Below are 447276 nucleotides of genomic sequence, written 5' to 3' on the forward strand. Positions count from 1 at the left end.
GGGGGCAGTGGCGGCCGACGAGATCGCCGTCATCGAGGAGGAGCGCTGCTCCTACTGCTATGGCGGGATCGAGGGTATGTTCGAACACCCGCTTCTCAGCCTCCGGGCCTACCGGGAGCCCCTGCGGTTGGCGACGGCGGCAGCCTGCATGCTTGGCATCGATCCCGCACCTCTCTCAGGATTTGCCGCCCTCCCCGGCAGGATGGCCATTTCTCAAGAGGGGCAGGTGCTCATCGTCGACAATGCCAGCAGCGGGGCATGCCGGGAGACCGCTATTGAGGCGGCGGCATATGCCAGGCGTCTTGCCGGCGCCGCCCCCCTCACCCTGGTGATCGGGACCGAGGGCCGGACCATCTGCGAGGGATTCCCGGTGGAGGAAGTGCGGGCGGCGATCCGGGAGATCGCCCCGGCACAGACGGTGACCGTCGGGGATTATTCTGATGTCGGAGATGAATCTGCCAGCGATCTCACCTCGGGGATCCGTATCGCACGCAGAATCACACAGGACGGTGGGGTTATTCTTCTTGCCGTCAAGAGTTGGAGATAAGATGGATTACATTCAGCCACGCCCCAGTTCAATCGTCGCCGCCCTCTACACCGCCCGTGACCTCGGGGTGGAGGTGGCGATCCTCCACGGCCCGTCGGGCTGTTCCTTCAAGCACGCCCGTCTCCTCGAAGAGGACGGCATGCGGGTGCTCACCACCTCGCTCGCCGACAACGAGTTCATCTTCGGCGGGCAGGACGTGCTCGAACGGGTGCTCAAAAACGCCGAAGAGGAGTTCCGACCGAAACGGATGGCGGTGGTCGGCACCTGCGTCTCGATGATCATCGGCGAGGACATGCAGGCGGCGATCGACGCCTCCGGAGTTGTGACTCCGACGATTGCCATCGAGATCCATGCTGGATATCGGGAGAACATCCAGGGCGTGATCGCTGCCCTCGAACCGGCCGCCTTCGCAGGCTGGATCAGCGATCAGGAACTCGAACGTCAGCGGAGATTGCTCGCAGCGGCAAACGAGGTCGAACGCCTCCGGGGGGCGGCTTCACAGCCCTATATCGAACCCTCGCGCGGCGACCTCAAGCATGTGGCCGCCCGCCGTCTCATCGACCTGGCGCGGAGCGGGCGCCGGGGCGTGGCTGTCATGAACGCCAAGAAGGAGACTGCCTATATGTTCGCCGACGAGCTGATCGCCCTCCACGACGCCTGCCCGGATGCGGCGATCACGTACATCGCCAATCTCGAGGACCGGGGTCTGCCGAAGGTGAGAACGGATGCCGCCAATATCAGGGAGGGCATGGCCGAAGGTGGCCTTGAACCAGAGCTCCTCGGCGCTCTCGACGAATACGGGGCGAACGGCGATGCTGTCGGCGAACGGATCCGGGAAATCGGAGCAGAATTCGCCCTGATCGTCGGCGTGCCCCATGCCGTCCCCCCTGAGTACACGGAGGGGGTCGAAGTGATCTCGGTCACCAACGGGCCGCGGCAGGTCGCCCCCCTGCGGGAGATGGGGCATGCGGCGGTGGTCGTCGAGGTCGATCTCCACCCGCAGACCCTGGGCGTGCGCTCGATCGTCGGGAGCGAGTTCGGGGCGGTGCTGCGGAGCATTGCACGGGGTGAATGAGATGAAGGCCCTCCTGATCACCGGGGATCGTTCGGGCAGCGGAAAAACGAGCATCACCCTGGCTATTGCTGCCCTGCTGGCCCAGGAAGCACCCGTCCAGACCTATAAGGTGGCGATGGACTATATCGACCCCTCCTATCTCTCGGCGGTCACCGGGCGCCCCTGCCGGAACCTGGACAGCTATGTGATGGGGCCTGATGAGATCAGGGCCGTCTTCGAGCACGGGGCGAGCGGTGCCGAGATCGGGCTGGTCGAAGGGGTGCGGGGGCTCTACGAGGGTGCTGAGGCGATCGGCGACGCCGGGAGCACGGCATCGATCGCCAAGGCCCTCGACCTGCCGGTGGTGCTGGTCGTGGACGCCCGGAGCATCACCCGGAGCGCCGCCGCACTGGTGAAGGGGTTTGCCGCATTCGATCCCGATGTGCAGATCGCAGGCGTGATCCTCAACAATCTCTCCGGTGCGGGTCATCGCCAGAAGACGCTTCGTGCGGTCGAGCACTACTGCGACCTGCCGGTGATCGGTGCGATCCCGAAGAGCGAGGAAATGCGGCTTGCGATGCGCCACCTGGGCCTTGTACCCTACCGGGAGGGTCAGGAGAGTGGTGATTTTCTGGAACGGGTTGCGGCGGTGAAGGAGGTGATCGGCACCTACGTCGATCTGGATGCCCTCAGGGGGCTGATGGCCGATTACACCTTCACCGGTGCAACAGGGCCGTTCCTGCCGCCGCAGGAGAGCGACCTGCGGGTGGCAGTCGCCTACGACGAGGCCTTCAACTTCTACTACAACGACCTCTTCGACATCCTGCAGGGCGGCGGGGCGGCGGTCGTCCCCTGGTCGCCGGTCCACGATCCCCTGCCTGAAGCGGACGGCTATATCATCGGCGGCGGGTATCCGGAGATGCATGCGGCTTCGCTTGAGGCGAACGATCGGGCGCGGGAGGCGCTCAGGGAGGAAGTGATGAACGGCACCCCGGTCTATGCCGAGTGCGGGGGGCTGATCTACCTCACGAAACGTCAGAATCTCAGCGCCGGATGGGAGGGGCGGGAGCAGGACGAGTCGTTTGAGATGTGCGGGGTCTTCGACGGCGAGACCTTCATGCCCGTCCGCCGCACCCTCGGGTATGTGGAGGGAAGGGCGGGCAGCGCCTCGCCCTTCGGTGAGGGGACCTTCCGCGGGCATGAGTTCCATTACTCGGACGTGCGTCTGGCAGCAGGGACCAGGTATGCCTATGAACTCTCCCGGGGCACCGGCATTGAGGGATCGCGGGACGGCGCCGTGGTCAGCAACACCCTGGCCAGCTACACCCATCTCCACCCGGTGCCGGCGGCCCCCTTCTTCCATGAATTCCTGAACCGCTGCCGTGCTGCCCGAAGGACGTGATCGCCCTCCGGCACGACCATAAAAGACTATACCCTTGTGCAGACAATAAAATCTTCATGATAATTTACCTCAACGGGGAATTCGTCCCGAAGGAGGAGGCAAAGGTCTCGGTCTTTGATCACGGTCTCCTCTACGGTGACGGCGTTTTCGAGGGTATCCGGGCTTACGATGGTCGGGTCTTCCGGCTCGAGGAGCATATAGACCGCCTTTACGACTCGGCAAAGACCCTGGACATCCAGGTCCCCCTCACAAAGGAAGAGTTTGCTGAGGCGATCCTCGAGACCCTGCGGAAAAACAACCTCAGGGACGCCTATATCCGTCCGGTCGTCACCCGCGGCGTCGGCGATCTCGGACTTGACCCCCGCAAGTGTGGAACGCCCACCGTCTTCATCGTCGCCACCGAATGGGGGGCGATGTACGGCGACCTCTACGAGAAGGGACTGACGGCGATCACTGTCTCGGTCAGGAGAAATCCGGCCGAGGCGATGCCGCCGAACGTCAAGAGCCTGAACTACCTTAACAATATCCTGGCAAAGATCGAGGCGAACTACAAGGGCGGCGACGAGGCGATCTTCTTCGACACCCGCGGCAATGTGGCCGAGGGGTCGGGCGACAACATCTTTGTGATCAAGAACGGCGCCATCATCACCCCCTACACCCTCAACAACCTCCGGGGGATCACCCGTCATGTGGTCCTGGAGGTTGCCGCCTCCCTCGGGGTCCAGGTGAACGAGCAGAACCTCGGCTACTTCGATCTCTACTCGGCCGACGAGGTGTTTGTCACCGGAACCGCTGCAGAGGTTGCCCCGATCACGAAGATTGACGGCCGCATCATCGGCAATGGTCAGCCCGGTCCGATCACCCGCCAGCTGATGGCCGGATTTACGACTGTCACCCGGAAGGAAGGCACGCCGATCTACTAATAAACGGTGACGTGCACATCTGCCCCGGCAGGGGCACCTCTTTTTTCAGGGCATGAGCAGGATGCATGCCGCACCTGCGACCATCATTCCTGCACTCAACCCCCGCCTCAGTCGCTCACCCTCCCTGAAGAGGGCGCCGCCCAGCAGCACCGCGAAGAGTATGCTTGTTCTTTTTACAGAGATCACATAGGGGACGATCTGGATCAGGAGGGCCGATCCGATTGCCATGATTTCAATGGCCAGCAGTCCGCCGAGCACAAGGGGAGGCAGAACCCCGCAGCCATGGAGAGAGGAGCGGTCGAAGGCGGCAAAGATGAGGAGAAAGCAGCCGATACACAGGAGATCGATCCCGTAGCCAACGAATAATCCGGCATTGATGAGGAGGATCTTGTCCACATTGGCGGTGATGCTGTAGATTGCCGCCACACAGAGCATCAGTGCGGCGCCCGGATGGGAGGAAAGAGCATGGAAGGGTGCCGAAATCCCTCCGCTTCCCCCGAGAAGATAGGAACCGGCAACGATCAGCAGAATCCCCGCCATACCGCCGGCGCCGGGGCGCTCGCCCAGGATGAGCCATGAGGTCAGGACCAGGAAGAGGGGGGTGAACGAGAGGAACGGGATCGCCAGAGAGATATCGGTCGTTGCAAGAGCGCGGAAGGTTAGCCTGACTGCTGCAGTGTTCAGAATGGCGGAAACGGTCAGGACAGGCAGGATCTCTGGGCCCGGCAGGGGGAGGTGGGTGATGGCGGCGATGAGGAGAAGGATGAGACCGGCACAGAGAAATGCGCTCCCGGCGAGAAGAGGTTCAGGGCAGCGCCGGAGCCAGTGCTTGGCAGTGATATAATACAGGGCGTTGAACAGGGCGCCGGTGAGCGCGAGGGCCGTCCATAGCATTCAATCACTTTTCCTGGACAGGTCAGACACCATGCACTGAGGTGCCCGTTATGCCCAAGGTTTAAGTACGATGGCTGGCATAAATAATAAGGCAATACTACGGGCTGCTATAGTGTAGGGGCCAATCATGTCGGCCTTTCACGCCGACGACAGGGGTTCAAATCCCCTTAGCAGCATTCTGTTCTCTGACCGCTCTTTCCCTGCTTGCATCATCACGTTCTGACCTCCCGGATTGATGTGGCGCCCACCTGCCCGCGACTGCTGGAGAACTACCCGGCAATCGGGTGTGTAGACACGGTTTACTCACATGGTTCGAGAACTGACCCCCCGTTCCATGCCCTCCGGCGCAACGTTCATATCGTCACAGATCAACGGATGGTCCATCGGGCGGCGTCATGCCGCCCCGGGGGGACAGATCATGAGTTATGCAAGCACCGTTACGGTCGCCGGTCCGAGGATCCTGCCCTCGGACACCATCTTCGGGAGCAGTGTCAGGAGTGCCGACGGCGAGCACCTCGGGGTGATCCAGCACCTGCTCCTCGACACCACATCAGGAAGCATTGTTTTTGCCGTTATCTCATTCGGCGGCATACTTGGCCTCGGCGGGAAACTCTCTCCCGTGCCGTGGAAGGCGCTCAGCAGGGGAGCTGAGGAGAAGGACTTCGTGCTGAACGTGACAAAAGAGACACTGGCATCAGCGCCCTCTTTTGACCGGAATCACTGGCCGAAACCCGAGGAGATCGAATGGTTTGAGCGGGTTTTCCACTTCTATGGGCTTGAACCCGGGTGGACCGGTTCGCGATAGAGTCTGCAATTGCCATGGTGCTGGAAAGGGCAGATCGACCCGCTGCCATCGGAGGGATCCCCTCCCTCTGGTGCCATGACAGGATCGATACCACAGGTCAGGTAGTGCACATTGCCGTCCCGTTCCCTCTCAGGTGCGTCGGTGATGTGGGGATACCTGTCATGGGCGTAGAGGAGTGATCGAATAAGGGATTCTAAGTTCTGTAACGCTGTTGTGACCCGGTATGCCTGAAGATTCATGCCCCTCTCTGATGTAAAGGTCTCCAGGGATTGGGATCAGGCTCTCTTTGAACGATGGTGCCACCATCCCCTCCAGATAACCGGGCAGGAATGCAGATCGTTTCTGGATGCAATGTTGCCAATGTAAAGGCAAAAAAATCACTCAAATAGAAATCCATGAGGAATAGAGGGGATCAGCTCCCCTCATAGGCCTCCATCACCATCGAGAGATACTCCTCCCCATGTTGTTCATACTGATGGTAGACCTCATCGATACCGGCAGGATCACCCAGTTTGATCAGTGCCGCCGCCGTTAGCACGCGGCAGCACATCGACCCCTCCTCCCGGATGATATCGATCAGCGGCCCGACCGCTTTTTTGTCGCCGATCTCGGCAAGCGCCCAGACTGCTGGATTTCTGATCCCTTCCCCACCACTGCGTGCGGTTTCGATCAACGGATCCACTGCCGGATTCCCCACCCTGGCAAGCGCCATCGCAAACCTCCATCGGCCCTCTCCATCTGCCATGACGAGTTTTTCCACCAGAGGTCCGACTGCCGGTTCTCCTATCTTCCTCAACTCCTCCATCGCCCGCAGGCTGCTGTAGATGTCTCCCTGTTCGACGACATCTGCCAGCTGTGGCACACCTGTCCCGGTCTGCACTTCTGTGGTTTTCTGCATTGCGGCATCCCCCCTGCCACACAGACCCGTCGCAGTCAGGATAAAAATAGGTTTACACACCGCAAACGATTTACATATCTTTAAATATTAGAAAACGTCGCCACAGTGGCGGGATGATCGAACAGTGAAATAAGGAGGGCGCTGGTCCGGTTTTCATCGTCCAGGAGGGGGGCAACCGTTGCAAAAATGGAGAATCGATTTCCATCTCTTCCCTTTCCCTCAATCACACCGTACCAGGTCTTTCCGTTTTGTGCAGCTGCAAGTATATTTTCGACAGGGACCGCATCCGACACAATATCTGTCACATTCATACCGACAAATTCACATTCCCTGCCGTACCCCCATTTCCGCAGGGCAGCAGGACTGGCAGCTGATATCGTACCCCTCAGGTCCGTGATCGTGCAGGCATGATCCCGGTATACATTAAATTGCTCAATATTCATCAAATTCCTATTTTTCCTGTGGAGGTTGGATATTTCGGCGAGAAGAACCCGATGTGCCTGTTCCATCTCCGTCATGTCCTCATAGGTAACGTAATGCATCCCGTCTGCAAGCATCACCGGTCTGAAGAGGATGACCTTCTCGGTACCGTCACCACACCTGACCGTGAATGTTCGGGGTATCGCTTCCCCCCCATCCGCTCTGTTGCGATCCTGTTTCCAGAGGTTAATTGCTGTTTCTCGAATCTCGGGATCGGGAAATGCCTGCATGAACCAGGCCCGATCGTCCGGGAGATCCTGGCGGGTGTACCCGAACACCTCCGTGAACTTGCGGTTGAGATAGATATAGCGCCCTTTACGGTCGATGAGAGAGATCGGGAGGGGTGATAGATTGATGACGTTCCTGAAGCGTTCCTCACTCAGGCGAAGACGTTCCTCGGTCACCCGCCTTCCAATTGCAATTGAAGCCTGCCTGATGAACGATTCAACGGCCTGTGGTTCGTCAATTTCTTCCTGATCAGAGAGATAGATGACAACATCCCCTAAGAGGCGTCCCTCCCAGAGAAATGCAGCCACGTAGAGTTTCCACAGCCCGAGGTCGCTACAGACCTGTTCGCACACATCATACGGGATCCGGTGCATGGTCATATCATAGAACGACACTCGCTCGTTATCGGTTTTCGGCCCGATCAGAAATGGTTTCAATCCACCATCCCGGAGCTCCATCGAATGTATGGCGTACTCCGGAGAAAATAGATCATCAAACGGCAATGTGAGCCCTATCCCCTCTCTCCCCAGGATTTTGAATAGAGAATCCTGAAATTGATGATCCTGGAGTGCCGCAATGGAAAATTTTTGTTCGTCCTCATCGTAAGACATCACCGACACCCCCGCACCGGGCACAAGTTCGGTGATCCGTCGGGCCACCAGATCGTAGTTGTCGACATCAGGCGGCAGGTCCACAAGTTCCATTGCTGATTCTGCAAGGAACGTCATTATTCGGAGGTGCTGATCGGTTTTCCTCTTCAGTTCCCACTCCGCCGTAATATCCCGTGCAGTGGTCTGATACTCTTTCACCTTCCCCTTTTTATCAAATAATGCCCGTATTGTCATCCTGTAGCGGGGCGGTGCAGCAGTCGCCTCTTTCAGTCGTTTTCTGATCCGGAGGTCCATGGTGCAGACCGGATCTGCCGGGCTCAGTCCCCGCAGAATCCTGGAAACCTCTTCAATATCTTCAGGAAAGAGAAAACTCTTGATTTTCTGTCCGATAAGGGTCGTTTCTCCAACGCCCGCTCTATCACAGAACGCACCATTGACAAAAGTGATTGTCCCGCCCCTGGTGAACCTGCAGATCGGTTCTGTCTGGTCCTCCACGATCGCCCGGTAACGCGCCTCACTTGCACGGAGTCTGTTTTCAAAGCATTTCCGTTCGGTGATATCTTCGAGAATGATGGTGCGCCCGCGTTCTCCGTTCTCAAACACGGTGGGGACCACCTGCATGCTGTAGTGGTACTCTCTGCCGTCGGTCTGGTATGTGACCTCGGTGATCGCCTGTTCCTGACTGCTCCCCTCAATCGTGGTGCGCGCCATGGGGGTGGATATGATGGGCAGGTCGACCTCAGCAAGGGACCGACCGATCAGGTCTGATCGCTTACTGCCGACACATTCGAGGAAGCGGTCGTTCATCTGGAGAATATGGAATGAATGATCGAGAATGAGGATCATATTCTGTGTGAAACAGAGAAATGATGAGATGGGCAGGCGTTGTGCCAGAGAATAGAGTTTGGCATTGCCGACCCTGGTCATCTCCACTTTTCCGGCAATCTGCAGCACCTCAAGATGCCTGGAGACGGAGTTTCTGGTGAGGTGCGTTTTTCGTGCGATCTCGGTGATCGTCATGCCCTTCGGTCGAAACTTCAGAGTGCGCAGGATCAGGTCGGCAGATTCCGGCAGGGCAGAGGCATACATCGATGTCCCCCCAGACACGATAATGCATGACGGTGTATTTACTATTTCCTGATCCGGGAGAGATATGCGAAATTATCGGTCAAACGGACCGAAGTGCCCTTCACCGGTTCAGATCAGTTCTCCGCCAAACCGCCGCCCGACCTCATATGCCGCATCCATGATGTCGTCATGCTGTTTCACCGCACCACGTTCGAAGATACCGGTGACCGGGAAACGCTCCGTGATCCGGTAACCGAGTGCCTCAAACGGCATTGCAATTGCCTCGATGGCAAACCCCATCTCGCGGATATCCTCCTGCTCGCAGACCGAGAAAACCAGTGCACGCCGCTCCTCTCCAGCAAGACGGCTTGAATACCCGCCCGGTCGCTTCGAGGGAAAGGTGTAGTAGGGGTAGAGGCGGTCGATGAACGATTTTGTCATGCTGGTCACGTTGTAATTATAGGTCGGCGACCCGATCACCACTCCCTGCGCCTTCTCCAGTTCAGGATAGAGCAGGTGCATGCCGTCCAGAAACCTGGAGCAGGTCAGGTCTTTTCTGCAGCGTTCGCATCCGGTGCAGGCCTCGATCGTGTAGTCTCGCAGGTGCACCCGTTCCACATCCGCACCCGCATCGACCGCCCCCTCCAGGATACGGTCGAGCAGGATGTCGGTGTTCCCCCGGGGGCGCGGACTGCCGCCGATGCCCAGGATACGCCGGGGATCAGGCATCTCCATCCCCTCCCCTGTGTGCAGATGAACTCTGCTGTGTCATCGCTCTCATCATCGCGTTGTAGACAGTTGGGAATAAAAAATCGTCGCATACAGCGGCAGAAAGAAAAAAATTATTGAGGTGATATTGTCAGGTGAAAAGGGTTACAAACCGGACTGTATGAATGGCGCGTTCACACAGACGATGGAAACTGCAGATAGTGTACAGGATTTTTTCCTTTTCAGGGGACGTGCAAAAATAAGTAAGGCAGAGGTGCCTTACTTTGCCGGGATGACCAGAGAGCGTTCGCCTGCCGGCATGAACTCCCTGATGGCGCCCTTTGCGAACTCGCGGCGGGGTTCGGCGAAGTCGAACGTCAGCGAGGGGTCCGCGAAGGTGATCTTGATCAGGGGCTCAAGGCTGAATGCATCGCCGCGGCTGTAGTGGGCACTGCCCACGATGGCGGCGTACTCGCCCTGGTGACCCACGTTCATGGCGTAGTTCGGGTAGTTCGGACCACGCAGTTCGCCCATCAGACCGCGGTCGGGCTCCATGGAGAGGGAGTTTGCCGATCCGCACTGGTCCTGCAGGTCGTAGCCGAAGAATCCGAGGCGGCTCCAGCCGTCCTTGTGGATGAGCATGGAGAGGTACCAGCCGTTGAGACCGGCGTTGGAGTTGCCGGTTGCAATGGCGGATGAGAGACCGGACGCAGCGGCGATGACACCGGCACGCTGGGAACCGCCGAAGTGGTCCTCCATCATGGTCGGGAACTGCTCGTACTGCTCCATGGCGTTGATGGTGACCTCGGTGGCGATGTCGTTGACGATTTCCTGGGTGGGGGCGACCTTGTCGGTTGCAGACGGGTTCTTCCAGTCGACCTTGTACTTGTCCTTGATGTAGTCCATACCGTAGTAGGTGAACTCGTCGAGGATGTTGTCGGTGTATGCTGCCGTGGCGTACTGGGTGAAGCCGACACCGCCGGACATGTAGGAACCGAGCCAGATCTGGTCGAAGAGCATGGTACCAGCGCCGACAACCTCAAGGGCCGCCTTGGCGGGGTCGTTGGGGTACTTGCGGTCGGCCTGGATCATGTCGGAGAAGTGGCCGAACTTGATACCGCCGGGCTCGTTCGGGCCGCGTGCACGGCGTGCCGGAAGGATGGATCCCATCTGGATGACGCCTGCGTGCTTGGCGGCGAAGGACAGGTCGGCGACTGCGGCCTCACCGGCGCACATGCGGTATGCGGCGATGTAGGACATACCGATCTGCATCGCAGACCAGCGGGAGGTGGTACCGCCGTCACAGGTGCGCGAGACGATCGACGGGATGTGGATCGACTGGTACATCGACTTGCCGACCTCGGCCTTGAGCTCCTCGGCCTGCTTCTTCGGGAAGAGCTTCTCGATGTTCAGGAGGAACTGGGGCTCGATGTCGTCGGCGAGTTCGTCGTCGCCGGTGAAGACCTTCACGTAGCAGTCATCGGTGAGCGCCGGGTGGGTCTCGACCATGTGCTCCTGGACCACGGCCGCGCCGGGCATGGCGTGGTTGAGGATGTGGAGGTACTCGTTGATCGTCTCGGGGGTGACTTCCTTGCCGAGACGCTTCTGCAGGGTGGCGTGGGCCATGTCCATGCCGACAATAACGGTCCTGCGGATCTCGTCCCACATCTGCTGCATGGCAGCGTTGTTGACGAAGTGCAGGTCGTCACCCTCGACGTAGACGCCGGTGCCGGAGACCTCGTAGGTCATCAGCTGGCGCTGACCCATCGGGATGCCGCCAAGGTGGCAGCGCTCGGGGTCGTACATGGAGATACCGCGCTGCATCTCGATGGCACGGGACTCCTTCATGAACTCAAGTTTCCGCGGGGACTGGCGGACGCCGCCGAACTTGTAGAACTCGGTCTTCTCGGACTGGACGTCCTGTCCCTGGAACTTCTCCTTGAGCGACTTAAGGAACAGTTTCTGGGCTCTCTCAATCTTTGCCATTGTATTCACTCCTCCTTCGGCATGAAGCCGTATTTGGTCCTCAGCGAGTGGATCCGCTGGATGTATTCGATGTATTCGGGGTCTTCACGGAGCGAGGTACCAGCGAGCGAGTGGAAGATGGTGCTGTGCTCCTTGAGCCAGGCCTCGTCCATGGGCTTGCCGACCTCGACCGCACGGTCCAGGGGCACACCGATCTGGTCCTTGACGTACTTGACGACACCGTCGTCGCCGAGCACGCAGCGCTGCAGGGCGTCGAACATCATGCCGTCCTCTGCGAGACGGAGGGAGTGACCGTGCACGGTCGCACCACGGCAGGAGACAGTTGCCGGGTCGAAGACCTCGGTCTCGATGAGCATCTTGGAGTACTGGTCAAGGTCACGCTCGCGGCACTCGACGATCTGACGGCCGGAGAGCGTACCGGGGTCGATGCCGCGGAAGCGGTAGCACTCCATGTAGGTGCGCTGGTAGGGCTGTGACGGTGCGTTGAACATCGAGTCTGCGAACTGGATGTAGCGGACGCGGTCGCCGGCCTTTGCTCCCTCTGTGGGCTTGACCAGCTTGCGCATCGGGTCGGCGGGCTCCTGCTGCTCGGCCAGGGGCGGGTGGGCGGTCGGGTAGGCCGCACCGGGGGCCCGGTGCCCGAGGATCAGAACGACGTCTTCGTCGGTAATGGAACGAAGTTTTGCGAGTTCGAAGTTGGGGTTCATCTGGTTGCGCCTGTTCTGGGCCACAACTGAAGTACCCGGACCATACTGTGGTGTGTATGCCATTTTGTCACCTCAATTGATTTTATCTGATGTATGTTCTCTCTGAACCTGATTCAGACAGTCTTCCCCCGCTGTTCGGGGCACAGATCTCGGGATGATCGTGGGTCCGTCCCTTTTTCGTGGATCAACAAGGCCAACGACTGCTTCGTCGACATTCGGCCCGTATTTTGCATAATCCACAAGGCTCGGACTGCTCTTCATGAACCGGCCCGTCTGGAGGCGGTAGGGTATCGCAGTGAAAAATTCATCGCATACCGTCCTTATCTCCTCAATCACCCCTTCGTCATCGACTTCAAGGATGAACGTGCCGGCCTGAACCTTCATCTCGACTGCGGCACCGCCGACCTGGATTGTCCGCCTGTTGGAGTTGGGATTTGCCGAACCCCTCGCCGGTCCGTACGGGACGGTGGCCGGGAGGCCGGGACCGTTGATCACGATCCGGCGGATACCCGGCACCTCTGCACAGCGACCGAGAAATTTTTCGGCCGTCTGGGGCGAAAGGAGCCTCAGGGGGACAATCCTGCACTGGGGGAAGGCTGAATCAGGCAATCAGATCAACGCCCTTGGCGATCTGGTCCATCGGCTTGTTGAATACGTCGATCTTGCCGTAGGTCTCGCCCATCACCTTGGAGGTGCCCTCGGGGGCGAACATCTGGGTGCCGGCGTCGAGGGCGCAGGCGGCGACCACACACGGAATGGCGACGCCGTTGGCGTGCCTGGTCACGACGTGGTTGCCGTTGAAGATACCCGGACCGCCGCCACCGTAGATCGAGTGGCTGAAGAACGAGAAACCGACGGCAGTACCCATCACACGACCGAAGTCGCAGGAGGGCAGACCGGTCTCGTGCTCGATGAGGTCGTTGAAGTAGAGCAGGGTCGAGGAGACAGCCTGTGCAAACCGGCCGGCACCACAGTTGACGATGGTTGCGGCGAGGGAACCGGCGGCCACGTAGGCGTTCCAGAGCATCGGGTCCTTGGTGTCGAAGTACTGGAAGTACCCGCCCTTCTTGCCCGGAACGATGACCTTGTCCTCGATCGCGCGCTCAACCAGGGACTGGACGACCGTACCGACGGTGCCGGTCTCGCCATTGTTCTTGACGAGGTCGTAGACCATGTTGTTGGCGTTGAGGCCCTGGTAGGCGTAGGCGAGGAGCTGGTAGCGCTCGAAGGGGCCGATGGCGGCGCCCATCTCGAACTCACCGGCGGTCTCGAGGGTTGCGGCGAGGGCAACACCCTGCAGGGAGTTCCTGCCGGTCATCATCACGTAGTGGTTGACCGGGATGTTGCGGAGTGCGTAGCCGATACCTTCGTTGTTCTGGGGAATGTTCAGGATCGAGGAGACCAGCGCACCCTGCATGTCCATGGTGTGCGGGTATCCGCCCCAGCATGCCGCCTTGACGGTCGATGCGTTGAAGGCGTCGATGTCGAACTGGTCGACGATGGCGTAGGTGGCCGCGGAGGCGACCGAGGTGATCGCCGCATCGTAGGTGGCGGCGTTGGCCAGACGCTTCGTCGGAACCTGGACAAGCAGAAGCTTGCCGTCGTTGAACTCCAGGATCTCGGTGTCGTCGCCTTCTTCGACCTGGACCATTTCCTTGATCTTGGCAACGATGGCGTCCTTGTTCTCCATGATCGCAAGGTCAAGTTCACGGCCGCGAACCTTTCCCTTTCCAAGCTTCCCGGCCTTGAGGGCCTGTTCGATACCCCCAAGGTTGACATTAATCGTTCTCTTTGTCAGGTCAATGATCTTGCTGGTAGCCGGGTTGACCAGCGGGCTGATCTTGTCGAGGGAGACGCCGCTCTTGAGCAGCTTCCCGTCGTCTGAGTAGAGATCGATTGTTTCTGAATATGCTGCCATATCAGTACATCCTTTTACCCTTTGTGCAGGAAGGAACGTTCACGTGGGATTCCGGGCTGCAGTCCCAGATAAATCCCCGAGAGTCACTACTGCAAGCCCCGAATTGGGACTATAGATCTATCCCAAAGGCCTCATATAAAAGTTCCCAATTATTTTTAAGAAATTCAGATAATATGACATTTTTATGAAAATAGTTATAATTTAGTAATAAAAAAATATCTGCAATATTCTTGTCTTTACAGATATGGTGGCCATATATCTAATATGTTTGTAAAAACCCGAATATTGGTCGAATTTTATGAATACTTATTCATAACAATATGAAATAATATCTGAATTGTTAATATAATTTGATTATTGCTGACATGGGTGACCGGAGGTGCCCGGTACAAAAGAGAAAACAACTCCCAGATAGAAGAAAAGAGTTTGAACTACGAGTATAATGTCCTTTTCCTGGTTTGGGGAATGATATATAAATAAAAATCTGCCTTTGTACCTGGAAGAGGGAAAAAACGCATCAAACGTGCCCTGATCGGGCAGGAACAAAAAAAGGTTTAGTACCGGGGTTTCCTGTGCTTGGGAAGACAATCCCTGCAGTAGACCGGTCTCCCTTCTGTCGGTTTGAAGGGAACTTCACATTCCTTACCGCAGTCTGAGCAGACTGCCTTATGCATCTCGCGGGGGCCGCGGGAGAAGTTGTCCCTCTGACCTCCAAATCTATTGCCGTACATTGCTCAACCTATGCAGTTGATGCTGCAAGGAGTCATTTGGGTGCTCTCTATATATATTCATGCATGCACGCCATCGCCATTGCGTCTCCGGTGAAAGGCATTCCGGAGGGAGTGGGTCTCCCCCGACAACGGGATACTGTTTTTATTTCATGAGTGCCCAGTCCCAGATGGAGCATCATGAAGATCATCGGTATAAACGGGAGTCCGCGGGGGAAAGAGAGTACGACACGCCGCCTTATCGAGGCGATACTCGCCGGTGCCCGCGAGGGCGGGGCGACGACCACGTTCATCGATCTCGGGTCGACGGAGATCAGATACTGTTCTGGCTGCGGACTCTGTTACGAGCGTGGGGAATGCCCGAAAAAAGATGACTTCCAGAAAATTTTTGATGACATGCTTGCCGCTGAAGGGATTGTTCTGGGTTCACCCAACTACATCAACAGTGTCACCGCACAGATGAAGACTTTCCTTGACCGTATGGCCGACGCCATCCACTGCCAGCGGTTTACCGGTAAATATGGGTGTGCCGTCTCGACCGCAGGGGGGTCGCGATCAGATGAGGTGGCGAACTACCTCAACGAAACCCTGAGAATCCTCGGGGCCAATACGGTGGGCGGCGTGAGCGTTGATATCTGTGGTGATGAAGAGCGCCTCTTTGCCGCCGGGGAGCAGGCATATCGGTTGGGGCAGGACCTCGCCCGTGCGGTGGCGGAGGGTCGCCCCTACCCGGAGCAGGAGACCTTTCACCGTGAGATGGAGGAGAGAATGAAGGCTCTCGTGACTGCGCACAAACACGTCTGGAAACATGAATATGATTACTGGGCAAAAATGGGTCAAAAATAAAATCGGAATGTCTATATGGTGATCGTGAATATCCCTGATCCATGCGGATCATTCACCTCCTGATCGCCCTCCTGGCAGCAGCGCTCCTGTGTGCGGGGTGCACCTCAGAATCGCCACCCCCCACTCCTGCACCCGGGGAGATGGTCACACCTGCCCCGACGCCCGGTGCCGCCGCCGCCATCTCCGTCGAGACGCTGAGCCTCACCCCGCGCTACAGCCCCGACGGTTCCTTCTCGATGGTCGCCCGGATCAGGGCGGAAAACACCGGCACGCTCGATGTCACCGGCGTCGTCATCACCGTCGAACTCGTCGACACCGCTTCGAATACGATCAGCGACTCAAAAAATCAGTATATCGAGCGTTTCATCCCCGGCGACTCGAAGATCTATGATATCACCCTCGCCGCCGAGGCCGGACGGACCTATGAGGTCCACAGCCGCGTCGTCTCGGATCAGTCCTGATCCCCGATAAGGTCCTTTCGCATTCGCCGGGTATGCGACCCCTCCCAGTAGAGGCGCCGGCAGGTCGGGCACCAGAAAAAGGTGAGGGATCGGCGGTCGGCAGGGGCATATGCCGCCGACTCGATCTCCCGCTGGCGGGCCGGCCTGAGGGGTGTGTTGCAGATCGAACACCGGTCGAAGCGGAGCGACGGCACGATAAGGCCCATATCGGTGAGCTGGTGCACCTGTGCCGCCGGGTCCTCAGAACCGATATAGATCCCCTGTGCTCCGGCGCGCCGGGCGAGCTCGGCGTCTCGGGTGAGCAGGATCCGCCCCTGCGTCTGCGCAATCGAGAGGATCACCGAGTCTTCCCTGGGATTTCCGGGGGAAAGGGCATTGGCGCTGATCGTGTCATAGCCCATCAGCCGCAGACGGCGGGTGAGGGTGCCGAGCATGCGGTCGGCGATAAACCGCGTGCACTCCTCAGACCGAGCGCACAACAGGGATCCTCTCCCCGCAGTCCCCGCACCGGTCGCCTTCCAGACCCATGATCCGGCCCGAAAACCCCGAACGCTCGATCAGGAGGGCGCCGCACGACGGACAGAAGGTATTTTCATAGTCGCCAGGTGGGACGTTCCCTGCATAGACATACCGGATGCCAAGGTCCCGTGCACACTGGAGGATCTTCTCGATCGTCCGGAGCGGGGTCGGTTCGCGGTCCCGCATCCGGTAATCGGGATGGAAGCGGGTAAAGTGCATCGGCACATCGGGCCCCAGGTTCTCGACCACCCAGGAGATCAGGGCTCGCATCTCCTCCATTGAATCGTTGAGCCCCGGAATAACCAGAGTGACCGTTTCGATATGCATGCCGTGTTCATGTGCCGCCACCGTGGCGTCAAGCACCGGCTGCAGGCGTGCACTGCAGACCGACCGGTAGAACTCGTCGGAAAACGCCTTGATATCCACGCGGAAGGCGTTGAGCATCGGTGCCAGTTCGGCAAGCGCCTCCTCGGTGATATAGCCGTTGGTCACATATACGGTGCCAAGCCCCTGCTCCCGCGCCAGAGCGCCCATCTCAAGGGGGTACTCGTGCCAGATGGTGGGTTCGTTGTAGGTCCACGAGATCGATGCGGCACCGCCTGCGTTCGCCCGTTCGACGCCGCGCTCTGGCGATATCTCAAACAGGGGCAGGTCATCAATGGACGACTGCGAGATCTCCCAGTTCTGGCAGTGCCTGCAGCGGAAGTTGCAGCCGACGCCGCCGAGGGAGTAGGAGGTGCTCCCGGGCAGGAAGTGGAAGAGCGGTTTTTTCTCGATCGGATCGATCGCCTCCGCCGCCACCCGCCCGAAGGTGGCGGCATACAGCGTCCCGCCCCGGTTGATGCGCACGCCGCAGATGCCGTGTTTTCCATCGGCGATCCGGCACCGGTGGGCACAGAGGGAACATCTGACCGTGCCGTCACCAAGCGGGGCATACTGGTGCGCCTCGTACATATGCCCGGATAGGGCGGTGCGCCGGTTAAACCTATGGGGGGAGACGGAATCAACAAGGTATATGAAAGCCCAGAGAGAATGGGTACGGTTAGATCAGCATGAAAAAAATGGTTCTCTCCCTTGGCGGCTCAATTCTGGTGCCATCTCTCGAAGCCCATACTGTCTCTGAGTATGCGGCAGTACTGATACAGATGGCGTTGCGGGGTCAGGTGTATGTCGTTGTCGGCGGCGGTGGCGAGGCCAGGCGCTATATCGGGGCGGCACGCTCCCTCGGCATCAACGAGGCGGCATCAGATGAGATCGGGATCATGGTCACCCGCATCAATGCCACCCTCCTTGTCTATGCCCTCGGCGATGCCGCCTATCCTGCGGTGGCTGAATCCTACCGCCAGGCGAAGGAGTTCGGCGAGTCCGGGAAGATTGTGGTGATGGGCGGCGTGACGCCGGGTCAGACCACCGACGCCGTTTCTGCGGTGCTCGCCGAGACGGTGGGGGCCGATCTGATCATCAACGGCACGTCGGTCGACGGTATCTATTCGGCCGACCCGAAGGCGGACCCGGAAGCGCAGCGGTATGATCGAATGAGCGCACAGGACCTCCTCTCGATCATCTCTGCGGCGCGTCTTGATGCGGGGTCCAATACGGTCATCGATATCGTGGCCGCCAAAATTGTGGAGCGAAGCGGCATCCCCCTTCTGGTGGTCGATGGCAGAAATCCGGAAAACCTGTCAAAGGCGGTCTGTGAGGGGACATTCTCGGGTACGATCGTCAGCGACGGCGAATGCAGCCCGCTTCCCCTCTAATTCGATATCACCATAATTATTTTAGGACAAACCACAGAGAGTACAGGGACGCGGGGTAGTAGGGTAGCCTGGTCCATCCTAGAGCGTTTGGGACGCTTTGACGGCAGTTCGAATCTGCCCTACCCCACTTTTATGGATTCTGATACGGCCTGTTCCATCTATCGTGCCCTGTGCTCCTGTTATCCTGAGCGGATTGAAAACGGGATCAGCTACGGCGATCCCTTCCGTGTGCTCATCCTCACCATCCTGTCGGCGCAGACTACCGACCGCTCGGTAGAGGCGGTGCGTCCGGTCCTCTTCTCCCGCTACCCGTCACCCGCCGATCTTGCGGCAGCGGATGTGGAGGAGGTGGCGGCAATCGTCAGACCGACCGGGTTTTACCGGATGAAGGCACGCCATATCGTCGGGGCGGCGCGGATGATCGTCGAGGAGTACGGCGGCAGCGTGCCCTGCCGGATGGAGGACCTCCTCCGTCTGCCCGGGGTGGGGAGAAAGACCGCAAATATCGTGCTCTCCAATGCCTTCGGGATCAGTGAGGGTATCGCCGTCGACACCCATGTCCGGAGGATCTCGCGCCTCCTCGGCCTGACCGATGCCGGGGAACCGGCGAAAATAGAAAAGGACCTGACCGCACTCTTTCCAAGGGCGGTCTGGGGCTCGGTGAACGCCCTGCTCGTCCAGCACGGTCGGGCGGTCTGCATCGCCGGCAGACCGCGGTGCACCGCCTGCGTGCTCAGGGCATGGTGCCGATATTACCGGGATGAGGTTCAGGGGAACAGGATCGCAACAAGCACATAGCTCCCCCATGCCACGGCCGCCGCTGCCGGGACGGTCATGATCCATGCGGCAACGATGTCCCTGACGATCCCCCACTTCACGGCAGAATAACCCTTCGTGGCCCCGACCCCCATGATTGCTCCGCTGATCGCATGCGTGGTAGAGACCGGGACGCCGAAGGCGGTGACCACCGAGAGCACGGCGCCACCGGCGCTCGAGGCGCAGAAGCCCTGGTACGGCTGCATCCGGGTGATGCGGTTTGCCATCATATCGACGACCCGCCAGCCGCCGAGGAGGGTTCCAAGGGAGATCGCAAAACAGGAAAGAAGGATGACCCAGAGGGGGACCACAAAGTCGGAGAGCATACCGGCGGCGACGAGCATGGCGGTGATGATCCCCATGGCGTTCTGGGCGTCATTGCTCCCATGCCCGATCGCCTGAAAGGCGGCGGCGACAATCTGGAGTTTTTTAAATCCATGGTTCAGCAACGGCGAGTTTGAACGGGCAAACAACCGGATGATAACGACGCCGAAGGCGTATGCCGCCATAAACCCGAGCACCGGGGAGACAACCATGAAGACGATGACACCAAGGATCCCGGAGAGGGGGAGGATGTCAACGGCGACAAGGATGGGGATCAGGACGGCGATCCCGCACAGCCCGCCGATGAGGATGTAGCGGTTCCAGGCCTCACCGTGTGTCACCGAGAGGAGGATTGCAACGGCAATGCCCAGGAGCGCACCCACAACCAGCATGATCACCAGCTCCGATACGAGGGAGGCGGAGGGCCAGAGGATCGACCCGATCCCGGCGTGCGCTGTGGCGGCGCCGAGGAGACCGCCGATGAGGGCATGACTGCTCGATACCGGAATGCCGAAATACGAGCAGAAAAACACCCAGATGACCGCCCCGACCATGGCCATCAGGATGATGAGCGGTGTGAGCGCCACCGGGTCCACAAGACCGCGTCCGATGGTCTTGGCAATCGCCGTCGTGAACAGCAGGGGGCCGACGAGATTGAAGAAAGAGGCGAGGAGGACCGCTCTGAGCGGCGAGAGCACCCTGGTGGCGATAACGGTGGCGATGGAGTTCGCGGCATCGTTGAGCCCGTTGACAAAATTAAACAGCAGGGCCAGCGCGATGCCGAGGATGATGACGATTTCCATGCTCTCACGAATGTCTGATGGCGATATCTGACAGGACGTTCGCTACGTCCTCGCACTTGTCGGTCGCCTCTTCAAGGTTCTCATAGATGTCCTTGAGCTTGATGATCGTAATGGCGTCGTTGGTTGCGAAGAGGTTCTTGATGGCCTCTCCGAGCACCACGTCGGCGAGATTTTCCAGGCGGTTGATCTCGATGCAGTGGCGTTCGACTGCCTTTGGATTATCCAGCTTGCGGATCATCCGCACTGCCGTCTTGACTTCGGTCGTCGAGAGATTGATGAGTCGGGCGAGTTCCTGCATATAGGTGTCGGTTTCTGTGACACCGTAGCCGTACATCTGCTGTGTCGTGCCGTCGATATAGTCAAGGATGTCGTCGAGTGCCTTGGCAAGACGGGAGATCTCCTCCGGTTCAAGGGGGGTGATGAAAGTCAGATTGAGCTGCTCGAAGATCTGGTGGGAGATGGCGTCGCCCTCGTGCTCGATCTGTTTCATCTTATGGCACTTGTTCTGTACATCCTCGTAGTCATTGACGAGGTTTTGAAGGAGTTCGGCTCCTTCATTCGCCGTATCGGCCAGCTTTTCAAACAGGTCAAAAAACGCCCTGTCCTGCGGCACGATCCATTCTTTCAGACCCACGTTTCACCGGTCATTCGTTGATCGTCAGCGGGCAAAAATTCATCCCCTCATCGTGCCGGAAGCACGTTCTCCCTCGATATATAGGCATCTCATGAACAATTGGAACATGCCGCCGAAGACAATAGTGTGTGCACCCCCTATTGGCAGATCGGTAGATCTCCATATGGTCGGCTGAACCCTCCCTCAATGGCAGGTGGCGCCCAGACCGGGGACAGGAAGTCGACGTCGAACTCCCCATACCACGATGCGCTTGAGATCATACTCCTGGAAGACGTGTGTGTTAACGGAGAAATCGGAAAAAAATGATGATGTGATGGACCGAGCGGGAATTGAACCCGCGGCCTCTTCCATGCCAAGGAAGCGATCTTCCCCTGATCTATCGGCCCGCTACCCTATCATATTGGGCGCCATCAGATAAAAGAATTGGTCCGGGTGCACCTGATCGTGGGATCTGCGCACCGGATCGGGCATGTTCGGGAGAGAACAAGCGCGGAGATCGTGTGAATGGTTTGCACCGGGCGCCGCCTGCCATCGAGCAGAGGCGCTCTCCAATCGAGATAATTCAAAAACAGATGGACCGAGCGGGAATTGAACCCGCGGCCTCTTCCATGCCAAGGAAGCGATCTTCCCCTGATCTATCGGCCCGCTACCCTATCATATTGGGCGCCATCAGATAAAAGGAGTGGATCCATCCGCCCGCAAGAGGGGTCAGGGATCCCTGAAATTGGGGATGGAGCGCAGGACCCGCGCCCGTGCGTCGGCGGTCTCCGGCCTCTGCATCACCACGCCGTCCTTGATGACCGGTTCGAGCAGGGGCGTTGCACCGGTCGGTCCGGACGCCGACGCCAGAAGGACAGTCCGCTCCCCGTCCGGGGATTCCCAGACCTGCTTGATCCCGCTCCATTTGCCGCGTTTTGCAATCGCTTCTCCCTCTATCGAAACAATGTCAAGGGAAAAATCGATGACCGGAGCATTCGCAATTGCACCGCCGACACCGAAACTCGCCACGATATCGCGATAGGTGCGGATGTCTTCTTCGGTCACCCCCCCGGAGAGGAAGATCCCGACATCCTCGTGCCCACGGCTATCGAGCTCCCAGCGCACCTCCTCCAGTATGGAACGCATGTTCCCCCGCCTGGAGCGCGGTGTGTCCAGCCTGACGCCGGTGGCGGCGGTGCAGGTCACCGCCCTGAGGCACTCCTCCTTCTCGTCGCCGAAGGTGTCGCAGAGCATCAGGCGGGGCACATCAGGGGGGGCATGCCGGTCAAAGGCGACCCATGCCTCCTCAGGCGAGGCATGGCACATGACATATGCATGCGGCATCGTCCCGACCACGGGGATGCCCGGCGGCGCCGTTGTATTCGAGACTCCATCCACGCCCCCGATCCATGCCGAGCGCTCGATCATCGGGGCGATGGCCGGGTGCTGCCGTCGCGATCCGAAGGAATACACCCGCCTCCCCCCGGCGGCGCCGACGATATGGGCGGCGGCGGTTGCGATGCCGGATGCATGACAGAGAAACCCGAGTAGCGCCGTTTCGTAACGCCCGAAGTCGCTGTAGCGGCCCGAGATCCGCATCACCGGTTCGCGGGCCGAGAAGAGACTGCCCTCCGGCATGGCGTCGACGTCCACCGGCAGGCCCTCCAGCAGGGCGATCACGTCGTTAAGCCCGCAGAAGACACCTGGAGAGCGAGGCATGCCGGTCGTGGTCACCTCCATCGTGACCTGCGGGTTTTTTTCTTCTTGTTTGAGGATCTCCTCGCACCGCTGGAAATAGATGTCCGTGCACCCGCCGTCTGCGATTGTGTCGTCGTCAACGATATGGAAACGCCCCATGCTCAACCACGACAACGGTATTCGTCGGCCCCGATGAAAAAGGAGTGGTTTTTACTCTTCGCACGCCCACGTTTGTTGAGATGGCAGGCATACATGCTGACAGCAGGAGGGAGCGCTGATGCTCGGCATCATCGGCGGCACCAGCCTTCTCTACTGCACCCTCCCCGAACTCAGCACAAGGGCGGTCCCGACCCCCTACGGTCCGGCCGAGGTGATGACCGGCGACATCGCCGTCGTGCTCAGGCACCAGTACGGCAGGCCGCCGCACCGGATCAACTACCGTGCGCAGATGGCGGCGCTCGCCCTCTCCGGGGTCGACCGGGTGATCACCGTGGGTTCGGTCGGGTCGCTGAAGCCCGCACTGGCCCCTGGCAGCGTGGTAATCCCGACCGATTACCTGAGCCTCACCGACATCCCGTCCTTCCATGACGGCGCCATCGAGCATGTGATGCCGGAACTGGACACAGGACTGATCGAGCGTCTCGGCACCGTCCTGCCGGAGGCCCTCACCGGCGGCACCTATGCGCAGACACGGGGACCGAGGATCGAGACCGTCGCCGAGGTCCGGGGGCTTGCAAAGGTCGCCGACGTCGTCGGGATGACCGTGGCCTCCGAGGCGACGCTGGCGAGAGAACTCGGGATCCCGGTGGCCGCCGTCTGCACTGTGGACAATTATGCGCACGGGCTTTCGGAGGAGGTGCTCACCTACGAGCACATCCTCGCCACCTCGAAGAAATATGCCCGCCGGACCGAGGGGCTCATCGAAACGATCGTGGACGAACTGGGAGATTGATACCTATGAAGGAGATTGCACAGGGAGAGAGCGTCCTGATCAGGGACGTTACACTGGACGGCAGGCAGACAAACATCAGGATCGAGGGGAAGACGATCGTTTCCATCGGACCGGAGCCCGGCGGGGAGACGGATGTGGTGATCGATGGGAAGGGCGGCATCGCCCTCCCCGGCCTCTACAACACCCATACCCATTCGGCGATGAGCCTCCTGCGGGGGTATGCCGACGACATGCCCCTCCAGCAGTGGCTTGGCGAGAAGATCTGGCCGCTCGAGGCCCACCTGACCGCCGCCGACGTTTACCAGGGGACGAGACTGGCGTGCCTGGAGATGATCCGAACGGGCACCGTGGGCTTCAACGACATGTACTTCTTCATGGAGGAGACGGCCCGCGCCGCCGACGAGATGGGGATGAAGGCGCAGGTCGCCTACGGCTTCATCGATCTCTTTGACGAGGAGAAGCGCGAGAACGAGATCCGGGCCACCGAAAAACTCGTCCGCCATATCAGGGGGATGAACAACGACCGGATCCGGGCGGCGGTTGGCCCCCATGCCATCTATACGGTTTCCCCCGAGGGATTGCGCTGGTGCGCCGAGTTCTCCCGCCAGAACGATATCGGCATCCACATTCACCTCGCCGAGACCGAGCAGGAGGTGAAGGACTGCATCGAACAGAATGGCATGCGGCCGGCCGCTCTGCTGGACGATTGCGGCTGCATCACCCCGCGCACGGTGGCCGCCCACTGCTGCTGGCTGGATGCGGATGACTGCACCCTGCTCGGGGACCGGGGGGCGTTTGCCTCCCACAACCCATCATCCAACATGAAGCTCGGTGTCCATCGGGCGATGCCCTGCGAGTGGCTGCGCAATGCCGGTGCCGGCATCTGTCTCGGGACCGACGGGTGCGCCTCGAACAACAACCTGGATATGTTTGAGGAGATGAAATTCGCCGCCCTCCTCCAGAAGTTCTACTGGAACTCGCAGACCCTCCTGCCGGCCGCTGAGACGCTCTCGATGGCGACGGCAGGCGGCGCCGCCGCCATGGGTTTTGACGGGGGGCGGATCGAGGTCGGGGCACCGGCCGATATCGTCCTCCTTGACCGCGCCGCCGTCTGCAACACCCCCCTGCACAACCCGGTGTCAAATGCTGTCTATTCCTGCAACGGCGGTGCCGTCACCACGGTGCTCTGCAACGGCAGGGTCCTGATGCAGGACCGCTTCATACCCGGCGAGGAGGAGATCCTGCGTGAGGCGGCGGATGCGGCGGCCTCCCTGGTGGGACGGGCGACCGAACAGTCCTGAGTGTGCGCTGAAGCAAGGATTATCCCCTTTTTCCGGAGGGGGGTTTGCACCGGGAGAGCGGAGGCGGACGGACCATCCGAAATGCCGGGCCAAAAAAAAGATTATGCGGTCTCGATATGCGAGACGGTGTCGAGACCGAGTTCCTCGATCGCCATGTCCCGCATCTTGAATTTCTGGATCTTCCCGGTCACCGACATGGGGAACGAGGTGACGAACTTATAGTACTTCGGGATCTTGAAACGGGCGATCTGACCGGTGCAGAACTCGATGATCTCGGCGGGGGTGACGCTCTGCCCCTCCTTCGGCATTACCCATGCCATCAGCTCCTCGCCGTATTTCTCGTCCGGCACGCCGATCACATAGGCGTCGGCGATCCTGGGGTGGTGGTGGAGGAACTCCTCGATCTCACGGGGGTAGATGTTCTCGCCGCCCCGGATCACCATCTCCTTCAGGCGTCCGGACATCCGCACATACCCCTCCTCGTCCATGACGCCCAGGTCACCGGTGTAGAGCCAGCCGTTGGCGTCCAGGGTCGCCCGCGAGGCCGAGGGGTTGTTGTAGTAGCACTTCATCGTCATATAGCCGCGTGCACAGATCTCGCCGACCTCGCCCCGCGGCAGGATCCGCTTCGTATTCGGGTCGATGATCTTGATCTCGGTGTGCGGGAACGCCCGCCCGACCGTCGAAACCCGGCGGTCGAGGGGGTCGTCCACCGTGGTCATCGTGACGCCGGGCGAGAGTTCGGTCTGGCCGTAGACGATGACGATATCACGCATGTTCATCAGGGCGTTGACCTTCTTCATCACCTCGATCGGGCAGGGCGATCCGGCCATGATCCCGGTCCGGAGACTGGAAAAATCATATTTCGAAAAATCCGGGTGGGAGAGTTCGGCAATGAACATTGTCGGCACCCCATGAAGGGCGGTGCACCGCTCGTTCTGGACGGTCATGAGCACCGCCTCGGCATCGAAGACCGGGCAGGGGATGACCATCGTCGACCCGTGCGTGACCGATGCCATATTCGAGAGCACCATCCCGAAGCAGTGGTAGAAGGGCACCGGGATGCAGAGGCGGTCCTTCTCGGTGAAGCGCATCCCCTCACCGATGAAATAGCCATTATTCATAACGCCGTGATGGGTGAGCACAACGCCCTTCGGGTACCCCGTGGTGCCGCTCGTGTACTGGATGTTGATGGCGTCGTCGAAGGCGAGGGACTCCTCGCGTTCCATCAGTTCGTCCGGACTGATCGACGCCCCCTTTGCCATGAATTCGTCCCAGGTGTACATCCCGTTGTACGGGATATCGCCGATGAATACGACGGTCTTCAGGAACGGAAACTTTTCCGAGGATATCCGGCCGGGTCTGGCATCGATCGCCTCAGGGCATGCCTCATAGAACATCCCAACATAGTCCGAGGTCTTGAACCGCCCCTGGACGATCAGTGTCGAGACTTCTGCCTGCTTGAGTGCATATTCCAGCTCAAAGACGCGGTAGGCGGGGTTGATGTTCACGAGAATTGCGCCGATCTTTGCGGTGGCGAACTGGATAAGCGTCCACTCGGCATAGTTCATCGCCCATATTCCGACGCGGTCGCCCCGCTCCACCCCGAGGGCCATCAGTGAGCGGGCAAGTCCGTTCACCCGCTCGAGGAACTCAGCGTACGTCCAGCGGATATTCTGGTGCACTGAGACCAGGGCCTCATTTTCCGGGTATTCGGCGGCAATCCGGTTCAGCATCGCCCCGATCGTCTCGCCCATCAGCGGGATGTTCGAGGTTCCGCATGCATAGCTTCCCGTGACCATGTAAATTCCCAGTACATGAGGAAGAGCGGACTTAAATGATTGATGATCTGGAAACACAATTATTAAATCGGGAGAACTCGAACGTATACGGTGGCAGCGGGGTCGTGGCCTAGTCCGGAATGGCGACGGGCTCCAGCGGTCTTTGCGCGTGATGAACAATGGGTCTGCTGAATTGATGATGACCCGTTGGAGCACTGATGCGAGTCGTGTTCCCCGTGCATGTCGGAGAGACCCGTCGATCGTGAGTTCAAATCTCACCGACCCCACGTTTTCTGATTCTGATCTATCTATTGTCCGAGTGCTCTTCCCGAACTATCTTGAGATTCCGGCAGACTGCAGGAACCGTCATCAATACCATACCTATCACAGGGGAGGGTATCCCGCGTTGCTCAACTCTGAGATGGGGTCCCGTAATCCCGGTGTTCTGCGGGTCTTATGATTATTGACGCTTCACCCCGCACCCACCCCCTCCCGCCACTTTATTTATCTGCCCGCCCCACTCTCATACTGCATTGAAGGGATTGCCCATGTATCTGATAGGTGAAGCTCTCGTTGGAACCGGCCCCGAACTTGCCCACGTCGATCTCGTGATGGGCGACAAGGAAGGGCCGGTCGGGATGGCCTTTGCGAACAGCGTCTCCCAGCTCTCCGCAGGCCACACCCCCCTCCTCGCAGTCGTCCGCCCCAACCTTCTCACCAAGCCCGCCACCCTCATCATCCCGAAGGTGACCCTGAAGAAGGGCGAGCAGGTGACCGAGATGTTCGGCCCCGTCCAGGCGGCGGTCGCAAAGGCTGTCGCAGACTCGGTCGAAGAGGGGATCTTTGACGGTATCGATATCGAAAACACCGTTATCCTTGCAAGCATCTACCTTGCACCGGATGCGGCGGACTACAACCGGATCTACCGCTACAACTACGGCGCCACCAAGCTGGCGATCCGCCGCGCCATCCAGCAGTTCCCGGACACTGAGACCCTGCTCTACGAGAAGGACCGCGCCGCCCACGCCGTGATGGGCTTCAAGGTGCAGAGGCTCTGGAACCCGCCCTACCTGCAGGTGGCGATGGACCTCGTCGACATGCGCAAGGTGGAGCAGGTGCTCACCTCCGTGCCCGAGAACGACCACGTGATCATCGAGGCGGGCACCCCCCTGATCAAGCAGTTCGGGCTCGCCGCCCTGGCAGAGATCAGGAAGGTCCGCCCGAACGCCTTCATCATCGCTGACTTAAAGACCCTCGACACCGGCAACCTGGAGGCGCGGATGGCCTCAGACGCCGGTGCCGACGCCGTGGTCATCTCCGGTCTCGCCCCGAAGGCGACGATCGAGAAGGCGATCGAGGAGACGCACAAGACCGGGATCTACTCGGTAATCGACATGCTCAATGTCGAGGACCCGGTTGCCCTGGTGGCCTCGCTCAGGATCAAGCCCGATATCGTGGAGCTCCACCGCGCCATCGACGCCGAGGGCGATGAATATTCGTGGGGCAACATTCCGGCGATCAAGAAGGCCGCCGGCGGGAAACTGCTGGTGGCGACGGCAGGCGGCATCAGGCAGGAGGTCGTCGGCAAGGCGCTCGCCTCCGGCGCCGACATCCTGGTCGTCGGCCGCGCCATCACGGCGAGCAAGGATATCCGCCATGCCGCCGAGGAGTTCCTGGAGCGGCTGAACTCCGAGGAGATCGACCAGTTCCGTGTGATGACCGATTTCTAAATCGGTTGCTCGACAATAAATGGGATCGTCCCTGGAGATCAGGGACGCCCCCAACCCCTTTTTTCCAGCAGTTTTTCCATAAAACCAACCCCTGTTCGCAGTGCGAAATGCATGTCTGGTCTTCCCATATCCTGTGCCAGGGACGCTGCCCCTGTCGAAAACCCCAATTGTTCTGGAGACACATCCATCTGCAGGAACCATTCATGTCATCGAACACACTCCGGTATTTTGATCACTCCGCCACCACGCCGACGCACCCCGACGTCTTGGCGGCGATGCTCCCCTACTTCACCGAGCGCTTCGGCAACCCCTCCTCGCACTACGGGATCGCCGGGGACTCCCGCGCCGCCGTTCGGAAGGCCCGGGCACAGGTGGCCGCGGCGATCGGGGCCAGTCCAGAGGAGATCTTCTTCACGGCCGGGGGGACCGAGTCGGACAACTGGGCGATCAAGGGGGTCGCCCTCGCACACCCCGAGGGCCGCGGTCATATCATCACCACCGCCATCGAGCACCACGCTGTCCTCCACACCGTCGACTGGCTTGAAAATCTGGGATATACGGTCACCCGTCTCCCGGTCGACTGCTACGGGCGGGTCGATCCCGGGGATGTTGAGGAGGCGATTAAGGACGATACGATCCTCATCTCGGTGATGACCGCCAATAACGAAGTCGGGACGATCCAGCCGATCCGCCGGATCGGCGAGATCGCACGCCGGGTGGGGGTAGCCTTCCACACCGACGCCGTGCAGGCGATAGGGAACATTCCTATTGATGTGGAGCAGGACCGGATCGACCTCCTCTCCCTCTCGGCCCACAAGTTCTACGGCCCAAAGGGGGTTGGCGCCCTCTATATCAGGCAGGGCACCGTCGTCGACACCCTCATCCACGGCGGTGCACAGGAGAGCGGGCGGCGCGCCGGCACCGAGAACCTTCCCGGCATCGTTGGCCTGGGGGCAGCGATCGAACGCGCCTGCCGGGACATCCCGGCCCATAATGCACGGATCCTCGCCATGCGCGATCGCCTCCTCAGGGGAATTCTTGAGCAGATACCGAATGTCCACCTCAACGGGCACTCTGAAGAGCGCCTCGCCGGCAACCTCAACCTCTCGTTTGACGGTGTGGATGGCGAGGCGCTGCTCACCATGCTCGGTATGCGGGGGGTCTGTGCCTCGACAGGAAGCGCCTGTTCGTCCGGATCAGAATCCCCCTCCCATGTGCTCACCGCCCTCGGCGTGCCGCCCTCCCGCGCCCGCTCCTCTCTCCGCCTCAGCCTCGGCGACCTGAACGACGAAGAGGATATCGACACCCTCCTCGCCCTCCTGCCCGATGCTGTTGCACGTCTCCGTCGACTCTCCGGCACCGGTGCCTGATGCCGAAGGGTTTTGACGGCGGCGGACATACCAGTGAGTGATCAGATGCAGTTCACAGAGACCGTCATGGACCACTTCGAAAACCCCCGGAATGTCGGGGCGCTGGAGGACGCGGATGCCGTTGCCGAGGTCGGAAGTCCGGAGTGCGGTGACACCACCACCCTCTACCTGAAGATCCGGGAGAACAGGATTGTGGATGTCAGGTTCAGGACCCTCGGGTGCGCCGCCGCCATCGCATCCTCGAGCATGGCGACCGAATTGATCCTGGGTAAGAGCCTGGAGGAGGCATGGGCCCTCACCAATACCGATGTCGTCAGGGCGCTCGGCGGTCTGCCCGAGCAGAAGGTCCACTGCTCGGTCCTGGCCGAAGGGGCGATCCGCGAGGCGATCAACGATTATCGCAGAAGACAGGGGCTCGAACCCTGGGAGTGAATCCCTGCATCTCGCAGGGCCGCAAAACCAATTCGATCTTTTTTATTTGCCGGTGAGGGGGTGGCACACTCCGACAACCGATCCCTTCCCCGCCTGGAGGGGGAACGGCCCATAGACACCCCCCCATGGCACCGGATTGTCGCCCTTACTCCGCCTCCACCTCAATCGATTCGCCGGGCTGCAGGAGCGCCACCCTGATATCGGTGGTCCGTTCAAGTGCATCGACAAACCCGGAGAGATCCTGTTCGATCACCGGGAAAGTGTTGTAGTGCATCGGGATCACGGTCCGTGCCCCCACAAACTCGGCCGCCATCATCGCCTCCTCCGGCCCCATCGTATAGCGCCCACCGACCGGCAGCAGGGCGACATCGGGATGATAGAGGTCCCGGATCAGTTTCATGTCGGAGAAGAGGGCGGTATCCCCGGCATGATAGACGGCGACACCGTCCATCCTGATGACAAATCCAGCCGCCACTCCGCCGTAGGTGCCGAACCCCGCACATTCAAGCCAGGAGGAGTGGAGGGCCGGCGTCATCGTGAACCTCACCCCCTCCACCTCGATCGTCCCGCCAAGGTTCATCGGTTCAGCCGGAACCCCCCGTTCCCGGAGGTATTTCGCTACCTCATTCATCGCCACCGTCGGTTTCTGGAACCGTTCGGCCACGCCGAGGTGATCGGCATGGGCATGGGTGATCGCCACAATATCGGGATCGGCATCGATCTCACCTGACGGCACAAAGGGATCGATCAGCACCGTACGGCTGCCCTCAAGGAGAAAACATGCATGTCCAAGCCATCGGATCTTCATGCTCACCCGGTATGCATTACCGGATAAAAAAGGAGGGGTGTAAGGGGGGTCAGGAGATGTCGATCAGTTCGGCTTCGGTCGTATCGATCGCCTCTGCAAGCCCGTCGTTGGTGACACTACGCGTCATCTGTTCGGTCAGGTCACGGTCCTCCAGGACATCCTTGATCCGCTCGAGGTAGGGATCGAGGGTGGTATCCTCGTCCATTGCGATCACATGCCGGTACTCGCGCAGAGATGACGAACTGATCCCGAGGATCGACGAGATCTCGTTCATTGTCTTGCCCGAATCAATCAGGTCCGAGAGTTCGCTCCGTTCAAACGGCATATCAAAGTCAGACTCCCGGAAGAGCTTGATCCGTACGCGGGCCCGTGCCACAGTCTTCGCCAGTTTCTCGTTGCCGAGTTCGCGTGCGATCTCTGTGTCATTCTTTCCTTCATTGAAGGAGATGACCAGCGTCGCAAGCTGGCGGGGGGAGAGCTTTGTCTGGAAGAAACCCTGATCGAGGATTTCACGCATGATGAGGGCGACCTCACGCCCGACCGCATCGCGGTCCCTCAGGCTCCCGTGGATCTTCTTCATTGGCTCGACGATCTCCGTCTTGCTCGTGAGATCCTGGAAGAGTGCCAGGAGTTCCTTCTTTCTCTTTTCGGCTGGCATGACTATACCACACTAGGTCAGGAATACAATTCCTCTTATAATATTTAATATTTCGTAAATTGTGCAAGGGTTCGTATTGGCTGGCATTTGTCACATCGCCTCCGGAAATCCAGATAGGGGTCCAAAACCAATCCTGAGAAAAAAAGAAACATTTAATAGTGATAATCGGACTTCCATGATCTTCTCCGTGTTCGCCGCAACGGAACCTCCCTATCCTATTCGATTTTTGTGATCCTGCGCACCATCGAGGAAACTGTGCCATACTATACAGATTCTATAATAAATGTTGTGGTCCGGGGGAGGCAGGGGGCGGGAACGACACTCCCGGAGCCGGGTCCCCCTCTGTGCACCGGTGGGCTGGTGGGACCATCCGACGGCTGCCTCTCCTTCGCAACGCCATATTCCTGCAAAAGTGGCCTTTTTAATCTCACGGCAGAAATAGAATAACAGGACTGATCGCAGTGAGTGATATCTACGATAAGGTCATCGAACTGGCAAAGCGCCGCGGTTTTGTCTGGCCATCGGCCGAGGTTTACGGCGCCGTTGCAGGGTTCATCGACTACGGCCCCCTCGGTGCAATGATGAAGCGCCGGATTGAGGATATCTGGCGCCGCTTCTATGTCATCAGGGAGGGCTACTATGAGATCGAGTGTCCGACCGTCGGCACAGAGGCCATCTATATCGCATCAGGACATGTGAAAGGGTTTGCCGACACCATGTGCCAGTGCCCCCACTGCACCGAATACTTCAGGGCGGACCATCTGGCCGAGGGGTGCGGTATCGTAAACGCCGGGACACTCTCAAAGGAGGACCTTGCGGTGGCGATCAGGACGGCCACCTGTCCGTCATGCGGTGAGGTCTTCGGCGAAACCGAGGTCTTCGACTTCAACCTGATGTTCCAGACGACCATCGGGCCGGGGTCGCAGCGGACGGGCTATCTGAGGCCGGAGACGGCGCAGGGGATCTTCACCGACTTCTCCCGCCTCTCCCGCTTCTACCGGATGAAACTCCCCTTCGGCGCCGTCCAGATCGGGAAGTCCTATCGGAACGAGATCTCGCCCAGGCAGGGGATGATCCGCCTGCGGGAGTTCACCCAGGCCGAGGCGGAGATCTTCGTGAACCCGGAGAACAAGAGCCATCCGGGATTTTCCCGATACGCCGATTACGTCGTCGAACTCTGGGGGATCGAGCAGCAGCAGACCGACGCCGATCCGGTGGAGCGGACGATGCGCGCCGCCGTGGACGAGGGGATCATCGCCAACGAGTATATCGCATACTATCTTGCCCTCACCCACGACCTCCTGGTCACCATCGGCATAGACAGCAAGCGCCTCCGGTTCAGGCAGCACCTCCCGGACGAGCGTGCGCACTATGCGATCGACTGCTGGGACGCAGAGGTCAGGTCCGAGCGTTTCGGATGGGTGGAGACGGTGGGCATCGCCGACCGCACCGATTATGACCTCCGCGCCCATGCCCATGAGAGCGGCGACTCGATGACGGTCTTTGTCCCCTACCCCCAGTCCAGGACCGAGCGGAGGAAGCGGATCGTCGCCGACATGGGCGTGCTCGGTCCGAAGTACCGCGGGAAGGCAAAAGCGATCGCCGACGCCCTTGCCGCCGCCGCACCCGGTCCGGAGGGTGCCGAGGTGGTCGTCGACGGCGAGGCGATCTTCATCCCCGGCGACCTCTACACCGTCCACGAGGAGGAGGTGGAGGTGCGCGGCGAGGAGGTGATGCCCCATGTCATCGAACCCAGTTACGGCATCGACCGGATGGTCTACGGCGTGCTGGAGCATGCCTATGACGAGGAGATCGTCGATGGCGAGGAGCGGCGCGTGCTCCGTCTTGCCCCCGCCGTCGCCCCGGTGCAGGTGGCGGTCTTCCCGCTTGTCAACAAGGACGGGCTGGATGCGATCGCACGGACGATCACCGCCGACCTGCAGGAGGCCGGGATCCTCACCGACTACGACGACAACGGTGCTATCGGCCGCCGGTATCGCAGGCAGGACGAGATCGGCACCCCCTATGCCGTGACCGTCGACTATGATACAAAGGAGGAGGGGACGGTCACCCTCAGGGACCGCGACTCCATGGAGCAGGTGCGCATCCCGACGGCGGAGATCGCCCGGGTGCTGCCGTCCCTGATCCGGGGCCGGATCTGCTTTGCCGACCTGGACCAATGAAGAGCGTCAGCCATCCCCTCATCCGGCCGGACAGCCTCGAAGAACGTCAGTATCAGATGGCGGTCGCCCTGCGCGCCCTGGATGCCCATACGATGGTGGTGCTCCCGACCGGACTCGGCAAGACGGCGGTGGCCCTGATCGTAGCAGCGTCCCGCCTCTACCGCGAGGGGGGGCGGCTTCTCGTCCTCGCCCCCACAAAACCGCTGGTCGAACAGCACCTCCGCTATTTTTCCGAGCGCCTTGCCCTGCCTGAGGGGTCCTGCGCCATCTTCACCGGGGATACCGGACCTGATGAGCGCACTGCACTCTGGGAGGAGTCGCGGGCGATCTTCGCCACCCCGCAGGTGATCAAGAACGACCTGATCGCCGGGCGCTACACCCTCAATGACGTCAGCCTGATGGTGGTGGACGAGTGCCACCGCACCGTCGGCAACTACTCATATGTCTTCCTCTCCCGCCGCTATCTGACCTCCGCCGCCCGCCCGCTCCTGCTCGGGATGACGGCCTCGCCGGGCGGCGACCATGGCAGGGTGGAGGAGGTGATCGCCAACCTGGGCGTGGTGCAGGTGGAGACACGGACCGAGACCGACCCCGATGTCCGCCCCTATGTCCATGAGCGCGATGTGGAAAACCGGCCGGTCCCTCTCCCCGATGGACTTTCGGCCGCCATCGGCGACCTGCACATCCTCATCGAGTCGCGCCTTGCCGCTGTCAGGAACGCCGGCTTCCAGGCGCCGTCCCGCGAGAAACTCTCGATGAAATCGCTGAACCTGCTCAACGCCTCGATCCAGGCCAGGATCGCACAGCGGGACCCGGCGGCCTTCACCGCTGCCTCGGTGTATGCGGAGCTGATGAAACTCCGCCATGCCGTATCGCTGGCAGAGTCGCAGGGGAGCCGCGTGCTCCGCACCTACCTGGAGAAACTCAGCGCCGAAGGGCGGTCGTCGGGCGGGACAAAGGCGAGTCAGCGTCTGGCCGGTGACCCGGTCTTCAGGCGCCTCTGCGAACGCGCCGCCTCATGGGACGGCGAACTCCACGGCAAGGCAACGCTCACGATCGACCTGGTGCGCGAGCAGGTGAGGGCGCACCCGGAGAGCCGTACGATCGTCTTCGCCACCTACCGCGACACCGTCGGGCTGCTTGTCGAAGACCTGCGGGCCGCCGGCATCCAGGCCGAACGCTTCGTCGGTCAGGCCTCCCGGGATTCCGAGAAGGGGCTGACACAGAAGAAGCAGATCGAGATCCTTCGCCGCTTCAGGGAGGGGGAGTTCCCGGTGATCGTTTCCACCTCGGTCGGCGAAGAGGGACTCGATGTCCCCTCCACCGACCTTGTCGTCTTCTATGAGGCGGTCCCCTCTGAGATCCGGAGCATCCAGCGGAAAGGACGAACCGGAAGGAGCGGAACCGGCCGTATCGTCGTTTTGACGACTAAAGGGACCTCGGACGAGGTCTACCGTTTCGTGAGCCAGCAGCGAGAACGGGCGATGCAGAAGGGGATACGCGCCCTGGCCAAGGTCACCGCCCCGCCGGTGCACCAGACGGAGATCGCCGCCTTCGGCGGGGCTGAACCGGCGGGACCGTCCATCGTCGTCGACGACCGGGAGACCGCCTCGCGGGTTGCAGAGACGCTCTCTGACATGGGCGTGCAGATCACCCTCGCCCGCCTGGATGTCGGAGACTATGCGATCGGGGATCGGATCGTCGTTGAACGGAAGAGCGTTCAGGACTTTGCCGACACCCTGGTGGACCGCGACCTCCTTGGACAGGTGCGCCACCTCGCCGCCGCAGCGCCCCGCCCGGTGCTGATCATCGAGGGTGATGGCGACCTCTATGCGGCCCGTGACATCCACCCGAATGCGATCCGGGGAACGCTTGCGGCGATCACTGTGGACATGGGCGTGGCGCTGTTGTGGACCCGCACCGCCGAAGAAACGGCAGAGATGCTCGCTGTTCTGGCCAGGCGGGAGGAGATGGAGCGGGGAGAGAGAAAACTCCTCCCGAAAAAATCCGCCGCCCCGGTTGGTGAGCAGCAGGAGAATATCATCGCCGCCATCCCTGAGGTCGGGCTGAAGGGGGCGCGCGCCCTCCTCTCACACTTTGGTACGGTACAGGCAGTCATCGACGCTGAAAAAGAGGACCTGATGCAGGTGGCGGGGATCGGTGAAAAAACAGCCGGGACGATCGAGGCGATCGTCCGACGCCCCTACGGTTGACGGAGGAGGCGAAGCGCCTCTGATCCGGCCAGCACCGCCTCCATCAGGGTCAGGCAACGGCGTTCGTCTCCTTCTGTCTCCACCCGGGCACAGAGGGCGGTGATAGCGGACTCGATCGCCGCTCCGGCCGATCCCTCTCCTGCGACAGGAATGGCGGGCGCCGGTGCAGGTGGTGCCGCGGGGGCGCGCCTCTCCTGACCCCTTCGCTCGGCGCAGACGACGCAGACCGTCTCTCCCTTCAGCTCAAAAAGGGGAGATCCACAGACTTTGCACTCTTTTGCGAGCATTTTTCCCCCTTTCAGGAGGTAATCTGCCATTATATCCTCGGATTTTCTCTCTGTCATCGGGGCCTCCAGCAGGTCAGACAAATGAATGTATATAAGAGTGACAGGGGTATAGTATTAAGGGTGATTCAGAATGGCCACTCCTGAGGAAACCATTAATGTATGTATCCAGATGCTTCAGCATATTTCAGAGGACAATACGATACCGCGCAACATCCGACGGGTTGCGGATGAGACCAGGACGCTCCTGACGAACGACCAGAAGAGCATTGGTCTGCGTGCCGCCGAGGCCATCTCCACCATCGACGAGATCAGCAATGATCCCAACATGCCCGTCCATGCCCGGACGCGGATCTGGGAACTTGTCTCGCAGCTCGAAACCATCCCCCTTGATTGATCCGGTTTTTCTTCTCCGACTACCATTTTTTTACGAAAGCACCGTGCAGACGACGGTCCGCTCACGGCGCTGCCTGATGTCCAGTTCGAGGAGAACGACCTGCTGCCAGGTGCCGAGCACCGCTGCGCCGTCTCTGACCGGGATGGTGAGGGACGGACCGACAATGGACGCCCGGACATGCGAGCGCCCGTTGCCGTCTCCCCATCGCCGGTCATGGGCATAGGGGATGCCGGATGGGGCGATTGCCTCGAAGGCATCCCTGAGGTCCTGCAGGACGCCGTCCTCGTATTCGATTGTTGTCAGGGCGGCGGTGGACCCGATCACAAACAGGTGACAGATCCCGGTTGTGACGGCGCTCTCGGCGACATGCCGCCTGACCTCGGCGGTGATATCGACAATATCTCCCTCCCCGCGGGTGGTGAGAGAGATCTCAGACTGATAGACCATGATCTCCGGTCAGGCGGGCATGGGACAAAAGGGTGCCGCCTGCCTGCTGAAAAAAAGGAGGGGTCAGATCTCATCGTCGGGGTTGATCACCGCAAACCCGACGACCTGATCGTCTCCGTGCAATTTCATCACCCGCACACCGCGGGTGCCGCGTTTCTGGATTGATATACCCGAGATATGGGTACGCATCACGTTCCCGTTGGCGCTCATCACGATGATCTCGGCATCGGCGGGGACCGCCTTTGCCGTTACCACGCCGTCGCCATAGGCGGGCTGGATGTTCCGCACCCCCATCGTGCCGCGGCCATGGCCCCGGAACTCGTCATACTCCGTCCTCTTGCCCATCCCCCTCTCGGTGACTGTCATGAGGAGGTCGTCAGAGACCAGGGCCAGGGAGACGAGGTGATCGCCCTCCCGCATCCTGATCCCCCGGACCCCCTGCGAGTTGCGGTGGAGGGGGCGGACCGCCTCCTCGGAGAAGCGGAGGCTCTGGCCCTTGCGGGTGGTGAGCAGCACCTCTGCAGTACCCTCGGTGATCTTCACGTCCACAAGTTCGTCGCCGTCCTTCAGTTTGATCGCCAGGATCCCGCTCGGCCGCGGCCGCGAGAACTCTTCGAGCGGGATCTTCACGACGTTTCCGCTCCTGGTGGCAAAGAAGAGGAACCGGCCCGGTTCGAAATCCCGCACCGGGATGACGGCGGTAACCAGTTCGTCCCTGAGGTTGAGCAGGTTGACGATCGCCTTGCCCTTCCCTGTCCTGGCGCTCTCCGGGATGTCATAGACCTTCATCCAGTAGATGCGGCCCTGGTTCGTGAAGCAGAGGAGATAATCATGGGTGCTCGCCACGAAGACGTCGGAGACCACGTCGTCCTCCTTGGTGGCCATACCGATAACACCCGTCCCGCCGCGCCGCTGGTTGCGGTAGACCTCGAGGGGGATGCGCTTGATGTAATTTGTGGCGGTGAGGGAGACGAGCACCGGTCGGTCCTCGATGAGGTCCTCCTTGCTGATCTCGCCGACGGCTGCGGTGATCTGCGTCCGCCGCTCGTCGCTGAACTGTTCGCCGATGGCGGCGACCTCGGTGCGTATTTCGGCGAGAATGGTATCTCTGGTCGAAAGAATCGCTTTCAAACGGTTGATCTCGCGCTCCAGACCCTCCCGCTCATCCTGGATCTTCTGCTGCTCGAGGGCGGCCAGACGGCGGAGCTGCATCTGGAGGATCGCCGATGCCTGGGCCTCGTCCAGGCCAAACCGCGCGATCAGGGTCTCCCGCGCCTCTTCGGCACTCTTCGATGCCCGGATGGCGGCGACGACATCGTCGATGCTTGAAAGGGCAAGGATCAGGCCGTTCAGGATATGGACGCGCTCTTCGGCTTTTCGAAGGTCGAACTCAGAGCGCCGGCGCACCACCTCGATCCGGTGGTCCACAAAGCGTTCGAGCATGGTCGGCAGGTTGAGCACAAGCGGGCGCCCGTTCACGATGGCCAGATTGATGATCCCGAAGGTGGTCTCCAGGGGGGTGTGCTTGTAGATCTGGTTGAGCACCACCTGCGGCATGGCGTCCCGGCGCAGGTCGATGACCACCCGGATGCCCTCCTTGTCCGACTCATCCCGCAGGTCGGAGATCCCCTCGATCCGCTTTTCCCTGACCAGGTTTGCGATCTGCTCAACGAGGTTTGCCTTGTTCACCTGGTAGGGGATCTCGGAGATGATGATCCTGGATGTCCGTTTATCCTCCTCGATCTCGGCAACGCCCCTGACCGTGACCTTGCCGCGGCCGGTGAGATAGGCCTCGCGGATGCCGGCGCGCCCCATGATCAGGCCGCCGGTCGGGAAATCGGGGCCGGGAAGCCGTTTCATCAGGTCCTCGACAGGGATTGCAGGGTTGTCGATGTAGGCGCAGAGGGCCTCGCAGACCTCCCCCACATTGTGCGGCGGCATGTTCGTGGCATAGCCTACTGCAATCCCTGAAGAACCGTTGATGAGCAGGTTTGGCACTTTTGCCGGGAGCACCGTCGGTTCCTGCGTGGACTCGTCAAAGTTGGGGATGAAGTCGACCGTTTCCTTGTTGATGTCCTCGAGCACCGCCTCGGCGACCGGGTTGAGGCGCGCCTCGGTGTACCGCATCGCCGCAGCGGAGTCGCCGTCGATGGACCCGAAGTTGCCCTGACCCTCGACCGGCATATACCGGTAGGAGAAGGGTTGCGCCATCTTGACCAGGGTGTCGTAGATGGCGGCGTCGCCGTGGGGGTGGTACTTCCCCATCACATGACCGACGATGCTGGCGCTCTTCTTCGTGGGTTTGTCGTGGGTGTTCCCGATCTCCCACATCCCGTAGAGGATGCGCCGGTGGACCGGTTTGAGACCGTCCCGCACATCGGGGATCGCCCGCCCGATGATCACCGACATGGCATAGTCGATGTAGGACGACTTCATCTCGTCCTCGACGGTGACCGCTATGATGTTCTTCCGCTCCGATTCGCCCTCAGATGTCAAGGTTCTTCACCTCCGCTGCATGTCTCCGGATGAACTCCCGCCGCGGCTCCACGTTGTCTCCCATCAGTTTTTCGAAGACCTCGTTGGCATAGATGGCGTCCTCGATCCGCACCTGTTTGAGCACCCGGTGTGCCGGGTCCATCGTGGTCTCCCAGAGCTGACCGGCGTTCATCTCGCCCAGACCTTTGTAGCGCTGGACGGATACGCCTTTTTCCCCCATCTCTGCCAGGATCGCCTTCATGTCCTCCTCTCGATAGGCATATGCCTCCTTCTTCCCCCTGGTCACCCTGAAGAGGGGGGGCTGAGCGATGTAGATATACCCCCGTTCGATCAGTTCGGGCATGTACCTGAAGAAGAAGGTCAGGAGCAGTGTTCTGATATGCGATCCATCGACATCGGCATCGGTCATTAGCACGATCTGGTGGTAGCGGGCCTTGTCTGCATCGAAGCGTTCGCCGATGCCGGTGCCGATGGCCGATATGAGCGCCTGGATCTCGGTGTTTTTCAGGCTTTTATGGGGCGATGCCTTCTCCACGTTCAGGATCTTGCCCCGCAGGGGCAGGATCGCCTGAAACTTGCGGTCCCGGCCCTGCTTTGCCGACCCGCCGGCGGAATCTCCCTCTACGATATAGAGTTCGCTCTTTGCCGGGTCCCGCTCTGAGCAGTCGGCGAGTTTGCCCGGCAGACCGCCGCCCTCGAGCGTGCTCTTCCGGCGCGCCAGGTCGCGGGCGCTCTGGGCCGCTTCACGCGCCCGCGCCGCCAGCAGGGCCTTGGAGACGATCGCCTGCAGGACCTTCGGGTTCTCCTCGAAGTATTCGGAGAGCGAGGAATAGACGAGGGAGTCCACGATCCCCCTGACATTGCTGTTGCCAAGACGCATCTTCGTCTGGCCCTCGAACTGCGGGTTGGCGATCTTGATGGATATGACAGCATTGAGGCCTTCCCTGACGTCTTCGCCCCTGACAGACGCTCCGTTCTTGAGGAGATTGTTCCGCTTTGCGGAGTTGTTGATCGCCCGGGTGATCGCACTCCTGAACCCCTCCAGGTGGGTGCCGCCCTCCCGGGTGTTCACCGAGTTGACGAAGGTGAAGATCTGTTCCTTGAAGCCGTTGGTGTACTGGAAGGCGACCTCGACCTCGGTCCTGTTCTCCTCGTCGCTGCGGTTGAAGGAGATCGCCTCCTCGTGAACCTTCTCCGCCGTTTCGGTGATGTGCCGCACGAACTCGACGATACCGCCCTCATAGCAGAAGTGGTCCTCATCGCCGGAACGCTCGTCTCTGATGGTGATCGCAAGACCTGAGTTGAGGAATGCGAGCTCGCGCATGCGGTGGGCGAGCACGTCGTAGTCGAAGACCACGGTTTCGAAGATCGTGGGGTCGGGGAGGAACCATTGCGTTGTCCCGGTGAGGCGGTCACCGAAGAGGGATAGGAACACATCGCGGTCCTCGATATCCTCCCAGTCACCTGCCGTGCCGTAGGTGCGGACATAGCGCGCCTTCATCTCCTCCATGCTCTCGGGGCGCGATTTTAAGGGTTCGATCACGCGGCCGCGCGAGAAGGCGACGGTGTGCACCCGTCCATCGCGATAGACCGTGGCGTGCATTTCAGTCGAGAGGGCGTTTACCACCGAGACGCCGACGCCGTGCAGCCCGCCGGAGACCTGATAGGTGTTCTTGTCGAACTTGCCGCCGGCATGGAGGACGGTGAGCACCACCTCAAGGGCGCTCTTCCCGCCCTTCATCGTGTCCACCGGGATGCCGCGGCCGTTGTCGACAACGGTGCACGAACCGTCGGTGCCGAGGGAGACCTGGATCTGATCACAGAACCCGGCGAGCGCCTCATCGATGGAGTTGTCCACCACCTCATAGACGAGGTGATGGAGGCCGCGGGTGTCGGTGCTCCCGATATACATTGCTGGGCGCTCGCGCACCGGCTCGAGGCCCTTCAGTACGGTAATGTGGGACGCATCGTACGAATCTCTCATTGAGATCCTCCGATACGGTAAAGGGACGAAAAAGTACGTGGGTTCACACCCTACTATCGTCGTGAAACCTCTTAAACCTCTTTAAGGTACATGGGATCCGGACCGATCACTCATAGGTGCCGATCTGCGGATCCGCTATGCCGAGGCTGCGATCGATCTCCACCAGCAGTTTCTCAAGCACCCGTTTTGCCTCGGCAAAGTCCTCCCTGTCCATGGTGCCGGGCTGGTGCCAGATCACGCGCTTTCGCAATTGTTCGACGAGTGTTGCGATTTTTGTGTCTGCAAACTGCTCGGGGAGGACCAGTTCGTCGAGATGGTCGGCCGCGCCATAGAACGCCTGCTCGGGCGGGAGGGCGAAGTGCCTGCTGAGGGCGACGAGGGGTATGATAAAACCCCTGCCAAATTTGCTCTCCATAGATGGAAAAAAAGGTCATCCGGCTATATAGACCTCACGCCCCGCTCAGAGCAGCCATGCCGCCAGTGCGATGACCGGGATAGATATCAGGCTGATGGTGAGAAACGCACGTTCTGAGTATGTCAGGGGTTTTTTCCTGACGAAAAGGTGGGAGTCCTTCCCGTAGCCGCGGCAGAGCATGCTTGTATAGGTCCGCTCCCCCTGCTCAAACGACCTGAGAAAGATCGTCCCGATGGTGTAGGCGAGCATCCGCAGGCGGTAGCGGTGGGGGAGGGACCGGTCGAAGGAATCAAAGCACCGGGTCGAGAGTGCCGCCTGTACCCGCAGGTACATCCGCCCGAAGACGAAGAGGTAGCGGACCATCATCCCGATGACCAGGGTGAATTCGGGCGGGAGTCCTAGGCGTCCCGCACCCTCGAGCATCGCCTGCATCGTCGTCGTGGAGGAGAGGAGGATGATGAAAGATATACAGACCAGGTATTTCACAGCCAGGATGGATGCGAATTCCACTGATTCGGCATAGACGGCGATGCCGAGGGGGAGGGTGAAGAGGGCATGAAATTCGTCATAATGCGGGTTCTGGAAAAATATCTGGAAAAATATCAGGAAAAAACCGAAGGGCAGGATCAGGAGGAAACGCTTGAGATAGACCAGGGGGGAGAGGTCGGAGAAGACCCAGAGAACGGCGAATAAGATCATCATCACGATGCCGAACCGGTAGACTGCCGTGGTGTACGGGAATGCGACGGCGGTCACGATGGCGACCAGGGCAATCAGGATCTTGACGCGGGCGTCGCAACGGTGAATCCTGCTGGTGCCCTGCGCCGTCCCCTCGATGGAGAAGAGTTCTTCGATCATTGCGATCCCCGATAGGCGTCGAGAAATGCCGCCTCCACCTCATCATAGGAGTAGCCCTCGGCAAGCGGAACGCCTGCCCCGCGCAGCGAGCGCATCAGCCGCTGGAGTGTCGGAACATCGAGGCGGGTGCGCTCCAGCAGTTCGGCCTGAGAGAAGATCTCGGGCACGGTTCCATGGGCAACGACCTCTCCGCTGTCCATCACATACACATAATCGGCAAGTTCGGGCACGAGATCGAGGTGATGGGTGGAGAAGATCACCGTCATCCCGAAGCGCTCCGGGAGGGTGTTCACGAACCCGATCAGGTCGGCGACGCCCTGCGGGTCAAGCCCGGCGGTCGGTTCATCGAGGACAAGCACCTGGGGCTCCATTGCAAGTATTCCGGCGATTGCCACCCGTTTTTTCTCCCCGCCTGAGAGGTGGTGGGGCGGACGATCCCGCAGTGCGTCCAGGGAGAGCAGACGGATCGCACTCTCGACGCGGTGCCGGACGGTCTCCTCGTCGAGGCCGAGATTGGTCGGACCGAAGGCGATATCCGCCTCCACCGTCGGGGAGAAGACCTGATCGTCGGGGTTCTGAAACACGATGCCGATCATCTTGCGCACTTCCCGGAGGTTCGATTTCGTGATCGGTTCCCCGCGGATGAGCACCTCCCCTGAGGTCGGTCGGAGGAGGCCGTTCAGGTGTTTGAACAGGGTGCTCTTGCCCGCCCCGTTCGCCCCGATGACCGCGATCCTGGATTTCCTGCCGGCGATGAAGTCCACGTTCCGCAGGGCCGGAGGTCGGTCTGGATAGGAGAAGGTCAGGTTGCGGGTCTCGATGATGTGCATCAGAGTGTGTTTCTCCAAAAAAGGATAAAGAGTCAGTGTTTTGAGGCGGCAACCAGTCTGCCGACACCGAAGACGATGATGAGGGCAAGGATTGTGCCGGCGACGACTGCAATCACCTCGCCGGTTTTTCCTGCCTCATCGCCCATCGTGTAGTCGGGCATCGGTGCCGCGTACTCCATGCCCCCCTCGTGGCCGACGGCCTCCGGGTCGCCGTCCTCGGGCGAGGGTCCGGTCAGGGATTTTTCGTCCTGGACATAGAGTGCCGTGGACTCCAGACCATCAGGATCGCCGGATGCCAGGAAAACTGCGGCAACGCCGATGACAAGGGCGAGCGCAAGTCCGATTGCCACGAACTGGCGTGTCTCCATCATGCCGATACCTCCCCGGTACTCTTCATCAGGTCGGGGCGGGCGGATGTGATGAGGTAGATGGCGCCGGCGGTGATCACCGCTTCGATGATGCCGATGGCGGCGTGGTAGGTGCCCATCGCAATGAGACCGGGCACCAGGGGGAAGGTTCCGGCAATCCACATCTCTACCGATGCTGCAAGAGCCGGGATGAAGCATGCAAACCATGCGGCGACGGCGGCGGCGAGGTAGGTGTTCCTGACGGCGCCTTTCAGCCCCATGTAGGTGTAATACCCGACAAAACCGCCGATCACGCCCATGTTCACGATGTTCGCGCCCATCGTGGTGATGCCGCCGTCGCCGAAGACGATACCCTGCACCAGCAGCACCAGGGTGAGGATAAATACGGCGGCATAGGGTGAACCGAGCAGGATGGCGGCGAGCGCACCGCCGACAAGGTGCCCGCTCGTGCCCATGCCGACCGGCAGGTTGAAGGCCTGGATCGCAAAGATACCGGCCGCAAGCACGGCGACGAGGGGGACCTTCTCCTCATCGAGCTCGTTTCGCGCCCAGCGAAGGGCCAGGACGATGAAAACAAGGGCAATCAGCCAGTACACAGCCGCCTGCCCGATAGGGATGAACGCATCAGGTATATGCATGGTTTCTCAGCTGAGGATAACACCTTTTTGAATATAAGTGTTACCAATTCATTCAAGAGATAAGATCTTTCAAAAACGCCCGTATCGATGTGCCGGCGATGGCGCTGACTGAGAGCAGGAACCGCGGGTTTCTCATCAGGCGGCGTGCCAGGACGCCGGGACGGTCCATATCGCCGTAGCGGATGATCTGGTCCCGGATCGCGGGATCGGACAGGGTCGTGAGGAGGCGGTCGATATCTTCGGCCGAGAGATCCTGCCTGAGCCGCCAGAACCGCATGCCAAGAGAGAGTTCTCTGCCGAAATCATCTGTCCAGAGGCGCTCGTAAGCGGAGAGGGATTCATCTGAGAAGTCGTCGGCATCACAGGCGGCGACGGCGACGGAAGCGGCATGGCGGGCCGATCTGACGCCGGTATAGACGCCGCCGCCCGACGTGGGTTTCGGGAAACCGGCGGCGTCCCCCACAAACAGTGTCCGCTGTCCGTAGGTCTGCGGCATCGGGCCGAGCGGGATGGTGCCGGTGACCAGATGGGTGCAGCCCCGGAGGTAGGGGGAGGCAAACCGGAAAAAATCCTGTTTTACATCACGAAGTCCGCAGAGGCCGACGCGGGCCCGCCCCTCCCCGCACGGGATCACCCAGCCGAAAAACTGTGGAGCGGCATCGGGATGGATCTCGACGAGGTGCTGCTCGCAGCTGAGCGGCACCTCTGCCTGAATGCCGGAGAGATAGTAGGGCGAACGCTTCATCCCGAGCATCCGGGCGATGCCGCCCCGCGGTCCGTCGGCGGCGATCACCATCCTCGCCTCCACCTCCCGCCGCCCGAAAGCGCCGCAGGTGGAGAGGTGCCCGCCTGCCATGCCGGTGACGGTGGTCTTCGGCCAGAACACCGCCCCCGCCGATGCGGCGGCCGCGGCCATCTCGGCATCGAGGGCGGTTCGGTCCACCACATATGCCTTCGTGGTGCCGGCATCAAATTCGAGGTGCGACCCCAGATCCGAGACGATCCGTGCGCCGGTGACCCGGTTCAGGACCGGGCGTTCGGATACCCGGCACTCTGCAAATGCCGCAGATGAGAGCAGACCGGCGCACTGGGCCGGAAAACCGGGTGTTGCATGCTCCTCAATGCAGACGACCGAGAGTCCGGCCTCTGCGCACGCACCGGCCGCCGCCGATCCCGCCGGTCCGGCGCCGACCACCGCAACATCGTACATCCAGAGAGGTATCGGTTCCGCCCCTACATCAACCTCCCGATGGCGTTCCCTTATGTCCCGCACCGCCCAACAGTAGGGGGATGAGGGACGAGCCCGTGTTCAGGTGGAAACAGTGCCTGATCATCAGAAACGATATAAAAATGAGCTGCGGCAAGAAGTGCGCACAGGTGGCCCACGCCGCCATCGGCGCCTATGAGCATGCGGCAAAGGATGTAAAGAAGGCATGGATGTCCGAGGGGCAGAAGAAGGTCGTCCTGAAGGTGAACGGCGAGCGCCCGCTCTTTGAGCTGAAGGCGGCGGCCGAGATGGCCGGGATCTCCTGTTCGCTTATCCAGGACGCGGGTCTCACCGAGATCCCGCCCGGCACCATCACCGCCCTTGGCCTGGGGCCGGCAAAGAGCGACGACCTGGACCGGATCACCGGGGGCCTCCAGCTCCTATGATCCCGACGCCCTACCCCCTCGAAGCAGACCTCGGGATTGGCTGGTACGCCACCGACACTCCCGGCGCCGGCGGCGTGCTCAGGCAGAGCCCGGAGGACTTCGTCGTTGAGGAGATCCCGAAGGACGGCGCGGGGGAGAGCGGCCCCTATCTCCTCTGCCGCCTGACCAAACGGAACTGGGAGCACCAGCACGCCATGAAATCGATCGCAGCGGCGCTCGGCATCTCCCACCGGCGGATTGCCTGGGCGGGCACCAAGGACAAGAACGCCCTCACCACGCAGGCGATCACCATCTACAATGTGGACGAAGCGGCCGTCAGGGCGCTTTCCATCCGAGATATGGAGATCGAACCGGTCGGGAGGAGACAGCACCAGCTCAGCCTCGGGGACCTGGCGGGCAACCGCTTCCGGATCGCCATCCACGACTGCGACGGACCTGATCTGGAGCGGACGGTCGAGTCCTGCACGGAGGCGGCGGCGGGGGGTTTCCCGAACTATTTCGGGCTGCAGCGGTTCGGTGTCGTCCGCCCGGTCACCCACCTCGTCGGCAGGGAGATCCTGCGGGGAGACTATGAGGGGGCGGCGCTCACCTACATCGGCCTCGCCTGCCCGGACGAGGAGGAGTCGGTGAGGGAGATCAGGACGGCATTTCTGGAGGAGCGGAATGCAAAGGCGACGATCGCCGCCCTCCCTCGCCACCTGGGTTTCGAGCGCTCCGTGCTCTCCGGACTCGCCGAGCGCCCGGACGATTATTCCGGTGCGCTGAAAAACCTCCCGCCGAAACTGCTCTCGATGTTCGTTTCGGCCTATCAGTCCTGGTTGTTCAACCGCGTCCTCTCGATGCGGTGCGCCGATGGTGCCGGCCTCGACGAACCCCTCCCCGGAGACCGCCTGCTGTTTGCAAACGGACGGGAGGACGTGGTCACAGCGGTGAACACCCGTGTGGTATCGATCCATATCGCCCGCGGTCGGTGTGCAATCGCACTTTTCATTCCCGGGTCTGAACCGACGTCCGGCACCGGGGCCGGTGACGAGAGGATGGCGGCCCTCCTCGATGAGGACGATATCGGGGCAGAGGATTTCAGGCGTGCGTCAGAGTTTGTGGGACTGCGCTACAATGGCGCCCTGCGGCCGATCGCCGTAAAAACAGAGATTGATGCCGGGGTGTCGGGACAGGACATCTGCCTCTCCTTCCGTCTCCCCCCCGGCCATTATGCCACGACCATCTGCCGGGAATACATGAAGGCCGACCCCCGCGCCATGATCTAGGAGGACAGGTTCCGGGCTCCCTCAATGGCGTCGAAGAGGTTGCCGTACTCGTCTGCAAGCCCGATCCGGACCGCCTCCTCCCCCCTGATCAGGCGCGCGTTCTCGATCTGGGCCCGCTCCACCGGGCGCTGCTCGATCACGTCGGCAAGGAAGTCCTCGAAACTCTCGTCCACGAGCGCCTGCACATACAGGCGCTCGTCGTCGGTCAGCGGGCGGTAGGGCGAGGTGATATCCTTCTGGTCGCCGGACTTGACAACCTCGACCCGTTTTCCCTCTGTTTCCATCCACTCGCTCTCGTCCGGGAAGAGCCAGATCACCCCGATGCTCCCGGTGATGGTGTCAGGGGAGAGATAGATCCGGTCGGTGTGGGCGGCGATGAGATAGCCGGCAGAGGCCGCAAGGTCGCCCATCGAGGTGACGACCGGTTTTCTGGTGCGGGCATATTCAAGGTCGCGGACGATCTCCTGCGCACCTGCCGGACTTCCGCCCGGGCTGTCGATCCGCAGCACGATCGCACGGGTGAGGGGATCGTCGGCAGCCGCCCGCACCTCACGGCCGATATATTCACTCCCGACATATCCCCCGCCGGAGAAGTCGCCGGTGACGACTTCACCATCGATGCGGATGACGGCGACATCACTGACCCCGTCGGGCGAGAGGAGGATATAGGTGGCGATCCCGGCTATAGCGACGATCAGCACGAGGACGACCACGCCAAGCCGACGCCGGATCCGCCGCCAGCGCTGGGCCCGCTCGATCTGTTCGAGGAGGGCGCTCATCAGGTTATTCTCCGTAGCAGACGGCGTATTCAGTCACCAGGTTCGTCCCGCAGAGGTAGTGGCGCTGGAGGCTGAGGCGGATCATCTCGTCCTCAGACTCGATATGCATCCCGCCCACCAGTGAGGGGGTGTCCTCCCCGCCGACGATGAAGGGAAGATGGATGAGCCTGATCTCATCGACAAGGCGGTGCCTGAGCATATGCCAGTTCAGGGTCGGACCGCCCTCAATCATCATCCGTTCGACCCCGTAGTCCTCCCTGAGGATCCGCATCAGCCCGACGAGGTCCACGCGGTTCTCGCCGCAGACGACGACATCCGCCCCGCGGTCGCGGATCGCCGCCACTCGATCCGCGGGAGCGGCGCGGGAAACGGCGATGACTGTCTGGGCGTCGGGCTTGAGCACGTTGGCATCGAGGGAGATCTCTGCCATGGATGAGGGGATCACCCGGATCGGGCTCTTTCCCGGGACGTGCCGCACCGTCAGAAAGGAGTTGTCGATGGCGATTGTCCTGGATCCCACCATGATGGCGTCGCATTCGGCCCTCGTGCGGTGGAGGAGGAGCTCGGTCTCATGCGCCATATATTTCATCAGGATCTTGCTGGAGGCCCCACGCCTGAGGGTGAGTTTGCCGTCGACGGTGATCTCCGACATCATCAGCACATGCGGCCGTATTGTTCTATCAGACATAATCCATGGGATATATCAACCCGGTGATTTAAAAGGGGATCTGCGGAGGGTGGAGGCGACGCAAAGCAATCCTTATCCACATGGCCGCCCCTTGTATCTGGTATGAATATTACGGCGCTGAGGCCCCGGCTCATCTCAAAACTCGAGCCAATTGCTGATTTTTTCATCAGGGCGGGGTTCAGCCCGAATCAGATCTCCTACCTGTCCCTCCTCTTCGGGGTGTTCTGCGCGGTATCGTTTGCATATCGTCTATTCCTGCCCGGGGCGGTGCTGCTGCTGATCTCTGCCATCCTCGACCTGGTGGACGGCACGGTGGCACGGAAGAAGTGCTGCCAGACGAAGTTCGGGGCGGTGATTGACTGGGTATTCGACAAGTATGTCGACGCCCTGGCACTGCTTGGTGTCGGTCTTTCCGGGATCGCCATCGTCAGCGGGTTTACACCGCTCCCGCCGGCGGCAGACTGGGCGGTCGTGGCCATCGCCATCTTCGGTTCGATGATGAACACCTTCATCAAACCGGTTGTCTATGCCGAGGTCGGCTTCAGCGACCGGGTAGGGGGGAAGATCCACGATCCCCTCGAGGGGATCGGGTTCTTCGGGAGGCCGGAGACCCTGATCGCCCTCATCATCGGATCGGCGATCGGGTATGCCTGGGTCGCTGTGATCATCATCGCCGTGTGCACCAACCTCTCCGCGATCCAGCGGATCATTTACCTCTCGGGATCGCTCTCGTGATCTCGTCCCGGTAGATCCCGATCAGGGCATCGGCCGTCCGGCCGAGGGACGGGATGATCTGGAAGAGGAGGTAGGCGATGGCGACCAGTGCCACAAGAGCCCCGAGTTCGCAGAGGACGTTGTGGGACCAGAAGAAACTCTCGTAGCCGAACTCCCCGTTGCCGGCGATCCCGGTGAGGTACGGGAACCACTGGTCGGTGTAGGCGACGATCACAAACACGTTCCTGAAGATATTGAGCAGGTAGATCGTCGGGACGATCAGGAGGATGGCGGCCAGTTTCTGGCGGAGGGTGGTCGGGACGGCGGCTGCGACGCCGATCATGATTGCCATGCTCTGGATGCCGGTGCAGCCCAGGATGATCTCGACCCTGAAACCGTTTCGCCAGAACATGTTCCAGTCGAACATCGAATAGTCAACGCCCATCGCTGTGAGGCACCAGGCGATCTGGCCGACGACGATGCCGATGAGCCAGTCACCGAGGGGTGTGTAGGCGAAGGGGATATAGACAAGGGACGCCGCCGCCGCTGCCCTCGTGAGGTAGATCACATGCTGATCCCCCTCGCGGAGACGCTTTGCCGTCACCCAGACGAGGGGCACCGAGACAACGGCCAGCGTCGGGTAGAGGAAGTTGTTGATGGAGAGGTAGTAGGGGATCTCCGCGAAGAGGAAGAGGACCATGAACACCCAGCCTGCGATGCCAGCAAGGAAGCTGTGACGGCCGGGGATAAGAAAGGCAACAAAGGAAACCAGCGCTGCGAAGATGAGGAGTTCTTCCATCCCATACTACTCTTGCCCGTCGGGTAAAAAGCGTTCTCACCTGGACAGAACTGTGCGGTATCCCCTGCATCCCCTGATTTTAACCCGGATACAAGGCTTAATCACCGATGCATCCCAACAGAGAAGGGATGATGTTCTGTCCGAAATGCAACAGCCTGATGTCCTCCTCGGGAGGACAGCTGAAGTGCAGGCGTTGCGGGTATATTCAGGCAATCGAGAAGGAAGACGACCTGAAGATCACGACCTACCGCACCGAGAAGGAGATCACCATCGTCGACGATGATGAAAAGACTCATACTCTCCCGACCATCCAGATCAAGTGCCCGAAGTGTGACTGCAACCTCGCCTTCTGGTGGCTCCGCCAGCTCAGGAGCGCCGATGAGAGCGAGGTCAGGTTCTTCAGGTGTACGGAATGCGGGCACACCTGGAGAGAATACGATTAATCTCTCCATTTTATTGAATATTGTCAGGGGATGATATTTCCGGGGTTTCTTCCGGCAGGGGAGCGCCACCCCTCCGGCACTCATTCTGGGGGCTGAATCCTCTCATTCATCCAGACGTATGGATAAAATGTGGTTGGTTCGGGGATAAGCGCAGCTGAGTGGCGCAGATATCAGAATAGGTTCAATCCGAATAAACTACTTCAGCCCCCTTTCAGCACTTTCCTGCGCCCCGCCCCCTGTTTCGCCCTCTTCATGATTGAAGATTCTTCTGAAAACGTCTTAAATTATGGTTTTATTGGATATTTGTTGAATAAATGTCATTTTTATCTTTAAAATAGCCTTAATCTGGGTTTTATTGGCAGGGTGCAGTCATAATGTCTCTTTATTGGGTGAAATGACATATTAATGCCATATTGGCTCATCAATGGCGTTTAAAATTGGTTTAATTGCTTTTTAAGTCTTCTTTTGTGTGGATGTTGTCTGAATCAAATGCGACCAATTTATATTGTGTTCACGTGCACCTTTTCAAGAAATCTCAGTTTTCCGGACGCATTTTATAAAAATGGATGCATATCATTCGGGAAATTGCTTCATCAGGAGATTGCATGTTCAGTAACGGTCTTGAACTACTCGCAGCATTCGTCGTCTATCTCGGCGCAATGGTTTTAATCGGTTTTCTCTACTATCAGAAGACCCAGACGGTCTCAGACTATATTCTCGGGAGCAGAGGGCTGAACCGCTATGTGGCGGCACTCAGCGCAGAAGCCTCCGATATGAGCGGGTGGTTGCTCATTGGTCTTCCCGGACTCGCCTATGTCTGCGGCATGCAGGCAGCATGGGTGGCGATCGGTCTGATCATCGGCACCTTCCTCAACTGGAAATTTGTGGCGAAGAAGCTCCGCATCTATACGCAGAATGCCAACGACTCCCTCACACTCCCTGACTTTTTCAGGAACCGGTTCAATGACCGGTCGGATGTGCTCGGCGGGATCTCGGCGGTATTCATCCTGATCTTCTTCCTGATCTACACCTCGGCGCAGTTTGTTGCCGGTGGCAAACTCTTCAATACCGTCTTCGGGATCGACTATACGGTCGCGCTCCTGATAGGATCCCTGATCGTCGTCACCTACACCTTCACCGGGGGCTTCAAGGCGGTATGCCTCACCGACTTCATCCAGGGAACACTCATGTTCTTTGCGCTGATCACCGTCCCCCTGATGGCATGCTTCATCATGGGCGGTCCGGGCGTGACGGTGGACGCCATCAGTCAGCTCAATCCAGCGCTGCTCAATCCTTTCCTTGACGAGAACGGAAATCCACTGACCGTGATCGCCATCGTTTCGTTGCTGGCGTGGGGGCTTGGCTATTTCGGGCAGCCGCATATCCTGGTCAGGTTCATGGCCATCAGGCGCCCGGAGGAGATCCGGGAGGCGCGGAGTGTTGCGATGATCTGGGTGATCATCTCCCTCTGTGCTGCAGTTGCCATTGGACTGGTGGGGAAGGTGTTCCTCTCACAGCCCCTGGTTGGTGCGGACTCGGAAACCGTGTTTATGGTGTTGACCGGTGATCTTTTCGTCTCGTTCATCGCAGGGATCATCCTCTGCGGCATCCTTGCGGCAATCATGAGCACCGCCTCCTCACAACTCCTCGTGAGCGCCTCCGCCGTTTCCCAGGATCTCTATAAGGCATTCTTCAGAAAAGAGGCTGGAGATGGCGAGCTGATCTGGATCAGCCGTTTATCTGTACTGATCGTTGCTGTGGTCGCTATCCTGCTTGCTCTTGACCCGGAAAGCCTGGTCTTCTCTATCGTCTCCTATGCCTGGGCAGGATTTGGCGCTGCATTCGGGCCGACCCTCCTTATGGGGCTGTTCTGGAGGAGAACGACCAGACAGGGCGCTCTTGCCGGCATCGTTGTCGGCGGTCTCACGGTGCTGATCTGGAAGCATTTTGCGTTCTTCGGTCTCTACGAGATCGTCCCCGGTTTCATCCTCTCGCTGCTTGCGATTTATGTCGTCAGTCTGCTGACGCCTGAACCGGAGAAGTGCATTACAGACGTCTTTGACGAGACGGACAGGATGCTTCAGGAGTCCGACGCCTGAAGGATTCTCCTCTTTTTTTCTTCGCTGTTCTTGGGGTTTCCCTCCCGGCACGCCTCTGTTGATCCGCCGCATTTCCCATGTTGCCTGTGGCCTTTTTTTTATCCTCCCTGTCTCCATTGCGACTGGACAGGAAGACCGATCCCCGCTCTGCCGGGGTGGTTCGTGGGGTTGTGCTCCCCCCATTGCATAGGGATGGGACGAATCGAACGGATAGGGGGCCAAAGATGGTGTTCAATGGGCCTTTCATCGATCCCCGTATAGCCTTGAGGAACGACCTGTCCGCGGCCCCTTCCCCCCAGAACTCTACGGGATCCTGTCGTGCGGCGGAATAATGGGTGAGAAAACCCTGTCAACAGAGGTACAGGGAGACCAGAATGGTTTCAACAGGGAAAAAAAAGAGTGAAGGGTAGATCAGGGCAGCCCGATCGACTTCGCCCGGCAGCGCTGCCAGACGACGCGGCCGACCACCTTGAAGGTCTGCTCGAGTTCGTCGAAGTTGGGGATGCCGTTCTCCTTGAGGAGCTTGATGCCGGCGTCCATGCTCTCGCCGCCAAGGAGGGTGGCGATCACCGGGTTGTCGGTCTTGTTGCTGAAGTCGGTCACCCGTCGCGCAAGCCCCTCTGAGGTGAGCACCAGGTTGGGGAAACTGATCACGAAGGCGATGTCCCAGAGGTCGGAGTGACGCGCCAGCACATCGAAGACCTGCTCAAACCGCTTCTCTGAGGCGTCACCGAGAAGGTCGAGGGGGTTGCCGTGGCTCCAGTAGTCGGGGAGGAACTCGTTGAGTTCGTTCATGATCTCCTCGGGGAGATCGATGAGCTCGATACCGTACATCTCGGCGTAGTCGGAGGAGAGAACGGCGAACCCACCGGCGTTGGTGATCACGATCGCCCGGCGGCCCTTCACGTAACCGCTCGGCGCCGCCAGAAGTTCGGCCGCCTCGAAGGCACCGCGGAGCGCCCGGACCGGGATGACGCCCGAGCGGCGGAACGCCTCCATATAGACCTCATAGGAGCCTGAAAGGGATCCTGTGTGGGATGAGGCCGCCTGCTGGCCCTTCGTCGAGGACCCGGACTTGATGGCGACCACCGGCTTCTTCTTTGCCACCTCAGAAACGACCTCCATGAACTCCCGACCGTCGTTGAGCTGCTCGACATAGAGGATCACCGCTTCGGTGTTCCTGTCCTGCTCCACGAACCGGAGATAGTCGAGGAAATCGAGATCGGCCTGGTTGCCCACCGAGAAGACCGCCGAAAACCCGATGTCCTGGGTCAGGCTCCAGTCCACGACGGTGTTGATGATGGCGCCGCTCTGCGAGATGAAGGCGATATTGCCGGGGTTGGGCGACTGGTGGACATAGGTGGTGTCCAACCCGCGGGGCGGGACGATCAGCCCGAGGCAGTTGGGGCCGACGATGCGGATATTGTAACTGCGGGCAATCTCGATCATCCGGTCCTCGAGGATCTTGCCCTCCGGCCCGGTCTCCTTGAAGCCCGCCGTGATCACGACCACCAGAGGTACGCCCTTCTCACCGCACTCCTGCAGTACGCGGGGCACATGGACGGCGGGAACGGTGATCACCGCAAGGTCCACCGGGTTCGGGATGGCGGTTACGGTCGGATAGGCCTTGAGCCCCTGGACCTCGGTCCGCTTGTTGTTCACCGGATAGATCTGGCCCGGGAAGTGGAGGAGGTTGTGGAGAACCGCATACCCCATTTTCTTCTGGTCGGAGGAGGCCCCAACGACCGCCACCGAGCGCGGGGTGAAGTATTCGGGCGGAACGGGTTTTCTCTGCTTGCGACCAGGCGGGCGGTAGTCGTCGTCGACGATGATCCGTGCGTCCACTGCGCAGGCGCCGCTCTCATAGAGACGGAGCGGGTTGATGTCGAACTCCATCACATGCTGGTTTTCCTCGAAGAAACGGGCGATGCCGGTGAGAATCTCGACAAGCGCCTCCTCGTCCTTTGCCTTCATGCCCCGGTAACCGGCGATCAGCGGATAGGCGTTGATCTCCTTTACCATGGTCCGGATCTCGTGATCGTGGATCGGGAGGATCCGGAGGGTGACATCCTTCATCAGTTCGACGAGCGTCCCGCCCATGCCGAAGGTGATCACCTTTCCGAACGCCGGATCGGTCTTGCCGCCAAGGATCAGTTCAAGGCCGGGCCGTGCCATCTCCTCGACGATGACACCGGTGATCTCCGCATCCGGGTTGTACTCCTTTGCTGATTTGACAATGGAATTAAAGGCTTTCTTTGCCTCGCCATCCCCTGATATGCCCACAATGACACCGCCGGCATCACTCTTGTGGACGATCTGGGGTGAGATGATCTTCATTACGACAGGATAGCCGATCGCTGCGGCCGCCTTTGCGGCCTCATCGGCGCCTGTGACAATCTGGAATGCGGGGGTAGGTACACCATAGTTCTGGAGGAGTTCATACCCCTCGGCCTCGCTCAACATTCTGTTTGCCATTCGATTAACCTCACTATTACCGCAACAATACCTGACCTCTCGTGCCTGAAATGTACCGGTTCTCTCTAAAATCTCCGGAAAGGGGGGCAACGGGGTCAGATGAGAGTAGTGCTGTCATCCATCCGTGTGGTGCACACGTGGACGCTTATCATACAGTCGGACTCGCCCCTATATGGTCTTTTTGAATTTGTTGAAGGGGATGTCGTCAATTGCCGAATTCCGATCCCATTTCTTTCTCCTTCAGTGGGTGTATTTTCGTATTATTTTTTAGAATCAGACTTTTTTAGAGAAATCACGCCCTTTATGGGGTCTGCGCGATTCTTCATTGATAATAATGACAATTCGTCATGTCGCCAATAAGCGAAAATAATCCATTATTTTGGGCATTAAGCCGATATTTTTGGATAACCACAAAATATTTAATAAACCATCACTATTGATCGTGTAAAATAGGAGGGACCATGACCGAACAGGATTTTGCTGTACCCCTGGAGACCCCGAAATACTACCATCCCGATCCCCGCTACCGGGAACACTCGTGGATTGGTGACTATGGAGAGGTCTACCGGAGGTTCCTCAACGATCCGCTGCTGTTCTGGAAGGAGCGGGCGGCGGAAATCGAATGGTTCGAACCCTTTGACGAGGTGATGGAATGGGAGTTCCCGTACTGCCGCTGGTACCTCAACGGAAAACTCAATGTCACCACAAACTGCATTGACCGCCATGTCAGGGACGGGCGGGCAAACAAGGTCGCCCTGTTCTGGCGAGGCGAACAGGGAGAGGAGAAGGCCTACACCTACAGCCAGCTCCTCAGGAACGTATGCGCCTTTGCAAATGCTCTCAAGCGGATCGGAGTGCAAAAAGGGGACCGTGTCTGTATCTATATGCCGGTCGTGCCTGAACAGGTCATCGCTATGCTCGCCTGTGCCAGGATCGGCGCCGTCCACACAGTGGTATTTGGCGGATTCGGCGTTCACGCCCTCAATCAGCGGATCCGTGACTCGGGATCCAGGGTGGTGATCACCTCGGACGTCTCAATGCGTCGCGGCAAGGAGATCCAGCTCAAACCGATTGTGGAGGAGGCGGTCGTCAATGCTCCCTCCGTCGAGGCGATCATCGTCCACCGACGGAGTACGCCGGGTGTCGAACTCCACTCCGAGATCGAACTCGATTTCTATGAAATTCTGGAGAAAGAATCCAACACCTGTGAACCCGAAGTCATGGATGCCGAAGACCCGCTCTTCCTCCTCTATACCAGCGGGACGACCGGATCTCCCAAGGGGATCATCCATGCCTGCGGCGGGTATGCAGTCGGCACCCAGTATACCACAAAATATGTGCTTGATATTAAGGACGACGATGTCTACTGGTGCACAGCGGACCCGGGATGGATCACGGGACACAGTTATGTGGTCTACGGGCCCCTCCTCAATGGGGCAACGGTCTTCCTGACTGAAACAACTCCTGATTTCCCTGATCCGGGGATCTGGTGGAAGCTGATCCGGGACTATGGCGTCACCGTCTTTTATACAGCGCCGACGGCAATCAGGATGTTCATGCGGGTCGGCGAACACTGGCCCGACCGCTATGACCTCAGTTCGCTGCGGATCCTTGCTTCGGTGGGCGAACCCCTCAACCCCGAGGCCTTTGAATGGTTCTATCACCATATCGGCAGGGACCGTTGCCCCATCGTTGACACCTGGTGGCAGACCGAGACCGGCATGCACATGATCACCACGATGGTTGGAGAGCCCATGCGCCCCGGATTCGCCGGAAAGCCGATTCCGGGTGTGATGGCAGACGTCGTAGACATGGACGGGAAACCGGTCGAACCCGGCAACGGTGGTTACCTCGTCATCAAACACCCCTGGCCATCGATGATGCGGAGCGTCTACAACAACGACGAACGTTACCGGCAGTACTGGACCACCATCGACCGCCTCTACACGGCGACCGATCTGGCGGTCAAGGGCCATGACGGGAACATCATGGTCATCGGTCGGGCCGACGACCTGATCATCGTGGCCGGTCACAATATCGGCACCGCCGAGGTGGAGTCCGCCCTTGTCTCCCATGAAGCGGTTGCCGAGGCGGCGGTGATCGGTGTCCCCGACCCGGTCAAAGGGAATCAGATCAAGGCATTCGTCATCCTCAGGGATGGTTACGGTGGGAGCGATCGCCTGAAGTCTGACCTCAGGTACCATGTGCGAATGACGGTTGGTCCGATCGCCATGCCGAGTGAGATCAAGTACATGGACTCCCTCCCCAAGACCCGGAGCGGGAAGATCATGCGCCGTGTGCTCAAGGCCCAGGAACTTGGTATGGACCCCGGCGATACATCGACACTTGAGGATTGAATACCCAACGCTTTATATACCTTTTTTACGTCTTTTATAAACATGCAAGGTAACCCGGAGGAATCCCTGAAGATAGAAAATATTGTTGCTTCTGCGAAAGTGACCGATTCTCTCGATCTTCCTGCCATTTCATCCAGGATCCAGGGGGCCGACTATAATAAAAAGCGTTTTCCCGGCGTTGTTATCAGGATGCAGGATCCCAAGATCGCCGCCCTGGTCTTCGGGTCAGGCAAGGTCGTCCTGACCGGTGCAAAGAGTGTCGAAAGCCTCAACCGCGGCCTGGAGATCCTGGGAGGGAAGCTCCGTGACCTCGGTATCGAGATCGATGAACACCTGACCTATACCATCCAGAATATCGTCACCTCCGCGGACCTCGGAAAACCAATCAACCTGAACAAGATCGCCATCGGTTTCAACCTCGACAGGATCGAATATGAACCCGAGCAGTTTCCCGGACTGGTCTACCGCCTTGAAGAACCAAAGGTGGTCGTCCTCCTCTTCGGATCGGGCAAACTGATCATCACCGGCGGCAAGAAACCCGAGGATGCGAAGGGCGCTGTCCGAAAGATCATCACCGATCTCTCCAACCTTGGCCTCCTCTGAATGATACCTTTTTTAATTATAGAAACAATATATTAGATAGGTGACCGGGGTCCATCAGCAATTGAGGCGCTATACGGCGCTTTTTTCTGAGACCTCCATCATCATGGGTTGGAAATACCCCGAAGGTCTTTTGAATGTCTCATCAGATAAAAATTATATCATTTGATAATATTCTTATATTACCGATATTAACATAATATGTGATAACCGGGTGACTACGATGAAAGCAGAAGAAGTCCTGTACTTTACACAACGAGAAGAAGAGTTCGCCACCCTGCTCATGGATATCGGCATCAAGCGCAATGTCGCCAAGGTTCTTGTGTATCTCGCCAACACCGACGAGGCCACCTCGCGCGAGATCGAGCGCGGCACCGACCTCAGACAGCCCGAAGTGAGCATTGCAATGCGCTTCCTCAAGGAGAAGAAATGGATCAACTCCCGCGAGAGCAAGGCTGAGAGTAAAGGGCGCCCGGTGAAGATCTACTCGCTCGCGAAACCGATCAACGATATCATCGATATAATCGAGAAAAACAAGAAAAAAGAGGTCGACAACCAGCTCGCCCTGATCGAGAAGGCGAGGGGCCTCATCTCCTAGTGAGAGTCCGGCACCCCTCTGATTCCCCGATCAAAACCGTTATTTTTTCCGCATACTCCGTGAACAACCCGCATGTCAGGACGCCGGGGATGGCGTTCAGGCGTGCCGCCAGGGCTGCAGGTTCGTTGATGGTGCCGAAGGCACAGTCGAGAACGAAGTTGCCGTTGTCCGTGATCACGGGTCCGTCTTTCCTGACTGCCTCCCTGATCACCGGTTCGCCGCCCAGGGCACGGATGTGCCGCCCGACACCGACCGTCGCATAGGGCACCACTTCAACCGGCACCGGCGCCGTGAGGCACTCGCTGACCTTTGTTGCGTCCGCCACGATCAGGATACGTTCGGAGGCGTCTGCCACGCATTTTTCCCGCGTATGCGCCGCACCGCCCCCCTTGATCAGGTTGAAGCGGGCATCGATCTGATCGGCGCCGTCGATGGTCAGGTCGATCGATGAGACGCCGGGCAGGTCCACCACCAGGATGCCCGCCTCCCGTGCCCGGAGGGCCGACTGGTAGGAAGTGGGGATACCGGTGACCGCGATCCTCTCCTCCTGTATCCGCTCCCCGACCCTCTGGATCGCATACTGCGCCGTCGAACCGGTGCCAAGGCCCACCACCATGCCGTCCTGCACCTGTTCTGCTGCAGCATAGCCTGCAATACGCTTTGCTTCAAGGTTGTGCTGTTTGCTCATCTGAAAAAAGGTATGTGAGCGCGGGGAGATAAGGTGTGCCGCCCCCTACTCAAAGAGGGAGGAGAGGTCGGCACCCGCCGCTCCGGCGGTGCAGTCGAGGGTGATCGGGGTGACGGAGATGTTCCCCTTCCTGATGGCATGGACATCAGTGCCCTCCTCTGCATCCTCAACGAGGGGGCCGTTGATCCAGAAGTACGGCCGTCCACGCGGATCAAGGCGCCGCTCCACCCCGGTGTGGAAGAGCTTACGGGCAAGGCGCGTCACCTCATACCCTCCCTGCACGTGGGAGGGGATGTTCACGTTGATCACATCGGCGTGCGAGGGAAAGCCGCGGGCGATCAGGCGCTCGCAGACATCCCGGACGATCCGCTTTGCCTCATCGAAACTGCTCCCGCAGTGCCGGGGGTCGTCGAACTTGTCGCCCTGATCCCAGACCTGCAGGGAGAAGGCGACGGAGGGGAAACCATGGTTCGAGGCCTCCAATGCCGCTCCGACCGTTCCCGAGGTCATGATCGACTCATAGGAGAGGTTCTCCCCGATGTTGATCCCGCTCACCACCAGATCTGGCTTCAGGTCCAGGGCAAAGAGCCCGATGATCACGGCGTCCGTCGGTTTCCCGCCGACCGACCACGCCGGAGCTCCGTCCACGGCGATCCTGGTCGCACGGATCGGTTCAAAGATGGAGATCGAGCGCCCGACCGCACTCTGCTGGGTGGCCGGAGCAACAACGGTCACATCTGCAAAACCGGAGAGCGCCTGATAGGTCGCCCAGATCCCGTTTGAATAGACCCCGTCGTCGTTTGTGAGGAGTATCTTCGGTCGCATGGTCCTACCGCATGGGTGAGACTGCAGGCACGATAATACTGTTTGAACGGTTTGGGAGAGGCCGGGGGCAGAAGACCGGTGTTCCTGCGGCACAGGAGGACGGTCGAGACGATCGATCAGCCGGTGATGCCCTGGTCGGGCAGGGAGCGCCCCTCCTGTACGGCAGACCAATATCTACAAGAGACGGCGGGGCCAACACTAAGGAGAATGCGGGCATTTTGTGCGGAATATACGGTTTTCCATGATCCTGACCTTGCGGTGGAGGGACGGGCCATGCTGGATGTGCTCTCGGCGAGTTTTACGCGGTGCGGATATGAGGTCGTCACCCCGGAGGGAGGCGATCTCGCCGCGGAGATCCGGACCCGCGCCCCCTCCTGTGATGTCGGACTGGTCATCGCTCCCGATGATATCCTCGCGTCCCTTACCCGGGCAGTGGAGGAGTGCACCCACAATATCGGTTGCGGCTCAATGAATGTCGCCCTCTGTGCAAACAAACAGCGGACCGCACAAATCCTCGCCTCCCACGGCATACCGACCCCGGCCGAAAAAGCGACCGGTACGAAGGTGATCAAACCGGTGCACGGGTGTGCGGCGCATGGTGTCCGCCTCTCCGAAGCGGCCCCGGCCGCGGGCGAGATCGGGCAGGAGTATATCGAGGGCGAGCACCTCTCGGTCAGCCTTGTCGGGAGCAGGATCGTCGGGGAGGCGTGTCTCTATTACTCGGGCGCCGCACCCCTGGTGCTCGCCGTCAACCGCCAGCAGGTCAGCCTGCAGGACGGTGTGTTCGTCTATGCCGGCGGGGAGACGCCGATCGAACACCCGCGGCACGATGAGATCGTGGACGCCGCCGTCCGGGCTGCAACTGTTCTCGGGTGTCAGGGGTATACCGGCGTGGATATCGTGCTTGCCGACCGGCCGTACGTCGTCGATGTCAACCCCCGCCCGACAACGAGCATGGCCGGGATCGCTGCCTGCATGGAGGAGGAGATCGCCGCTATTCTTGTGGACGCCTCATATGGTAAACCTCCTGAGCGGGTGCATTTCAACGGTCGGGTGCGCTTCGACAAGGACGGGCAGGTGGTGCGCCTGTGATCGGGATCGATGTGGGCGGGGCGAACCTGAAGGTGGTGGACGACGGCGGCGCCCATATCCACTACTGCCCTCTCTGGGCGGAAGCGCCGCTCGCCGATCTCCTCTCCGCCTATGCGGGAAGGGGTGAGAACGCCGCTGTGGTGATGAGCGGCGAACTCGCCGACTCCTTTGCCTGCAAGGCCGAGGGAATTCGGTTTATTGTGGATGCGGTCAGGGAACAGTTTCCGGATGCGCTCTTCTACGGCACGGACGGACGCTTCCACGACGGTCCGGTGCCAGAACTTGCCGCCGCAAACTGGCTTGCATCCGCCGACTGGCTCCGGGAACGACATCCTTCTGCCGTCCTCCTCGATGTAGGCAGCACCACCGCCGATATCATTCCCCTCGGCCAGTTTGACGACCTCCTCGGCCTCACCGATCTTCTCCGCCTCCAGAAGGGCTATCTGGTTTATACCGGCATGCTCAGGACGAATGTGGCGACGATCCTGCGGGCGGCCGAGATCAACGGGATCTTCACGCCGGTCTCGACCGAATATTTTGCCTGCAGCGCTGATGCCAATCTCGTGCTCGGCCAGATCGACGCCGCCGACTACACCTCGGCCACACCGGATGGCGGCGCCGTGACGATGGAGGCGGCGCTGCGCAGACTTGCGCGGGTGGTCTGCTCTGACCTCGAGGAGATCGGCGAGGAGGCCGCACGAGGCATCGCCATCCAGTTCTGCGCCGCACAGCAGGGGATGATCCTCCGCGCCGTTGGCGAGTGCATGCAGCGGTCCGGCGCACAGGAGGTCGTGTGTGCGGGGATCGGGGCCACCCTTTTTACGGAGATCCTGGGGAGTGTGAACCTGAACCGTGACCTCGGCGGGATGGCCGACGCCCTCCCCGCCTGTGCCGTCAGGGAGGTGGCGAGACGGACCGCCTCCTCCTGAGCATTCTGCTGCTGACGGGTTCCCTCCTGATCACCATCGTTTTATATGCCGTCGGCCTGCCGTTCTTCTTTCTCTTCCTGTTCATTCCGCTGATCCCCTTCTTCGGCCGCTCGCAACGGACGAAGCGTTGCCCGGTCTGCGGATGGGAAACCACAGGCAACGAGAACTTCTGCCCCTTTGACGGTACCAGGCTCGACCATTCCGATGGTGAGTGATACGATCGAGAGCAGTGAGTTGGGGATACGGAGTCCATAGAGCTCGGTCGACGGCACCGCCCCTGCCTGCCTTGTCGCATAGTTCCTCACCGATCCGCGATCGAGCACGATTCGCATGCTCTGTAGCAGTCGGGCGGCATTGTTCATGCTTCGTCCCTCGGCGAGAACAAGGCAGAGGTCGACGATCAGGGAACCGACGCGGGTGTCTGGATAGAAGGGAGAGTCTGCCGATGCAAGTGCTCCGCAATCCACGCACCTGAACCGCCGCACCCAGACCGTGATCTCTCTTTTCCCGCCGGCCCCTTCGATCATGGCGAACCGCCGTCGCTTGATGTCATGGGGCCGCACCTCCCCGCCGCACTGCGGACAGCGTTCGCAATTTCCGAATTCAACGCCGTCAATGGCGGATATCGACATCACAACAAGGTCCGCAATCATCGGCGGGACACGCACCTGCATGGATCAACCTGCGCCCCCCCGGTTTTTTAATCTATCAGACGGAGTTTGTTAAACAAAACTGTGCTCAGTTAACATGATGCTATTATCGAAAAAACGGAAAATTCTTCGAATTTCCACAAATATTCACCAAAAAATACGCGCCGTGGGATAAGAGTTAAATATACCCGAGATGACGTTTTCGTATCCGAGGTAAGACTATGGACATGAAGTATGTTCAGACAACATGCCCGTACTGTGGTACCGGGTGTACCTTTAACCTCGTTGTCAAGGACGGGAAGGTCTGCGGCGTCCAGCCGTACCACCGCTCTCCGGTCAACGAGGGTAAGGTCTGCCCGAAGGGCACCTATGCATGGGAGTTTGTGAACCGTGAGGACCGTCTCACCACTCCCCTCATCAAGAAGGACGGAAAATTCGTCGAGGCGACCTGGGACGAGGCCTATGACCTCATCGCCCAGAAGTTCAAGTCCTACAAGCCCGACGAGTGTGCAGTGCTCTCATCGGCCCGTACCTCCAACGAGGACAACTACGCCCTGATGAAGTTCGCCCGCGGTGTACTGAAGACCCGCCACATCGACCACTGCGCCCGTCTCTGCCACGCCTCAACCGTTGCAGGGCTTGCCGCCTCGTTCGGTTCGGGTGCGATGACCAACTCGATTCTTGATATTGCAGAATCGAAGTGTGTCTTTATCATCGGGTCCAACACCTTTGAGCAGCACCCCCTCATCGGCCGCAAGATCGTGCAGGCGAGGGCAAACGGCGCCAAGGTCATCTACGCCGACCCGCGCTACACCCCCACCGCAAAGCAGGCCGACCTCTACATGCAGTTCAGATCGGGCTCTGATGTCGCCATCCTGAACTGTATCATGGGTGAGATCATCCGCAATGGCTGGGAGGACAAGGAATGGGTAGAGACCCGTGCAAAGAACTTTGAAGACCTGAAGGCGACTGTTCTGAAGGACGATTACCTGCCTGAGAATGTCGAGAAGATCTCGGGCATCCCGGCAGAGCAGCTCAAGACCGCTGCAGAGTGGATCGGGACCGCCGAATCGTCTGCCCTTCTCTACTCGATGGGCATCACCCAGCACACCGTTGGTGTTGACAATGTGAAGTCCACTGCAAATCTCCAGATGCTCACCGGCAACATCGGCAAGCGTGGAGGCGGTGTGAACGCTCTGCGTGGCCAGAACAACGTTCAGGGCGCCTGCGATATGGGTGCGCTCCCGGTTGTTTTCACCGGCTACCAGAAGGTCATCGACCCGGCAGCCCACGAGAAGTTCGCCAAGGCCTGGGGCTTCCCCGACGGCATCTGCGAACCGAAGAACGGCTATGAGGTCACCATCATGATGGACGTCCTCACCGACAACCCCGGCGAGCTCAAGGCGATGTACATCATGGGCGAGAACCCGCTCCTCTCAGACCCCGACCTCACCCACGTCGAGCACGCCATCGACAACCTCGAGTTCCTGGTTGTGCAGGATATCTTCCTGACCGAAACGGCGGAGCGTGCAGATGTCGTGCTGCCTGCCACCTGCTATGCGGAGAAGGACGGTACGCAGACCTCGACCGAGCGGCGTGTCCAGATGTGGCGCAAGGCCCAGGAAGCCCCCGGTCAGGCAAAGCTCGACTGGCAGATCATCGCCGAGCTCTCTGCAAAGATGGGCTATGCCGAGCAGTTCCCCTGGAAGACCTCCGAGGATGTCTTCAACGAGATCGCCGAGGTCACGCCGTCCTACCACGGCATGAACTACGAGCGGCTGAACCGGCCCGAGGCCCTCCACTGGCCCTGCCCCACGACCGAGCACCCCGGCACCCCGATCCTGCACATCGGCAAGTGCTCACACCCCGATGGCATGGGCGTCATGCACCCCATCGAGTGGAAGCCGCCGGCAGAGGTCCCGGACGAGGAGTACCCGTTCGTTCTCACCACCGGACGGTGCATCTGGCACTGGCACACCGGCACCATGACTCGCCGCTCCAAGCACCTCGACGAGGAGGTCCCGACCGGATGGATCGAGATCAACCCCGAGGACGCAAAGGCACTCGGTGTCGTCGACGGCGAGCTTGTCAAGGCGACCTCGCGCCGTGGCACCGTCAACGTGCCCGCCAAGGTCACCAAGGACATCATGAAGGGTGTCATGTTCATGCCGTTCCACTTCAAGGAATGCGCGGCAAACGTGCTCACCAACAATGCCCTCGACCCGATCGCCAAGATCCCGGAGTTCAAGGCGTGTTCTGTGAAGGTTGAGAAGATCCAGGAGGCCTGAAAATGTCAGCAAAAGGCGATATGTATTACGCATGGTCCACCGATGAGGACCTCCTTGCAAAGGGCGAGTGCGGCGGTGCGGTCTCCTCGCTCCTGAAGTTCGCCCTCGAGAGCAAGATGGTCGACGCCGTTCTGGCCGTCAAGAAGGGGCAGGACATCTACGACGCCGTTCCGGCCCTCATCACCGACCCTGCAGAGATTGCAGAGGCTGCGGGCTCGCTCCACTGCGGGACGCTCCTCCTCTCCAAGCTCTTCAAGAAGTACCTCGACGGTGCGAAGGACATGAAGATCGCCGTCACCGTCAAGGGCTGTGACGCCATGGGCATGTACGAACTGGCCAAGCGCCAGCAGATCAACCTCGACAATGTCGTGATGATCGGCCTGAACTGTGGTGGAACCGTGAGCCCGGTCACCGCCCGCAAGATGATTGCGGACAAGTTCGAGACCGACCCCGACGTCGTCGTCAAGGAGGAGATCGACAAGGGCCAGTTCATCATCGAGACCGCCGACGGTCACAAGGGCATCTCCATCGACGAACTCGAGGAAGAGGGCTACGGCCGCCGGAGCAACTGCCGCCGGTGCAAGATGAAAGTCCCGCGTCAGGCAGACCTCGCCTGCGGAAATTGGGGCGTCATCGGTGACAAGGCGGGCAAGGCCACCTTTGTCGAAGTCTGCTCCGAGAAGGGTGCAAAGCTCCTCGACGAGGCCGTGAAGGCCGGCAAGCTTGCCACCGATGCTCCGATCCCGAAGGGTATCGAGATCCGCGGCAAGGTCGAGAACGCCATGCTCAAGCTCGGCGACAAGTGGCGGGCAAAGGACTTCGAGGCACTCGGCGAGGGCAAGGACCGCCTGAAGACGATTGTCGAGGAGACCTCCAAGTGTATCAAGTGCTACCAGTGCATTGAGAACTGCCCGATCTGCTACTGTGTGGAGTGCTCCACCAAGAAGCCCTACCTGGTCAAGCCCGGAGAGGTTCCGCCGAACTTCATGTTCCACCTGATCCGGTTCGCCCACATCTCGGACTCCTGCATCAACTGTGGTCAGTGCCAGGAACTCTGTGCGATGGACATCCCCAATGCGCTGTTCATGCACGCCCTGCAGGTCGACCTCCAGGAGATGTTCGGATTTGTGCCCGGTGTGGACATGACTCTCCCGGTGCTTGCGCTTGTTGAGGAAGGCGAAGAGAGGACGCGTCTGGCCGGAACCGGCAGCGACCAGATCTTCGACATCTTCAAGAAGGAATAAAATCTCTTTTTTTTGAGCCGGAACGAAGAAACCGGTATTGATAATGGTTCTCTGGGCCCTCCTGAGCGTTGGCAGGGATGGTCGAGGGAGAAAAAGGAGTGATCTGAACTCTACTGGAAGTTAGGAACAAATATCGGCACCCAGCATCCTGACCCGTCCGGGCATGGATGGAGTGAGAGTTCTGTCTTCCCTGTCTGGCCTTGGACCGGGTGCAACATGATGACCGTGCCGGTGTTTTCCCTGGAACAGCGTAGGGGAGCAGCATAGACATCGTAATCCCGGTATGCATGCTGAATCATGCCTCTGGAAGGAACGGCGAAATCAGCCGATCTCCGGGCATGTTTTTTCAGTGCCAGTGAGACCCCGGGAGAGAAGAAATCTTCCAGTTGTCCTCCGACAGAATCGAGGGGTTCAATACCAAATAGCGTGGCAGCTACGGTGTTCAGGTAAAGGAGGTCGTTGTTTCCCGATAGGGCGATCACAGGAAACGGGAGTGCTTCCAGGATGCAGAGAGGTGTGCGTGAGTCCAGGGCGGTCAGAGGTTCAGGTAGTTCCTGCTGCTGGTGATCGGGGTCATTGGTCATCGGGCGGTTCATAGAGTTCAGCTCCACCTGAATGGTGGACGTATGAATATATAATTCTATGTATTAGTGATAATCACTAGGGATAATCAAACCCGGTTGCCCGTCCGTGCAATCTGAAGCCAACCTTCAAGATGGAGAAAAAGGAAATCCTAGTCCATGGTGGAAGAGAGAAGGGAACTGACAGAGATCAGGGAACTTCTCAGGGAGAATCCCCGGGGGATGTCGGTCACCCAGATAGCGGAGGCCATTGGGATGAACCGGATCACGGTTGCGCGCTATCTCGATGTGCTCCGTGCCTCAGGTCAGGTCGAAATGGAGCCGTATGGGCAGGCAAAAGTTTTTTTCATCGCGCAAAGGGTCCCTATCAATCTTATTTTCGATGTTCTGCCGGCCGGCATCGCGATGCTCGATCGACGGGGACGGATCATTGATGTTAATGACCGTTTTCGTTCGATACCGGGAATGGAAGAGAGAGAGGTGGTCGGTCGGTCAGTCGTTTCTCTCTTCTCTCCGGGCGAAGGATCCGAGGCGCTCGAGGAGGCGCTTCATGGGACGGAAGAGGGGCACCAGAGCGCCTGTGAAATCCGTACAGGAACCGATGGCGAGGATACAATCTTCAGGGCGACGATCGTTCCGACCGTCTTCACCGATGGGACAACAGGCACGGTTCTGATTTTTGAGGACGTCACCATGCAGAAATGGCAGGAAGAGCGCCTGATCGCACAGCGAGATCTTGCACTGGTTCTGTCGTCTGCAGAAACCCTCCATGAAGCGATGCCGGTGTGCGTTGAGACGGCGATCCGTATATCCGGCATGGAGAGCGGGGGCATCTATGTCGTGGATCGCCAGACTGGAGCGTTCCGTCTTGTGCATTCGACCGGCGTGACGAAGAGACTGATCCGCAACTTTTCGATTATCGAGGTGGATACCGACCTGGGGAGGATGATCCAGAACGGTCTTCCGGTCTACTGGGAGGGCGCCACAGACGAGCGAAAAGGTGGGATTTTTACCGCTCTTGAGGCAGAACTTACTTCCTATGCAATACTTCCGGTGCAAAACCGCGGCAGTGTGATCGCCTGTTTCACGATGGGTTCTCCCACCAGGGGTGTCATCCGTCCGGAGAGTCGGCGGTCACTCGAAATGATCGCGGCATCCATCGGGAATGCGATCGCGCGGATACTGGCGCGTGATGAGATCCAGGAAAATGAGGAGAAGTACCGCATGCTCTTCAACAATCTCGATGATGCGATATTCCTCCATCTGATCGACAGCACCGGCCCTGGCAGGATCATCGAGGTGAATGACACCACCTGCGAACGACTCGGGTATACGCGGGAGGATCTGCTCACCATGACTCCCCTCGAGATTAATGACCCCGATTATCCGGGCAATCTCCCCGGGATCATGTCTCGACTCCTGCGGGAGGGGCATGTCCTGTTCAGGTGGGCCCACATGACCCGCACCGGGGAGCGTATCCCGGTGGAGATCAATGCCCATCTCTTCACCTTCAGGGGGGAGCAGGTGGTGCTCTCCATTGTGCGCGATCTCAGGCAGTGCGAAGAACGGGGATGAACGGACGACAGGTGCCTCTCACCATGGCACTTCAGATCCGATGCCCATCATTTCTGCCCTTTTCAAGGTCTCAACTGCGGCATATGTATCCTGAACGCCGATTCCGACTGATTTGAAAAGGGTAACTCCATCCGCATCCAGGCGGCCGGGGAGGGTGCCGGAGGCCGCCTGACCGATCTCACCGGCGATGCTATCCGGTGTAATCAGACCGCGAGAGAGGGGGATGATGATATCTCCTGCCTCGACAGAGGCGGCATCATATGCATCAACAAAGAGGCGTGCCCGACAGATGGTTTCACCGGGTATTTCCTGCATATCAGGCCTGTATGCCCCGACAGCGTTAACGTGGGTTCCGTCTTCGAGAGCGCTGTCACAGAACACCGGTGTCATTGAACTGGTGGCTGTGCAGACGATGTCTGCTCCCCGCAGTGCTTCATCCGGTGAATCCGCCGCAATAAAGGAGCATGCAAAACCCCTGTCGCTCATTTCATTGACAAAATTCCGGACATGAGCAGCCTTTCGGGCATATACCCTCACCTCCTCTATCGGGCGCACCGCGCAAACCGCCTCGATCTGGGTGCGGGCCTGCACGCCGGCTCCGATCACCGCCGCCACGCTGCTGCCCGGGCGGGAGAGGAGATCGGTCGCCAGACCGGAGGCGGCACCCGTCCTGATCGCCGTCAGGGCCGATCCCTCCATCAGGGCCAGGGGTCGACCGCAACCTGGATGGAAGACGAGGACCGCCCCATGGATCAGGGGCAGGCCCGCACCCTCATTGTTGGGGAAGAGTGTGACGACCTTCACCGAGAGGGCGGGTTCTGGCCCGGTGACTGCGGCGGGCATGCTGAGACATTCACCGATCCCGGTTTCTGCCCTGTTCCTGAGGGGTGTGTCGGTTGTTCCCTGAGAGTGAGCGATGAATGCCCTTCTCATTGCGTCGATTGCCGCCCACATGGGGAGGGCGGTTACAACGTCCTCAGCACTGAGAACTCGCACTCCCAACACCTTTCCTTGGGAGGAGAACTGACAGGAGCACGTGCCCACGAGAAAATTTTGGGTCAATTTTTGAGGTGATCTCGCACGTATTCTGTTGTGTCGGTGGATTTTCTGGTGGGGGGTCTTGCGCCATTGACACAACCTTCGATCGGTGGCATGATGAAACCTTTGACTTCGTGTATTCCAGATGCTTAAAACAGGATATCATGGGTTTGAAAGTCTGATACCGTCCCTGCCGGATTCCCCCACACGGGATCCGGCCACGGCATAGCCGGCGCCAATATAAGAAACATAAAGGATGTTTGTGTGGTGAAACCGGTTCATCGTGCCGGTTCATCGCGGTTCTGTTCCTGGACAATCGCTCTGAGGAGTTCATTTGTTCTGCGCTGTTCAGCAAGCAGCGCCTGTTCTGTCCGGAGGATCTCCCTGAGGAGGTCGAGGGCAAACCCGCTCCGCCGGAAATATTCCTCATCGCGATCGCCGAAATGTGCAGAAAAACCCGGATGCCTGCCGGTCGCCTCCGTCACCTCCGCTTCGATCCCCCGGACGGCGATCATCGGATCGTCGGATGCCCATGCCTCCTCCAGAAATGCCGTCAGGTCCGCCGCCTCGCCCTCGGCCACAATCTCCACCGTGCCATCGGGCCGGTTCTCCGCATACCCGGAGAGAGAGTGGGCGGCGCCGCGGGAGGCGATATACCCGCGGTAACCGACCCCCTGTACCCGTCCACTGGCAACGGCCCGCAGTCCCATGACCCCCTGCCTGCCGGAAAAAGGATTCTTCTGCACCATGCCGGAAAAGTGGGAAAAGAGAGAATATACGGGTGACGGTCAGGCGCCGTCCGGGATGACGTGAACAGCGCTTGCCTTCACAGAGATGGTCACCCGCATTCCGGGCCTGAGTTCACCCTCCTCCGCAGAGCGGCTGGTGACCAGGGCGGTCACCGGGAAACCGACATCCAGCCTCACCTCGGTCAGGGGACCGCCCATCGGCACCACGGCCGTGATCCCGCCCTCAAACTGGTTGCGGGCAGAGACATCGGTGCAATCTGTGCGGGAGAGCGTCACGTCTGCTGCCCTGAACACCACATCGACGGTACTTCCAGGGACGATATCGGTGACCGCTTCGATCGTCCGGTTGCCCACCCGGATTGTCGCAAGCCCTTCGACATTCGTTTCAACCGTGCCGTGGAGGATGTTCTCCATGCCGACAAACCGTGCGACGGCCGTACTGTGCGGTGCCTCGAAGACCACACCGGTGACATCTTCCTGGACCAGGGAACCATCGATGATCACCGCGAGTCGTGTCGCCAGCCTGAGGGTCTCCTCCCGTGCATGCGTCACCTGGACGATGGTCAGGCGGCGCTCCTGGTGGATCTGCTGGAGATCGGACATCAAACTCTCCCGGGTGACCGGATCCAGGGCGGCAAAGGGTTCGTCGAGGAGGAGGATCTCCGGTTCGACGGCAAGGGCGCGGGCGATGGCCACCCGCTGCTGTTCACCCCCGCTCATCGTCCCCGGATACCGATCCCTCAGATGGGCGATCCCGAACTGCGAGAGCAGGGCATCGACCCGCTCCCTGATCAGCCCCTTATCCATCCGTTGCATCCGCAGCCCGAAACCGATATTCTGCTCCACGGTCATGTGGGGAAACAGCGAATAATCCTGGTAGACCAGGGTGACCCGGCGCCGTTCGGGCGGGACGCTTGAGGCATCCTCGCCGCCGATCAGGACCGAGCCCGAATCCGGGAGGTGCAGTCCCGCAATGGATTCGAGGATCACTGTTTTTCCGGCACCCGAGGGCCCGATAATGAAATAATAGTCCCCTTCATGGATCTGCAGGGAGACGTCCCGGAGGGAGAACGCCCCGAGGCTGAGGGAGACGTGCCTAAACTCGATCATCGGACCTCCCCAGGAAGCGCGACAGATATCTGAGCATCATGAACACGACAAAACAGGCCAGTATCATCACAAATGCTATGGTGCTGCTCTCCTTGATCCCGCTTGTAGTGAACCGGTAATAGATGAGCGTGGAGATCACCATCGGGTAGTAGGCGATCATGATGATGGCGGCGAACTCGCCGATCGCCCGGCCCCATGCCATGATGGCGCCGTTATAGATGTGGCGGGCAGAAAGGGGGAGGGCAATCCGGAAAAAAGCCGTCATCCGGCTTGCCCCCAGGGTGCGCGCCACATTTTCGAGGTGGACCGGCACCTTCTCAAACCCCTCCCGCGCCGAGTTGATGAAGTAGGGCGAGGCGACAAAGAGCATCGCCACCACGATCCCCGGGTAGGCATCCTCAAAGACGATCCCCACACTCTGGAGGGGGGCGCCGATGAGGCCGCGTTTCATGAAGAGGAGGTAGACCAGGATGCCGGCCACGGTGTGGGGGAGCATCAGCGGGATGTCGACGATGCTCTCCACCATCCCTTTTCCCCGGAAATCCGCCCGTGCAAGCACGTATGCGAGCGGTATGCCGAAGATCAGCAGGAGTGCGATGGCGTTCGCCCCGGCCCCCATGGTCAGGACGATCGAGTCGATCACCTTGGCGTCCATTGCCACCCGCACCAGGTGGGGGATGTCCGAGAGTTCCTTCACGGTCATCGAGAGGAGCGAGAGGACGGTGATGCCCAGGATGACGCCGCCCAGGATGGAGAAGGAGACGAGGCAGCGGTCGCGCAGGAGTGAGGTCTGTGCCATGGTTCACCAGTTTGATAAAAAAAAGAGGAGATCAGGAGGACTCAGTGAGGTCCTTCAGTTCGGCCGGGACATTGCCGAAGCCGCCCGCCGGAACGATCGGGGGCTGGCCCTGGGCGTTCATGATATCCTGACCGGGCGTGTCGATGAGCATCTCGACGAATGCAAGACCGGCGTCCGGGTTTTCGGCGTTGTTCGGGACGGTGGCGCCGTACACGATCGGCTTTCCTGCGATCAGGCCGCCTGCAGTGTCAATCTGCACAGTTGCATAGTCATCGGCGTATTTCACCGCGGAGAGGTCGATTGCTTCAGGGAGTTCGACGAAATTCAGACCGTTCTGGACGGCGACCGAGCGGTACTCCCATGCATAGTCAAGACCGCCGCTCTCGAGCATCTGGACGAGTTCTACCGATTTCGGCCGGATCTGCAGGGTGCCAACCGGTTCGGGCGAGGTGGCGTGGATCGTATAGACGCCGCCCTCCTCGGTCACGGTGATGTTGGAGTTGGCGCTGACAATCCTGTCGAAGAGCTCGTTGTCACCATAGTAGCCCTCGGCGAGCTGGATGACCATCGGAGTGCGGTAGCCGCAGGGGTCAACGTTCGGGTCTGCGAAGGCCCATGCGATGTCCTCCTTCTCCAGGATCAGGTACCAGTTCTCGGCGTTGATCTCATCGGCATACTTGCTGTCGTCTGTGTAGCAGAGGACCATCTGGTTCTTGGCGAAGGTGACGTACCAGTCGGTGTAGTCGGGGATCATCAGACTCGGGATGAGCGTGTAGTCGGCAGAGGCGAGCACATCGGCGCTCTTGCCGAGTTCGGTGATCTCCTTGACCATCTTCGTCGATCCGCCGGGGACAAGCTGGACGTCGGTGCCCGGATAGGCGGCTTCAAACTGCTTTTCCATGTCCTCGAAGGGTGCAGTGAGGCTGCCGGCATGGAAGACCGTGACGGTCCCGGTGATTTCAGCGGGTGCCGCTGTGGTCGGGGCAGTGGTAACAGGCCCTTCACTTTCGGTTGTCGTGCAACCGCACAGGAAAACAGCGGCGCAAAGGAGAAGCACCGCCGGAATCAAGAGATATGTTCTCTTCATAATGAAATGGTGGGACATGAGAGTACATAAGCCTTTATATTCACCGGCATTGTTAACTTGACTTGGTTTACTCCTGCCATGGCAAGCCTTAATGGTGCCCCCGCCAACCTTTAGGCGCTATGTGGCAGGCGCTGGAGATAGAGCAATGGCAGGACCGACGCCGGTCCGATCTTGCCGGGGTGACGGATGCCGTCAGGGCCATCGTGGAGCGGGTGCGGAATGAGGGGGATGAGGCGCTCCTTGCACTCACGCGCCAGTTCGACCGGATCGATGTCGAGGACCTTGCGGTCGCACCCGAGGAGTTCGAGGCGGCATACGACGATGTGGACGACACCCTGATCGAGAGTCTTGCCGAGGCCGAGGCCAGGATCCGGCGATTCCATGAACTTCAGCGGAACCGTTCGCTCTGGCTCGACGAGGTGGAGCCCGGCGTCATCCTGGGCGTGAAGACCACCCCGCTCGAGCGGATCGGTGCCTATGTCCCGGGCGGACGGGCGTCCTATCCCTCGACCGCCCTGATGACCACCGTCCCGGCACAGGTGGCGGGAGTGGCGGAGATCTGTGTCTGCACCCCGCCGCCCGTCCACCCCCTCACCCTCGTCGCCCTCGACATCGCCGGTGTCGACGAGTGTTACCGGGTCGGTGGTGCGCAGGCGGTGGCCGCCATGGCGCTCGGCACCGAAACCGTCGATCCGGTGCAGAAGATTGTGGGGCCCGGGAACGTCTATGTGACGGCCGCAAAGATGATGCTCAGGGACCATGCGGAGATCGATTTCCCTGCCGGTCCGTCGGAGATCGGGATCCTCGCCGACGGCAGCGCGGATCCTGCGTTTGTCGCTGCCGACGTGCTTGCACAGGCCGAACACGACCCCCACGCCGCATGCATCCTGGTCACCACTGATCCCGCCCTTCCCGCCCGTGTCGGGAAGGAGATCGAGCGGCAGCTGGAGGGGGCACAGCGCCGGGAGATCATCGAGGCGGCGCTGAAGAACTCCGGTTACGTGGTTGTATCCGATATCGACGACGCCATCGCGGCGATGGACACCGTCGCCCCCGAGCACCTCTCGGTGCAGGTGACCGATCCGATGACAGTGCTCACCGCCGTCAGGAATGCTGGCTCCATCTTTGTCGGTCCCTATACTGCCGTCGCCTTCGGGGACTACGCCTCCGGCACCAACCATGTGCTGCCGACCGCCGGATACGCCGCCACCTATTCGGGCCTGGATGTCCACCACTTCTGCAAGACCTCATCGGTCCAGATGATCAGCCGCGAGGGCCTCGAATGGATCGGGGGGATCGTCGAGACCCTGGCCGATGCCGAAGGGCTGCATGCCCACGCAAACTCGGTCCGTATCCGCAGGAAAAAATAATACCCGGGTCTGTTCCCGCCCCTATTTTTTTGAGAAGGGATCCCCGTCCCGGCGCATACGGTGCTCCTCAGCAACCGGACTTAAATCGAGGATATCCTACTCTTGATGCCGGAAACGATGGACCTGACATACGGCTGAATGGAGTCAGGCGAACAACCGCTCTTCTGAAGGGCACTCAGAACCGCCAGACCGGTCCGCCGATCCGTTTGCCGGAGCGAGTGCCGGTGCCGGCGCTGAGGAGTGCCTGATCGTCGGTGATCTCCCGCAACGTGGCGCTCGAGAGATCGGCAAGGTGGACCGACCATGCCTCCGGGGTCTGGCATGCCACCTCCCCGTAGGGTCCATGATGAGACTGGATGATATGGAGCAGATGAGAGGCGGTTTCAGGTGCAAGATGCCCTGCGGCACGCGAGACTATGGTGACACCGAGAGTGACATGACCGATCAGGTCATACTCGGGTCGTGCCGTATACCACAGGCCCTGCTGTTCAAAACAACTGGTTTTACCGATATCGTGGAGGAGCGCCCCGGCAATGACAAGATCGGCGTCATTTTCGCCGCGTACCGAACCCGCCATCGAGGCGGCAATGGTTGCAACCTCAAGCGAGTGTTCGGCAAGCCCTCCCGGATATTCATGATGCTTCATTTTGGCTGCCGGTTTTGTAAAATACCCGTCTGATGTTGCGATCACATTCAGGACCAGATCCCTGAGTTGCGGATCGTTGATCCTGTTCGCCATGCCCAGGATGCGACTCTTGAGGTCCTCCTCCACCACCGGCGAGGATATGAAGTCAGAGGGTTCAATCGACTCAACCGGTTCATCGAGTTCTGCGATCCCCTCGTTGACCGAGATCTGGATCCCGCCGTTGTAGTCGCGTGCCTGACCGCAGATGCGGTAGACCGCACCGCACTGGAGGGTGGAGGCGATCTGCATCACCCGTTCTCCGTCACCCTGAATGCCCCAGATATAGCAGCCGAGCGTGCCGCTGGCATCGGCGATCTGAGAGAAAATATAGGGGCTTGAATCTTTTTTCTGACGTATTTCCGCCGATTTCAGGAGAAAGAGGTCGTCGACCTGGTCCCGGTCCCTGATCTCACCGGCAAATATGGTTTTCGAGGGGGCGGACATGGGTGAAGGGTTTTGCTCCCGGCCATATACCTCTTTCCCGACCGCTCAGAATTCAACCTCCAGGAACGCCGCTTCCTCGTCCCTGAGGTCTTCTCCCACCCGCTCCCCTTCATAGGCGAAAGAGGGTTCATAATCAGGATAGAGTTCACATTTGTCGAGCACATCCACGAACTCCCTGAGAAAGAGGCGTGGGATGACGTCCACCCGTCCCCCGAAACGGCCGGTGATCCGGTCGATCATCGACCGGATAAAGCGGTGGGAGATCCTGTCCCTATCGACAGGAGAGGCCGATTCAGAGTAGATCTCACACACCCTGAGGGCCACCTCGCCGAGTCTGTCGAGGTCGAAGGGGCGGAGCACGATCTGCGCCTGGAGGGGGTTTGAGACGTCGCCGGACCCGACGATCCGCAGGCGGTCGTAGAGGGGGGGGAGCGATTTTATTCCCTTTGAGCCCTCGAAAAAGGCCGGTGTTCCGGTGAAGAGGAAATAGCAGTGCGGCATGGCGCCCCGGTCGACTGCATCGACGATCTGGCGGAGGTTGTTATAACCCTTCTCCCTGAGGTTCGAGGGGAGGGCCTGCACCGTCTCCACCTCGTCAACGGCGATTGCCACCCCGGCATATCCGGCGGCCCTCACAATCCGCACGATGCCCTCAAGAAACACCAGCGCCGTCACATCGTCCACCTCGCCCTTCACTCCGGCGGCACGCCTGAAATTCCGGCCGATATGCGGTTCGCCGGACAACCAGCCGAGGGCGGACTGTGCAAGGGAGTAGTCGCCGGCGGCATTTGCCGTGTAGTACACCCTGAGCGCCGATGCAAGCGCCGGGTTGATCGCCGAGATGTCGGAGAGCGCCGCCTCCATCCGGGCCACCGTCTCCTCGCCGAGAATGGGGGCGTCCTCAGGCACCCCCTCCACCTCCATGATCCGGTCCTCGATCGCATAGATCCAGGTGTCGATGATCTCCTTCAGGGCGTTCTCATGCTCCCCGGTCCTGAGGGAGGAGATGATCCGGTAATAGAGCGCACTCATCCGGTGGAGCGGAGTGTCGGCGGAGATCATCACATGCGCCGTGGCGAACTGTTTTTCCCTGGCAATTTCAAGGGCCCTCGCCACCAGGAACGTTTTCCCGCTCCCGTAATCTCCCCTGACAAATTTTACATCGGCGCCACCGGAGGCGACATACTCCAGCTGGTCCCGGATCACGCGCTCCTCCACCGAAAGCCCGACTGCAAGCCGCGCCAGTCCTGTCGCCGGGACCGTGCCGCGCCTGAGGGCATTGATGATCCCGGTTGTCTCTGCTCTTTTGCCGTCCATCCTATCACTTCCCGATATAGCCGTATATCTCTCCGTTCTCGCCCATGCCCCGTTTTTCGATGAGGGTTACGCCTGCATCGGCGGCCTTCCGGATCACGCTGTTCGCGATGCGGCTGACCCGTCTGGTGGAGAGCACCTTGCGGAGTTCCTCTTCACTGGTTTCTCGGTGCTGTCGTAAAAAGGCGACGAGCGCCTCTTCCTGTTCGTCAAGGCCGGGATCAGGCTTCTCTTCGGCAGGGGTTGCCGCTGAAGACGCCGGCTTCGTTCTGGAGGGGGCGATGACCGGTCGTTCGGCCACTGTCTCCTGCTTGCACCGCGTGATCAGGTCGAAGAAGGGGGCCAGATCTCTCTTCGTCAGGTCAAGGCCCCTGAGGCAGCACTCCTTGCACCGTGAATAATCCCCGAGAGAAAGTGCGCCCTCGGCCGCCTGGAGGTAGATGCGGGAGAACACCTCCATACCGGCAGGAGAGAGCGAGTCCAGCATTCCGGAGAAACGATCGATGAGGGCATCAAAGAGGCGGCGCATACCCTGCCAGTCGGCGCCCGCATCGATGACCACCCCTGCCACACGCTCGATATCCTCGCTCTTCCTGATGGTGCCAAGGATATGGAGGAGGACCTTCTCGCATTCGCGACGATCCCCCTCCTCTGCACAGAACCGGGCATATTCTATCCCGCCGTTGAGAAAGTCGAGACGATATGCCCGGTAGAGCCATTCCTTCGCCTCGTCGCTCTGGCCGAATGAGGCATAAAATAGCCCGGTTCGGATCAGGCTCACCGTATTTGTGCTCGATGAGACGGTGTCCAGATAACATTCGGGGACCGAACTGCAGGAGCACTCCCTGCGCAGGAACGTTTCATAGGCGCCGATCACCATGGAAAGAGTTTCTGGATCCTCCACCCTGTCGATCTCCTCCCTGATCAACCCCTCATACCCCTCCTGGGCAAGGTCGGTCCTTCCCATGTCCCGGATCAGTTCGCATGCCACGAGTTTGTAGATCGGATCCGGGCAGCGTGCGATCAGGGGTTCGCAGAGATCCAGCGCCTCCCTATACTGCCCTTCGGCCTTGAGCAGCAGCACATAGTCAAAGACGAGGTCCTCATCACTGCAGTCCTTGAGGAAACGGGGAAAAAGGCGCAGCGCTCCCTGCCGATCAAACGCGGAGATTGCAGCAAGATATTGGCGTAAAAAGGATGGATCGCACCGTTTCCTGAAGGCGGCGATGGAGGCGGAGGCGGCGTCCCGGTGGCGACCGGCAACCATCAGTGCATCAATTCTTTCTGCCTCGGCGTTTTCCCCGCCGAGCAGTTCCGCATGGATACTGAGCGCCCCCTCACCATCACCGGTCTCGATGAGGGCGCGCATCAGGGCAGATGCATCCTCCCGTTTTCGTGACAGGCGGGCAAGAGCCCTGAGAAGAGGTATTGCAGAAATATGATCTTTTTTTTCACAAAAATATTCAGAATATGCCCGGAGCGCTTCTTCGTTGGAGGGATCGAGCCGGATCGCCTCTGCATACTCGGCAATCGCCCCACCGTCTCCCCGTGCGGCAAGCACACGGCCGAGGAAACTATGGATATAGGAAGAATCAGGCAAATTTCGCAGGAGATCCCGGAGATGCGCCTCCGCCTCATCTGCCTTTCCCATCATGAAGAGGTTTCTGGCAACAAGTATGGAGAGGGAGGGATCGTCAGGCGCCCGTGAACAGACTTCAATGGATTCAGGATATTTTCCGGCCTCGTAGAGCGTCAGCGCCTCACGTCTGAAATCAGCGGATGGGTCATGGATCATGGTGTGCAGGGATAGATCTGTTCTGCAGGACCGATAAGCATACTGAAAAAAGTCAGGTGGAGAGCAGATCCCTCAGCACCTTGCTCAACGCTCCTGCCATATAGGGTTTTGTGATACTCCCGGAGAAGCCGTACTTCCTCGGGTTCCGCATGATGGGATCGTTCAGGTAACCGCTTGACACAACAACCTTCACGCTGCCGTCCATCTCCCGGAGGCACTCCATCGTTTCGCTCCCCCCCATCTTTCCAGGGACGGTCAGATCAAGGATCACGCCGTCAAATGGTGCTCCCCTCTCCAGTGCCGCTCTGAAGAGACGGATCGCCTCTTCGCCGTCTGTTGCCGTTACAACCGAGTATCCCAGACAGTGGAGAATTTCGCGGGTAGTTTCAAGGATGCCGATCTCATCGTCCATGAGCAGGATCGATCCCATCCCTCCCTCCATCTCACCCTCCGGTTCGGTCTTCACATCAATATTCTCTGTGGACGATGGCAGATAAATGAAGAAGATTGTACCAGCTCCCACCTCTGTGACAAAATCGATCAGACCTCCGTGATTTTTGATGATCGGGAGTGCCATCGAGAGCCCCAGACCGGTGCCGTGTTCCTTGGTGGTATAATAGGGATCGAAGATACGGTTGATATATTCAGGGGGGATCCCCCCACCCTCGTCCTCCACATACACACGCACATAGCTGCCGGGTGGCAGCGGCACCGTATCACCCTCTTTGATGACAACTGTTTCCGCCCCGACCAGGATCTCGCCGCCATCCCGCATTGCCTGATCGGCATTCTGGATCAGCGCCTGGAGGACCTGGTGGATCTGGGTTGCATCGGCCTGAATGGGCAGGGTGCCTTTCGGGAGATCCATGCGGCAGACATTCCGCGATCCGCGGAGCGAATAGGATACGGCCTCTCGAAGAACCTCATTCAGGTCGACTGTCTCTTTTTCAGGTTCTGAACGGTCCGAGAAACTGAAGAGCTGTTTTGTAATCTCACCGGCGCGCATTGTTGCGGCTTCGGCCTCTGTCAACCGGTGGTAGACAAAATCTTCCGGTGAAATCCGCATTTTTGCGAGGTTCAGGTTTCCGACGATGGTGGTCAGGATATTGTTGAAGTCATGGGCGATGCCGCCGGCCAGTTCGGAGAGGGAGAGCATCTTCTCAGTCCTGAGATACTCCTCCTCTGCGCGCTTCCTCTCGGTGATGTCCTGTCCGACCGCCTGATATTCACATATTGAACCATCAGGCCGGTAGAGTGCCCGGATCGTCCATTGATGCCACCGCTCGCCAGTGACAGGATTGTTGCGGCGTCCTTCGAACATGGCGCTCTGCGGTCCTCCATCTCCTGCCCCCTCCAGAGAGGAGAGCACGGATTGCAGGCCATCAGGCATGATCTCTGTTGCCGAAACCGCAGGATTCTCATCGTTGAGGCCAAAAGACCGTTGGCATGCTGTGTTGGCAAATGTGAGGCAGAGATCCCCGCCGAACCTGCAGATCCATTCGGTCTGATCCTCGACCACGGCCCGGTACCGCGCCTCACTGGTCCTGATCGCCTCTTCAGCCTTTTTTCGTTCGGCCACTTCAGCACTGAGGAGATCGTTTGCCCGTGTCAGTTTCTCTGTCCGTTCAAGGACCATTTCCTCAAGATGGGTCCGGTACGAGGCCAGTTCCTTCTCGATCTCGATTCTTTCGGTGATATCTGTAAACGAGAGCATGATGCAGAGCGGATCCTCCTCGTCGTCGGTGACCATGCTGGCCGATACCGATGCATTGAAGCGTTTTCCGCCCTTCTTTCTGCCGACAAGTTCGCCCATCCAGCCGCCGTCCTTGTCGATCTGCTCAAGCAGTCTGGTGACTTTCTTTTTCGGAAGCCAGAAACGTTCCAGGGGTTTTCCGATCACGTTTTTGGCGTTCTCATACCCCCAGAGGTGGAGGGCCGAGTCGTTGGCAAACACCAGGTCCCCCTCGAGGTCGGTGATCGTGATCGGGTTGATCGCCGAGGTGATGGCGCTGTCCATCACCCTGAGCGCCTCCTCGATCCGTTTTCTCTCCGAGATGTCGATCGAGGATCCGATCACCTCCGTCGGAGTGCCCTCATCGTCCCTGATCAGTTTCAACTCGGTGTGGAGCCAGCGATATTTGCCGTCCTTATGGCGGATCCTGAACTCAAGTGTCAGTGAACCGGCGTCTGTGAGGGCGTCATACTCATCACCAAATATCCTCTTTCTGTCCACCGGGTGGATATAGGTCGACCAGAATGAGGAGTCATACAGAACCTCCTGCTGCTCATATCCGATCAGTGCAAGGATATTTTCAGTGACGAAGGTGATCGTTTTCATGCCCTCTCCGGGTTGTCTGGGTGGTTCGAGCGAGAATATCATCGCCGGACTGGAGGAGAGGATATGATGGAGGTGGGACCTCGTGTGTTCGAGATCCATTCCAAGCTGGTGCCGCTGGAGCGCCACCGATGATAGATGAATGAACGTCTCGATCGTGGATACTGAATTCATTAGAATATCGTTGCGCTGAATGAGAAGCACACACCCGTAGAGCGTATTTCCCCGGGCAATACCGATGGCGGAGCAACGCTTCAGGACGCCACCCGAATATGCCTCGGCGATGGAGCGTATATGTCCGTTCAGGAGCGAGACGACTTCTCTCTCTTCAAAGGTGAAAAGGACACCTTTCAACATCTTATCTCGTATCTCATCAGATATGGGAATACGAATTCCAACGATGCTCCTGCTGAGGGAATAGAGTTTTGGCTGTCTGTCTTCATCAATGCCGGAAAAGGAACGGAGGGAGAGGATACCGCCGCCGAACTCGTCATAGTCGGTGATCAGGATGAGTGTGTCCTCAATCAGACTGCCGATATGTTCGCCGATGAATCTGAAGATCTCCTCCTCTGGTGGGAGTTCCACAAACCCCATTGAGGCGCTTGACAGGAAGGAGAGTTCTCTGATGTACTCGTTCTCACGCTCTTCTGTAGATTTCCTCTCTCTGATATCCCGCATCACTCCAAGAAATCCATACGGGGCGCTGCCGTCAGCGGTCAGCGGAGTGATCTGCACTTCCATCCAGATTGGTCCTCCATCTGCCTGAACCACCTCGATCTCAACGGTGGGGGACGTATCAGGGGCCAGATCCGGTTCGCTGCTATGAGCAGATAGTTCGAGGATTGTGTCTGATAGACGTGCAAAAGAAGGTGGCGTGAGGCATTCGGCAGGAGATCGTCCGATCATTCCGGCAACTGGACGGCCGCAGAGGCGTTCGAACGAGGGATTCAGGTACGTGAATATGAGCCCTTCGTCAAGGGTGAAGATCACATCCCCGGCGTTTTCCGCAATCACCCGGTATACACTTTCGTCCATATCCGGTCCTGGATCCGCGGCGATCCCGGTCATCGCATTGGAAAGCCAGATGATGCACTCTCCGTCAGATCCTATCCGTATGGCGGTGACAACCATCTGATGCACGGTCGTATCGGCGGTGATGATCCCGCACTCATAGGCACCGGACTCCTTCGCCCCCTCTCCCTCGTGGAAGGAACGGACATGGACACGGTCTCCATCGGCAATAAAGGAGGTCCAGTCGGCACCCGGACGATGGTCCATGGGAGGAGGATATACCAGATGATAAAATCGGTCATTTGCCGCAACCACATGTAAATCCCGATCGATTACGGCGCAGGGGATCTCTGCGGTGCCGATGACCGACTCCCATACACCTGCTGAAGGGGCAGCAGCACCGATCACCGGTCCCCTCCGGAGATATGCGGACACCGCTCCGGCGGCCGACTCGATGAAGAGCGCCGTGATCGCCGGTTCAGCGGATTCTTCGGCCTGATAGATGAGGATCTCCCCTTCAAAGCCGCCGGGAACATGGACGAGCGGTCGGCGCAGAACGGCATCAGTAGAAACGCCTGCGGTGACCTCTCCTGCCGCACCTGCGCGGATGGTGATGCCGGCGATCCAGGGGACCGATGTGACGATCACCCCGGCAACACGGACCAGGGGATCCGGGATCTCGTCCTCCTCCTCACCGAGGATCTGATGGACGATCGAGAGGCACCCCACGTCGGGTTCCGACACTCCTCCCGTCTTTTCTGCCGGCACAGGCGCGGTCCACATCAGTTCCGAGATCACGGGTTCAGCAGTGAAGAGAGCTGACACCCGCCACTCTCTCGTCCCCTGCCCGATGACAGTATGCGGTGATGATGGTGATAGGGAGTTCAGGACAGAATCAATCTCGACCGCAATACTGCCTGGGAGAAAATCTCTGAGGTTTTTTCCAGGATTGCAGGGCTCTTTACGAACCGCCCGGCAAAATGCGTCGTTCACCGAGATGATGGTGAGGTCCGGAGCGGTCCTGCAGAGTGCCAGAGGGGTGGCGGAGAGGAGGGCATTATACTCTCTCTCTTTCTGCTGGATCATTATTTCTGCGGCTTTTACCCGCGAGGTGTCCCTGAAGATATCGATTCTGAAGCCTTCAAGCCCTCCCTTTCTCACGCAGTGGCTGGAATACGTAATCCAACGCTGTTCCTTCCCTCTGATTGAGAGGTCCATACCTGAAATGTCCCGATTTTTCCTGTATGCCGCCTCGATAGGGACAGTGACCTCATTGGCATCATCCAGTCTGGGGATGAGTTCGGACTCCATGACCTCGGTGACATCTCTCCCGATAACCGCCTCAAGAGGCAGACCGAAGAGCAGGGTGAACGTTTCATTCACATACGTGACCGCCAGGTCCGGATCGCTAATCAGAACGGCATCACCGGAGAGGGCCACCGCAGACAACAACGAAGAAATATTTGATTCAGGGGGATTTGACTTCGAACTTTCCACAGGTGATCAGCTCCCACGTCCAACAGAATTTCATAATCATCTGGACTTATAATATTTGTCCAATATTTCGGCTTTTGCAGCAATAATAGTGTTTTTATATGGGCTGAAGGCCCCGGCCATTGGGGGAGAGGTCACTGTTATCCCTGCCCGAGCAGGACGTCTGTGACTGTTGTCCCGCCTTTCTGTCAGGGCTTATTTTGTCTGTCCCGGTCGGTCAAAAAAAAGATGTTACAGGAGAAGGGAGAGAATCGCACGGGCAAACTCTTCTGCCGCTGAGGGTCCGTCTGCGGTCACCACGTTCCCGTCGGTGACCACAGGACGCTCGCTCAGACGCGCCCCTCCCTTCTCTATCTCACGGATGGATGCCGGACTCCTGAAGACCGTTGCCTCTCTGCCCGGAAGGATTCCCGCCCGTGCGAGCACCACCGGGGAGAGACAGATCGCCGCGACGACCTTCCCTGCACCATTGAACTCCTGCACCAGACGTTTTAGTTCTGCGTCATTCCAGAGGACGTCCTGCGCTCCAATGCCGCCCACCACAACAATGGCATTATAGTCTGCCGGAGAGACATCGGCAAATGATACGGTCGCCTCGGCGGTGGCACCGATCATTCCCTCGCAGGTGCCGGTGTGCGTCGAGGCGACGACCGTCTCAACATCGGCATCTGAGAACGTCTGCTGCGGGACAAGCAGTTCTTCATCCCTGAATCGTGCAGGAGCAATTGCGCATAAGATCTTCATACCAGAGCATATGGACAGGCAGCGGATTAAGGTGATCGTTACTGATGGCCGCGAAGATGAGGGCCGAGTGCTGTTCCGGGTCGGTAGGATTCTGCAATCGCAAGCGCCTTCTCTCTGAGAGCTCGATGTTCGACAAGACAGGATTCGGGTGGGGGCTGTTGTCTCAGGATCTGCGAGGTGTTCTCGGTGATCTGGATCAGTTCAGTGGCGATCACGGCATTGAGCCAGATCAGGTCCTTGAGCATCTCCTGTTCTTCTTTGTCCATAACGGGAAATTCATTCTTCAGAGATGTCTAATTTTCGTTTTGACAACGCTTATCCTGCCCGTCGCCGATATGATCCGCATGGGCTATCTGGAGGATCTTGGAGAGAGAGGAGGTGCAGCAAACCCATTTTTTGTGCTTATGGGGATAGAACCGGTCTCTTTTGGTGACGGCAGGGCCGAACTCTCGATGCCGGTCAGGCCGGATATGCTGAACGGTGCCGGATGGCTGCAGGGGGGACTCTACACCGCACTTGCCGACGAGGCGATGGCCCTGGCGCTCCTAACCGTCCTCGGCGAAGGGGAACGGATTGCAACCATATCGCAAACAACGCAGTATCTCTCGGGAGTCAGGGAGGGGTGCCTGAAGGGCACTGCCCGTGTTGTCAGAAAGGGAAGAACGATCGCCTTTACTGATGGAGAGATCCGCGGCAGCGACGGTGCCCTCTGTGCGCGTACGACCGCTTCCTTTGCTGTTATGGCCAGACAGGGGTGAAGCGCCCGGTTGACGGGTCAAATCGGCCTGTCCCTCTTCCCGGTCCAGTAATACTATAATCCACCGGTGCGAGATAATAAGCAGACGAGAACCGCGGGGTATGGGTGTGAAGTATATATTCGTTACTGGCGGCGTAATGAGCGGCCTTGGCAAGGGGATTACAGCGGCATCAATCGGGAGAATCCTCAAGAACCGGGGCTATGGGGTCACGGCGATCAAGATCGATCCCTACCTCAATATTGATGCGGGCACGATGAACCCTGCCCAGCATGGCGAGGTCTTCGTGCTCAGCGACGGTGGCGAGGTCGACCTCGACCTCGGCAACTATGAACGCTTCCTGGATATCGAACTGACGAGCGACCATAACATCACCACCGGCAAGATCTACCGGAGCGTCATCGAAAAGGAGCGTCACGGCGATTTCCTGGGGAGCACGGTCCAGATCATCCCGCACATCACCGATGAGATCAAGGGCCGCATCACCGGGGCGGCGGAGGAGTTCAGGAACAACGGTCACCTCGCCGAGGTCTGCCTTGTGGAGATCGGCGGAACGGTCGGTGATATCGAGAGCATGCCCTTCCTTGAGGCGGTGCGCCAGATGCGCGGTGAACTCCCGCAGACTGACACCGCCCTCGTGCATGTCACTCTGGTGCCGGCGGACACGATGGGCGACCTGAAGACAAAGCCGACCCAGCACTCGGTGAAGGCATTGCGCGAACTCGGTCTGCGCCCTGATATCATCGTCTGCCGGAGCGACCGGGTAATGCCCATCCATTCCCGCAAGAAGATCTCGGACTTCTGCGATGTACCCCTCACTGCCGTGATCTCTGCCGCCGATGCACCCGACATTTATCAGGTGCCGATGGAGCTCGAAAAGGAGGGGGCGGCAAATGTCATCCTCGAGCACCTCGGACTGGAAAAACGCGGGGTTGACACCGAATGGTACCGCACGGTAACGGCGGAATACACCAGCCGCGTGACGATCGGGGTGGTGACGAAATATGGCGTTGAAGATGTCTATCTCTCCATCAAGGAAGCCCTGAAGCATGCCGGTCGGGCGCACTCCACCGAGGTGCAGATCCGCTGGCTCGATGCCGAAACCTATGACACCCCCGATCTCGCCGAAGTGGACGGAATTCTCGTTCCCGGCGGGTTCGGGCAGCGGGGGATCCCCGGCAAGATCCGGGCGATCCAGTACGCCCGTGAGGAGGGGGTACCATTCCTCGGTATCTGCCTGGGCTTCCAGATGGCGGTCGTGGAGTTCGCCCGTGACGTCCTCGGCTACGAGGATGCGATCTCTGAGGAGTTCGGGGAGGGAACGCAGGTGATCGCACTGCTGCCCGAGCAGCAGGAAGTGACCGATATGGGCGGCACAATGCGCCTTGGCAGTTATCCGGTCGAGCTGGTGCCCGGAACCCGTGCGCATGTTCTCTATAGCGGCGGTGAGATCGTCGAACGGCACCGGCATCGCTATGAGGTGAACCCTGATTATATCGCAGAGTTCGAAGGGAATGGCCTGAAATTCTCAGGAATGAACGGAAACAGGATGGAAATCCTGGAGATTACCGATCACCCGTTCTTCTTCGCCACCCAGTTCCACCCGGAGTTCAGATCCAGACCGACCCGGCCTTCGCCACCCTACGTCGGCTTCGTAAATGCCTGCAGGGAGAATAAAAATCAGCAGAACAGGGGATGATCACAATGGTCAAGGTAGAAAAATTCATCGAAAACGCGATTGAAGAGATCAAACGAGAGGCAGGGGACGAAAAGGTTGTCGTTGCCCTTTCCGGGGGTGTGGACTCATCGGTCTGCGCCATGCTTGCCTCACGCGCCATCGGGAAGAACCTGATCCCGATCTATGTGGACACCGGGCTGATGCGCAAGGGGGAGAGCGAGCGGATCTGCGAACTCTTCTGTGATATCGGGGTGAAGAGAGTCAATGCAGCCGACGAATTCTTTGCGGCGCTGAAGGGGGTCACCGATCCCGAGGAGAAACGGAAGATCATCGGGGAGCGTTTCGTCCGGATCTTTGAGCGTGAGGCGCATGAAACCGGCGCCAGGTTCCTGCTGCAGGGGACGATCTATCCTGACCGGATCGAGAGCGAGGGCGGGATCAAGAGCCATCACAATGTCGGCGGGATGCCCATTGACATGATGTTCGAGCGGGTGATCGAGCCCCTGCGCGACCTCTACAAGGACGAGGTGCGCGAGGTGGCCGGCGGCGTCGGACTGCCGGCCGAAATCCAGCACCGGATGCCCTTCCCGGGACCGGGGCTTGCGGTGCGCGTGCTCGGCGAGGTGACACCCGAGGCGGTTGCCGTCGTCAGGGAGGCGAACGCCATCGCCGAGGAGGAGCTGGTCGAGGCCTACCGCCCGTGGCAGTGCTTTGCCGCTCTCCTTGGCAGAGGAACCGGAGTGAAGGGCGACATCCGCTGCTTCGGCTGGGTCGTCGCCGTCCGGGCGGTAAACTCCCGCGACGGCATGACCGCCGATCCCCTCGAGCTCCCCTTCGAGGTGCTCGAGCGGATCGCCGGGCGGATCACCTCCGAGATCGCCGAGGTCTCGCGGGTCGTCTATGACATTACCCCCAAACCCCCTGCAACCATCGAATATGAATGAGATGAGTATATGGACCTGAGCACACATTACCGGGAACTGGACGCCCGCTACTTCATGCCGGCCTTCTCCCGCGCCATCGAGATCGTGCGGGGCCGCGGCGCAATGGTATGGGACGCCGATGGAAAGGAGTATATCGACTGTGTGGCCGGCATTGCCGTCTGCAGCACCGGCCACTGCCACCCGGCGGTGGTGGAGGCGATCTGTGATCAGGCGCATGAACTGATCCACTGCTCCAACCTCTATTATGTCCCGCACCAGGCCGAACTGGCCGAGCGGGTTGTCGGGATATCTGGTCTTGCCGGCGGCAAAACGTTCTTCTCCAACTCGGGCGCCGAGGCGAACGAGGGGGCGATCAAGCTTGCCCGGCTTGCAACCGGCAAAAAACGCTTTGTCGCTTTCACCCACGGCTTCCACGGGCGGACGATGGGTTCGCTGGCGGTCACCCACAAGCCCGCCATCAGGGAACCCTTCGAGCCCCTCGAGCCGCGCTGCACCTTTGTGGACTTCGGCGACGCCGATGCCCTCAGGCGTGTGGTGGACGACGAAACGGCCGGCGTGTTCGTCGAACCGATCCAGGGCGAAGCGGGTGTGGTCCCGGCACCCGACGGATTTCTCGAGGAGGTCAGGGAGATCTGCGACAGCCGCGGCGCCCTGATGATCGCCGACGAGGTGCAGACCGGCATGGGCCGGACCGGGAAATGGTTTGCATTCCAGCATACCCGGGCCGTCCCGGACATCATCACGATGGCGAAGGGGATCGCCTCCGGGTTCCCGATGGGTGCCCTGATCGCCAGAGAAGGGCTGGAGTTTCGGACGAGCGAGCATGGCAGCACTTTTGCCGGCGGCCCGCTCGCCTGCGCCGCCGCACGTGCGACGATCGATGTGGTCGAGGGACTCCTGCCATCTGTCCCCACAAAAGGGGAGCGGTTCGCTCAGGCCCTCTCCTCCCTCTCGCCGCGGGTGCGCGGCCTGATGGTCGGGATGACGATCGGTGGGGTCTGTCCTGCGGTGGCGGGGCGCTGCCTGGAGCAGGGCCTCATCGTGAACTGCGCCGCCGACGGCAACCTGCGGCTGGTGCCGCCGCTCGTGATCACTGATTCTGAGATCGATGCGGCTGCCGGCATTCTTCTTGCGGCGGTGGAGGAGAGCGGGCGGCGGACGCCGTGAAGAGATCACCTGCCGGAACAAGAATGCAACCAGAACCCGATTACCGCCAGCTCGATGCGGAATATGTGATGCGGGTCTTTTCCCGCGATCTGATGATGGTCCGTGGCGAGGGGGCGCGGCTGTGGGACGATCGCGGCAACGAATACATTGACTGTGTGGCCGGCATCGCCGTCTGCTCCACCGGTCACGCCCACCCGCGGGTGGCGGCGGCGATCGGCGAGCAGGCACAGAACCTGATCCATGTCTCCAACCACTATTATATCCCCGGGCAGGCGGAGCTTGCACGCCGCCTGGTCGGGATCACCGGCATGGAGGGGGGGCGCGTCTTCTTCTCCAATTCCGGCACCGAGGCGACGGAGGCGGCACTGAAACTGGCGCGGGTCAGGAGCGGACGGACACGATTTCTTGCATTTACCAACGGATTCCACGGCAGGACCTGCGGTGCGCTCTCGACGACCTTCAAGCCCTCCATCCGAACTCCCTTCCTCCCCCTCCCCTATGAATGCTCGTTTGCCGATTACGGCGACCTTGAGAGTGTCGATGAGATGCTGGACGGATCGGTGGCGGCGGTGATCGTCGAATCAGTCCAGGGTGAGGGGGGCGTGGTGCCGGCACCAGCGGGTTTCCTGAGTGGACTGCGGAGACTCTGCGACGATGCCGGCAGCCTGCTGATCCTGGACGAGGTGCAGACCGGCTTTGGCCGGACGGGGAGATGGTTCGGTTACCAGCATGATGAGATCACCCCTGATATCGTCACGATGGCAAAGGGGATCGGCAGCGGCTTCCCGATGGGGGCGATCGTGGCGCGTGAGGGGCTGGAGTTCAGGCCGGGCGAGCACGGGGGAACCTATGTCGGCGGCCCTCTGGCCTGCGCCGCCGGGAACGCCACAATCGATATCATCGAGGAGATCCTTCCTGATATCCGGCGGAAAGGCGATCTCTTTGCAGAGGCGCTCTCCGCCTATAATCCCCGGCATGCCGGGCTGATGCTGGGCATTACGGTCGGCGAGCGGTGCGGGGATGTGCAGCGGCGCTGCCAGGAGAACGGTGTGCTTGTCAACTGCACGAACGGGCATATCAGGATCGTCCCGCCGCTGGTGATCACTGATGAAGAGATTGAGAAGGCTGCGGAGGTGATTGATGAGGCGCTCTGTTCGGTCGTGCTATGACGGTGAGGGGGGCTATGTGTTTGCCGAGAGCCCTGACGCTATCGCACGAAAAAAAGGCATTTCACAAATCGCACGGCTTGCGAGCAATGAAAACCCCTTCCCGCCGCCGGAAACGGTGATCGAGGCCGGCGTGGCGGCGCTCAGGCAGGCGAACCGCTATCCTGAGGCGTCCCCGGAACGGCTGATGGCGGCGCTCAGGCGGTGCCACGGCGAGTACTCGTTTATCATCGGGAACGGCATGGATGGTGTGATCGAGACGGTGATCCGGACCGTGGTGGACCCGGGTGACCGGGTGGTGATCTCCACCCCGACCTTCTCCTTCTATGGGCTTGCGGCCACCGCACAGGGTGCGCGGGTCGTCCAGGTGCCGCGGGAGGCGGACTTCTCGGTGGACCCCGGACGCTTTGCCGAGGCCTGTCGGGGGGCGAAGGTCGCCTTCCTCTGCTCGCCGAACAACCCCACCGGCAATGCCTGCCCCATCGAGACGGTGCGCGAGATCCTGGATGCGACCGACTGCCTCCTCTTCCTGGACAATGCCTACGTCGAATTCTCTGATATCGACTACCGCCCCCTGATGCGGGACTACGACACCCTCATCGAGGGGAGGACGATGTCGAAGATCTATTCGCTGGCCGGACTGCGTTTCGGCTATGCATTTGTGCCGCCATGGCTTGCGCCCCACCTGAACCGGGCGGGCACGCCCTTTGCGGTCAACGCCGTGGCATGCGCAGCGGCGGAGGCGGCGCTGGGTGAGGCGGGGCACATCGAGCGTACCGCCACCCATGTGCGGCGGTGGCGCGAGCGCTTCGTCTCCGCCATCCCCTTTCCGGTGCTGCCCTCGGACGCCAACTTCGTGCTCATCGACGTGGCCCCGCTCGGCGGGGACGAGGCGTCGGCCCGCCTTGCCGAACAGGGAATCATCGTGCGCTCGTGCCGGAGTTTCCCCGGGCTTGAGGACCGGTATATCAGGGTGAGCATCGGGGAAGACTGGGAGAATGAACGCTTCCTGGCCGGGATTACACAACTATGATGACCTGCATCACCGGCACGCCCGGTACCGGAAAGAGCACGGTGGCCACCGAACTGGAGCGGCGCGGCCATCGGGTCGTGCGGGCAGGGGAGACGGTCGGCGCCTATCTCCTGGGGGACGACCCTGAACGTGAGACCCATGTCGTGGACGCCGAAGCCTGGGCGGCGGCGTTCACCCCTGTGGATGGTATCGTCGAGGGGCACCTCGCCCATCTGCTCGGGTGCGACCGTGTCGTCGTGCTCAGGTGCCGGCCCGACCTGCTGACAGAACGCCTCGCCCGCCGGGGGTATGGACAGGAGAAGATCAGGGAGAACGCCGAGGCCGAGGCCCTGGACGTGATCCTGATCGAGACGCTGGAGAGGCACACTGATGAGGCGGTGCTGGAGGTCGATGTCACCGATATGAGTGTATCCGGGATCGCCGATCAGATTGAGGGATTCGTGGCAGGGAGGGTACCGCCCGCCTCCGGGCTGGTGGACTGGTCATTCTGGCTGCTGGAGGGGGCATGACCCTCGACCGCTTCCGCCCCTATGTGGCCGGTCTCATCGATCCGCCGGTCCGCCTCTCGGTCAGGCTCGGGCTCACCCCGAACTTCTTCTCGGTCGCCGCCCTTCTGGCGGCGTTTGCGGCTGGGTATGCGTTCTACCTGGGCTGGATCGCTGCCGCCGTGCTGCTGGTGGCCGGGAACGCCGTCTTCGACGCCCTTGACGGTGCGCTGGCGCGGGAGCTGAAGATCGCAAGCCTGCGCGGCGATTTCATCGACCATGTCTCAGACCGCTATGCCGATATCGTGATCATCGTCGGCATATTTGCCGGGGGGGCGGCATCCTGGCAGATCGGGGTTTTCGCCCTCACCGGCGTATTGATGTCCTCGTATATGGGTACACAGGCGCAGGCCCTGGGCGTCGGGCGATATTATGGTGGCATCCTCGGCCGCGCCGACCGCCTGGTGCTGCTGATCATCGCCGGTGTGCTGGACCTGGTCGTCGGATCACCGGTCTTTGGCCTCCCCTATCTCGGCTGGCTCCTCGTCATCTTCGGCGTCCTCGGGCACTATACCGCCCTGCAGCGTATCCTGTATGTGTGGAAGCGGATCTGAGAGATTTTCCCTTTTTTTTGTCTATCTGTTTTTCCGTGAGGGGAGGGTCCCATATTATCGGCCATCGGAGGTCTCCACAATATACAGGTGCCCCTGTTCACCCTGAAATGTAGTGAGTGATCCGCTTCTCTCTACGTCACAGCGCATCGGTGTCTGATCGGGTGAGACATCGGTCACCGTGATCGCTCCTGCGCGAGTATTTTCTGATCTGAAGGGGATGAGATGGCTGTATCGACATTCCTGAAGGTCGATGAAGTAGGTGGAATCATCAATCTGTCCGGTCCGAATTGCGGGTTTGTCGATCTGCCAGTAATATGCCTCTCTGAGGGTCATGAACTGGACATTCTTCCCGGTGAGATAGCGGATTATTTGATCGAACTGTTCGGTTCTGGTGGCATTGAGGCGACCCCCCTCATCAAGAAATGACCAGTCATGCAGGTAGATTAGATAAAATTCCTCTGATGAGGTGTTGAATTCATCAAAACTCCTGAAAAAATCCTCATAACTCCTGTGCATGGGGGGGGAGTAACTGGATTCGTATTCAAAACTGCTGATAAAATTGGTCAGATAACAGGGATAACCGGTCATATCGGTGATGATCGCATATCCATGCATTCTGGCTGCCCGGGATGTGTCCACATTCCCGCTGCTTTTCGGGGGCACAAAGGATGTCGGGCGGTAATTGAGGAGATCTTCGATGATTGCGGTCCCGCATCCGATCAGGTGGGACTGCTCTTCATAGGATAGGGGAAAAAAGGATTCATGCGCGTATCCATGTGTTGCGAACTCCACCCGACTTCGGTCGAGTGTATTTAAATATTGGGCGGTTTCCGGATATTTTGCCAGTTCTGCCGGGATAATTGCAAATGTGACCTTGATATCGTCTTCGGCACGGGTGGCGATCCACCTGACTGCAGGAAGAGCGGTGGCGTTGCCAACATCGTCGTCCCGGATGATGACTTTTTTTGTATAAAAGGGATTGTTCTCGTCCATTGATGCCATCATCAGGTAGCTGTCTTTCAATTCTTCACCCCACCGTGTCTGGATGATGGTGGTCTGATGGACCACTGCATAGGCGGTGAAGGTCAGCATCCCGGCAAGAACGATTGACAGGACGATCAGGACCACGGCATCTGCCTTGTTGAGATCGGATCGTTGCTGTCCATGGTCTGTCTGCCTGAGGAGGATGAGAGATGCTCCGACGGAGAGCAGAACCATTCCGGGTATGAGAAGCGGAATAATGATGCCGTGTACACTCAGGAGGGGGAATGTATCCACGAATCCCGGTGCTATTGCCACAAGAGTGATACACAGACCTGCAAGAACGACCCCGCTATAAAACCGGCTTCGACCGTCCATCCTGCTCCTTCCTGATGTTTCCATGTATTAATCTTTTCTGAATGGAATCATCGGGACGGGGGCCGCATTGAAAAATCACCTCATGCCGCGTCCTCAGGGGTGTGCATGAGCGAGGACATGGGCATATCAGATAGGATCCTGTTCGGTCCCGTTGATATGCCCTTCCTCTGTTCTGTCATCGGGGAGAGAGGGTTAAAACCAGGCGTCCAGCGTGCGCTGTCCAGACCGCACACCGATCTTTTCGAGTGCCGCCTCCACCCTGCCTGTTGAGAAGGCGTATTCGTCACAGAGCATCCCGATGATCCCCTCTCTGTCTGCTTCTCCCCACTCGAGGCGGTAATCGGTCGAGACCGGGGGGTTGAGGAAGAAGGAGCGCACCGGTTCGGGATCGAACTCAGGGGCTTTCTCCTCCAGCACTTTCTCGAACTCTCCCTTTCCGACAATCTTCAGGGCGGTCTTCGCCCCGACCCCCCGTATCCCCGGGTTGAAATCGGTCCCGACAAGGATGGCGATCTCGACGAGCTGTTCCCGGTCCAGGGAGAGACCATTGAGGACGGCGGCAAGTTCGATCCGTTCGGGCCTGACCACGACCGTCCTACCACGGAACCGCCGTTTCCCGGAGACCGTCAGGTTTCGGACCAGCGAAGGGGCGCCAAAGAGGAGGGCATCGTAATCCTGTGATGCGGCGGCTGAAACGTCCCCCTGCATTGCCATATACGCCGCCTGGGCCTCTCCCTCGCTCGGCGCAACACACCAGGGGATGCCCATCAGGTCGAGCAGGCGCTCGGACGACGCGATGATCGCATCGTCGATACGGGCCGACTGCCGGGCCTGCCGATAGGCCTCCTCGGTGTCCCCGCGGACCAGTGCCTCCTTCCAGCGTTCACCTGCGGCGTCCCTCACCTCGCGGCGTTTTGCCACGGTTTCGGCCTTCAGGTCCGGGGGCGCGCCGTCGAAGACATAGACCGGGCGCATCCCGCTCTCCAGGAAGTTGATGTTCCTGAAGAACAGTCCCGAGAGATGGGACGTGATCCGTCCCTCGCCGTCCATCAGGGGCGTGCCGTCAGGCTGCCTGATGATCGTCAGAAACTGGTAGAGTGCATTGAATGCATCCACGGCAATGGCGCCACGGAGGGTTCCGGGGTCCACATCCTGCCGATAGTCCTCAAGAATATCCCTGAGTGCAACACCCATGTTCGATCAAAAAATGGTTATCTGTACATCCTGCGAGAGAGATCGCTTACTGTCGCATCGATGTGCTGCACCGTATTGTCGTATTTCTGTGCCATCATATTGGATATCTCCTCAAGGTTCACCCGCATCGTCCGCTCCCGGGCGATGACGCTGGCATCGAGGCGCTGTATTTTATACCCGAGGGAGAGAAAGAGCCCGCCCAGGGAGAGCATCATCAGGGTCACCGCCACCGCCATGGTCAGGTCCTGCCAGACCCGCCAGACCAGTACAAGGGTGGAGACGACAAGAAGGATTGTGAGAACAATGTCAACGATGACTTCACGGATCTCCATGCTTTTAGATGATAACGAACCATTAATTAATCTAACGATACTAGAAGAGGTCTGCAATGGATATCAGGAATAACGCCCCCCTCTTTGCGATGCCGGTCATGCTTCTTGTGGTCGAGGCGATCGCGATCCTTCTCGCTCTCCCCCTGCAGTCTGCAGGCGTCGCCGCCTTCGAAGACCCGACATCGGTTGCAAATCCATTTATCTTCCTGGGGATCCTGCTCGTCTTCACCCTGCTCATGCTCCTGCTGATCAGGCTGGGCGGGAAGCGGGTGATCCTTGCACTGATAGCAGTCTCGATATTTTTCACCTTCTACTACGTCTTCTGGACATTCTCAAGCCTTCTGGCAGGGCCCGGCCTCTATGGTGTCATCGGGGCACTCTGTATGGCCGCGGGAGCAACCGCCCTCCTCTTTCTCTACCCGGAATGGTATGTGATCGACGGCCTCGGTCTTCTGATTGCAGGGGGGGTCGCCTCGATCTTCGGGATATCGCTTGCTGTCCTGCCGGTGGTCATCCTTCTCACGCTGCTCGCCGTCTATGACGCCCTCTCAGTCTATCGGACAAAACACATGATCACCCTGGCCGAAGGGATCATCGACATGAAGACCCCCATCCTGTTTGTGATCCCGAAACGCATGGACTACTCCTACAGACGCGAGGGGATGGACCTTGCCGAGAAAAAAGAAGAGCGAGGGGCCTTCATCATGGGGATGGGGGACCTGATCATGCCTTCCATTCTGGTGGTATCCGCGCAGGTCTTTCTTCCCGGAGCAGCGATTGGACCACTCTCAATCCCTTCAATCGGGGCAATCGTAGGTTCAATCGCCGGTATGGCGCTGCTCCTTCACTTTGTGCTCTCAGGGAAGCCTCAGGCCGGTCTCCCGCCCCTCAATGGTGGTGCCATCCTCGGTTTCCTCATCGGGTGCGCACTGAGCGGGAGCTGGGGATGGCTCACGATACTGTGATCTGATCAGGTCCAGCATCCCCTCAACACCCTCGCCGGTGGCAGTCGACATGGCAGGACGGTCCCCGGTCGAGGTGATGTCCGCCTTGTTATCAACCACGATCATCGGAACCTCCGCCATCTTTTCAATGATTGAGAGGAGGCGATACTGGTCCTCGATCGGGTAGCCGCAATACTCGCTCGGGTCAAGGATGAACAGGATCAGGTCCGCCGTATGAACGATGGCCGAGATCGCCTGCTCTTCGATAGCGTTGCGCTCCTCCTCGGGCCGGTTCAGGAGTCCGGGGGTGTCAAGGAACTGAATCCGATGGCGTCCTTCATACCGGTGCCCGACGATCACTCCCTTGGTGGTGAAGGGGTAGGATGCCACCTCTGGCGCCGCCGATGACACCTGCCTGATAAAGGACGATTTGCCCACATTCGGGTATCCGGCGATCACCACGGTAAACTCGTCGTCCCTGACATCGGGAAGTTTTCTGAGGACATTTCTGGCATCGTTGAGGAAACGAAGATCCCTATCGATCTGGTGGACGATGGATGCGATCCGTGCGACGGCGCGTTTTCGCATCGCTGCCGTATCCTCTGCACGCCGGATCCGCCTCCCTCCGTGTTCAAAACCCATGCGCTTTGTATGCATCGCCGCCCATCCAACATTGCCGAGCGCCATCCGCAGGCGTTCAATCCCGAACAACGCCTCGACAGTGTCCCGATAGAAAGGAGGCTGGGCCTCAAACACCGGGAACGACTGGATCACGTGGACCAGGCGGTCGTGGACTGCGCTCGAGACCGCCCGGACAAACTCCTCGTTGGCGCGATCCTTGTTGGCCTTTTTTCGCATTTTCGCGGCGGCACGTCGGAAACTCCGGTCCAGTACTTCGTCGGCCGTTGGCACGGTCGGAATCCGTTCAAACTCCAAGGCTCCCACAACCATGATATTTATAGTGGGTCATAAAAAACTCCTGTATGGATTTGTCTCTCATCCAGAAAGAGATACTCATCACACTTATCACCCTCTATCATCGCCACTCACGCGCCATCAAGGGCGAGGAGATTGCCGAAGTCCTGAAACGCAACCCCGGGACGGTCCGAAACCAGATGCAGTCACTCAAGGCCCTGGGCCTTGTGGACGGCGTGCCGGGGCCGAAGGGTGGTTATAACCCCTCCACCAGTGCCTACACCGAACTCGATCTCGGCACGTATGATCGGGACTCCCATGTCATCATCAGCCGTGGGGGCATGGAGATACCGGGCGTGAACGCTGCGGAGATCGACTTCACCACCCTCTGCCACCCGGATATCTGTCATGCCCTCATCAAGATCATCGGCAGCGTGAAGGTCTTTGAGATCGGTGACGAGATCACCATCGGACCGACGCCGGTGAACAAACTGATGGTGAGGGGAGAGGTGTTTGGCAAGGATGAAGGACAGAGTTCGCTCCTTATCTCTATTATTGAGATGATCTCCCTCCCGAAACAGTCCATTCGCCACTATATGAGTGCACCTCTCATCTCCCTCCCGCCGCATGCCACGCTTCATGATGCCATGCGGACCTTTGCGCACAACCACATCCACGGCGCTCCGGTCATGGATGGGGATCGTCTTCTCGGTATCGTGACCCTGACCGATATCGCCTGCAGTTATGAACGCGGCACCGATTTTTCCGCCGCGGTTACGGAGGTGATGACGCACGATGTTGTCAGGGCAGACGCAGATACCCCCTTTTATGACGTGATCCGGCGCTTCAAGGAGCGGGAGATCGGGAGACTGATCGTCGTTGATGAGGACAGACCGATCGGCATCATTACCCAGTCAGACATCATTGGAGTCTTCCCGGCACTATAAACAGGGTGGTAACAGGCAGAAGTCGGAACAAACCACCCACAACTATAAATATGGGCATCCACATTGACAGATGTGTTCTTTCAATTCTCTCATCTCTGATGAGGCAGGATTGGGAAGAGAGGTGATATATTATGGGCGAACTACCGATTGCACCTGTGGGGAGAATCATCAAGAACGCCGGCGCCGAGCGGGTCAGTGCCGACGGTAGCGAAGCGCTGGCAGTGCTGATGGAAGAGTTTGGGACGGCGATGGCAAAAGAGGCGATCAAGCTCACCCGTCATGCCGGCCGCAAGACCGTCAAGTCCGTCGACATCAAGATGGCAGCAGAGATCCTCAAATAAACTCCCTGAAATTCAATGGGATATGGAATTATCCCTCTTTTCAACAATTTTATATAGCGAGGAAGCGCACCCAGTTTCCATGAGCAAGATTTTTTCCCGCACTCTCGCCCGCAAGCGCGTCATGAGCAATGACGGCATGGTGATTGGACAGATCAAGAACCTGATGGTCGATCTTGACACCGGCGAGGTGATCGATCTCATCGTCAAACCGGAGACCTCATTCGACACTTCTGGATACCGGATGGACGGAGAGCAGATGCTCATACCCTTCGAGGCGGTCAAGGACGCCCGTGACTATATCGTTGTCGACCGTTATCTCTCAAAAAAATAGGGGCGCTGAAAAGGATATCGCCCTATTTCAGACTATTTCCGGGCGGTATTTCTCAATAATTTCGACGAAACCGTCCCCATATTTCTTTTTAGAGACGTAATCGGCGGCTTTTCTCAGATCGTCGGTTGCATTGCCAACGGCGGCACCGACACCGGCGCGGCGGATCATATCGGTGTCATTCTCGGAATCTCCGATTGCAAGAAAATCCGAGGGTTCCAGCCCCATGAGAAGGGCGAGGTCGCCGAGGGCCGAACCCTTTGATATTCCTTCGTACTGGAGGTGGATCGCAAACCCGGTATCGATCACCCGGACCGGCATCCCCTCGATCACCCCCGCCGCCTCGACCGGATCGACGGTCCGCGCGAATGCAACGTCGGCGAACCGGTATTCGGGGGAGTAGAGTGTCAGCACCTCTCCCTGCGCGATGAAGTGCTCCTCAATCCGGTGATACGCATCCCAGCAGACAGACTGGCGACCGGTGACATGGATCTGCCCATCATAACGGAAACGGTAAAGGCCGCCGTTTTCGCCGATAATGCTGCCGTCGGTCCCGATCATCTTGCAGAGCATGTCAAGGGAGCAGACCGTATTCCCGCTGGCAACAACCACCGTTATGCCGGCGTCCACAAGACTCCTGATCGTCCTGATCGCCTCGGTGGAGAGACGCCGCCGCCGGTCGGTGAGTGTACCGTCGATATCAGTTATAACCGCCTTCAGCACGACAACGACCACCTCAGGGTTTGAGCCCGGTCATCTCGACGACAAACGCCGCCTCGCCGTCAGGTAGATTCGGACTGTCCACGAGTTTTGCAATCCTGCGCCCGCCCTTGCTCTTGCGGAGGTAGAGCCTGAACTTTGCGGCGTGACCGACGATGTTGCCGCCGATCGGTTTTGTGGGGTCGCCAAAGAAGACGCCGGGGTTGGACTGGACCTGGTTGGTGACAAGGGTGACGGCATTGTACTCTTCGGCCAGTTTTGCAAGGTCGTACATGTGCCGGTTCAACTTCTGCTGCCGCACCGAGAGGGTGCCCCGTCCCGCGTATTCTGCCCTGAAGTGGGCGGTCAGTGAATCGACGATGATCAGTCTGACCGGATATTCGCTCTCCTTCAGTTCATTGCAGAGGTCGCGGGCGCTGTCGACGAGGAGCATCTGGTGGTCTGAGGTGTATCCCTTCGCCACATGGATACGCTCGAGGAATTCGGTGAACGGCGGCACCTCATACCCGGGGACCTCCAGACCGTCGACCATCTGCTCGATGCGCTCCGGACGGAAGGTGTTCTCGGTATCGATATAGATGCACGAACCGCCGAGGCCGCCGAACTCCTCCGGGATCTGGGAATTGACCGCCATCTGGTGGGCGATCTGACTTTTCCCGGAACCGAACTCGCCATAGACCTCGATGATCGACTTGGTCTCCATACCGCCACCGAGGAGGGTGTCGAACTCCGGGACGAAGGTCTGGAGTTTTTTGACCTCTTTACGGTCCTCGAGGACGGCAATGCCGGTCTTGAAACCCCCGATATCGGCGATTTCCCGTGCCCCCTTGATCATCTTCTTTGCGGTTGATTCACCGATCTCCGCCGCCTCGGCGAGGTCGGCGGGCGATGCGGTTGCGATGCTCTCCACCGTGGCGTATCCGGCCTCCCGCAGTTTGTCCGCGGTGGTCGGTCCGACGCCGGGGAGGTCTTCAAGATCCAGAGAACCCTGTGACATGGTATATCTCACTCCGTCTGTATTGATTGGTCACACACCAGCAGAAGAAGGTGCGGGAAGCCCGATGCGCGACGACTGAAGCGTGGCATGCGGGCACACATATCATTTACGTATCCTGCATATACGTCGCGGCCGTGTGCGGTGTGAAAGTGTATCCCGGGCCCGCCCCCATCCTGTATCATGCATCCGGATCCGCCCTCAAACGTGCCATCACGCCTTCAAAACGCCGTTCGAGAGACTGAATTGAGAGGGCGACACGTTCAACCGAATGCGGCGTGATCACCCTTCCGTGCACCGTGCCTTCAGCCCGCACTTCCAGACCGGGCAGGAGATCGCCGCCGATGAGATATGCCTCGGTGCCGTTGTCGATCGTCGGTCCATAGCAGGAGGGGACGACGGTGCCCTCGAAGGATATCTCTCCCCATTCCGCCGCCGGCAGATGAATATGACTCCCCTGTCCGACGGAGATCTCAAGGGTCCTGTCCCGTCCCTCTCGCCCCCGGGCATGCCAGACGGTGATCGCATCGCCCGGCAAAAGCGCCGAGAGGGCGTGGTCCCCCCAGAGGGCCAGACGGACCGTGCCGGAGTCGTCCGCAAGGTCGATGTTCCTGACCCGGGACTCCCGCCCGTTGCGGGTGGTGAACGACCGCGGGGGCATGACGGCGGTGACCGTCCCGGAGACCGAGACGTATGCGCCGGTCTGCACCTCCGCAAGTGGGGTGATCGGAACGGACACCTCATCCTCTGCAGGTGAGATACGCCCGCGATCGTTCAGGGAAAACTCCACCTCGTCACCCCGGAACGATGAACGGACCCCGCTGATACGCACGCTCTCTCCTGCCTTGCAGCCATCCAGAACCGTCGGTTCCCAGCAGACAAGCCGCGCCGTACCGCTGGCGTCACCGATGAGCAGCGGCACCATCGCCCCTTCCCTCCCGTCCCGTCGCGAGAAGGTCTTCTGCTCGCCGATCAGGATGATACGAACGACGAGATCGCCGCTGCCTGTGGGATCGGCGCACCGCAGATCTGTCTGGAGCGGACAGTCGATGATCACATGCGACTTTCGCAGGGCAAGCGCCGTAACGCTCCTGCCGCCCCGTGCCGAGAGTCTGCCGATCACCTCCAGCACCTCCCCGCATTCAATCTCACCCGCTGCTCCGGCCTTTTCGTCCCAGAGCAGCACCTCAACCCTGCCGGTGGCGTCACCAAGAAGAATGGAGGCCCTGAATCCCTCTTCGCCGTCAGAACGCGTAAACGTTTCGGGTTCGCCGGCCGAGAGCACTTTACCGAAAAAAGAAAAGAGTGTCGGGCCGGGTTTTATATCGCGGATCCGGAGGTGACGCCGCCCGCAGTCGGCGACGACCAGGAGGGCGGCGGCATCTTCGTCCAGAAGGCCGCCGGATTCTTCAATCCGGGTGAATACCCGCTTTTCAAACTCTTCCCGGCTGATCAGATCGTCGACGAGGGCGTAATGAAAATTCACATCATCTCTTCCAGAGGGGGGCCGGATCGGTCATGGTGGCGGTGATGTCGTCAAGGGATTCGGCCCGGCGCATCAGGGCATGGCGTCCGCCGCTCACCGCAACCTCTGCACACCTCGGACGGGAGTTGTACTGGGAGGACATCGAGAAGCCATAGGCCCCGGCATCCAGGACGGCGATGAGATCCCCGGCACGTGGGGCGGGGAGGGGGCGGTCCTGGGCGAGCAGATCTCCGGTCTCGCAGATCGGGCCTGCGACCGTATAGGTGCCGTCTGCCGGTTCTGCCGCCCGGTTTGCCACGATCACCTCATGGTAGGCGTCATACATGGTCGGACGGGCGAGGAGGTTGAATCCGGCGTCCACATTGACGAAGGTCCGGTGGGCCCTCTTCACCGAGTTCACGCCCACGAGCAGGACTGATGAGTCGCCGACAAGCCAGCGGCCCGGTTCCACCCAGAATGCGGGGTCGATCCCGCATTCCGCGATCCCGTCCAGGAACACCGGCATGACGGCAGCCGCATACTCCTCAGGCGTGGGAGCGGGATCGGTGTCATGATGGTAGGGGATCCCGAGACCCCCGCCGACGTCCACAAACCGGAGTCTGACACCGATATCGGTGACCTCGCGCGCCACGTCCACCATCACGCCCGCCGCCCGCGCAAAGGGTTCGACCTCCAGGATCTGTGATCCGATGTGGCAGTGGATGCCGACCGGTTCGATATGCTCGCATGCAAGCGCCTCCGCATATGCCGCACTGATCTCTTCGGCAGGGATGCCGAATTTGCTCGTCCGAAGACCGGTGGCGATCTTCGGATGCGTCGGCACTTCCAGGGCAGGATTCACCCTGAAGGCGATCTCTGCCGTCTTTCCGGCCTCGGCCGCGGCGGCGTCGAGCTGCGTCAGCTCGTCGAGCGAGTCCACGGAGACTCGAACACCGGCTTCGACTGCCCGGGCGAGATCTGACCGGCTCTTTGACGAACCGTTGAAGAGGAGGAGTTCAGGTTTCATGCCGGCCCGGAGTGCGAGATCGAGTTCTCCGGATGAGAACACGTCCGCACCTGCTCCCTCCCGAGCGAGCGCCTGCATCACGGCGAGGTTCCCGTTTGCTTTCGCGGCGAAGAGCACCTGCACCTGTGGGTAGCGTTCGGAGAGGCAATCGCGAAAGCGACGGTAGTTCCCGGTGATCCTGTCAAGATCGGTGACATACAGGGGAGTGCCATAGGCTCCGGCAAGCGCTGTGGTGTCGATCCCGCCGATGTTCAGGTGTCCCTCTTCCACCGAGAGGTGCTGGGGCATCTTCATGCTCCGATCCTCCCGATACGCTCCACGGCCTCCTGGATACGCTCCACCGAGCGGGTGATGGCGAACCGCACATAGCCCGCTCCGCTCTCACCGAAACCGACGCCCGGTGTGACGACGACGCCCGCTTCATCGAGGAACCGGGCGGCGGTTGCCATACAGTCGTCCACCGGCATCCAGACATAGAAGGTCGCCTTCGGTGCCTGCACATCGTAGCCGAGATCACTGAGACCCCGGACCAGAGCGTCCCGCCGCTCCTGGTAGACAGTGCAGGCATCAGCGATGCACTGCTGCGGCCCGGAAAGAGCGGTGATCGCTGCATGCTGGACTGCATCGAAGACCCCGGAATCGACATTGGACTTCACCCGACCGAGGCCCGAGAGCACTTCCTTGTTGCCGACGGCCATACCGATCCGCCATCCGGTCATGTTGTAGGTCTTGGAGAGGGAGTGCATCTCCACACCCACCTCCCGTGCACCGTCCGCCTCCAGGAAGGAGGGCGCCCGGTAACCGTCGAAGGTGATCTCTGAGTAGGCGTTGTCGTGGACGACGACGATATCGTGCTCCCGGGCGAAGGCAACGACCTCATCAAAAAAGGACATCGGTGCCGTCGCCGCCGTCGGGTTGTTCGGATAGTTGAAAAAGAGGAGCTTTGCCCGCTCGAGAACATCGCCGGGAATATCCTCGAGAAGCGGGAGGAAATTATTCTCTTCAAGGAGTGGCATGAGATGGACCCGTCCCTCGGCAAAGAGGGTCGAGGTGCTGTAGACCGGATACCCGGGGTCGGGAACGAGCACATACTCGCCGGGGTTCACGAAGGCCTCGGGGATATGGGCAATCCCGTCTTTGGACCCCATCAGGGCGACGACTTCCTCTGCGGGATCGAGCGAGACCGAAAACCTGGTGTTGTACCATCCGGCAACCGCTTCGCGGTACGCGGCCATTCCTTCGTACGCCGGATAATGATGGTTTTTCGGATCTTTCACCGCATTGACCATCGCATCGACGATGTGACCGGGTGTCGGAAGATCAGGGTCGCCGACACCGAGGTCGATGACATCAACACCTTCCTTTCTCTTCTGGGCCTTCAGGGCATCTATCCGGGCAAAAAGATAGGGTGGCAGGTTCTCCAGCCTCTGCGAATACATCGTCTGATCTATTGCTGGATAAGAATAATTAAGTTCGCACCGCCCGGGAACAGGGGGGTGGCAGGGTGCAGCAGTGCAGAATTGTGATCAGGGGTTTTTGTTCTGATCGGTCTGAGCGGCGAGGTTGCAGATCAGATCGCGAGCGCACGGTCCCTCGTCAAGACCGTCCAGGGCCCCCTGCGAACGTACCTGCATGCAGATATCACACATCCGCAGGCCCATATTCCCGACAGTGCCCGACACCATGTCGTCAGCAAGCTCCTGGATCGACAGGATCGCCGGGTCTCCGAGTTCTATTGTGCATCCTCGCTTCTTCGATGCGTACTGGGATACCGAGGCGGGGGTAATGTCCAGCATGGATGCCACTTTCTTCTGAGAAAGTCCTTTTATTATCAACTCCTGCACAAGGGATGCGCGGATACAGGGAAGAATGAGCCATACACCAGTCTCACAGGGAAGTTTCATGCAATCACAATCCATAAATCGGGAGAGTTCCGATTAACAATTGTTAATCCGAAATCATATAACCATTGGGAACGTGTCAATTGCCGCGGGGCGTTCGGGCAGATCGGGAGGGAGAATGGATCTCTACAGCTATACCGGAATACAGGTGAGAAATGGAGAGATCAGGAAGGTGACAGATGATATCTGCATCGAGAGCAGGTTTGATCTCTTCCTGAACGATGAAAAAGTAACCGGCATCGTCGCTTCAGACGAGCAGATCCGGGAACTCGGTGCAGGTTTTGTGATCGCCGAGGGGCTCTGCGATCAGATCAGCGGTGTCGTTGTGGAGGGCGCGCAGATCCGGGTCACCGCGCCCGTCCGTCCGGGCGGAGAACGGGTGCTGGAAACTTCAGGGGGAACCGCATTTGTCGGGGAGCTGCCGGTGATTGCGACCGACCTCACGATCGGCATCGAGGATGTCTATCGGATGACCGCGGCCATCGAGTCCGAGGACTGGCGCCGCACCGGGGGTCTCCACTGCTCGGTTCTGTTCTGCGACGGCGAACTCTGCGCCAAGGCATGTGACGTGGGACGGCACAACACCGTGGACAAGGTGATCGGTCATGCCGTGCTATCCGGGCTTGACCGCTCGCGGTGCGTGATCGGATGCACGGGCCGCCAGCCCTCGGGTATGGTGTCCAAGGCTGCACGGGCCGGGATTCCGATCATCATCTCCAGGGCCGCCTCGACCGATGGGGGGATCAGGACGGCGTCCGGGTCCGGGATCACGCTGATATGCTTCTCCCGTGGTGACCGCTTCACGATATACACACACCCGGAGCGGGTAGACGGAGTGGGACGGTGATGCTGTCGTCCGACCGTTACATCAGGCAGAAAGAGACCGTCGGCGAGGGTGGTCAGGAACTCCTTCAGGCTGCCACCGTCCTGATCGCCGGCGCTGGAGGGCTTGGAAGTCCGGCAGCGCTCTACTGTGCCGCTGCAGGTGTGGGAAGGATTCGGATTGTCGATCATGATGCCGTCGAAGAGAGTAACCTGAACCGGCAGATCCTCCATACCGGGGATGCAATCGGCAGACCGAAGGTGGTCTCTGCGGCCGCCCGCATCGGGGCATTGAACGATGACGTCGAGATCGAACCCCTCAGACTCCGGATCGACCCGGAGAGTGTGGGGACGGTTGTGCGCGGTGCCGATCTGATCATCGATGCCATGGATTCCTACGAGTCGCGGTATATCCTCAACACGGCGGCCCTTGCGGCCGGAATCCCCCTGATTCACGGGGCGGTGAAGGGTTATTATGGGCAGGTGACGGTGATCCGGCCTGGTGTGACCCCCTGTCTCCGATGCATTCTGCCCGTTCCTCCCGCACCGGAGAAGACAGACGTCATTGGCCCCACGTGCGGGATTGTCGGTTCCATTCAGGCGATGGAAGCGATAAAGTTGATAACCGGAGAAGGAAAGCCCCTTGAAGGCAGAGTTCTCCTCATTGATGGAAAAAACGGTAGGGCTGATGAAATGCCAGTCGAACGTGAGGCTGAGTGTCCGGACTGTGGCGGCATTATGAGACCGCCCATGGAGGAGTTATGAATACACAGAATTCTATGACAGATACAAATACCGGGCAAAAAGGGCTGATCCTTCTCGGTTGTCCCGAGGCGCCGGCACAGGTGAGTCTTGCCCTCCATCTTGCGCATGGTCTTCGGAGCATGGGCCTGGATCCGGTGATCACCGGCAACCCCTCGTCCCGCAAGCTCGTGGAGATGGCGGATCCTGATCGGCACTACTGTAGCGGGATGATAGATCTCGATGCGTGCATCGAGTCGATGGCGACGGGCGAGGCAGACTATGTGGTCTCATTTGTCCTGATCCATATTGAGAGCGGAGTCAGTTACGCGGGAACCCTCAGCGCCATCTCACAGGGCAGGGTCGTTGCAGTGGTGTTTGGCAGGGATGCGGACAGTCTTGCCGATCTGATTGATTTCCCGTGTGAAAAGGTTGTGGTGGCAACGGTTCATAAACCCGGTCCGCTCAGGGCGGCGATTGCAAAGGTGATGACATGGGATGTGTAGAGTCCCTGAAGTACGAGGTTCTCCTGAGACACTGTAGTTTCAGGGAGTACAGGGAATATATTCGGAAAAATTACCCCGAGAATTATGATGTGATGCCGGGTTACCGTATCTTCGATCTGGCGCTGATCGGTGTACCGCCCATCCCCATCGGTGTTGACGGCGATCATGTGATCTTTCCCTATACAAAACCCTGTCACGGCACGTTCGTTCTCAGGGTCGAGGGGAAAGAGGAGATCGAGCGGTTGAAGAGGATGAAGAAGTGAGAGTGAAGGTGCGGGCGTTTGCCACGTTCAGGAAGGTCCTCAGTGTGGAACAGGACGTGGACCTGCCGGACGGTTCCACGGTCGGCGATCTGGTTGTTATGCTGACCGTTGCACATGCGGGCCTCACTGATGCACTGTTTTCTGCACCCGGTGTGTTGAGAGATCATGTAAACATTCTCAGGAACGGAAGAAACATTCATTTTGAAGAAGGACTCGGCACGCTTCTGAGAAACAATGATGTCGTCGCCCTCTTCCCACCTGTCGGTGGAGGATGAATATAAAAAAATGAAGTCAGGTGTGGCCTGTCAGAGGCAGGGAAAGGAACGGCGTCCATGCCCCCCCAGAATGGACCGCCTCCTTCCTGCCAGCAGATCGGGGCTGCCTGAAAAGATCCCCATCCACTGTTATCCGCATGTCCTCGCGGACAATGCCGTGATGAACTCCGGCAACCAGCATGTGGTACCGTCTCACCTTCTGTCCCGGTGGGGACAACCGGTGAGGCCGGCAGGCCTGTACTTCCTTTCGTACCTGTTTTACCAGTAGGTGCCCCGTCATAGCATGCGTGAATTGTGTCCCCCCACGTTCACAATTCATCTCCCTCTCAGGGGCAATGCTCTCTATTACAATGTCAGCATATAAATGTTTCGCATGCCCGAACTCTCGATATGGTGGCAGGATCAAAAAATACTTCTAATTTAGTAGATGTGCACATTGCAGCGGCAATCCGATATGGGTTTATCTGTTCAGATGGACTCTCATATCTCTTCTTCGTCCAGAAGGAGGGTGAATACCCCGATGATGGGCCAACCTAAAGTTATATATATTAAATAACAATATATGATATAATTTGTCGATTATGGATCTCTCCCGGCCGCATATCCTTCTGGTCCGCCGGTGCGGTGAAGATCCCGTGCCCCTGAGGGAATGATTGACAGCGCACAACACACAGTATCTGCCTGGACCGTCACCGGACAGGTTATTGTATCATGATGCGATTGTTCTCAGGAAATTCATGATCGGCACCGGATACCTCATTGTCCTTGTTCTCACCGGTCTGCTCGTCGGGACACTCTCGGGTATGCTCGGTGTCGGCGGCGGTTTTCTGATGGTGCCCATCCAGTTATGGCTCTATTCATCAACAGGACTGCCCGAGGACCTTGCACTCAGACTTGCCCTCGGCACCAGTCTTGCGGTGATCATTCCGACTGCGGCAAGCGGGGCGATCGGGCACCACCGGAAGGGTGCGGTCGTATGGAGAGCTGGGTTTCTTCTTGGTGTATCCGGAGCATTCGGTGCCGTGGCAGGGGGTCTGCTTGCAACGCACCTCCCTGCAGAACCGGTCGAGATCTTCTTCGGTCTGATCGTGCTGGCGGCGGGCATCAGGACGATCGCCACCCGCGGTTCTGAACGCTGGGATGTTCCGAAGATCCCTGATCGCCGCTATCTCATATGGGGAGTGCCGGTCGGGGTGGTCTCCGGACTTGCAGGCATCGGGGGAGGCGTACTCCTGATACCTGTCCTCACCTCTGTGTTCAGGTTTGAAATGCACCGTGCGGTCGCCACCTCGACTGTCGTGATGATCTGTGCTGCCACCGGCGGCGTGCTCACCTACCTGATCGGCGGTCTTGGCATTCCCGGTCTCCCCGAATGGACGATTGGTTATATTGACCCATTACAGGCGTTCATTATCGCGGCGACATCGATACCGGCGGCGCAGGCGGGTTCCGTCATCGCCCATCGCATCCCGTCCCGCGTCCTCAGGATCGGTTTTCTGCTCCTGACAGGGTATATTGGACTGCGTATGATTGGTGTATTCTCATGGGCCGGCATCACACCCTGAAGGGATGCTTTATCGGGGGAAGGGGAGAATGCCATGCCCATGAACGCCACCACCCTTCGCCATGCGGCCATGCTGGTTGCCGCCATCATCATCACAAATCTGGCCGGGATCATCGGTTCATTGTTTACCGCGCCGAATATCCCGGTCTGGTATGCGGGTCTTGAAAAATCCTCTTTGAACCCGCCTTCATGGGTGTTTGCACCCGTATGGACCATCCTTTTCATCCTGATGGGTATCTCCCTCTACCTGTTCTGGCGTGAAGGGCTGGAAAGACCGGCGGTCAGGATCGCAATCGTCGCCTTTGCGGTCCAGCTGGTGCTCAACACTCTCTGGTCCATCCTTTTCTTCGGTCTGCGCTCGCCGTTTCTTGCTCTGATCGAGATCGTCATTCTCTGGGTGGCGATTGCCGCAACGATCTGGCTGGGCTACCGGGTCTCCCGCCCCGCCGCCTATCTGCTCGTCCCCTATATTCTCTGGGTGAGTTTTGCGGCATACCTGAACTGGACGATCTGGGTCCTCAACCCCTGATGCACCATACGGAAAGATCGATATACCGGGACGTGGACATTCATCCACGTACATCCCCCTCCTCATCGTCTGTGCCGTTGTCGTCCTTATCGCTCTCAGACAGGCGGTGGGATTTCGCATTGCCATCTGGCAGATTATGCTCCTCGGAGCGATTGCAATGCTTTTCACCGGATCGGTGGGCCCGCTGGACGCCCTCAGGGCGATTGATCCCGGGATCATGCTCTTCCTCTTCTGTATGTTCATTGTGGGCGGCGGCCTCCACAGAAGCGGTCTCCTGGTGAGCTGGAGCGAACGGGTGTTCGGAAGAGTCCGGAGCGGTGCCGTCTTCATCGTGCTGCTGGTCATGGGTGCGGGCGCCGGTTCGGCACTCCTGATGAACGACACCCTTGCGGTTATCGGGACTCCTCTGGTACTCGGGTGGGCTGCACGAACGGGTATACGTCCACAAACACTGCTGTTTGCCCTTGCCTTTGCGGTGACCACAGGGAGTGTCACCAGTCCGGTAGGAAATCCGCAGAACCTCCTGATTGCCACGCAGGGAGGAATGGATCAACCCTTTGTCGAATTTTTCGCCATGCTCTGTGTGCCGACGATCATTGCACTCCTCCTTGTCTGTGCTGCCATTTTCTTCTCTGATCGTGCTGCATTTCACCGGAAGATCCCGGTGGCAGCAGCACGACCCGAGACACCGGACGAGCCCTCCAGTGGTGTTCTGCCTGCTGTGGCACTCGCCTCCATCCTGGTACTGATCGCCGTCCGCATCATCGCCGGCATTATCGGCGGCCCTGAGATCCCTGTCGTGGCAATCGCCGTTGCAGGGGCCATTCCCCTTCTCATTGGGCCAGGGAGAGGCGATCTGATCCGTGGGGTCGACTGGGCGACGCTCATCTTTTTTGCCGCCATGTTTGTTGTGATGGCCGGCGTCATGCAGAGTGGTGCGGTCCCGGTTCTGCTCGAATGGTGTGGGACCGGTGTCCCGACGATTCCGGTGATCATCGGGGGGAGTATCATTGCCAGCCAGTTCATCTCCAATGTTCCCTGCGTCGCCCTCGTCCTCCCCCCGCTTCTCGGCAGCGGAGGGGGCGTCAGAGAGATGTGCGCACTTGCAGCAGGCAGCACAATTGCAGGGAATCTCACCGTCATCGGGGCGGCGAGCAACGTGATCATCTGCGGTGAGGCCGAGCGGCGGGGCAAGGCTCCCGGATATCTGGAATTTTTTATCGTCGGTTTTCCGTTGACAATTCTGCAGGCGGCCGTCTATTACGCATGGCTGACCCTGATCTGATTTCCCAGGGCCGCATTCGGTAAAATTATATTGTATAAGGGGCCAGATGAGTTCTGGTGAACCATGGAACGGTATCAGTGCATGGTATGCGGATATATCTATGACCCCGAGAAGGGAGACCCGGACGGCGGCATCTCGCCGGGGACGGCATTTGACGACCTTCCTGAGACCTGGGTCTGTCCGGTCTGCGGGGCGGCGAAAAGCAATTTTGCAAAGATGCAGTAGGCATCGAGGTTGTGCTCCGAAAGGAGCGCTTCTTTTTCTGTTTGGACAGAATGTCGTTTAAGCGAAGCATTATTAGTGGATCCATACGAGTGAGGAGCTGATATCATGGAGAAATACAGGTGTATGATCTGCGGCCATGTGTATGACCCGGCAAAGGGGGAGCCAAAACAGAACATCCCGCCCGAAACCGATTTTGCGGATATCCCGGACGACTGGACATGCCCGGTCTGCGGAGCGTCCAGGGATAAATTCAGAGCGGTGGCATGACGATGGCGGTCAGAACTATTGCCCCGGACATCTACTCTGTCGGTGCTGTCGACTGGGAGCTCCGTCTCTTCGATGCCCTGATCGGTACCCCGCAGGGGACCAGTTACAATGCCTTCCTGGTGATCGGTCAGGAAAAGACCGCACTCATCGATACTGTCGAACCGCGGTTTGAGGAGGACCTGCTGAAAAATCTGATGCGGATCGGCATCTCTTCCCTCGATTACATCGTCATTAATCATGCAGAACAGGACCATTCAGGAACCCTTCCGCTCCTTCTCGAGATGTTCCCGGGAGCGACTGCGGTCACCAACGAAAAGTGCAAAGATCTGCTTGTCCATCTCCTTCAGGTCCCTGAACACCGTATCAAGACCGTAAAAGACGGTGAAACGCTCGATCTTGGTGGAAAAACCCTTGAGTTCATGATCACGCCGTGGGTGCACTGGCCCGAGACGATGATCACCTTCGAACGGGAGCAGGGTGTTCTCTTCTCGTGTGATCTCTTCGGGTCGCATCTGGCAACGAGCGAACTTTTTGTGCGGGACTTCACCGATGTGATCGGTCCGGCGAAACGGTATTATGCCGAGATCATGATGCCGTTTGCCGCCAGCGTGCGGGGGGCGATGGAAAAAATCGCCGACAGAGACGTGCGGGTCATCGCCCCGAGTCATGGACCGTTCTACGACGACCCCTCGCTCATCATGGACGCCTATGCGGAATGGTCCTCAGACCGGGTGAAAAATCTGGTGCTCCTCCCGTATGTCTCGATGCATGGGAGCACCAGGAAGATGGTTTCGGTCTTTACCGATGCCCTGATCGAGGGAGGGGTGGAGGTCCGCCCCTTTGACCTGACCTCTTCCGATCTCGGTGAGATCGCCATGACGGCCGTCGATGCCGCCACGATTGTCATCGCGGCGCCGACCGTGCTTTTCGGTCCGCATCCTGCCGCCTTCCATGCCGCATATGTGCTCTCAGCACTCAGGCCAAAGACGCGGTATGTCTCGATCATCGGATCCTATGGCTGGGGGGGGAAGACGGTCCAGAACCTGACCGATACCCTCTCTCATATCGGCGCCGAGTTGATCGATCCGGTCTACATCAGGGGGTATCCGAAGAGTGAGGATCTGACGGCGCTCAGGAACCTTGCAGACACAATCGTTAAGAAGCATGAGGGTGTCATCACTCGTCCATAGGAGGAATCGAGGTGACGAAACTCTTAGACGTCTACAAATGCGAAACCTGCGGCAATGTCGTCAAGATCGCCCATGCAGGGGATGGTGAACTGGTCTGTTGCGGCGTGCCCATGATCCAGATGAAGGAGCAGTGGGAGGAGAGCGGTGTCGGTGAGAAGCATGTCCCTGTGCTCGAGGCAACGCAGGACGGGATTAAGGTAAAGATCGGGTCTATACCCCACCCGATGGAGGAGAAGCACCACATCGAGTGGGTCGAGGTCAGAAAGGGCAAAAAACTCTATGTCCACAAGTTGAAACCCGGCGAGGCACCGGAAGCCGAATTCCCGGTGAGCGATACCGGTGCGAAGACCCGGATCTACTGCAATATCCATGGTCTCTGGACCAACAAACCATAACCCTCTTTTCCAGATCTCTGGTTCAGAGAATCTTTAATGCTCCGTCCACCCGTACAGGGAGCAATGGAAACACCCATGTTCAGGGAACGGATCAGTGCCTCTTCTTCGGTGTTTGTCATAGGGGTTGCCGGTGACAGCGGTTCTGGCAAGACCACCTTCACCCGCTCCATCAGGGAGATCTTCGGGGATGATGTCGTCGCCACCATCACCCTGGACGATTATCACCGTTATGACCGGCGGGAGCGCAGGGCCCTCGGGATCACCCCCCTCCATCCGGGCGCAAACAATCTCGAACTGCTTGCAGGGCATGTGCGCACCCTCAAAGGCGGCGGGACAATCCTGAAACCTGTGTACAACCATGACAACGGAACATTCGGGCCGGATATCCCATTCGGGCCATGCCGGGTGCTGATCCTGGAGGGACTCCACACGCTCTTCACCCGCGAACTCAGGGGCCTCCTCGATTTTTCCCTGTTTGTCGATCCCGACACCGACGTGAAGGAGCTCTGGAAGGTGAGGCGGGATATGCAACGGCGGGGCTACAGTCGGGCCGAGGTGCTCGCTGAAATGGAGGAGCGAAGACCGGACTATGAGCGTTTTATCGCCCCGCAGCGGGACCATGCCGATGTAATCATCCGGATATCCCGATCAACCTTGGGGACGGAGGCCAGCGAGGAATGCAACATCTACCGGGTCATGGTATGCCAGAAAAAACTCCTCGCCCGGATGATGGAGATTGGACTCTCAATCGACCTGGGAGAGGTCTTCATGCTCTGTGAACGGCCGTTCCTCTTTGAATACGGCATTATCCCCGACCGTGCAATGAGTTCGCTCACCCTTGACGGCGAACTGAACGCCTCGGCGATACGGAAACTGGTCCGCACCATCGGAGACCAGGCAGGGCCTGAAAAACTCAGGATCCTCTCGAACCGCCATTATGTGACGGCCACCGATATCGCGGAACTGATCATCGCATGGCGGATCATCAACCGGTGGTGTGTACTGGATGATCGTATGGCCGGGGATACAAAAGGATAAAAATCCGGCAGCCGTACCTTTCTCTGAATGGGCCGTCTTGAGTATTTCTCCATTATCGCTCCTGATATGGGGAGAATTTTCAGGTTCATGGGGTTTGTTACTCTGCTTCCCCTCGGTGTTGCGGCCTACTTCGAGGAGTGGGACATGCTCGTCCCGATGGGTCTTGTGCCCCTCATCTTTGTCCTTCTCGGGAGTGCTCTCCTCACCATTCCCCGTCCCCCCCGGGAGGCGCGGCTCTCCGTTGCCTTTACGGCCGTGGCCCTGATCTGGTTCACCGCCGCAGTCATCGGGTCGGTGCCGTTTATTGTCGGGCTGCATATGCCGGTGACCGACTCCATATTTGAGGCGATGTCGGGGTGGACGGATACCGGTCTCACCCTCCTTCCTGATGTCGATGCCACGCCAAAAACCCTGCTCTTCTGGCGTTCGTTCATGCAATGGCTCGGCGGTCTCGGCATCGTCGCCTTCACCGTGGCCCTTGTCAGCAGGTCAGGGCTCACCCAGCGGGGACTCTACCGTTCCGAGGGGCGCTCGGAGGCCTTCATGCCGAGTGTGGTCGGCACCGGCATTGCGATGTGGCGGATCTACGGCATCATCACCCTCCTCTCCATCGGCCTCATCCTCCTCTCCGGCGTCCCGGTATGGGACGCGGTGAACCTCGCCCTCACCGCCATCGCTACCGGTGGGTTTACCGTGCATTCGGAGGGTATCCCCTACTATGACAGCGCACTTCTCGAATTTTTGCTAGTGCCGGTGATGCTGGCCGGAGCGATGCCCTTCAAACTCTATTATCTGATGTATTACAAACGTAAAGCAAGTTTTTTCGGTGACAGGCAGGCTGTTGCCCTCCTCTCCCTTGCCCTGATAGGGATTTTTGTGCTTTTTGGCGATCTCATCTTTCTGAGCGGGATCGATGCCTTCAGCGCCTTCAGACAGTCGGTCTTCATGGCCACAGCGGCAATCACAAGCACCGGTTTCCAGAATACGTCCCCCTTCACATGGCCAACAGTGACAACCCTCTATCTGATCATGTTCATGCTCATCGGGGGGTCGTCCGGGTCGACCGCCGGCGGAATGAAGATCTCCCGCGTGCTGCTCGGACTGGAGGGATTGGTCTGGTGGTTCAAGAGGATCTTCGTCTCGGGCAAGGCGATCGTCCCCTTCAGGCATGAGGGTCGGACGGTCCAGAGAAATATTGCAGAGGTTGAGGTCTCGAAGAATATGCTGATCATCATCCTCTACTTCCTCACCGTCTTTGTAGGGACCATTGCCGTCCTCCACTTTGAGACCCCCACGATGTTTGAGTCGTCCAATGTGATCTTCGAGGTGGTCTCGGCGTTCTGCAACAATGGAATTTCCACCGGTTTTGTCAATCCAGAGATGAGTATCGGGGCAAAGTGGGTGTTTATCTTTGTGATGTGGTTTGGGAGACTTGAGATCATGCCGGTGCTTGTGCTCTTCGTCGGACTGATCAAGGGGTTCGACTGATCGGAAGACAGGAGATTTTGTGTTAATATCAATGAATTATATATCCGATGCACGCCCATTTGAGAAGGAATGAAACAGATCGCCCTCTACGGGAAGGGAGGTATTGGAAAATCCACCACATCGGCCAATCTTTCTGCCGCACTGGGTGAGAGCGGCCTTGACATCCTGCAGATCGGCTGCGATCCAAAGCATGACTCCACCAGGATGCTGATGCACGGCGAGTGGATTCCAACGGTGCTTGACCTTGTCCGGGAACGCGGTGATGCCGGGATCGCCGTCGATGAGGTGGTCTTCCGGGGGTATGCGGGAGTCCGGTGCGTCGAGGCGGGGGGGCCCGAACCCGGTATCGGGTGTGCCGGGCGCGGCATCATCGCCACCTTCCAGCTCCTTGAACGGCTTGGAGCACTGGATGGAGATGTGATCGTCTATGACGTCCTCGGCGATGTGGTCTGTGGAGGGTTTGCGATGCCGATGCGGGAGGGCTACGCCGAAGAGGTCTACCTGGTCACCTCCGGCGAACTGATGGCGCTGTATGCGGCAAACAATATTGCAAAGGCCATTACGCGTCTGTCTGCACGCTCCCGGAAGAAATGCGCCCTTGCCGGCGTCATCTGCAATTCCAAGAATATGGAGGGCGAAGAGGACCTGGTGCGTGAGTTTGCGTCCATGATCAACTCCGAGATGGTCGCCTGTATCCCGCGCTCCCGCACCGTCACCCTTTCCGAACTCAACCGGCAGACCGTGATCGAATATGCGCCCGAATCCGAACAGGCGGAGGTATATCGCAGACTCGCACGGACCGTTGTGGAGAATGACCGGACGTCGATACCGACCCCCCTCACGATCGATGAACTCGAGGACCTTGCCCGACGATTCGTGCAGGTATGAGGGCTGCACCCTCACCGGCGCACTCTCGGTGACCACACAGATACGGGATGCTGTGACGGTCGTCCATGGGCCTGCCGGGTGTGCCCATCACAATTTTTCAATTCTTCATGCCATCTCAGCCGAACAGGAGAGACCCTTCCTTCCTCCCCTGGTGTCGACGGCCCTTGGAGAGAATGATGTGATATTTGGCGGCGAAGAACGACTGGGGGAGACACTCGATCGTGTGGCGCGGCAGGGACCGGCGGCGATCTTTGTGCTGAGCACCTGCATCACCGAGACGATCGGTGACGACTGCGGGGCAGTCTGCGGGGAGGAGCGGGGAGTTCCGGTGATCCCGGTGCCCTCCGCCGGTTTCTTCGGTGGTGCCTTCTCTGAGGGTCTGAACGGCGCGCTCTCCACAATCATCGGTCTCTGTGACGGCGAGATGGGCGAGGAGACGACCGTCAATATCATCGGTGAAAAAAATCTCGAGTTTGAGGTTGACCAGAATTATGCGGAGGTGGAGCGACTGCTCTCCCTGATCGGTGTCAGGGTGAACCTCAGGTTTGTGCGCAGCATAGCGTTTGACGACCTCAAACGGGTCGGTGACGCACGCCTGAACATCCTGCGGGAACCTGCCCTCAGGGCTGCTGGTGATGAGCTGAAAGAGCGATTCGGGACACCATTTGTCGATTCTTTTCCAATCGGGCTTGAAGGGAGCATCGCCTTTCTGCAGGAGGTCGGCGATGCCCTCGGTGTCCCTGTAGATGATGCCGTCGAGGCCGAAACAGCACGGCAGACCGAGATGCTTGCGTCTTTTGAGGATATGCGGGGCATGAGCGTTTCGCCCGATTCGTTCAGCCTCGGTTCCCTGGAGTATGCACCGGTGCGTCGGGTGATGGATGCCCTCGACCTGCAGTCCGATTCAGGGGATCGCCGTCCCCTCCCCTACAGCCCGCCTGTCGGCACTGCCGGGATCCGCCGGTTGCTCCACCGCTGGAGGAGGGGAAGCCGTGTCTGAGCATCTGTGCGCCGATCCCCTCTGGCCCTGCGCCATGTGCGGGGCGGTCTCGTGCCTCTCAGGATTTGAAGGTCTGGAGGTCGTGATCCATGGCTCTTCGGGCTGCTATTTCTATCCTGCCTCCCTGATTGGACGGCCGATCCATTCCACCCTGCTGATCGAAGAGGAGGTGATCTTTGGTTCGGCCGAGCGGTTGCGTCTGACGGTGGAGGGTGTGGGGGCATCGGGACAACCCATTGCGGTTGTGCAGACCTGCGTTCCGGCGGTCACCGGCGAAGATTTCGGGGCAATGCTCGACGGCGGGCAGGTCCTTCTCGTCGACAGTCCGGGTTTTGCCGGCGGCATGGAAGAGGGCTACCGGCGGGCAATCGAGGCGCTTGAACCCCGTGTCGATCCCGATCAGACTGGGGTCACCATCGACGGTCTCAACCCGATGGACCCCTTCTGGCGGGGAAACCTTCTCGAGGCCGAACGGCTGATCCGTCGGGCGGGGGGGCGAGTGGCAACGGCGATCGCTGCAGATCGATTTGAAACCCTTAAACACTGTGGACAATACGTGGTATCCACAAATCCAGGGCTTTCCTGTGGGATCGGGGAATCTGCCGGCAATCTGCTCGGCCTGGGTGCGACCATTGCCGCTTTCTGCTGCCTTGCTGATCGGAACGAACTCGATGCATCCCCGATCATACAAGAGGCGGAAGAGGCAGGAGGGCGTATCGAGCGCGCCTGCGACAAATATCTCTCCAGATCGGATCCGCCGTCCGTGGCGATCTTTGCGGAGGAGGCATATGCGGGGTATGCGGCCGACACCCTCAGGCGCTATCTTGATGCGGAGATCGTCGTGTGCGCACCCAGGACCGGACCGGATGCGGTCACCTCCCTTGCAGAGGTCAGGGAACTGATCGACGATGGACAACCCGACCTGATCCTGGGATCCACCTATGAGCAGGCGGCGGCGCCGGGGATCCCCTATGTCCCCCTCACCTTCCCGCAACGCGGTCGTATCCGTCTCCATGCCCGCCCGATCGTCGGGATCGAGGGAACCCTCTCCCTGATGGACGATGTGCTCACTGCCTGCGGTGGCAGGGGTTCATGAGAGCAGGAGGACGAGCGGCACACATGCCATCACGAGGACGAGGAGCACAATATCCTCCCTTCCAAACGGATGCGTCTTCCAGCATGTCACCCTGCTGCTGCAGCCAAAACCCCGGCATTGCATCGCCTCCGACACCTGTTTTGCACGTGAGAGTACGGTGACGGTTGCCGGGATAAATAGCGCCATCATTTTATGCCGGTTGTGTACGATGGTGCCCCGGTCGAATTCGAGTGCCCGAGATCTCTGGGCGTCCATTATTGCCTCAATATCACTTGAAAGTGCTGAGATCGACCTGAGAGCGTAGCCGAGAGAGAAAGCAAGGGTATTGGGGAGGCCGATTGCCCTGAGGCTCCCGACAAAATCCGAGTAGGGCGTTGTCATCATGAAGAGGACCGATGCCCCGCCGATCAGGAGGAGTCGCAACCCCATTGCGATCGAGAAGAGGAGGCCGTCGGTCGAGAGTGTCGGGTGGAGTAACCAGATTTCCGCCGAAAACCAGATTGTCCCGCCGACAACACGCGAGAAAAAGGCATCGATGACGAGAATGAAGATCAGGAGGGGGATAAAAAGGCGCATCGCCCGGATAAACGGTCTGAAGAGATCGCATGCGAGTGCGGCAGTGGTTACAAGGGCAAGCATGAGGGCGAGGGGGAGGGGCTGCTGTGTGAGCAGGGCGGCGGCGCTGAGGATGATCAGGGCGGCCGCCTTTGTCACAGGGTTCAGGCGGTGGAGATAGGATGAACCGCTGATATAGCGGATACCCCCTGAGCGGTGCTTCATGGTCCTTCCCCCCGCAGGAGTCGCCCGCCCTGGAGAGTCACAACTCTCCCGCCGGTCAGGGTGATGAAGTCCGGATCATGTGTGGCGATGAGCACGGCGGCGCCATGTGCCGAGCGCTCCCTGAGCACCGCCGCAAGGTCGGTCTTTCTCCGGACGTCGAGCCCGAGCGTCGGTTCGTCAAGGATGATGATCGGTGTGTCCATGGCGAGGATGGAGGCGATGGCGAGGCGCTGTTTTTCGCCCACGGAGAGGGAGAGGGGAGGGGCGTCGGGCCCGATCGCCAGGAGATCGAGCGCCCGGATCAGGTGTTTGATGCTCCGTTCAATCCTGCCGGGTTCATGATCCAGGTTCCCGGGGCCGAAGGCGATCTCCTCCCGGACCGTCTCGGCGAAGAGGTGGGTGTCGGCGTGCTGGGGGAGAAAACCGACTGATGAGGCGACTTCCGCCACCGAACGCGTCCCGATCGGTCTGCCCCTGACATTCACTTCGCCGCTGTCAGGGCGGAGAAGACCGTTCGCACACCGCAACAGCGTGGTCTTCCCGGAACCATTGGGTCCGGTGAGAAAGACGATCTCTCCGGCATGGACAGAGAGACTGACCGAATCGAGGACGGGTTCCTCTCTCCCCGGTCGGCAGACGGTGATCTCTTTGAAGGTGATGGCGGGTGTCGTGCCGGGGGAGATCAGGGGCCCTTCCATCCCTGCCGAGTGTCCGGGTGCAGCGGCATACCCCTCCGCCGGACCGTCGTAGATCATTTTCCCGTCATGGAGGGCGATGACGCGGGTGCACGACGGCAGAACCGTGCCGATACGGTGTTCGGCGAGGATCACCGTCAGGCCCCGCTCCTGGTTCAGGCGTGCGAGCGTGTTGAGGAGGTGTTGTGCCGTTTCTGCGTCGATGCCGGAGACCGGTTCGTCGAGGAGAAGCACTGCGGGCTCCATCGAGAGCACAGCGGCGATGGCAAGGCGCTGCCGCTCGCCCCACGAGAGGGCGTCTGTCTCCCGGTTGATGAGATGGGCGATGTCGACTGCCGACATGGCATGCTCCACCCGCGCCGTGATCTCGTCGGGTGGGATGCCGCACTGTTCCGGGCCGAAGGCGATCTCGCTCTCGACATCGGTGCAGAAGAGCTGGTAGTCGGGGTTCTGGAAGACCGTGCCGACCTGTTGGGCGATCTCGCAGACCTGATGTTCCCGCGTATCCATGCCGACGACGCTCACGCGCCCTGCCATTGCACCGTCATGGGAATGCGGGATGAGACCGTTGATGCAGCGCAGGAGGGTGGATTTGCCCGACCCTGACGCCCCTGCAAGCAGAACGAATTCGCCTCGCCGGATGGAGAATGTGAGATCGTCGAGGACCGTCGCCCTCTCCACCCGCCGCCCGCCCCCATAGGAGACGGTGAGGTGGTCTGCCGCCACGACAGGGTCAGGTCTCATTGGTTCCGATCACTCCGGCCCTCATCAGGCGGGCAAGAACCAGTGCACCGATCACACCGCCGATCCCGCCGAAGATCAGATGCGTCACCGAGGAGATGCCGATGCCGAGGAGGATGAAGGTTGCGGGAACACCGAGGAGAAGGTGGACGGCATAGTTCACCGACATCTTGACGATGCTCCCCGCACCACCGGCAATGAACCCGACCACCGGGTGGTCCATGCGGTGTGAGAAGGCGACACCAACGATATCGATCGTCACGCCCATCGCAAGGAACTTCAGGATGTCAAAGATGTGATAGGCTTCAAAACCGAAGAACGAAGCCAGCAGGCCGGAAATAAGTCCGATATACGCGCCCGCTCCCGCTTTCCGTACAACACCGCACCCGAACACGAACGGAACAGCGACGAGCAGATACGAGTGGCCCGGAAGATGGAGGGAGAGGTTGACGAAGGTCTTTGCCACAAAAACCAGGGCGCCGCAGAGTGAGAGGATGGCGGTCTGATAGAGGGTAAAATACGGTTTTCTCATCTCCATCCAGCCGCCTCCGCAGGTTCGGTGTGTATCCACAGCGAGAAGGAGTCGGGCTGTGGTTGATCGACCGCCACGCAGAGGCAGACGCTTCCCACCTCGCTGCCGCCGGTATGGGTGATAAAAAATCGTCCGGAGGGTGGGGCGTCGGTGACGATCTCGCCCTTCCAGTGTGCGAGATCAGAGGTGATGTGGATGGCGTCCTCGCCGCTCCCGACGAGCGGGAACCAGAAGGTCATGACGCCGGTGGTGATCTCGTCTGGCCCGAGGCCCATGGTGTTGGCAAGTCGCACCCGCACCGGGAAGGTGTTCTGGAGCACGGAGACCTGCGGCATCACCTCGCCTGCCGGTGCATCGCCCCGGACGGTCCAGCCGCAGGCGCCATAGCCCTCCTGTCTGGAGGTCCAGGATTTCCCGAATCCGGCACGCGTGCCGTAGAGGTAGAAGGCGGCGGTGCCTGAGAGGTTCTGGAAGGCGTAGTCCACCGCCACCGAGCGCTGCCTGAAGAGGGCGGGGTTGCCGCCCTGCGGTGTGTCGTTGAGCATCACAAAGGCAAGGTACCACAGGGTGCCGTTGTCTGTCTCCGGTATGGTGTTCAGGGAGAGGGGTTTGGCATAGGGCCGGTAGTCCTGTGGGCCGTAGAGAAAGGCGACTGCAGTCAGGGTGATCTCAGAATGAGGGATGGGGGACGCCACCTCCTCTCCGGTGATGGCCATGACCTCACGTTCGGCGATCCCCTGTGCGATCATGGCGGCGGCAACTGCAAGGATCAGAAGGGCAACCGCAATCGCCGCCTTCCGTTCAAAATCCATCTCAGTCCCGTTTCACGGCAACCATCCGGCCGTCGATCTCCTCAACAAACAGAACAGTCTTCCCGCCTACAGGACAGGGTTTCACCGATTTGCCGGTTTCTGCCTCGATGGTCCCACTGAGGACCGGTCTTCCGTCAAGGGTATGGATGCAGTCGATGCCGGCGGCGAGGAGTGCCGTTGCCTCGGCAGGGCCGGTGATGCTCCGAATGCCGCCAATCTGGAGGAAACGTCCGTCGTTCCCTGCGTGTGCAAGACCGAGACCTGCCATGCAACCGATGACCCCATCTTCTGTTCCTCCCAGTCCTTCCAGCATGATGCCGAGGTTTTCCGCCAGTGAACGCGCCTTTGTCTGCGTGAGCACCGTGGATTTTGCATCTTTGCCGAAGGCCATCAGCGAGGGGGTAATGCGCCCCTCGGCGGCGACGGCAAGGCCTGGATCACTCCCTTCGATAAAGTCGTCGAGCATCATCTCTCGCACCGTTCCGAAGATGGAACGAACATTGTTTTCACCTGCATCACGCAGGTGGATGACGGCACACGAGTTGTGCGAGGTGTAGGGGATGGCCTCGTTGACATAGAGCTGGTGACGGGTGACGCCGAAGACGTCGTATTCCCGGGCAAGTGCGGCGGCGACTGCACGCGCCAGACGCCCTGTGCCACGGGAATTCAGGTTATCGGTATCGTCCATCGATACATAGACGGTCATAGAGATCTGATCTACTCCTTGTCGGGCATTGAATAAAAGGATGCGGAAATGATCGCAAAATAACGGCGGCAACTCCTGAAATCCGGTCATATGGAAATGGTTGAGTTAATGATTTGTAGTTACCATCCTCCCCCCATCCGTCGATGAGCGGGCGCGGCCGTCCGGTCGGGTGACGGGTATGGGGAAGGTCGACCATGCCGAAACTATTATATTGTGTGGGATCATTAACAATAATTGGTTGATTAACCTGGAATGTTAATCAACAAATATGTACTGGCAGACCACACCATCGGTTGCACATCGGGCACATGTGCGTATCGGGGGATCTGGGGGCACACTCTCTCCATCATGTTGTCGGTTGAAGGGCAGAAACGGGCCTGTTCGGTCTGTTCCATGGCGTTTCGCTGCACTGCACACATACCCTCACACCGGGAAAAACGTTTCACCCACCACCTTCCTGCTTTCGGATGATCCCCCTTTTTCTTTCTGTGAATGTGCCCGCAAAGACGCTTGATTGAGACTTTTCAGGGCTCTATGGCATTATGGCAGCATTCAATCCCTGCAGGCGCCTCATATCAACACCCACAAATACTATCGTTCTCAATCAGTGCACATGGTTATTTCCGCCTGCCCGAACAATCAGGAGATCACCATGTCCGTTCCAGATTCCACGCCGCCGTCAGCCTGTACGTCTGCACTCATCGTCATCCTCATCCTCATGGCGGTCACCTGCATCTTGCCGGGGATCCCCGCCTGAGGGGTTCATCTCACCACCAGAACCCTCTCTCCGCTTCATCGATCTCACCGTCTGCGCTCTCTGTGCCAATGCTCTGTTCTCCGTTTTTATGATTGTTAGTAATTTGGATGTTTAATGCCGGATTCTTCAATATTTGAGGCCGTATAATTCTGCTTTTCTCTTTATCGTCCATTAAAATTAACGGCGTTAAAATCGGGTCAATTTAATCCGATTAACAGGCGGATAAATAATAAATCATATATTCTGCGGGTCAGATCTAAATCTGTTATTTATTATTCGGCGGAGTTAAGTTGATCAGATTAACAATTTCTGTTACAGATCTCGCTTTTTCCCGAAATAGTAGGTGAATGCGTACATGACGACCAGATCATCCAGAACAGACGGAAGGTTCATGCGGTGGATCGCCGCAACGTTCCTCCTGCTTCTTCTCTTCAGTATCGCCCCGGCTTCGGCCGATCCCCTCGAACAAACACGCCACGTATTCGTCGAAGTCTCGAATGCCGACGGGGTGAAGTACGACCTTGACGGTGCGGCGTTCGTCGGACCGAACAACACGTATTACATCAAGGCCGACGGTGGTGGCCTGAACGAGCTTCACATCACCGCCGATGCTGCCGATGCCCAAGGACAGGTGACGACGAGTAGCGACCAGTCCGGTGTCTTTTATGTTTCTAATACCGGCGGCCGCGGCTTTGACGACGAGATCGTCCTCCTTCTTGCGGTGAACGGCACGGTCCCCGATGACTTCGCCGTGCACATCAAGACGAGCGGCTACACATGGACGCCCTCCGCTGTCACCAACCAGATCCCGACGAATTACACCTATGTCGAGGGTGCGGTGGACGAAACCTTCACGAAGGAGGACTTCCTGTACGGTCCGCAGACCTGGAAACCCGGTCCGGGCAACCCTGAGCCCTATCTTCCGCCCGGTCTGCCGCTCTACGAGTATCAGGACGTCGCCGACACGAGCGACAACTTCAGCCTGATGTTCATCGACCTCGATGTCGGGAACATGTATCCCTCGAAGTTCGGCACCAGTCTCACCGACAACGGCGCTGCAAAGGTGGAGTACTCCTTCGAGAACCTGGAGACCTTCGCCTCGTTCAACGCTTACGGCTGGTGTCTTGCCGCCAACCAGGGGCAGGGCATCTCATGGACCAACCGGGTGAATGCTGCAGGCGAGACTGCTGTCGGCGCGAGCAGTTATGCGGTCATCGGCATCCCGCCGGTGCTGACCTCGATTGCGGTCACCCCTGCGAGCGTTGACGCCGAGATCGGCGATTCGATACAGTTTACCGCCACCGCCTATGACGGCGACGACGAGGTAATGAGTGATATCTCCTTTGCGTGGTCGAGTTCTGACGAGACGGTCGGCACGGTGAACGCCACCGGATACTTCAACGCTCTGACCGCCGGCACGACCACGCTCACCGCGGCGAACGGTATGGTCGAGGGTACGGCCGAGGTGACGGTCACCGCCGCGCCCTCGGGCCCGCAGCCCCTCCCCGACTACAACAACGTCTTCTTCAAAGTTGCCAACGACGGCGGCGTGAAGTACAACGCCTTCGGGAACAACACCTATAATTTCAGGTTCGAGGGCTACGACCGCGGCCTCAACGCCCTGCACATCTCTACCGACCCGGTGAGCAACTTTGGTCAGGTGACGCTCTCTGAAAACCAGAGCGGCACCTTCTTCGCGACCGACTCCGGAGGCAAGGGCTATGAAGATGATATTATTCTGATGGTCGCCGTGAACGGGACGATTTCGGACAATTTCATGCTCCACATCACAGCCGACGGCTACACCTGGACACCGAACCCGGTGAGCAACCAGGCCCCGCCCCTCGACACCGTGACCTACCAGCCCTTTACCCTCAACGAGACCTTCACCAAGGACGACTTCAGGTACGGGCCGCAGATCTGGAAACCGACCGGCAACGGCTTCGACTACCCGATCTATTTCGGTCAGAACATGAGCGACGCGGAGAACACCTTCCAGATAATGTTCATTGATCTGAACGCCGGCGTGCTCAGACCAAATGCCGACCTGGAGAACCGGGGTGCGGTACGGATCAACTACACCTTCGAGAATCTGGAGACCTTTGCGGCCTTCAACGTCTACGCCTACTGCCAGAATTCGAACAACGGCGACGACATGATCGCCTGGACCAACGCCGTGCTGGCGCCCAAGACGACCAGCGGCTACTCGGTTATCGGCGCCGGCACCGGTCCGGTCCCCTCCAGGATCGAGGTAGAACCGACGATTACCGAGATCGTCGTCGGTGACGTGCAGCAGTTCACCGCCACCGCCTATGATGCCCTGAACAACGTAATCTCCGGTCTCATCTTCTCATGGATGAGTTCGGATGAAACCGTGGGGATCATCGATGAGAACGGCAACTTCACCGCCCTCGCCGCTGGCACAACAAATGTGACGGCGAACCACCTCGGTATCGCAGGTACGTCTGCTATCACGGTCGTCTCCCCCGAACCGAGAACCTGGACCATCGGTGCATCTGGATGTGACTTCACGGATCTCGACTCCGCCTTTGTCAGCCCGTCGCTGAACGATGGAGACACCATCCTTGTTTCCGCCGGGTCGTATGCCCTGAGCACACCTCTTGCAAAGACGATCACCCTCACCGGTGAGGGTGCGGACGTGGTGACGGTCACCCCGACCGGCGCTGCCTTCTCCGGTGCCGGCACGGTCATCGAGGGTATCGGGTTCACCAGTGGATCATTCAGCGTCTCCGGTGCAGAGAGCACGGTAGCGCACTGTACCTTCACCGGTTTCTCCAGCCAGCACTCCATTGCTATTTCCGGCCAGAACGTCGCGGTTGAGGGCAATGTATTCGAGAACAACCCCACCCGGTTCATGCTGGTAACCGGCAGCGGCCATACGTTTACCAACAACACCTTCGAGGCGAACGGTGGAACGCAGAATGCGGCAACCCGGTTCGACGGGTGCTCGGGTGTCACCATCGCCCGGAACACGTTTGCGAACAATACCGCGCCGGCAATTGGGCTGCGGTGTACGCTTGACAACAACAGTATCTTCCTCAATGACTTCATTGACAACAAGGCGGACCTGTTCCAGTTCCTGAACAATCCCAAACCCCTGGCTATGGCGTGGGAAATTTCATCCATCGACTATACCTATCTTGGGACACAGTATACCGGCCCGCTCGGGAACTATCACAGCAGTTACACCGGCGATGACGCCGATGGCAACGGCGTAATCGATGCGGCGTATACCATTGGCACCAACCAGGTCGACAACGCACCGCTTGTCAACCGCTGGCAGACCTACTTCCCCGATGCACCGGCACCAAAGACCGTGACCGTCGGTGCGTCCGGATGTGACTTCACGGATCTCGACTCTGCCTTTGCCAGCCCGTCCCTGAACGACGGCGACACGATTCTGGTCTCCGCCGGGTCGTATGCCCTGAGCACACCTCTTGCAAAGACGGTCACCCTCACCGGTGAGGGTGCGGACGTGGTGACTGTCACCCCGACCGGCGCTGCCTTCTCCGGTGCCGGCACGGTCATCGAGGGTATCGGGTTCACCAGTGGATCATTCAGCGTCTCCGGTGCAGAGAGCACGGTAGCGCACTGTACCTTCACCGGTTTCTCCAGCCAGCACTCCATTGCTATTTCCGGCCAGAACGTCGCGGTTGAGGGCAATGTATTCGAGAACAACCCCACCCGGTTCATGCTGGTAACCGGCAGCGGCCATACGTTTACCAACAACACCTTCGAGGCGAACGGTGGAACGCAGAATGCGGCAACCCGGTTCGACGGGTGCTCGGGTGTCACCATCGCCCGGAACACGTTTGCGAACAATACCGCGCCGGCAATTGGGCTGCGGTGTACGCTTGACGACAACCAGGTCTTCCTCAATGACTTCATTGACAACAAGGCGGACCTGTTCCAGTTCCTGAACAATCCCAAACCCCTGGCTATGGCGTGGGAAATTTCATCCATCGACTATACCTATCTGGGGACACAGTATACCGGCCCGCTCGGGAACTATCACAGCAGTTACACCGGCGATGACGCCGATGGCAACGGCGTCATCGATGCGGCGTATACCATTGGCACCAACCAGGTCGACAACGCACCGCTTGTCAACCGCTGGCAGACCTACTTCTCAGGGACAGGGCCGGAACCTGATGCACCAACTGCAGCCTTCACGGCGGATGTGACGAGCGGCGACGCTCCACTGTCAGTGCAGTTCACCGATCTCTCGACCGGCAGCCCGATCTCGTGGACATGGGACTTTGAGAATGATGGTATCGTCGATTCAACCGAACAAAACCCGGCCCACGTCTACACTGCTGTCGGCACCTACACCGTGAACCTCACGGTCACGAACGCCGTCGGCAGCGATTCCGAGGTGAAGACAGACTACATCACCGTCCACCCCGACGGCCCGGTCACCCTGTACGTCGATGCCTCCGGTGGAGGAGATTTCACGACCATCCAGGCTGCGGTCAATGCGACGTTCGATGGCGACACCATTGTCGTCCGTGACGGCACCTACGCGGAAAATATCGCAATCGACAGAACCCTTACGATCCGCTCAGAGAACGGCCCTGAAAATACCGTAGTCACAGCCGCCGATCCGGCAGCCGCTGTCATCAGTATCACTGTGGACCATGTTGTCCTCAGTGGATTGTCCGTGATGGGAACGCCGGAGGGAAGCGAAGGTCTGGCGACCTCTGGTATCTATCTGAACTATGCAGACAACTGCACCATTGAGGAGAACGCAATATCGAAGACCGGAAGGGGTGTGTACGTCTACCGTGGAGACAACAACACCATTACCCGGAACACCATGACCCGGAATGATTATGCCGTCTATCTGAACGGCTATGGTTCCAGTTCTACGTCTCCCCACCTTGCGCACAACAACACCGTCACCTATAATACCGTCACCGGCAACAACGCCGGCTCCAATCTGGCCGCTCTCAGGATCTATGCTGTCGACGATACAATCGTCGCCAACAACACCGTCACCAACAACGGCGGGTATGGCATGATCCTGAACAGAGCCGATGAAGCAGACGTCGCTTACAACAACATCTCTTCAAACGGCGATGCAGGTATCTATCTCTGGTACAGCAATTACCATACCACCATCCGCGAAAATATTGTCAGTGCAAATGCCGCCGGTTTCAAGATCACGAAGGGCGGCGGGACGAGCGACATCTATCTCAACGACATCACCGGCAATGCGGTCCCGGTTCTGGATGACAACGGTCATGCCCAGAACTGGCAGAGCCCGGAGGAGATCACCTATCTGTACAACAGTCAGAGGTACACCTCACTGGTAGGCAACTACTGGGGGTCGAACTATACCGGGACCGACGCAGACGGAAACGGCATCGGTGATGAAGCCTACACCATCGCAGGAGAGATAACCGACGCATACCCGCTCATCCAGACGCTCGACGCCTACACCGTCTATGGTCCGGTCCCTGTGGGCACGACCTACTATGTCGATGACGACGGAACCGCTGACTTCACCACCATCCAGGCGGCCCTCGACGCCGCCTCCGACGGCGACACGATCATCGTCCGTGACGGCACCTACAACGAGACCCTCACCATCGCAAAGTCGCTCACCCTCAGGTCGGAAAACGGACCCGAGACAACGAATGTGGTCTCGACCGAGAAGTACGCTGTCAGCATTTCGGCCAACAACACGATGGTATCCGGCTTCAGCCTCAGCGGGAGCGGTTCATACGGCATCTACTCTCGCTCTAATTCCATGTGCACCTTTGCCAACAACGTCATCACGGACAAAAAAATCGGCATTGATGTATTATTTGTGAGCGGCATGCGCATTGATGGCAATATCATTACTGACCTGCAGACATACGGTTCATGTATCATTTTGCAGAATACGATAGACAGTGTCATCAGCAACAATACCTGCTCGGGCGGCGGCCAAAGGGGCATTTATACGACTACGGACTGCAGCAACAACGTCATTACCGGCAATTTTATCTCCGGGAACCAGTATGGCTTCCTTCTGATGGGTTGCAAAAACAGCCGTTTCGACCGGAACATTGTGATGGACAATGAATATGCCTTCTTTATGACGTTCGACTCGGTGACTGGCAACACGTTCTTTGCAAATTCGTTTGTCAATGATTCGGCCCTGTTTGCTACCTCTCTAAAAGTGGCGAACACCTGGAACTCTCCCGAGCCGGTAACCTACACCTACAACGGCGCTACCTATACCGGAATGATCGGCAACTACTGGGGAGCAGGGTTCCCGATTGACGATGTGGACGGCAACGGCATCGGCGACACCGGTGTGAGCCTTTTCACTGACAACACCGATTCCTATCCTCTCGTATTGCCGGCTGAGGCCTACTTCGGCGAGCCCTACGGCGACATTCCGGTCCCGGCGACTGTCGAGATCGTCCCGTCTTCAGTCGTTCTCCCCGGCGAGACGACGCAGCAGTTCTCCGGCACGGTCTACGACCAGAACGGGAATGTCATGACGGGCGCCTCCTTCAGGTGGACCAGCAGTGACGAACGGGTCGGCCCCATCTCGAGCGGCGGCTTGTTCAGTGCGGAATACGCCGGCACGACGACGATCACGGGACAGTCCTATCTTGTCCGGGGCACGGCCGAGGCGGTCGTGAACAAGACCGTTCTTGAGACGGTCTGGACCGACCCCTGCGAGTCGACTGACGGCTGGACTCTCTTCAATACCGCTCTCCAGGACGGTGTCGTCTACAAGGGATCATACAGCATCGGCACCCCGGCGATCGCCGGCGATGCCTATGCCGAGAGATCCATTGACTTCCCGGACGGCGTCGCCCAGTTCAGGTTCAGGGCGTATCAGGACTCTGCTACTAACGGTGTCGGGACATACTCGTGGCTCAAGGCGTTCATCGACAACGAGACTGTCGAGACCCTTCCGGTCGGCCAGTTTAAGGGCCCTTGGAACACCTACACTATCAACATCACCGGCTACGAGACCGGGAACCATACCTTCAGAATCGAGAGCCACTTCGACCCCGGCACCTACTCCGGCCGCGCCATCGGGTTCTACGTCGACCAGCTCGAGGTCAGGATCGATCCCAGCGCGGTCACGGCCGACATTTCCTCGATCACGGTCGAGCCCACCTCGGCGACGTTGACCCACGGCGAGACGCAAGCGTTCGTCGCCACCGCCTACGACGCCGATAACAACACCGTCCCCGGTGTCTCGTTCACCTGGACCAGTTCCGACGCCACCGTCGGCACGGTCGACGCCTCCGGCATATTCACCGCTCGCAAGGTCGGCACCACCACGGTCCGCGCCGCGGTCGGTGAGGTCTTCGGCACCGCCGCGGTGACGGTGACCCCGCCGCACGGCGACCAGACTGAAGACTCGCCCCTGAATGTTCCGGGCTGCAACATCACGGATAACGGCAACGGCACGCGGCAGGTCCTGGTCAACACCACCGCCGTCAACGCCACCGTCTCCGGCAACACCATCCGGATAGAAGAGGATACATTCAGCCTCATCCTCGAGACCGAGGGCGCTCCCAGCGTCGGCAACGGCACCGTGAACGGCACGGTCGCCGGCATCACCCTCAACACCACCCCGGTCACCACCCTCTTCGACACACTCGGCACGGTTACCGCCTCCCTTGAGGCGAACCTGACCGGTATCCCGGCAGGCGCCGCCGTCCAGACAACGGTCTCCGCCAACGTCTCGGCCGATGCCATGAGCGCCTTCCAGCTCGCCGCCACCGCGGACGGTCTGAACCTTGACGCCGTCGCCTACACGCTGAACATCGTCAAGACCAACCTCACAAACGGACAGGACATATCCGACGCCACGATCCGCATGGCCGTGAGTCAGGCCTGGGTCGACTCCCACGGCGGCGTCGATGCGGTTGCGATCATCAGGTCCGCGGAGGACGGCACCAAGGAAGTGCTGGCGACAACCTACATCGGCCTCGACGCCGACGGCAACCTGATATTTGAAGGGTATTCGCCGAACGGCCTCTCGGTCTTCGGTCTGGCTGCGGCCTCCGCCTCCACGACCCCGAGCGGTTCCTCCTCGTCTTCGGGCGGTTCCTCGAACGTCGCCTCGTTCGCCGGTTCCGTCCCTGCCGGTGCGACCAGAACCTTCACCGTGACTCAGACTGCGGTCAAGCAGATCGGCGTCACAGCAAAGGACGACATCGGCGATCTCCTGATCACCGTGAAGGCGGTGTCTCTGCCGTCCGAGATCGAGGCGCCCGTGCAGGCGACCTACCAGATCCAGGAGATCGCCCTGTACCGTGCCGACACTGCGGCGATCGGTTCGGCGGCGATTGAGTTCGCCGTCCCGACGTCCTGGCTCGATGCCCGCGGCCTCACAACCGACGACATCGTGCTGCTGCGGTACGTCGACGGCGCCTGGACGACTCTCCCCACCACCTTCGTGGAAGAGAAAAATGGGTTCGCGTATTATTCCGCCGAAACGCCGGGCTTCTCGTACTTCGCCATTGCGGTAGAGAAGAGTGTCCAGGCCGAGGCCGGAGAACCCGCGGCCGAAACGACCACCGCAGCAGTGTCGATGACGACGTCTGCAACCGGAACCACCGCTGCGGCGACCACGCCGCAGCCGTCGCCCCTCCCGTGGTTCGTTGCGGTTGTCGCTATTGGCGCCCTTTTCCTCCTGAGGAAACACTGAATATTTTCTTTTTTTGCGGAACGTGTCAACAGGATCCGATGTACTATTCTCAAATGGCAATGCTGATATTGCATCCTGAGATATGAGGATCTGTTGATTACACCTTTTCTGATGAAAAAGGAGATTAAAATGAAAATATTGAACAAACGACCTCACATTGGATGGTGCACAATCGCCATTCTGGTCCTGATCATGGCGGCGTTCTGCATCGCTCCGGTAGCAGCGGACGATATCGGCGGGATCCAGATGCCAGGCGCTAAGAACTTCGACCTGATCCTCTCCAATGGGCTGACGAAATACTTTAAGTTCGAGGGAGGGGGATTGAACGCCCTTCATATCACCACCGACCCCGATGAACCCTACGGGCAGGTGACGACCACCGAGGAGCACTCCGGTGTTTTTTACCTGACCAACACCGGTGGCAGAGGTTTTGACGATGACATGATCCTGATGATTGCGGTCAACGGAACGATATCTGACGATTTTGCCGTACACATCAGGGCGAGCGGCTACCGCTGGACTCCGACGCCGGTCCTGAACCAGCCTCCAACAACCGATGAGATCGAATATATCGACGGGAGTTACGAAGGAACGATCACCAGGAGCGACTTTGCATACCGAGCGCAGACCTGGAAACCGGCAGGGGACAACGCCCCGGGGAACTATCCTCTCTATTATGGACAGGACATGTCGGACACCTCCAATACGTTCCAGCTGGTGTTTGTGGACCTGAACACTGGCAACCTCGGTGCAAACGCCATGATCCCGGAGATGATCGACAACGGAGCGGTGAAGATCGAATACGAGATCGAAAACCTCCACGGGCTTGCATCCTTCAGCACCTATGGGTGGTGCAACCAGTCCAATCAGGGTCAGGGGATCTCCTGGACAAACCGTCTGTCCGGGGCGGGCAGCAGTGGTTATGCCGTGATGGGGGTTCCGGAATCCCCCGGGGATTTTTCCACCGGGGGTTCGGGCGGCACCACCGAGTCCGGATATCTCGGTCAGGAGAACAGTGCCGGATCGCCGTCGACCCTCAATGGCAGCGTCTCCCTGCTTCCGATCGCCGGGACGGTGGCCCCCCTCGAAGCCGGCAGTGCCGCACCCCTCCCTCTCCCGGCGACAGACGTGAACGGGACGGTGCGGGAGGCGACCCTCTACCTCTTTCTCTCCCATTCACAGCAGAAAGGGACCGGATATGGGACCGAACCATCTTTTTCGGTTTCAATCGGCGGCGTGGACCTTTCGCCCGAACGGACCCTGACCGACCGTGAGGGAGGGGACCATGCCCCGCTCTCCGCCACCCTTATCTATAAGACCGATCCGGCATCGATCGCAAGCGGCGGCACCAACCTCATGGTCCGGAACACCGGGAGCGGCGATGCTGTCTTCACCTGTGATGGCGGCGCCCTTCTGCTCACTGTCGAAGACCCTGCGCTTCCGTCCATCACCTATGCTGTTGCAGAATGCTGCGATGCCATCGGTGTGGACATCGCCGGAGGCGTCTTCGAGGGGGATGCAGTGACGCGGGTGTTCTTTGATGGTCCTGGCGATATGGACCGGATCAGTGACAGCCGCCTGCAGGTGATCAGCACCGCCGGGACAGATCACGATGCCTCCGCCGACACCATCGGCTTCAATGACCGCGAGTGGAGCGGCGTCTTCGTGCGACAGGGGGCGGTCATGAGTGCAGAACACCTGATCGCCGATGCCGTCTTCCCCACCTCGAACGCCGCATCGGCGGCTACCGACGCCGGACCGGAGGCAGCGTTTGTCACCCGTCTCTTCCTCCTGGTCTATGCCGGCGGGGAGATGGACATATCTGAAACTGGTTCAGATTGGGGCGGAGAGGCAAGTGCACGTTCCTATCTCGTCGAAGACGCCGTGATCTCCAAGATCACGGTCCGATCCGCACCTGGTGGTGCACCGGCCAGCGTCAGTGTCGGGGGCACGGAACGTCCCGCGGGGGTGCCGGCGGCGGAAGGGACGGTGTATGCCTACAGGATGCTGAACCTGAATGGCGGATCCTCCGCCCCTCTGGATATGACCGTCCGGTTTTATGTCCCCGCATCGTGGCTCTCGGAACAGGGGATCGATGCAGATGGAATATCCTTGCAGGAATACCGGGACGGGGCATGGCATTCCCTCAGGACAGAGCACCTCGGTCATGCGGACGGAGAGGAGGAGTATCTGGCCGACGCCGTCACCGCCTCCCTGCTGGCCATCGGTTCTGTCGCATCGGGGGGTTCGATCGGGGGGACAGCAACCGCAACGCCGCTCCCCGTAGATACGGACGTTCAGCAGTCTCCTATGGGTGTGATGGTGGCGCTCGGCGCCTGTGCTATCCTGATCCTGGCGAAACGACGCTGATCGCTTTTTTCTGGATGCCATACCCGCGGATGGGTGGGGGTGGCAGACCTCATTTCTTCATTTTCTGTTGAAATTACCCTCCAGAATCCTCCGATTTCCCGGGTTGGCCAGAGTTCCTGTAAAATATTTATTATTAACTGCTCGACAAATGAGTAAATGTAAAATAAACTCGCTTACTTTTGTCGATTAACCAAACATTCTTATAGCGTCCTGAAGATAATACAATCCTGTTATCGATCGGGGCCAGTTTAACGGTGTTTATTGACTTTCTCGGTCCGGATCGTGCTTTTCAATCTCACTGACAGGTGACGCATGATGAAAATAACCACACCCACCAGGGACGCCGGTGCAGGAGGGGTGGTGGCAGTTTTTGCCGCCCTTCTGCTGCTGATGGTCTGCACCATCGCACCGGTGTCTGCGGCGGAGCTTCCTGATGAAGATGTCATCTTCATCGAGGTCGCAAACCCGCCGGTACAGTATGACTCCCCATTAAACGGCACATATATGATTTATTTTGCCGGGGGAGGCCTGAACGCACTCCATATCACCACCAACACCTCGGAATCTTTCGGGCAGGTCACCACCACGGATGAGCAGTCCGGCACCTTCTATGTCGCCGACACCGGCGGCAAGGGCGGGTCGCAGGACATCCTCCTGATGATCGCCGTGAACGGCACGATTCCGGATGATTTCTCGGTGGAGATCAATGCAAGCGGTTACACCTGGGGCGAGATCATCGATTCCGATTATCACACCCTCACCGACGGTGACATCACCTACGAAACCGGTGCGGTGGACCTGACCCTCACAAAGGACAACTTCACCTACGGTCCGCAGACCTGGAAGCCATACAAGGCCGGAGAACCCCTCCCTGTCCATTATGGGCAGGACATGAGCGATGCCGACAACACCTTCCAGCTCCTGTTTGCCGACCTCCATGTGGGCGCTCTCAACCCGGCGAAGATCGATGCGATCGACTCCCTGACCGATAATGGTCTGGCCAGAATCGAGTATTCGATCAGCAACCTGGGTGATGGCGAGATCGTTGCCTTCAATGCATACTCCTACCGTCTCTCCGCGGATTATACAGAGTTCCCGATCAAGGGCGGCAGCGGATGGACAAACGATGTTTCCGCCGCCAGCTCAAAGCCGAGCGGGTATGTCGTGAGTGCACCTGAGACCGACGTTCTCTTCAACGGCACGGTCAGTCTCGGTGAGGGGAATGTGACCGTGACCTCCTCACAGGGTAATGACTACTCGATCCCGGTGCGTACCCCTCTCGGAGCCCTTGACACGGTCGCGGATTGTGAAGGCTTCTCCTATGCGGTCTCCGACAAGAAATGGGACAGTATGGGCATCCTGCTCCTTGACGACATCGGTGCCTATCCCTATGTGAAGGGCGGGAACAGCTGGGTCTGCTACGTCAACGGCAACCTGCTCGACGACTACGGCAACCCGACCACGGAGGGCCTGAACGTCTATGCCCTTCAGGACGGGGATGTGGTTGACTACTACTATGGCGCCGACGGCGTGACGGCTGAGACGGCCGAAGCGGCGGTTCACATCGTCGTATCCACCAGTTCTGGACCCGATGTGCTCTACTCTGGAGTTCTCCCTCTCCCCGAAGGTAACGTGACCGTGACCTCCTCACAGGGTAATGACTACTCGATCCCGGTGCGTACCCCTCTCGGAGCCCTTGACGCCGCCGCACAGGCCGGCAATTTCACCTATGCGGTCACCGACAAGAAATGGGACAGCATGGGCATCCTGCTCCTTGACGACATCGGTGCCTATCCCTATGTGAAGGGCGGGAACAGCTGGGTCTGCTACGTCAACGGCAACCTGCTCGACGACTACAGCAACCCGACCACCGAGGGCCTGAACGTCTATGCCCTTCAGGACGGAGATAAAATCGTCTATTGCTATGGTCCAGACGGCGTCACCGCCGAAACGGCCGAGGCGACCGTTGAGATCACCGCCAGTCTGACCGCTGCCGAGATCATCTACAGCGGCGAGCTCACTATCGGGGACGGCAATGTGACTGTGACCTCTACCGAGGGCAGCGACTATTCTATCCCGGTGCGCACGCCGCTCGGTGTTCTCGACACTGCCTCTACGGCAGGTAACTTCACCTATGCGGTCACCGACAAGAAGTGGGACAGCATGGGCATCCTGCTCCTCAACGACATCGGGGCATACCCCTATGTGAAGGGCGGGAACAGCTGGGTCTGCTACGTCAACGGCAACCTGCTCGACGACTACGGCAACCCGTCCACCGAGGGCCTGAACGTCTATGCCCTCGTAAACGGCGACAAGGTGGCCTATTATTACGGTGCTGACACTGCGAACGCCACCACTGCTGAGGCTGCCGTGCTGATCACGGTCAAGACCGGAGCCGCACCCGGGGACTGGACCCTCGAGATGGGCGGGGCACAGAATGTCACGGTTACAAAGGCCTATTTCGAGAGTGGCATCACCTGCGGCCATGGCGCCTCATGGACCGACCCCGAAAATTCCGCGGTCTGGGAGGGCATGCCCCTCTGGTACCTCGTCGGCATGGTCGATGATGTCGAGTCCGGCGGCCATTACACCTTCAATGACGCCCTTGCAGCCGAGGGTTATTCGGTGAAGGTCACATCCAGCGACGGCTACTCGGTCAATATCCCGAGTGCCGAGATGGCCCGCAACAATGGTTTCATTCTGGCAAACACCCTGAATGGATCGGTGCTGCCGGAGACGATCGGTGACAAGAACAAACCCTGCTGGCCGCTCCAGATCAAGGGGGCGAACGCCAGTGCCGGTCAGCTCGTCGGCGGCATCGCCTCGATCGAACTCGTCGGGCTGCCCGACCCCTCTGAGGGCTGGACCCTGAAGGTCTGCGGTGTGGTCAACGACACCATCACCCAGGAGGAGTTCGAGGAGTTCGGCTGCCACGGCGGCGTGAACTATACGGACAACCAGGGCATCGTCTGGACCGGTGTGCCCCTGTGGTACCTCGTGGGTGTCTCCGACAACCTGGAAACCACCGACCACTGGACCTTCGACGACGCGCTGGCCGCCACCAACTACACCATAAAGGTGATCGCAAGTGACGGATGGTCGCAGGAGTACGGCAGCGTTCAGGTCGCCGAGAGCAACGGCTACATCCTGGCGAACCTGATGGACGGTCAGCCGATCCCGGAGACCGACAGTTCGTACCCGCTCAAGCTCGTCGGTGACGACGTTCCCAAGAAGGTGAAGTCCGTCGCCGAGATCGACCTCGTCAACCTGATCCCGGCGCCCCCGGTAGAGGGCGAATGGAATCTCCAGCTGCTCGGGAAGATCGACTACACCTGCACCGAGGCCTTCTTCGAGGAGGCAGTCGCCTGTCCGCACCACACCGTGACCTGGACGAACCAGGAGACCGGTGAGACCTGGGGCGGCATTGCTCTCTGGGAACTCTGCGGCTTTGTGGACGACCGCATCCCCCATGGTTCGGACGGATTCAATGATGGCGTAGCGACTGCGGGCTACACGGTGATCGTCACCGCCAGTGACGGCTACTCCAAGGAGTTCAGCAGCAAGGACCTCGCACGGAACAACAACTATATCGTTGCAAACACGCTCAACGGAACCCCGCTCTCTCAGGAGGGCAGCAAGGCCCCCTGGCCATTGAGGCTGGTGGGATCGGATGTCTCCGGCAGCAACAGTGTCGGCGCCATCGCCTCGATCGAACTGACCGACTTCCAGAAGCCGACCGAGATCCCGACGATCCATGTCGTCAGCTATGATGCCGACGGCACCACGATCATCGACGAGATCACCGTCGACTACACCTGGATGGAGGAGAACCTCCCGGTCTACGGCGACGGCGAGACTGTCTATCACTTCCAGGGCCCGACCTTCGACCCCGATGACCTCTGGAACCCGGCTGAGGACAAAAACGCCATCCCGGGCAAGGTCTTCGGCGCCGTAATGGGCACCTCGATCAAGGACCTCTGTGACCTCGTCGGCGGCATGTCTGAGGGTACCGAGATTGTTCTCGAGGCGACCGACGGTTACAAGACAAAGATGAACTATACGAACATCTACTCGCCGCTCGATCGCCAGGGCACGGCCATCCTTGCCTGGTACAAGGCGGATGAGGGCTACATACCCGACTACGCAAACGGCTACCGCCTCTACTTCACCACACCCGATACGATCTTTGGCAACGAGGACATGCGTCTCTGTCTCGATGAGGCCTACTGGCACTACTACTGGAACGAAGGCATCCAGTACCCCTCGGCGGCAGGCATCTCGGCCAGGAACGTTGCAACGGTGAAGATCTATCACCCCGAGAAGGACTGGAGCCTCTCCCTCGAAGGCACCATCTCCACCGATATGAGCAAACACTACTTCGAGGAGGGCATCGCCTGCGAGGCCAGTCACCGCGCCACCTACACGGACACCAAGGGTCGTGTGTGGGAGGGCATGCCCTTCTGGCGGATCATCGGATGGGTGGACGACGACAACGAACACTCCGGCGCCGCCTTCAACGACACCATGGCGGCGATGGGCTACACCATCCATGTGATTGCAGGCGACGGCTATGAGCAGACCTTCACCAGTCAGGAGATCGCACGGAACAACAACTACATCCTTGCGAACAGCGTCGATGGTCACCACATCGATGCCGAAGACTCGGCATGGCCCCTGAAGCTGGTCGGCATCAATGTCTCCGGCAACGGTAAGGCGGTCAAGAACGTCGTCAGGATCGCCTTCATCCCGCCGAATGAAGGACAGGAAGAAGTCATCGAGACCGGAAACATCACGGCAGGGGACGAGAAGGACTTCCCGGTCAGCAACAGCACATTCTCGAACATCACCCTGAAGGCGGCGTCCGACATCAGTGGTGCCGAGTTCGCCGTCTCGACCGTGGCCAAACCGCCGGCATCGGAGGGCACACCCAACGCAACGGTCTACTCCTATGTGCACGTCGTCTATCCGTCGGCACAGGAGGCCATCGCTGAGGCGTTGATCACCTTCTCCATTCCGACCGACTGGCTCTCGGCCAACAACATCGGTGTTGGAGATGTGATCCTCTACCGCCGGCACAACGATACCTGGACCGAACTCCAGACCACCTACGTCGAGACCCGTGACGGGGCGGCATGGTTCGAGGCAACAACGCCGGGCTTCTCCTACTTCGCCGTCGGCGGCGTGTCAATCCAGCCGACACCCACACCGACTCCCACTCCGACACCCGTCCCCTCATCGGGCGGCGGCGGCAGTTCCTCGGCCTCCGCAGTCTCGGGTTCGATCCCGGCAGGCGGATCGATGACCTTCAGCATTACGGACACTTCGATCGCCCGCATCACCGTCGATGCGAAGGACCAGATCTCCGGCATGCTCCTGACGGTTCAGAAGGCCGGCCTTCCGACAGGCATGGCGATGCCGGACGGAGAGGTATATGAGATCGAGCAGATCACCGTATATCGTGCTGATTCTGCATCGATTGCCGGTGCTGAACTCACGTTCGCCGTCGAATCCTCATGGCTGACGGCACACGGTCTGACCACTGCGGACGTCGCACTCATGCATGAGGTCGACGGCGCCTGGCAGACACTTGAGACCACCTTTGTCGAGGAGCGGGACGGGAAGGCGTACTTCACCGCCAGAACTCCGGGCTTCTCGTACTTTGCCATCGTCGGCGTGAAGGGTGCCGCAATCCCGGCAGAAACCACCCCGGTTCCGGTGACCACGAGTGCCCCGGCAGCGGAGGCAACCACGGTGCCGGCGACCACGGCACCGGCCACCACCCCGGCCCAGAGCCCGGTCTTCTGGGCTCTGCCCTTCATTGCCCTCGGGGCCCTCCTGATCCTCAGGAGAAAATGAACACACCATTTTTTTTGCTCTGAGCGTGACGCCATGAGACAGGAACTCCTTTTTGTTGCGGTGATTGCTGCACTGGCTCTGGGTGTGATCATATCCCCCGCAGCAGCAACAACCACCGAGGTGCACATCGTCAGGTATGCACAGGACGGGACGACAATCCTGAACGAGACAACGGTGGACTACCGGTGGATGGAGACGAACCTCCCGGTCCTTGGTGACGGCATGACACACTATTATCACCAGGGCCCCACCTTCAACGAATCTGATATCTGGGATGCGGGCGAGTATCAGAACGTGGAAACACGTGATTTCGGGGCGGTGCAGGGGACATCGCTGAGTGCCCTGTGTGATCTCGTCGGCGGGATGAACGCAGGTGACACCCTGCGCATCACGGCAGAAGACGGGTTCTACAAAAACATCTCGTACGAGACGGTGTATGGGACGGATCCGCGAAAGGGGACGCCAGGGCTTGCATGGTATGCGGGGGAGGAATCCTTTGAGGGCGATCCCCAGGGCACCGGATATGTCCCGGCATATTACAACGGGCTACGCCTGATCTTCTTCGCCGACACCTCCTCCAACCCGTGGGGATGGCATGTCTTCGGCAACACCGATATGCGCGAGACGCTCCCTGAGGAGGAGTGGCACCTCTACAATGGCAAATGGCCCTCGACCAGCGGCCTATCCGTCAAGACGGTGAGCGACCTGGAGATCATCCCGTCATCTGCAGGGAGTGCGGAGGCGCCTGCGACAACACCGGCACAGTCGGCACTCTCTCCAATCGTTATCATCACCGGACTCCTGGCGGTTGCCTGTTGTGCGAGGAGATGAAGCGGTGATGTATCTGAGGTTTATCTGGGCTGTTCTGCTTGTTCTTCTGGTCTGTGGGGCTGCACCGGTAAGTGCGGCGACCACGTCGCTCACCATCACCAAACTCGCCTCCGATGACACCACGGTGCTGAACGAGACGACTGTGACATGGACCTGGATGCGGGACAATCTCCCGGTCTATGGTGACGGGATCACGGTCTACTACAACCAGGGTCCGGTCTTCGAGGGCGCATGGGATGACGTCCACCCGGACGAGCCCTACGACCCCTGGAACCCGACCGAGGACGTGAACATCGAGTACAAGGATCACGGCGAGTTCAGGGGGACAAATGTCCTCGATCTCTGTGCTCTGGCTGGCGGGACATCAGGCGGCGACATGGTGACCATCCGGGCCACGGACGGCATGAGCAAGACCTGGCCCGCCGAATATGTCATTGATCCCGATCCCGGACAGGGACCGATGGTGATCGGATGGGACCACGGGAAGGATCTCGGCACGGTTGAGGAGGGTTTCACTCAGGGGATGCGCCTCTACTTCCTGGCCCAGACCACCAATGCGGCCGGTCAGCATGTCTGGGGCAACTGGGACATGCATGAGGCATGGTCCGAGGACTACTGGTACTATTATAATGGCGAATATCCGTCGGCGTCAGGGAATTCGGTGTATTATGTCAGCGACATCGTCATCCACAGCCAGATCGATCCCTCATCTGGTGACGGCGGTGGCGATGGTGACGGCGGATCACAGGGAGGGTTTATGGGATCGTCCCTGAATCAGGACCTGCACGGGAGCGTGAATGGCAGTATATACGTGATCAGGACGGAGGGTCCTGCATGCCGGATCGGCAGCGGGGAGTCCTGCACATTTTACCTGGACCTGACCGGGCTGAACCGGACAGATGACGGGTATTTCTACCTCTTCGGGACGAACAACACGGACGCGAGAGGGGAAGAGGAGACAGGCATCGGTCTGCTCCTCGGCACGCAACCGGTGACGCCGTCGGCATATTATGCCGATGCCGGCGACACCTCTGCCGCTCCGGTGTCCGAGACCTGGCGGTACGACCTCGACGGAACGATTTCAGGCACAAACCTATCGGTCATTGTCACAAACCGCGGCTCTCCGGGCAGTGCCGTGACGATGTATGGCGGCGTGCTCGTCGCACCGTCAGGGGGAGGAGAGAACCGGACTGCATGGTGGATTGCAGAGGGTGCGGATACGGTGCAGGCCGACCCTGATCAGGGGGTATTTGAAGACGATGCCACGACGACTGCCACCTTCGCACAGATCACCGGCATGGATGCGACTGCCCTCGGTGGGTTTGTTGCCGTCACGACCGGCGCCTCGGGGAATGATACACGGAGCAACAGGGTCACATTGAACAGCGGCGAATGGATCAACCTGCTCACCGCTGGCCCGGATGAGATCAGCATCGGGCGGGTCGATGTCACCCCCTACCTGCACACCGGGAAAAATACCGTTTCAATCTCGAGCATACCCTATAGCGAGCAGGGCGACTATCTGGAGAACAGGCTGGTCATCCTGACCGTGACCGAGACACCCCTGCCCCAGACCACTCCTTCCATGCCGACCACCATGGCGGCGGAGAGCTTCGAACCCACGGAGGCGGCAACAGCAGCGCCCACCGGCGAGGCGCCATCAATCACACCGATAAAGAGTGGACCGGCGGAGAAGGGGGGAGGCATCTGGGATGGATTTTTCAGGCTGATCGGTCTTGAGAACGGCATATCTGATCTCCCCCTGATCGGACCCCTTTTAGGGGGCGGGGATGAAGAGGAGAACAATGGGTCGGCCATTTCGGCACCGGTCGACTCTCATCCCGCAGCAGAGGCGACGATCATGCCTCCTTCCGGTACCGCTCCGGCGAACGCCACCATCACGGTCATCACACACCCCGAGGGTGCGCAGGTGTTTCTGGATGGCGAGTATTCCGGCCGGATCACCCCCCTTCATCTGGAGGAGGTCCCGACCGGTCATCACACTCTTGCCCTCCATCTGGCCGATTACGAGTCATATGAAACCTCATTTGAACTTGAGGAGGATACGACCGTGGCAGTTACACTCGATCCGCTCAACCCGAACCTTGACGAGGACGCCTTCAGCCTGAACCTGGCGGCGATGCAGGGTCCGGACAGGCGATCAGGGGGTATATTTGTTGAGGCAACGGACGAGGGTGCGGAGATCTATATCGACGGGAAAAAGATCGATGGAACAACGCCTCAGGTGGTAAACGGCCTGAAAGAAGGGCTGCACCGTGTGAAGATCAAGATGGGCTCCACGACCTATTCACCCTCCACACTGGAGGTCTGGGTCACGGCCGGAGCGATCACCCCGGTGTTCTTCAACCGCTTCGAGCGGGGGGCGTCCCGGACGATCACCATCGACGATCCCGGCTACAGTGGTGAGTATATCTCGGTGAATGGTGTCTATACCGGCAAGAAAGTGCCGGCAAAGGTGACTATCAATGGAATTAATGCCTTTGCAGGGATTTTCCTTGAGGAAACATATCTCTCTGTCCCGATCTCGGACTTTGCCGAGGACGGGAGCACCACGACACTTGAGGACGGGATCGAAACCGTGCAGTCGATCCGGATCGGATCTGATCCGCCGGGGGCGAGGATCTTCGTAGACGGGTTTGATACCGGCATTGCCACGCCCGGCGTCATCGAACGGATCAGCCCCGGTTACCACAGGATCATGCTCAGCAAACCCGGTTTTTACCCGGAGGATACGGTGTTCCTCCTGCCCGAGCGGACGGATGAGCGGGAGATCACCCTCATCCTGGAGCCCTATGCCCATGGATCCCTGTATGTGAACTCCACCCCACAGGGGGCGCGGATCTATCTCTATGGTCTGAACACGGGAGAGGTAACACCACACCTCTTCTGTGGCATGGCGCTCGGTGCCTATGATGTGAAGGTTGTTGGACGATCTGACTCACAGACGACCGAAGATGTGCTTGTCAGGCCCAATGAGGTAACGGTCTGTGAATGCAGGCTTGAGGAGTAGCGTATGAGCGGTTGTGCGAGGGTGACAGGTCTGGTTGTGTTCCTGCTGATCATACCGGTGGCGGTGATGGGTGCGGCAAACACCAGCGTCGTCTGGGGTCCGTATGTCACCGGCACTACCGGAACGGGGGCGATCGTCTCCTGGAAGACGGTGGACCCGACGGTCGGGGCGGTGGAATATCTGCCGCCGGGGGTGAACGCCCCGCTGGTAGTGACGGATGGACGATGCACCGATCTCCACCATGTCAACCTGACCGATCTCACCCCCGGGACGTCGTATACCTATCAGGTCCGGGTGAACGATAGCCCGGGTCCGGATGGATCGTTTTCGACTTTCGGGAACGGACCGGTGAAATTTGTTGTCTATGCCGACACCCGCGCCCAGGTTCCCCTGTTTACCCAGATGGAACGCCACAGACTGGTTGCAGAACGGATTGCACAGGAGGATAACCTCTCTTTTGTGTTGCATTGCGGCGATTTTGTCACATTCGGGGACGATGAGGAGGAGTGGGACGATTTTTTTATGGCCGGCGCCCCGATGCTGGCCAGAACGACCATCATGCCGGTTCTCGGCAACCATGAGGGTAACCGGTCCCTGTACTATGAGATCTTCTCGATGCCGGAGTGGTATTCCTTCACCGCCGGTGATGCGCATGTGGTCGTACTCGACTCAAATGACTGGGCGAGGGGACGCATGGATGAGCAGACGGACTGGATGATGCTGGACCTTGCGTCATCGAACGGCACACCGTTTGTTGCCTTCCACCACCCGCCCTTCTCGTCCAATGAACGGCTCTGGGGTGGGGACCGCTTCATCAGGGAGAACTGGGTGCCCATATTCGAAGAATTCGATGTTGGCACTGTCTTTAATGGCCACACACATGCCTATGAACACTATTCCGTGAACGAAACCGACTATTTCGTAATACCGTGCGGCGGTGAGGAGTTCTTCAGCCTTTCCGAAAACAAGCCGGAGGGATTTGTGACGGCCCTCGAACACACCCTTGCATATCTGCGAGTCAGCGTGGACGACGAAAAGACACTGGTGGAGGTCGTTCCTGTTGCCTCGGTCTCTGAGGACAACACGGCAATCATCCACATGTATCCGCCGGGGGAGGTGTTTGAAACGGTCATGCTGCCATCCGAGAGATGCTGTATCGGATCGTTTCCCCACCTGATACCTCCGCTCCCGCCGTTCTGGCTTCCTCTACTCCATGAGATGGTACCATGACCCCGAACAGAGTCATTTTGATGCTGGCCCTGCTGTGCATGATTGCCGGTGGGGCCTGTGCGGCACCGACAACCTCGGTGCATGTGTCAGCGATTGCAGAGGACGGTACAACCGTCCTGAATGAGACGACGGTCGATTATCATTGGATGGAGGAGAACCTCCCGGTGCTCGGGGATGGCGTGACGCATTATTACCACCAGGGTCCGGTGTTCACGGACGACAAGGAGGAGCAGTGGGACCGGAACGAGACCACGAACTTCAAGGACCACGGCGCAGTGAAGGCTACGGACCTTGCCGACATCTGTGATCTCGTCGGCGGGATGGCGCCCGGCGATGAGGTGATGGTCAAGGCAGGTGATGGCTACCATATCGAGTTCGATTATGCGAACGTGTATGGACCTGATCCGCGTCAGGGGCCGATCGGCATCTGCTGGTATAATGGCGAGGACGCAGCGGTCGGAGAGCGGCAGGGTGTCGGCTACCCGCCGGACTATCATGCAGGGATGCGTCTTGTCTTCTTTGCCGACACCTCGACCAATGCGGAGGGACTGCACGTCTTTGGCAACCAGGACATGCGCGAGTGCTTCCCTGCCGAGCGTCTCCATCTCTTCAACGACCTCTATCCCTCTACCAATGGATATACGGTGAAGTGGATCGACGAGGTGCGGGTCTATAAGGGCGGCTACAGCGGTGCAAAGAATGTGCCGGTGAAGTCCCTCCAGGACCCTGCCGGGGCTGAACAACCGGTGAATGCAGAGAGCACACAGAGCGCAGGTCCGCTCTTCGGATTCCTGGTTGGACTGGGCGTTGCCGCTGGCGTATGGAGGACGAGGAGATGAACAGACGTTGTGCCCTGTTCCTGGCAGTATTTGCCCTCATCTGCGCGGCGGTCGCCTGCGGTTGTACCGGCACGCTCGATCCCGGGGTTCAGACCGGCGAGGAGGTGTCCTGGAACCTCACGATCTCTGACGGAACCACCGAGGAGATCCTCACCCTCTCAGAGATCAGAGAACTCCCTGCCTGGGAGGGATACGGGCACGCGGTTTCCACGGTCGGGATCAAGTACGGTCCCTATACGGTCAGGGGCGTGGAACTGACGACGCTGCTCGATCGTATCGGCGGGTTTGACGAGGGTGATCAGGTCGGAATATCAGCACCTGACGGGTATTACTGGGTCTTTGACGACGAACAGATGGCCGGAAAGGGTTTTGTGACCTTTGATGCCGACCTCAAGGAGAAACCCTCGCCGCCCCTCGCGGTGGTGCTGGCCTATGAGTTTAACGGCACGGCAATTTCAGAAGAGGACGGCGGACCCCTCAGGATTGTTGTGGGCACCGATGAACCGGGCACCATCACCGAGGGGAGCGCCTGGGTGAAGTGGGTGGACCGGATCGAGGTGAAACGGTCATGAGGGGCGCCTCTCTCCTTCTACTCGCTCTTGCGGTTGTTTTCGTGCTTACAGCAGGGTGCACCGGCGAGGAGGAGCGAGTGGAGGTGAAGGTGATCCCTGCCGGAAGCCTTCTTCTCCCCCTGGAGAGCGTGGAGGCGGGATTCGAGGAGACCCATCCCGGTGTCGATATCCAGATCGAGGGGCATGGCAGCATCCAGTGCGTCAGGCAGGTGACCGATCTCCACCGCCCGGTTGATCTGGTGGTGGTCGCGGACGAGAACCTGATCCCTGACATGATGTACCGACCCCGGGAGGACGGGGGTGGCAACTACACTGATTCCTACACCTCCTTTGCCACCAACCGGATGGTGATCGCCTATACGGGGTCCAGTCGTTATGCCGACGAGATCACCACCGAAAACTGGTACGAGATCCTCTCCCGTCCTGATGTGGTCGTCGGCATCTCAAACCCGATGCTCGATGCTGCGGGATACCGCTCTTTGATGGTGACCACCCTTGCCGGCGACTATTATGGTGACGACACGATCTTCGGGGACATTCTCGGCGATCATCTCCGCCCGAACGTGAGCGTGAGCATGGAGGGGAATGTCACCACCATCACGCTCCCAGAGGTGCTGAAACCGGAAAGCGGGAAGGTCAGGATACGGGACGGGAGCATCTATCTCCTCTCGCTTCTTGATGCAGGCGGTGTGGACTATGCCCTTGAGTACCGGAGCGTGGCCGAAGGGCATGGTTTACAGTATATCCTGCTCCCGCCGGAGATTGATCTCTCATCTGCCGTCCATGCAGACAATTACCGGCGAGTCGTGGTCTCTCTCGGGTTCCAGAGGTTCAGTTCGATTGGGAGCGAACGCATCGGAGCACCGATCGTGTATGCGGCGACGGTCCCGAATGGTGCGCCGCACCCGGAGATCGCAAATGAGTTTATGGGGTATATGATTGAAGAGTTCAGTAAGGGCTATGAGATGTGGCCCGATCCTGTAAAGGGGGGAAATTGAAATATTTTTATTATTTTTGAAATAATCTCCCATTATTATGCCTTGTGTAAATAGATTCCATTTATTTGTTTGAAATGTAAAAAAAATATTGTTGTCCGGGTGTCATACCTTTCATTTACCCTTGAGGACCGGGTGTCATGAACAACGATATGCTCATCGCCGGAACGGAAAACCCCTCTGAATATTGTGGGGGTGCCCGTTATCTGAAAACCCTCCTTGAGAGTATCCATTCTATTTCCGGCATATCGTGCAGTTTTTTGACTGTTGAATGGGCTGTGTCTGTTGCTGCCGGGACTCCCTTCTTCTGCACTGAATGCTGTCAGTATCGTCAGGATACATCTGGTAGATCGTGCCGGAAACCTATGAAAAATACTGGTATGGCTGATGAACCTGTTATGTTCCGGTGCAGCGCCGGTTTCTGGCATGTCGCCGCTCCGGTGCTGTTTGATGGTTGTCATCGTGCGACGCTTCTGGCAGGGCCGTTTCTGTCTGCTGAGGGGGATGATATGCGCGGTTCGGCTTTGCCGCAGGCCGATTCCTCCGTTCCGGTGTCAGATCCGGTTGTCGATGTCGCTAAGGGCGTGCCGGTGCTGCGGCAGGAGGTGGCGAGAGGTGTTCTCGCCCTCATTTCGTCCAGTGCAGAACTCCTCTCGATGTATGCCACCAGCAATCTCCGACGTATGCGGGAGGCAGAGGAGAGGAGAACTACAGAGATCCGTCTTCATCAGTCCGAGAATCTCTATCGGACGATTTTTGAGCATAGCGGGACCGCCATGGCGATCGTTCGCGGTGACGGTTCGATCATCTGGGCGAATATCTGTTTTTCAAACCTCTTCATGATCGATCAGGACGCCCTCTGTGGGGTGTCGTGGACGATCTTCGCCTCTCCTGAAGAGCAGGTGAGGCTCGAACAGATTCTCAGGCAACAGGAGGATGAACCGACCTTTACGGTTCAGAACTATGAGACCACGCTCAGCAGTGTCGAAGGGCGGGAGATCCGGGCGATCCTGAATGTCGGGATGATCCCGCAGAGCGATCGCTATGTCATCTCCCTCCTTGACGTAACAGAAAGGCGGCATCTTGAAGAGGTTCGTGCGTCGGCGTTCGATCAGATCGAGCGGAATTTTACGCAGCTAGCAGTTCTCAACGACCAGATCAGAAACCCGCTGGCTGCCATCGTTGGTCTGGCAGGGATGAGCGAGAGTGAGGATGCCGGGGATATCCTCAGGCATGCGATGACCATCAACGCCATTGTCACACACCTCGATGAACGATGGCTTGAATCCGAGACTGTCCGAAAATACCTCCGCAAACACCATCATATTGAGACGTGATCCCCGTTTGTGGTTTACGGATCTCAGGTTTATGGCAGGACCGCCCGTGGTGAGGTGGTCCAAAATGGATTTAGGCAGGCTGGTTTTCACGTTTTTTCATGTATGTGCGAATGTCCAGTTCACCTGTCTACCTCGAATATCCTCTCTTTCACGCCGGTTTCCGCCTCATACCACATAAACCACACCGCGGCGAAGACGAGTGGCAGCCCCACCGGGACGGAAGAACCCGGCCTGACAGGATGACATCTGAGAACCTTCGTGCCATGCTTCTCCCCGGGTCACATTTATTATCTCGGACAGAAGAGTACCCGGAACGATGACGATGGGCAGCCCTGGAGCAGATCTTTTCGGGCCGGAAACCGGCCGCCTCCATGTCCTCGACCGGGAGGAGAGGGCTCGCGTTCTCCGGGAGATCGGGGATGTCATGGGTCGGTTCCCCGTAGTCTCTCTGGGTTATGTCTTCCGTTCGTTTCTCCGGGGGCCGTTTCATGACCTCGATTGTGCAGTTCTTCTCTCTGGATCCCACTCGCCGTACGAGGCGATGAAGATCGCCCGGCGTATCGAGGGGGAGATCGAGCGGGCGATCGGCTACCTCTGCGTCGTCGAGTGCCGGGTCCTCAACGATGCCCCGGTTTCGTTTGCCTATGAGGTGATCAGGGCCGGGCGTGCGGTGTATGTGCGTGAGCCTGCTGTGCGGATCAGGTATGAAGCAGGTCTGATCTCGGCCTGGCAGGACTATCGAGAGACGCTGGTCTGGTTCAACCGGCGGTACCTGGGGGGATCGCCGTGATGTTCCAGGATGAAGAGGGGATCATCGCTCATCTCAGGGAACTGGATGAGGCCCTTTCTGACTGGGAGCTACCAGACTGTTTCGCATCAGGGGTTTCTGGAGAACCGGGATACAAGAAATATGGTACTCCATGCTCTCCTGATCGCCATTCAGGCAACGATTGATATTGCCAATCACCTGATTGCAGGAGAGGATCTCAGGCGGCCTTCGACCTATCGGGAGAGTTTTGTCATTCTCTCGGAGCGGGGAGTTCTCACGCCCGAACTCGGGGAGGCGATGGGCGATCTGGCCGGGTTTCGGAATGTGCTCGTCCATATCTACTGGCGCCTCAACCTGGAGGAGGTATATCGGGTTCTGCAGGACGATCTCCCGGTGGTCCGTGAGTTTGAGGCTGTGGTGAAGGGGTACCTGAAGGAGCGTTGAAGCGGGTTTTTATTGTTCTTTTTATGGTTCCAACGGGATGGGCATCCCCCTTCTCAGCCTGATCACGAGCCAGTCATCGATGACCTCGGCCAGACCTTCCCGGCACGCCTCGAGCGTTGTGCCGGTGGCCCGGACTCCGGGGAGTTTGGGGACCTCACCATAGTGGGGTTCGTCGTCCTCGATGATCTCGTAGCGGGCGTGATGCATCGCCGCTGTTATATATTCGATGATCATGTGCGGTCAGGGGACGTTTGGTCCCGGATGGTCATAAAGGCTTTTTCAGGGGCACATGGAGAGGAGTCCCACGGAAGGGCGAAGGATCCGATACTCTGAACCGGTCAGTCCCTTCCTCTCAGGAAATGTCTGGAGGGTGTTTATCTGTCTCTGAGAAGGTGATCCAGAAGATCAACAGAGCATTCCCTGGTGTATTACGTCTCTGGTATGAAACAGCGAATTTATGAAGGCTCTCTCCCTCCGGATGGCAACCGGGGAGTGGAGGGCAGCTGATGATATACCCGCCGTCCGGGGGCCGGGGGTGACGACGACGTTGAAGATCATAATCAGATGATTCGTATCAATGGTGTTGGATACTGGTCTGGGAGAAGTCGGTCGGGAGTTGCCCATCAGAACCCGGGGTGGAGATGGACGTTCTGGTGGGGCGCCATGTGGCGCACTTCTTTGCATTCGGCTGTTTCGAACCGTCAACGAAGACGGGGATCTCACAGCCGATCATAGACATTTTTTCGGTGGTCGACATCGACTGCCATAATAACGAATTGTTGGTGCTCAAACGCCAGGATCACCCGGTACACTCCTACCCTCAGGGAGAATAACGGTGAATTGGTCAGGCGCTTCACCTTGAGATGAGGGTATTCTTCTTCCGCCAGCAGTTCGAGCGCCCCGATGATCCGGACGGCAGCCTCCTCCGGGAGGTGTCTGATCTTGCGCTGGACTCTTTTCGAGTAGATGAGCGAGTATCTCACTCGATCCCCAGATCCCGTTTCAGCGCTTCATGCGTCACAAACTCGCCTCGCTTGATCTCGTCGAGTGACGCCTGGATCTCGGCGATCGTCTCCGGGCTCAGCGGTTCGGTATCCTCGCTCTGTTCAAGCAGCCGGTGTACGATGGATCGATATGGTTCTCTGGGGTAGCGACGGAGGCGGTTCAACCGGTCCCGGTCGGATCTGGTGATTTCTATTGTGGTTGTCTCCTCTCGCATAATGTCATATGGTCCGTTATGGGGCATAAAAGCATGGCCATGGGTTCGGGCAGGAGAGGACCATGTCTCCATTTCGCTGCCGGCGTCACAGGGGCGATCCGTCGTCTCCGTTTGTATCGACCTGATGGTCTTCTTGCTGTCAGGGTCTGGAGGTTCGCTGTTCTCCCCCTGCCACACAAACCACGCCGTCGTGAAGATCAGCGGCAGCCCGGACTGGCACGTACATCCCCACGGGGCCGGGGGAGAGGGAGCCGTACTGCACCACGCAAGGAAGGGGGAAAAACGTCGCGCTGGTGGACCGCACGGTCACGATGTCGCGGATATTTCCGGGCCGATCTATGCCTGAACGGCCCCGTGAATCCGGGGAGAAACACATCACAGCCCTGAAACGTCGGAGACCAATCCTATCGAATGAAGCCACACTATCCTTATCAAAGAGGGAATGTCGGTTCACTTTTCGGTCCCGGTCCATGCGGGCAGGGTTCTCGGGCCCGGGCTGCTGAGAAAAATTATTGCTGCGGCGGCGGATTTGTGGGGGCGCCGATTTCTTCTTTTATTCTACCATTGCTCACGCGGTAGGCGCGATAGGCAGCGAAGGTATGGGGAACGCTCAGGAATAATCGCGCCTTCATGTCTGTTGGTTGAGATCGTCGTTGTGCAATTCTCAGGAAATATCCGGAGAAGTGTTTTCATCCTCTCCCTTCTCTTTCCCCTCCCCCCGCCACACAAACCAAGCAACCGCAATCACAATCGGCAGCCCCACCGGCACACAGAATCCGGCCTGACCGTGGAGGAGGGGGCCGTAGTGGGCGAATGCCGCCAGGAGGGAGCACGCCCCCGCCCCTGCCAGCAGGAGGGCGACCCCTCTTCGCTCGCCCTCGGGCCAGCGGGCGATCCACGCGGCGAATGCCGCAAGGACGAGGAGGGTGGCGAGCGCCCATACGAGGATGGCCAGCCCCGAACGCCCCCCAATGAGCCCGGTGGCGACGTAGTTGACCTCCTGCCAGATGGGTATCCAGGAGGTGCCGTAGATGGTGTGCTGGTAGAGGACGAGGGGGAAGCGGATGCCTGCCCCCATGAAATCACCGATCACGAAGATGTTGACGGGTGCGAGCAGGCAGGCGAGGAGGAGGACAGGGGTGTATCTGGATTCGCTCATCTGATCATCTCAAGGGTTTTGGGGGGAAAAAGGGTTAGATTGTTGTGTCCAGGATGACCTGCCCCGCCCCGTTTGTGAACGTGGCGGCGACGGTCACCCGGCACCGTGTCGACGGCACGGGCGTGGTGTTCTGTGCATTAGCACCCACCTCCGCATCGAGCCAGTCGGTCTGTTCAACCCCGTTGATCGTCCAGTTCAGGTGGTGGACCTTGTGGGCGTCCTGTCCGCCGTAATAGGCCACCGCGATCCCCCCGTTGATCCGCTCTGCCGTCGCCCCGACCGAATACGACTCGGGGAGGGGTTGCGTGGCGCTCAGGCAGAACGATGCCACGACCCCTGCGAGCAGGGCGGTAACGGCGACCATCAGGGCCACAGCCATAACCTGCGAGACTGCCTCTTCACTATGGAACAGGTTCATTGGTATACCTCTCTTTCTGGACGGGAACATCGATGATCCGTCTTTAGATGGGGGTTGCACATATCTAAAGATGCCGATTTGTGATATGGGTGGCATTTATAAAAATTTCGATTTCAATTTCTCATGTTTCCATGGTGTAGGCTAAAATTGGCTGCCCTATGTGGGAGATGTGGGTGAAGTCCCGCCCCGCGATGGTGCCGGGGCGGTTGGCTCTATTCTTTATATTGGCGAGGTGATGCACATCCGGTGCTGGGTGTGGCAGTGGTCATCAAGTGGTACGGGCGCTGCCGCTGGCACTGCCATGGTGTTCTGTGAATATGAACTCCCCCCGCCTGGTATCGGTCGAACGTCAGGTATGGGTGGTTGGCGCTGTGGGGCGTTCTCCATTGGGGAAGGTCGCCAGCAATCCCCCATCGAAGATGTCTTTGAAGGGGCTGCATTGTGTTCAGGCGGAATGATGCGATTCAGTCCTGCGATCGGGGCAGTAATGGCGACCACTCAGATACAGTCACGACCTGCGAGACTGCATGCTCATGGTTCAAAAAAAGGGGGGGTTAGACGTAGGTGTCCAGGATGACCTGAGAGCTGCCGTCGTTGAATGCTGCGGTAACAACGATATGTTGTTTCTCACCTGCTCCATCATCCACCCATACCTTTGCAGTTGCGCCGGGTATTGTAGATGGGAATGCTGCCGGTGTTCCTGAGTTAAGGGTATAGTTCAGGCCCGTTACATATGAATCATCTGCGCCGCCCTGATAGGTCACAAAAATGTCTTTGTCTGCAGGGGTTGAGTCGTTCACTTTTGCTGTGGCCGTGGCGGCAACACTCTTGGTGGTCTGCACGTTTCCGGCCATCCCGAACACGAACGCGGCAATGACCGCGGCCAGGATCACCGTGATGGCGACCATGAGGATGACGCCGATGACCGGCGACACTGCTTCTTCATTTTCGAACTGTTTCATCGGTTTCACCTCCACACCCGGGGGGGCGTGGCTAGTATATGCTATCGCATTCTCATATTTAAAGATGATCGTTTCCTTTTGGCGGCTGAAATTTTATCTTAAATATATTTTCAGGGAATACTTCCGCTGATCCTGCTCATGTCGCCGATAATCGGTTATTCCGGGGGTGGGAATGGGGGGGTGGAGGCGGTGTTCTGCCCGGGCAGGATACAATCCGGGCGGATCAGGGCATTCGGGGCTGGATCCGTCCGCCCGTGCGGTCCCGCACTCCATGCCCCGACACCCGGGCGCCACCCTGCCGCTGTGCGCCGCCGCCGCAGGATCCGGGGGTTGTTCAGGCGGGAGGGCGAGGTTTTTTCAGAGTGATACAATAAAAAGAGATCGAATTGATATTGCCGTCATAAATTCTCTATTCTTGAAATATGTGGAATTTATTGGGTAAATCGGCGTGCACCCGGTCCCTCCTCTCCGGTGCCCCGCCCCCACCCGCCGCACCAGAGGGGGCGGACCGAGCGCCGCCCGGCCAGGTCCGGGACGGCATGGCGGATCGCATCGGCGGTGAAGGCCTTCGCCACGGCGAACGCCTCCCGCAGGTCCATGCCGCGGGCAAGACCGGCGGTGAGGGATGCGGAGAAGCAGCACCCCGAGCCGTGGACCTGGTAGGGCGAGCGGGGGGCGGTGAGCACCAGCTCGCCCTCGTGGTCCAGCAGGAGGTCGGCGGGCTCCCCCTCCAGGTGCCCGCCCTTGACGATCACCGCCGCCGCACCCATCGCCAGGATCGCCTCGGCCGCCGCCCGCATATCTCCGGGGCTCTGGATTTCGGTGAGGGCGAGCGCCTCCGCCTCAGGGATGTTCGGGGTCACCACCGCCGCACGCGGGATCAGGTCGGCGATGAGTGCGTCGGCCGCTTCCTCGGCCAGCAGGCGGGCGCCCGAGGTGGCCACCATCACCGGATCAACGACGAGCGGCACGCCTTCGGGAAGGGCCGCCGCCACCGCCCTGATGATCCCGGCCTCCGCGAGCATCCCGGTCTTCGCCGCTCCCACCGGGAAGGCCGCGAAGACCGCCTCCATCTGGGCCGCCACCGCCCCCGGAGGAAGGGGCCAGGCCCCGGCCACGCCCCCGGGGTTCTGGGCGGTCACTGCCGTCACCGCCGCCGTCCCCCAGACACCGAGGGCGGCGAAGGCCGCAAGGTCGGCCTCGATCCCGGCCCCGCCGCCCGAGTCCGAACCCGCGATCGAGAGGGCACACGGAATGGAATACATCTGCGAGAGGGTGGGCGCCGGGAGGTGAAGTAGGTGGCGCTTTTTGCCGTCTTCATGACTCTTCGTGAGAGGCGATGGCGGGCATGAATAACCCTCGCGTCCAGAAATGTGATGATTCTACAAAGCCGTTCTTGCGAAGATCCCGCCCTCACACCGAGAGATCGACCTCCCCCGCTGCAAGGGGGCGGGCACAGATCCGGCCCTCGTGGACGTCTTTCATCACCGCATCGATCCGTCTGGAGATATCGGCGGTGTAATACGCCTCGCCGCAGTTGTCGCAGATGAAGGCGGGGACCTCTTTGATAACGATAATCTCGTCCCCGACGCGTGCGATGAACTCAGCCTTTCCTTCGTGCAGCCTTCCCCTGCAGAACGTGCATCTCTCCGGAATCATCGCCTCCCCTCCTCCGACGCCCGGGCCAGATCCTGGTGGGGCGGGCACACCCATGCGGTCCCGTCTTCTCCCGGCCTGTATCCTCCAGGATCAGCCGTTCCGGCAGGGGAGCGATGGCGGCAGGTGTGAGACTCAGTCATTCAGGATCCCGTCTCCTCCAGGTGCCGGAGAAAGTCCTCCTTCGTCAGGTTCGCCTGCATCAGGATCGACCGCAGCATCCCCCGCGGCAGCTCATATGAGCGCGGCACCACCACCAGCACCCGCCGCCCCTCCTCGTCCGCATAATATACTGCCACGTGCCCGCCCCTGCTCCGCCTCGGGGCATACGTAAACCCCGCCTTCAGGAGGGCGGCGATCACCCGCTCCGACGAGAGTGCCGGGAACCGCTTCATCCCTCCACCTCAAAGGTGGAGGCGAACTTCCGCCGCGCCAGGAGCGCCCCTTCCAGGTCGTCGGCAAAACCGAGTGCGCGTGCGTTCTCCATATAGAGGTCCACGGCGTCCTTCAGGTTCGACAGGGCGTCGGCTGGTGTCCTCCCGCAGGAGGCGACGCCGAGCTCCGGGCAGGCGGCCACATACCCGCCCCCCTCCTCCCAGAGGGCGGCCATCATGTTCCGGCTCTTCATCCTCCCCTCCCTCGGCATCGCCGCAGATAGAGGTTGCGGGAGGGCCGCAGCCGGGAAGCCATCACTGCCTTTAACACCCCTCCGGTCGACTCTCCTCTATGGATATCGAGGGATTTGTCCGCAGGGCGGTTGCCGCGGGCAGGGGCGACGACGAGATCGTCGGTGCCCTCACCGACGAGATCACCACGATCAAGAGGCGGGTATCTCGGGAATATGCCGGGGAGTTCGCCCGTGCCGTCGTGCAGGAGGTCAGGAACACCACCGGCCTGACCGGCGACCTCTTCGCCTATGAACCCGCCGGGGTCGGCATGGGCGAGTTCGGCGTCGGTTCTCGGGGACGGGGCGACTTCTTCGCCCACCGCCAGTTCCCGCGGATCATCGGGAAGGCGGCCGCCGCTGTCGGTGTCGATGAGATGGACGACGCCGGGGCCGTAGAGGCGGGCGGGCAGTATATCATCACCACCGTCGACGGCATGCACTCCCGCCTCTCCGACTTCCCCTTCCTTGCAGGCTTCCACGTCACGCGGGCCACCCTCCGCGACGTCTATGTGATGGGCGCCAGGCCCGTCGCCCTCCTCTCTGACATCCATCTTGCCGACGACGGCGACGTGGCCAAGATCTTCGATTACACCGCCGGCATCGCCGTCGTCGCCGAGGCGATGGGCGTCCCCCTGGTCACCGGTTCCACCCTGCGTATCGGCGGCGACATGGTCCTCGGCGACCGCATGACCGGGTGCGTCGGCGCTGTCGGGGTCGCCGACCACCTCACCGCCCGGACCCAGACCAGACCCGGCGACGTCCTGCTCATGACCGCCGGCGCGGGCGGGGGCACCATCGCCACCACCGCCCTCTACTTCGGCTACCACGAGGTCGTCGAGGAGACGATCAACCTCCACTTCCTCCGGGCCGCCGAGGCGCTGCTCAAACACCCGGTGCTCACCCATATCCACACCATGACCGACGTCACCAACGGCGGACTCCGGGGTGACGTCTATGAGATGGCCGAGACCGCCGACTGCCGGATCGTCATCGACGAGGAGAACCTCCGCTCCCTGGTGGAGCCGCGGGTGCTCGCCATGCTCGACGATCTGGAGATCGACTACCTCGGTGTCTCCCTGGACGCACTGCTCATCGTCGTCCCGCCCGAGCATGCCGAGGCGGTGATGGCGGTCATCCGCGGCGCCGGTGTGCCCATCGAGCGGATCGGTCATGTGGAAGAGGGACCGGCGGCCTCCGTCCTCATCTCGGGCGGAGAGGAGCACGACTTCCAGCCGCGGTTCCGCGAATCGGCCTACACCCCTGTCAAGAAGGTCGTGGACACCGAGCCGCGGGACTTCGATGAGATGAAGGAACGCGTGCGAAAGGCGGCGGACGCCGCCGCACAGAAAAAACGGCGGGTTCTTGCCCGCCTACAATAAAATCGATTTTATTTCTGTTTTGTTCCGCTTGCGCAGACATTGAAGGCGAGGTACGGGCACCGTCTCTCCACGAACGGTTCTGCCCGCCTGGCCAGGTCGAAAAACGGCTTTGAGAGGTTGACATGGGCAAACGAGCAGCGGTTCACTCGCACATCCACAAATCCGGCCGATGCGAAGAGTTCCTCCATCTCCTTTCCGGTATAGTAGTGCTCCCCGAAGTCGCCGACGCCGATCCGCCGCCAGTGCACCCGCTCTCCTAAGCGGTAGACCAGGGGCAGTGCCGCCGTGAACAGGTTGTGGCCCAGGGTGCAGATCGCCACCCGTCCGCCGGGCCTGAGCACACGGTGGATCTCTCTGAGCATCACATCCGGGTTGGGCACATAGCTGAATGCCAGGATGCTTGAGACCGCATCGAAGGACGCCTCCTGAAAGGGGAGACGGTCCGCTGTTCCGGCCACCACATGCTCCATACCGTTTGCAAGGCGCGCTGCCCGCACCATCTCAGGGGAGAGGTCCAGGCCGACCGCCCGTCCCCCTTCCGCCATATAATGTGCCATAAACAGCCCGGTCCCGCAGCCAAGGTCGAGCAGGTCGCCCCCCTTCGGCAGGCACCGCATCACGTGGTCCCTGATATGGCCGTGGTAGCGGTCGCCGACCTCCCCGCCGTACCGGCGGTCATAGATCTCCGCCACCCCGTCGTAGTGCTCCCGCACCTTCTCCCGCTCTCCCCTCAGGAGAACACCTCCCTGTTGATCCGGGCAAGCAGGGCGTTGATCTGGATATACTCGTTGCTGCCGCGCCGGATCACCTGATCGGCATCGGCAAGTGCGACGGCGATCCGGGGGTCATTGTAGAGGCGCTCGGCACCCCTCGCCAGCTCCCGGACCACCTCGGTCCCGGTCAGGCCGTAATCGATGATCAGGGACTCGGCCCTGCTCTTTGCCCCGGAGAGGTCGCCGTTCATCAATGCCTCGATCACCGATGCCGCGATCGTCCCGGTCTCGGTGGACGCTGTCTCGGAGAGGTCCACCGGCCCTTCGGATTCGGCAACCACCTGGAGGAGGATCGTCGCCCGCCGGAGGTCGCCTCCGGCCAGGGGCACGATCAGGTCCAGGTCGTCTGCCGAGACCTTACCTGCCGGCACCCGCTCCGCCGCCAGGATCTCGCCGAGACGGCGCCGGACGATACCGTCCTCCAGCGGCACAAAGGTGAGGGGGAGGCAGCGCGAGGCGATTGCCGGTATGATCGCACTCCCGTTCGTGGTCAGGAAGACAAAGCGGCAGGTGCCAGAGTAGCGCTCCATGATCCGGCGCAGACCCTGCTGAGCCTCGCGGCTGAGCGCCGAGGCCCCCTCGAAGACCATCAGCCTGAAATCGGTGTCCAGGGGGCGGATGGCGGCGTGCCACCGCACGATATTCTTGAAGTTCGAGAGAAAACTCTCGTCTTTCCTGTAGATGTGGGCGAACCGCTCCTCGGCCTCGAGATACCGCTTCCCCCCCTCGAAGAGGTCGGCCGCCGGCAGGACAGTGGTGTTCTCCTGCCAGTGCGCCCTGTAGAGGGTGCGGGCGAGGGCGCCGACGGCGGCGCTCTTCCCGGTCCCGGTCGGACCGACGATCAGCAGGTGCGGGACGTTCCCGCTCGCTGCAAACGAGGCCAGCGTCCGGACCGCCTCCTCCTGCCCCAGGATACCGGTGAAGTCCGCCGGCCGGTACTTCTCACTCCAGAGCATGCTCCACCTCCTGGAGCCTCCGGACGATCGAATCGATCGCCTGGTGCAGATACACCGATCCGTCCACTGAGGCGGCCAGCGCCTCTGCCTCCGCCGGCGTGAGGCTGGCGCATGCCGCCGTGATCGCCGGCAGCGCCCGCCGCACCTCGTCTATAATCGGCAGGGTGGCCGTTTGCGCCGTCCGAGAGAGCGGATTCAGGTCGACGGCGATCACCCTCTTGCCCATCTGGCGGAGGGCGGCGCAACGGTCCCCGTCCTCCAGCGGCACGAGCACCAGATCGGCGGCGCCGATCCCGTGCTGCAGGCAGAGCGCACGGTCATGGGAGAGGGGGATCAGCCGTTCTGGCTCGCCGGAGAGCACCTCCACCCCTGCCTCCGCCAGGAGAGCGGTGATCGCCCGCATCCGCTCCTCGGTGCGGTGGAAGAGGTTCACCTCCACGGCGGCACCGCTCGCCCGCTGGAGATCGGCGATGGCGGCGGCGCAGAGGGCTGCGGTGTTCCCGTTCACCGAGATCACCGGGTTCCGGGCGGAAAGAAGCATCGCCGCCGCCGTCCGTTCGGCCCGTGCAGCGCTCTCGGTCGTCTGCTCCCCGAGGAGATAGTCGAAGGCCTCGCCGCGCCCCTGCGCGATCAGCCCCTCCGGGGCAACGATCCCGCGCCGCATCGCATTGGCCAGGTGCTCCCTGACCACGAGGGCGGCATGGCGGGGGTGGTCCTCCGGGATCATCCCCGCACCTCCAGCAGATGAAAACCACTCTCTGCCACGTTCAGCCGGATTGGTTCGGTGAAGGGTGCGAGGACCTCCCGCGCCCCATCGCCGGTGGCAAACACGCCCCGCCCGAGCATTGTCATGCTTGCCAGCACGCCGCCGGCGTCGCAGGCCTCGAGGGCCGAGCGCACGTCGGCGGTGACAAGCCCGCTCGCCTCGGCAAATGCGCGGGAACGGGAAAAAAAGCCCTCGAGGTCGGTCGGGCACCCTGTCGGGAAGGCCGCCGCCACCCGCTCGAGGTGCTCCGCCGATCCGATCACGTCCGGCGTCGGCAGGGGGCCGAACGAGACTGCCCAGATCTCCTGGTCTGAGGGGATGCGGGTGATCCGTCCTCCGGGACCCGGCGTCTCCCGGCAGGCGATCCCGCCGCCCTGGCAGGCGGAAACATCCCCGAGTCCGGTGCTGTGCACCACCTCGGCCTCATGGGCCACGGCGGCAATCTCCGCCCTGGAAAGCCCGAGTTCGAGGAGTGCGTCGATGGCGGTGATCGATGCCAGAAGGGCCGCAGCGGACAGACCGAAACCGGCGCCGATCGGCAGGCGGCAGGCGGTCTCCACATGCGCCCGCACGTTGAGACGCTCCATGGCGTACTCCAGCGGCGGCGATCCCTGTGATTCGGAGCGGACCCGCCCCCCGGCGTCCACCTCTCTCACGACGACCTCACGCCGTTCTGCCGCTGATGCCGTTGCCAGCACCCCCTCGTCGATGACGATGCCGGCGCCGATGCTCCCGGTCAGTGCCGGCGACTCTCCTGCGATCTTCCTGAAATATCCGGATATATGTCCGGGGGAGAAGGCTACAGCAGTGCGGACCATATCGCCGCCGCCACCTCCCCCTTGCTCCCGTTGATCCGTTCCCGTCCTCTCTCCGTCATGATCTCAAACTCGCCTGACTCCGCCCCCATCGCCGGGGGCGCGTTCATCACCACCATCGAGACACCGGAGGCCAGCATCTCCGCCGCCCGTCTCTCCTCGTCCCAGCCGAGTTTAAAGGCGACGAGCCGCGCACCGGACGCCGCCCGCACGGCGTCGATCACCTTCGGCAGCGGTCGGAGCTCGATGCTCAGCGGCGCCCCGCTCGGTATCTTTCCTTCTATCTGTTCAGGTGCGAAGTCGGAGATCGCCGCTGCCGAGATATAGATGTCGGCGTCTGCCGCCTCCCGCAGGGCCGCCTCCATCATCTCCCCTCCCGTCTCAGCGTGCACATTTGCAACGCACGGGAAGAGATCGCGGTGGATCACCACCACCTCCGCCCCGAGCCTGAAGCCCTCGAGGGCGAGGGCGCGGCCCATCTGCCCGGTGGAGCGGGTGGTGAGCACCCGCACGTCGTCCACCGCCTCGGCGCAGGGGCCGCTGGTGATCACCACCTTTTTTCCGGCGAGGGGCCGGCCTGAGAGCGCCCGTTCCGCATACAGCACGATCTCCTCGATACCGGCGATCTTCGCCTTCTCCTCCTCGATCCTGGGCGGGACGACGTCGACCCCCCATCCCTGCAGCCGCTCCAGGTTGGCGGCGACACCCGGATGGCGGTACATGCTCTCATGCATCGCCGGCACCACCACCACCGGCATGCCGCGCCCGAGCGCCGTCGTCGCAAAGGTGGTCACGGTGGTATCGTCGATCCCGGCGGCGATCTTGCCGATGGTATTTGCCGTGCAGGGTGCGACCAGCAGCAGGTCGGCCTCACCTCCCTCCCCGCAGAAGAGCACGTGCTCCACCAGTCCGGTGATCCGGGTGATCGCCTCCCTTCCTGTTGCATAGGTCAGTGCATCCGGGTGCACGATACCGCAGGCGGCATCAGTCATCACCGCCGTCACCGCCGCACCCCGGCGCCGCAGTTCGTGGGCGAGTCGCACCGTCTCGACGGCAGCAATGCTGCCGGTGACGGCAAGGACGATTGTTTTTCCCCTGAGGATTCTGCCGCCGGTCATAAGAGCTCCACGTCGTGTACGACATGCCATATATGCGGCCCATATTTCTTTACTTTACGGGTATCAACCGTTGCTGAATAATCGGTCGCCTCCAGGGCCTCCCAGATCGCCGCCGTCGCATCGCCGACGGCATGGAGGTGGATGACGGTGCCGGGGACGGCATGGCTCAGGGCATCGGGGAGAAAGGAGGGGGCATCGAAATGGCCCATCACGATCCGCTCATAAACACCAGTGAGATGACGGCGGCAATCGCCGCAAACCGCCTCTACCCGCTCTGAAAGCCTGTTTGCCCGGATATTCTCCTGGAGATACCCGAACGAAACCGGGTTGATCTCCGTCGCATGCACACGGGCGCCCGCCGCCGCCATCGGCAGCGTGAAGTAGCCAATGCCGGCGAACATATCGGCGACCCGTTCGCCGGGGCGGACGATTCGTCCCATATGGGCGCGCTCCTCCAGGTTCCCGGCGGCATACATCACCTCCACAGGATTGAGATGGTAGGTCAGTCCGTTCTCCCGGTGGCGGACCGGGTGCGCCTCGCCGTAGAGCACCTCCGCCTCCGGGATCCGGCGCACCCCGTCGATCGTGCGGAGGTGGAGCACGCATGCAGGCCGGCGCCAGGCGACGATCGCCGCCACCTCCTCTGCGGTCGGGCGTTCGCCGTGCAGAATCGCCGTATCTCCGACCATCTGGAAGGGGCGGCCGCGATACGGGCGCCGCTCCGGGATCTCGGCATCACAGAAAAATCCCTCACGCACCGGCACATAGGCCGTCTCCCCATCGACATAGGGGCGGCGGTCCGGGTCGACCCACTCCTCACCGACCGCTGCCGCAAGGTGCCGTTTCTCGACCCGTCTGACCCTCATGCTCATCCGACGAGCACGAACCGCCCGGTCTCGGTGTCCCTGACAACCCGGATCATGCCGCCCTCCTCAGGTCGGAGCCACCCGTAGGCCCGGCACTCCACTGCTTCCTGGGTCTTCGGGTCAAGGAGGCCGATGATGTCGTCATAGAGATAGGCGACCAGGGCGTCCTCGGCCTCGCCGACATTCCCGACCTGCCGCTCGATCTCGTCCTCCTTTATAATGCGGCCGCTCCCCTCCTGGAGGTCGAAGCCATGGATCTGCCCCTGGGAGGTCGAGCGCACCTCCAGGTAGCGGTCGCGCACCACCACCACATCGCCCCTCTGGTAGCGGGGCAGGCGGACCAGGAAGGTGATGCGGTAGAGCCTTTTACCATCCTTCTCGCCGACGAGTTTGGGGTGGGTGGTCACCCGCCCGCCGAGCGCACCGGCGATCGCCCCCGAGATCACCTGCCCGATGTGGTTGGATCCGACGACGATGTCCAGCCCGTCCTTTTTCTCCTCGATCTGCGAGACGAACGACAGGCGTTCGCCCGCATCCTGCAGGGCGCTCTCGCTCTCCTCGGCGATCCGTGCGGCGGTTTCCGTCTCGTAAAGCGACGGTCTCCGCCCGGTTGCCCTGACCTGGATGATCCCTTCGTAATACCCGCCGCTGATCCGGTTGCAGCGGTCGCACTGCTCCTTTCTCCAGATGATCAGGGTTCTGCACTCCCCGCTCACCGGCACACCATAGAGCTTCCCGGAGACCGAGGCCGAGGCGATTGTCCGGTTCGGACTTGTGTCCCGGAACGTGAACGTGATCTCCGGACCACGAAGATCCGGGTGGAGATGGACGGCGGATGCGGCGATCTCCTGGAGGAGTGTCTCCCGGTCGACGGTCGTATCCGACCAGGTCTTGCCGCGTTTCTGCGACCCGCAGACCGGGCAATAGATGCTCTCCAGCCGCGGTTCGCAGGTGAGCCATTCTGTCTCCCCCGCCCGGCACTCCCTGCACAGCCCGACTGACGGGCGCCCGCAGCGCGGGCAGACGCTTGTAAGTATGTCCATATTCAGATCGATATGATAAGGGCGTGCGGCACACCGCCGACCGAGATGCACCCTTCCTCGGTGATTAACCCCATGGCGATGGCGATCCCGACCGCTTTTTCCCCCATGAGGTTTGCGTTGCTGGCGTTTTTGAGGGCGGAGCGGACCTCCTCCTCGGTCGCCCGCTCGGTGCCGTAGAAGGCGCCGGTGATGCTGACCTGCACATCGCCATGGCTGAGGGTGGTGCCGAGCAGATCGGCGTCGCAGACCGCCACCACCTCGCCCTCCGGGCTCCGGTGAACCTTGAGATACATCAGTATTCAATTGGCGGGTGCGGTAAAAAAGGGGTGGATCAGGTCAGAGCGTAATCTCCACACCATAGACCCGTGCAGGCGTTTCGGCGTGGATCCGCCATGCGTCCTCAAGATCGATCGACCCATCCGCCAGCATTGTGCGGGTGACGCGGGGTACGGACTTGGGCCCCATCACCGCGCCGGGCCTGCTGTTTTCGTCCATATAGTCGGTCTCCATCATAAACGCCCGCCCTTTTCGCGCCATCTCAGGAAGACCCTCCTGCCGGGCAAGAAATGACGGCACAAGCGGCGTGTCCGGGGTGGCGAAATGCTTCACCACCCGTCCGGGGTCCATCCCCGTCTCCCGCGCCAGGTCGACGATATCGGCGCAGGGGGCGCTCTCGGCATGGACCTGGAGGGCGCACCCGCAGTCGGCGGCACAGCCAAGCGCATGCAGGAGCACCCGTTCTGAGGCGGCGGCGACCTCGGGATCGACCGGAAAATGCGGGCGCCCGCTTTTCAGGGCGACCGCCCGCCCCTCTTCCACATAGTGGGCGGCCAGATCCAGTCCGGCGCAGACGATCTCCTCCGCGGCCATAAGCCCCACCTCTTCGGCATACCTCAGGAGTTCGACCGGGTGGACGCCGAGCACCGGGAAGACCGTGATCCCGGTCTCCCGCACCTGGTGCGCCACCCGCAACGTCTCCTCGAATGCCTCCCGGTAGTCTTCGCCCCTTCGCGGCACCACCCCCAGGGAGTAGGCGGGGAGGGCGACCATGAAGAGGTGGGTGCCCCCCGCCCGGCGGAAGTCCTTTGCCGCCTCCACCCCGCGGCCCGTGCGTGGGTTGAAGTGGATATGATCGTCGGTGATCGGGATCTCAGGGTGCTTCATCGATCTGCCGGATGCTCATCAGCGGATATTCACCGGTATCGTGCAGTTCTGCGGTGCATCGCGCTCCGCCGTATTCGGTCACGATCTCCACCGCAAACATCTTCCCCGAGAGTTCGGAGTAGCCGAACGGGTTCTCGGTCATCAGGTCGCGGTTCAGCCTCACCCTGATCTCCTGCACATAGGGCTGGAGCCCGACCGCCCCCTCGATCGCCTGTTCCACACTCTCCGCCGTCGCCCGTGAGATCGGGGTGCCGACCCACTGGTGGTAGAGGGCCCCGAGTTTGATACCGGCTTCGAACGCCGCCTGTTCTCCGTCTGAAACCATGGATTGAGGTTTGAGATGAGTGAATTTATAGTGTCCGACCGCAGACCGTCCGCCGGCAGGTGCCTCCTCCGGTCTGGGGCGGTCTGGCGGCGGATGCGCGCCCTGTATCTGGAATGGCTCATGAATTGTGGCCTGATATGCCGTATGAATGTGCGAAAAGCCAGGGGTGCCGGTTCCTCTGATGATCGGGGTTTCTTCGGAAGTTGATATGCAGAAATATGCCTTAATAATTGATATGTCTCTGTATCTGTCGCTGTATCGCCGGCGGTGAACCTCTCTGATCTGTCCGGACTTTATTATTATTTATCTGTTGTGATATAAATTGATAAATATGATATGGAATCCATCTCTTTTACGTGAGTGACGGCCGTTCAGGCCGCCGCTACGGTGATTTCAATGACCGAACACGACTTCTGTGAACATGCCGTCCGCCTTTCGTCGGGCGGTTCGTATTGTGATGCGTTCTATCCAGACACCTGCCCCTATCCGGCCCGCTTCTGCTTTGTCAAGGACCGACGTGACGCGGCTTCCTCGGTCGGAAAACCGGTCGACACCCTCTGGGAGAGTCTCCAGAAGGGTCTGCTCTGAGGGGGAGAAAATGACGCCCGCCGGTGCGGCGCGCCGGTGCTCTATAGGGATCATAAAATCGTTATAAAATCCATATTTTCATGTAATGGCGCTGAATTTGGCGTTTCCTGTTCTGGTAGAATGAATCGGCTCCATCTGGTGAAAATATGGGCGAATTGTGGAAAATACGGCCGATCAATCTGCTCCAGGAAATGGGGGCCATGTCGCTCCAATATGGATTATGTGGGCATATGGTGGATTTTTCAGGATTTTATCTCTGATCAAACATTTTTGATATTTAATGGGTATGATATAACCTATTAAATACCGTGTGGGTATTACCTTATTCTGTGGCATATCTCGTGCCGATGCCGGGATTCGCGCCTCTGGCGGGTACATTGATGAATCAGCATTGCCCGAATCGCTGCCATGAGGGCATACATCTCTGCAAAGGAGTACTGCAGAACGTCCTTTCACCCAGAGCGTTCCATAACACAGGCATTATCATCATACACCTCTCAAACCGTATCCTGTTCAGGGGCACAAAGACCGGCTCCCTGGGTGTGAACGGCATCGAGAGTGCCGCATTTTTTTGCTTTCCATGAATTCCTCCTATGAATGAATGAGCATCCCGATGCTCATTCTATTCATCCTTACCTGTGCAATTCGCGGGGGATCTCATCCCCCGCCACGCGGGAACCGGGAAAAAACAATTGCGGGCATCCTGAGAGGAGGGGAGAGTTCCTGACACCATTCCTGGCATGACGAAAAAAAGGGATTAACCCGATGTACGACTTTCAGATCAGGCGCACGATCCCTCGCCTGGGCTGCATCGCCTCTCCAAAACGCATCATCTTCTCGATCTGCTCGCTCACTTCCTCCCGGTCGAAGCCCTCGGCGGCCATGCGTTCGACCACCTCGGCGATGCGGACGGTGCCATCCTCGCCACCGAGTTCACGGATCGTCTCCCTGATCATCCTGATACCGTCGCGCTTTTTCTTGGTGATCCCGGTCGTCCACTTGTCGATGTCCAGGGTGCCGGTGGCGGCATCATATGCCACCTGCCGCAGACAGGTGTCCACGATCCTGATCACCCGCTCTGCATCCGTCCTCTCCACCGTCTCCGAAAGCCGTATCCGCGCCGACGCCTCCCCGAGGCGGATCAGGGCTTCGAGCTGCCGGGCGGTCACCGGCACGGGCTTGTTCTCGTCGGCCAGCGTTCGGAGGCGGAGATAATAGGCGATGAGCATCTCACGGGCGTCGTCGGTGATCAAGGGGGTGACGTTCCGCTTTGCATAGGCCACATACTTGCGGAGCATGTCAGGTGCGATCGGGGGTTCCACCGCCACGCTCTCCGCCGCCAGCAGTCTGGTGTGCTCATCGGAGAGCGGTCCCGCCGACGAGCGCATGATCAGCTCCCCCACCCGGTGCGCCTTGATGATATGCTCGGCGATCGCCGTGTCCCGCCCCTGGTTTGGGGTATCGGTCATGACAAAGATCAGGTCGAATCGGGAGAGCAGGGATGGCGGCATATTGATCTGCTCGGCGATCGGCACAAAGGCGTCGAATCGCCCGAGTTTTGGGTTCGCCGCCCCGAGCAGGGCGCAGCGCGACCGCAGTGTCGCCGTGATCCCGGCCTTTGCCACCGAGACCGTCTGCTGCTCCATCGCCTCATGCAGGGCGGAACGGTCGTCCTTCGCCATCTTGTCCATCTCGTCCACAGCGGCGATCCCCATGTCGGCGATCACGAGTGCGCCGGCCTCCAGCGTCCAGCTCCCGTCACCAAAATCGTCCTTCACCGCTGTCGCCGTCAGACCGGCTGAGGTGGAGGACTTGCCCGAGGTATAGACGCCCCGGGGCGAGAGCTGCACCACATAGCGGAGCATCTGGGACTTCGCAATCCCAGGATCGCCCACGAGCAGCATGTGGATGTCGCCGCGCAGCCGCGACCCGTCGGGGAGGTCCTTTGCCACGCCGCCGAAGAGCTGCATGGCGATCGCCTCCTTCACCTCCAAGTTGCCGTAGATCGAGGGGGCGATCGATCCGGTGATCCGCTCGTAGAGGTCCGGGTCCCTCGAGAGTGCCAGGATCGCCGCCTCGTCCTCCTCTGAGATGTTCACCTCCTCAAACTCACGCTCCGGCGACTCGGCCGAGGAAAGGTCGAGATAGATGTCGAAGAGCGTGGACTTCGTGCCGTAGGTCACCCGCTGTTTCGAGCGGAGGATGCCGTTGAGCACCACCCGGTCGCCGGGGGCGATCATCCCGGTGAGGTCGTCGGTCGCCTCCACGTCCAGGGTCTGTGGGCGTTCGCCGCCGCGCAGCCCTTCGGGAGACTCCTGGATCCGGATCTTCTGCGAGTCCACAAACCGGGATTTTACAGGGAGGAGTTTCAGCTTCCGCCGGTTGCACTCCGGGTTCGGGCAGTTCTCGGGCTCCTCGAACTGGCCGTAGCCCTGACGCAGCGTCACCGTCGTCCCGCACCCCGGACAGGCGAAGACCGCCTCGATGATCCGCGGCCGCACTTCGGTCGTCTTCCTGATGATCCCGCTCACCGAGACAAAGCGGCCGATATGGAACGACCTGATATCGCGTATCGCCGTGATCCGGTCGATGGCATGGACGCGGACATTGATTGCCCCGACGCGGTCCTCGCCGATGGCGGTAAGCTGGCGCAGGGCGTCCCTGATGTCGCCGATCGCCTTGCCGGGCCGGTCGATCACCTCGTCCGCAAGCCGCAGGCCCGATTTACCCGATGCCTGCAGCACCTGGTAGTCGATATACAGCGAACGCCTGAACGGGAACTCCCGCTCGATCTCGGCGAGCTGGCGCCGGCAGTAGCGGGAGAGGAAGGTCACCCATTCGCCGACCACATCGGTGACGCCCTCCATCCCTAATACTCCCGCTCGAAGAGCCTGATGATCCCCGGCCGCGGCTCGATCACCTGCCCCTCGTTCTTCAGCATCTTCAGCGTACCGTCGATCTTGTCCTTTGCAAAGCCCTGCCGTCCCATCTCCTCGATCACCTCTTCGAGGTTGGCGGATCCGTCGTCTCCACCGACGTCACGGATCACCTCCTTGATCGTGCGGATGATGTCGCGCTGCCGCTTGGAGACGCCGGTGGTCCACTTGTCGATGTCGAAGGTTCCGGATTCGGCGTCATAGGCCACCTGGCGCAGGCAGGTGTCCACGATCTTGATCACCCGGTCTGCGTCGGCGATCTCGATCGTCGGCGAGAGGCGGATCCGCGCCGAGGCCTCGGCCAGGCGGACGAGCGCCTCGAGCTGACGGGCGGTGACCGGCACCGGTTTGTTGGTGTCGGCGAGATTCCTGAGGTTGAGGTAGTAGTCCCGCAGCTTCTCGCGCGCCTCCGGGGTGATCGTCGGAAAACAGTTCCGTTTTGCATAGGCGATATATTTCCTGAAGAGGAGGGGATCCACGTCCGGGGTGATCGGCCGCAGCTCGCGCTCGATATAGGCGTCGTCCACCCCCTCCACGTGCATCCGTTTCCTCTTCTCGATCAGTTCGCCGACCGAGTGGGACTTGAGAATGTGCTCGGCGATCGCCGTGTCCCGCGTCGATTCCGGCTTGTCGGTCATGATGAAGATCAGGTCGAAGCGGGAGAGAAGAGACGGGGGCATATTGATCTGCTCGGCGATCGGCGCATATTCGTCGAACCGGCCCATCTTCGGGTTCGCCGCCCCGAGCAGGGCGCAGCGGGACTTGAGGGTGGCGGTGATCCCGGCCTTTGCCACCGAGATCGACTGCTGCTCCATCGCCTCGTGGAGGGAGGAGCGGTCCTCCTTGTCCATCTTGTCCAGTTCGTCCACTGCGGCCATGCCCATATCGGCGAGCACGAGTGCGCCGGCCTCCAGGGTCCAGCGCCCGTCGCCGAAATCGTCCTTCACCGCCGTCGCTGTCAGACCGGCCGAAGTGGAGGACTTGCCTGAGGTATAGATGCCGCGGGGGGAGAGCTGCACGATATACCTGAGCAGCTGGGACTTTGCAATACCCGGATCGCCCACGAGCAGCACATGGATGTCGCCGCGAAGCCGTGAACCGTCCGGCATCTCCTTGGGGATGCCGCCGAAGAGCTGCAGGGCCACCGCCTCCTTCACGTCGTCGTTGCCGTAGATGGTCGGTGCGATCGAGCGGGGGATCTTGGAGTAGATCCTGGGGTCCTTCGAGAGCTCCAGGATCTCCGCCTCGTCCTCCTCTGAGATGTTCACCTCCTCAAACTCCTTCTCGGCCACCTCGATGGAGTTGCATTCGAGGTAGATGTCGAAGAGCGTGGACTTCGTGCCGGCGTTGATCCGCTGGAATGAGCGGAGGATGCCGTTGATCACCACGCGGTCACCGGGCGCCGATTCGCCGGTGAGGTCGTCGGTGACGTCCACGTCCAGGGTCTGGGGCTGTTCGCCGCCCCGCAACCCCTCCGGCGACTCCTGGATCCGGAGTTTCTGGGCGTCCACAAACGCCGATTTTTCGGGCACGAGTTCGAGGGGCGTCTTCTTCTGGCAGGTGGCGCAGAGGCGGAAGGGCTCCTGGAACCGCCCGTACTTCTGCGGGTAGGGCGGGGTCAGCTGCCCGCACTCCAGGCACTTGAAGACCGCCGTGGTGATCCGCGGCCGCACCTCGGTAGTCTTGCGCAGGATCCCCTCCACCGCCACAAAGGTGTTGATCTGGTTTGATCGGATCGCCCGGATCGCCGTTTTCCTGCTCAGGTCGGTGAACCGGATATGGACGGCGGGGCGGTCCTTCTCCTCGATGATCCCGAGGCGGACGAGGGCGTCCTTGACATCCCCCATCACCTTCTCCGGTTTTGCGATTAACTGATCGGCCAGGGCGAGGCCGCGCTTTCCAAAGGCCTCCAGGTTCCGGTAGTCGATGTAGAACGATCGCTTGTGCGGGAACTCCTTGGCGAGTTCGACCCGCTCCTTCTTGTTGTACTGCCGCCTGAGGAATGTCTCCCAGTCGCTGACGACGTCGGTCACCTCGGCTGTCTTTCGCTCTGCCATTCCTGTTGCCTACCGTGTGTGCATACGTGTGATAATATCATGGGCGTGCGGGGTGAAGGTGTTCACGCCGCCTTCTGTGCCGAGAGGACGAAGAGGGCGATCATGGCCTCCATCTGGATTTCGGCGTCGGCACCCTCGGATATCCTGAAATCTGCCTCCCCGATGTGGTCGATATAGGCCACCTTCAGGGCGGTGTCCATCTCCGCCTTGGTGAGGGCGCGGAAGCACTGCCCGATCAGTTCGCCGGGGGCGATGCCGCGGTCCCGCAGCAGGGTGCGCAGCGCCCCCTGCGCCCCGGCAAAGTCTCCCCTCACCGAGAGGTCAAGAAGTTCGGCGATCTCCTCCGGGCGTGCGGTGGAGGTGGTCTCGTAGATCATGCCGGCGTCGATGCGGTCGGAGAGGATCGCCGCCCCCTGCAGGGCGTTGAGGGCCTTGCGCATATCCCCCTCGGCAATATAGGCGATCGCCTCCACGGCGTCGTCGGTGATGGAGAGCCCTTCGGCCTCCGCCACCCGATGCACCTGCTCGCCGACCGCCCCCTCGCCCAGTCTATTGAACCGGTAGATGGCGCACCTGCTCTGGATCGGGTCGATGATCTTGGAGGAATAGTTGCAGGAGAGGATGAACCGGCAGGACTGGGCGTAGTTCTCCATCGTCCGGCGGAGGGCCGCCTGTGCGTCGGAGGTGAGGGCATCGGCCTCGTCGAGGAAGAGGATCTTGAAGGTCGCCCCGCCGAGGGGCGAGGTGCGGGCAAACTGTTTGATCTGGTTGCGCACGACGTCGATGCCGCGTTCGTCCGAGGCGTTCAGTTCCCGGAAGTTCATCTGCCAGGTCTCGCCGAAGAACTCCTTTGCCAGGGCCACCGCCGCCGTGGTCTTGCCCACCCCGGCGGGTCCGGTGAAGAGGAGATGGGGGAGACTCCCGCTGCGCACATAACTCGAAAGACGCTCGACGATCTGCCGCTGACCGACCATGTCCTCCAGGGAGCGGGGCCGGTACTTCTCGATCCAGATGGTGCTGTTGCCCTCCATTACAGTGTGGTTGTCTCTCCGGACTTGAATATGTTCCATCCTGATCTTTAATACCGCCCCGGGTACACGCCTAGACGATGGAGACGCCGGACGGGGGAAGGGGCGCCCTTGCGGGCACCTCCCGCCTCTTTGCAGGGGAGATCGCCGGGCTGGATCGGTGTGCGGACGGGAGGTTCCGCTCGGTCACCGGCGATCCGGTCGAGCGCCTCTTTTTTGCCGGGGCCCTCACCCATGTCGGGACGAGGGGGGGGCGGGTCCATGCCCGTGTGGCCGACCCGACCGGCACGGTTCAGGTCGTCGCCGGGAGACGGGAACCCGGGCAGGCCGCCGCGCTGACGGCGATCGCCCCCCCCGCTTTTATTACGGTGACCGGCGTGCCGGGTCTTCTGGAGGGACGGGTGGCGATCATCCCCGAGGCGGTGGTGCGGACCGATCGCGCCGTCCGGGACCTCTGGGTGCTCAGGACGGCCGATCTCACCCTGTTCAGGATCGAGCGGGCGGTCGATGCCGGTGAAAACGGCGATGCCCTGGTCGCTCTTGCCCGGATGGTCCACGAAGCCCTCAGGACGGTCTCCGACTCCCCGGTCGCCCCGCCTCCAGACGTCCGTTCCCTGCTCATCTCAATTCTGGAGGACGCCCCGGGAAGACGGATTGCAGAGGAGGACCTCTTCGCCGCCGCGGCGGTGCGCGGGGTGGAGCGGGTGGCGGCCGAATCGGCGCTCGAGGAATTGATGGAGGAGGGGGAGTGTTATATGCCGTCGAGCGGGCAGGTGAGGCTGATATGAGCGGTCCGGTCTTCCTGCCAGAATGCCCGGCGCTGCTGATGGAGAACGACCTCCGCGTACTCGTTATCGCGGACCTGCACTTCGGTATCGAGTCCGGGCTTGCACGCTCCGGCGTGCACGTGCAGAGCCAGAGCGCCGCCCGGGCCGAACGCGCCCTCGCCGCCGTCCGGGAGACCTCGCCCGACCTCGTCCTGCTGCTCGGCGACGTCAAGCACTCGGTCCCGCTCACCAGCCGGCAGGAGTACGCCGAACTTCCGGCCATCCTGGACCGGTTCAGGCGTCTCGCCCCCCTGAGGGTGGCTCCCGGCAACCATGACGGGGGGCTCGCCCGTTTTCTGCAGGAGGGTGAACTCCTGCCTGCCGCCGGGACGGTGATCGACGGGGTGGGCTACCTCCACGGCCATACTCACCCCGGTCCGGCGCTTCTCGGCCGTCTCATTGTCTGCGGACACCTCCACCCGGTCGTCTCCCTCACCGACGAGGTGGGGTGTTCGCTCAGGGCCGAACCCGCCTACCTCTACTCCCCCCTGCTGGGCGAGTATGCGGGGACAGAGACGCGCCTGCTTGTCCTGCCCCCGGCCTGCGAGTTCTCTGGCGGGGTGGACGTGCTCGGGGTGGGGGAGAGCGGGCTCGGGCCGCTTGCACGGTGCATCGATCAGGAGCATGCCGAGGTATGGCTGCGTGACGGAACCTATATCGGGAGACTCGGGGAGATCAGGGAGCAGCGGGGCGCGTGACCTCCTCGATCCTCGCGTCTGCGCCCTGATCGGCGAGCGGGGTTTTGCAGACCTTTCGGAGGCACAGGAACGGGCGATCCCGCCCCTGCTGAAGGGCGAGAACCTGGTGCTGATCGCCCCCACCGGCACCGGCAAGACCGAGAGCGCCATGTTCCCGGTCTTTGACTCCCTGCTGCGGGAGGGCGGTGAGGGTTTCAGGGCGCTCTACATCACCCCCCTCCGCGCCCTCAACCGCGATATCCTGGGGCGGCTGGCCTGGTGGTGCGGCCATCTCGGGCTGACGGTTGGGGTCCGCCATGGCGACACCCCGCAGAACGAGCGCCGGAAACAGGCTTTAAATCCGCCCAACCTCCTGATCACCACGCCAGAAACGGTGCAGGCCCTGTTCATGGGTAAACGCCTCAGGAAACACCTGGAGGGGATCCGCCATGTGGTGGTGGACGAGATCCATGAGCTCGCCGGGAGCAAGCGCGGGGCGCAGCTTGCCGTCGCCCTCGAGCGTCTCGAGGAATATGCCGGCAGGTTCCAGCGGATCGGGCTCTCTGCCACGGTCGGCAACCCGGAGGATATCGGCCGCTACCTCTGCGGGGACCGCCCCTTCCGTCTCGTCGAGGTGCCGGTGGCGGAGGGGCTCGATCTCTCGGTCCGCCTCTGCGACGGGGATTTCTCCCGGCAGGCCAGATGCGTCGGGGGCCTCATCGACGCCAGCCCCTCCTCCCTGGTCTTCGTGAACACCCGCGTCACCGCCGAGGCACTCGGCCACGCCCTCCTCGAACGGGGCGATGTCGACGTCCACCACGGGTCGCTCTCGAAGGAGGTGCGGGTCGATGCCGAGGACCGCTTCCGGGACGGCGTCTTGCGCGCCCTCATCTGCACCTCCTCGATGGAGCTCGGCATCGACATCGGACACATTGCCCATGTGGTCCAGTTCGGAAGCCCGAGGGAGGTCGCCCGCCTTGTGCAGCGCATCGGGCGGGCCGGGCACCACCTCTTCGCCGTCTCCCGGGGCACCGTGCTGGCCACCGGTTTCGACGACCTTCTGGAGTCGCTGGTGATCGTCAGGCGGGCGCGGGCATCGGCGGTGGAGGCGGTGACGCCCTATGTGAACGCCGCCGATGTGCTGGCCAATGTTGTCGCCGCCATGGCGGTGGAATACGGCGAGGTCCCCTGTTCGCGGCTGCTCTCCGTCGTGGAGCGCTCCGGGTGTTTCACCGATGCCGCCTCCCTCCTCGACCGGGTCTGCGAGCAGATGGCGGCGCACCGCCTCATCCGCATCGAGGGGGAGGGGCGGGAGCGCCGGATCATCACCACCTCCCGCGCCCGCCGCTATCTGGCCGCCAACCTCTCGATGATCCATGACGAGCGCAAGGTGCCGGTCTTCGACATCGTCACCCGGAGCACGGTCGGCACCCTGGACGAGTCCTTTGTGGTGGGTTTTGTCCATCCGGGCGCCGTCTTCATCACGCGGGGGAAGCTCTGGCGGGTGCTCGAGTTCGAGGAGGGGAGGCTGACGGTCGAACCGGCGCGGGAGGCGCGGGGCGAACTCCCCTCCTGGGAGGGTGAGCAGATCCCGGTGCCGTGGGCGGTGGCGCAGGAGGTCGGGGCGCTCAGGAGGGGGCGGGAGATCGGCGCCTATACCGACGACCCCGATGCCGCTCGCTATGTGGCGGCATACCTGGGCGAGATGGACAGAAACCGCACGCCGGTCCCGACCGACCGGCTGATCACCGTTGAGAACTCAGACGAGGGTGTGGTCTGCAATATCTGCGCCGGACACCGGGCGAACGAGACGATCGCCCGCGTCCTTTCCATCCTGATCTCCGCCCGTCACGGCACCTCAGTCGGGATCGAGGCCGGCGCCTACCGTGCCGTGCTCAGGCTGCCAAAGGGGATCCGGTCCGCGGAGGTGCGGGATCTGCTGCTCGAAACCGATCCGGCGCATATACCCGGCATCCTCCGCCTCGCCCTCCGCCGCACCGCCCTCTTCAAGTGGAAGCTCGTGCAGGTGGCAAAGAAGTTCGGGGCGATCGATGCCGACGCCGACTACGAGCGGATCAGCATCCACCGCCTCCTGGAGACCTTCGACGGCACGGTGGTCCAGGAGGAGGCCTATAGCGAACTCTTCAGGGATTACCTGGATGCGGACACCGCCGCCGAGGTCTTCAGGTCGGTGCAGGGTGGCGATGTGGACCTCCACTGCGGCCCCCTATCGATCCTGGGGGCCGAGGGTCTGACCTCCTCGCGTGATATCATCCCGCCACCGACGGCCGATCAGGCGGTGATCACCAGCCTGAAACGGCGGATCGCCGGGGACGAGGTGATCCTCTTCTGCATGCACTGCAAGCGCTGGAAGAGCAGGACGCGGGTGGAGCGGGTGCCGGAACGCCCGACATGCCCGCAGTGTTCGGCCCGCCTCATCGCCGCTCTCAAGCCATGGGAGGAGGACGTGACCGCCGCAGTCAGGAAGAAGAAACGGACGACAGAGGAGGAGGCGGCAGCAGCACGCGCCCTGCGAAACGCCAATCTTGTGCTCACCTATGGAAAACCGGCGGTCGCCGCCCTTGCCGCACGGGGTGTCGGTCCGGAGACGGCGGCGCGGATCTGTGCACGTGCGACCGAAGGGGATGCATTCTACCGAGAGATCCAGAAGGCGGAGAGGAAGTATGTCCTTACCCGCCGATTCTGGTGAACCTCACATGATGCTTTCGAGTTTCTGCTCGAGGAAGGAGAGGCCCCGCTTGATGTCCTCGAGGTTTTTGCCTCCGGTGAGGATGATCTTGCCGGAGGAGAAGAGAAGGGCGACGATCTTGGGGTCTTTGATGCGGTAGACCAGTCCGGGGAACTGTTCGGGTTCGTATTCAATATTTTCGAGGTTCAGGGTGATGACCACCTTGTTCAGGTTGATATAGCGCCCGATATCGTACGAGCAGACGATATTGGTGATCCCGACCTTCGGCACCTCATAGGTGTCGACACCGGCCTCTTTCAGGGAGGAAACAACAATATTGAGCCCTTCATACAGGGCGTCACGGTTCCTGAGCCCGGTGAGCACCACCTTGCCCGAGGAGAAGATGAGGGTGGCCATCTTTGGCTTTTCGATTCGGTACACCGCACCCGGAAAACGTTTGGTATTGAGTTCGCAGTTCGGGATCTTCTTGGACACTTCGCCGAGGTCGATGGTGTCTGCGATCACCCCTGATGCGACGATATTCTCGATCTTCAGTGACTCGTACCTTGAACCTTCCATTATATATGTCTGCATCCGCCCGCACCATAATACTAACTGGCAATATTTATGATACGGTGGATCCTCCCCGCATTAGTCGAAATTTTGGGGTTTTTCCGGGTATTGGGGGTGTCTCGCTTCCGGGCATGCGCACGATCCGCCTGCCCGCTGTTTCCAGGCGGTTGGATGCGGCCATCCCGGTCCGGGGAGTGGATATCTTTATTTTGGGGGAGATGTAACAGTTATTGGCGCGAGGGTTGCCGAGCCAGGTCAAAGGCGATAGGTTCAGGGCCTATTCTGGTAGCAGTTCGCCGGTTCGAATCCGGTCCCTCGCATCTCATTTTCACATTTCATTCTGTAGCAGCGCCGATGCCATGGATGACAATCCACTCCTGAAAAGAGATTTTGGAGGCGAATGTGGTTGTGTTTCGGGGTAATCGGGTTTTACTGTGCCATGTTTGAGGCAGCTGTGTGGATGATATGATGTTTCAGTTCGGCAAATGTGGCCATCGGGTTTCCGCCTTTCTGGATATAGTGATCGGCACCAGCATTCAGGATGTTCATTTCTATTTCCTCCCGTCTCCTGCCCGAGAAGATGATGAAGGGGATGGTGTTCCCTTCCGAGCGGAGAGCTAACAGAAATTCGATCCCATTCATCTCTGGCATCTCATAGTCGGAGACGATGACATCGTAGGGGGATAGGTGGAGTTTTCTCAAACCTTCCTGTGCAGAGATGGCGGTATCAATATCAAAATCGCTGTAATGCCTGAAATATGTCTCAATCAGGTCCAGCAATCCTGCTTCATCGTCCACATAGAGCACCCTGAGTTCATCCAACGGTAAGGTCAGTTCGATCACACCCGTATGGTGCTCTAATATCTGGCCATATTATATAAATATTTTCCAATATTAAAAATTCAATGTTCTTTGAACTCATTTTTTCTGAATTTTTTGTGTCCAAATCTCCCAAAATGGGGATATTATATCCTCTTTCTGGTATGGGGGGAGGCGATCCATCCTATCAGAATCCTGAGGGATCCCTTTCAACGCTTTCTCATAAGAAACGCCACCGCACCGACCGGTGCAGGGAAGGTGGTGATCGGCACCAGTATCATCTCAGTGGTCGGGGTGACGGTCCCGCCTTCACCGACACCCCTGCCGCCTCAACCTCAGGTCGCCCTGTTGCATCCGCCGCTCTGGAGAGGGGTTCGTCCTGTGCATGGTCGCAGATACCATCACCGTTTGTATCGGCGTACAGGAAACAGGTGCGCGGGACCAGTCGTCCTCGTAGCCGCGGGGGCAGTCATCCCGGCCCGCACAGGGTGTCGTGCAGGCAAGCACCAGCACCACACGCCCGAGCAGGACATTGTGTAACCGTCTCATTCCCGGACACTCCTTTCATCTCTTCTCCCTGCCGGTATTTATCCCCGTAGAACCTGCCGGTTTTTTGATCGCCGCAGTGGGTGACGGACGAAGATCTCCGGCGACCCACACAAAGGGATGAAGAGTCGATCAAACTCTTTTTTCTCTCTATATGACATATGGTGGATAAATATGGCTCAATTTTCGTAATGTCTATCATTCTGCCCAGAATGAATGATCATTTATATGTGCCTCCCTCAAGTACCGTTAGATCCTGTTCCGGTGGTAGCATGAAACACAGATTCGATTCCCGGGCACCCAATAAAAGTGCAACGTCTCCTTCCTGGAGGTTTCCTGGAGAGTTTGAGGAACAGAGCGCCGTCTGGCTGGGCTGGCTGACAAAGGAGTATATCCGGGGCTACCAGACCGACGATGTGATGCTCGAGATCGTAGAGGGCCTCTCCCCGCACGTCCACGTGCGTATCTGCGTGCCCGATACAGCGCAGAAGGAGCATGTACTCTCGGTGCTCAGGGAGCACGACGTCCCGACCGGCCACATCTCATTCTATGAAAAGAACTTCACCATGCTCTACTGGCGCGACTTCGGACCGATCTTCACCGTGAATGGGGAGGGAGAGAAACGCATCGTTGACTGTGCATTCAACTGCTGGGGCTACTTCCCGCAGAGCGACATCCAGTCCCGGATGATGGAGCGGATTGACCGCGATGTGGCGGCCGATATGGGGCTTGAAAGCGTCATGACGCGCCTGGTCAGCGAGGGCGGCGACCGCGAGTTCAATGGACGGGGGACGCTGATCACCACTGAGTCCTGCGAGTTCCAGCGCAACCCGAACATGGCCCGCGAGGAGATCGAGGAGGAGTTCAGGCGCCTCTTCGGCGTCACCGCGATCATCTGGCTGAAACAGGGCCTCGTCGAGGACGACCGCTATGACACCACCACCATCCCGGGTCCGGACGGTGTCGGCGTCGCCTACCGCACCGCCTCTGCAAACAACCATGTGGACGAGTACTGCCGGTTCGTCTCCCCTGACACTGTGCTGCTCGCCGAGGTGACCGCGGAGGAGGCGGCAAACGACCCGGTGGCCGCGGAAAACCGGCGCCGGATGGAGGAGAACTACGAGATCCTGAAGAACGCCGTCGACCAGGACGGCAACCCCCTGCGGATCGTCCGCATGCCGGTGCCGGACATGGTCTATTTCACCGCCACCCCTGAGGACGAGGCATATGCGAATCTGGTTGCCTATGCGCATTATGCCGACGGCACGGCCTTCCCGTACGGCCAGCCCGTCACCGTCGTGCCCGCACAGAGTTACTGCAACTTCCTCATCTCCAACGGGGTTGTCCTGGGTCAGAAATATTATATGCCAGGCATGGAGATGCCCGAATCACTGAAGGAGAAGGACATGGAGGCCGAACGTATCCTCCAGTCCCTCTTCCCTGACCGCACCGTGGTCATGATCAACACCATCCCGATCAACTTCGGCGGCGGGGGGATCCACTGCTCCTCGCAGCAGGAACCCTGAGGGACGGTTCGCCCCCTGTCGCATTGGGAGATCCCCTCCCCTTCTGTCGAGAGAGCGACCGATCTGATCCGCCGCCGGTCTTCAACAGATTTCAATCAGGAGAGAGGCGGCGGAAACCGTTTTCCGGGACCTCGATCTCGAACCGCGCTCCCTCTCCTGGCGTCCCGTTCTCCAGGATCGAAAGACCGGTGATGGAGAGGATCTCCCGTGCGAGAAACAGGCCGAAACCGGTTTTCCTTCCCACGCCCTTATCGAAGATGAGTTCTTTCTGGTCGGTTGGAATGCCGTCGCCATTGTCCTCGTAGACGATTGTCCCGCCGTTGTCTCCCTTCCGGGTTGAGAAGCGGATCCGTGTGCACACTCCTGCATGGGAGAGCGAGTTGTCGATCAGGTTGTAGAATACCTTCTCAAGGAGCGGGTCCGCATATACCCAGCACGAATCCGAACGATTTTCGACCTCTATAGTGCCGGTGTCGATCGTCCGGACAGTCCGTCCGACAACATCATGCACGTTCTGCCATGCCGGAGTGTAGGCGCCGATTTTCTGATACATGCTGGTAAAATTGATGCACTCGTGGATGGTCCCGGTCGCGGCCTTCATCCTGTTCAGCGTATCCGGATTCGAAAATCCGTCAGGGTCCATCTCGATCAGGTCGAGATATCCCTTCAGCACGGTGACCTGGTTGAGGACGTCATGGCGCGTGATGCTGCTCATCAGGTTCAGTTTTTTAACGACCTGTTTCAGTGCCTCCTCTGCCTGTTTCCGCCTTTGTTCCTGATCAAGACTGTCGATCGCATGGGCGAGATTTGCTGTAACCGTCTCAATCGTGCGTCGTTCTTCGTCGTCGAATATCTCTGTGTCCGGTGCATAGAGGAATAATGCCGTGACCGGCAGGTTGTGGGGGCGAACCGGGAAGATTCCGCAGGCGGTGCACCCATGCCCTGCTGCGTCCTCACTGAACGGGACCCGGTCCCTGCAGTGCCTGATCTCAGGGATGATGACGCCGGCGGGATCATCTCCCCTGATGAGGTCTGCAATTGTGTTCTTTTCCTCTGTTAAAATCTTCTTCTGGCCCCCTTTTTCGTGCAGCACTCTGTATGAAGCCTGATCCGTGTGGGCGGCGGCACCGCCCGCACATGCCAACCGGTACGGCCCCAGACTCACAAAAATCCTGCCTATGGCGGAGAGCAGTTCGTCCTGGTCGGTGGCGTGGACAATTGAATGGTTCACATTGCTCAATATCAGAAAGTGTCTGGTCAATTTCTTGAGTCTCAACTCTGAACGCTGATGGGATACGGCATTTCTGATCCGAAACACCAGTTCTGCCATATATTTCCCGGTATCACCGACAGAGGGGATGCTGAACGTATCGCCGCTGTTCAGGGCGCTGACCACCGGTTCTTCGTCGTCCCGGTTTGAAAGGATAATCTGGGGAATGTCCGGATTTTTGCTCCGGGCCAGCTCCAGAACCTCCAACCACCGTGCATCCATGATCGAGGAGGGGAGGAGAAGGGCGTCATAGGGACCGTCACCGATCGTCTGCATCGCCTCCCGGTGCGATGCCACACACTCAACACTGACGCCGTCCGATCCCTCAAGGGCAGAACGGGCAGCAGAGATCAGCTCTGTCCTGTCGTCGATAATGAGCGCATGGATCTTCATCTCTCCAGCGCCTCGCAGCATCGGTCGTCCGGGTTTTGAACGCCGATCCCCTCCTCCAGCACATGCGGTATCAGCGTGATCTGATGTCTGGTCCCGCACCCCCCATCGATGGTGATACTGCCATGGAGCTGCTTCACCAGGATCGTGATCAGACGGATGCCAAGTGACTGGGACTTCTGGAAGAGAGCGGGATCGGGCATGCCGCAACCGTTATCAGAGATTATCATGGCCACATGCCTGTTTGGTGTGCTGTGTATCTTCAGTGAGATCGTCCCGTGGTCCTGCGAGTGGAAGGCATGTTTGATGCTGTTTATGACGATCTCATTGATGATGAGACCGATCGGGATCGCCGAGTCCAGGTCCACATGAATCGTTTCGATCTCGGTCTCCAGATCGATCATTGTATGGACGGCATGGGCCCGGATCAGTTCTTCAGCAAGGGTGCTGGCATAATCCTTGAGGTTCACGTATGCCATTGTTTCTGAGCGATAGAGTTTCTCGTGGACCAGCGCCATCGCCATGATCCTGCTTTCGGCATCCCTGAAATATCCGAGCGTTTTTTCGTCTTCTATCAATCGTGATTGGAGGCGAAGGAGACTTGAAACGATCTGCATGTTGTTTTTCACGCGATGATGGACCTCTTTGAGCAGGGCGGTTTTTTCATTCAATGACATCTGCAGACGGTCTTCATACTGCTTTCTCTCTGAAACGTCTCGTATTGATGCAAGTATCGCCATTTTTCCATGATATTCCATTTTTGTCCCGGCCACATTGATCCAGATCTCTTCTCCGTCAGGCCGGATGGTTCGGATGCTCTCTGCAAACTGGTCCTGTCCTGAAACCTGGATTGACTGGATGAGGGAGATGATGCGGTCCCGGTATTCGGGAGAGATGAATGCAAGGATATTGAACTCGATTTTCTCCCTTTCGATTTCAAAACCGTCTTTTGAAAAGGGGAGACCATACATTCTCAACGACGCTGGATTCGCCAGCAGCACGATCATGGTTCGGGGATCAAATACAACAAGTCCGTCGAAGGCATGGTCAAAGATGGTATGGTAACGTTGTTCACTGAGATGAAGCATTCTTTCCGCTTTTTTCCGTTCTGCTATCTCCTGAAGCACCCGTTCATGTGCACAGCATCCAGCGAGTGAAGTGGCGAATTTTGCCATGACCATCCCCAGTTGTCTCAACTCCACCGCGCTGAACACCCCTGTGCTCTTCGTTGAGTGGAGTTTCAGAAATCCAATGGTCCCGAGGGGGAAGAGTGCATACGATCCATCTGTGATCCCGTTCTCCGTGCAGATCTCTGAGAAGAGGGGGTCTTTACTCCGGATCGTGACCGGCATATTATGTGATACCAGTGATGTGATCCGGCTATCTGCCGGCAGACTCCGCTCTTTTACCCTGAAATCCGGGTTTGCATATCGCAACGATGCGGAAATCTCTCCCTCTTCTGGCTTCTCACCGTCGAAAACCCAGACCGATGCAAACGAGTAGTTTTTTCGTGCAAGGAGTGCGCTCAGAAATATCCGGCAGTTCTCCTGCAGATCCAGGGAATTTCCAACCGAGAGGGAGAGTTCATACAGCACCGATATGCTGTTGATGACGGCATCATGAGGGGTGTATTCAGTCATACAGCGATCCCACAACAACCGTTTTATTGAAGAATGCCGGGAGTCCGTCGGCATATGAGGCAATTTCACCGATGCTGAGCGCCCCTTCAGGCACTATCCCTCCACCCCGCGCACCCACTGTCCGATGCATCACCGCAAGTTCGTCGACGAACCGATCCTCCAGATACAGCACGCGGGAGATGCAGTCCATCACGAGGATATGCCGGATCGCAGCACCTGGAGGTGGGAGACTGTCGGCGGTTGCCCGACCCGCGGCCTCGATGAGGGAGGAATCCGACCCCTTGAGCAGGTGCAGGATGGCGTTTTCCGGTATTTCGCCGACACAGACCAGGTCGTCACCGTCCACCGCAAAGGGGTCCCTCACGATGTCCTCGTTTCCCTCGCTGTAAATCCCGAATGGATACCCCTTGGCCATATCGAAAAATCCCTCATGGGTGATCTCCTGATCTGAGTCAGAGTATATCGACTGTGAATAGACTTCAAATGGAGATGCCCAGTTCAGTTCCTTTATGCGGTTCTCTTCTGTTTTTGTGGCCACAAATGGGCCCTCCAGTCGTTCCCACCCATGCCTGACCCCGAGCGTGCTCTGGTGATCGATGATGGCGACAACGGCGGCGTTCTCGGCGATTCCTTCGTTGGTAAAAATACACGGGCGTTGTTGAAAATCTGAAAATCCCGCCCCTCCACCGATATAATGGACAGCATCGCCGATCCGGTTCAGGACAGAGGAAAGAAAATCTGTCACATTTGATGCAAGACCATCAATCAGTATGCATGCCGTCCTTTTTTCCGGCATCCCGATCTCCGGTGGTCTCAGGCACGATAGATCCCTTTCCGGACGGTTGATCTCCCGGATGAGGGATGGTCGTCCGATGGTGGGAAGCGGGATGATGATGGCGCCTCCACCATCTTTCCCGCTCCCGTGGACCAGTCCCGGAAACACCCCTCCAAAAAACGAAATGCCGTCGTATTTCAGTTCCGATATCATATTTTCGATATTCGTGGCGCTCTCTTCTCCAAGAAGGATCATGAAGGATGTATCATCTGTAGTGGGTTCATCCCTGCACCGCTCGGCAATCGAATCGATCTCAGTGTCATCAATATACATGGGGGCCTCCACCTCCGAAGATCCGCACTCCTGTCCGGTTTGTCTCGTTGAGCTGATCGGGGTCGTGGCGAACAGTTCCTTCTTGAGGCGATCACATATAATGATTTTGATATATTTGCTTATTATTTATAATTATAATTATAAATGCGGTATTTGATGGGCGCGTGTACGGGATCTCCACGACAATCTGACGATTTTGCAATGATGGCGCCATTCTCACACCCCTTTATCCGTAATCTCGGTTGCCTGCTGTGAAATGCCTGCCCCTCCTCTGATGCGGTCTGAAAATCTGTTCTTTCTGGATCAGGTCAATCCATGGGTCAATCAAATGACGAAAGAATTATAAATCGTAATGTATATTGTGGTATGTCGATGAATGGCACGTTGATCGATGGGAGAGCGGGAGGAGGATGTCAGGCACAAACCAGATTTCGATAATGGTGGTGGAGGACGACGGGATTATCGCCTTTGATATCATGATACGGTTGCAGGAGCTGGGATATCCGGATATCGAATATGCCATGAGCGGTGAGGATGCCCTGCACTACCTCTCCCTGCATCCGGTGGACCTGATATTCATGGATATCACCCTTGGCGGCAATATGGACGGGATACAGACCGCTGCCGCCGTCAGGGGGCGTTATGGCATCCCTGTCGTCTTCCTCACCGCCCATTCAGACATCTCCATGCGAGAAAAGGCAATGGATGCCGGACCTGCCGGGTATATCCTCAAGCCATTCGGCGATGAGGATCTCCAGACCGCCATTGAACGGGCACTCTCCTCTGTTCCGACACAAGACCATATTGCAACATGTGTGTAGTTGGTCGACCCCCTTCTCCTGCTTCGAGGGCGGATGGTGGTCAGGATGGCATTCCGGGTGCCCGCCTCATTTCTCATCCCCTTATATCCTATGAAACCGATCTCTGTATATGGAACGGCTTCATCTCCTCATCCTTGCGGTCGGCGTCGTCATCGGCGGGGCACTTGCCATCACCGTGGATGTGTTTATGGGAGTGTCGGTGGCCATCATCTTCGGGACGATTGCCATGTCGCTCCACATCATGAACGACACAAAAAATTTGCCTGATATCTCCTGCCGACTCACCGAGGATGCAAAGGCGGTCCAGCTCAAGAACAGCGGCAACGCCCCGGCCGAGGGGATTCATGTCGCCCTCGTACCGTTGAACATCGAGTTCGACGTCCCTGTGCTCGGGGTGGAAGAGGAGTACACCCATGCCCTGCCCGAGATGGTGGAGCGGGTGAAGGTCGTTATCACCTACCGGAACACCGAAGGAGGGGGGTTCAACCGCACCCTCAAGCTCTCATCCATGGATGACGACGACCCGCTCAAACCTGCCTTCCCGATGTTCTCCTGGAAGTAAGAAAAATGTTGATGAATACTATGGTGAGGGGTTGAACCCCTGCTGCCGGTTCAGTCGCTCTTCTCTTCTTTTTTTCCGGTGATCAGGTCGAGGGTTCTTCCGAGGGCGGCAACCGTCTCCTCCTCTTCCTTGTAGTACTCTGAGAGCGCCCGGTAGAGCATCAGCATCACCTCGTCGCCATAGATCTCGATGGCATCTGCCGCTGAGAGTGGGCAGGCGTAGGAGTCCACCTCCATCCCCTCGGTGGAGTACATCAGTTCCATGAACTCCCCCTTCTCATTCAGGGTGCAGAACTGGTCGTTCACCCTCTTCTGCGCATCGTCCGGGCGATAGGGGAGGGGGTCGGTCCGTCCGAGGACGATCATCCGCTCCCGGTAATATTCGGGATTGAAGATCTCCCCCTTTGTGTCCTTCCGCCCCTTCTTCAGGAGGTTCATTCCGATCCGCCCGACAATCGGGGCCGCCATCTCTCCCATCCGCGCCAGGAGTTCTGCCCTCTTCCCGGCGACTTCGGCGGTCATCTGTTCCTTTTCGGTTTCAGCCTCTTTGATCCGGCGGATCAGGGCGTTATATCCTGCTTCAATCTCGTCCATCGGTATTCTCCGTATATGGGTATTATCACCACCGCTATTTTGATGCTGTGGCCCGCCCGGTGAGGTAGACCGTGCGGTTGCCGGTGATCTCCGCACAGAGGCGTTCGCCCGGTCTGAACTCCCCCTGAAGGATCACCTCCCGGTAGGCATCATCCCGCCCCACCACCGAACCGTTCCGCTTCCGGCAGGTGACCGTCACCTCACAGCGCCGCCCGACGAATTCTGCATTCTGCTCACGGTAGATCTCCTTTGCGGCGGCATCCAGCAGGCGCGATCGCTCCTTCGCGATCCGCTCGGGCCAGGGTTTCAACGCCGCCGCAGGCGTCCCGGGCCGCGGCGAGTAGCGGGTGACATTCACCTTTTCCGGGCGCACCCGTCTGAGCAGGTCCAGGCTTGCGGTGAAGTCCTCGTCGCTCTCGGTCGGAAAGCCCGTGATGAAATCGGTGGAGATGCGGATCCCGGGCACATCCCGGCGGAGGGTGGCGACCAGGGATTCAAACTCCCCCGCCGTATAGCCGCGGTTCATCGCCTCCAGAACGGCGTCTGACCCTGACTGCACCGGCAGGTGGACGAAGGCATATACCTTCCCCTCCATGATGGCGCGGGAGAGATCCCCTGCAATCGGTATCGCCGTTGCCGGGTTCATCATCCCGAGCCTCAGGCGGAAATCACCCGGAACTGCTGAGATTGCATCGATAAGAGAGGGGAGTTCGTCGCCGGTGTCCCGGCCCCATGCGCTGACGTCCTGCCCGGTCACCTGCACCTCCACCACCCCGCCGGCGACCAGGGCCGTCACCTCCCGGCAGATCTCATCTGCCGCCCTGCTCCAGAGGGGCCCCCGCGCAAAACGGGTGATGCAGTAGGCGCACGATCCCGTGCACCCGGCGGCGACCTGGACGATCCCGATCCCCTCCCGAACGCCGGTGCAGGCTGCGGTGCTCCGTCCTCTGATCTCTTCGGGCATGATGAGCACGGCATCGGGCGCAGCGTCATGGATCAGGTGTGCCTGGACCACCGGCATGCACCCGGTGACGAAGAGGGGGCGGTCTGCATACCTCCGGATCCGCCTGAGCATATGCCGCTCCGTCCACCCGACCACCGTGCAGGTGTTGATGACCACGGCATCGGCCTTTGCCGGATCGGCGGTGACGGTGCAGCCCTGCCCCTCCAGGATCCCGATCAACCATCCGGTGTCGGCATGGTTGTAGGTGCACCCGTAGGTCTCGATATATACCCGCCGATCGCGTAGCCTTTCCATCAGAGAAGCGTATGTCGCCCTCCCTTATCAGGGGCATGATCGCGCCAGCGCCCTGTCGTCACCTGAGGGCCGGATCTTCGATTTATGGATTCAGAAGCCCGGAGAAGAGTAATCACCCTGCGCTCATCACAATGCTTAACCGCCCGTCCGCATATTGTATATGAATGCTCACGATAGGTCTGCTGGGGTGCGGCAATATCGGGAATATAATTGTTAAAAATCATGTCGGAGTGGAAATTGTCGCCCTTTTCGATCAGATGCCCGGACGCGCCGAGGAACTGGGTCGCCTCTGCGGAGCCAGGGCGTTTGCCAATATTGAGGAATTTTTCAACCAGGAATTCGATATCGTCGTCGAGGCAGCATCGGTCTCGGCTGCCCACCAATATGCCATGGCGGCCCTTGAGCACGGGAAGGACCTGGTGGTCATGAGTGTCGGCGCCTTCGCCGACGAGGGGTTCAGGGAGGACCTCAATGACCTGGCCAGACGCCTCGGGCGCCGGATCTATGTGCCGAGCGGCGCCATCTTTGGCCTCGACAACCTGAAAATCGGGCAGATCTCCGGGATCAGCAAACTCCTCCTCCGCTCCACAAAAAACCCCCGCTCCCTCAATATGGAGACCACGGAACGCACCCTCCTCTTCTCCGGGCAGGCGAACGAGTGCATCAGGCACTATCCCAAGAACACCAATGTTTCGGTCGCACTCGAACTGGCGGCCGGTCGTCCGGTCGAGGTGGAGCTCTGGGCCGATCCGGCCGTGGACCGGAACGTGCACGAGATCATCATCGAGGGCGATTTCGGGGAGGCCACCATCACCGTCAGGAACCGGACCAGTCCTGATAACCCGGCGACGAGTTATCTTGCCGCCCTCTCCATCGTCACCCTCCTGAAAAACCTTGCCGAACCGATGCGGGTGGGCACATGAAGGCCGATGAGATCCGGCGCATGGCCGCTGAACAGAATGCGGTGATCCTGGCCCACAACTATCAGCGCCCCGAGGTGCAGGACATCGCCGACGTTGTCGGCGATAGCCTCGAACTGGCCATTAAGGCGAAGGAAACAACGGCAGATGTGATCGTCTTCTGCGGGGTGGATTTCATGGCCGAAACGGCGAAGATCCTCAACCCCGGCAAACGGGTGCTCCTGCCGGTACGGGAGGCCACCTGTCCACTTGCCGAGGCCCTCACCCCGGAGATGGTGCGCGAGGCGCGCTCCCGCCACCCCGGTGCCGCCGTGGTGCTCTATGTGAACTCGACGGCGGAGTGCAAGGCCGAGGCAGACATCACCTGCACCTCGGCAAATGCCGTCGGGGTGGTCCGCTCCCTGGAGGAGGAGGAGATCCTCTTCGGCCCGGACGCAAACCTCGGCTGCTACGTGCAACGGATGGTCCCGGAAAAGCGGATCATCCCCCTGCCGCCCGGCGGCCACTGCCCGGTCCATCAGCGCTTCAGCCTGGATGATGTGAAACAGGGGCGGGAGCGGGGTGACGCCGTCGTCTGCCATCCGGAATGTCCTCCCGAGGTGCAACAGGCCTCCGACCTGATCGCATCCACCGGTGGCATGGTGCGGGAGGCCGGAGGACACCCGAGGTGGACGGTGCTGACCGATGCGGCGATGACCTATCGCCTCAGCCGGGAGTTTCCGGGGGGTGTCTTCCACCCGGTGGAGGGCGCCGAGTGTGAGGATATGAAATTGACGACGATCGACGACGTCCTCCATGCCCTCCGCACCGGCGAATATAATGTGGAGGTCGACGCCGATATCGCCGCGCGGGCCCGCCGCGCAATCGAGCGGATGATCGCCATACGGAGGTGAAAAACCCGTGATCGACCGTGCGCACCTGATCGCATTTCTCGAAGAGGACGCTCCCTATGGTGATATCACCTCCGAATCGGTGATACCGGTTAACACTACGGCGGAGGCGGTTGTCGTCGTCAGGGAGCGGGCAGTTGTTGCCGGTCTTGAGGAGGCCTCGTTTCTCTTCCGTCACCTCGGCGCCGTTGTGGCCGAAGGTGCCGCCGACGGCGACGATGTGGAGGGCGGTGCCGTGCTGCTCAGGATCTCGGGGTCGGCACGGGCGATCCTGTATGCCGAACGGACGGCCCTGAACCTGATCGGGAGGATGAGCGGCATCGCCACCGCCACGCGGGCGGCGGTGCGGGTGGTGGAGGCGGCGGCGCCCGGGGTGCGGGTGGCCTCTACCCGCAAGACCTGCCCTGGTCTCCGTCTCCTCGACAAAAAGGCCGTGGTCCTCGGTGGAGGCGTGGCACACCGCTCCTGTCTCTCCGATATGGTGCTGATCAAGGACAACCACCTCGCCATCGTCGGGCTGGAGGATGCGATCCGCCGGGCGCGGCAGGGCTGCCCCTACCACCGGATCGAGGCCGAGGTGGAGTGCCCCGGAGATGCGGTGCGTGCGGCCCGCGCCGGCGCCGACATCGTGCTCCTGGACAATATGTCCCCTGAGGAGGTGCAGGAGAGCGTGGCGGCGCTTCATACCGACGGACTGCGCGAGCGGGTGCTGCTGGAGATCTCGGGCGGTGTAACCTCCGATACCCTGAACGCCTATGCCGCATCGGGTGCGGACCTGATCAGCATGGGCATGCTGACGCACTCGGTCCGAAACGTCGATGTCAGTCTTGATATCGTCCGGACCGGGTAGATTATCCTTTTTTTCTCCGTCTTCGGCAGGAGGCGGTAAGGTTCTTATGGTCTCACGCCGTATTGTTTCGTTCATCTCAGGTTCGTCACCATGTCCGCAGATACTGACCAGTGTAGCCGATCGCTCTCCGAGGAGGAGGAATCTCTGGAGGGAGAGATCAGTGAGTTCATCCGTTCTCTCGGGGATGCGAGCCTGTCTGCCCGCTGGGAGGCGATTTCCTCCCTTGTGGATGCCGGAGCGCCGGCCGTGGTGGCGCTCCATGCCGCCCTGAAGGATCCGAATAAATATGTCCGCTGGGGTGCCGCCGAGGCCCTCGGCCGGATCGGTGATCCCCGGTCGGTCGCTCCCCTGATTGCGGCGCTGAAGGACCATGACAAGGACGTGCGCTGGAAGGCGGCAATCAGTCTCGGTGGCATGGGGGCGGGAGAGGCGGTCTGCCCCCTCATCGTTGCCCTGGATGACGACGACCCGGACGTCCGCTGGGGGGCTGCAACGGCCCTCGGTGAGATTGGCGATGAGCGGGCAGTCGAATACCTGATCACCGCCCTGCAGGAGAAAAAGGGGCCGGACGGTCGAGACGGGATCATCATCGCCCTCGGTGAACTGCGGGACCGGCGGGCTGTTGCCCCGCTGGTTGCGGCGCTCGAGGATCGCAACTATGAGATCCGGTTCGAGGCGGTCAAGGCGCTTGGCAAGATCGGGGATCCGGCAGCCCTCGATGCCCTGATCTGCTGCATAAAAGATGAGAACTGGGAGGTCAGACTCGTCGCCGCCGAGGCGATCGTGCGGTCCGGCGGATCCGCAGACCTCGAACCCCTCTTCAACCTCCTCACCGACGAATCCTCAGACGTGCGACGGACCGCCGCCGGCATCCTGGGCGATATCGGCGATTCCGGTGCGGTGGACGCCCTCATCGCCGTGCTCAGGCACGACGAGGAATGCCGGTATGAGGCCGCCGAGGCGCTCGGTCGGATCGGTGACCCGTGCGCCAGCGCTCCCCTCACGCAGATCTATGACTCCTGCGACCCCTGTGTGCGGGTGGCGATCGTGAACGCCCTTGCACAGATCGCCGCAAAAAATCGATAAACTCCGATTCTCTTTCCTTCACCGGACAATCAGTGCCGGTACATCGATATCGCCGCAGATCTCACCGAGGCAGCTGCCGATCTGGGCCTTCCCACTCCGCCCGTAGGCGCCCATCACCACCAGCCCGTAACCGCCCTCCCGGATCTCGCGGACGATCTCGTCCCGCCGGTCGCCCTCGGTGATCTTTGTGGTGCAGCGGCACCCCTCGCGGCTGCAGAACCCCTGGATTGAGTCCAGCTCGGTCTGTATGTTCTTCTGCATATCCTGCCAGATGTTCTGCTCATAGGTGCCGATGATCTCGCACTGATCGCTCTGCGTGCAGTAGTTGAAGGCCATCGTCCGCGCCTCGCGCCGGTCGAGCACTGAAAAGAGCACTACATCTGCCCCTTTCTTCTTTCCGATTGCGGTGGCGTGCAGTGCACCCTTGTGGCTCCACTTTGATCCGTCGATTAATGCCAGTATTTTCATCTCATCACCATATGAAGCGTACCCAGAGTATGCCGAGGCCGATCGCCACGCTGACGACGAGAACGACCATTCCTATCGTAAGGAAGTCAACAAATCTGATATTTATGCCTTCCCGCTCGGTGATTCCTATGACGATCAGGTTCGCCGGGGCACCGATGGCGGTGCTGTTTTCCGCCCAGGCCTGCCCCCCCGGGGAGAGCGCCCACCAGAGTGGGTAGATGTCCATTGTGGTCCCCATATCCTTGATTAGCGGGATGAGGGAGGCGGTGAGCGAGGGGTGCCCTCATCAGGTATAGAACAGCAGCAGGATGCCGAGACCAATGGCGACGGTCACCACCAGGATGAGCATGCCCATCTTCAGAAATTCGATGAAACTGATGGAAATGCCCTCACGCTCGGCGATCCCCACCACGACGACATTGGCGGATGCGGCAATGGCGGTGCCGTTCCCGCCCATGCATGCCCCCAGGGAGAGCGCCCACCAGAGCGGGTAGATGTCCATCGTGGTCCCCATATCCTTGATCAGCGGGATGAGGGTGGCGGTGAGCGGGATGTTGTCCACGATCGCCGAGGCAAACGCCGCGAACCAGGCGATGATGATCATCGCCTCGCCGGTCGAGGAGACATGTTCGGTGACGAACTCTGCGATCTGCGTGATCAGTCCGGTCTCGACCAGTGCGCCGACGATGATGAAGAGTCCGCCGAAGAAGAAGAGGGCGGGCCATTCGATCCGCTCGAAGATCTCCTCGGGCGGCGCCCTGCTCCAGAACAGGATGATTGCGGCGCCGGTCATGGCGATGATCGCCGGTTCCAGCCCGAGTTGACTGTGGACGAAGAAGAGCACGACCACGAGCAGGATCGTGATCACCGACTTGTTGAAGAGGGAGCGGTCCAGGATCGCCGCCCGTTCGTCGAGTGCGTCGATTGTCTTCACGATCTTCGCCTGCTCCTCAGGGCGCACCCGCAGTGTCTTGCCATAGATCAGGTAGAGCATGCCGAGCATGATCACCATGTCCACGATCACGACCGGTCCCATATTGATCAGGAACTCGTTGAAGGAGAGACCCGCGGCCGACGCGATCATGATGTTGGGGGGGTCGCCGATGAGGGTCGCCGCTCCGCCGACATTGGATGCGAAGATTTCGGAGAGGAGGAATGGGACGGGATTGAGTTTCATCAGTTTGGCGATATAGAGGAGCATCGGTGTGAGGAGGAGGACGGTCGTCACGTTGTCCAGGAATGCGGAGACGACCGCTGTCACGATGGAGAAGAGGATCAGCACCCCCATCGGTGATCCCTTTGCGAGTTTTGCCGTCCTGATGGCGATGTACTCGAAGAGTCCGCTGTTGCGTGCGGTGTTGACGATGATCATCATGCCCATCAGCAGGAAGATGGTGCCGAGATCGAGGTACTCGGGGATCTTCTCCCAGGGCACGATCTGTGCAAACACGATCACGGAGGCGCCTGCGAGGGCGGCAACGGCGCGGTGGATGCGTTCGTCGATGATCAGGGCATAGGTAACGATGAATACCCCGATTGCCAGCAGTTCTGCATTCATGAATATCCTCAGTAGACGATCATCGGTGTCGTCACCATCTGTGCCAGCTTCATTGTGACCGGGCTGACCGGGGCGACATCAGTCATTGTGGCGGCAAAACGCTTTGAAACGGCGATCAGGTCATGATCGCCGGCGAGCTGGATGACATGGTCGAACTTCTTTCCGGAGAACATGCGGCTCTTCACCGTGAGGCCGGCGGTCTCCAGGGCTTCGGTCGCCCGGTCCAGGATATCGTTGCCATATGCCTCTCTTTTCCGCCTGAACTCGGCGATCGCCGCCTCGTCGAGTGTGTCCTCGACGATACGGATCACCTCCATATCGATGATATAGACGACCGATACCGTCGCTCCCTCGTATGCGGAGAGGATGTCAAAGAGTGCCGGCGGGATCTCCTGGACGAAATAGTCCAGGGGCATCAGGATGCTGTGAATCTCGGGGAGCATCATCTCCTCCTCGGTGAGCAGGAACTCCCTGTACTCCTTCACCACTGTTTCATAGCGTTTCCCGGCTACGTCCTTGAACTTCCTCTGCAGCAATGAAGTAAAATACCCCATCGTAATCCACAGTGATATCGGCAGGATTTTATTAACCTTTTTCGTGGTATCGCTGCAACTCTGAAGGGTTTTCCCGGACGGAAGGGATGGATGCCCGCTCCGCCCGATCAGGTGGAGTGTTTACCAAGGCGTCGCCGGCAGTCCGGGCAGAGCGCCATTTTCTTCCGGTCGAGTTCGGCCAGGGTGGCAGGCTTGAACATCACGCACTCCCGGTCCGTGCAGTGCTCGAGCCCGAAGAGATGCCCCAGTTCATGACTGCCCTCCTTTGCCGCCCGGTCCGCCAGGTCGTTGAAGTCTTCCGGTCTCCCGTAGAAACGGTTGTCGAGTCGTGCGGTCGAGATGACGGCGCACCCGGTCTGCGGGCGGGCAAGTCCGAAGACGAAGTCGCATCCGCCGACGAAGAGGTCGTGGGTGACGATCAGAAGGACCGGGCCGGTGCATCCTGCCCGATTCTTCATCAGCAGCACACGCTCCAGGATGGCGGCCGCATCATACTGACTCCGTTCAGGGTGGTAGCCGTTGATCAGGGCAGCGGCATCGGCATTGCTGACCGGCATACCGAGGATCATCTCGACGCGCCGGGCGACCGGGAGGCGGAGTCCGACCGGCACCTGATGATCCCAAATAATCGTAATGCCCATTGTACTCAGATCTTCGTGTCGGTCGCGTATAAACATATTGAAGCCTGTTTCGGCGAGTATATCGCCAGAAACTATCACAACGTCATCGAGATCGGCGTCGGGCAGAACGCCGCAGTTGCCGAACGCTGTGTCCGTGCCGGTCTGCGGGTCCGGGCGACAGACATCAGGGAACCACCCCTGATACCCGGCGTGGAGGTGCGGCGCGACGATGTCTTCACCCCGGAGCATTCCTGGTATGCAGGCGCCGACCTGATCTATGCGGTGCGGCCCGGCGTGGAGATGATCCCCCCCCTCATCGATCTCGCCCGCTCCCTCCGCTGCGACCTGATCGTCTACCACCTCGGGAACGAGGTGTATCTCGACGGCGGCGAGGTGATCGAGTGCGGGATCGTCCTCCACCGCTATGTCCGGTCTTAGAACGAATCGAAAAGGGTTGCCTGATTCAGCGTCGGTTGCCGTTCCTCTTTTTTCGGGGGGTCGGCGGCAGGCGGTTCCTCGGGTTCAGGGACGGTTTCCTCCTTTTTCTTCAGTCCCTTCTGGAGCGCCTTCATCTCCTTGATCACTGAGCGGGCCCGCTGTTTGTCGTGGAGGAAAAAGTTCAGTTCGTCGGCATCGAGATCGAGGTTGCGAGCGAAGGCGAGGGGGTGATCCTCGATGAGCAGGGTGAGCAGGGTGAGGTACTCCTCCCTGATGGTGTGCTGGGGCAGGTCCATCGCCCGGGAGAGTTTCTGCATCACCGACGCCCGCACCGCCTTCTGTTTGCGTGCGGCGCCCATCCGCCGCCAGCGGGAGGGCGGCATGATCCGTTGGCGGATCCCGGCGCCGCCTGCCGCCGCCTTGACGCCGAGGAGCATCGTCGCATTGGCATAGCGCCAGAGGGTATAGTACTGCCGCCGGTAGGTGAGCCCGATCCATTCGTCAGCCCGCGAGACAGCGGCATATGCCTTTGCTGCTGCTGTCGGGTCGGTGAGTGCGTGGAGGTTCCCCTCGATCCATTGCACGACGGTGTCGGGTGTGTCATCGACGGCCCTGTTGAGGTTCAGGAGGTCGACGTCCGGTTTTCCGGCGAAGGTGGCCGCAATCAGGTCGAAGATCGTCGCACGCTGGTCCTTGCTCGATGATTGGACGTCCTCCTCATCGACCTCCTGCCGCCCGATCGCCGATGCCTGGAGCATGTTCACGGCCGACCGCACGTCCCCTCCGGCGTTTTCTGCGATCTTTGTCAGCGCCGCCGGGCTGCAGGCGATTTCCTCCTCCCGGCAGATATCACGGAGTCGGGGCACGATTGAGCGGGCCTGGATCGCCCGAAACTGCACCGGTTCTCCAATGGCCTTGAGCTCCTTTGCAAGCCCGTAGAGGTCGTTTGCGATAAGCACTATCGGCTGTCTGGACGTCCTGATGATTTCGATGATCGCCCGGGCGCCGCCCCGATCGGCCGTGCCGTGGAGGTTGTCGGCCTCATCGAGGATGATCAGTTTGCGTTCTGCTCCGCTGAGGCTCCGTGTGGCGCTCGATGTCCCGGCGATCCGCTCGATCACCGCCTTCGTCCGCTGGTCACTGGCGTTGAGCTCCACGATCTCCCACTCCATGTCATGTGCGAGGGCATGGGCGGCCGAAGTCTTGCCGATACCGGGTTTTCCGTGGAGAATGAGAGGCGGACTCCCGACCTTCCATGACCGCGCCCAGTCGACGAGCTCCCGGACGGCAGGGCCGTTGCCGACGAGATCGGTCAGGCTGTGTGGGCGGTACTTCTCAGTCCAGTCCTGTGCGGTGATTTCAGAGGCCACGGTCACGGATGCTCCTGAATGAGTACTTGGCCGGGATGTTATTTGATGGTTGGGAGGGGCAGAACCATTCAGAAAATACCGGACCTCCCGGCAATCCATGACCGACGGTGCTTTCAGCAATCAATCACATACATTATCTTTGATGAAACAGAACACCATACAAGCTTACAGGATGTTGGTGTTATCGTGACAGAGAAGTGTTCCCCCGATTCAGTCGCCAGATCGGTTAGAGAATACGAGGGGGTGACGAGAAAACGCGACATTGGCGAATTGATCGAATGCCTGCGAATTCAGGACCAGCCAAACGTCGTCGCCTCGTTCGGTGAGGATGCAGCGGTGATCCGGCAGGACGGTAATGCCCTCCTGCTCGCTGCCGACGGGATCTGGAGCAAACTGATGGAGGCCGATCCCTTCTGGGCAGGCTATTGCGCCGTTCTTGTGAATGTCCATGACATCGCCGCCATGGGCGGAACCCCTCTTGCCATGGTCGATGTGCTCTCTTTTACCAGCAGCACCATCCGGAGCGAGGTCACCAGGGGGATGCAGACGGCATCGGCCCAGTTCGGCGTGCCGATCGTCGGTGGACACCTTCATCCTGATACTCCCTATTCGGTCATCGATGTGGCAATCCTCGGCACCGTACGGGTGGACGATGTGATCTATTCCAGCGGCGCCCGGCCCGGCGACCGGGTGATCGCCGCCATTGATCTCGATGGGCGCGTCCATCCCTCCTGCATCCTGAACTGGGACTCGGTGACGATGAAGTCCGCCGAGGAGGTCAGGGAACAGATCGGTGTGATGCAGGAACTCGCCCGCCGCCATCTCGTCACCGCCGGCAAGGACATCTCGAACCCCGGCGTGATCGGAACCCTCGGGATGCTCCTTGAGGTCTCGAAGCGGGGTGCGGTGATCGAACTCGATGCCATCCCCCGTCCCGACCTGCGCACGAACAACATCACCTTCGAGCACTGGGTGCGGATGTACCCGGGCATGGGTTTCATCCTCACCTGCAGGGACGAGCATACCGACGAGGTCTGCCGTCTCTTCCGTGAGGCAGGGATGAATGCGGCGGCGATTGGCTGGATCGACGATACCGATACCCTCTCTGTCTCCTATGAAGGGGTCACCACCTCTGTCTTTGACCTGAAGCAGGAAGGGATCATGCGGATCCTGGACAACGCACGCCTGGTATGATCGTCGGCATCGGTGCGGGGGTTGAACCCGCAAAGGTAAGGCGGACGGTGGAGCGGATGGCCGAACGAAAGGGCGATGATCTGCGTATCGTCCCCTATTGCTTCCCCGGTGCCATGGAGGGGGAATGCCGGGAGAGCGATCTCCCCTGGGAGGCGCTGGTGGCGGATCTGGCGGCCGGACGGATCGACGCGGCGGTCAGGGGTAGTCTCCCGGCGAACGAGACACTGAAATGCCTGAAACAGGCATGCGGCGTCGACCGCCTCGAGCGGATCGCCCTGCTGGAAACGGCGGATGGTGTTCGATTTCTGCTGGCGCCGGTCGGTGTTGATGAGGGGTGGAGCATTTCTGACCGTCTCTCCCTTGCCGGCAAGGCACAGGCGATCGCCGCCGGACTCGGACTGCCCGAAGATGTCGCAGTGCTCTCCGGGGGTCGTCTCGGCGATCTCGGGCGTCATCCTGTTGTGGACCGCTCCATGGCCGATGCAGAACTGGTGGCACGGATCGGGGGGTATGAGCATGGAGAGATCCTGATCGAGGATGCCGTGGGGCGGTGTGGGGTGATCATTGCCCCTGACGGCATCTCCGGTAACCTCATCTTCAGAACACTCGCCTTACTTGGAAAGGGAACGGGGCATGGGGCACCGGTAGTGAATATCGACAGGATATTCGTAGATACGTCGCGCGCCTCTCCAGATTACACCGGTGCCGTTGAACTCGCCGCATCGATGATTCGTCCCAAAAATCCTGAAATTAAGGGTTAAATTTTAAAATAGCCCTCTTAAAATTAATCTGCACTTTTCCTTAAGATATGTCATCTGATCCGCATCTCCACGATGAATCCATCTCCGATACGGTATCCGGCGCCATTTTGGCGGCCACAATCAGAAAGGTTTAAATACTCTTCGGGAAACTGTTAATTTAGAGGTAATTGGCATGGCAGACTTACCTATCGCAGCGGTTGTTCGGATCGCCAAGAAGAATGGTGCTGAGAGAGTAGGCAGCGATGCAGCTGCGGCCCTTGTCGCAAAGGCCGAAGTATACATCGCCAGCCTGACCAAGGAGGCAAACCGCCTCGCCCAGCACGCGGGCCGCAAGACGATCAAGGAAGAAGATGTTGAACTCGCGGCAAAGTCCGCCTGAGTTCACCTTTTCTTTTCATCTATCTGTTCTCTCTGTTTCTTCTGTACCGTATCCAAGATGTGGATGGCGGGCAGTTCAGCATTCTGCACAGGTTCCAGGTCCTGTATTCACCATGAATCCTCTCGTTTTCGCGCTGAGATTGTGTGCAGGAACGGTCCCTGAACGGAACGTTGTTGCTGAACCGTCCCGGCCATATCGCAATGAGAGGGAGTCGGAGGTGAACACCCCCGTCTCCGAAAATTCAGGTTCAATCGGTCCTGCCATTATCACGGGGTGCCCCTGAACCAGCCCCCCACAAAAAAGAGTATTCGTAGGTTCAGAACGTGCCCTTGGTGCTTGGCACGCCGCTTTTCGCCGGATCGATCGCCGCCGCCCGCCCGAGGGCGATCCCGAACGCCTTGAAGATCGCCTCGGCCATATGATGGTCGTTCCTGCCATAGTAGCGGATATGGGCGGTGATGCCGCCACGGCCGCAGAGACCCTCAAAGAAGTGCCGGAAGAGGGTGGTGTCAATGCCGCCGACGGTATTGCCGTTGAACTCGCCGTTCCAGACGAGATAACTCCTTCCGCCGATATCCAGCACGACCTCGGCGAGCGCCTCGTCCATGGGGACGGCGGCGTGCGCAAAGCGAACGATCCCCTTCCCTTCGCCGATCGCCTCGCGGATCGCCGCCCCCATGACGATCCCCAGGTCCTCGACCAGGTGGTGGGCATCCACATCGAGGTCGCCCTCTGCCGCCACCCTGAGGGCAAAGCCGCCGTGGTGGGCGCATGCCGTGAGCATGTGGTCCATGAAGGGGATCCCGGTCTCGATCGCCGGTTCACCTCTGTTGTCCAGCCCGATCGATAGGCTGATATCGGTCTCCTTTGTCCGTCGAATAATCTCTTTCTCTCTCATCGTGCCGCCTCCAGTGCCTCCTCAAGCATGATCTTCCCGCTGTAGAGGGCTGATCCAAGCACCGCCCCCGCAACGCCGAGATCCCGCAATGTCCGGACGTCTGCGGTGCTCGAGATCCCGCCCGCCACCACCACCGGCAGATGGGTCCTGCCCAGAAGCGCCGCCACCGGCGCCGTATCGATGCCCTGGCAGAGCCCTTCCACGCTCACGTTGGTGTAGAGGAGCGATCCGGCCCCGAGCAGTTCAAAGCGTTCGGCCCAAGAGAGGAAGTCGCCGGCCTCTTCCTCCCAGCCCTCGATCACGACCCGTCCTTCGCGGGCGTCCACCCCGGCCATCACCTGCTCCGGGCCGTACTCCAGGGAGAGGTCGCGGACGATTTCAGGTTCCCTGACGGCGATCGTTCCCAGGATCACCCGCCCGACGCCGATATCGAGCCAGGAACGGGCGTCCTCCATGCTGCGTATGCCGCCGCCGAGCTCCACGAACACGCCGGTCTCCTGGATCAGGTCCCGGATCACGGCGGCATTCGCGCCGGCACTCCCGAAGGCGCCGTCCAGGTTGATCACATGAAGGGCGTCGGCGCCTGCATCCAGCCAGCGTCGTGCGTTTTCCAGGGGTGTGCCGTAGGCCGTGGCAGACTCCCGCCGCCCCTGCACGAGCTGCACGCACTGACCGCCCAGGATGTCAACCGCAGGAAAGATCATCATGGGGCATCAGGGGATCATCCGCTCGATCGACATCACCAGGATGTCCCTGGCCCCCGCCTGTTTCAGGCGGGTGATCAGCTGGTAGACGCGCTCCTCCGCCACCACGGCATGCACCGCCACCAGTCCGTCATGCGAGGCGACGTCCATCACCGTCGGCCCGCCGAGTCCGGGGAGGAGTTCCTCGATCTCCGGGAGAACGTCACGGGAGGCGTTCATCATGATATAGCACTGCCCCTTCGCCCGCACCACGCTCTCAAGGGCCAGGAGCACCTCGTCGATCTTCTGCCGCTTCTGCTGGAGGGAGTCGGGGTTTGCGATCACCCAGGTCGTCGTCGTCAGCACCTCGCCCAGGATGCGCATCCGCATCGCCTGGAGGGTGGTGCCGGTGCTGGTGAGGTCGACGATGGCGTCGGCAATGCCGAGGTGCGGGGTTGCCTCGCAGGCGCCCCCCACCGGGACGATCGTGACCCCCACCCCGAAGCGCTCGAAATAGGCGCGGGTGATGTTCGGGAACTCGGTCGCCACCTTTGCGCCTGCAAGATCGGCGACGGCGTTCACCTCCGCCTCCTCCGGGACGGCGACCACCAGTCGTGCCCGCCCCATCCGCAGGTCGAGCAGTTCATTGACCACAGAACCGCGCTCCATCACCATATCGTGGCCGGTGACGCCGATATCGGCGGCGCCGTTCGCCACATATTCGGGGATGTCGATGGGCCGGGCGAACAGCACCTCGATCCCGGGGTCCACGGTCTTGGCGATGAGGTTGCGCCCTCCGGTCTCAACCAGATGGATCCCGCTCTTTTCCACGATCTCTCTGATGGGCTGTGCGATCCGTCCCTTGTTCGGGATGGCAAGGCGTATCCGGGTTGTCTCGGTCATGTCTCTCTCACTGCTGGAATGGGTGCTTATCGGTAAAAAGGGTGTGTGCGGGTTTCAGAAGGTCTTCAGTTCCCCTCTGATCACCCGCTCGGTGACCGAGGCGATATCTGCAAGACCGGTGTCGATGACCGCCTCTACGCCGGGCATAATCTTTGACATATCATATCCCGGTTTCGGGATCACCTGTGCGCTCGCCACCAGGGGCTGGTCGATGGGGTGACCGATCTGGGAGAGGAGGCGGATATAGATCTCCTCGATGCCCTCCACCTCGGCGACGCAGGTGTTTGCGACCTCGGTGGCGAGCAGGTTGTAGATCTTGCCGATGTGGTTGATCGGGTTCTTGCCGCTCGTTGCCTCCATGCTCATCGGCCTGCCGGGGGTGATCAGCCCGTTGCAGCGGTTGCCGCGGCCCACCGATCCGTCGTCGCCCATCTCGGCCGAGGTGCCGTTCACGGTCAGGAAGACGCTGCCGGCGGTGATGTCGTCGGCGGTGTTCACGTCTACGTGCACCTTCCTGCTGGTGAACTGCGGTGCGATCTCCTCGATCGACTCCCGCAGGCGGTTCACCGTCTCGACGTACTCCCCGATATCGGTGAGGTAGCGGTCGACCATCGCCACGGCCAGGGTGAGGGTGATGGCGTCGGTGTCACGCAGCCCCATCACCTTGACGTCGGTGCCGATCGCCGGGTTGCGGGGCCGGTAGACATCGTCGATATAGTCGGAGACGCCCTTGACCAGACTCTCGGTCTCACTGAAGGGGGCGTGCCCGATGCCGAACGAGGTGTCGTTCGCCCGCATCATCGCCGATCCGCCGCAGGCCTTGAAGACGTCCCGCAGGTCGGTCGAGCCCGATCCCATGCGGCAGTCCACGATGATGTCGCCCTCCATGTTCATGATCGGGATGATGCCCCTGACATAGGCGCGTGCCGCCTCGACGGCGATAGTGTCTGCCGGGATATTGATGCCATCAAAGGATTTCGTCGCCCTTCCGGTCAGGAGGGCGTATATCGGCCGTACGACCCGACCGCCCCCGAAGTGGGGGATCGATTCGCCGGCCACGATCTCGCCCTGGTCGGTGTTGTGGTGCAGGTAGACGCCGCACTCCTCGATATAAGCCTTGCAGAGGGCTCGGGATATCGCCTCTGCGATGCCGTCGGCGATGCTGTCCGGGTGGCCGATGCCCTTGCGCTCGACCAGTTCGATCTGCTGCTGTTCGATGGGTGTCTGTTCGATCTGTTCAACCCTGATATTTCTGCTCATTTCATCCCTCAATATCGTAGAATAATAGTAAGACGATTGGGCATCATTTAACGTTTACTATATTTCAACGTGGTTGCTGGCGCCGTTTCTGAAAAGGGCTCATGATTCTTGGAGAAATCTGCCGGTATTTCTCCCGGGAAAGGGATGAGATGCTTGTTATGTTTGTGGGTAATATGATCGGGGGGTGATGGTCTCTGTCGATGCCGCGCTGGGGGGTTCGTTCTATTCGGGGATGATGAGGGTTGTTTCGGTCGTTTTCACTCATTCCTGCCTTTTTTGTGCCCCTGCGTGGAGGGGGTGGGAGCCCCCAATCCAGAAAAAATGGTAGCAATTATTCTATCAACGAAAACCAGGCATCTCGCAGCCCCACATTATATTGGGCGATGAACAGGGCGTCGCCCACCTCGATCACGCCGTTTGCGTGGACGTCGGTCCTGGTAAATGCGTCTGATCCTGCCGTAGGCTTCACGGCGAGGCCGACCACCTGCCGCAGAACCCGCAGGGTGTCGGCCTGGTTCACCGTTTCGTCACCGTTTGCGTCGCCATAGAGCACCGGCGTGACGGTGATGTATGCGGTGTGTGTGCAGGTGTCCGCGCCCCCGTTCACCGAGAGGGAGACGGTGTAATTGCCGGCGGCGGTGTAGGTGTGGATGGGGTGTTGTGCGGTGGAGGCGGCGCCGTCCCCGAAGGACCATTCCCATGAGGTCGGGGCGCCGTCTGAGGTGTCGGTGAACTGCACCGTCAGGGGTGCAACACCCGAGGTCTGATCGGCGACAAATGAGACGTTGCCCGGCAGGACGGGGGCAGTGAACCGGATCGCCGCCTGTGCATACGGGACGCCGTCGAGGTCTGCGAGCGCCTTCGGCTGCGGGGCGGCGTAGAGGGTATAGGTGCCCTCCTGGAGCGCCCCTCCCAACACGGAGGCGGTGTCCCAGCAGTAGTCCCAGGTCTCGTCGATCTTTACGGCGACAATGGTGAAGGTCGACGGATCGTCGCTCTCTACCGCTGCCGAGAGGTTCACGAGGTTGACCCCGGACGCCGGCAGCCCCGGCCCGGTGAGGAAGAGATAGGTCATCACACTGTCGGTGTTCACGCCCGAGAGCGTGATTTCGTCACCGATCTCTGCGTCGCCCGGCGCTGTGATGCTGACCTCCCCCTTCTCGACCTGCACCTGCACCTCAGCGGCGTTCTGACCGTTCTCACCGTCAACGACCCGGATGGTGAACGTCTGATCCGCCGTCAGTGTCGAGGTCTCGAACTGCACCGTGCGGTTGCCGCCGCTGTCGGTGGTCACATAGGCCCTGGTGCGGCTGAAATTCGCCGCTCCCTCGGGGAGGGGGACATCGTCGCCGCTCTGGACGCCGGTCTGCCCGGCGGCGATCAGCGGGTAGTCGTCCTCGATGGAAAGACCGGCGTCGGCGACCGAGAGGATGTACTGCCTGGCGTTGTCGCCGCTGACGGTAACACTGAAGGGATGGCTCCTGACCACGCTCCCGGTGCTCGCTTCGAGTGTGAGCGGGCGGTCGAGGATCTCGACGGTGACGGTGTTCGAATCATAGCCCTTCCCTGCGAAATCACTCGACGATGGCCAGACGGGGCGCAGGGTGTAGGTGCCGGCAGCGGTGCCGTTCAGGTCGATCCCGGTGAGGTCGATTGTGGAGGTGTTGACCGGGATCTCTCTCAGGTCCAGCCCGCCGAAGGTGGCGACCTTCTCACCTGCGGGAGTTGTGACCTCGATCGTGAGGACGGCCGCGGCCGGGGAGGTGTAGAGTCCGTCCAGGTTGTTCTCCAGCCTGATGGCGAGATCGGCGGTGCGGGTGACAGAGGTGGTGTTGACAGAATTGGTCGTGCCGTTCAGGACGATGCCGAGTTCGACCGCCGGTTCACGGATCTCTACCCAGGGCTCACCGCTGATCGGGGCGTCGGCGCCCCATGCGTAGTAGCGTCCCGGTACGAAATTGCCGTCATAGACGGCATCGAAGGAGGAGGGTTCGGGGACGTCGAGGCCGACCGATGGGGTGCTGATGTGCACCAGTTGCCGAACGTCGCCGAGGGCCGTCAGGTTCAGCCCCTCTTCCCCGAGGTAGATGGTGTTCCCGCTCCGGATGCCCTTGTAGAGGCCGTTGAGGTAATAGCGGGAGGGGTCGGCGGTAACTGGATAGAGCACCTCGAATGTGCCCGGCACCGGGACGGCGGCAAAAGCAAGGTCGGTGCCGGCGGTGTTTTCCAGGTTTTTGACACTGATCTCCAGCGGACTGGTGCCGCCCGGTTCGCCGGTGGCATTGAGCACGACGGTGCAGACATGGATATCGCCGCTCAGACCATAGACATCTACGAAGCTGATGCGGGTGATGCCGTTCTCATTGTCGATATTTGATCCGAAGTTGTCCAATGTCGAACTGACCGAATCCACCGTGACCACGGCGGGATCATAGGTGAGGTTGAGGCCCACCGCACCGATGGCGGTGGCGTTGCTGATGGTCAGGTTTGCGGTCGTGACCTCGCCCTTCGCCGCCTTTGCATGCCCGAGAGTGATGTGCATTGGGTTGAGGACGGTGATCAGGTGCTGCTGCGAGCAGGTGTCAGAATTGCCGGCAGTGCTCACTGTAAGGTTCACAGTGTAGGTGCCCGCCGCCGTGTAGGTGTGGGTCGGGTGCTGCTCGGTCGAGGTGTTCCCGTCGCCGAAGGTCCATAACCAGTTTGTTGGGTTTCCAGTCGAGGTATCGGTGAACTGCACCGTCAGGGGGGCGGTGCCGGCGGTGATGTTGGCGGTGAAATTCGCCTCAATTGTCGGGAGGTCCTCCACGCAGAGACGGGCGTCTGTGGTCTCCGGGGAATATCTGCCGGCGAGATCGTCGTCGATCTTGGTGGCGGTGATGCTCAGGTTCGTGGCGCCGCAGGCGTCACCGCGGAGGGTCAGGGTGCAGAGGGTGAGGTTCGTGGCACCGCTGCCCACCGAATCCATGAGGTCAACTGCCTGGGCATACGCCACGTCGGCGGGGAGAGTGCTGTTCACCGGCAGGATCGCCCATGGGGGATAGGAGACCCCGACGATTTCACCGATGGAAGGATCTGTCAGGGTGACGCTGATATTGAACCCGGAGAGTCCGGCCGGAGCGGTATCCATTACAACGGCGTAATAGGCCATCTCACCGGGAACGATCGTCGCATCAACAGGGCTGAACGAGAGCCCTGTTCCAGGGATCGGGGTTGGTGTTGGGGTCGGAATATTCCCGACCGTGATGGCGGTGGGGACAGCGGTCGGTGCGTAACGCCCGGCAACATCGTCGTCGATCTTGGTGGCGGTGATCGTCAGGTTCGTGGTGCCGGGGGCATCACCGCGGAGGGTCAGGGTGCAGAGGGTGAGGTTCGTGGCACCGCTGCCCACCGAACCCATGAGGTCGACCGCCTGGGCATACACCGCGTCGGCCGGGAGACTGCCGTTTACCGGCATGATCGCCCATGAGGGATAGGATACCCCGACAATTTCGGCGACAGACGGGTCTGTCAGGGTGACGGTGATGTTATACCCGGAGAGTCCGGTCGGGAGAGCGTCCACCACCACTGCCACGGTGGTGGACTCACCCACATCCAGGGTGGCGTCAGCGGCGTCGAGGGTGATGGTGGGCTCAACCGCGGCAACGACGCCCGTTGCCAGCAGTGATAGGACCAGGAGAAAGAGAAGGGATCGTCGGTATGGCAGTGACATGATCATTCACCTCGTTTCAGTTTCAGCAGAAGGAGTGCGCACAGCACCAGCCCGGCAAGGCAGGAGGTGCCCCGGTCAAATCCGGGCGCCGCCTCTGGAGGAGTGGTGGTCTGTTCATCGGCAGGGACTGCCGGGGAGGGAGAGGGAGATGTGGTTATGATCTCCGTCGTTTCGGAGATGTCGGGTGCGGCAGGAGAATGTGGTGTCGCCGTCATACGCGGGCCCTCGACTGAGGATGGCGCCTCATCCTCTGTCGGACCGTCCCCCGTCTCGAAAGTCTCCGCAGTTCCCGCCCCGACCTGCACCGCTACCCACAGGGGATCGAGGGTGTAGCGCCCGCCCTGGTCGTCATCGACGACGACCGGCGTCACCGTCATCGTGACCCGACCGTCGGCGATCCCCCGGATGGTGATGGTGGCCAGGACGGTCGGGTCTTTTCCGGGCTCTGCCCCCATCTCCAGGTCGACGGCCTGGATCCAGGTGTTCGGTGCCGGGATGCTGCCGTTCATCGGCATATTTGCCCAGGTGGGATACCCGACCGCCACGATCTCGGCGATGCCGGTGGGGTTCAGGGCAAGGCTCAGGTTATAGCCTGAGAGTCCTGCCTCGGCACCGTCCAGAGTGATCGTCAGGTCTGCTGTGCTCCCCCCTGCCGGCAGGGAGAGGAGGTCCGGCCCCCCCAGCGCCGGCGATGCCAGGGCCGGAACGGCGAGGGAGGCGAGGGCGACGACGCAGAGGATGGCTGCACACGTCCGCATGCTCCGTTACACCATCCGGTAGAGTATGACCACGTCGTTGAAACCGACAAACCCGCTTCCATCGTAGTCGAAGGCCGCAAGCGGCTGTTTCGACTCGATGAAGTTCATGTTCTGGTAGTAGATCACCACATCGTTGAACCCGATGAAGCCGTTGCCGTCGAGGTCTTCGTAGAGACCGTCACCGTCCGGGTCGGTCGGCGGCGGGAAATAGCCGCCGGCAGGGTTCGGGAAGGGCAGGATGTTCTGGACGGTCAGGGTTGCATCCGTGACGGTCACTTCGTAGCGCCCGCCGATGGTGTCGTCCACCTTAGTGGCGGTGATCGTCAGGTTCGTGGTGCCGGGGGCGTCGCCTCTCACCGTCAGGGTGCAGAGGGCAACGTCTGTGGCGCCCGACCCGACCGAACCCCCGAGGTCGACCGCCTGCACATAGACGGCGTCGGTCGGCAGATTGCTGTTCATCGGCATGTTTGCCCACGTCGGGTAGCATATGCCGACGATCTCGCCGACCGATGGGTCACTCAGAGCGACGGTGATGTTGTAGCCGGCAAGCCCGTCCGGCACGCTGCTGAGGACGACGGTGATGTTGGATGTGGCCCCGATGGCGACTTCTGAGATTGCAGGATCGAATGACAGGGTGTTCTCTGCGGGTGATGCGGTTACCGTGATATAGCCGCTCTTTGTTTCGGTGTCGTTGCCTGCGGCGTTTGTGGCGGTGAGGTCGACGGTGTAGGTGCCCGGGGCGGTGTAGGTGTGCGCCGGGTGCTGCGCCGTGGATGTGGTGTTGTCCCCGAAGGTCCATGACCAGTTTGTCGGATTCCCGCTGGAGGTGTCGGTGAACTGCACGGTGAGGGGAACGGTTCCACTGGTGGTGCTGGCGGTGAAATTCGCCACCGGTGCGCTCGGTGCCGGGGGTTCGATGATCCCGGGATCGGAGAGCGTCTCTGTTGCCGAGACATCGTGGTTCGAGATGAAGAAGGTCGTGATGGGAATATGCGGGGTCGTGATCGTCGTCCCGGTGAGCGTGATGTTCACCCTGGTGTCGTCGTCTGCGACAAACACGTTTGTTCGTGTGATTTTCGTCGTGGCGATACTGGTTGTGGTGAGCGTGATGTTCACCCTGGTGTCGTCGTCTGCGACGAAGACGTTTGTTCTGTTGATCTTCGTCGTGGCGATACTGGTCGTGGTGAGCGTGATGTCCGCCCTTGCGTCATCATCTGCGACGAAGACGTTTGTTCTGTTGATCTTCGTCGTGGTGATCCCGGTGGCGGTGAGCGTGATGTCCGCCCTTGCGTCATCATCTGCGACGAAGACGTTGGTGCGCGCCTCGGCGGTGGTCGGGATGCTGAAACTCGCCAGCGTCCCCTCCGAAAAGGTGTCGGTGCCGTTGACGGTGATCCCGCCGGCGGTGACATTGAGCGCTCCGACTGCCGGGATCAGGAGGAGTGCGATGAGGACCCAACCGATCAAAAAACGGGGGAGGGGCATGTCCGACCCCCCTACTGGAGAATGACGAATGCGAACCCGACACCCGCATAATTATTACCGTTATCGTCCCCCCCCCAGACCTTTACCGTATGCGGGGTGTCTGGGGCGAAGGTGTCAGCATCGAGGGCGATGCGCCAGGCGATACCCGAGGAGAGGATATCCCTGTTGAGGGTGAGCACGTCGTCAATATAGAGTTTAGCGTCATTATCATTATCATCAGAGTATGAACGACCGTTGTAAATCGCGAACGCATAACTCGACTCAAAGGTGGTCGGCGTGGTGTTGCTCGGGGCATAGTAATGCACGAGCTCTGTTCCGCCTTCCGGGACGCGGTTCACAAAGAGCATCATCGTGGTCGCATCCGGGTACTCGAAGTCATAGTACTGGACGGTGTCCATCAGTTCCAGCACCCTGATATCGTTATCGACGACCTCGGAGAGCACCGTCTTGATGCCGGCATGGAATGCCGAGTCGGTGATCTGCGGGTTGGTTGCGTCCATGCCGGTCCAGTTGACGAATGCGCTTGCCGGATACCCGCTGTTCGTGTACTTGTTGTAGCGGGGGGCGTATGCGACGACGTTCCCGCTCGTATCGGCGTAGATCTTATAGTCGAGGTATGAGGAGGTGTAGTTCCCGATCACATAGTTGTCGCCGACCTCCTCGAGACCGGTACACACCGATGCCGCATTCGAGAGATCGATGGGGGTGCCGGTGGAGACATATGCGCTGATGCCCGCCCGATCCGCGGGGAAGGCGGTGCCGGCATCTGCCGTTAAGGGTGCCAGTTCTGCGGACGCATACCCGATGACGGAGATGAAGGGGGGCGGCAGCAATGCCACGGTGCTCCGTGATGACGTTCCATCAACCGCTCCGGACTCCACCGTCCCCGGAACACCCGGGAGGAGGGCGGAGACGATCAGGACCGATGCGACAATACAGATGCCTGCCAGACAGGCGCGAAGAGTAAAATGACCATATTTTTCCATGCTGTACACACCCTGGACATGCGGGGCGCCAGATCTGCGGCGCCCTCATAAATGTGAATTGAAGAGGTGGACAGATAGTCATTCCACGCTTGTGTTTCGATCGTCAGAAAATATTATATATACCTTTTGGAATCATCACGATATATTTTGTATATGTTGACGGTTTTTTCTCATGCCGGACGGTGAACCGGTGCATCTGCCGATATATTCCTCCTGGTTCACTCTGCCGGGAGAGGGGTGTGCGCTTCCGGCACCTCCCCTCCGTCTTCAGGCGTATCTGGCGCCTTTAATTCAGAATTTTCGTGTTCAAATGCCTTTGAGAGGATATATTCCTGCATGGGTATGGAATGCCGTTTATAATACTCAAACAACCGTTCTCCCCATGCATGTGCCTCCGGCGACGAACACACCAGACCGTTCTGTGTGTCGAACACCATCTCATCCCGTAAAAAGAGTTTTGAAGATAAGCACCGCTCCGTGACCGTCAGGCCCATCGGGAGGGGGAGTTCAGTGACACGGAACTGCAGGTTCCTGAACCGGTAAAGGGAGGCGACTTTCTCCTGGTACGGTTCCTGGTGGAGGTGGTACGCGAGGTCAGGGGATACGACGATCTCCACCGGCACCCCTGCCATCACCCTCGCCCCGATGGCATCGGCGAAACCGGGGTTTGCCATGCTTGTAAATCCATGGATATAGTCTGCATCTGCGAGCAGGTCCAGATAACGCTCATAGTTCAGGAAAAAGGATGTCGGTTCATCGGAGATGATCTCGGCCTCAACGAGGTCCCCGATCGTATGCAGGGCAAATCCGGGGAATCGCTCAAGGGAGTGGGTATTCCAGAAATCCCCGTGGCGGGTTGCCGTCGCAAAGGTGACGACGAACTCCTCCATCGTCGCCGCCACGCCGCTCCCCGTCTGCGTCAACCTGTACGTGTGCCGCCTCTCGGTCACCCACCCCATGCGCTCCAGCCACCTGATACGGGGGGTGAGGGCGTTTGATGTACACCCGGAGACCCTGTGGAGTCGAGGACGGTTTTTCTGCCCTTCGTTCAGTTCGAGCAGGATGCCGGCAACGATACCTGACCGAAATACTGTCCGGATTGCCTTCTGATTTTCTATGAATCGATCAATCAGGTGCTGAGAGGATTTTTTTTCAAGGGTCTCACGTCCCGTTCCCGGGACATGGTTCTCCTCAGATCGGACCGCTGCGATCACATCGATCAGATGGGGGGTGATGATCCTTGCGGCATTGCTCAGGGCATACTGATCCTGACACCTCTCGATCAGCCCTTCGTTCACGAATATATTGAGTTTCGAGACGACGGCCGGCATGGTGTTGCCTGCTGCGGTGCAGAGGCGGTGCGGACTCAGTGGACCGTCCCTGAGGAGGAGCAGAATTTTTATGCCGAGGGTGGAGCGGAAAAATGATTGAATGCCTGGATGGCATCTTTTGAAGAGCCTGAGGTGTGGTGTCCCGTATTCTCGAACGGTGTTATTTGAAGCCATGGGCCAGTATCTCTGGATTGTCCAGAAGATCATGAAAATGGTGATCTATCCTGGAATGGTGGGGAGTGCGTCTGCCGGTGGGGTGGATGAGGGGTACAGTCCGTCTCTGCAACGCCGGATCGGGTTGTGATATCCGGTCAGACAGTAATTTTCCTGATTTTCTGTTGAAAAGGGAGTAATGAGCCATTACCTGTTGAAAACACTCAATCATATCAATTAAATTAACATACTTGCCATCAATATTTATATTTTTTTAATTAATTCTGATATGTTGGTTGATTTGAAAAATGTTTGTCCATCAATCCTGTATCCTGAAATCAGGAAGATTTTGAGGAAATTAAATATCCCCACCTGAGAGATGAGATGGATTCCGGAGATCCTGTTGTGAGGAAAGGGGAAGCGTGTTTTTACGGTTCTCGCTGAAAAAAAGGTTATCCGGTGATCCTGATATCAGACCGGATCGTGATCGTGCACGCCCCGTCACGGAACACCCGCACCAGCCCGCCGCTCTCTGAGATGGTCACCCCCACCGCCGGCACCAGGTGGGTGATCGCCGCCGTGGCCAGGTGGCGACCGCCCAGTCCGCCCGGGAGCTGCAGGTCTTTCGCGCTCACGTCCAGGTATCGTCCGGCCGCACAGATCATCCCCTGGCGGTCGACGACGAAGACGCCGTCGAGCTGGGCGAACTCCTTGACGCTCTCCCAGTTCTCGTGGTTCTTGATGTCGCGGAACGCCCGGTCGTGCCCGAGATAGGGGTTGAGGATCGCCTGGTGGGAGTGGCGGTCGATCTGGCCCGCATCGCCGATGACAAAGGCGGTGCCGATCTTCCTTCCCTCACGCCCCTCGACGGCGATCTCCATCGCCAGTTTGAGCACGGCATACATCACGTCCCGCGGCACCAGGTCCTCGTAGTCCCGGACGTCCACGAAGTTCTTCGCCTTCTCCAGGTCATAGACCAGGATCGCATAGGGGAAGACAGCGACGACGACCCCCTCCTCGAAGCGGTGTGAGAGATAGATCTGGATGGCGGCGTCGAGCATATGGTGCTCGCAGGTCGAGACGATCTCCGACATCGAGAGGTCCTTGAGGATATCGAGCTGGAGGTCCTGCACCCAGATCAGGGGCACCTTCGCCTGGCAGGTGCATGGGCGGGTGAAGGAGACGATTGCCTTCGCCCCCACCTCATCGGCGATCTCCACCGCCGCACCCATCAGGACTTCGTCATTCATAGCAGCTCACGGACAAATTCCGGGATCTCGGACGGCCGCGAGGCGACCGGGACCCCCAGGTCTTTCAGGCGCCGGATCTTCGACCCGGCGTCGCCCTCCCCGCCCTCGATGATGGCGCCCGCATGCCCCATCCGCTTGTTCGGGGGCGCCGTCACCCCGGCGATATAGGCGACGAGGGGGAGGTCGGTCGAACGCACGCCCTCCTCCTCCAGGTTTCCGCCGACCTCGCCGATGACGACCACCGCATCGGTTTCCGGGTCCTCCTCGAAGCGGGCGAGCACATCGGAAAAGGTCTGACCGATCACCGGGTCGCCGCCGATCCCGACGACCGTCGACTGCCCGATCCCGGCCCGCGTCAGTTCGTCGACGACCTCATAGGTGAGGGTGCCGCTCCTGGAGATCACACCGACCCTGCCGCGGCTCGCCAGGTGTGCCGGCATGATCCCGAGCTTCTGCTCGCCGGGAGAGAGGAGGCCCGGGCAGTTCGGGCCGATCACCGCACACCCGCAGTAGTGGGCATAGGCGATCGCCCGCATGGCGTCGTGCACCGGGATATGCTCGGTGATGGCCACCACCAGCTCAAGACCGGCGCTGGCCGCCTCCATGATCGAGTCGCCTGCCGCCCGGGCCGGGACAAAGAGCACGCTTGCCGAGGCGTCGTGCTCGGCCAGCGCCTCCTTCACGGTGTTGTAGACCGGCACGCCCTGCACCTCCTGTCCGCCCCGCCCCGGTGTGACGCCGGCCACCACGCCGCGGCCCCCGACGCTCCGTGCGTACTCGTTCATCAGGTTGATGTGGAACGAACCCTGCCTGCCGGTCGCCCCCTGCACGATGACGCCGGTGTTTTTATCGCCGTAGATCATTCTGTCGCCTCCACCGCAGCCCTGACGGCCTCATCCATGCTCCCGAGCATCCGGTAGCCGCGCTCAGCGAGCAGGCGTTTGCCCTCCTCCTCGTTCGTGCCCGCCATGCGCACGATCACCGGTTGCGGGATATCGGCGGCGATGATCCCCCGCGCCACTTCGTCGCAGCGGGTGATGCCGCCGAGCAGGTTGACGATCACCACTTCCACCGCCGGCATTCCGGCCACAAGGCGGACGGCATGGCAGACCCGCTCCTGATCGGCCCCGCCGCCCACGTCCAGGAAGTTCGCCGCCCGCCCCCTGAAGTGGTCGATGAGGTCGAGCGTTGCCATCGTCAGACCGGCGCCGTTCCCGATGACGCCGATGGTGCCGTCGAGCTCCACATAGGAGAAGCCGTGTTTTTCTGCCTCCTTCTCCCGCTCGGTCAGGTCGCGGTTGACCGTGATCCCCTGCCGTGCAAGGCTGTTGTCGTCGATGATCAGCTTCGCATCGGCGGCATACACGCCCTGCGGGGTGGTGACCAGGGGGTTGATCTCGGCCAGGAGAGCGTCTTTTGCGCAGAATACATGATAAAGGCGGTTGACCGCATCGCGCACCTCCGCTGGAGCACTCCCGCAGAGTTCACGTTGCAGGAATCCGGGGATATCGGGGAGGAGGGGGCAGATACCCACCGAGCGGATTGCATCCGGGTTCGTGCGGGCCGTCTCCTCGATGTCCACGCCGCCGGTATCGGCGAAGAGGATGACCGTCTCCTTCTTCGAGCGGTCGATGGTGATGCTCACGTAATATTCATGCTCGATGGGGAGGCGCTCCTCGATGAGCACCTTTAAGACCGGGACGCCCTTGATCTCGGCCGAAAGCAGGTTTCGTGCGGTCTCCCCGAGGGTGCCGGCATCGGCCATCAGCACCCCGCCGGCCTTGCCGCGGCCGCCGACGTCCACCTGCGCCTTGACGACGACCGAATCGCCAATTGTATCGGTCACTGGGGGGAGGGAATCGTCCCTGCCGACCAGGACGCCTCGGGGCACCCTGATCCCTTCCTCTGAAAAAATCTGTTTTGCTTCGTATTCAAGCAGTTTCATTCTCTTTGCTCCTTTTTCCGAGATCGAACCCGAGGTTCAGCGCCCTGATATTGAGGTCCTCGGTGCCCTTCGGGACCGAGTCGAGCACGGCCCGCTCGATCGCCTCCTCCGAGACGATGCCCGTCGTGGCGATGAGCGCCCCGAGCATCACGATATTTGCGACGATCACCTTTTTCAGGGTGTTTTTCGCCTCATAGGTCGCCGGTATGGGGTAAAAGGTGCACCCGGGTCGGTCCTGGACGAGTTCAGAGTCCAGGAGCATGACGGCGTCCTCGGGTGCGCCGGCACCGTACTTCAGGAAGCCCTCCTGCGACATGATCACATAGATGTCCGGGTGCGTCACCTCCGGGTAGAGGATGGGTTCGTCATCGATGATCACGGCGCTCATCGAGGCGCCGCCCCGCGCCTCCGGACCATAGACCTGGGTCTGGACGGCATATTTGCCGTCGTGGATGGCGGCCGCCCGTCCCAGGATCACCGCCGAGAGGATGATTCCCTGCCCGCCGAAACCGGAGAACCTGACTTCATGCCTCATTTCGGCACCCCCATGGCCGGTCGGCTGCGCCGCACGAACTCGCCCACCGGGAAGCGGTCGGGCGGGAGGGGCGTGCCCTCCTCCTCCATCCGCCGCCATTTCTTGATGAGGACGGCATGGTCCCGCATCCAGTCGACCATCGCCTGCGCCTCCCTGAGTTTGTTCTTCCGGCCATAGCCGGTGGGGCACTGCACCACCGCCTCGATCAGGGAAAAGCCCGGCGTCTCCAGACCGTCCTGCACCGCCCGCGTCAGTTCGCGCACATGATAGGAGGTCCAGCGGGCGACATGGTTCGCACCCGCCGCCACCGCAAGCTCCGAGAGGTCAAAGGGGGGTTCGCTGCAGCCGTAGGGCGTCGTCGTGGAGACCGAACCCAGGGGGGTGCACGGGCTCCCCTGTCCGCCGGTCATGCCGTAGATATAGTTGTTCATGCAGACCACCGTCAGGTCGATGTTCCGGCGGCAGGCGTGGATGAAGTGGTTGCCCCCGATGGCGGCGAGGTCGCCGTCGCCGGTGAAGACCACCACATGCAGGTCGGGGCGGGAGAGTTTCACACCTGTGGCAAATGGTATCGCCCGCCCGTGGGTGGTATGGAGGGAGTCGGTGACGATATACCCGGGTGCACGGGAGGAGCACCCGATCCCTGAGATGAAGACGGTGTCCTCTGGTGTCCAGCCCATGCTGTCCACCGCCTTGAGGGTACAATTGATCACCGTGCCGTTCCCGCACCCCGTGCAGTAGATATGCGGCAGGCGGTCCTGCCTGAACCAGTCCTGGAAACTTCCGGGATTTCCGCTCACAGGTATCCCTCCGCCATCTCGATCAGCCGTTCGGGCATATGGAGTTCGCCCCCGATCTCCGGTATCGGCACCACCGGTACATTGGTCCGGGCCGCCGCCTCGAGGGCGATCTGGCCCAGGTTCAACTCCGGCACCAGGAAGACGCGGGCGGACGTGAAGATCTCCAGCGCAAACTCCGGGAAGGGCCAGACCACCCGCAGGCGGAGGTGGCCCACCCGTTCATCGTCCATGTCGCGGATCACCTGCGCCACCGAGCGTGCGGGGGCGCCGTAGGAGATGAACACCACCTCGGCGTCCGGGTGCACCGCCTCGAAGTCCGCCATCTCGCGGCGGGCGCCCTCCACTTTCTCCACCAGCCTGCGGACGAGGGCCTCGTGCACATGGGGATCGGTGGTGGAGGGGTATCCCCGCTCGTCGTGGGTGAGGCCGGTGACATGCACCCCGTGCCCATGACCGAACGCCGGGAAACCTGGCACACCGTCCTCTCCAGCGGCGAAGGGGAGCGTCCCCTTCTCCAGGGGGCGGCGGGGCGTGATATCCACACTCTCCGGTATATCGATCCGCTCGCGCATGTGCCCGATGATCTCGTCGGTCATCACAAAGGTCGGCACCCGGTAGCGGTCTGCCAGGTTAAAGGCCTTGGCCGTGAGTTCGTACATCTCCTGCACCGAGGCCGGCGAGACGGCGATGATGCTGATATCGCCGTGCGACCCGAAGCGGCACTGCATCATATCGCCCTGCGAGGCGCGGGTCGGTTGACCGGTGCTCGGTCCGCCCCGCTGCACATCCACGACCACGCAGGGGGTCTCGGTCATGATCGCATACCCGATGTTCTCCATCATCAGCGAGAATCCGGGCCCGGATGTGGCAGTCATCGAGCGCATGCCTGCCCAGGAGGCGCCGATTATGGAGGCCATGCTGGCGAGTTCGTCCTCCATCTGGACGAACACGCCGTCCACCTTCGGCATCCTCCGGGCCATGTGCTCAGCGATCTCGGTCGAGGGGGTGATGGGGTAGCCCCCGAAGAAACGGCACCCTGCCGCAAGCGCCCCCTCGGCGCAGGCGGTGTTTCCCTGCCAGAATTCATGGCGTGTCAATACTCAATCACCACCTTCTGCGGTTCGTAGGGTTTCTCGTCCACCCAGCGGATCGCCTGGTCCGGACAGATCATCTGGCAGACACCACAGAGCACCCGCCCGTAGAGTTTCTGCAGGCGGCAGTTGGTGCAGCGCTCGGGACGGTCAAGGACCGGCACCACGACGCCCCTCCTGTTCGGTGTCGTGCCCTCCTGAAAGATTGAATATGGGCAGACCAGCGTGCAGAGGTTGCAGCCCTTGCACCTGGTCTCGTCGATGATGAGCTTCATATTTTCTGTCCTTTATTTATTGAACCGGCGTTCAAATTGTAGTTTCGCCTCGCGGCCGACCCGCTCGAAGAGGTCGCCGCCGTGGGCGTCGATCCCCACGATCAGGGGGAGACGGTCGAGTTCGATCTCCCAGACCGCCTCGGCCATGCCCAGGTCTGCGTAGTGGACCCCGAGCAGCTGCATCCGTGCCGCCGCCAGGGCGGCGCACCCGCCGGTGAAGGCGAGATAGACGCCGCGGCCGCGGAGCGCCTCCCGAACCCCGGCGTCCATGCCGCCCTTGCCGATGAGGGCTCTGACCCCGGCGTCGAGGAGGAACCCGGAGAGGGCGTTCATCCGCGCCGATGTTGTCGGCCCGGCGGCGATCACCCGGTCATCCATGATCACCGGACCGCAGTGGTAGACCGCCGCCCCGCGGGGATCGAAGGGGATCCCCTCCTCCATCATCCGTAGATGCGCCTCGTCCCGCGCCGTATATACCGTCCCCGAGAGGGTGAGGCTGTCGCCGGCCCGCAGGTCCAGCACCTCCGCCCCCAGGGGTATCGTCAGGTCGATCATAGGCTGATCCTCCGTGTTGCCCGGCGGTGTGCCCAGCACTGGACGTTCACCGCCACCGGCAGAGATGCGGTATGGCAGTGCCCGGTCCGCACCTTCACCGCCAGGGCCGTCGTGGCACCGCCAAGACCCATCGGCCCGATGCCCAGGGCATTGATCCCGTCACAGATCTCCTGCTCGTAGGGTGTCATATAATCGATCGGTTCGAGCAGCGCCTCCTTTGCAAGCGCCGCCGCACCGTCGAAGGTCGATCCGATGCCGATGCCGATCACCACCGGGGGGCAGGGTTTTCCGCCGGCCTTCAACACCGTCTCGGCAGCAAAACGCGCCACATCGCCGGTCCGGGAGGGGAGGAGCATGGCGATTGCCGAGCAGTTCTCGGCCCCGGCGCCCTTCGGGAGGACGGTAATGCTGAACTCATCTCCTCTCCGCAGGTGAATCGCCGGCATGCCGCCGCCGGTGTTGTCCCCGGTGTTCTGGCGGCTGAGGGGATCGACCACATTCGGTCTGAGCGGCACCTCCCTGGTGGCCCGGCGCACCCCTTCCGCAACCGCCTCCTCGATGCCGGCGGTGAGGGGGACGGTGGGGGGAATGCTGAGATACACGACCGGCACCCCGGTATCCTGACACAGGGGCAGGGCATGCTCCCCGGCGTACCTGACATTCTCCAGGATGTTTTCGAGCTGGTTTCTGGCAACGGCGCCCGTCTCGCGCTCAAGCGCAGATTCAAGCGCCTGTAGCACGTCCGGTGGCAGCGTCGTCTCGGCCTGGCGGAGCGTCTCCGCGGTTGCCGATGCGACCGCCTCCAGAAACCCGTTTGCCGTGCTCTCCATTATCGGTTATAATGGGTGGATGTGCTAAAAAATATGCTGTCTCCTCCCGGGGGGGAGGAGGAAGAAAAAAATCAGTTCAGTTCTTTATCCTCGATGACCACGCGCGTCGGGGACGGGAGCTTGTAGCCGCCGTGCCTGAGGGCGTCCTTCGCCTTCTCGATGTACTGAGGCGAGGTATAAATGGTAAAGATCTTCTGATCGGGGTGGACGCGTGCGGCCGTCCCGACGGCCTTGCCGAATGCCATCCGCATCCCTTCAGAAACACGGTCTGCACCGGCGCCGGTCGCCTGCTTGTTCTCACGCAGCACATGATGGGGGTAGGTGCGGAGCTTGAGGTGATAGTTCATACGCCCGATTTCCTTCATCAGGCGCCTGTTGATGTTCACACGCGCCGCTTCAAAGGCGGTGTGACGGATCTGACAGGCTTCAAGCACCAAAAGGCTTGCCTCCACCGGGAATTCAGCGCTGGTGTTTCCCATATCGAACTGGACGATCTTGCTGCCTGGGATACCGCCCATGTATTCTCGCCGCGTATATGCTTTCTTAGCGAGATTCCTGTACATTACTCCTGGTTTTCTGACCATACCTCACAACGCCTCGCCGTAAGTTAGTGCTTTATAACATGGAGATTTTGCATAATAAAGGTTACTGGGAGGATTCCTCCCGCCTCTGGATCAGGGCGAGCACATCCCGCCTGATCTCCGCGAACTCCACACTCGTCCGGTCACGCGGCCGGGGGAGGGGAACCTCGATGATCTCCTGTATCCGCGACGGACGGGTCGAGAGCACGAAGATCCGATCAGAAAGAAAGACCGCCTCGTCCACTGAATGGGTCACGAATATCACCATTTTGCGGGTCTTCTCCCAGATCTCCAGCAGCTCGGTCTGCATGGTGTTGCGCGTCTGGGCGTCGAGGGCGCCGAAGGGTTCGTCCATCAGCAGCACCTCTGGCTCGACGCAGAGGGCGCGCGCCACGGCGACCCGCTGGCGCATCCCTCCCGAGAGCTCGTAGGGGTAGGAGGTCTCGAACTCGTCGAGCCCGACGAGATGGAGGTACCGACGCGCCGCTTCCATCCGCTCCTCCTTCCCGACACCCTGCACCTCAAGCCCGAAGGCGATGTTGTCGATGACCGTCCGCCAGGGATAGAGCGAGTACTCCTGGAAGATCATCGCCATCCGCGGCGACGGTCCGGTGATCACCCTGCCGTCGAGTTCGGCCCGTCCACCCGAGGGGGTGTCCAGACCGGCGATGATGCGCAGGAGCGTCGTCTTGCCGCAGCCCGAGGGGCCGACGATACAGATGAACTCCTTGTCCCTGACCGTGAACGAGATGTCGCCGAGGGCGGTGACCTGCTCGCCCTTGTCGGTGACAAAGGACTTGCTCAGATTGCTGACCTTCATCTCCATATCTGTCTCCTCCTCAATGGGCCCGCCCCTGCCACCTGAACTGCCGCTGCTCGACCACCCTGAACAGGCTGTCCAGGGCGAGGGCGATGAGACCGATGACGATCATGCCCGCGATGATCACCTGCATCTGGCCGAGGTTGTAGGCGGCCATGATCATATAGCCAAGCCCTGATGTGGTGCCGGGGAGCATCTCGGCGGCCACCACGCACTGCCATGCGATGCCCAGACCGACCCGCAGTCCGGTCCAGATGGTGGGTGCGGCGGCCGGCAGCACGACCTTTGCCATGATCTGCCCTTCGCTCGCCCCGTAAACGGTCGCTGTCTCGAGCCAGGTCCGGTTCACGCTCTTTACGCCCGCAATGGTGTTGAGCAGGATCGGGAAGAAGGCCCCGATGAAGATGATGAAGACGATCGAGGTGAGCCCGATCTTGAACCATGCAAGGGCGATCGGCAGCCATGCCAGTGGGGGGATGGGACGGAGGAGCTGGATGACCGGGTCGGTCAGGTCCTGGACGATGCTGTATCGCCCCATCACAATGCCGAGCGGTATGGCGACGGCCGATGCGACCAGGAAGCCGAGGAGCACACGGAAAAGACTGCGCTCCGCCCCCTCGAGCAGGCTTCCGCTCCCCAGGATGTTCTTTGTGGGTTCGAGCAGGACAGCGAGCACGTCCTCAATGGGCGGCAGGATAAACGGGTTGTTCAGGGCAATGGCGACTGCTTCCCATCCAAAAAGAATGATGATGGGAAGGATGATTTTCAGGTAATTTCTCATTGAGCTTCTTTCACCACCACATTGCTGTCACCGAGTGCGGCACGGAGCTGCACGTCCTGGATCGAGCCCTTGGGCGGCGATGCAATCTTCAATGGTTTACCCTCAGCCGCACGCTGCTCCGCCCATGCAATAAAGCTCTGCCAGTCGTCTGCAGGTGCATCGGCTGAAACAACAAGACCCGATCCTTCCGTCTGTAATGGGTGGAGAATCTTTATAGGTGTTCCTTTGTCGATAGCGGTGATCGCCGGCGGTGTTCCGACCAGGGCGATCTGGAGGGTGTCCTGTGCGGCAAGCGTCATCAGCTGCGATCCGCCCTCGCCCTTCACGAGTTTGACATTGGCCACCTTGACGCCGTTGACGAACAGTTCGGCGTTGTCGACGGCGCCGCTGCCTTCAGAGGCGGGCTTCAGGGCGATGCCATAGGTCTTCTCGAAGTACTCCCACTCCTTGATCGCCACGAACAGGGGTGCATGGTGGTCTGAGGGCAGGTAGCCGACGGTGATGGTGCCGGCATCGGCGGGTGTTGCGATGGTGCCGTTTGCGATCATCGCCTTCGCCTGTTCATACGGGCCGAAGTCGAAGAGTTTGCTGTTCACCTCCGCATCGTCGGCGTCCTTCAGCGAACCGGTGATATACCCGAGGTCGCGGAGGGCCACGACGAAGTTGTCGTTGCTCGTGATCCATGCCTCCGAGGGTTCGGTGGTGAACTTCAGCGTCGGGATCGACTCCTTCAGCACCTCCACCGAGGAGACGGTGACATCCCCGAAGGTCATGTCGTCGCCGCCGTAGAGCCAGTCGGCGCTGATCTCTGCGGCACGGTCCGGGTTCTCGATGATGTAGTCGTCAGCGGCGATCATCAGTGCCGAGAAGGCGTTGACCAGGTCGGCGTTCTCCTGGATCTGGTCCTCGCGGGCGGTAAGGGCGCAGCAGGTGTGGTCGGTCCACATCCCTGCCGGCGGCAGGTCCTGCGAGTAGGAGACCACCTTGCCGATGCCGCTCACCGTGGCGACGGCGACAAAGGGCTGCCAGGCCATATATCCGTCGATCTGATCGGTGGAGAGGAGCATCGGCATCGGTCCGGTCGCCGAGTAGATCACCTCGACCTCTGTCTCTCCGCCCGTTGAGGGCTGTTCGCCGGTGCATCCGGCAACGCACAGGACTGCCACGATCGCAATAACGAGCGCAATGGCTGTCTTCGTATGGGTCATGGGGTACTGGTCTCAGCGGTGATATATATAGGTCGTTATCCTGCCGATCTTTTCTGTCGGTATGGGAATATTTTGAGAATAATTTGTCGCATTGTGTCTCTATATCTTCTTTCTGTCCTTGACTTCCCACTATAGACTCTGGACAGATGGGATGTTATTATCTCCTATTTTTCCCAATGGTGGAGATATGATGCAGGCAGAACCGGTTGACCGCCTCCTCAGGGCCGCCCTTGTCTCGGACGAGGAGTTCACCGCCCTCCTCAATCATATCCTGAAGGCGGAACTGCGGGTGGGTGTGCGTGAACTCTCGGAGCGGAGCGGGATCGCACAGAGCACCCTTTATAAAGTGCTCAACGGGCAGCGCTCTCCGACGCTCTCCACGTTGCGGCAGATCCTCAATGCCGTACGATCGTTTTCGAGGTCGCCGGAAGAGGCGTTTATCGGACTGATCGCCGCCCGGTATGTCCTGGAGTCCATCCAGGAACGTATGGTCGTCATCGACGGTCAGCAGTTCAGGGTGCGGGAGTACCCGGTCCATACCTTCGAGGACACTATCGTTGCCGCTGTGCGCGCCGAGCGGGAGGGGGCGATCGCTATCGTTTGCGCCCCGATCGCCTCCTCCACCATCGAGCAGGTGATCCGCATACCGGTGACCACGATCGTCCCGAGGGACAGCGTCCAGCGCGCCATCGAGGCGGCGGCCCGCAAGGCCTGGATGTAAATTGGGGGATTGTCCGGTCGGGGTGTCACATGCACATCCGTCAGGACAATGCAATGCCCTCTTCTCCTCTCTCGGACCCGCCCCCACAGACTCATATTATCTGAAACCGCAACAGTACACTCGATGCAACGCGATCTGGTGCGGCGGGGCAGGCTGAGTGACGACCGCACGGGCGAGGTGGCGCACTTCCTCTCCTCGATGGCGGCCGATCACCGGATTGCCGATATGGATGTGCTGGTTGATATGGCCCATCTCCTGATGCTGGAGCGACAGGGGATCATGGTGACCGATGCGGCACAGGCGATTATGGGAGCGCTGCTCGGGTTCCACCGGGACGGCGTCCCGCCCGAGGCCTATGACGAAGAGTTCGAGGACATCCACGCCGGAAAAGAGGCGGCGCTCATCGCCCGCGTCGGCGAGGAGTTCGGGGGCCGCCTCCACATGGGGCGCTCGCGCAACGACGAGGTGGCGACCTGCATCAGGATGCGGCTGAGGGACGACCTCATCGCCCTGATGGAGGAGACGAACGACCTCAGGGGGGTGCTGCTCGCGCTCGCCGGTGAACACCGGGAGACGATCATGCCCGGTTTCACCCATCTCCAGCATGCCCAGCCCACCACCCTGGCCCACCACCTCCTGGCCTATGAGGCGGCGTTCGGGCGGGACGTCGGGCGGCTGAGAGACGCCCTGGTGCGGCTGAACGAGTGCCCCCTCGGGGCCGCCGCCTTCGCCTCCACCGGCTATCCGATCGACCGGGAGATGACCGCATCCCTCCTGGGGTTCGACCGCCCGATGGGCAACTCGATGGACGCCGTTTCCACGCGTGATTTCGCCCTCGAGGCGTTATCGGCCTGTGCTGTCGAGATGGCAACGCTGAGCCGGTTCTGCGAGGAGATCATCCTCTGGAGCAGTGCATTCGTCCGCTTTGTCACGCTCTCCGACGGCTACTCCTCCACGAGTTCGATCATGCCCCAGAAGAAGAACCCGGACACCGCCGAGATCAGCCGTGCGAAGGCCGGCACCGTAGCAGGGGCGTTCACCGCCGCCCTGACGATCACGCGGGGGCTGCCGATGAGTTACAACCGCGACCTGCAGGAGCTCACCCCCCACCTCTGGCAGGGCGTGACCGCCGCACGGGAGAGTGTTGCGGTGTTTGCCGGGCTGCTCAGGACGGCCGCGTTCCACCCGGAACCGATGGCCGAAGAGGCGGCCGTCGGCTTCTCGACGGCGACCGAACTGGCGGACGTGCTGGTGCGCGAGTTCGGCCTCCCCTTCAGGACGGCGCATTCGGTCGTCGGCCGCGCCGTCAGGAAGGGGGCGCTTGATCTCGATACAGTCGAGGCGTCGGCGGTCGAGGTGGCGGGCATATCGCTCTGCGACCGTGGACTGACGGCGGAACGGCTGGCTTCGGCGCTCGATCCGGCGGTCTCCGTCGCCTCCCGCGGCATCTGCGGCGGTCCTGCCCCTGCAGAGACTGCCCGGGCGATCACCGAACGGGAAGATGCGCTCAAGGACGACCGGCAGTGGGTCGCCGGACGAAGAGAGGCGGTGGCGGCGGCGATCGGCCGCCTTGTCACCGAATGTGAGAGGTTGTGTGTGCATGAGTGAAGGCTATTCCACCGGCGACATCGTCGCCGCCTCCTGCCGGGGCCACCCGGTGGAGGGTATCTATATTACGAACCGCGACGGCATGGCGGTCATCAAACTGGGCAGCGGCTACAATATCGGGGTGGACCCGGACTCCTGCACCCTGGTGCGTGCGGCGCCGCCCGCCGCCCCCGCGGGGGAGTTCTCGGTCACGCAGGACGACTCCCTCCCCGACCTTGCGATCATCTCCACCGGTGGGACGATCGCCTCGAAGATCGACTACCGCACCGGTGCGGTGACCAGCCGATTCACGGCCGACGACATCCTGCGGGCGATCCCCGGTCTCTCCACCATCGGCCGCTACCGCTCCGAGGTGCTGGCGACGATCCTCTCCGAGAACATGACGCCCGCCACCTGGCAGGCGCTTGCCCGCTCGGTCCATGACGCCGTCGGGGACGGTGCGGCCGGGGTGATCGTCACCCACGGCACCGACACCATGGCCTATTCGGCCTCGGCACTTGCATATATGCTCAAAACGCCGGTTCCGGTCGTCTTCGTCGGTTCCCAGCGTTCGGCCGACCGCCCGAGCTCGGACAATATCATGAACGCCATGTGCGCTGCCTCTGCCGCCACCTCCGACCTCGGCGAGGTCGCCGTGGTGATGCATGCCACCACCAGCGACGACCATTGCGCCGTCCACCGGGGGACGCGGGTGCGCAAGATGCACACCTCCCGGCGCGACGCCTTTGTGAGCCACGACATGGCGCCGATCGGTACGGTCGACTACCCCTCACTGGAGGTCCGCCTCTCGGATGATGCGGTGCGGCGCGGCCATGCCGACCTCGCCCTCCATGACCGCCTTGAGGAGCGCTGCGGGCTGCTGTACTTCTATCCCGGCATGCCCGAGGCAGTTGTGCGTGCCCATGAGGGATGCCGCGGCCTCGTGATCGCCGGCACCGGCCTCGGCCACATCTCGACCGCCTGCATCGGGGCGGTGCGGGACCTGATCGACGCCGGAACGGCCGTCGTGATGACCTCCCAGTGCCTCCACGGCCGCGTCTGCGACCGGGTCTATGACACGGGCCGCGACCTGCTCGCCGCCGGCGTCGTCGAGGGCGAGGACATGCTCCCTGAGGCGGCGCTCACCAAGCTGATGTGGGTGCTCGGCAACGAGTCCGACCCGGAACGGGTGCGGGAGATGATGGTAACCGATCTTGCCGGCGAGATCAGGAGGAGGTCTGATCATGGACTATGATGAGATCGGCCTCAAGGCCGGGATCGAGATCCACCAGCAGCTCGACACCGCCGAGAAGCTCTTCTGCCGCTGCCCGACGCGGCTGCGGCAGACCGAGGAGCACACCGGCGAGTTCTTCCGCTACCTGCACGCCACGGTCTCCGAGATGGGCGAGATCGACCGTGCGGCGGCCGAGGAGATGATGGACCGCCGCCAGTTCAGGTATTTCACCTATGACACCACCTGTCTGATAGAGAACGACGAGGAACCGCCGGCGCCGATGAACCAGGAGGCGCTCGGGATCGCCCTGCAGATCGCGCGGACTTTCTCGATGCACCCGGTCGAGCAGGTGCACACCATGCGTAAACTCGTCATCGACGGCTCGAACACCAGCGGTTTCCAGCGGACGGCACTGGTGGCCATGGGGGGCGTGCTGCCGGGCGGCGGCGGGGTCGAAACGATCTGCCTGGAAGAAGAGGCGGCGCAGCGGGTGGAGGGGAGCACCTTCTCCCTGGACCGCCTGGGCATTCCTCTCGTGGAGATCACCACGGCGCCGTGTATGCACACTCCTGAGGAGGTGCAGAGCACGGCCGAATACATCGGGATGGTGCTCCGCTCCACCGGGCGGGTGAAGCGCGGTCTCGGCACCATCAGGCAGGACATCAATGTCTCGATCCGCGACGGCGCCCGGGTGGAGATCAAGGGGGTGCAGGAGCTCGACCTCATCGCCGAGGTGGTCGCCAGGGAGGCCCTCCGGCAGACGAACCTGCTCGCCATCAGGGATGAGCTCCGGGCCCGGAACGCCACGGTCGACGACGAAACCCATGACGTCACCGCCCTGTTTGCGGAGACGAGATCCGCCATCCTGAAGCGTGCGAAGGTGGTGCTGGCCGTTATTCTCCCGGGCTATGCGGGGCTCGTCGGACGGGAGATCCAGCCCGGCCGACGGCTTGGCTCGGAGATCTCGGACTATGTCAAGAAGTGCGGCCTCGGCGGTATCTTCCACACCGACGAACTCCCGGCCTATGGCGTGACCGCAGATGAGGTGGCAGGCCTCCGCGCTCACCTCGGCGTGGCCGATGAGGATGCCGTGCTGCTCATTGCCGGGAGCCGCGAGCGCTGCGAGTGCGGGGCGCGTCAGTCGCGGCTGCGCGCCCGCCTCGCCCTGGAGGGAGTGCCCGAGGAGACGAGAAAGATGCTCGAGGGCGGGAGTACGGCCTATATGCGCCCCCTCCCCGGCGCCGCCCGCATGTACCCGGAGACCGATGTCTTCCCGGTGACGATCACCGATGCCGACTGGACGGCGGTGACGGTGCCCGAACTGCTCTCCGACCTCGCCGTGCGCTTCGAAGAGGAACTCGGGCTCGACCCCGGTCTTGCCCGGCAGGTCGCCTATTCCGAGCGTCTCCCCCTCTTCAGGTCGGCGGTGGACGCCGGGATCGGGGCGACCCTTGCGGCCAGGACCGTTCTTGCCACCCTGAAGGAACTCGGACGTGAGGGTGTCGCCGTGGAGCGGATCGCCGCTATGGACCTGGTGCTGGTGCTCCGGGCCGCCGAGGAGGGGCGGGTTGCCAGGGAGGCGGTGCCCGATATTCTCGGCGCCATCGCTGGCGGGGCCGTTGCCGGCGACGCCGTGGAGGCGCATGCGGGCGGGATGGGTGATGAGGAACTCTCCGCTCTTGTGCGCCGGATCGTCGAAGAGCGTGCGGCATTTGTACAGGAGAAGGGGATGCGTGCACTCGGCCCACTGATGGGCGTCGTCATGGAGGAGGCCCGCGGCAAGGTCGACGGCAGGAAGGTAAGTGAGGTGCTCAGGCGGGAGATCTCCCGGCTGGCCTGAGCAACATCTTTAAACCTCCTCCTGAGTAAATATATAAGGAGTCTGATTATGGGCAAAACAGGAACCACCACCTGGGCACAGGTGAAAAATGTCGCAGGCAAGATCCGCCTGGTGAGAGCACAGGAGTCGAACACGAAGAAGCCCGGTCCGAACCAGCGCTTCAAGGCATCGTCGACCCTGAAGAAGATCGCCGCTGAAGCCGAGCGCCAGCAGGGCCGCGGCGGCAGGAACCAGCGCGGTGGCCGCGGCGGTCGCGGCGGCCGCGGTCGCGGCGGTCAGCAGATGAACGACCCCAGGATCCGCCGGCGCATGCCGCGGTCCAAGACCACCGCCCTTGGCGTGAAGGCAAAGTCCCGGTAAGGGGAATATAACAGAAAACCGTCTCTGTGCAGACAGACCGGTTTTCAGATATTTTTTCCGGAGTGGGCGCTCCATACCCCTTGTTCTGTCTTTCCTGCCGATAGATTCTCTTTCTGGCGTCGTTTCCCCGGTATCTTTTATATGCCGGTGTCCATTCTATGTATGGATCCAAAGACTGCTGTCCTGCAGTATCAGTACGGTGAAAAAGCAAAATCCGAGCTGATCCTGGCCTCCAGGCTTATAGCCGGTCTGACCGGTTTTTCTGATGCAGACAAGGTCGGCGGCAGGAAGATGCTGCTGCTCCTGCTCGAGGGGATTCGTTCGGAACTTGAGTTCGCCAGCAAGAGCACGGAGAACCCCTCGTTCGGGAAATCCATCGAGGCACTGAACGGCGCCATCTCGATGGTCGAGGGCTCGAACGATGACGAGGCGATTCCAAAGGTTGCGGAAGCCGTTTCCGCCGCCACGACCGTGGCCCAGGAGTCGTGGGAGGCGCTCGTCAGCCATGGACTTCTCTGAATTCCTGTCATTCCTCGAGGCCCGTCAGTCGGTCCGGGAATATATCGACGGGGATCTCCGGGACGATGAGGTCGACGCCATCCTGCGGGCGGTGTCCTCCGCCCCTTCTGCAGGCAACCGTGAGGCCTGGGATGTGGTCCTGGTCCGCTCCGAGGACCAGCGCGAGGCGCTTGCAGAAGCGGCATTTGATCAGGAGCACATCTCACGGGCCCCGATGATCTTCGTTGTCTGTGCGAACTATGTCCGTTCGATGTCCCGCTATGGTGAGCGGGGCATCCTTTATGCCCTCCAGGACGCAACCATTGCCTGCACCTATATGATGCTCGCCGCCCACGCCCTCCGCCTCCATGCCTGCTGGACAGGCGCATTTGACGAAGACGGCGTCAGGGAGGTGCTCGATATTCCGGCACACGTCCGTCCGGTGGCCCTGCTTGCGGTGGGGCGGGGTGTCGTGCCAACGGCACGCACCGACCGGATGCCGGTCGGCGAGCATGTCCACCGCGAGACCTGGTAACCAGATGTGAGCGTTCCATGACCGATTACTGTGTAACTCTGGAGTCCGCATGGATCGTCAAGGATGTCAAGTCCCTCGACGATGCCATCGGCATTGCGATAAGCGAGGCTGGAAAACGCCTCAACCCCTCTGCAAAGTTTGTGGAGATTGAGAACGGGTATATCCAGTGCCCGTTCTGCGAAAACGATCTGAACTGCGCCCTTGTGGTCGCCAACACTGCCCTTGTCGGGCTCTCGCTTGCCATGAAGGTCTTCAATGCCGAGAGCCCGGAGCATGCCCGGCGGATCGCCAAGTCCGTCGTTGGCAGGGCGCTCGGGAATATACCGCTCAGCGTCACGGATGTGCAGGAGATATGATCAGCATCGTCGGGCACACCGCCGTCGACCATATATGCAGGGTGCCGTTCTTTCCCGAACGGCACACCTCGGTCTACACCCTTGACCACCGGATCTTCTTCGGTGGCGGGGCGGCGAACATCGCCGCAGGCATCGCCACCCTGGGGGAATGCTGCGAGCTGGTGAGTGCGGTCGGTTCCGACTTTCCCGGCGGTGCGTACGAACGCCATATGGCGGACCTTGGCATCGTGCCCAGGTTCTTCCAGGTGGACGACCGTCCCACGGCGACGGCGTTCATGTTCAACGACGCCGAAGGGGACCAGATCACCTTCTTTGACTGGGGGGCCTCCGCGGTCTTTGCCGATGCCGAGGCACCGTCCCTCCCCTTCGTTCATATGGCCACGGCTGATCCCTCCTTCAATGTCAGGGTGGCGGAACGGAGCGAATTTGCCTCCTTTGACCCCGGTCAGGACATCCTGAAATACGACCGGGAGCAGTTCGAGGCGATCCTGGAGCATATATCCATCCTGTTCGCAAACCGCCATGAGGCCGCCAGGATGGCCGAGGTGCTCGGGATCTCGATGGACGAACTGGCAGACCGCGTGGAGATCGCCGTCTTCACGATGGACTCCGCGGGGTGCATGCTCTGCACCGGCGGAGAGCGGCGGACAATCCCGGCGGTCAGGGTGGAGGCAGAAGATCCCACCGGTGCCGGTGACGCCTTCCGTGCCGGTTTCCTGACCGCCTATCTGCGTGGTCTTCCGCCGGTGCGCTGCTGCACCATCGGGACGGTGACCGCCTCGTTTGCGGTCGAGCGGATGGGCTGCCAGACCAACCTCCCGACATGGGAGCGGATGGCAGAGCGGCACCGCCAGCACTTCGGACCGATCACGGAGGCATGAGAGAATGGCGGGCAGAGGGTGCCGATGAGTGATCAGGGTAGCGACGTGAAGATGGCCGGACTGTCGCGCTATATCTTCACCGCCCCCTCCTGGCCGCGCTCGTGTGCGATTATTATCTTCCTGGGCCTGCTCATCGACGCCACCAGCAGCCGTTCGGGCATTATCGCGCCGTTCTTCGGCACGCTTGCCTTCTCCGTTCCCGGGCTTCTCGCCACCCTCCTGACAAAGCCCCTGATCCGGAGCCGCAGGAAGGTGATCACCTGGAAGCGTTCGGCGCTCCTTGCCGCAGCGGGCACGGTGATCGCGGTGATCGTCAGTGTGCTGCCCCTCGTCTTTCTGATGGTGGAGCCCTTCCCCCTCTACTTTGCGATCGGGATGGGGCTCGTCTTCGGGATCAGGATGCTGGTCATCGCCGCCATCGCCGACTACCGCCTCTCCCATGTGGTGCTGCCCGCCCTGCCGCAGAGCGCCTTCGGCGTGGTGATCGCCTCGTACTTCTTTGGGCCGGGCTTTCTCGCCCTCGGTGCGGTGCTCCACCTGGTGTTCGGGTTCGGGTGCCTGCTCTTCGTCTGGTATATCGAGCGGCCGCTGAACAAGGCGTTCAATATCAGTGCTCTCAACTTCATCAATACCTTCATCGAGCACATGACCGACGGCTCCAAGAGCATGGAGGACTTTTTCCGGGAGATCGGTGAGGAGGTGACGCTGCCGCAGGCGGTCATCGGCTTCAGGCGACAGGGACGGCGGACGGTGATCTTTACCGTCCCGAACGTGCATCCGGGTCCGATGGGGGAGATCGGCGGGGGCAACCTGACGAAAAACCTCCACGACGCCTTTTCCGAAGAGGTCTTCACCGCCCACGGTTGTTCGACCCATGACTTCAACCTGGTCTCGGAGAGCGAGGCGGAGAAGATCGTGGGGGCGATTGCAGCCTCCCTGCAGAACCCCGCCTATGGGGGGGTCGCCGGCAAATCGCGGCGGGTGCGGCGTGGATCTGTCGAGATCCTCTGCCAGCCGATCGGCGACGCCCTCCTGATGGTCGCCACCCGCTGGCCCGGCAAGACCGAGGACCTGGACTTCGGGATCGGGACGACTATCATGGCCGAAGCCCACTGCCATTTCCGGGAGTGCGCATTCGTCGATGCCCACAACTGCATGGCCGATGTGGCATCGCCGGTCCACCTCGGGTCGGCGGAGGCAAACGAGTACCTCGAGGCGGCGATGGAGGGGATCCGCTCCTGCGCCGGGGGGGCGACCCTGCCCTTCCGGGTCGGCGCCGCCCACCTGCCGCTCCCCTTCAGCCGGGAGGAGGGGATCGGGGATATCGGGGTGCAGGCACTGGTCATCGAAACCGGTGGGCAGAGGACGGGCTATGTGCTCTTCGATGGCAACAACATGGACCGGGCCCTCCGTCCGGCCATCATTGAAGCGCTCAACGGCCTTGTGGACGAGTGCGAGGTGATGACCTCTGATTCCCATGTGGTCAATACGATCAGCGGAAAAAATCCTGTCGGCCTCAAGGTGCCGCCGGAAAAAATCGTTCCCCATGCGGTCGAAGCGGTGAAGGCGGCGATCGCCGACCTTGCACCGGCGGAGGCGGCCTCGGCCACGGCATGCTGCAGGAACATCATGGTCTTTGGATCGAACCGGATATCTGAACTGGCGAGCACCGTGAATGCAATGCTCGTCTTCATCCCGGTGATATCGCTCGGCATCCTGCTGCTGGCGATGTTCCTCTCGGTGGTGGCATACCTGGTGATCGGATAGGTTCTGTCACCGCCCCTCTTCTCTCCCCTCTCCGACCAGTGCCGCAAATCCCGTGATGAGCCACTCGTTTCGCACTTCCGGGTGGAAGAGCACGCCATAGATCTCTTTTTCCGGGTGCTGTATCGCCTGCACCCCGCCGTCAGAGACCGCGCAGACGATAAAATCCTCTGGGGGGCGCACCGAGGAGGAGTGGAGTTCGTAGGCGTTAAAGCGCTCCCGCCCCCCGAGAAGTCCACCGGAGCGGACAGGACGGACCTCTGTCATCCCGATGGCAGTGCCGGGGACGATCGATCCCCCGAAGACGGCGGCGATCACCTGCATGCCGGCACAGATGCCGAGCACCGGGACAGTGCATTCCCGGATCCACCCGAACCGCTCGATATCTGCTGAAAATCCGTTGTCTGCCATGGCAGTGCCGCAGAGGATCACGCCCCGGACACTCGCAGGAATGGCGCCGTCAAACTGTGTATAATGGAGTGTATGCACCTTTATCCCGGCGTCCAGCAGCACGCGCCGGATCGGGTGGACGAACTCATAGGTGCTGAGCGAGTCCTCCTTCCAGCAGAGATCGACGAGCAGGATCATTTCGGCACCACCGCCGCCCTGACGACCCGGTAGGTGCCATGATGGTTTTTGTAGGTGCGCTCTGCCTCCAGGATCTCGATCCGTCTCGAGAAGAAGGGTGCATCGGTCACAAAGGTCTCGATCTCCCCTCCCTCGCCGGTGAGAGTGATCCGGTACTGTGCCGCCATACGGCGCAGTTGATCGAGGGCGGTCCGATCGAGCTCCCGTCCAAGCCACGATTCGTCGAAGGGAGCGGAATAGACGCCGATCACCCATACCCTGAAACCGGCATCGATCAGTTCCTGCATATATGCCTCCTGATCGATGTGCCAGAGCGGGTTGAAGCACCAGAGCCCGAGGTCATGGCAGATCCGCTGCACCCGTGTCGCCTGATACACCGATAGGATGGCGCCAGTGACGATCCCCTCGATGGCGTGCTCCTCAACGGCGATCTGGATCGCCCTTCGCAGGTCCTCCAGTTCCTCTTCCTTCTCTCCTGCCGTCTCCACCTCCACCAGCGGCAGTCCGGTGGCCGCGGCCTGGAGCGCCGCCAGACGGACGTTCGGGGTGTGGAACATATAACTCTCCGGGTTCTGTGAGACGATCGTGATTAGGCAGGTCACCTCCTCCTTCTGCATCGCCCGCCAGCATGCAAAGATGGAGTCCTTCCCTCCGGAACAGAGTACGCCGAGTTTCATGGATGATGGCACCGTATGTCGGTACTCCTTTGACCTCCGGGCATAAAAGGGCGGCCGACAGACGCCCCCTCCCGTGCGCCGGGTTCTTTTTATATCTGTCTGACAATCTTCACCTGCCATGGCCCGATGGCGATCGGGGGGGTTGTCCGGCCATGCAGGGGTTCACGCGTTCTTTCAGATACCGGAGGAGCATCGCACTACTTGCCCTGCTGCTTGTCGCTGATCTGGCGACGACCCGCCTGGTGCTCGCAACTGGCGGTGTCGAACTCAATCCCTTCACCGCTCCCCATACGGCAACGCTCGCCGGGCATCTCCTCTATCTGGCCCCTTTGTGGGGGGCGCTGTTTGTGGCTGCCACCGGGGCGGCGGCATGGTGCGATACGCGGATTCCTGATTCCGGTCTGCTGGTCTGGGTGCCGATCTGCATATTGTATGCCGTGCCGGTGGTGCATAACCTGCTGGTGATCTGGGGGCTCTTCTGAGGGGGATTTTCATGCTGATCAGGAATTGCAGGGGAATGTGGGCCGTTGTAATGAATACACGGTTGTGCAATCGCATGGTCTGAAAGAACTGGATCGAAAAATGAGGGGTTTGCGAAACCCCGTATGCACGCCCCGGCCGGGACTTGAACCCGGGTCAAAAGCTCCGCAGGCTTCTAGGATATCCACTACCCTACCGGGACACAAAGGCTGTGCCTAAAAGAATTGGTATTCATTCCTTATATTCATTCCTCTCGTCGCAGCGAGGAATCAGACCGCAACCTCCGGTAATCCATCGATCGAACCGACCCTGACGGTGAGGTCGACCGCTGCAGCCACGCCATGGATGTCCACCTGATAGGTGCCTCCCCTGAGGACGATCAGTTCTTTTTCGGTCCCGCGGTCGTACTTGCCGGTGGAACTGAAGCCGTCCTGTGTCACGATTTCGCCGTTTTCATCGTAGACGGTCACTTCAACGAAACTGTTGTCATCATATCTGGTGCGGGTCGTGACAACCAGATCCTTGTCCCCATAGCTGCTGTAATAGGCGTCTTCAAATGTCACCGTCTTCGGCGTCACCACATATTCCACGACCATCGGTGGATGGGTGGCATTGATTGTCCAGGCGCGCGGCCCTTCGGTAAAATCGATCCGGTCGATGAGCACGATCGGGTAATCTGGTGAGAGCTGCTGTTCCGGAATCTCGCGGGCCTGTGCCGGGGGGGTGCCTGTCTCAACCGTGCGGGGCGTGGCCGGGCTGACATATTCGCTCAGGGTGGTGGGCGCCGCCGTCGGTTCAGAGGGCTGGGTGGTTTCTTTCGCCCAGAATGGCGCCGAAGAGGTGCTGTCGCCTGGTGCCGCCTCGGTGCACCCGGCCGCGCACAGGGCAACAATGACGAACATAATGAGCGCCGTCTGAAAAACCTTCATCTGATACCAATATACTGTCCCGATATTTATCCCTTTATGGGGCGATAGAAGCGGCAGGTTTATTCGTAGATCGGCGTATCAAAATTTTTCCCATTAATAGATATTGAATCCTATTCTGGTTTTACCGGGGCGTACGATTGAATCAGCTTGCAATATGTCCGTTCCGCCTGTCGCAACGACTCCAGGCTCACCCGTTCGTCGATGCCATGGATGCTGGTCACCTCCCCGGGGCCGTATTCCACGGTCGGAAATCCGGCAGAACGGAGGTGCCGTGCATCGCTCGCCGCCCACTGGAAGATCGGAAGGGGTTCCCTCGCATGGACCTCCCTGATCCCCTCGCAGATCCGGCGGGTGATGGTCGCCGAATGCGGAGTGCAGGAGGGATCGGAGGCGGCAGTGACCCGCATCTCCGCCGATGGTGCCCGTGATGCGATCTCGGAGACGATCTCACCGGACGTACACCCCCACGGGATCCTGAGGTCGAGGTCGAGGTCACAGCGTTCGGCAACAATATTCGCCTTCTCCCCTCCCCGGATCACGCCGGGGTTGAACATCACCCGGCGCAGCACATGATCGAGTCCGGAGATCCCGAAGACCGATTCAAGGACGGCGGACGACTGCTCGATCATTGCCTCCATCTCCCCATCGACCGGGTAATGGCGCCCGTGCACCTCCTGCAGGAACGAGATGAGGTCGAATGCCTCCATGATCGCACTCTTCCCGATCGCAGGGTAGAGGGAACTGTGCCCCGGTTCGCCGGAAAATGAGAACGATATCCGCGCCAGTCCCTTCTGACCGATGCAGGGTGAGAGCGGCGGGGTCGGTTCGGCGATCAGGGTGTCGCAGGGCCGGAGCACCTTCTTGGCAAGCAGATACTCCATACCGTAGCACCCGCCCGTCTCCTCATCGCACACAAACACCATCGAGACCGGGGCTTCGATGCCTGCATCGATCGAGGCCTCCATCGCCGTGATCAGGGCGGCGCACCCCCCCTTCATATCCGCACTCCCCCGTCCCCAGATATACCCGTCCGCCTCATCGGCTGCATAGGGATGATGCGTCCAGCCCTCCGGGATCGCCGGAACGACGTCGAGGTGCCCGCAGAGGAGGAGGGCCGGGTTGGCGTGGCGAACGATCAGGTTGCAGCGGTGCCCGTCCCTGGACACCGCCACACTGTCGATCCCGATCCCTGCAAGGCGGCACTGGATCGCCTCGGCGACCTCCCGGGTGTCGCCGGGCGGATTTTCGCTCCTGATCCGCACCAGGTCCCTGCAGAGTTCGGCGACGTCCATCCGCGCCCCCTTCAGGCGATGCTCTGTTTGTATTCTTCAAAGAGCGTCGCAAGGGATGCCCCGTTATACATGCTCTTGAGCAGGGCCGGAGCAAAGAACTCCTCGACGGCGTCCCGGAAAAAGGGGGCCGGAATCGGGCGCATGCTGGATGGGTCCAGGGCGATCCTGAACGAGCGGTAGCTCGCCACGTTCTCCTCGTCGTGGATGAGGCGCCAGAGCATGGGGAGGGACTCGAACTTCTCCGGCTTCTCCTTCTTGAGCCAGTTGATGAACCCGGGGAAGAGCGGTCTCTCGTCCTTCTTCTCCTCATCCAGGCGGTAGCGCATGTACTCCCTGCTCATCATATTCTTCGGCGACTGGTAGTTGAAGGCGAAGGTGTTGAGGGTATACTCGAGGTGGGCCAGGGCGTCCATGTAGTGGAACCAGAGCACCGGCTGAAAATCGCTTGGATCCTCGAGGATGAGGGACTTTTCATAATACCGTATCAGTACGCGGAAATACTCGTCTTCGAGAAGCGCATTCATATAATCGGGTATACGCCTGAACCCTTTAATAGCATCTGATTCAGGCACAAAAAGAATGAATTATTTAAAGAAGGGTTCCCGGCACTTCACGGCCTTCTCAAACAGGGCCTCAAGTTCGGCGCCGTGTTTGCCCCTGATATCGATGTGGTTGTCGGTGCGCAGGAGGCAGGGCTTGAGTTTGCCGTCCGATGTGACCCGGAGACGGTTGCAATAGGCGCAGAACTCGGTATTGTGGAGGGGCCTGACCACCTCCACCTCGGCGCCGTCCAGGCAGTATTTCTTGCGGTGGTGCATCCGGCGGGTGATGATCTCCTTTGATTGCTCCGCAATCTCGTGTTCCAGGCGGTCGACATCCCCGTGCATCGAGCACTCGTTGAACTCCATCAGCTCGATCACCTGGAGGATCAGGTGCCTGTTGTCCCTGACCAGGGCGAGGAAATCCTCGATCTCGTCCTCGTTGATCCCCTTGAGCAGCACCATATTCAGCTTCACCGGTGTCAGACCGGCATCGACGGCGGCGTGGATCCCCTCAAGCACCTGCGGCAGCAGGTCCCGTCCGGCAATCCGGCGGTAGCGCTCCGGGTTCAGGGTGTCCAGGCTGATATTCACCCGCGCCAGTCCCGCCTCCCTGAGATCGCCTGCAATCGGGGCGAGGAGGGTGCCGTTGGTCGTCAGCGAGGACTCGATCCCCTCGGGAACGGCGCGGACAATCTCAACGATATCCTTTCTGAGCAGGGGTTCCCCGCCGGTGAACTTCACGCTCCTGATCCCGATCTTCTTTGCGATATTCAGGATCTCCGTGATCTCCTCGAGGCTCATCTCGCCTTCCGGCTCTTTCTCGCCCTCCGCATGGCAGTAGATGCACCTGAGGTTGCAGTGGGGGGTGAGGCTGATGCGCAGGTTCGTCACCGGGCGGCCGTAATCGTCATAGAGCACCATTCTTCTCTCTCCTGAAATTCTTGGCAATGATGTATACCTCTCTGCTCCCCCGACGCGAGGCGGACGGACGGTAGGTCTTCACCGCCAGAAAATGCCGTTTCACCTCTGCATACAGCTCGGGGAAATCTTCACCCTGGAAGGATTTGCAGATGAAATTTCCCCCTTCCTTGAGCACGTTCACCGCAAAGGCGAGGGCCTCCTCCCCGAGGGCGATCGCCCGCGCCTGATCGTAACTGGTCGCCCCCGAGAGTTTGGGGGAGGCGTCGCAGGTCACCACCGAGACCGGTCCGCCGGCGAGTTCACGCACACGCTCCTGGACCAGGGGATCGGTGAAGTCCCCCATGATGGTCGTCACCCCCTCCAGGGGTGCGATCGGGTTGAGGTCAACACCGATGATCGTTCCCTTCGAGAGCGTCCGCAGCACCTGGAGCCAGCTCCCCGGGGCAGCCCCCAGGTCGACGACCGTATCGTCCTCCCTGATCACCGGGTGCCGTCGCTGGATGTCGAGGAGTTTATAGGCGGCCCGGGCCCTGAACCCCTCCTTCATCGCCTTCGTATAGTATTTATCTCGTGTCCATTGTGATGTCATGTCTTTTTTCCCGTTCAACCCGGCAGTATTCTGTGCACATACCAGATAGAATAAAAAATATCATGATATAATGTATAATAGAGTCTATTAAGGGGTTTGTAATGTTAAAAGCAACGATTGATGCAGAAACCTTCAGGGAGATGATCGATGCCGTGTCCGCACTGGTGACCGAATGCCGTCTCCACGTCGATGGCAACGGGCTGAAGGCCCGCGCCGTCGATACCGCAAATGTGGCCATGGTGTCCCTTGAGCTGAATAAGGATGCGTTCGAGACGTATGAGGCAACCCCTGAAGAGCTCGGGATCGACATCGCCAAGATGAAGAACATCATCGGTATGATGGGACGCGGGGATATGCTCTCCCTGGTGCTTCCCGAGGGCAGTCAGAAGCTGGAGGTTTCCTTCGGAAGCTACCGCTACTCGGTCACCCTCCTGGATGTCAATACCATCAGGAAGGACCCGAGCCCGCCCAACATCGAGCTCCCTGGCCGTATCGAGATCGCCGGCAGTGCACTCTCGTCGGCGATCAAGGCGGCCGACGTGGTCTCCGACAAGATCGCCCTCGGGATCGACCCGGCGGCGGACCTGTTCTATATGGTCGCAGAGGGCGACACCGATCACATCAGGCTCGAACTCGGCAGCGACCAGCTCATCTCCCTCACGTCTGCCGACGCCCGCTCGCTCTTCTCCCTCGACTACCTCAAGGACATGGGGAAGGTGATGGGCCGCGCCGAGAAGGTGGTGATCGCCCTGGGCATCGATCATCCCGTGAAGTTCATCTTCGCCCTTTCCGAAGGCAAGGGCAGCGTCGAATATCTGCTTGCCCCGAGGATCGAAGCCGACTGAATATGGTCGATATTCAGGACCTCGCAAAATACCCTTTTTTGGAAGAGGCGCAGATTTACCTTCGAAGCGCCGATGTATCCCTTGAACTCGTCCTGAAGTCGGAAAAAAAGGCCTCTCTGCTGGAAGCGGCAGTCCGGCGCGTAACAGATGCACTGATGCAGAAAAAACCCCCGGAAATGACCTTTTATGGGCGGGACGCACGGGAGGACCTCATCACCTATGTGCTCGCCCGCATGCTCGTCTCCTGCCTTGGCGACCGCCTGCTCATCGATCGTCTTGTCCAGTATGAGAGTCGGCGCTCCCATGCCCGGTATGTGGTCGAGGAGGAGGAGACCGCCGCACTCGTCGGGCGGGCCCTCGGCATCGACCCGGACGGCGGCAGCCTCCCGGTCATCGCCTACGTTGAACTGGTCGGCCAGCTCCGCGACGACCGCTGGCGCCTGGTGAACCGTTGCGTGGTGAACGGGCAGGTCTCCCTCCTGCGCGGCGAGGTCCAGGAACTCGTGGCCGAGAGGATGCGGCTGATCATGAAGGAGCGTCTCCCGCTCCCTGTGCCCGAATCACAGTGCCGATTGTTCTCGACCTATACCGACACGATAGCGGCGGCGCTCCAGCAACGGGCGCTTGAGGAGTTTGGCGAGGTGGACGAGTCGTCCTTCCCCCCCTGCATCGCCGCCCTCATCGGCGCCGTCACCGCCGGCACCAATCTCCCCCATGTCGGCAGGTTCGCCCTGACCGCATTCCTGCACAATATCGGTCTAACGACTGACCAGATCGTCGAGGTCTTCCAGCGCGCACCCGATTTCGATGTCGGCATGACCCTTTACCAGGTCGAGCACATCTCGGGAAGTTCGGGCACCGAATATACCGCGCCGATGTGCGGGACGATGCGGACGCATGGTCTCTGTGTCAACCGCGACGCCCTCTGCGAACGGGTGAACCACCCGCTCTCCTATTATAAGCGAAAAAAATGGCTGGCCGAGAAAAAAGGGCTCAGGTAATCTTATCGTTGATGATATACCCTGCGCCGCTCATCAGGACCATGAAGATGATGAGGGCAAGGATATAGGCGATGCCGAGGCTGCCCGGGATCATCGACGGCAGCACGATGAGCATGGCGATGAAGACAAGCAGGCTTCCAACACCGGTGATCACATCAAGAAGACGGGGATCCATATACCCATCTGTTTCTTCGCTCTCCCTATATCTCTTCTCCCATGAACCGCCAGCCTTTTCTGGACGGGCGGGATCTCTGTTGTATGGACCGGAAAGGAGCACTGGATCTCCTCGACCGCTATGTCTCCTCCCCCTCGCTCAGGAACCATTGCATCGCCACGGCAGCGGTGATGCGCGCTCTGGCCGACCGTCTGGACGAGGACGCCGACCTCTGGGAGACGATCGGCATTCTCCATGACATCGATTACGAGGTCGTCGACGGCGACATGGAGCGGCATGGCCCTGAGGGCGCGGCGATCCTCGGGCGGGAGGGGATCGACGAAAAGATCTGTTCCGCCGTGGAACGGCACAACCACCTCCTCCACGCCCCCTACACATCGCGACTGGACCTCTGCCTCCAGACCGCCGATAGTATCAGCGGACTTGTGATCGCCTGCGCCCTGGTGAAGGGTGGTGCGGTGGAGGAGGTCAGCCCGAGGAGCGTCCGGAAGAAACTGAAGGACCGTTCGTTTGCGGCCGGATGCGACCGGGACCGGATTGCGGCGGCCACCGCCTTCATCGACGCCGATGACCTCTATGCCATTGCCATTGCCTCAGTCGTCTCGGTGAAGACGGAACTCGGGCTGCGGTAGGATTATCCGTCCCCCGGACGAGTGGATCTCCCATGAGCGATGAAGAGCGGGACAGGGTGGTCGGGCGCCTCGCCGCGGCCCTCGACCTCATCCGCACCGGCATGGACCCCTGCCTCATCCCGGAGGTCGGAACGAACATCGCCTATGCCCTCGAGGGTGCCAGGGAACCGGATGAGGTGGCGGCGGTCCAGGGGCGGATCGTCCGTCTCGGGGGTGCGGTCCATCCGGTCGGTGAGATCGCCTTCGGTGCGAGCGACCATGTGGCACGGATCGTGCTGACGGCAATGCGTTTCGATCCCAGGGTGCGTGCGGCGGCAAACATCAGGTTCGCCGAACCGATCCTCCATGAACTCGAGGAGATGATGCTTGACATCAGGTACTTCGACCGCGCGCAGGAACCCCCCGGCATCAGGACGATGGACTGGGGTGTCGCCTCCTGCTGCAAGACGGGGGTGCCTGATATCATCTATGACCGGGGCGCCGTCGGCAAGGAGCCGATGATCCGGATTCTGGCCGAAGATCCGGTGGAGATAGCACATAATATTCTTAAAGTGTCAGGTCGCATTAAAAATACAAATTCGTGGGATAGGTGCGAATGGGAATAAAGCCGACATATATCAAGAGTCTTGGTGAGGAACTGATGGCGAAGAACGCCGGCCGGTTCACCGGAGACTTCACCGAGAACAAGCAGGTCGTCGCCGAGGTTGCGATCATCGATTCGAAGCGCGTACTGAACAGAGTCGCTGGCTACATCACACGAAAGCAAAATACTAAAAAGCCCTCTGTGTAACTCGTCTACATGTTTGAGGGAGTGTACCCAGCGATCATTACTCCTTTTTTGCGGGATCCGGAACGAGGCCTTGATCTCGACGGACTCCGCATAAATATCGAGTATCTCATCTCTGCCGGAGTCCACGGGATCGTACCCTGCGGCTCCACCGGCGAGTCTGCGACCCTGACATTTGAGGAGCATGAATTGGTGATCGGTGCGGCGGTGGACGCCGCCCGAGGGCGGGTGCCGGTGCTTGCCGGCACGGGTTCGAACAATACCGCCGAGGCGATCCGGTTTACGAAGGCGGCACGCGATATCGGTGCCGACGGTGCCCTGGTCATCAGTCCGTACTACAACAAGCCGAACCGCTCCGGGCTGGTGAAGCATTTTTCCGCCCTTGCCGACCTTGAAATCCCGATCGTGCTCTACAATGTACCGGGTAGGACCGGACAGAACCTGACGCCAGATCTCGTCATCGAACTGGCCGATCATCCGGGAATCGCCGGGATCAAGGAAGCGAGCGGGAACCTCGAGCAGGTTTCCAGGATCATCGAAGGAACGAGGGACAAGGATTTCTCCGTTCTCTCCGGTGACGATGCCCTCACCCTGCCCATGCTCGCCCTCGGTGCGCACGGTGTGATATCGGTGGCGGCAAATATCGAGCCCGCAAGAATGGTGGCGCTCTTTGAGGCGTTTGTGCGCGGTGACCTGCCGGCAGCCCGGCATATCCACTACGAACTCGCCCCGCTCTTCAGGGCGATGTTCATCGAGACCAATCCGATCCCGGTGAAGAGGGCGGCGGGTCTCCGCGGCATGGCGGCCGGTCCGGTCCGCCTCCCGCTGGACGAACTGGAAGATGAGAAGGTGCGCGTGCTCGAAGAGGTGCTGAGGCAGTATGAGTAAGGTGGTTGTCTGCGGCGCACTCGGCCGCATGGGTATGGTCATCGGCGGGATCGTCTCCGAATCCCCGGACATGGACCTCGTCGGTGGTGTGGATGTGAAGGAGGGTTCGTTCTATGGCGTGCCGGTAGCGGCGGCGGAACGGATGGGTGCGTTCCTCGATGATGTCCGGCCGGACGTGATCATCGATTTCACGATCGCCGCCGCTGCCGTCGGGAACATCAGGGCGGCGTCGGAGCGGGGGATCGCCCTGGTGGTCGGAACGACTGGTTTTTCACCCGACCAGCAGGAGGAGATCCGGACCGCCGTTGAGGGGCATGTGCCGGCCGTTATCTCCAGCAACTTCAGTGTCGGGGTCAACCTCTTCTGGGCGCTGATCCGTGAGGCCGCACGGCGGGTGCCGCCCGACTATGACATCGAGGTGACCGAGGCCCATCACCGCTACAAGCAGGATGCGCCGAGTGGGACGGCAACGACGATCCTGGATATCCTGGACGCCGAACGCGGCCCGCACACCCGCGTCTACGGACGGGAGGGGATCGCCCCGAGAGGGGACGAGATCGGTGTGCATGTGGTCCGCGGCGGGGACATCGTCGGCGACCATACGGTGATGTTTGCGGGCAACCACGAGGTGCTCGAGCTCTCGCACCGCGCCTATGACCGCGCCGTCTTTGCACGCGGGGCGGTGCGGGCAGCGGGATGGGTGGTCGGGAAAGAACCCGGCATCTATTCGATGAACGATGTTCTCGGTCTCCAGTGAAGAGCGGTAGTATCGAAACCTATTTCCCTTTTTTTTGAGAACATGATGGGAGGAGAATATCATGGTTGCAATTGTTGACGCTGATCTCTGTGTTGGATGCGAGAGCTGTGTGGACGAGTGCCCGTCTGAGGCCATCACCATGGAGGACGGCATCGCCATCATTGACAATGACAAGTGCGTGGACTGCGGCACCTGTGTCGACGTCTGCCCCTCCGGCGCAATCCACATGGAATAAGAGTTTCTCGACCGGGGCAATCGGGCCACATGCCCTGCCCCGTCTTTTATCCCGGAGCTGTTTTTCCCATCCTGTATGGCTTTATTTTAAGGTTTTTGTTCCTTTGCTGCCCTGTCTCCCGGGCAGAGAACGTGCGATTGGACCTGAGTCCTGGTCATGACTCGTGTGTCTTCCCCCTGATCAAGGTATTCTCCGGTGTTTTCTATCCCGAAGTTTAACTGGACTTTTGCGCAGATTAAACGTTTATATGTGGATTATTTGGATATTAAATCATTAATTTCTATTATATGTCACATCTGGCCATCTCAATGGCTCAAATTGTGATTTTTCAATCCTGAATCTTTCCGGCTTTCCAAAAAAACGAACCTTTTAATAAACCTTTGGCTATAGGTATGTTATCTATGATTAACGTTGGAATTCTTGGTGCTACCGGGGCCGTAGGCCAGAGATTCGTTCAGATGTTAGCCGGTCATCCCTGGTTTTCCCTCCAGGTCCTGACCGCTTCAGAGCGCAGCGCCGGGAAGCGTTATGCCGACATCGTCAACTGGCGCCTTGACGTCCCCTTTCCCGAGGAGATCGGGGACCTGACGGTGTCCCCTACCACGGTCGATGCGGTGAAAGAGTGTGACCTGGTCTTCTCGGCCCTCCCCGCCGATGTGGCGAGAGGCATTGAGGAGGAGGCGGCCGCCGCCGGTGTCGGTGTCTGCTCGAACGCCAGTTCGCACCGGATGGACCCCGACGTCCCCCTTGTCATCCCGGAGGTGAACCCCGATCACCTCGGGCTGATCGATCTCCAGCATGAGCGGGGGAGGGACGGTTTTATCGTCACCAATCCGAATTGCTCGACGATTATGCTCACCCTTGCCCTCGAACCGCTCAGGACGTTCGGGTTTTCATCGGTGCAGGTGGCCACGCTGCAGGCGATCTCGGGTGCCGGTTTCAGGGGGGTGGCCGGGATGGAGATCTACGACAATGTCGTCCCCTATATCGGCGGCGAGGAGGAGAAGATGGCGACCGAACCACGGAAGATCATGGGCTCGCTGAACGGTTCGGAGATCGAACCCGCTCCCTTCACGGTCAGCGCCTGTTGCAACCGGGTGCCGGTCATCGACGGTCACACCCTCTCGGTCTGGGTAGACATCGACCGCCCTATCGACGAGGTGAAAGAGGCATTTCGCTCTTATGCCGCCCCCTTCTCCGGGCTACCGACCCAGCCAGAGCGGTCTGTCGAATACCTGGAGCAGCCTGACCGGCCTCAGCCCCGCCTCGATCGAAATCGGGGCAACGGGATGACGGTGTCGGTCGGACGCCTCAGAGAGGGGCTCCGCTTCACCGCCCTCGGGCACAACACCATCCGCGGGGCGGCGGGTGCATCGGTACTGAACGCTGAATTAATCTATAAGAAGAAGTATCTCTGATAGACCATCGGCAGAGAGGTGGACAATGTTGAAGGACAACACAGTATTCGTCGGAAACAAGCCGGTCATGAACTACGTTCTCGCAGTGGTTACCCAGTTCAACAACGGCGCAGAGGAAGTGGCAATCAAGGCACGCGGCAAGGCAATCTCGAGGGCGGTCGATACGGCGGAGATCGCCATCAATCGATTTCTGGAAGGGGTGAACAAGAAGGACATCTATACGTCCACAGAGATGATCGATACGGACACGGGCAAGACCAACGTATCCAGCATTGAGATCATTCTCTCTCAAATGCGTTGATCGTGCTCCAGAAACCCACTTTTTTCCCTGACCAGAAAGGCTATATGTCCTTCTTTCCAGACGATTGAGCCATGAAGTACCTGGCGCACCTGTGCGCACTCCTCCTCATCCTCTCTGTAGTTGTCGCCCCCGCGGCGGCGACGGACGGCAGGTACAGTTATATCACGGTGACATCCGTTGATGTGGCGCTTGAAAACGAGAATGCAACGGTGACCCTCACCTACACCATCGACGAGGGCATTCAGATCCTGGTGCATTTCCTTGGAATGAGCGATCTGCGAACAAAAGTGATTGATATCGCCAATTTTAAGAACGCCGAGATCCTTGAGATCGACATGGAGCATGCGGTCCTCCTGGTCCCTGGCGCGGGTCTGGATTATGGTGAGGGTGCCTACTGGTTCCCGAAACATGAGTTCGGGGTGGCGGTGCCCGTCCTGACGGTCACATCGCCGCAGGATTCCAGAACCTTCACAAACACGACGGATTTCCCGAGAGGGATGGGGTATTTCAGGGTGTAACCGCCCTTTTCTTTGATTTTTCTTCCTCTTTTTCCCGACTCTCGATCCAGCGGTTTACGACCGACTGGAGGTAAACGCCGAAGAAAGCCAGCACCAGACCCCCGATCATGGCGAAGACGGCGTACTGGATGCCCAGCATATTCTGGAAGGGGTTGTTCTGGATATTGGCGAGGGAGAGCATGTAGATGCTCACCCCGTAGACGATGACCCCTATGGCGCCGATGAAGAACGGGAGCACGATCACCCGCCCGAGGTCGTGGATCTCGTTGAGGTAGATATCGATGATCCGTCCGATGGATGCGATCAGACCGGCGGCGGTGAACCAGCCCACGGCGCCATAGGTGAAGGTGAGCAGATAAAAGAGCACGCCTTCGTCACTGTAGAAGACCAGCAGGTTGTAGAGGCCGACGATGATCCCGACGATCGTGAGCAGGATGGCGGCGATATATGCCACGAAGGTCACCCGTCCCCTCCTGAGTGCCACCTGCAGCGACGTGATGGAATAACTGAAGAACTCGTCGAATCCGAGTCCCTTGAGCAGGATATAGAGCCCGAGCGCTCCGACGACGACGAAGGTCGCTGCCTCGGGATACCCGAAGAGGTATGCGGTCGCATAGATCAGCATCGCAAGACCGATCGGTATCAGGACCATGCGGGAGATCTTCGGGTCGTCGAGGAGTTTTTTGATGATATAGTAGGTGCCTTCGAGGTTGGGCATCTGGGTGACGATCACCCGCCGTATGCTGCTGATGGAGAGGCGGGACGCCACGATCGGGAGCACATACTCGTCTTCAGCCCCATCTGAAATGAGGATGCAGGAGGTTACACCGGTCTTCTCCACGATATAATCGATGTCCGCACCGATCCGCCGGTCCCCCTCGAGCATATGCATATGGTCGCCGGTCACGAGCGCAACCTCGGCCTCCTCGCCGCGGGCGACGAGTTCGTCATAGGTCTTGACGGCCTGGAAGATTGCGTTGACGTCGGACTCCTCCGGGTCGGCAAGTGCGAGGGCATTCGCTGCATTGAGACATTCCTGGCGTCCGATCACCGGACTATTCAGTCCTGCCTTGAAGCCGAGATCATCATCACGGTCAATGCAGAGGATGAGGGTGCTTTCACCGACCATCTGTTAGAGAATTATCTTCAAACTAATAAATAATTGCCAGAAGCATTAGAAAAAAGTATTAGATAAGTTTGGAGCGCTGCAGGAGGAGGATGTCCTCGGTCGTGAGCTTCTCGCCGCCCTTGAAGAGCTGGAAGATCCGCTCGGCCTCCTGCCTGACCTGCCGCTGCTCCTTGGTCACCTTGGTCCGCTGCTTCTTCGTCCGCAGTCCGGAGATCACCTTGTCGTAATCGCGCAGCTCCTTCTGGCAGGCAATGAATGCCTTGTGCTCCTCGTCCGCCGCCTCCTGTGCCTCGACAAAGCTCCTGTGCTCGGCATCGGCTGCCTCACGCGACTGATCGGCCTTGCGATAGAACTCCACCATCAGGTCGTGGTGCTTCTGGGCGAGTTCTGCGATCTCGGTTACCCTCTCATGGATGTCAGAGGCCTCCTTGCGGAGGTCGCGCGCGGCCTGGAGTTTGGTCTTGAGTTCCTTGTTCTGCTCAAGTTCGTCCTCCTGGTCCTTGATGGAGGCCTTCAGGTGCTTGATCTTGTCGATGAGCTCGCGCTCTTTCTCGGTGGAGAAGACCTCGGTCTGCTGCCGGAATTCCATCGACTCGATCTGCCGCTGGAGTTCCTTGATGCTTGAACTCTTGGTGAAGGCCGAATGGTCCTTCTTGAAGGACTCGATCTCTTCAAAGTATTCGTTTGCCTGGGCGTTGAGTTCGTTGCGCTTCTCCTTGAGATCCTGAACCTCCTTGTTGTACTGGTCGCGGAGCTCCTTGTTCTTCTGGGCCTCCTCGACAAACTCCCGGGTCTGGCCATTGAGGGTGTTGCGCTCACGGGCGTGGGTGCTGGCTGTGGCGTTCAGCTCGTTACGCCTGTTTTTGTGCTGTTCAGACTCGGCAAGTGCTTTCTTTCTCTTTTCGATCAGTTCATCCAACATGCTCTACCATTCCTCAAATCTCGGTACCAGTGTATAGGCGCCACCGCTGCTGTGCATGGAAATGCTCGCAGGAATCGGGGTTGAAACAATGAAAATTGACCCAACAAAAGATATCTGACCGGACAGGATGGTGTGTCCCGTTCGTGTGGTCTCAATGCTGTTCATGGCGTTCAACTCCGATACCCTCCTGCCGCCGCATCCCTGACCGTGGTGGTCCGCGGTGGTTTATACCAGGATTTCTAATTATTTGGGATATCCCCATTCTTAATATTTTCGCAGGTGCCGATGCCGAAATGGCTGTCCTGGTGATATTTTCAGGATGAATGTGCCTCCGCGCCTGTGGGCGGGGCAAAAAAAGGAGTTAGAGGAAATCGATCAGGTGACCGCTCGGTCGGTCGCCGCTGAAGGACCGCTGCGGTGCGCTCCGGGGTGTGGGCATCGGGGCGCGCTGGGGAGACGACTGGAATGAGGTGTTGCTACGGCTCAGAATCTGTGCGCTCTGGACGCCGGTCATGATGGCCATGACTCTGACCTTGCCCTCATAATCATTGTTGATGCGTGCGCCCCAGATCACATCCGCATGGGGGTCGAGTTCATAGGTGAGTGAAGTGGCGATCTCCTCGGCGTCCTTGATGGTGAGGTCGCCGCCTCCGGTGATGTGGATGAGACTGCCCGTGGCGCCGCGATAATCGATGTCCAGGAGCGGGTGTGAGAGGCACTCGTGGACGACGCTTTCCGCCTTGTTCTGCTGTTTGCTCTCGCCGACAAGCATGCAGGCGACGCCTCCCTTGCTCATGATGGCCCTGACATCGGCATAGTCGATGTTGATGAGGGAGGGCTGGGTGATCGTCTCAGAGATGCCCTTCACGGTCTCGGCGATGAGCTGGTCCATCACCGAGAAGGCCTGCCCGAGGGGAAGGTTCGGGACGTAATTGATGAGACGGTTGTTATCGAGCACGATGACCGAGTCGGCGTTGTTTGAAAACTGCTGAAGTCCCTCTTCAGCGCGGAGAAGTCTGGCCTTTTCGACCTGGAAGGGGTAGCTGACCATTCCCACGACGATTGCGCCCTGCTCCTTTGCAATCTGAGCGACCACCGGGGCAACGCCGGTGCCGGTTCCGCCGCCCATGCCTGCAGTGATAAAGCAGAGGTCTGCAGTCTCAAGCAGTTTTTCGAGGGTTGGTCTCGCCATTTCAGCGGCGCGTTTGCCGACATCGGGGAAACCACCTGCACCAAGACCCTTTGTGAGGGATTTACCGATAAGAACGCGCTTGTCGGCCTGGATCATGTCCAGGTGCTGTTTGTCGGTGTTCACCGCAATGGTCTCTGCACCCGAGACCTGCATGTGGTGAAGTCTGTTGATGGTGTTGTTGCCGGCACCGCCACAACCGACAATAACAATCCGGGGCTGGCCGAGGAAATCATCCTCATCTCCAATGATCCCGTCCGTGTTCCGTACTTTTTCAATTTCGGCATTCCTAATTGCATCGTTGATAAAGGACTGCATCCATATCCTCCTAAACCTTGAAAGACACCTGGTCGCTCTCCCGCAGAGCTCGATCACCGCGCTTTTCGATAAGCTCCCGTACTGCGTGCCGTACCGCCTCTGACACGGTGGGGAATTCGCCGCCATCGACTAGTCGCTGGAGCATATCGACCTGCTGCCTGGGAAGTCTGATCGTGATCCGTTCCATCTTCTGCCTCGGGTGTATCTGACATCTGGCAGACAATTGTATGCCTTTTGTCAGACAGAAAGATGCTTTATGTCTGATCTCTGAACCAGATGAATGAATTAACTCGTCCATGGGATTTAAATGTATCTATTTGTAATTTGGGGGAGGCGTATTCTTATATGACATGGAATTGAAATTGTGCGTTATATCGGTGGATATGTCTCATATTACTCCAGAAAAGGTTATTCACGGCGGGGCCCTCCTCCGGCATCGAAAACGGACAGGACGAGATTTCATTGATTTCAGTGCAAGCCTCAATCCTTTTCCTCCCGATGTCCGGATCGAATTTGACCTCGAAGAGGCAGGTGCCTATCCCGACGATTGTTACGAGGACCTCAAGGAGGGAATTTCTCGGATTTTTCAGAGGGATACGGCCGAGATCACCGTGGGAAATGGTTCAGTGGAGGTGATACGGTCATACTGCGCCTCGGTGCTCTCCCCCGGCGACGGCGTATATATTCCGCAACCGACATTCGGGGAGTATGCGATGTCCGTGCGCCTTGCCGGCGGTGTGCTGCTCTCCGAAGCCTCCGGCGCCAGGGTGCGGTTTCTCTGCAACCCCAACAACCCGGACGGGGAGCTGACGTCAAAAGATGATATTCTGGCGATTCTTGACGGTCTCCGGGATGACCAGTGCCTCTTTGTCGATGAGGCCTTTATCGAACTCTCTGATCCCGGGATGAGTGTATCCGAGATCCGCCACCCCGCACTGTTTGTCTCACGCTCGATCACCAAGTCGTTTGCCGTGCCCGGACTGCGCTTTGGTTTCGGGTTCGGGGATCCCGATCTGGTCGCCGTGATGGAGAGGAGACGCCTCCCATGGACGGTGAACGCATTCTCTGAGGTATACGCCCGTGCGGCGCTGGACCATTACGAAGATCTGGCGGAATCAAGGCGGCGCATCTGTATCGAACGGGAACGCCTGAGCGATCGTCTCCGGGCGCTGGGTCTCCCCCCCCGTCCGTCTTCGACGAACTATCTGCTCGTCGACCTCCCGTTCAGGGCGGCGGACCTTGCGGCATCCCTACTCGATTGGGGAATCCTGGTCCGGGACTGCGCATCCTTCGGTCTCCCTTCGGCTATCAGGGTGGCCGTGCGTACCGAAGAAGAGAACAGGCAGTTGATTGAGGCGCTCTCGGCATGCTTGCCCTGATCCTTGCCGGCGGCGAGGGCTCCCGCCTGCAGATGGGGGAAAAACCCCTGGTGCTTGTCTGCGGGCGACCGATGATCGAGCGAGTCGTCGGTGCCTTCGCCGCTACGGGGTGCGATGTGGTCGTCGTCACCTCGCCGCGTACCCCGTATACCCGGAACTGGTGCCGGGTCAACGGGATCGATCAGTATCCTGCGGCCGGGAGGGGGTATGTTGAAGATATCGTCGAGGCGGCGGGGTCGCTCGATGCGGACGGACCCATCCTCACCTCGGTCTCAGACATCCCCTGCATCACCCCGGGGATCGTCGGGAGGATCCTGGACGCCCATGCCGGAACAGGGATGCCGGCGCTCTCCACCTGGGTGCCCGCATCCCTCTGCAATGGATCAGCGCTCCGCTGCTCCTACCAGGAGATGGTCCATGGCGTGCCTGCCTGCCCGGCGGGCGTGAACATCCTGGACGGTGGGCGGATCGACCAGGAACAGCCCGAATTCCGCCTCCTCATCGAAGAACCGGGCCTTGGATTCAATGTGAACACCCCCCAGGACCTCGCCCGCGCCGAGCGCGCCCTCTGTCCGGACACAAACGGGCTGAACGGTTGATTCAGCCATTAAAAATCCCATTTTTATCCTGAGCAAACCATATTAAGTTCCCCCCGCCGATATCTAGACATGCAGATGTCCCGGGAGATTGAACTGGAAGGGCATATCATCGATTCCGGCATCATGACGAAGGTGATGGACCAGGTCATGGACATGGGGGGCAACTTTGAGATCCTGGTCTTTGATGTGGGGAAACAGAAGACCGATCCGAGCTATGCCCGCCTCCGGATCGCCGCTCCAACGGAGGAGCAGCTCGACCTGATCCTCTCCGAGGTCTTCAGGCTGGGGGCACATTATCCGATCGTGGCGGATGCCGCCCTGGTGCCCGCTGAAGGCGACCGCATCGTCCCGAAGGGCTTTTACTCAACGACCAATCACCCCACGCAGGTGAAGGTGGGCGGCGAGTGGATACCGGTTGAATTCCTTGAGATGGACTGTATCCTGGTCGTCGATAAAGAACAAAAACGGGCCTGCTGCACTCCCCTCTCCAAACTGAAGAAAGGCGATTTGGTTGTTGTTGGTGAAGACGGTGTGAAGGTGGACTACCCGGAGCGGCCCAGGGAGGGGGGGCGGTTTGAGTTCATGCACGGCACGGTCTCGCCCGAACGTCCGTCCGAGACCCTCATCGAGCAGATCGCCCGGGAGATCATCGACATCAAACGCGGTGGAAAGGAGGTCGTGCTCGTCGGCGGTCCGGCGATCATCCACACCGGCGGCGGTCCGGCGCTTGCCGAGATCATCAGGAAGGGGTATATCGATGTTGTTCTGGCCGGCAACGCCCTGGCCACCCATGACATCGAGTCCAACCTCTTCGGCACCTCACTCGGTATGGACATCAGGACGGCGAAGAATGTCACCGGTGGGCACAAGCACCATATCTATGCGATCTCTGAGGTGATGCGGGCGGGCTCGATCCGGAGTGCCGTTGAGAAGGGTGTGATCACCGGCGGGGTGATGTACGAGTGTGTCTGCAATAAAGTGCCCTATGTGCTGGCGGGTTCGATCCGGGACGACGGCCCCCTCCCGGATGTGATCACCGATGTGATGGTGGCCCAGGACACCATGCGCCGGCACCTGCGGGATGCGGGCATGGTGCTGATGGTGGCCACCCTCCTCCACTCAGTGGCGGTTGGCAACTGCCTGCCCTCGCAGGTGCGGACGATCTGTGTGGACATCAACCCGGCCTCGGTGACCAAACTGATGGACCGCGGCACCACACAGGCGATCGGTGTGGTCTCTGATGCCGGCACCTTCTTCCCGATGCTGGCGAAGAAACTGGACGAGTACGCAAAAACGTTCAGCGTGTGAGGGGCATGCACCAGGGGCGTTCATGCTCCCGCACATACTCCCACTCTCTTTTGCAGCCGCACTCCATCTCGAGGAGGGCGCGGACCAGTTCGACGTCGCCGGTGAGGGCGAACTCGTTGATCCCGGCGACGATCTCACGATCGCATTTTCCGCAGTTGTGCGGGCCCCTGATATAGCCGCCGCCGACGGGATCACAGAAGATCGGGACGTCAGTCCTGGCCTTTTCGAGCACCTCCAGGATGCTCCAGAGGTAGGGGGGGCGGTAGGCGTGCCGGCGCCAGTGGCGTTCCAGTTCGGTGCCCTTCTGGACGGTGCAGGCGTTCATTGAGATCATGCCGCAGTGGGGGGTGACCCCGGCAATCGAGCGAATCATGTCGTCGATCGCTTCCTGTTCGGTGAGGAAAAGGGGTTTTAAGAGGAGGTAGGCCTTGACGCCGACTCCGGCCTCACGGGCTCGCTCTGAGGCGGCAATGAAGTCGGCGAAGGTGAAACCCTTCCTGATCGACTTCTCCCTGATGGCGTCGTCGGTGGTCTCGAGCCCCATGGCCACGTGGAGGGGGGTCCCGATCTCCCGGCGCATAGACTCCAGCGCCTCTGCGTCCACATATTCTGGTCTGGTCTCGATGACCACGACCTTTCCGGCGAAGGCGCGGGCGACCTCTTCCCTGAAGGCGGGGGGCACCTCGGCAGGGTCCATGAAACTCCCTGAGGTGAAGATCTTGATCATGCCGATGGCCGGGAGGTCGTAGCGCTCTCTGATCCAGGCCAGCTGCCCCCGCAACGAGCGGAGGACCTCCTCAGGGGAAGCCCCGAAATGCCCTTCGAAGCGGTAGCCGCACATCAGGCACTGCCGGTAGGAGCATCCCCCGCTCTTGAAGATGATCGTGAGAGAATTCAGTATCTCGCCGTCGTATCGGTCTTTTCCCGTCCAGGCTGCGAGTGGTTTTTCAGGCTCAACAGATACCATTAACACCTCATTCGTTGATCATCTCAGTATGAAAAGGATCGTATTGCCCCTGCTCTGCCTCCTCTCTCTCCTGCTCGTCGGGCAGGCATCGGCGGCGCAGGTCTATATGGACATCCCGAAGTCGGTGAACGAGGGGCAACCCCTTGAGGTGGTCGGCACCACCACCGGGGCAAGTCCCGGCTACGCCTTCGAAGTGGTCTTTTATGACACCACCTATGCAAAATCTGAGATTGCCAGACAGCAGGTGGTCCTCCAGGCCGATGGATCCTTCTCGGTCACCTTCCAGACCGATGGTCTGAAGGGCGGCACGTATTCGATAGAGATTGCCGAGAGCGGCGATGGGATCTTCGGGGGGACGAAAAAACCGGTGATCCTGACGATCGTGAACCGGACCGCCGATCTGACGATCACCTCCCCCCTCTCGCAGGCCTATGACGGCACCCTGCTCGTGGCAGGGTCGGTGAAAGGGCTTGGTGACGCCGGGATCCAGCTCAGTGTGACCGGTCCGGGCGGCGCCAATGTCTATGGTCCGCGCTGGATCGCCACAACCGGCGGCGCCTTCTCGCAGGAGGTGCCGATCACCCAGGGCGGGCGGTATGTGGCCGGGCTGATGGACAATACGAGCTATGTCTGGAGCGTGGATTTCACGGTCACCGGCGGGATCGTGACCGTCGCCCCGACGACGGCGGCGACCCCTGCGGAGGGGCCGACCTACTCGGCGGCGGCGCAGGCATCCAGGAGTACACCGGCCTATTTTGTGGTCGAGACGCTTGGAGGGCCGGTGACGATCACCACTTCCTCAGGGATCGACTGGGTGGTGGAGTATATCGATGAGAGCGGCGGTCGGACGATGGTGAACAACCAGGGCACCTCCGCCCCCGAGCAGATCACCCTGCAGGCGCGGGGAGGCACGGTCTATGTGAAGGTCTATCCGCAGCTCTATACCGAGAGCGGGCGGGCGGTGATCACCGGGAAGAACGTGAAATCAGTCGCAGTGGATGCCTCAGTTGCGGAACGGTTCGGCGATCCGGTACCGACCACGACCGAGAGCCCCCTCCCCCTCTGGAGCGTGCCTGCGGCCCTGGGTGCCCTCCTGCTGTTCAGGCGCCGGTAAGAACGCCGACCCACATCTTTTTTACAGCCCGATGCAACTATATATGACGGGCCGGGATAGTCTAGACCGGTAAGGCGGCGGCCTTGAAAGCCGCTGGTGTCCGCACCTCGGGAGTTCAAATCTCCCTCCCGGCGTCTTTGTTTTTGTTCCGTTCTCCAGTGAAATCGGTAAATTTCGCTATTCTGGGTCTCTGTGTTGTGCCTCGATGATGGTCGATCGGTGCCTCCGATTGTCCGCCCGGTGAAAACGATCTCCTGGGCATGCTTGATCTGGACGCCTGTCCCTATGGTCAGGATGTGCCTGTATCAGCGTTTGATCCCCCATTGAAAACTCTCGAATTGGGGTGAGGTGGTGAAAAGGCGACACCACTACATCAAACAATACAAAAACCATCCGATCTTCTCTGCCCCCTTTTTTCAAGGATCTTTTGAAAACATTGATGAATCTCGAATATCCATCTGGATCCGGAGAGAAAAGACGTGACCGCCATACTTGATGCCAGGAACCTCACGAAGGTCTACGGGGACACCACCGCACTGGGCGGCGTAACCCTCTCGGTCGAGCAGGGGGCGCTCTTCGGGCTTCTCGGCCCCAACGGATCAGGGAAGACCACGATGATCAAACTCCTGACCGGCCAGATCCGGCCCTCGAGCGGCACGGCGACGGTGCTTGGCCGCGACGTCGCCTCCGACCCCGTGGGGGTGCGTTCACTGGTCGGGATCATCCCTGAGCAGGAGACCCCCCCCAGTTTCCTCACCCCCGAGGAGTACCTCCGCCTTGTCGGGTCGATCAGGCGGATCCCTGACGTCGAGGAGGGGATGGCGTGGTGGTTCGACTACCTGGAGTTCGGGGACAAGCGCCACGTACTCTGCAAGGACCTCTCGCGGGGCACCCGGCAGAAACTGATGTTTGCGCAGGCCTTCCTCCACCGCCCGGTGCTCGCCCTCATCGACGAACCGCTCATCAACTTCGACCCCATCATGCAGGAGCGGGTGAAAGAGTTCCTGGCCGGCTACGTGAAGGAGGGCAACACCATCTTCCTCTCCACGCATATCCTGGAGATCGCCGAGGAGATCTGTTCGGACTTCGCCGTCCTCCACAGGGGTGAACTCCTCTCCACCGGGAAGGTGGCCGGTGTCATCGGCGAGGGGCGGCACCTCGGGGACTACTTCCTCTCACTGGTCAGGACGGGCGGACATGCTTGAACTCTTCGTCGCCATGATGAAGGAGGAGTGGCGGGTCCACTCCACGATCTTCGGGAGCCTCAGCTTCGCCCTCTACCCGGTGCTGATCTGCGCCACCGCCTTCATGGGTTCGTTCCTCCTCCCCCTGATCCGGCCGCTCCTCCCGTTTGGCGACCTCGCCCTGATCACCCATGCCCTCTTCCTCCTGCTCGGCCTCATGATCGGGGCGTTCGGCCTGCTCATGAACGAGGTGATGGAGCGTCGGTTCGGGGAGGCGAGCAGCCTCGCCTATTCTGCCCGCGCGCTCCCCCTCTCCGAGCGCTGCATCTTCGCACACTTCGTGGCAAAGGACACGCTCTACTACTTCGTGCTCTGGGTGCTCCCCTTTGTTATGGGGTTCGCCCTCGCCGCGCCCTTTGTCGGCATCCCCCCGGCGGTGCCGGCGCTCCTCCTGCTCACGCTCTCCCTCTCCTTCCTCACCGGCCTGGCGGCGGCATTCTTCCTCTCGATGGTCTACACCCGCTCGAAGCGGGTGTTCGCCGCCGTCTTCATACTCCTCGCTGTTGCTGCGTATGCGGCGCACCTCGCCGGCCTCACGCTCTTCCTCCCGCCGGCCCTCTTCCGCTCCTTCTCGTGGATGACGCTGCTTGCGGCGTGCACCCTCGTTGTCGTCCCGACCGTCCTCGCCGTCCTCCTGACGCGGCCCGAATCGGCGGCGAGGGTGAAGCACTATACAGACCTGCTCACGCCAATCGCTCAACGGCTCTCCGTCTTCCCGTACCCGGTCCTCGCCGCCAAGGACTGCATCGACCTTCTCCGGAGTGGCAGCGCCGTCGGCCAGACCCTCTTCTCCTTCCTCCTCCCCCTCGGGGTCATCTGGTTCTTCCTCTCGCTGCTCGGCCCCTTCCTCCCGGCGTCCGGGATCCTCCTCCTGTTTGCAGCCCTCACCGGCGTGATCGCATCGACAATGTATGTCTGGCTCACGATGTTCGAGACCTTCGGGCAGTACGCCTGCCTTCCCCTCGCCGTCGCCGACGTCCTGAAGAGCAAGATCTGCGGCTTCGCTCTGCTCCAGGTCGTTCCGGCCGTCTTCATCGCCGCTGTTGCCGTCCTCGCCGGGGAGGCGGCATACCTTCTTCCGGCCCTGACGCTCTGCCTTGCGGTCTCCTTCTACGGCCTTGGGGTGACGGTCCATCTCACCGGCCTCTCCCCGTCCGTCCTCCTCTACGACCCCCGCGTGCTCGTGCTCTACCTCCTCGCCGTCGGCGTCCCGCTCGTCGTATTCATCACCCTCTCTTTCATCAATCCCTGGTATGCGATGGCCTCTCTGGTGCTGCCCGCGGCCGGGTGGGGGATCGTGCAAAGGGGAATCGTGAAGTGGAACGGCAGGGAGGTCACGGGGTTCTGAGGGGATCTCTCCCTTTTTTCTCATGACTATCGACACCGTGGAGTGCTCCACTGCATTCCTTCCGCCAGTGATCACGGCGAGCATGCTGCCCACCCCGTGTTATTTTTTTGATCGCGGAGGCTGGCCGGGAACAGTTTCTGCACACCCGCCGCCGGCTTAACCGGGATCATGCCGAACGGCCAGATCATCGCCGCCAGGAAGCGGGTGCCGGTGAAAATAGCGTTTCATGGCAACGGCCAGATGTGAAGTCAGATAAACCTCATTAACCTGATGAATCGAATGAAAATCTATAAATCTCGACTTAATAAGGTCCTTATGTTGGTGGTGGCCGGCGGAGCGAAAAATTCCCCGTGCATGCTGCCGGCCCTGTCCCCCTGAACGAATTCTTTCGAAATACGGGATGTCTGAACGGCGTTCCTGCCGGATAACCGGGGAACAGAGAGGTGAGGGAATGTACGACACATCATCTGGAAACACAGAGCGGGTCTTACCCCCGGTCACAACCGGAAACCATGGACCCCGGAGAAGACGATGAACACTGAAGAAATCCTGCAGATCGCGATCATCGACGGCACCGTCCATACCGATACGCCGGAAGGGCGGGCGATCCAGAGGATCATCGTCGATCTCGCCAGCTACGGTATCGAAGTCACGACGCTTGCGTCCCCGGAAGACGCCCGTGCGGCCCTTTCTAACCTTCCCGGCGTCGACTGCATCCTGATCAACTGGAACGTCGGCGGGGGGAACCATGAAAAGAGCGAGACGGCGTCCAGGATCATCGGGGAGATCAGAAAACGCAACGAAGCTGTACCGATCTTCCTGATGGGAGAACCGACCAGCGAACCGCCGACCTCCCTCACCATCGGTATGATCCGTGAGATCAACGAGTTCATCTGGGTGATGGAGGACACCGCCGAGTTCATCGCCGGGCGGATCACCGCCGCCGCAAAGCGCTACAGAGAACAGCTTCTCCCCCCCTTCTTCAGGGAACTGGTAAATTTCTCCCGGGACTTCGAGTACTCCTGGCATACGCCCGGCCATGCAGGCGGCACGGCGTTTCGGAAATCCCCGGCAGGGCGAGCGTTCCACAGGTTCTTCGGCGAGCAGCTCTTCAGGTCCGACCTCTCCATATCGGTGGGCGAGCTGGGATCGCTCCTCGACCATTCCGGCCCGGTCGGCGAGGCTGAAAAATACGCGGCAAAGGTCTTCGGTGCGGATCGGACCTATTTCGTCACCAACGGCACCTCGACGTCGAACAAGATCGTCTTTTTCGGGCGGGTGACCGGTGGCGACATTGTCCTTGTTGATCGGAACTGCCACAAATCGGCCGAACACTCGCTCACGATGACGCATGCCGTGCCGGTGTACCTGGTTCCGACCAGAAACCGCTACGGGATCATCGGACCGATCCGGCCCGAAGAGATGACGCCCGATACGATACAGGCGAAGATCGCCGCTTCGTCCCTGGGGAAGACGGCCGGGAGCCAGATCCCGGTGCACGCCGTTATCACCAACTCCACCTATGACGGCCTCTGCTACGACGCCGCATGGGTGGAGGGAGAACTTGGAAAAAGCGTGGACAGTATCCACTTCGACGAGGCGTGGTATGGCTACGCCCGGTTCAACCCCCTGTACCGCGAACGTTTCGCCATGCGCGACGGTGCCGAACATCCTGACGGCCCGACGGTTTTTGCCACGCAATCGACGCACAAACTCCTTGCGGCGCTCTCGCAGGCCTCCATGATCCACGTCAGGAACGGGCGGGCGCCGATAGAGCACGCCAGATTCAACGAGGCCTTTATGATGCACACCTCGACCTCGCCGCTCTATACGATCATCGCCTCCTGCGATGTCTCGGCGAAGATGATGGACGGGGCGTCCGGCCGCACCCTCACCGGGGAGTCCATCGAAGAGGCGATCAGGTTCAGGCGGACGATGGCGCGGATCAAACGGGAGATCGGGCATGGCGAGACCGAAAAAGACTGGTGGTTCGGGATGTGGCAGCCTGACGCCGTCACCGACCCGGGCACCGGCGCACAGGTCGCATTCGCCGACGCCCCTGTCGATCTCCTTGTGGGGACACCGTCGTGCTGGGTTCTGCACCCGGAAGAGGCATGGCACGGGTTTTCCGGGCTGCCGGACGGCTACTGCATGCTTGACCCCATCAAGGTCACGGTGCTCATGCCGGGCGTGAACGACGATGGCTCTCCTGCCGAATGGGGCGTCCCGGCGGCTCTGGTGGTGAAGTTCCTGGACACGAGAGGCATCGTCAACGAGAAGTCGGGAGACTACAACATCCTCTTCCTCTTCTCCATGGGCGTGACGAAGGGCAAGTGGGGGACGCTCCTGACCGAACTCTTCGAGTTCAAACGGCGTTTCGACGAGAACGCACCCCTCGAAGAGGTCTTCCCGGACCTGACAGAGGCGTATCCGGATCGCTATGGCGGCATGACACTCTCCGGGCTCTCTGCCGAGATGCATGCCTACATGAAGGACAACCGACAGGGCGAACTCCTGCAGGAGGCGTATGCGGCCCTTCCCCAACCGGTTGTCACCTACGCGGAGGCCTACCGGAAACTCGTGCGGGGTGAGGTGGAGCACGTCCCGGTTTCCGGAATGGCGAACCGGATCGTGGCGACCGGTGTCTTCCCCTATCCGCCCGGCATCCCTGTGCTCGCCCCCGGTGAACCGGCCGGCGATCAGGACGGCCCGATCATCAGATACCTGCTGGCGCTCCAGGAGTTTGACGCCAGGTTCCCGGGATTCGAGCATGACATCCACGGTGTCGAGAACGTCAACGGCGAGTACCGGATCTACTGCATAAAGGAAGGGACAAAATGAGCGATGACGGCGGATCGGGCCCGTCTCAGTCCAGGAAAGTGCTCGGGATTTTCACGCTCGCCATGATCAACGTCGCCGCGGTGCTCAGCATCAGGAATTTCCCCTCGATGGCCGTCTACGGCTGGTCGTGCATCGGCTGGTACGTCATCGGGACGGTGATGTTTCTCATTCCGATCTCGCTGGCCGGGGCCGAACTGGCGACGGGCTGGCCGGACGGCGGCGGCGTGTACTCCTGGGTGAAGCAGGCGTTCGGCGAGAAGGGTGGTTTCGTCGCCCTTTTCTGCGAGTGGTCCAACAACCTCGTCTGGTTCCCGACGGTGCTCTCGTTCATCGCGGCGACGCTGGCGTTCGCACTCACGCCTGATCTGGCGAACAGCCACCTCTACATGTTCGGTGTGATGATGATCGCCTTCTGGGGGACGACGGCCATTGCCTATTTCGGCGAAGAGGCCTCCACGAAATTCGGCAACGTGGGCGTGATCCTGGGGAGCATCATCCCCGCGATCCTGATCACGCTCTTCGGGGTCTGGTGGATCGCATCAGGGCAGACGCTGGTCCTTCCCCCCTTCTCCCTCGACCAGGTGGTGCCCGAGATCAGCCTGCCGACGCTGCCGTTCTTTGCGACGATCATCCTCCTCTTTGCCGGCATGGAGATGGCAGGGTTCCACGCCCTCGAAGTAAGGAACCCGCAGCGCGATTTCCCCCTGGCGATGGCGGTCTCGGCGTTCGTCATCTTCTTCTGCACGGTTGCGGCGACCCTGGCCATCGCCTTCGTGATCCCGGCCGACAAACTCAGCCTGGCGTCCGGGGTCATGCAGGCGATCCAGTACTTCTTCGACGCCGCCGGTCTGCCCGAACTCGTCGGGCCGATGGCGGTCCTCATCACCATCGGGGGCGTTGTCTCCCTCGCCGCCTGGCTCATCGGGCCGGCGAAGGGCCTCGGGGTCGTGGCCGAGGAAGGGAACATGCCGCCGATGTTCGACCGGACCAACAAATACGGGGCGCCGGTGGCGGTGCTCTTCACCCAGGCGCTCATCGGTTCCCTGATCTCCCTCCTGTACGTCTTTTTGCCCTCGGTGAACCAGGCGTACTGGATCCTCTCGGCGATGACGGTGGAGCTCCTCTGCATCGTGTACGTGCTGGTCTTTGCTGCCCTGATCAAACTGCGCTACACCCAGCCCGATACGCCCAGGCCCTTTAAGATCCCGGGCGGCATGACGGGCGTGTGGCTGGTCGGAGGCATCGGTGCGGCGGGCGTGATCTTCTCGTTCCTGGTCGGACTGATGCCGCCGAGCTACTATGACAACGGCCTTGGTTACGTGGCAGCGGTGCTCTTCGGGACGTTCGTCCTTGCCGCTCCGCCGCTGGTGTTTCTCAGGATGAAAAAACCTGAATGGAAGAAAAACCGTGCCGGGGTGAGACCCGATGAATGAGAAATCTCTCGTTGCGGTGGTGAGCGTGATCCTGGTCGCCGCCATCGTGATGATCCCGGTCGGCATTGCCGCACTCCTGCACCAGGCCGAACCCTACCGGATCGTCGAGGGCGAACCCCTGCGGGAAGCGGCCGAAGCGGCCGGACTTCGCGTCTGCAACGTCACCGATACGCTCTGGAACGTGCCGGGAGCGACGGGCGGGACGGCCTATGTGATCTCTGACAGCTGCACCGACCCGGACGCCGAGACGATCAGGGTGGAAGTCCAGGCCTTCGACAGTGAGGAGTCAAGGGATGCGGCGCTCCGCACCTATCTCTCCCAGAGCGTCGGCAGGGCGCGGCCGGTCGGGAGCCTGATCGTCGTCGGCCAGTACCTGGTCTATGTCGAGCCGTACGACAGCGACCTCTTCAAACGCCTCGCCCCGGAGTTAAAGAAGAAATAAAGGTCGAGGGATGCCGAGTTCGCGCGAAGGCAGGGCCTTTCAGGTCGTCCTGCCGGGCGCGTTCTCCCGCGCCGTTTGCACCGAGTTTCACCACCCAGAGGTCGCATAAGCCCTGGTTCATTGATACGTCGCCTTCAGTTGAGGAGGTCTCACCGACGGCGATATATCCGCCGTCCACTGCCGGTCTGACTGTGTGTGGTTCTGTGGGCAGGTTCCTGGGGGGTATCTGAAACAATGTGGTGGGTGGTCAGGTCTCCACATAGCCCTTTCGATTTTACCGTTTGATTCAGTTTTTTTCATACAGGGGCCTCCATGTGAGGAAGCCATGCGGTCGGTAGCCGCGGCGCCATCCCTCTCACCCTGAATATTCGGAAAATCAGAAAATATCCGAAACAATTACGGACATTTTCTTCAATCCGAAACATTTTCGGCCCTCCCTTATATCGGTCGAAATACCCACCATCCTGTGAGGAACAGCGCGCATGCTGCTGACAGAACTCAGATCAGGCGATTGTGCACGCATCGTCGGTTTCACCGGCCGGGACGGTCTCCACCGCCACCTCGCCCTCCGCGGGCTGATGGTCGGCCGCAACGTCACCATGCTCTCCTCCGCCTTCGGTCCGGTGGTCGTCCGGGCTGGAGGCGGGGAGATTGTCCTGGGCCGGAGGATGGCCGGACACATCGTCGTCGAGCGATACAATGACACAGAAACAACTGACACAGATGGGATATGGCGAGAACGGAGTTGTCGTCGATCTCCGTGGTTTTCGCCACGGGTTGAACTGCCTCGGGATCAGGACCGGAAAGCGGCTGGAGATGATCACCCGCCAGCCGATACAGGGACCGGTGGTTGTGCTCGCCGATGGGGTCGAGGTCGCCATGGGGCGTGAGGTTGCCGATATGGTGATGGTCGAGGTCGATGGGTGAAAACATGGACAGTGGTGCGCATGATACCCGGACCGTGCTGATGGTTGGCAACCCGAATGTCGGCAAGAGCGCCCTTTTCAACCGTCTGACCGGAGCCGAAGCGGTCGTTTCCAACTATCCGGGCACGACTGTCGATGTCACCCGGGGACATTTTGTCGACGGCGGCACCAGATATGAGGTCATCGATGTCCCCGGCGCCTACTCACTCGACACCCGGGACGCCGCCGAGGAGGTGGCCGTCCGCCTCCTGGACGCCCATCCCGGTGCCGTCGTCCTCCTGGTGCTGGACGCCACGCGCCTTGAGCGCGGGCTCTATCTCGGTTTTGAGGTGATGGAGCGCGGGGCGCCGGTGCTCGTCGTATTGAACATGATGGACGCAGCCCGGGAAAAGGCGATCACCGTTGATGACCGCCGCCTGCAGGTGATACTGGGTGTACCGGTTGTCTGCACCTCTGCCGTGCTCGGCGAGGGGATCCGCCACCTGGCCGATATGCTCAGGAAGGCGCGGCCTGCCGATATCGGTCTGGTGAGTGCACGGGCGAATGGCACGGCAACCGAACCCCCTCGTCCGGTGGGGTGCATTGGCTGCGGGGGGTGCCGGTGACGGCGCTGACCGCTGACGAGCGCTGGGACCTCGTCGACCTGGTGGTCGGGGAGGTCGTCTCCACCGGAACCGTCCGCCGCACCCTTGCCGACGCCCTCGGTGACCTGACCGTCAAACCGCTCACCGGTTTCCCGGTTGCCCTTGCCGTGCTCTATGCCTTCTGGAGCGTGTTCTCGTCCTTTGCCGGCGACCTGGTCACCGACGGTTTCATGATCGGGTTCTTCGACGGTTTCTGGCTTCCCTGGCTCCAGAATGTCTGGCCGGACCCGCAGAGTCTTCTTTACTTTGTCTTTGTCGGTGACCCCTCCGCAGAGACCTGTTTCGATGCCTTCGGGGTGCTGACCTCCGGGCTCTTCGTCTCTATCGGGGTGGTGCTGCCGGCGGTGTTCATCTTCTACCTCACGATGACCCTGCTTGAGGACTCAGGGTATCTGCCGCGGCTGGCGGTGCTGGCCGATACCTTCCTCCACAAGATCGGGCTCCACGGCTATGCGATCGTCCCGACGATCCTTGGATTGGGCTGCAATGTTCCGGCCGTCACCGCTACCCGCGTACTGGAGACCGGGAAACAGCGCTTCATGATGATGACGCTGCTTGCGATCTTCATCCCCTGCGGGGCGCAGCTCGGGATCATGCTCTCGGTCATCCCCGACCTGGTGGGATGGGTGATGCTCTACCTCATCGTCGGGTTTGCCGTCTTCGGCTTTGTGCTCAACCGGGTGGTGCCGGGGGAGAACCCCGAGATCCTCATTGATATCCCGCCGTACCGCTGGCCCGTGCGGGAGAATGTGCTGAAGAAACTCTATAACCGGACGAGGGGGTATCTGAAGGAGGCGGTCCCCTTTGTGCTCTTCGGCATACTGCTGGTCAATGTCCTCTACCTCGCCGGGGTGATCGGGGCGGTCGCCGGGGCACTGGCCCCCCTCTTCGTCACCTGGTTCGGGGTGCCCGCCGAGACCGTCGGCCCCCTGATCGCCGCCTTCCTCAGGAAGGACCTTGCGGTGGCGCAGCTCTCCACCATCGCCATGACGCCCTACCAGATGATCACCTCGGTCGTGCTCATCTCCATCTACTTCCCGTGTGTGGCCACGTTTGTGGTGATGATCAGGGAGGGCTGGAAACAACTGCTGGCCGCCGTGGCGGTGCTCATGGTGGTGGTTGTTCTCTATGGGGGGGCGATCCACGGGATCGGCATCCTGCTGGGGGTGGCCTAGATGAGGGCCGCATCCATTGCTGCCGGCCTCGTCGGGACTGCGGCATCGCTCCTGGGCCTTGCCGGGATGCTGGTCTGGGCGGGTGGTGCGGGGCCGCTCGATCTCGGACTGATCGAGATCGGCGGTGACGATGCCTTCCGCTGGGCCTGGGGCGGACTGGTCGTCCTTCTGGGAGGAGTGTTCATGCTCGGCGGTGCCCGTTCTCCCGCAGACCTGGATCGAACGGCCACCGCTCTCCTGGGCGCGGCGATGATCGGACTGGTCGGGGGCTGCGATCTCTTCGGCATGATCTGCACCGGCATTCCGGCTGTGTTCAGTCCTGATACGGACGTTACAGCGATCTTTATGCCGCCCTACACTCCCGCCGTCCTTCTCCTCCCCTTCGTGATCGCCTCCGCATATCTCCTGCTGGAGGAGAGGCGGGAGGACTGACCAACCTTTTTGAGTGCCTATGGTGAAATATCAGGGTGTGACTGCCCTCAGCAGAAAGGCAGAGGACTATCTTGAGGCGATCCTGAACGTCTCTCAGGAAAAGGGGTATGCCCGCACCAAGGACGTCGCCGGGGAACTCGATGTCAGCCCCTCCAGCGTGGTGGAGATGTTCCAGAAACTCGACCGTCTGGGCATGGTTGATTACCGCCCGTACGAGGGGGTGACCCTGCGACCGGAGGGGGAGAAGATTGCACGGGTGATCAAGTCCAGGCACGACACCCTCAAGTGCTTCCTGATGCTCATCGACGTGCCGGAGGAGATCGCCGAATCGGATGCGTGTTTTATGGAGCACGAGCTCCATCCGGAGACGATCGAGCAGATCGGGATGTTCGTGGATTTTCTCCGGCATGGCGGCGAATCATCGGATATTCTGATGCGGTTCTCGGCGTTCTGCAAACAATGCCGGTTTGAACGGGACCGTCGGTGACAATTTCCCTGTCGAACATCTTCTCCTCGACCGGAGAAGGCCCCTCCTGACCCCCTCTTCAATGAGAGGGGGAAACTGATGAAATGGTCGGGTGGAGTGGATGCGAGCGTAATTTTGCTGAATATCCCCCTTTCACCCCTCAGATTGCAGTACGGCCAGGCCTGTTCACACCTCTCGCGGTGAGGTGAACCCTTCGGCTCTGTACAGTCGGCACGACAAAAAAAGGGGGTCAGATCAGGTCCAGGATCTCCTCGAAGGTAGCATTCTTCGGGACCCAGACCATCTCGCCGGTATAGTTCAGTCCGGCTGTGGCGCGGAGGTCCTGGAGGTCGTAGAGCCTCGGACCGTACTGGTACTCCGCCATCTGGTACCACCATGCCGGATACCCGGGTTCGTCCACGGCCTCCGTCTCCGGATCGGTGATCAGCCTGTTGGAATATTTCACGACGAGCATTGCCGAGAGGTCCTGCCATTCCTCGATGACCCCATCGGCCCGTGCGACCGTGAAGTTGGTGAGGAGGCGGCGGGCGGCGTCCTCGTCTCCGCCGGCGATCAGGTCGGTGGCGCGGGCATCGATCTCCTCCACCTGCCCGATCGACTCCGCTTCGATGGCGGACTGACGTGCCTGGATATCTGTGATCATGGCGTCGTATCGGAGCATCGCCCAGTTCGAGACGAAGTCGAAGGTCCAGTAGGCAGCATCGGGGTCATACTCTGTCCGGTTCCCGATCCTGTATGAGTGCGAGATGCTCTCTGCACCCGCATACATTGGCGTGTAGACCGTCTCATAGGCCACGGCAGGGCCGAACCAGAGCACGCCGCCGACCGGGTCGGGGAGGTCGGAGCGTGCCTCGACGATATAACTGTAGCTGCAGAATATCGCCGAGACCGGCCGCGGGTTTGCGCCCGCACGCACCTGGATGAAGGATTCGTTCTGGAAATCGGTATGGGCGTCGGCCGGACCGAGGCAGCGGTATGGGTTCCCGAACGGGCCGGCAGCGACGCCTTCGGTCAGATCGAATTCCGTCCCCTCATAATGGTCCCTGAAGAGCGAGAGCGCCGTTGTGCGGTTCACCTTCTCGTCGGGAACGATCGTGAACGGGAGGGCGTTCGTATAAGAACCCGTCACATATGGGCTCAGGTTCAGCGAGGGTGCAAGCCTGTTCTGGATGCTCCAGACCCGCATGATCGAGTAGTAGGGGTGAGAATACTCGCCATAACTGGTGGCTTCGAGCCAGTCAAACGCACCCTCGGAAGGGGACCAGAGCCCGTAGTCTTCGGCGATCCCGAAGAGGTCCCTGGTGTAGAGGGTGTCTGGATCTCCCTCCTCGACCGTGCGGATCCTGAACTCGTTTCCAGCGACGAACACCTCGCCGTCCGGGATCTTCTGGGCGACCCAGAGGCCGCCGGTGCCCGTCGGGCTGGAGCACATCTCGATGACCCATGCCTCCTCCGGATCGGCAAAGATCAGGGTCTCGCCGGTGCCGTAATACCCGTAGGTGTCGATGAGGTCGCCGACCAGCTCAATCGCCTCCCGTGCGGTCCTGCAGCGCCCGAGCGCAACATTCGAGAGTTCGGAGGAGTAGAAGATCCTCTTCCCCTCCTCTGCGTCGAGTTCGACTTTGGCGTAGTCGGTGCACTCGGCGCTCAGGAGCTGGTGCTCGTTCATCATGCCATAGGAGGATGTGTAGTAGGCATAGGTATGCGGCACCTGATCGATGTAGCCGAGCACCCATTCCGAGGCCTTCCCGTCCTTGCCTCCGGCGGCATCGGAACCACTGTTGGGGTCGAAGAAGACCGGCCTCTTCGCCCCCGCCTCATGGTCCGCCGCCGGGATATAGGTCAGACGAATATCGTCGATATGCCGCCAGTCCATGCCGACACCATCGTTGGTGTGACCGAGATACATCGTGCCCTCCTCCGAGGCACCGGGGGTGACGGCAAAGATCGTGCACGCCGATACGGGCGCCCATGCCAGAAAAGCAATCAGCAACAGGAGTGCTGCTGTACGGGGTAGATTCATAACAGATTCTGGGAATACGGTGAATAAAAGGGTGTGGATTCTGTTTTATTATCATTCCTGCATCTGTGTGGTGTCAGGAGGGCGGATGGAAAGATCCGGTGTGTATGGCCACTAAGGGATCCCTCTCCGTGCGGATCGTAAGCCGACAATATGGGTGTTTTTTCCGATTCCGGAGTTTTGTATCTTCTTGATCTGGCCGTGTTTGGGAATCAAATCATTCTGCCGGTATTTCTGTGAATCAATCGATTATAATGGGGTATATCGGCCCGAGAATGGCTGCCGAGAACTCTTTGAGACGCATGACCCGACCGGAGAGACTGCGTATGGTTTGTGGACCGTGGCAGAGGTCGGATACTGGTTGGAATCGGATTGTCTTCCTGAATTATTTCCAGATTATGGCTGCTTCTGTCTCTATTCGCCCGGGCGGTGGATGGGCCCTGTCATCCGCTCGCCTTCCCCGACGGGGCGGACATGGCGTTTCATTAACTCTTAAGAATGGGTAAATGTCTTTTTTATGGGAAACTGCCGATAATTCTGCGTCTTTTGTGTGTATAAAAAGCAATTCCTAAATACGATCAAAAAAGAGGGTACATTGATCATCTCATCTCCTCCCGATCGAATCATACCACGAACTGCCGTCTTTCCGACCAACGACAGGGATCCACCATCAAATGAAACTGCTCACCAGAGTTGCTCTCATCACCATCGTCGTGACCGTGGCACTGATCGCAGGAGTCTATGCCGTATCCCAGTTCTTCCTGATCCACAACCTGGAAGAGGCCGAATATTCGTCAATGGAGACCGCCGGCACGCTGGTCCGCCACACCGTCGAGGAGGAGGTGGAGACGCTCGCCGTATTCTGCCGGGACTGGTCGTACTGGGACGATACCTATCAGTTTATCGGGAACGGCAATCAGTTGTATATCGACTCCAACCTGGGCGTTGAGACCTTCACCAACTCCAATCTCGACTGCATCCTCTACTATGACTCTGCCGGTTCTCTGGTCTACGGTGTCTTCTATGACGACGCAACCGGTGCACTGATATCGCCGTCGCCTGCAGACCTCTCGGTGATGGACTCCCTATCGATCAACCGCCCATTGGAGGGCAATGTCGAAGGGATTGTCACATTTCCCGATGGCCCGATGGTGCTGGCCGCAGAACCTATCCTGACCTCGCAGATGGAGGGTCCGGTCGCCGGCACCCTTGTGATGGGCAAGAACCTCGACGACGACCTCATCGCAGAGATCTCTGGGGTCACGCTTCTCCCCCTGAGCATCTATGCACCCGGCGACGATACTCTCTTCTCCGGCCTCTCCTCAGGTCATCTCCCGAAAAACGGCGATGACGTCTCCGTTATCCTGAGCCAGGACGGAGAGAGCATCTCCACCCTCTCTGTCATCACTGATATTAACGGTGCGACGGCCGCGGTCATCAGGGTCGACATGCCGCGCACGCTCTACCAGGATGGCATCGCCTCGGTCATTCCGCTCCTCCTTGTCGTCATCCTCATCTGCTCGGGGGCCGGATTGATCCTGATCTGGGCGCTCAATCGGACGCTGATCTCTCCCCTCACCCTGATGAATGCAAATGTGCAGAGAGTCCGGAGTGACTGTGACTACTCCCTCCGCCTCCCCCAGGAGGGGATCGAAGAATTGAACACCCTCTCACAATCGATGAACGCCATGCTCTCGTCCATCGAACGCTCCAGTGCCCGGCAGGCGGAATACGAGGAATCACTCAGGGAATCGGAAGAGAAATACCGGCGCCTCTTCACCTCGGCCAATGACGGCATATTCATCCTGAGGGAGGGGAGGTTTGAGGAGTGCAACGCCGCCCTGCTTGCCCTGACCGGACAGGGACAGGACAAGATGCTGGGTAGTTATCCGTCCGATTTCTCACCAAAAGTCCAGCCCGACGGACGGAACACCGCCCGGGCCTGTGCCGACTATTATGCCCGTGCATATGGGGGCGAATCCCTGAACTATGAGTGGCAGGTACAGAGGGCGGACGGCACGCTGGTCGATGCCTGGGTCACCCTGAACCGGTTTGATCTCAGGGACGGACCCCGCCTGCTCGGAGTCGTCCGGGACATCACCGCCGAAAAATCCCTGGACCATCTAAAGGCAGAGGCATTTTCGCAGATCGAAGAGAACCTGGAGCAGTTTGCCATTCTCAACGACGAGATCCGAAACCCCCTTCAGGTGATCCAGGCAACGGTCGAACTCAATGGCTATGCTACATCCGACCTGATCAAGACGCAGGTCAGGATCATCAACGACCTGGTGGACCGCCTCGACCGCGGCTATGTCGAGTCGGAAAAGGTGCGCGATTTCCTTAAAAAACACTATGGCATTGGTGAACAGAAAAAAATTAGAGATTCCTGAGCATATTTCCGAAATGGGGCAGAAAATCCTTTTTTCGTGACATGACGCCCGGAAGTCTCAAGGGCTGCGTGTTCATCTCACATTTTGCAAGGTTGACCTCATCAGCCGCTGCGAAGAGGTCACTCCCATTCTCAAACACATTGGTGAAGAGGGCGACGAAAAAATCTGCCCCGGTCTCCTGCCTCAAATCGGTCACCAGCTCCCTGATCTCGTCGGCTCGCTCCTCGCTGAACGCAAATGAGGGAACCGTCACCTGGGCGATCACCACCTTCCTGCCAAAGAGTTCATAGTGCTTGGTATCCCGCATGAGCAATTCGCGGAGGGGCACGCTCTCGAGATCGATCCCGTGCCGGACGAGTTCGATCCCGAACTCTGCGGCGTCAACACCGGCGATCCCGGCAAGATACTCGACGGCACGCTCGTCCTCTGGTGTCGTCGTCGACATCTTCAGGGCAAGGGTGTCGGAGAGGATGCCGGCGAGCAGCAGACCTGCCGTCGCCGGTGCGGGTTCGATTCCGCTCTCGATGAACTTCCGGGTGACGATCGTTGAGGTGGAGCCGACGGGGTCGTTCAGGAACCGGATCGGTCGCAGGGTGGTGATCGCACCCAGGCGGTGGTGGTCGATGATCTCCCGCACGTCCGCCGTCTCGATCCCGTCCACGGCCTGTGAGAACTCGTTGTGGTCGACCAGGATCACCGATTTCTGGACATCGTCGACGAAGGTGTTGCGTGAGACCATGCCGAGCAGGCGGTTGTCTCCGTCCACCACGCAGGCCGTCCGGTATTTGGAATTTGTCACCACGTCCTTGACATATTCCAGGGGGTCCGACATCCCGATCCGCGGGACGTCGGTCGCCATCACCATCGAGGACGGAAGGGAGAGGTTGATCATCTTGCCCACGCCGAAGGCGTCGAGGGCGGTGGCGAGGACGGCAACATTCTGTGCCCTGGCGGCATTGATCACCCGTTCACCAACCGGCGAGGCGTCGGCGATGATCAGGGCTGCAATCCCTGCCGAGATCAGCGCCAGCTGGGCGGGTTCGTTGTCCCCGACGATCGCCACATCGCTGGAGGTGAGGCGCGTGAGAGAGACGTGCAGGGCGTCGATTGCAATATAGACCCGGCCTTCCAGGAGGTCCATGCCGGGCACCAGGATCTCCGCGTCCAGGATCTTTGCAAGCGTCTCCAGTTTGATGGGGGTGATGGAGAGCTGCTGGATCCTGGTCCTGGTCACATAGGCGCGCGCCAGACCGTGCTCTGAGACAAGGCCGAGGAGTCGGCCTTCGTCGTCGACGATCGGCATGTTGCGGACGCCGTGTTCATCCATCAGGGCGACGACCTCTATCGTCGGGCGGTCCACACCGGCGCTGATCGGGTAGGTGAAGGGGAGGTCGGAGACATTCGGTTCGACACTCTCGATGAAGAGCGGTGCCTCGACTCTGAAACGCTCGAGGGCAAACCTGGTCTCCGGGTTGATCTCCCCGCAGCGTGCGGCCACATAGCGGTCGTCTTCGCCATGGTTGAGGAGTTCGGCATAGCCGATAGCGCTGCAGATGCTGTCGGTGTCCGGGTGTTTATGTCCGATCACATACACTTTGTTCATCGTCATCCCCCGCCGGCGGGCGGTCGTTCCTGTGTACTCTTGCCCCCGCGGCCTCTTATCACCTTTCTCTCAGGCAACTGCCTCTGGGTGGGTGACGGCGGCAGGGAGCAGACCACCAGGGGAGGTGTTGATCAGGGGAAACCAGCAGACCCGGTCGATATCAGGGGACGACAGTAGCAGGAGGGAGATCGTGACGGCCGGGGGGAGGAGCACCGGCAGGGAGAGGGGATGAAGGCCCGGGCAGGTGATCACGATCCCGGCAAAGAGGCTCCAGAATATGGTGCAGAGGAAGAGCGAGGGGCGTTCCCCGATGGCGGTGGTGGTGATATGGGCGCGCCGGTCCGGCCCGATATCGGGGCATGGTAGAGAAGAGGTGCATCGCCGGGGTGTGCAAGCGCCTCGCCGGGTATGATAGAGAGCACATTCGACTAAAGTCGAGCACTGGAGGAGGTAGAGGGTGTAGGCGGGATTGACAAATTGCCGGGGAGAAGCCATGCCCGGGGCAAACCCGACCACATAGGTGCCGCCCGTATAAAACCAGAAGCGCCTGCGTGACACCAAGAGGGCGAGGGGTGCATGGGGCCTCATCCCCCCGGGCAGCATGGTATTGGCAAGATCGCGCCCGAGAATGCGGGGTGCGGAGGGCTTCACCTTCCTGCGGTGCACGATGAGCGGATCGGCGGCGATCGTCCGTGCCATCCAGCGGTACGTGTCTGCCGCCGTCCGAACAAAACTGCAGAGTCAAAAGACGTCTTCCCTGATATCGCCCGGGAAGAAGAGGGAACTGAAGAAATAGGTCCTGCTCCCTCGTTTAAAGATGCGGTACAGCCGTCTGTCGATCACGCAACTCCTCTTCTCTCCCCATATCCGTCCTGATCTCCCGGTCCACAATCTGTGATGAGATGAGGGTCATCGGCACCCCGATACCCGGGTGGGTATACTGTCCGGTGAAATAGAGGTTCTTCACATGCCTGCTCCGGTAGGCCGGCCTGAAGAGGGCGGTCTGCCAGAGGGTCTGGGTGAGGCCGAGTGCAGTGCCGCGGTAGGCGTTGTATCGTCTGGTAAAGTCTGAAAGGGCGAAGATGCGTTTCACCTCCACCTGCTCCCGGATCGGCCGCCCGATCTTCGCCTCCAGGTCGTCCAAGATACGCTCTAAGAACGCCTCGCGCCTCTCCGGCGAGTCCTCGAGCCCGGGTGCCAGCGGCACCATGACAAACAGGGTTTCGCATCCCTCTGGCGCTGCCGTGGTGTCGGTCTTTGAGGGGACGTTCACATAATAGGAGGGATGCTCCGGCCATGCCGGCCGGCCGGTGTCAAAGATGTGGTCAAGGCCTTCGGCCCGGTCGCGCTCCAGGAAGAGGTTGTGATGGGCGAGTTCGGGGATCTCTCCGGAGACGCCGAGATATGCCACAAAGGCCGAGGGCGCCATCACCCGTTTCTCCCAGTAATGACGGGGATAGGTGCGGCCCTCATGCGGCAGGAGGTCGAGTTCTGCATGGGCATAATCGGCATTGACGATGACGAGATCGGCGCCGAAGGTGGCCTTTGTGGTGCGGACACCGATGGCGGTGTCCCCCTCCACCAGGATCTCCTCGACCGGTTCGTCATAGCGGAATATCACCCCGGATTTCCATGCGATATCATGGATTGCATCAACGACCTGTCTGATCCCCCCCTGTGGGTACCACACCCCGAGCGTGAGGTCGATATGGGACATGATATGGTAGAAGGCCGGCGTGTTTTTCGGCGACCCGCCCAGAAATCCGATGGAGTACTCGACGACCTTTTTTGCCTCGTCGCTGTAGAAATACCGACCCACAAAGGAGTCCAGACTTTCGAGGGCATGCATCTTCGTGCCTTCAAGAACGAGTTTTCTGTCGAAAACATCGAAGATCGTGCGGTAGTCCCGGTAGATCAGATCCTTTGAGACCTCATACATCTCTGCCGCCGACTGGAGGTAGTCCCGAAGCCGACTTCCCCCGCCCTCCTCGAAGGTGTCGAAGAGGGCGATGGTCTTCTCCGGGTCAGAGGAAATATCGACGATACGTCTGTCCTCGAAGAATATCCGGTATGCCGGGTCGAGGAGGACGAGGTTGAAGTGCTCCTCAGGTGCGGTGCCGAGTGCGGCGAAAAATGTCTCGTAGACGTCTGGCATCAGGTACCAGGAGGGCCCCATGTCGAAGGTATACCCCTTCTCGGTATAGATCCCTGCACGCCCCCCGGGTCCTTCGTTTTTCTCAAAAACCGTAACATTATGGCCATTTTTGCCCAGCATGGCTGCGGCAGCCAGCCCGCCGAATCCGGCGCCGACGATGCAGATTTTCACAGTGTCCCCCCATCTGCCAAGGCAGATACTGCAAGGGAACGTTTCTCACATATATACGTTGTGCATGGATCCCGCATGTGGAAAGTCTGGATACCGGAAGTGGAGAGAAAAGAGAATTATTTTTTCAGAGTCAGTCCTGCAGAGAACGCCCGGGCGATCTCCGGGCCCGTCGCATGGTAGGTGCGGGCCGCCGAATCGTAGAGGAACGGTTTAATCAGTCCGATATCGGGATGCCCGCTCTCTCCGATGACGGCATCGTCGACCTTCACGTCCAGGATCTCCCCGATGAACTGGGTGTGAACCCCGATCTCGACGCTCTGGCTCATTCTGCACTCAAGGACCACCGGGAACTCCCTGATATAGGGGGCATTCACCAGGTCGCTTCCCACCGCCGTCAGACCGGCAGCGGCGATCTTGTCCGTGTTCCGCCCTGACTCGATCCCGAAGTAGTCGGCCTCGGCGACATAGCGCTCCGGCGGTATGCAGACGGTGAAGGCGCCGGTTGCCATGATGTTCTCATAGGTCTTTCTGGACTTCTGCACCGAAACGGCCACTGATGGGGGGTTTGATGAGCAGATACCGCCCCATGCGGCGGTCATGGCGTCCGGGTTGCCGTCGGCGTCATAGGAGCAGACGATCAGCACCGGGTGCGGGTAGAGCAGGGTCTTTGCACCGAGTGAATGTTTCATGCCCTACAGGTGGACGGCAGAGATAAAAGTCAATTGTGCCCGGGAAAAAAGGATCAGGATCCCCGGGAATGGTTATTCGTTGACCTCGCTGATGGCGAGTTCATACATCCAGTCCAGGATCAGGGGGCACTGCTCGACCACGCAGTCCAGTTCGCAGGCGACACAGGGGATCAGCTCCTCGCCTGCCATCAGCAGGGAGGGGTCGGCCTCCTGCTGTTTCACCTTCAGCTGATAGGTCTTGATCCCCTCGTCCCGGTATTCGATGCGCTCGATCAGACCGGCATCGTCGAGTTTCTTCACGAGCCGGGAACATTTCCTGCTATCGATGTTCAGAAGTTTCCAGAGTTCGCTCTGGAGCACCCCTTCAGGCCGGGACTGGATGATCCTGAGTGCCTCATCTTCAATGGACGGCATATACTTCAGATAAGCGGAGAGATTGTCAGAATATTGTTACCCCTGATGACCACGGTGCCGAGGCTGCGCCCCCTCTGGTCGCCGGTGTACTCGATCGTCTCCTCCATGTGGAGATTCAGGTGCTCATCGACTGCGATGAGTCTCCCCTGTAAACTTCTCCCTTCGTCCTTGATCTCAACCACAATTTTGGAATCAACGAGAGAATATACCTTTTTCACCGGCAGAACAATACTGTTGACCATCTGTGGTTATGTGGTGGTGGAAAGTATTTAATTTTTCCATCGGGCTGGAATGCCCGATTTGCGTGTAAATGGCCTCGTTCGGGAGATGTTCCCTGATCACTGCCGCCGCTCTCCCTTCACCGCTGGCACATGAATGCCGGGTCGTCATAGAGGTCTGCAGGCCCTATGAGCATCCCTTTTGCCATGCTAAAGCCCAGACAGGCGATTTTTTTGCAGACCGGCGTCATGTCGCAGAGACTGACCGGCAGCAGCCCTTCGCCTGCCGCCACCCCGAGCGTCTCGACGGTCGGGGGGAATCCCTTGCCTGTCCTGAGGATCATCACGGGATCCGGGCCAGAACCAGCCGATGCTGCCGGTGTGCCGTCGGAGCGGACGACGGCGGTGATCAACGCCCCCTCGTCCACCGCCTGGAGCAGGGCACAGGATTCGGCGGGGAGGGCAAAGGTTTCGCCAGTCTCCGTTCGGAGATGGAACCCTGCTGCTGTGACCGGATCGCGCCGGAGACCGGGCATGATGAAGTGATCGGCACAGGTGCGGCAGAGGACCGGTGTCAGTGCATGGGGCGGGGCGCCTGCCGTCAGGAAGACGAGCACCTCTTCGTCGTCCCGCTCCTCGATGAGGAGGTCCACCTGTTCATACCCCGCGCCGGCGTTCAGTCCGATCTCATCTGCCGTTTTCCGGCAGGCGGCGGTGATCTCGTCACCGAGCGATCCGGTCTTATCGTCCGACGTCACGATGCATATGATCCGCCCGCCGGCGCGTGTCGTGAACGAATCGATGATCCGTTTCCCGTGCTCTGCCCTGAGCATCTTTGCCGCCGTCTCCGCAAGCAGTGGGTGTGCCCGCAAACCGTCCGGGTAGCCCCCCGCACGGATCGATATGACCGAGAGACGGATCATGCCTCTCTGCGTGCGAAGCACTCCCTGACCCGTCCGATCATGTTCATGGAACCGACATAGATCGGGGTGCGCTGGTGGGCGGTCCCGGGTTCCACGTCGAGCAGGTTCTGCCGACCGTTGGTGATGGCGCCGCCCGCCTGTTCGGCGATGAAGCCGATCGGATTTGCCTCGTACATCAGGCGGAGTTTGCCGTCCGGTTTGCCCTTCAGGGCCGGATAACAGTAGATGCCGCCATATTTGAGGATCTGGTGGAAGTCGGCGACATACGACCCTGTGTACCGGAGTTTTGCCCCCTCTTTCTCGATTTCGGTGATGAACTCCGCGTGCTCGTCGGTCCAGTCCGGTCTGGCGCCGCCGGTGCCGTAGAGGTTCCCCTCCGGCATCCGCACCTCCGCCTCGAGGAGGCGGTAGACGCCGGTATGGTCCAGCGCGAAGATGTAGACGCCCTTCCCGACGGTGATGGTGAGGGTGGTCATGGGGCCGTAGAGCATATAGAGTGCCGCCACCTGGTGCCGACCGGGCTGGAGCACCTTTCCGCCGTCATAGATCCCCACGATCGTCCCGACCGCAAGGTTCGTCTGGATCAGGGACGATCCGTCCATCGGGTCCATCACGACGGCGTAGTCATATTTTGCATCTGAAAACGTCCGGATCTCGTCCTGCTCCTCGGACGAGAGTTCGCGCACCAGTCCGGACTCCTCCAGTACCATCGTGATCCGTTCATCGGCCCAGGTGTCCATTGCCGCCTGCTGCTCGCCGTAGACGTTCTCGGTGCTGGCATAGGACTGGTGGGTGATGAACGCCTCCCTGATCGGGACTGCCTGCAGGGCGATCAGTTCGATGAGGGTGGTGAGTCCCTCGTCGCATCCGGCAGACTCCAGATAGTCATGCAGCGTTGTCATGGTCTTCTCCACGCTTTCTGTATCGGGCCTCTTCTCTTAAATGATCCGGTTCCGGACAGAAAAAAGAATTAATTTTTCCCCTTCAGGATGGCAAGCGCCTCTTCAAGGGGTGCGTTGTCGATGGTGACGGCCGATATGGCGTTGCACATCCTGACCGCCTCCTCCAGGGACTTCTGGTGGATGTTCCGGCCGGTGGCATTGCCTGCACATCCGCCCGTGTGGATCTGTTCATGGAGTTCTTTCAGGAACTTTGCCTCGTCGATGCTCGACCCGCCGGCGCAGACCACATGGGTCCGCCCTGCGGCCATTGTCGCCTCCTTGAGCAGTTCCGCGGAGGTGGCACCCTCTCTCTTGGGAGCGTTCACCTTCACGAAGTCCGATCCCAGGCAGGCGGCGACGCCCGTCGCCCCGGCGATGAGGTGCGGGTCCTTCTCGTCCTTGACGGCCGAACCCCGCGGATAGATCCAGAGCACGGTGAGCAGGCCGTTCTGGTGCGCCTCGAAGACGACCTCTGCCGCCTCCCTGAGCATTGCATCCTCGAACTCGGATCCGAGATAGATCGTGTAGCCCACGGCGGCGATCTTCAGGCCGCTCTGGTTGCGGAGGCGGACCACCTGCTCGACGTTTGTGATCCTCGGGCTGAGCGGGTCTTTCTGGGCGGTCTTGACCAGGTTGGTCTTGGAGTTGAGTTTGACCAGGTACGGGATATCAGGATAGTCCTGGCCATAGCGGGCGACCAGCCCGATCTGGGTCGCAAAAACACCGATGCGCCCCTCGTTTGCGATCCTGAACAGGTGTTCGGGGTCGGCGTCGTCCTCGTGGATCCCCTCGCCGTAAAAGTCGTCGTTCAGGTGTTCGACCTTCTGATCCCCTGCAAAGAGCATCAGCCGTCCGCTTCCCTGGGTGATCAGGGTAAAATTCTCAATATAGGTATCCCTTGCCTCGCCGGGGACGTCAGCGGGGACGGATACGGTAAACTCCGCAGTCATACAGACTCAATCATTGCACCCACTACTTATGTCTTACTGGGCGGGATCCCTGACTGGTGCCGGAAAAAGAAAGCAGATATTGAAATTATTACAGGTTTTCAAGGATTTCCTGGCAGGTATTGATGGTCATCTGTGATCGCGCCAGCATCCGGGAGGCGAGCATGGGCGCAACCTTGGGGTCCAGGCTGATGGCGCGGTTGTAGCATTCCATCGCCTCCATATAGGGGTCGATGTCCAGGATGCCGACTGTGACTCCTTCTTTGCCGAGGTCTGAATACATCGTCTTCATCTCCTGCTCCATCAGGATGGAGATCGAGAGGAGGGCATCTCCCTTCTGGATCCAGGCGTCGGTGTCGCCCGGTGAGATGGTCACGATCTGATCATAATACTCAACGGCCTCCTCATATCGTCCAAGCCCGATGCTGGCGGCACCAGCCCGCTCGAGGGCGCCCAGGTCGGAGGGATCGATGGCGATCGCATCGAGGGCGCAGGCATAGGAGGTGTTCATGTCGCCCAGGCGGTAGGCGGCAATCGCTTTTCCGGCCAGGGCGGTGGCATCGGACGTGTTCTCGATGATGAGCAGGTCGTAGCAGGCCGATGCCTCCTCATAATTGCCAAGGGCCGTGAGCGCCGATCCCTTCTGCCTGAGCAGTTCGGTGTCCGCCGGAGCGAGGGGAGTGACCGTATCCACCCATATCACAGCGGCGTCATGGAGACCGACGGCGTTCAGTGTCCCGGCGACGGCGGTGCCACTGTCCGAAACCGTCGAATTGATGAATTCCGGGTCTTCCGAGGATCTTTCCTGAACATAGAACGCCCCGGCGGCGACCACGATCATGAGCAGGAGGACCCACTTCAGTTTCATGAATTGCTGTAGGACTCTCAATAATAAAGGTATTGTTATTCTACAATCTACTGATTATCACTTTGAATAAAAATGGGCTTTAAATTCAGATTTCATCAGGATTCCTGCTCAAAAAGAAAGAGTGGGGTTCAGCTCCCCTGAAGGGACGTGGCGATGTCGGCATACATGGGCTTTTTCTTCGCCTCAAACGCCTCTTCAAGAGCCACTGAGAGTTTCCGGATCGCTTCGATGTCCTTGGTGCGGGCATAGGTCGCCTCCCTGAGGTCTCCGGCGAGTTCGGCAACTTTTTCATCCTTTTTCCCGGCGAGTTCGGCCCGTTTGATCAGTGCGGCGGCCTGTTCAAGCGTCCTCCGGTCGTCATGGGAGAAGAGGATCTCCCATGAGAGACGCTCGAACTCCTCCAGACCCTCGTCAGAGAGGGAGGCCTTCACCCGCGAGAAGGCGGTGTCGAAGTGGGCGGGTGTCACCCGCACATTGCCGATGGCGTCTGTCCGCTCCTCGGCCGATTTCGTCCTCATCGTGGCGATGAACTCGCGCATGGCGGCAAGTTTCGCCTCCCTGACCAGGGCCTCGATGTCCGCCCCGACAAAGCCGTCGGTCCGGTCCACCAGGTCATCGATCTTCACGTCGGCGGCCAGCAGGTCCCCGGTGCCCTCCAGGTAGACCTCAAAGATCTTCCTGCGGCTCTCACGGTCGGGGGGCGGGACATAGATGATCCGGTCCAGCCGACCGGGCCTGAGCAGGGCGTCGTCGAGCATGTCCGGACGGTTCGTCGCACCGAGCACCATCACGTTCTTCAACTCCTCCAGGCCGTCGAGCTCGGTGAGGAGCTGCGAGACCACCGATTCGGTGACATGCGTGGTGTCGGAGAAGGAGCCGCGTTTTGGCACCAGGGCATCGATCTCATCGAAGAAGATGATCGAGGGGGAGGCCTGGCGGGCCTTGCGGAAGATCTCCCGCACGCCCTTCTCCGATTCGCCGACCCACTTCGAGAGGAGTTCAGGGCCCTTCACCGAGATGAAGTTGCACTCGCTCTCATTTGCCGTCGCCTTGGCGAGCAGGGTCTTGCCGGTGCCCGGCGGACCGAAGAGGAGGATGCCCTTCGGGGGTTTGGTCTGCATGCGGGTAAAGACCTCTGGGTACTTCAGAGGCCATTCCACCGCCTCGGTCAGTTCATTCTTCACCTCCTCGAGTCCGCCGACATCACTCCAGTGGACGTTGGGCACCTCGACGAGCACCTCGCGCATCGCCGAGGGTTCGACGTGCTTGAGGGCCTCGTCGAAGTCATCGCCGGTGACCCGGAGCTGCTCGATCAGTTCGGCCGGGATCTCCTCCTCGATCTTGATCTTCGGGATCACCTGACGCAGGGCATGCATCGCTGCCTCCTTGACCAGGAGGGCGATGTCTGCACCTACAAAGCCGTGGGTGATGTCGGCCAGGCGCTGGAGGTCGACGTTCTCGGCCAGCGGGACGCCGCGGCTGTGCACCTGGAAGATCTCGTGGCGGCCCTTCCGGTCAGGGATGCCGATCTCGATCTCGCGGTCGAAGCGCCCGCCCCGGCGCAGGGCCGGGTCGATGGCATCGGGGATGTTCGTCGCCGCAATCACCACCACCTGGCCGCGGGACTTCAGCCCGTCCATCAGGGCCAGGAGCTGGGCGACGACCCGACGCTCCACCTCACCCTTCGTCTCCTCGCGTTTGGGTGCGATCGAATCGATTTCGTCGATGAAGATGATCGTCGGGGCGTTCTCCTGCGCCTCCTCAAAGACCTCACGCAGCCGCCCCTCCGACTCGCCGTAGTACTTGCTCATGATCTCGGGGCCCGAGAGCGTGATGAAGTGGGCGTCCACCTCGTTTGCCACCGCCTTGGCGATGAGGGTCTTGCCGGTGCCCGGCGGACCGTAGAGGAGCACGCCCTTCGGAGGTTCGATGCCGAGGCGCTCGAAGATCTCAGGGTGGCGGAGCGGGAGTTCGATCATCTCCCTGACCGTGTCGAGTTCGCGGCCCAGGCCGCCGATGTCCTCGTAGTGGACGCCGGAGATCTCCTTGCGCTCTCCCTTCTCAGGTTTGTAGGGCGTTTCCTTCAGCTCCACCTGCGTCTGGTCGCCGATGATGGCGATCCCCCGCGGGGTGACCTTCGCGACGACAAAGGTGAGCGGGTTGCCCAGGACGTTGATCCTGAACGCCTGCCCCTCGACGACAGGGCGACCGTTCATCAGCCGCTTCAGGTATTGCTCGCCGCCCACCAGCCGTATAGGCTGTGTCGGCTGGAAGACGACCTTCTGGCCGTATCCGGCCTCGACCTTCCGGATCCTGACGGTGTCGTCGATCCCGACATGGGCGTTGCCGCGGATGTTGCCGTCGATCCTGATGACGCCCCGCCCGATGTCCTCGGGGAATCCGGGCCAGACGATCGCCGCCGCCTTCTGCTTGCCCTGGATCTCGATCACGTCGCCGGAGACAAGACCGAGGGCCTTCATCACGTCGATGCCGATACGGGCGATGCCCCGTCCGGCGTCCTCGTGATAGGCCTCTTTTACTGTGAGTTCAATCTGATCATTCTGCATTGGGATACCCTCCCGGGTGTGATTTACCCAAAGTTAGTGGCGATTATATAAAAAAGTTTCTGCTATCCCTCTGCCCGGGTGCAGGTGATGATCTCTCTCTCGGTCACAATATGGTCCATTTTTCGGTCAAAGGGTTCGCAGGGGACGGAAACCATCTCCTGACAGGAAAAGGCGAGACCGATCACCGGTACGCCTCCTGCCCCGGCGAGGAACCGGTCGTAGTATCCGGCGCCATATCCGAGGCGGTTGCCCGAATGGTCGAAGCCGACCAGGGGGACGATGATGCAGTCGATTGCCTCTCTGCGGGCGGGGATCTCGCTGCCGATCGGTTCGGGCACATGGAAGGTGCTTTCGACGAGGGCCGAGCGGTCCCTGAGATAGGAGAGACGGAGACTCCTGGTCTCCTGCTCGATGATCGGTACGACGACATCGGTGCCGTCGGCAAGAAGGGCGTCGATGAGGGCGTCCGTCTCGACCTCCGGGGGCTTTGATACATAGAGCATGACGGTGCGGGCATCCCTGAGGAGAGGGAGGAGGAGGCGGTGAATTGCTCTGCTCATTTCCCTGATCTCTTCTGTGGAGAGGGTGAAACGGCGTCGTTTCGCCTCTTCCCGGAGTTCCTGTTTTCTGGTTGCCCCTGAGGGGGGCGGCGTATTCATCACCATCAGTTCCCTTCTCTCTGGTATATGGTATCTGCCATTCAGAAGGAGTCCTGGAACGCCCTGAGGGCCGGTGCCAGGATGCGGGTCTTGCCCATGACCCCGGCGATCAGGATGGTGTCCAGGATCTCGTCTCTGGTCGCCCCCTCTTTCAGGGCGGCGCCTACATGGACCTTCACGCATTTGTCGGCGCCGGCGCCCGCTGCAGCGGCGATCGCCACCAGTTCGGCGGTCTTTGCATCGAGGTGCGGTGGCCGGGCAGTGTGATAATCCCCGAGGACCGAGAAAGCGAAGGATTCCGGGCGCTCACGCATCAGTTTGAAGATGAACGGGACGGTGCCGAGCCATTCTTCGGTCTCTGCAAGGATGTCGTCGCTCATCCCGTCTGCACGGGCGCGGAACTCATCGATGATCTTCCGGTCTTCCGGTTTCATGCAGGAAGATCCGGGCTGGATCATTATTATTCTGCCTCTATAGTCCGACGAGCGGGCGGGGCAGATAGATTGGAGGGTGTCGGCATCTTCCTCCGGGAGGGGAGACCCCTCCCGGACCCCCTTCACAGCGATAGGGGCGGGATTGATGGGATCGGTCTGAGGGGTCGGGAGGTATTGATGACCAATCTCAGGTTTATGCCGGGGATCGTGGTCATGGAGCCCTCCCGTCCGGTGCGGGCTGAGAATGTTCGATTCCCTGAGAGTGAGAGAAATCTGATTCGTCGGCGGTCTGGACTGGAATGATATGGTTTCGCTTTCCTATGCCGGTGCCTCCAGCACAGGTGTGATGCAAAAAAGGGGAGTCAGAAGTGGAAGTTTTTGTTGACGATCTTGAGTGCGCAGTAGTCGCCGCACATCGTGCAGCCGTCGGTGTCTGCCGGCATCCGCTCGTCTCTGATCTTCTTTGCACGCTCCGGGTTCATTGCCACCGCAAACTGGCGGCCCCAGTCGAGGTCGCGGCGGGCATGGCCCATCTCGAGGTCGGCATCGCGCTTCTTGAGTTTGATCATGTCGCCGGCATGGGCGGCGATGCGCGAGCTCATCACGCCCTCATAGACCTCCTCAGGGGTGGGCAGGGCGAGGTGCTCGGCCGGGGTGACATAGCAGATGAAGTCGGCGCCGTAGGCCGAGGAGAGCGATGCACCGATGGCGGCCACGCGGTCATCGTATCCAGGGGCGATATCGGTCACCAGGGGTCCGAGCATGTAGAAGGGCTTGCGGTTCGTCACGCGCTTCTGGACGATCACGTTCGCCTCGATCTCGTCGATCGGGATGTGTCCCGGCCCCTCGATGATCGTCTGCACGCCAAAGTCATTGGCCCTGTCGGCGAGTTCGGCGTTGATGATCAGTTCCTGGAGCTGCGCCCGGTCGGTGGCGTCATGCACGGCACCGGCCCGCATGCCGTTTCCGAAAGAGAGCGTCACCTCATGCTCCTTGAGGATCTCCAGGAGATAATCGAACTCGGCGTAGAGCGGGTTCTCCTGCTCGTTGTGGATCATCCATGCGGTCATGAACGCCCCGCCGCGGGAGACCAGTCCGCCGTGGCGCCCCTGGTTTTTCAGGCGCTTCATCGTCTCCACGTTGATGCCCGTATGGATGGCCATGAAGTTCGTGCCTGCCTTCGCCTGTTCGGCCGTGATCCTGAAGAGGTCGTCGGGGTCCATGAAGACGACGCCGCCCTTGTCCCGCGCCGCCTCGATGAAGGCCTGATACAGGGGCACCGATCCCACCGAGAGGCTGGTGTTGGCGACGACCCGCCGCCTGATCTCCATGAAGTCCCCGCCGGTGGAGAGCTCCATCAGGGTGTCGGCGCCGGCCAGTTCGGCCTGTTTTGCCTTCTCGATCTCCATGTCGATATCGACGATGTCGGTTGAGGTGCCGATGGAGGCGTTCACCTTCGTCCGCAGCCCTTCGCCGATGCCGCAGATCTTCACATCACGGTAGGGAGAGACCGGGATGGTGATATGGCCGCCGGCAACGCCGCGCCTGATGAACTCCTCGGTCACGCCTTCCTGCTCTGCGACGATACGCATCTCCTCGGTGATGACGCCCCGTCTGGCATCCTCGATGATACTCATGCCCATGATGTGGGGAAAAAGAGCAGATAAAGGCTTGTATTTCCGTATCCGGGCACAAATTTTGTTGATCGCTCCTCAAGTAATTTTGTTTACCTTTGGGAAAGGAAATTTTGGTACTCCCGTTCTCTGTATGGGCGCTCACGGGATGAAGCGCCGGATCCGGGCATGCGGCATGATGTCGGGGTTTTTTCTGGCGGGGACGGGAGGGGTCTCCCCTCCCGGATCGGTTCCATGCAATGTCGCACAGGCCCGAAATGATTCCAGGTTCACCCGCCCGCGGCAACGGCGACTGACTCGCTCCGGTTTCCCGGATCGCCGTGTCGGGGAACGAAGACTGCCAGTGCCGGATCGATCCGGCAGGCCCGCGCAAAACAGTCATCGGCCTCATCAAACCGTTCCAGGTTCCAGAGGCTGATCCCCTTTGCGAACAGCACATCCGCGTCCCCTGGATCGAGGGCGAGGGCGGCATCATAACACTCGAGTGCCCCCTCATACTGGTTGAACCAGTTGTTCAGCCACATCCCCTTGAAAAACCATGCCGAGGCGTTCTCAGGGTTCCGCTCGATTTCCGCATCCAGGCACTCGATCGCCTCGCAATACTGTGCATACCCCTGCTGGAGGGAGGTGTTCTGGTCATATCCAGGAGACCCGCCGGCGGATCCGAGGCATCCGGGGGCAGTGGCGATGATGATGAGCAGAAGAGCGGCGATGAGGCGTCGGTCCATGGACTGATAGTCGTGGTGGCCAATAATAAATCGAACTGATGGTCCGGTGGGGGAGATCGCAGGGCGCCTTCATGCCGTTTGCCCGGTTCATCCTCCCCAACTGCCGCCTGTTTACACCATTCGATACCTTCTATAGACGTGCTCACCCATACATCTGAGACGGTGGTTTTTTTGAAGGTGAATTTTGGTGGGTTCGTTCCGCTCAGCACGGTGGACTGGCGGGGAAGGGCTGTCTGCACGGTATTCCTGCGCGGCTGCCCGGTTCGCTGCCATTACTGCCAGAATATGGCCATTCTGAGCGGCACGGACGAGCGGGAGGTCGGGGAGGTGCTCGATATGATCCGCGACTCCACACTTCTCGCCACCGGTGTCGTCTTCTCAGGGGGAGAGGCCACGATGCAGAAGGATGCCCTCATCGCCCTTGCACGCGGCGTGCGGGAGATGGGGCTCGGCGTCTGCATCCAGACCAATGGGGTGTTTCCGGCGACTATCCGCGCTCTCCTGGCCGAACGGCTCCTTGATAAGGTCGCACTTGATATCAAGACCCGCTGGAACCACTATAAAAATCTCTTCGGGAAGGATGTCGGCGATCAGGTGCGCGAGTCCCTGCAGGTCTGCACGCAGGCCTATCAGGACGGCGTCCTCCCCGAGTTCGAGGTTGTCGTCACCACCTTCCGGGGGTGCGAGGACGACATCCCCTATATTGCCCGGGAGGCGGCGGGGGTCGACCTCGTGCTCCAGCAGGGGATCATCCCTGGCGTGGCGCCGCTCAGCACCCGGGAACTTGCGGGGATCGCCGACCGTCTGGGGCGGACCGTGAAGATCCGCAGCCGGGAAGACGGCGAGATCATCTACGAGGGGCGCCGCATCCTCCGCGGTGCGAGCATCGATGTAAGCAGCATTGAACAGACATGGGAGTCCAGATGAAGGTCATCGGTGTTGTCGGGATGCCGGCGAGTGGCAAGGGTGAGTTCTCCCGGATTGCCGCCGACCGGGGCATTCCGGTGGTGGTAATGGGAGATATGATCCGGCGTGCGGTCAGGGAGGCAGGCCTCCCGATGACCGACGAGAACCTGGGGGCGGTATCGGCGCAGATGCGGGCGCGATACGGCATGGCGGCCGTCGCCCATCTGACCGTCCCGGCCGTGGAGGAGAGCGGCGCCCCCGTCGCCCTGATCGACGGCATCAGGGGCGGCGCCGAGGTGGCGATCTTCCGCGAACACTTCCCCTGCTTCCTGCTCGTCGGAATCCGGTCAGACTTTGATATGCGCCTTGAACGTCTCGGCAACCGGGGGCGGTCCGACGATTCCCGGTCGGCCGACGACCTCAGGAGGAGGGACGAGAGGGAACGCGGCTGGGGGCTCGCTGAGGCCATCGAGATGGCGGACGTGTTCATCGAGAACGAGGGGACGATGGCAGAGTATGCCGCACGCGTGGCCCGTCTCCTCGATGCTGTGGGGGGATGCCCGTGACGGTCCGGCCCTATTTCGCCTCCTCGTCCAAGGTCTGGGAGGACGTGGCCTGGATCTTCGGTATCGAGGAGGCCGGTTTTGCGGGCTGGGAGATCTCGGCCGATGGCAACTACCGCCTGGACGAACCGGCGAAGAAGAAGCGGGTGGTGGAAACGCTGGCGAGCACCACTCTCGACGCCACCGTCCACGCCCCCTATACCGACCTGAACCCGGCCTCCATCAACGACCCCATCTGGCAGGAATCGGTGCGGCAGATATGCGCCTGCGTGGAGAATGCCGCAGATTTCACCGACCGGGTGACGATGCACCCCGGCTACCTCTCCCCGGCCGGAAAACTCCTCCCCGGCCGCGTCTGGGATCAGCAGAAAGAGGCCCTCCGGATCATCGGGCGGTGCGGCGAGGAGAACGGCGTGCTCGTCTGCCTGGAGAACATGATCAATATCCCCGAATTCCTCTGCCACGACCCCTATGAGCTCCTGGGGATCACCGGCGGGATCGAGGGCATCGGCGTCACCTTCGACATCGGTCATGCCAACACCGTCGGGAATGTCGGCGATTTCCTGAAGGAGATCGGCAATGCCAGCCACCTGCACATCCACGACAACCACGGCAGCAGCGACGAGCACCTCCCCCTCGGCGACGGCACCATCGACTGGGAAGCCGCGGGGCATGCGATCGCCGGCGGCTACCATGGCGGCATCGCCGTCGTCGAGGGGCGCAACCTCGACGAGGCGGAGCGGAGTCTCCAGATTTTCAGGAGGTGTTTTGTATAGCCGGCGAGACATTGCAGGTCTATTTCCTGGGAACGGCCGGCGCCCTCCCCACCCCCAACCGCAACCCCTCGTGCGTGATGATCCGGCGGGGCTCGGACACCCTCCTCTTCGACTGCGGTGAGGGTGCGCAGCAGCAGATGATGCGCGCCCGGACCGGTTTTCTCGTGGACGCCATCTTTATCACCCACTGGCACGCCGACCACTTCCTGGGCGTGCTCGGGCTGGTGCAGACCCTTTCGTTCAACGGCCGCACCGACCCGCTCACGGTCTACGGGCCCGAGGGGATCGTCGAGTTCGTCGAGCACACCCTCGCCATCGGCAAGACTAAACTGGGATTTGATCTCAGGCCCGTCCTCCTCTCCCCCGGATCGATCGTCCGCTTCGACGGCTATCAGGTGGAGGCGTTCGCGACCTGCCACGGCATGGTAAGTCTGGGCTATGTGCTCAGGGAAGACGGAAGACCGGGCAGGTTCGACCGGGAGACGGCGATCACCCTGGGCGTCCCGCCCGGTCCCCTCTTTGGCAGGCTCCAGCGGGGAGGGGACGTTGTGGTCGTACGGGATGGTGCGGAGGTGACGATCACCCCTGATCAGGTGCTTGGCCCCCCGCGGCCCGGCCGGATGGTCGTCTATTCCGGGGATACGCGTCCCCTCCACCACGGCCCGGAGGAGGGGCTGACCGGGGCCGACCTGCTGATCCACGACGCCACCTTCGACGACACCGAGCGGGGCCGCGCCGCCGAGGTCTTCCATTCAACGGCAGGAGAGGCCGGAGAGGCGGCAGCGGCGCTGAAAGCCAGACAGCTTGCCCTTGTTCACATGAGTTCCCGCTATACCTCGACGGTAAACCATATACAGGATGCAGGGAAGAGTTTTGATGGTGAGGTCATCGCACCGTCTGATCTCATGATGATCGAGATACCATTCAGGGAGTGAAGAGTAAATGGCCGGGGAGAGCGAGGAGGATGGCAGTCGGTGCGGGGCGCGAGCGGCGCCTCTTTCTGACCGGGCTTGCCGCACTCGTCTTCAGCACGATCGCCGCGGTGCTGGCCGGTTCCTACCTCTCCTCCGTCAGTGACCTGCTCATCCTCATCCCCGGGCTGATGGTGCTCGTCCCGCCGACGATCAACATGCGCGGAAGCATCTCCGGGGTGCTTGCCTCTCGCATCTCCTCCTCCATGCACCTCGGTGAGTTCACCGGCGGCTTCGAGGGAGATGGCGTGCTGCTCCAGAACCTCCATGCCTCTTTGCTGCTCACGATCGCCACATCGGTGGCGCTCGGGCTGATCGCTCCCGCTGTCAGCGCCCTCATCGGCATCCCGGTGATCGCCGCCGCCGATCTCGTCCTCATATCGGTGCTCGCCGGTCTGGTCTCCGGGCTCATCGTCATGGGGTTCACGGTGCTCATCGCCGTCCTCTCCTATCGACGGAGCGTGGATATGGACATGATCGCCGCCCCGGCGGTCACAACGCTCGGCGACCTCGTCACCATCCCGGCCCTTGCGCTGGCGGCCCCACTGGTCCTCTCGGTCCCGGAGGGCGGGAGGGGTCTGCTGCTCATTGCCGTGCTGCTCGGTGTCGCCCTGCTCAGCCTCCACTCCTGGAGGAGGGGGGAGCGGGTGCACGAGGTCGTGGGGGAGGTGCTCCCGCTGCTCATTCCCCTCCTGATCCTGGGCACGTTTGCAGGCGTCACCTACTCCGCCGGCCTCGAGCGCCTGGTCACCACCGGCGCCCTTCTCATCCTGATCCCTCCCTTTGCCGGCATCTGCGGATCGATCGGGGGGATCCTCTGCTCCCGGATCGGTACCGGCATGCACCTGGGTGTCATTGATCCTGAACCTGTCCCCTCGCGGGCCGTCGGCATCCAGTTTGCCTGGACCTACCTCTACACCCTGATCCTGCTCCCCCTGATGGCGACGTGCGCCCATATCGCCGCCCTGCTGATGGGTGTATCCTCGCCCGGTCTCCTCACCATGGTGACGATCGCCACTTTGGCCGGTGCGATCGTCATGACCCTGGTCAACGGCATCGCCTACCTGACGGCGATGATCTCGTTCCGCTATGGCTACGACCCCGACAACTTCGGGATCCCGGTGATCACCTCCTCAATCGACCTGCTCGGGGCGGTGGCATTGATGTCTGTGATCTCCCTCTTCCTCATCTGAAGGGGGATCAAACGAGTCAGATGGATCGTGAACGGCCTGGATCCCGCCCAGATCGGCCTGTTCCTCCTCGCAGGAGGGTTCAGGATGCGATCCGCCCCCTGTTCGTGCGGACGCCGTAGAAACGAAAAAGCAATGTGCCGGTATGACCATCGTACTTCGGCCATGCTGCCTGCAGGGAACTACCTGTTAATATACCCCCGTATCGATACTTTAATACAAGACGGAATGCGCTCATGATGGAAGTCGAGTATCAGCCGACAAGTCTCAAGGATGTTCTGGTTGAGATGAAGGATATCTCAGAGCTGATGGTTGACCTTGCCTATTCTGCAATCCTCTTTGAGAGTCGGGAGATCGCCGGTGAGGTGGAGAACCTCGAGGAGATCATGAACCGGCACGTCTATCAGGCCCGTATCTCCGCCATGCTGGGTGCGCGGCGGGTGGAGGAGGCCGAGGCGATGAGCGGTCTGTTGCAGATCGCCGAATCGGCGGAACGGATCGCCAACTCTGCGGCGGACGTCGCCCGACTGGTGCTCAAAGGGGCGAAATTCCCGCAGAAACTCCGGGAAGCCCTGCCTGAGGCGGAGGAAGTGACGATACGCCTGGAGGTCGCGGCCGGATCGGCGCTCGACGGGCGGCGCCTTGGCGAGGTGAAACTGCAGAGCCGGTCGGGCATGCGGGTGATCGCCATCAGGCGGGGAAACGGCTGGATCTATGACCCCGACAAGCACTCGGTGATCCGGTCTGGCGATATCCTGCTTGCAAAGGGGATCGGTGCAGGCATGGCGCCCATTCACGAGATGGCCGGCACCTCCCCAGAACCGCACCGGGAATGGTCACATGCAGGCGTCGTCGACGACCTGGACCGCGCCGTTGCCCTGATCATCGAGATGAAGAACCTCTCCGAACTGGCGGTCGGTCTTGCCTATACCGCCCTCCTCTTCACCAATGAGGACCTTGCCGAGGAGGTCGTCAATCTTGACGGTCAGATGGAGGACATGCGCTACCAGTTCGACCTCTGGGTGCTCGGGGCGGCGAAACGGATCGAGAACGTGGAATACCTGAGAGGGCTGCTCTATCTCCCCCCCTTCGCCGAGACCATCGGCGGTGCCGCCCTGGGTATCGCCGACGTGCTGCTGCGGGAGATCGAGATACCCCCGGTCTTCAGGATGATTGTCCGGGAGTCCGACGAGATCATCACCCGTTTTGCGGTGGCGGCAGGGTCGGGCCTCGCCGGCAGGAGCCTCAGGGAGGCATCGCTCGGCACCGTCACCGGCATGGTGGTGCTCGCCATCCGGCGCGGGGCGGACCGCTGGATATACCGTCCCGGCCGGGACGAGCGCCTCAACCCGGGCGATCTCATCATCGCAAAGGGCCGAAGAGACGGTGAGGAGAGGCTTGCCCTCCTCTGCTCACCGGAGAACAGATAACGATCACTACCCAAGAGAGAACAACAATGGCAGATTCATACGAAACCGTCGTATACAGCCTCAGCCCGAACTGCGGGCTCGGGGAGGTTGAAGAAGGTCTGATTTATGCGGGAACGGTCCAGGGGTTTGCAAACTTCGGAACGTTTGTACAGCTGAATGCACGCCTCAAGGGACTTGTCCATAAAAGCAATATCCTGCAGGAGCACGAGGAGCGGGACCAGATCTTTGTCAGGGTCATCAATATCCGGAACAACGGCAATATCGACCTTGCAGAAGTCATACCGAAGGTGTTCAGGCTTGAGACCGTCACCAAGGCCTTTAAGGTGACGAAACTCGCCGAGATCGGGAAACAGGTCGGCCGGAGCGTCACGCTCGAGACGAAGGTCGCTCAGATCAAGCAGACGAGCGGCCCGACGATCTTCACCCTGGTCGATGAGTCAGGGAGCGGCAATGCGGCGGCGTTCATCGAGGCAGGCGTGCGGGCCTATCCTGAGGTGGAACTCGGCAATGCCGTGCTCGTCACCGGCGAGGTGATGCGGCGGCAGAACCAGCTCCAGATCGAGGTGAGCTCCATGCAGGTGCTGAGCGGCGATGAGGGGCAGGCCGTCCATACCCGGATCGAGGAGGCCCTCGACGCCCGCGCCGAACCCGAGGATATCCCGCTCCTGGTCGAGAGCGAGGTGATGACGGCGCTGCGGCCAGAGCTCCGGAAGGTGGCGAAACTGATCCGGCGGGCGGTACTTGAGGCGCAGCCGATCATCCTCCGCCACCATGCCGATGCCGACGGCATCTGTGCGGCGGTGGCCGTGGAGCAGGCGGTAATCTCCCTGATGCGCGAGGAGGGGGACGACCTGGACACCGCCTACTATCTCTTCAAGCGCTCCCCCTCAAAGGCGCCCTTCTATGAGATCGAGGACATCACCCGCGACCTGGACTTCGCCCTGAAGGACCACGAGCGGTTCGGGCAGAAACTCCCCCTGATCGTGCTGATGGACAACGGTTCCACCGAGGAGGACATCCCCTCGATGAAGATGGCGAGGGTCTACGGTCTCCCGATGATCGTCGTGGACCACCACCACCCGGACGCCATCGTGGACGAGTATCTGATCGCCCATGCCAACCCCTACCATGTGGGCGGGGACTTCGGGATTACGGCCGGCATGCTCGGCGCCGAAGTGGCTCGTCTGATCTACCCGGGGATCTCGGACCGGATCCGGCACCTGCCCGCCGTGGCGGGCGTCGGCGACCGGAGCGAGGCGCCCGAACGGCAGCGGTTCCTGGACCTGGTCAGTGAGGACTATTCCGAGGATGAGTGCAAGGACATCGCCCTGGCCCTGGACTACGAACAGTTCTGGCTCCGGTTCAATGACGGCCGCGAACTCGTCAAGGACATCCTTAACCTCAAGGACGATCCCGCTCTCCAGAAGCGCCTGGTCTCCCTGCTCGTCGAGGAGGCGAATGCAGCGATCGAGGAGCAGATGGCGGCGTCCATGCCCCATGTGACCGAGGAGATCCTCCCCAACGGCGCCAATCTCTTCAGGATCGACGTGGAGATCTTCGCCCACCGCTTCACCTTCCCGCCGCCGGGCAAGACCTCCGGGGAGATCCACGACCGTCTCTGCCGGCAGCACCCGGGCGAACCGGTGGTCACCCTCGGTTTTGGGCCGGACTTTGCCGTGCTCCGCTCCCGCGGCGTGATGATGAATATCCCGCGCATGGTCCGGGAGCTCCGTGACGAGATTACCGGCGGTGGAATCAATGGCGGCGGTCACCTGGTCGTCGGATCGATCAAGTTCGTCGAGGGGATGCGCAAGGCCGCCCTCGACGGTCTGGTCGAGAAGATCGGGCAGGCCCCGACTGAAACCCCCCGGACCTGAATCCACACACGCTTCTTTTTTCCGGGCCGGCGAAAGGAATAAGACGAGGCCGGATGATTCTTCGGCGAGGTAATCCCATGTCCAGTACCAATCGTCATGTCGGCGGCGTCTTTCTGATCTGTCTCGTCGCTGTGCTGTTCGTCGCCTCGATCTCGGCACCGGCAGGGGCGCGGGGCGCCGCCATATCCGATGTCCAGCCTGGAGATACGATCTTTGTCTACGAGGAGGGGCTGGACCTCTCCGCACTCCGGAACGCCGCCACCGGAAACCCGGTAACGGCGCTGCAGCGTTTCACCGACGACAATACGGCAAAAGGTCTTATCGCCGAGATACCTGTCCCCGACGACACCGATTTCGACCTGATCGATGCCTCAGTCGGCGGGAACACCGGGCTGTATTATGCCTACTCGCAGGCGGACGGACTGACCGGCAACCGCGTCTATGTCCGCTACCCGGAGGTGAGCATCGAGGCAGTGCTCGCCAGTCCGAACCATGCGGACCGCATCACCGGCATCACCATCCCTGTGGGCACACCCATTGCCCTGCGGGTGGTCTCGCCCTTTGTCGGCACCGACTATATCGCCGGCACCACCCATGCCTCGGTGGATATCGTGGTCACCACGCCGGGCGGAGCGGAGTTGACCTCGTTCGGGGGGACGAACCTTGCCAATCTGCCGGTCACTTCGCCGCAGTTCTATACCGATGATCCGGGGGTCGGCGGTCCAATCGTGCTCGATCGCCTGGAGGAGGGAGCCTATCAGATGCAGGCACGCTGGCGGACCCCACAGGGCTTTGCCGATTCTGCAGCTGATTCCAATATCATCACCTTCTCGGTCGGCGACCGGATCGGGGTGGACGTGACCGTCGTGCCGACCACGCCCCCGACAACGGCAGTGCCGACGACGGTTCCGGTGACAACCGCACCGACGATCACAACACCGCCCCAGACCACGACCGAAACCCCGGTGACGACCGAACCGACGACGGTTCCGGTGACGACCGAACCGACGCCTGTGCCCCTCTCTCTCTTCCCGGTTGTCGGCGCCCTCTGTCTGGCGGTGCTGGCGGTGGGGAGACGCTAACCTCTTTTTTTATGCTGTGATGAACCGTGGGTATTGCCGGCGAAGGAATGGTTATCCGAAGATATATGCCGGAAAAACAAAAAGATATTTATAATGCCCTGTTGATATGAATATCACGCCGAGGTACCGGGATGGCTGATAAAAAAAGTATCCGGGAGCAGTATAACGACACGCAGAATCGGATCGTACTATATCTCAAAAGCGGCATTCGGAAAGGGAAACACTACTTCAAGTCCAAATATATTGCCAAGGAACTCGGGCTTTCCGCCAAGGAAGTCGGAACAAATCTTGCCATCCTTGCGGAAATCTGTGATGAACTGGAGATCACCAGGTGGAGTTATTCGAACTCGACCACCTGGATGGTGAGTCCGCGGGCGGCATAATTATATTCCTGCCCCCCGATAATCTGGGTATGGAAAAGATCATCTCTTTTGAATCCGAGATCGAGTTTGTTGCCAGGATCAACGAGCATAAGGACTGCATCATGCAGCAGGGCCCTGGTGGTTCTGCTGAGGCCGATCCCGAGCAACTCTGGTTTAATATCGATGTGCCCAAGGGCCACGGTCTGAAGGCCGGGGACCGGGTGAGGATCTCGGTGGAAAAGATCTGAGAGTAATAAATTTTTTTGTGTTTCTTTTTTTGGCATCGGTGGCGTACCGGTTTTTGTGGATTCTGGAGAGGAATTAGTGGTATAGGGCATTTATGGGGCAGGATTACAATATCGAAATGCATATTAGGGATAAATCAGATCAACTCCCAGATGGATCGGCCAAAACTCAAACTCTGTGTTTTCGGTGCGTTCAATGCCGGTAAATCCACTTTTATCCAGTCGCTCGATCCCGCTACACGCCATATCGAGGCGAACTGCACCGGCGGGACGACGACGGTGGCACTGGATTTCGGGCGGGTGGAGATCAGTGACAGGATGGTGTATCTCTTCGGGACACCGGGACAGGAGCGGTTTGAGTTCGTTCGCCAGATCCTTTCCCGCGGCATGGACGGCGCCATCATCATCGTGGACTCCACCGCCGGACCGGACGAGATCACGGCCGACCTCTCGGTGTGGCTGAACCGCCTGGGGGTCCCGGTCGTCTTCATGCTGAACAAGTGCGATATGCCGGATTCGACCCCCTCCCGCTTTGCCCCCCTTGTTGGGGACGCCTCGGTTCACCTGATCTCGGCGAAAAATGGCGAAAATGTCCGTGAAGCATTATCAGCGTTTGTGGACACCATTGCCGGGTGAAACCTGCGCAAAAACAAATACTATATCTTTTCTGAAACGCCACATGGGGATGATGGCATGGAAAGGGATTGCTCTGCTCCCCGGACTCATCTGTCTCGGCATCCTGGCCCTGACCGCCGGGTGTGCGGGGATCGGATTCGGGGACGTGATCTATTCAGACGGGAGCCTGCAGGTCGTCGTCAATAATCCGGGCGAGGCGGTCGATGCCACCGTCCAGGTGACGGTCTTCTCGACCAACGGCGTCTCTCAGACCGAGGTGGCGAACTTTGTCAGACCGACAACCCTTGAACCCGGGACGAACGCCTTCGAGTTCGAGGTGGACCTCGAACCCGGCACCTATAAACTCTATCTCTATATCAGCAAGGGCACCGAACGGAGCGTATCGGTGATCCGGGACATTACGGTGTAAACGATGGACCCTACAATCGAAGCGGCGCGGGGTCTGGCGCCCGCCGATATCCTGGTCAGGGATGCAACCCTCTTCAACCCCTTCACCTGCGGATGGTCAGAGACCTCCTTTGCAGTGAAAGACGGCACCGTGATCGGCACCGGCGAGTATGAAGCGGCAGAGGTGCTGGACCTCGGGGGGCGGCGGGTCGTCCCCGGCCTCATCGACTCCCATGTGCATATCGAGAGTTCGCTCCTCACCCCTGGCGAGTACGCCCGTTGCGTCATACCCTGCGGTACGACGACGGTCGTTGCCGACCCGCACGAGATCGCCAATGTCTCGGGGGCGGAGGGGATCGAGTTCATGCTCTCCGAGGCCACGAAGACGCCGCTCTCCCTGCTGGTCGCCCTCCCATCCTGCGTGCCGGCCACCCCGGCAGACGTCGGGGGTGCGGTGCTCTCCGCCGAGGACCTGCAGCGCTTCTCAAGACGGAAAGGGGTGATCGGGCTCGGGGAGATGATGAACGTACCCGGCGTGCTGAACGGTGACCCCGAGGTCTGGAAAAAAATGAAGGTCTCAGGGGTCAGGGACGGTCATGCCCCTCTGCTCTCTGGAAAAGACCTGAATGCCTATATTTGCGCCGGCCTCCAGAGCGATCATGAGTGCACCTCTTATGAGGAGGCGCTGGAGAAACTCCAGAAGGGCATGTATGTCATGATGCGTGAGGGTTCCACCGAGCGGAACCTGGAGGCGCTCGCCCCCCTGCTCACGCCCTGCACCGCATCACGCTGCTGCCTGGCCACTGACGACCGCCATGCCGACATGCTGGTGGACAGGGGGCATATCGACGGCTGCATCAGGACGCTGCTCGGCTGCGGCGTCCCGCTCGAACTCTGCCTGCGGGCGGCAACGCTCTCGGCCGCCGAGCGCTTTGGACTCTCCGACCGCGGGGCGATCGCTCCGGGCAGGCGCGCTGATTTCTGCGTTCTGGAGAATGGTGAGGAGTTCAGGGTGGCGGAAACCTATATCCTGGGCCGGAAATACGGCGACCCCGGCCACCGGAAGACCTCCTGCCCGGCACCGCAGATCACCTGCCGCATGCCCACACCGGCCGACCTCAAGATCGATGGATCGGGTCCGGCGCGGGTGATCGGGCTTGTGCCCGGCCAGATTGTGACGGAAGCGCTCCAGGCCGATATTGAGTGCGATGCCGTCCCTGACACCGACGCCGATCTCCTCAAGTGCATCGTCTGCGACCGGTACCGGGGCGAAGGTGCCGGCCTTGGTCTTGTCCGCGGTTTCGGGCTCCGGAGAGGGGCCATCGCCGCAAGCGTCTCCCACGACGCCCACAACATCGTCGCCGTCGGTGTTACGGATGACGAGATCATCCGGGCCGTCGGCGAGGTGATCCGGGCGCGGGGCGGTATGGTAGCCGTTGACGGCGAGACGGTCGAGGTGCTCCCCCTCCCCTGCGGCGGGCTGATGGCCCCGGCGCCCTACCCTGAGGTGGTGGCGGCTCTCCGCCGTCTCGGTGAGGTCACGGCGGGCATGGGGGCGATCGACGATCCCTTCATGTACCTCTCGTTCCTTGCCCTCACCGTGATACCCTCCCTGCGGGTGACGCCCCGAGGTCTCTTCGACGGCAACCTCTTTGCCGATGTTCCCCTCTTTATTGAAGTGTCATGAGTGACGAACACATCATCGAGGCGATCGGCAGAGCAAGGGTCGTCGTGCGGGACGGGCAGGTCGTCGAGGTCGGCGAGCCCCTGATCCGCTCCTGCCCCCTGGCCGAGCGGTTCGGCAGACCGGTGCGGGAGATGACGAAAGAGGCGATCCGGGAGAACATCGAGGAACGGATCCGCTCCTTCGGGATGTGCACGCCGGACCGGAAGGTGCTTGCAGACCCGGACTTCGTGCTCTTCGGTGCGTCGGAACTGATATCCTGCGCCATCCGCAACGGACTCCTCGACAGTGCCGTCATCGCCTGCGATGGTGCCGGCACTCTGGTGGCGCAGAACCCGCGTCTGGTGCAGGGCGTCGGCGGCAGAATGTCAGGGCTGGTGAAGACCTCCCCCATTCCCCCTGTGATCGAACGGATCGAGGCGAACGGCGGACGTGTCCTCGACCCCGCTACGGCGCCGATTGACCAGGTGAAGGGCGTGGGCCTTGCCCGCGACATGGGGTGCCGGCGGGTGGCGGTCACCGTCGCCGGCGCCGCCGAGGCGGAGGAGATCCGCCGCCTCTACCCGGAGAGCATCATCGTCGCTGTCCACACCACCGGGTTATCGGCCAAAGAATCTGAGCGTCTGGTTGCCGTCGCCGACATCGTCACCGTCTGCGCATCCCTGCACCTCCGCGAGGCGGCCGGAAGGGTGGCGCTCCTTCAGGGCGGGGCCGCCATCCCGGTCTTTGCACTGACGCAACAGGGCAAGGATGTCATTCTCGAGAAGATCCGGGAGACCGACACCCCGGTCTATATTAAGGGCGAACGCCTGCCGGTGAGCGGTGGGCGCCAGCCCGAACCCCTCCTCTGATTCGTTGAACCGGGCGGTTCAGGGAATACCTCACCCGGTTCAACCGAAGAACTCCGGATATTTGGGCAATATATCCCATATCCACCTCAATTTTTCTTCTGGAAACAACATGGGGGGCCGTTCCTGTGCGGCCCCGTCATATGGAGGTATGAAATGAGACTGAATCTCTGGATTGTTCTTCTGATCGCCCTTCTGCTGCCTGCATCGGCGTGTGCGGCAGACGTGGATACCTATGACGCCGCTGCACAGGTGACCGTCACCGACATTGCGATCGATCCCGCTGTTCTGATGGAGGACGACACCGCCACGGTGACCGTCACCGTCCAGAATACCGGAACAGGAAGCGTGGCCATCTCCCGTGCCGCCCTCTATGGCACCGATATCTCGGTGCTCAACACCGGCACCTATGACTCGGTCGGGGAGATCGGTGCGGGCACCTCAAAGCAGTTCACCTTCACCGTCCGGGCCGACTGCGCCGACGGCATCTACTACCCCTCGTTCTACCTGGACTTCAGGGACGCCGGGAGCCTCCGCTGCCCGGTACCGGTGACGGTCCAGAGCAACGAGGTGCAGATCTCGGTGATGGACATACCGGACGTCTTCACCGCTGATAAAAAGGAGACGGTCAGCCTGCTCGTCGGCAACCCGCGCCAGAACACGGTGAACGGCGTCACCCTCACCCCTTCGGGCGAGGGGATCGAGTGCACCCAGTCCTCGGTGTTCATCGGCAATCTGGCCCCCGACGGGTCGGCAGAGGTGAGTCTGGATGTTTCGGCCTCCCAATCCACCGACCTCGTGCTGACCGTGACCTACCGGAACGGGATCAACACCCATACCGAGGTGCTCACCCTGCCGATCGAGGTGGGGATCTCCAAGACCGACCCGATCATGGTGGTCAACAACCTGGAGGTGACCTCCAGCGGCAGTGGTTATGAGGTGAGCGGCGACGTGAGCAACGCCGGTCTTGAGGACGCCATGTCGGTGATCGTCACGGTCGGCAGTCCGGCGAAGGCAACCGACCCCTATCCGATGTACGTGATCGGTTCCCTGGAGTCCGACGATTTCTCGAGCTTTGAGGTGACCTTCAGCGGGCAGGGGCTCACATCGGTCCCGATCGTCATCGACTACAAGGACAGAGACGGCAACGACTACCAGACCACCTATACACTGGACATGAACGGCGGGTTCGCATCGGCAGGGGACAACGCTGACGCCTCTTCCGTCCAGGCTTCCGGTTTCTCCGGGCCGGGCGGCGGCCGCGGCGGCATGATGATGCCCGGCATGTCGGGTGCGGGTTTTGCCGGACTCCCGCTGCTGCAGATCGCCGGCGGCATCGTCGTCGTCATCGCCGCCATCGTCGCCTGGAAGAAGGGGCTCTTCAGCCGCGCCCGCACCGCCCTGCAGAACCGCAGGAAGAAGGAGTGAGGGGAGGAGAGGATGAGCAGTGCTCCGGTCATCAGCCTGAGGGATGTGACCCGGGTCTACTCCATTCCCGCCGGGGATGTGGTGGCCCTCGACGGCGTCTCTCTCGATATCATGGAGGGGGAGTTCGTGGCGATCATGGGGCCGTCGGGCTCCGGCAAGTCCACCCTGCTCAACCAGATCGGCAGCCTGGACGTCCCGACGTCGGGCGACCTCTTCATCGACGGGCGGAACATCAGGGAGATGAACGACGACGAACTCACCGACCTGCGGCGCGACACCATCGGCTACATCTTCCAGCGCTTCAACCTCATCCCCCTGCTCACCCTGCTTGAGAACGTGGAGTACCCGCTGATCCTGAAATACGGGCGGCGGGACACGAGCGGGCGACCGGCCGAACTGTTGCGGATGGTCGGGCTGGAGGGGTCGATCCTGGAGCATACCCCGAACGAGATCTCGGGCGGGCAGCAGCAGCGGGTGGCGATCGCCCGCGCCCTGGTGAACGACCCGCAGATCCTGCTCTGCGACGAACCCACCGGCAACCTGGACACAAAGACGGGCGAACAGATCATGGAAATTCTCACGGATCTCAACCGGCAGGGTCGGACGATCATCATGGTCACCCATGACCCGGCAACGGCGGAGTATGCCCACCGCACGATCGTGATCAGGGATGGGAGGATTGTCTCATGAGCAACATCGTCTTCGACCTGGCGCTCAGGAATGTGAGGAGACATTTTCTCAGATCGGTGCTGGCCGCCATCGGGATCGTGATCGGTGTCATTGCCATCACCTCCCTTGGAATGATGGGGGCGAATATGACCCTCTCGATCACCGAGACGCTCTCGGCGAACAGCGATATCATCAAGGTCACGCCTGACAGCGGCGGTGGCGGCGGGATGATGATGGGCCCAGGAGGGGGCAGCGGATCGGGCAGCGATGAGGACGAGTATATCGACGACGATCAACTCAAGGACATCATGCAGGCCGCAAGCCCGAACACCGTCATCCCGGTGTATTCGGAGAGAGAGGATATCTCGGTCGGCGATAGGGAGGGCAGCGCAACCATCTACGGCCTGGCCGAAGAGGACGTGCCGGTGTTTCTCACGGCGGCGAACGGCACCCTGCTGAAGAGCACCTCGAGCGCTCTCGTGGGGCCGGGGCTGGTCGAACGCTACGACATCAAGATCGGGAGCAGGATCGAGATCGGCGACGAGGATAGCGACGAGGGGACGAGCACCGTCCGTGTCGTCGGCATCCTCGAGGAGCGCGGGATGACCTATGATATCAGCACCGACAACGCCATCGTGGTCTCCGACCGCTGGTTCACCAGCTTCTTCGGGGGCGAGGGCGAGTACGATGAGGTGATCATCAAGATGGACGACATCACCGAGATCGAGGAGGTCGAGGAGGCGATCGACGATTCCCTCAACCGCAGGGATGACGAGGTCACCATCTCCGATGCATCCGGGATGCTGGACTCGATCACCTCCTCGATCACCACCCTGACCTCGATGATGACCGGGATTGGCGCCGTCTCCCTGCTGGTGGCGGCGGTGAGCATCTTCAACGTCATGATGATGTCGGTGACCGAACGGATCCGCGAGATCGGTATCCTGAGGAGCATCGGCACCCGGCGAAGCATGGTGCGGCGGATGTTCCTCTACGAGGCCTTCATCCTGGGGGTCGTGGGTGCGGGCATCGGCGCCGTGCTGAGCATCTTCATCGGCTACCTGGTGGTCGTGGGCATGGTGGGGACGACGGCATATTTCTTCACCGTCGATAGCCTCATCTATGTCCCCTATGGGATGGCGATCGGGATCGTGATCTGCGTGCTCTCCGGCGTCTATCCGGCATGGAAGGCGGCGGACCTCGATCCCATACAGGCGCTGGCGACCGAGTGAGGGGGAGGGGGAGCCCCCCTTCCCGGCAGAAGGGTATTGAGATACACAGAACAATGGAATGATGACATGAGGCAGGACGACGGGCGGCATACGCTGGTGGTGGAGAAGGACCAGGACTTCTTGGACGAACTCTCGGAATATCTCGATATTCTCGGGAACCCGACGAGGCTGCGGATCCTGAAATCCATCGAGCGCACGCCCAAGGACATCAGGACGATCTCACGGGAGATTGAGACCAGTTATGAGAACACCAAGAAGCATGTCGATAAACTCCTCACCGTAGGGGTGATCCGGAAAGAGGCGGGCATGAGCGCCCCGACCGCCAAGGGCGTCCACCCGGTCTGGAAGTACTCGGTGATCCCGGGCGGTCTGGAGGCGATCATCCAGAACCTGGGGCTGTTCGGGAACCTGCAGGTCACCTTCGGCGATTCTGATCTGGGACCCCGGATCGAGGAGGTGCTGGGGCGCGTGGCTGGCGAGTTCGGGCCGAAGGGGGCGGTGGCGGTGGTGGTCGGCGGACCGCAGGATGGTCAGGTCTTCCCGATCCTGGGCGAGAGCGTTGCGGTCGGCCGCGCTGATCCGGCGGCTGAAGGGACGATCGATCCCGAGCGCGATATCGTGCTCTCCGACGATTACGCGGCGGTCACCCGGATCTCCCGCCCTCATTGCCGAATTTTCCGGGCAGGCGGCGGGTGGCAGGTCGAGGACCGCGGCAGCACCGGCGGGACGGCGGTGAACAGCACCCGCATCGGGACCGGGATCCGGACAGGGCTCAGGGACGGCGATATCATCGATCTCGGGAAGGGCGTGAAGGGTGCCCGCCTGGTCTTTAAAGTGATGCGAGAGGAGGAATAAACGGCTCTCTTCCCCTCCCTGCCGACGTGCATCTGCTTATAAACGATGAGTGGCAAGCTACTTCTGGATATATCCGAGTCTGCGGGCGCCCCCCCGCATCGCCGGAGAGAATAAGGTGATATTATGCGTGGAGCGGTCTGGACGGTAGTGGTTCTGTTCTTCTCCATCCTTCTCTGCTCATCGCCGGTCATGGCCGCCGCAGAGGGGGGTGGAGGGGCCGGGGCGGCGTTCCGACAACACCAGGATGCCGACTCTCTGGCGATGTTCCAGTCACTCCTCGAGGGCAGGGAGAACCTGTCTGCCGCCCTGAACGAGACCCCCGGCAGGGCGGAATTCGATCCCGTGCGGACCCCTGGTGGCATGAACATCAGTGACCGGGATCCCGGGATCATGGGGCCGGCGATGGCCGTCGGCGGGGCGTATGTCATCTTTCTGGTCACCTTTGGCCTCTCGGCGCTCGCCCTGCTGCTGCTCTCCCGCTCAGGGGAGCGGTGGTCTGCAGGATACCGGTTCAGCGGCGGTCGTGCTGCTGCCCTTGCCCTCGGCTGCTGTTATGGGGCGCTTGCCCTGGCAATCGGGCTCCTCTCCATACCGGTCTTCTCGTTTTTCTCCACCTCGATGATGGTAGGGGATCTCGATCCGTGGAGTCTGATCGTGGCCTTCCTGATGGTCTATGGGCTGCTCTCCTCCCTCGTGCTGGCCTATGGCAGCTTCGCCCGGCAGCCGCGGCTCCTGGTCCAGGCCTGCCATCCCCTCCCACCGCTCGCCTTCGCCGCTATCATGCTTGGCACGGGACTCCCGGCCTTCCGCGGGCTTGAGAACGATCCCCTGATTCTTGTGGTCGTGGTGCTCTCGGTGCTCCTGCCCTACGTCCACTTCCGACTCCTCTCACGGGTGCCGGCGGCGGAGGGCGACGAACCGCCCCGCCGGTCGGCGGTGACGACGGTGGTGGGTGACCTGCCGGCGACCGTCAGGAGCGCCGAGACCTTCCCCCCCGACCTCTCGGAGCGCTATATGGACCCGGAGATCGTCGGGCGGGGGGGAATGGCCCTGGTCTTCAGGGCACGGCGGCGGGAGGACGGCGAGACCGTGGCGGTGAAGGTGCCGATCCGCTACGACGAGGTGGCCGGGCACTGTTTTATGAAGGAGATGAACCTCTGGAAGGGGCTCAGCCATGAGAACATCGTGAAGGTGTACGCCTACAACATTCTGCCGGTGCCCTTTGTCGAGATGGAGTATGTGGGGCCGTCGCTTGCAGAGGTCGAGACGCCCTGTCCCCCGGCGGAGGCGGTGCGGATCATCAGTGGGGTCGCCGCCGGCCTCGCCCATGCCCATGCGGGGGGGCTGGTCCACCGCGACATCAAGCCCGGCAACATCCTGATGGCCGCAGACGGCACCCCGAAGATCACCGACTGGGGGCTTGGCAAGGACCTGACCGAGAGCGGGGAGACCCGCTTTGTCGCTTTTTCCCTGGATTATTCGGCACCGGAACAGATCTCGCCCGGTCGGTTCGGCCGCCCTGATGCCCGCACCGACATCTTCCAGACCGGCGTCGTGCTCTACGAACTCCTCACCGGGCGGTTGCCCTTTGCCGGCGAGGGTATTGGCGGGATCAGCGTCGCCATCCTCACTACCGAACCGACGCCTCCCTCTGCGGTCGATCCCGGCCTGGAGGCGTTCGACGCCGTCATCGCCCGCTGCCTGGCAAAAGAGCAGGACAGACGCTATCAGTCGATCGGGGAGTTTGTGTCTGATCTCGAGGGGCTCGGCTGAAAATTTATCTTGCGGGGGTGAAGGGGGGGGAGCGGGAAGGCCCCGGTCAACAGGTGCGGGGATGAAAGCGGAGCCGCCCTTCTGATATAGATCCAATGATTACAGAAAACCCTATCTTATTATAACACTTAATATTATCTGTATGCTTCAAGCCTACAAGTATTGGATGTATCCTTCTCAGGAGCAAGTCCCGCTCCTCATGAGTCACATCCATGCCTGTCGGTTTGTCTACAACCATTCTCTGGAGCAGAAGATCCGGGCATACGAACAGGAAGGGCGAAAACTCTCCTGCTTTGACCTGAACACCCGTCTCCCTGCTCTAAAGGAAGAGCACCCGTGGCTCAAGGAGGTCAACTCTCAATCACTCCAGAGTGCAAACAAGAACCTCGACAACGCTTTCACCCGGTTCTTCCGAGAGAAGAAAGGATTTCCGCGATTCAAGTCGAAGAAGAATCCGGTACAGTCCTTTCAGGTGCCTCAGCACTACCGCGTGGACTTTGAACGGAAGATAATCAGATTCCCGAAGATCGGTGAGGTTAAGACTGTCTTCCATCGGGTTTTCGCCGGGAAGATGAAGTATGCGACGGTTTCGGTGACTTCGACCGGGAAATGGTTTGTCAGTATTCTCGTTGATGATGGAGCAGCAACGCCGGAACCCGCACCATTCACGCTGGATACCACCATCGGGATCGATGTCGGGTTGACGGATTTTGCAACCTTCTCTACTGGAGAGAAGATCGAGAACCCCCGATACCTGAAAAACTCCCTCCAGCGGTTGAAGGTGTTACAGCAGAGGGTGTCCCGAAAAATAAAAGGGTCGAAGAACCGGGAGAAGGCGATCCAGAGACTTGCCCGGTGCCATGAAAAGATTACCAACCAGAGAAACGATTTCCTGCACAAAATCTCTTTTCGAGTTGTGAGCGAGAACCAAGCCATTGCAGTCGAATCGTTGAATGTTGGCGGGATGATGAAGAACCATCATCTGGCACAGGGGATCGGAGATGTTTCGTGGTATACGTTCTTCACAATGCTGGAATACAAGTGTCGGAAGTACGGGAAAACTCTCCTGAAGATCGGGAGATTCGATCCTTCCTCAAAGATATGCAGTAACTGCGGGTATCTCAAGCAGGATCTTGTCCTCTCTGACAGAGAATGGATCTGTCCTGACTGTGGTATTCATCACGACCGAGATGTCAACGCGGCGATCAATATCAAGAAGTTTGCCCTGCAAGAGCAGAACCTTGTTGGGGTATCAGGTGCGGAACGCGCCGTCGAGCTTGTGGACTCGCCTCAGTAGAGGGAGGATGAAGCAGGAAGCCACGCCCAACAGGCGCGTGGTAGTTCACAGAAATGCTTGCCCCTTGCGGTCAGAAAATAGATCCTGTCCCCTCTGATATCCATGAGGTCGATGATCCTGACATCAGGTTTGTTGTTCTCTGAAGTCGCAACACACAGATCCCGTATCTCCTGCAGGAGTTCAAACGCCCGTTTTTTTATATCGTCGTTCGCGGCATCCATGTGTAAACCCGCAATGTTGGCCTCGTCTTCAGACATCACACGTCCTCAGACGGGTGACACACCATATTTTGTATTAATGGTATAGCCTGATTTCTCAAACACGCGGCCTTCGCGCGTACAGGGCAGGGAACCTGTCGCCTCCGACAGGGTGCAATGTCTGAACCTTCCGGTTCAATCCCTGTCTTCCGTGCTTTGACGTTTCAACCAGCTGGATCCTGCCATTATTTTCCCGCCAGGCCCCATTTTCGAAGGGGCGCAGGAATGCATGCGCCGGATGAGGGATTCCCATGCAGAAAAAAATTGCAATCCTGTTATTCCTGAGTGTTATGGCCGTCTGGATCGTTCCTGCCTCTGCGGAGACCGAGGTGCAGACAATGCCGGTGCGCCCCGGATTCAATACCAGCATGATGGAGCCCGTCCTCTCCGACCTTGAGGGACAGGGCTATGACACCGCCGAAATGAGGGATCTCCTCCTGAAGGCAGAGGAGGCCCGTAGTAATGGCGATATGGAGACCTCGCAGGCCATGATGGACCGGTTCCGCCGGGCGCTGCAGGACGCGGTCGCTGCGACCGGCATTGAAATAGATTATGCGCCCACCGGAAACCGACCCGAAGGCGCTGGAGATTTCGTGCCCGGAGCGGCTGCAACGCCTGCTGAGTCGCCCATATCCATTCTGCCGTGTGTGGGTGGTGCTGCCCTTGCATATGTCGCATGGAGGAGGGTATGAAGAAACAGTTCCGGGATATCCCGACCGGATGCCCCTCAGAATCAGGGGGGCCGGAGGTTGTCGAGGTGACGGCGCTTCCTGTTGCCGGGAAGGATCACTACACGCGTGTTCAGCGGAAGATCCTCTGCTATCTTACAGACTTGGCGGCAAACGGCAGATGTTATATCAAGGCGCGGCACGTTGCCTCTGATCTTGGACTGACGGCAAAGGAAGTCGGGATGAACCTTTCCATTCTTTCAGAGTCCTGCACTTCTCTTGAGATCCTGAAATGGAGTAATGGAAACGGCACCACATGGGCAATCAGCCGACGGCAGATCTGAACCATTGATCGATCCATTCTACGTCCTCCCCTTGAACCGGCTGGTTCAACCCTCCTCCATTCCGGTCTTACGGCTGAATCAGTGCTATTCTGGGAATATATATCCACACGCTCCGATTTCTGATCAGGGTGCCCGGAGGGGCATCCACTACCACCACGGAGGAATTGACATTCAGACAAAAACACGGATAATCGGCATCACCGCCGTCCTCTGCATCTGTGCGCTGCTCGCCTCGCCGGTGAGCGCCGCCATGGAGGGTGCGATGGGTCAGCGTAATGCACCCGCCCCTATGGGTGACGGCGTCCTTGACGCCCTTGATGAGGCCGGCTACGATACCACCGAACTCCACGCCCTTGCCGAGACCGCCCGGACCGCTCACGAGAACGGCGACACCGACGCCGCCCGGGCCGCCATGGAGCAGTTCCGCGAGGCCGTCCAGACCGCCGCCGAAGAGGCCGGACTCGAATGCCCTGCCATGAACGGTAACGGTGCGGGGCCGCGCACCGGCGTCCTTGACGCCCTCGACGAGGCCGGTTACGACACCACCGAACTCCGCGCCCTTGCAGAGACCGCCCGGAGCGCTCACGAGAACGGCGACACCGACGCCGCCCGGGCCGCCATGGAGCAGTTCCGCGAGGCCGTCCAGACCGCCGCCGAAGAGGCCGGACTCGAGTGTCCTGCCATGAACGGTGACGGTGCGGGGCCGCGCACCGGCGTCCTTGACGCCCTCGACGAGGCCGGTTACGACACCACCGAACTCCGCGCCCTTGCAGAGACCGCCCGGAGCGCTCACGAGAACGGCGACACCGACGCCGCCCGGGCCGCCATGGAGCAGTTCCGCGAGGCCGTCCAGACCGCCGCCGAAGAGGCCGGACTCGAATGCCCTGCCATGAATGGCGACGGTGAGGGGCCGCACCAGAGAATGTTCCGGACCGCCGCTGAAGAGTCTGGACTCGAGCGCCCTGCCATGAACGGTGACGGTGCGGGTCAGCACCAGGGAATGGGCCGGAACGCATAGACCCAGACTGAATAAACCAGAGATCAGACACCGCCTTTGGGGATCATCATGGAGATGGGGAGAGGGAAGGGCCCTGACCGGGCCCACTCTTTCCAGCACACCTGTCAGGAGAGGAGGAGAACACGATGAAGAATGATACGGGGGGCCCGAGAGACGGAGAACAAGATGGAGGAACCGGTCCCGTGCCTGCCCTGTCTGCCTACCTGATCGGTGCACTCGAAGATGTCAAACAACGAAAACAGGCAAAGGAGTGATGGGGTGCATGCAGGTCACTCAACGGTCATTACAACAATCCAGAGATGCGTTTTTCGGGAGCGTTCAGGCGCTCTATGCCGCATACCGGGCAGCAGTGCCTGAACAGGCAATTGAACGTGACGATGAGGGGATCCTTGCCGCCCTCGCAATAGAACTGGGATATGGCGGGTTCAGCCGGAAACATGTCGAACATCCTGACCTTCAGATATCAGAGGGATAAAAAAATGGGCCGCTATGATATCTGCGGGATGACGCATGCCGGACTGAAGGGCTACAACGAGGATGCCTATACCATTGTCGAGATCGGGAACGTCTGTCTGCTCGCGGTCGCTGATGGGGTGGGGGGGTGTGCCGGAGGTGAACGCGCCGCCCGCATCGCCATCGAGACTGTTTCGTCATCTTTTACGAGGCGATGCCATGAGGGGATGGATGCGGAGGATGTGGCGGACCTCCTCTATAATGCCTTCCACGAGGCCGACCGGAGGATCAGGGCGGAACAGCACCGTTATGGAAAGATGGGCACGACTCTTGTGGCCGCCGTGATCAGCGGGCGGCGGGTGGTGATCGCCAACTGCGGTGACAGTCGGGCGTTCATTGCAGGAAAAACGATCGTGTTCCGGACACAGGAGCACTCGTTTGTCAATACCCTTCTCCAGAGCGGGTCCATCCGACCGGAGGAGGCGGAAGACCATCCCCTGCGATCGGTGATTACCCATGCGCTGGGCGTGAATGTGCGTGTGGACCTCTATGAAGAGGAACTGGGACGGGAGAGGGTGCTGGTGCTCGCAAGTGACGGTCTCTCCGGCAGAACGGCCGCGGAGATCTGTGCAGGCGACCTTTCCCTCACGAGCGAGGAGTTGACGCGCCGCCTCATGGAGGGGGCGCTCCTGACGGGCGATGACGATGTGACTGTCGTTTCGTTCAGGGATCGGGCACTCTTTTTCACCTGACGATCGCCGCAACGGCCAGCAGCAGTGCGACGATAAGCGGTTGATGCACCAGATAGATGGCGAGCGAATGCCGTCCCATTATGCAGAGGGCGTTTGTAGGAGCATTTTCGGGAAGGGAGAGGCTGAACTGCCGGTGTCCGTCCCGGTAGAGCAGGGAACCGATGCCCACCCCGATCAGGGCGGCGCCCATCCACGGGATGATGGGGACATAGTCGACACTGTAAAATGAGGCGGGATGAATGCCGAACGGTATCAGCCACCATGGACCGTAGACGCCCTGAAGGGGGATGGCGGCAAGCACGAATCCGATGCCGAGGGGGATATTCAGGCGTCCGAGGGGGAGGTAGAAGGGGGCCAGAATGATCGCCGTCCCGATGAGGTGGAGGATGCCGAAGACGATGAACCCCTCACCGAGAAAGATCCATGTCGCAACACTGGCGCAGACACCAAACCCTATTATTTTTCCTCCCCTTTTCGCATAATCGACGACAAGGTCGAAACCGACTTCTCTCTCCCGCCGGCGGGCGTAGCTGATGGGCAGGGAGATACCGGCCAGCATGATAAAGAGTGTGGCGGTGACGAGAGCGAACACCCGCCAGAATCCGGTCAGGACGGGGATCCCCGCCAGGCCGAGAAAGGCGAGATCGAAGAGGAGATGATAGATCACCATCATGACGATGGCCACGCCGCGCACCAGATCGATCTCGGCGAAACGACGCCGGGACGTGCTGGTCGAGACCCATCTCCAGATCGGCAGCATCTGTGTGAGGTGGGGGATGATCCGGGAAAAAACCGGATCCCCCATCAGACCGCCGGGAGGAGGGTCAGCACCAGACCCACGATCGGAGGGATGACCAGGTTGTCGTCGATCGGTGTCAGGAGTTCGACGACCGCCGCCACCCCTGAGGCGGTCAGGGCAACCGCAGGTCCGCCGATGGGGAGGAGAATGATCGAGAGGGCGACAAACCCGGAGACCGATCCCTCAAGGGTCCGTCCGTTTATGATCGTGTGCCTGCCGAACCTGAGCCCTGCCATTGTGGCGACGGCGTCCAGGATGGCCAGGGAGAGCACGGCGACGAAGGCGGTCTCTGCGGTGAATGCGATAGAGCAGAAGAGGGCGCTGGCAACAAAATACATTGATCCCTTGCCCGGGAAAGCACCGTCGCGCTCGAGATCGGCAACAAGTTCCGAGATCCCCGGTATGTGATATCCCCGGATCAGGGTTTCAATGAGGACGAGGCCGCCGAGGAGTCCGGAGGCATAGATGAGTGTGGCGGCCCCGGGAAACGGGAGGAGGAGGATCGCCGCCACACCTGTTCCGATGACGAGGTGAGCGGCCTGCCGCCGATATTCGTTCATGTATCGTTGTTGTCCATGATCTGATATATTCCTGTGTTTTTCCCTCTTCGAAGCCTTAATCCCCTCATCTGAGAAAGCATACTGCATGGAGAAGCCCGAATACGAGGAAGTGGTCTGTCATCACTGTGATGGTGCGGGCTGCATGTATTGCGATCGGAAAGGAAAGGTGCTCGTCAGAAAACCGGCACAGATCTGCTGCACATGCGATGGGACCGGCTGCATCTACTGTGGCTACACAGGATGGGCCGGTCTGAAAGGCAAATACGAAGAATAGGGCCAGAAAAATTTCCGAAGGCAGGTTATTCCCCCCTCCTGCAACCTGGCCGCGGTTAATCAGGAGGAGCACCTGCGGATCTGCCGGGGCAGACCCGGCGGATCACTGTTTTTTTCGGGCGGGCAGGAGCAGGCCCAGCGCCGCCACCGCCGCCACCGCCGCGGGCAGCAGGGGGGAGGCCTGCTGTGGTGTGGTCGGTACAGCCGTGGTCGCCGTCGGTGTCTCAGGCGTGGTCAGCGGTGCGAGGACGGCGCTGACCTGTGCAGTCCCGCCGTTCTCGACAATCACGCTTCCTGTCCAGGGGGCATATCCCGCGGCGGCGACCGTCACGGTATATTCGCCCGCCCTGACACCGTCGAGCGTGAGAGGCGTCGTTCCGACCTCTTCACCATTGATCGTGACCGTCGCCCCTTCTACCGATGCCGTTATCACAAGTTTTCCTCCGGTGTCCAGGGTCAGACCCGGGCTTCTCAGACTGATGCCGACGGTCCCGTAGACCGCCCCGCTCGATCCCAGATCGCTGCGTGCCGCCGGTGTGTCCGATGCATACAGGGTATAGACGGCAGGGTCCAGTCCGAGACCGGCGGTGTGCCAGGTATAGTGCCACCTGTTCTCGCTGTCGGTGGAGACCACTGTGAACGACGACGTCGATCCGGTCGAGACAGGCGTCAGGCGGTCGAGGTTCACACCGTCCTGTGCAAGGTTTGGTCCGGTGAGAAACAGGTAGACATCCCCGCCACCGGTTGCTGTTCCGGAAAGAGGGACGTCTTCGCCGATAAATGCCTCTATTGTCGCTGCTGACACTGTGGATACTGCAACAAGAAGGAGGAGGAGAGGGATATACCCATATGATCTGCGCATACGTTTCGATGGTTCCGGGCAGGGAAAATGATTGTGGATTGGGGGGTGGGGGTTCAATGGAGGGGGATCCGTGCCGATCCTTCGGGGGGATCTCTCTGATGAGACACAATTAAATATCGGCACTGCCGCACAGGGTGTCAGGTGGAGACGATGGCGAAAGTAAAACGCTTTATCTGTAAATATTGCGGGTATGTCTATTCGCCCCTCAGGGGTGAACCGCATCGGGGCATTCCCGCCGGCACCGAATTTGAGGATCTGCCCGGGGATTATGTCTGTCCGGTCTGCGGGGCGACCGGGAAGGGTCCGATCGGGACTTGGGGCTTTGAACCCTGGGAGCCCACGCGGTTCATCTGCAAGATCTGCGGCTATATCTATGACGAAAAGCGTGGCGAACCGCACCGGGGTATTCCCGCCGGCACCCTGTTTGAAGACCTGCCAGAAGATTATGCCTGCCCGGTCTGCGGACTCGATCCCAAGATCAGCAGTCATTACGGGAAGGTGGGGAAATCGCAGTTTGAAGCGCTGGAAGACTGATCGGTATCCCGGATGGCAGCGCCGAAGGATGTGGGGGGACTGATTGGTCCATTTTACAGTCCCCGTCTTTTCGCCCTTCAATGTGTCGGGTGAGGGAACCCACATCTTAATCCTGTTCGGTTCCTGCGGCATCGAGGGATCCTGGCGTCGATGCACGGCGGAGATGACCTCTGTTATTCCTGCCACCGATTCCTATCCCTGCATTCATTTGCCATTCTGGCGATTCCTCTGTACCGTTTCTTTTCCAGCCGTTTCAATCCGATTTCTGCCTTTTCCTTTTCAAAATCTGCTTCTTTGTGCAATTTCCTGTAGCGCTCAAGTCGTTCCTGGGATATCAGTCCATCCTCCACTGCCTTGCGGACGGCACATCCCGGTTCCTGCAGGTGACGGCAGTCGGAAAATCTGCACTCCTGTGCAATCCGGATGATATCATCAAACGCCTCGTTGAGGGTGTTTCCGGCAGTCCAGATCCGGACTTCCCTCATACCCGGTGTATCGATCAGGCAGCTCCCGCCATCCAGGGGAATCAGATGCCTGACCGTTGTGGTGTGCCGCCCCTTTCCGTCGTTCTCTCTGATCCCTCCTGTTTTCTGGAGTGATGCGCCTGTCAGGGCATTGATAAGCGTGGATTTTCCAACTCCTGAAGAACCGAGGAAAATGACGGTGGCGCCCGGTGTCAGGAATGGCCCCAGCTGCTCAAGTCCGGTATTGTTGAGGGCACTCAGGGCAATGACAGGCACTCCCCTGAGTTCTGCATGGACCCTGTCGATGATCGTTGATATCTCTTCACTGGTATCTGATTTATTCAGGATGATCACCGGTTCAGCCCCTGAATTTCGAACGATGAGCAGATATCGTTCAAGACGGGGTATGCTCAGGTCGTGTCCGGGATCGGTGACGATAAAGGCCGTATCAATATTTGCAGCAAGGATCTGTTCGCCTGCAGATTCTCCTGCTCCTCCCCGTGAGAGACAGGTTCTCCGTTTGAGTATCGATACGATCATCTGTGTGGCGGCGTCCTGGTTGTCGAGAACGACAACAAAATCGCCCACCACGGGCAGATTTTTTTGTTTTTTCATCGCTCCGGATATCGGGACCGAGATGATACCTCCCGGTATGTTCACATCATACCGGGTTTTGTGTACAGCGATCACCCTGCCCGGGACATACGGACCCTTAAAGGGAGAAAATAAAAAATCCCATTCACTGTCCCATCCGAGGTTTTCAAGTGATGACCATGATGATTCGGAAAAAACCTGAGTTTTATCCATGAAAATTGTTTCATGATGGGTGTATAACTAGTTTTACACGTCCTGAAGACCAGAAAGGTGGAAAATGTGCTCCAACTCGTATGTGCCTGAAAAACTGTGGAATCTGGCGTTTACACCACAAATTCGCCTCTGTGGTCTTTTTTCAGGTGATCGATCCCTTGCGCAGGCATAGAGGGGGCGCCCTCGCTTCAGGCGGTGCACCGGTAATACGCCGGGTTGTGGTGGGGCAGATTGAGCTCAGGGTGTGACCGGACGAAACCCATTCCTCCGGTGGAAAAACTGCCCATTCTGGGCAGCATATCCCATTCTGGGCATCAGGATCTCGAAAATCCGGGCTGTTTTTCAAAAATAGATATTTGTGGGGCTATATCACGAACCCGGACTGAAATGTATCGTACAGAGGACGTCTCTGCTCCTCCCCGGGGAGAGAGGGAAGGGGAAGTTGGTTGTCCTGCGTGCAGGATGGTGTGGGGGCAGGAGAAAGCGTGGAAATGGCCGCTTTTTCTCTGGTGACAATTTCAATGAATGGCCAATCGGACTTAAAAACGGTCAGGAGTTCATGAATGAACACACCCGGTCTGTGCCGGCCTGTGGCGCACGTCACACCTGGGGCGGTGTGTGATCTACACCCGCCAGGGCGCAGAACAGCGCCGTGACCATCTCTGCGCCTGGTATAGAGACTGGTGAGTGGGGGCGTAGCGATCGGTTCGAAAGAGCGGCGGTTCTGCTCCGGCTCCATTGGACGAAACGGTCCAGGCTACATCCCGGCATGGCTACTTGAAAACCCAATCGATGAGACCTGCTGTATGGTGCAGAAGGGAGAGGGCGACCACACCAGGTCGGTGATCAGAGTGTCATCCTACCTGATGTTTGTCAGGACGACTCTATCGATGATCTCCACAAACCTCCTTGATTCCATATCGCCGAGAGGGATCGTGCCGGTCTCCTCTATTCTGAGATCGATGTCCCCGTCCGAATACTCTGCAATAATGGCGAGGTTGCCAGATACCGGTTCCCCGAAGATATGCCGCAACTCCTCGTTTGCATTCAGATCTTCGATGATGCGGGCAAGCTTGTCCATCCTGACACCGACCCGCTTCACGCTCTCCCCCCTCCCTGTGGCCATGTGAATCGGCGTATGGCAATCCATCTATTTAAATGGGGAGGGTGGGCAGGGTGAAACCGGCTGTAGTCCCTATCTGTAAACCACAGGTTCGGTCTCTCGTTCATCCCGGCACCTGTAAGGGGTTTTCTGGGTGACCTGTTTCAGGGTGGTCATTGATGACGAGACCGTCCATGGAGGGGGTCAGGTCAGGAAAACGGCATTGGTGAACGGCATGACGGTACCGGGGTTATTGATGCAGGAAACAGTGAATACATCCTCTGGTCATCCAATCCTCTAAAATTACATGAATTATCATGAATAATGAGAAAATATCACTTCACAAACACTTTAACCAAGAACTCTCAACAATGAAAGTGCCGATGAAGACAAAGATGTTGATCTACCGTGATTCATTTGAAGACTGGTATAATGAAGAGTTCAGGGAGAGCGTCCGTAATCTCAATCTCTATCGCGCCGTCGCCCTCAGGCTGAACACCTGCGACGAGGCGAACCTTGAGATCAGGGACCTGTAGTCCTTTCCTCCTCACCTTTTAGTCTCCCTATCTGGAGGATATTACCTTTAAAAATAGGGCTGCGGCTTCTGCCGCCCCGATCGACACTCCGAGGCGTTTCGGATCGATTTTCCTGAGTTGTGATAGGCGCGGCCTTTGCCCCTGTTTCAGGCTGACGAGAATATCACGTTCGACTTTCATCTGGGGGAACTCCGCACGGATCGCGTCCTCATATGCACCGGCGTCCTCCCAGTGCCTTATCAGGAGGTGTACGGACCTGATGGCAGGGATAATCCCATCCCCCACCAGAGGGTAGACGCACCCGATTGACTCGCCGACCCCCCAGACATTTCCTGAGACAAAAGGTCCGCCCTCCCATGGGGAGGTGACCCGCAGTGTGCTCGTGCACCCGCAGATCGAGTCCAGTCCGGTGAAGAGGGGGCAGGTGCGGATCAGCAGGCGCGGATCCTCCAGATGGCTCAGGCATCCGACATGGAACTCCCCTCCACCGAGAGGGAAGGACCAGGCATACCCGCCGTGGATGAACCGGACCTCGGGCAGGTCCCGCCCCTCCCTGAGTGTGCCCTTGAACTGGACGCATGAAACGAGGTCGTCGTTTTTGGGAGGGGGGAGGTATGCCCTGGCCGTACCGGTGGCATCGATGATCCGGTCATACTCCGATGTATCGGGGGTATGGGTGGAAACCGGCAGATCCCCCCTGAGGGCGTTTATCAGTGCCGGTTTGTCCACTGTTATCAGGTCGGCGCCGACCTCATAGCCGCAAAAAACCGCTGATGCAAAGGTCTTCAGGATGAAATCATCTGCATTGAGTCCTGCAGTGCGGAGGAGGGGAACAATCTCTCTCGTCGTCATCCAGGCGCACGGGGCGATCGAACAGGCATTTGTCCGGATAATGTCGATTAGGTCAACATCAAATCCCTTTTCTGCGAGAATGCGGGCACACAGGCTCCCTCCCACCCCTGCACCTGCAACGGCAACCTTCATGGAAAATATCTCCTGAAATGAGGTAGCCCCCGGAAATAATCAATCTTATTCCCTTCATTCATGGCCATGGCGGTGATGGAGGTCGGGCATATGTGGGTGGTCATGCCATGTCGTCTCATGGGTATGCAGATGGCAGTGCTCACCCCGTCGATCGGGGCCGGGTGTGCCGTCGGCATGCTCGTGATCATGGTGGAGGTCGTCATGCCGGTGGCGGTGCGTATGCATGAGCAGTGGGTGATGGTGGGGATGGGCATGGCGCTCGGTGATCAGCAGGCATGCGCCGATCGCCATGATGAGGCATGAGAGATAAAATGTGGGGCCGGGCAGATCAGTGAACCGGAGCAGTGAGACCGCCACCCCGAAGAACGGGGAGGTTGAAACGAGCGCTCCGGTCCGGGCCGATCCGATCCCCCGCAGGGCCATCATAAAAAATACGCTCATCAGTCCGCCGTAGCCGAGAAAACCGATCGCCATGGCGATGCAGCAGGTCGGTATGGAGGGGATGCTCTCTCCGAGCAGGGAGGCGATGCCGAGGGTGATGAGGCCTGCGGCGAGGCCCTTGATCATCATGGTTGCGATCAGGTCCTTGCCGGCGATCATCCGGCTGAAGTTGTTGTCAAGCCCCCACAGCACACAGGTGAGGAGGATACCGAGAGCGAATATCGAGATGCCGAATGGGTGGTCCGGGTTCCATGACAGGATCATGCAGGAAGCCGTGATCAGGGCCGCCATGAGGGCATAGAGCACCGGGAGCCGATCATGGACTGATATGGGTATCGATGGATGAGGTGAACCGTATGCGCCCTGAAGGGATATACCTGACACATTACCGGTCTGGTGGGAAAATGCCCGGCGGGATCGACCGGTTTTCGTCCCCTCCGTCACGATTAGACGGGAACGGTTTCAGGGGGTTGCATCAGGGCGGGTTCGTTCGGCTCCTCCTCCCGGATTCAGAAGGGGTATCTCAGAACAGAAGCAGCACCATCGCCATAATGAAGAAATCACGAAAAGAATGCGAGGGGAGTGATTCGAACACTCGAACGCCTACGCGACTAGGCCCTCAACCTAGCTCCTTTGACCTAGCTCGGAAACCCTCGCCTGTTACCCTATAAACAAGGATTTACAGGTTATTTAATCTATCGCTTGTTCTGACCCTTCAGCGGGGGTGCAATGGCATCTTCGATCAAAAAATGCCGAATACGACCTCCGGAGAGGGCAAAGAGCGCAGGTGATAGCAAACCCCAAGAATAATATGCCGCACCGATGTAGATCTCTGCAGATATGTGGGCAACACTCATGCGGGAGTTCGCCGATTCCCCGGCACAGAGTCGGGTCGTCCGTTTCCTGCTTGAAAACGGTTTTGGCGTCTCGCCAGAGGGGCGCGTCACCTGCAACGGCATCGAGATACCGGCGACCCATATCGCCCGCGCCATCGGGATCGACCGGCGGGTGGTCGATGCCACGGCGCGGCGGATCGCCTCCCTCGAAGGCACTGCCGAGGTGTTTGCACGGATGAGGGCAACCCCTGACCTCTCACAGGTTGCCGACTTTCTTGGTCTCACCGTGATCACGATCATCCCTCCTGACGCCCAGCAGCGAGGAATCGTCGGTGCGGCAGTGGACATTCTCTCACGCCATAATCTTGCCATCCGGCAGATCTTTGTCACCGACCCCTACCTGGTAGAAGCCCCGAAACTCGTGATCATACTGGACGAACCGCTTCCGGTGGGCGTTGTCGAGGAACTGCGGGCGCTCCCGCAGGTAAAACAGCTTATTTTCTGATGTGAAGGAGAGGTTCGAGATCGAGGGCGAGTCTGAACGCCCGCACTCTCGCCTTCCTGCCGAGATCCGTCGAACGGTCCATCCTTTCCTCCAGAGTAATCCTCCGTGTGCCCTTCACCAGATTGTCGGCATGGGCGACGATCCGCTCCTCTATCCGCTGCGGCATGCCGTCGCGGGGGAGGAGACCGAGGAGAGCACACTCCTCAGATGTCAGTCCGGCACCGATATGCCGCTGGATGATCCTGACCACTCCCTCTGCGTATCCGAGAGAACGGGCGCTGTCCGCCCCCACCTCTGCATGCCGGAGACTATGGGTTTCTGAACGCCCGATATCATGGAGGAAGGCGCCGGTCCGCAGGAGATCACGGTCGACCGACGGTGACACGGCGTATTCCTGGGCCCTGTCGGCGACCGCCCGGCAGTGGGCGATGACCCCTGGATCGCACCCTTCCTCTCTCAGGATATCTTCATACATCTCCGATGGTCGCCCGGATCGCCTCGACCCGGCGCTTCAGCGCACCCACAAGCATCTCGTTGTCGAAGTGCTTCAGCGGTGTCCCACAGTGGGGGCAGACAAAACCGTTATCCATGACGTCAACAAAGGTGAAGATTCCGCACTCGTCGCAGATGAAAAAATCGTTTTCCTCCTCATATCTGGCACGTTTCTCGAGGAGTGTAAGCACACGTTCGAGTTCCTCCCTGAGCACCGGATAGATCCGGTCGTTCCTGAGTGTCCAGAGATAGGTAAGCCAGCCGGTATCCGGATCCTTGATCCGCCGGTATTCGGCCAGCCGTTTCTCATAGAGGGTGTAAAGTGTGTGCCGGACGGAGTTCAGATTGATGCCGGTCTTCTCTGCAAGTTCCTCATCGGAATACTCGCCTTCCGGGGGGAACCTCTCCAGAAGATCGATCCCCTCGCTCCCGATCAGACGGAGGAGATATGCCCTGATCGCCTGATCGGCCAGCATCTCGTCTATGCCAACCATCAGGAAATATATTGACGGAGGCGTGTTATATTTCTATCCAGCTCCGAACATGCGGCGGCGCGATCCGCCCCCCGGCCATAGACGCTCACCACCGCACTCCCCTCTTCTATTGATGTTCCGGGCCAGGGTATGTCGGCACAGCAGTCGGCATATGCCATCAGGTCCCGCTCCACGGTGAGGTCGCGGTCGGCAAACAGGATCGCCCGCGCGCAGGCCCGCTGTGCCGCAGGGCGGCGTTCAGGCAGAATGCCGGTGCAGGCCTCGATATGGAGGTCGAACAGGTTCAGACCGGTTGCAGCCTCGACGGTATCGAGGGTGCCCTGGAACCGCGGATTGATCTCGATCGCCCGCACACCGTCCTCACCGACCATGAAATCCACTCCGACCGAACCCACGCATCCACTGAGGGCCACCGCCTGTTCAGCGATCGCCATCATCGCCTCTGCCGCAGGATGATCCGATGGGGTGATCGAGCCCGAGAAACCAAATGCCCGGTTGCCGTCGCCGCCGCGGAGTATCTGGTCGTTCACCGCAATGGCGACGGCCCTGTGTCCGTCTGCAATGCAGGAGACACTTGCCGGCACCCCGTCGATCACCTCCTGAAGGATAGAGGGCACTTCCGGCCATTCCTCTTCCCATGCTGTCACATCGGCGGCTGAATGGACGAGGCGGTTCCGCCATCCGCCCGCACCATGGCGGGGTTTGAGCATTGCCGGATACGTTCCGCAGGCGCGGCAGGGCGCCGGGATGCCGTTCTCCTCAAAAAATTCCTGGATATGCTCTTTGTCAAGGAAACGAGCCGAAATTTTCGGGGTGGTGCCGGCACGCCGAACCGGCACGGTCAGCATCTCCGCCCCCGATGTCCCGACAAACCAATCGATCGAGTGGTCGGCGCAGATCCCGGCGATCAGTTCGGGGAGGTCAGCGAGTTCCTCGAACGACGAGTGTGCCGTCGCTGCGGCACAGAGGTCCTGGTCGCAGAAATGATCGATGGCATAGACCTCGTAACCCGCCCGGACCGCCGAACAGACGACATGCCGGGTGGCGAAGCCCGCCACGAGCACCCGCCCCTTCACAGCTCGATCACCCGCTTGCCGGCCCCGCAGGGTTCGACCCGGATCTTTGCGCCGTCAAACCGGTGTTCAATCTCGCGGCCTTCGAAGAGGCGGTCCAGGAAGACCGCAAGGCTCGAGATCTCCGAGTGGGGCTGATTGGTGACTGAGACATTATAGTCCACCATGCCGTAGACATCGCCCGGCACCTTCTCGGCCCCGACGATGATGAGCAGGTCCTCTGTGCGCTGGCGGATATCTGACACCACCTCTCCGACCTCGAGGCCGTACATGGTGAGGTGGGCGACGATCCCGCCCTTTTCCTTCCAGTCCCTGATGCATTTCTTCCAGGGGACCCTGTGCTCCACAAAGAATGCCCCCCCCCAGCGCTCCACCACGTCGCCGATCGATCCGACCACGCCGGCATCGTCTGCGGCCAGATACATCCCGTCCGCCCCGAGCGCCCGTGCGGTGAGGCCGACATGGGTCGTCACCCGCTGGTCCCGCTCCGGGCGGTGTCCCAGCCTGAGAATACAGACCTTTCTCATCTCTCCTCCCTCCCCTGTTCGGTGCTCGGTATTTTTATGACGCCGTTCTCGATCTCCAGCGGGATTCCGTTGCCGTGCCGGACCTGGCACCTGAGAATGGACTCACCCACTGAAAGGGCGCGGAGGCGCTCGCCCTGCCGGTCGATGAGCAGATATGAGATTAACCGTCTGACTGATGCCTCGACTGCATCCCCGTCCCCGCCGGCATATTCGATGAGTGCCGGGAGGGTGGTGGCCTGGTTCCAGGCGATTGCATGGTAGACCATCCAGTCGAATTCTTCGGCTTTCACACCAAAAGGTGGGAGGGGCGCCACAATATACTTTTGTACCTCCGTGATCATCTTCTGGTATGACCGAATTCCAGGAACTCATCGAGATTGCGGACCGCCTCCTCGATGAGGCGGAAGATGACGATGTACGGCTTGTGCGCCTGCTGGACGGACTGGACCCCTCTATCAGGGACGAACTCCTCACGTCCGATCTCCTGAATGCATATCAGGCATATCTTTTCGCCTTCCGTGAATTCCCGGGCGAACTCCAGATGGAGCGACTGATGCTCTCCCCGGCCTCATCGACGCTCAGGGGGGTGTTCCTGGAAGAAGTGGACGTCTTCAGTCTGGTTTTTGTCATGGGAAAAGGGGGGGCCGAGATCGTCGTCACCGATGGTGAAGAGGTATATGCGCGTTTTACCGGGAAAGGGGCGAAAAAATCCGCCGAAAATTACGTGCTCGATGAGCTGGCATGATCAGGGTTCCCCCCTGGTGATCAGGGAGGTGTCCACCGTCGCCCCGGCAATCCGGGGAAGTGTGCCCCATGTGCCGACGGCATTGCCGATGATCACCAGCACCCCCTCGACCCCCGACCCTTCGAGCGGTGCGAAGGCCTCGTCGTCCTCGAATGTGACGGTATTGCAGAGGGAGGTCGCCCATGCATCGGCGAGGGATACATCCCGGGAGACGGCACAGACGGCGTCGGCGATGCCGAAAGAGATCGAAGGTCCGACCGAGGCGGACGAGGTGCAGATGCCCAGGATCTCCTCCTGCGGATCCACAATAAAGGCCAGACGATCAGAGAGGGTCGCATCTCCAGCGTGGATTCCTACCCGTACCTCCCTGTCGGAAAAAAGGGCGATGTCGCCACCATTATCCACGATGCCGAAGACCGCCCCGGCGTCGCGCATCGCCTCCGCTCCCGCCCAGGCGATCGTGCCGGCAACCGCCGCCATCGGCCCCACCCCGGCGGCGCGGGACGCCGCACCCATCCGCCGCACCGCTCTGCCTCCGTCCGGCGGGTCGTAGGGGTCGAAGGTGACACCGAAGAAGGGATCGGTCCGGATATAGATCTCCACCTCCTCCCGTGCCGCCAGCATCCCCTCTTTCGCCGCCCGGATGTGCTCCTCATCATCGGCGACGATCGTGGTGATCGTCTGTCGATACTGGAAGTGTTCGCGGATCATACAGAGGGGAGATGGTGAGGGCGCTTACGCCCGCCTGGTGTTTTCCATCGATAGTGCCCCGTGCGGGCATGCCTGAGTGCAGCGTCCGCAGAGCACGCATCGGGACTGGTCGAGCACCAGTTTCCAGTCCTCGTCAAAGGAGAAGACCTCCTGCGGGCAGACCGAGACACAGGCACCGCAGTCCACACACTCGTCCCTGTCATGGCGGATGGCGTCGCCGAGGGGTTCCACCGTCGCCCCGAGGGAGCGCATGCGTTCACAGATGATCGGAGCGCTCTCGTCTGGCACATCGATCAGCACGTCTCCTTCGGTCGGTTCGATCCGTGCCCGCTCCACGTTGATCAGCACCCCGGTGTCCTTGACCACCCGTGCGATGATCGGTTCATGCACCTTTTTACGCGTAAACGAGACCATCAGTTTCATCGCTTCCACCTCCCGCCAAGAAGCGTGCCCAGGTTGAGGGCCGTGAGCATCCCCACCACCTCGTTCTGGGGGTTGACCACCGGCAGGGCGCTGATGTTGTGTCTTTCCAGTTTCTGTGCTGCGATGTCCACCGCCTCCTCAGGTGCCGTCCGCACGACCTTCCGTGTCATGATGTCCTTTACCGTCAGGCGATCCCCGCGCCGCGCCACCGCCTTGGTGACGTCATAGGTGGTGACGATCCCGACCAGACGTCCGTCGGACGCAAGCACCGGCAGATGGTTTGTCTCACCCTTCAGGAGTTTAGCGGCCGCTCCTGTGACCGGTTCCTCCTCGGTGATGCAGACGACCTTTGTCTCCATCACCTCCCGAACCCGCGGGACATGGGCGGTCTCCCGCATCGGGCCGGTCCTTTTTGTGGTGTTGAAGCGGCGGGTGGGGAGGGCAAGTTCGATGGAACCCTTCTCCACCCACGAACGGAGCGTTTCGGCGACTTCCCGGGCCTTGCGGTAACTCGAGAGGGAGGAGGTCCGAACCTCCTCACCGTTGATCTCGACGCGGCCGCTCTTCAATTCGGCATAGCTGACCTGCCGGACGGTCGGGCGGTCCCGTTCAGGGATGCCGTAATCGACGATATCGGTCATGATCTCCTCATCGCGCACCGCCGTGCTCCGCACCACCGCCAGATCGGTGACCGGCAGGGGGATGCCCACACCGACATACATCGTCACCCCATAGCCCCGGAAGGTGGCGGCCCGGATATAATCGGTGGTCATATGCCCCATATCGCCGGTCGTCATCAGGTTCGCAAAACCGCTGGCCGGTGAGGACTGTGTGCCCTGCCCGACGATCATCCCCTGTGCACCGCCGAGAAAGATCGGCACCCCGCTCCCGATCACATGGCATCCAGGGTCGTTTGCAAGGGGTGAGAGCATGCCTGCTCCTGAGTATGATATATTCCCTGAATGCGGGAGGAGCATGCCCATATAGGTGTGGATGGCCCGTTCGGTGGAGTTCGTGGCGGCGTTATAGCGCTGGAACGAGTTTCTGGGGTTCAGCATGACGGCATCGTTGAGATCCTCGAGGAGGAGCGAGGTGGTCACTGTCCGGCGTGGATAGCAGTCGGTGCCGCGCGAGATGGCGCGGAGCTCCACGGAGCGTCCGGCGATGAGGTCTTCGATCACATGGGCACCGCCATATCGGTCGCCCTGCGTCGTCGATTGTTGTGTCGCCCCGATATATGCATCCACAGCGGCGATGCCGCCATATGCCTCGACATCGTTCAGCCATACCCGCTCCATCCGGATCGGCGGATCGGCATGGCCGAAGTTGAGGAATGCGCCGGAAGAGCACATGGCGCCGAAGGTGCCGGTGGTGACGACGTCCACCTCACGCAGTGCCCTTTCTTCTCCCAGTTCGGCGACAATGTCCGGCATCTCCTCCGCCGTGACGACGCGGGCATTGCCATCCCGTATTCTCGTATTGATCTCGTCGATGGATTTCTCCATGCGGATGTATTTATTCTGTATATTTATAGGTCTTTTGTATTACTCACAATAATACGTGCCTTCATCATGCGCCACAACCGATCTCTTGTGTATGCACAGTGCAGACCTGGTAGCGCATCTGGAGGCGATCGCCCCCCCGGGACTTGCAGAGGAGTATGACGACGGCCGGATCGGGCTCATTGTCGAGGGAAAAGAGGATATCGAAACCGTCTGCTGCGCCCTCGATGCCACCCCGTCTGTTGCGCGTGAGGCGTCCCGGCGGGGGGCGGATCTGCTCGTCGTCCATCACACCCCGATATGGGAGGGTGTGACGGCGATCCGGGGTGGTCTTGCGGCGACGCTCACCCCCCTCCTCCAGACCGGCACCGCTCTCTATGTCATGCACACCAACTTCGACCGTGCTCCGGGTGGTGTCAATGACACGCTGGCCGCTCTCCTGGGCCTCACCGACCGATGTCCGATGACGATGGGATGCGTGGGGCGCTGCACCCGCACCCTCGACGAGATGGCGGCGGCGATCGGGGGGAATGTGCGGGTCTGGGGTGAGTGCGGGGATCCGGAGCGGATCGGCATCGTGGCGGGGAGCGGTTTCGATCCCGCCCTGATCGCTGAAGCAGCGGCGCTCGGGGCCGACGCCTTCCTCTCATCGGAGTTGAAGCATCATGTTGCAAGGACGGCGCCCATCCCCTGCATCGAGTCCACGCACTATGCACTCGAGGCTCCGGCGATGCAGGCACTCTCCCGGCGTGAGGGATGGGACTATATCGAGGACATGCCGCCTCTCCGCACCATCCCATGAGCGACATCCCCCCCATGATCGACACTGAAGGTCTCTCACCGGCGGTTCGCCAGCAGATCCTCCGCTGCCACCGTGCGCGCGGTGAGAAGGCCCTGAAGGCCGTTGATGCCGGAAAAATCCGGAAATATCTGGATTTTTATGTCGTCACCGGTCAGACGGGTGAGTATGTTGTCGAAGAGGACTTCTGCACCTGCTCCCATTTCACCTACCGCGGACGGTGCTGCTGGCATATCCTGGCCGCAGAGATCGCGGCACGGACCGGGCTCTATGAGTGCCGGGACGAATGGTATGTCGACCGCCTGAAGAATGAGAAATGGGCACGACAAACAATATAATGAACAATTCCGAATAATAGAGTTATAAGACGTGGTTTTGAATGCTCGAAGAAGAGTATCAGCTTGAATATTTTAAAACTCATGGCCTGGAACGCAAGATCTGCACCCAGTGCGGATCTGCATTCTGGACCAGGGATCCGTCCAGAGAGACCTGCGGGGATGCACCCTGCGAGCCGTACTCCTTTATTGCAGATCCGGTCTTTGCCCCGCATTCCCTGGATGAGATGAGGGAGGCATTTCTTTCGTTTTTCGAGCGGCACGGCCACACCCGGATAGAGCGCTATCCCGTCGCCGCCCGATGGCGGGATGACATCTACCTGACCATTGCCTCGATCGCCGATTTCCAGCCCTTTGTGACGAGCGGACTTGTGCCGCCGCCCGCCAACCCCCTGACCATCTCGCAGCCGTGTATCCGGCTCAACGACCTCGACTCGGTCGGACGGTCGGGGCGGCATCTCACCCTCTTCGAGATGATGGCCCACCATGCCTTCAACTCGCCGAGCGAGGACATCTACTGGAAGGACCGGACGGTCGAACTCTGTGATGAATTCCTCTCCTCCCTCGGTGCAGACCTCAAAAGGATCACCTACAAGGAGCATCCATGGATGGGCGGCGGAAATGCGGGTCCGTCGGTCGAGGTGCTCATCGGTGGTCTGGAGGTGGCGACGCTCGTCTTCATGAGCATGACCAGAGAGCCCAACGACGAGGAACCGGTGGAACTCGACGGCGTCCTCTATTATCCGATGAAGATGCGGATCGTCGACACCGGCTATGGTCTGGAACGTCTCACCTGGGCTTCGAAGGGATCCCCGACGGTCTATGACGCCGTATTCCCGGAGATGGTCAGTCACCTGATGCACTCGGCAGGCCTTGAGCACCTCCTGGACAGCAAAGAGTTCACGAAGATCCTGGGGCTTAACGCAAAGTTTGCCGGGCTCATGGACATCCACGGCAAGAACCTCTTCCATCTCAGGAAGAAGGTGGCCGCCGCCATCGATGTCCCGCAGGAGAAGCTCGACAAGATGATCACCCCGATCGAGAAGATCTATGCGATCGCCGATCACACGCGCTGCCTTGCCTATATGCTCGGCGACTGTGTCGTCCCCTCGAATGTGCGGGAGGGGTATCTCGCCCGTCTCGTGCTCAGGCGGACCCTGCGGATGATGGCCGAACTCGATCTCGAGGACAGTCTTGCCGATCTTGTTGAGATGCAGATGCGGATCGTCGGTCCGTCTGCATTTGAGCAGAGCATCACGGTGGTGCGCGAGATCCTGGACCGCGAGGTGGAGAAATATGCGGCGACCCTTGCACGCGGCTCCCGGATCGTCCAGCGGATCGCCCGGAGTTACAAGAAAAAGGCCGAGCGCATTCCCCTCCAGGAGGTTGTCACCCTCTATGATTCGCACGGCATCCCCCCCGAGCTGGTGAAGGAGATCGCCGGTCAGGAAGGGGCGGTCGTCGAGATCCCGGACAATTTCTACTCCCAGATCGCCGACATCCACTCTGAAAATCATGTTGAAACAGCTGAGGACCCGCTCGCCCGCTATCGGGAGCGTATCGGCGGCCTCCCTGCGACCAAAAAGCTCTTTTATGATCAGCCTGTCGATTTCGAATTCGAGGCGATGGTCATCGATTACTTCGACGGGTATGCGGTCCTGGACCAGACCCTCTTCTATCCTGAGGGCGGCGGACAACCCTCAGATACCGGGACGCTGGTGACCACCGAGAGCATGGTGCGGGTAGAGGACACGATCAAACTCGGGGAGGTGATCCTCCACCGGATCAAGGGCGGCAGTCTCAAACGCGGCGACCGGGTGAAGGGGATCGTCGATGAAGAGCGTCGCCGCTCACTGATGCGCCACCACACCGCCACGCACCTTATTCTGCGTGCGGCACAGCAGGTGCTCGGCGCCCACATCCACCAGGCCGGTGCGCAGAAGGGGAGCGAGACATCGCGCCTTGATATCAGGCACTTCAAGCACATCACGCAGGAAGAACTGAACCGGATCGAGATCCTGGCGAACGGTATGGTGATGGAGAACACACCGATCTATATCAGCATCGAGGACCGGACAAAGGCCGAGCAGAAGTACGGTTTCTGCCTCTACCAGGGCGGTGTGCCTCCGGGCAGACAGATCCGGGTCGTCCAGGTGGCCGGCGATATCGAGGCCTGCGCCGGCACCCACTGCCGGTCCACCGGCGAAGTCGGTCCGATCGCCATCCTCCGGGTGGAGCATATTCAGGACGGCATCGAACGCCTGGAGTTTTCCGCCGGTGTGGCGGCAGTGACCTCCGTGCAGAACCTCCGGGATATCATCGGCCGTTCGGCTGAGGTGCTCTCGGTGCAGCAGGAGAACCTGCCCGCAAGCGTCAACCGTTTCTTCACCGAGTGGAAGGAGCAGCGCAAGGAGATCGAGCGCCTCCAGCAGAAACTGGTAGACCTTGAGGTGAAAAACCTGGTCGCAGAGGATGTCGGCGGTGTCGGCGTGGTGATCCGGGAGGTGGACCTGCCGCCGCAGGAGCTCGTCGCCCTTGCAACAAAGATCTCGGCGAACGGCGATGTGGCGCTGCTCGCGGGCGGTGCGGAGCGCGTCCATGCCGTGGTCGCCTCGCCGCTCCCAGAACTGAATGCCGCAGAGATCATCAGGGAGGTCTGTGCAGCCCTCGGTGGTAAGGGAGGCGGTAAACCGCAGCTTGCCCAGGGCGGCGGGCCGGAAACCGGAAAAATCACAGAAGCGCTTGGCGTGGGGCGGGCGCTCATCGAATCAAAACTGAATGGCTGACGAGATCGTGGTGTTGGAGCCCGGCGATGAACGGGCACAGCGGATCGCAAAGGCGATGTCGAGTCAGACGGCAAACGACATCCTTGCGGCCCTGCGGGATGGTCCCCTGAGCGCGGCCGAGATTGCCGACCGTCTCTCCATCCCCCTCACCACCCTCAAATATCATGTCGAGAACCTTGCTGACGCCGGCATCATCGAGGTCGTCAGGACGCGCTGGAGCGCGAAAGGGCGCGAAGTCAAGGTCTACGGGATCACCGGGCGCCTCCTGATCGTCGCCCCGGCGACGAAGGACATCAGATCGATCCTCCTGAAGTATGCCTCTCTCTTCGGCATCATCCTGTTTGCAAGCGTCGTGATTGCGGCAATCATGCCGCTCTTTGGCGCCCCGCCCCCCACAGGCGGGGAGGAATCCCGCCTGATGGCCTTCGACAACAAGGCTCTGGGCGCCCCCCAGTCCGCCGCCGTCCCGCAGACGGTCAACGATCTTGTCATCGCCTTCTTCCTGGGCGGCAGCAGCGTGATCCTGCTGCTGATGATCTATGAGGTCTATCTCTATTTCACCTATTACCGCCGGCGGCGGATGAAAAACTGAAGATTTTTTGCTGGAAAAATGATATCTGGGAACGCCGGCGACTGCCCCCCCCCCCGGGGAAAAATGAATAAAGATCCCCGGGGGGTTTTGGATCCCGTTTTTCAGACCAGATCGATGAAGTTCTTCAGGAGGTGCAGCCCCACCGCCCCGCTCTTCTCCGGGTGGAACTGGACCCCGTAGACCGATCCGTTCCGCACCGACGAGGCGAAGGGACAGATGTACTCGGTCGTGGTCATCGTGTATTCGGGGGCGGCGGAGGCATAGTAGGAATGGACGAAATAGACGTACGACCCGTCGGGGATCCCCTCAAAGAGGGGTTCGTCCTCCCTGATTGAGAGGGTGTTCCAGCCCATATGCGGCACCTTCATGCCGGGCAGGCGCGGGAAACGGCGTACGTCTCCCGGCACAAGCCCGAGTCCTGCCTGCAGGCCCCCCTCGTCAGAGGTCTCCATCAGCATCTGCATCCCGAGGCAGATGCCGATCACCGGCACGCCGTCGTGCACCGCCGCCCTGATGCTCTCCCCGAGCGGTCCGAGCATCTCCATGCCGTCCCTGAATGCCCCGACGCCCGGCAGGACCAGACTCTCGGCGGCGGCGATCTCCTGGAGGTCCCGTGAGATCACGGCGCTGGCACCGGCCTTTTCGAGGCCGCGCTGGACACTCCTCAGGTTCCCGAGGCCGTAATCAATTATAACTGTCGTCTTCATCTGTTCCAGACTCCCTGCGTCTCCACCCGTCCCCATCGATCCATTCGGGGGGCAGTCCGTTCTGCTCCTGCCACGACCGCAGACGCCCCTCCCACTCCGCCCAGAGCGACGGGTAGGTCTCTTTGATCCGTTTCAGCACCGCGCGGTCGCTGGACGGGCACATAAAGCATCCGATCCGGTCCAGCCCCTGCTCGTAGAGGACGTTGTAGGGGACCCCCTCTCTGAAGATGCTGAGCCAGACATGGAGCGCGGTCCAGTGCTGGATCGGTGCGGCCGAGACCTGGCTTTTCACCACCCGGTTCCGCCAGATGCGCGGGCTGTTCTTCCTCGATAGGGACTCGTACTTCCGCTGCCCGATAAATGAGAGCGATTCGCCCCACCGCTCCCTGATGATCCTCCCGACGGGCTCGAGTTTCGCCACCCGGCAGCACCAGCGGGCGTTCACGGCGGGGGGTCCCTCCCTGCTGAAATGCTCCCAGAATTCGTCTTTTGTCTCGGCCCGCACCACCTCCAGCCCGTAGTGCTCTGCAACGGCCCGGACGTTCTCCTCGGTCTCCGGGAACTCAAGACCCGTATCCGCATACAGGATGGGGACCGGGCCGAGCGCCCTGTGGACGAGGAGCAGGGTTGCAAGGCTGTCCTTTCCGCCGGAATAGGAGACGTTCACCGGGAAACCGGGATGACTCTCCCGCACCTTATGGATAAAATCGATCGAGGCTCCTTCATAGGTGTCAAGGATCTGTGTATTGGCCCGCACGGCGTCGTCCCATGAGGCTGGGCCCGGCACCGCATCGGATGCGGTGTTTTTGCGTGTCCTGACGATCTGGCCGCGCTCCATCTCCCGCGCAGCGGCGGCGTCCACCTTTGCGCGACCGACGCCGATGCACCCGCCGGTCCGGTCCAGTATGAAGACCTCATCGCCGGCACGCACCCAGTCGTCGATCGCCACCAGTCCGGGTGCAAGCAGGCTTTTGCCGGTGCGGATCGAATCCACCGCCCCGTCGTCGGCAATCACATAGCGCTTGTTCGGGCGGAGATAGCGCGCCGCCGACGGTCGGGGGAGGGGATCCCACCGCTCCAGATCCGGCAGATAGCGGATCGCCGCCACGACTGATCCGCCCAGGATGATCTCCTCCATCCGGTCCGGATCCGGCACCTTGTTCATGAGAGCGCAGTGCCCTTCCGGGATGAGGGGGGCGCCAAAATGCTCTTCAAAGATGGCGTTCACAAGGTCGATGTCGGCACGAAAGGCGGGCCTCGCATCCCCGGGGGGGGTGATCGCCACCGGGCGCGTCTTCGCCCCGCAGGCGCATTCGCCGCCGAGAACCGGCGTATGGCAGGAATCGCACCAGTTCAACTGGATCTTCCCGAGGTATGATGGACGCATTCCATAGAGTATGGGCGCTGCAGGGTAAAAAGACAGGGATTATCCCCCATTCGGTGGTGAGGGGGCGGCGCGCACCGCTCCCTTCTACGCCTGCTGCCGGCGGAATCATCATGATCAAACATGGAGAATCCGGGTAAGGGCCCCATTTTCAGGCAGATCTGGATGATAGTTAAAATTTCTGACCGAAATTGAAAAATACACTGAATTGAAGGGCAATAGCGATCCGGTTTCGTATGGTTAATAAACCCCGAAAACCACTGGTAACATGAGGGATTTTGGGTGAATGATCTGTTATTCCTGATACTCTTCCCGTGTATCATTGCATTCATCCTGTTATTGCTATCGAATAACCGGATACGACATGCAATCGTCGCACTCTCCGCAGTGATCATCTCTGTGGCATCTGTCTGGCTCCTTGCCACCTCGTATGCACGGGGGGCGGTCTATTATGCCGTCCCCTTTGAGCCCACGGCTCAGGTGATGTTCGCCATCGAGATGGGTATCGCACTCCTGCTTCTGTACCTCGGATTCAGGTTCAAACAATATCTCGCTGTTCTGCTTGTCCTTGTGCAATCGGCGATGATGCTGGTGTACGAGTTCACCATGTCGCATGGGATGGAACCGGTCAACAACCTCTTCTGTGACCAGTTCTCCATCATCATGGCCCTGATCATCGGGATCATCGGGAGCCTCATCGCCCTGTATGCGACACGGTATATGGACACCTACCACGGTCATCATCCCGAGGTGCGTGACCGGCGGCGGTTCTTCTTCTTCGTCACCTTTGTCTTCCTTGCAGCGATGTTCGGGCTCGTCTTCTCGAACAATCTCTCATGGATCTTCTTCTTCTGGGAGATCACGACACTGGCATCCTTCCTGCTCATCGGCTACTCCGAGAGTGAGGAAGCCACGAACAATGCCTTCCTGGCGCTGAAGATGAACCTCCTCGGCGGCATCGCCTTTGCGGGTGCAATTATCTATCTCGCATCGGTTGATCCCTCCGGCGGTCTCCTCCAGCTTGACACCCTCATTACCTCCGGTCAGGCGGCGGCGATTGTACCGGCGGTGCTGATCGCCTTTGCGGGCCTGACCAAATCGGCGCAGATGCCCTTCTCCTCATGGCTTGTGGGGGCGATGGTGGCACCGACACCTGTCTCTGCCCTGCTCCACTCCAGCACCATGGTCAAGGCCGGTGTCTACATCATCGTGCGTTTTTCCCCGGTGTTCCTGGGCTCTCTTGCTGGTCTGGCCATTGGATTCGTCGGCGCCGTGACCTTCCTTGTGGCCTCGGCCATCGCCATTTCGCAGAGCAATGCCAAGAAGGTGCTCGCCTACTCGACCATCGCCAACCTCGGGCTCATCGTTGCATGCGCCAGCGTCGGGACGCCCCAGCTGGTCTGGGCCGCCATCATGCTCATCATCTTCCATGCCGTCGCCAAGTCCCTTCTCTTCCTCTGTGTCGGAACGGTCGAGCACCGCACCGGCAGCAGGGACATCGAGGACATGGACGGGCTGATTGTCCGTCTGCCGCGTATCGCCGTGATGATGTTCATCGGCATGGCCGGCATGTTCCTCGCACCCTTCGGCATGCTGATCTCCAAGTGGGCGGCGATCGAGGGGTTCATCAACACGCCCTTTGGTCTGGTCTTCGTCACCATCCTGGCCTTCGGTGGTGCGTTGACGGTCTTTTTCTGGACAAAATGGATGGGTAAGATCATCGCCGTCACCCCCTTCGGGGAAAGCCTCGAGAGCACCATTTCCAGGCAGAAATGGGTCGTCCTCTCATGTCTGACGGCCCTGACCGTGATTGCCGCCCTGTTCTTCCCGCTGATCTCAGGGGCGCTCATCGAGCCCTATCTCCTCGATGTCTTCGGGGCGACGGCGCGGCTTGCCCAGGACAACATCATCATCATGGCCCTGATGATCTCCCTTCTGCTGGTGCTGCCGTTTTCCCTGCTCTTCTATGCAAAGGACGGCAAACGGATGCCGGCATATATGGGCGGGCGTGAGGTGACGCCCGACCTGCATTTCACCGGTTCGGCCGGGATTGAACGGATAATGACCACGCGGAACTACTATTTCGCCGATCTCTTCGGCGAGAAGAAGATGCTCAGGGTAGGGGATCCGCTCTGCATCCTCTTGATCCTGCTTGCTGTAGCGATCCTTGCGGGGGCGATACTATGATGTCCATTCTGAACGCCCTGGTCTACCTGATCCTGGCACCCGTTCTCGGCGGTCTGGTCGCCGGGATCGACCGGAAGATCACCGCCCGCATGCAGGGCCGGGTCGGTCCGCCCATCCTGCAGCCCTTCTATGATGTGGCAAAGCTCTTCGAGAAGGAGGATGTGACGGTCACGCCCTCGCAGAACTACTACATCCTCTCGTACCTCGTGTTCATGGCGGTGACGGGCGCCCTCTTCTTTGCCGGAGGGGACATGCTGCTCGTGATCTTCGCCTTCACCCTGGCACATGTCTTCATCGTGCTCGGGGCCTATGCCGCCTACTCCCCCTACAGTTATCTGGGGGCGGAGCGCGAGCTGATCGCCCTGATGGCCTATGAACCGATGATCATCCTCACGGCGGTGGGGCTGTACCTGGTCACCGGGAGTTTCTATGTGAGCGATATCGCTGCATCGACGGTGCCGGTGATCCTCTACCTCCCAGGTGTCTTCCTGGGATTCCTGACGGTGCTGACCATCAAACTGAGAAAGTCGCCCTTCGACATCTCGACCTCGCACCATGCCCACCAGGAGCTGGTGAAGGGGTTGACCACCGAGTTCTCGGGTGCGACGCTCGGCAAGATCGAGATCGCCCACTGGTACGAGACCGTGGTGATGCTGGGGATCGTTTACCTGTTCTTCGGGTTCAATCCGCTGCTGGCGATCATCGTCATCGCGCTCGTCTATCTCCTGGAGATCTTCATCGACAACACCTTCTCCAGGATGAAGTGGGAGATGACCATGAAGAGCGGGTGGGGAGCTGCCGCAATCCTCGGGTTCCTTAACCTGGCAGTTCTGTACTACTTCTATCTGGGGGTGTGAGAGCATGGCATATCTGAAGAAATCACCGTGGCTGCTGCATTATGATGCATCCAGCTGCAATGGCTGCGACATTGAGGTGCTCGCATGCCTCACCCCGCTCTACGATGTGGAGCGCTTCGGCATCATCAACACCGGCAATCCGAAGCATGCCGACGTGCTGGTGATCACCGGTGGGATCAACGAGCTGAACCGGCAGGTGGTCAGGAACATCTATAACCAGATGCCTGAACCGCGGGTGGTCGTGGCGGTCGGCATATGCGCCTCCTCGGGCGGCGTGTTCAGGGAATGCTACAATATCGCAGGGGGCGTCGACCAGGTGATACCGGTCGATGTCTATGTGCCGGGGTGCGCGGCGCGGCCCGAGTCGATCATCGACGGGATCGTGCAGGCGCTCGGCATCCTTGAGGAAAAACGAACGAAGATGAAAGAACAGGAGGCACAGAGATGATACCAAAAGAGCAGCCCCTGAGCATCTGCACCCTCGACGATTTGCAGGCGCAGGTGCAGTCATACTATGACCGGGGCTACCGTCTCGTCCAGATGAGCTGCACGAAGGTTGACGAGGGCTTTGAGATCAGCTACTGTTTCGATCTCGACTGGCAGTTCGAGACTATCAGGATCATCATCCCGCCCGGCACCGTCGTCCCGAGCATATCAGGGATCTATGGGGGTGCGTTCATCTATGAGAACGAGATGCACGACTTCTTCGGTGTGGAGGTCAGCGGCATGAATATCGACTATAACGGGAACCTGCTGAAAACGGCGGTGAAGTATCCGTTCAGCAATGTCACCTTCAAGGGGGTGGAGAAATGTCAAAAGAAATAGTCGTGCCCTTCGGCCCCCAGCACCCGGTGCTCCCCGAACCGATCCACCTGGACCTGGTCATCGAGGACGAGAAGGTCAAGGAGGCCCTGCCGTCCATCGGCTATATCCACCGCGGCCTCGAGACCCTGGTCGAGAAGCGGGAGTATCCGGAATACGTCTATATCGCCGAGCGGATCTGCGGGATCTGCAGCTTCATCCACGGTTCGACCTACTGCCAGGGTGTCGAGGCGGTGATGAACGTCGAGATCCCGGAGCGGGCGGAGTTTCTGCGGGTGATCTGGTCGGAATACTCCAGGATGCACTCCCACCTGCTCTGGCTCGGGCTCTTCGCCGATGGTATGGGCTTTGAGAATCTGTTCATGGACGCCTGGCGTCTCCGGGAGTTTATCCTGGACGAACTCGAGGCGACGACCGGCGGGCGCGTCATTCAGGGCACCGCCAAGGTCGGCGGCGTGAGGCGCGATATCGATTCCGAGAAACTGGACAATATGGCCGCCGGGCTGGAGGGGATCCGGGGCGAGTTCTCGGCGATGGCCGATGTCTTCCTCAACGACTCCTCGGTGAAGTCCCGTCTCTGTGGTGTGGGGATGCTCTCGAAGGAGGATGCCTACGAACTCGGCGCCGTCGGACCGGTGATCCGGGGGAGCGGCGTGGCCTCGGACGTGCGCATGGACGGGTATGCCGCCTACGACCGCCTCCATTTCAAGCCAGTGGTCGAGGAGAGTTGCGACTGTTATGCCCGCTGTGCGGTGCGGGTGAAGGAGCTCTTCACCTCGATCGACCTGGTGAAGGAGGCGGTGCAGAAGATTCCGGACGGCCCCATAGAGGTAAAGGTGACCGGGAAACCGGACGGGGAGTATTTCGCCCGCGCCGAACAGCCGCGCGGCGAGGTGGTCCACTATGTGAAGGGGAACGGCACCCGCAACCTCGCCCGCCACCGGGTGCGCACACCCACGATAACGAACATCCCGCCGATGGTGAAGATGCTGGAGGGCTGTGACCTCGCTGATGTGCCGGTGATCGTGCTCTCGATCGACCCCTGCATCGGCTGCTGTGAGAGGTGATCTGAGGATGGCATACTTTGAGATGGCAAAGACGGTGGTGAAATCGGTCATCCGCGGACCGGCGACCATCCGCTACCCTGCGGAACCCGCAAAGAAGACCCCGATCTCCCGCGGGCATGTGACAATCGACCCCTCCCGCTGCATCTCCTGCGGGATGTGCATGCGCAAGTGCCCGGCGGACGCCATCTGCGTCGTCCGCGAGGAGAAGACCTGGGAGATCGACCGTCTCCGCTGTCATGTCTGCAACTGCTGCGTGGAGGTCTGCCCGGTCCACTGCCTGACGATGGAGACCGAATACACCCCGGCCGTCACCGTCCACGAGGGGCGCGAGCTGGTGCATATCACCTATGTGAAGCCCGAACGTCCCCCAAAGAAAGAAGAGTCGTCCTGATCCGATCCTCTCCCTTTTTTTAACGTTTTCTGCATTGCGGTCTTCTGGAGCTGACCGACCATCTGCTGGCTATTGAAATAATCAGTAGTTTGGAGAGGCATCGCTCTCCCTCCGGTCATCCTTCATTTCGATGGGGTGGACCGGCAGGGGCGCCTCCCTCCTCTTTTCCCGGAAGTGCCGGACGATCAGGGGGTGAGATCAATTCGAGCGCCAGATGCCCTGAACCGCCCTGTTTTGAGGGGAAACAACAACCATAAATGAGACCACGGCATACCTATATGCCGTGAAAACGGCGATACTGGGCGGCGGGCTGACCGGAGTGACCCTTGCACGCCTGCTCTCTGAACGGGGCGAGGAAGTGGTGGTCCTCGAGGCCGGCACAGAATACGGCGGTCTCTGCCGGTCCCGGATCGCCGGCGGCTTCACCTTCGACACCGGCGGATCGCATATCATCTTCTCCAGGGACGAGGAGGTGCTCTCCTTCATGAAGGGGGTGCTCGGGCAGAACCGGACCGAACGCCACCGTACGACGAAGATCTTCTATAAGGGGAGGTATGTGAAGTACCCGTTTGAAAACGGCCTCTCCGATCTGCCCGACGAGGACCGCTTCTTCTGCATCAACGAGTTCATTCACAACCTCATCGCCGTCGAGAAGGGCGAGGTCGACGCACCCGGCAACTTCAGAGACTGGATCTATGCCACCTTTGGCCGCGGCATTGCCGAGTGCTATATGGTGCCCTACAACCGGAAGATCTGGAACTGCCCCCCCGAGGAGATGTCGGCGCACTGGATGGAGGGACGGGTGCCGCGTCCGCCGGTGGAGGACGTGATCCGCTCTGCCATCGGGATCGAGACCGAGGGCTACACCCATCAATCGGTCTTTTCCTATCCGCAGGAGGGGGGTATCGAGGCGCTTGTCCAGGCGATCGCCGCACCCATCGAGGACTCTATCCGGACCGGCTTCACGGTCCGCTCGGTCAGGAGAATGGACGGGGGATGGGTCATCGGGAACGGTGAGGAGGAGGTCAGGGCCGACCGGTGCATCAGCACCATCCCCCTGCAGTCGCTCCTCCCCTGCCTTGCCGGTGTACCGGATGAGGTTTCCCGCGCCTGCTCTGCGCTCCGCTACAACTCGGTCGCCTGTGTCTGCATCGGCATCAGGGGAGAGGTGCCGCCGTATTCGTGGGTCTATGTCCCCTCAGAGGAGATCGGGGAGTTCAACCGCATCTCGTTCCCATCTGGATACAGCGACACAAACGCCCCTGCGGGATGCACATCGGTGCTTGCCGAGATCACCTACCGGGAGGGCGATCCCGCCGAGACCATGAGCGATCAGGCCCTCATCGACCACACCATCCAGGGGCTGATCCGGATGGGGGTGCTCGGGGATCAGGAAGAGGTCGTGCACACCGCCGTCGAGAGGCAGCAGTATGCCTATGTCATCTATGACACCGCCTACCTGGAGAACATCCGGGTCGTCAGGGAATGGTGTCGGGATGAGGGGATCGACCTTGTCGGCCGGTTTTCGGAATTTGAGTACCTGAACATGGACGGATGTATCCGCCATGCCCTTGATTACGTCGGTGCGTCGAGATGAAGGTGAACTTTTTTGTCGAGGATATGCTTTTTTTCAAGTATATCGGCTGTTCCACCCTCGCCCGAATGCTCTGCCGGAAACTGAGGGAGAACGGGTATCTGGACCTCTCCTGGAACTCGCTCTCCCATGACCATGATCTCGTCCACTACCATACCTTCGGCCCCCTGGCCCTGATGAACAAGAGGTACAGCCGCGGGGTCAAGATCCTCACCGCCCATTCCACTCCTCGCCTCAATGAAGGCAACCTGGCCTTTTCCGAGACGGTCAATCACTTTTATCCGGGTATCTATCAGGGATTCGACCACATCATCACCATATCCGGGCCCAATGAGCGGGAAGTGCGCGAGATGGCCCCTGAGGTGCCGACGACCCTCATCCCGAACGGCGTGGACCGCAACCGTTTCAGGCCGGACGCCGAAAAGCGGGCGTCGTTTCGCAGACACTACGGCATCGGCGAGGAGGAGCGGGTGGTGCTTACCGTCGCCCAGCAGACCCCCAGGAAGGGTATCTACGATTTCATCGAGCTCTCAAAGGAGCATCCCGATATCAGGTTTGTCTGGGTTGGTGGGTTCCCGTACGGCTCCTTCTCCAAGGACTACAGGAGGATCGAGGAGGAGAAGAGCGGATGCGGCACAAACGTCGTTTTCACCGGTTTTGTCGAGGACATCACGGCCGCTTACTGCAGCGCCGACCTCTTCTTCATGCCCTCCTTTGCCGAGGGGCTGCCCATGGTCATCCTGGAATCGATGGCGAGCGGCATCCCGGTGCTCGCCCGCACCATCCCTGAATTTATCGAGAACTTCGACGGTGCCGCACTCTTCTTTGAAAATCTCGATCAGGCCGGTGCGATCGTGGAGGATGAACCCCTCATCAGGCAGCATGCCGCCCTCTCCCGCCCCTTCACCGAGCGCTTCGATATCGGGAGAGTGGCCGACCTGCATGTGCATCTCTATCAGGAGCTGATCCCGTGATATCGGTCATTGTCCCGACCTACAACGAGGAGGAGAACATCGCCTCCTGCCTGGAGTCGCTCTGCAACCAGACCCTCCCCCGTACTGCCTACGAGATCATCGTCGTGGACGGCAACTCAAAGGATGGGTCGCGTGAGATTGCGGCGAAATATGCCGATCAGGTCTTTGTCCAGACGAGCAAAAAGGTCGGGGGAGCGAGAAACGACGGTGCCATGGCGGCGAAGGGCGAGATCATCGCCACCACCGATGCCGACTGTTACCTCCCCCCCGATTGGCTGGAGCGGATCGAGCGGGACTTTGCCGATCACCCCGATGCCGTCCAGATCTATGGCCTGGTCTTCCCGAAGGAGAAGGGGATCAAGAACATGCTCTCACTCTGGGCGGCAAATCTCTTCTCCCGCCTGGGCTACTGGACGCACTCGGTCTATTACACCCTGGGCTGCAACACCGCCTTCAGGCGTGAGGCCTTCATGGAGATCGGGATGTACCATACCATCGATGCCGGTGACGACCTGGAGATCGCCCGGCGGGCCCGTCGTGTCGGGAGGGTGGTGCTCGACACCCGGCTGAAAGTCGGTTTTTCCATGCGCCGTTATGAACAGTTCGGCACCCTGAAATCGCTCTGGGAATGGATCTATATCGTGGTGAAGGGCGGCGAATCAGACAAATACTCGTACTCGAAGCGTGAATATAAGTAAATCCTGCTCCTGATGGTGGAACAGAATTGTTCCCTCCATCACGTTTTTAATTTACAGGAAGGCTGAAAGGGATGTCTGCATTTCTCTGTCTCCCAATATCAGGTGATGTAATGCCTCCTTTCTCACCACGCCGCACTGCCGCAGGTCGTTCTCCGTCAGTATCGGTCTCATCTTCCGGGCGATGAGAATCCGGCGGGCCCCCCGGGGTCCGATGCCCGGCACCCGCAGGAGATCGCCATAGGAGGCGGTATTGACATCGAGGGGCGGCATTCCCCGTGCAAGAAGGGCCTTGGGGTCGGCGTCCGGGAGGTTGCCCTCCTCGTCCAGCACATCTGCAATGGCGTCTGCCCGCCAGCCATATGCCCTCACCAGGGCATCGGCCTGGTAGAGGCGGTTCTGGCGCCAGGAGGGAGTGGGATCATGCTCCTGGAGGGGTGTTCCCGCCAGCGGGGTGAACGCTGAATAATAGACCCTTGATGTTCGCAGGTGCCTGTACTGCCGGTCCATACATCGCAGGATCTCTGCATCGCTCTCGCCTGCCGCCCCAACGACGATCTGGGTGGTGTGCCTTCCGGGCATGGCATCGGCCACCCATGCCTGCCTCTTCTCGATGTCCTGCCTGAAATCTTTCACCCCGGCGATCTCGGAGAGGCGTGAGGCCGAGGGCGCCTCAAGGTTGATCGAGATCCGGTCGGCCAGCCGCGCCGCATCGGTGATGTCGGTCCGTGCGGCGCCAGGGAGCACCTTCAGGTGGAGGTAGCCCTCAAATCCCCTCGCCCTCAGGATCTCTCCCGTCCTGATGATCCCCTCCATCACCTGGTCCACATCTCCCGGTATCCCGGACGAGAGAAAGAGTCCGTCCGCCTTTCCCTGGCGGTGCATCGAGAGGAAAGATTCGGCCAGTCGTTTGGGTTCAAGGCTGCACCGTCGCTTTGTCCTGATGCCGCAGTAGCCGCAGTCATAAGCGCATCCGCCGTGGAGAAGCACCTTGAGGAGTCGGTTGCATTTCCCTCCCCTCCTGCTGTATGAAACACCGGACGGGCCCTGGAGCACGTTTTCGCCGGGTGTGGCGATATCGAATGCCGCTGCCTCCATCAGGGTGGTCAGGGTTCGGGCAGTGGACATGATTTTCGCGGTTGGTCTGCCTGACAGATAATCCTTCGATCCGCACCGCGAAAGTGAGAGAATATATCTTTGGGCCGGCAGAACACTCATCCATGACACCTGAATATGAGGCGGTGCAGACCGTCGCCTCTCTGATGGCGCTCTCCGCCCGGACGGCGCCGAAGGGAAAAGGGGTGGACACCATCCATATCGAGATCCTCATCGCCACGGATCTCTCCCGACTTGCAGCTGCGATGCGCGAATACGGTGAGTGCAACAACCTTGGTTTTTTCATCAGGGATGCAAAATGTGTCGAACAATCAGATGCCTGTGTGCTGATCGGGTGCCGCGGGCAGGTAACCGCCGGGATCAACTGTGGGGGTTGTGGGTATCCGACGTGTGCAGAGATGGCGTCAGCGGTATCGTGCGCTGTGGAGGGGACCGCTCCCTTCTCAGGTCCGAACTGCGTGATCAGGATGACCGATCTCGGGATTGCGGTGGGTTCGGCGGCAAAAACAGCCTCCATCCACAATGTGGACAACCGGATCCTCTACTCCGGGGGTGTCGGCGCCCTCTGCCTTGGCATGATGGAGGGGTGCAGCGTCGTCTATGCCATCCCGCTCAAGGCATCAGGGAAGAATATCTTCTTTGACCGCACATAGGAACAGACCATGCCAATGATGAAGATCCGGGGCGGCGATCTTGACCTTGTCGAGTACGAATTCGAATCATTCAGTGCCGGCGAGAACGTCCGCCCTCTCACCATTGAACGGGAACTGAGACCACTCCCGCAGCACGGAACCTTCATTGCACGGGCGCCTGCCCGTATCCATGCCACCGTTCTTGACATGAACCGGTTTGCACCCGGGCAACCGGGCGGGGGCGGTTTCGGGTATGCGGTCGGGGTCTACTGCACCGCCACGGCGGCGTGTACTGGCGATAAGATCACCATCGAATATGGTCGGGTTTCCATTATCCGGCATATCGTCGAGGCGTTCCGCTGTACGGTCGGATATAATGGCGGATTTCATATAACTGCGCAGGACCACCACTACAGGCATGTCGGACTCGGTTCGACCGGCACGATTCTTGTTGCCGTCTGCCATGCGATGAATGCTGCCGTGGGTTCGCCGCTCACACCCGAGGAGATCCGTATCCTTGTCGGGAGGAATTTTATTGAGGAGACGGCGGATGATCGGGTCGCGTTCGGATTTGAGACCGGTGTCGGGCCCTCAGTGAGCACCTATGGCGGTTTTGTGCTCATGGGTGACGACCTCACGCTGGTCTATAAAAGGGCGTTTGCCGTGGGAAAGAATGTGTTCATCATCATCCCGTCCAGCGGGATCTCCTCTGCCGGAACATCGGAGTTCAACGTGCTGATGAACCGTGCCCGTGACCTCGATTATCGGGACCGTTCCCTGAAGACCTATATGGCAGTGATGGACCTGATCCCGGCCCTCGAACGGGGAGACCTCCGGCGTGCCGGCGATGTGATGTGGGAGTTTGAGTTCCGGGGTTCCAAGCGTGCCGAGATCGAACATCATTCCTTCACTATCTATGCGATGATGAGCGGTCTGCGGAATGCCGGACTGGAATTTGTCGGCATGAGTTCGGTCGGACCGTCGATTGCTGTTATTACAGAAAAATCCGAGGACGAGGTCCGGACGATCGCCGAAGGTCTCGGTCTCTCGATTGCCCTTTCGACCGCGGTCGACAATGATGGGATCAGGGTGGGGCTTCAGGGGGAATGATTCCTCTGACCGTCCCTCTAAAACCTTCAGTTCCATGTCCCCATTGCCATGACGGTGTGTCTACCTGACGATCATGACCGGGCACTCCGCACTCTGCGCAACCTTCTGACTGACGCTGCCGATGAGTGCGCCTTTCAGTGCGGTCAGTCCCCTGCTGCCGATCACGATCAGGCCTGCGCCCTCTTTTTCGGCGTATCTGATGATTTCTGATGCCGGGTCTCCAAGGGCAACGACAAGACTGTAGGGTATCCCTTCCTCTTCAAACCGTTGAATCGTTGTCTGGATCGTCCGTCGCGCCTCTTCTTCGAGAAGATGGTGAAGATCAAATTTTGCCCTGACAATCTCCGACTCGGAGGGGGCGGAGAGCAGAATGTGGACGATGGTGACCGATGCACTTTTCAGTTCTTTAACAAGTCCAATGGTTGATTCTGTTGCCCTTTGTGCATTTTCTGAACCGTCTGTTGCAAGAATAATTCTCTCGTACATCATCATCACCGCTGGTGTGGCATCTGGCCTGTCCGGACCAGGAGATCCTGCAATGCCGATGGATACGGGTGTCCGCCGGACTCTCCTCGAGGATCTGTCAGGTCTGTTATCCCCGCAGTTTTCACTCCTGAGTTTGTATGTGTTGTGGATTGGTATTCTCCCAAGCATTATATGCTCCTGATTACAACGCTGCCAGACCATGCAAAACGGTGCATTCGGACAGTCCGGAGTGGCACCCGGAGGAACGTGATTGAATATTCAAAGCATCGGGGAAGAGTGGTTCTCAAATTTGCGGGGTGATCTTCTTGCCGGACTGACTGTTTCGCTCGCCCTGATTCCTGAAGCGATTGCATTTTCCATCATCGCCGGCGTCGATCCGATGGTCGGGCTCTATGCATCTTTTTGTATTGCCGTTGTGATCGCCGTTACCGGCGGCAGACCCGGGATGATCTCTGCTGCCACCGGGTCGATGGCGCTGATCATGATCGTGCTCGTGAGGGATTTCGGCCTCGAATATCTGCTCGCGGCAACGCTGCTGACAGGCGTTCTTCAGTTTGTTCTGGGCTATATGAATGTCGGTCGGTTTATCACCTTCATACCCTATTCCGTGGTTATCGGTTTTGTCAATTCGCTGGCCATCCTGATCTTTCTTGCACAGGTGCCCTTTGTCATCGGACAGTCGGGACTGACCTATATGATGGTCGCAGCAACCCTTGCCATCATCTATCTCCTTCCAAGGTTCACGCGGGTGGTACCTGCTCCCCTTGTGGCAATCGTACTGATGACCGGGATTGTTCTGTTGACCACTCCTGACCTGCTGACCGTCGGGGATATCGGGGAGATCAGTCGTCAACTCCCTGTATTCCATATCCCCACTGTTCCCCTCAGTCTGGAAACCCTGCTGATCATCCTGCCCTATTCGGTCACACTTGTCATTGTGGGGCTGCTTGAGTCCCTGCTCACCGCCACCATTGTTGACGAGATGACCGATACCCGGAGTGATAAGAACCGGGAGGTCCGCGGTCAGGGGTGTGCGAATATTGCGGCCGGGTTCTTCGGGGGTATGGCCGGGTGCGCCATGATCGGTCAGTCGGTGATCAATATCAAATCGGGCGGAAGGGGTCGATTGTCATCCGGTGCGGCCGGAGTTTTCTTGATGGCGCTGATCATCGTCCTTGGCGAATATGTGAGCAGGATACCGATGGCCGTACTGGTGGGAGTCATGATCACGGTCGCCATCGGGACCTTTGACTGGCAGTCGGTCAGGGACCTGAGGAAGATGCCCGGGAGCGATGCGGCGGTGATGCTGATCACGGTTGCCATCGTTGTTGCGACTCATGACCTGGCTAAGGGTGTGATTACGGGGGTCGTCCTGAGTGCACTGATCTTTGGCTGGAAGATATCGACCCTCCGGAGCACGAGCCTCATCAGGGAGGACGGGGTGAAGGTCTATACGATATCCGGACAGCTCTTCTTCGGGACGATGCAGAGTTTCATCGACCTCTTCGATTATGCTGGAGACCCCGGGAGAATAGAGATCGATCTCCGCAATTCGCATGTCTGGGACCATTCTGCAGTCACCGGCATCGTGAAGGCGATCACCAGATACCGGCAGAATGGGAAGAGGGTGTATATCACCGGCCTCGACGAGGATAGCCAGCGTCTGGTGGATCAGGCCTATTCTTGAGTTTATTCTGGCTTTTTCACCAGATCGAACACCCATCTGCTCACACCCGGCGCCACATTCCCGCACCGCCTCGTCGAACGCACATCATACCCCTCCGACCTGAAATGTGCTGTCAGTCCCTCGATCTCCTCCGGCGTCCTGAAGGTATAGAAGTGGACCGTCCCTCCGTTGCGGACCATCCGGGCACAATAGGGAAAGCATGTGTCCAGTCCGTAAGGGGTGGGGACGATCGCACGGTCGAATCCCCCCTCCGAACACAGCGGAAGGCGGCGGACATCCCCCCTGATGATCTGGACGCGATCGGCGACACGGTTCAGGCGGATATTCTCAATAAACCATCGGCATGCATCTGGATTCAACTCTATACCGACAACATCCGCCCCTTTTGCCGCTGCAGGCACGGCAAAGGGACCGACCCCGCAGAACGGGATGAACACCCGTTCGCCGCTCCGCACCTCTGCCGCCACCCGCATCCGTTCGCTTGCCAGGCGGGGGTTGAAAAACACCTCCGCAAGGTCGAGGCGGTAGGTGAAACCGAACTCGTGGTGGAGGGTCAGACTCCCCTCTCCGACCAGGTGTTCGAGATGCGCCACCCTCCACTCGCCCTCCAGTTTCGACCTCTTCTGGATCACCCGCCGCACGGCATGGTTGGCGGAGCAGATTGCTTCGGCGATCTCGTGCCTGAAAGGCTGGAGCGGTTCTGAGATCTGGATAACCGCGATGTCGCCGATGACCGTATATCCGCTATTGAGCAGTTTGAGGTCATCTGCCGGGATGGTTTCCCTGAGCGCATCCTTCAGACGCATGCCGTATCTGTTGGCGGTCCGGGGTAAAATGGGCGCCGTTATGAGGGGGTGAAGATGCTCTCATCGATTGTCATTGAGTTGCTATTTGCACATTTTTGGTGAATTAATGCCATATATTTCTTTATTTTGTGTTTTTGTGCCGTATTGGCGCTCTGAAGTGTGCTGTCAGGCTGGTTCATTATAAACTCAATGCATAAATTATAGTTTGCGATGGTTCTTAATGTCATAAATGGATTTAAAATAAAATTTATGTTTAAAATCCCAATATGTGGGTTTTTGAGCCGATTTTACCAGCCTAATTCGTTACTTTTTAATACTGACATTCAGACCTTCAGGTGCCGATACATCTGCATGTGATCTGTTTTGATCCCCCCGCTGATGGATCGTGAGGCTTGAGGTTAATCGAACAACGGGAGGCAGTTCCATGACACTGAAGACGAACAGCAGACTATTACTCACATGTATATTCATCTGCATCTTCGGCATCTCTGCTGCGGGTGCACTGGCAGTCAATTATATCGGGATCGATAAGGTCGATCTCTCATGGTCTGAAGATACATCTGAAGATTTTGAGGAGTATCGGATCTATCGTGACGGCGCCTGTGTGAAGACCATCCCCTATGCAGCGGAAACCACCTATCGTGATGAAGGGGTCGATGAGGGCTACCATGATTACAAAATCACATACGTCTACACCGATGAAGCATACACGAGCCCGATCGCGTCCGTATACGTGGGTGAACCGAGGGGCCAGCTGAAATGCGGGGATGAAACATGGACAGATACAAGCGTCGATCTCGGAGGCGACGTCGACCTGGGCGGATATGAACTGATCATCACCGGATGTCAGGTCGCCGCCGGAAGCGATTATGAGATTGTCGGGAGTGGTAACCTTACCATCCGGAACTCAACGTTTTCCAGTGTCACCGTGGATGTGACCGCCCCGTATGCCTGCATCGAGAAGGTGAGTTCAGACCTTCCAATCAAGGTCCGCGGCGGTTATATCACTGCGAAAGAGGTTGAAATTCCCTGGGGCACCACCTGGGGACCGGGCGACCACGTCATCTATCTCTATGGTGACTACAACACCATCACGCAATGCAATGCAGAGGCTCATATTCAGGGTGATTACGGCGTTGTAGAGGGGTGTGAGGGCAACTATGTGAAGATCGCCGTGACCGGTGACAATGCCACGATTCAGAACAATATCCTCCATGATGTCCGCGGCCATGGCATCTACGCCTCAGGGAGCGATCTCAAGATCTATTCAAATGAGGTCACCAATGCCTCACGCTGGGATAAGAGTTATTATGTGACAGAAGACGGCGCCGGCATCTATCTCTGTGATTGTTGCAGGAACGTCGACATCTACGGAAATACCATCGTCGATGCCGAAACCTATGGCATCTATGCATGCATCGGCAGCGAAACCGGCCCGATGACGAACTATACGTTTTCGTTCAATACTATCCGTGACTCTGACTATATCGGAATGCGGGTCCAGGGTGAACTGAACGACTGTGTGATAGAGGACAACACCTTCGACACCAGTGACCAATGGATCGTCTATATTGACCAGGCGGACCATCTTCTCATACGCGAGAACACGTTTTCCAACCTCACCTCGGGCCTCCATGTCACTGCTGCGAACTCCACCATCACGCAGAACACCCTCACGGTCGAGGACAATACCGGTATGGTGATCGGGACCGGCAACGAGGGGAAAGGGAACGTTACCGTCTCGCATAACACGATCACCGGTGTCCCGGCAGACAACTGCTGCCCCGACGGCATCTCCTTCTCCGCACAGGACAGCGTGCTGGAAGGAAACACCATCACGAACTGCCGCAGGGGCATTGACGCAACGGACCATGAGAACATCACGGTCCGTGACAACCGGATCACCGACTGCTGGGGCGACTGGGGCCTCTACTGCTACGATATGGACCACGGTCTCGTCGAGAACAACACCCTCATCAATACATCTGCGGATGGCGGGAGCTATGACGGCGTCATCTTCGTCCACCACACCGGCAACACCACCGTGAAAAACAACCTGATCGACGGTGGAAAGAATGGCATCTATGTCGAAATTGCTGCCGATGGCATTGTCGTCGGACAAAACACCATCAAAAACGTCTCTTCATACGCCGTCAAGGTATATTCGGCAGAAGGCGGGGACGGCTACCATAACTACCGCGGCCCTGCAAACGTCATGACGCGGGACAACACCATCGTCTCAGAGAATGGATATGCCGGTTATGGCTGCTATTATGTCTACGGTACATCGTTTGTGAACAATACGGTCACGGGCCTCTCACGGGGGGTGCAGCTCAGTGTCGCCAATAACAGCGTTGTCCGGGATAACCGGTTTGAAAATGTCGATCAGGGATTTACGCTCTTTTCTGCGCCAGATTCCGTTGTGGAAAAGAATGCCTTCAACGTCACCCAGACCGGCGGAATGATCGATACCGGCAGTGGTTCACAGAACTCCACCGTCGCCGACAACAGGATTGCCGGATATGAATATACCGGTGTTCAGGTGAACGAACCCGAGCGTACGACCCTTCGAAACAACACCTTCACCGGCCGGGGGTATGCCTGGGACATCTACCTGAACATCCCGGACGGCCTCCGTCAGGATACGCTCGTGCTGGAGGAGAATACCATCGGCACCGCACATCCGACGACCGTTTCCATCACCGCACCGGACAATCCGATGTTTATCCGTGGCGTCGAAAACCCGCCCGAACCGCCCTCGCCTCCCGACTATAACACCACAAGGAGCGCCGTCGGCAACTGGGTCGAGATAATGGGAGATGGCGGCCTGAAAGAGGCCCGGATGAACCTCACCTTCCATTACACGGAGGAGCAGATCACCGGCGTCGAGGAGAAAACCCTCTCTATCTGGAAGCACAATGGCACCGGATGGGACGCAGGAAACGAGCACTGGGATTCCTGGAACGGCACTCGCTGGCAAAATCTGGACGAGCATGAGATCGGTGTAGAAGTTCGGGAACTCTGTATCTTCGCCCCGCTCGGTGGGTATCCGGTCCACAATACCCGGATACCGGACGACTACTCCACCATCACCGAAGCCCTGAATGATCTCTACTTCCAGGCGGGTGACACCATCACCGTCGATGAGGGATACAGCGGCACCAAGGAGAATATCGTCATCGCCAATTCCGTGATCCTGAAGTCGTCGTCCGGAACCCCTGCATCGGTCACCCTCACCGCATCAGACTCCTATGAACCGACGGTAAAGGTCTACGCCGACGATGTGGAGATCGACGGCTTTGTAATCACCGGGGCCACCGGCACACAGGGTGTCCGTTTCGCAGGCTCTGACAATGCAAAGGTCACGAACTGCCGGATCGAGGGGAACTACTTCGGGGTCACCATCTGTGCCGACTCGTGGGGGGAGATGTCCTCCTGCGGAAAGGTGATCGACTGCACCGTCACCGGCAATGAGCATGGTGCGGTGCTGATCAACCAGTCGAAGGAATGCAATGTCTTCGACTGCACCCTCTCGGGCGACGTCGGTATCGGCATCATCGATGCGGAGAGCGCCTATGTCTCCGGAAACACCATCACGAACTGCGACGATTACGGCATCGCCGTTGACGGTGGACGGAGCAATGAGGTCACCGACTGCACGGTGACCGGCGGCGGTCTCGGCATCTATCTCTACGGCGGAGAGGCGCAGACGGTGACTGACTGTATCATCACCGACACCAATGCGCCGGGCATCGTGCTCGAGGAGACCGAAGGAAACACCATCAGCGGAATCACCGTCACTGGTGCGCCCCTGGGAATCGGATGTGAAGGGGCGGACGACAACACCTTCACAAACATCCATATCTCTGGCGCCGATGCGGGTGGCTCCCGCCTTGTGGGCATCGCCGTTGAGAGTTCGGACAGGAACACCCTCACTGGATGTACGGTTTCAGACCTCCGGGTCGTCGGGTATTCTGCGACCGGCATCGAGTTGACCGGGTCCGCACACACGAACACAATCGAGTCGTGCCAGTTCAGCGGGTTCGAGTCTTCCCGTGCAGACGGCGCCGTCCTCGCATCCTCTGAAAACCTGATCCGCAACTGCACCTTCACCGACCTGCGGGGTGCGACCGCGGGCGCCGCGGGTATCAGCATCACGCAGAACACCACCGGCAATACGGTCCGGCACTGCACCTTCAATGACATCTCCGCCCCGGAAAACGCCACCGCCTTTGCCGTCCTCGGCACCACGGACCTCCTGATCACCGACTGTACGGTAGGGACGGTCACCCTAGCAAACACCTCGGCATTTGCCGTCTTCGAGAACTCCGACTACTCCAACGTGATCGAGGAGACCGCGCTCGGTAGCCTGGCCGTGGTGCACGAACTCCACGCGGACGGGAACCTTACGCTCTCGAATACCAATGTCATCCCGGCGGATGATGAGGACGTTGCAAACATCGGTCACTACCTGAACCTCTCCTCTGACGGCAGCGGCGAGGCCTGGATCGCCTTTGCATACACAGACGACGACCTCGGCGGGAAGAACCCCGCACTCCTCTCGGTCTGGCGCCATGACGGTACGACCTGGCAGAAGGTGCCGGCCCCGAACGGCGTGAACACCGCTGAACGGTATGTGTATGCCGACAACATCACCGAATTTTCGGTGTTTGCCCCGATGTGGTCGGGCAGCGGTCTCCCGAAGGCAAACTTCACTGCCGCCCCGACGGAGGGCATCGCGCCGCTGGAGGTCACCTTCACGGACACTTCCCGCAATGCGGAAACCTGGTCCTGGACCTTTGGCGATGGTGCAACGGCGACCGAACAGAACCCGGTGCACACCTACACCACCATCGGTTCCTTCAACGTCACCCTCAGGGTGACAAATGCGATCGGCACCGATGCGATCACAAAGACCTCCTGCATCACGGTCCGCGACGCCCCGCCAGGACCGTCGGAAGGGGAAGAGGACTATGCAACGAACAACACCGGCACGACGGTCAGCACAATCGGTGACCGCCAGCAGGTTTCGTTCAACAGCACCCTGGGCAACGGCACGGTCAGCGGCGACGACATCATACTTGAAAACAACCACCTGAACGTGACCATCCGGACCGACGGCATCACCTCGGTCGGGAACGTCTCCACCGGCAATGTGACCGGCGTCCTGCTGGAGAGCGCCCCCCTGAACGCCTCCATCGGGGGCGGTGTCGGAAATGTCTCGGTGAACTTCAATGCCTCGATGAACGCCTACAACCCGGACCTCGGGATCACTACCGGCATCTACGACCGCCCGAGCGATGAGGCGGCAACGGCGTTCACGCTTGCCGCGGCGGACGAGGGTCTCTCGATCACCTCGACGGCATATGCGGTCTATTTCACCAAGACCAACCTGACCGACGACAACGGCATCCATGACGCCTACCTGCAGATGAGTGTCTCCCCGGAGTGGGTGGAGGCGAACGGCGGGACAGGTGCCATCCGGATCTTCCGGCAGGGCGACAACGGAGATACGGAGGTCCTCGACACGACCTATCTCGGTCTCGACAGCGAAGGCATGATGGTCTTCAAGGCGTATTCGCCAGATGGGTTCTCCTCGTTTGCAGTTGCGGCGACTGCCGTGTCGCCCACACCTACGCCTACCCCCACACCCACGCCCACACCCGCACCAACACCCGCACCCTCATCAGGCGGCGGGGGGAGTTCGGCTGTTTCGGTCACCACCACAGGCAGCCTGACGGCCGGAGAGACGGCGACCCTCTCAGTCCACGATTCGGCGGTCACCCGGATCGTCGTGGAGGCGAAGGAAGACCTGAATGACCTGCTCCTGACGGTGGATGAACAGGGTGCCCGACCGTCGGGCCTGCCCGCTCCTGAGACGGATGTCTGGCGCTACCTCTCGATCACGCTCTATCACGCCGACCCGTCGGCCATCGGCGGTGCGGTGATCACCTTTGGCGTGCCCGCAGACCTCCTGGGCGACGGAACGGCGGTGCTGATGCGGCTGAACGGATCGGTCTGGGAGACGCTCCCCACCGAACCGGCCGGAACCGCCGGTCAGGACCGCCTCTTCACCGCCGTAACACCGGGCTTCTCCTGGTTTGCGATCGGCATCCCGGCAGGGGTGGCGCCAGCAGCGGCGGCGCCTGCAGAGGTCACCACGACTGCACCACCGGTGCCGGCAACAACGGAGGAGAGCGGCACTCCTGCCACCACTCCGCCGACACAGACACCGCTCTCCCTGGTCGGGGCGCTTCTGGCCGTTGCCGGGGCGTGTCTGTTCTTCGGGCAGAAACGCTGATTGTCTGATCTGTGGGGTATCCTCCACTCCTTTTTTCTGATGCGACCTATTCCTCCCTGAGGGCGTTCATGATCCCGTCCCGTCTTTCCTGCAGGGCCATAGCCAGAAGGGCGACATATTTCCCCTGATACCGGGCCCCGGCGAGTTCGTTCGCCGAGGGCATCCGGGAACCGTCGGCGGCGGCGATGGTGGACGCCCCGTAGGGCGAACATCCGGTGATCTCGTCGCTGCGGCACTGCTGTCCGAAGGTATAGGGCAGACCGGCGCAGATCATGCCGTGGTGGAGGAGGGTGACCATCGTCGTGATGATCGTCGTTTCCTGCCCGCCGTGCTGGCAGTTTGAACCGGTAAACACGCTCCCTATCTTCCCGACGAGCGCCCCTGCCGCCCAGAGATTTCCGGTCGAATCCAGGAACTGGCGCATCTGTCCGCACATATTCCCAAAACGCGTGGGTGTACCGAATATCACCGCATCGGCATCGCCGAGACGGTGGCGGTCGATCACCGGCACCGCCCCAAATTCCGATTGGAATTCGGGCGTGGACATCTTCCCGATTACATCGGGCGGCAGCGTCTCGGGCACGCGGTAGAGTTCGGCCTCAGCGCCGGCGTCCCGCACTCCCTCTGCGATCGCCCCTGCAAGACGGTGGATATGGCCGTTGAGCGAGTAATACACAATATAGACCTTCAAACCTGATCCCCCCCCTGCTGAAAGGAGGGTATGAAAATAAAGGTGTCGACAATGGGTGGATGGCGAGGGAGGGGCCAATTATCTCGAAAAAAGGGATCTGGGTTAGTGCCTGCCCAGGAAATACACCCCGATGCAGATGATGCCGATTGAAGCGGCCATTGCAAGCATATCCATCGAGGTGGTAAACTCCATGGAGAGAATCCTCTGGAAGAAACTGACAATCAGCACCATGATGATCACCTTGATGATCTTGTTCTTCAGGTCGTCAAGGCTGGATACCTCGAGAATACTCCCGAAATCACCTTTTTTGCGGGCAACGTCCAGTTCAGATATGAAAAGTTCGTAGATGCCGAAACTGAAGATCAGGAGCACAAGACCGATAAGATAGAAGTCGATCGCCCCGATGACATCGATCAGGATCTCCTCATGGGAGAGATGGTTTTCCGAAAGACGCAAAAATTCGGTGAGGACCGTAACGATCTCTGATGAACCGGCAATAAACAGTACGATCGCGCTCAATGCCCCGAACACAACGCCGAGAAGCACAAAATAGCGCGAATTCCAGAGGATCCCCTCGAAAATTCTCTCGATCAGATGCTGGTCGTGATCCTCTCCAGGGGGATTCCGTGTATGTGGGGTGTGCGGTCTGTCCATGGTCTGCCCTTGTATTCAGATATGGATCGCCATCAGGTGAAGAACCTGTGCCTGTAGGGGGGGTGCGTTCATGCCGGGGGAAGAGGGGGGGATGATCCCCGCTCATGGAAATTGTTTCAATCTACCCGATAATTTCCGTATCTCCGAAATAATCCCTCTCCTGTAATTTTCTCTCCATTTACGATGGTTCATGACTTTCGGTTCTCGATGAACCATCTGAATCTGGATCCGCCCGACATTGTCGAGAACAAAATAGAAAGGTATTTGCATCCACCCCCAGAAATCAACACAATCCTATAGGGGCCACTGCATCCCGCGGCATGGCGTGGTTGCATCTCGTTCTTGCTCACAGCAGAACACGTCGATTGTGAGGTATATCATGAAAACCGAACGAGTGACTGCCGCCATCAAGCGCATGTTTCAGGGTGTCCAGATTCTTTTCGTCGCCTTTGGTGCGCTTGTTCTCGTCCCCCTGCTCACCGGGCTTGATCCCAATGTGGCATTGTTCACGGCGGGCATCGGCACACTGATCTTTCAGATGATCACGCGGATGAAGGTGCCGATCTTTCTTGCGTCGTCCTTCGCCTTCATTCCGGCAATCACCTATGGCGTCGGCGCATGGGGGATCCCGGGCACCCTGTGCGGTCTTGCCGCCGCAGGTCTGCTCTATGTTCTGCTCAGTTTTGTGATCCGTTTTTTTGGCGTCGAGGTTGTAAACAGACTCTTTCCCCCCGTGGTCGTCGGTCCGGTCATCTGCATCATTGGTCTCTCGCTTGCGCCGGTTGCAGTCTCTATGGCCCTTGGCATGAACGGTGACATTCAGGTGATCCCTGTCGCCATCGCCCTGATCATCGCCGGTATCTCCCTGTTGACGACGCTCTGTGTCTTTATCTTCGGGCGCGGCTGGTTTAAACTCATCCCGATCCTCTGCGGTATTGGAGCGGGCTATCTGGCGTCGGCGGCATTTGGAATCCTGGACATTTCGAGCGTCGTCTCGGCGCCGTGGATCGGCGTGCCGAACTTCGTGTTCCCTGAATGGAACCTCGAGGCCGTCCTTTTCATCGTGCCGGTGGCGATCGCTCCGGCCATCGAACACTTCGGCGACATCCTGACCATCGGTTCGGTGACCGGCAAGAACTACCTGGAGGACCCGGGCATCCACCGCACCATGCTCGGGGACGGCATCGCCACCTTTGTCGCCTCCTTTCTCGGAGGTCCCCCGAACACCACCTACTCAGAGGTGACCGGGGCAGTGGCGCTGACAAAACAGTTCAACCCCTTCATCATGACGGCGGCGGCAATCTGTGCTATTCTGTTTGCTTTTGTCAGCAAGATCGGCGCCGCTCTCCATTCCATCCCCGGACCGGTGATGGGCGGTGTGATGATCCTGCTCTTCGGCCTCATCGCAAGCCTCGGCATCAACCAGCTGATCACGAACCGGGTTGACCTGAGCGTCCAGAAAAATATCGTCATCATATCCATCGTGCTTGTCGCCGGGATCGGTGGGTTGTTCATCCCGATCGGCGACTTCGAACTGGCGGGGATCGGTCTGGCGGCAATCGTAGGTGTGGTGTTGAATCTTGTCATCCCGGAACCAGTGAGTGGTGACGGAGCATGACGGTGCGTCCTGTCTCCCATGCTCAAGGGGACGAGCGTCACCCGGATCAAGGTGCTCTGCATCCTTGAGGCGCCCGAAGGCAGACGGCTGGAGCGGGACCATCCAGACGTTGAGGTCGTCCCGGCGGCGTTCGATGAGTGCCTGAATGAACAGGGCTACATCCTCTCTGGACTGGGTGATGCCGGCGATCGGTTGTTTGTGACCGGATAATCTTTTTTCCCCTTCCGGATCAGTCCAAGATTGAGTTCGGAAGGCCTAAGACTCCTCCCGCACAACCCACAGGGGAGTGTAGCCCTATGCCTGACCGTTCTGTCCATGACGTAACCGAAGACGCCCCTTCCGACGAAGCGCTTCGTCTCTCTGAATCCGGTGACCTCGACGGCCTGACCGCCCTTCTCTTCACCGGCGACACCCCCAAACTGAGACAGGACGCCGCCCTCGGCATCGGTATGCTTGCAGGCGAAGCGGCGATCGCCCCCTTCATCGATCTCTTCTCTCACGAGGACCGGGATATCAGGATGGCAGCCTCATGGGGGCTTTCGGCGATCGGTTCTCTGGCGGCAGCGTCGCTCGCCATTGCCCTGGACGACGACGACCGGCAGGTGCGATTGTGGGCCGCATACACCCTTGGTTTTACCGGTACCTGGCGGGAAGAGGCGGCGCTCCAGAAGACCTGCCATGATCCTGACCCCGATGTGCGGCGATGGGCCGCCTGGGCGCTGGAGCGGATCGAACGGATGAACCGCCCCTGCTGCTCCGGGTGCTGAGGGGCGAAGGCGCTGTCCTGGCCCACATGACACCATCTATTTCACCTCCGTTGACCAGAAGTGCATATGCCGGATGATGCACCGGCATGGAGGAGAGCATGAAGGTCACCGATGTACACGCCCTGCCGATCGGGCCAAACCCGCATCATGTGGATGCACGAAAGATCTATGACACCGAGCACGCAACGGCGGTTGTGATCACTCTCAGACCCGGAGAGGGGCTGAAAAGACACATCACCCCAGTGGACGTATTTTTTTATGTGCTTGACGGCACCGGAATCGTCGAGATAGGGGACGAACGACAGAGTGTGGACAGGGACCATATCGTCGAAAGCCCTGCCGGCATCCCCCATCGCTGGTCAAATGAGGGTGATGCTGATTTCAGGGTGCTCGTAGTGAAGGTGCCACGGCCGACAACCGGGACAAAACTCCTCTAAAGTCGGCCCTCTTCAACTCATATTCTCCTTTTTTGTTTGGATTATTCCAATTGCAAAGGAAATCGCATATATAGCGGGATGGACAGAGTGGTATCTGAGGCGAATATGAGCGACGGCGGTGAACCGGGCCCTGTATATGCAGGCGACCTGATGGTTGGGGGAGACCTCTGGCGACGGATCTTTGATGCGATAGAGGACCCGGTCTTCATTCAGGACGCCGACGGAACCATCCTCTCTGCCAATCGTGCGACCCAGAACCTTCTTGATGTATCGGAACCGGACCTGATCGGAAACCGCTGTTATGCTGTTGTCCACGGCACTGAATCCTTTATTCCGGAATGTCCGTTTGTCCGGGCGAGTGGATCGCATACCCGGGAGAGTTATGTGATCTTCATGTTCGAGCGCTGGTTCCGCATCTCCATCGACCCGATCCTTGATGACGCCGGCAGATTCACCGGCGCCATCCATATTCTCACCGACATCACCGATATCAAACACCTCGACGAACTCCGCTCCCGCCTCGCCGCCATCGTCGAAACGAGTGAGGACGCCGTCATCGGGGCGACACAGGACGGACGGATCGTCTCCATGAACGCCTCTGCCTCCCGGATCACCGGATTATCCCGGGATGTTGTGGAAACGCCCAATATTTTCTCGGTGGTGACCGCCGGGGATGAGGAACGCTGGGAGGAGGCGATCCGCTCGGTGGTCGGAACAGGCGAAGGGATTCGCTTTGAATCGGTGTTGAAGGGCCTTCATGACAATGAGAGTGAGGTTTCGGTCGGGATCGCCCCCATCCTCGACGAACGTGGCGCACCCGGCGGGGTTTCGTTTATCATCCACGACCTCACCCCGCGGCGGAAGGCGGAACGGGCGCTGGTGGCGTATATGGCCGAAGCGGCGCTCAGGATGAAGGTTCCTCTCGAGACAGTGGCACAGGAGATCGGGAGGATGACAACGCTCCTGACCGGCGGATCGCTGACCGTTGCTGAGGCTTCGACGATTCTGCGGGTCCAGAAGGCCCATATCGATCAGATCGTCCAGAACCTTGCAGATCTCAACCGCGCCGTTGCCGAATCTGATGAGGAGATTCCCGAGGCCTACCGCCATTTTCTCTCCAACCGGTAGATCGAGAGGATATCTGACCCCCATTTTTTTGATGTCACTTCGGAAGGTGTTTTTAGTATCAACACCCATATTCCCTATCCGAGGGAATGCTGAATGTGTGTTGCAGTTCCAGCCGAAGTAATCGAGATCAAGGACGGCAATATCGGTGTCGTCGATTACGGTGATCTCAGACAGGAGGTACGGCTCGATCTCGTCGATGTCGAGATCGGCGAGTTTGTTCTGGTCCACGTCGGCTTTGCCATCCAGAAACTGAGCCGGGAGGAGGGGCTTTCCACGAGAGAACTGTTCAAGGAAGTCTACGCGGCGATGGAAGAGTAATGCACGAATACAGCATTGCATACGATATATTCGCCACCGCACGGCGTGCCGCCATCGAGAACAAGGCCTCAGGGATAAAGGCGGTCAGGGTGGATATCGGCGAGATGGCGATGGTCAATCCTGAACAGGTAAAATTCCTCTTTGATGCCATCGTCGAGGACGACCCCCTGTTTGCGGGGGTGCGGATGGAATGCCGGAAGGTGCCTGTCCGCACCACATGCGAGTGCGGATATGAGGGGGGTGAGCGATTTGTCTGTCCCTCGTGCGGTGGTCTCCCCCATATTGTCGAAGGAAAAGAGATCGTAGTATCCAGCATTGAGATAGAAGTGAACGAGTCATGAAAGTCAACCTGATGCACGGTGCCGGCGGGGAGGTGATGGGAGAACTTCTCAGCGTCCTCACACGCTTCTCCCACAACAATGCCGGAGGTATTGGCCTTGAATCCCTGGACGATGGGGCGGTCATCCCCATCGGCGATAAAAACCTGGTGTTTACGACCGACAGCCATGTCGTCCACCCGATCTTCTTTCCGGGCGGCGATATCGGCAGGATCGCCGTTTCTGGAACGATAAACGACCTGGCAATGATGGGCGGGAGACCGATCGCCCTCTCCTGTGCGATGATCATCCAGGAAGGCTTTGATGTCGCCGATCTGGAGCGGATCGTGGCCTCGATGGACGCCGCCCTCGGCGAGGTGGGCGCCTCCATCGTTACCGGCGACACCAAGGTGCTCGAGCGGGGGGCGCTGGACGGCATTGTGATCAATACCGCCGGTATCGGCGTCACAGAGCGGGCGGTGCGGGACAACGGTCTGCAACCCGGCGACCTGATCATCGCCAGCGGGACGATCGGGGATCATGGTCTTGCGATCATGGCGCACCGGGAGGGCTTCGATCTCGGCGAGCAGATCCGTTCCGATGTTGCACCCCTGTGGGGCATGATCGAGGGCGCTCTTGCCGCCGGCGAGATCCATGCCATGAAGGACCCGACACGCGGCGGATTTGCAAACGCCATCAACGAAATGGCCAGCAAGAGTGGCGTCAGGGTGGAGATCGATGAAGAGGCCCTCCCGATCCGGCGGAGCGTCCGGAGCGCTGCGGCCATGCTCGGCATCGATCCCCTTGAGGTGGCGAACGAGGGGAAGGCGATCATGGGCGTGGCGCCCGACGACGCCGAAGCCGTTCTCCAGGCCCTCCGCTCGCACCCATACGGCCGGGACGCTGCCATCATCGGCCGCGTAACCGAGGGGAAAAACGTCGTGATGAGGACGTCCATCGGCGGCGAACGCTTCATCGAACCCCCTGTCGGCGACCCGGTGCCCCGGGTCTGCTGATCCCTTTTTTGCCTTCCGCTCCGAGAGAGTGATCTGATGAGCGATCCTGCAGAGTGTGTGATCCGGAACGCCGTCCTCCCCTCCGGGCGAGTGGCCGACCTTGTGCTGGGAGGCGGGCGACTCCTCCATATCGGTGCCGGGGTACGTGCAGACGAGACGATCGACGCATCCGGCCTCATCTGTGTTCCGGGAGCGGTGGACATGCACACCCATCTCCGCGGCGGTCCGCAACGCGCCAAGGAGGACTGGAAGAGCGGGACGATGAGCGCCCTCTTCGGGGGGGTGACGGTCGTCGTGGACCAGCCGAACACCGTCCCGCCGCTGGTCGATCCTGCTGCATTCGCCGCACGGGTTGCCGAGGCCCGTGAGAATGCCCTCTGTGCCTTCGGCGTGAACGGGGGTGTGGTGGCCGGGGCCGATCTCCCGGCCCTCTGGCGGGCCGGCGCCCTTGCCTTCGGGGAGATCTTCGCGGGGCCATCGAGTTACGGCGCCGCCGTCCCCCTGCCGGTGCTTGCAGAGTCGTTCACCGCCATCCAGGGGCTCGGCGCCCTTGCCACCATCCATGCCGAGGACCCCCTTCCCGGTGCACCTGAGGATCTCCGGGACCACGACCGTCTCAGGCCCGCGGCAACCGAGGCGGCGGCGGTGCAGGATGTCTGCACCATCACCCCTCCTGGTCTATCTATCCACTTCTGCCATATGAGCACGGCCGCGGCGGTGGATGCCGCCTGCGGAAGCGTCGAGGTCACCCCGCACCATCTCTTTCTCTCACTCGAGGGTTTTGAGGCCGACGACACCCATGCCCGGATGAACCCGCCCCTCAGGTCGGAAATCGAGAGAAAAGGTCTCTGGAGTCGCTGGGAGAGGATCGATGCGGTGGCGTCGGATCACGCTCCCCACACGGCGGCAGAAAAGGCGGTGACCTTTGCCGATGCGCCCTCCGGTGTTCCCGGCGTCGAGACGATGGTCCCCCTGCTGATGGCGGCGGTGCTCGGGAAGCGGATCTCCCTCTCCTCCCTGATCCAGAAAACGGCGCTGAACCCTGCCCGCATCCTGGGCATCATTCCCGCCGGGTTCACCCCGGGAGAGCGGGCTGATTTTGCCTTCTATCCCCGCCGCACAGAGAGGATCGAGCCCGACCACCTCCATACGAAGTGCGAATGGACCCCCTTTGAAGGAATGGAGGCGTCATTCCCCCAATATGTGGTGATGGAAGGGCGATGCACCGTCCGGAATGGCGACCTCCTGCCGACCAGAGGGCGCTGGATCCCTGGCGGCGGTTATATCGGGACCGCCGACAGGTGAGTGTACCGGTCCAACATTTTTTATCTCTCCTGCGTCGATATATTGGGTGCCGACACATGCACATCCATAGGTCCCCGGGCAATCGATTGGCAGAGCCTGGATATGAGCTTCGGGACAACCCGGATGTGCGACAGGCGCGCCCGGCGCGAGGGTTAAAACCCGGGAGGAACGGCGCAACGCCACCGATGACTGTAGGTTGTTAGCGCCGGGCGACATGGTGATCAGATGACTGTTTTTACCGATGCCATTTCCGGTTCCGACGATCACGCCGTGATCGCCCTCGATGTCTCCGCAGGCGCGAAAAAAGAGCGTTTTCCTGCAGGATACAATGAATGGAGAAAGGCGATCGTCTGTCATGTCTCCGCCCCTGCGGTCGGCGGTAAGGCGAACCGTGCGATCATCGCCTGTGTCGCCGATGCCCTCGGTGTCCGCACCTCTGCCGTCAGCATTCTCTCTGGCGCCACCTCCACACAGAAGAGGGTTGAAGTCCGGGGAATTTCCCGCGATTCTGTCGCCCAGATCCTGAAAAATCTTTTATCCTGACGTTTTTCGTCCCCATGCTCCGGGCGAATATTCTCGCGGCGTGATATATAAGTAGTTTGTAATGATATCCATACGTGTTATCTATGGTCTGTCATAGCATTCATCGTATGACACATCCTGGAGGCTTCACATGTACTCATCTGATACGACAAAGTATCTCATTCACATTAATCTACATGCCGAGGGGGTGGTCGAGAAACCTGATGTAGTCGGGGCCATATTTGGCCAGACTGAAGGGTTGCTCGGCGAAGACCTCGACCTGCGCGATCTCCAGCGGACCGGGCGGGTCGGCAGGATTGACGTTCATATTACCAGCAGGAAAGGAGAAACCCGCGGAGAGATCCTGATCTCGTCCTCCCTCGACCGGGCGGAAACGGCGGTCCTCGCCGCATCCCTGGAGACAATCGACCGTGTGGGGCCGTGCATCGCCCATGCAACGGTGGAGCGGATCGAGGACATCAGGGTCACGAAACGGAAGAAGATCGTGAACCGGGCGAAGGAGCTGCTGCTCACCCATTTTGACGAGACCTCCATTGATTCCACCGAACTTCTCGACGACGTCAGGGAATCGATGCGCATCGAGAAGATCGGTGTGCTCGGGGACGAGCGTGTCCCTGCCGGCCCGAATGTCCTGGACTCGGATGCGATCATCGTCGTTGAAGGGCGGGCGGACGTGATCAACCTCCTGCGTTACGGCATCAAGAATGCCGTGGCCGTGGAGGGCACAAAGGTGCCTGCTGTGATCACAAAACTCTGTGAGATCAAGACCGCTACGGCATTTCTGGACGGTGACCGGGGTGGTGACCTGATCCTCCGCGAACTCCTGCAGGTGGCCGATATCGACTATGTCGCCTTCTGCCCCCGCGGCAAGAGTGTCGAGGAGATCACCAGAAAGGAGATCATCAAGTCGCTCAGGAACAAGGTGCCGGTGGAATATCTCAAGGACCAGTTGATCGAGGAGGAGGAGAAACCCTCCCATGAACCTCAGATACCGGTACAGGAGACGGATGTGATCGTTAGCGAGACCAATGGCGGGCAAAAGGATGTCGCCGTCTCAGATCGTCCTGCCTCTCCGGAGATGACACTTGAAAAACAGATGCAGGAGGTCGAGGGCAGGCATGTGGCCCGATTTCTCACGTCCGATTATGCGCTTATCGGTGAGGTGAACGCCGAAGAGGTGGAGCAGGCGATCGAACGGATCGATGGAGATGCTGCCGGTGTTGTCATCGATAGAACGGTGGATCAGAAGCTGATCGACACCTTTCTCTTAAAAGGGGTTGAATTCGTCGGTGCTCCGGAGTTCAAGGACATTGTCAAGAGACCCCTATCGCTGCGCCTCATGAAGATCCGGAAAGGCGAGAACTGAGGAAATATATATATAATAAAATTTCCTATTTTTCTTTCCGGGTCTGGACATGCATAAAGAAGAACTGATAACATTGCATCAGATCCTTGTCGAGATCAAGGATTATTTTGAGATGATGAACCCTGAGTTGAAATTTCCGCAGTACTATGCTCTCAAGATCAACCCATCACAGATCCACAAGAGCAAACTTGAACACAAACACGCCATTTTTGTCCTGGGTCAGGAACTGGCCAATGCCATGAAGGATATTGAGTTCACCGGTTCGGCCAGAATCTCTGCCCGTATGAAGGATCTCGCCGAAAGGACCGAGAAGGAACTGGAACGCAATATTGAGTAAAGGGGTGCGGGACAGATTCCCGCGAGATTTTTTTATCTCCTTGACTCCCGCTCTTTTTCGAGGAGGTATTCTGCCATCAGGCGGGGGATCGGTGCGGACATGCAGTGCCAGTTCGGTGTCCCGTTCACCTCAATAGCCGTATAACTCCCGTTCTGCGGCAGAAGGTCCACCCCGCAGTAATGAGCGCCGACCGCCCCGGCAGCACCGCCGGCGATCTCCTGCATCAGGGGGTCCACCTCAACAGGGGTGCCTGTTCCGCCCTGATGGATGTTATGGGTGAGATGCGGTGACTGGCGGCAGATCGCGCCCACACCCTTTCCTTCGATGACAAAGACCCGGAAGTCCCGGTCGTTGGGGACATACTCCTGAAGATAATATGGCGGTGCCCCGAGGTCTGCCAGGGAGTCGACCAGGCGGACATCGATGCCGTCATAGCCATAGACCGGTTTTGAGACCACTCTGCCGTGTCGGGCAAAAAAATCGGCTGCCAGGTCAAGGGATGCTGTAAAAAGCGTTTCTGGAGAGGGTATGCCCGCCCTGAGGAGCAGCGCCGTGGTCTTCACCTTCGAGGCGCAGGTGGCGATGGCATCCGGCGGGTTGACCACATCATTCTCTATCGAGAGGATGTCCAGACATTCGAACTGGTGGATGTCCTGTTTCATGCCGCAGACCCAGATGACGTCCCCCGAGAGGTCGGATGCAAGGGGATCGATTCGATCGAGGTCAAGGAGAGAATACGAGGCGCCTGCACGTTCCAGTTCTCGGATCACAGCGCCGGTTGAGTTGTCGTCAGGGGTGTCGGTGGGTTTTGGTACGATCCGGATCATGATATCTTCCTGCCGGCGGGGCGGCGGTATGTATGGTCAGTACTGGTGTATTTGGAGGCTTTCCGGCATGAAGGTATCTGTTTTCACTCCTCAATCTCGGACAGACCCGCCTCTGCTTTCTCGACCATCACCTGTATGGCGATAGTTTTTGCCATGGCCGCCTGGACGTGACCGTCGCCGAGGTCGCTCTTTGCTTCATGATAGAGTGTTTCGGCACGCAATGCCCTTCTCTCAGGGGTCGATACATCCTTACCCCGGCTTCTGAGGTGCTCGATCTCCTCCTGCACCGAGAGGAGTTCCAGATGGATATCGGAAAGGGTGATCCTGATGAGGTCTTCAGATTGCGGCTCCTGCACCTGCCCGTCGGAGAGTGCCTTCATCTCGTCGTCGATATCGGTCACATTCTCCTCGATGAGCATGGCAAGAGGTGTTTTTCTGGCAGGCGAATTGCGTTCGTCCGGTGAATAAATGATCTGGATGTCCGGTCCGGAGCGGATCACCCGGAGAATGCCATATTCACTCCCGCGTCTGATTCGCATCGAACCCCGGAAGCGGGGATCATCAGGACTGATCTCTGCCCCTGTACCGGTGAGGTCGTCCACAAGGTGATTGAGAAATGCCGAGTAGCCGGTTGCATGGCTCCTGGCAAAATATACGTGTTGTATACACATCCCCCGTTACAACAGATACCTCAGCCGAGATAAGCGTTTTGTTAGTGGACCCTTACCGGGCGTATTCAGGTAGATGGAGGGGTTATGAGTTCTGAACCCATCAATACTGTTTTATCTCCGCCTGCCGATATGCCCGCATGCGATATATCCCCGGCGGTGCCGGTCTGCTCCGTCCTGATGAGGTGAATGCCGAGATCGAGAGGGTGTTCAGGGAGTACGGTGAGGGAAGAGTCCAGATGCCCCCGAAGATCTATGTGACCTTTGAGCAGGGCGATTTCAGGACGATGCCCGCCTATCTGCCGGGTATGGGGATCGCCGGTGTAAAAATCGTGAACGTCCACCCTGAAAACCCCTCCCGTGGTCTCCCGACGGTGATGGCACTGACGGTGATCCTGGATCCTGAGACCGGGGTGCCGCAGGCGGTCCTGAACGCCACGGAGCTCACCGATATGAGGACCGGTGCAGCGGGCGCCGTTGCCGCCCGCCACCTCTCCCCCCGACAGGAGGTTGTGCTGGGTGTCGTTGGCAGCGGGCGTCAGGCACTTGCCCAGGTGAACGCCATCAGAGAGGTGCTCGAGATCCAGGAGGTGCGTGTGTGGAGCCGGACAGACGCCAATGCCAGGCGTTTCTGCCGGCAGATCCCCGATATACCCTCATCGGCAGGTTCGGTCAAGCATGCCTGCGACGCAGACGTGATCGTGACCACCACACCTTCCCGAACGCCTGTAGTCCGTTCGGAGTGGGTCAATGAGGGGACGCATATCAATGCCATCGGTGCCGATGCACCCGGAAAACAGGAACTCGATCCCGCTCTTCTCCTCCGTTCGAGTGTGTTTGTCGATGATCTCGAACAGGCGCTCCATTCCGGCGAGATCAATGTGCCGATCGCGCAGGGGATCTTTTCGGCCGACCGGATCGCCGGAACACTCGGGGATATCGTCTGCGGCCGCAAAAAAAGGACAAGTAATGATGAAATTACGATTTTCGACTCGACCGGGCTTGCAATACAGGACCTTGCAATCGCTTCCCTGGTGATGGCAAAGGGAGACGGGATCGATCTCCCCTTCCCGTGATCCGCCTATTCCTTTGCAAACTTTTTCCAGACCTCTTCACGGTAGACCGGGCCTGAATTATAGGTGCAGAAGGGGATCATCCTGCCGTCCGGCGTTGCATAATGTATGCAGCAGCGCTGCACACGGGAGAGGTCGTAGTTGTAGTTGTCCATGAAATGCATGGTGCCGATGAAGAGCGCATTCCAGTGGAACTCGCGGAGTGCGTCGAAGTTCTGGGAGATCAGGGTCTTTCCAAGGAGTTTCCAGAAGCGTGCAGTTTCCGAGTGTTCGCCTCCCGTCGCCGACACTCCCATGTCCTTCACCCCTTCCAGCAGGGCCCGGTACTTGTTGATCTTGCCGCCACCCTTCAATTTCTCGGTCATCTTCTCGATCGCCTCGAAGAAACCGTCGACATTGACCATCTCGTTGATCGGCACCAGTCCGTCCTCGGTGACGAATACATAGGTTGCCGCCCCGCAGTGCTGGTGAGTGGTGAAACGGACGACCGGTTTGCCGGTATAGGTCTCAACCAGGTCGGATATGGGCATGACGCATGGGACCGGATAAAAATGGCTCTTTTTTATGATCCCGCCGGTCTGCTCCTCCATACGGTCTGCGAGATCTGGGATGGTGATCCGTTCCCGCTTGATATCGTCCTCTGAGGCAGCACCGGTGAACGCCACCGGTTGAAAGTTGACGCCCCTGACCACGCTGATATGTTTGGCAGCGAATTTCAGGATTGCACCCAGTTCAGAATCGTTCCTGCCGTTGATGACGGTCGGCACCAGCACGACGCCGAGTCCCACCTTTTCGCAGTTCTCCACCGCTTTCAGGCTGGTCGGGAGAATATGGTTTGTTTCGGGCGTGACGCCATCGAAGTGAAGATAGAGGGTGCTCAGTCCGGCTTCCTTGAGTTTTCTGACAAATTCAACGTCCTTTGCAAGTTTGATCCCGTTGGAAGCCATCTGAACCTGTGAAAAACCGAGTTCCTTTGCCTTCCTGATTATTTCGAGGAGATCTTTATGGAGAGTCGGTTCTCCGCCGGAAAACTGGACTGCCGGGGGTGGAACAGGCTTTTCGTCCCTGAGCATCGTCATCATCCCGACGACCTCCTCAAAGGTGGGTTCATAGACAAATCCACATGCCCGTGCATTCGCAAAACAGAAGTCGCAGTTGAGGTTGCAGCGGTTTGTCAGGTCGATATTTGCAAGAAGCGTGCCGGACCGGTGATTGGAGCAGAGACCGCATGCACCTGGGCACTCATCGGCTCCTGACACCTGCCGGGGGTTGATAATGCCGGAACCTATCTTCTCATATGTATCGAAACGCCTGTACATCTCCACATCTGACCAGTAGAGGTTCTTTGCATACCCGTGCTCCGGGCATGTGCGGCCGATCCAGACTTTACCGTCCTCCTCAAATATCTCGGCATCGAGAACTTTTCTACAGACTGGGCAAAGACTCTTGGTATTTTTTAGAAGCATGTCTCATTCACCGGCATCTCTTTACTATAGCGTTTCAAATAGTAGTACCCTGACGGTTCAGGTCACAACACACACTGTTTACTCGATGAAAATTTAACTTTACGGAAGATTAGGGGCGATTCATATTATTAGTATCGTTTCGATTATATCTGCGCTTGTTGCGGCAATCTGGTTGATGATGCCGGCCTATGTGCCCAATTCGGCAGCAGCAGCGCTTGGTGGTGGAACACCTGTTGATTTCGGGCGCAGATGGAGCGATGGACGAAGAATCCTGGGTGACGGGAAAACATGGCGGGGTTTTGCCCTGGGTGTGGCGGCAGGTGTTGGTGTTGGTCTGGTCGAAATCTGGGCACAGACGGCATTCAACCTCTCATCTCTCCCCGAGCATACGGTACTGACGGTTTTTCTGTTTGCTGCCGGAGCATTGCTGGGTGACATGGTGAAGAGCTTTTTCAAGCGGAGGTTCGGCAAGGAGCGGGGAGAAGAATGGTTGATTGCCGACCAATATGATTTTGTCATCGGGGCCTTTGTGCTCACCGCCATCTTCCAGTGGACCTGGCTTGCGGAAAACCTCGACCTGATGGTCCTCATCTGGATCCTGGTCCTCACCCCGCTTCTCCACAGGCTGGCAAATATTATTGGTTATCTTGCAGGAGTGAAGGACGTACCATGGTAATCACAGTTGCAGAGGCGCTCAAAAGCCACGGGGCAATTGAGTTCGGGGACTTTGTGCTTGCATCAGGAGCGCGTTCATCGTACTATCTGGACATCAAGACGGCGATCACCGATCCCGCTCTGCTCCGGATGATCTCCGTTGCATTTGCACAGAAATTTTCCTTTGACGTGGTTGCAGGGGTGGCGGTCGGCGCTGTCCCCCTTGCCGTAGGAGTTTCTCTCGCATCGGAAAAACCCTATGCCATCATCAGAAAAGAGGAAAAAACCCACGGGAAGAGTGGTGTTGTGATCGGCGACGTGCAGGGGAAACGGGTTCTTCTTGTCGAGGATGTCACCACCTCCGGCGGATCGGCACTCTACGGGGCACGCGTGCTGAAGGAGGCCGGGGCGACGGTTGTGGCCGTGGCTCCGGTCGTTGACCGGGAGAGCGGCGCGACAGAGGCCTTTGCACGGGAAGGGATTGACCTCCGACCGTTGACGACCATCTCAGAGATAATGGGCCTGTAAAGGATTTATTTAGGGGAGGCATATAATTATGGACATGAAGATTCTTGTTGTGGGTGGAGGAGGTCGGGAACACGCCATAGCCCGTGCCCTTTCCTGCAACAGTGATGTTGCACTGTTCTCTGTTATGAGTCGCCGGAATCCCGGCATTGCGGCTCTTTCCAGGGGTACCCTCATTGAAAAAGAGACCAATGTGGAAAAAGTCGCTGATTTCGCCGTCGAGTGCGGGGCGGAATGTGCGATCATCGGACCCGAGGCCCCGCTGGAGGCCGGGATCGCCGACCGACTCCTCGAAGGCGGCATCCCCTGTGTCGGCCCCACCAGGATGGCGGCGCGTCTTGAGACCGATAAGGCGTTCTGCCGGGAGATGATGGAGAGGCACGGCATCGCAGGCTGCCCCCATTACCGGGTCTTCCACGATGCCAGGGCTGCTTGTGAGTTTATCGATGCCTATGACGGCGATCTGGCGATCAAACCGATCGGTCTCACCGGCGGCAAGGGCGTCAGGATCATGGGCGAGCAGGTGGACCGCGAGGGCGCTAAAGAATATGCACAAAGCCTTGACGGCAATGTTGTCCTTGAGGAGCGTCTGGTCGGTGAGGAGTTCACCCTGCAGGCCTTTGTCGACGGCAACCACCTTGTGCCGATGCCGCTGGTGCAGGACCACAAGCGGGCATATGAAGGTGACACCGGCCCGAATACCGGTGGGATGGGCACCTACTCACTGGCCGATCACCTGTTGCCGTTTGTGGAAAAACAGGACTATCAGAAGGCGCTCGAGATCATGCGCAGCGCCGTGGCGGCGATGGCCGCGGAAGGCGAACCCTACCGTGGCATCCTCTATGGCCAGTTCATGAACACCGCCGACGGGCCGAAGGTCGTGGAGTTCAACTCGCGGTTTGGCGATCCTGAGGCGATGAACGTTCTTTCCCTGCTCGAATCCGACTTCGCCGATATCATGTTCCGGATCGTCGAGGGGCAACTCTCGTCTGCGGACGTCAGGTTCGCCCCGAAGGCGACTGTCTGCAAATATCTTGTTCCGGACGGATACCCGGATGCACCGATCTCCGGGGCACCGATCACCGTCGGCGATTACGGCGACGCAATCCTCTATTATGCCAGTATCGGCGAGGAAAACGGGCGCCTGACCACCCTCTCCTCCCGGACGATGGCCTTTGTCGGTCTGGGCGATACGCTTGCAGAGGCCGAGGAGCAGGCCGAACACGCCGCCGCATCGGTGAGCGGCGGGGTCTGGCACAGGAGTGATATCGGCAAACCCGCCCTGCTGGAAAAACGGATCGCACATATGAAGGAGATACGATGAAGAAAGACTTTCTGACCTTTCAGGATGTCGACGCTGGCGAGATCGAGGCCCTCCTCGCTGAGGCCGAACGCCTGAAAGCGCTCCAGCACTCCGGCACTCCACATCCCCTCCTGCAGGGCTGCAGCCTGGCAATGATCTTCGAGAAGGCCTCCACCCGCACCCGCGTCTCCTTTGAGGCCGGGATGCACGACCTCGGCGGGAGCGCCCTTTTCCTCAATGCCGCTGACCTGCAGCTCGGCCGCGGTGAACCGGTACGTGATACCGCCCGTGTGCTCTCACGCTATGTCTCGGCGGTGATGATCCGCGCCTATCGGCATGAGACCATCCGTGAGTTTGCTGAGTATGCATCGATCCCGGTCATCAACGGCCTTTCCGATCTTGCACATCCCTGTCAGGTGCTCGCCGATCTCCTCACCCTGAAAGAACGTTTTTCGTCCCTCAAAGGGCTGAAGGTGGCATGGATCGGTGACGGCAACAATGTGTGCAACTCCCTGATCCTGGCCGCGGGGCATATGGGCTTTGACCTCAGGGTGGCATGCCCGCCTGGCTACCGCCCTCCGCAGGGGGTTGTCGATGAGGCGGTTGCCAGGGGTGCGGGCGTAACCTTCTTCGAGACGCCGGAGGAGGCGGCCACAGGGGCGGATGCCCTCTATACCGACGTCTGGGTCTCAATGGGGAGTGAAGCCGAACGAGAGGGGCGCCTGCGTGCCTTCCGCGGCTATACCATCACCTCTGAACTGGTGGCGCTCGCCCGACCGGGGGCTGTTGTGATGCACTGTCTGCCGGCACACCGGGGCGAGGAGATCACCGACGAGGTGATCGAAGGGCCGCAGAGCATTGTCTGGGACCAGGCGGAAAACCGGCTTCATGCCCAGAAGGCGCTTCTGGTCAGGTTGCTCAAAAAATAAAAATCGTTTTTATTCCTCACCGATAAATTCTCGGATGAGGTCGAACATCTCTTTTTCCACCTTTTCGATGACGTCCCGCCTGCCCCTGAAGGCAAGCAGGTCACGCGTATCACCGTCCATGTTGGCAAAGTACATTCTCTCGCTCCGTTCTACGAGTTCGACATCATATTTTCCGATGATATCCCGGATCACGCTTCTCGGAACGCCGGGCGGGATGATCAGATCGAACAGTTCTTCCTCTTCTGCCATTTCCATCCTCATTTTCCAACTTTTATCCGTCTGCTCATGATACATGGTCCGCCCCGGACACCGCCGAGGGGGTTCTTCGGTTTGCCGAGTGAGTTCATGCACCGCCCCATGAGGGCGGCGCCCCGTGCCAGACCGTCATCTACAAAGACCACATGTTCGTGGGGATCCGTAAAAAGACCCCGTTCGGTGATGCCGTCAAGGATATACTGCGGTTTCTTACCGGAGATCGCCGCCCGTCCAGTGAAGCCGATGGAGGCGTTCTCCGGAACCATCCCGAGGTCTGAGGCGACATCGACGAGTCGGAGGGCCATCCGGGCACAGACATGGTCGATGACGTCTGCAAGCATTCCCTTGCCGTGCTTCTCATAGATCTCTGCACCGATCCTATTGAGTTCTCCGGTCTCGCTCCCGTTTTCACCCACGTCGCAACCGATGAGGGCAACCCCGGAATCGTGGGCCACCCGTGAACTCACCGGCACCCTGCCGAACCGTTCGCGGTCGGGCGGTACGACCCTGATATCGATATGGCTATGGATCTCGTCCACATAGTTCCCCATGATCCCGGCGCTGCGACCGACCCGCGAGAGTCCGGCGGCGATACTCCGGTCGCCAAACATGTCCAGGGCCGTCCCGGTCCGCCCCTCGACCTCCCCGGTGCCCCGGACGATGCTATCAGGGATCGCTCCTGCAAGCCCACAGAAATTGCCGATGGTGGAAGCAAACGGGTTTAATTGATCTTTTCCGACATCTGAAGTGATCCTGCCGTCAAGGGTGGTGCCGAAGTCGATGGAGACGCAGGGATTTCGAAAATCGACCGGGGTGTTCTTTGCACCCTCCTTGATCCCGGCCATGGCGAGTTCGCCCTCCATCTCGTTGGCGACCATCTCGACGCCGGAACTCCCGACCGGGGGGATGACGCCGGCGACCGCCCCGACAAACACCACCTTGTCTGCAAAGCTGTAACTCTGCAATTTTTTGGGGAGGTTGTCCTTGGACATCGGAGGCGTCATCTTCTTTGGCGGCACCCCTGCCGCCAGGCACCCGTTTGCAAGGGCGATGACAAAATCGCCGACCTGGTCGGGGGAGTCCATCGCCGCCACGACGCCGGTGCTCCTGACCACGAAGTCCAGATCGTTGGTGATCGAGAGGCCGGCTTCTTTATGGCATTCGAGCAGGGTGTCCCGCACGAGTTCGGTGACCGATTCCCGCGTGAGGTGTGTGCCGTCAAGGGTCTCACCGAAGATCTCCTCATCGGGTTTTGGCGGTCTGACCTCCCGGCTCATCTTCACGGTCTTATTGATCACATAGGAGAGGCCGGTATCGAGATTGGTGCCGGTAAGAATACATTTTGTGGTTGTGTTACCCATTTCCACAGATGCAACGATGAAATAGGGCTTGATCTTGTATTCGGGAACGACCATTCCTGCACCGTGGGAGATGGAGGGCGGTGGGATGCTTTCCACGATATATGGCTTCTGTTTGAAAAAGCGGTCCAGAAAACGGGCACACATATACCGATCTCTCCCCCTGAAGACTTTATACCTTTCTGTTATTGCAGTGCTTCGTGTTGCAACGAGGAAAGATGCCGCTAGCGGATGGTGACCTGACCGATCGCTCGAATCGTTTTCGGGAGCGGCGAATTGCACACAGATATATATGGGACCGGACAGAATGGGGTATCTGGTAACCATGGTCAGACTAACAGATGAGATGAAGGCCGCCTTTGCGGCGGTAAGGACATTTCCGGTGGCGACAGCGTCAAAGGAGGGCGAACCCAATGTCGTCCCGATCGGGTTCTGCATGCTGATGGACGATGAGACGATCTGGATCGCCGACAATTTCATGAAAAAAACGCTTGCCAACCTGAAGGAAAACCCCAGGGTCGGGATCTATATCTGGGGGCCAGAGACGAAGGGGTGCTACCAGATCAAGGGCGACGTCGTCATCGTGAACGAGGGCGAGGATTTCCAGAAGATGCGGGAGATCGTGCTCTCGAAGATGTCGAAGGCGCCGGCGAAGAACCTGATCGTGGTGACGATCACCGAGGCTTATTCCTGCACCCCGGGACCGGGCGCCGGTGACCGCATCCCCCTGCTGGGGCAGTAACCCCTTTTTTTGTGTTCAGCACCCTCTTCCATTGTGTGTTGACGGACGCCGGGTGTATCCAGCCCTGCACGGTATCTTTATCTGGTGTGGGAGGGAGAACATACCTGCTATGGCTGCATTGACGTCTGAAATGAAGGAGATATTTTCAAAGGCTCCTGTTTACCCGCTCGCTACTGCATCGAAAGATGGAATGCCGAATGTCGCACCGATGAAGTCGGTATGGCTTGTGGACGATGAGACGATCTGGATTGCCGACAATTTCATGAAGAAGAGTCTTATGAACATGCAGGAGAACCCTTATGCGGCGGTCTATGTCTGGGGGCCGGAGACGAAGGGGTGCCTGCAGATCAAGGGGGACGTGGAGATCCTCACCTCCGGGCCTGATTACGAAAAAATGCGGGCTGAGGTGCGGGCGAAATCCGATAAATATCCGGCCAAGTCCCTGATCCGGATCCGGATCACCGAGGTCTTCACCTGTGCACCTGGCGAGGGTGCCGGCGACCGTCTGCTCTGAACAACGGGCAATTGAATCCGTGGAACTTTTTTTTTGGAGGGGGTGCACCCCCTCCCACCCACCGGACGTCCGGTGAGATGAGGGCGGCAATGCACGTGATCAATCGTTCTGCAGATCGTCGCATCGCACGCTCAAGAGAGGTATCTCTCCTCATGGTGGGTGGGGCTAACCGGGTCCCCGCACATTGCAGGGAATTTTAACACGCAGTGCTCTTCGCGGTTAATTGCTCAGGGACAGGGGGACGACCCTCGCATGAAACAAGAGAAGAAAAAATGATTATTTTCGGATCTGCCTGAGCAGGCGCGCCTGCATTCCGAAATACTTCGAGACACCGACCGCATCGCACTGGTCGAGGGTCTTTGAATCGAAGGAGACCAGGTCGTCTGAATACAGTGCCATCGGGGACGTGCGTCCTGTGATATGCACGCCGCCCTTGTAGAGGATGCAGTCGACCGTGCCGTTGACGCGTTCCTGCGTGTGGTCGATGAAGGCCAGCAGGTCGGCGTAGAGGGGTTCGTGGGTGAGGCCCATATATGCCAGTTCGGACCAGCGCTCGTCGACGATCGCCTTGAAGGAGAGTTCCTGCCTGGTCAGCACCAGCCGTTCAAGGTCGCGGTGGGCGGCAAGGATGACGGTGGCCGCCGGGTGCTCGTAGTTCTCCCGCGCCTTGAGCCCAAGGATCCGGTCCTCCATCATATCGTTCCTGCCGACGCCGTGGCGCCCGGCGATGCGGTTGAGGTCCCGGATCAGGTCGGCACCGCCCATTACTTTCCCGTTCAGGGAGACGGGTATGCCGTTCTCAAACCCGATCGAGAGGATCTCGGGCTCGTCCGGGGCGTCGGTGAGCGAGGTGGTCCATGCATAGATCTCCTCGGGGGGGTGGTAGGCCGGATCCTCGAGTTTGCCGCCCTCGATGCTCCTCGACCAGAAGTTTTCGTCGATCGACCAGGGCTTCTCCTTCTTCACCGGCACCGGGATGCCGTGCTCCTCGGCATAGGCGATCTCCCAGTCGCGGGTGAGGTTCATTTCGCGGATCGGGGCGATGACCTCATAGCCGTGGGCCCTGAAGATGAAATCGAACCTGAGCTGGTCGTTGCCCTTCCCGGTGCACCCATGGGCGATTGCCGTTGCCCCTTCTTTCTCTGCAACAGCGACGATCTCTTCGGCGATCAGGGGGCGGGCGAGGGCGGTGCCCATCGGGTAGCCCTCATAACTGCCGTTTGCCCTGATGGCCGGGAAGATGTGCTCACTCACGAACCTTTCCTGGACATTGACGGTATAGTGGCGGTCGGCGAGTTTTTCGCCCTTCTTTGTCGCCTCTTCGATCTCCTGTGCCGGCTGACCGACATCAACGACGACGGTGATCACCTCGTCGTAGCCATAGTGCTCCTTGAGGAGGGGTATGCAGATCGAGGTGTCAAGGCCGCCCGAATAGGCAAGAACAACTTTCCCTTTTCCCATGGTGTGGTGCTCCTGAATGGTCGTGCAGGGAGCGGGCGGTGAGATGCGAATCGTCCGACCCCTGATATGACGGTATAGGTATTGTATTCATTCCATAAAAGGTGTGATGAGGAGGCGGGCAATGGATCCTGCTCTGGAACGGGTGCGTTCCCTGGCCAGAGACTATCTGTTCTCAGACGGGACCACGGTGAACCGGTCCATCTTTTCCATGAGATCTGCAGTCAGTGCGGCCATCTCCTGAGCCCCGTCGGCGACGGCGCCGGCCGAGCTGCTGACGTCATCGATCAGGTCCGCATTTTCCCGCACAATTGCCTGCGTTCTGCGGGTCATTGAGGTGGCTGTTTCCACTGAGCAGACGACCCGGTTGGTGATATGCGCCTGTGCATCTGTCTCTCCTGCGATCTGCCCGACGCCCTCTGCCGTCTCCACCGCTTTGTTCGTTATCGTCCCCAGAAACGCGATCATATCCTGTACCCTCTGGATCCCATCGTGCACCTCGGTATAGGTGATCTGCATCTTTTCTGCTGTTCTCTGACTGTCGCTCCGGATCCGCTCAATCAGGTCGTCGATCTGGGTCGTCGCCCCCTTCGCCTCTTCGGCAAGGTTTTTGACCTCGGCAGCGACGACAGCAAAGCCGCGGCCATGTTCTCCAGCCCGTGCCGCTTCAATTGCGGCGTTCAGGGCAAGAAGTTTTGTCTGCGCCGTAATATCGTTGATCAGACTCGTAATGGCCCCTATCTCTTTCACCTCATCGTTCAGTCTGGTGATCTCCCCCATCGTCTCTCTTGATATCGTCTCCACCGATGCCATCTGCCTGGCAGTCTCGTTGCCGAGCGTCGTTGCCTTTTCTCCTATGTCCGTCGTCTCATCGGCAATATCCCTCACACTCCGGGCTGTCGAGGCGATCTGCTGGATAGAAGAGAGCATCGTGGAGATCTCATGGTGGACCTCATCGATCACATTCATCAGATTGGCGGTGTCATCAGCCGTGGACCTGCTGTTCTCCGCCACGGTCTGAAGGGTGGCGCTGATCTCCTGGATGTTGCCCGCCGATGCCGAAACATGTTCTTCGAGGTCGATGATCGCTTCTCCCGCCTCTTCCACAAGCGTCCGGATCGCTCCCACCGATGAATTGTAGTTGTCCTTCACCACAAGGAGGGGGTCGTCGTCTGCCATTGCGGACCGGGCAGTCAGGTCCCCGGCAGACAGGCACAGAATTGCTTTTCCAAGTTCGGTGGTGCTCTGGTTGAGCACCCGTGCCGTTTCTTCTGCCGCCGTTATCATCTCCCTGATCTCCCTCTCCTGCCTGTGCTCATCGGTGATGTCCCGGTAGACCGTGAGAATCGATTCGATCTCCCCGTCTTCACGGAGAAGCGGGATGCAGTAATACTCCAGGTCCCGTACTCCCTTCGGGAGTCCCAGTGTGATCTCGCCTGATATTCGTCTCCGTTCTGCGACGGCGGTCCTGATTGATTCGCCGTCTTTTTTCAGCATCTGGAACGAGCGAAAGTTAAACCCGTCAAGCTCGGTTTTCGAATATCCAGAGAGGTCCTGGAACGCCGTATTGTAACCAATGACATCGAACGTCGGCGCAAGCACGATCATCGGTATCGGATGCTCCTTCAGGATCGTCTCGGTTGTCTTTTGCAGTCGCTCGATCTCTGCCATCTTCTTCCTGTTCTCGGTCACGTCCCTGAAGACATAGAGGGCGATATCGAGCAAATCCTTCTGGTCATGGAATGGTATCGCATCGAGGATGATGCTTTTAACGGCATGTTCCCCCTCCAGCAGCACGAATTCACCTTTCGATTTTTCCCCGGAGCGGTACACCTCCAGCAGATCGTCGCCTGAGATCCTCTTCAGGGGCATCTCTTCCAGGGGGGCATTCAGGTCTGATGAGGGGTGGCAGTCAAACAGATCCTCAAATGCCGGATTGAAATCGACGATGTTCCGGTCTCTGTCGACAACCGCCATGGGGAGGGGATTGCCGCTCATGAAGGTTTTATTCAGGAGTTCTGCCTTTTTCTGAAGTGCGGCGATATCCCTGAGTTTCGTGTCGCGCTCGATGATGTCTGAGGTCATGTCGCGGTTGCTCGATCTGATCCCGAGAAACCTCCCGTCCAGCATGTAAACCCTGAGGCTGATATGTCCGATCCAGCGTTTCTCCCCCTTCCTGGTGCGGATCCTGAACTCGATCGTATCCGCATTCTCAGGGCCCGTTGTCTGCTCCTTCACCGCCGCACAATATCTGCGGACGCGGGGAAGATCGTCCGGGTCGATGATCCGCTCAAAGAGTCCCGGGTCACGAATAAAATCTTCCGGGCGATATCCGGTGATCCGTTCACAGGAAGGGGAGACATAGATGAAACGCCCCTCCTCGTCCTGAAGATATTCCCAGTCATACGTGGCGTCGATGATCGCATGGAACGTACGTTCACGTTCGAGGTTTGTGTCCCGTTCCCTGACCTCGGCGGTGCTGTCCCTGTTGCTGCTGCGATAGACGCTTCCGATGCCCTCGATCTCCGCCCTGACGGTGAGATGACCGATCCATCGTATGCTCCCGTCTCTGGTGCGGATCCGTATCTCGAGGGTCGTTGTTTCGTCTCCGTCTCTGACTCCCTGTTCATATCGCAGAAAGGCGTCCCGATCTTCGGCAACGATGATACGCTGGAGGAGTCCGGCGTCCTTGAGAAAATCGTCAGGAGAATATCCGGTAATTCGTTCGCAGGATGGGGAGACATAGATGAAGGTTCCATCTTCCCTGCGGAGGTATTCCCAGTCGTAGGTGAGGTCGATGAGGTGCCGATAGAGCGATTGTCCGGGATCAGACGATGACCCCTGCGTGGTTGATGCGAGAATGCCGAACATGGTGATCACGGGTGTTGGTGTGTCGTCGAGCGGGAAAGATGTCGATGGAATAGATCTTCCACCTGTCAATATATTATAATTTCTCTTTCGCCCCATTCGTTTCTCAATAAATTAATTTATTATTCTGATTTTTAGGCCGCAAATGCGACAAATGATTGATTGAATGGCGATATTGGTCTGATATTGGTTTTTTCCGCAATGATGGGGATTCAGAAGTATTCGCCCGGTTTGCTGGAGTGGAGGCGGCAGGATGCCTGAGCGCTCCTGCGCTCTTGCGATCATCTCTATACCTGATGTGGTCTATCCCGTGCCGATGACGGACGGCGATGAGGAGAGACCGCCGGTGCCGGCGACGGTCCTGGGCTTTGAGAGGAGCGTGCGTCTGAACACCTATGAGCAGGGGGAGGTGGTCGCCATCTTCTCCTCTGCCGGTGAGCATATCAGGACCTACTGCGGGCACGGATGGGCGGTCATCCCGGAAGATGATCGCCCCCTGATTGCGGGGCAGATCCTCTCCCACAACCATCCGGGTGACACCGCCTTCTCGAAAAACGATCTGGCCATGGCGGCGGACTATCGGCTGCGGGAGATCCGGGTGGTGGGTGCCTCCGCCCGCTGGACGATGCGCCCGGGGAGGAGGGGGTGGCCCGCACCGGGTGCGATCCGGGGGAGGTATGGAGGACTGGAGCGCTCTGCCGGAATCGCCGATGCCGTTGAAGGGCGTCTTCTCTCGATGTCAGTCTCCTTTTCTCCGGCGGAGCGCTATGCCGTCTCCCTCAGGATCCGATCAGAACTCTGCTGCAAGAAGATCGCCGATGAGTTCGGGCTGGTGTTCAGGATAGAACGGTGGCAGAGAGAATGAAGGGAGGGGCGACCCCCCCAAAAAAAGACCAGGTTACAGCGTGCCGTGATAATGGCTGAGGGGTTCGATGGTGATCTCCTCGTGCTTCATCACCTCGATCGCCTGTGCCGCCGCCTCGGCCGCCGAGATGGTGGTGATATAGGGCACCGAGTAGTCCACTGCCACCCGCATGATCTGGTAATGGTCCTGCCTGGACTGCTTGTCCGAGGGAGTGTTGATGATCAGGCTGACCTCGCCACGCCGCATCATGTCGATCACATTGGGCGATCCCTCCTGGACCTTCCGCACCATCTTCACGTCGATCCCGGCCCCGATGAGACACTCGGCCGTGCCGCCGGTGCCGTAGATGACCAGCCCCGCCTCGCTCAGTTTCCGGGCGATCGGAACGATCGCCTCCTTCTGATCGTCCGGCACCGATATGAACACGCTCCCCTCCAGCGGGAGGTCGTTGTCCGCCGCCAGGCATGCCTTGTAGTAGGCGCGCCCGAAGTCGTAATCGATGCCCATCACCTCGCCGGTGGACTTCATCTCCGGGCCCAGGACGGTGTCGACGCCCGGCAGTTTGTTGAAGGGCAGGAGCACCTCCTTGACGGCGACATGCGTGATCTCGCGCTCGGTATATCCGAGGTCGGCAAGTTTACGGCCCATCATGACCTTTGCGGCCACCTTTGCCAGCGGTATTCCGGTGGCCTTTGAGACGAAGGGGACCGTCCTGCTCGCCCGCGGGTTGGCCTCGAGCACATAGACGATATCGTCCTTGACGGCGAGCTGGATGTTGATCAGCCCGACGACACCCATATCGAGGGCGATGGCGCGGGTATACTCCTTCACGCGGTCGATCACCGACTGCGAGAGTGACTGGGTCGGGATGACGCAGGCGGAATCGCCCGAATGCACGCCCGCCTCCTCGATGTGCTCCATGATCCCGCCGATCAGCACCTCCTCCCCGTCGCTGACGGCGTCCACATCGAGTTCAAAGGCGTCCTGCAGGAACCGGTCGATGAGCACCGGGTGCTGGCGGGAGACCCTGACCGCCTCCTTCATGTAACTCTCCAGCTCCACCTCGTCGTGGACGATCTCCATCGCCCGCCCGCCGAGCACATAACTCGGCCTGACCAGTACCGGATATCCGATCTCTCCGGCGATCCGCTTTGCCTGATCCTCTGAGTAGGCCGAACTGTTCGGCGCCGACGGGACGCCGAGTCGGTCGAGCAGCACGCTGAAGCGATCGCGGTCCTCGGCCACGTCCATGGCGTCCGGGGATGTGCCCAGAACCCGCGTCTTCAGCCCGAGGCGCTGGATCTCCGCCTCGATCGGGAGGGCCAGGTTCACCGAGTTCTGGCCGCCGAACTGGACCATGACCCCGTCGTATTCGTCATTCTTGAGGATGTTCATGACATCCTCGAGCTGCATCGGTTCGAAGAAGAGCAGGTCCGAGGTGTCGAAATCGGTGGAAACGGTCTCCGGGTTGTTGTTGACGATGTGGACGAGCGCACCCTCCTCCCGCGCCGCCTTCACGGCATGGACGGTGCAGTAGTCGAACTCGATCCCCTGACCGATCCGGATCGGGCCCGACCCCAGGATGAGCACCTTTTTCCCCTCTCCGTCGACCCCTTCGTTCTCTTCCTCCCAGGTGGAGTAGAGATAGGGTGTATTTGCCGGGAACTCGGCCGCACAGGTGTCCACCATCTTATAGGTGGGTTTGCCTGCGATGCGGGTGACCTCGTCCGCCGGGATGCCGGTGAGTTCGGTGATCTCCTCTCCCGAGAAACCGAAGGTCTTTGCCTCGCGGATATCGGCCCCGGTTCCTTTTTCCTTCAGGAGGCGCTCGATCTCCACGATGTGCCGGATCTTCTCCAGGAAGAAGGGGAGGATCTTCGTCATCCCGGCAATCTCGTCCACCGTCATCCCCTGCCTGATGGCGTCGAAGAGGCAGCCGAAGCGCTCGTCTGTGGGGCTGGTCAGGATCATCCGGATCTCGTTTGGATTGGTGTGCGTGCGCACGTCGGTGTCGATGGAGCGCAGCGCCTTCTTGAAGGCCTCCTCGAGGTTCCGGCCGATCGCCATCACCTCGCCGGTGGACTTCATGGCCGTCGTGAGGGTCCGATCGGCGGTCTTGAACTTGTCAAAGGGCCAGCGCGGCACCTTGACCACGACATAGTCTATGGCCGGTTCAAACGATGCCGGGGTCTTGCCGGTGACCGTGTTCATGATCTCGTCGAGATGCAGGCCGATGGCGATCTTCGCCGCCACGCGGGCGATCGGGTAGCCGGTGGCCTTCGAGGCGAGCGCCGAGGAGCGGGAGACGCGGGGGTTCACCTCGATGATCCGGTAATCGCCGTCCCGGTAGGCAAACTGGATATTGCACCCGCCCTGGACGTCCAGGGCGCGGATGATCTTGATTGCCGCCGACCGGAGTTTCTGGAATTCGTCATCCCTGAGGGTCAGGATCGGCGCCACCACCACGCTCTCGCCGGTGTGGACGCCCATCGGATCCACATTCTCCATGCCGCAGACGATGATGCAGGTATCGACGGCGTCGCGCATCACCTCGAACTCGATCTCCTGCCAGCCGATGACGCTCTCTTCGATGAGCACCTGGTGAATACGGGAGCGGTTGAGGCCGACCTCGACGATCCGTTTCATCTCCTCGGGGGTGTGGGCGATACCGCCGCCTGCCCCGCCAAGGGTATAGGCTGGGCGGATGATCGCCGGCAGCCCGACAGTTTCGAGGGCGGTCTCGATCTCGTCCATGTGCTCCAGGATCATGCTCTTTGGCACCGGTTCGCCGATCCGGTTCATCAGGTCCTTGAACTTCTCCCGGTCCTCGCCATGGTAGATCGCCTCAAGGGGCGTGCCGAGGATTGCCACGTCCTTCAGGGCGCCCATTTCGGCGAGTTCTGCGGTCATGTTCAGCCCGGTCTGCCCGCCCATGCCGGAGAGGATGCCGTCGGGTTTTTCCTTTTCGATGATCTTTGCGATGATCGAGGCGTTCAGGGGTTCGATATAGATCCGATCCGCCATCTCCGGGTCGGTCTGGATCGTGGCCGGATTGGAGTTGACGAGCACCACCTCGACCCCCTCCTCGCGCAGGGCGCGGCAGGCCTGAGAGCCTGAAAAGTCAAATTCGGCCGCCTGCCCGATCTGGATCGGCCCGGAACCGATGATCAGCGCCTTCTTAATCGCCGGGTTTTTCGGCATCAGGCAATCCTCCTGTACATCATATCGAAAATCGGTCGTTCGGTGTCAAGCGGGCCGCCATGGGCCTCGGGATGGAACTGGACACAGAAGATATTGAGGTCGTCGTCGCAGAACCCCTCCAGGCTCCCGTCATTCACGTTCGTATAGGCGATCTTGCAGCCTTCGGGCAGGGTGTTGCCGTCCACCGCAAACCCGTGGTTCTGGGTCGTGATATAGATCTTCCCGTCCATATGGCGGACCGGCTGGTTGGAGCCGCGGTGGCCGAACTTCATCTTGTAGGTCTCCCCTCCCAGGGCCAGTGCGCAGATCTGGTTGCCCATGCAGATGCCGTATATCGGCAGTTCGCCGATGAAATGGCGGACCGTCGCGATGGCGTCCGTGGCAGAGCGCGGGTCGCCCGGGCCATTGGTGATGAACAGGGCGTCGGGTTCGTAGGTCTCGATCTCCGATGCCTTCGTGTTATAGGGGAAGATGTGCAGGTCAGCACCGCGCCGGCGGAGGCTGATGGCGATGTTCTTCTTGATCCCGAGATCGATCACCGCAATTCGCTTTCCCTTGCCCGGAATACGGTACGGGGTGCTGCACGAAACCTGGGAGAGAAGGTCTTTTTCGCTGATATCAGGCACGGCACGGGCCATCCGCACCGCCTCTTCGCCGTCGTCGCTCCCGGCGATGAGCGCGGCGCGCATGGTGCCGTGTGTGCGCGTCTTGATGGTGAGCCTTCGGGTGTCCACGCCGCTGATCCCGAGCAGCCCGTTGCTCTCAAAAAAATCGATGATGGATGGGCCCTTTGCAGGGGCGGCGCACACCTCTCGGGTGACGCATCCGAGGGCGTTGACCGCCGGACTCTGGAAATTCTGTCCATCCACCCCGTAATTGCCGATCATGGGGAAGGTGAACATCAGGAGCTGCCCGGCATAGCTCGGGTCGGTCAGCGCCTCCATGTATCCGGTCATCTGGGTGGTGAAGACCAGTTCCCCGGACGTGCACCCCTCAGCGCCGAATCCCTCTCCCACAACAAATTCGCCGTCTTCTAGACCGAGAACCGCCTTCATGAGTTACCATATTTATTGCGTCGAGAACCTTTTTAACGGTAGTGACGGTGCAGATCCGGCGGTGGTGCGGCATGCTTATATGGCGGGCCGCCCCTCAATCGTCCGGAGAACACATATGCACGGTGCATGGACCGTACGCTCGACCGAGATCGAGGTGGAAGGGGAGCCCGGTGAGCTGCTCCTGCTCTACGAGGATTATACCGATGTCTGCCCCGGTCTGGCGCGCTATAGCGTCGAGTTCAGGAGGGGGGATGAGAGGCTCTATACCTATTCCACCAACACCCGCGAATATCCGCCCGGCAGCCCGCAGACGGCCGAGGGTGTGGCGTTTACGCTCTTCCACCGCCTGAGTCGGGAGCTCCCTGAGCACCCTGATCGGTTTCTCCCCTTTCCGCCCGAACCCCCGGGACGGCCCTGGCCGAAGGAGGAGGCAGGGGCGCTCATCATCCAGGGGAGTCCTCGAGTCCATGGTAATACGGCCACCGTTGCTGCCTGGGCGGCTGACGCCTGTTCAAAGGCCGGGCTGGCCACCCGGATCCTCCATCCATCCGAACTGCGGATCGCTCCGTGCACGGCATGTTTTCGGTGTTTTAACAGCGGCAGATGCGTGATCGACGATGATATGGAGGAGGCGGGTCGTGCAGTGTGGGGGGCGCTGTGGGTGATCGTCTGCACACCGGTATTCGCCGGCAGCGTCCCATCAGCCCTCAAGGCCCTCATCGACCGCTCGCTTGCGCTCCGTGCCCGACTCCTCCTCTCCGGCACGGGCCGAAGCGCACGGGGAATCATCTGCCCGGTCACCGATGGGGGTGCGACCGACCGGTATTCCTGCGTTGAGCGCGAGGTGAGGACGTTCTTCGAGCGTCTGCAGGTCGGGTATGTGGGCACCCTGCCGGTGAGCGGCGGCGGGGGTGGGGGTGATCTCCGTGCCGATCCTGATCTCGGGCGGGAGGTGGAGGAAGGGATTGCCGCCCTCTTCGGAGTGCTCCCTGACAAACCCTGATAATCCGTCAGCCCCAACCATAATGATATGGCAGATCATGCCCAGATCGAGATCATCGGTTTCTCAAACGGCTCCTGCAGCCCCTTCCCCTGCAACGAGGACAGGACATGCGGGCTTGTCACCTGCTGTCCAACAGAAAGCCTGACCGAGGCGATCAAGGCCCTGAAAGATGCGCTCTCCGAAGAATATGGCGAGCGTGTATCCGTGTCTTTTACCTCCCTCGACGATGGTGTACCGGCAGATGTCCAGAAGATCGTCGAAGAGCACCACCCGCCCCTCCCCATGATACTGGTCAACGGTCAATTGACCCCCATCGGCCGGATTTCCCTGCCGCAGATAAAAAAAGAGATCGAGGCTGCCCTCGATTAAGCAATTTTTTCCAGTTCTCCAGTGTCAAGGTCGAAGTAGAGCCCGTGGACCGCCACCCGACCGGCATTTTCCGCTTCCCTGACAATCGGGTAGGTCCGCAGATTTGCGATCTGGAGTTTGACATTCTCCTCCTCGAGTTTGCGGCGCCATACCTTCTGGGCTTCCGGATCAGCAGGTTTCTGCTCTGTTTTCTCGAGTTCTGCCCTGGCCTGATTGGCGTTCGAGAGCCAGAGCGGGATGTAGGCCTCATCGGATTCGGCGTCTGATGCAAGGGCCTTGATTGCCCCGCAATCGGAATGGCCGCAGATGACGATGTCGTCCACTTTCAGGTGCTTTATGGCGTATTCAAGGATGGTGGCGAAATTCCAGTCACCCACCCTGACGATGTTGCCGATGTTTCGGTGGACAAAGATCTCGCCCGACTTCGCACCGGTGATGCGCTCGGGAGCCGCACGGGAATCCGAGCATCCTATCCAGAGGACCGTCGGTTTCTGGCCAGATGCCAGTTCACGATAATAATCCCGGTTCTCAGAAAAATCGCCTTCGATAAAGGATTTGTTGCCCTCAAGAAATTTCTCGATCATGAATTGTCTCCCATTGGCCGGGGGTTGAGCCCGGCCCAGGAGGATTGGTATATCAAAGAGAGTTCTTTAACCCACCGGAATGCTGTCGGCATCAGCGCTGAACGGCGCCGGTATCGGCGCCGCCGACCGAGGCCGCATAGCGGCGGAGAATCCCGGATAGATCCTTTTCGATAGGTTTCAAGGCCTTCTTGCGCCGTTCGATCTCTCTGGTGTCCACCAGCAGGTCGATCGTCCGCTCGTAGAGGTCGACCCTGATCTCATCGCCCTCTGCCACCAGCCCGATCGGTCCGCCGCTCGCCGCTTCGGGGGCGACGTGCCCGATGCAGGGGCCGCGCGTGCCGCCGGAGAACCGGCCGTCGGTAATCAGCACCACCTTCTGGTAGCCGAGTCCGACCAGGGCCGAGGTCGGGGAGAGCATCTCCGGCATGCCCGGTCCGCCGCGCGGCCCCTCGTAACGGATCACGACGACGTCGCCCTCATTGATCTCTCTGCCCAGGATCGCCGCCATCGCCCGGTCCTCGCCGTCATAGACGCGCGCCGGTCCGGTGTGCCGCCACATCGCCTCGTCGATGGCGGCGCACTTGACCACCGCTCCGGCCGGGGCCAGGCTGCCATGGAGAATCCGCAGTCCGCCTGCCGCATGCACCGGATCGTCCAGGGGCCGGATCACCTGCCGATCCAGTATACGTCCGGTGGCGGCGACCTCGAGGATCCCCTTTCCGGAGACGGTGGGGCTGTCCTCGAGGAGGTCGGCAAATTCATGAAGCACGGCAGGTATGCCGCCCGCCCGGTGGAGGGCGAGCATTGAGTGCGGGCCGCCGGGCTGCATATGGCTGATGTGCGGGACCACGTCCCCTATGGCATTGAAGTCGTCCAGGCTGAGGGGCACTCCTGCTTCGGTGGCGATCGCCATCAGGTGGAGCACGGTGTTCGTCGACCCGCCGAGGGCCATATCCACCCGCACCGCATTTTTCAGGGCTTCGTGGGTGATGATCCGGCGCGCCGTCACCCCGTCTCTCACCAGCCTGAGCACCTCTTCTCCGCTTTCCTCGGCGATCCTGAGTTTTGCGGCGTCCACCGCCGGGATTGCAGCACACCCCGGCAGGGACATCCCCATCGCCTCGGTCATGCAGGCCATCGTATTGGCCGTGTACAGCCCCTGGCAACTGCCGCATCCGGGCATTGCGGCACACTCGAGGTTGTGGAGTTCCTCCTCACTCATCTTCCCGGCCGCCACGGCGCCGACCCCCTCGAAGACGTCGGTGAGCGAGATATCCCTGCCTCCGAGGCTGCCGGGGAGCATCGGCCCTCCGGTGACCATGATGGCCGGGATGTCGCAGCGTGCCGCCGCCATCAGCATGCCGGGCACGATCTTGTCGCAGGTGCCCACACAGACCAGCCCGTCGAAACGGTGGGCCTCAACCATCAGTTCGATGGCATCGGCGATGTTCTCCCTTGAGGGGAGGGAGTAGCGCATCCCGGTGTGCCCCATGGCGATCCCGTCGCAGATCCCGATCACGCCGAACTCAAAGGGAACACCTCCCCCTGCAGCCACGCCTTCCTTCACGCGCTCGGTGAGGGACCTGAGGTGGATGTGACCCGGAACAACGGTGTTGTAGGCGTTTGCAATGCCGATGAACGGGCGGTCCATCTCCCTATCGGTGACCCCGAGGGCGCGCAGCAGAGAGCGGTTCGGCGCCCGCGGATACCCTTTCTTGACGAGATCGCTTCTCATTGTCCTCACAAAAAGGGGTCTGCGAGACTATAAGAACCCTCCTCAGCCGTGCCTGATTCCCGGTTTGAGCACCCACTCGTAGGGGATCTCGGAGGTGTCCGGGGGGAGGCGGTACTCGTCGGGCTCCTGGTAGTTGTAGGCCTCGGTCGGGACGGAGACGACGATGGACTCGTGCCCGGAGATGCACTTCCAGCCATGATAGACGCCCGGCGGGATGGTGACGAGCATCGGGTTGTGCTCGCCGATGAAAAACTCGGCGATCTCACCCCGGGTGGGCGACCCCTCCCGTGCATCGTAGAGGGCGACCTTGATCATGCCGGAAAGGCAGCAGACATTGTCGGTCTGGATTTTGTGAAAGTGCCAGGCCTTGACGACGCCGGGGTAGTTGGTCGTCATATACACCTGCCCGAACCGATTGTAGCATTCGTCGTCGCACCGGAGGATCTCCATCAGGCGTCCCCGTTCATCGGGGATCACCCGCAATTGCTTTGTCAGCACTCCGTCGATCATATATTTCCCGGGAGATTCACCACCATACATAAAAGTATCCTGCCTGCTCCCTGCAGGGGACGTTCCAAGGATTCCCGGCGGTCCCCGCGGCCCGTCAGGATGTTCGAATGCGGCGACGGGCACCGCGACCAATGCGAAATGTTTATATGTTGGTTCCGTGAGAATGGCACCGGATGTATTCGGGGGGGGAAGAGAGCGACCCGCTCAGGGTCGGTGTTGTCGGTACAGGGTTTATTGCCCGTGGACTGTTGATCGCCCTTTCAGGGCAGGACGGGATGGTTACCGGACCGGTGCTCACCCGCCGTCCGCCCGGCGAGATTGCCGGGTTCCCTGAGGGGGTGCGGGCGGTTGGAGCGGTAGAGGACCTGATCGATGGATCCGATATTGTCGTCGAGTGTTCGGGGGACGTGCTCCACGCCACCGGGGTGATCGAGGAGGTGATGGCCGCCGGTCTCCCGGTCGTGACCATGGACGCCGAGGTGCAGGTGACCACGGGTTCGTATTTCGCCGGCAAGGGCCTGTTCACCGAGGCTGAGGGTGATCAGCCCGGGTGCCTGGCGGCGCTGCGGGAGGACGCCGTCCAGATGGGGTTTCATCCCCTGGTCTACGGGAACATCAAGGGCTATCTCAACCACACCCCGACGCCTGAGGAGATGGACTTCTGGGCGAAAAAACAGGGGATTCGCCCTGACAAGGTGACGGCATTCACCGACGGCACCAAGGTCCAGATCGAGCAGGCGCTGGTGGCGAACGGCCTGGGCGCCGGCATCCTCCGGCCCGGTCTTCTCGGCCCGGAGAACCCCGACCTGGAGGCCGGGGCGCGGCTGCTTGCCGAGGGCGCCCTGCGCATGGACCGGGCGGTGAGCGATTACGTGCTCTCTCCGGGCTCTCCGGCGGGCGTGTTCATCGCCGCCCTCCACGACGAGCGGTTTGCCGACTACCTGCGCTACTATAAGATGGGCGACGGTCCGGTCTACACCCTGCTGCGCACCTTCCATCTCTGCAACCTTGAGATCGCAAAGACCATCAGGCGGGTGGCCTCGGGAGGGGGGGTGCTGCTCAACAACGGCACCGACCCGGAGATCTCGGTGGCGGCGATCGCCAAGTGCGACCTCGAACCCGGGACGGCGATCCGGCGCGGCATCGGCAGTTTTGTGGTCCGGGGTTCGTGTGTGCGGATTGCGGACGCCCCGGAGCATGTGCCCATCGGGCTGATCACCGATGCGGTGGTCAGAAAAAAGGTGCGGACCGGAGATCTCCTGAGCATGGACGACCTCGACCTGCCGTCCAGCCGCGCCCTGGAGATCTGGGAGATCCTTCAGGGGCGGTAGAGGGTGCTGCCGTCATAGAGGCCGACAACCTCGCCGATGACGATGACGGCCGGCGGGGAAACGCCCCTCTCCGCTGCAACATCTGCAATCGTTGCCAGGCTTCCGACGCTCACCCGCTGGTCAGGGCGCATGCCGCGCTCGATGATCGCCACCGGGGTCTCGGGGCTGCGCCCGTTCTCTACCAGGGATGCGGCGATCTGCGGGAGGTTTTTCACGCCCATCAGCACCACGATGGTGCCGCGGCTCTGCGCCAGCAGCCGCCAGTCGAGCGCCGACTCGTCCTTTGTCGGATCCTCGTGGCCGGTGATGATCGTCACCTGCGAGGCGAAGCGCCGGTGGGTGACCGGTATGCCGACTGATTCAGGAACGGCGATCGCCGAGGTGATCCCGGGCACGATCGCCACCTCGATCCCGGCGGCCCGGAGCGCCTCCATCTCCTCGCCGCCCCGCCCGAAGAGGAAGGGATCGCCCCCTTTCAGGCGGACGACCTTCCGCCCCTCCTGTGCGTGCCGGATCATCAGGTCCTCGATCTCCTGCTGCTCAAGGGTGTGGGCGCTGCCGAACTTCCCGCAGTCGATCTTTTCTGCATCCGCCGGGAGGGCGGCGAGCACCTCCTCGCCGGGGAGCTGATCGAAGAAGATGACCTCCGCCGCCTCGATCGCCTGGCGGGCGTCGGGAGTGAGCAGACCACACCCCCCTGGCCCGGACCCGACGAGCGTGACCTTCCCGCTCATGATGACAGCCCCAGACGGCGATATGCCTCCTTTATCAGTTCGATCCCCTCGTTCCTGAGCCTCTGGCCCGCGGCATGCGCCTCGGAGGGCGTGGTGATCTCTTCCTCGATCCGCACGTCCCGGTCGCCGTCGAGGGAGAGCACCTCGGCGATGAGATGACCGTTCCTGCAGTAGATCCCCTGCGGGGTGAAACAGCCACCCCCGACCTCTTCCATCACGATCCGTTCGATCCCGGCATCCATGCGCGTGCAGGGATCGTCGAGTCGCCGGATGGTGTCGCTGATCTCCGGACTGTTCCTGCAGACGACGGCGATTGTGCCCTGGTTGGGGGAGGGCACAAAGTTCGAGGTCGGGAGGCGTTGCCCGCCGATCCGGTATCCCAGGCGGTCCAGACCGGCCTCGGCGAGCACGATGGCGTCGAATTCGCCGGACCTGAGTTTTTTGATCCGGGTGTCCACGTTCCCCCTGAGCTGGCGCACCTCGATGTCGGGATCGTGCCTGAGGATCTGGGCGCGTCGTCTCGTCGAGGCGGTGCCGACCACCTCCACGTCCCCGATGTCGCCTTCAAAGGCCAGAAAATCCGCAGGCGAGTCCCGGGTCAGGACGGCGCCGGTGATCACGCCCCGCGGGCGTTTTGCCGGGATGTCCTTCATGCTGTGGACGGCGACATCGATGGTGCCGTCGATGATCGCCTCGTCGAGGGCGCGGACAAACACCCCCTGCCCGCCGATCTCATGGAGCGGGACACTGGTTTCCGCATCCCCCTTTGTCTTGATGACGGCGGTCTCGACCTCGATGCCCATCTCTGTCAGCGCCCGGCAGACCCGTTCGGTCTGGACAAGGGCGAGTTTGCTTCCCCGTGTTCCGATTTTCAGAGACATGTTCTGTATGCGTCCATGATGCGTTCGACGATCGCTTCGGTGTGTGCGGCAGAGAGGAAGTTGGTCTCGAACTGCGAGGGGGGCAGGAAGACACCCTGCCCCAGCATCCCCTCCCAGAAAGACCGGAATGCTACGGTATCGCTCTCTTTTGCTTCGAGGTAGTTCTGTGGCGGTTCCGACCTGAAGAAGTACTTGAACATGGACCCGATCCTCACGAACGATCCCCCGGCGCCGGCATCGGTGCAGGCATCGGCGATCGCCGCCGTCGCCGCCGAAAGCCGCCCGTAGATCTCTGTGTGGTCGTGGATCCACCCGAGTGCGGCGCTGCCGGCCGCCATGGTGAGCGGGTTGCCGGAGAAGGTGCCGGCCTGATAGACCGGTCCCTGCGGGGCCACCATCTCCATCAGGTCCTTTCTGCCGCCGAAGGCCCCGATCGGCAGGCCCCCGCCGATGATCTTGCCGAAGGTGGTGAGGTCAGGCTCGATCCCGAACATGACCTGTGCCCCGCCGATGCCGAGGCGGTATCCGGTGATCACCTCGTCGAAGATCAGGAGGGTGTCGTGCTCGCGGGTGATCCGCCGCACCTCCTCCAAGTATCCGTCTTCAGGGAGGATCGGGCCGATATTGCCCATCACGGGCTCGATGATCAGGGCGGCGATATCCTCTGAGGAGGAGAGCACCTCATCCAGCGCCTCGACGGAGTTGTAGGGCACCTGCCGCGTATGCGCCACCAGATCGGCGACCACTCCGGCGGAATCGGGCACCCCAAGAGTGGTAGCGCCCGAACCGGCCCTGACCAGCACGGCGTCATGGGCGCCGTGGAACCCCCCTTCGACCTTGATGATGTCGCGCTTCCCGGTGGCGGCGCGGGCGAGGCGGATCGCCGCCATCGTCGCCTCCGATCCGGTCGAGACAAAGCGGAGCATATCGACCGAGGGATGGTCGGCGATGATCCGCCCGGCAAGGTCGATCTCACCGGGCGATGGCGTGCCATACAGCCAGCCCTTCGCCGCCTGCTCCTCGATCGCCCTCTTCACCCCATCCGGCCGGTGCCCCAGGATAAGGGGTCCGTAGCCCAGGCAGCAGTCGATCAATTCCGTCCCGTCGGCGGTCCGGAGCACAGCGCCCTCCGCATCCGTCACATAGAAAGGATTGGGAGAGATCGCCCGGACCGGGCTCGATACCCCGCCCGGCATCATCGTCCGGGCCCGTGCAAACAGTTCATTGCTCTTCATTCAGCCACCTCGCAACATCTTCGGCATAATAGGTGATGATCAGATCGGCACCGGCCCGTCTGATACAGGTGAGACTCTCGAGGGCGCAGCGCCGTTCGTCGATCCAGCCCCGCTCCCCTGCCGCCTTCAGCATGGCATACTCGCCGGAGACCTGGTAGGCCGCAACCGGCAGCCCGAGTTCTCGGACCGACGCCAGTACGTCCAGATAGAGACCGGCGGGCTTCACCATCAGGACGTCTGCCCCTTCTGCGGCGTCCTCAGCCGATTCCCTGAAGGCCTCGCGTGCATTGGCGGGGTCCATCTGGTAGGTCGTGCGGTCCCCGAAGGAGTAGCCCGACGCCGCTGCCTCCCTGAACGGCCCATAGAGTGCGCTTGCAAACTTTGTGGAGTAGGACATGATCGGCACCTCTGAGAAACCCGATCCGTCAAGGGCGGTACGGATCGCCTGCACCATGCCGTCGAGCATGCAGGACGGCGCCACCATGTCGGCCCCGGCTCGGGCATGTGAGACGGCGATCTTCTGCATCAGGGCCAGCGATGGATCGTTGAGCAGGTCGATCTCGCCGCTGCAGGTCTCCCCGATGATCCCGCAATGGCCGTGATCGGTGTACTCGCAGGCGCAGACATCGGTGATCACCGTCATCAAGGGGCAGGCCGCTTTGATCCCGGCCACTGCCTGTTGCACTACCCCGTTTTCGGCGTATGCGGAGTGCGCACCGCCGTCCTTTTCGACAGGAATGCCGAAGAGCAGCACGGCGCGGATCCCTGCCTTTTCCAGCCGATTTGCCACTGCTCCCGCCTCCCTGATCGGATGGCGGTACTGTCCGGGCATGGACTCAATGGGAACAGCCGCCTCGATCGTCTCGTCAAAGAAGAGCGGCATGACAAGGTCGCTCACATCCAGCCTGGTCTCCCTGAAGAGTGGCTGGAGGTTCCGTTTTCTCAGTCGTCTCAGTCGTCTTTCCGGAAACATGATCGGTTCCCCCGTGTGATCGCATTCAGCAGTCGGTCCGCCTCGTCCATCTGCCCCTGCTCGGCACAGGAGCGGATGGAGAAGGTGGCGTCGATCAGGAGTTTTTTGGTGAGCACCCGCGTCAGGTCGTCGATGACGGCTGGGACGTCGTCCCTGCAGCCCTGGAGTCTGGAGAGGGCGCGGTCCCGCTCGCGGACCCGGATCGTCTCGGCCCATGTGTGGAGCATCCTGAGCACTTCCTCCGCCGAAGCGCTGTTCAGAAGCCCGATGAAGCGGGTGAGTTCGGACTCGATGAAGGCCTCGGCCTGGTCTGCCTCGCTCCGCCGTTCGGCCAGTGTATGCTCGTTGACGTCCCTGAGGTTGTCGATGGTATAGAGGCTGACGCCATCGACGCCTCCCGCCTCCGCCTCCACGTCCCTGGGCTGGGCGATATCGATGACCACGATCGGTCTCGGGTGGCCGTCGAGCGGCCAGCACCGCTCTTTCATCACCCCGGCCATGAGGTCGCGGGTGATCACCGCATGCGGCGCCGAGGTGCAGGTGATCACGACATCTGAGAGGGTGATATACCGCCTGAGTTCGCCGAAGTTGACCGCCTTCCCTCCGATCTTCTCGGCGAGCACGACCGCCCGTTCATAGGTGCGGTTGGCCACATAGATCGCCGTCAGGTCCTTGGCGGCCAGTGCCTGGGCGACGAGCATTCCCATCTCGCCGCTCCCGACGACAAGGATGTGCCGCCCCTCCAGGCTGCTCAGGAGGTCTTCGGCGAGGGCGACGGCCGCCGAGCCGATCGAAACGGCGCCCCGGTTGATCCGGGTCCGCCTCCGCACTTCGACGCCGACATGGACGGCTTTCTTCATGCAGAGGTCGGTGATCTCGTCAGAGGAACCGGCCTCCTGCGACGCCGTCCATGCCCGCTTCAGCTGCCCAAGGATCTGGTCCTCGCCGATGATCATCGAGTCCACGCCGGCCGCCACCCGCAGGAGGTGGCGGAGAACGTCGACCCCTTCCAGGATATCGAAGCGTTCTCTCCCGGTCTCATGCAGAAATGCGGTCAGCGTGCCTGCCTCCCCATGGACCAGAATCTCGATCCGGTTGCAGGTCTGGAAGAGCACGACCCCCTTGAAGCGCTGCCGTGCCGCCGTGAGGAAGGCCTCTTCGTCATCAAACCTGAAGTCCTCGAGTTCGGCAAGCGAGGCGGTGTGATGGCTGAGGCCAGCCATCGCAAGGTCAGTATGCAGTAGCCGTTCCACCGATATATCGCTCCCTGATTTTCTGGTATGCCTCTTCTCCCTCTGCGGCGATCCAGGCCCAGGCATCGGGGTCGCTGAGGACCGCCCGCAGCACTGTCTGCCGCCGTTCCCGGTCGGGCACCTCCGCCTTCAGGTCGGCCCTGAGGCGTTCCTGGACGCCGATCATTGCATCGAGGTGAGGAAAGGTCTGTTGGAGATGTTCTCTTAGAAAACGCGGCACGGCAGGGCCTGCACCGCCCGTGCTGATGGACAGGGTATAGTGCTCCCCCCGCACCACAGAGGGGATGAGCACGTCCCCCCTCTCGCCGTCGGCATTGTTGAAGAGTACGCCCGCCCTCCGTGCGGCCCGGCCGATCCGGTCGTTGAGGGTGCGCTCCGAGGTGGCGGCGACGGCAAGAAAGGCGCCGGAGAGGAGGGTCGCAATATCCTCTTCGTCCATCGTGCCGAGATCGACCCGCCTCCGTTCGGCCGGAATATTGTCGAACATCTCGTGAAATGATCTGCTGATGGTGGTCACCCGCATTTCACGGGCAAAATAGGCGGCTTTCCGCGCTCCCACCGGACCGCCCCCGAATATAACGACATGCCGGCCAGCACCGTCGATCATCAGCGGAATCATTGATGATCTGTGGGCGGCGGCCATTGATTAAGATTCTGTATCACAGATTGTGGCACATCGTAACACCAGCCAGATGATTTTTTATCGATCCCTCCCCCATGGATGGGCATGGGATCAGGTTTCTACGCATTTGACGCTATCGATGACGCCATTTCCCGTACCAAAACCCTTCTCTGGCCGTTCAGGGCCGGGGTGTGGTTCAGGCTGGCGTTGATCGCCCTGTTTGTCGGGGGGTTTGGCGGCGGATTCAATATCTTCTCCTATAATCTGGATTCCGGTCCGGACATGGGGATGCCGCTCGATCCGGGGGTTTCGATGGCCCTGGTTCTGGCGCTTATCGGGATCGTTCTCCTGCTGGCGCTGATCTTCCTGATGATCGGATCGATCCTGCAGTTTGTATTCGTCGACTGCCTGTCCTCAGGCACGGTCTCCCTCTCCCGCACCTTCGGGCTCAGGAGTGGTAAGGGGCTGCGCCTCTTTCTCTTCCAGTTTGGTCTCATGCTGCTGATATTCGCCGCCATTGCCCTGCTTGCATTGATCCTCATCTTTCCGGCCGGGATGACAGGGACGCCCAATGTGGTGTTCTTCCTTCTGATGCTCCCGGTGCTGCTGGTGCTCGCCATCATTGTCGGAGTGGTGATGATGCTCACCATCGATTTCGTGGTGCCGGTGATGATCCGGGACGATTGCGGAGTCATCACCGGATGGCGCCGGGTGTGGGGATTCGTGCGGGCGGACCTGAAGAACACTGCCGTCTATGTGGTCTTCAAGTTCGTTCTCGGCATTGTGGTGGGCCTGATCGTGCTCCTTCTCGCCCTGCTTGTGCTTGCGGTGATCGCCGTCCCGCTGCTCGTTGTGGGTGCGGCGGCGATGTACATCATGAATGGTGCGGTCCTGCCGTTCTACCTGCTGCTCCTTGGCATCGGGGTGCTCATCGCCATCCCGTTCCTCCTTCTCGTTCAGGTGCCCTTCGTCACCTTCTTCAGGTACTATTCCCTGGGTGTGCTCTCGTCCTTCACGCCCGACTACGACCTCCTCCCTCCCGGAGAGGCATCGGCCTGAGGGTGGTGAAGGTTATCTATGTCCCGGGCCCATAGGGGGTCCGGGATGTATGAACTCGTCTCTCCGGTCTCTTTGCCGGCGGTGCTGCGATATTGCGGCGGCACCTTCGTCGGCATCGGGATCGTCCTCCTTGTGCCGGCGGCTGCCGCAGTCTTCTTCGGGGAGACGGCGGCGGGCATGGCGGCGCTGGGGTGTGCCCTGCTCTCGTTTGCCGCAGGCGCCGCTCTCCTCCGGCATTTTCCAGAGACCGATCTCGAGTGGAAGGAGGCGCTGGTGCTTGCCGCCATCGCCTTTCCTGCCGCCTCCCTTCTCTGCACTCTGCCGCTTTCCCTTTCCTCCGGGATGAATGGTATCGACGCTTTTTTTGAGTCGGTCTCCGGCCTGACCACGACCGGTCTCTCGGTCGCCCCCGTGGGAGTGCCGGCATTTTTCCTGTTCTTCCGTTCCTGGCTCCAGTGGGTGGGGGGGATCGGTATCGTGGTGCTGGTGCTCACCTTCGTCGTCGGGCCGGGGACGAGCGCCCTGCGCCTCTATACTGCCTCGATCGGCGACGAAGAACGGCTCCGCCCGACGATTGGCGCCACCGTGCGTCTGCTCTTCTCCGTCTATCTGGCGCTGACGGTCGTCGCCTTCCTGTTGCTTCTGTTCGGTGGGATGGAGCCCTTCGATGCCCTCTGTCATGCATTGAGCGGGATATCGACCGGTGGCTTTTCCACGCGCCCCGAGAGCGTTGCGGCCTTCGGGGGGGTGCTGCCCGCCCTGGTGATCCTCTCCTCCCTGATGGGCGCCGTCAGTATCGGTCTCTACCCAGCACTCCTGAAGGATCCGCTCCGTCTTCTGAGCGATATCCAGGTGCAGGTGTTTGCCGTGATCGCTGTCGCCGGTTTTGTGCTGCTCCTGTTTATCCTGGGCGGTGCCATGCCGCTCCCCGAAGCCGTTCCGGTTGCGGCGTTTCAGGTGCTCTCGGCCCTGACCACCTCCGGGTTCTCGACGATCGATATCGGTGCCCTCCCGCCTCCGGCAAAGGCGGTGCTCTCCCTGCTGATGTGCATCGGGGGTTCGATCGGATCGACGGCGGGCGGGATCAAGATCCTCCGCCTTATCCTCGTGCTTGCGCTGATCCGCTACATCTTTCTCCGCTTCTCCCTCCCGAGGGAGGCGGTGGTCCCCTTCCGGGTGGGCGGGCACCTGATGGAATGGCCGGATGTCTATGCCGTCGTCGGGTTCATATTCTGCTATATCGGCTGCATTATCCTCTCGGCGCTGGTGTTCATGCTCGCCGGCGCCGGCATGGAGGATGCCGTCTTCGAGGTGGCAAGCGCCCTTGGCACCGTGGGGCTTTCGACCGGGCTGACCGGGCCAGACCTTCCCGTGCTGCTGAAAGCGGTGCTCTGCATCGATATGTTGATGGGCCGGATCGAGGTGATGCCCTTCCTGGTGATGTTCATGCCCAGGACATGGATCCGCCCTGGGAGGGATTGATACGTGTGCACGTCCATCAGCGGTGTGATCAGGTATGCGGGTGATCATTGTCGGGGCGAGCACGCTCGGGCGCGGGCTTGCGGAGAAGCTGATCGGGCTCGGCACCCAGGTGGTGGTGGTCGAGCGGGACGGGGAGCGGGCGGAGGACATTGCGGAGAACCTGGACTGTTCGGTGATCCACGGCGAGGGGACCAGGCCCGACATCCTGGATAAGGCAGGAATTGAGGATGCGGATGCGGTGGTGGCGTGCACTGACCACGACCAGGACAACATCCTGATCGGGCTGATCGCCCGCGGCGCCGGGGTGCGGGAGACAATTTTACGGACGGACGATGCCCAGTTTCTCGTTGTGGCCAAGAGACTCGGGTTTCATCATGTGCTCAACCCGCCGCAGGCGACGGCGGAGATCATCGCCGATGCCCTGCGCGGGGTGGACACCATCGAACTCTCCACGCTGGTGCGCGGCGACATCCGTTTTCTCGGTGTGATCGCCCGGGGAGAGGTGGTGGGAAAACGAATTTCCGAGGTTATAATGCCAAAACAATCCTCGATTGTCGGGATGTACCGGGGGCAGGAGTTCCTGTTTGCCGCGGCCGATCCCGCCATCGAGGAGGGTGATGAGGTGCTTGTCGTCACCGCCGAGGAGCATTCCGGAGAGATCGATGCCCTCCTCACGACCCCTGCCCCTGGATAATGCTTATATGGAAGAAGTGCGAATATTGTAGAGCACTGCGGTAATGCAGGGCGCCGATAGTGTAGTGGTCATCACTAGGCGTTGCCAACGCCTAAACCCGGGTTCGAGTCCCGGTCGGCGCACTCAGAACACAGGTTCGATTCCTGTATCTTTTTTTCGCGCATCTTCAGAAATATTGACGCTTCCGCCTCTGACAGATTCCTCTTTTCACGGTGTTCGCCATCTATACGCATGGCGTTCTATCGCGCATGCCATATCCGGAGAGCAGATCGCCGACGGGGTGTGGGGGGCGCTGAATAATGCGATGATCCGGGGGCGGAGTGGCCATCGGGGGGCGTGGCACAACGAACTGATATCAGGTGATGTCAGGCGCTTGAACAGATTTCAATCAGGGGTGTTGCGGGGGTTGGGATCTCGGGGGTCCGGGCACCAGTTTGGACAACACGATAGAAGGGTGATTTCAAAGACGGGTAATGACATTTTGCCACCTTTGAAGAGCCCTCATAATGGCTTTTGAATAGAATTGGCAGTTGAAACCCACTCAAATGCTTCTCCTTGTCGCCAAATATGATCCAAAATTCTAGAGAAATATTGACCGATCAAAACGATTGGTTAAATTATGCTGTTAATGATTATGCATGGCTGTTTTTACCATTGTGCTAAATATTGTTTCAAATTTGGTAGAATAAGGAGCATCACTATGTGGGGTATGATGGCAATACATGGTGCCATTATTATCGATGCTCATAAGACCAATATTTGATCTTGAGAACCGTTCTGTCTGTGATAAAGCAGATTTAACATGGTCGTGATCCATAATCACGTAAGACTGATTAACAAATGCCTTGTAGCGAAAAGCTTGAATAAGCGCTCTTTTCCAGTTTGTTAGCTTCGCTTCAAATGCATAGGAGATCATTTTTTCATTATCATTTTTTACAACTACGATATCAGGAATACCAAATAGACCTTTAACTTCTTCTTTAACAAGGCTCGGGCCAGGACTAGTTAGATCTCTTATATAATCACTTTTTATGATGATCTCAACCATTTCTTTTTCGCTTGTAAAGGCCATATCATCTGCTCCATCCTTGATCATTCCCAAATAAGTTTGCGACGGTCAACCATCCTGAAAGATATGATCCGAATACCCCTAATTCGAAACCAGATTCCCTTAATTTTGAATATTCATCAATTGCTGATGTAATTATATTACAGATTTCACAATATCTATCTTCGCTCTCCAAACTACTAATGTTCCTTAATTGTTTTGATCCTTCAATGAAAAAATGCATATAGGGCTCTGGTTTATTAAAATGCCATCCATATTTTGGATCGAGTACAAGATCCAAATATTCATTTTGAGCTACAGATTGTATATAACTTGGACATTTTGTATTCATTAATTCAACATAAGGATGTTCAATCCAATCAAGTAATTTTGGTATGTACAACCGAGGGGTTGGGGGCCTTTTTATTGTTCTCTCTTCTTGATTAACAAAATTTTTTGAATTGTAAATCCGAGTGTTCTCAAATGAACCTATTGTAACAATCGAAGGATTGGCCAATGATAGTAGTATCGCCTCTGTATTTAAATAACCAAGAATGACCTTAAGTTCATTTTGAGATAGTGCGTTTATAAAATTTAACAAATGGTATAAATAATTCCCATCGTTTATTTGCTTATTTCGAGAATCTAACTCTGTTATAAGATAGATTCCAGTTATCCCTTCTATTCCAGTAATCCAATTAAGTAGTTCCGAAGAGTAGGTAACGTCTTTGATCATATGGCTATTCAATATTAATTCAACAAATATTTCCTTACGACTTCCTGAATTATCAATAGCAGTTAAAAAGGGTGTTATATAATGGTCATTTAGTATCTCGGTATATCTAAAGACTGGTGGCAATTCCCCAGAATACCGTGTAGGAATTACAAAACATCTGAAATCATTTTGATCTTGAAATGAAACACAATTACTTGCGCAAATTGATGAATAACCGGGATATTGTTCTGTTTCAAATCCTCCGGGCATAATTTCACAAGGATAAAAGTCATATGTTGCCATTTTTTTACGAACTGCAAGAGCATTCATCAATTGTGGATCAAAAATCGCTTTCTCTTTTATGTTATTATCTAATTTTTCAACTTTTGCTTGATCCATACTCCTTGGTGAGATAATCACGCCATCACCAGTGTTATCTTCCAAAATACTCTGAATATTCCAATTCTCTCTAAATCCGAGTTGATGATAGATTTCAAACCTCATTGATACACCTCCAAACAAGAATCAATTTTATCTAAAATCATATTTGAAAAACGAAAACGTTGATACGGCTTTGGACTAAGTAATTGCGAAGCTAATGGAAAAATTGGAGACAATACAGGTTCATTAAAAATAGAAGTATACCAGTTTCCATTAATAATATTATGTGGAATAGAGTTACCCCCCACAAGACTCGGATCAAATGGGTGAGTGCCCTTCAAAAGTAATTGTACTAAAATTATGCCAAGATTGTATTGGTCAGTCCTCTTATCGATCCTTTTCTTATCATAGTGTAATTGTTCGGGAGCTGCATATAATTTTGAACAAGGGCCACCCAAGAGCGTTTCTGTTATTGATGTACTATCCAGACTTCTAGCAATACCTAAGTCAATAATTGTTGGTAAATTGCTTTCCTTAATCAAAATATTATCTGGTTTAAGATCACGATGAACAACATTCATCTTCCATATTACATTTAACCCTATTACCAGATTTTTAATCAAATTCAATGCTTCAGAGGGTTTTTTAAATGTATCCATACAATGGGATAATGGTGTTGAGTCAATGAATTCTTCAATGATTATATATCTGCCATCAGGCAATTTTTTAAAACAAAAATTTTTTGGATAATATTGGGAATCAATGTCTTGTAAAATGTTGATTTCTCTCTCTATTCTTTCAATGTCCCATCCATTCGGGTTATCTGGTGTTTTATATCTGCCAACTTTTAGGGCAACAACCCCATATTCTGGATGGTCAAAACGATAAACAATTCTTTGACCTCCCTTATAGATCAATTCTGGGTTATTATAATGATCCAGTATGTCGCGACATTGTTCTTCTTCCAATTTTAACACCTGATCAGACAAATAATGATATCCACAATGTTACTATGATCTATAGAAAACAGATAATATTTACGATTTGATTTCCTGAACTGCCCTTCAATATTCTCCAAACCGTCACTTTGCTCGCCAATGCCCCCCCAAATCTGAAAAACCCACATTTCCCCCTCTTCATCGTTCTCCCCCGCTACCTGGACCTCCCTCCCACCCCCCAGCACAAAACCGCAACCGACAAAAGTGAAGCAGGAGAGAGGGGTAATCATGGACGTCTCGATCCCCCAGCTCCGCGACCTCCTCTTCCCGATGGAATGGTTCGTCCGCTTCTATATTCTGGCCTTCATCGTCTGGCTCGCAGAACCGATGTATCCTGGCAGCCAGTTCTCCTACCTGCTCCTGATCTACTTCCTCTGGTTCGTCATGGCGATCACCTTCGCCTGGCAGGTGATCGTCACGGTGCGGTTTGTCAGAGACCACCGCCGGGAGTGACCGGGAATAAAAATAGAGGAAAGAGGCGACTCGGGAACCTGCTAGAGATGATACTGCCATACGCCTGTTTGCCTCTGCCGTTTCGCTGTTTAAGGGCGTCCATGCCGAGATGCGGGGTGCAGGCACGATATCATTCGAAATAGATACTCTATTCACCTTCCCTCCCTCTGATTCTGAAGGTGCAGGATAGATTTCATATTCGAATTACCGTTATTGGCTTTGAATCGTACTCAATTCCTTCCCGAGTGGCCATTCTGACAAAAACATGATATTTCTCACCTGATTTGGAAATTCTTTTCTCACCGATTTGGATACCATGAATTACCCATGTTCCATCTGGACTGGCAACTGCATCCAGTCTTTGCTTCCATTCCTTATTGAGTGGATCGATCACATATGCAGACAATACTGCGCCGGGAACTGCTCCATGGCCCTGAAGGTCGATAATCAGGCTGGTTTCTGCATTGTTCTCCGGATATGTGATCTCAAAGGGTGGCATGAAATAGGCAGCACAAGCAGTAACCAATATAAAGGCCAAAACAAACTCAGCGGCTATCTGAAACAGGTTCCAGCCTTTAATCCTTCTGTCGGTTGGCGATTTTATTTTTTGCCATGTATTGGTAAATGTTTGAGGATTGTGAAACCATATCAGGATAATTATCGATATCACCGTAAAAAAAATAACTCCACAATGAAATGGGATATATATTGCCGTCTGGCCAATAATGACACATGTTGCCGCAAAGAGCATATTCAGCAGCACTTCGATCGAAAATAAGAAAAATGATTCACTTGGAGTGAATGGCAGAGCGATCACCCCAGAGTTACGTATACCGGAATACTTCCATCATATCCAGAAATGTTATATATCTGCTCCCCTTCTTCAAGTTCATTGTTACTTACGATCGCCTGAACAATAAATTCCGTTCCTGCTGGTGTGACATTGTCACCAAAATATGCTTCGACAAACCAGTTCCCCGAGGGTAAAACAGTTGTCTGAGGCTGAACCCACCATCCTGAATCACCGAGAAGTGGTTTGACAAGAACATAGAGATTTAATCCAGAATCATCCAGTTCCTCGACTGTTCCTTTTATGGTATCCGTATTATTCACCTTGTCGCCATCTCTCGGTGAAGTGATAACCACGTATCCAGGAGAGTGTCCTTGAGTCTCGGTTATGGACGTAGTTGGTGGCATTGTTGTAGGCGTTTCCGTTGTCGTCACTGCCGTTTCCTGTGTAGTTTGCGCAGTGGTAGAAGTGGGCGGTTGAGTGGGGGTCGGTGTTACATCAACAGTCCCACCAGTACAACCTCCGCACAGAACTAAGGCTACAACAAGGGATAGCACAACAAATACAGTAAAATTTATTCTTTTCATAATTGTGTCCCTCCGATGTGGGCAATTTAGTGGCTTGCAGGATATAAATGTATGTGTATTTATTGCCGGACATATTAATTGCACATCACAACGGAGAATATCCGTCTACCGCCCCCTCCCCTCTCCTCATGTGGTGGGGGGGAGGGGGTCATTTGCCACCCATTGAAATGATCCAGGGGACCCCCTATCTCTTCTTCACACCCTCAACAAAACGCCGGATCGCCGTGATCCCATCGACCATGCGGGGTGCGGCATCGTTCACGAACGCCACCTCATCAAGACTGCTCCTCGGGGGATCGCTCCGGTAGTGTTCGAGCGCCGCCGCCCCGTCATAGTCCACGCAGGCGATCCTGAGGGAGAGGTTCTCCTGCGGGAGCATGATCGCCTCTCCCCCCACCGTGGCGATATGGTGGGGATGGGCGAGCATGGCGGCCGAGAGGTCGTCTGCACCGGCGATACCGGCCGACTCCAGGCGGTCCCTGAGGGCGTTGAAGTCCGCAAGGAAATAGAACCCGCCTTCCGGTTGTGTCGCCCCCACCCCCTTGATCATCGCCGTCGCCCTGGACAGGTAGCGGCACATGATCGAGTGGATCGATCTGATGTTTCGCATATACTCCTCGATCTCGACGCTCGGCGAATAGGCGGTGACGGCGGCGTGCTGGACCGGCGCCGCCACCGAGGTGCGGATCGTCGCCGCCACCTTCGTGAGGTCGTCAAGGAGTTCGTCGGGTGCGTCTGCCGGCAGGATGCAGGTGCCCAGACGGTATCCGGCGGCCGAACGGTCCTTCGAGAGACCGCCGGTGACGAAGGTGCCCTCCGGGTACATCACCCCCATCGAGACGAAATGCTCGAAGGCGTAGGTGGTCAGGGCATAGATCTCATCGGCGAGCACCAGGCAGCCGTAGGTCCTGCAGACCTCGGCGATCTCCTCCAGTTCCCGCTGGCTGTAGAGGGCGCCGGTGGGGTTGTTGGGGTTGTTGAGCACCAGCAGATGGCGGCGGTCCGGGTTCTTCGCCAGCAGTGCGGCCAGATCCCTTGGATCGATCCGATAACCGCGTTCACGCTCCAGGGCCAGACTCACATACGATTTTCCGAGCAGTCTGAGTATCGGCGCATACCCCACCCACGAGGGGGAGGGGATGATCACCGTGGCGTCCAGCATGGAGAAGAGCATGAACATCAATTCCTTGGTGCCGTTCCCGACAACCACCCGCTCCGGGCCGGTAGAAATAGCGAAATGCCGGCCGTAAAAATTCGAAATTGCTTCCCTCAGTTCTGGTATTCCTGCTGCATCCGTATACTCCCCCCGAACCGCTCCCGAGGTCAGCGCCCGCACCATGGGTGGCGGCACCGGGAACGGCGACTGGCCGAACGCAAAATTATAAAACCGGGCGTCGCAGCCAATCCTGCTGCACGCCTCCCTCTGCCTGTTGATCATCAGACCCACCCTGAGGTTCTCGGGCATGGTGATCGCCCCCATGTGGGGGTCTGTCCGTAACACCTGGACCTGCTTCATTGCGACCGTCCCCTTCAGGCCCCCCATAGACGGGAACGGTAATCAAGGTATCCCGGGGAGGGGGAGGGTTAGAAACGTTCGGGATCGGTCTCGATGTCCACGATCGCCGGAACGCCGCTCTTCAAGGCCTGTACAACCGCCTCCGCGCACTCCTCGGGACGCTCCACCCGGAACCCCACCCCGCCGCAGGAGCGTGCATATGCCGCAAAATCGGGATTGGTCAGGCCCGTCCCGAAGTTCGGGTAGTGCTCCATCCGCTGCTCCACCCGGATCATCCCGAGTTCGTGGTTGTTCAGGAGGATCACCGTGACCGGGAGATCGTACTGTACGGCAGTCAGGAACTCGGCCATCGACATCGAAAAACCGCCGTCGCCGGTGATGCAGACCGACGGGCGCTCAGGATAGGCCAGCCGCGCCGCAATCGCCGCCGGCAGCGCAAACCCCATCGTGGCAAGATAACCGGACATCACGAACCGCTGACCCGGTTTCATCAGGAAGTTCCGGCCGAACCACCAGCCGTTCTCCCCGACATCCACCGATATCACGGTGTCCTCGGGCAGCACCCGGGAGAGCACCGCCATGATGTAGGGGGGCCGCAGAGGCACGGCCGCCGCATCCGCCTCGCCCGCCGTCTGCGCCCGCCACTCCTCCCGATCCTTCTGCACCCGCTCCCTGGTCTCCGTCCCCTCCCTTTCCCGCAGGGGCTCCCGGTAGGCCCGGAGGCTGAGAAGCGGGTGTTCGAACATACCCTCGATCCCGCCATAGCAGTAGGAGCAGCGCTCCTCCTCGATGACGGCGATCTCGTCGGCCGCCACTGCCCCCTGTAACCGCATGCCCGGCGGGACAAGCGCCTCTGGTGCATTCGCAAGGGAGCGGACCTTTGCTTCGAACGCCCGCCGCTGTCCGCCGGCGATCGGGTAGTCTCCGGCAGAGGTGAGCACAGCAAGGTCGCCGGCACCGCTCACACCCAGCGACTCCTCGATCACGCACCATCCGCCAATACGGGTTGCCTCCACCGCCGCCGACAGCGCCGAGGCAGGGGTGATGGAGCGGCGCCAGAGCGTCTCGCCACCCGGATACCGGACTGTGCCGCGTGAGGTGTGGAGTATGCCCGGTCCCGGCATCACCGATGCCAGCGCCGCCGCGGTTGTGGTCTTCCCCTGCATTCCGGTGATCTCGATCATCGGTGAGGGGCGATCCCCGGCTAAAAGCATGCGGACGGCCTCATGGTGGGTGATCACCACCTGGGCCCGCCCGAGGAGGGGGTGGGCGGGGTTGAGATGCACCGGGGCGGCGACGAGGTCGTAGTCCCGCTCTGCCGCCTCCTCCGCCGTGATCCCGCCGTCCCCCCGATAGACGTCAACGGCATCCACCTCATGCCCCTTTTCGGCCAGTGCCGCTGCCAGCAGGGCACCGCCGTGGATTGTATCGAGGACGAGAATTCTCATCTCAGGCGTTCTGCTCGATCGCCATCCTGGCGTTCTTGACCATCAGGTCAGCGAGGAGGGGGTCGCCCCCGATCGGATCGGCATAGACGAGGGGGATTGAGCCCGAATTGTGTGCAAATGTGCCCTTCTTCTCGCCCTCCGGGAGACCGAGGAGTTCGGGGATGTCCTTGAGGATGTGGACGCCCTTAGCAAGGAAAAGCGGCACGACGACGAGAAGGTCGATGTCGTCATGTTTGAAGGAGTTCAGGACATCGGTGACAGTCGGTTCGTTCATGGACATGAAACCCGGCTTTACGAGGAACTCCGGGTGCTGCTCTGCGATGAGCGCCGCCGTGTTCTCGATGAGCTCCTTGTTATAAGGGAGTTTGCTGCCGTGGCCGACGAGTAACAATCCTTTGCGTGCCATATAGTAATGGGTACAACTTTTCGATCATAAAAGTGTTACCGATTACCGTTTTTCGGTCGGAAGGATATCAAGACTCCATCCACTGCATCCACCTCAAATCCTGCGCCGGTGTTCTCCTCCGTCCCTGAATACGGCCAATTTGATGGCAGAAAAAATGCCTTCTGGCCGGAGAGAGAGTAATATTTACCGGGGAAAGGGGCACAAACAGGGAGGTCGGACACCACAACCAAACTGCTTTGTGATCTGAAGGTCAACACAGATGGAATCATGAATGATTCCTTAAAGCGCTGTGGACTCATCATCAATGGACAGGCGGTCAGGACGCCAATCGCCATCGCCTCAATGGCCGGGGTGGTGGATGCCTCCTATGTGCTCGCCCGCAAAGATCATATTGGAGCCGCATTTATCGGCGGTTATTCCATCGACGAAAAAACGATAGCGGCAAGCCGGGAGATGGCCGCAGAAGGGCGGACCGAGTTTCTGTACGATGATCCGGTGGCGGCGCTGCAGGAGCAGGTGGACGCCCTCAGGGAGAGCGGGGTGGTCATCGGCCTGAACCTGCGTGGAAGCACCCCCGAATCATATACGGCGATCGCCTCAGCGATCGGGAACGGGGTGATCTATGAGATTGACGCCCATTGCCGCCAGCCCGCCATGATCGCCGCCGGTTGTGGCGAGGCGCTGCTGAACGAACCGCACCGACTTGCAGAGACGATCCGAGCCCTGAAGACCCTTGATGTGACGGTATCAGTGAAGATCCGGGCCGGTGTGGCGCCGGACGACCGCCATCTTGCCCGCCTGCTCTGGAGGGCCGGGGCGGATATCATCCATGTGGACCTGATGGACTTCGGCCATTCCCGTCTCCGCCAGATCAGGAACGCCTGCCCCCTTGTTCTCATCGCCAACAACTCCATCACCTCCTTTGACCGTGCGATGGAGATGTTCTCCCATGGTGCCGATATGGTCTCGCTTGCCCGCCGGTCGGACGAGCGGACACTCGCCGGACTCGATGCCGCCATACAGCGGAAGGAAGAGGAGACAGGCTGGTACAATGCACCCAAGCAGCTCTGCAGGGGGGGCGATGTCCGCGCCCTCACCTTCTGCTGCCTGCCGGTGAAGCACTGCCCACTCATCCCCTTCCTGGAGCGGATCGGTCTTTCAAAGGAGGAATATATGCACATCAAGACGGAGGCAGTGAAGGGCACGCCCCTTGAGAAGGGGAAGATCACCTGTTTCCAGTCACTTGCATGGTGCTGCAAGTCTTCCTCCCCCTGCATGCTCAGGGAGGTCGCCCTGCAGCGCGAGGCCGGGATCACCACCAGGGAGTATATGCAGGAGAAACGCCGCCTTTCCGAGCGGATCATGGAACGGGTGTATGATGCAGTGCCGGACGATGACGCGGACTGAGGCAGCGCAGCTGGCGATGGTGCTGGAGGTCACGGCCTCCCCAAAACCAGGGAATGTGGACCGGGGGCATGATTATCCAGATACCCGTCTCGAACATTTTCTTGCATCCGCCGTGTTTGCTCGTTGCGCCTTTGAGCATGCGGAGGCGGGAGGGAGCGGACTCGGCAGCCTGATCGAGGAGGCGGTGCTGGACACCAGCTGCCATTCAGGCGGAAACACCCATTTCGGCGCCTTCATCCTGCTGATGCCACTCGTCTCGGGCGGGAGTATCGATGGAGCAATGCGGACGGTGGCTGAAACCACGGTCGAGGATGCCGTCGCATTTTACCGGGCATTTTCGGCGACGGCGGTGCGGGTGCTGGAAAAAGACGAGATCGACGTGAACGATCCCGCTGCATTGACCATCCTCAGGGAGCGGAATATGAACCTCTACGACGTGATGGCCTATTCGTCGGAGCGTGATATGGTGGCGAGGGAGTGGACGAACGGTTTTGCACTCTGCCGGGAGGCGGCCGACCTCCTCGTTTCATATGGGCCGGGAAGGGAGGCAATCGTCCGGACCTTCCTCGACCTGCTCGCCTCCTACCCCGACACCTTCATCGCAAAGAAACACGGCGCCGCCGTCGCTGAGGAGACCATGATGCGAGCGAGGGAGGTGCAGGCCGGGAGGGTTGCCCTCCAGGCGTTCGACGAGGAGTGCCTGGCCCGCGGGATCAATCCGGGGTCGCTTGCCGACATCATGATCGCCGGGATCTATCTCGCCCTGCTGGAGGAGTGGCGATGGGACTGCTGAGGGAGGGGATCAACGAGATGATCGCCACCACACAGGGAAACGCCGCACCGATGGGGTTCATCTTCCGGAATGAGAGCGCTTCGATGGTTCTCTTCAAGGGTTCGCATACCGAGGAGAATATCCGGCGGGATGGATGGGTGGTGGCAAACGTCACCCACGACCCGGTTGTCTGGGTGCGGACGGCCTTTGAGGACCTTTCGGCCGACGCCTTCATCGATATCGAGGCGGAGGGCCGCACGATGCAGCGACTCGCCGCCTGTGAGGCCTGGGCGGCCTTCCATGCAACGGTCAGGCACGAGACGGCAGAGACCTATTTTGTCACTCTCGAACCCCTGGGGGGTGAAGTGCTCGACCCCTCGGTGCACCCGCACAACCGCGGTTTCGCCGGGATCGTCGAGGCGACGGTGCACGCCACGCGCTTTATGATGGGCCGCGATCCCGCCCTCAGGGCCCTGATCGACCACCACCTGGCGATCGTGCAAAAATGCGGGGGGCCGCGGGAGCGGGAAGCGGCGGCACTGCTGGAAGGCTATATCATTTGACCGGCGTCAGCGTCACCGCCGTCCCATAGGCGAGCAGTTCGGCCGCTCCAGGCGCCGTCTGCGAAGTGGTGAACCTGATATTGACGACGGCGTCGGCCCCCATCTTTTTTGCAGCGTTTTCCATCCGATTGATTGACTCCAATCTGGCTTCGGTGAGCATCTCGGTGTAGGCTTCGAGTTCACCGCCGACGAGGCTCTTGAGACCTGACATGATGTCTTTACCGAGGTGTTTCGACCTGACGGTGTTGCCATAGACGATGCCGATGACCGTGGCCGTGTGGCCAGGGACGTTTTCTGTGGTGGTGAGGATCATTCGTTTTCACTCCTGGACCTGCTCAATCCGCTCTTCCCGGTTCCGGAATACAATGAGGGCAATCCCAATCAGGATCAACGGAACGGCATAGAGGAGGAGAAACGGAAAACCGATGGACAAAAGGATCGCACCGAGGAGGATCAGCCCGAGGCCCCATTTCACCTGACTCTTCATCTGTATGCATGAGGATTGGCAAGATGATAATATCACCGCGCCCCATGCTGGTGGACGGATCGGCATGAGGGGGTGAAAGAAACAGGATATCATCCCGACACAGGACTCTATCACGAAAGGGCTCCTCCTGGTCCTGATTCGCCGCCATGCCCTTTGCGATGGCACCCCAAGCCATCCCTTGCCCGGATGGGCGAACGCCCTGCTGCATGGGCGGGTGAGCGCCGCCGCCGGCAGATGGTGCAGTGCTGCCATTCATGGGTGAGGCACCGATGTGTGGAACGGTGATCAATGGCTCCAACCATGGATCAATCGTTGCTCCTTGTTTATACGGGCGTGCGCGGCACTACCCGGAGACCGGATCAGGATTAATCACCTTCAAAACATCCAAAATTGACAGAATCGCCGTGTTTTTGCAGAGTGGGCAGTACGCCCCATTTCAGGGTTTTTCCATACAGGAACCCCCAGGATTAAACCGATTTTCGCCACCATACCATCCCTTCTCCTCGCCGTGAGGAGAGGCGGGCGGGCACAGGTATACCTCAGAACGATATCGGCGATCTGAAGGAAAGGAGAGGGACAGGAAAAACAGCGGATCCATGAACGGCCCGCATTTTGCCAGAACCACAAAATATCCCCTTTCTGAGCCAGGATCCATACCCGGATTCCAGAAACGGGGGCCGAAATGGACGTATCCGGAGTGCGTACAGGAGGCAGGGTGCGGAGCCTTCAATGATCTCGACATCCATCCTCAGATAGTGACATTAATGAAAAATAGAGCATTAAACCGATAAATTCTGGATATGCCACACATTTAACACCAGAACAGTGAAAAAAAGGCCAAAGATGCCACAGGAGAGAGAAAATGCCCTTCATTCACCTGATACGGCACCCCGGATCATCAGGGGTCCCTTCGGAATAACGGGTCTACACTTCAAAAAGTGGAGAGGTTCAGGAGCGGATCAGGTGTGCCACATGGTCCCCGACGTCCACTGTCCCTGCGGTGCCGCCGAGATCCCGCGTGACCACACCATCCCGGATCGTCCCCTCGATGGCGGCGACCACCGCCTCCCCGGCCTCGTGCTCACCGAGGTGGTCGAGGAGGAGGGCGCCCGCCCAGATCGTGGCGATCGGGTTTGCCACGCCAAGGCCCCGATATTTCGGGGCAGAACCGTGGATCGGTTCGAACATCGAGGTGCCCTTCGGGTTGATGTTGCCGCCGGGCGCCAGTCCGAGACCGCCCTGGATCATCGCACCCAGGTCGGTGATGATGTCGCCGAACATATTCGGGGTGACCACGACATCAAACCACTCAGGGTTCTTCACAAACCACATCGTCACGGCGTCGACGAAATTAAACTCGGTCGAAACACCCGGGTGGGCAGCGGCGACCTCAGAGAAGACCTCCCGCCAGAGTCCGTAGACGTCGGAGAGCACATTCGCCTTGTCGACCGACGTGACCCGCTTCTCACGGCGCTCTGCCAGATCGAAGGCATACTCCATCACCCGTCTGCTGCCCTCCCGCGAGAGCACACCGATCTGGTAGGCGATCTCCTCTGCATCGCTCTCGGCGTCGAGCCCGAAGCGCACCGAGTAGAGGTTCCGGATCACCTCAAGATCGGCATGCTGCCTGCCGCGGAACCGGTTACCAATCCCGACATAGAAGTCCTCGGTGTTCTCCCGCACCACCACGAAGTCGATGTCTTCAGGGCCCTTACCGGCAAGCGGTGTCGAAACCCCGTGCAGGAGTTTGATCGGCCGCAGGTTCACGTACTGGTCGAAGTAAAAACGCAGGGCGAGCAGGATCCCCTTCTCCAGCACGCCGGGGCGCACCCGGTCGTCGCCGATGGAGCCGAAGTAGATCGCCGGGAAGGTAGAGAGCTCCCGGAGTTCGTCCTCACCGACGAGTTCGCCGGTCTCGAGGTAGCGGTCTGCACCAATCGGGAAATCGGTCCACTCGATCTCAAAACCGTACTTCTCCGCGGCGGCGTCCAGGACCTTCTTCCCCTCATCTAGGATCTCCGGTCCGATACCGTCGCCACCTATTGATGCGACCCGGTACATCTCTCAACCTCCTCCAGATTTCTGGCATACTCGACAAGTCCGCCGGCGTCCACGATCTCCTGCATGAAGGGAGGCACCGCCTCGATGGAGTGGCGGACACCGTCCGACTCGATAACGCCGCCAGCGATATCGATCACGGCCTCATGCCCCTCGACGAGCGCCCCGGCCTCAGGGCAGAGGAGGGGGAGGAGACCGGTGTTGACGGCGTTCCGGTAGAAGATACGGGCAAACGACTCTGCCACGACGACCCGCACTCCGGCCCCGAGGAGGGCGAGCGGGGCGTGCTCCCGCGAGGAACCACAGCCGAAATTCCTCCCGGCCACCAGGACATCGCCTTCCTGCACACCCGCCCTGAAATCATCCCTGGTACCCTCGAAAACATGCTCCGCGAGCTTCATGGGGTCGTACTCGGTCAGAAATCTTCCGGGTATGATTGCATCGGTATCGATATCGTCGCCAAACTTCCAGATCCGCATCATCACACCTCCCTCGGATCGGTGATCTCGCCGGTGATCGCACTCGCCGCCGCCGTCGCCGCAGAGCAGAGATAGACCTCGGCCTCGGTGCTCCCCTGCCGCCCCCGGAAGTTCCGGTTCGAGGTGGAGAGCGAGACCTCGCCCGGCGCCAGCAGCCCGAAGGCACCGCCCATGCAGGGCCCGCAACACGGCGCCTCGACAAGGGCGCCGGCCTCGACAAAGCGTTCGATCAGCCCTGCCCGCAGCGTCTTCAGGTACTCCTCGCGGGACGCCGGGATCAGGACCACCCTGACGTCGTCCGAGAACCGGCGGGCTCCAAGCACCTCCGCCGCTTCGGCGAAGTCCTCGTAGCGCCCGTTCGTGCAGGACCCGATGAACACCTGATCCACATGGGTGCCGGCAACAAGGTCAACATCGACCACATTGTCCACATTGTGCGGCACCGCCACCTGCGGCGCCAGGTCTGAGACGTCATACTCCCGCCACTCCGCATAGGTGGCGTCCTCATCAGATGCAAGATCAGGGATCGCCGCACCGGGGCGGCGGGCGAGGACATACTCACCGGTCACCGCATCGGGCGGCACGATTCCAGCCTTCGCCCCCATCTCGATCGCCATATTGCAGCAGGTCATCCGTCCGGGCATCGGCATGGCGCCGAAGGTGTCGCCGGTGAACTCAAGGGCCTGATAGGTGGCGCCGTCGGCGCCGATATCCCCTGCAATCGAGAGGATCAGGTCTTTCGCACCGACCCGCGGTGCAAAGGCGCCGTTCGCCTCGACCCGGATCGAGTCGGGCACCCGGAAGTATAGGGCGCCGAAGCGCAGCACAAAACCCATATCGGTCGAACCGATGCCTGTGGCGAACGCTCCGGCGGCGCCGTACATGCAGGTGTGCGAGTCCGATCCGACGATGATCTCACCGGGCGCCGCATGCCCCTTCTCCATCACGACCTGGTGACAGACGCCCTCCCTGAGGTCATAGTTGTGAATATTCTGAAGAAGCGCAAACTCCCGAAGAAATTTCTGGTTCTCCGCAGCCTGAATGGAATCGGCCGGAACCTGGTGGTCGAAAAGCATCACGATCCGGGCCGGGTCAAACACCCGTTCACCACCCATCTCGCGAAACTTCTGCACGGCAAGGGGACCGGTGATGTCGTGGATCATTGCGCGATCCACATCTGCCATCACCACATCGCCTGCACAGATCTCCTTCCCGCAGCGGGAGGAGAACACCTTCTCTACGAGAGTCGCTCCCATGCTGTGATCACCCATTTCATGGATGTTCCGCGGTTAAGAGAGTTGGGGTGACCGGAAGGCAGATATGCGGACGGCCCAAAACCGCGGATCATATGCTCAGATGTCCGCAGTGCGGCAGCACCGATCTCTACACGATGATCGGCGGCTACGGGGGGTTTCGCTACCGCTGTAAACAATGCGGATACATCGGCTCTTTTGTCCTGGAATCGGATGAAGAACTTCCGTCGCCCGTTACACGCCCGAAAGAGAGTGAGGAAAAAAAGATCGCCGTTCCCCTCTGGCTGAAAATCGTTGTCGCCCTGCTCGTCCTCTATATGCTCCTCTATCTCCTGATATTGATACCCTGAAGAGGGGAGCCTCCATCATCAGCATGTGCCAGCAGAGATGCGGCAGAGGTCGCGGCTGATCCTGAGCACGATCAGGTCCTCGCCCTCGACCCGCTCCTCTGCCACGACAAACACGACATACCCGAGGGCGGCGAAGAGATCCCGCACCGCCGCAGGACCGGTGAGTGAGGATACCAGGAGCAGAATGCGCCCATATGGCGTCAGCACCCGCCCGACGTCGGCGGCGAACCGTTCGATCGTATCCCGTCCGCTCGGTCCGCCGTCGAGCGCATATTCAAGCCAGTCATCGAGGCGCTCCTCAGGGGCGGTCGGGAGATAGGGAGGATTGAAGAGGACGAGATCGAAGGGGCCGCGCAGACCCGATGCGAGATCGCTCCGCACCGTCTCGACACCGTGGGCGCGGGCAGAACGAACGGCGTGCGGGTTGATATCGGTCGCCGTCACCGAGGCGGCCCTCTCGAGGAGGGCCTCAGCCACCGCCCCGCTCCCGCATCCCACCTCGAGCACCCGGTCGTCGGGCCGCACCTCCCGGAGGGCGGCGTCCCTGAGCAGGAAGGTGTCTTCTGCCGGAGCATACACCTGATCGTCCCGACTGAAGGCAGGGTGATTCATCGTATCCAGATATGGGGCGCTGCCCGCTTTAGTCCTGCGGATCGCCCACCGCCAGAGCGGAATGATTCTTCACTCCAGAGGCCATATCACGAATACGCACCATCGGTGAGAGAAGAATGACGGCAACACCAGCGCACCACCCCATCTCCCGCCCGCCCCTGCTGGACTTCGCCAATATCACGGTGATCCGGGGAGACGCACCGATCCTGGATTCCATATCGGTCACCATCCCGGACGGCGAGCATGTCGCCATCCTCGGTCCGAACGGTTCGGGAAAGTCCTCCTTTATCCGGACCATCACCCGCGAATACTATCCCCTCATCCAGGAGGGGAGGCGGTATCGGATCATGGGGAGGGACGTCTGGGACGTTGGCGATCTCCGCTCCCTGCTCGGGATCGTATCCGACGACCTGCAACACACCTTCACCCGCGAGATCACCGGAAGGGACACAATCCTGTCGGGGTTCTTCTCCAGTGTCGGATTATTCAGGCACGAGATCACTGTGGCGATGGAGGAGAGGACAGACGAGATCCTGGCGTTCCTGGAGATTGATCACCTTCAGGACCGCCCGATGACGTCCCTCTCCACCGGTGAACGGCGCCGTTTCCTGATCGGGCGGGCGCTGGTCCACAACCCGCATGCCCTCATCATGGACGAACCCACCACCAGCCTCGACCTCCATGCCCTGCACACATTCCGCACCACCCTGCAGAAGATCGCCCGCTCCGGCACCGGCGTGATCATGGTCACCCACAGCCTCCACGACATCATCCCGGAGATCTCGCGGGTGATCCTGATGAAGGGGGGCCGGTTCTGCTTTGACGGCCCGAAGCAGGATGCCCTCACCGACCAGCGGATCGGTGACCTCTTCGAGGTTTCGGTACGTATCCGGGAGGAAAACGGCTGGTATTACGCCAGTGGGTATTAGGGGCTGTCCCCACCCGTTCAGGTGTGCAGCCCCTTCTCTCGCACCCCTATGTGATTTCTGTCACGGTCGAGATCACTCGTCCTGCTGTTTCATTGACCAGGAAATCGACGACCGCCGTCTCGTTTGCGATCCTGAGCGCCGGAGCGCATCCATTGCCTGACGAGTGGGAGGGCGTCGGGTGGCAGGAGAGGAGCACCCCCTCGACCTCGCCGCCGCTGAGGTACATCGCCCGCGCCGCCTCGTCCCTGAGGGCGATCCTGGCGACGTACGAGGCGTTCGTTGTTAGCCAGTCGGTATCCCCTCCTGAGAAAATGATCGGAACGCCTGCATAGTCGAAATCTGGAAGATCGGAGGAGGCGGTCGGTCTCAGTGTGGGTGGGATCTGCGTCTCCGACGGAATCGTGCACCCGGCGGAAAATGCTGCGATGCCGATGATCAGAAGGATGTGCAGTAGATCTTTCATCGTCATCATGGATGGTCTCATCGTGATGCCTGCCTGATTAAGAAGTTGCCGGAAGATTTCTCAACCGGTCGTTTATCCTGATAACGGACGCCGTGATCATTGCGACCGGAAGCACCGGGAAGTTGGTTTGTGCCGGTCACTTTTTCCCCGACATTTTTCTCCATGCAACAACGGTCATGAGAATGACACCGAATATCAGCGCCGAACCGATCACCATCTCCAGATACAGGGCGACCGAGTTCATTATCAGAAAGCCCGCATCTGATGAAGTCATGGAAGTGAGCAGATGGAATATCGGTGAGCCGTCGCCACCGCCGGACAGCATTGCAAAACCCATTATGAGGCGTATGGATCCCGCGACAACGGAGCCGATGAGGAGGACAGTGTATCGATGCCGTTCCGGGTAATACCTCTCAACAAGCATGAACGGTGTCAGGACACCCATTGCCATGATTACTATGCTGACCGGGAGCGATACAGGACTGACAACCGGTGCCATGGCCGAGAGGACCAACCCGATCATGATCGGCACGCCTCTGCCCGCCGCCGGTCGCACCTTTATTAAGGCATGATAAGTCAGGATGGCAGGCGCCCCGATGCAGAACAGCAGCAGGAGAATGAACCCAACTACTATGACGATGGGATACAAAACCATGCCACTCCCCTATCCTCGGGATGACCGGTCAACGGTCTGTTCCAGTTCGCTTCTCTGGTTTCAATCTGCATGGACACCCATGATCCTGTAGTAACGCCCCTCATATTCGAAATATTTCTTCATGCCGATCGTATTGTCGATAAAATATTTATCGATGGTCGCTTGCGTTATTTTCTCCGGGCATTCCACTTCGACCACACCGCCCACGTCCCCTTCCGTATAGGGCACCCCCTGTCAGTGACATGAGATGAGGGAACCAGACAACGCCGGTCAAAAGGAGAATAACCAGCAGAATGAGTATAACAACGAATTTATGTGCTGGTGAATTCTCGAAGAGCATGATGGTACCATCGTTTGGCCACCATAATAATGGAGGGCAGCACATTGAACCTGCAACCCATACAGCAAAAAATCCTGAGATCCTGAAGACGGGTGAAAGGATCAGCCTGGCGGCGTGCACAGGTTTGCGATCATCGCAAACACCATCAGGGAGAGCTCTTCCGGCCGCAGGGACAGAATCTCGTCTGGAAGCCCGGCGATCGCCCGCTCCACATTCTCCCCGCCGATGGCGTTGCGCCCCCCGCGCAGACCGTTGCGCACCGTCTTACGCCGGTGGGAGAAGAGTTCGCGCACCACCACCGCATACATCTGCCTGTCGGCGATATAATGGGGCGGTTCATGGGGGGTGAGGCGGACCACCGTCGATGAGACCTGCGGCGGCGGCGAGAAGGCGCGGGGCGGGAGGTTGAAGCAGAGGTCCACATCGGCAAAGGTCTGCACCATCACCGAGAGGCGCCCACACGCCGGTGTCCCGATCGGCGCCGCCATCCGCTCGGCGAACTCCCGCTGGTACATCAACACCGCACGTTCAAAACCGGCATCCAGCAGACGGAAGGTGATCGGCGAGGACGCTGAATAGGGGAGGTTTGCAACCACGATATCAAACGGCGGATAAAGTATCTTTACAGCGTCGCCGTGAATGACTTCTAACTCTCCGGCGGCGATCTGAGAAGAGAACTGCTCGTACAATCCATCGACAAGCGCCGGGTCGAGTTCGATCGCACACACCCGCGCACCTGCGGCAAGGAGGGCATCGGTCAGCACCCCCTCACCCGGACCGATCTCAAGGACCCGGCGACCGGCGATATCCCCGGCACACTCTACAATCCGCCTGACCGCCCGACGATCGATGAGAAAATGCTGGTCGTGCCGTGCCTTCATCGTGCCGTAAAGACCCGGTATTTCACCTCAGGGTCTTCGAGTTCTTCGAGCACCCGCCCCACGATCAGCTTCACCGGACTGGGGAGGGATTTGATCCGCTGAGAAATATCCTCAAAGCTCTCAAATGGCTTTTTCTGTCGCTCTTCAAGGAGCTCCCACATCAATTTCTTCCCGATGCCGGGCAGGAGATGAAACGTGTGGAGTTTTGGCGTGATCGATACCGCCCTGTTGAAAAAATCCACATACCGTCCCTCATTCTCACGGACCACCGACTCGATCGCAAAGGGCAGTTCGAGGCGAGCGGTGTTGGTCAGTTCGGCATAGCCGATCCGGCGTTTCACCCGCTCGATCTGATCCCGCTCGTTGTCCCCGATATAGACGGTGTCGTGGATCTGAATATCGGCGTTCTTCTTCGGGATCAGTTCAAGCAGCTTGAACTGGTCCCTGCCAACCGCCTGCACAACAGGCTCGCGCTTGAAGACGGGCTTCGGGTCATCGGCGCGACCCTTGAGAAGCACATCCACCACTACCGCGTAGATCTCCTTTTTCTCGACCTTCATCTCAAACCCCTCAGAGGTGAGTGATCACCAGCTCAAGAATAACATCGAGTTCCTCGCCGGTGAGCGTATAGCGCTCCTTGGCGTAGATCGCCCTGAGTTCGTCCCTTGACTGGGGCATGATGTTGGCGATCCGGAACGCGATGTCGGGTTTCATCTTTTCCAAGGTGAGGAGTTCGTCCACGAGGGCTCGGGACTGTGAGGGAGTGGTCTTTGAGAGCTGATTGGCATGCTCAATGCTCTGTCGGAGTTCGTAGGACATCTCCTGCTCAGCCCCGTGGCGCTGTGCCTCGACCTGTGCGAGGTGCTCCTTCATTTCCGGAAGGGTGATCCTCTCCTCGCTGATGACTCCTTTTACCTTCATGCCAATCACTCGGTTGAGAATTATACTCTCTGAGGTTTTAGATGTTGTGGTCTTGAGATTACGACTTTCGTGGCGTTTCCATCCGGAATTTCAACAAGCCAGGCGCGGCCGCGCTGGCCGACGACTGTACCGGTCTTTCCGTGGAACCGCCTGTGCGGCATGCCCTTCTGGACACTCGGCTCGCAGACGATATGGACTCTCTGCCCCATTTCGAAGGTCCGGATGGCAGCCGTTACCGGCAGAATGCCGCGGCGCCTGAGATCCTTCTTGAACTTATAGCGTGTTTTTTTCCGTGGACCGTTATGATGAGCCATCGCAATCACCACTTTCTGGTTCTTCTACCAGCACTACATCGAGGCTGGTTACATGAGCGTCTATGCCCAGGATCTCCGTTAGGCTCGGACTGGTCCGGCCGCCGTCGCCAGATATCAGCTCTTTGATATAGAGACCGGCCTCACCGACGACATCGATGACGAACCTGCCGTCCTGCATCCCGGGGGACCGGATGTCTATCACCCTGCGTTTCCTGATCCGATCGGCCCGCCGGTGTGCAACCCGTTGCGGGGTGCGCTGGTTGATTGTCTCACCATTCAGGCGGGTCAGTGCAGATTGGAGTACATCCAGGGAGATCTCTCCGTCGACCTCAACGAGAATCCTGTATTTTTTATGCGCTTTGTTCGATTTAAGCGTTTCCACCTCGGCGTGGGAACTCCAGCCCTGGAGAATCACCCCGACGCGTCCCTCGGCCGCGGCATTGATCGCCGCCTCGAGGTCGGCAAGATCGACCTGGCGTCGGGTCGGTCTGACCATCTCCATTACAAAGGGCCGTCCGCTCCCGAGCATCCGTGCGTCGATATCCTCCCGTCCCGCACCATGGAGGACGGCAGTTTCAGCACCAAAGGCCTCAACCGCCGGCCCTCCGATCAGTTCCTCAACCGAATCTGCATACATCTTGCCGGTGAAGTTGCAGCGTTCACACCCCTTCCCCCGGCAGACACGGCAGTCCCAGTGGGTCTGCGGGATCCCCCGCTCATATTTCAGGTAGCGCCCCCTGAAATACACCGGATTGATCTCGATCTCCACCCGCTCCTCGGCAAGGTTCAGGACGGCCACGACGTCGGGACGCCTGAAATCAACACTCTTGCCGGTGAGAGCAGAGACCGCCTTGCCGACCTCCCGGTTCATCTCGGACTTGATCGGTTCGGGATCGGCAAGGGAAAGGTCGCTCCAGACCATCTCCTCGGACTCGGCCACCAGAGGCGGGACGCGCGTCCCCACCAGAAAGGTGGCAAAATCCACACCATCCAGCGCCTCACAGACCCGCCTCGCCCAGAGGTCGATCGAATCAAAGATCCGGTTGCAGATCCAGCACTCATCCGGTTCTCCGGCAAAGGGTTCATTCTGTGCGAGTGCGTACGCCGTCCTGACCGCCAGCCCGCGCTCTGCATTACTCAGCCCGAATGAGCGTTTCCCAAAGAAACGCCCCAGGCAGTGGTCACAGACAGGACCATACTCGAGTATCGCACCCACCGTTCTGATCAGATCTTCCATCCGCTCTTTCTCCTGTCACATTCATTATGCAGCACCGTAATCGCCTGATCCGCATGGAGGATACATGGACCAAGCGAGTATGCCGGCAGAGCCTCAAGCGCCTCCGCCTCCCCGGCAGTGAAATCCAGATGGTCGGAGAGGAGGAACGTGCCGGGGAGATCCCCCACACTGCGCACATCATGCCCGTCCTCATGGAGAACGGCGCATCCGCCCTCTTCGATCACCCGTTCAAGCCCCCCTTTCCTGACAGCGACACCGGGCGTCGACTCCCTGAACACCACACCACACGGGAGGGCGAGGGCCTTTTTGATCAGACCCGCAATGTTTCGTTCGTCGGGGCTGAGGTTTCGCATCGTCTTCCCTGAAAACCTGATGGTCAGCGGCGCCTTCTCGCCGCCACACAGAATAAGCCAGCACTCAGTGTCCTCCCTCATCCCGTGGGACAGACAGAGGGAGGCGGAGACGCACCGGCAGAGTTCGTCCATCCTGCCGGCGCCGGGAAGATTGTTGAGGGAAAAAGCGGGATCGGTGGTGGCGCGATGGCCAATCACGACAAACCGTCTCATCTACTGCATCTTCCCGAACCGTTTCATCATGCGCTGCATGGAAAACTTGCTGCCCCGCATCCCCTTCAGGGCCCGCTGCATGATCTTGTAGTACTTGAGGAGCTCGCGCACGTCCTCCGGGCTGACACCGGCGCCCCGGGAGATACGCTGGACGCGCGAGCCTGATATCATCTGCGGGTCGTCCAGTTCGGCGGGCGTCATCGAGTCCATGATCACCTTATACCGGTCCATCTTGGTGGAGGTGACGTCATAGGCATCGTCCGGGATCTGCACCCCTCCGAGCGGCAGCATGGACATCACCTGCTTGAGGGGGCCCATCCGGTTCACCGCCTCCAGCTGTTTGTACATGTCCCTGAGGGTGAACTTCCCCCTGAGCAGGGCATTGACATCCATCTCCTCCTCTGCGATGACCTCCTCGGCCCGTTCGGCAAGGGCCTTCAGGTCGCCCATACCAAGGAGGCGGGAGATAAAGCCGTCCGGGTCGAACCGTTCAAGATCGTCGATCGTCTCGCCGGCCCCGATGAACACAATACCGCTCTTCGTCTCCGAGACGGCCGAGAGGGCGCCGCCACCCTTGGCGGTGCCGTCCATCTTCGTGATCAGAACGCCGTCGATTCCGATCGCCTCGTTGAACCGTTTCGCCTGTTCGGCCGCCTGCTGGCCAAGGGCAGCGTCGATGACAAGCCAGCGGTGATCAGGCTGTGCGATCTCGTTGATATTGACGATCTCCTCGATCAGCTCATCCTCAAGGGCATGCCGACCCTGGGTATCAATGATCACAACCTCGGTCGCCTCGAAGCGCTTCATCCCTTCCCGGACAATCAGGAGGGCATCCTTCTCCTCGGGGTTTCCGAAGATCGGGACGTCCACCTTCGCACAGAGAGTTGAGAGCTGCTTGTAGGCGCCGGGCCGGAAGGTATCGGCACAGATCACACCGACTTTCAACCCCTTGCGCTTGAAGTATCGGGCGAGTTTCCCGGTCGTCGTGGTCTTGCCGCTCCCCTGCAGACCGGCCATCAGGATCGTCTGCGGGGCGAGGTCCACCTTGCCGGCACCACCCATCAGGGCGACAAGTTCCTGATAGACGATCCTGAGCACATGCTCCCTGACACCCATCCCCTTCGGCGGTTCTTCCTCAAGCGACCGCTGTTTGATCGACTGGGAGAGGTTCATCACGAGCTTGACGTTAACATCGGCCTGCAGAAGCGCACGCTGGAGACTCCGCACCAGCTCGTCAACCGCCGCCCGGTCGATGACCGTCTTGCCGGCAATCTTCTTCAGGGCATCCTTGAGGGAGGTGCTGAGGCTGTCTAGCATGGATCAGGCCTCCGCACCGAGCAGTTCATCGACGACCGCTGCCGGTCTGAAAGGCACGATGTCATCATACCCCTGTCCGGTACCCAGGAATACGATCGGTTTTCCAATCGACTGGGCGATGGAGATGGCAGCGCCGCCCCGCGGGTCCATATCCGCCTTCGTCAGCATCACGGCATCGGTTCCGACGAGATCATTGAAGTCTCGGGCCCGCACGACCGCATCGTTGCCGGCAACCGCCTCATCCACATAGACAATGAGATCCGGCTTCATCACCCGGCGGATCTTCTCCAGCTGGTTCATCAGGTTCTTCCGGTTGTGGAACCGGCCGGCTGTATCGGCGAGCACAACATCGATGCCATGCCCTTTGGCGTACTCAACAGTGTCAAAAAGGACTGCCGCCGGATCTGAACCCTCTTTATGCTGGATCACCTTGATGCCGAGACGCCGTGCATGCTCATCGATCTGGTCGATGGCGCCTGCACGGAAGGTATCCCCTGCCCCGAGCACCACCGAAAAGCCGTTCTCTCTGAGATAGTGCCCCATCTTTGCAATGGACGTCGTCTTTCCGGTCCCGTTCACGCCGGTGACCAGAATCCTGACCGGTCGTTCGTGATTCCGGATATAGGTGACGAGATCGAATCCCTCACCGAGGACCCGGAGAAGCGAACGCCGGAGCGCCAGAGCAACAACATTGTCCACCGACGTTCCGATCTTGCGATGGCTTCCGACCAGTTCCTCTTTCATATACGCAAGGATGGCATCAGACACATCGAGGGCGACATCATTCTCAAGAAGGACCATCTGGAGCTCGGTGAGCGGTTCCTCGATATCCTTCTCCGAGATGACAAGCTCGCGTTCAATTACCAGACTCCTGACTCGCGAGATAAAAGATTCAGGCGTCTTCCCGACCTCTGGTGCAGGCGGTTCAGGAACCACTTCCGGAACCCTGACCGCCCCTTCCCTGATCGGTTTTTCTTCGGGAACACTTTCAGGGGCCGTTTTCACCGGCTCCCCGGGAGATTCGGCAACGACCTCCGGCCCTGCCGCCTCGGTGATCGAGTGCCCGAATTTCTGCTGGATATTCTTCAGTTTGTTTTTGAGGCCATCAAACATGGCGATTACCGTCCGGGGACCTGGCTGCGGTATGCGGCATCGAGCCGGGCGGCAATCTCATTCATCTGCCCCCGGATCCTCTCGATAGTCTCGGATAGTTTCTTTTCAGAGGCTTCAAGCTCGCGAGCCCGGTCTTCAAGGAACGAGACCGCTTCCGCATTTGTGCGACCAACCGTGACGCCCGCCCCGATGGCGACGAGCACCGAATCGGGGTCTGGCACCTGAACCTGCACGCTCACGCCTCCACCAAGCGGAAGAAGCACAGTCCCACCCTGTGCCGCACCCAGGGACTGGAGCGACTCGATGGAGGCAAGCGACTCAAGCCTCTGCTGTTCCAGCATCTCCAGCTGCCTGGAAAGAACCTCGGCCTGCTGTCCATATTCATTCAGGTAATACTGGAGCGACTGGAGCTCCCGGGGGTCGGCCTCATCCATGCGATTACTCACCTACTACCGTAACGCCCTTAATTGAGATATAACTTCTCTTCAGGCGGTGTTTGCTGCCGATATCGGTGTAAACCCATTCTCGTGCAAGCCCCTCATTCGATGCCACGATGATCTTGGTGAAAGGCTGCCACACACCGCCCATCTGGAAGGCGCCCGTTACTTCATACTTCTGATTCTCCATTGCACTCACTCCGGAAAGCCAAATACTTCCTCAATCCGTCCCAGCTCAAAACCGGTCGTCTCTATCCCGGCAAGGTATCCCTTGCTGTTTGCGAGCACGCCTGTACCGACAAGACTGCCGCCCATATTCACCGTACCGGCCCCGATCACAAGATCTCCGGCGCACCCGGCAAGGCGTTCAATCTCGGCATCACTGCTCCGGGCATGGATGAGAACTCCCCGGTTTGTGGCGGCAGCGGCCATCCCGACGGTCTTGATACCGCCAAACGATAGTCTCCGCACCGGCACACCGAGGAATGTTCCGATCTCCTCTGCCAGATCGATCGGCATGTCAGGATGGACACCGGCAAATACATCATTTGCAAGGATCACATTCCCGGCAGCATTCATCGAGGACGAGAGCGTCATCACCTCACCAAATTCCCCGAGTACAGCGAGTTCCTGCTCGGAGGCGAGACCACTCACCACCATGCCGTTTGAATTGCCGGCAAGGAGGGACCCGATGATCGATGATCCCTGGATCGTCGTCCGCACAACCTCGACGTCGAGCGTATCAGCTATGGCAGAGACAAATTCTGCCGGAGCATCGGGGGGGACAACGGCAAACTCCTCAAAGACCCGCGCGAACACGCCGATATGAGGATTTGCAGCAAATTCGATCGTTCTCTTCATTTCACTCCTCAGCGAGTTCGGCCTGGACCTGTCCGTCCTCAAACTTCATGGCACGGACCCTGATATGCGACGGAGGCTTCTTGCTGCCCCGCTCCCAGACCTTCTCGTTGATGCTGCTGTCGAGTTTAATCTCCTCGCTCTTCATGTGGCGTGCCAGGTACGCCCTGATATCCTTCACCGCAACGTTGCAGCGCTTCCACCGGGGAGCGCGCCGTGCATTGCGGAGGGGGACAACATAGATCTGCTCTTTCAGAACCTCTACCATCGCTCTACACCTTCAGCGTGCTTCTTCTCCACATGCGCCTCTTCGGGTGGGATGCCACCTTGCGCTTCGTCCGAATCATCACCCATGCAGGAACGCGGCGGTTCTGCATGCATGCCTTTGCCAGCCGGATTTTCCGGCCCTTTGTCAGCTTGCTCATGATTATCACCACTATTCAGGAGCCAAATGCACCCGTCACCAGGGACTGTTCATGGTGGTCGGGAAAAAGCCCCTGCACCTGACATCCCCGCCGGCGGACGGCGGTCCTGATCTCCGACTCATAATCCCCGTTTTCGATCAAACCGGACTCACCACAGGTGAAGACGAGGTGGCGCCCGGCAAGCCGGTCCACCTCTGCCTTGCCATAGCCCAGAAGGGGGCGGACATACGAACATCCGAACCGGTCAGCGATGCTCAGCACATCGCCCTTCGTCAGCATCGGCACGCGGTCGTTGAGTCTGGTGCCGTCACCCACAACGGCGTATTCTCCGGCGAGAGTCTCGACCGCCCGCCGGTGAACCATTGTTATGGCATCGTTCGGATATCCGGAGGCGATCACCATCGATACGGCCTCTTCGAGTAGTTCGTTACCGAACGATCGCTTTTTCCAGGGGAGGTCGAGCACATGCGCTGCCGCTTCGACCGACGGCACCTCACGAGCGGGATCAAAGACAAACGTCGTGAGTTCGACCTCATAGTCGCGGGCAAGCATGACCGCAGCAAGGGCGCTGTCTTTCCCTCCGGAAAAAAGCAGACCGGCCTTCATCTACTTCCTGGTTATACGAAAATCTTTTTTCTTCGGGGCGACCTGACGGAGCAGCTGTTTCAACTGCTCATCGGTGATCTTCTGCCGGACACGGCCGCTCTGGGCAAGCATTATCAGCTGCTGCTCGATGGCACGTGCAAAATCCGGTTTTGTGAGTTTGATCGTATTCAGTCGCTCCCGTGCTTCCGGTTCCAGGATCTGCATGAGTACGAGCTGCATCTCCGACTCTGCCCGTTTCTGACGTTCCAGCTCCTCCTGCATTGTCTGTTCGTCCATCGACTGCCGCTGGAGCTGCTCCATCCGTTTCCGTCTGAGTTCAGAGATTTCATCGTCACCCATCAGTATCCCTCACATTCAGTAGCGCTCAAGTCCGGGGACTGCCTCGGCAGCGGCCCCTCTCAGTCTGTGCGCGGCGGCATCCATGAATGCCCGCCCCTGTGCGGAGACCTGACGGCCTGCGCCGACCTTTTCTACCAGACCGGCCTCTTCAAGCTGCTGCAGCGCCTTTCTCAGGATTGAACCGCTTCCCTTCTTGAACCGGTTCGGGTTCGAGCCTCGGTCGCGCGGTCCGCCATATGCAGACCTCAGTCTCTCCACGCCGACCGGACCGTCGGTGTAGAGGCGACGGAGGATGGCAGCCGCACGGACATACCACCAGTCCGGATCTTCAGGGGGCATTTCCTTGTGGATCCCGGTCTTTGCAAAGGCCGCCCATTCGGGGGGCTGAATCGCAGGGAGCTCCTTTAATTCGCTGGCCACCTGCGGGATCAGCATCTCTGCCGGGATATCATATACAGTTGTCATTGGTTAACCTCACTGTAACGATCGATGTTACCAGTCTTTATCTATTTGACATGGTGGTTTTTATATATTTCGAGGGGCAAAACCGGGCGTTTTTCCGGCACGGGGACAGAATATCTGGGATGAAAAGAGGAGAAGGGATCAGGCTTTCCGTATCCCCGACCCGCGTTCGGCAAGGACCATCGTCCGTCCCCTCACCCCCACCAGATCAGCACCCGCCTGACGGGCGACCTCGGCGGGATCGATCTCCGTACTCCTGAGCCACTTGATCTTCACGTATTTTCTCTTCTTCAGCTGGAGCCTGATCTCCTCGATCATCGTTTCTGTAGCGCCGCGCTTACCGACCCACACGGTCGGCCTGAGTTCCTGAAACAGGTCATTCGTCTTGATGTTTCTTCACCACCGGATAGCGTCTCTGATATCCGCAGACAAGGCAGGTCACAATCACTTTCCCCCGACTGATCCTGATCCGGGCCGTGCGACCCGGCACCAGATATGCCGAGCAGCGCCTGCAGAACCGCCGGGCAAGGAGCCGGGGTATCCGCACCCGCTGCCGCATTGCGATCCGCCGCGCATACCCCACATAACGGGATGCACGATCCGGATCGACGGCTGAAATCTCTTCCGCGCAGGCAAAGAGCCGCTCGACCCGCTCCCCGGCAATCTGGCGGGAGGCATCAGTCCGGGATTTGCGACGCATATGCACCCCACATTATTCAGCCCGGGGGAGGATCCGAACCTGCCGCCCTTCAACCATCACCCGCCCCTCACAGAAGAGGGAGATGGCGGCAGGGAGGGCACGGTGCTCCTCTTCAAGGATCCGCGCCGAAAGCGACTCTTCGTCGTCACCCTCAAGGACCGGTACACAGGCCTGAATGATGATCGGGCCGCTGTCCATCCCTGAGTCAACGAAGTGAACACTGCACCCCGCCACCTTTACACCATAGGAGATCGCCTGCCGCTGGGCATGGAGACCGGGGAAGGCAGGGAGGAGGGCCGGATGGATATTGATCATTCGACCGGCAAACGCCTCGACGATCCGGGATCCTACAATCCGCATATAGCCCGCAAGCACAAAGAGGTCTGCGCGGCATGCCGCCATCGCCGAGAGAAGGGCATCCTCATAGGCATCCTTTGAGGAATAGGCGGAGTAGTCGATCACCCTGACCGGCACCCCCGCGCGCTCTGCGCGCGTGATCGCATATGCCCCCGGGTTGTCGGTGATCAGACAGACGCACTCGGCAGGGATTGTTTCCGCGCCGATGGCATCGAGGACCGCCTGAAAATTCGAGCCCCGCCCTGACGCCAGGACCGCGATGCGCTTCATGCTCACACGTCGGCGCGGCAGGGTATTAACCGTTCTCTCCCTCCAGTCCGGGGGCAGGCGGAAGGATCAGTTTGACCTTCACAATCCGTCGCCCACGCATCTGCATCACGGCAAGCGTGATCCCGCCGTCAAGTTTTACCACCTCTCCCCTGAGCGGTATATGGCCAAGGAGGGTGAAGAGCAGACCGCCGACGGTCTCATAGCTCTCCCCGATCGGGAGAGAGATGCCAAGATGATCATTGAGGTGCTCGACCCAGACCTGCGCATCAACGATATACACGCCCTCGCCAAGCTTCTGGACGGAGGGTTCCTCCTCATCGAACTCGTCCAGGATCTCCCCCACGAGTTCCTCAAGAATGTCTTCAACCGTCACAACACCGGCAAATCCACCGTACTCATCCATCACGATGACCATGTGGATCTTGCGCAGCTGCATCTCCTTGAGGAGTTCATCGATCATCTTCGACTCGGGCACAAAGAAGGCGTCATACATCATGTCCCGTATCGAAGCCTGCTTCTTCGAGAATTCGGCTGCAAAGACATCCTTGATATTCAGGACCCCGATGACATTGTCGATATGATCGTGATAGACCGGAAGGCGGGAGAGACCGGTTTCATTGAAGAGGTTTATCGCCGATTCCAGAGAATTGGTATCCTCGATCATGACAACGTCGACGCGGGGGGTCATGATCTCGCGGGCCGTGGTATCCCCGAACTTGAAGACCGAGTAGAGCATCTGCCGCTCTTCCTCTTCGATAGTGCCCTCCTCCTCGCCGACATCAATCCATTCCTTGATCTCCTCCTCGGTGATGGCGGGTTCAGAGATTCCTCCTCTCAGAGAGAAACGCGCGCTGAGGCGGTCATAGAACCAGAGAAGCGGCATCAGCACCTTTGTCAGGAGGAGGATCCATGGTGCCGCGAACAGGGCCAGCCTATCGGTATAGCGTGCGGCGTATGTCTTCGGCCCGATCTCACCGAAGATCAGCATCAGGATTACAACGACACCCGTGGCAATACCGACGCCTGCATCCCCGAAACGCTGAATTGCCACAGCGGTGGCGATGGACGCTGCCGCCACATTGACAATGTTGTTGCCGATGAGGATGGTGATCAGGATGTGATCGGGAAATTCCTTCAGCTGCGCCAGCGCCCCGGAACCTTCACGCCCCTCATTCACGAGAGTCCGGACCTTTGCGCGGGTGATGGAGATAAGAGCGACTTCAGCACTCGAAAAAAAACCCGAAAGAGCGAGACAGACGACAAAAAGACCAATAAGAAGGATTTCGTCGGGCGTCATTGCTGCCACGCTGTTATCCGGCTACAAATCAGACTATCGTTCATAAACAAGTGTGTAGTTTCCAGTTTGTATTGAGAGTTCTTAAACCCAGCGTTCATCTGAGACAGTCCTCAATGAACACCCGCTGTCTGCGCAAAATGCCGATCTTTTCCTCCAGACTGAGCGGCCGCGAGAAGGCCTGGTCGTCGATCTCCAGGGTGAGCGGGCCGTCGTAGCCTGCGTCCGCCAGTGAACGGATAATCGTGGCGATCCTCCGGTCCCCGTCGACCGGGAGATGCATCCGACCGTCCATGGCGGCACTGAGATGGACGTTCGCACAGCGGTCACCGCAGGTCTCGATATACCGGATCACCCCCTGGGGGGAGGCGTTCATTGCATGGGCAACGTCCAGCGTGAACCAGAGCCAGGAGTGCTCGTCAAGCACCTCGCGCACCGCCCCCGGCGAGCAGAGGAGGGAGTTTACGCGCGGCTCCATGTTCTCGATCGCCACGCGGACCCCTTTCCCGCCAGCCGCCTCCCCGAGCCGCGAGAGATACCCCTCGAAGCGTTCATAATCATAGGCCGAGGGGGAGCGTCTCGCCGTCCTCCTGCCGGGATGGACCGTTAAAACTGCTGCACCAACCGCTTCTGCAAGATCGACGGCCTCCACGGCATACTGCACCGAGGCCATCGCCACGCGGGGATTGATCGAGCAGGGGTTGAGATCAAGCACCGGGGCATGGACCGAGATCGGGGAGAGGGCGGGATGTTCACGGACTGCGGCATCGATATCCGCCAATGGAAGACCCCTGAGCCAGAAGTGCGGGGTCTCCACCCAGAACTCGATCCCGGAGAGACCGGCCTCCTCCACCGAGGAGAAGATCTCGTCGATCGGGTGTTCGTGGAAGAACATGCTCGATACACCGGGGCGGATCATGGTATCAGGTTCATATAGGACACCGCCCTACGATAAAAACGATGGGTTTGAGTCCCCGTCTGCCGGGTTCGGACACCGGAACGGTCCTCAGCGTCTCGGAAGTGACCGGGATAATCAAGAATGCCCTGGACATCCCTCCCCTCTCCGGGTGCTGGATCCGGGGCGAGATCACAAACTGCAAACGCTACCCCTCGGGCCATATCTATTTCTCGCTCTCAGAAGGGGGAGGCGGGCGGACTGCGGTGATCTCTGCCGTCATGTTCAGGGGGAACGCCCGTGCCCTCTCCTTCGAACCCGGGAACGGCATGGACGTGGTGGCCTATGGCAACATCTCCTTCTATGAGGCGCAGGGGCGATGCCAGTTCTACGTCGAGGACCTCCGGCGTTCGGGCGAAGGCGAACGGCATCTTCTCGTCGAGCGGTGGAAACGGGAGCTTGCAAACGAAGGGCTCTTCAGTTCAGAACGAAAACGCACGCCTCCAAGGTTTCCACGAAGGATCGCTGTCGTCACCTCGCCAAAGGGGGCGGTCTTCCATGACATCCAGAATGTCATCTCACGGCGCTATCCCCTGGAGATCCTTCTCTCGCCAACGGCGGTGCAGGGAGAACTCGCCCATCTCGAGATCGCATCGGCGATCCGGAGGGCAGACGGTCTCGCGGATGTGATGATCGTCGGGCGGGGCGGCGGGAGTTTCGAGGACCTCTTCCCCTTCAACCGCCCGGAGGTGGTGCGGGCGATTGCGGCATGCAGGACGCCGGTGATCAGCGCCGTCGGTCATGAGACCGATACGACCCTCGCCGATCTCGCCGCCGATCTCCGGGCCCCGACTCCTTCGGCGGCGGCAGAACTTGCCGTCCCGGATCGTGGCGAACTTCTTGCCGCCTGCGCCGCCGACCAGAAAAGGTTGAGGGAAGCATTATTCAACCGGATTGACCGATGCAGAGACGATCTTGAGGGCGCCAGACTGCGGTTCAGGCCCGGCCGCGCACACCGGAGGATCCAGGACAGCCGCATGGCTGTTGCAGAGATCGAGGAGCGACTTTTGAGGGAGGGGAGACGGGGCATCGAGCGCAGGCGCCTGCATCTTGCCGAACTCCGGGCCCGCCTCTCGTCCAGAGATCCGTTCGCCCCCCTCTCTCACGGCTACGCCCTCCTGTTCAGGGAGGGGACGGCGATCAGATCGGTGAGGGAGATCGCACCGGGAGAACGACTTGAACTGCGCCTTGCGGACGGTAGCGCGCGGGTGCGCGTGGAGGAGGTAGATCATGCAGAAGACCTATGAAGAACTGGTGGCAGAACTGCGAGAGATCGTGCGGAAGGTCGAGGACGATTCGACCGGACTGGAGGAGAGCATCGCCCTCTTCAGGAAGGGGGAGGAGCTGATCAGGGAGTGTGAACGCCTGCTCAACGATGCCGAACTGAAGATCACCGAGATCGCCGGGGAGAACAGGACTTAATATACCCGATCCGACGGTTCATTCTCATCCACAAAGGCCTCGATCTCGACGACCAGGTCGACGCCCTCCCTGAGGAGGGCAACAAGGCGGCGGTCAATCGTCCGGGCCACCGTATCGGCGCCCACACAGACGGTACGCCCGCAGACAAAATCGCTCCGCCGCCAGACCAGATCGTCCTCATGATCAAGGGTGAGACCGCCGGATCCCCGTGCACGGACCGTCACCTCCAGATCCCCGACTATAAGACGCGTCAGGACCACCGCGCGGTCGTCGGCGATCAGGGCCCGGAGGGCAGGATTGAGATCGGCCGCACCCTTGTCTGAACAGACGCCGACGATACAGTCCCCTGCCGTCGAGAGCGTTTCGGCAGTTGTCACCTCAAAGGTGGTGGGGTGGAGCGCCCGCACATTCGCATGGCCGGAGCAGTGGATGATGTCCCGTGCCTTCATCTTAAATAATTCTGTGCGCCATTCTATACAATGTACATTATCACCTCCTGTCCGCAGTGCGGTGACGAGACCGATCACGAGGTGCTCAAGGAGGCCGCCGACCTCCTGGTCAGATGCGCCGAATGCGGAACGGTCCATCATGTCCCGAAACCGAATGAGACTATCCTGAACATCAGGACAATCGTGAGCAGCGAGGCCGAATCCACGGTCTGCACCATCGAACTCCTCGAAGAGGACGTCATCAGTGTTGGCGACTATCTGGTGGCGGAATGCGGCGAGGAGGGGGTTTCCGTTGAAGTCACCTCGATCGAGTGCGGCGAACGGAGGGTTCAGAAGGCGGCGGCGCCGGAGATATCGACACTCTGGACCAGGGAAATCGAAGAGGTCGTGGTCAGGGCGTCGGTGCATAAGGGATGGAAGACCTTTTCCCTCTATCAGCGCTGCGACGGCGAGGAACCCTTCGCTGTCGGGGAGGTGTATTCATTCGGAAATGTTCGATTCCGGATCTCCCATATCAAGATGCGGGAAGGGCAGGTACTGAGAAAAGACGGATGGAAGACGGTCGCCAAAAAGATCCGGCGGATTTACGGAAACCGCCTATAAATACTTTTTTATCGCCTCCTCGAGCGCCTCCCGGTGGACAACACCCTCAAACCGCTCCCGCACCTCGTCATCGACCAGAACAAGAACGGTCGGTGTCACTTTGAGTCCATACGCACCGATATCGTCTGTATGTGTGAGGGCGTCCCGCTCTTCGATCACAACACCGAGCGCCCCTTCAACCTCTCGGTTGATGGGTTCCTGCTCGATGCACCCCATGCACCCCTCCTGATAATAACAGAGGATCTTCACTGCCATGGATCAAAAAAAGCGTGGGGCATATAAATACCCACCGGGTTTTATGCCTGCGATATCTGTATGACCGAGACTTCGACGGTCGAATACGCGAAATTAACCGAGATTTCATCGGCAGATTTGCCGGTAACCGTCCCTATCCGTATATACGAGATCTGTTCCTCGGGATCGGTGAAGATCGTCGGATCGTCGGTGATCGTCATGGCGATCGTGATGCGGTCACCGGTCTGCAACTCCGTAAAGTTGAGACCCATCTGATCAGCACCGAGGGCATCGATCGTCTGGTCCATCTCCGTCATGGAGAGCGGAATTGTCTTTGTTCCGCGCTCATGCATCCCGAGGACGCCTGACGTGATGTCGTCAATCTCGGATTCGAGGAGGGCGAACTCCCCGGTCGTTCCGTCAGGCAGATAGATCGGGACCGGGACCACGCGGGCGGTTGCACTTGCACCTGCAAGCAGGTTCATCTGTGTCGTCAGAAAACCAACCTCGCCCCGGTTATAACCCTCGACGAGCACCGCCTGACTCGAGGTGATCACCGGCGCTCCCGACGCATCCCTGACGGTATATTCAATGACAACCGAATCTCCGTCCCGGACACTCTTGAAGGCGCTCATTGCCGGGACTGCATAGGACGCCACCATCAGTACGGCGAACAGGACGCCGAACACGACCATGGCAATCTGGGTTCCTGTCTTCTTCTTCGGAGACTGAGAACCAGAACTGCGTTTCTGAGAGGTTGCAGCCATTATATATTCAGTGGTACCCCCTCCCCATAAGACCTCTGTTCCAGACCCAGAGAAATACATATATATCAAAACCCCTAACGAGAAGTTATCATCAGCGCGATGCGCGGGAGTTGAGGAGCATGGTACGAAGAGGCGGATTTCATTCATTCTGGAGAGACTTCGATGAGATGATGAACGAGATGAGGGCCGAGATGGAAGGCCGTTTCCAGTCCCTGCTGACAGAGACCGGCACCGGGCACTATCTTCCGGCCATCCGGGGGGAGGGCCTGCGCGTGGATGTCTGCTCTCACGAAGACGAGATTGTGGTGGCTGCAGATCTGCCGGGAGCTGACCGCGAGAACGTTTCCCTGCGACTGGTCACACCGCGGCTCCTTGAGATTGCTGCCATTCAGAAACAGGAGAAAGAGGGAGAAGAGGAAGGGTATTTCATGCGGGAACGGGTCTATGGGAGCATGAAAAGGACGGTCTCCCTGCCGGCCGAAGTGACGGAAGAGGGTGCCTCTGCAACATTTAAAAACGGCGTCCTTGAGGTGCACCTGAAAAAAGTGGAGGTTGAGCGGGGTACGCTCATCCCGATCGAATGAGCCACCTTCCGCCTATTTTTTCTCCCATGGAGGAAAATGAACAAATATCCAGCCAAACGGCGGATGTAGAAACAGAAGGTCTATATATACCGAACCCTTCATGTAGCCCGGGTCACAAGAGATGATGATGGATAAAAAACGGGTCAAGGACTACATGACCTATGATGTCGTCACCGTGGGTATCCATGAGACCGGAAAGGGCGTGATCGATAAGATCCAGAAGACCGGGCACGACGGTTTTCCGGTGGTCAATGACCAGAAAGAAGTTGTCGGATACATCTCGGCGCGTGACCTCCTTGCCGTCCATCCCGGAACGCCGGTGGAGCGGATCATGAGTCGCCACCTCATCGTCGCCGATCCGGAAATGAGCATCAATGACGCCGCACGGGTGATCTTTCGGTCGGGCATCCAGAAACTTCCGGTCGTCGATGAACACAACCGCCTGATCGGCATCATATCCAACGCCGATGTGATCAGGTCCCAGATCGAGCGTGTCTCACCGGAAAAAGTCTATAATTTCATGGACACATTGCGCCGCCTGCACGGGATCGAACCGACCCTGAAACGCGGCTATGTCCCCATCGACGAACTCCTCCCGACACAGGCGCGGATCTATCAGGACGAACTCGAGGGACGGATATACGAGATTAAAAAAGGGCTGGCCGAGCCCCTGATCGTTGTCAAACGACCCGGTCGCTATATTCTCGTCGACGGACATCACCGGGCGATTGCCGCCAAGAGGCTCGGTCACAAGACCCTCGACGCCTATATCATCATGATTGCAGAAAATCTGGAGCTGGGGATGGAACGGACCGCCAGGGCACAGAATCTCCGCACCCTCAACGACATCGCCGTCATGGACTATGCCCGTCACCCCCTTGTCGCCGTCACCCATCGACTGGTGCGGCAGAACTAGGAGCCCTCACACCTCAGGTCATATTTTTCGTTGAGCACATGCTCCTTGACGATCGATCCGTCGGGCACGATCACCTCGGGCCACAGGCGCGTCCCCGAGTGGATGGTGACATTGTTCTGGATCACCACCCTTGGTCCGATCACCGTGTCGTTCTCCACCGAACAGGTGTCGCCGATGATCGTGTCGTTATCGATGATGGAGCCCGAAACGGTGGTCCGGCTGCCGACCACCACCTGGTTGTAGATCGAGGACGAGAAGATCTTCGCATTGTTCTTGATGACACAATCTTCGCCGATGCTCGTGTACGGGCCGATGAGCACATTGCTCTCGATAGTCGTCCCTGCGCCGATGGAGACCGGACCAATGATCTGGGAATTCGATCCCAGCGAGATCGAACCGCCAAGAGAGACCGGACCGACAATTTTTGCCCCCTTCACATGGAGATCGCCGGCGATATTGGTGGTCGAGATCTCCTGAAGCTTCCAGCGTTCGGCCTGCCTGAGCGAACGGGGGCTGCCGACATCGGTCCAGTTCCCGCGGGCAAGCCATCCCTTGATCGTCCGCCCCTCATTCATCAGGCGGGGAAAGACGTTCTTGGCAAAGTCCGTCTTCTCACCGGACGGGATATAGTCAAAGATCTCCGGACTGCAGACATACATCCCGGTCGATGCAAGATTTGAGAATATCTCGCCTGGACCGGGCTTCTCCTTGAAACGCTTGATCTGATAGGTCACGTCGATCTCGGCGATGCCGTATTCCGAGGGATCGTCGATGGATATGAGCCCAATAGAGGCGATCGCATCACCGCGGATGTGCTCACGGTAGAACTCAAGGAGGTTGAGGTCTGCCACATGGTCGCCCCCGACGACAAGGAAAGGAGCACCGTCAAGGAATTGCTGCGCATTTTTCACGCTTCCTGCGGTTCCGAGTTTGATCTCCTCATGCACATAGGTGATCTCGGCACCGAAGAGGGATCCGTCGCCGAGCGCACGTTCGATGTCGTCCCCTTTGTACCCCAGCGTGACCACCATCTCCGTAAACCCGAGATCGGCGAGATGGGTGACCAGATGACTGATCGACGGACGGTTCACGATCGGGATGCAGGGCTTTGGGCGCTCAAACGTGAGGGGGCGCAGGCGGGTGCCCTCACCGCCGCACATGATGCAGACCTTCATACAGAGTGGTGGCGCGAGACGGCAGATTAAGGTAATGGCAGAAAAGGATATCCTGCCGGAGGATGAGATTCATCTGATGAGAGAGGAGCCCTTTTCCTGCACCCTCTGCGGGAGGTGCTGCATGACCTTCGGGAAATATATCAAGATCGATCGCCAGACCGGACCGCAGGACTACCTCTGCACCGAGACAGTCACCGGAACCTCCTTTTCCGTGCGGGTGGAGGACCGTTTCCTGCCCCTCTTCAGGCGACCGTCCCCCCAGTGGACGCATCCATCTGCCTGCCCGTTTCTCAGGCAGGGGGGGGAGGGGTTCATCTGCACCGTTCACGGTTCGAGGCCCCCGGTCTGCAGGAGTTATACCTGCTGCGGGATGCGGGTGATGCGCGAGGGCGCTGTCGTTGGAGAACTGCGGGGCAGGCGGGACCTGAAGACCGGCGATGCAGGATTGAGAGCGATCTGGGATGAGCAGATCAGGAGACTCGATCTGCCTGACCCAGAATGGCGCCGGAGGGTCTCGGACATCCTGGAAATAGAAGGGTTTGAAACGGCATGGTACGTCTGAGGATGGTGGGAGAATCATGGCGGGAGAACTGCGGGTGCTGAGGGTGGAAGGAGGTGAGGTTGCCTGCCAGAATGCGCGAAACCGAACACCTGACAGCTGCCGGTTCTGTGTCCATTCCAGGCGTTTTCTGGTCAGGGGGGAATGGGTGACCTCACCTGCCCGCGCCTATTGCATGCTCAAGCGTGCCGTGACCCATGTAGATAGCGCCGACGTGACCGCCGTTGAGTGCGACGACGACGGCACCGAGGGGTTCAGGAGCATCATGACGGTGATCAGTTAGTCACGCCGCAAAAAATCCCAGATATTTTTTGTCTGGTACGGGACGCAATGGGCCTCTTTCGTGTAATCTGACTCGAGAGTATGATGAACCAGTCGGAGTTCATCCCGCATGTTTGCAATACTCTCCTTGAGTTCTGCCACGTCCTTTCTGATGGTTGCAAACTCCTCAAACGACCGCTGTTTCTCGACCTCGACCACACCGCCCTCCTGAAAACGGGCAAATCCCGCCTCAATAAGTTCAAGAATCGCCTCGTTCCGCTCTATAGAGCGTTTCCGTGCAAATGCATCAATCATATCGAGCATTTCCGGATCAAGCGTAAAAGAGCACCGCATCACCATATCATATCACACCGGAAGAGGGATGAACCGAGAATAGGTAGGTTTCCCCCACTCTTAAGCATGATGCCCGGGGATACAGATGCGGGTGATCCGGTCCATGTCCAGGTGTTCTTCGAGGATGGAGGCGAGACGGTCATAGGGGTCACCTGCCGGCGTCACTCCGGTATATTCGAGACCTCTTCTCTCTGAAAGAAAGGAGAGGAGAGCGTCCACAACAGGAGGGAGCATGAAGAGACCATGCAGATAGGTGCCGAAGACCAGACCGTCCCCGCTCACCGCTCCAGTCTCGTCGAACGCCGGCAGAGAGTCGCCGATATCCGTCTCCCCCATGTGGATCTCGTATCCCTCGACATCGCCGATCCGGGAGAGGATCGGACCCACGTCACCGGACCGACAGCGCACCTGTCGCGTGGTCTTCTGATAGGACGAAAAGGTCGTGATCGTCCGGAGGAGACCCAGTCCCTCCACCTCGACCGGTTCCCCTGACTCAAATCCGGCATCGATCAGGTGGTCGCCCAGCATCTGAAAACCGCCGCAGATCCCGATCACCGGCACACCGTCCTTTCGCCTGCGGCAGATCTCGTCCGCCGCTCCCGATGAGCGGAGCACCGCAAGATCTTCAAGAGTGTTCTTTGTACCCGGAATGATGATGCAGTCATACCCGTCCAGGGACTCGCCGGGACGGACATAGACGACAGCGGCACAGCGCTCAAGCAGTTCGAAGTCAGTAAAATTGGCGATCCTGGGGAGACGGACGACGGCGATCCGTATGGGATTTCCTGACGTCATCTTGTCGGCGATGGAGAGCGAATCTTCAGACGGGATCCCGGTCTCCGCAAAGGGCAGAACTCCCAGAACCGGCACGGCGGTGAGCTCCTCAAGAATCCGGATACCCCCCGCAAAGAGCGCCGGATCACCCCTGAACTTATTCACGATGATTCCCGCGACGAGGGGGCGGATATCCTCGGGGAGGAGAGAGATGGTGCCGTAAACCTGAGCAAAGACACCACCTCGTTCGATATCGGCGACGAGCAGGATGGGGAGACGAAGAGCCCTGGCAAGCTGGATATTGGCGATATCACGATCATAGAGATTGACCTCGGCCGCCCCTCCGGCGCCCTCGACAATGATTTCACCATATGCCCCCTCCAGCCGCCGGTACGCCGCCACCGCCTCCTGGAGGAGGGAATCGGTTTCGCAGTAGTAGTCCGGGATCTGCACATCCTGATACGGACGGCCCAGCAACACGATCTGGCAGACCGATTCCCCCTTTGGTTTGAGAAGGACGGGGTTCATATCGGCCGATGGTTCCACACCCGCCGCATGCGCCTGCACCGCCTGGGCGATCCCGATCTCAGCTCCGTCGGCGGTCACCCAGGAGTTCAGACTCATATTCTGTGATTTGAAGGGAGCGTTCGTGATCCCACGGTTCTTCAGGACCCGGCAGATGCCTGCGACCAGCGTGCTCTTACCGACGTGGGAGGAGGTTCCGAGGACCATCAGCGACATCGGGATGAAATTGCACCTTCGTGAGCATAAAAAGGTGCGATCTGCACCGGCAGCAGGAGAGCAGAATCACCCTGCCGGGGATGCATGGTGAGGGGCAGGATATACCTGAGGGGTGTATGCATGCACTGATCATCCCAATCTGTCCCGCTATCGGGGAGCGCGGCCGAATATCCACCCATGTCACCTGATAACAACAGATGGACGGGATATTCATGCCAAGAAATATATAACGAGAACTTGAAGGTATAATCAATGAATGGTGGGATATGCCCCAAATGTGGACTACCAAAAGAGCTGTGTATCTGTGAAGAGGTAGCCAAAGAACAGCAGAGAATACAGGTGAAGGTCAATAAACGCCGTTACGGCAAGGAAGTAACGGTTATCGATGGCCTTGACCCCTATGAGATCGATCTGGTTGACCTGACCAAATTCCTCAAGGCAAAACTGGCCTGCGGGGGAACGGTGAAGGATACCTCCATAGAACTGCAGGGCAACCACAAGGAACGTGTCAAAGAACTGCTCTCTCAGAAGGGGTATAAGTTGGAGCAGATCAATTAAACTCCAGCCCTTATTCGGATCCTTTTTTACAGGCACCTGAATGTTGCCTTTCCCGTAGATGCAAACACCATCCATCAGATCGGTTTTTTCGCATGGACACCCCGGGTTGTGAGCGTGGGGCGGGCACCGCAGCGCACCATGGGGATTGAAAAACCACCACTGGCGATCAGTGATGGGACGGATATGGGCCCTGCATGCGGGCAATGAAAACCTCCAATCCTGAAGGCATCACGGAGGGTATAAAAAGAGATTTCTTCAGACCGCAAACCTGAAGAGAAGCCATGCGATGATGAGCATGATCGCTGAAAACTTCAGCCCTGCAGTCGCGCGGGCCTCTCCCATCTGACCGGCAACCAGGCCCGAGAAAAAGCCCATGATCATTGCAGCATGAGAGAACAGCCTCTTATAGAGGTCCATGTTCACATTACCCATGAACTGGCTCCCTGCACCCGAGGCGGAGGCAGCAATCCCGGCCTCAGACATCGTGGTCAGAAATGTGGTCTCGAGCACCAGGATCACGAAGAGGAAAACAAAGAATGCAACAAGGATGATCACCTCATAGATGAGCATATTGCTTGCCCGCTCGTTCTTAAGGCTGACAAACTCGTAACTGTCATGCGCCGCTGCACGGAGCACCTCGGAAACGTCACCGCCGGCCTTGCTCGCCTTGGCAATAAGGTCCACCGAACGCTCTGCAAGCGGAGTGCCGAGATTCTGCCCGAATCGATAGATTGCATCGACAAACGGGACACTCCACGACATATCGACATCAAGTTTGCGGACAAAGGGGGTCAGGGTGCCGTACTCCCCCTTTGCCACAATATGGATGGCATTCGGGAGCGTCATACCCGAATCATTCATGCCCGCCACGTCCCTGAAGAAGTTCGGAAGTGCCTCTTCCAGATTTTTTTCGCGTTTTCCTTCCATGAAATCGAGGACGGCGAGCGGAATCACCGGAATGAGCACGGCGATCACGATGACGTCGTCGATCATGGTGGTGTTGAAGAGGGCCCACCAGCCATAGTCAACGATGATCACGGAAAAACCGACGATGAGAAATAAAAATGCCAGCGGCACTGTGGCGATGAGACTGTTGGTCGGTGTTTCTGTCAGGACCTCAAAGGGATGCTTGAGAAATCGCCCCAGACCCACCCGGGTCCGGCGCTGGGTTTCGATCTTCGAGACGATCTCCAGTTCATGGCGCTCATGCTCATCGAGGTCCACCGTTCCCACCGGGGTGTTTCCACGATCTCCCCTGTTGAGGAGATCGTCAATAAGAGTACCAAATCTCATCTCTCACACCTCCGGGGTCATCGAACTGATCAGTATGATGAACATGATGCTCCCGAATGGCACGATCAGATAGATGATGATAATCAGAAAGATCGGGTTGGCATCTCCCCCGATGATCGACATGATCGACTGCAGGATGATCAGGAAGAGGGTTCCGGCCACCATCGCCGTCACATAACTCTCGGCAATCAGACCCAGGGTTTCGAGAAAGGTCTTCTGCTGCTGGTGGTTCTCATTGGTGTACTGGACCGCCTTGTTCCTGAAATACTCAGTGAGGTTTGCACCAGAGGAGATCGTCGCCATCGCACCCTGCAAGAACTCTTTCATCCTCGGACTCGGTGTAAAGGTAGAGGATATCCGCATCGCCTCAATGAGATCCCTGCCAAAAAGGTCGATCTCACGGGAGATATACCGGGCTTCTACAGCGGTTTCGCCATATATCGGGCTTTCTCCAAGGAGACGGAAGACCTCGGCCGGAGTGATGCCTGCCGTTGACATTGCGGTCACATAATTGATCGCATAGGGAAGCGTGGCGTCGATATTCCGCCGCCTGTTGCCGGCCAGCACCTTGGGATACATCATGAAGGAGAAGTAGGTGATGCCGCCAAAGACCAGGAGGGAAAAAACGAAGACAAATGTCGTTCCAATCAGGAGCTTGAAGTCGGAGAGGGCAACAAGAAAACCGGGAACGGCACCATGATATGAGATCATCCCCGGGATATCCAGAAAGAATGTGAGCATCCCGAGCAATAAGGCCGTCACACATCCGACAAGCAGTGACGAGAGATAGGCCGTGGAGAGGTAGGCCTCAAAGGGGGTCTTCATGCGGGCCTGCATCAGATCGCTCCTTAGTTCGACATATTCCTCCCGTTTGCCCTTTGCCCTCTGGCCAAGAAGGCCGAAACTAAAGCGTTCAAAACTATTCATAGAGATCACCCCGCACGACCTCCATGACCGCATCGGGGTCGCGGAAGTAGGAGATCAGCATCTTTGAGACATCACGGTAGTGACGGATCTTCTTGATTCGCATCCATTCAAGAATTTCCTGGCGCCTTTTTAGCTCCTCTCGCATTCTTGTCTCACTCCAGCCACGGATTTCCATGATAGCCTCCAGAATGTACGACTTCCCGGAATACCTGATATCGTCGGATGCCTGATGCCAGGAGAAGACCTCATTGGTGATCAGTTCGTTTGTCCGGGGATCAATATCCAGGATCTCAATGATCTGTTTGTTTCTCCGGATCCGCTGCCCCCCGACACGCGCCTGCTGCTGGACGCAGACCAGATTGAGGGCGTTGAGCATGTTTCGCGGGACGTTCAGGGGAGGGTTCTCGAGTCGGTGAACAACCGATGCCACCGAATCGGCGTGCATTGTTGCATACGTGACGTGGCCGGTGGACATCGCCTGGAAGAGCGTCTGTGCCTCCTTGCCCCTGACCTCACCGACCAGTATGTACTCGGGGCGCTGACGGAGGGCCGCCCTGAGCAGTTCGTACATGTCAATCTCGCCCTTTCCACCGGTGTCGAATGAATCACGCGTCACCGAGGGGATCCAGTTCGGATGGGGCAGTTTCAGTTCACGGGTGTCCTCAAGGGAGACGATCTTCGCCTGCGGCGGAATGAACAGGGAGATGGCATTGAGTGCAGTGGTCTTTCCAGAAGCTGTCCCTCCGGCAAATATGGCTGAGTTCCCGGCCTCCACCGCAAGCCACAGGAAGGCAATGGAGAGGGGCGAGAAGGTGCCCCACTCGATCATATCGGTCGGCGTGATGGGTTCGTCCTTGAACTTCCGGATCGTGAAGGTCGAACCATGTGCGGTCACCTCGCGGCCAAGCGTCATCTGGATACGGGAACCGTCCGACATTGTGGCATCGAGCATCGGTTCTGCGATTGAGATGTACTTGCCTGCACGCTGTGCGAGCTTGGTGACAAACGAATCGAGTTCGACGGCATCGGTGTACATCAGGTTGGTCTTGATCGACTCATATCCCGAGTGGAAGATGAAGATCGGGTTGTTCAGCCCATCACAGGAAATATCCTCGATATACTTGTCATGCATCACGGCATCGATCAGGCCGTCACCGAGGAAGTCGCGCTCGATTGCATAGAGGATCTTCTCTCTGGTGAGTGGAGAGAGCGAGATACCATAATCAGCAATAATTTCGTCGGAAAATGAACGGAGAATACGTTTCGATTCTGAACGGGAGATATCCTTCGTGTTCACGTCCAGACGTTCGAACAGGCGCTCCTTGATCTCGTCGAGCAGTTCGGATTCGGCGTCGGTGATCTCCGGTTCGAGCACCTCGTAGGAGTATTCATGGGTGGCATTGTCATAGATGATTCGTACATATGCATAGGGTTCGTTGACAGGGTAGAGTTCTACCTCCTCAACACCGGGATCTGGAGTGAAGGCGAGGTCGACAAGGGGGCCATGGATCACCGGGTTGTATTCATCGACAGTGTGACGGAACCGGGAGATAATGCCTAATTTTCCGAGAATTCCACCCTTTTCCGGACCCTCTCTCCCGAGTACCACTTCACGGGCGTCTTCGGCAATACTGGGGAATGAATCCCTCCATATCCCATCAATCTCCTGAGGAAGACCATTCACTCCAGACGAGTGGGCCTGAGATCTGAACTCAAATGCAAGATCCTCAACATCAAAGGTTGCTGCCTTCGGGAGAATGAGATCTGAGAAGGAATTGAGGTCTTCGGCATCGGTAATGCCCGCATCCACATTCCCCTGAGGATTGTCCGACGTTTCGCCCTCAGACCATCGCGTCCGCCGGCTCATAGCATGTGTTGCTGGGGGCACAGTGGGCTGAACGGGCTCGCACCCATACCCGGGCATTGCATCGGCATCCTCCTGGATGCTATCATCCGGGACTGTTCTACCCTGGATCGTCTCGATTTCTGGAATGGACTGGCTGAGCGCCGGAATTCCGTCCATTTCCCTGAAAGCATCACTCTTTCCCGAAAAAAGTTCATCAACAACTGACTGCAACTCAGCAAGATTTCTGGGGTCCAGGACCGGTTCATCATTTTCGTGGGCAGAGAGCGCCGTCTCACGAATAATGCCCCCGGCATCCGCCCCATCATCGGGAGATGCGTCATCCCCAAACAACAGTGTGGGGGACTGTTCCCCATCACCAGCATCCGCCCCATCATCGGGAGATGTGCCATCCCCAAACAACAGCGTGGGGGACTGTTCCCCATCACCAGCATCAGCCCCATCATCGGGAGATGCGTCATCCCCAAACAACAGTGTGGGAGGCTGTTCCCCATCACCAGCATCAGCCCCATCGTCGGGAGATGCGTCATCCAGGGACAATGGAGAGGGGATTTTTTCCTCGCTCCCGCCATCGTCCAGAACCGGGCTCTGCCTGACGTCCCGGATCAGATTGCTGAGATCGAGACCGCCCTTTTTTCCCACCATCGATCTGAGCGATTCAAATTCGTCAGCGTGGTCAGGTTGGACCGTAACTTCAGCACCGTTCTCGTCGTCCGGATCACTGCTGCCGCGCCCGTTCATCTGCTGAAGGATGTCATGCAGCCGATTTTTTTTTAGCGTGTCCTTATTCATCTGCCAAACCACCCAGATCAATCACAAGTTCACTTTTTTTTCCATTGAAATCAACAAGGAACGTATAGACCTCACGTGCCCGATCAATCATCAGCACATCATAATGCCCGTTCAGGAGACGGAATGAGACTTTTCCATCTCCCGTCGTCACATCGCTCGCGATCACATGACGCCCCTTCCGCATCGATACCCGGACACCGGACTGCGGACGATCGTCCCGTACTATATCAATGGAGAGTACACCAGGAGATTTTCGTTTTTCTCCTATTTCCGGGATATCGGCGGGGAGTTGATGGGGAAAGTGCCCCTTGTTGAAAACCCTGCAATGAGAAACCACGATGTCGACGGCCCGCCGATCGACACCGTAGAGATCATATTCATCGTTGTCGGTTATTTTGAGGACAGCAGAATCACCGAAGAGCGCTCCTTTCTCGTCCCTGAAGATCGCACCGGTTGGCTCTCCGCCAGAAAAAAGGATGACCGAACTTTTTGAACTGTCGACAAACACGCCAACGGAACCGTCCCGTGAACCTGCCACCCTTGACATCTCAAAATAGGGGAATGATCCGAGATAGCGCGATCTGCTGAGAATCTCATTTATGATCTCCATTATCTCCATGATTCGTCCCCCGGAACCTCTCACCAACACAGACAGATCAGGTTGACCCACCCGCAAAAACCCGGAAACGGGTTTTAACCGTTTCCAGATCAGCGTGCTCCGCCAAAGAGCGTGTGAGCAAGCCTGTCAATGAAATTTTGTTTCCTCTCCTCGGTCTCCTCTTCATACTGCATCCCGGCGATGTCCGCGGCGATTCGCCTGAAGGCGCGTGAGGACTCCGATGCCGGATACTTGATGACTACCGGCGTCTTGTAGGCGGTCGATCTCCGCACGTTGGGGTCTTCAGGGATCATGTCGATCACCCGCACGCCAAGCACGTCCTCGACAGAATGCCGTCTGATTTCGGTGTTTTCCATCCCCGATCGATTGATGATCGCACCATAGACCTTGCCCCCGACCATCTCCGTCAGGATTTTCGTCTTCAGAGCGTCGGCCATCGAAGAGAGTTCCGGGTTCACCACAAGGATCACCTCATCCGAGATGGCAAGTGCCACCACACCATCTTTGCTGATCCCGGCAGCGGCGTCGACAAGGAGGTAGTCACACCGGTCAATCAGTTCCCGCATCACATCCCGGAGACGATCGGGGTCCGAGTTCTGAAAGCCCTGGAGTGAGATGCCGCTTGGCACCACTTTGACGCCATTGGGCCCCTCATATATTGCATCCTCAACCTTCGCCTTGCCGGCAAGCACTTCATGAAGTGTGACCGGTGCGTCTTCAAGCCCGAGCACCAGACCCAGATTCGCCATCCCGATATCCGCATCGAGAATATAGGTTTCTTTGCCGAGTTGGGCGAGAGATGTCCCGAGGTTAACGGTTACCGTCGTCTTGCCGGTACCCCCTTTCCCGGATGCGATTGTAAATGCCCTGATCAATCCCACACCTTCTACTCCATTGATTGTGAACTATGGTATTTAAACATTTTGAAATCATAGATGGCAATTAGAAGAGGTTAAACAGTCATTTAAGGCAAGAAATCGAGAAAAATGAATATGAACTACTGTTCGTCCCGGGTCTCGTCAACGATCAGATGGTCCATCTGAAGTTCTTTCAAGAGTGCCGAGGCATCTGCCTCGAAATTTTCCGAGAGTTTCTTGAGTGACTCAATGGAAACCTGATCGAGAACCTGTTTTCGAACCCGACCCTGAGCGGTTACCGACTTCCCTTCCCCAACCGGATCGTCGCCGGCTTCAACCGCCTGGACCACCCGTATCCGTGCGGCTCTGACACCCGCACCAACTTTCACCGGCTTTATTGTTGTCTTCCCCCCCTTTTCATCGCTCTCGCCCTCAACAACCCTCCACGCCTCATTGAAGAGGAGGAGGGCATCCACCTCTCTGGCAGAGAAGGGGTGAAAATCTGTACAGGCCTCCGCCGTATCCCCTTCTATCCGTTTCAGGGCCTCGCTTCCAGCGCTCTGCGTCGAGATTTCAGCACAGAGCGGCTTGCCTGAACGAAAAAGAACTGATCCTTTTCGATCTCTGGTTTTCCAGAGGAGGGCGCCGGTGAATCCGGTCGTCCGGCAGGATTCGACTGCCTCTGAAAGAGGACAGGTGAGGGATTTCTCCGGGGTGCCGGTCTTTGGAAAGTGCATCTATCCATCCCACCTGATGCTGCGCAGTGCAACCCGTATCAGACCGAGGTTTGCATTCGATTCGGCCAGAACACAGAGGGAGAGATCACCGAAGGGGGCGATGATCAGTTTCCCGCCCGGCGTTTCGAGGATGATCTGATCGAGGTCGCCGGTCTCCATATCACAGGCAATCCGGGATCCCGCTCTGAGCAGATCTTCTGCAACTGCAGCAATCCGGTCAAAATCAGCAGCACCGGCAGATTGAACGGCAAAACCTTCATAAAATGCAGAAACAGCGATCACACCAGGCTGGGAGAGGATCAGATTGAGTGAGCCTTCATTGAGGGCGGGTACACCCACATCACCATCAACACCCTCGTCCACAGGCACCGGAGTAGCGTGTTCGGAGATCAAATAACCCATCGAACGGCACCGCCCGACCGCCTCCTCAAACTCATCAGGGTCGTACCGCCCGAGAATACAGGAGGGGGCCGGTTCTGCAAACATGAGCTCCAGTGCTTCCTGACCGACAATCTCTTCAGAACCTCCGTTATACCAGGCCGCTATAGGCCGACCCTCTTCAGAGAGGACAAAACCCTCGACACCTTCAGACTGGATCCATACAACTGCACAAAAGGCATCAGTAAATGGAAGGACCTCCTCAAGAGGGGCCTTCATGCTCCCGAATTTTTTTCCCTCCGGCAATTTCATGTTATAGCGCCGCAATAATTCGATCCTTATTCTTTTTCAGTTCATACCGTATCCTGCCGATGTTGACGCCGTCGTTGGCAACAATGGCAATCATCTCATCCTCTGAGAGTGGCGAGAGAAGGATAGGACCATTCTCCAGTTCAACCAGCATCTGATTGAGATAACCCTTGCCGAGTTCGGCGCCCATCGCCTCAGACGTACCCATGCCGGTGGATGCCATTGCACCCAGGGCATCGGTGTCGATATCGCCGGAAACGGCGTCCTCGATCACAAAACCGTCCCTTCCAACGACAACAGCCGCGGTGACGCCGTCGAGCCTGAGAAATTCCATTAATATCTGTTTGAGCATCTCCATTGTCAGTTCACCTCCCCTGACCCGAGCGGATCATTGCCCTCCTGCTGTGGACGACGGAGATCGATCCGGATCGGCATCCGACCGAGGGCATGGGTTGCACAGGAGATGCATGGATCATAGGCACGGATGACCGTTTCGATTCTGTTCGATGCGTCAGCCGTAAGTTCACCATTTTTCACTACTTTTTTTGCCACATCCTCTACGCCACGGTCCATTGCATAATTATTCTGGCAGGTGGCGACAATCAGGTTGCACCGTTCGATGATGCCGGCTTCATCCACCGAATAGTCATGGATGAGGGTGCCGCGAGGCGCCTCGATGATTCCCACCCCCCGGCGGTTCACGACGCCATCGACCGGCGCTCTGATATCGTCACCCGTGATCATCGGGTCCTCCAGGAGGGCGACAGCGCGTTCACAGGCCGAGTAAAATTCGATATATCGGGCGACATTATAGGCAAGCGTTGCCTGCGTGAACCGACCGAAAACGGAACGATATTCTTCCAGCGCCGCATCGGCCTTCGGGGTGCCCATCCGATCGACGACATTCAAGCGGGCGAGCGGTCCGACACGGTATGCCTGACCCGAGGCGAGTCGGCAGAACTTCAGGTACGACCACTCTTCAGAGTACTCCCTGATATGCCCGAGGTAATCCTCACCGGCAAACGACCCGATCTGCTGGCCTCCTTCATCGAGAAGCCTGACCTCGCCATCGCTGATCGCATGGGTGCCGCCGTCGGTCATGCCCATAAATGCCGTTTCAACGGCGCCAAACTCCATATCGACACCGTCCATCAGACTGCGTGCGATCTCCCATCCGTTTTCAGCGATATCAAGCCCACTTCTTGCGGCATCGAGAAGTTCATCGCGCGCGGCAGGGGTGAGGGCCAGCGACATTCCGCCGGGTATGGCGTTGCTCGGATGTATCGGTTTTCCGCCGACCGCCTCGGTGATCCGCTGCCCGAGTTTTCTCACTTCGATCGCAGATTTTGCAATTTCCGGTGCCGTCCGGGCGATACCGATCACATTCCGCTCTTCCGCCGGCGCCTCCCCGAGCAGGAAGTCGGGTGCTGCGAGCATGAAGAAATGGAGGGCATGCGAGTGGATGAACTGTCCGGCCATCAGGAGCTGGCGCAATTTTTTTCCGGTTGCCGGGAGTTCGGCACCGAAGATCTGATCCGTCGCCTTTGCCGCTGCCACATGGTGCGATGTCGGACAGATCCCACAGATTCTGGGGGTGATCCGCGGCGCCTCCTCAATGGCAGAACCGATCAGAAACTTTTCAAAACCACGGAGCTCGACGACGTTGAAGTGAGCGCGCTCCACGCCGCCGCTCTCATCGAGGTCGATCCTGACCTGTGCGTGCCCCTCGATCCGGGTCACCGGCGAGATGGTCAGGCGTGTCATGCCTTCCCTCCCCGCACAAGGTCCCGGATCTTCGATATCTCTTTGTCCTCCATGATCAGGCTCCCGATTGTAAAGGGATACATGGTGTGTGCCACGTCGTAGAGCTGTTTTTCGACCTCTTTTTCAGGTGTGTCGGTGAGATCGGCGATCCGTCGGACCATCATGTTATGGATGTCCCTGCAGGGTTCCCTGAGTATGTCCAGCGAGGGACCGTTGCAGCCGTGACAGGGCACATTGTTCCGGGGGCAGGAGGCACCGCACCGCCCGAACGTCACCGGTCCAAGGCAGAGATATCCCTGACCAAGGAGACAGTGCTCACGGTCGGGGGTTCCCTCGTAACGGCGTTTCAGGTGCCAATTCTGCACGTCCCCCATCTTTCGGTCGCATTCAGAACATACCGATTTCTTCGAGAGTTCGATCGGATCCCCCCGGACAAGAGCGGGGATGATGGTCCTGAGAAACTTCTCCTTGGGCGGACAACCGGTGACATAATAGTCCACCTTCACGAGATCTCCCACGGCAAATGCCCGATAGAGGAAGGGCGGCACGTCGGTCGGGATGACATTGCCCTCATCAGCCGTTTCGACACCGCGGTAAACGCAGTTGAAGAGATCCTCCTGTTTTCCAAGCATCGAGAGGCCAGAAACCCCACCATAGCAGGCACAGGTGCCAAAGGCAACCAGTTTCTTCGCTCGCTTCCGGATCAGGTTCAAACGCTCTTCATTCTCTTCATTCCTGACAGCACCAGTCACGAAGGCGATATCAATCCCCTCGGGAGGTTCTTTCACATCCATGATCACCGGCGAATACACGATATCGGCCTCGGCGATCACCTCAAGCAGCATCTCATGGAGATCAAGCACCGAGATCGTACAGCCGGAGCATCCTGCCAGTTCTTCAATTGCGATCTTCATGGCAATCACTTCAGGATCAGTTTCTTCAGGCAGGCATTGGGGCCCGTGTGCACGATCTCCAGCTTCGCCCTGCGCCCCGTGATCTCCTCGATGGCACCGACCACATACCCATAAAGGGTCTGACAGAGGGGACCGCCCTGATCCATGCCGTTTCTGCGGAGGGTTTGACGGACGATACAGTCGTGGAAGACAAGATAGATGAACGTCTCGTTATTCTCGGTGACGACATAATTCTCCTTGTCCTCCGGTTTCCAGAGTTCGAAGGTATACTGACCGTGGAGAATATACGAGAGTTCACGTAGCGCTTCCTCGATATCATCGATTTTCCGGAAATATTTCGCCACCTCATGACCGAATTTTTTTCCGGCCCGATAGGTTACGGCAT

The 447276-nt window shown here is 59.7% G+C and carries 460 protein-coding genes, 10 tRNA genes and 2 pseudogenes (1 of these 472 only partly in view); 222 read left to right on the forward strand and 250 right to left on the reverse strand.

From position 1 onward, the window contains the following. From CUJ86_RS11785 to ilvE, 4 genes and pseudogenes are all read left to right on the forward strand, one after another. A pseudogene (locus CUJ86_RS11785) lies at positions 1 to 547 on the forward strand (coenzyme F430 synthase); the annotation flags it as partial. Between the two features lies 1 nt (position 548). Then, complete coding sequence (gene cfbD, locus CUJ86_RS03695) at positions 549 to 1622, forward strand: Ni-sirohydrochlorin a,c-diamide reductive cyclase catalytic subunit (RefSeq protein ID WP_130646233.1); 1074 nt, start codon at positions 549 to 551, stop codon at positions 1620 to 1622. 1 nt (position 1623) lies between these two features. After that, on the forward strand, positions 1624 to 3003 hold the full coding sequence (cfbB, locus tag CUJ86_RS03700) for a Ni-sirohydrochlorin a,c-diamide synthase (protein WP_130646234.1): 1380 nt from the start codon (positions 1624 to 1626) through the stop codon (positions 3001 to 3003). Positions 3004 to 3059: 56 nt separating this feature from the next. Then, on the forward strand, positions 3060 to 3926 hold the full coding sequence (gene ilvE, locus CUJ86_RS03705) for a branched-chain-amino-acid transaminase (protein ID WP_130646235.1): 867 nt from the start codon (positions 3060 to 3062) through the stop codon (positions 3924 to 3926). Between the two features lie 45 nt (positions 3927 to 3971). Here the strand turns inward: ilvE and CUJ86_RS03710 are convergent, their stop codons facing one another. Beyond that, positions 3972 to 4820 (reverse strand): EamA family transporter, encoded by an 849-nt coding sequence (locus CUJ86_RS03710; protein WP_130646236.1) that lies wholly within the window; start codon positions 4818 to 4820, stop codon positions 3972 to 3974. 103 nt (positions 4821 to 4923) lie between these two features. On the opposite strand from CUJ86_RS03710, the gene CUJ86_RS03715 reads away from it, so the two are divergent. Together CUJ86_RS03715 and CUJ86_RS03720 are read left to right on the forward strand one after the other, a co-directional pair. Continuing rightward, positions 4924 to 4996: transfer RNA gene (locus CUJ86_RS03715), tRNA-Glu, on the forward strand. Between the two features lie 242 nt (positions 4997 to 5238). Continuing rightward, a complete protein-coding gene (locus CUJ86_RS03720; protein ID WP_165394768.1) occupies positions 5239 to 5625 on the forward strand; it encodes a PRC-barrel domain-containing protein in 387 nt (128 codons plus the stop codon). 412 nt (positions 5626 to 6037) lie between these two features. Here the strand turns inward: CUJ86_RS03720 and CUJ86_RS03725 are convergent, their stop codons facing one another. The 8 genes from CUJ86_RS03725 to CUJ86_RS03760 all read right to left on the reverse strand — a co-directional run bounded on the left by CUJ86_RS03725 (position 6038) and on the right by CUJ86_RS03760 (position 14960). Then, positions 6038 to 6523 (reverse strand): HEAT repeat domain-containing protein, encoded by a 486-nt coding sequence (locus tag CUJ86_RS03725; RefSeq protein WP_130646238.1) that lies wholly within the window; start codon positions 6521 to 6523, stop codon positions 6038 to 6040. Positions 6524 to 6603: 80 nt separating this feature from the next. Beyond that, positions 6604 to 8931: a PAS domain S-box protein gene (locus tag CUJ86_RS03730; protein ID WP_130646239.1), complete on the reverse strand. Its 2328-nt coding sequence runs from the start codon at positions 8929 to 8931 to the stop codon at positions 6604 to 6606. 108 nt (positions 8932 to 9039) lie between these two features. Next, positions 9040 to 9639: a flavodoxin family protein gene (locus CUJ86_RS03735; protein WP_130646240.1), complete on the reverse strand. Its 600-nt coding sequence runs from the start codon at positions 9637 to 9639 to the stop codon at positions 9040 to 9042. 258 nt (positions 9640 to 9897) lie between these two features. Then, a complete protein-coding gene (gene mcrA / locus CUJ86_RS03740) occupies positions 9898 to 11604 on the reverse strand; it encodes a coenzyme-B sulfoethylthiotransferase subunit alpha (protein WP_130646241.1) in 1707 nt (568 codons plus the stop codon). Between the two features lie 5 nt (positions 11605 to 11609). After that, positions 11610 to 12374, reverse strand: a complete 765-nt coding sequence (mcrG, locus tag CUJ86_RS03745; protein WP_130646242.1) for a coenzyme-B sulfoethylthiotransferase subunit gamma — start codon at positions 12372 to 12374, stop codon at positions 11610 to 11612. A 9-nt stretch (positions 12375 to 12383) separates the two neighbouring features. After that, positions 12384 to 12920 (reverse strand): methyl-coenzyme M reductase operon protein D, encoded by a 537-nt coding sequence (gene mcrD, locus CUJ86_RS03750; protein ID WP_130646243.1) that lies wholly within the window; start codon positions 12918 to 12920, stop codon positions 12384 to 12386. Further along, entirely contained in the window at positions 12913 to 14229 is a 1317-nt protein-coding gene (gene mcrB, locus CUJ86_RS03755; protein ID WP_130646244.1) for a coenzyme-B sulfoethylthiotransferase subunit beta, read from the reverse strand. Before mcrB ends, mcrD begins: the two co-directional genes overlap by 8 nt. 554 nt (positions 14230 to 14783) lie before the next feature. Further along, positions 14784 to 14960: a CxxC-x17-CxxC domain-containing protein gene (locus tag CUJ86_RS03760; protein ID WP_130646245.1), complete on the reverse strand. Its 177-nt coding sequence runs from the start codon at positions 14958 to 14960 to the stop codon at positions 14784 to 14786. 177 nt (positions 14961 to 15137) lie between these two features. Here CUJ86_RS03760 and CUJ86_RS03765 point away from each other — a divergent pair, with 177 nt between their 5' ends. Both CUJ86_RS03765 and CUJ86_RS03770 read left to right on the forward strand, forming a co-directional pair. Next, positions 15138 to 15803, forward strand: a complete 666-nt coding sequence (locus CUJ86_RS03765; RefSeq protein WP_130646246.1) for a flavodoxin family protein — start codon at positions 15138 to 15140, stop codon at positions 15801 to 15803. A gap of 41 nt (positions 15804 to 15844) precedes the next feature. Further along, positions 15845 to 16264 carry a hypothetical protein gene (locus CUJ86_RS03770; protein WP_130646247.1) on the forward strand — a complete coding sequence of 140 codons (420 nt, stop codon included), beginning with the start codon at positions 15845 to 15847 and terminating at the stop codon, positions 16262 to 16264. Here CUJ86_RS03770 and CUJ86_RS03775 read toward each other — a convergent pair. Both CUJ86_RS03775 and amrS read right to left on the reverse strand, forming a co-directional pair. After that, a complete protein-coding gene (locus CUJ86_RS03775; RefSeq protein WP_268878234.1) occupies positions 16255 to 16743 on the reverse strand; it encodes a Mut7-C RNAse domain-containing protein in 489 nt (162 codons plus the stop codon). The two genes, CUJ86_RS03770 and CUJ86_RS03775, sit on opposite strands and share 10 nt — an antisense overlap. Next, positions 16727 to 17737, reverse strand: coding sequence for an AmmeMemoRadiSam system radical SAM enzyme (amrS, locus tag CUJ86_RS03780; RefSeq protein WP_130646248.1), 1011 nt, complete (start codon positions 17735 to 17737; stop codon positions 16727 to 16729). Before amrS ends, CUJ86_RS03775 begins: the two co-directional genes overlap by 17 nt. Before the next feature lie 98 nt (positions 17738 to 17835). Between amrS and pyrH the strand changes: the two genes are divergently transcribed. From pyrH to nth, 3 genes are all read left to right on the forward strand, one after another. Beyond that, a complete protein-coding gene (pyrH, locus tag CUJ86_RS03785) occupies positions 17836 to 18540 on the forward strand; it encodes a UMP kinase (protein ID WP_130646249.1) in 705 nt (234 codons plus the stop codon). A 52-nt stretch (positions 18541 to 18592) separates the two neighbouring features. Continuing rightward, positions 18593 to 18667: transfer RNA gene (locus tag CUJ86_RS03790), tRNA-Pro, on the forward strand. Between the two features lie 5 nt (positions 18668 to 18672). Then, entirely contained in the window at positions 18673 to 19338 is a 666-nt protein-coding gene (gene nth, locus CUJ86_RS03795) for an endonuclease III (RefSeq protein ID WP_130646250.1), read from the forward strand. On the opposite strand, the gene CUJ86_RS03800 is transcribed toward nth, so the two are convergent. The 5 genes from CUJ86_RS03800 to CUJ86_RS03820 form a co-directional block, all read right to left on the reverse strand. Next, entirely contained in the window at positions 19308 to 20483 is a 1176-nt protein-coding gene (locus CUJ86_RS03800) for an inorganic phosphate transporter (protein WP_130646251.1), read from the reverse strand. The two genes, nth and CUJ86_RS03800, sit on opposite strands and share 31 nt — an antisense overlap. A gap of 4 nt (positions 20484 to 20487) precedes the next feature. Beyond that, complete coding sequence (locus CUJ86_RS03805; RefSeq protein ID WP_130646252.1) at positions 20488 to 21117, reverse strand: DUF47 domain-containing protein; 630 nt, start codon at positions 21115 to 21117, stop codon at positions 20488 to 20490. A 314-nt stretch (positions 21118 to 21431) separates the two neighbouring features. Continuing rightward, positions 21432 to 21503, reverse strand: a tRNA-Ala gene (locus CUJ86_RS03810). 187 nt (positions 21504 to 21690) lie between these two features. After that, positions 21691 to 21762: transfer RNA gene (locus CUJ86_RS03815), tRNA-Ala, on the reverse strand. 63 nt (positions 21763 to 21825) lie between these two features. Next, positions 21826 to 22953, reverse strand: a complete 1128-nt coding sequence (locus CUJ86_RS03820) for a nicotinate phosphoribosyltransferase (protein WP_130646253.1) — start codon at positions 22951 to 22953, stop codon at positions 21826 to 21828. Between the two features lie 118 nt (positions 22954 to 23071). On the opposite strand from CUJ86_RS03820, the gene CUJ86_RS03825 reads away from it, so the two are divergent. Together CUJ86_RS03825 and CUJ86_RS03830 are read left to right on the forward strand one after the other, a co-directional pair. Beyond that, positions 23072 to 23746 carry an MTAP family purine nucleoside phosphorylase gene (locus tag CUJ86_RS03825; RefSeq protein ID WP_130646254.1) on the forward strand — a complete coding sequence of 225 codons (675 nt, stop codon included), beginning with the start codon at positions 23072 to 23074 and terminating at the stop codon, positions 23744 to 23746. Positions 23747 to 23751: 5 nt separating this feature from the next. After that, a complete protein-coding gene (locus CUJ86_RS03830; RefSeq protein ID WP_130646255.1) occupies positions 23752 to 25047 on the forward strand; it encodes an amidohydrolase family protein in 1296 nt (431 codons plus the stop codon). Between the two features lie 101 nt (positions 25048 to 25148). On the opposite strand, the gene CUJ86_RS03835 is transcribed toward CUJ86_RS03830, so the two are convergent. Next, the gene (locus CUJ86_RS03835) at positions 25149 to 26849 is read right to left on the reverse strand and encodes an AMP-binding protein (protein WP_130646256.1); all 1701 of its coding nucleotides are present in this window, start codon (positions 26847 to 26849) and stop codon (positions 25149 to 25151) included. 98 nt (positions 26850 to 26947) lie between these two features. Between CUJ86_RS03835 and CUJ86_RS11790 the strand changes: the two genes are divergently transcribed. From CUJ86_RS11790 to CUJ86_RS03850, 4 genes are all read left to right on the forward strand, one after another. Next, positions 26948 to 27115: transfer RNA gene (locus tag CUJ86_RS11790), tRNA-Trp, on the forward strand. Between the two features lie 261 nt (positions 27116 to 27376). After that, a complete protein-coding gene (locus tag CUJ86_RS03840) occupies positions 27377 to 28558 on the forward strand; it encodes a bifunctional 5,6,7,8-tetrahydromethanopterin hydro-lyase/3-hexulose-6-phosphate synthase (RefSeq protein ID WP_130646257.1) in 1182 nt (393 codons plus the stop codon). Positions 28559 to 28761: 203 nt separating this feature from the next. Beyond that, positions 28762 to 29928 (forward strand): cysteine desulfurase NifS, encoded by a 1167-nt coding sequence (gene nifS, locus CUJ86_RS03845; protein ID WP_130646258.1) that lies wholly within the window; start codon positions 28762 to 28764, stop codon positions 29926 to 29928. A gap of 45 nt (positions 29929 to 29973) precedes the next feature. Then, positions 29974 to 30360 carry an iron-sulfur cluster assembly scaffold protein gene (locus CUJ86_RS03850; RefSeq protein WP_130646259.1) on the forward strand — a complete coding sequence of 129 codons (387 nt, stop codon included), beginning with the start codon at positions 29974 to 29976 and terminating at the stop codon, positions 30358 to 30360. Between the two features lie 145 nt (positions 30361 to 30505). Here CUJ86_RS03850 and CUJ86_RS03855 read toward each other — a convergent pair whose 3' ends face one another. Next, positions 30506 to 31168, reverse strand: a complete 663-nt coding sequence (locus tag CUJ86_RS03855) for a metal-dependent hydrolase (protein ID WP_130646260.1) — start codon at positions 31166 to 31168, stop codon at positions 30506 to 30508. A gap of 49 nt (positions 31169 to 31217) precedes the next feature. Beyond that, on the reverse strand, positions 31218 to 31826 hold the full coding sequence (locus CUJ86_RS03860) for a response regulator receiver protein (RefSeq protein WP_130646261.1): 609 nt from the start codon (positions 31824 to 31826) through the stop codon (positions 31218 to 31220). 461 nt (positions 31827 to 32287) lie between these two features. Between CUJ86_RS03860 and glyS the strand changes: the two genes are divergently transcribed. After that, complete coding sequence (gene glyS, locus CUJ86_RS03865) at positions 32288 to 34009, forward strand: glycine--tRNA ligase (RefSeq protein ID WP_130646262.1); 1722 nt, start codon at positions 32288 to 32290, stop codon at positions 34007 to 34009. Continuing rightward, entirely contained in the window at positions 34006 to 36222 is a 2217-nt protein-coding gene (locus CUJ86_RS03870; RefSeq protein ID WP_130646263.1) for a DEAD/DEAH box helicase, read from the forward strand. Before glyS ends, CUJ86_RS03870 begins: the two co-directional genes overlap by 4 nt. Here the strand turns inward: CUJ86_RS03870 and CUJ86_RS03875 are convergent. Beyond that, complete coding sequence (locus CUJ86_RS03875; RefSeq protein ID WP_130646264.1) at positions 36213 to 36566, reverse strand: Sjogren's syndrome/scleroderma autoantigen 1 family protein; 354 nt, start codon at positions 36564 to 36566, stop codon at positions 36213 to 36215. The two genes, CUJ86_RS03870 and CUJ86_RS03875, sit on opposite strands and share 10 nt — an antisense overlap. 73 nt (positions 36567 to 36639) lie before the next feature. Here CUJ86_RS03875 and CUJ86_RS03880 point away from each other — a divergent pair, with 73 nt between their 5' ends. Next, positions 36640 to 36903 carry a UPF0147 family protein gene (locus CUJ86_RS03880; RefSeq protein ID WP_130646265.1) on the forward strand — a complete coding sequence of 88 codons (264 nt, stop codon included), beginning with the start codon at positions 36640 to 36642 and terminating at the stop codon, positions 36901 to 36903. A 30-nt stretch (positions 36904 to 36933) separates the two neighbouring features. On the opposite strand, the gene CUJ86_RS03885 is transcribed toward CUJ86_RS03880, so the two are convergent. The 9 genes from CUJ86_RS03885 to CUJ86_RS03925 form a co-directional block, all read right to left on the reverse strand. After that, positions 36934 to 37350 (reverse strand): secondary thiamine-phosphate synthase enzyme YjbQ, encoded by a 417-nt coding sequence (locus CUJ86_RS03885; RefSeq protein ID WP_130646266.1) that lies wholly within the window; start codon positions 37348 to 37350, stop codon positions 36934 to 36936. A gap of 63 nt (positions 37351 to 37413) precedes the next feature. Beyond that, on the reverse strand, positions 37414 to 39846 hold the full coding sequence (gene gyrA / locus CUJ86_RS03890; protein WP_130646267.1) for a DNA gyrase subunit A: 2433 nt from the start codon (positions 39844 to 39846) through the stop codon (positions 37414 to 37416). After that, entirely contained in the window at positions 39836 to 41830 is a 1995-nt protein-coding gene (locus CUJ86_RS03895; protein ID WP_130646268.1) for a DNA topoisomerase subunit B, read from the reverse strand. Before CUJ86_RS03895 ends, gyrA begins: the two co-directional genes overlap by 11 nt. 106 nt (positions 41831 to 41936) lie before the next feature. Further along, positions 41937 to 42245, reverse strand: a complete 309-nt coding sequence (locus CUJ86_RS03900; protein ID WP_130646269.1) for a hypothetical protein — start codon at positions 42243 to 42245, stop codon at positions 41937 to 41939. Between the two features lie 45 nt (positions 42246 to 42290). Next, positions 42291 to 43103 carry a cobalt ECF transporter T component CbiQ gene (gene cbiQ, locus CUJ86_RS03905; RefSeq protein WP_130646270.1) on the reverse strand — a complete coding sequence of 271 codons (813 nt, stop codon included), beginning with the start codon at positions 43101 to 43103 and terminating at the stop codon, positions 42291 to 42293. Further along, complete coding sequence (locus tag CUJ86_RS03910) at positions 43100 to 43933, reverse strand: ATP-binding cassette domain-containing protein (protein WP_130646271.1); 834 nt, start codon at positions 43931 to 43933, stop codon at positions 43100 to 43102. Before CUJ86_RS03910 ends, cbiQ begins: the two co-directional genes overlap by 4 nt. Before the next feature lie 32 nt (positions 43934 to 43965). Continuing rightward, on the reverse strand, positions 43966 to 44304 hold the full coding sequence (locus CUJ86_RS03915) for a PDGLE domain-containing protein (RefSeq protein ID WP_130646272.1): 339 nt from the start codon (positions 44302 to 44304) through the stop codon (positions 43966 to 43968). Further along, positions 44301 to 44939 carry a cobalt transporter CbiM gene (gene cbiM, locus CUJ86_RS03920; protein WP_130646273.1) on the reverse strand — a complete coding sequence of 213 codons (639 nt, stop codon included), beginning with the start codon at positions 44937 to 44939 and terminating at the stop codon, positions 44301 to 44303. Before cbiM ends, CUJ86_RS03915 begins: the two co-directional genes overlap by 4 nt. Positions 44940 to 44991: 52 nt before the next feature. Continuing rightward, positions 44992 to 46149, reverse strand: a complete 1158-nt coding sequence (locus CUJ86_RS03925) for an NAD(P)/FAD-dependent oxidoreductase (RefSeq protein WP_130646274.1) — start codon at positions 46147 to 46149, stop codon at positions 44992 to 44994. Between the two features lie 80 nt (positions 46150 to 46229). Here CUJ86_RS03925 and pth2 point away from each other — a divergent pair, with 80 nt between their 5' ends. Continuing rightward, complete coding sequence (pth2, locus tag CUJ86_RS03930) at positions 46230 to 46592, forward strand: peptidyl-tRNA hydrolase Pth2 (protein WP_130646275.1); 363 nt, start codon at positions 46230 to 46232, stop codon at positions 46590 to 46592. Further along, positions 46589 to 47860, forward strand: coding sequence for a tRNA pseudouridine(13) synthase TruD (truD, locus tag CUJ86_RS03935; protein WP_130646276.1), 1272 nt, complete (start codon positions 46589 to 46591; stop codon positions 47858 to 47860). Before pth2 ends, truD begins: the two co-directional genes overlap by 4 nt. Here truD and sppA read toward each other — a convergent pair. Both sppA and CUJ86_RS03945 read right to left on the reverse strand, forming a co-directional pair. After that, entirely contained in the window at positions 47857 to 48639 is a 783-nt protein-coding gene (gene sppA / locus CUJ86_RS03940; RefSeq protein WP_130646277.1) for a signal peptide peptidase SppA, read from the reverse strand. The two genes, truD and sppA, sit on opposite strands and share 4 nt — an antisense overlap. Positions 48640 to 48643: 4 nt before the next feature. After that, positions 48644 to 49327 carry a RibD family protein gene (locus CUJ86_RS03945; RefSeq protein WP_130646278.1) on the reverse strand — a complete coding sequence of 228 codons (684 nt, stop codon included), beginning with the start codon at positions 49325 to 49327 and terminating at the stop codon, positions 48644 to 48646. 102 nt (positions 49328 to 49429) lie between these two features. On the opposite strand from CUJ86_RS03945, the gene CUJ86_RS03950 reads away from it, so the two are divergent. Continuing rightward, positions 49430 to 50062, forward strand: a complete 633-nt coding sequence (locus tag CUJ86_RS03950) for a CDP-alcohol phosphatidyltransferase family protein (RefSeq protein WP_130646279.1) — start codon at positions 49430 to 49432, stop codon at positions 50060 to 50062. Here CUJ86_RS03950 and artA read toward each other — a convergent pair. Further along, positions 50034 to 50840, reverse strand: a complete 807-nt coding sequence (gene artA, locus CUJ86_RS03955) for an archaeosortase A (protein ID WP_130646280.1) — start codon at positions 50838 to 50840, stop codon at positions 50034 to 50036. The two genes, CUJ86_RS03950 and artA, sit on opposite strands and share 29 nt — an antisense overlap. 128 nt (positions 50841 to 50968) lie before the next feature. On the opposite strand from artA, the gene CUJ86_RS03960 reads away from it, so the two are divergent. Beyond that, complete coding sequence (locus CUJ86_RS03960; RefSeq protein ID WP_130646825.1) at positions 50969 to 51283, forward strand: transcription factor S; 315 nt, start codon at positions 50969 to 50971, stop codon at positions 51281 to 51283. A gap of 605 nt (positions 51284 to 51888) precedes the next feature. Continuing rightward, positions 51889 to 53382, forward strand: a complete 1494-nt coding sequence (gene putP / locus CUJ86_RS03965; RefSeq protein ID WP_130646281.1) for a sodium/proline symporter PutP — start codon at positions 51889 to 51891, stop codon at positions 53380 to 53382. A 411-nt stretch (positions 53383 to 53793) separates the two neighbouring features. Here putP and CUJ86_RS03970 read toward each other — a convergent pair whose 3' ends face one another. Beyond that, positions 53794 to 55857, reverse strand: coding sequence for an acetate--CoA ligase family protein (locus tag CUJ86_RS03970; protein WP_130646282.1), 2064 nt, complete (start codon positions 55855 to 55857; stop codon positions 53794 to 53796). Between the two features lie 461 nt (positions 55858 to 56318). Between CUJ86_RS03970 and acs the strand changes: the two genes are divergently transcribed. From acs to CUJ86_RS03985, 3 genes are all read left to right on the forward strand, one after another. Next, complete coding sequence (gene acs, locus CUJ86_RS03975; RefSeq protein ID WP_130646283.1) at positions 56319 to 58214, forward strand: acetate--CoA ligase; 1896 nt, start codon at positions 56319 to 56321, stop codon at positions 58212 to 58214. A gap of 42 nt (positions 58215 to 58256) precedes the next feature. Then, positions 58257 to 58817: a TATA-box-binding protein gene (locus CUJ86_RS03980; RefSeq protein WP_130646284.1), complete on the forward strand. Its 561-nt coding sequence runs from the start codon at positions 58257 to 58259 to the stop codon at positions 58815 to 58817. A 220-nt stretch (positions 58818 to 59037) separates the two neighbouring features. Beyond that, complete coding sequence (locus CUJ86_RS03985) at positions 59038 to 59412, forward strand: ArsR family transcriptional regulator (protein WP_130646285.1); 375 nt, start codon at positions 59038 to 59040, stop codon at positions 59410 to 59412. Here the strand turns inward: CUJ86_RS03985 and rpiA are convergent. Further along, positions 59402 to 60100 carry a ribose-5-phosphate isomerase RpiA gene (rpiA, locus tag CUJ86_RS03990; RefSeq protein WP_130646286.1) on the reverse strand — a complete coding sequence of 233 codons (699 nt, stop codon included), beginning with the start codon at positions 60098 to 60100 and terminating at the stop codon, positions 59402 to 59404. The genes CUJ86_RS03985 and rpiA overlap by 11 nt on opposite strands. A 45-nt stretch (positions 60101 to 60145) precedes the next feature. Continuing rightward, positions 60146 to 60925 (reverse strand): 5'/3'-nucleotidase SurE, encoded by a 780-nt coding sequence (surE, locus tag CUJ86_RS03995; RefSeq protein ID WP_130646287.1) that lies wholly within the window; start codon positions 60923 to 60925, stop codon positions 60146 to 60148. Positions 60926 to 61132: 207 nt separating this feature from the next. On the opposite strand from surE, the gene CUJ86_RS04000 reads away from it, so the two are divergent. Then, positions 61133 to 62017, forward strand: a complete 885-nt coding sequence (locus CUJ86_RS04000) for an ATP-grasp domain-containing protein (RefSeq protein ID WP_130646826.1) — start codon at positions 61133 to 61135, stop codon at positions 62015 to 62017. Continuing rightward, complete coding sequence (locus tag CUJ86_RS04005) at positions 62014 to 62946, forward strand: hydantoinase/oxoprolinase family protein (RefSeq protein ID WP_130646288.1); 933 nt, start codon at positions 62014 to 62016, stop codon at positions 62944 to 62946. Before CUJ86_RS04000 ends, CUJ86_RS04005 begins: the two co-directional genes overlap by 4 nt. 41 nt (positions 62947 to 62987) lie before the next feature. Here CUJ86_RS04005 and CUJ86_RS11795 read toward each other — a convergent pair whose 3' ends face one another. Next, on the reverse strand, positions 62988 to 63620 hold the full coding sequence (locus CUJ86_RS11795) for a hypothetical protein (protein ID WP_165394769.1): 633 nt from the start codon (positions 63618 to 63620) through the stop codon (positions 62988 to 62990). A 197-nt stretch (positions 63621 to 63817) separates the two neighbouring features. Here CUJ86_RS11795 and fdhF point away from each other — a divergent pair, with 197 nt between their 5' ends. Continuing rightward, entirely contained in the window at positions 63818 to 65884 is a 2067-nt protein-coding gene (fdhF, locus tag CUJ86_RS04015; RefSeq protein WP_130646289.1) for a formate dehydrogenase subunit alpha, read from the forward strand. Between the two features lie 2 nt (positions 65885 to 65886). Further along, positions 65887 to 67128 (forward strand): Coenzyme F420 hydrogenase/dehydrogenase, beta subunit C-terminal domain, encoded by a 1242-nt coding sequence (locus CUJ86_RS04020; protein ID WP_130646290.1) that lies wholly within the window; start codon positions 65887 to 65889, stop codon positions 67126 to 67128. A 110-nt stretch (positions 67129 to 67238) separates the two neighbouring features. On the opposite strand, the gene CUJ86_RS04025 is transcribed toward CUJ86_RS04020, so the two are convergent. After that, complete coding sequence (locus CUJ86_RS04025; RefSeq protein ID WP_130646291.1) at positions 67239 to 67739, reverse strand: PAS domain-containing protein; 501 nt, start codon at positions 67737 to 67739, stop codon at positions 67239 to 67241. 129 nt (positions 67740 to 67868) lie between these two features. Here CUJ86_RS04025 and CUJ86_RS04030 point away from each other — a divergent pair, with 129 nt between their 5' ends. Continuing rightward, positions 67869 to 69284, forward strand: coding sequence for a PAS domain S-box protein (locus tag CUJ86_RS04030; protein WP_130646292.1), 1416 nt, complete (start codon positions 67869 to 67871; stop codon positions 69282 to 69284). 18 nt (positions 69285 to 69302) lie between these two features. Here CUJ86_RS04030 and CUJ86_RS04035 read toward each other — a convergent pair whose 3' ends face one another. The 5 genes from CUJ86_RS04035 to wtpA (CUJ86_RS04055) form a co-directional block, all read right to left on the reverse strand. Continuing rightward, positions 69303 to 70280, reverse strand: a complete 978-nt coding sequence (locus CUJ86_RS04035) for an ornithine cyclodeaminase family protein (RefSeq protein ID WP_130646293.1) — start codon at positions 70278 to 70280, stop codon at positions 69303 to 69305. A gap of 320 nt (positions 70281 to 70600) precedes the next feature. Then, positions 70601 to 71071 carry an acylphosphatase gene (locus CUJ86_RS04040; RefSeq protein ID WP_207231381.1) on the reverse strand — a complete coding sequence of 157 codons (471 nt, stop codon included), beginning with the start codon at positions 71069 to 71071 and terminating at the stop codon, positions 70601 to 70603. Positions 71072 to 71110: 39 nt separating this feature from the next. Further along, the gene (locus CUJ86_RS04045; RefSeq protein WP_130646294.1) at positions 71111 to 72181 is read right to left on the reverse strand and encodes an ABC transporter ATP-binding protein; all 1071 of its coding nucleotides are present in this window, start codon (positions 72179 to 72181) and stop codon (positions 71111 to 71113) included. After that, complete coding sequence (locus CUJ86_RS04050; protein WP_130646295.1) at positions 72168 to 72980, reverse strand: ABC transporter permease; 813 nt, start codon at positions 72978 to 72980, stop codon at positions 72168 to 72170. The genes CUJ86_RS04045 and CUJ86_RS04050 overlap by 14 nt, the downstream gene beginning before the upstream one ends. Before the next feature lie 31 nt (positions 72981 to 73011). Continuing rightward, the gene (gene wtpA, locus CUJ86_RS04055; RefSeq protein ID WP_130646296.1) at positions 73012 to 74067 is read right to left on the reverse strand and encodes a tungstate ABC transporter substrate-binding protein WtpA; all 1056 of its coding nucleotides are present in this window, start codon (positions 74065 to 74067) and stop codon (positions 73012 to 73014) included. A gap of 119 nt (positions 74068 to 74186) precedes the next feature. Between wtpA (CUJ86_RS04055) and hisD the strand changes: the two genes are divergently transcribed. Continuing rightward, positions 74187 to 75437 (forward strand): histidinol dehydrogenase, encoded by a 1251-nt coding sequence (gene hisD, locus CUJ86_RS04060; protein ID WP_130646297.1) that lies wholly within the window; start codon positions 74187 to 74189, stop codon positions 75435 to 75437. Positions 75438 to 75612: 175 nt separating this feature from the next. On the opposite strand, the gene CUJ86_RS04065 is transcribed toward hisD, so the two are convergent. The 6 genes from CUJ86_RS04065 to CUJ86_RS04090 all read right to left on the reverse strand — a co-directional run bounded on the left by CUJ86_RS04065 (position 75613) and on the right by CUJ86_RS04090 (position 85525). Continuing rightward, the gene (locus tag CUJ86_RS04065) at positions 75613 to 76566 is read right to left on the reverse strand and encodes an HD domain-containing protein (RefSeq protein ID WP_130646298.1); all 954 of its coding nucleotides are present in this window, start codon (positions 76564 to 76566) and stop codon (positions 75613 to 75615) included. Positions 76567 to 76611: 45 nt separating this feature from the next. Beyond that, the gene (gene brxD / locus CUJ86_RS04070) at positions 76612 to 77883 is read right to left on the reverse strand and encodes a BREX system ATP-binding protein BrxD (protein ID WP_130646299.1); all 1272 of its coding nucleotides are present in this window, start codon (positions 77881 to 77883) and stop codon (positions 76612 to 76614) included. A 4-nt stretch (positions 77884 to 77887) separates the two neighbouring features. Next, positions 77888 to 79675, reverse strand: a complete 1788-nt coding sequence (locus CUJ86_RS04075; RefSeq protein WP_130646300.1) for a tetratricopeptide repeat protein — start codon at positions 79673 to 79675, stop codon at positions 77888 to 77890. A gap of 52 nt (positions 79676 to 79727) precedes the next feature. Continuing rightward, the gene (locus tag CUJ86_RS04080; RefSeq protein WP_165394770.1) at positions 79728 to 84473 is read right to left on the reverse strand and encodes a PAS domain-containing hybrid sensor histidine kinase/response regulator; all 4746 of its coding nucleotides are present in this window, start codon (positions 84471 to 84473) and stop codon (positions 79728 to 79730) included. 273 nt (positions 84474 to 84746) lie between these two features. Then, entirely contained in the window at positions 84747 to 85259 is a 513-nt protein-coding gene (locus CUJ86_RS04085) for a DJ-1/PfpI family protein (protein ID WP_130646302.1), read from the reverse strand. 38 nt (positions 85260 to 85297) lie between these two features. Beyond that, positions 85298 to 85525 carry a hypothetical protein gene (locus CUJ86_RS04090; protein WP_130646303.1) on the reverse strand — a complete coding sequence of 76 codons (228 nt, stop codon included), beginning with the start codon at positions 85523 to 85525 and terminating at the stop codon, positions 85298 to 85300. A gap of 39 nt (positions 85526 to 85564) precedes the next feature. Here CUJ86_RS04090 and CUJ86_RS04095 point away from each other — a divergent pair, with 39 nt between their 5' ends. The 8 genes from CUJ86_RS04095 to CUJ86_RS04130 all read left to right on the forward strand — a co-directional run bounded on the left by CUJ86_RS04095 (position 85565) and on the right by CUJ86_RS04130 (position 93101). Beyond that, positions 85565 to 86017, forward strand: coding sequence for a PaaI family thioesterase (locus tag CUJ86_RS04095; protein WP_328590939.1), 453 nt, complete (start codon positions 85565 to 85567; stop codon positions 86015 to 86017). Positions 86018 to 86123: 106 nt separating this feature from the next. Continuing rightward, positions 86124 to 87713 carry a CTP synthase gene (locus CUJ86_RS04100; RefSeq protein WP_130646304.1) on the forward strand — a complete coding sequence of 530 codons (1590 nt, stop codon included), beginning with the start codon at positions 86124 to 86126 and terminating at the stop codon, positions 87711 to 87713. 5 nt (positions 87714 to 87718) lie between these two features. After that, positions 87719 to 88636 (forward strand): glutamine-hydrolyzing GMP synthase, encoded by a 918-nt coding sequence (guaA, locus tag CUJ86_RS04105; RefSeq protein ID WP_130646830.1) that lies wholly within the window; start codon positions 87719 to 87721, stop codon positions 88634 to 88636. A 9-nt stretch (positions 88637 to 88645) separates the two neighbouring features. Beyond that, a complete protein-coding gene (locus CUJ86_RS04110; RefSeq protein WP_130646305.1) occupies positions 88646 to 89803 on the forward strand; it encodes an acetylornithine transaminase in 1158 nt (385 codons plus the stop codon). Further along, complete coding sequence (locus CUJ86_RS04115) at positions 89800 to 90972, forward strand: aspartate aminotransferase family protein (protein WP_328590940.1); 1173 nt, start codon at positions 89800 to 89802, stop codon at positions 90970 to 90972. Before CUJ86_RS04110 ends, CUJ86_RS04115 begins: the two co-directional genes overlap by 4 nt. Next, on the forward strand, positions 90944 to 92002 hold the full coding sequence (gene hisC / locus CUJ86_RS04120; RefSeq protein ID WP_130646307.1) for a histidinol-phosphate transaminase: 1059 nt from the start codon (positions 90944 to 90946) through the stop codon (positions 92000 to 92002). The genes CUJ86_RS04115 and hisC overlap by 29 nt, the downstream gene beginning before the upstream one ends. Continuing rightward, positions 91999 to 92511 (forward strand): adenylate kinase family protein, encoded by a 513-nt coding sequence (locus CUJ86_RS04125; RefSeq protein ID WP_130646308.1) that lies wholly within the window; start codon positions 91999 to 92001, stop codon positions 92509 to 92511. The genes hisC and CUJ86_RS04125 overlap by 4 nt, the downstream gene beginning before the upstream one ends. Then, on the forward strand, positions 92508 to 93101 hold the full coding sequence (locus CUJ86_RS04130) for a CDP-alcohol phosphatidyltransferase family protein (protein ID WP_130646309.1): 594 nt from the start codon (positions 92508 to 92510) through the stop codon (positions 93099 to 93101). Before CUJ86_RS04125 ends, CUJ86_RS04130 begins: the two co-directional genes overlap by 4 nt. A gap of 54 nt (positions 93102 to 93155) precedes the next feature. Here CUJ86_RS04130 and CUJ86_RS04135 read toward each other — a convergent pair whose 3' ends face one another. The 3 genes from CUJ86_RS04135 to CUJ86_RS04145 form a co-directional block, all read right to left on the reverse strand. Then, positions 93156 to 94319, reverse strand: a complete 1164-nt coding sequence (locus tag CUJ86_RS04135) for a polysaccharide deacetylase family protein (protein WP_165394772.1) — start codon at positions 94317 to 94319, stop codon at positions 93156 to 93158. Between the two features lie 333 nt (positions 94320 to 94652). Next, entirely contained in the window at positions 94653 to 95654 is a 1002-nt protein-coding gene (fen, locus tag CUJ86_RS04140) for a flap endonuclease-1 (protein WP_130646311.1), read from the reverse strand. Between the two features lie 17 nt (positions 95655 to 95671). Next, positions 95672 to 95986 (reverse strand): hypothetical protein, encoded by a 315-nt coding sequence (locus CUJ86_RS04145; protein WP_130646312.1) that lies wholly within the window; start codon positions 95984 to 95986, stop codon positions 95672 to 95674. 56 nt (positions 95987 to 96042) lie between these two features. Between CUJ86_RS04145 and CUJ86_RS04150 the strand changes: the two genes are divergently transcribed. Beyond that, complete coding sequence (locus CUJ86_RS04150) at positions 96043 to 96951, forward strand: presenilin family intramembrane aspartyl protease PSH (protein WP_130646313.1); 909 nt, start codon at positions 96043 to 96045, stop codon at positions 96949 to 96951. On the opposite strand, the gene CUJ86_RS04155 is transcribed toward CUJ86_RS04150, so the two are convergent. Then, entirely contained in the window at positions 96844 to 97866 is a 1023-nt protein-coding gene (locus CUJ86_RS04155; protein ID WP_130646831.1) for an NOG1 family protein, read from the reverse strand. The genes CUJ86_RS04150 and CUJ86_RS04155 overlap by 108 nt on opposite strands. Positions 97867 to 97913: 47 nt before the next feature. Here CUJ86_RS04155 and CUJ86_RS04160 point away from each other — a divergent pair, with 47 nt between their 5' ends. The 3 genes from CUJ86_RS04160 to CUJ86_RS04170 all read left to right on the forward strand — a co-directional run bounded on the left by CUJ86_RS04160 (position 97914) and on the right by CUJ86_RS04170 (position 99464). Next, the gene (locus CUJ86_RS04160) at positions 97914 to 98792 is read left to right on the forward strand and encodes a CBS domain-containing protein (RefSeq protein ID WP_130646314.1); all 879 of its coding nucleotides are present in this window, start codon (positions 97914 to 97916) and stop codon (positions 98790 to 98792) included. A gap of 131 nt (positions 98793 to 98923) precedes the next feature. Beyond that, on the forward strand, positions 98924 to 99133 hold the full coding sequence (locus CUJ86_RS04165; RefSeq protein ID WP_130646315.1) for a histone family protein: 210 nt from the start codon (positions 98924 to 98926) through the stop codon (positions 99131 to 99133). A gap of 79 nt (positions 99134 to 99212) precedes the next feature. After that, positions 99213 to 99464, forward strand: a complete 252-nt coding sequence (locus CUJ86_RS04170) for a PRC-barrel domain-containing protein (RefSeq protein ID WP_130646316.1) — start codon at positions 99213 to 99215, stop codon at positions 99462 to 99464. Between the two features lie 27 nt (positions 99465 to 99491). Here the strand turns inward: CUJ86_RS04170 and CUJ86_RS04175 are convergent, their stop codons facing one another. The 6 genes from CUJ86_RS04175 to CUJ86_RS12050 form a co-directional block, all read right to left on the reverse strand. Then, positions 99492 to 100184: a phosphoglycolate phosphatase gene (locus CUJ86_RS04175; protein WP_130646317.1), complete on the reverse strand. Its 693-nt coding sequence runs from the start codon at positions 100182 to 100184 to the stop codon at positions 99492 to 99494. Between the two features lie 13 nt (positions 100185 to 100197). Further along, the gene (gene radA / locus CUJ86_RS04180) at positions 100198 to 101178 is read right to left on the reverse strand and encodes a DNA repair and recombination protein RadA (RefSeq protein WP_130646318.1); all 981 of its coding nucleotides are present in this window, start codon (positions 101176 to 101178) and stop codon (positions 100198 to 100200) included. A gap of 178 nt (positions 101179 to 101356) precedes the next feature. After that, positions 101357 to 102661: a hypothetical protein gene (locus CUJ86_RS04185; protein WP_130646319.1), complete on the reverse strand. Its 1305-nt coding sequence runs from the start codon at positions 102659 to 102661 to the stop codon at positions 101357 to 101359. Between the two features lies 1 nt (position 102662). After that, positions 102663 to 103961 carry a diaminopimelate decarboxylase gene (gene lysA / locus CUJ86_RS04190; protein WP_130646320.1) on the reverse strand — a complete coding sequence of 433 codons (1299 nt, stop codon included), beginning with the start codon at positions 103959 to 103961 and terminating at the stop codon, positions 102663 to 102665. Continuing rightward, a complete protein-coding gene (locus CUJ86_RS04195; RefSeq protein ID WP_130646321.1) occupies positions 103958 to 105106 on the reverse strand; it encodes an LL-diaminopimelate aminotransferase in 1149 nt (382 codons plus the stop codon). The genes lysA and CUJ86_RS04195 overlap by 4 nt, the downstream gene beginning before the upstream one ends. Positions 105107 to 105193: 87 nt before the next feature. Continuing rightward, positions 105194 to 105463, reverse strand: coding sequence for a hypothetical protein (locus tag CUJ86_RS12050; RefSeq protein ID WP_207231382.1), 270 nt, complete (start codon positions 105461 to 105463; stop codon positions 105194 to 105196). Positions 105464 to 105686: 223 nt separating this feature from the next. Between CUJ86_RS12050 and fdhD the strand changes: the two genes are divergently transcribed. From fdhD to CUJ86_RS04285, 17 genes are all read left to right on the forward strand, one after another. Then, the gene (gene fdhD / locus CUJ86_RS04205) at positions 105687 to 106415 is read left to right on the forward strand and encodes a formate dehydrogenase accessory sulfurtransferase FdhD (protein ID WP_130646322.1); all 729 of its coding nucleotides are present in this window, start codon (positions 105687 to 105689) and stop codon (positions 106413 to 106415) included. Continuing rightward, positions 106415 to 107155 carry a HesA/MoeB/ThiF family protein gene (locus CUJ86_RS04210; protein ID WP_130646323.1) on the forward strand — a complete coding sequence of 247 codons (741 nt, stop codon included), beginning with the start codon at positions 106415 to 106417 and terminating at the stop codon, positions 107153 to 107155. Before fdhD ends, CUJ86_RS04210 begins: the two co-directional genes overlap by 1 nt. A gap of 14 nt (positions 107156 to 107169) precedes the next feature. After that, positions 107170 to 107637: a DUF1890 domain-containing protein gene (locus CUJ86_RS04215; protein WP_130646324.1), complete on the forward strand. Its 468-nt coding sequence runs from the start codon at positions 107170 to 107172 to the stop codon at positions 107635 to 107637. After that, entirely contained in the window at positions 107625 to 107900 is a 276-nt protein-coding gene (locus tag CUJ86_RS04220; protein WP_130646325.1) for a DUF1894 domain-containing protein, read from the forward strand. The genes CUJ86_RS04215 and CUJ86_RS04220 overlap by 13 nt, the downstream gene beginning before the upstream one ends. Before the next feature lie 8 nt (positions 107901 to 107908). After that, positions 107909 to 108175: a ubiquitin-like small modifier protein 1 gene (locus tag CUJ86_RS04225; protein ID WP_268878242.1), complete on the forward strand. Its 267-nt coding sequence runs from the start codon at positions 107909 to 107911 to the stop codon at positions 108173 to 108175. 737 nt (positions 108176 to 108912) lie between these two features. Then, positions 108913 to 109740 (forward strand): sulfite exporter TauE/SafE family protein, encoded by an 828-nt coding sequence (locus tag CUJ86_RS04230; protein ID WP_130646327.1) that lies wholly within the window; start codon positions 108913 to 108915, stop codon positions 109738 to 109740. 39 nt (positions 109741 to 109779) lie between these two features. After that, positions 109780 to 110268, forward strand: coding sequence for a TspO/MBR family protein (locus CUJ86_RS04235; RefSeq protein ID WP_130646328.1), 489 nt, complete (start codon positions 109780 to 109782; stop codon positions 110266 to 110268). An 88-nt stretch (positions 110269 to 110356) separates the two neighbouring features. Next, positions 110357 to 111553: an SLC13 family permease gene (locus tag CUJ86_RS04240; protein ID WP_328590956.1), complete on the forward strand. Its 1197-nt coding sequence runs from the start codon at positions 110357 to 110359 to the stop codon at positions 111551 to 111553. A gap of 63 nt (positions 111554 to 111616) precedes the next feature. Further along, positions 111617 to 111778 carry a rubredoxin gene (rd, locus tag CUJ86_RS04245; protein ID WP_130646330.1) on the forward strand — a complete coding sequence of 54 codons (162 nt, stop codon included), beginning with the start codon at positions 111617 to 111619 and terminating at the stop codon, positions 111776 to 111778. A 105-nt stretch (positions 111779 to 111883) separates the two neighbouring features. Continuing rightward, complete coding sequence (locus CUJ86_RS04250) at positions 111884 to 112045, forward strand: rubredoxin (RefSeq protein ID WP_130646331.1); 162 nt, start codon at positions 111884 to 111886, stop codon at positions 112043 to 112045. A gap of 2 nt (positions 112046 to 112047) precedes the next feature. Then, on the forward strand, positions 112048 to 113235 hold the full coding sequence (locus CUJ86_RS04255) for an FprA family A-type flavoprotein (RefSeq protein WP_130646332.1): 1188 nt from the start codon (positions 112048 to 112050) through the stop codon (positions 113233 to 113235). An 11-nt stretch (positions 113236 to 113246) separates the two neighbouring features. Next, entirely contained in the window at positions 113247 to 113630 is a 384-nt protein-coding gene (locus CUJ86_RS04260) for a desulfoferrodoxin (protein ID WP_130646333.1), read from the forward strand. Between the two features lie 63 nt (positions 113631 to 113693). Further along, positions 113694 to 114668, forward strand: a complete 975-nt coding sequence (locus CUJ86_RS04265) for a phosphoribulokinase (protein ID WP_130646334.1) — start codon at positions 113694 to 113696, stop codon at positions 114666 to 114668. Positions 114669 to 114755: 87 nt separating this feature from the next. Beyond that, entirely contained in the window at positions 114756 to 116156 is a 1401-nt protein-coding gene (locus tag CUJ86_RS04270) for a TrkH family potassium uptake protein (protein WP_328590941.1), read from the forward strand. Between the two features lie 69 nt (positions 116157 to 116225). Further along, entirely contained in the window at positions 116226 to 117044 is an 819-nt protein-coding gene (gene cfbC / locus CUJ86_RS04275; protein ID WP_130646336.1) for a Ni-sirohydrochlorin a,c-diamide reductive cyclase ATP-dependent reductase subunit, read from the forward strand. After that, positions 117004 to 118044, forward strand: coding sequence for a nitrogenase component 1 (locus CUJ86_RS04280; RefSeq protein WP_130646337.1), 1041 nt, complete (start codon positions 117004 to 117006; stop codon positions 118042 to 118044). The genes cfbC and CUJ86_RS04280 overlap by 41 nt, the downstream gene beginning before the upstream one ends. Further along, positions 118037 to 119140 (forward strand): nitrogenase component 1, encoded by a 1104-nt coding sequence (locus CUJ86_RS04285; protein WP_235855574.1) that lies wholly within the window; start codon positions 118037 to 118039, stop codon positions 119138 to 119140. Before CUJ86_RS04280 ends, CUJ86_RS04285 begins: the two co-directional genes overlap by 8 nt. Here the strand turns inward: CUJ86_RS04285 and CUJ86_RS04290 are convergent. The 6 genes from CUJ86_RS04290 to CUJ86_RS12055 all read right to left on the reverse strand — a co-directional run bounded on the left by CUJ86_RS04290 (position 119135) and on the right by CUJ86_RS12055 (position 124335). Continuing rightward, positions 119135 to 119920 (reverse strand): energy-coupling factor transporter transmembrane component T family protein, encoded by a 786-nt coding sequence (locus CUJ86_RS04290; RefSeq protein WP_130646338.1) that lies wholly within the window; start codon positions 119918 to 119920, stop codon positions 119135 to 119137. The genes CUJ86_RS04285 and CUJ86_RS04290 overlap by 6 nt on opposite strands. Then, complete coding sequence (locus CUJ86_RS04295) at positions 119917 to 121359, reverse strand: ABC transporter ATP-binding protein (protein ID WP_130646339.1); 1443 nt, start codon at positions 121357 to 121359, stop codon at positions 119917 to 119919. The genes CUJ86_RS04290 and CUJ86_RS04295 overlap by 4 nt, the downstream gene beginning before the upstream one ends. Next, the gene (locus tag CUJ86_RS04300; RefSeq protein ID WP_130646340.1) at positions 121349 to 121894 is read right to left on the reverse strand and encodes a cobalt ABC transporter permease; all 546 of its coding nucleotides are present in this window, start codon (positions 121892 to 121894) and stop codon (positions 121349 to 121351) included. The genes CUJ86_RS04295 and CUJ86_RS04300 overlap by 11 nt, the downstream gene beginning before the upstream one ends. Next, positions 121885 to 122700 (reverse strand): hypothetical protein, encoded by an 816-nt coding sequence (locus CUJ86_RS04305; protein WP_130646341.1) that lies wholly within the window; start codon positions 122698 to 122700, stop codon positions 121885 to 121887. Before CUJ86_RS04305 ends, CUJ86_RS04300 begins: the two co-directional genes overlap by 10 nt. A 1-nt stretch (position 122701) precedes the next feature. Further along, positions 122702 to 123406 (reverse strand): ABC transporter substrate-binding protein, encoded by a 705-nt coding sequence (locus tag CUJ86_RS04310; RefSeq protein ID WP_130646342.1) that lies wholly within the window; start codon positions 123404 to 123406, stop codon positions 122702 to 122704. 767 nt (positions 123407 to 124173) lie between these two features. After that, positions 124174 to 124335 (reverse strand): hypothetical protein, encoded by a 162-nt coding sequence (locus tag CUJ86_RS12055; RefSeq protein WP_207231383.1) that lies wholly within the window; start codon positions 124333 to 124335, stop codon positions 124174 to 124176. A gap of 183 nt (positions 124336 to 124518) precedes the next feature. On the opposite strand from CUJ86_RS12055, the gene CUJ86_RS04315 reads away from it, so the two are divergent. The 12 genes from CUJ86_RS04315 to hepT all read left to right on the forward strand — a co-directional run bounded on the left by CUJ86_RS04315 (position 124519) and on the right by hepT (position 151126). After that, positions 124519 to 132852, forward strand: coding sequence for a NosD domain-containing protein (locus CUJ86_RS04315; protein WP_130646343.1), 8334 nt, complete (start codon positions 124519 to 124521; stop codon positions 132850 to 132852). 129 nt (positions 132853 to 132981) lie between these two features. Next, positions 132982 to 135222, forward strand: coding sequence for a DUF3344 domain-containing protein (locus tag CUJ86_RS04320; RefSeq protein ID WP_165394773.1), 2241 nt, complete (start codon positions 132982 to 132984; stop codon positions 135220 to 135222). Positions 135223 to 135537: 315 nt separating this feature from the next. Beyond that, positions 135538 to 141078, forward strand: coding sequence for a PGF-pre-PGF domain-containing protein (locus tag CUJ86_RS04325; protein WP_165394774.1), 5541 nt, complete (start codon positions 135538 to 135540; stop codon positions 141076 to 141078). A 33-nt stretch (positions 141079 to 141111) separates the two neighbouring features. Continuing rightward, positions 141112 to 141909, forward strand: coding sequence for an argininosuccinate synthase (locus CUJ86_RS04330; protein WP_130646346.1), 798 nt, complete (start codon positions 141112 to 141114; stop codon positions 141907 to 141909). A 7-nt stretch (positions 141910 to 141916) separates the two neighbouring features. Next, entirely contained in the window at positions 141917 to 144940 is a 3024-nt protein-coding gene (locus CUJ86_RS04335; RefSeq protein WP_130646347.1) for a PEGA domain-containing protein, read from the forward strand. Positions 144941 to 144943: 3 nt separating this feature from the next. Continuing rightward, complete coding sequence (locus tag CUJ86_RS04340; protein WP_130646348.1) at positions 144944 to 146170, forward strand: purple acid phosphatase family protein; 1227 nt, start codon at positions 144944 to 144946, stop codon at positions 146168 to 146170. Beyond that, positions 146167 to 147009 carry an argininosuccinate synthase gene (locus CUJ86_RS04345; protein ID WP_130646349.1) on the forward strand — a complete coding sequence of 281 codons (843 nt, stop codon included), beginning with the start codon at positions 146167 to 146169 and terminating at the stop codon, positions 147007 to 147009. Before CUJ86_RS04340 ends, CUJ86_RS04345 begins: the two co-directional genes overlap by 4 nt. After that, positions 147006 to 147581 carry a molybdopterin-dependent oxidoreductase gene (locus CUJ86_RS04350; protein ID WP_165394775.1) on the forward strand — a complete coding sequence of 192 codons (576 nt, stop codon included), beginning with the start codon at positions 147006 to 147008 and terminating at the stop codon, positions 147579 to 147581. Before CUJ86_RS04345 ends, CUJ86_RS04350 begins: the two co-directional genes overlap by 4 nt. Then, entirely contained in the window at positions 147578 to 148579 is a 1002-nt protein-coding gene (gene wtpA / locus CUJ86_RS04355; protein WP_130646351.1) for a tungstate ABC transporter substrate-binding protein WtpA, read from the forward strand. The genes CUJ86_RS04350 and wtpA (CUJ86_RS04355) overlap by 4 nt, the downstream gene beginning before the upstream one ends. A 149-nt stretch (positions 148580 to 148728) precedes the next feature. Continuing rightward, the gene (locus CUJ86_RS04360; protein WP_235855602.1) at positions 148729 to 149913 is read left to right on the forward strand and encodes a PocR ligand-binding domain-containing protein; all 1185 of its coding nucleotides are present in this window, start codon (positions 148729 to 148731) and stop codon (positions 149911 to 149913) included. A gap of 316 nt (positions 149914 to 150229) precedes the next feature. Next, positions 150230 to 150703 (forward strand): nucleotidyltransferase domain-containing protein, encoded by a 474-nt coding sequence (locus CUJ86_RS04365; protein ID WP_235855575.1) that lies wholly within the window; start codon positions 150230 to 150232, stop codon positions 150701 to 150703. A 120-nt stretch (positions 150704 to 150823) separates the two neighbouring features. Then, positions 150824 to 151126, forward strand: coding sequence for a type VII toxin-antitoxin system HepT family RNase toxin (hepT, locus tag CUJ86_RS04370; protein WP_235855576.1), 303 nt, complete (start codon positions 150824 to 150826; stop codon positions 151124 to 151126). A gap of 21 nt (positions 151127 to 151147) precedes the next feature. Here the strand turns inward: hepT and CUJ86_RS04375 are convergent, their stop codons facing one another. From CUJ86_RS04375 to CUJ86_RS04405, 6 genes are all read right to left on the reverse strand, one after another. Then, a complete protein-coding gene (locus CUJ86_RS04375; protein WP_130646353.1) occupies positions 151148 to 151360 on the reverse strand; it encodes a type II toxin-antitoxin system HicB family antitoxin in 213 nt (70 codons plus the stop codon). Positions 151361 to 151845: 485 nt separating this feature from the next. Further along, complete coding sequence (locus tag CUJ86_RS04385) at positions 151846 to 152109, reverse strand: type II toxin-antitoxin system RelE family toxin (RefSeq protein WP_130646354.1); 264 nt, start codon at positions 152107 to 152109, stop codon at positions 151846 to 151848. Further along, a complete protein-coding gene (locus tag CUJ86_RS04390; RefSeq protein ID WP_130646355.1) occupies positions 152106 to 152345 on the reverse strand; it encodes a hypothetical protein in 240 nt (79 codons plus the stop codon). The genes CUJ86_RS04385 and CUJ86_RS04390 overlap by 4 nt, the downstream gene beginning before the upstream one ends. Before the next feature lie 664 nt (positions 152346 to 153009). Continuing rightward, on the reverse strand, positions 153010 to 153504 hold the full coding sequence (locus tag CUJ86_RS11800) for a hypothetical protein (protein WP_165394776.1): 495 nt from the start codon (positions 153502 to 153504) through the stop codon (positions 153010 to 153012). Between the two features lie 34 nt (positions 153505 to 153538). Further along, positions 153539 to 153922, reverse strand: coding sequence for a type IV pilin (locus CUJ86_RS04400; protein WP_165394777.1), 384 nt, complete (start codon positions 153920 to 153922; stop codon positions 153539 to 153541). A gap of 554 nt (positions 153923 to 154476) precedes the next feature. Next, the gene (locus CUJ86_RS04405; RefSeq protein ID WP_130646357.1) at positions 154477 to 154884 is read right to left on the reverse strand and encodes a type IV pilin; all 408 of its coding nucleotides are present in this window, start codon (positions 154882 to 154884) and stop codon (positions 154477 to 154479) included. A 138-nt stretch (positions 154885 to 155022) separates the two neighbouring features. On the opposite strand from CUJ86_RS04405, the gene CUJ86_RS04410 reads away from it, so the two are divergent. Then, the gene (locus CUJ86_RS04410) at positions 155023 to 155250 is read left to right on the forward strand and encodes a hypothetical protein (protein WP_130646358.1); all 228 of its coding nucleotides are present in this window, start codon (positions 155023 to 155025) and stop codon (positions 155248 to 155250) included. A 65-nt stretch (positions 155251 to 155315) separates the two neighbouring features. Here CUJ86_RS04410 and thiD read toward each other — a convergent pair whose 3' ends face one another. From thiD to CUJ86_RS04430, 4 genes are all read right to left on the reverse strand, one after another. Continuing rightward, positions 155316 to 156149 (reverse strand): bifunctional hydroxymethylpyrimidine kinase/phosphomethylpyrimidine kinase, encoded by an 834-nt coding sequence (thiD, locus tag CUJ86_RS04415; protein WP_130646359.1) that lies wholly within the window; start codon positions 156147 to 156149, stop codon positions 155316 to 155318. 148 nt (positions 156150 to 156297) lie between these two features. After that, complete coding sequence (locus tag CUJ86_RS04420) at positions 156298 to 156543, reverse strand: type II toxin-antitoxin system MqsA family antitoxin (RefSeq protein WP_130646360.1); 246 nt, start codon at positions 156541 to 156543, stop codon at positions 156298 to 156300. Positions 156544 to 156683: 140 nt separating this feature from the next. After that, on the reverse strand, positions 156684 to 156935 hold the full coding sequence (locus CUJ86_RS04425) for a type II toxin-antitoxin system HicA family toxin (RefSeq protein WP_130646361.1): 252 nt from the start codon (positions 156933 to 156935) through the stop codon (positions 156684 to 156686). Then, entirely contained in the window at positions 156932 to 157168 is a 237-nt protein-coding gene (locus CUJ86_RS04430; protein ID WP_130646362.1) for a type II toxin-antitoxin system HicB family antitoxin, read from the reverse strand. Before CUJ86_RS04430 ends, CUJ86_RS04425 begins: the two co-directional genes overlap by 4 nt. A 98-nt stretch (positions 157169 to 157266) precedes the next feature. Here CUJ86_RS04430 and CUJ86_RS04435 point away from each other — a divergent pair, with 98 nt between their 5' ends. Then, the gene (locus CUJ86_RS04435; RefSeq protein ID WP_130646363.1) at positions 157267 to 158586 is read left to right on the forward strand and encodes an AIR synthase-related protein; all 1320 of its coding nucleotides are present in this window, start codon (positions 157267 to 157269) and stop codon (positions 158584 to 158586) included. 8 nt (positions 158587 to 158594) lie between these two features. Here the strand turns inward: CUJ86_RS04435 and CUJ86_RS04440 are convergent, their stop codons facing one another. The 10 genes from CUJ86_RS04440 to CUJ86_RS04485 are packed head-to-tail and all read right to left on the reverse strand — an operon-like array spanning position 158595 to position 166412. Then, on the reverse strand, positions 158595 to 159299 hold the full coding sequence (locus tag CUJ86_RS04440; RefSeq protein WP_235855577.1) for a class I SAM-dependent methyltransferase: 705 nt from the start codon (positions 159297 to 159299) through the stop codon (positions 158595 to 158597). 17 nt (positions 159300 to 159316) lie between these two features. Beyond that, complete coding sequence (locus CUJ86_RS04445) at positions 159317 to 160315, reverse strand: replication factor C small subunit (RefSeq protein ID WP_130646365.1); 999 nt, start codon at positions 160313 to 160315, stop codon at positions 159317 to 159319. Then, the gene (locus tag CUJ86_RS04450) at positions 160302 to 161042 is read right to left on the reverse strand and encodes a 4-phosphopantoate--beta-alanine ligase (RefSeq protein ID WP_130646366.1); all 741 of its coding nucleotides are present in this window, start codon (positions 161040 to 161042) and stop codon (positions 160302 to 160304) included. The genes CUJ86_RS04445 and CUJ86_RS04450 overlap by 14 nt, the downstream gene beginning before the upstream one ends. After that, positions 161039 to 161899 (reverse strand): pantoate kinase, encoded by an 861-nt coding sequence (locus CUJ86_RS04455; RefSeq protein WP_130646367.1) that lies wholly within the window; start codon positions 161897 to 161899, stop codon positions 161039 to 161041. Before CUJ86_RS04455 ends, CUJ86_RS04450 begins: the two co-directional genes overlap by 4 nt. After that, a complete protein-coding gene (gene coaBC / locus CUJ86_RS04460; RefSeq protein WP_130646368.1) occupies positions 161881 to 163014 on the reverse strand; it encodes a bifunctional phosphopantothenoylcysteine decarboxylase/phosphopantothenate--cysteine ligase CoaBC in 1134 nt (377 codons plus the stop codon). The genes CUJ86_RS04455 and coaBC overlap by 19 nt, the downstream gene beginning before the upstream one ends. After that, entirely contained in the window at positions 163011 to 163880 is an 870-nt protein-coding gene (locus CUJ86_RS04465) for a class I SAM-dependent methyltransferase (protein WP_130646834.1), read from the reverse strand. Before CUJ86_RS04465 ends, coaBC begins: the two co-directional genes overlap by 4 nt. Before the next feature lie 2 nt (positions 163881 to 163882). Beyond that, positions 163883 to 164923 carry a 60S ribosomal export protein NMD3 gene (locus tag CUJ86_RS04470; RefSeq protein ID WP_130646369.1) on the reverse strand — a complete coding sequence of 347 codons (1041 nt, stop codon included), beginning with the start codon at positions 164921 to 164923 and terminating at the stop codon, positions 163883 to 163885. 2 nt (positions 164924 to 164925) lie between these two features. Continuing rightward, positions 164926 to 165216 (reverse strand): DUF424 domain-containing protein, encoded by a 291-nt coding sequence (locus tag CUJ86_RS04475; protein WP_130646370.1) that lies wholly within the window; start codon positions 165214 to 165216, stop codon positions 164926 to 164928. 43 nt (positions 165217 to 165259) lie between these two features. Next, positions 165260 to 166087, reverse strand: coding sequence for a TatD family hydrolase (locus tag CUJ86_RS04480; RefSeq protein ID WP_130646371.1), 828 nt, complete (start codon positions 166085 to 166087; stop codon positions 165260 to 165262). Next, on the reverse strand, positions 166074 to 166412 hold the full coding sequence (locus tag CUJ86_RS04485; RefSeq protein ID WP_130646372.1) for a dihydroneopterin aldolase family protein: 339 nt from the start codon (positions 166410 to 166412) through the stop codon (positions 166074 to 166076). The genes CUJ86_RS04480 and CUJ86_RS04485 overlap by 14 nt, the downstream gene beginning before the upstream one ends. 360 nt (positions 166413 to 166772) lie before the next feature. On the opposite strand from CUJ86_RS04485, the gene CUJ86_RS04490 reads away from it, so the two are divergent. Next, entirely contained in the window at positions 166773 to 167000 is a 228-nt protein-coding gene (locus CUJ86_RS04490) for a hypothetical protein (protein WP_130646373.1), read from the forward strand. A 776-nt stretch (positions 167001 to 167776) separates the two neighbouring features. On the opposite strand, the gene CUJ86_RS04495 is transcribed toward CUJ86_RS04490, so the two are convergent. From CUJ86_RS04495 to CUJ86_RS04505, 3 genes are all read right to left on the reverse strand, one after another. Next, a complete protein-coding gene (locus tag CUJ86_RS04495; protein ID WP_130646374.1) occupies positions 167777 to 169867 on the reverse strand; it encodes a minichromosome maintenance protein MCM in 2091 nt (696 codons plus the stop codon). Between the two features lie 2 nt (positions 169868 to 169869). Next, positions 169870 to 171993, reverse strand: coding sequence for a minichromosome maintenance protein MCM (locus CUJ86_RS04500; RefSeq protein ID WP_130646375.1), 2124 nt, complete (start codon positions 171991 to 171993; stop codon positions 169870 to 169872). Positions 171994 to 172055: 62 nt separating this feature from the next. Beyond that, positions 172056 to 173024: a replication factor C small subunit gene (locus tag CUJ86_RS04505; protein WP_130646376.1), complete on the reverse strand. Its 969-nt coding sequence runs from the start codon at positions 173022 to 173024 to the stop codon at positions 172056 to 172058. Between the two features lie 77 nt (positions 173025 to 173101). Between CUJ86_RS04505 and CUJ86_RS04510 the strand changes: the two genes are divergently transcribed. The 3 genes from CUJ86_RS04510 to CUJ86_RS04520 are packed head-to-tail and all read left to right on the forward strand — an operon-like array spanning position 173102 to position 177235. Further along, positions 173102 to 173809 carry a hypothetical protein gene (locus tag CUJ86_RS04510; protein WP_130646377.1) on the forward strand — a complete coding sequence of 236 codons (708 nt, stop codon included), beginning with the start codon at positions 173102 to 173104 and terminating at the stop codon, positions 173807 to 173809. Then, on the forward strand, positions 173806 to 174546 hold the full coding sequence (locus tag CUJ86_RS04515; RefSeq protein WP_130646836.1) for a metallophosphoesterase: 741 nt from the start codon (positions 173806 to 173808) through the stop codon (positions 174544 to 174546). Before CUJ86_RS04510 ends, CUJ86_RS04515 begins: the two co-directional genes overlap by 4 nt. Next, the gene (locus CUJ86_RS04520; protein WP_130646835.1) at positions 174473 to 177235 is read left to right on the forward strand and encodes a DEAD/DEAH box helicase; all 2763 of its coding nucleotides are present in this window, start codon (positions 174473 to 174475) and stop codon (positions 177233 to 177235) included. The genes CUJ86_RS04515 and CUJ86_RS04520 overlap by 74 nt, the downstream gene beginning before the upstream one ends. A 3-nt stretch (positions 177236 to 177238) precedes the next feature. Here CUJ86_RS04520 and CUJ86_RS04525 read toward each other — a convergent pair whose 3' ends face one another. After that, positions 177239 to 177793, reverse strand: coding sequence for a TATA-box-binding protein (locus CUJ86_RS04525; RefSeq protein ID WP_130646378.1), 555 nt, complete (start codon positions 177791 to 177793; stop codon positions 177239 to 177241). A 229-nt stretch (positions 177794 to 178022) separates the two neighbouring features. On the opposite strand from CUJ86_RS04525, the gene CUJ86_RS04530 reads away from it, so the two are divergent. Continuing rightward, a tRNA-Leu gene (locus CUJ86_RS04530) sits at positions 178023 to 178107 on the forward strand. 109 nt (positions 178108 to 178216) lie between these two features. Here CUJ86_RS04530 and CUJ86_RS04535 read toward each other — a convergent pair. Continuing rightward, complete coding sequence (locus CUJ86_RS04535) at positions 178217 to 178630, reverse strand: response regulator (protein WP_165394778.1); 414 nt, start codon at positions 178628 to 178630, stop codon at positions 178217 to 178219. 285 nt (positions 178631 to 178915) lie between these two features. Further along, positions 178916 to 179155 carry a hypothetical protein gene (locus CUJ86_RS04540; RefSeq protein WP_130646380.1) on the reverse strand — a complete coding sequence of 80 codons (240 nt, stop codon included), beginning with the start codon at positions 179153 to 179155 and terminating at the stop codon, positions 178916 to 178918. Between the two features lie 269 nt (positions 179156 to 179424). On the opposite strand from CUJ86_RS04540, the gene CUJ86_RS04545 reads away from it, so the two are divergent. Then, on the forward strand, positions 179425 to 180678 hold the full coding sequence (locus tag CUJ86_RS04545; RefSeq protein ID WP_130646381.1) for an agmatine deiminase family protein: 1254 nt from the start codon (positions 179425 to 179427) through the stop codon (positions 180676 to 180678). Positions 180679 to 180769: 91 nt separating this feature from the next. On the opposite strand, the gene CUJ86_RS04550 is transcribed toward CUJ86_RS04545, so the two are convergent. Genes CUJ86_RS04550 through CUJ86_RS04560 form a run of 3 tightly spaced genes read right to left on the reverse strand, consistent with a single transcriptional unit; the run spans position 180770 to position 185086 of the window. Continuing rightward, the gene (locus CUJ86_RS04550) at positions 180770 to 182341 is read right to left on the reverse strand and encodes an ATP-binding protein (protein ID WP_165394779.1); all 1572 of its coding nucleotides are present in this window, start codon (positions 182339 to 182341) and stop codon (positions 180770 to 180772) included. Beyond that, positions 182338 to 183978, reverse strand: coding sequence for a sensor histidine kinase (locus CUJ86_RS04555; RefSeq protein ID WP_165394780.1), 1641 nt, complete (start codon positions 183976 to 183978; stop codon positions 182338 to 182340). The genes CUJ86_RS04550 and CUJ86_RS04555 overlap by 4 nt, the downstream gene beginning before the upstream one ends. Next, the gene (locus CUJ86_RS04560; RefSeq protein WP_130646384.1) at positions 183971 to 185086 is read right to left on the reverse strand and encodes an FIST signal transduction protein; all 1116 of its coding nucleotides are present in this window, start codon (positions 185084 to 185086) and stop codon (positions 183971 to 183973) included. The genes CUJ86_RS04555 and CUJ86_RS04560 overlap by 8 nt, the downstream gene beginning before the upstream one ends. Before the next feature lie 410 nt (positions 185087 to 185496). Here CUJ86_RS04560 and CUJ86_RS04565 point away from each other — a divergent pair, with 410 nt between their 5' ends. Next, positions 185497 to 185907 carry a response regulator gene (locus tag CUJ86_RS04565; protein WP_130646385.1) on the forward strand — a complete coding sequence of 137 codons (411 nt, stop codon included), beginning with the start codon at positions 185497 to 185499 and terminating at the stop codon, positions 185905 to 185907. 109 nt (positions 185908 to 186016) lie between these two features. Further along, positions 186017 to 186469, forward strand: coding sequence for a hypothetical protein (locus CUJ86_RS04570; RefSeq protein WP_130646386.1), 453 nt, complete (start codon positions 186017 to 186019; stop codon positions 186467 to 186469). 50 nt (positions 186470 to 186519) lie between these two features. Here CUJ86_RS04570 and CUJ86_RS04575 read toward each other — a convergent pair whose 3' ends face one another. Both CUJ86_RS04575 and CUJ86_RS04580 read right to left on the reverse strand, forming a co-directional pair. Continuing rightward, positions 186520 to 187062, reverse strand: a complete 543-nt coding sequence (locus tag CUJ86_RS04575; protein WP_130646387.1) for a hypothetical protein — start codon at positions 187060 to 187062, stop codon at positions 186520 to 186522. Positions 187063 to 187096: 34 nt separating this feature from the next. After that, positions 187097 to 188320: a MiaB/RimO family radical SAM methylthiotransferase gene (locus CUJ86_RS04580; protein WP_130646388.1), complete on the reverse strand. Its 1224-nt coding sequence runs from the start codon at positions 188318 to 188320 to the stop codon at positions 187097 to 187099. Between the two features lie 164 nt (positions 188321 to 188484). On the opposite strand from CUJ86_RS04580, the gene nadX reads away from it, so the two are divergent. The 4 genes from nadX (at position 188485) to CUJ86_RS04600 (ending at position 192066) form a co-directional block, all read left to right on the forward strand. Further along, positions 188485 to 189243 (forward strand): aspartate dehydrogenase, encoded by a 759-nt coding sequence (gene nadX / locus CUJ86_RS04585; protein ID WP_130646389.1) that lies wholly within the window; start codon positions 188485 to 188487, stop codon positions 189241 to 189243. Further along, complete coding sequence (gene nadA, locus CUJ86_RS04590) at positions 189240 to 190133, forward strand: quinolinate synthase NadA (protein WP_130646390.1); 894 nt, start codon at positions 189240 to 189242, stop codon at positions 190131 to 190133. Before nadX ends, nadA begins: the two co-directional genes overlap by 4 nt. Positions 190134 to 190140: 7 nt before the next feature. Then, positions 190141 to 190980 carry a carboxylating nicotinate-nucleotide diphosphorylase gene (nadC, locus tag CUJ86_RS04595; RefSeq protein ID WP_130646391.1) on the forward strand — a complete coding sequence of 280 codons (840 nt, stop codon included), beginning with the start codon at positions 190141 to 190143 and terminating at the stop codon, positions 190978 to 190980. 90 nt (positions 190981 to 191070) lie between these two features. After that, positions 191071 to 192066, forward strand: a complete 996-nt coding sequence (locus CUJ86_RS04600) for a HEAT repeat domain-containing protein (protein WP_130646392.1) — start codon at positions 191071 to 191073, stop codon at positions 192064 to 192066. An 18-nt stretch (positions 192067 to 192084) separates the two neighbouring features. Here the strand turns inward: CUJ86_RS04600 and CUJ86_RS04605 are convergent, their stop codons facing one another. The 5 genes from CUJ86_RS04605 to CUJ86_RS04625 all read right to left on the reverse strand — a co-directional run bounded on the left by CUJ86_RS04605 (position 192085) and on the right by CUJ86_RS04625 (position 195323). Next, positions 192085 to 192534 (reverse strand): universal stress protein, encoded by a 450-nt coding sequence (locus CUJ86_RS04605; RefSeq protein WP_130646393.1) that lies wholly within the window; start codon positions 192532 to 192534, stop codon positions 192085 to 192087. Between the two features lie 4 nt (positions 192535 to 192538). Beyond that, on the reverse strand, positions 192539 to 192760 hold the full coding sequence (locus tag CUJ86_RS04610) for a hypothetical protein (protein ID WP_207231384.1): 222 nt from the start codon (positions 192758 to 192760) through the stop codon (positions 192539 to 192541). 60 nt (positions 192761 to 192820) lie between these two features. Continuing rightward, positions 192821 to 194092 carry an ArsB/NhaD family transporter gene (locus CUJ86_RS04615; RefSeq protein ID WP_130646394.1) on the reverse strand — a complete coding sequence of 424 codons (1272 nt, stop codon included), beginning with the start codon at positions 194090 to 194092 and terminating at the stop codon, positions 192821 to 192823. A gap of 8 nt (positions 194093 to 194100) precedes the next feature. Continuing rightward, the gene (locus CUJ86_RS04620) at positions 194101 to 194646 is read right to left on the reverse strand and encodes a universal stress protein (RefSeq protein WP_130646395.1); all 546 of its coding nucleotides are present in this window, start codon (positions 194644 to 194646) and stop codon (positions 194101 to 194103) included. 107 nt (positions 194647 to 194753) lie between these two features. Then, on the reverse strand, positions 194754 to 195323 hold the full coding sequence (locus tag CUJ86_RS04625) for an archaemetzincin family Zn-dependent metalloprotease (protein ID WP_328590944.1): 570 nt from the start codon (positions 195321 to 195323) through the stop codon (positions 194754 to 194756). Here CUJ86_RS04625 and CUJ86_RS04630 point away from each other — a divergent pair. Then, the gene (locus tag CUJ86_RS04630; RefSeq protein ID WP_130646397.1) at positions 195303 to 195704 is read left to right on the forward strand and encodes a UPF0146 family protein; all 402 of its coding nucleotides are present in this window, start codon (positions 195303 to 195305) and stop codon (positions 195702 to 195704) included. The genes CUJ86_RS04625 and CUJ86_RS04630 overlap by 21 nt on opposite strands. On the opposite strand, the gene CUJ86_RS04635 is transcribed toward CUJ86_RS04630, so the two are convergent. Next, positions 195701 to 197074 (reverse strand): replication factor C large subunit, encoded by a 1374-nt coding sequence (locus tag CUJ86_RS04635; RefSeq protein WP_235855580.1) that lies wholly within the window; start codon positions 197072 to 197074, stop codon positions 195701 to 195703. The genes CUJ86_RS04630 and CUJ86_RS04635 overlap by 4 nt on opposite strands. A gap of 186 nt (positions 197075 to 197260) precedes the next feature. Between CUJ86_RS04635 and CUJ86_RS04640 the strand changes: the two genes are divergently transcribed. The 3 genes from CUJ86_RS04640 to CUJ86_RS04650 all read left to right on the forward strand — a co-directional run bounded on the left by CUJ86_RS04640 (position 197261) and on the right by CUJ86_RS04650 (position 199408). After that, positions 197261 to 198268, forward strand: coding sequence for a methanogenesis marker 2 protein (locus tag CUJ86_RS04640; protein WP_130646399.1), 1008 nt, complete (start codon positions 197261 to 197263; stop codon positions 198266 to 198268). Then, positions 198265 to 199029, forward strand: coding sequence for a methanogenesis marker protein Mmp4/MtxX (gene mtxX, locus CUJ86_RS04645; RefSeq protein WP_130646400.1), 765 nt, complete (start codon positions 198265 to 198267; stop codon positions 199027 to 199029). Before CUJ86_RS04640 ends, mtxX begins: the two co-directional genes overlap by 4 nt. 172 nt (positions 199030 to 199201) lie before the next feature. Next, positions 199202 to 199408, forward strand: coding sequence for a histone family protein (locus tag CUJ86_RS04650; RefSeq protein WP_130646401.1), 207 nt, complete (start codon positions 199202 to 199204; stop codon positions 199406 to 199408). A gap of 316 nt (positions 199409 to 199724) precedes the next feature. On the opposite strand, the gene hisB is transcribed toward CUJ86_RS04650, so the two are convergent. The 22 genes from hisB to CUJ86_RS04770 form a co-directional block, all read right to left on the reverse strand. Continuing rightward, the gene (hisB, locus tag CUJ86_RS04655) at positions 199725 to 200306 is read right to left on the reverse strand and encodes an imidazoleglycerol-phosphate dehydratase HisB (RefSeq protein ID WP_130646402.1); all 582 of its coding nucleotides are present in this window, start codon (positions 200304 to 200306) and stop codon (positions 199725 to 199727) included. Further along, a complete protein-coding gene (hisA, locus tag CUJ86_RS04660; RefSeq protein WP_130646403.1) occupies positions 200303 to 201013 on the reverse strand; it encodes a 1-(5-phosphoribosyl)-5-[(5-phosphoribosylamino)methylideneamino]imidazole-4-carboxamide isomerase in 711 nt (236 codons plus the stop codon). The genes hisB and hisA overlap by 4 nt, the downstream gene beginning before the upstream one ends. A gap of 6 nt (positions 201014 to 201019) precedes the next feature. Beyond that, positions 201020 to 201892, reverse strand: coding sequence for an ATP phosphoribosyltransferase (hisG, locus tag CUJ86_RS04665; protein WP_130646404.1), 873 nt, complete (start codon positions 201890 to 201892; stop codon positions 201020 to 201022). Between the two features lie 54 nt (positions 201893 to 201946). Continuing rightward, the gene (locus CUJ86_RS04670) at positions 201947 to 203152 is read right to left on the reverse strand and encodes a methionine adenosyltransferase (RefSeq protein ID WP_130646405.1); all 1206 of its coding nucleotides are present in this window, start codon (positions 203150 to 203152) and stop codon (positions 201947 to 201949) included. Between the two features lie 331 nt (positions 203153 to 203483). Beyond that, entirely contained in the window at positions 203484 to 206861 is a 3378-nt protein-coding gene (locus CUJ86_RS12130; protein ID WP_328590945.1) for a PKD domain-containing protein, read from the reverse strand. 2 nt (positions 206862 to 206863) lie between these two features. Next, entirely contained in the window at positions 206864 to 207619 is a 756-nt protein-coding gene (locus tag CUJ86_RS04690) for a hypothetical protein (protein WP_130646406.1), read from the reverse strand. A gap of 6 nt (positions 207620 to 207625) precedes the next feature. Next, positions 207626 to 209104: a PKD domain-containing protein gene (locus tag CUJ86_RS04695; protein WP_130646407.1), complete on the reverse strand. Its 1479-nt coding sequence runs from the start codon at positions 209102 to 209104 to the stop codon at positions 207626 to 207628. Positions 209105 to 209115: 11 nt separating this feature from the next. Then, positions 209116 to 210090, reverse strand: a complete 975-nt coding sequence (locus tag CUJ86_RS04700; RefSeq protein ID WP_130646408.1) for a hypothetical protein — start codon at positions 210088 to 210090, stop codon at positions 209116 to 209118. 218 nt (positions 210091 to 210308) lie between these two features. After that, on the reverse strand, positions 210309 to 211595 hold the full coding sequence (locus CUJ86_RS04705) for a helix-turn-helix transcriptional regulator (RefSeq protein ID WP_165394783.1): 1287 nt from the start codon (positions 211593 to 211595) through the stop codon (positions 210309 to 210311). A 431-nt stretch (positions 211596 to 212026) separates the two neighbouring features. Further along, positions 212027 to 212824: a DNA integrity scanning protein DisA nucleotide-binding domain protein gene (locus CUJ86_RS04710; protein WP_130646410.1), complete on the reverse strand. Its 798-nt coding sequence runs from the start codon at positions 212822 to 212824 to the stop codon at positions 212027 to 212029. Then, positions 212821 to 213687, reverse strand: a complete 867-nt coding sequence (gene sucD, locus CUJ86_RS04715; RefSeq protein WP_130646411.1) for a succinate--CoA ligase subunit alpha — start codon at positions 213685 to 213687, stop codon at positions 212821 to 212823. The genes CUJ86_RS04710 and sucD overlap by 4 nt, the downstream gene beginning before the upstream one ends. Continuing rightward, positions 213684 to 214769: a succinate--CoA ligase subunit beta gene (locus CUJ86_RS04720; protein ID WP_130646412.1), complete on the reverse strand. Its 1086-nt coding sequence runs from the start codon at positions 214767 to 214769 to the stop codon at positions 213684 to 213686. The genes sucD and CUJ86_RS04720 overlap by 4 nt, the downstream gene beginning before the upstream one ends. Further along, on the reverse strand, positions 214756 to 215304 hold the full coding sequence (locus CUJ86_RS04725; protein WP_130646413.1) for a 2-oxoacid:acceptor oxidoreductase family protein: 549 nt from the start codon (positions 215302 to 215304) through the stop codon (positions 214756 to 214758). Before CUJ86_RS04725 ends, CUJ86_RS04720 begins: the two co-directional genes overlap by 14 nt. Then, on the reverse strand, positions 215301 to 216104 hold the full coding sequence (locus tag CUJ86_RS04730; protein ID WP_130646414.1) for a thiamine pyrophosphate-dependent enzyme: 804 nt from the start codon (positions 216102 to 216104) through the stop codon (positions 215301 to 215303). Before CUJ86_RS04730 ends, CUJ86_RS04725 begins: the two co-directional genes overlap by 4 nt. Continuing rightward, positions 216101 to 217201 carry a 2-oxoacid:acceptor oxidoreductase subunit alpha gene (locus tag CUJ86_RS04735; RefSeq protein ID WP_130646415.1) on the reverse strand — a complete coding sequence of 367 codons (1101 nt, stop codon included), beginning with the start codon at positions 217199 to 217201 and terminating at the stop codon, positions 216101 to 216103. The genes CUJ86_RS04730 and CUJ86_RS04735 overlap by 4 nt, the downstream gene beginning before the upstream one ends. Beyond that, positions 217198 to 217470: a 4Fe-4S dicluster domain-containing protein gene (locus tag CUJ86_RS04740; RefSeq protein WP_130646416.1), complete on the reverse strand. Its 273-nt coding sequence runs from the start codon at positions 217468 to 217470 to the stop codon at positions 217198 to 217200. The genes CUJ86_RS04735 and CUJ86_RS04740 overlap by 4 nt, the downstream gene beginning before the upstream one ends. A gap of 12 nt (positions 217471 to 217482) precedes the next feature. Further along, positions 217483 to 218025, reverse strand: coding sequence for a FumA C-terminus/TtdB family hydratase beta subunit (locus tag CUJ86_RS04745; protein WP_130646417.1), 543 nt, complete (start codon positions 218023 to 218025; stop codon positions 217483 to 217485). Further along, positions 218022 to 218855: a fumarate hydratase gene (locus CUJ86_RS04750; protein ID WP_130646418.1), complete on the reverse strand. Its 834-nt coding sequence runs from the start codon at positions 218853 to 218855 to the stop codon at positions 218022 to 218024. The genes CUJ86_RS04745 and CUJ86_RS04750 overlap by 4 nt, the downstream gene beginning before the upstream one ends. Positions 218856 to 218926: 71 nt before the next feature. Beyond that, positions 218927 to 219439 (reverse strand): 50S ribosomal protein L16, encoded by a 513-nt coding sequence (locus tag CUJ86_RS04755; RefSeq protein WP_130646419.1) that lies wholly within the window; start codon positions 219437 to 219439, stop codon positions 218927 to 218929. A gap of 61 nt (positions 219440 to 219500) precedes the next feature. After that, positions 219501 to 220262 (reverse strand): ABC transporter ATP-binding protein, encoded by a 762-nt coding sequence (locus CUJ86_RS04760; protein ID WP_130646420.1) that lies wholly within the window; start codon positions 220260 to 220262, stop codon positions 219501 to 219503. A 13-nt stretch (positions 220263 to 220275) separates the two neighbouring features. Further along, entirely contained in the window at positions 220276 to 221037 is a 762-nt protein-coding gene (locus tag CUJ86_RS04765) for an ABC transporter permease (protein WP_130646421.1), read from the reverse strand. Then, the gene (locus CUJ86_RS04770) at positions 221034 to 222245 is read right to left on the reverse strand and encodes an ABC transporter substrate-binding protein (RefSeq protein WP_130646422.1); all 1212 of its coding nucleotides are present in this window, start codon (positions 222243 to 222245) and stop codon (positions 221034 to 221036) included. The genes CUJ86_RS04765 and CUJ86_RS04770 overlap by 4 nt, the downstream gene beginning before the upstream one ends. A 187-nt stretch (positions 222246 to 222432) precedes the next feature. Between CUJ86_RS04770 and CUJ86_RS04775 the strand changes: the two genes are divergently transcribed. From CUJ86_RS04775 to CUJ86_RS04820, 10 genes are all read left to right on the forward strand, one after another. Then, on the forward strand, positions 222433 to 222966 hold the full coding sequence (locus CUJ86_RS04775; protein WP_130646423.1) for a helix-turn-helix domain-containing protein: 534 nt from the start codon (positions 222433 to 222435) through the stop codon (positions 222964 to 222966). A gap of 123 nt (positions 222967 to 223089) precedes the next feature. Further along, positions 223090 to 224574, forward strand: coding sequence for an argininosuccinate lyase (gene argH, locus CUJ86_RS04780; protein ID WP_130646424.1), 1485 nt, complete (start codon positions 223090 to 223092; stop codon positions 224572 to 224574). Beyond that, a complete protein-coding gene (gene gatD / locus CUJ86_RS04785) occupies positions 224567 to 225808 on the forward strand; it encodes a Glu-tRNA(Gln) amidotransferase subunit GatD (RefSeq protein ID WP_130646425.1) in 1242 nt (413 codons plus the stop codon). Before argH ends, gatD begins: the two co-directional genes overlap by 8 nt. Beyond that, positions 225798 to 227627, forward strand: a complete 1830-nt coding sequence (gatE, locus tag CUJ86_RS04790; RefSeq protein WP_130646426.1) for a Glu-tRNA(Gln) amidotransferase subunit GatE — start codon at positions 225798 to 225800, stop codon at positions 227625 to 227627. Before gatD ends, gatE begins: the two co-directional genes overlap by 11 nt. Before the next feature lie 48 nt (positions 227628 to 227675). Next, complete coding sequence (locus CUJ86_RS04795; RefSeq protein ID WP_130646427.1) at positions 227676 to 227987, forward strand: DUF5350 family protein; 312 nt, start codon at positions 227676 to 227678, stop codon at positions 227985 to 227987. A 162-nt stretch (positions 227988 to 228149) separates the two neighbouring features. Then, on the forward strand, positions 228150 to 228506 hold the full coding sequence (locus CUJ86_RS04800; protein ID WP_130646428.1) for a hypothetical protein: 357 nt from the start codon (positions 228150 to 228152) through the stop codon (positions 228504 to 228506). Then, a complete protein-coding gene (locus tag CUJ86_RS04805; protein ID WP_130646429.1) occupies positions 228493 to 229020 on the forward strand; it encodes a nitroreductase family protein in 528 nt (175 codons plus the stop codon). Before CUJ86_RS04800 ends, CUJ86_RS04805 begins: the two co-directional genes overlap by 14 nt. 17 nt (positions 229021 to 229037) lie before the next feature. Further along, the gene (locus tag CUJ86_RS04810; RefSeq protein WP_130646430.1) at positions 229038 to 229376 is read left to right on the forward strand and encodes a DUF555 domain-containing protein; all 339 of its coding nucleotides are present in this window, start codon (positions 229038 to 229040) and stop codon (positions 229374 to 229376) included. Beyond that, the gene (locus tag CUJ86_RS04815; RefSeq protein WP_130646431.1) at positions 229373 to 230257 is read left to right on the forward strand and encodes a carbohydrate kinase family protein; all 885 of its coding nucleotides are present in this window, start codon (positions 229373 to 229375) and stop codon (positions 230255 to 230257) included. Before CUJ86_RS04810 ends, CUJ86_RS04815 begins: the two co-directional genes overlap by 4 nt. Positions 230258 to 230281: 24 nt before the next feature. Beyond that, entirely contained in the window at positions 230282 to 232024 is a 1743-nt protein-coding gene (locus CUJ86_RS04820; protein WP_130646432.1) for a DUF2070 family protein, read from the forward strand. A gap of 6 nt (positions 232025 to 232030) precedes the next feature. Here the strand turns inward: CUJ86_RS04820 and CUJ86_RS04825 are convergent, their stop codons facing one another. Then, complete coding sequence (locus tag CUJ86_RS04825; RefSeq protein ID WP_130646433.1) at positions 232031 to 232609, reverse strand: glutamine amidotransferase-related protein; 579 nt, start codon at positions 232607 to 232609, stop codon at positions 232031 to 232033. Further along, complete coding sequence (locus tag CUJ86_RS04830; protein ID WP_130646434.1) at positions 232606 to 233286, reverse strand: diphthine--ammonia ligase; 681 nt, start codon at positions 233284 to 233286, stop codon at positions 232606 to 232608. The genes CUJ86_RS04825 and CUJ86_RS04830 overlap by 4 nt, the downstream gene beginning before the upstream one ends. A 152-nt stretch (positions 233287 to 233438) precedes the next feature. Between CUJ86_RS04830 and CUJ86_RS04835 the strand changes: the two genes are divergently transcribed. Further along, positions 233439 to 233768, forward strand: coding sequence for a hypothetical protein (locus CUJ86_RS04835; protein WP_130646435.1), 330 nt, complete (start codon positions 233439 to 233441; stop codon positions 233766 to 233768). Positions 233769 to 233896: 128 nt separating this feature from the next. On the opposite strand, the gene CUJ86_RS04840 is transcribed toward CUJ86_RS04835, so the two are convergent. From CUJ86_RS04840 to CUJ86_RS04865, 6 genes are all read right to left on the reverse strand, one after another. Further along, a tRNA-Arg gene (locus tag CUJ86_RS04840) sits at positions 233897 to 233968 on the reverse strand. A 67-nt stretch (positions 233969 to 234035) separates the two neighbouring features. Continuing rightward, positions 234036 to 234695, reverse strand: coding sequence for a hypothetical protein (locus tag CUJ86_RS04845; RefSeq protein WP_130646436.1), 660 nt, complete (start codon positions 234693 to 234695; stop codon positions 234036 to 234038). Between the two features lie 110 nt (positions 234696 to 234805). Beyond that, the gene (locus CUJ86_RS04850; RefSeq protein WP_130646437.1) at positions 234806 to 235987 is read right to left on the reverse strand and encodes a M20/M25/M40 family metallo-hydrolase; all 1182 of its coding nucleotides are present in this window, start codon (positions 235985 to 235987) and stop codon (positions 234806 to 234808) included. Between the two features lie 11 nt (positions 235988 to 235998). Beyond that, on the reverse strand, positions 235999 to 236511 hold the full coding sequence (locus CUJ86_RS04855; protein ID WP_130646438.1) for a hypothetical protein: 513 nt from the start codon (positions 236509 to 236511) through the stop codon (positions 235999 to 236001). Between the two features lie 60 nt (positions 236512 to 236571). Further along, positions 236572 to 237450: a GTP 3',8-cyclase MoaA gene (gene moaA, locus CUJ86_RS04860; protein WP_130646439.1), complete on the reverse strand. Its 879-nt coding sequence runs from the start codon at positions 237448 to 237450 to the stop codon at positions 236572 to 236574. Then, complete coding sequence (locus CUJ86_RS04865; protein WP_130646838.1) at positions 237437 to 238039, reverse strand: RlmE family RNA methyltransferase; 603 nt, start codon at positions 238037 to 238039, stop codon at positions 237437 to 237439. The genes moaA and CUJ86_RS04865 overlap by 14 nt, the downstream gene beginning before the upstream one ends. 101 nt (positions 238040 to 238140) lie before the next feature. Between CUJ86_RS04865 and CUJ86_RS04870 the strand changes: the two genes are divergently transcribed. Then, positions 238141 to 238884, forward strand: coding sequence for a DNA polymerase sliding clamp (locus CUJ86_RS04870; protein WP_130646440.1), 744 nt, complete (start codon positions 238141 to 238143; stop codon positions 238882 to 238884). 2 nt (positions 238885 to 238886) lie between these two features. Then, complete coding sequence (locus CUJ86_RS04875) at positions 238887 to 239885, forward strand: DNA primase large subunit PriL (RefSeq protein ID WP_130646441.1); 999 nt, start codon at positions 238887 to 238889, stop codon at positions 239883 to 239885. On the opposite strand, the gene CUJ86_RS04880 is transcribed toward CUJ86_RS04875, so the two are convergent. After that, complete coding sequence (locus CUJ86_RS04880; RefSeq protein ID WP_130646442.1) at positions 239878 to 240060, reverse strand: hypothetical protein; 183 nt, start codon at positions 240058 to 240060, stop codon at positions 239878 to 239880. The two genes, CUJ86_RS04875 and CUJ86_RS04880, sit on opposite strands and share 8 nt — an antisense overlap. Positions 240061 to 240143: 83 nt before the next feature. Between CUJ86_RS04880 and CUJ86_RS04885 the strand changes: the two genes are divergently transcribed. The 9 genes from CUJ86_RS04885 (at position 240144) to CUJ86_RS04925 (ending at position 245596) form a co-directional block, all read left to right on the forward strand. Beyond that, entirely contained in the window at positions 240144 to 240692 is a 549-nt protein-coding gene (locus CUJ86_RS04885; protein ID WP_130646443.1) for an HDIG domain-containing metalloprotein, read from the forward strand. 32 nt (positions 240693 to 240724) lie between these two features. Beyond that, positions 240725 to 241297: a thiamine-phosphate synthase family protein gene (locus tag CUJ86_RS04890; protein WP_130646444.1), complete on the forward strand. Its 573-nt coding sequence runs from the start codon at positions 240725 to 240727 to the stop codon at positions 241295 to 241297. Then, a complete protein-coding gene (locus CUJ86_RS04895) occupies positions 241288 to 241482 on the forward strand; it encodes a 30S ribosomal protein S17e (protein WP_130646445.1) in 195 nt (64 codons plus the stop codon). Before CUJ86_RS04890 ends, CUJ86_RS04895 begins: the two co-directional genes overlap by 10 nt. Positions 241483 to 241491: 9 nt before the next feature. Then, positions 241492 to 242367, forward strand: a complete 876-nt coding sequence (gene dapA / locus CUJ86_RS04900) for a 4-hydroxy-tetrahydrodipicolinate synthase (RefSeq protein WP_130646446.1) — start codon at positions 241492 to 241494, stop codon at positions 242365 to 242367. Then, entirely contained in the window at positions 242360 to 243124 is a 765-nt protein-coding gene (gene dapB / locus CUJ86_RS04905) for a 4-hydroxy-tetrahydrodipicolinate reductase (protein ID WP_130646447.1), read from the forward strand. The genes dapA and dapB overlap by 8 nt, the downstream gene beginning before the upstream one ends. Before the next feature lie 61 nt (positions 243125 to 243185). Continuing rightward, on the forward strand, positions 243186 to 243359 hold the full coding sequence (locus CUJ86_RS04910; protein WP_130646448.1) for a DUF362 domain-containing protein: 174 nt from the start codon (positions 243186 to 243188) through the stop codon (positions 243357 to 243359). A gap of 401 nt (positions 243360 to 243760) precedes the next feature. Continuing rightward, entirely contained in the window at positions 243761 to 244777 is a 1017-nt protein-coding gene (asd, locus tag CUJ86_RS04915; protein ID WP_130646449.1) for an aspartate-semialdehyde dehydrogenase, read from the forward strand. 25 nt (positions 244778 to 244802) lie between these two features. Continuing rightward, positions 244803 to 245078 (forward strand): DNA-binding protein Alba, encoded by a 276-nt coding sequence (gene albA, locus CUJ86_RS04920; RefSeq protein ID WP_130646450.1) that lies wholly within the window; start codon positions 244803 to 244805, stop codon positions 245076 to 245078. Positions 245079 to 245149: 71 nt separating this feature from the next. After that, positions 245150 to 245596, forward strand: a complete 447-nt coding sequence (locus CUJ86_RS04925) for a hypothetical protein (protein ID WP_130646451.1) — start codon at positions 245150 to 245152, stop codon at positions 245594 to 245596. On the opposite strand, the gene CUJ86_RS04930 is transcribed toward CUJ86_RS04925, so the two are convergent. The 4 genes from CUJ86_RS04930 to CUJ86_RS04945 all read right to left on the reverse strand — a co-directional run bounded on the left by CUJ86_RS04930 (position 245586) and on the right by CUJ86_RS04945 (position 249341). Continuing rightward, the gene (locus CUJ86_RS04930) at positions 245586 to 246725 is read right to left on the reverse strand and encodes a DUF373 family protein (RefSeq protein ID WP_130646452.1); all 1140 of its coding nucleotides are present in this window, start codon (positions 246723 to 246725) and stop codon (positions 245586 to 245588) included. The two genes, CUJ86_RS04925 and CUJ86_RS04930, sit on opposite strands and share 11 nt — an antisense overlap. Positions 246726 to 246783: 58 nt before the next feature. Further along, a complete protein-coding gene (locus CUJ86_RS04935; RefSeq protein ID WP_130646453.1) occupies positions 246784 to 247647 on the reverse strand; it encodes a coiled-coil protein in 864 nt (287 codons plus the stop codon). Between the two features lie 361 nt (positions 247648 to 248008). Next, a complete protein-coding gene (gene ftsZ, locus CUJ86_RS04940; protein ID WP_130646454.1) occupies positions 248009 to 249154 on the reverse strand; it encodes a cell division protein FtsZ in 1146 nt (381 codons plus the stop codon). 10 nt (positions 249155 to 249164) lie between these two features. Further along, a complete protein-coding gene (locus CUJ86_RS04945) occupies positions 249165 to 249341 on the reverse strand; it encodes a ribbon-helix-helix domain-containing protein (protein ID WP_130646455.1) in 177 nt (58 codons plus the stop codon). A 196-nt stretch (positions 249342 to 249537) separates the two neighbouring features. Between CUJ86_RS04945 and CUJ86_RS04950 the strand changes: the two genes are divergently transcribed. The 3 genes from CUJ86_RS04950 (at position 249538) to CUJ86_RS04960 (ending at position 252440) form a co-directional block, all read left to right on the forward strand. After that, positions 249538 to 250533, forward strand: coding sequence for a pyridoxal phosphate-dependent aminotransferase (locus CUJ86_RS04950; RefSeq protein ID WP_130646456.1), 996 nt, complete (start codon positions 249538 to 249540; stop codon positions 250531 to 250533). Next, complete coding sequence (locus tag CUJ86_RS04955) at positions 250521 to 251132, forward strand: NTP transferase domain-containing protein (protein ID WP_130646457.1); 612 nt, start codon at positions 250521 to 250523, stop codon at positions 251130 to 251132. The genes CUJ86_RS04950 and CUJ86_RS04955 overlap by 13 nt, the downstream gene beginning before the upstream one ends. A 69-nt stretch (positions 251133 to 251201) precedes the next feature. Next, positions 251202 to 252440 (forward strand): ornithine cyclodeaminase, encoded by a 1239-nt coding sequence (locus CUJ86_RS04960; RefSeq protein WP_130646458.1) that lies wholly within the window; start codon positions 251202 to 251204, stop codon positions 252438 to 252440. Here CUJ86_RS04960 and CUJ86_RS04965 read toward each other — a convergent pair. Further along, positions 252430 to 253407, reverse strand: coding sequence for an archaeosine biosynthesis radical SAM protein RaSEA (locus tag CUJ86_RS04965; RefSeq protein ID WP_130646459.1), 978 nt, complete (start codon positions 253405 to 253407; stop codon positions 252430 to 252432). The two genes, CUJ86_RS04960 and CUJ86_RS04965, sit on opposite strands and share 11 nt — an antisense overlap. A 28-nt stretch (positions 253408 to 253435) precedes the next feature. On the opposite strand from CUJ86_RS04965, the gene CUJ86_RS04970 reads away from it, so the two are divergent. From CUJ86_RS04970 to CUJ86_RS05030, 13 genes and pseudogenes are all read left to right on the forward strand, one after another. Continuing rightward, the gene (locus CUJ86_RS04970) at positions 253436 to 254521 is read left to right on the forward strand and encodes a hypothetical protein (RefSeq protein ID WP_130646460.1); all 1086 of its coding nucleotides are present in this window, start codon (positions 253436 to 253438) and stop codon (positions 254519 to 254521) included. Between the two features lie 50 nt (positions 254522 to 254571). After that, positions 254572 to 254655, forward strand: a tRNA-Ser gene (locus tag CUJ86_RS04975). 345 nt (positions 254656 to 255000) lie between these two features. Further along, a complete protein-coding gene (locus CUJ86_RS04980) occupies positions 255001 to 255726 on the forward strand; it encodes an ABC transporter ATP-binding protein (RefSeq protein WP_130646461.1) in 726 nt (241 codons plus the stop codon). Beyond that, positions 255719 to 257113: a hypothetical protein gene (locus CUJ86_RS04985; RefSeq protein WP_130646462.1), complete on the forward strand. Its 1395-nt coding sequence runs from the start codon at positions 255719 to 255721 to the stop codon at positions 257111 to 257113. The genes CUJ86_RS04980 and CUJ86_RS04985 overlap by 8 nt, the downstream gene beginning before the upstream one ends. Before the next feature lie 531 nt (positions 257114 to 257644). Continuing rightward, positions 257645 to 259954, forward strand: a complete 2310-nt coding sequence (locus CUJ86_RS04990) for an Orn/Lys/Arg family decarboxylase (protein WP_130646463.1) — start codon at positions 257645 to 257647, stop codon at positions 259952 to 259954. Beyond that, a complete protein-coding gene (locus CUJ86_RS04995) occupies positions 259951 to 261387 on the forward strand; it encodes an amino acid permease (RefSeq protein ID WP_130646464.1) in 1437 nt (478 codons plus the stop codon). The genes CUJ86_RS04990 and CUJ86_RS04995 overlap by 4 nt, the downstream gene beginning before the upstream one ends. Beyond that, the gene (locus CUJ86_RS05000) at positions 261380 to 261829 is read left to right on the forward strand and encodes a hypothetical protein (protein WP_130646465.1); all 450 of its coding nucleotides are present in this window, start codon (positions 261380 to 261382) and stop codon (positions 261827 to 261829) included. The genes CUJ86_RS04995 and CUJ86_RS05000 overlap by 8 nt, the downstream gene beginning before the upstream one ends. 482 nt (positions 261830 to 262311) lie before the next feature. Continuing rightward, positions 262312 to 262464 (forward strand): annotated as a pseudogene (locus CUJ86_RS05005) (FeoA family protein); the annotation flags it as partial. Positions 262465 to 262528: 64 nt separating this feature from the next. Next, positions 262529 to 262756: a FeoA family protein gene (locus CUJ86_RS05010; protein ID WP_130646466.1), complete on the forward strand. Its 228-nt coding sequence runs from the start codon at positions 262529 to 262531 to the stop codon at positions 262754 to 262756. 4 nt (positions 262757 to 262760) lie between these two features. After that, the gene (locus CUJ86_RS05015; protein ID WP_165394784.1) at positions 262761 to 263360 is read left to right on the forward strand and encodes a FeoB small GTPase domain-containing protein; all 600 of its coding nucleotides are present in this window, start codon (positions 262761 to 262763) and stop codon (positions 263358 to 263360) included. Next, positions 263333 to 264574 (forward strand): nucleoside recognition domain-containing protein, encoded by a 1242-nt coding sequence (locus tag CUJ86_RS05020; protein ID WP_130646468.1) that lies wholly within the window; start codon positions 263333 to 263335, stop codon positions 264572 to 264574. The genes CUJ86_RS05015 and CUJ86_RS05020 overlap by 28 nt, the downstream gene beginning before the upstream one ends. After that, complete coding sequence (locus CUJ86_RS05025; RefSeq protein WP_130646469.1) at positions 264575 to 265006, forward strand: hypothetical protein; 432 nt, start codon at positions 264575 to 264577, stop codon at positions 265004 to 265006. It begins immediately after the preceding gene. 37 nt (positions 265007 to 265043) lie between these two features. After that, positions 265044 to 265493 (forward strand): metal-dependent transcriptional regulator, encoded by a 450-nt coding sequence (locus CUJ86_RS05030; RefSeq protein WP_235855581.1) that lies wholly within the window; start codon positions 265044 to 265046, stop codon positions 265491 to 265493. Between the two features lie 229 nt (positions 265494 to 265722). Here the strand turns inward: CUJ86_RS05030 and CUJ86_RS05035 are convergent, their stop codons facing one another. Further along, entirely contained in the window at positions 265723 to 267516 is a 1794-nt protein-coding gene (locus CUJ86_RS05035; RefSeq protein WP_130646471.1) for a dipeptidase, read from the reverse strand. Between the two features lie 671 nt (positions 267517 to 268187). Between CUJ86_RS05035 and CUJ86_RS05040 the strand changes: the two genes are divergently transcribed. After that, positions 268188 to 269903, forward strand: a complete 1716-nt coding sequence (locus tag CUJ86_RS05040) for a CHASE4 domain-containing protein (RefSeq protein WP_130646472.1) — start codon at positions 268188 to 268190, stop codon at positions 269901 to 269903. On the opposite strand, the gene CUJ86_RS05045 is transcribed toward CUJ86_RS05040, so the two are convergent. The 15 genes from CUJ86_RS05045 to CUJ86_RS05120 form a co-directional block, all read right to left on the reverse strand. After that, positions 269890 to 271506 (reverse strand): putative manganese-dependent inorganic diphosphatase, encoded by a 1617-nt coding sequence (locus tag CUJ86_RS05045; RefSeq protein ID WP_130646473.1) that lies wholly within the window; start codon positions 271504 to 271506, stop codon positions 269890 to 269892. The two genes, CUJ86_RS05040 and CUJ86_RS05045, sit on opposite strands and share 14 nt — an antisense overlap. Before the next feature lie 69 nt (positions 271507 to 271575). Further along, the gene (locus CUJ86_RS05050) at positions 271576 to 272205 is read right to left on the reverse strand and encodes a UbiA prenyltransferase family protein (RefSeq protein WP_130646474.1); all 630 of its coding nucleotides are present in this window, start codon (positions 272203 to 272205) and stop codon (positions 271576 to 271578) included. Positions 272206 to 272317: 112 nt separating this feature from the next. Next, positions 272318 to 273832, reverse strand: coding sequence for a phytoene desaturase family protein (locus CUJ86_RS05060; protein ID WP_130646475.1), 1515 nt, complete (start codon positions 273830 to 273832; stop codon positions 272318 to 272320). A 116-nt stretch (positions 273833 to 273948) separates the two neighbouring features. Continuing rightward, on the reverse strand, positions 273949 to 274521 hold the full coding sequence (locus CUJ86_RS05065) for a flavin reductase family protein (protein WP_130646476.1): 573 nt from the start codon (positions 274519 to 274521) through the stop codon (positions 273949 to 273951). Positions 274522 to 274593: 72 nt separating this feature from the next. After that, a complete protein-coding gene (locus CUJ86_RS05070; protein ID WP_130646477.1) occupies positions 274594 to 274935 on the reverse strand; it encodes a winged helix DNA-binding protein in 342 nt (113 codons plus the stop codon). Between the two features lie 5 nt (positions 274936 to 274940). Further along, positions 274941 to 275177: an LSM domain-containing protein gene (locus CUJ86_RS05075; protein WP_130646478.1), complete on the reverse strand. Its 237-nt coding sequence runs from the start codon at positions 275175 to 275177 to the stop codon at positions 274941 to 274943. Positions 275178 to 275293: 116 nt separating this feature from the next. Further along, positions 275294 to 276076: a fructose 1,6-bisphosphatase gene (locus CUJ86_RS05080; protein WP_130646479.1), complete on the reverse strand. Its 783-nt coding sequence runs from the start codon at positions 276074 to 276076 to the stop codon at positions 275294 to 275296. After that, positions 276073 to 276978: a class 1 fructose-bisphosphatase gene (locus CUJ86_RS05085; RefSeq protein WP_130646480.1), complete on the reverse strand. Its 906-nt coding sequence runs from the start codon at positions 276976 to 276978 to the stop codon at positions 276073 to 276075. The genes CUJ86_RS05080 and CUJ86_RS05085 overlap by 4 nt, the downstream gene beginning before the upstream one ends. A 68-nt stretch (positions 276979 to 277046) precedes the next feature. Beyond that, positions 277047 to 277967: a beta/alpha barrel domain-containing protein gene (locus CUJ86_RS05090; protein ID WP_130646481.1), complete on the reverse strand. Its 921-nt coding sequence runs from the start codon at positions 277965 to 277967 to the stop codon at positions 277047 to 277049. A gap of 88 nt (positions 277968 to 278055) precedes the next feature. Continuing rightward, the gene (locus CUJ86_RS05095) at positions 278056 to 278832 is read right to left on the reverse strand and encodes a tetratricopeptide repeat protein (RefSeq protein ID WP_130646482.1); all 777 of its coding nucleotides are present in this window, start codon (positions 278830 to 278832) and stop codon (positions 278056 to 278058) included. Positions 278833 to 278960: 128 nt separating this feature from the next. Then, positions 278961 to 281399, reverse strand: a complete 2439-nt coding sequence (locus CUJ86_RS05100; protein ID WP_130646483.1) for a CDC48 family AAA ATPase — start codon at positions 281397 to 281399, stop codon at positions 278961 to 278963. Positions 281400 to 281461: 62 nt separating this feature from the next. Continuing rightward, positions 281462 to 282064 carry a 5-formyltetrahydrofolate cyclo-ligase gene (locus CUJ86_RS05105; RefSeq protein WP_328590947.1) on the reverse strand — a complete coding sequence of 201 codons (603 nt, stop codon included), beginning with the start codon at positions 282062 to 282064 and terminating at the stop codon, positions 281462 to 281464. Positions 282065 to 282099: 35 nt separating this feature from the next. Beyond that, positions 282100 to 282492: a carboxymuconolactone decarboxylase family protein gene (locus CUJ86_RS05110; RefSeq protein WP_130646484.1), complete on the reverse strand. Its 393-nt coding sequence runs from the start codon at positions 282490 to 282492 to the stop codon at positions 282100 to 282102. Between the two features lie 362 nt (positions 282493 to 282854). After that, entirely contained in the window at positions 282855 to 284129 is a 1275-nt protein-coding gene (thiC, locus tag CUJ86_RS05115; protein WP_130646485.1) for a phosphomethylpyrimidine synthase ThiC, read from the reverse strand. A 266-nt stretch (positions 284130 to 284395) separates the two neighbouring features. Continuing rightward, on the reverse strand, positions 284396 to 284854 hold the full coding sequence (locus tag CUJ86_RS05120) for a tetratricopeptide repeat protein (RefSeq protein ID WP_130646486.1): 459 nt from the start codon (positions 284852 to 284854) through the stop codon (positions 284396 to 284398). Positions 284855 to 285031: 177 nt separating this feature from the next. Here CUJ86_RS05120 and CUJ86_RS05125 point away from each other — a divergent pair, with 177 nt between their 5' ends. The 20 genes from CUJ86_RS05125 to tnpB all read left to right on the forward strand — a co-directional run bounded on the left by CUJ86_RS05125 (position 285032) and on the right by tnpB (position 305065). After that, positions 285032 to 285781: an anaerobic ribonucleoside-triphosphate reductase activating protein gene (locus tag CUJ86_RS05125; RefSeq protein ID WP_328590957.1), complete on the forward strand. Its 750-nt coding sequence runs from the start codon at positions 285032 to 285034 to the stop codon at positions 285779 to 285781. Further along, positions 285778 to 286326 carry an AAA family ATPase gene (locus tag CUJ86_RS05130; RefSeq protein WP_130646488.1) on the forward strand — a complete coding sequence of 183 codons (549 nt, stop codon included), beginning with the start codon at positions 285778 to 285780 and terminating at the stop codon, positions 286324 to 286326. Before CUJ86_RS05125 ends, CUJ86_RS05130 begins: the two co-directional genes overlap by 4 nt. After that, entirely contained in the window at positions 286323 to 287099 is a 777-nt protein-coding gene (locus tag CUJ86_RS05135) for a sugar phosphate isomerase/epimerase family protein (protein ID WP_130646840.1), read from the forward strand. The genes CUJ86_RS05130 and CUJ86_RS05135 overlap by 4 nt, the downstream gene beginning before the upstream one ends. Then, positions 287096 to 288034, forward strand: a complete 939-nt coding sequence (rnz, locus tag CUJ86_RS05140) for a ribonuclease Z (protein WP_165394814.1) — start codon at positions 287096 to 287098, stop codon at positions 288032 to 288034. The genes CUJ86_RS05135 and rnz overlap by 4 nt, the downstream gene beginning before the upstream one ends. 29 nt (positions 288035 to 288063) lie before the next feature. Then, on the forward strand, positions 288064 to 289263 hold the full coding sequence (locus CUJ86_RS05145) for a magnesium transporter (protein WP_130646490.1): 1200 nt from the start codon (positions 288064 to 288066) through the stop codon (positions 289261 to 289263). A gap of 233 nt (positions 289264 to 289496) precedes the next feature. Further along, complete coding sequence (locus CUJ86_RS05150) at positions 289497 to 290690, forward strand: potassium channel family protein (protein WP_130646491.1); 1194 nt, start codon at positions 289497 to 289499, stop codon at positions 290688 to 290690. A gap of 26 nt (positions 290691 to 290716) precedes the next feature. Then, positions 290717 to 292567, forward strand: coding sequence for a DHH family phosphoesterase (locus CUJ86_RS05155; RefSeq protein WP_130646492.1), 1851 nt, complete (start codon positions 290717 to 290719; stop codon positions 292565 to 292567). A 77-nt stretch (positions 292568 to 292644) separates the two neighbouring features. Further along, a complete protein-coding gene (locus CUJ86_RS05160) occupies positions 292645 to 293649 on the forward strand; it encodes a DUF3821 domain-containing protein (protein ID WP_165394785.1) in 1005 nt (334 codons plus the stop codon). Positions 293650 to 293780: 131 nt separating this feature from the next. Next, a complete protein-coding gene (locus CUJ86_RS05165; protein ID WP_130646494.1) occupies positions 293781 to 294032 on the forward strand; it encodes a DUF7123 family protein in 252 nt (83 codons plus the stop codon). 29 nt (positions 294033 to 294061) lie between these two features. After that, complete coding sequence (locus CUJ86_RS05170) at positions 294062 to 294259, forward strand: hypothetical protein (protein ID WP_130646495.1); 198 nt, start codon at positions 294062 to 294064, stop codon at positions 294257 to 294259. 150 nt (positions 294260 to 294409) lie between these two features. Then, a complete protein-coding gene (locus CUJ86_RS05175; RefSeq protein WP_130646496.1) occupies positions 294410 to 294892 on the forward strand; it encodes a GTP-binding protein in 483 nt (160 codons plus the stop codon). A gap of 49 nt (positions 294893 to 294941) precedes the next feature. Beyond that, positions 294942 to 295301: a hypothetical protein gene (locus CUJ86_RS05180; protein ID WP_130646497.1), complete on the forward strand. Its 360-nt coding sequence runs from the start codon at positions 294942 to 294944 to the stop codon at positions 295299 to 295301. Positions 295302 to 295304: 3 nt separating this feature from the next. Further along, positions 295305 to 296966: an adenine deaminase gene (gene ade / locus CUJ86_RS05185; RefSeq protein WP_130646498.1), complete on the forward strand. Its 1662-nt coding sequence runs from the start codon at positions 295305 to 295307 to the stop codon at positions 296964 to 296966. Then, complete coding sequence (locus CUJ86_RS05190) at positions 296963 to 297814, forward strand: methanogenesis marker 8 protein (RefSeq protein ID WP_130646499.1); 852 nt, start codon at positions 296963 to 296965, stop codon at positions 297812 to 297814. Before ade ends, CUJ86_RS05190 begins: the two co-directional genes overlap by 4 nt. A gap of 153 nt (positions 297815 to 297967) precedes the next feature. Next, positions 297968 to 299239, forward strand: coding sequence for a COG1361 S-layer family protein (locus CUJ86_RS05195; protein WP_130646500.1), 1272 nt, complete (start codon positions 297968 to 297970; stop codon positions 299237 to 299239). Between the two features lie 12 nt (positions 299240 to 299251). Beyond that, positions 299252 to 299929: an ABC transporter ATP-binding protein gene (locus tag CUJ86_RS05200; protein ID WP_130646501.1), complete on the forward strand. Its 678-nt coding sequence runs from the start codon at positions 299252 to 299254 to the stop codon at positions 299927 to 299929. After that, the gene (locus CUJ86_RS05205; protein ID WP_130646502.1) at positions 299926 to 301140 is read left to right on the forward strand and encodes an ABC transporter permease; all 1215 of its coding nucleotides are present in this window, start codon (positions 299926 to 299928) and stop codon (positions 301138 to 301140) included. The genes CUJ86_RS05200 and CUJ86_RS05205 overlap by 4 nt, the downstream gene beginning before the upstream one ends. A gap of 66 nt (positions 301141 to 301206) precedes the next feature. Then, the gene (locus CUJ86_RS05210) at positions 301207 to 301995 is read left to right on the forward strand and encodes an FHA domain-containing protein (RefSeq protein WP_130646503.1); all 789 of its coding nucleotides are present in this window, start codon (positions 301207 to 301209) and stop codon (positions 301993 to 301995) included. A 123-nt stretch (positions 301996 to 302118) separates the two neighbouring features. Beyond that, complete coding sequence (locus CUJ86_RS05215; protein ID WP_130646504.1) at positions 302119 to 303768, forward strand: serine/threonine-protein kinase; 1650 nt, start codon at positions 302119 to 302121, stop codon at positions 303766 to 303768. 142 nt (positions 303769 to 303910) lie between these two features. Continuing rightward, positions 303911 to 305065 carry an IS200/IS605 family element RNA-guided endonuclease TnpB gene (tnpB, locus tag CUJ86_RS05220; RefSeq protein WP_130646505.1) on the forward strand — a complete coding sequence of 385 codons (1155 nt, stop codon included), beginning with the start codon at positions 303911 to 303913 and terminating at the stop codon, positions 305063 to 305065. On the opposite strand, the gene CUJ86_RS05225 is transcribed toward tnpB, so the two are convergent. Further along, entirely contained in the window at positions 305059 to 305322 is a 264-nt protein-coding gene (locus CUJ86_RS05225) for a hypothetical protein (protein WP_130646506.1), read from the reverse strand. The two genes, tnpB and CUJ86_RS05225, sit on opposite strands and share 7 nt — an antisense overlap. 251 nt (positions 305323 to 305573) lie before the next feature. On the opposite strand from CUJ86_RS05225, the gene CUJ86_RS05230 reads away from it, so the two are divergent. The 6 genes from CUJ86_RS05230 to CUJ86_RS05250 all read left to right on the forward strand — a co-directional run bounded on the left by CUJ86_RS05230 (position 305574) and on the right by CUJ86_RS05250 (position 308557). Next, entirely contained in the window at positions 305574 to 306014 is a 441-nt protein-coding gene (locus CUJ86_RS05230) for a hypothetical protein (protein ID WP_130646507.1), read from the forward strand. After that, positions 306011 to 306334: a DUF7123 family protein gene (locus CUJ86_RS05235; RefSeq protein WP_235855582.1), complete on the forward strand. Its 324-nt coding sequence runs from the start codon at positions 306011 to 306013 to the stop codon at positions 306332 to 306334. The genes CUJ86_RS05230 and CUJ86_RS05235 overlap by 4 nt, the downstream gene beginning before the upstream one ends. Positions 306335 to 306596: 262 nt before the next feature. Continuing rightward, on the forward strand, positions 306597 to 307352 hold the full coding sequence (locus tag CUJ86_RS05240; RefSeq protein ID WP_130646508.1) for a tetratricopeptide repeat protein: 756 nt from the start codon (positions 306597 to 306599) through the stop codon (positions 307350 to 307352). Between the two features lie 125 nt (positions 307353 to 307477). Continuing rightward, entirely contained in the window at positions 307478 to 307606 is a 129-nt protein-coding gene (locus CUJ86_RS12255; protein ID WP_268878236.1) for a hypothetical protein, read from the forward strand. A gap of 8 nt (positions 307607 to 307614) precedes the next feature. Then, positions 307615 to 307827 carry a hypothetical protein gene (locus tag CUJ86_RS05245; protein WP_130646509.1) on the forward strand — a complete coding sequence of 71 codons (213 nt, stop codon included), beginning with the start codon at positions 307615 to 307617 and terminating at the stop codon, positions 307825 to 307827. Between the two features lie 4 nt (positions 307828 to 307831). Further along, positions 307832 to 308557: a PP2C family protein-serine/threonine phosphatase gene (locus CUJ86_RS05250; protein ID WP_165394786.1), complete on the forward strand. Its 726-nt coding sequence runs from the start codon at positions 307832 to 307834 to the stop codon at positions 308555 to 308557. Here the strand turns inward: CUJ86_RS05250 and CUJ86_RS05255 are convergent. Further along, on the reverse strand, positions 308550 to 309317 hold the full coding sequence (locus tag CUJ86_RS05255) for a heparan-alpha-glucosaminide N-acetyltransferase (protein WP_130646842.1): 768 nt from the start codon (positions 309315 to 309317) through the stop codon (positions 308550 to 308552). The two genes, CUJ86_RS05250 and CUJ86_RS05255, sit on opposite strands and share 8 nt — an antisense overlap. 44 nt (positions 309318 to 309361) lie before the next feature. Further along, a complete protein-coding gene (locus tag CUJ86_RS05260) occupies positions 309362 to 309916 on the reverse strand; it encodes a diacylglycerol/polyprenol kinase family protein (RefSeq protein ID WP_130646511.1) in 555 nt (184 codons plus the stop codon). 85 nt (positions 309917 to 310001) lie between these two features. Between CUJ86_RS05260 and CUJ86_RS05265 the strand changes: the two genes are divergently transcribed. Further along, positions 310002 to 310190, forward strand: a complete 189-nt coding sequence (locus tag CUJ86_RS05265; protein ID WP_130646512.1) for a hypothetical protein — start codon at positions 310002 to 310004, stop codon at positions 310188 to 310190. A 102-nt stretch (positions 310191 to 310292) separates the two neighbouring features. Here the strand turns inward: CUJ86_RS05265 and CUJ86_RS05270 are convergent, their stop codons facing one another. Continuing rightward, entirely contained in the window at positions 310293 to 311051 is a 759-nt protein-coding gene (locus tag CUJ86_RS05270; protein WP_165394787.1) for a PEGA domain-containing protein, read from the reverse strand. 150 nt (positions 311052 to 311201) lie between these two features. Between CUJ86_RS05270 and CUJ86_RS05275 the strand changes: the two genes are divergently transcribed. After that, a complete protein-coding gene (locus tag CUJ86_RS05275) occupies positions 311202 to 311585 on the forward strand; it encodes a rubredoxin (protein ID WP_130646514.1) in 384 nt (127 codons plus the stop codon). 173 nt (positions 311586 to 311758) lie between these two features. On the opposite strand, the gene rsgA is transcribed toward CUJ86_RS05275, so the two are convergent. Continuing rightward, positions 311759 to 312664 carry a ribosome small subunit-dependent GTPase A gene (rsgA, locus tag CUJ86_RS05280; protein WP_235855583.1) on the reverse strand — a complete coding sequence of 302 codons (906 nt, stop codon included), beginning with the start codon at positions 312662 to 312664 and terminating at the stop codon, positions 311759 to 311761. A gap of 1051 nt (positions 312665 to 313715) precedes the next feature. Beyond that, the gene (locus CUJ86_RS05285) at positions 313716 to 313958 is read right to left on the reverse strand and encodes a hypothetical protein (protein WP_130646516.1); all 243 of its coding nucleotides are present in this window, start codon (positions 313956 to 313958) and stop codon (positions 313716 to 313718) included. 383 nt (positions 313959 to 314341) lie between these two features. Between CUJ86_RS05285 and CUJ86_RS11805 the strand changes: the two genes are divergently transcribed. Next, positions 314342 to 314494, forward strand: a complete 153-nt coding sequence (locus CUJ86_RS11805) for a hypothetical protein (protein ID WP_165394788.1) — start codon at positions 314342 to 314344, stop codon at positions 314492 to 314494. Positions 314495 to 314521: 27 nt separating this feature from the next. Here the strand turns inward: CUJ86_RS11805 and CUJ86_RS05290 are convergent, their stop codons facing one another. The 3 genes from CUJ86_RS05290 to CUJ86_RS05300 all read right to left on the reverse strand — a co-directional run bounded on the left by CUJ86_RS05290 (position 314522) and on the right by CUJ86_RS05300 (position 316576). After that, on the reverse strand, positions 314522 to 315478 hold the full coding sequence (locus CUJ86_RS05290; protein WP_130646517.1) for an NAD(P)/FAD-dependent oxidoreductase: 957 nt from the start codon (positions 315476 to 315478) through the stop codon (positions 314522 to 314524). 54 nt (positions 315479 to 315532) lie between these two features. After that, a complete protein-coding gene (locus CUJ86_RS05295; protein WP_130646518.1) occupies positions 315533 to 316210 on the reverse strand; it encodes a DMT family transporter in 678 nt (225 codons plus the stop codon). Between the two features lie 281 nt (positions 316211 to 316491). Next, positions 316492 to 316576, reverse strand: a tRNA-Leu gene (locus CUJ86_RS05300). Positions 316577 to 316759: 183 nt separating this feature from the next. Between CUJ86_RS05300 and CUJ86_RS05305 the strand changes: the two genes are divergently transcribed. Beyond that, complete coding sequence (locus tag CUJ86_RS05305) at positions 316760 to 317260, forward strand: regulator of amino acid metabolism, contains ACT domain protein (RefSeq protein WP_130646519.1); 501 nt, start codon at positions 316760 to 316762, stop codon at positions 317258 to 317260. Here the strand turns inward: CUJ86_RS05305 and CUJ86_RS05310 are convergent. The 5 genes from CUJ86_RS05310 to CUJ86_RS05330 are packed head-to-tail and all read right to left on the reverse strand — an operon-like array spanning position 317250 to position 320136. Then, a complete protein-coding gene (locus tag CUJ86_RS05310; protein ID WP_130646520.1) occupies positions 317250 to 317735 on the reverse strand; it encodes an HDIG domain-containing metalloprotein in 486 nt (161 codons plus the stop codon). The genes CUJ86_RS05305 and CUJ86_RS05310 overlap by 11 nt on opposite strands. Next, positions 317728 to 318246, reverse strand: a complete 519-nt coding sequence (locus CUJ86_RS05315) for a transcription factor (RefSeq protein WP_130646521.1) — start codon at positions 318244 to 318246, stop codon at positions 317728 to 317730. The genes CUJ86_RS05310 and CUJ86_RS05315 overlap by 8 nt, the downstream gene beginning before the upstream one ends. After that, positions 318246 to 319322 carry an ATP-grasp domain-containing protein gene (locus CUJ86_RS05320; RefSeq protein WP_130646522.1) on the reverse strand — a complete coding sequence of 359 codons (1077 nt, stop codon included), beginning with the start codon at positions 319320 to 319322 and terminating at the stop codon, positions 318246 to 318248. The genes CUJ86_RS05315 and CUJ86_RS05320 overlap by 1 nt, the downstream gene beginning before the upstream one ends. Then, complete coding sequence (locus tag CUJ86_RS05325; RefSeq protein WP_130646523.1) at positions 319319 to 319846, reverse strand: tRNA (cytidine(56)-2'-O)-methyltransferase; 528 nt, start codon at positions 319844 to 319846, stop codon at positions 319319 to 319321. The genes CUJ86_RS05320 and CUJ86_RS05325 overlap by 4 nt, the downstream gene beginning before the upstream one ends. After that, positions 319843 to 320136 carry a MarR family transcriptional regulator gene (locus tag CUJ86_RS05330; protein WP_130646524.1) on the reverse strand — a complete coding sequence of 98 codons (294 nt, stop codon included), beginning with the start codon at positions 320134 to 320136 and terminating at the stop codon, positions 319843 to 319845. Before CUJ86_RS05330 ends, CUJ86_RS05325 begins: the two co-directional genes overlap by 4 nt. Before the next feature lie 59 nt (positions 320137 to 320195). Here CUJ86_RS05330 and CUJ86_RS05335 point away from each other — a divergent pair, with 59 nt between their 5' ends. Beyond that, the gene (locus CUJ86_RS05335) at positions 320196 to 320591 is read left to right on the forward strand and encodes a hypothetical protein (protein WP_130646525.1); all 396 of its coding nucleotides are present in this window, start codon (positions 320196 to 320198) and stop codon (positions 320589 to 320591) included. Here CUJ86_RS05335 and CUJ86_RS05340 read toward each other — a convergent pair whose 3' ends face one another. From CUJ86_RS05340 to CUJ86_RS05350, 3 genes are read right to left on the reverse strand one after another with little or no spacing between them, the layout of a single operon-like run. Next, positions 320592 to 321302 carry a UPF0280 family protein gene (locus CUJ86_RS05340; RefSeq protein ID WP_130646526.1) on the reverse strand — a complete coding sequence of 237 codons (711 nt, stop codon included), beginning with the start codon at positions 321300 to 321302 and terminating at the stop codon, positions 320592 to 320594. It lies immediately after the preceding gene. A gap of 24 nt (positions 321303 to 321326) precedes the next feature. Next, positions 321327 to 321725 carry a 4Fe-4S binding protein gene (locus tag CUJ86_RS05345; protein ID WP_130646527.1) on the reverse strand — a complete coding sequence of 133 codons (399 nt, stop codon included), beginning with the start codon at positions 321723 to 321725 and terminating at the stop codon, positions 321327 to 321329. Continuing rightward, positions 321722 to 323230, reverse strand: a complete 1509-nt coding sequence (locus CUJ86_RS05350; protein ID WP_130646528.1) for a homocysteine biosynthesis protein — start codon at positions 323228 to 323230, stop codon at positions 321722 to 321724. Before CUJ86_RS05350 ends, CUJ86_RS05345 begins: the two co-directional genes overlap by 4 nt. A gap of 91 nt (positions 323231 to 323321) precedes the next feature. On the opposite strand from CUJ86_RS05350, the gene CUJ86_RS05355 reads away from it, so the two are divergent. Genes CUJ86_RS05355 through CUJ86_RS05370 form a run of 4 tightly spaced genes read left to right on the forward strand, consistent with a single transcriptional unit; the run spans position 323322 to position 327739 of the window. Further along, positions 323322 to 324029, forward strand: a complete 708-nt coding sequence (locus CUJ86_RS05355; protein ID WP_130646529.1) for a Nif3-like dinuclear metal center hexameric protein — start codon at positions 323322 to 323324, stop codon at positions 324027 to 324029. After that, positions 324026 to 324364 (forward strand): SWIM zinc finger family protein, encoded by a 339-nt coding sequence (locus CUJ86_RS05360; protein WP_130646530.1) that lies wholly within the window; start codon positions 324026 to 324028, stop codon positions 324362 to 324364. The genes CUJ86_RS05355 and CUJ86_RS05360 overlap by 4 nt, the downstream gene beginning before the upstream one ends. Positions 324365 to 324405: 41 nt before the next feature. After that, on the forward strand, positions 324406 to 327147 hold the full coding sequence (gene alaS / locus CUJ86_RS05365; protein WP_130646531.1) for an alanine--tRNA ligase: 2742 nt from the start codon (positions 324406 to 324408) through the stop codon (positions 327145 to 327147). Further along, entirely contained in the window at positions 327140 to 327739 is a 600-nt protein-coding gene (locus CUJ86_RS05370) for an ArsR/SmtB family transcription factor (RefSeq protein WP_130646532.1), read from the forward strand. The genes alaS and CUJ86_RS05370 overlap by 8 nt, the downstream gene beginning before the upstream one ends. Positions 327740 to 327840: 101 nt before the next feature. On the opposite strand, the gene hisH is transcribed toward CUJ86_RS05370, so the two are convergent. Both hisH and CUJ86_RS05380 read right to left on the reverse strand, forming a co-directional pair. Further along, positions 327841 to 328446 (reverse strand): imidazole glycerol phosphate synthase subunit HisH, encoded by a 606-nt coding sequence (gene hisH / locus CUJ86_RS05375; protein WP_130646533.1) that lies wholly within the window; start codon positions 328444 to 328446, stop codon positions 327841 to 327843. After that, on the reverse strand, positions 328424 to 329833 hold the full coding sequence (locus CUJ86_RS05380) for a phosphoadenosine phosphosulfate reductase domain-containing protein (protein ID WP_130646534.1): 1410 nt from the start codon (positions 329831 to 329833) through the stop codon (positions 328424 to 328426). Before CUJ86_RS05380 ends, hisH begins: the two co-directional genes overlap by 23 nt. Before the next feature lie 396 nt (positions 329834 to 330229). On the opposite strand from CUJ86_RS05380, the gene CUJ86_RS05385 reads away from it, so the two are divergent. From CUJ86_RS05385 to CUJ86_RS05425, 9 genes are all read left to right on the forward strand, one after another. Further along, complete coding sequence (locus CUJ86_RS05385) at positions 330230 to 332017, forward strand: NADH-quinone oxidoreductase subunit 5 family protein (RefSeq protein WP_328590949.1); 1788 nt, start codon at positions 330230 to 330232, stop codon at positions 332015 to 332017. After that, on the forward strand, positions 332014 to 332874 hold the full coding sequence (locus CUJ86_RS05390) for a respiratory chain complex I subunit 1 family protein (RefSeq protein ID WP_130646536.1): 861 nt from the start codon (positions 332014 to 332016) through the stop codon (positions 332872 to 332874). The genes CUJ86_RS05385 and CUJ86_RS05390 overlap by 4 nt, the downstream gene beginning before the upstream one ends. 4 nt (positions 332875 to 332878) lie before the next feature. Continuing rightward, positions 332879 to 333322 carry an NADH-quinone oxidoreductase subunit B family protein gene (locus tag CUJ86_RS05395; RefSeq protein ID WP_130646537.1) on the forward strand — a complete coding sequence of 148 codons (444 nt, stop codon included), beginning with the start codon at positions 332879 to 332881 and terminating at the stop codon, positions 333320 to 333322. Next, complete coding sequence (locus CUJ86_RS05400) at positions 333319 to 333699, forward strand: NADH-quinone oxidoreductase subunit C (RefSeq protein ID WP_130646538.1); 381 nt, start codon at positions 333319 to 333321, stop codon at positions 333697 to 333699. The genes CUJ86_RS05395 and CUJ86_RS05400 overlap by 4 nt, the downstream gene beginning before the upstream one ends. Beyond that, the gene (locus tag CUJ86_RS05405; protein ID WP_130646539.1) at positions 333684 to 334763 is read left to right on the forward strand and encodes a hydrogenase large subunit; all 1080 of its coding nucleotides are present in this window, start codon (positions 333684 to 333686) and stop codon (positions 334761 to 334763) included. Before CUJ86_RS05400 ends, CUJ86_RS05405 begins: the two co-directional genes overlap by 16 nt. Positions 334764 to 334770: 7 nt before the next feature. After that, positions 334771 to 335154, forward strand: coding sequence for a 4Fe-4S binding protein (locus CUJ86_RS05410; RefSeq protein WP_130646540.1), 384 nt, complete (start codon positions 334771 to 334773; stop codon positions 335152 to 335154). Between the two features lie 283 nt (positions 335155 to 335437). Next, positions 335438 to 336751 carry a protoporphyrinogen/coproporphyrinogen oxidase gene (locus CUJ86_RS05415; protein WP_130646541.1) on the forward strand — a complete coding sequence of 438 codons (1314 nt, stop codon included), beginning with the start codon at positions 335438 to 335440 and terminating at the stop codon, positions 336749 to 336751. After that, complete coding sequence (locus tag CUJ86_RS05420; RefSeq protein WP_130646542.1) at positions 336748 to 337722, forward strand: glycosyltransferase family 4 protein; 975 nt, start codon at positions 336748 to 336750, stop codon at positions 337720 to 337722. The genes CUJ86_RS05415 and CUJ86_RS05420 overlap by 4 nt, the downstream gene beginning before the upstream one ends. After that, entirely contained in the window at positions 337719 to 338420 is a 702-nt protein-coding gene (locus tag CUJ86_RS05425) for a glycosyltransferase (RefSeq protein WP_130646543.1), read from the forward strand. Before CUJ86_RS05420 ends, CUJ86_RS05425 begins: the two co-directional genes overlap by 4 nt. Before the next feature lie 51 nt (positions 338421 to 338471). On the opposite strand, the gene CUJ86_RS05430 is transcribed toward CUJ86_RS05425, so the two are convergent. After that, positions 338472 to 339545 carry a radical SAM protein gene (locus CUJ86_RS05430; RefSeq protein ID WP_130646544.1) on the reverse strand — a complete coding sequence of 358 codons (1074 nt, stop codon included), beginning with the start codon at positions 339543 to 339545 and terminating at the stop codon, positions 338472 to 338474. A gap of 92 nt (positions 339546 to 339637) precedes the next feature. Here CUJ86_RS05430 and CUJ86_RS05435 point away from each other — a divergent pair, with 92 nt between their 5' ends. Both CUJ86_RS05435 and CUJ86_RS05440 read left to right on the forward strand, forming a co-directional pair. Further along, positions 339638 to 340186, forward strand: a complete 549-nt coding sequence (locus CUJ86_RS05435; protein ID WP_130646545.1) for a ferredoxin domain-containing protein — start codon at positions 339638 to 339640, stop codon at positions 340184 to 340186. A 9-nt stretch (positions 340187 to 340195) separates the two neighbouring features. After that, positions 340196 to 341275: a GHMP family kinase ATP-binding protein gene (locus CUJ86_RS05440; protein ID WP_130646546.1), complete on the forward strand. Its 1080-nt coding sequence runs from the start codon at positions 340196 to 340198 to the stop codon at positions 341273 to 341275. 60 nt (positions 341276 to 341335) lie between these two features. On the opposite strand, the gene CUJ86_RS05445 is transcribed toward CUJ86_RS05440, so the two are convergent. Continuing rightward, entirely contained in the window at positions 341336 to 341761 is a 426-nt protein-coding gene (locus CUJ86_RS05445; RefSeq protein WP_130646547.1) for a universal stress protein, read from the reverse strand. A 250-nt stretch (positions 341762 to 342011) separates the two neighbouring features. Between CUJ86_RS05445 and CUJ86_RS05450 the strand changes: the two genes are divergently transcribed. Further along, positions 342012 to 343448: a SulP family inorganic anion transporter gene (locus tag CUJ86_RS05450; RefSeq protein WP_130646548.1), complete on the forward strand. Its 1437-nt coding sequence runs from the start codon at positions 342012 to 342014 to the stop codon at positions 343446 to 343448. A gap of 2 nt (positions 343449 to 343450) precedes the next feature. Here CUJ86_RS05450 and CUJ86_RS05455 read toward each other — a convergent pair whose 3' ends face one another. Then, a complete protein-coding gene (locus CUJ86_RS05455) occupies positions 343451 to 344254 on the reverse strand; it encodes a class I SAM-dependent methyltransferase (RefSeq protein WP_130646549.1) in 804 nt (267 codons plus the stop codon). A gap of 424 nt (positions 344255 to 344678) precedes the next feature. Here CUJ86_RS05455 and CUJ86_RS05460 point away from each other — a divergent pair, with 424 nt between their 5' ends. Continuing rightward, the gene (locus CUJ86_RS05460) at positions 344679 to 350555 is read left to right on the forward strand and encodes a right-handed parallel beta-helix repeat-containing protein (RefSeq protein WP_130646550.1); all 5877 of its coding nucleotides are present in this window, start codon (positions 344679 to 344681) and stop codon (positions 350553 to 350555) included. 46 nt (positions 350556 to 350601) lie between these two features. On the opposite strand, the gene wrbA is transcribed toward CUJ86_RS05460, so the two are convergent. Continuing rightward, the gene (wrbA, locus tag CUJ86_RS05465) at positions 350602 to 351246 is read right to left on the reverse strand and encodes an NAD(P)H:quinone oxidoreductase (RefSeq protein ID WP_130646551.1); all 645 of its coding nucleotides are present in this window, start codon (positions 351244 to 351246) and stop codon (positions 350602 to 350604) included. A gap of 102 nt (positions 351247 to 351348) precedes the next feature. Further along, complete coding sequence (locus CUJ86_RS05470; RefSeq protein ID WP_130646552.1) at positions 351349 to 351900, reverse strand: YqhA family protein; 552 nt, start codon at positions 351898 to 351900, stop codon at positions 351349 to 351351. A gap of 379 nt (positions 351901 to 352279) precedes the next feature. On the opposite strand from CUJ86_RS05470, the gene CUJ86_RS05475 reads away from it, so the two are divergent. The 12 genes from CUJ86_RS05475 to CUJ86_RS05530 all read left to right on the forward strand — a co-directional run bounded on the left by CUJ86_RS05475 (position 352280) and on the right by CUJ86_RS05530 (position 361052). Next, positions 352280 to 353518: a uracil-xanthine permease family protein gene (locus tag CUJ86_RS05475; protein WP_130646553.1), complete on the forward strand. Its 1239-nt coding sequence runs from the start codon at positions 352280 to 352282 to the stop codon at positions 353516 to 353518. 18 nt (positions 353519 to 353536) lie between these two features. Next, positions 353537 to 353728, forward strand: coding sequence for a uracil phosphoribosyltransferase (locus CUJ86_RS05480; RefSeq protein ID WP_130646554.1), 192 nt, complete (start codon positions 353537 to 353539; stop codon positions 353726 to 353728). A gap of 86 nt (positions 353729 to 353814) precedes the next feature. Further along, positions 353815 to 354285 (forward strand): HEAT repeat domain-containing protein, encoded by a 471-nt coding sequence (locus CUJ86_RS05485; RefSeq protein ID WP_130646555.1) that lies wholly within the window; start codon positions 353815 to 353817, stop codon positions 354283 to 354285. A gap of 98 nt (positions 354286 to 354383) precedes the next feature. Further along, positions 354384 to 354722, forward strand: a complete 339-nt coding sequence (locus CUJ86_RS05490) for a cupin domain-containing protein (RefSeq protein ID WP_130646556.1) — start codon at positions 354384 to 354386, stop codon at positions 354720 to 354722. Between the two features lie 105 nt (positions 354723 to 354827). Beyond that, the gene (locus tag CUJ86_RS05495) at positions 354828 to 355850 is read left to right on the forward strand and encodes a PAS domain-containing protein (RefSeq protein WP_165394789.1); all 1023 of its coding nucleotides are present in this window, start codon (positions 354828 to 354830) and stop codon (positions 355848 to 355850) included. 93 nt (positions 355851 to 355943) lie between these two features. Next, complete coding sequence (locus tag CUJ86_RS05500) at positions 355944 to 356168, forward strand: HypC/HybG/HupF family hydrogenase formation chaperone (protein ID WP_130646558.1); 225 nt, start codon at positions 355944 to 355946, stop codon at positions 356166 to 356168. Further along, positions 356168 to 356509: a hydrogenase maturation nickel metallochaperone HypA/HybF gene (locus CUJ86_RS05505; RefSeq protein WP_130646559.1), complete on the forward strand. Its 342-nt coding sequence runs from the start codon at positions 356168 to 356170 to the stop codon at positions 356507 to 356509. Before CUJ86_RS05500 ends, CUJ86_RS05505 begins: the two co-directional genes overlap by 1 nt. Then, a complete protein-coding gene (gene hypE / locus CUJ86_RS05510; protein WP_130646560.1) occupies positions 356506 to 357501 on the forward strand; it encodes a hydrogenase expression/formation protein HypE in 996 nt (331 codons plus the stop codon). The genes CUJ86_RS05505 and hypE overlap by 4 nt, the downstream gene beginning before the upstream one ends. Before the next feature lie 36 nt (positions 357502 to 357537). After that, complete coding sequence (gene pyrC / locus CUJ86_RS05515; RefSeq protein WP_130646561.1) at positions 357538 to 358806, forward strand: dihydroorotase; 1269 nt, start codon at positions 357538 to 357540, stop codon at positions 358804 to 358806. 225 nt (positions 358807 to 359031) lie between these two features. Then, positions 359032 to 359349: a DUF167 domain-containing protein gene (locus CUJ86_RS05520; protein WP_130646562.1), complete on the forward strand. Its 318-nt coding sequence runs from the start codon at positions 359032 to 359034 to the stop codon at positions 359347 to 359349. Positions 359350 to 359479: 130 nt separating this feature from the next. Next, positions 359480 to 360715: a DNA primase DnaG gene (gene dnaG / locus CUJ86_RS05525; RefSeq protein WP_130646563.1), complete on the forward strand. Its 1236-nt coding sequence runs from the start codon at positions 359480 to 359482 to the stop codon at positions 360713 to 360715. 49 nt (positions 360716 to 360764) lie between these two features. Then, positions 360765 to 361052, forward strand: a complete 288-nt coding sequence (locus tag CUJ86_RS05530) for a UPF0058 family protein (protein ID WP_130646564.1) — start codon at positions 360765 to 360767, stop codon at positions 361050 to 361052. Between the two features lie 32 nt (positions 361053 to 361084). Here the strand turns inward: CUJ86_RS05530 and CUJ86_RS05535 are convergent, their stop codons facing one another. Together CUJ86_RS05535 and CUJ86_RS05540 are read right to left on the reverse strand one after the other, a co-directional pair. Further along, the gene (locus CUJ86_RS05535) at positions 361085 to 361879 is read right to left on the reverse strand and encodes an ATP-grasp domain-containing protein (protein ID WP_130646565.1); all 795 of its coding nucleotides are present in this window, start codon (positions 361877 to 361879) and stop codon (positions 361085 to 361087) included. 83 nt (positions 361880 to 361962) lie between these two features. Then, complete coding sequence (locus CUJ86_RS05540; RefSeq protein WP_130646566.1) at positions 361963 to 362550, reverse strand: hypothetical protein; 588 nt, start codon at positions 362548 to 362550, stop codon at positions 361963 to 361965. 137 nt (positions 362551 to 362687) lie between these two features. On the opposite strand from CUJ86_RS05540, the gene CUJ86_RS05545 reads away from it, so the two are divergent. Next, entirely contained in the window at positions 362688 to 363623 is a 936-nt protein-coding gene (locus CUJ86_RS05545) for an ornithine cyclodeaminase family protein (RefSeq protein WP_130646567.1), read from the forward strand. A 5-nt stretch (positions 363624 to 363628) separates the two neighbouring features. Here the strand turns inward: CUJ86_RS05545 and tes are convergent, their stop codons facing one another. Further along, positions 363629 to 365086, reverse strand: a complete 1458-nt coding sequence (gene tes / locus CUJ86_RS05550) for a tetraether lipid synthase Tes (protein ID WP_130646568.1) — start codon at positions 365084 to 365086, stop codon at positions 363629 to 363631. Positions 365087 to 365261: 175 nt separating this feature from the next. Between tes and CUJ86_RS05555 the strand changes: the two genes are divergently transcribed. Genes CUJ86_RS05555 through argF form a run of 4 tightly spaced genes read left to right on the forward strand, consistent with a single transcriptional unit; the run spans position 365262 to position 368497 of the window. After that, positions 365262 to 365762, forward strand: coding sequence for a CDP-2,3-bis-(O-geranylgeranyl)-sn-glycerol synthase (locus CUJ86_RS05555; RefSeq protein ID WP_235855585.1), 501 nt, complete (start codon positions 365262 to 365264; stop codon positions 365760 to 365762). Beyond that, positions 365756 to 366268, forward strand: a complete 513-nt coding sequence (pyrE, locus tag CUJ86_RS05560; RefSeq protein WP_130646570.1) for an orotate phosphoribosyltransferase — start codon at positions 365756 to 365758, stop codon at positions 366266 to 366268. The genes CUJ86_RS05555 and pyrE overlap by 7 nt, the downstream gene beginning before the upstream one ends. 28 nt (positions 366269 to 366296) lie before the next feature. Next, complete coding sequence (gene purD / locus CUJ86_RS05565) at positions 366297 to 367589, forward strand: phosphoribosylamine--glycine ligase (protein WP_130646571.1); 1293 nt, start codon at positions 366297 to 366299, stop codon at positions 367587 to 367589. After that, the gene (gene argF, locus CUJ86_RS05570; protein ID WP_130646572.1) at positions 367586 to 368497 is read left to right on the forward strand and encodes an ornithine carbamoyltransferase; all 912 of its coding nucleotides are present in this window, start codon (positions 367586 to 367588) and stop codon (positions 368495 to 368497) included. The genes purD and argF overlap by 4 nt, the downstream gene beginning before the upstream one ends. A gap of 9 nt (positions 368498 to 368506) precedes the next feature. Here the strand turns inward: argF and CUJ86_RS05575 are convergent, their stop codons facing one another. After that, a complete protein-coding gene (locus CUJ86_RS05575) occupies positions 368507 to 368746 on the reverse strand; it encodes a hypothetical protein (protein WP_130646573.1) in 240 nt (79 codons plus the stop codon). An 8-nt stretch (positions 368747 to 368754) separates the two neighbouring features. Further along, the gene (locus CUJ86_RS05580; RefSeq protein WP_130646574.1) at positions 368755 to 370257 is read right to left on the reverse strand and encodes a methanogenesis marker 14 protein; all 1503 of its coding nucleotides are present in this window, start codon (positions 370255 to 370257) and stop codon (positions 368755 to 368757) included. A gap of 178 nt (positions 370258 to 370435) precedes the next feature. Between CUJ86_RS05580 and CUJ86_RS05585 the strand changes: the two genes are divergently transcribed. Continuing rightward, the gene (locus CUJ86_RS05585) at positions 370436 to 370852 is read left to right on the forward strand and encodes a pyridoxamine 5'-phosphate oxidase family protein (protein ID WP_130646575.1); all 417 of its coding nucleotides are present in this window, start codon (positions 370436 to 370438) and stop codon (positions 370850 to 370852) included. 130 nt (positions 370853 to 370982) lie between these two features. Continuing rightward, positions 370983 to 371366, forward strand: a complete 384-nt coding sequence (locus CUJ86_RS05590) for a pyridoxamine 5'-phosphate oxidase family protein (protein ID WP_328590958.1) — start codon at positions 370983 to 370985, stop codon at positions 371364 to 371366. Positions 371367 to 371642: 276 nt separating this feature from the next. Here CUJ86_RS05590 and CUJ86_RS05595 read toward each other — a convergent pair whose 3' ends face one another. Further along, positions 371643 to 372827 carry an argininosuccinate synthase gene (locus tag CUJ86_RS05595; protein WP_130646577.1) on the reverse strand — a complete coding sequence of 395 codons (1185 nt, stop codon included), beginning with the start codon at positions 372825 to 372827 and terminating at the stop codon, positions 371643 to 371645. 162 nt (positions 372828 to 372989) lie between these two features. After that, positions 372990 to 375695: a PAS domain S-box protein gene (locus tag CUJ86_RS05600; protein ID WP_165394790.1), complete on the reverse strand. Its 2706-nt coding sequence runs from the start codon at positions 375693 to 375695 to the stop codon at positions 372990 to 372992. Positions 375696 to 375945: 250 nt separating this feature from the next. On the opposite strand from CUJ86_RS05600, the gene CUJ86_RS05605 reads away from it, so the two are divergent. Next, on the forward strand, positions 375946 to 376557 hold the full coding sequence (locus tag CUJ86_RS05605) for a hypothetical protein (RefSeq protein WP_130646579.1): 612 nt from the start codon (positions 375946 to 375948) through the stop codon (positions 376555 to 376557). A 33-nt stretch (positions 376558 to 376590) separates the two neighbouring features. Here CUJ86_RS05605 and carB read toward each other — a convergent pair whose 3' ends face one another. Then, positions 376591 to 379758, reverse strand: a complete 3168-nt coding sequence (gene carB, locus CUJ86_RS05610; RefSeq protein ID WP_130646580.1) for a carbamoyl-phosphate synthase large subunit — start codon at positions 379756 to 379758, stop codon at positions 376591 to 376593. Then, complete coding sequence (carA, locus tag CUJ86_RS05615; protein ID WP_130646581.1) at positions 379758 to 380813, reverse strand: glutamine-hydrolyzing carbamoyl-phosphate synthase small subunit; 1056 nt, start codon at positions 380811 to 380813, stop codon at positions 379758 to 379760. The genes carB and carA overlap by 1 nt, the downstream gene beginning before the upstream one ends. A gap of 115 nt (positions 380814 to 380928) precedes the next feature. Here carA and CUJ86_RS05620 point away from each other — a divergent pair, with 115 nt between their 5' ends. Further along, entirely contained in the window at positions 380929 to 381816 is an 888-nt protein-coding gene (locus CUJ86_RS05620) for a flavodoxin family protein (RefSeq protein WP_165394791.1), read from the forward strand. A 27-nt stretch (positions 381817 to 381843) separates the two neighbouring features. Then, positions 381844 to 382185: a hypothetical protein gene (locus tag CUJ86_RS05625; RefSeq protein WP_130646583.1), complete on the forward strand. Its 342-nt coding sequence runs from the start codon at positions 381844 to 381846 to the stop codon at positions 382183 to 382185. On the opposite strand, the gene CUJ86_RS05630 is transcribed toward CUJ86_RS05625, so the two are convergent. The 3 genes from CUJ86_RS05630 to CUJ86_RS05640 form a co-directional block, all read right to left on the reverse strand. Continuing rightward, positions 382182 to 382769, reverse strand: a complete 588-nt coding sequence (locus CUJ86_RS05630; RefSeq protein WP_130646584.1) for a carbonic anhydrase — start codon at positions 382767 to 382769, stop codon at positions 382182 to 382184. The genes CUJ86_RS05625 and CUJ86_RS05630 overlap by 4 nt on opposite strands. A 91-nt stretch (positions 382770 to 382860) precedes the next feature. Further along, complete coding sequence (gene ilvD / locus CUJ86_RS05635) at positions 382861 to 384504, reverse strand: dihydroxy-acid dehydratase (protein ID WP_130646585.1); 1644 nt, start codon at positions 384502 to 384504, stop codon at positions 382861 to 382863. A 42-nt stretch (positions 384505 to 384546) separates the two neighbouring features. Next, on the reverse strand, positions 384547 to 385014 hold the full coding sequence (locus CUJ86_RS05640; RefSeq protein WP_130646586.1) for a dTDP-4-dehydrorhamnose 3,5-epimerase family protein: 468 nt from the start codon (positions 385012 to 385014) through the stop codon (positions 384547 to 384549). A gap of 173 nt (positions 385015 to 385187) precedes the next feature. Here CUJ86_RS05640 and CUJ86_RS05645 point away from each other — a divergent pair, with 173 nt between their 5' ends. Further along, complete coding sequence (locus CUJ86_RS05645; RefSeq protein ID WP_130646587.1) at positions 385188 to 386345, forward strand: NAD(P)-dependent oxidoreductase; 1158 nt, start codon at positions 385188 to 385190, stop codon at positions 386343 to 386345. Here the strand turns inward: CUJ86_RS05645 and cobA are convergent. The 6 genes from cobA to CUJ86_RS05675 are packed head-to-tail and all read right to left on the reverse strand — an operon-like array spanning position 386333 to position 392028. After that, on the reverse strand, positions 386333 to 387079 hold the full coding sequence (gene cobA / locus CUJ86_RS05650; RefSeq protein WP_130646588.1) for a uroporphyrinogen-III C-methyltransferase: 747 nt from the start codon (positions 387077 to 387079) through the stop codon (positions 386333 to 386335). The two genes, CUJ86_RS05645 and cobA, sit on opposite strands and share 13 nt — an antisense overlap. Next, on the reverse strand, positions 387076 to 387960 hold the full coding sequence (hemC, locus tag CUJ86_RS05655) for a hydroxymethylbilane synthase (RefSeq protein ID WP_130646589.1): 885 nt from the start codon (positions 387958 to 387960) through the stop codon (positions 387076 to 387078). The genes cobA and hemC overlap by 4 nt, the downstream gene beginning before the upstream one ends. Beyond that, positions 387951 to 389195 (reverse strand): glutamate-1-semialdehyde 2,1-aminomutase, encoded by a 1245-nt coding sequence (gene hemL, locus CUJ86_RS05660; RefSeq protein ID WP_130646590.1) that lies wholly within the window; start codon positions 389193 to 389195, stop codon positions 387951 to 387953. Before hemL ends, hemC begins: the two co-directional genes overlap by 10 nt. Then, on the reverse strand, positions 389182 to 390168 hold the full coding sequence (gene hemB, locus CUJ86_RS05665) for a porphobilinogen synthase (protein WP_130646591.1): 987 nt from the start codon (positions 390166 to 390168) through the stop codon (positions 389182 to 389184). Before hemB ends, hemL begins: the two co-directional genes overlap by 14 nt. Further along, positions 390147 to 391391, reverse strand: a complete 1245-nt coding sequence (hemA, locus tag CUJ86_RS05670; protein WP_130646592.1) for a glutamyl-tRNA reductase — start codon at positions 391389 to 391391, stop codon at positions 390147 to 390149. Before hemA ends, hemB begins: the two co-directional genes overlap by 22 nt. Positions 391392 to 391398: 7 nt before the next feature. Beyond that, on the reverse strand, positions 391399 to 392028 hold the full coding sequence (locus tag CUJ86_RS05675; protein ID WP_235855586.1) for a precorrin-2 dehydrogenase/sirohydrochlorin ferrochelatase family protein: 630 nt from the start codon (positions 392026 to 392028) through the stop codon (positions 391399 to 391401). Positions 392029 to 392148: 120 nt separating this feature from the next. On the opposite strand from CUJ86_RS05675, the gene CUJ86_RS05680 reads away from it, so the two are divergent. The 4 genes from CUJ86_RS05680 to CUJ86_RS05695 all read left to right on the forward strand — a co-directional run bounded on the left by CUJ86_RS05680 (position 392149) and on the right by CUJ86_RS05695 (position 395400). Continuing rightward, positions 392149 to 393102, forward strand: coding sequence for a DUF7544 domain-containing protein (locus CUJ86_RS05680; RefSeq protein ID WP_130646594.1), 954 nt, complete (start codon positions 392149 to 392151; stop codon positions 393100 to 393102). A gap of 45 nt (positions 393103 to 393147) precedes the next feature. Further along, entirely contained in the window at positions 393148 to 394584 is a 1437-nt protein-coding gene (locus tag CUJ86_RS05685) for a TrkH family potassium uptake protein (protein ID WP_130646595.1), read from the forward strand. A gap of 34 nt (positions 394585 to 394618) precedes the next feature. Next, entirely contained in the window at positions 394619 to 395278 is a 660-nt protein-coding gene (locus CUJ86_RS05690; RefSeq protein WP_130646596.1) for a potassium channel family protein, read from the forward strand. Positions 395279 to 395328: 50 nt separating this feature from the next. Beyond that, a tRNA-Gly gene (locus tag CUJ86_RS05695) sits at positions 395329 to 395400 on the forward strand. Positions 395401 to 395903: 503 nt separating this feature from the next. Here CUJ86_RS05695 and CUJ86_RS05700 read toward each other — a convergent pair. Genes CUJ86_RS05700 through CUJ86_RS05710 form a run of 3 tightly spaced genes read right to left on the reverse strand, consistent with a single transcriptional unit; the run spans position 395904 to position 398390 of the window. Then, positions 395904 to 396350, reverse strand: a complete 447-nt coding sequence (locus CUJ86_RS05700; protein ID WP_130646597.1) for a hypothetical protein — start codon at positions 396348 to 396350, stop codon at positions 395904 to 395906. Position 396351: 1 nt separating this feature from the next. Then, complete coding sequence (locus tag CUJ86_RS05705; RefSeq protein ID WP_130646598.1) at positions 396352 to 397545, reverse strand: hypothetical protein; 1194 nt, start codon at positions 397543 to 397545, stop codon at positions 396352 to 396354. After that, positions 397542 to 398390: a protein kinase domain-containing protein gene (locus CUJ86_RS05710; RefSeq protein ID WP_165394792.1), complete on the reverse strand. Its 849-nt coding sequence runs from the start codon at positions 398388 to 398390 to the stop codon at positions 397542 to 397544. The genes CUJ86_RS05705 and CUJ86_RS05710 overlap by 4 nt, the downstream gene beginning before the upstream one ends. A gap of 258 nt (positions 398391 to 398648) precedes the next feature. Here CUJ86_RS05710 and CUJ86_RS05715 point away from each other — a divergent pair, with 258 nt between their 5' ends. After that, positions 398649 to 398873, forward strand: a complete 225-nt coding sequence (locus CUJ86_RS05715; protein ID WP_130646600.1) for a hypothetical protein — start codon at positions 398649 to 398651, stop codon at positions 398871 to 398873. A 193-nt stretch (positions 398874 to 399066) separates the two neighbouring features. Here CUJ86_RS05715 and CUJ86_RS05720 read toward each other — a convergent pair whose 3' ends face one another. The 5 genes from CUJ86_RS05720 to cfbA form a co-directional block, all read right to left on the reverse strand. Next, positions 399067 to 399624 carry a hypothetical protein gene (locus tag CUJ86_RS05720; protein ID WP_130646601.1) on the reverse strand — a complete coding sequence of 186 codons (558 nt, stop codon included), beginning with the start codon at positions 399622 to 399624 and terminating at the stop codon, positions 399067 to 399069. 62 nt (positions 399625 to 399686) lie between these two features. Continuing rightward, entirely contained in the window at positions 399687 to 400250 is a 564-nt protein-coding gene (locus CUJ86_RS05725; protein ID WP_130646602.1) for a hypothetical protein, read from the reverse strand. Positions 400251 to 400434: 184 nt separating this feature from the next. Continuing rightward, positions 400435 to 401766, reverse strand: coding sequence for a pyridoxal phosphate-dependent aminotransferase (locus tag CUJ86_RS05730; protein WP_165394793.1), 1332 nt, complete (start codon positions 401764 to 401766; stop codon positions 400435 to 400437). Positions 401767 to 401834: 68 nt separating this feature from the next. Then, positions 401835 to 403214, reverse strand: a complete 1380-nt coding sequence (locus CUJ86_RS05735; RefSeq protein WP_130646604.1) for a thiamine pyrophosphate-dependent enzyme — start codon at positions 403212 to 403214, stop codon at positions 401835 to 401837. 1 nt (position 403215) lies between these two features. Further along, positions 403216 to 403620, reverse strand: coding sequence for a sirohydrochlorin nickelochelatase (gene cfbA / locus CUJ86_RS05740; protein ID WP_130646605.1), 405 nt, complete (start codon positions 403618 to 403620; stop codon positions 403216 to 403218). A 267-nt stretch (positions 403621 to 403887) separates the two neighbouring features. Here cfbA and CUJ86_RS05745 point away from each other — a divergent pair, with 267 nt between their 5' ends. Genes CUJ86_RS05745 through CUJ86_RS05755 form a run of 3 tightly spaced genes read left to right on the forward strand, consistent with a single transcriptional unit; the run spans position 403888 to position 406362 of the window. After that, positions 403888 to 405027, forward strand: a complete 1140-nt coding sequence (locus tag CUJ86_RS05745; protein ID WP_130646606.1) for a methanogenesis marker 9 domain-containing protein — start codon at positions 403888 to 403890, stop codon at positions 405025 to 405027. Beyond that, the gene (locus CUJ86_RS05750; protein WP_235855587.1) at positions 405014 to 405820 is read left to right on the forward strand and encodes a triphosphoribosyl-dephospho-CoA synthase; all 807 of its coding nucleotides are present in this window, start codon (positions 405014 to 405016) and stop codon (positions 405818 to 405820) included. Before CUJ86_RS05745 ends, CUJ86_RS05750 begins: the two co-directional genes overlap by 14 nt. Further along, positions 405808 to 406362: a DUF447 domain-containing protein gene (locus tag CUJ86_RS05755; protein WP_130646607.1), complete on the forward strand. Its 555-nt coding sequence runs from the start codon at positions 405808 to 405810 to the stop codon at positions 406360 to 406362. The genes CUJ86_RS05750 and CUJ86_RS05755 overlap by 13 nt, the downstream gene beginning before the upstream one ends. Here CUJ86_RS05755 and CUJ86_RS05760 read toward each other — a convergent pair. The 5 genes from CUJ86_RS05760 to CUJ86_RS05775 form a co-directional block, all read right to left on the reverse strand. Continuing rightward, positions 406355 to 406675: a YbjQ family protein gene (locus CUJ86_RS05760; protein WP_130646608.1), complete on the reverse strand. Its 321-nt coding sequence runs from the start codon at positions 406673 to 406675 to the stop codon at positions 406355 to 406357. The two genes, CUJ86_RS05755 and CUJ86_RS05760, sit on opposite strands and share 8 nt — an antisense overlap. A gap of 6 nt (positions 406676 to 406681) precedes the next feature. Next, positions 406682 to 406849 (reverse strand): hypothetical protein, encoded by a 168-nt coding sequence (locus tag CUJ86_RS11810; protein WP_165394794.1) that lies wholly within the window; start codon positions 406847 to 406849, stop codon positions 406682 to 406684. Between the two features lie 948 nt (positions 406850 to 407797). Next, positions 407798 to 408910: an isocitrate/isopropylmalate dehydrogenase family protein gene (locus CUJ86_RS05765; protein ID WP_130646609.1), complete on the reverse strand. Its 1113-nt coding sequence runs from the start codon at positions 408908 to 408910 to the stop codon at positions 407798 to 407800. Beyond that, entirely contained in the window at positions 408889 to 409386 is a 498-nt protein-coding gene (locus CUJ86_RS05770) for a 3-isopropylmalate dehydratase small subunit (RefSeq protein ID WP_130646844.1), read from the reverse strand. The genes CUJ86_RS05765 and CUJ86_RS05770 overlap by 22 nt, the downstream gene beginning before the upstream one ends. Positions 409387 to 409388: 2 nt before the next feature. Next, the gene (locus CUJ86_RS05775) at positions 409389 to 410642 is read right to left on the reverse strand and encodes a 3-isopropylmalate dehydratase large subunit (RefSeq protein WP_130646610.1); all 1254 of its coding nucleotides are present in this window, start codon (positions 410640 to 410642) and stop codon (positions 409389 to 409391) included. 92 nt (positions 410643 to 410734) lie between these two features. Between CUJ86_RS05775 and CUJ86_RS05780 the strand changes: the two genes are divergently transcribed. After that, on the forward strand, positions 410735 to 410989 hold the full coding sequence (locus CUJ86_RS05780; RefSeq protein ID WP_130646611.1) for an IS1 family transposase: 255 nt from the start codon (positions 410735 to 410737) through the stop codon (positions 410987 to 410989). An 18-nt stretch (positions 410990 to 411007) separates the two neighbouring features. Here the strand turns inward: CUJ86_RS05780 and CUJ86_RS05785 are convergent, their stop codons facing one another. Further along, on the reverse strand, positions 411008 to 411601 hold the full coding sequence (locus tag CUJ86_RS05785) for a HemK2/MTQ2 family protein methyltransferase (protein WP_130646612.1): 594 nt from the start codon (positions 411599 to 411601) through the stop codon (positions 411008 to 411010). A gap of 116 nt (positions 411602 to 411717) precedes the next feature. Between CUJ86_RS05785 and CUJ86_RS05790 the strand changes: the two genes are divergently transcribed. After that, complete coding sequence (locus CUJ86_RS05790; RefSeq protein WP_130646613.1) at positions 411718 to 412530, forward strand: ABC transporter ATP-binding protein; 813 nt, start codon at positions 411718 to 411720, stop codon at positions 412528 to 412530. 46 nt (positions 412531 to 412576) lie between these two features. Here the strand turns inward: CUJ86_RS05790 and CUJ86_RS05795 are convergent, their stop codons facing one another. The 24 genes from CUJ86_RS05795 to CUJ86_RS05905 all read right to left on the reverse strand — a co-directional run bounded on the left by CUJ86_RS05795 (position 412577) and on the right by CUJ86_RS05905 (position 427004). Continuing rightward, on the reverse strand, positions 412577 to 413002 hold the full coding sequence (locus tag CUJ86_RS05795) for a hypothetical protein (protein WP_130646614.1): 426 nt from the start codon (positions 413000 to 413002) through the stop codon (positions 412577 to 412579). 127 nt (positions 413003 to 413129) lie between these two features. Next, positions 413130 to 413648: a hypothetical protein gene (locus CUJ86_RS05800; RefSeq protein WP_130646615.1), complete on the reverse strand. Its 519-nt coding sequence runs from the start codon at positions 413646 to 413648 to the stop codon at positions 413130 to 413132. A gap of 60 nt (positions 413649 to 413708) precedes the next feature. Beyond that, positions 413709 to 413855 (reverse strand): hypothetical protein, encoded by a 147-nt coding sequence (locus CUJ86_RS11815; RefSeq protein WP_165394795.1) that lies wholly within the window; start codon positions 413853 to 413855, stop codon positions 413709 to 413711. A 234-nt stretch (positions 413856 to 414089) separates the two neighbouring features. Next, a complete protein-coding gene (gene rsmA / locus CUJ86_RS05805) occupies positions 414090 to 414869 on the reverse strand; it encodes a 16S rRNA (adenine(1518)-N(6)/adenine(1519)-N(6))-dimethyltransferase RsmA (RefSeq protein ID WP_130646616.1) in 780 nt (259 codons plus the stop codon). After that, a complete protein-coding gene (locus tag CUJ86_RS05810; RefSeq protein ID WP_130646617.1) occupies positions 414866 to 415429 on the reverse strand; it encodes a DUF655 domain-containing protein in 564 nt (187 codons plus the stop codon). The genes rsmA and CUJ86_RS05810 overlap by 4 nt, the downstream gene beginning before the upstream one ends. Positions 415430 to 415439: 10 nt before the next feature. After that, the gene (locus CUJ86_RS05815; RefSeq protein WP_130646618.1) at positions 415440 to 415790 is read right to left on the reverse strand and encodes an RNA polymerase Rpb4 family protein; all 351 of its coding nucleotides are present in this window, start codon (positions 415788 to 415790) and stop codon (positions 415440 to 415442) included. A gap of 20 nt (positions 415791 to 415810) precedes the next feature. Beyond that, positions 415811 to 416104: a 50S ribosomal protein L21e gene (locus CUJ86_RS05820; RefSeq protein ID WP_130646619.1), complete on the reverse strand. Its 294-nt coding sequence runs from the start codon at positions 416102 to 416104 to the stop codon at positions 415811 to 415813. Continuing rightward, complete coding sequence (locus tag CUJ86_RS05825) at positions 416091 to 417341, reverse strand: tRNA pseudouridine(54/55) synthase Pus10 (protein WP_130646620.1); 1251 nt, start codon at positions 417339 to 417341, stop codon at positions 416091 to 416093. Before CUJ86_RS05825 ends, CUJ86_RS05820 begins: the two co-directional genes overlap by 14 nt. After that, positions 417329 to 417907 carry a tRNA (pseudouridine(54)-N(1))-methyltransferase TrmY gene (gene trmY, locus CUJ86_RS05830; RefSeq protein WP_130646621.1) on the reverse strand — a complete coding sequence of 193 codons (579 nt, stop codon included), beginning with the start codon at positions 417905 to 417907 and terminating at the stop codon, positions 417329 to 417331. Before trmY ends, CUJ86_RS05825 begins: the two co-directional genes overlap by 13 nt. Next, a complete protein-coding gene (locus CUJ86_RS05835) occupies positions 417908 to 419224 on the reverse strand; it encodes a signal recognition particle protein Srp54 (RefSeq protein ID WP_130646622.1) in 1317 nt (438 codons plus the stop codon). It abuts the gene before it with no gap. A 3-nt stretch (positions 419225 to 419227) separates the two neighbouring features. Next, positions 419228 to 420337, reverse strand: coding sequence for a signal recognition particle-docking protein FtsY (ftsY, locus tag CUJ86_RS05840; RefSeq protein ID WP_130646623.1), 1110 nt, complete (start codon positions 420335 to 420337; stop codon positions 419228 to 419230). Positions 420338 to 420342: 5 nt separating this feature from the next. Continuing rightward, positions 420343 to 420783, reverse strand: coding sequence for a prefoldin subunit alpha (gene pfdA / locus CUJ86_RS05845; protein ID WP_328590950.1), 441 nt, complete (start codon positions 420781 to 420783; stop codon positions 420343 to 420345). Then, positions 420776 to 420964 (reverse strand): 50S ribosomal protein L18Ae, encoded by a 189-nt coding sequence (rpl18a, locus tag CUJ86_RS05850; protein ID WP_130646624.1) that lies wholly within the window; start codon positions 420962 to 420964, stop codon positions 420776 to 420778. Before rpl18a ends, pfdA begins: the two co-directional genes overlap by 8 nt. Positions 420965 to 420969: 5 nt before the next feature. Next, complete coding sequence (locus CUJ86_RS05855) at positions 420970 to 421635, reverse strand: translation initiation factor IF-6 (protein WP_130646625.1); 666 nt, start codon at positions 421633 to 421635, stop codon at positions 420970 to 420972. A 1-nt stretch (position 421636) separates the two neighbouring features. After that, entirely contained in the window at positions 421637 to 421900 is a 264-nt protein-coding gene (locus CUJ86_RS05860; protein ID WP_130646626.1) for a 50S ribosomal protein L31e, read from the reverse strand. A 4-nt stretch (positions 421901 to 421904) separates the two neighbouring features. Continuing rightward, positions 421905 to 422057: a 50S ribosomal protein L39e gene (locus CUJ86_RS05865; protein ID WP_130646627.1), complete on the reverse strand. Its 153-nt coding sequence runs from the start codon at positions 422055 to 422057 to the stop codon at positions 421905 to 421907. Positions 422058 to 422072: 15 nt separating this feature from the next. Beyond that, complete coding sequence (locus CUJ86_RS05870; RefSeq protein ID WP_130646628.1) at positions 422073 to 422663, reverse strand: DUF7411 family protein; 591 nt, start codon at positions 422661 to 422663, stop codon at positions 422073 to 422075. After that, positions 422664 to 423002: a DNA-binding protein gene (locus tag CUJ86_RS05875; RefSeq protein WP_130646629.1), complete on the reverse strand. Its 339-nt coding sequence runs from the start codon at positions 423000 to 423002 to the stop codon at positions 422664 to 422666. Between the two features lie 15 nt (positions 423003 to 423017). Beyond that, positions 423018 to 423467 carry a 30S ribosomal protein S19e gene (locus CUJ86_RS05880; RefSeq protein ID WP_130646630.1) on the reverse strand — a complete coding sequence of 150 codons (450 nt, stop codon included), beginning with the start codon at positions 423465 to 423467 and terminating at the stop codon, positions 423018 to 423020. A gap of 138 nt (positions 423468 to 423605) precedes the next feature. Continuing rightward, the gene (locus CUJ86_RS05885) at positions 423606 to 423854 is read right to left on the reverse strand and encodes a YhbY family RNA-binding protein (RefSeq protein ID WP_130646631.1); all 249 of its coding nucleotides are present in this window, start codon (positions 423852 to 423854) and stop codon (positions 423606 to 423608) included. Continuing rightward, positions 423841 to 424164 carry a ribonuclease P protein component 4 gene (locus tag CUJ86_RS05890; protein WP_130646632.1) on the reverse strand — a complete coding sequence of 108 codons (324 nt, stop codon included), beginning with the start codon at positions 424162 to 424164 and terminating at the stop codon, positions 423841 to 423843. The genes CUJ86_RS05885 and CUJ86_RS05890 overlap by 14 nt, the downstream gene beginning before the upstream one ends. A 12-nt stretch (positions 424165 to 424176) precedes the next feature. Then, positions 424177 to 424791 carry a phosphoribosylglycinamide formyltransferase gene (purN, locus tag CUJ86_RS05895; RefSeq protein ID WP_130646633.1) on the reverse strand — a complete coding sequence of 205 codons (615 nt, stop codon included), beginning with the start codon at positions 424789 to 424791 and terminating at the stop codon, positions 424177 to 424179. A gap of 25 nt (positions 424792 to 424816) precedes the next feature. Further along, positions 424817 to 426088, reverse strand: a complete 1272-nt coding sequence (locus tag CUJ86_RS05900; protein WP_130646846.1) for a hemolysin family protein — start codon at positions 426086 to 426088, stop codon at positions 424817 to 424819. A 94-nt stretch (positions 426089 to 426182) separates the two neighbouring features. Next, entirely contained in the window at positions 426183 to 427004 is an 822-nt protein-coding gene (locus CUJ86_RS05905; RefSeq protein ID WP_130646634.1) for a sugar phosphate isomerase/epimerase family protein, read from the reverse strand. Positions 427005 to 427045: 41 nt separating this feature from the next. Here CUJ86_RS05905 and xseA point away from each other — a divergent pair, with 41 nt between their 5' ends. Both xseA and xseB read left to right on the forward strand, forming a co-directional pair. Next, a complete protein-coding gene (gene xseA / locus CUJ86_RS05910; RefSeq protein WP_130646635.1) occupies positions 427046 to 428287 on the forward strand; it encodes an exodeoxyribonuclease VII large subunit in 1242 nt (413 codons plus the stop codon). Further along, positions 428271 to 428462, forward strand: coding sequence for an exodeoxyribonuclease VII small subunit (gene xseB / locus CUJ86_RS05915; RefSeq protein WP_165394796.1), 192 nt, complete (start codon positions 428271 to 428273; stop codon positions 428460 to 428462). The genes xseA and xseB overlap by 17 nt, the downstream gene beginning before the upstream one ends. Here xseB and CUJ86_RS05920 read toward each other — a convergent pair. Beyond that, positions 428459 to 428911 carry a DUF371 domain-containing protein gene (locus CUJ86_RS05920; RefSeq protein ID WP_130646637.1) on the reverse strand — a complete coding sequence of 151 codons (453 nt, stop codon included), beginning with the start codon at positions 428909 to 428911 and terminating at the stop codon, positions 428459 to 428461. The two genes, xseB and CUJ86_RS05920, sit on opposite strands and share 4 nt — an antisense overlap. Positions 428912 to 428941: 30 nt before the next feature. Here CUJ86_RS05920 and CUJ86_RS05925 point away from each other — a divergent pair, with 30 nt between their 5' ends. Beyond that, positions 428942 to 429514, forward strand: a complete 573-nt coding sequence (locus CUJ86_RS05925) for an HVO_0476 family zinc finger protein (protein ID WP_130646638.1) — start codon at positions 428942 to 428944, stop codon at positions 429512 to 429514. On the opposite strand, the gene CUJ86_RS05930 is transcribed toward CUJ86_RS05925, so the two are convergent. Then, positions 429509 to 429769: a YbbN family protein gene (locus CUJ86_RS05930; protein WP_130646639.1), complete on the reverse strand. Its 261-nt coding sequence runs from the start codon at positions 429767 to 429769 to the stop codon at positions 429509 to 429511. The two genes, CUJ86_RS05925 and CUJ86_RS05930, sit on opposite strands and share 6 nt — an antisense overlap. Positions 429770 to 429810: 41 nt before the next feature. Continuing rightward, positions 429811 to 430515: a hypothetical protein gene (locus tag CUJ86_RS05935; RefSeq protein WP_130646640.1), complete on the reverse strand. Its 705-nt coding sequence runs from the start codon at positions 430513 to 430515 to the stop codon at positions 429811 to 429813. 119 nt (positions 430516 to 430634) lie between these two features. Between CUJ86_RS05935 and CUJ86_RS05940 the strand changes: the two genes are divergently transcribed. After that, positions 430635 to 431099: an Hsp20/alpha crystallin family protein gene (locus CUJ86_RS05940; protein ID WP_130646641.1), complete on the forward strand. Its 465-nt coding sequence runs from the start codon at positions 430635 to 430637 to the stop codon at positions 431097 to 431099. 127 nt (positions 431100 to 431226) lie between these two features. Then, positions 431227 to 432015, forward strand: coding sequence for a CBS pair associated ParBc domain-containing protein (locus CUJ86_RS05945; RefSeq protein ID WP_130646847.1), 789 nt, complete (start codon positions 431227 to 431229; stop codon positions 432013 to 432015). On the opposite strand, the gene CUJ86_RS05950 is transcribed toward CUJ86_RS05945, so the two are convergent. Beyond that, on the reverse strand, positions 432012 to 433190 hold the full coding sequence (locus CUJ86_RS05950) for a nucleotidyltransferase family protein (protein ID WP_130646642.1): 1179 nt from the start codon (positions 433188 to 433190) through the stop codon (positions 432012 to 432014). The two genes, CUJ86_RS05945 and CUJ86_RS05950, sit on opposite strands and share 4 nt — an antisense overlap. Before the next feature lie 34 nt (positions 433191 to 433224). On the opposite strand from CUJ86_RS05950, the gene CUJ86_RS05955 reads away from it, so the two are divergent. Together CUJ86_RS05955 and CUJ86_RS05960 are read left to right on the forward strand one after the other, a co-directional pair. Further along, complete coding sequence (locus CUJ86_RS05955; protein WP_165394797.1) at positions 433225 to 433752, forward strand: YkgJ family cysteine cluster protein; 528 nt, start codon at positions 433225 to 433227, stop codon at positions 433750 to 433752. Positions 433753 to 433768: 16 nt separating this feature from the next. Beyond that, positions 433769 to 434032 (forward strand): hypothetical protein, encoded by a 264-nt coding sequence (locus CUJ86_RS05960; RefSeq protein WP_235855589.1) that lies wholly within the window; start codon positions 433769 to 433771, stop codon positions 434030 to 434032. Here the strand turns inward: CUJ86_RS05960 and CUJ86_RS05965 are convergent. Both CUJ86_RS05965 and CUJ86_RS05970 read right to left on the reverse strand, forming a co-directional pair. Continuing rightward, positions 434029 to 434325 carry a type II secretion system protein E gene (locus CUJ86_RS05965; protein WP_235855590.1) on the reverse strand — a complete coding sequence of 99 codons (297 nt, stop codon included), beginning with the start codon at positions 434323 to 434325 and terminating at the stop codon, positions 434029 to 434031. The two genes, CUJ86_RS05960 and CUJ86_RS05965, sit on opposite strands and share 4 nt — an antisense overlap. Before the next feature lie 99 nt (positions 434326 to 434424). Beyond that, positions 434425 to 435879, reverse strand: a complete 1455-nt coding sequence (locus CUJ86_RS05970; protein WP_130646645.1) for a cobyric acid synthase — start codon at positions 435877 to 435879, stop codon at positions 434425 to 434427. Positions 435880 to 436131: 252 nt separating this feature from the next. Here CUJ86_RS05970 and yciH point away from each other — a divergent pair, with 252 nt between their 5' ends. Continuing rightward, positions 436132 to 436437: a stress response translation initiation inhibitor YciH gene (gene yciH, locus CUJ86_RS05975; protein WP_130646646.1), complete on the forward strand. Its 306-nt coding sequence runs from the start codon at positions 436132 to 436134 to the stop codon at positions 436435 to 436437. Positions 436438 to 436692: 255 nt separating this feature from the next. Here yciH and CUJ86_RS05980 read toward each other — a convergent pair whose 3' ends face one another. Genes CUJ86_RS05980 through CUJ86_RS11820 form a run of 4 tightly spaced genes read right to left on the reverse strand, consistent with a single transcriptional unit; the run spans position 436693 to position 441479 of the window. Continuing rightward, the gene (locus tag CUJ86_RS05980) at positions 436693 to 437730 is read right to left on the reverse strand and encodes a type II secretion system F family protein (protein WP_130646647.1); all 1038 of its coding nucleotides are present in this window, start codon (positions 437728 to 437730) and stop codon (positions 436693 to 436695) included. 3 nt (positions 437731 to 437733) lie between these two features. Then, a complete protein-coding gene (locus CUJ86_RS05985; RefSeq protein WP_130646648.1) occupies positions 437734 to 438657 on the reverse strand; it encodes a type II secretion system F family protein in 924 nt (307 codons plus the stop codon). After that, positions 438650 to 441313 (reverse strand): ATPase, T2SS/T4P/T4SS family, encoded by a 2664-nt coding sequence (locus CUJ86_RS05990; RefSeq protein WP_235855591.1) that lies wholly within the window; start codon positions 441311 to 441313, stop codon positions 438650 to 438652. Before CUJ86_RS05990 ends, CUJ86_RS05985 begins: the two co-directional genes overlap by 8 nt. Then, the gene (locus tag CUJ86_RS11820) at positions 441306 to 441479 is read right to left on the reverse strand and encodes a hypothetical protein (RefSeq protein ID WP_165394798.1); all 174 of its coding nucleotides are present in this window, start codon (positions 441477 to 441479) and stop codon (positions 441306 to 441308) included. The genes CUJ86_RS05990 and CUJ86_RS11820 overlap by 8 nt, the downstream gene beginning before the upstream one ends. Here CUJ86_RS11820 and CUJ86_RS05995 point away from each other — a divergent pair, their 5' ends adjacent. Continuing rightward, on the forward strand, positions 441480 to 441806 hold the full coding sequence (locus CUJ86_RS05995) for a hypothetical protein (RefSeq protein ID WP_130646649.1): 327 nt from the start codon (positions 441480 to 441482) through the stop codon (positions 441804 to 441806). It begins immediately after the preceding gene. Between the two features lie 215 nt (positions 441807 to 442021). Here the strand turns inward: CUJ86_RS05995 and minD are convergent, their stop codons facing one another. From minD to CUJ86_RS06030, 7 genes are all read right to left on the reverse strand, one after another. After that, positions 442022 to 442807: a cell division ATPase MinD gene (minD, locus tag CUJ86_RS06000; RefSeq protein ID WP_130646850.1), complete on the reverse strand. Its 786-nt coding sequence runs from the start codon at positions 442805 to 442807 to the stop codon at positions 442022 to 442024. Positions 442808 to 442929: 122 nt separating this feature from the next. Continuing rightward, positions 442930 to 443526 (reverse strand): hypothetical protein, encoded by a 597-nt coding sequence (locus tag CUJ86_RS06005; protein WP_130646650.1) that lies wholly within the window; start codon positions 443524 to 443526, stop codon positions 442930 to 442932. Further along, positions 443527 to 444216, reverse strand: a complete 690-nt coding sequence (locus CUJ86_RS06010) for a roadblock/LC7 domain-containing protein (protein ID WP_130646651.1) — start codon at positions 444214 to 444216, stop codon at positions 443527 to 443529. 1 nt (position 444217) lies between these two features. Next, complete coding sequence (locus CUJ86_RS06015; RefSeq protein ID WP_130646851.1) at positions 444218 to 444565, reverse strand: roadblock/LC7 domain-containing protein; 348 nt, start codon at positions 444563 to 444565, stop codon at positions 444218 to 444220. A gap of 8 nt (positions 444566 to 444573) precedes the next feature. Beyond that, positions 444574 to 445977, reverse strand: a complete 1404-nt coding sequence (locus CUJ86_RS06020; RefSeq protein ID WP_130646652.1) for a Ni/Fe hydrogenase subunit alpha — start codon at positions 445975 to 445977, stop codon at positions 444574 to 444576. Further along, positions 445974 to 446891 (reverse strand): NADH-quinone oxidoreductase subunit B family protein, encoded by a 918-nt coding sequence (locus CUJ86_RS06025; protein WP_130646653.1) that lies wholly within the window; start codon positions 446889 to 446891, stop codon positions 445974 to 445976. The genes CUJ86_RS06020 and CUJ86_RS06025 overlap by 4 nt, the downstream gene beginning before the upstream one ends. A gap of 5 nt (positions 446892 to 446896) precedes the next feature. Next, positions 446897 to 447276: the 3' portion of a hydrocarbon binding protein (contains V4R domain) gene (locus CUJ86_RS06030; RefSeq protein ID WP_165394799.1), read on the reverse strand. It continues 184 nt past the right edge of the window; the window shows 380 of its 564 coding nt (coding positions 185-564); the start codon falls outside the window, past its right edge; its stop codon occupies positions 446897 to 446899.

This window comes from Methanofollis fontis, assembly GCF_004297185.1.
Taxonomy (GTDB): domain Archaea; phylum Halobacteriota; class Methanomicrobia; order Methanomicrobiales; family Methanofollaceae; genus Methanofollis; species Methanofollis fontis.

Bases quoted from the DNA above. Each gene is read 5' to 3' on its own strand.
- cfbD (WP_130646233.1), top strand. From the start codon at position 549: ATGGATTACATTCAGCCACGCCCCAGTTCAATCGTCGCCGCCCTCTAC.
- cfbB (WP_130646234.1), top strand. From the start codon at position 1,624: ATGAAGGCCCTCCTGATCACCGGGGATCGTTCGGGCAGCGGAAAAACG.
- ilvE (WP_130646235.1), top strand. From the start codon at position 3,060: ATGATAATTTACCTCAACGGGGAATTCGTCCCGAAGGAGGAGGCAAAG.
- CUJ86_RS03710 (WP_130646236.1), bottom strand. From the start codon at position 4,820: ATGCTATGGACGGCCCTCGCGCTCACCGGCGCCCTGTTCAACGCCCTG.
- CUJ86_RS03720 (WP_165394768.1), top strand. From the start codon at position 5,239: ATGAGTTATGCAAGCACCGTTACGGTCGCCGGTCCGAGGATCCTGCCC.
- CUJ86_RS03725 (WP_130646238.1), bottom strand. From the start codon at position 6,523: ATGCAGAAAACCACAGAAGTGCAGACCGGGACAGGTGTGCCACAGCTG.
- CUJ86_RS03730 (WP_130646239.1), bottom strand. From the start codon at position 8,931: ATGTATGCCTCTGCCCTGCCGGAATCTGCCGACCTGATCCTGCGCACT.
- CUJ86_RS03735 (WP_130646240.1), bottom strand. From the start codon at position 9,639: ATGCCTGATCCCCGGCGTATCCTGGGCATCGGCGGCAGTCCGCGCCCC.
- mcrA (WP_130646241.1), bottom strand. From the start codon at position 11,604: ATGGCAAAGATTGAGAGAGCCCAGAAACTGTTCCTTAAGTCGCTCAAG.
- mcrG (WP_130646242.1), bottom strand. From the start codon at position 12,374: ATGGCATACACACCACAGTATGGTCCGGGTACTTCAGTTGTGGCCCAG.
- mcrB (WP_130646244.1), bottom strand. From the start codon at position 14,229: ATGGCAGCATATTCAGAAACAATCGATCTCTACTCAGACGACGGGAAG.
- CUJ86_RS03760 (WP_130646245.1), bottom strand. From the start codon at position 14,960: ATGTACGGCAATAGATTTGGAGGTCAGAGGGACAACTTCTCCCGCGGC.
- CUJ86_RS03765 (WP_130646246.1), top strand. From the start codon at position 15,138: ATGAAGATCATCGGTATAAACGGGAGTCCGCGGGGGAAAGAGAGTACG.
- CUJ86_RS03770 (WP_130646247.1), top strand. From the start codon at position 15,845: ATGCGGATCATTCACCTCCTGATCGCCCTCCTGGCAGCAGCGCTCCTG.
- amrS (WP_130646248.1), bottom strand. From the start codon at position 17,737: ATGTACGAGGCGCACCAGTATGCCCCGCTTGGTGACGGCACGGTCAGA.
- pyrH (WP_130646249.1), top strand. From the start codon at position 17,836: ATGAAAAAAATGGTTCTCTCCCTTGGCGGCTCAATTCTGGTGCCATCT.
- nth (WP_130646250.1), top strand. From the start codon at position 18,673: ATGGATTCTGATACGGCCTGTTCCATCTATCGTGCCCTGTGCTCCTGT.
- CUJ86_RS03800 (WP_130646251.1), bottom strand. From the start codon at position 20,483: ATGGAAATCGTCATCATCCTCGGCATCGCGCTGGCCCTGCTGTTTAAT.
- CUJ86_RS03820 (WP_130646253.1), bottom strand. From the start codon at position 22,953: ATGGGGCGTTTCCATATCGTTGACGACGACACAATCGCAGACGGCGGG.
- CUJ86_RS03825 (WP_130646254.1), top strand. From the start codon at position 23,072: ATGCTCGGCATCATCGGCGGCACCAGCCTTCTCTACTGCACCCTCCCC.
- CUJ86_RS03830 (WP_130646255.1), top strand. From the start codon at position 23,752: ATGAAGGAGATTGCACAGGGAGAGAGCGTCCTGATCAGGGACGTTACA.
- CUJ86_RS03835 (WP_130646256.1), bottom strand. From the start codon at position 26,849: ATGGTCACGGGAAGCTATGCATGCGGAACCTCGAACATCCCGCTGATG.
- CUJ86_RS03840 (WP_130646257.1), top strand. From the start codon at position 27,377: ATGTATCTGATAGGTGAAGCTCTCGTTGGAACCGGCCCCGAACTTGCC.
- nifS (WP_130646258.1), top strand. From the start codon at position 28,762: ATGTCATCGAACACACTCCGGTATTTTGATCACTCCGCCACCACGCCG.
- CUJ86_RS03850 (WP_130646259.1), top strand. From the start codon at position 29,974: ATGCAGTTCACAGAGACCGTCATGGACCACTTCGAAAACCCCCGGAAT.
- CUJ86_RS03855 (WP_130646260.1), bottom strand. From the start codon at position 31,168: ATGAAGATCCGATGGCTTGGACATGCATGTTTTCTCCTTGAGGGCAGC.
- CUJ86_RS03860 (WP_130646261.1), bottom strand. From the start codon at position 31,826: ATGCCAGCCGAAAAGAGAAAGAAGGAACTCCTGGCACTCTTCCAGGAT.
- CUJ86_RS03870 (WP_130646263.1), top strand. From the start codon at position 34,006: ATGAAGAGCGTCAGCCATCCCCTCATCCGGCCGGACAGCCTCGAAGAA.
- CUJ86_RS03875 (WP_130646264.1), bottom strand. From the start codon at position 36,566: ATGACAGAGAGAAAATCCGAGGATATAATGGCAGATTACCTCCTGAAA.
- CUJ86_RS03880 (WP_130646265.1), top strand. From the start codon at position 36,640: ATGGCCACTCCTGAGGAAACCATTAATGTATGTATCCAGATGCTTCAG.
- CUJ86_RS03885 (WP_130646266.1), bottom strand. From the start codon at position 37,350: ATGGTCTATCAGTCTGAGATCTCTCTCACCACCCGCGGGGAGGGAGAT.
- CUJ86_RS03895 (WP_130646268.1), bottom strand. From the start codon at position 41,830: ATGAGAGATTCGTACGATGCGTCCCACATTACCGTACTGAAGGGCCTC.
- CUJ86_RS03900 (WP_130646269.1), bottom strand. From the start codon at position 42,245: ATGGAGAGCAAATTTGGCAGGGGTTTTATCATACCCCTCGTCGCCCTC.
- cbiQ (WP_130646270.1), bottom strand. From the start codon at position 43,103: ATGATCGAAGAACTCTTCTCCATCGAGGGGACGGCGCAGGGCACCAGC.
- CUJ86_RS03910 (WP_130646271.1), bottom strand. From the start codon at position 43,933: ATGCACATCATCGAGACCCGCAACCTGACCTTCTCCTATCCAGACCGA.
- CUJ86_RS03915 (WP_130646272.1), bottom strand. From the start codon at position 44,304: ATGATGGAGACACGCCAGTTCGTGGCAATCGGACTTGCGCTCGCCCTT.
- cbiM (WP_130646273.1), bottom strand. From the start codon at position 44,939: ATGCATATACCTGATGCGTTCATCCCTATCGGGCAGGCGGCTGTGTAC.
- CUJ86_RS03925 (WP_130646274.1), bottom strand. From the start codon at position 46,149: ATGTACGATGTTGCGGTGGTCGGCGCCGGACCGGCGGGATCGGCGGCG.
- pth2 (WP_130646275.1), top strand. From the start codon at position 46,230: ATGAGGGACGAGCCCGTGTTCAGGTGGAAACAGTGCCTGATCATCAGA.
- truD (WP_130646276.1), top strand. From the start codon at position 46,589: ATGATCCCGACGCCCTACCCCCTCGAAGCAGACCTCGGGATTGGCTGG.
- sppA (WP_130646277.1), bottom strand. From the start codon at position 48,639: ATGAGCGCCCTCCTCGAACAGATCGAGCGGGCCCAGCGCTGGCGGCGG.
- CUJ86_RS03945 (WP_130646278.1), bottom strand. From the start codon at position 49,327: ATGTCTGATAGAACAATACGGCCGCATGTGCTGATGATGTCGGAGATC.
- CUJ86_RS03950 (WP_130646279.1), top strand. From the start codon at position 49,430: ATGAATATTACGGCGCTGAGGCCCCGGCTCATCTCAAAACTCGAGCCA.
- artA (WP_130646280.1), bottom strand. From the start codon at position 50,840: ATGGAAGAACTCCTCATCTTCGCAGCGCTGGTTTCCTTTGTTGCCTTT.
- CUJ86_RS03960 (WP_130646825.1), top strand. From the start codon at position 50,969: ATGATGTTCTGTCCGAAATGCAACAGCCTGATGTCCTCCTCGGGAGGA.
- putP (WP_130646281.1), top strand. From the start codon at position 51,889: ATGTTCAGTAACGGTCTTGAACTACTCGCAGCATTCGTCGTCTATCTC.
- CUJ86_RS03970 (WP_130646282.1), bottom strand. From the start codon at position 55,857: ATGGCAAACAGAATGTTGAGCGAGGCCGAGGGGTATGAACTCCTCCAG.
- acs (WP_130646283.1), top strand. From the start codon at position 56,319: ATGACCGAACAGGATTTTGCTGTACCCCTGGAGACCCCGAAATACTAC.
- CUJ86_RS03980 (WP_130646284.1), top strand. From the start codon at position 58,257: ATGCAAGGTAACCCGGAGGAATCCCTGAAGATAGAAAATATTGTTGCT.
- CUJ86_RS03985 (WP_130646285.1), top strand. From the start codon at position 59,038: ATGAAAGCAGAAGAAGTCCTGTACTTTACACAACGAGAAGAAGAGTTC.
- rpiA (WP_130646286.1), bottom strand. From the start codon at position 60,100: ATGAGCAAACAGCACAACCTTGAAGCAAAGCGTATTGCAGGCTATGCT.
- surE (WP_130646287.1), bottom strand. From the start codon at position 60,925: ATGCGACCGAAGATACTCCTCACAAACGACGACGGGGTCTATTCAAAC.
- CUJ86_RS04000 (WP_130646826.1), top strand. From the start codon at position 61,133: ATGCGGGCATTTTGTGCGGAATATACGGTTTTCCATGATCCTGACCTT.
- CUJ86_RS11795 (WP_165394769.1), bottom strand. From the start codon at position 63,620: ATGCAGGTGCGTGTCCCGCCGATGATTGCGGACCTTGTTGTGATGTCG.
- fdhF (WP_130646289.1), top strand. From the start codon at position 63,818: ATGGACATGAAGTATGTTCAGACAACATGCCCGTACTGTGGTACCGGG.
- CUJ86_RS04020 (WP_130646290.1), top strand. From the start codon at position 65,887: ATGTCAGCAAAAGGCGATATGTATTACGCATGGTCCACCGATGAGGAC.
- CUJ86_RS04030 (WP_130646292.1), top strand. From the start codon at position 67,869: ATGGTGGAAGAGAGAAGGGAACTGACAGAGATCAGGGAACTTCTCAGG.
- CUJ86_RS04040 (WP_207231381.1), bottom strand. From the start codon at position 71,071: ATGGTGCAGAAGAATCCTTTTTCCGGCAGGCAGGGGGTCATGGGACTG.
- CUJ86_RS04045 (WP_130646294.1), bottom strand. From the start codon at position 72,181: ATGATCGAGTTTAGGCACGTCTCCCTCAGCCTCGGGGCGTTCTCCCTC.
- CUJ86_RS04050 (WP_130646295.1), bottom strand. From the start codon at position 72,980: ATGGCACAGACCTCACTCCTGCGCGACCGCTGCCTCGTCTCCTTCTCC.
- wtpA (WP_130646296.1), bottom strand. From the start codon at position 74,067: ATGAAGAGAACATATCTCTTGATTCCGGCGGTGCTTCTCCTTTGCGCC.
- hisD (WP_130646297.1), top strand. From the start codon at position 74,187: ATGTGGCAGGCGCTGGAGATAGAGCAATGGCAGGACCGACGCCGGTCC.
- CUJ86_RS04065 (WP_130646298.1), bottom strand. From the start codon at position 76,566: ATGTCCGCCCCCTCGAAAACCATATTTGCCGGTGAGATCAGGGACCGG.
- brxD (WP_130646299.1), bottom strand. From the start codon at position 77,883: ATGGACGGCAAAAGAGCAGAGACAACCGGGATCATCAATGCCCTCAGG.
- CUJ86_RS04075 (WP_130646300.1), bottom strand. From the start codon at position 79,675: ATGATCCATGACCCATCCGCTGATTTCAGACGTGAGGCGCTGACGCTC.
- CUJ86_RS04085 (WP_130646302.1), bottom strand. From the start codon at position 85,259: ATGAAGATCTTATGCGCAATTGCTCCTGCACGATTCAGGGATGAAGAA.
- CUJ86_RS04090 (WP_130646303.1), bottom strand. From the start codon at position 85,525: ATGGACAAAGAAGAACAGGAGATGCTCAAGGACCTGATCTGGCTCAAT.
- guaA (WP_130646830.1), top strand. From the start codon at position 87,719: ATGGTCAAGGTAGAAAAATTCATCGAAAACGCGATTGAAGAGATCAAA.
- CUJ86_RS04110 (WP_130646305.1), top strand. From the start codon at position 88,646: ATGGACCTGAGCACACATTACCGGGAACTGGACGCCCGCTACTTCATG.
- hisC (WP_130646307.1), top strand. From the start codon at position 90,944: ATGAGGCGCTCTGTTCGGTCGTGCTATGACGGTGAGGGGGGCTATGTG.
- CUJ86_RS04125 (WP_130646308.1), top strand. From the start codon at position 91,999: ATGATGACCTGCATCACCGGCACGCCCGGTACCGGAAAGAGCACGGTG.
- CUJ86_RS04130 (WP_130646309.1), top strand. From the start codon at position 92,508: ATGACCCTCGACCGCTTCCGCCCCTATGTGGCCGGTCTCATCGATCCG.
- CUJ86_RS04135 (WP_165394772.1), bottom strand. From the start codon at position 94,319: ATGGTTCTGCTCTCCGTCGGAGCATCTCTCATCCTCCTCAGGCAGACA.
- fen (WP_130646311.1), bottom strand. From the start codon at position 95,654: ATGGGTGTTGCACTCAGGGATATTCTTGAGGACTATCGGCAGGATGTG.
- CUJ86_RS04145 (WP_130646312.1), bottom strand. From the start codon at position 95,986: ATGGAGATCCGTGAAGTCATCGTTGACATTGTTCTCACAATCCTTCTT.
- CUJ86_RS04150 (WP_130646313.1), top strand. From the start codon at position 96,043: ATGGATATCAGGAATAACGCCCCCCTCTTTGCGATGCCGGTCATGCTT.
- CUJ86_RS04160 (WP_130646314.1), top strand. From the start codon at position 97,914: ATGGATTTGTCTCTCATCCAGAAAGAGATACTCATCACACTTATCACC.
- CUJ86_RS04165 (WP_130646315.1), top strand. From the start codon at position 98,924: ATGGGCGAACTACCGATTGCACCTGTGGGGAGAATCATCAAGAACGCC.
- CUJ86_RS04170 (WP_130646316.1), top strand. From the start codon at position 99,213: ATGAGCAAGATTTTTTCCCGCACTCTCGCCCGCAAGCGCGTCATGAGC.
- radA (WP_130646318.1), bottom strand. From the start codon at position 101,178: ATGTCACAGGGTTCTCTGGATCTTGAAGACCTCCCCGGCGTCGGACCG.
- lysA (WP_130646320.1), bottom strand. From the start codon at position 103,961: ATGAAGATGCCCCAGCACCTCTCGGTGGAAGAGGGACACCTGAACATC.
- CUJ86_RS04195 (WP_130646321.1), bottom strand. From the start codon at position 105,106: ATGTATTCGCAGAGGCTGGAGAACCTGCCACCCTATCTTTTTGCCCGG.
- CUJ86_RS12050 (WP_207231382.1), bottom strand. From the start codon at position 105,463: ATGCTGGACATTACCCCCGCCTCGGTATCCCAGTACGCATCGAAGAAG.
- fdhD (WP_130646322.1), top strand. From the start codon at position 105,687: ATGGATCTCTACAGCTATACCGGAATACAGGTGAGAAATGGAGAGATC.
- CUJ86_RS04210 (WP_130646323.1), top strand. From the start codon at position 106,415: ATGCTGTCGTCCGACCGTTACATCAGGCAGAAAGAGACCGTCGGCGAG.
- CUJ86_RS04215 (WP_130646324.1), top strand. From the start codon at position 107,170: ATGACAGATACAAATACCGGGCAAAAAGGGCTGATCCTTCTCGGTTGT.
- CUJ86_RS04220 (WP_130646325.1), top strand. From the start codon at position 107,625: ATGGGATGTGTAGAGTCCCTGAAGTACGAGGTTCTCCTGAGACACTGT.
- CUJ86_RS04230 (WP_130646327.1), top strand. From the start codon at position 108,913: ATGATCGGCACCGGATACCTCATTGTCCTTGTTCTCACCGGTCTGCTC.
- CUJ86_RS04235 (WP_130646328.1), top strand. From the start codon at position 109,780: ATGAACGCCACCACCCTTCGCCATGCGGCCATGCTGGTTGCCGCCATC.
- rd (WP_130646330.1), top strand. From the start codon at position 111,617: ATGGAACGGTATCAGTGCATGGTATGCGGATATATCTATGACCCCGAG.
- CUJ86_RS04250 (WP_130646331.1), top strand. From the start codon at position 111,884: ATGGAGAAATACAGGTGTATGATCTGCGGCCATGTGTATGACCCGGCA.
- CUJ86_RS04255 (WP_130646332.1), top strand. From the start codon at position 112,048: ATGGCGGTCAGAACTATTGCCCCGGACATCTACTCTGTCGGTGCTGTC.
- CUJ86_RS04265 (WP_130646334.1), top strand. From the start codon at position 113,694: ATGGAAACACCCATGTTCAGGGAACGGATCAGTGCCTCTTCTTCGGTG.
- CUJ86_RS04270 (WP_328590941.1), top strand. From the start codon at position 114,756: ATGGGGTTTGTTACTCTGCTTCCCCTCGGTGTTGCGGCCTACTTCGAG.
- cfbC (WP_130646336.1), top strand. From the start codon at position 116,226: ATGAAACAGATCGCCCTCTACGGGAAGGGAGGTATTGGAAAATCCACC.
- CUJ86_RS04280 (WP_130646337.1), top strand. From the start codon at position 117,004: ATGAACTCGAGGACCTTGCCCGACGATTCGTGCAGGTATGAGGGCTGC.
- CUJ86_RS04290 (WP_130646338.1), bottom strand. From the start codon at position 119,920: ATGAAGCACCGCTCAGGGGGTATCCGCTATATCAGCGGTTCATCCTAT.
- CUJ86_RS04295 (WP_130646339.1), bottom strand. From the start codon at position 121,359: ATGAGACCTGACCCTGTCGTGGCGGCAGACCACCTCACCGTCTCCTAT.
- CUJ86_RS04300 (WP_130646340.1), bottom strand. From the start codon at position 121,894: ATGGAGATGAGAAAACCGTATTTTACCCTCTATCAGACCGCCATCCTC.
- CUJ86_RS04305 (WP_130646341.1), bottom strand. From the start codon at position 122,700: ATGGATTTTGAACGGAAGGCGGCGATTGCGGTTGCCCTTCTGATCCTT.
- CUJ86_RS04310 (WP_130646342.1), bottom strand. From the start codon at position 123,406: ATGACCGTCTATGTATCGATGGACGATACCGATAACCTGAATTCCCGT.
- CUJ86_RS12055 (WP_207231383.1), bottom strand. From the start codon at position 124,335: ATGGACGATAAAGAGAAAAGCAGAATTATACGGCCTCAAATATTGAAG.
- CUJ86_RS04315 (WP_130646343.1), top strand. From the start codon at position 124,519: ATGACGACCAGATCATCCAGAACAGACGGAAGGTTCATGCGGTGGATC.
- CUJ86_RS04320 (WP_165394773.1), top strand. From the start codon at position 132,982: ATGAAAATATTGAACAAACGACCTCACATTGGATGGTGCACAATCGCC.
- CUJ86_RS04325 (WP_165394774.1), top strand. From the start codon at position 135,538: ATGAAAATAACCACACCCACCAGGGACGCCGGTGCAGGAGGGGTGGTG.
- CUJ86_RS04330 (WP_130646346.1), top strand. From the start codon at position 141,112: ATGAGACAGGAACTCCTTTTTGTTGCGGTGATTGCTGCACTGGCTCTG.
- CUJ86_RS04335 (WP_130646347.1), top strand. From the start codon at position 141,917: ATGTATCTGAGGTTTATCTGGGCTGTTCTGCTTGTTCTTCTGGTCTGT.
- CUJ86_RS04340 (WP_130646348.1), top strand. From the start codon at position 144,944: ATGAGCGGTTGTGCGAGGGTGACAGGTCTGGTTGTGTTCCTGCTGATC.
- CUJ86_RS04345 (WP_130646349.1), top strand. From the start codon at position 146,167: ATGACCCCGAACAGAGTCATTTTGATGCTGGCCCTGCTGTGCATGATT.
- CUJ86_RS04350 (WP_165394775.1), top strand. From the start codon at position 147,006: ATGAACAGACGTTGTGCCCTGTTCCTGGCAGTATTTGCCCTCATCTGC.
- wtpA (WP_130646351.1), top strand. From the start codon at position 147,578: ATGAGGGGCGCCTCTCTCCTTCTACTCGCTCTTGCGGTTGTTTTCGTG.
- CUJ86_RS04360 (WP_235855602.1), top strand. From the start codon at position 148,729: ATGCTCATCGCCGGAACGGAAAACCCCTCTGAATATTGTGGGGGTGCC.
- CUJ86_RS04365 (WP_235855575.1), top strand. From the start codon at position 150,230: ATGACGATGGGCAGCCCTGGAGCAGATCTTTTCGGGCCGGAAACCGGC.
- hepT (WP_235855576.1), top strand. From the start codon at position 150,824: ATGGTACTCCATGCTCTCCTGATCGCCATTCAGGCAACGATTGATATT.
- CUJ86_RS04375 (WP_130646353.1), bottom strand. From the start codon at position 151,360: ATGATCATCGAATATATAACAGCGGCGATGCATCACGCCCGCTACGAG.
- CUJ86_RS04390 (WP_130646355.1), bottom strand. From the start codon at position 152,345: ATGCGAGAGGAGACAACCACAATAGAAATCACCAGATCCGACCGGGAC.
- CUJ86_RS11800 (WP_165394776.1), bottom strand. From the start codon at position 153,504: ATGAGCGAATCCAGATACACCCCTGTCCTCCTCCTCGCCTGCCTGCTC.
- CUJ86_RS04400 (WP_165394777.1), bottom strand. From the start codon at position 153,922: ATGAACCTGTTCCATAGTGAAGAGGCAGTCTCGCAGGTTATGGCTGTG.
- CUJ86_RS04405 (WP_130646357.1), bottom strand. From the start codon at position 154,884: ATGAAACAGTTCGAAAATGAAGAAGCAGTGTCGCCGGTCATCGGCGTC.
- CUJ86_RS04410 (WP_130646358.1), top strand. From the start codon at position 155,023: ATGTCGCCGATAATCGGTTATTCCGGGGGTGGGAATGGGGGGGTGGAG.
- thiD (WP_130646359.1), bottom strand. From the start codon at position 156,149: ATGTATTCCATTCCGTGTGCCCTCTCGATCGCGGGTTCGGACTCGGGC.
- CUJ86_RS04420 (WP_130646360.1), bottom strand. From the start codon at position 156,543: ATGATTCCGGAGAGATGCACGTTCTGCAGGGGAAGGCTGCACGAAGGA.
- CUJ86_RS04425 (WP_130646361.1), bottom strand. From the start codon at position 156,935: ATGAAGCGGTTCCCGGCACTCTCGTCGGAGCGGGTGATCGCCGCCCTC.
- CUJ86_RS04430 (WP_130646362.1), bottom strand. From the start codon at position 157,168: ATGAAGAGCCGGAACATGATGGCCGCCCTCTGGGAGGAGGGGGGCGGG.
- CUJ86_RS04435 (WP_130646363.1), top strand. From the start codon at position 157,267: ATGGATATCGAGGGATTTGTCCGCAGGGCGGTTGCCGCGGGCAGGGGC.
- CUJ86_RS04445 (WP_130646365.1), bottom strand. From the start codon at position 160,315: ATGCTCTGGAGTGAGAAGTACCGGCCGGCGGACTTCACCGGTATCCTG.
- CUJ86_RS04450 (WP_130646366.1), bottom strand. From the start codon at position 161,042: ATGATCCCGGAGGACCACCCCCGCCATGCCGCCCTCGTGGTCAGGGAG.
- CUJ86_RS04455 (WP_130646367.1), bottom strand. From the start codon at position 161,899: ATGGTCCGCACTGCTGTAGCCTTCTCCCCCGGACATATATCCGGATAT.
- coaBC (WP_130646368.1), bottom strand. From the start codon at position 163,014: ATGACCGGCGGCAGAATCCTCAGGGGAAAAACAATCGTCCTTGCCGTC.
- CUJ86_RS04465 (WP_130646834.1), bottom strand. From the start codon at position 163,880: ATGAGGGTCAGACGGGTCGAGAAACGGCACCTTGCGGCAGCGGTCGGT.
- CUJ86_RS04470 (WP_130646369.1), bottom strand. From the start codon at position 164,923: ATGGACATACTTACAAGCGTCTGCCCGCGCTGCGGGCGCCCGTCAGTC.
- CUJ86_RS04475 (WP_130646370.1), bottom strand. From the start codon at position 165,216: ATGTATCTCAAGGTTCACCGGAGCCCGGAGGGCGAGGTGGTGGCGGTC.
- CUJ86_RS04480 (WP_130646371.1), bottom strand. From the start codon at position 166,087: ATGAAGCACCCTGAGATCCCGATCACCGACGATCATATCCACTTCAAC.
- CUJ86_RS04485 (WP_130646372.1), bottom strand. From the start codon at position 166,412: ATGGTTTCAGACGGAGAACAGGCGGCGTTCGAAGCCGGTATCAAACTC.
- CUJ86_RS04495 (WP_130646374.1), bottom strand. From the start codon at position 169,867: ATGGAGGGCGTCACCGATGTGGTCGGCGAATGGGTGACCTTCCTCTCC.
- CUJ86_RS04500 (WP_130646375.1), bottom strand. From the start codon at position 171,993: ATGGCAGAGCGAAAGACAGCCGAGGTGACCGACGTCGTCAGCGACTGG.
- CUJ86_RS04505 (WP_130646376.1), bottom strand. From the start codon at position 173,024: ATGGAGGGCAACAGCACCATCTGGATCGAGAAGTACCGGCCCCGCTCC.
- CUJ86_RS04510 (WP_130646377.1), top strand. From the start codon at position 173,102: ATGGAGACGCCGGACGGGGGAAGGGGCGCCCTTGCGGGCACCTCCCGC.
- CUJ86_RS04515 (WP_130646836.1), top strand. From the start codon at position 173,806: ATGAGCGGTCCGGTCTTCCTGCCAGAATGCCCGGCGCTGCTGATGGAG.
- CUJ86_RS04520 (WP_130646835.1), top strand. From the start codon at position 174,473: ATGCCGAGGTATGGCTGCGTGACGGAACCTATATCGGGAGACTCGGGG.
- CUJ86_RS04525 (WP_130646378.1), bottom strand. From the start codon at position 177,793: ATGGAAGGTTCAAGGTACGAGTCACTGAAGATCGAGAATATCGTCGCA.
- CUJ86_RS04540 (WP_130646380.1), bottom strand. From the start codon at position 179,155: ATGAGACGGTTACACAATGTCCTGCTCGGGCGTGTGGTGCTGGTGCTT.
- CUJ86_RS04545 (WP_130646381.1), top strand. From the start codon at position 179,425: ATGAAACACAGATTCGATTCCCGGGCACCCAATAAAAGTGCAACGTCT.
- CUJ86_RS04550 (WP_165394779.1), bottom strand. From the start codon at position 182,341: ATGAAGATCCATGCGCTCATTATCGACGACAGGACAGAGCTGATCTCT.
- CUJ86_RS04555 (WP_165394780.1), bottom strand. From the start codon at position 183,978: ATGACTGAATACACCCCTCATGATGCCGTCATCAACAGCATATCGGTG.
- CUJ86_RS04560 (WP_130646384.1), bottom strand. From the start codon at position 185,086: ATGTATATTGATGACACTGAGATCGATTCGATTGCCGAGCGGTGCAGG.
- CUJ86_RS04565 (WP_130646385.1), top strand. From the start codon at position 185,497: ATGTCAGGCACAAACCAGATTTCGATAATGGTGGTGGAGGACGACGGG.
- CUJ86_RS04570 (WP_130646386.1), top strand. From the start codon at position 186,017: ATGGAACGGCTTCATCTCCTCATCCTTGCGGTCGGCGTCGTCATCGGC.
- CUJ86_RS04575 (WP_130646387.1), bottom strand. From the start codon at position 187,062: ATGGACGAGATTGAAGCAGGATATAACGCCCTGATCCGCCGGATCAAA.
- CUJ86_RS04580 (WP_130646388.1), bottom strand. From the start codon at position 188,320: ATGGAAAGGCTACGCGATCGGCGGGTATATATCGAGACCTACGGGTGC.
- nadX (WP_130646389.1), top strand. From the start codon at position 188,485: ATGCTCACGATAGGTCTGCTGGGGTGCGGCAATATCGGGAATATAATT.
- nadA (WP_130646390.1), top strand. From the start codon at position 189,240: ATGAAGGCCGATGAGATCCGGCGCATGGCCGCTGAACAGAATGCGGTG.
- CUJ86_RS04600 (WP_130646392.1), top strand. From the start codon at position 191,071: ATGTCCGCAGATACTGACCAGTGTAGCCGATCGCTCTCCGAGGAGGAG.
- CUJ86_RS04605 (WP_130646393.1), bottom strand. From the start codon at position 192,534: ATGAAAATACTGGCATTAATCGACGGATCAAAGTGGAGCCACAAGGGT.
- CUJ86_RS04610 (WP_207231384.1), bottom strand. From the start codon at position 192,760: ATGGACATCTACCCACTCTGGTGGGCGCTCTCCCCGGGGGGGCAGGCC.
- CUJ86_RS04615 (WP_130646394.1), bottom strand. From the start codon at position 194,092: ATGAATGCAGAACTGCTGGCAATCGGGGTATTCATCGTTACCTATGCC.
- CUJ86_RS04620 (WP_130646395.1), bottom strand. From the start codon at position 194,646: ATGGGGTATTTTACTTCATTGCTGCAGAGGAAGTTCAAGGACGTAGCC.
- CUJ86_RS04625 (WP_328590944.1), bottom strand. From the start codon at position 195,323: ATGTTTATACGCGACCGACACGAAGATCTGAGTACAATGGGCATTACG.
- mtxX (WP_130646400.1), top strand. From the start codon at position 198,265: ATGATCGTCGGCATCGGTGCGGGGGTTGAACCCGCAAAGGTAAGGCGG.
- CUJ86_RS04650 (WP_130646401.1), top strand. From the start codon at position 199,202: ATGGCAGACTTACCTATCGCAGCGGTTGTTCGGATCGCCAAGAAGAAT.
- hisB (WP_130646402.1), bottom strand. From the start codon at position 200,306: ATGAGAGAGAAAGAGATTATTCGACGGACAAAGGAGACCGATATCAGC.
- hisA (WP_130646403.1), bottom strand. From the start codon at position 201,013: ATGATGATCTTTCCTGCGGTTGACATCCTGGGCGGTCAGTGCGTGCAG.
- hisG (WP_130646404.1), bottom strand. From the start codon at position 201,892: ATGACCGAGACAACCCGGATACGCCTTGCCATCCCGAACAAGGGACGG.
- CUJ86_RS04670 (WP_130646405.1), bottom strand. From the start codon at position 203,152: ATGAGCAGAAATATCAGGGTTGAACAGATCGAACAGACACCCATCGAA.
- CUJ86_RS12130 (WP_328590945.1), bottom strand. From the start codon at position 206,861: ATGTCACTGCCATACCGACGATCCCTTCTCTTTCTCCTGGTCCTATCA.
- CUJ86_RS04690 (WP_130646406.1), bottom strand. From the start codon at position 207,619: ATGCGGACGTGTGCAGCCATCCTCTGCGTCGTCGCCCTCGCCTCCCTC.
- CUJ86_RS04695 (WP_130646407.1), bottom strand. From the start codon at position 209,104: ATGCCCCTCCCCCGTTTTTTGATCGGTTGGGTCCTCATCGCACTCCTC.
- CUJ86_RS04700 (WP_130646408.1), bottom strand. From the start codon at position 210,090: ATGGAAAAATATGGTCATTTTACTCTTCGCGCCTGTCTGGCAGGCATC.
- CUJ86_RS04705 (WP_165394783.1), bottom strand. From the start codon at position 211,595: ATGGCTTCAAATAACACCGTTCGAGAATACGGGACACCACACCTCAGG.
- CUJ86_RS04710 (WP_130646410.1), bottom strand. From the start codon at position 212,824: ATGAATGACGAAGTCCTGATGGGTGCGGCGGTGGAGATCGCCGATGAG.
- sucD (WP_130646411.1), bottom strand. From the start codon at position 213,687: ATGATCTACGGCGATAAAAACACCGGCGTCATCGTGCAGGGGGCGACC.
- CUJ86_RS04720 (WP_130646412.1), bottom strand. From the start codon at position 214,769: ATGAAACTGCTTGAATACGAAGCAAAACAGATTTTTTCAGAGGAAGGG.
- CUJ86_RS04725 (WP_130646413.1), bottom strand. From the start codon at position 215,304: ATGAGGCATGAAGTCAGGTTCTCCGGTTTCGGCGGGCAGGGAATCATC.
- CUJ86_RS04740 (WP_130646416.1), bottom strand. From the start codon at position 217,470: ATGAAGCTCATCATCGACGAGACCAGGTGCAAGGGCTGCAACCTCTGC.
- CUJ86_RS04745 (WP_130646417.1), bottom strand. From the start codon at position 218,025: ATGATCGACCTGACGATACCCCTGGGGGCGGAGGTGCTGGACCTGCGG.
- CUJ86_RS04750 (WP_130646418.1), bottom strand. From the start codon at position 218,855: ATGGAGAGCACGGCAAACGGGTTTCTGGAGGCGGTCGCATCGGCAACC.
- CUJ86_RS04755 (WP_130646419.1), bottom strand. From the start codon at position 219,439: ATGGTCAGAAAACCAGGAGTAATGTACAGGAATCTCGCTAAGAAAGCA.
- CUJ86_RS04760 (WP_130646420.1), bottom strand. From the start codon at position 220,262: ATGGAGATGAAGGTCAGCAATCTGAGCAAGTCCTTTGTCACCGACAAG.
- CUJ86_RS04765 (WP_130646421.1), bottom strand. From the start codon at position 221,037: ATGAGAAATTACCTGAAAATCATCCTTCCCATCATCATTCTTTTTGGA.
- CUJ86_RS04770 (WP_130646422.1), bottom strand. From the start codon at position 222,245: ATGACCCATACGAAGACAGCCATTGCGCTCGTTATTGCGATCGTGGCA.
- CUJ86_RS04775 (WP_130646423.1), top strand. From the start codon at position 222,433: ATGATGCAGGCAGAACCGGTTGACCGCCTCCTCAGGGCCGCCCTTGTC.
- argH (WP_130646424.1), top strand. From the start codon at position 223,090: ATGCAACGCGATCTGGTGCGGCGGGGCAGGCTGAGTGACGACCGCACG.
- gatD (WP_130646425.1), top strand. From the start codon at position 224,567: ATGAGTGAAGGCTATTCCACCGGCGACATCGTCGCCGCCTCCTGCCGG.
- gatE (WP_130646426.1), top strand. From the start codon at position 225,798: ATGGACTATGATGAGATCGGCCTCAAGGCCGGGATCGAGATCCACCAG.
- CUJ86_RS04795 (WP_130646427.1), top strand. From the start codon at position 227,676: ATGGGCAAAACAGGAACCACCACCTGGGCACAGGTGAAAAATGTCGCA.
- CUJ86_RS04800 (WP_130646428.1), top strand. From the start codon at position 228,150: ATGGATCCAAAGACTGCTGTCCTGCAGTATCAGTACGGTGAAAAAGCA.
- CUJ86_RS04805 (WP_130646429.1), top strand. From the start codon at position 228,493: ATGGACTTCTCTGAATTCCTGTCATTCCTCGAGGCCCGTCAGTCGGTC.
- CUJ86_RS04810 (WP_130646430.1), top strand. From the start codon at position 229,038: ATGACCGATTACTGTGTAACTCTGGAGTCCGCATGGATCGTCAAGGAT.
- CUJ86_RS04815 (WP_130646431.1), top strand. From the start codon at position 229,373: ATGATCAGCATCGTCGGGCACACCGCCGTCGACCATATATGCAGGGTG.
- CUJ86_RS04820 (WP_130646432.1), top strand. From the start codon at position 230,282: ATGAGTGATCAGGGTAGCGACGTGAAGATGGCCGGACTGTCGCGCTAT.
- CUJ86_RS04825 (WP_130646433.1), bottom strand. From the start codon at position 232,609: ATGATCCTGCTCGTCGATCTCTGCTGGAAGGAGGACTCGCTCAGCACC.
- CUJ86_RS04830 (WP_130646434.1), bottom strand. From the start codon at position 233,286: ATGAAACTCGGCGTACTCTGTTCCGGAGGGAAGGACTCCATCTTTGCA.
- CUJ86_RS04835 (WP_130646435.1), top strand. From the start codon at position 233,439: ATGCAGGGGTTCACGCGTTCTTTCAGATACCGGAGGAGCATCGCACTA.
- CUJ86_RS04845 (WP_130646436.1), bottom strand. From the start codon at position 234,695: ATGAAGGTTTTTCAGACGGCGCTCATTATGTTCGTCATTGTTGCCCTG.
- CUJ86_RS04850 (WP_130646437.1), bottom strand. From the start codon at position 235,987: ATGGACGTCGCCGAACTCTGCAGGGACCTGGTGCGGATCAGGAGCGAA.
- CUJ86_RS04855 (WP_130646438.1), bottom strand. From the start codon at position 236,511: ATGAATGCGCTTCTCGAAGACGAGTATTTCCGCGTACTGATACGGTAT.
- moaA (WP_130646439.1), bottom strand. From the start codon at position 237,450: ATGGTGCTCTATGACGATTACGGCCGCCCGGTGACGAACCTGCGCATC.
- CUJ86_RS04865 (WP_130646838.1), bottom strand. From the start codon at position 238,039: ATGACATCACAATGGACACGAGATAAATACTATACGAAGGCGATGAAG.
- CUJ86_RS04870 (WP_130646440.1), top strand. From the start codon at position 238,141: ATGTTAAAAGCAACGATTGATGCAGAAACCTTCAGGGAGATGATCGAT.
- CUJ86_RS04875 (WP_130646441.1), top strand. From the start codon at position 238,887: ATGGTCGATATTCAGGACCTCGCAAAATACCCTTTTTTGGAAGAGGCG.
- CUJ86_RS04880 (WP_130646442.1), bottom strand. From the start codon at position 240,060: ATGGATCCCCGTCTTCTTGATGTGATCACCGGTGTTGGAAGCCTGCTT.
- CUJ86_RS04885 (WP_130646443.1), top strand. From the start codon at position 240,144: ATGGACCGGAAAGGAGCACTGGATCTCCTCGACCGCTATGTCTCCTCC.
- CUJ86_RS04890 (WP_130646444.1), top strand. From the start codon at position 240,725: ATGAGCGATGAAGAGCGGGACAGGGTGGTCGGGCGCCTCGCCGCGGCC.
- CUJ86_RS04895 (WP_130646445.1), top strand. From the start codon at position 241,288: ATGGGAATAAAGCCGACATATATCAAGAGTCTTGGTGAGGAACTGATG.
- dapA (WP_130646446.1), top strand. From the start codon at position 241,492: ATGTTTGAGGGAGTGTACCCAGCGATCATTACTCCTTTTTTGCGGGAT.
- dapB (WP_130646447.1), top strand. From the start codon at position 242,360: ATGAGTAAGGTGGTTGTCTGCGGCGCACTCGGCCGCATGGGTATGGTC.
- CUJ86_RS04910 (WP_130646448.1), top strand. From the start codon at position 243,186: ATGGTTGCAATTGTTGACGCTGATCTCTGTGTTGGATGCGAGAGCTGT.
- asd (WP_130646449.1), top strand. From the start codon at position 243,761: ATGATTAACGTTGGAATTCTTGGTGCTACCGGGGCCGTAGGCCAGAGA.
- albA (WP_130646450.1), top strand. From the start codon at position 244,803: ATGTTGAAGGACAACACAGTATTCGTCGGAAACAAGCCGGTCATGAAC.
- CUJ86_RS04925 (WP_130646451.1), top strand. From the start codon at position 245,150: ATGAAGTACCTGGCGCACCTGTGCGCACTCCTCCTCATCCTCTCTGTA.
- CUJ86_RS04930 (WP_130646452.1), bottom strand. From the start codon at position 246,725: ATGGTCGGTGAAAGCACCCTCATCCTCTGCATTGACCGTGATGATGAT.
- CUJ86_RS04935 (WP_130646453.1), bottom strand. From the start codon at position 247,647: ATGTTGGATGAACTGATCGAAAAGAGAAAGAAAGCACTTGCCGAGTCT.
- ftsZ (WP_130646454.1), bottom strand. From the start codon at position 249,154: ATGCAGTCCTTTATCAACGATGCAATTAGGAATGCCGAAATTGAAAAA.
- CUJ86_RS04945 (WP_130646455.1), bottom strand. From the start codon at position 249,341: ATGGAACGGATCACGATCAGACTTCCCAGGCAGCAGGTCGATATGCTC.
- CUJ86_RS04950 (WP_130646456.1), top strand. From the start codon at position 249,538: ATGTCTCATATTACTCCAGAAAAGGTTATTCACGGCGGGGCCCTCCTC.
- CUJ86_RS04955 (WP_130646457.1), top strand. From the start codon at position 250,521: ATGCTTGCCCTGATCCTTGCCGGCGGCGAGGGCTCCCGCCTGCAGATG.
- CUJ86_RS04960 (WP_130646458.1), top strand. From the start codon at position 251,202: ATGCAGATGTCCCGGGAGATTGAACTGGAAGGGCATATCATCGATTCC.
- CUJ86_RS04965 (WP_130646459.1), bottom strand. From the start codon at position 253,407: ATGGTATCTGTTGAGCCTGAAAAACCACTCGCAGCCTGGACGGGAAAA.
- CUJ86_RS04970 (WP_130646460.1), top strand. From the start codon at position 253,436: ATGAAAAGGATCGTATTGCCCCTGCTCTGCCTCCTCTCTCTCCTGCTC.
- CUJ86_RS04985 (WP_130646462.1), top strand. From the start codon at position 255,719: ATGCTTGAACTCTTCGTCGCCATGATGAAGGAGGAGTGGCGGGTCCAC.
- CUJ86_RS04990 (WP_130646463.1), top strand. From the start codon at position 257,645: ATGAACACTGAAGAAATCCTGCAGATCGCGATCATCGACGGCACCGTC.
- CUJ86_RS04995 (WP_130646464.1), top strand. From the start codon at position 259,951: ATGAGCGATGACGGCGGATCGGGCCCGTCTCAGTCCAGGAAAGTGCTC.
- CUJ86_RS05000 (WP_130646465.1), top strand. From the start codon at position 261,380: ATGAATGAGAAATCTCTCGTTGCGGTGGTGAGCGTGATCCTGGTCGCC.
- CUJ86_RS05010 (WP_130646466.1), top strand. From the start codon at position 262,529: ATGACACAGAAACAACTGACACAGATGGGATATGGCGAGAACGGAGTT.
- CUJ86_RS05015 (WP_165394784.1), top strand. From the start codon at position 262,761: ATGGACAGTGGTGCGCATGATACCCGGACCGTGCTGATGGTTGGCAAC.
- CUJ86_RS05025 (WP_130646469.1), top strand. From the start codon at position 264,575: ATGAGGGCCGCATCCATTGCTGCCGGCCTCGTCGGGACTGCGGCATCG.
- CUJ86_RS05035 (WP_130646471.1), bottom strand. From the start codon at position 267,516: ATGAATCTACCCCGTACAGCAGCACTCCTGTTGCTGATTGCTTTTCTG.
- CUJ86_RS05040 (WP_130646472.1), top strand. From the start codon at position 268,188: ATGAAACTGCTCACCAGAGTTGCTCTCATCACCATCGTCGTGACCGTG.
- CUJ86_RS05045 (WP_130646473.1), bottom strand. From the start codon at position 271,506: ATGAACAAAGTGTATGTGATCGGACATAAACACCCGGACACCGACAGC.
- CUJ86_RS05050 (WP_130646474.1), bottom strand. From the start codon at position 272,205: ATGGCACGGACGATCGCCGCCGATCCGCTCATCGTGCACCGCAGGAAG.
- CUJ86_RS05065 (WP_130646476.1), bottom strand. From the start codon at position 274,521: ATGAAACATTCACTCGGTGCAAAGACCCTGCTCTACCCGCACCCGGTG.
- CUJ86_RS05070 (WP_130646477.1), bottom strand. From the start codon at position 274,935: ATGCCGTCCATTGAAGATGAGGCACTCAGGATCATCCAGTCCCGGCCT.
- CUJ86_RS05075 (WP_130646478.1), bottom strand. From the start codon at position 275,177: ATGGTCAACAGTATTGTTCTGCCGGTGAAAAAGGTATATTCTCTCGTT.
- CUJ86_RS05080 (WP_130646479.1), bottom strand. From the start codon at position 276,076: ATGATCCGTCTCTCGGTCATATCGATCCGTGCGGGGGGCTACCCGGAC.
- CUJ86_RS05085 (WP_130646480.1), bottom strand. From the start codon at position 276,978: ATGACAACGCTGCATGACTATCTGGAGTCTGCCGGATGCGACGAGGGA.
- CUJ86_RS05090 (WP_130646481.1), bottom strand. From the start codon at position 277,967: ATGACTGCGGAGTTTACCGTATCCGTCCCCGCTGACGTCCCCGGCGAG.
- CUJ86_RS05095 (WP_130646482.1), bottom strand. From the start codon at position 278,832: ATGAAACTGAAGTGGGTCCTCCTGCTCATGATCGTGGTCGCCGCCGGG.
- CUJ86_RS05100 (WP_130646483.1), bottom strand. From the start codon at position 281,399: ATGCAGAATGATCAGATTGAACTCACAGTAAAAGAGGCCTATCACGAG.
- CUJ86_RS05105 (WP_328590947.1), bottom strand. From the start codon at position 282,064: ATGGTGATGAATACGCCGCCCCCCTCAGGGGCAACCAGAAAACAGGAA.
- CUJ86_RS05110 (WP_130646484.1), bottom strand. From the start codon at position 282,492: ATGAAACCGGAAGACCGGAAGATCATCGATGAGTTCCGCGCCCGTGCA.
- thiC (WP_130646485.1), bottom strand. From the start codon at position 284,129: ATGAGTATCATCGAGGATGCCAGACGGGGCGTCATCACCGAGGAGATG.
- CUJ86_RS05120 (WP_130646486.1), bottom strand. From the start codon at position 284,854: ATGGACCGACGCCTCATCGCCGCTCTTCTGCTCATCATCATCGCCACT.
- CUJ86_RS05130 (WP_130646488.1), top strand. From the start codon at position 285,778: ATGAAGGTCATCGGTGTTGTCGGGATGCCGGCGAGTGGCAAGGGTGAG.
- CUJ86_RS05145 (WP_130646490.1), top strand. From the start codon at position 288,064: ATGGCAGTCGGTGCGGGGCGCGAGCGGCGCCTCTTTCTGACCGGGCTT.
- CUJ86_RS05150 (WP_130646491.1), top strand. From the start codon at position 289,497: ATGATGGAAGTCGAGTATCAGCCGACAAGTCTCAAGGATGTTCTGGTT.
- CUJ86_RS05155 (WP_130646492.1), top strand. From the start codon at position 290,717: ATGGCAGATTCATACGAAACCGTCGTATACAGCCTCAGCCCGAACTGC.
- CUJ86_RS05160 (WP_165394785.1), top strand. From the start codon at position 292,645: ATGTCCAGTACCAATCGTCATGTCGGCGGCGTCTTTCTGATCTGTCTC.
- CUJ86_RS05165 (WP_130646494.1), top strand. From the start codon at position 293,781: ATGGCTGATAAAAAAAGTATCCGGGAGCAGTATAACGACACGCAGAAT.
- CUJ86_RS05170 (WP_130646495.1), top strand. From the start codon at position 294,062: ATGGAAAAGATCATCTCTTTTGAATCCGAGATCGAGTTTGTTGCCAGG.
- CUJ86_RS05175 (WP_130646496.1), top strand. From the start codon at position 294,410: ATGGATCGGCCAAAACTCAAACTCTGTGTTTTCGGTGCGTTCAATGCC.
- CUJ86_RS05180 (WP_130646497.1), top strand. From the start codon at position 294,942: ATGATGGCATGGAAAGGGATTGCTCTGCTCCCCGGACTCATCTGTCTC.
- ade (WP_130646498.1), top strand. From the start codon at position 295,305: ATGGACCCTACAATCGAAGCGGCGCGGGGTCTGGCGCCCGCCGATATC.
- CUJ86_RS05190 (WP_130646499.1), top strand. From the start codon at position 296,963: ATGAGTGACGAACACATCATCGAGGCGATCGGCAGAGCAAGGGTCGTC.
- CUJ86_RS05195 (WP_130646500.1), top strand. From the start codon at position 297,968: ATGAGACTGAATCTCTGGATTGTTCTTCTGATCGCCCTTCTGCTGCCT.
- CUJ86_RS05200 (WP_130646501.1), top strand. From the start codon at position 299,252: ATGAGCAGTGCTCCGGTCATCAGCCTGAGGGATGTGACCCGGGTCTAC.
- CUJ86_RS05205 (WP_130646502.1), top strand. From the start codon at position 299,926: ATGAGCAACATCGTCTTCGACCTGGCGCTCAGGAATGTGAGGAGACAT.
- CUJ86_RS05210 (WP_130646503.1), top strand. From the start codon at position 301,207: ATGAGGCAGGACGACGGGCGGCATACGCTGGTGGTGGAGAAGGACCAG.
- CUJ86_RS05215 (WP_130646504.1), top strand. From the start codon at position 302,119: ATGCGTGGAGCGGTCTGGACGGTAGTGGTTCTGTTCTTCTCCATCCTT.
- tnpB (WP_130646505.1), top strand. From the start codon at position 303,911: ATGCTTCAAGCCTACAAGTATTGGATGTATCCTTCTCAGGAGCAAGTC.
- CUJ86_RS05225 (WP_130646506.1), bottom strand. From the start codon at position 305,322: ATGTCTGAAGACGAGGCCAACATTGCGGGTTTACACATGGATGCCGCG.
- CUJ86_RS05230 (WP_130646507.1), top strand. From the start codon at position 305,574: ATGCAGAAAAAAATTGCAATCCTGTTATTCCTGAGTGTTATGGCCGTC.
- CUJ86_RS05235 (WP_235855582.1), top strand. From the start codon at position 306,011: ATGAAGAAACAGTTCCGGGATATCCCGACCGGATGCCCCTCAGAATCA.
- CUJ86_RS05240 (WP_130646508.1), top strand. From the start codon at position 306,597: ATGGGTCAGCGTAATGCACCCGCCCCTATGGGTGACGGCGTCCTTGAC.
- CUJ86_RS12255 (WP_268878236.1), top strand. From the start codon at position 307,478: ATGAAGAATGATACGGGGGGCCCGAGAGACGGAGAACAAGATGGAGGA.
- CUJ86_RS05245 (WP_130646509.1), top strand. From the start codon at position 307,615: ATGCAGGTCACTCAACGGTCATTACAACAATCCAGAGATGCGTTTTTC.
- CUJ86_RS05250 (WP_165394786.1), top strand. From the start codon at position 307,832: ATGGGCCGCTATGATATCTGCGGGATGACGCATGCCGGACTGAAGGGC.
- CUJ86_RS05255 (WP_130646842.1), bottom strand. From the start codon at position 309,317: ATGCTGCCGATCTGGAGATGGGTCTCGACCAGCACGTCCCGGCGTCGT.
- CUJ86_RS05260 (WP_130646511.1), bottom strand. From the start codon at position 309,916: ATGAACGAATATCGGCGGCAGGCCGCTCACCTCGTCATCGGAACAGGT.
- CUJ86_RS05265 (WP_130646512.1), top strand. From the start codon at position 310,002: ATGGAGAAGCCCGAATACGAGGAAGTGGTCTGTCATCACTGTGATGGT.
- CUJ86_RS05270 (WP_165394787.1), bottom strand. From the start codon at position 311,051: ATGCGCAGATCATATGGGTATATCCCTCTCCTCCTCCTTCTTGTTGCA.
- CUJ86_RS05275 (WP_130646514.1), top strand. From the start codon at position 311,202: ATGGCGAAAGTAAAACGCTTTATCTGTAAATATTGCGGGTATGTCTAT.
- rsgA (WP_235855583.1), bottom strand. From the start codon at position 312,664: ATGAAAAAACAAAAAAATCTGCCCGTGGTGGGCGATTTTGTTGTCGTT.
- CUJ86_RS11805 (WP_165394788.1), top strand. From the start codon at position 314,342: ATGAAGACAAAGATGTTGATCTACCGTGATTCATTTGAAGACTGGTAT.
- CUJ86_RS05290 (WP_130646517.1), bottom strand. From the start codon at position 315,478: ATGAAGGTTGCCGTTGCAGGTGCAGGGGTGGGAGGGAGCCTGTGTGCC.
- CUJ86_RS05295 (WP_130646518.1), bottom strand. From the start codon at position 316,210: ATGGCGGCCCTGATCACGGCTTCCTGCATGATCCTGTCATGGAACCCG.
- CUJ86_RS05305 (WP_130646519.1), top strand. From the start codon at position 316,760: ATGTGGGCAACACTCATGCGGGAGTTCGCCGATTCCCCGGCACAGAGT.
- CUJ86_RS05310 (WP_130646520.1), bottom strand. From the start codon at position 317,735: ATGTATGAAGATATCCTGAGAGAGGAAGGGTGCGATCCAGGGGTCATC.
- CUJ86_RS05315 (WP_130646521.1), bottom strand. From the start codon at position 318,246: ATGGTTGGCATAGACGAGATGCTGGCCGATCAGGCGATCAGGGCATAT.
- CUJ86_RS05325 (WP_130646523.1), bottom strand. From the start codon at position 319,846: ATGAGAAAGGTCTGTATTCTCAGGCTGGGACACCGCCCGGAGCGGGAC.
- CUJ86_RS05335 (WP_130646525.1), top strand. From the start codon at position 320,196: ATGACCGAATTCCAGGAACTCATCGAGATTGCGGACCGCCTCCTCGAT.
- CUJ86_RS05340 (WP_130646526.1), bottom strand. From the start codon at position 321,302: ATGATCCGCGAACACTTCCAGTATCGACAGACGATCACCACGATCGTC.
- CUJ86_RS05345 (WP_130646527.1), bottom strand. From the start codon at position 321,725: ATGAAACTGATGGTCTCGTTTACGCGTAAAAAGGTGCATGAACCGATC.
- CUJ86_RS05350 (WP_130646528.1), bottom strand. From the start codon at position 323,230: ATGGAGAAATCCATCGACGAGATCAATACGAGAATACGGGATGGCAAT.
- CUJ86_RS05355 (WP_130646529.1), top strand. From the start codon at position 323,322: ATGCACAGTGCAGACCTGGTAGCGCATCTGGAGGCGATCGCCCCCCCG.
- CUJ86_RS05360 (WP_130646530.1), top strand. From the start codon at position 324,026: ATGAGCGACATCCCCCCCATGATCGACACTGAAGGTCTCTCACCGGCG.
- alaS (WP_130646531.1), top strand. From the start codon at position 324,406: ATGCTCGAAGAAGAGTATCAGCTTGAATATTTTAAAACTCATGGCCTG.
- CUJ86_RS05370 (WP_130646532.1), top strand. From the start codon at position 327,140: ATGGCTGACGAGATCGTGGTGTTGGAGCCCGGCGATGAACGGGCACAG.
- hisH (WP_130646533.1), bottom strand. From the start codon at position 328,446: ATGAAGACGACAGTTATAATTGATTACGGCCTCGGGAACCTGAGGAGT.
- CUJ86_RS05380 (WP_130646534.1), bottom strand. From the start codon at position 329,833: ATGCGTCCATCATACCTCGGGAAGATCCAGTTGAACTGGTGCGATTCC.
- CUJ86_RS05390 (WP_130646536.1), top strand. From the start codon at position 332,014: ATGATGTCCATTCTGAACGCCCTGGTCTACCTGATCCTGGCACCCGTT.
- CUJ86_RS05395 (WP_130646537.1), top strand. From the start codon at position 332,879: ATGGCATATCTGAAGAAATCACCGTGGCTGCTGCATTATGATGCATCC.
- CUJ86_RS05400 (WP_130646538.1), top strand. From the start codon at position 333,319: ATGATACCAAAAGAGCAGCCCCTGAGCATCTGCACCCTCGACGATTTG.
- CUJ86_RS05405 (WP_130646539.1), top strand. From the start codon at position 333,684: ATGTCAAAAGAAATAGTCGTGCCCTTCGGCCCCCAGCACCCGGTGCTC.
- CUJ86_RS05410 (WP_130646540.1), top strand. From the start codon at position 334,771: ATGGCATACTTTGAGATGGCAAAGACGGTGGTGAAATCGGTCATCCGC.
- CUJ86_RS05420 (WP_130646542.1), top strand. From the start codon at position 336,748: ATGAAGGTGAACTTTTTTGTCGAGGATATGCTTTTTTTCAAGTATATC.
- CUJ86_RS05430 (WP_130646544.1), bottom strand. From the start codon at position 339,545: ATGTCCACTGCCCGAACCCTGACCACCCTGATGGAGGCAGCGGCATTC.
- CUJ86_RS05435 (WP_130646545.1), top strand. From the start codon at position 339,638: ATGACACCTGAATATGAGGCGGTGCAGACCGTCGCCTCTCTGATGGCG.
- CUJ86_RS05440 (WP_130646546.1), top strand. From the start codon at position 340,196: ATGCCAATGATGAAGATCCGGGGCGGCGATCTTGACCTTGTCGAGTAC.
- CUJ86_RS05445 (WP_130646547.1), bottom strand. From the start codon at position 341,761: ATGTACGAGAGAATTATTCTTGCAACAGACGGTTCAGAAAATGCACAA.
- CUJ86_RS05455 (WP_130646549.1), bottom strand. From the start codon at position 344,254: ATGCGTCTGAAGGATGCGCTCAGGGAAACCATCCCGGCAGATGACCTC.
- CUJ86_RS05460 (WP_130646550.1), top strand. From the start codon at position 344,679: ATGACACTGAAGACGAACAGCAGACTATTACTCACATGTATATTCATC.
- CUJ86_RS05470 (WP_130646552.1), bottom strand. From the start codon at position 351,900: ATGGACAGACCGCACACCCCACATACACGGAATCCCCCTGGAGAGGAT.
- CUJ86_RS05475 (WP_130646553.1), top strand. From the start codon at position 352,280: ATGAAAACCGAACGAGTGACTGCCGCCATCAAGCGCATGTTTCAGGGT.
- CUJ86_RS05480 (WP_130646554.1), top strand. From the start codon at position 353,537: ATGCTCAAGGGGACGAGCGTCACCCGGATCAAGGTGCTCTGCATCCTT.
- CUJ86_RS05485 (WP_130646555.1), top strand. From the start codon at position 353,815: ATGCCTGACCGTTCTGTCCATGACGTAACCGAAGACGCCCCTTCCGAC.
- CUJ86_RS05490 (WP_130646556.1), top strand. From the start codon at position 354,384: ATGAAGGTCACCGATGTACACGCCCTGCCGATCGGGCCAAACCCGCAT.
- CUJ86_RS05495 (WP_165394789.1), top strand. From the start codon at position 354,828: ATGAGCGACGGCGGTGAACCGGGCCCTGTATATGCAGGCGACCTGATG.
- CUJ86_RS05500 (WP_130646558.1), top strand. From the start codon at position 355,944: ATGTGTGTTGCAGTTCCAGCCGAAGTAATCGAGATCAAGGACGGCAAT.
- CUJ86_RS05505 (WP_130646559.1), top strand. From the start codon at position 356,168: ATGCACGAATACAGCATTGCATACGATATATTCGCCACCGCACGGCGT.
- hypE (WP_130646560.1), top strand. From the start codon at position 356,506: ATGAAAGTCAACCTGATGCACGGTGCCGGCGGGGAGGTGATGGGAGAA.
- pyrC (WP_130646561.1), top strand. From the start codon at position 357,538: ATGAGCGATCCTGCAGAGTGTGTGATCCGGAACGCCGTCCTCCCCTCC.
- CUJ86_RS05520 (WP_130646562.1), top strand. From the start codon at position 359,032: ATGACTGTTTTTACCGATGCCATTTCCGGTTCCGACGATCACGCCGTG.
- dnaG (WP_130646563.1), top strand. From the start codon at position 359,480: ATGTACTCATCTGATACGACAAAGTATCTCATTCACATTAATCTACAT.
- CUJ86_RS05530 (WP_130646564.1), top strand. From the start codon at position 360,765: ATGCATAAAGAAGAACTGATAACATTGCATCAGATCCTTGTCGAGATC.
- CUJ86_RS05535 (WP_130646565.1), bottom strand. From the start codon at position 361,879: ATGATCCGGATCGTACCAAAACCCACCGACACCCCTGACGACAACTCA.
- CUJ86_RS05540 (WP_130646566.1), bottom strand. From the start codon at position 362,550: ATGTGTATACAACACGTATATTTTGCCAGGAGCCATGCAACCGGCTAC.
- CUJ86_RS05545 (WP_130646567.1), top strand. From the start codon at position 362,688: ATGCGATATATCCCCGGCGGTGCCGGTCTGCTCCGTCCTGATGAGGTG.
- tes (WP_130646568.1), bottom strand. From the start codon at position 365,086: ATGCTTCTAAAAAATACCAAGAGTCTTTGCCCAGTCTGTAGAAAAGTT.
- CUJ86_RS05555 (WP_235855585.1), top strand. From the start codon at position 365,262: ATGATGCCGGCCTATGTGCCCAATTCGGCAGCAGCAGCGCTTGGTGGT.
- pyrE (WP_130646570.1), top strand. From the start codon at position 365,756: ATGGTAATCACAGTTGCAGAGGCGCTCAAAAGCCACGGGGCAATTGAG.
- purD (WP_130646571.1), top strand. From the start codon at position 366,297: ATGGACATGAAGATTCTTGTTGTGGGTGGAGGAGGTCGGGAACACGCC.
- argF (WP_130646572.1), top strand. From the start codon at position 367,586: ATGAAGAAAGACTTTCTGACCTTTCAGGATGTCGACGCTGGCGAGATC.
- CUJ86_RS05575 (WP_130646573.1), bottom strand. From the start codon at position 368,746: ATGGCAGAAGAGGAAGAACTGTTCGATCTGATCATCCCGCCCGGCGTT.
- CUJ86_RS05580 (WP_130646574.1), bottom strand. From the start codon at position 370,257: ATGTGTGCCCGTTTTCTGGACCGCTTTTTCAAACAGAAGCCATATATC.
- CUJ86_RS05585 (WP_130646575.1), top strand. From the start codon at position 370,436: ATGGTCAGACTAACAGATGAGATGAAGGCCGCCTTTGCGGCGGTAAGG.
- CUJ86_RS05590 (WP_328590958.1), top strand. From the start codon at position 370,983: ATGAAGGAGATATTTTCAAAGGCTCCTGTTTACCCGCTCGCTACTGCA.
- CUJ86_RS05595 (WP_130646577.1), bottom strand. From the start codon at position 372,827: ATGGGAAAAGGGAAAGTTGTTCTTGCCTATTCGGGCGGCCTTGACACC.
- CUJ86_RS05600 (WP_165394790.1), bottom strand. From the start codon at position 375,695: ATGTTCGGCATTCTCGCATCAACCACGCAGGGGTCATCGTCTGATCCC.
- CUJ86_RS05605 (WP_130646579.1), top strand. From the start codon at position 375,946: ATGCCTGAGCGCTCCTGCGCTCTTGCGATCATCTCTATACCTGATGTG.
- carB (WP_130646580.1), bottom strand. From the start codon at position 379,758: ATGCCGAAAAACCCGGCGATTAAGAAGGCGCTGATCATCGGTTCCGGG.
- carA (WP_130646581.1), bottom strand. From the start codon at position 380,813: ATGAAGGCGGTTCTCGGTCTAGAAGACGGCGAATTTGTTGTGGGAGAG.
- CUJ86_RS05620 (WP_165394791.1), top strand. From the start codon at position 380,929: ATGCACGGTGCATGGACCGTACGCTCGACCGAGATCGAGGTGGAAGGG.
- CUJ86_RS05625 (WP_130646583.1), top strand. From the start codon at position 381,844: ATGGCAGATCATGCCCAGATCGAGATCATCGGTTTCTCAAACGGCTCC.
- CUJ86_RS05630 (WP_130646584.1), bottom strand. From the start codon at position 382,769: ATGATCGAGAAATTTCTTGAGGGCAACAAATCCTTTATCGAAGGCGAT.
- ilvD (WP_130646585.1), bottom strand. From the start codon at position 384,504: ATGAGAAGCGATCTCGTCAAGAAAGGGTATCCGCGGGCGCCGAACCGC.
- CUJ86_RS05640 (WP_130646586.1), bottom strand. From the start codon at position 385,014: ATGATCGACGGAGTGCTGACAAAGCAATTGCGGGTGATCCCCGATGAA.
- CUJ86_RS05645 (WP_130646587.1), top strand. From the start codon at position 385,188: ATGTATTCGGGGGGGGAAGAGAGCGACCCGCTCAGGGTCGGTGTTGTC.
- cobA (WP_130646588.1), bottom strand. From the start codon at position 387,079: ATGAGCGGGAAGGTCACGCTCGTCGGGTCCGGGCCAGGGGGGTGTGGT.
- hemC (WP_130646589.1), bottom strand. From the start codon at position 387,960: ATGTCTCTGAAAATCGGAACACGGGGAAGCAAACTCGCCCTTGTCCAG.
- hemL (WP_130646590.1), bottom strand. From the start codon at position 389,195: ATGAAGAGCAATGAACTGTTTGCACGGGCCCGGACGATGATGCCGGGC.
- hemB (WP_130646591.1), bottom strand. From the start codon at position 390,168: ATGTTTCCGGAAAGACGACTGAGACGACTGAGAAAACGGAACCTCCAG.
- hemA (WP_130646592.1), bottom strand. From the start codon at position 391,391: ATGGCTGGCCTCAGCCATCACACCGCCTCGCTTGCCGAACTCGAGGAC.
- CUJ86_RS05675 (WP_235855586.1), bottom strand. From the start codon at position 392,028: ATGATCGACGGTGCTGGCCGGCATGTCGTTATATTCGGGGGCGGTCCG.
- CUJ86_RS05680 (WP_130646594.1), top strand. From the start codon at position 392,149: ATGGGATCAGGTTTCTACGCATTTGACGCTATCGATGACGCCATTTCC.
- CUJ86_RS05685 (WP_130646595.1), top strand. From the start codon at position 393,148: ATGTATGAACTCGTCTCTCCGGTCTCTTTGCCGGCGGTGCTGCGATAT.
- CUJ86_RS05690 (WP_130646596.1), top strand. From the start codon at position 394,619: ATGCGGGTGATCATTGTCGGGGCGAGCACGCTCGGGCGCGGGCTTGCG.
- CUJ86_RS05700 (WP_130646597.1), bottom strand. From the start codon at position 396,350: ATGGCCTTTACAAGCGAAAAAGAAATGGTTGAGATCATCATAAAAAGT.
- CUJ86_RS05705 (WP_130646598.1), bottom strand. From the start codon at position 397,545: ATGAGGTTTGAAATCTATCATCAACTCGGATTTAGAGAGAATTGGAAT.
- CUJ86_RS05715 (WP_130646600.1), top strand. From the start codon at position 398,649: ATGGACGTCTCGATCCCCCAGCTCCGCGACCTCCTCTTCCCGATGGAA.
- CUJ86_RS05720 (WP_130646601.1), bottom strand. From the start codon at position 399,624: ATGCTCTTTGCGGCAACATGTGTCATTATTGGCCAGACGGCAATATAT.
- CUJ86_RS05725 (WP_130646602.1), bottom strand. From the start codon at position 400,250: ATGAAAAGAATAAATTTTACTGTATTTGTTGTGCTATCCCTTGTTGTA.
- CUJ86_RS05730 (WP_165394793.1), bottom strand. From the start codon at position 401,766: ATGAAGCAGGTCCAGGTGTTACGGACAGACCCCCACATGGGGGCGATC.
- CUJ86_RS05735 (WP_130646604.1), bottom strand. From the start codon at position 403,214: ATGAGAATTCTCGTCCTCGATACAATCCACGGCGGTGCCCTGCTGGCA.
- cfbA (WP_130646605.1), bottom strand. From the start codon at position 403,620: ATGGCACGCAAAGGATTGTTACTCGTCGGCCACGGCAGCAAACTCCCT.
- CUJ86_RS05745 (WP_130646606.1), top strand. From the start codon at position 403,888: ATGAATGATTCCTTAAAGCGCTGTGGACTCATCATCAATGGACAGGCG.
- CUJ86_RS05750 (WP_235855587.1), top strand. From the start codon at position 405,014: ATGACGCGGACTGAGGCAGCGCAGCTGGCGATGGTGCTGGAGGTCACG.
- CUJ86_RS05755 (WP_130646607.1), top strand. From the start codon at position 405,808: ATGGGACTGCTGAGGGAGGGGATCAACGAGATGATCGCCACCACACAG.
- CUJ86_RS05760 (WP_130646608.1), bottom strand. From the start codon at position 406,675: ATGATCCTCACCACCACAGAAAACGTCCCTGGCCACACGGCCACGGTC.
- CUJ86_RS11810 (WP_165394794.1), bottom strand. From the start codon at position 406,849: ATGAAGAGTCAGGTGAAATGGGGCCTCGGGCTGATCCTCCTCGGTGCG.
- CUJ86_RS05765 (WP_130646609.1), bottom strand. From the start codon at position 408,910: ATGTACCGGGTCGCATCAATAGGTGGCGACGGTATCGGACCGGAGATC.
- CUJ86_RS05770 (WP_130646844.1), bottom strand. From the start codon at position 409,386: ATGCGGATCTGGAAGTTTGGCGACGATATCGATACCGATGCAATCATA.
- CUJ86_RS05775 (WP_130646610.1), bottom strand. From the start codon at position 410,642: ATGGGAGCGACTCTCGTAGAGAAGGTGTTCTCCTCCCGCTGCGGGAAG.
- CUJ86_RS05780 (WP_130646611.1), top strand. From the start codon at position 410,735: ATGCTCAGATGTCCGCAGTGCGGCAGCACCGATCTCTACACGATGATC.
- CUJ86_RS05785 (WP_130646612.1), bottom strand. From the start codon at position 411,601: ATGAATCACCCTGCCTTCAGTCGGGACGATCAGGTGTATGCTCCGGCA.
- CUJ86_RS05790 (WP_130646613.1), top strand. From the start codon at position 411,718: ATGACGGCAACACCAGCGCACCACCCCATCTCCCGCCCGCCCCTGCTG.
- CUJ86_RS05795 (WP_130646614.1), bottom strand. From the start codon at position 413,002: ATGATGACGATGAAAGATCTACTGCACATCCTTCTGATCATCGGCATC.
- CUJ86_RS05800 (WP_130646615.1), bottom strand. From the start codon at position 413,648: ATGGTTTTGTATCCCATCGTCATAGTAGTTGGGTTCATTCTCCTGCTG.
- rsmA (WP_130646616.1), bottom strand. From the start codon at position 414,869: ATGAAGGCACGGCACGACCAGCATTTTCTCATCGATCGTCGGGCGGTC.
- CUJ86_RS05810 (WP_130646617.1), bottom strand. From the start codon at position 415,429: ATGAAGGTCGAGAAAAAGGAGATCTACGCGGTAGTGGTGGATGTGCTT.
- CUJ86_RS05815 (WP_130646618.1), bottom strand. From the start codon at position 415,790: ATGAAGGTAAAAGGAGTCATCAGCGAGGAGAGGATCACCCTTCCGGAA.
- CUJ86_RS05820 (WP_130646619.1), bottom strand. From the start codon at position 416,104: ATGGCTCATCATAACGGTCCACGGAAAAAAACACGCTATAAGTTCAAG.
- CUJ86_RS05825 (WP_130646620.1), bottom strand. From the start codon at position 417,341: ATGGAAGATCTGATCAGAACGGTGGGTGCGATACTCGAGTATGGTCCT.
- trmY (WP_130646621.1), bottom strand. From the start codon at position 417,907: ATGAGACGGTTTGTCGTGATTGGCCATCGCGCCACCACCGATCCCGCT.
- CUJ86_RS05835 (WP_130646622.1), bottom strand. From the start codon at position 419,224: ATGCTAGACAGCCTCAGCACCTCCCTCAAGGATGCCCTGAAGAAGATT.
- ftsY (WP_130646623.1), bottom strand. From the start codon at position 420,337: ATGTTTGATGGCCTCAAAAACAAACTGAAGAATATCCAGCAGAAATTC.
- rpl18a (WP_130646624.1), bottom strand. From the start codon at position 420,964: ATGGAGAATCAGAAGTATGAAGTAACGGGCGCCTTCCAGATGGGCGGT.
- CUJ86_RS05855 (WP_130646625.1), bottom strand. From the start codon at position 421,635: ATGAAGAGAACGATCGAATTTGCTGCAAATCCTCATATCGGCGTGTTC.
- CUJ86_RS05860 (WP_130646626.1), bottom strand. From the start codon at position 421,900: ATGGTAGAGGTTCTGAAAGAGCAGATCTATGTTGTCCCCCTCCGCAAT.
- CUJ86_RS05865 (WP_130646627.1), bottom strand. From the start codon at position 422,057: ATGAGCAAGCTGACAAAGGGCCGGAAAATCCGGCTGGCAAAGGCATGC.
- CUJ86_RS05870 (WP_130646628.1), bottom strand. From the start codon at position 422,663: ATGAAGGCCGGTCTGCTTTTTTCCGGAGGGAAAGACAGCGCCCTTGCT.
- CUJ86_RS05875 (WP_130646629.1), bottom strand. From the start codon at position 423,002: ATGGGTGACGATGAAATCTCTGAACTCAGACGGAAACGGATGGAGCAG.
- CUJ86_RS05880 (WP_130646630.1), bottom strand. From the start codon at position 423,467: ATGACAACTGTATATGATATCCCGGCAGAGATGCTGATCCCGCAGGTG.
- CUJ86_RS05890 (WP_130646632.1), bottom strand. From the start codon at position 424,164: ATGCGTCGCAAATCCCGGACTGATGCCTCCCGCCAGATTGCCGGGGAG.
- purN (WP_130646633.1), bottom strand. From the start codon at position 424,791: ATGAAGCGCATCGCGGTCCTGGCGTCAGGGCGGGGCTCGAATTTTCAG.
- CUJ86_RS05900 (WP_130646846.1), bottom strand. From the start codon at position 426,088: ATGACGCCCGACGAAATCCTTCTTATTGGTCTTTTTGTCGTCTGTCTC.
- CUJ86_RS05905 (WP_130646634.1), bottom strand. From the start codon at position 427,004: ATGATCCGCCCCGGTGTATCGAGCATGTTCTTCCACGAACACCCGATC.
- xseA (WP_130646635.1), top strand. From the start codon at position 427,046: ATGGGTTTGAGTCCCCGTCTGCCGGGTTCGGACACCGGAACGGTCCTC.
- xseB (WP_165394796.1), top strand. From the start codon at position 428,271: ATGCAGAAGACCTATGAAGAACTGGTGGCAGAACTGCGAGAGATCGTG.
- CUJ86_RS05920 (WP_130646637.1), bottom strand. From the start codon at position 428,911: ATGAAGGCACGGGACATCATCCACTGCTCCGGCCATGCGAATGTGCGG.
- CUJ86_RS05925 (WP_130646638.1), top strand. From the start codon at position 428,942: ATGTACATTATCACCTCCTGTCCGCAGTGCGGTGACGAGACCGATCAC.
- CUJ86_RS05930 (WP_130646639.1), bottom strand. From the start codon at position 429,769: ATGGCAGTGAAGATCCTCTGTTATTATCAGGAGGGGTGCATGGGGTGC.
- CUJ86_RS05935 (WP_130646640.1), bottom strand. From the start codon at position 430,515: ATGGCTGCAACCTCTCAGAAACGCAGTTCTGGTTCTCAGTCTCCGAAG.
- CUJ86_RS05940 (WP_130646641.1), top strand. From the start codon at position 430,635: ATGGTACGAAGAGGCGGATTTCATTCATTCTGGAGAGACTTCGATGAG.
- CUJ86_RS05945 (WP_130646847.1), top strand. From the start codon at position 431,227: ATGGATAAAAAACGGGTCAAGGACTACATGACCTATGATGTCGTCACC.
- CUJ86_RS05950 (WP_130646642.1), bottom strand. From the start codon at position 433,190: ATGAAGGTCTGCATCATGTGCGGCGGTGAGGGCACCCGCCTGCGCCCC.
- CUJ86_RS05955 (WP_165394797.1), top strand. From the start codon at position 433,225: ATGGCAGAAAAGGATATCCTGCCGGAGGATGAGATTCATCTGATGAGA.
- CUJ86_RS05960 (WP_235855589.1), top strand. From the start codon at position 433,769: ATGGCGGGAGAACTGCGGGTGCTGAGGGTGGAAGGAGGTGAGGTTGCC.
- CUJ86_RS05965 (WP_235855590.1), bottom strand. From the start codon at position 434,325: ATGATTGATGCATTTGCACGGAAACGCTCTATAGAGCGGAACGAGGCG.
- CUJ86_RS05970 (WP_130646645.1), bottom strand. From the start codon at position 435,879: ATGTCGCTGATGGTCCTCGGAACCTCCTCCCACGTCGGTAAGAGCACG.
- yciH (WP_130646646.1), top strand. From the start codon at position 436,132: ATGAATGGTGGGATATGCCCCAAATGTGGACTACCAAAAGAGCTGTGT.
- CUJ86_RS05980 (WP_130646647.1), bottom strand. From the start codon at position 437,730: ATGAGATTTGGTACTCTTATTGACGATCTCCTCAACAGGGGAGATCGT.
- CUJ86_RS05985 (WP_130646648.1), bottom strand. From the start codon at position 438,657: ATGAATAGTTTTGAACGCTTTAGTTTCGGCCTTCTTGGCCAGAGGGCA.
- CUJ86_RS05990 (WP_235855591.1), bottom strand. From the start codon at position 441,313: ATGAATAAGGACACGCTAAAAAAAAATCGGCTGCATGACATCCTTCAG.
- CUJ86_RS05995 (WP_130646649.1), top strand. From the start codon at position 441,480: ATGACGCCCCTTCCGCATCGATACCCGGACACCGGACTGCGGACGATC.
- CUJ86_RS06005 (WP_130646650.1), bottom strand. From the start codon at position 443,526: ATGCACTTTCCAAAGACCGGCACCCCGGAGAAATCCCTCACCTGTCCT.
- CUJ86_RS06010 (WP_130646651.1), bottom strand. From the start codon at position 444,216: ATGAAATTGCCGGAGGGAAAAAAATTCGGGAGCATGAAGGCCCCTCTT.
- CUJ86_RS06015 (WP_130646851.1), bottom strand. From the start codon at position 444,565: ATGCTCAAACAGATATTAATGGAATTTCTCAGGCTCGACGGCGTCACC.
- CUJ86_RS06020 (WP_130646652.1), bottom strand. From the start codon at position 445,977: ATGACACGCCTGACCATCTCGCCGGTGACCCGGATCGAGGGGCACGCA.
- CUJ86_RS06025 (WP_130646653.1), bottom strand. From the start codon at position 446,891: ATGAAGATCGCAATTGAAGAACTGGCAGGATGCTCCGGCTGTACGATC.